This window comes from Rhodobacteraceae bacterium IMCC1335 (assembly GCA_039640495.1).
Taxonomy (GTDB): domain Bacteria; phylum Pseudomonadota; class Alphaproteobacteria; order Rhodobacterales; family Rhodobacteraceae; genus Thalassovivens.
This window is the reverse complement of the sequence record CP046864.1, coordinates 3,206,613-3,667,985: the sequence shown is the minus strand read 5'-3', so window position 1 is coordinate 3,667,985 and position 461,373 is coordinate 3,206,613. Positions and strand designations below refer to the sequence as shown.

General features: G+C 50.4%; 412 protein-coding genes, 8 tRNA genes, 3 rRNA genes and 12 pseudogenes (2 of these 435 running past the window's edge). 237 read left to right on the top strand and 198 right to left on the bottom strand.

The genetic code is table 11. The features are described from left to right. The 4 genes and pseudogenes from urtB to urtE form a co-directional block, all read left to right on the top strand. Positions 1-43, top strand: a pseudogene (urtB, locus tag GN241_17825) (urea ABC transporter permease subunit UrtB) (it extends 1,894 nt beyond the left edge of the window). A gap of 9 nt (positions 44-52) precedes the next feature. Beyond that, complete coding sequence (locus GN241_17820; protein ID XAT59055.1) at positions 53-1,210, top strand: urea ABC transporter permease subunit UrtC; 1,158 nt, start codon at positions 53-55, stop codon at positions 1,208-1,210. 2 nt (positions 1,211-1,212) lie between these two features. After that, positions 1,213-1,953, top strand: a complete 741-nt coding sequence (gene urtD, locus GN241_17815; GenBank protein ID XAT59054.1) for an urea ABC transporter ATP-binding protein UrtD — start codon at positions 1,213-1,215, stop codon at positions 1,951-1,953. Positions 1,954-1,956: 3 nt separating this feature from the next. Continuing rightward, positions 1,957-2,652: an urea ABC transporter ATP-binding subunit UrtE gene (urtE, locus tag GN241_17810; GenBank protein ID XAT59053.1), complete on the top strand. Its 696-nt coding sequence runs from the start codon at positions 1,957-1,959 to the stop codon at positions 2,650-2,652. Between the two features lie 235 nt (positions 2,653-2,887). On the opposite strand, the gene GN241_17805 is transcribed toward urtE, so the two are convergent. After that, entirely contained in the window at positions 2,888-4,369 is a 1,482-nt protein-coding gene (locus GN241_17805) for an aminotransferase class I/II-fold pyridoxal phosphate-dependent enzyme (GenBank protein ID XAT59052.1), read from the bottom strand. A 160-nt stretch (positions 4,370-4,529) separates the two neighbouring features. Between GN241_17805 and GN241_17800 the strand changes: the two genes are divergently transcribed. The 4 genes from GN241_17800 (at position 4,530) to GN241_17785 (ending at position 8,793) form a co-directional block, all read left to right on the top strand. After that, positions 4,530-5,183 carry a DUF47 family protein gene (locus tag GN241_17800; GenBank protein ID XAT59051.1) on the top strand — a complete coding sequence of 218 codons (654 nt, stop codon included), beginning with the start codon at positions 4,530-4,532 and terminating at the stop codon, positions 5,181-5,183. Then, positions 5,183-6,235: an inorganic phosphate transporter gene (locus tag GN241_17795; protein ID XAT59050.1), complete on the top strand. Its 1,053-nt coding sequence runs from the start codon at positions 5,183-5,185 to the stop codon at positions 6,233-6,235. Before GN241_17800 ends, GN241_17795 begins: the two co-directional genes overlap by 1 nt. 146 nt (positions 6,236-6,381) lie before the next feature. Next, positions 6,382-7,689 (top strand): hypothetical protein, encoded by a 1,308-nt coding sequence (locus tag GN241_17790; protein XAT59049.1) that lies wholly within the window; start codon positions 6,382-6,384, stop codon positions 7,687-7,689. Between the two features lie 15 nt (positions 7,690-7,704). Continuing rightward, positions 7,705-8,793, top strand: coding sequence for a helix-turn-helix domain-containing protein (locus GN241_17785; protein XAT59048.1), 1,089 nt, complete (start codon positions 7,705-7,707; stop codon positions 8,791-8,793). Between the two features lie 25 nt (positions 8,794-8,818). On the opposite strand, the gene GN241_17780 is transcribed toward GN241_17785, so the two are convergent. Beyond that, positions 8,819-9,745, bottom strand: a complete 927-nt coding sequence (locus GN241_17780; protein XAT59047.1) for a LysR family transcriptional regulator — start codon at positions 9,743-9,745, stop codon at positions 8,819-8,821. Between the two features lie 186 nt (positions 9,746-9,931). Between GN241_17780 and GN241_17775 the strand changes: the two genes are divergently transcribed. The 8 genes from GN241_17775 to GN241_17740 all read left to right on the top strand — a co-directional run bounded on the left by GN241_17775 (position 9,932) and on the right by GN241_17740 (position 18,965). Next, a complete protein-coding gene (locus GN241_17775) occupies positions 9,932-11,089 on the top strand; it encodes an ATP-binding cassette domain-containing protein (GenBank protein XAT59046.1) in 1,158 nt (385 codons plus the stop codon). Continuing rightward, positions 11,089-12,039 carry an ABC transporter permease subunit gene (locus GN241_17770; GenBank protein ID XAT59045.1) on the top strand — a complete coding sequence of 317 codons (951 nt, stop codon included), beginning with the start codon at positions 11,089-11,091 and terminating at the stop codon, positions 12,037-12,039. Before GN241_17775 ends, GN241_17770 begins: the two co-directional genes overlap by 1 nt. Then, a complete protein-coding gene (locus tag GN241_17765; GenBank protein ID XAT59044.1) occupies positions 12,039-12,935 on the top strand; it encodes an ABC transporter permease subunit in 897 nt (298 codons plus the stop codon). Before GN241_17770 ends, GN241_17765 begins: the two co-directional genes overlap by 1 nt. Positions 12,936-13,036: 101 nt before the next feature. After that, a complete protein-coding gene (locus GN241_17760; GenBank protein ID XAT59043.1) occupies positions 13,037-14,281 on the top strand; it encodes an extracellular solute-binding protein in 1,245 nt (414 codons plus the stop codon). Positions 14,282-14,361: 80 nt separating this feature from the next. After that, a complete protein-coding gene (gabT, locus tag GN241_17755) occupies positions 14,362-15,648 on the top strand; it encodes a 4-aminobutyrate--2-oxoglutarate transaminase (protein XAT59042.1) in 1,287 nt (428 codons plus the stop codon). Between the two features lie 40 nt (positions 15,649-15,688). Then, positions 15,689-16,813: a zinc-binding dehydrogenase gene (locus GN241_17750; GenBank protein ID XAT59041.1), complete on the top strand. Its 1,125-nt coding sequence runs from the start codon at positions 15,689-15,691 to the stop codon at positions 16,811-16,813. An 18-nt stretch (positions 16,814-16,831) separates the two neighbouring features. Then, positions 16,832-17,596, top strand: coding sequence for a TIM barrel protein (locus GN241_17745; protein XAT59040.1), 765 nt, complete (start codon positions 16,832-16,834; stop codon positions 17,594-17,596). Between the two features lies 1 nt (position 17,597). Continuing rightward, on the top strand, positions 17,598-18,965 hold the full coding sequence (locus GN241_17740; protein XAT59039.1) for an aspartate aminotransferase family protein: 1,368 nt from the start codon (positions 17,598-17,600) through the stop codon (positions 18,963-18,965). A gap of 59 nt (positions 18,966-19,024) precedes the next feature. Here the strand turns inward: GN241_17740 and GN241_17735 are convergent, their stop codons facing one another. The 5 genes from GN241_17735 to GN241_17715 all read right to left on the bottom strand — a co-directional run bounded on the left by GN241_17735 (position 19,025) and on the right by GN241_17715 (position 25,663). Next, positions 19,025-20,575, bottom strand: a complete 1,551-nt coding sequence (locus GN241_17735; GenBank protein ID XAT59038.1) for a sulfatase-like hydrolase/transferase — start codon at positions 20,573-20,575, stop codon at positions 19,025-19,027. Positions 20,576-20,666: 91 nt separating this feature from the next. Beyond that, a complete protein-coding gene (locus GN241_17730; protein ID XAT59037.1) occupies positions 20,667-21,503 on the bottom strand; it encodes an EamA family transporter in 837 nt (278 codons plus the stop codon). 92 nt (positions 21,504-21,595) lie between these two features. Then, a complete protein-coding gene (phnY, locus tag GN241_17725; protein ID XAT59036.1) occupies positions 21,596-23,044 on the bottom strand; it encodes a phosphonoacetaldehyde dehydrogenase in 1,449 nt (482 codons plus the stop codon). 160 nt (positions 23,045-23,204) lie between these two features. Further along, on the bottom strand, positions 23,205-24,449 hold the full coding sequence (gene phnA, locus GN241_17720) for a phosphonoacetate hydrolase (GenBank protein XAT59035.1): 1,245 nt from the start codon (positions 24,447-24,449) through the stop codon (positions 23,205-23,207). Positions 24,450-24,469: 20 nt separating this feature from the next. Continuing rightward, the gene (locus GN241_17715; protein ID XAT59034.1) at positions 24,470-25,663 is read right to left on the bottom strand and encodes a 2-aminoethylphosphonate--pyruvate transaminase; all 1,194 of its coding nucleotides are present in this window, start codon (positions 25,661-25,663) and stop codon (positions 24,470-24,472) included. A 92-nt stretch (positions 25,664-25,755) separates the two neighbouring features. Here GN241_17715 and GN241_17710 point away from each other — a divergent pair, with 92 nt between their 5' ends. The 14 genes and pseudogenes from GN241_17710 (at position 25,756) to GN241_17645 (ending at position 41,978) form a co-directional block, all read left to right on the top strand. Continuing rightward, complete coding sequence (locus GN241_17710) at positions 25,756-26,622, top strand: LysR family transcriptional regulator (protein ID XAT59033.1); 867 nt, start codon at positions 25,756-25,758, stop codon at positions 26,620-26,622. A gap of 814 nt (positions 26,623-27,436) precedes the next feature. Beyond that, positions 27,437-29,476 (top strand): ABC transporter substrate-binding protein, encoded by a 2,040-nt coding sequence (locus GN241_17705; protein ID XAT59032.1) that lies wholly within the window; start codon positions 27,437-27,439, stop codon positions 29,474-29,476. Between the two features lie 91 nt (positions 29,477-29,567). Next, on the top strand, positions 29,568-30,575 hold the full coding sequence (locus GN241_17700; protein ID XAT59031.1) for an ABC transporter permease subunit: 1,008 nt from the start codon (positions 29,568-29,570) through the stop codon (positions 30,573-30,575). A 4-nt stretch (positions 30,576-30,579) separates the two neighbouring features. Beyond that, positions 30,580-31,779, top strand: coding sequence for an ABC transporter permease subunit (locus GN241_17695; GenBank protein XAT59030.1), 1,200 nt, complete (start codon positions 30,580-30,582; stop codon positions 31,777-31,779). Between the two features lie 5 nt (positions 31,780-31,784). Next, positions 31,785-32,771 carry an ATP-binding cassette domain-containing protein gene (locus GN241_17690; protein ID XAT59342.1) on the top strand — a complete coding sequence of 329 codons (987 nt, stop codon included), beginning with the start codon at positions 31,785-31,787 and terminating at the stop codon, positions 32,769-32,771. Beyond that, positions 32,768-33,763, top strand: coding sequence for an ATP-binding cassette domain-containing protein (locus GN241_17685; protein XAT59029.1), 996 nt, complete (start codon positions 32,768-32,770; stop codon positions 33,761-33,763). Before GN241_17690 ends, GN241_17685 begins: the two co-directional genes overlap by 4 nt. A 253-nt stretch (positions 33,764-34,016) precedes the next feature. Continuing rightward, positions 34,017-35,516 (top strand): deoxyribodipyrimidine photolyase, encoded by a 1,500-nt coding sequence (locus tag GN241_17680; protein XAT59341.1) that lies wholly within the window; start codon positions 34,017-34,019, stop codon positions 35,514-35,516. Positions 35,517-35,939: 423 nt separating this feature from the next. Further along, a complete protein-coding gene (locus tag GN241_17675) occupies positions 35,940-36,365 on the top strand; it encodes a hypothetical protein (protein XAT59028.1) in 426 nt (141 codons plus the stop codon). 369 nt (positions 36,366-36,734) lie between these two features. Next, a pseudogene (locus GN241_17670) lies at positions 36,735-38,664 on the top strand (DUF839 domain-containing protein). Further along, on the top strand, positions 38,657-38,830 hold the full coding sequence (locus tag GN241_17665) for a hypothetical protein (protein ID XAT59027.1): 174 nt from the start codon (positions 38,657-38,659) through the stop codon (positions 38,828-38,830). Before GN241_17670 ends, GN241_17665 begins: the two are co-directional and overlap by 8 nt. Before the next feature lie 330 nt (positions 38,831-39,160). Next, positions 39,161-39,574, top strand: coding sequence for a VOC family protein (locus GN241_17660; protein XAT59026.1), 414 nt, complete (start codon positions 39,161-39,163; stop codon positions 39,572-39,574). Between the two features lie 159 nt (positions 39,575-39,733). Beyond that, on the top strand, positions 39,734-39,985 hold the full coding sequence (locus GN241_17655) for a hypothetical protein (GenBank protein XAT59025.1): 252 nt from the start codon (positions 39,734-39,736) through the stop codon (positions 39,983-39,985). A 796-nt stretch (positions 39,986-40,781) separates the two neighbouring features. Beyond that, positions 40,782-41,195: a hypothetical protein gene (locus GN241_17650; GenBank protein ID XAT59024.1), complete on the top strand. Its 414-nt coding sequence runs from the start codon at positions 40,782-40,784 to the stop codon at positions 41,193-41,195. A 456-nt stretch (positions 41,196-41,651) separates the two neighbouring features. After that, entirely contained in the window at positions 41,652-41,978 is a 327-nt protein-coding gene (locus GN241_17645) for a DUF4440 domain-containing protein (GenBank protein XAT59023.1), read from the top strand. A gap of 292 nt (positions 41,979-42,270) precedes the next feature. Here GN241_17645 and GN241_17640 read toward each other — a convergent pair whose 3' ends face one another. Beyond that, complete coding sequence (locus GN241_17640; protein XAT59022.1) at positions 42,271-44,076, bottom strand: adenylate/guanylate cyclase domain-containing protein; 1,806 nt, start codon at positions 44,074-44,076, stop codon at positions 42,271-42,273. Between the two features lie 322 nt (positions 44,077-44,398). Here GN241_17640 and GN241_17635 point away from each other — a divergent pair, with 322 nt between their 5' ends. Continuing rightward, positions 44,399-45,031 (top strand): IS3 family transposase, encoded by a 633-nt coding sequence (locus tag GN241_17635; protein XAT59021.1) that lies wholly within the window; start codon positions 44,399-44,401, stop codon positions 45,029-45,031. A gap of 689 nt (positions 45,032-45,720) precedes the next feature. Here the strand turns inward: GN241_17635 and GN241_17630 are convergent. The 8 genes and pseudogenes from GN241_17630 to GN241_17595 form a co-directional block, all read right to left on the bottom strand. Beyond that, the gene (locus GN241_17630) at positions 45,721-46,002 is read right to left on the bottom strand and encodes a hypothetical protein (GenBank protein ID XAT59020.1); all 282 of its coding nucleotides are present in this window, start codon (positions 46,000-46,002) and stop codon (positions 45,721-45,723) included. Positions 46,003-46,057: 55 nt separating this feature from the next. Then, entirely contained in the window at positions 46,058-46,270 is a 213-nt protein-coding gene (locus GN241_17625) for a hypothetical protein (GenBank protein ID XAT59019.1), read from the bottom strand. Positions 46,271-46,322: 52 nt separating this feature from the next. After that, positions 46,323-47,408: an alanine/ornithine racemase family PLP-dependent enzyme gene (locus GN241_17620; GenBank protein XAT59018.1), complete on the bottom strand. Its 1,086-nt coding sequence runs from the start codon at positions 47,406-47,408 to the stop codon at positions 46,323-46,325. After that, positions 47,405-48,604, bottom strand: coding sequence for a DUF1611 domain-containing protein (locus GN241_17615; protein ID XAT59017.1), 1,200 nt, complete (start codon positions 48,602-48,604; stop codon positions 47,405-47,407). The genes GN241_17620 and GN241_17615 overlap by 4 nt, the downstream gene beginning before the upstream one ends. Before the next feature lie 83 nt (positions 48,605-48,687). After that, on the bottom strand, positions 48,688-49,446 hold the full coding sequence (locus GN241_17610; GenBank protein XAT59016.1) for a hypothetical protein: 759 nt from the start codon (positions 49,444-49,446) through the stop codon (positions 48,688-48,690). A 70-nt stretch (positions 49,447-49,516) separates the two neighbouring features. Beyond that, positions 49,517-49,870, bottom strand: coding sequence for a hypothetical protein (locus tag GN241_17605; protein XAT59015.1), 354 nt, complete (start codon positions 49,868-49,870; stop codon positions 49,517-49,519). Between the two features lie 65 nt (positions 49,871-49,935). After that, positions 49,936-50,178: pseudogene (locus GN241_17600) on the bottom strand (hypothetical protein). A gap of 799 nt (positions 50,179-50,977) precedes the next feature. After that, a tRNA-Lys gene (locus tag GN241_17595) sits at positions 50,978-51,053 on the bottom strand. Between the two features lie 106 nt (positions 51,054-51,159). Here GN241_17595 and GN241_17590 point away from each other — a divergent pair. The 4 genes from GN241_17590 (at position 51,160) to GN241_17575 (ending at position 54,717) form a co-directional block, all read left to right on the top strand. After that, on the top strand, positions 51,160-51,993 hold the full coding sequence (locus tag GN241_17590) for a diaminopimelate epimerase (protein XAT59014.1): 834 nt from the start codon (positions 51,160-51,162) through the stop codon (positions 51,991-51,993). Next, positions 51,990-53,246 (top strand): tRNA (N(6)-L-threonylcarbamoyladenosine(37)-C(2))-methylthiotransferase MtaB, encoded by a 1,257-nt coding sequence (mtaB, locus tag GN241_17585; GenBank protein XAT59013.1) that lies wholly within the window; start codon positions 51,990-51,992, stop codon positions 53,244-53,246. The genes GN241_17590 and mtaB overlap by 4 nt, the downstream gene beginning before the upstream one ends. 25 nt (positions 53,247-53,271) lie before the next feature. Continuing rightward, positions 53,272-53,922, top strand: coding sequence for a glutathione S-transferase (locus GN241_17580; protein XAT59340.1), 651 nt, complete (start codon positions 53,272-53,274; stop codon positions 53,920-53,922). Between the two features lie 189 nt (positions 53,923-54,111). Continuing rightward, positions 54,112-54,717 carry a glutathione S-transferase gene (locus GN241_17575; GenBank protein ID XAT59012.1) on the top strand — a complete coding sequence of 202 codons (606 nt, stop codon included), beginning with the start codon at positions 54,112-54,114 and terminating at the stop codon, positions 54,715-54,717. Positions 54,718-54,797: 80 nt separating this feature from the next. On the opposite strand, the gene carB is transcribed toward GN241_17575, so the two are convergent. After that, a complete protein-coding gene (carB, locus tag GN241_17570) occupies positions 54,798-58,142 on the bottom strand; it encodes a carbamoyl-phosphate synthase large subunit (protein XAT59011.1) in 3,345 nt (1,114 codons plus the stop codon). Between the two features lie 192 nt (positions 58,143-58,334). Here carB and GN241_17565 point away from each other — a divergent pair, with 192 nt between their 5' ends. From GN241_17565 to aspS, 3 genes are all read left to right on the top strand, one after another. Beyond that, positions 58,335-59,468, top strand: a complete 1,134-nt coding sequence (locus GN241_17565; GenBank protein ID XAT59010.1) for an aminodeoxychorismate synthase component I — start codon at positions 58,335-58,337, stop codon at positions 59,466-59,468. After that, on the top strand, positions 59,423-60,070 hold the full coding sequence (locus tag GN241_17560) for a 4-amino-4-deoxychorismate lyase (protein XAT59009.1): 648 nt from the start codon (positions 59,423-59,425) through the stop codon (positions 60,068-60,070). Before GN241_17565 ends, GN241_17560 begins: the two co-directional genes overlap by 46 nt. A 68-nt stretch (positions 60,071-60,138) precedes the next feature. Next, entirely contained in the window at positions 60,139-61,914 is a 1,776-nt protein-coding gene (gene aspS / locus GN241_17555) for an aspartate--tRNA ligase (protein XAT59008.1), read from the top strand. A 50-nt stretch (positions 61,915-61,964) separates the two neighbouring features. Here the strand turns inward: aspS and GN241_17550 are convergent, their stop codons facing one another. Continuing rightward, a complete protein-coding gene (locus GN241_17550) occupies positions 61,965-62,645 on the bottom strand; it encodes a response regulator (GenBank protein XAT59007.1) in 681 nt (226 codons plus the stop codon). Between the two features lie 138 nt (positions 62,646-62,783). Between GN241_17550 and mce the strand changes: the two genes are divergently transcribed. After that, positions 62,784-63,188, top strand: a complete 405-nt coding sequence (gene mce / locus GN241_17545; protein XAT59006.1) for a methylmalonyl-CoA epimerase — start codon at positions 62,784-62,786, stop codon at positions 63,186-63,188. Between the two features lie 17 nt (positions 63,189-63,205). Continuing rightward, positions 63,206-63,505, top strand: a complete 300-nt coding sequence (locus GN241_17540; protein XAT59005.1) for a DUF1467 family protein — start codon at positions 63,206-63,208, stop codon at positions 63,503-63,505. 21 nt (positions 63,506-63,526) lie between these two features. On the opposite strand, the gene GN241_17535 is transcribed toward GN241_17540, so the two are convergent. From GN241_17535 to GN241_17525, 3 genes are read right to left on the bottom strand one after another with little or no spacing between them, the layout of a single operon-like run. Further along, complete coding sequence (locus GN241_17535; GenBank protein ID XAT59004.1) at positions 63,527-64,333, bottom strand: iron chelate uptake ABC transporter family permease subunit; 807 nt, start codon at positions 64,331-64,333, stop codon at positions 63,527-63,529. After that, positions 64,333-65,139 (bottom strand): ATP-binding cassette domain-containing protein, encoded by an 807-nt coding sequence (locus tag GN241_17530; protein XAT59003.1) that lies wholly within the window; start codon positions 65,137-65,139, stop codon positions 64,333-64,335. The genes GN241_17535 and GN241_17530 overlap by 1 nt, the downstream gene beginning before the upstream one ends. Then, positions 65,136-65,615 carry a transcriptional repressor gene (locus GN241_17525; GenBank protein ID XAT59002.1) on the bottom strand — a complete coding sequence of 160 codons (480 nt, stop codon included), beginning with the start codon at positions 65,613-65,615 and terminating at the stop codon, positions 65,136-65,138. The genes GN241_17530 and GN241_17525 overlap by 4 nt, the downstream gene beginning before the upstream one ends. A gap of 111 nt (positions 65,616-65,726) precedes the next feature. On the opposite strand from GN241_17525, the gene GN241_17520 reads away from it, so the two are divergent. Beyond that, positions 65,727-66,923, top strand: coding sequence for a zinc ABC transporter solute-binding protein (locus GN241_17520; protein ID XAT59001.1), 1,197 nt, complete (start codon positions 65,727-65,729; stop codon positions 66,921-66,923). A gap of 7 nt (positions 66,924-66,930) precedes the next feature. Here the strand turns inward: GN241_17520 and GN241_17515 are convergent, their stop codons facing one another. The 18 genes from GN241_17515 to GN241_17430 form a co-directional block, all read right to left on the bottom strand. Continuing rightward, positions 66,931-67,614 carry a hypothetical protein gene (locus GN241_17515; GenBank protein XAT59000.1) on the bottom strand — a complete coding sequence of 228 codons (684 nt, stop codon included), beginning with the start codon at positions 67,612-67,614 and terminating at the stop codon, positions 66,931-66,933. Between the two features lie 137 nt (positions 67,615-67,751). Continuing rightward, on the bottom strand, positions 67,752-69,503 hold the full coding sequence (locus tag GN241_17510) for an adenylate/guanylate cyclase domain-containing protein (protein ID XAT58999.1): 1,752 nt from the start codon (positions 69,501-69,503) through the stop codon (positions 67,752-67,754). 11 nt (positions 69,504-69,514) lie between these two features. Next, a complete protein-coding gene (locus tag GN241_17505; GenBank protein ID XAT58998.1) occupies positions 69,515-70,036 on the bottom strand; it encodes a hypothetical protein in 522 nt (173 codons plus the stop codon). 736 nt (positions 70,037-70,772) lie between these two features. Then, complete coding sequence (locus tag GN241_17500; GenBank protein XAT58997.1) at positions 70,773-70,934, bottom strand: hypothetical protein; 162 nt, start codon at positions 70,932-70,934, stop codon at positions 70,773-70,775. Between the two features lie 194 nt (positions 70,935-71,128). Further along, positions 71,129-71,950 (bottom strand): mechanosensitive ion channel, encoded by an 822-nt coding sequence (locus GN241_17495; GenBank protein XAT58996.1) that lies wholly within the window; start codon positions 71,948-71,950, stop codon positions 71,129-71,131. A gap of 94 nt (positions 71,951-72,044) precedes the next feature. Continuing rightward, positions 72,045-72,665 carry a methyltransferase domain-containing protein gene (locus GN241_17490; GenBank protein XAT58995.1) on the bottom strand — a complete coding sequence of 207 codons (621 nt, stop codon included), beginning with the start codon at positions 72,663-72,665 and terminating at the stop codon, positions 72,045-72,047. Positions 72,666-72,850: 185 nt separating this feature from the next. Continuing rightward, on the bottom strand, positions 72,851-74,437 hold the full coding sequence (locus GN241_17485) for a glycerol-3-phosphate dehydrogenase (protein ID XAT58994.1): 1,587 nt from the start codon (positions 74,435-74,437) through the stop codon (positions 72,851-72,853). Then, a complete protein-coding gene (locus GN241_17480) occupies positions 74,430-75,206 on the bottom strand; it encodes a DeoR family transcriptional regulator (GenBank protein XAT58993.1) in 777 nt (258 codons plus the stop codon). Before GN241_17480 ends, GN241_17485 begins: the two co-directional genes overlap by 8 nt. A gap of 684 nt (positions 75,207-75,890) precedes the next feature. Next, the gene (hslU, locus tag GN241_17475; GenBank protein XAT58992.1) at positions 75,891-77,198 is read right to left on the bottom strand and encodes an ATP-dependent protease ATPase subunit HslU; all 1,308 of its coding nucleotides are present in this window, start codon (positions 77,196-77,198) and stop codon (positions 75,891-75,893) included. After that, a complete protein-coding gene (locus GN241_17470) occupies positions 77,199-78,269 on the bottom strand; it encodes a hypothetical protein (protein ID XAT58991.1) in 1,071 nt (356 codons plus the stop codon). Next, positions 78,266-78,823 (bottom strand): ATP-dependent protease subunit HslV, encoded by a 558-nt coding sequence (gene hslV, locus GN241_17465; GenBank protein XAT58990.1) that lies wholly within the window; start codon positions 78,821-78,823, stop codon positions 78,266-78,268. The genes GN241_17470 and hslV overlap by 4 nt, the downstream gene beginning before the upstream one ends. Positions 78,824-78,954: 131 nt before the next feature. Continuing rightward, positions 78,955-79,275, bottom strand: coding sequence for a thioredoxin (gene trxA, locus GN241_17460; GenBank protein XAT58989.1), 321 nt, complete (start codon positions 79,273-79,275; stop codon positions 78,955-78,957). Positions 79,276-79,329: 54 nt separating this feature from the next. Beyond that, positions 79,330-82,734 (bottom strand): double-strand break repair helicase AddA, encoded by a 3,405-nt coding sequence (addA, locus tag GN241_17455; protein XAT58988.1) that lies wholly within the window; start codon positions 82,732-82,734, stop codon positions 79,330-79,332. Continuing rightward, positions 82,731-85,670, bottom strand: coding sequence for a double-strand break repair protein AddB (addB, locus tag GN241_17450; protein XAT58987.1), 2,940 nt, complete (start codon positions 85,668-85,670; stop codon positions 82,731-82,733). The genes addA and addB overlap by 4 nt, the downstream gene beginning before the upstream one ends. Continuing rightward, complete coding sequence (locus GN241_17445; protein XAT59339.1) at positions 85,671-86,375, bottom strand: NTP transferase domain-containing protein; 705 nt, start codon at positions 86,373-86,375, stop codon at positions 85,671-85,673. A 9-nt stretch (positions 86,376-86,384) separates the two neighbouring features. After that, entirely contained in the window at positions 86,385-87,371 is a 987-nt protein-coding gene (locus GN241_17440; protein XAT58986.1) for a phosphotransferase, read from the bottom strand. After that, positions 87,364-87,840 (bottom strand): tRNA (adenosine(37)-N6)-threonylcarbamoyltransferase complex ATPase subunit type 1 TsaE, encoded by a 477-nt coding sequence (tsaE, locus tag GN241_17435; GenBank protein ID XAT58985.1) that lies wholly within the window; start codon positions 87,838-87,840, stop codon positions 87,364-87,366. Before tsaE ends, GN241_17440 begins: the two co-directional genes overlap by 8 nt. A gap of 149 nt (positions 87,841-87,989) precedes the next feature. Then, on the bottom strand, positions 87,990-89,375 hold the full coding sequence (locus tag GN241_17430; protein ID XAT58984.1) for an ActS/PrrB/RegB family redox-sensitive histidine kinase: 1,386 nt from the start codon (positions 89,373-89,375) through the stop codon (positions 87,990-87,992). Between the two features lie 169 nt (positions 89,376-89,544). Here GN241_17430 and GN241_17425 point away from each other — a divergent pair, with 169 nt between their 5' ends. Next, positions 89,545-90,090 (top strand): SCO family protein, encoded by a 546-nt coding sequence (locus GN241_17425; protein XAT59338.1) that lies wholly within the window; start codon positions 89,545-89,547, stop codon positions 90,088-90,090. 74 nt (positions 90,091-90,164) lie between these two features. Next, positions 90,165-90,719, top strand: a complete 555-nt coding sequence (locus tag GN241_17420; GenBank protein XAT58983.1) for an ActR/PrrA/RegA family redox response regulator transcription factor — start codon at positions 90,165-90,167, stop codon at positions 90,717-90,719. Between the two features lie 39 nt (positions 90,720-90,758). Here GN241_17420 and GN241_17415 read toward each other — a convergent pair whose 3' ends face one another. Further along, a complete protein-coding gene (locus GN241_17415) occupies positions 90,759-91,349 on the bottom strand; it encodes an HD domain-containing protein (protein ID XAT58982.1) in 591 nt (196 codons plus the stop codon). Between the two features lie 241 nt (positions 91,350-91,590). On the opposite strand from GN241_17415, the gene GN241_17410 reads away from it, so the two are divergent. Next, on the top strand, positions 91,591-92,982 hold the full coding sequence (locus tag GN241_17410) for an adenosylhomocysteinase (protein ID XAT58981.1): 1,392 nt from the start codon (positions 91,591-91,593) through the stop codon (positions 92,980-92,982). Positions 92,983-93,138: 156 nt separating this feature from the next. Further along, on the top strand, positions 93,139-93,291 hold the full coding sequence (locus GN241_17405) for a hypothetical protein (protein ID XAT58980.1): 153 nt from the start codon (positions 93,139-93,141) through the stop codon (positions 93,289-93,291). 9 nt (positions 93,292-93,300) lie between these two features. Here the strand turns inward: GN241_17405 and GN241_17400 are convergent, their stop codons facing one another. The 3 genes from GN241_17400 to tsaD are packed head-to-tail and all read right to left on the bottom strand — an operon-like array spanning position 93,301 to position 95,803. After that, positions 93,301-93,726, bottom strand: coding sequence for an EVE domain-containing protein (locus tag GN241_17400; GenBank protein XAT58979.1), 426 nt, complete (start codon positions 93,724-93,726; stop codon positions 93,301-93,303). A gap of 2 nt (positions 93,727-93,728) precedes the next feature. After that, positions 93,729-94,754, bottom strand: a complete 1,026-nt coding sequence (locus tag GN241_17395) for an NAD(P)H-dependent glycerol-3-phosphate dehydrogenase (protein XAT58978.1) — start codon at positions 94,752-94,754, stop codon at positions 93,729-93,731. Then, complete coding sequence (tsaD, locus tag GN241_17390) at positions 94,691-95,803, bottom strand: tRNA (adenosine(37)-N6)-threonylcarbamoyltransferase complex transferase subunit TsaD (GenBank protein ID XAT58977.1); 1,113 nt, start codon at positions 95,801-95,803, stop codon at positions 94,691-94,693. Before tsaD ends, GN241_17395 begins: the two co-directional genes overlap by 64 nt. 36 nt (positions 95,804-95,839) lie before the next feature. On the opposite strand from tsaD, the gene GN241_17385 reads away from it, so the two are divergent. The 5 genes from GN241_17385 to GN241_17365 all read left to right on the top strand — a co-directional run bounded on the left by GN241_17385 (position 95,840) and on the right by GN241_17365 (position 101,262). Beyond that, positions 95,840-96,589 (top strand): hypothetical protein, encoded by a 750-nt coding sequence (locus tag GN241_17385; protein XAT58976.1) that lies wholly within the window; start codon positions 95,840-95,842, stop codon positions 96,587-96,589. A gap of 36 nt (positions 96,590-96,625) precedes the next feature. Beyond that, complete coding sequence (locus GN241_17380; GenBank protein XAT58975.1) at positions 96,626-97,840, top strand: hypothetical protein; 1,215 nt, start codon at positions 96,626-96,628, stop codon at positions 97,838-97,840. Between the two features lie 10 nt (positions 97,841-97,850). After that, on the top strand, positions 97,851-99,362 hold the full coding sequence (locus GN241_17375) for a heme biosynthesis protein HemY (protein XAT58974.1): 1,512 nt from the start codon (positions 97,851-97,853) through the stop codon (positions 99,360-99,362). A 41-nt stretch (positions 99,363-99,403) separates the two neighbouring features. Further along, a tRNA-Thr gene (locus GN241_17370) sits at positions 99,404-99,479 on the top strand. 400 nt (positions 99,480-99,879) lie between these two features. Next, the gene (locus tag GN241_17365) at positions 99,880-101,262 is read left to right on the top strand and encodes a transposase (GenBank protein XAT58973.1); all 1,383 of its coding nucleotides are present in this window, start codon (positions 99,880-99,882) and stop codon (positions 101,260-101,262) included. A 184-nt stretch (positions 101,263-101,446) separates the two neighbouring features. Here the strand turns inward: GN241_17365 and GN241_17360 are convergent, their stop codons facing one another. Then, positions 101,447-102,319 (bottom strand): LysR family transcriptional regulator, encoded by an 873-nt coding sequence (locus GN241_17360; protein ID XAT58972.1) that lies wholly within the window; start codon positions 102,317-102,319, stop codon positions 101,447-101,449. A gap of 78 nt (positions 102,320-102,397) precedes the next feature. Between GN241_17360 and GN241_17355 the strand changes: the two genes are divergently transcribed. The 5 genes and pseudogenes from GN241_17355 to GN241_17335 all read left to right on the top strand — a co-directional run bounded on the left by GN241_17355 (position 102,398) and on the right by GN241_17335 (position 106,731). Continuing rightward, a complete protein-coding gene (locus GN241_17355; GenBank protein XAT58971.1) occupies positions 102,398-103,465 on the top strand; it encodes a TauD/TfdA family dioxygenase in 1,068 nt (355 codons plus the stop codon). Positions 103,466-103,483: 18 nt separating this feature from the next. Further along, a complete protein-coding gene (locus tag GN241_17350) occupies positions 103,484-104,578 on the top strand; it encodes a molybdopterin-dependent oxidoreductase (GenBank protein ID XAT58970.1) in 1,095 nt (364 codons plus the stop codon). Positions 104,579-104,711: 133 nt separating this feature from the next. Then, positions 104,712-105,844 (top strand): annotated as a pseudogene (locus GN241_17345) (IS3 family transposase). Between the two features lie 163 nt (positions 105,845-106,007). Next, positions 106,008-106,304, top strand: coding sequence for a biotin/lipoyl-binding protein (locus GN241_17340; GenBank protein XAT58969.1), 297 nt, complete (start codon positions 106,008-106,010; stop codon positions 106,302-106,304). Beyond that, positions 106,285-106,731 carry an HlyD family efflux transporter periplasmic adaptor subunit gene (locus GN241_17335; protein ID XAT58968.1) on the top strand — a complete coding sequence of 149 codons (447 nt, stop codon included), beginning with the start codon at positions 106,285-106,287 and terminating at the stop codon, positions 106,729-106,731. The genes GN241_17340 and GN241_17335 overlap by 20 nt, the downstream gene beginning before the upstream one ends. A gap of 46 nt (positions 106,732-106,777) precedes the next feature. On the opposite strand, the gene GN241_17330 is transcribed toward GN241_17335, so the two are convergent. The 3 genes from GN241_17330 to GN241_17320 form a co-directional block, all read right to left on the bottom strand. Next, entirely contained in the window at positions 106,778-107,854 is a 1,077-nt protein-coding gene (locus tag GN241_17330; protein XAT58967.1) for a hypothetical protein, read from the bottom strand. Positions 107,855-107,908: 54 nt separating this feature from the next. Next, positions 107,909-108,145, bottom strand: coding sequence for a hypothetical protein (locus GN241_17325; GenBank protein XAT58966.1), 237 nt, complete (start codon positions 108,143-108,145; stop codon positions 107,909-107,911). 148 nt (positions 108,146-108,293) lie between these two features. Beyond that, a complete protein-coding gene (locus GN241_17320; GenBank protein ID XAT58965.1) occupies positions 108,294-108,401 on the bottom strand; it encodes a hypothetical protein in 108 nt (35 codons plus the stop codon). Positions 108,402-108,915: 514 nt separating this feature from the next. Between GN241_17320 and GN241_17315 the strand changes: the two genes are divergently transcribed. The 13 genes from GN241_17315 to GN241_17255 all read left to right on the top strand — a co-directional run bounded on the left by GN241_17315 (position 108,916) and on the right by GN241_17255 (position 120,324). Continuing rightward, positions 108,916-111,003: a hypothetical protein gene (locus GN241_17315; protein XAT58964.1), complete on the top strand. Its 2,088-nt coding sequence runs from the start codon at positions 108,916-108,918 to the stop codon at positions 111,001-111,003. Positions 111,004-111,105: 102 nt separating this feature from the next. Continuing rightward, on the top strand, positions 111,106-111,843 hold the full coding sequence (locus GN241_17310) for a hypothetical protein (GenBank protein XAT58963.1): 738 nt from the start codon (positions 111,106-111,108) through the stop codon (positions 111,841-111,843). Further along, the gene (locus GN241_17305) at positions 111,843-113,561 is read left to right on the top strand and encodes a hypothetical protein (GenBank protein XAT58962.1); all 1,719 of its coding nucleotides are present in this window, start codon (positions 111,843-111,845) and stop codon (positions 113,559-113,561) included. The genes GN241_17310 and GN241_17305 overlap by 1 nt, the downstream gene beginning before the upstream one ends. Beyond that, on the top strand, positions 113,558-114,955 hold the full coding sequence (locus GN241_17300; GenBank protein XAT58961.1) for a type II secretion system protein GspE: 1,398 nt from the start codon (positions 113,558-113,560) through the stop codon (positions 114,953-114,955). Before GN241_17305 ends, GN241_17300 begins: the two co-directional genes overlap by 4 nt. Before the next feature lies 1 nt (position 114,956). Next, positions 114,957-116,117 (top strand): hypothetical protein, encoded by a 1,161-nt coding sequence (locus tag GN241_17295; GenBank protein ID XAT58960.1) that lies wholly within the window; start codon positions 114,957-114,959, stop codon positions 116,115-116,117. A gap of 2 nt (positions 116,118-116,119) precedes the next feature. Then, on the top strand, positions 116,120-116,521 hold the full coding sequence (locus GN241_17290; protein ID XAT58959.1) for a prepilin-type N-terminal cleavage/methylation domain-containing protein: 402 nt from the start codon (positions 116,120-116,122) through the stop codon (positions 116,519-116,521). Further along, a complete protein-coding gene (locus tag GN241_17285) occupies positions 116,478-116,867 on the top strand; it encodes a prepilin-type N-terminal cleavage/methylation domain-containing protein (protein XAT58958.1) in 390 nt (129 codons plus the stop codon). The genes GN241_17290 and GN241_17285 overlap by 44 nt, the downstream gene beginning before the upstream one ends. After that, the gene (locus GN241_17280) at positions 116,854-117,159 is read left to right on the top strand and encodes a hypothetical protein (GenBank protein XAT58957.1); all 306 of its coding nucleotides are present in this window, start codon (positions 116,854-116,856) and stop codon (positions 117,157-117,159) included. The genes GN241_17285 and GN241_17280 overlap by 14 nt, the downstream gene beginning before the upstream one ends. Positions 117,160-117,181: 22 nt before the next feature. Continuing rightward, complete coding sequence (locus GN241_17275; GenBank protein XAT58956.1) at positions 117,182-117,670, top strand: hypothetical protein; 489 nt, start codon at positions 117,182-117,184, stop codon at positions 117,668-117,670. Further along, a complete protein-coding gene (locus GN241_17270) occupies positions 117,667-118,488 on the top strand; it encodes a hypothetical protein (protein XAT58955.1) in 822 nt (273 codons plus the stop codon). Before GN241_17275 ends, GN241_17270 begins: the two co-directional genes overlap by 4 nt. Next, positions 118,481-119,398 (top strand): hypothetical protein, encoded by a 918-nt coding sequence (locus GN241_17265; GenBank protein XAT58954.1) that lies wholly within the window; start codon positions 118,481-118,483, stop codon positions 119,396-119,398. The genes GN241_17270 and GN241_17265 overlap by 8 nt, the downstream gene beginning before the upstream one ends. Next, positions 119,382-119,759: a hypothetical protein gene (locus tag GN241_17260; GenBank protein ID XAT58953.1), complete on the top strand. Its 378-nt coding sequence runs from the start codon at positions 119,382-119,384 to the stop codon at positions 119,757-119,759. The genes GN241_17265 and GN241_17260 overlap by 17 nt, the downstream gene beginning before the upstream one ends. Positions 119,760-119,835: 76 nt before the next feature. Continuing rightward, positions 119,836-120,324, top strand: a complete 489-nt coding sequence (locus GN241_17255; GenBank protein XAT58952.1) for a hypothetical protein — start codon at positions 119,836-119,838, stop codon at positions 120,322-120,324. Positions 120,325-120,412: 88 nt separating this feature from the next. Here GN241_17255 and GN241_17250 read toward each other — a convergent pair whose 3' ends face one another. The 10 genes from GN241_17250 to GN241_17205 all read right to left on the bottom strand — a co-directional run bounded on the left by GN241_17250 (position 120,413) and on the right by GN241_17205 (position 129,303). After that, positions 120,413-120,925 carry a hypothetical protein gene (locus tag GN241_17250; GenBank protein XAT58951.1) on the bottom strand — a complete coding sequence of 171 codons (513 nt, stop codon included), beginning with the start codon at positions 120,923-120,925 and terminating at the stop codon, positions 120,413-120,415. Between the two features lie 574 nt (positions 120,926-121,499). Beyond that, positions 121,500-121,778, bottom strand: a complete 279-nt coding sequence (locus GN241_17245) for a hypothetical protein (GenBank protein XAT58950.1) — start codon at positions 121,776-121,778, stop codon at positions 121,500-121,502. A 147-nt stretch (positions 121,779-121,925) separates the two neighbouring features. Further along, complete coding sequence (locus GN241_17240) at positions 121,926-122,897, bottom strand: glutathione S-transferase family protein (protein XAT58949.1); 972 nt, start codon at positions 122,895-122,897, stop codon at positions 121,926-121,928. 14 nt (positions 122,898-122,911) lie between these two features. Next, positions 122,912-123,826: a pirin family protein gene (locus GN241_17235; protein XAT58948.1), complete on the bottom strand. Its 915-nt coding sequence runs from the start codon at positions 123,824-123,826 to the stop codon at positions 122,912-122,914. A gap of 701 nt (positions 123,827-124,527) precedes the next feature. Next, complete coding sequence (locus GN241_17230) at positions 124,528-125,214, bottom strand: ATP-binding cassette domain-containing protein (protein ID XAT58947.1); 687 nt, start codon at positions 125,212-125,214, stop codon at positions 124,528-124,530. Further along, entirely contained in the window at positions 125,211-125,960 is a 750-nt protein-coding gene (locus GN241_17225) for an ATP-binding cassette domain-containing protein (GenBank protein ID XAT58946.1), read from the bottom strand. The genes GN241_17230 and GN241_17225 overlap by 4 nt, the downstream gene beginning before the upstream one ends. Continuing rightward, positions 125,960-126,946, bottom strand: a complete 987-nt coding sequence (locus tag GN241_17220; GenBank protein ID XAT58945.1) for a branched-chain amino acid ABC transporter permease — start codon at positions 126,944-126,946, stop codon at positions 125,960-125,962. Before GN241_17220 ends, GN241_17225 begins: the two co-directional genes overlap by 1 nt. Beyond that, on the bottom strand, positions 126,943-127,863 hold the full coding sequence (locus GN241_17215) for a branched-chain amino acid ABC transporter permease (protein XAT58944.1): 921 nt from the start codon (positions 127,861-127,863) through the stop codon (positions 126,943-126,945). The genes GN241_17220 and GN241_17215 overlap by 4 nt, the downstream gene beginning before the upstream one ends. A gap of 49 nt (positions 127,864-127,912) precedes the next feature. Continuing rightward, positions 127,913-129,043 carry an ABC transporter substrate-binding protein gene (locus tag GN241_17210; protein XAT58943.1) on the bottom strand — a complete coding sequence of 377 codons (1,131 nt, stop codon included), beginning with the start codon at positions 129,041-129,043 and terminating at the stop codon, positions 127,913-127,915. 23 nt (positions 129,044-129,066) lie between these two features. Beyond that, positions 129,067-129,303 carry an Lrp/AsnC family transcriptional regulator gene (locus GN241_17205; protein ID XAT58942.1) on the bottom strand — a complete coding sequence of 79 codons (237 nt, stop codon included), beginning with the start codon at positions 129,301-129,303 and terminating at the stop codon, positions 129,067-129,069. Between the two features lie 445 nt (positions 129,304-129,748). On the opposite strand from GN241_17205, the gene GN241_17200 reads away from it, so the two are divergent. Then, a complete protein-coding gene (locus tag GN241_17200) occupies positions 129,749-130,285 on the top strand; it encodes a redoxin domain-containing protein (protein XAT58941.1) in 537 nt (178 codons plus the stop codon). A 120-nt stretch (positions 130,286-130,405) separates the two neighbouring features. Next, entirely contained in the window at positions 130,406-130,543 is a 138-nt protein-coding gene (locus GN241_17195) for a hypothetical protein (GenBank protein XAT58940.1), read from the top strand. 379 nt (positions 130,544-130,922) lie between these two features. Here GN241_17195 and GN241_17190 read toward each other — a convergent pair whose 3' ends face one another. From GN241_17190 to mtnK, 4 genes are read right to left on the bottom strand one after another with little or no spacing between them, the layout of a single operon-like run. Beyond that, on the bottom strand, positions 130,923-131,876 hold the full coding sequence (locus tag GN241_17190; GenBank protein ID XAT58939.1) for a winged helix-turn-helix transcriptional regulator: 954 nt from the start codon (positions 131,874-131,876) through the stop codon (positions 130,923-130,925). A gap of 4 nt (positions 131,877-131,880) precedes the next feature. After that, positions 131,881-133,917: a bifunctional aldolase/short-chain dehydrogenase gene (locus tag GN241_17185; GenBank protein ID XAT59337.1), complete on the bottom strand. Its 2,037-nt coding sequence runs from the start codon at positions 133,915-133,917 to the stop codon at positions 131,881-131,883. Continuing rightward, on the bottom strand, positions 133,904-135,016 hold the full coding sequence (mtnA, locus tag GN241_17180) for an S-methyl-5-thioribose-1-phosphate isomerase (protein ID XAT58938.1): 1,113 nt from the start codon (positions 135,014-135,016) through the stop codon (positions 133,904-133,906). The genes GN241_17185 and mtnA overlap by 14 nt, the downstream gene beginning before the upstream one ends. Beyond that, positions 135,013-136,269 carry an S-methyl-5-thioribose kinase gene (gene mtnK, locus GN241_17175; GenBank protein ID XAT58937.1) on the bottom strand — a complete coding sequence of 419 codons (1,257 nt, stop codon included), beginning with the start codon at positions 136,267-136,269 and terminating at the stop codon, positions 135,013-135,015. The genes mtnA and mtnK overlap by 4 nt, the downstream gene beginning before the upstream one ends. A gap of 109 nt (positions 136,270-136,378) precedes the next feature. On the opposite strand from mtnK, the gene GN241_17170 reads away from it, so the two are divergent. The 4 genes from GN241_17170 to GN241_17155 all read left to right on the top strand — a co-directional run bounded on the left by GN241_17170 (position 136,379) and on the right by GN241_17155 (position 141,196). Continuing rightward, complete coding sequence (locus GN241_17170) at positions 136,379-137,902, top strand: ATP-binding cassette domain-containing protein (protein XAT58936.1); 1,524 nt, start codon at positions 136,379-136,381, stop codon at positions 137,900-137,902. After that, positions 137,899-138,912 (top strand): ABC transporter permease, encoded by a 1,014-nt coding sequence (locus GN241_17165; GenBank protein XAT58935.1) that lies wholly within the window; start codon positions 137,899-137,901, stop codon positions 138,910-138,912. Before GN241_17170 ends, GN241_17165 begins: the two co-directional genes overlap by 4 nt. 29 nt (positions 138,913-138,941) lie before the next feature. Next, positions 138,942-139,991, top strand: a complete 1,050-nt coding sequence (locus tag GN241_17160) for a substrate-binding domain-containing protein (GenBank protein XAT58934.1) — start codon at positions 138,942-138,944, stop codon at positions 139,989-139,991. Between the two features lie 329 nt (positions 139,992-140,320). Beyond that, complete coding sequence (locus tag GN241_17155; protein XAT58933.1) at positions 140,321-141,196, top strand: EamA family transporter; 876 nt, start codon at positions 140,321-140,323, stop codon at positions 141,194-141,196. Here the strand turns inward: GN241_17155 and GN241_17150 are convergent. Continuing rightward, entirely contained in the window at positions 141,183-143,099 is a 1,917-nt protein-coding gene (locus tag GN241_17150) for a sigma-54-dependent Fis family transcriptional regulator (protein XAT58932.1), read from the bottom strand. The two genes, GN241_17155 and GN241_17150, sit on opposite strands and share 14 nt — an antisense overlap. Before the next feature lie 177 nt (positions 143,100-143,276). Between GN241_17150 and GN241_17145 the strand changes: the two genes are divergently transcribed. From GN241_17145 to GN241_17110, 8 genes are all read left to right on the top strand, one after another. Beyond that, positions 143,277-144,329 (top strand): alcohol dehydrogenase catalytic domain-containing protein, encoded by a 1,053-nt coding sequence (locus GN241_17145; GenBank protein XAT58931.1) that lies wholly within the window; start codon positions 143,277-143,279, stop codon positions 144,327-144,329. Positions 144,330-144,360: 31 nt separating this feature from the next. Further along, a complete protein-coding gene (locus GN241_17140; GenBank protein XAT58930.1) occupies positions 144,361-145,896 on the top strand; it encodes an extracellular solute-binding protein in 1,536 nt (511 codons plus the stop codon). Positions 145,897-145,968: 72 nt separating this feature from the next. Further along, positions 145,969-146,835, top strand: a complete 867-nt coding sequence (locus tag GN241_17135) for an ABC transporter permease subunit (GenBank protein ID XAT58929.1) — start codon at positions 145,969-145,971, stop codon at positions 146,833-146,835. 2 nt (positions 146,836-146,837) lie between these two features. After that, positions 146,838-147,686 (top strand): ABC transporter permease subunit, encoded by an 849-nt coding sequence (locus GN241_17130; GenBank protein ID XAT58928.1) that lies wholly within the window; start codon positions 146,838-146,840, stop codon positions 147,684-147,686. Further along, on the top strand, positions 147,687-148,766 hold the full coding sequence (locus GN241_17125) for an ATP-binding cassette domain-containing protein (GenBank protein XAT58927.1): 1,080 nt from the start codon (positions 147,687-147,689) through the stop codon (positions 148,764-148,766). Continuing rightward, positions 148,766-149,839, top strand: a complete 1,074-nt coding sequence (locus GN241_17120; GenBank protein XAT58926.1) for an ATP-binding cassette domain-containing protein — start codon at positions 148,766-148,768, stop codon at positions 149,837-149,839. The genes GN241_17125 and GN241_17120 overlap by 1 nt, the downstream gene beginning before the upstream one ends. A 104-nt stretch (positions 149,840-149,943) precedes the next feature. Continuing rightward, positions 149,944-150,096, top strand: coding sequence for a hypothetical protein (locus tag GN241_17115; GenBank protein ID XAT58925.1), 153 nt, complete (start codon positions 149,944-149,946; stop codon positions 150,094-150,096). 255 nt (positions 150,097-150,351) lie between these two features. After that, complete coding sequence (locus GN241_17110; protein ID XAT58924.1) at positions 150,352-151,920, top strand: 2-isopropylmalate synthase; 1,569 nt, start codon at positions 150,352-150,354, stop codon at positions 151,918-151,920. Positions 151,921-151,963: 43 nt separating this feature from the next. Here GN241_17110 and GN241_17105 read toward each other — a convergent pair whose 3' ends face one another. Beyond that, entirely contained in the window at positions 151,964-152,209 is a 246-nt protein-coding gene (locus GN241_17105) for a hypothetical protein (GenBank protein XAT58923.1), read from the bottom strand. Positions 152,210-152,562: 353 nt separating this feature from the next. On the opposite strand from GN241_17105, the gene GN241_17100 reads away from it, so the two are divergent. Both GN241_17100 and GN241_17095 read left to right on the top strand, forming a co-directional pair. Beyond that, a complete protein-coding gene (locus GN241_17100) occupies positions 152,563-153,480 on the top strand; it encodes an ion transporter (protein ID XAT58922.1) in 918 nt (305 codons plus the stop codon). A 157-nt stretch (positions 153,481-153,637) separates the two neighbouring features. Continuing rightward, positions 153,638-154,555 carry an EamA family transporter gene (locus GN241_17095; GenBank protein XAT58921.1) on the top strand — a complete coding sequence of 306 codons (918 nt, stop codon included), beginning with the start codon at positions 153,638-153,640 and terminating at the stop codon, positions 154,553-154,555. Positions 154,556-154,593: 38 nt separating this feature from the next. On the opposite strand, the pseudogene GN241_17090 reads toward GN241_17095, so the two are convergent. The 4 genes and pseudogenes from GN241_17090 to GN241_17075 all read right to left on the bottom strand — a co-directional run bounded on the left by GN241_17090 (position 154,594) and on the right by GN241_17075 (position 159,911). Further along, positions 154,594-155,435: pseudogene (locus GN241_17090) on the bottom strand (hypothetical protein). 74 nt (positions 155,436-155,509) lie between these two features. After that, on the bottom strand, positions 155,510-157,795 hold the full coding sequence (locus GN241_17085; protein XAT58920.1) for a right-handed parallel beta-helix repeat-containing protein: 2,286 nt from the start codon (positions 157,793-157,795) through the stop codon (positions 155,510-155,512). An 87-nt stretch (positions 157,796-157,882) separates the two neighbouring features. Beyond that, entirely contained in the window at positions 157,883-158,284 is a 402-nt protein-coding gene (locus GN241_17080) for a DUF4864 domain-containing protein (protein ID XAT58919.1), read from the bottom strand. A gap of 46 nt (positions 158,285-158,330) precedes the next feature. Then, entirely contained in the window at positions 158,331-159,911 is a 1,581-nt protein-coding gene (locus tag GN241_17075; GenBank protein ID XAT58918.1) for a lysine--tRNA ligase, read from the bottom strand. A 127-nt stretch (positions 159,912-160,038) separates the two neighbouring features. Between GN241_17075 and GN241_17070 the strand changes: the two genes are divergently transcribed. Further along, the gene (locus tag GN241_17070; protein XAT58917.1) at positions 160,039-160,464 is read left to right on the top strand and encodes a 2-dehydro-3-deoxyphosphooctonate aldolase; all 426 of its coding nucleotides are present in this window, start codon (positions 160,039-160,041) and stop codon (positions 160,462-160,464) included. A 6-nt stretch (positions 160,465-160,470) separates the two neighbouring features. Here GN241_17070 and dacB read toward each other — a convergent pair whose 3' ends face one another. After that, complete coding sequence (gene dacB, locus GN241_17065; protein ID XAT58916.1) at positions 160,471-161,952, bottom strand: D-alanyl-D-alanine carboxypeptidase/D-alanyl-D-alanine-endopeptidase; 1,482 nt, start codon at positions 161,950-161,952, stop codon at positions 160,471-160,473. A gap of 53 nt (positions 161,953-162,005) precedes the next feature. On the opposite strand from dacB, the gene GN241_17060 reads away from it, so the two are divergent. Continuing rightward, entirely contained in the window at positions 162,006-162,854 is an 849-nt protein-coding gene (locus GN241_17060; GenBank protein XAT58915.1) for an EamA family transporter, read from the top strand. On the opposite strand, the gene GN241_17055 is transcribed toward GN241_17060, so the two are convergent. Further along, entirely contained in the window at positions 162,795-163,397 is a 603-nt protein-coding gene (locus tag GN241_17055; GenBank protein ID XAT58914.1) for a nicotinate-nucleotide adenylyltransferase, read from the bottom strand. The genes GN241_17060 and GN241_17055 overlap by 60 nt on opposite strands. Before the next feature lie 192 nt (positions 163,398-163,589). On the opposite strand from GN241_17055, the gene ettA reads away from it, so the two are divergent. Next, positions 163,590-165,245 carry an energy-dependent translational throttle protein EttA gene (gene ettA / locus GN241_17050; protein ID XAT58913.1) on the top strand — a complete coding sequence of 552 codons (1,656 nt, stop codon included), beginning with the start codon at positions 163,590-163,592 and terminating at the stop codon, positions 165,243-165,245. Between the two features lie 318 nt (positions 165,246-165,563). Here the strand turns inward: ettA and GN241_17045 are convergent, their stop codons facing one another. The 3 genes from GN241_17045 to GN241_17035 form a co-directional block, all read right to left on the bottom strand. Then, positions 165,564-166,121 (bottom strand): hypothetical protein, encoded by a 558-nt coding sequence (locus tag GN241_17045; GenBank protein ID XAT58912.1) that lies wholly within the window; start codon positions 166,119-166,121, stop codon positions 165,564-165,566. 104 nt (positions 166,122-166,225) lie between these two features. Then, a complete protein-coding gene (locus tag GN241_17040; GenBank protein XAT58911.1) occupies positions 166,226-166,510 on the bottom strand; it encodes a hypothetical protein in 285 nt (94 codons plus the stop codon). Between the two features lie 411 nt (positions 166,511-166,921). Next, positions 166,922-167,674 (bottom strand): hypothetical protein, encoded by a 753-nt coding sequence (locus GN241_17035; GenBank protein ID XAT58910.1) that lies wholly within the window; start codon positions 167,672-167,674, stop codon positions 166,922-166,924. 319 nt (positions 167,675-167,993) lie between these two features. Between GN241_17035 and GN241_17030 the strand changes: the two genes are divergently transcribed. Together GN241_17030 and GN241_17025 are read left to right on the top strand one after the other, a co-directional pair. Next, on the top strand, positions 167,994-168,452 hold the full coding sequence (locus GN241_17030) for a hypothetical protein (GenBank protein ID XAT58909.1): 459 nt from the start codon (positions 167,994-167,996) through the stop codon (positions 168,450-168,452). 188 nt (positions 168,453-168,640) lie between these two features. Further along, entirely contained in the window at positions 168,641-169,117 is a 477-nt protein-coding gene (locus GN241_17025) for a hypothetical protein (GenBank protein ID XAT58908.1), read from the top strand. A 619-nt stretch (positions 169,118-169,736) separates the two neighbouring features. Here the strand turns inward: GN241_17025 and GN241_17020 are convergent. Then, positions 169,737-170,801, bottom strand: a complete 1,065-nt coding sequence (locus GN241_17020) for a 5-methyltetrahydropteroyltriglutamate--homocysteine methyltransferase (GenBank protein XAT58907.1) — start codon at positions 170,799-170,801, stop codon at positions 169,737-169,739. A gap of 1,488 nt (positions 170,802-172,289) precedes the next feature. Here GN241_17020 and GN241_17015 point away from each other — a divergent pair. Continuing rightward, positions 172,290-174,200, top strand: coding sequence for a hypothetical protein (locus GN241_17015; GenBank protein ID XAT58906.1), 1,911 nt, complete (start codon positions 172,290-172,292; stop codon positions 174,198-174,200). On the opposite strand, the gene GN241_17010 is transcribed toward GN241_17015, so the two are convergent. From GN241_17010 to secA, 3 genes are all read right to left on the bottom strand, one after another. Next, the gene (locus tag GN241_17010; GenBank protein XAT59336.1) at positions 174,190-175,335 is read right to left on the bottom strand and encodes a tyrosine-type recombinase/integrase; all 1,146 of its coding nucleotides are present in this window, start codon (positions 175,333-175,335) and stop codon (positions 174,190-174,192) included. The two genes, GN241_17015 and GN241_17010, sit on opposite strands and share 11 nt — an antisense overlap. A gap of 78 nt (positions 175,336-175,413) precedes the next feature. Beyond that, a tRNA-Arg gene (locus tag GN241_17005) sits at positions 175,414-175,490 on the bottom strand. Between the two features lie 99 nt (positions 175,491-175,589). Further along, positions 175,590-178,283, bottom strand: coding sequence for a preprotein translocase subunit SecA (secA, locus tag GN241_17000; protein XAT58905.1), 2,694 nt, complete (start codon positions 178,281-178,283; stop codon positions 175,590-175,592). A gap of 171 nt (positions 178,284-178,454) precedes the next feature. Between secA and GN241_16995 the strand changes: the two genes are divergently transcribed. The 3 genes from GN241_16995 to mutT are packed head-to-tail and all read left to right on the top strand — an operon-like array spanning position 178,455 to position 180,928. Then, entirely contained in the window at positions 178,455-179,303 is an 849-nt protein-coding gene (locus GN241_16995; GenBank protein ID XAT58904.1) for a peptidylprolyl isomerase, read from the top strand. Positions 179,304-179,315: 12 nt separating this feature from the next. Continuing rightward, entirely contained in the window at positions 179,316-180,533 is a 1,218-nt protein-coding gene (gene argJ, locus GN241_16990; protein XAT58903.1) for a bifunctional glutamate N-acetyltransferase/amino-acid acetyltransferase ArgJ, read from the top strand. After that, positions 180,530-180,928: an 8-oxo-dGTP diphosphatase MutT gene (mutT, locus tag GN241_16985; protein XAT58902.1), complete on the top strand. Its 399-nt coding sequence runs from the start codon at positions 180,530-180,532 to the stop codon at positions 180,926-180,928. Before argJ ends, mutT begins: the two co-directional genes overlap by 4 nt. A 108-nt stretch (positions 180,929-181,036) precedes the next feature. Here the strand turns inward: mutT and infB are convergent, their stop codons facing one another. Genes infB through rimP form a run of 4 tightly spaced genes read right to left on the bottom strand, consistent with a single transcriptional unit; the run spans position 181,037 to position 186,367 of the window. Continuing rightward, positions 181,037-183,532 (bottom strand): translation initiation factor IF-2, encoded by a 2,496-nt coding sequence (gene infB, locus GN241_16980; protein XAT58901.1) that lies wholly within the window; start codon positions 183,530-183,532, stop codon positions 181,037-181,039. Further along, positions 183,529-184,164 carry an RNA-binding protein gene (locus GN241_16975; GenBank protein XAT58900.1) on the bottom strand — a complete coding sequence of 212 codons (636 nt, stop codon included), beginning with the start codon at positions 184,162-184,164 and terminating at the stop codon, positions 183,529-183,531. Before GN241_16975 ends, infB begins: the two co-directional genes overlap by 4 nt. Positions 184,165-184,175: 11 nt before the next feature. Further along, positions 184,176-185,792 (bottom strand): transcription termination/antitermination protein NusA, encoded by a 1,617-nt coding sequence (gene nusA / locus GN241_16970; protein XAT58899.1) that lies wholly within the window; start codon positions 185,790-185,792, stop codon positions 184,176-184,178. Between the two features lie 2 nt (positions 185,793-185,794). Further along, positions 185,795-186,367: a ribosome maturation factor RimP gene (gene rimP, locus GN241_16965; GenBank protein XAT59335.1), complete on the bottom strand. Its 573-nt coding sequence runs from the start codon at positions 186,365-186,367 to the stop codon at positions 185,795-185,797. A 411-nt stretch (positions 186,368-186,778) separates the two neighbouring features. On the opposite strand from rimP, the pseudogene GN241_16960 reads away from it, so the two are divergent. Continuing rightward, positions 186,779-187,438: pseudogene (locus GN241_16960) on the top strand (ABC transporter permease subunit). Between the two features lie 121 nt (positions 187,439-187,559). Here GN241_16960 and GN241_16955 read toward each other — a convergent pair. After that, a complete protein-coding gene (locus GN241_16955; GenBank protein ID XAT58898.1) occupies positions 187,560-187,799 on the bottom strand; it encodes a hypothetical protein in 240 nt (79 codons plus the stop codon). Between the two features lie 77 nt (positions 187,800-187,876). Here GN241_16955 and GN241_16950 point away from each other — a divergent pair, with 77 nt between their 5' ends. Further along, on the top strand, positions 187,877-188,608 hold the full coding sequence (locus GN241_16950; protein XAT58897.1) for a M48 family metalloprotease: 732 nt from the start codon (positions 187,877-187,879) through the stop codon (positions 188,606-188,608). 43 nt (positions 188,609-188,651) lie between these two features. Here GN241_16950 and GN241_16945 read toward each other — a convergent pair whose 3' ends face one another. From GN241_16945 to xdhA, 14 genes and pseudogenes are all read right to left on the bottom strand, one after another. Then, a complete protein-coding gene (locus GN241_16945) occupies positions 188,652-189,737 on the bottom strand; it encodes an FAD-dependent oxidoreductase (GenBank protein XAT58896.1) in 1,086 nt (361 codons plus the stop codon). A gap of 458 nt (positions 189,738-190,195) precedes the next feature. Next, positions 190,196-190,462: a hypothetical protein gene (locus GN241_16940; GenBank protein ID XAT58895.1), complete on the bottom strand. Its 267-nt coding sequence runs from the start codon at positions 190,460-190,462 to the stop codon at positions 190,196-190,198. Between the two features lie 161 nt (positions 190,463-190,623). Next, entirely contained in the window at positions 190,624-191,049 is a 426-nt protein-coding gene (locus GN241_16935; GenBank protein ID XAT58894.1) for a hypothetical protein, read from the bottom strand. Positions 191,050-191,590: 541 nt separating this feature from the next. Further along, positions 191,591-191,953: a hypothetical protein gene (locus GN241_16930; protein XAT58893.1), complete on the bottom strand. Its 363-nt coding sequence runs from the start codon at positions 191,951-191,953 to the stop codon at positions 191,591-191,593. Positions 191,954-191,998: 45 nt separating this feature from the next. After that, positions 191,999-192,628 carry a glutathione S-transferase gene (locus tag GN241_16925; protein ID XAT58892.1) on the bottom strand — a complete coding sequence of 210 codons (630 nt, stop codon included), beginning with the start codon at positions 192,626-192,628 and terminating at the stop codon, positions 191,999-192,001. Next, a complete protein-coding gene (locus GN241_16920; GenBank protein XAT58891.1) occupies positions 192,629-193,513 on the bottom strand; it encodes an aromatic ring-hydroxylating dioxygenase subunit alpha in 885 nt (294 codons plus the stop codon). Continuing rightward, positions 193,510-194,154, bottom strand: a complete 645-nt coding sequence (locus GN241_16915) for a Rieske 2Fe-2S domain-containing protein (protein ID XAT58890.1) — start codon at positions 194,152-194,154, stop codon at positions 193,510-193,512. Before GN241_16915 ends, GN241_16920 begins: the two co-directional genes overlap by 4 nt. 381 nt (positions 194,155-194,535) lie before the next feature. Further along, positions 194,536-195,600: a BMP family ABC transporter substrate-binding protein gene (locus tag GN241_16910; GenBank protein ID XAT58889.1), complete on the bottom strand. Its 1,065-nt coding sequence runs from the start codon at positions 195,598-195,600 to the stop codon at positions 194,536-194,538. Positions 195,601-195,629: 29 nt separating this feature from the next. Further along, positions 195,630-196,538, bottom strand: coding sequence for an ABC transporter permease (locus GN241_16905; GenBank protein ID XAT59334.1), 909 nt, complete (start codon positions 196,536-196,538; stop codon positions 195,630-195,632). 14 nt (positions 196,539-196,552) lie between these two features. Continuing rightward, the gene (locus tag GN241_16900) at positions 196,553-197,632 is read right to left on the bottom strand and encodes an ABC transporter permease (GenBank protein XAT58888.1); all 1,080 of its coding nucleotides are present in this window, start codon (positions 197,630-197,632) and stop codon (positions 196,553-196,555) included. Continuing rightward, a pseudogene (locus tag GN241_16895) lies at positions 197,629-199,139 on the bottom strand (ATP-binding cassette domain-containing protein). Before GN241_16895 ends, GN241_16900 begins: the two are co-directional and overlap by 4 nt. Next, complete coding sequence (gene xdhC, locus GN241_16890) at positions 199,136-200,086, bottom strand: xanthine dehydrogenase accessory protein XdhC (protein ID XAT58887.1); 951 nt, start codon at positions 200,084-200,086, stop codon at positions 199,136-199,138. Before xdhC ends, GN241_16895 begins: the two are co-directional and overlap by 4 nt. Continuing rightward, positions 200,076-202,394 carry a xanthine dehydrogenase molybdopterin binding subunit gene (gene xdhB / locus GN241_16885; GenBank protein XAT58886.1) on the bottom strand — a complete coding sequence of 773 codons (2,319 nt, stop codon included), beginning with the start codon at positions 202,392-202,394 and terminating at the stop codon, positions 200,076-200,078. Before xdhB ends, xdhC begins: the two co-directional genes overlap by 11 nt. Continuing rightward, positions 202,391-203,764, bottom strand: coding sequence for a xanthine dehydrogenase small subunit (gene xdhA / locus GN241_16880; protein XAT58885.1), 1,374 nt, complete (start codon positions 203,762-203,764; stop codon positions 202,391-202,393). Before xdhA ends, xdhB begins: the two co-directional genes overlap by 4 nt. 227 nt (positions 203,765-203,991) lie before the next feature. On the opposite strand from xdhA, the gene dnaE reads away from it, so the two are divergent. The 3 genes from dnaE to GN241_16865 all read left to right on the top strand — a co-directional run bounded on the left by dnaE (position 203,992) and on the right by GN241_16865 (position 210,659). Next, positions 203,992-207,504 carry a DNA polymerase III subunit alpha gene (gene dnaE, locus GN241_16875; GenBank protein ID XAT59333.1) on the top strand — a complete coding sequence of 1,171 codons (3,513 nt, stop codon included), beginning with the start codon at positions 203,992-203,994 and terminating at the stop codon, positions 207,502-207,504. Between the two features lie 94 nt (positions 207,505-207,598). After that, positions 207,599-209,257, top strand: coding sequence for an NAD+ synthase (locus GN241_16870; GenBank protein XAT58884.1), 1,659 nt, complete (start codon positions 207,599-207,601; stop codon positions 209,255-209,257). 148 nt (positions 209,258-209,405) lie between these two features. Beyond that, positions 209,406-210,659: a DNA polymerase IV gene (locus tag GN241_16865; protein ID XAT58883.1), complete on the top strand. Its 1,254-nt coding sequence runs from the start codon at positions 209,406-209,408 to the stop codon at positions 210,657-210,659. Between the two features lie 3 nt (positions 210,660-210,662). On the opposite strand, the gene GN241_16860 is transcribed toward GN241_16865, so the two are convergent. Next, positions 210,663-211,535: an N-formylglutamate amidohydrolase gene (locus GN241_16860; GenBank protein XAT58882.1), complete on the bottom strand. Its 873-nt coding sequence runs from the start codon at positions 211,533-211,535 to the stop codon at positions 210,663-210,665. Positions 211,536-211,663: 128 nt separating this feature from the next. Between GN241_16860 and GN241_16855 the strand changes: the two genes are divergently transcribed. Both GN241_16855 and rpmJ read left to right on the top strand, forming a co-directional pair. Beyond that, positions 211,664-211,738, top strand: a tRNA-Val gene (locus tag GN241_16855). A gap of 74 nt (positions 211,739-211,812) precedes the next feature. Continuing rightward, on the top strand, positions 211,813-211,938 hold the full coding sequence (rpmJ, locus tag GN241_16850) for a 50S ribosomal protein L36 (protein ID XAT58881.1): 126 nt from the start codon (positions 211,813-211,815) through the stop codon (positions 211,936-211,938). Between the two features lie 52 nt (positions 211,939-211,990). Here the strand turns inward: rpmJ and pyrF are convergent, their stop codons facing one another. Then, positions 211,991-212,689 (bottom strand): orotidine-5'-phosphate decarboxylase, encoded by a 699-nt coding sequence (pyrF, locus tag GN241_16845; protein XAT58880.1) that lies wholly within the window; start codon positions 212,687-212,689, stop codon positions 211,991-211,993. Between the two features lie 227 nt (positions 212,690-212,916). Here pyrF and clpB point away from each other — a divergent pair, with 227 nt between their 5' ends. The 8 genes from clpB (at position 212,917) to rrf (ending at position 222,941) form a co-directional block, all read left to right on the top strand. Next, a complete protein-coding gene (clpB, locus tag GN241_16840) occupies positions 212,917-215,535 on the top strand; it encodes an ATP-dependent chaperone ClpB (protein ID XAT59332.1) in 2,619 nt (872 codons plus the stop codon). Between the two features lie 88 nt (positions 215,536-215,623). Beyond that, positions 215,624-216,538, top strand: a complete 915-nt coding sequence (gene msrP / locus GN241_16835) for a protein-methionine-sulfoxide reductase catalytic subunit MsrP (protein XAT58879.1) — start codon at positions 215,624-215,626, stop codon at positions 216,536-216,538. A gap of 30 nt (positions 216,539-216,568) precedes the next feature. Continuing rightward, the gene (gene msrQ / locus GN241_16830) at positions 216,569-217,198 is read left to right on the top strand and encodes a protein-methionine-sulfoxide reductase heme-binding subunit MsrQ (GenBank protein ID XAT58878.1); all 630 of its coding nucleotides are present in this window, start codon (positions 216,569-216,571) and stop codon (positions 217,196-217,198) included. Between the two features lie 547 nt (positions 217,199-217,745). Next, positions 217,746-219,212 (top strand): 16S ribosomal RNA (locus GN241_16825). Positions 219,213-219,344: 132 nt separating this feature from the next. After that, positions 219,345-219,421: transfer RNA gene (locus tag GN241_16820), tRNA-Ile, on the top strand. Between the two features lie 32 nt (positions 219,422-219,453). Beyond that, positions 219,454-219,529 (top strand) — tRNA-Ala (locus GN241_16815). Positions 219,530-219,911: 382 nt separating this feature from the next. Continuing rightward, a 23S ribosomal RNA gene (locus GN241_16810) occupies positions 219,912-222,753 on the top strand. Positions 222,754-222,826: 73 nt separating this feature from the next. Continuing rightward, positions 222,827-222,941: ribosomal RNA gene (rrf, locus tag GN241_16805) — 5S ribosomal RNA — on the top strand. The 16S, 23S and 5S rRNA genes sit together here with 2 tRNA genes alongside, the layout of an rRNA operon. Before the next feature lie 587 nt (positions 222,942-223,528). Here rrf and GN241_16800 read toward each other — a convergent pair. Beyond that, positions 223,529-224,818: an adenylate/guanylate cyclase domain-containing protein gene (locus tag GN241_16800; protein XAT58877.1), complete on the bottom strand. Its 1,290-nt coding sequence runs from the start codon at positions 224,816-224,818 to the stop codon at positions 223,529-223,531. A 226-nt stretch (positions 224,819-225,044) separates the two neighbouring features. On the opposite strand from GN241_16800, the gene GN241_16795 reads away from it, so the two are divergent. From GN241_16795 to GN241_16780, 4 genes are all read left to right on the top strand, one after another. After that, the gene (locus tag GN241_16795) at positions 225,045-225,833 is read left to right on the top strand and encodes a hypothetical protein (protein ID XAT58876.1); all 789 of its coding nucleotides are present in this window, start codon (positions 225,045-225,047) and stop codon (positions 225,831-225,833) included. Continuing rightward, positions 225,834-226,175 carry a cyclic nucleotide-binding domain-containing protein gene (locus tag GN241_16790; GenBank protein ID XAT58875.1) on the top strand — a complete coding sequence of 114 codons (342 nt, stop codon included), beginning with the start codon at positions 225,834-225,836 and terminating at the stop codon, positions 226,173-226,175. Positions 226,176-226,439: 264 nt separating this feature from the next. Then, a complete protein-coding gene (locus tag GN241_16785) occupies positions 226,440-226,715 on the top strand; it encodes a hypothetical protein (protein XAT58874.1) in 276 nt (91 codons plus the stop codon). A 176-nt stretch (positions 226,716-226,891) separates the two neighbouring features. Continuing rightward, on the top strand, positions 226,892-227,314 hold the full coding sequence (locus GN241_16780; protein XAT58873.1) for a hypothetical protein: 423 nt from the start codon (positions 226,892-226,894) through the stop codon (positions 227,312-227,314). A 9-nt stretch (positions 227,315-227,323) separates the two neighbouring features. Here GN241_16780 and GN241_16775 read toward each other — a convergent pair whose 3' ends face one another. Next, entirely contained in the window at positions 227,324-227,779 is a 456-nt protein-coding gene (locus tag GN241_16775) for a hypothetical protein (protein ID XAT58872.1), read from the bottom strand. Positions 227,780-227,990: 211 nt separating this feature from the next. Here GN241_16775 and GN241_16770 point away from each other — a divergent pair, with 211 nt between their 5' ends. Continuing rightward, a complete protein-coding gene (locus GN241_16770; GenBank protein XAT58871.1) occupies positions 227,991-228,260 on the top strand; it encodes a hypothetical protein in 270 nt (89 codons plus the stop codon). A gap of 3 nt (positions 228,261-228,263) precedes the next feature. Here GN241_16770 and GN241_16765 read toward each other — a convergent pair whose 3' ends face one another. The 4 genes from GN241_16765 to GN241_16750 form a co-directional block, all read right to left on the bottom strand. Further along, positions 228,264-228,434 carry a hypothetical protein gene (locus tag GN241_16765; protein ID XAT58870.1) on the bottom strand — a complete coding sequence of 57 codons (171 nt, stop codon included), beginning with the start codon at positions 228,432-228,434 and terminating at the stop codon, positions 228,264-228,266. A 585-nt stretch (positions 228,435-229,019) separates the two neighbouring features. Then, the gene (locus GN241_16760; protein XAT58869.1) at positions 229,020-230,672 is read right to left on the bottom strand and encodes a hypothetical protein; all 1,653 of its coding nucleotides are present in this window, start codon (positions 230,670-230,672) and stop codon (positions 229,020-229,022) included. Between the two features lie 36 nt (positions 230,673-230,708). Continuing rightward, entirely contained in the window at positions 230,709-231,809 is a 1,101-nt protein-coding gene (locus GN241_16755; GenBank protein XAT58868.1) for a mandelate racemase/muconate lactonizing enzyme family protein, read from the bottom strand. A 10-nt stretch (positions 231,810-231,819) separates the two neighbouring features. Then, complete coding sequence (locus GN241_16750) at positions 231,820-233,436, bottom strand: choline dehydrogenase (GenBank protein XAT58867.1); 1,617 nt, start codon at positions 233,434-233,436, stop codon at positions 231,820-231,822. Positions 233,437-234,048: 612 nt separating this feature from the next. Here GN241_16750 and GN241_16745 point away from each other — a divergent pair. Continuing rightward, positions 234,049-235,692, top strand: a complete 1,644-nt coding sequence (locus GN241_16745; protein XAT58866.1) for a tetratricopeptide repeat protein — start codon at positions 234,049-234,051, stop codon at positions 235,690-235,692. Positions 235,693-235,813: 121 nt separating this feature from the next. Here the strand turns inward: GN241_16745 and GN241_16740 are convergent, their stop codons facing one another. Together GN241_16740 and GN241_16735 are read right to left on the bottom strand one after the other, a co-directional pair. After that, positions 235,814-235,978: a hypothetical protein gene (locus tag GN241_16740; protein ID XAT58865.1), complete on the bottom strand. Its 165-nt coding sequence runs from the start codon at positions 235,976-235,978 to the stop codon at positions 235,814-235,816. Between the two features lie 82 nt (positions 235,979-236,060). Continuing rightward, positions 236,061-237,200 (bottom strand): amidohydrolase, encoded by a 1,140-nt coding sequence (locus GN241_16735; protein XAT58864.1) that lies wholly within the window; start codon positions 237,198-237,200, stop codon positions 236,061-236,063. A 339-nt stretch (positions 237,201-237,539) separates the two neighbouring features. Between GN241_16735 and GN241_16730 the strand changes: the two genes are divergently transcribed. Beyond that, a complete protein-coding gene (locus GN241_16730; GenBank protein ID XAT58863.1) occupies positions 237,540-238,766 on the top strand; it encodes an AGE family epimerase/isomerase in 1,227 nt (408 codons plus the stop codon). A 64-nt stretch (positions 238,767-238,830) separates the two neighbouring features. Here the strand turns inward: GN241_16730 and GN241_16725 are convergent, their stop codons facing one another. Both GN241_16725 and GN241_16720 read right to left on the bottom strand, forming a co-directional pair. Further along, on the bottom strand, positions 238,831-239,754 hold the full coding sequence (locus GN241_16725) for a 2-dehydropantoate 2-reductase (protein XAT58862.1): 924 nt from the start codon (positions 239,752-239,754) through the stop codon (positions 238,831-238,833). 116 nt (positions 239,755-239,870) lie between these two features. Next, a tRNA-Gln gene (locus GN241_16720) sits at positions 239,871-239,945 on the bottom strand. A gap of 426 nt (positions 239,946-240,371) precedes the next feature. Here GN241_16720 and GN241_16715 point away from each other — a divergent pair. The 4 genes and pseudogenes from GN241_16715 to GN241_16700 all read left to right on the top strand — a co-directional run bounded on the left by GN241_16715 (position 240,372) and on the right by GN241_16700 (position 245,541). Next, entirely contained in the window at positions 240,372-241,967 is a 1,596-nt protein-coding gene (locus GN241_16715) for a peptide ABC transporter substrate-binding protein (GenBank protein XAT58861.1), read from the top strand. A 62-nt stretch (positions 241,968-242,029) separates the two neighbouring features. Beyond that, a complete protein-coding gene (locus GN241_16710) occupies positions 242,030-243,010 on the top strand; it encodes an ABC transporter permease subunit (GenBank protein XAT58860.1) in 981 nt (326 codons plus the stop codon). Beyond that, the gene (locus tag GN241_16705) at positions 243,007-243,927 is read left to right on the top strand and encodes an ABC transporter permease subunit (GenBank protein ID XAT58859.1); all 921 of its coding nucleotides are present in this window, start codon (positions 243,007-243,009) and stop codon (positions 243,925-243,927) included. Before GN241_16710 ends, GN241_16705 begins: the two co-directional genes overlap by 4 nt. Beyond that, a pseudogene (locus GN241_16700) lies at positions 243,917-245,541 on the top strand (nickel ABC transporter ATP-binding protein NikE). The gene GN241_16705 and the pseudogene GN241_16700 overlap by 11 nt, the downstream one beginning before the upstream one ends. Positions 245,542-245,564: 23 nt before the next feature. Here GN241_16700 and GN241_16695 read toward each other — a convergent pair. Continuing rightward, positions 245,565-247,517: a CocE/NonD family hydrolase gene (locus GN241_16695; protein ID XAT59331.1), complete on the bottom strand. Its 1,953-nt coding sequence runs from the start codon at positions 247,515-247,517 to the stop codon at positions 245,565-245,567. Between the two features lie 142 nt (positions 247,518-247,659). On the opposite strand from GN241_16695, the gene GN241_16690 reads away from it, so the two are divergent. Continuing rightward, positions 247,660-248,607 (top strand): diacylglycerol kinase, encoded by a 948-nt coding sequence (locus tag GN241_16690; GenBank protein XAT58858.1) that lies wholly within the window; start codon positions 247,660-247,662, stop codon positions 248,605-248,607. Between the two features lie 24 nt (positions 248,608-248,631). On the opposite strand, the gene uvrB is transcribed toward GN241_16690, so the two are convergent. Beyond that, positions 248,632-250,812, bottom strand: coding sequence for an excinuclease ABC subunit UvrB (gene uvrB / locus GN241_16685; GenBank protein ID XAT58857.1), 2,181 nt, complete (start codon positions 250,810-250,812; stop codon positions 248,632-248,634). A 199-nt stretch (positions 250,813-251,011) separates the two neighbouring features. On the opposite strand from uvrB, the gene GN241_16680 reads away from it, so the two are divergent. From GN241_16680 to GN241_16670, 3 genes are all read left to right on the top strand, one after another. Then, on the top strand, positions 251,012-251,323 hold the full coding sequence (locus GN241_16680; protein ID XAT58856.1) for an ETC complex I subunit: 312 nt from the start codon (positions 251,012-251,014) through the stop codon (positions 251,321-251,323). 285 nt (positions 251,324-251,608) lie between these two features. Next, entirely contained in the window at positions 251,609-252,439 is an 831-nt protein-coding gene (locus GN241_16675) for a 3-keto-5-aminohexanoate cleavage protein (GenBank protein ID XAT58855.1), read from the top strand. A 61-nt stretch (positions 252,440-252,500) separates the two neighbouring features. Further along, positions 252,501-254,126, top strand: coding sequence for a thiamine pyrophosphate-binding protein (locus tag GN241_16670; protein ID XAT58854.1), 1,626 nt, complete (start codon positions 252,501-252,503; stop codon positions 254,124-254,126). A gap of 2 nt (positions 254,127-254,128) precedes the next feature. On the opposite strand, the gene GN241_16665 is transcribed toward GN241_16670, so the two are convergent. The 5 genes from GN241_16665 to GN241_16645 form a co-directional block, all read right to left on the bottom strand. Beyond that, a complete protein-coding gene (locus GN241_16665; GenBank protein ID XAT58853.1) occupies positions 254,129-254,386 on the bottom strand; it encodes a hypothetical protein in 258 nt (85 codons plus the stop codon). Between the two features lie 111 nt (positions 254,387-254,497). Continuing rightward, on the bottom strand, positions 254,498-255,307 hold the full coding sequence (locus GN241_16660; protein ID XAT58852.1) for an AAA family ATPase: 810 nt from the start codon (positions 255,305-255,307) through the stop codon (positions 254,498-254,500). A gap of 218 nt (positions 255,308-255,525) precedes the next feature. Next, entirely contained in the window at positions 255,526-256,677 is a 1,152-nt protein-coding gene (gene rmuC / locus GN241_16655) for a DNA recombination protein RmuC (GenBank protein ID XAT58851.1), read from the bottom strand. Beyond that, entirely contained in the window at positions 256,677-258,539 is a 1,863-nt protein-coding gene (gene mutL / locus GN241_16650) for a DNA mismatch repair endonuclease MutL (protein XAT59330.1), read from the bottom strand. The genes rmuC and mutL overlap by 1 nt, the downstream gene beginning before the upstream one ends. 118 nt (positions 258,540-258,657) lie before the next feature. Beyond that, positions 258,658-259,860 carry a TIGR03862 family flavoprotein gene (locus tag GN241_16645; protein XAT58850.1) on the bottom strand — a complete coding sequence of 401 codons (1,203 nt, stop codon included), beginning with the start codon at positions 259,858-259,860 and terminating at the stop codon, positions 258,658-258,660. 248 nt (positions 259,861-260,108) lie between these two features. Between GN241_16645 and GN241_16640 the strand changes: the two genes are divergently transcribed. After that, positions 260,109-260,399 carry an HNH endonuclease gene (locus GN241_16640; GenBank protein ID XAT58849.1) on the top strand — a complete coding sequence of 97 codons (291 nt, stop codon included), beginning with the start codon at positions 260,109-260,111 and terminating at the stop codon, positions 260,397-260,399. 9 nt (positions 260,400-260,408) lie between these two features. Here the strand turns inward: GN241_16640 and GN241_16635 are convergent, their stop codons facing one another. The 3 genes from GN241_16635 to GN241_16625 form a co-directional block, all read right to left on the bottom strand. Then, positions 260,409-261,023 carry an enoyl-CoA hydratase/isomerase family protein gene (locus tag GN241_16635; GenBank protein ID XAT58848.1) on the bottom strand — a complete coding sequence of 205 codons (615 nt, stop codon included), beginning with the start codon at positions 261,021-261,023 and terminating at the stop codon, positions 260,409-260,411. Further along, the gene (locus GN241_16630; protein ID XAT58847.1) at positions 261,020-261,772 is read right to left on the bottom strand and encodes an SDR family NAD(P)-dependent oxidoreductase; all 753 of its coding nucleotides are present in this window, start codon (positions 261,770-261,772) and stop codon (positions 261,020-261,022) included. Before GN241_16630 ends, GN241_16635 begins: the two co-directional genes overlap by 4 nt. A 135-nt stretch (positions 261,773-261,907) precedes the next feature. Then, a complete protein-coding gene (locus GN241_16625) occupies positions 261,908-262,657 on the bottom strand; it encodes an SDR family oxidoreductase (GenBank protein XAT58846.1) in 750 nt (249 codons plus the stop codon). Between the two features lie 126 nt (positions 262,658-262,783). On the opposite strand from GN241_16625, the gene GN241_16620 reads away from it, so the two are divergent. Together GN241_16620 and GN241_16615 are read left to right on the top strand one after the other, a co-directional pair. Continuing rightward, complete coding sequence (locus GN241_16620) at positions 262,784-264,139, top strand: TldD/PmbA family protein (GenBank protein ID XAT58845.1); 1,356 nt, start codon at positions 262,784-262,786, stop codon at positions 264,137-264,139. Then, the gene (locus GN241_16615; GenBank protein ID XAT58844.1) at positions 264,126-264,905 is read left to right on the top strand and encodes a 3'(2'),5'-bisphosphate nucleotidase CysQ; all 780 of its coding nucleotides are present in this window, start codon (positions 264,126-264,128) and stop codon (positions 264,903-264,905) included. The genes GN241_16620 and GN241_16615 overlap by 14 nt, the downstream gene beginning before the upstream one ends. Here the strand turns inward: GN241_16615 and GN241_16610 are convergent. Continuing rightward, positions 264,894-265,538 carry a transcriptional regulator gene (locus GN241_16610; GenBank protein ID XAT58843.1) on the bottom strand — a complete coding sequence of 215 codons (645 nt, stop codon included), beginning with the start codon at positions 265,536-265,538 and terminating at the stop codon, positions 264,894-264,896. The genes GN241_16615 and GN241_16610 overlap by 12 nt on opposite strands. 14 nt (positions 265,539-265,552) lie before the next feature. Beyond that, on the bottom strand, positions 265,553-266,215 hold the full coding sequence (locus GN241_16605; protein XAT59329.1) for a sigma-70 family RNA polymerase sigma factor: 663 nt from the start codon (positions 266,213-266,215) through the stop codon (positions 265,553-265,555). A 115-nt stretch (positions 266,216-266,330) separates the two neighbouring features. Between GN241_16605 and GN241_16600 the strand changes: the two genes are divergently transcribed. From GN241_16600 to GN241_16585, 4 genes are read left to right on the top strand one after another with little or no spacing between them, the layout of a single operon-like run. Continuing rightward, on the top strand, positions 266,331-267,629 hold the full coding sequence (locus GN241_16600; GenBank protein XAT58842.1) for an FAD-dependent oxidoreductase: 1,299 nt from the start codon (positions 266,331-266,333) through the stop codon (positions 267,627-267,629). Beyond that, positions 267,626-268,378, top strand: coding sequence for a DUF1365 family protein (locus GN241_16595; GenBank protein ID XAT58841.1), 753 nt, complete (start codon positions 267,626-267,628; stop codon positions 268,376-268,378). Before GN241_16600 ends, GN241_16595 begins: the two co-directional genes overlap by 4 nt. 47 nt (positions 268,379-268,425) lie before the next feature. After that, on the top strand, positions 268,426-269,610 hold the full coding sequence (locus GN241_16590) for a sugar:cation symporter (protein XAT58840.1): 1,185 nt from the start codon (positions 268,426-268,428) through the stop codon (positions 269,608-269,610). Beyond that, on the top strand, positions 269,607-270,335 hold the full coding sequence (locus GN241_16585; protein ID XAT58839.1) for an SDR family NAD(P)-dependent oxidoreductase: 729 nt from the start codon (positions 269,607-269,609) through the stop codon (positions 270,333-270,335). Before GN241_16590 ends, GN241_16585 begins: the two co-directional genes overlap by 4 nt. A gap of 141 nt (positions 270,336-270,476) precedes the next feature. On the opposite strand, the gene GN241_16580 is transcribed toward GN241_16585, so the two are convergent. Together GN241_16580 and GN241_16575 are read right to left on the bottom strand one after the other, a co-directional pair. Continuing rightward, on the bottom strand, positions 270,477-271,541 hold the full coding sequence (locus tag GN241_16580; GenBank protein XAT58838.1) for a saccharopine dehydrogenase: 1,065 nt from the start codon (positions 271,539-271,541) through the stop codon (positions 270,477-270,479). An 8-nt stretch (positions 271,542-271,549) separates the two neighbouring features. Continuing rightward, positions 271,550-272,242, bottom strand: coding sequence for a histidine phosphatase family protein (locus GN241_16575; GenBank protein ID XAT58837.1), 693 nt, complete (start codon positions 272,240-272,242; stop codon positions 271,550-271,552). 261 nt (positions 272,243-272,503) lie between these two features. On the opposite strand from GN241_16575, the gene GN241_16570 reads away from it, so the two are divergent. Beyond that, positions 272,504-275,287, top strand: coding sequence for a formate dehydrogenase subunit alpha (locus GN241_16570; protein XAT58836.1), 2,784 nt, complete (start codon positions 272,504-272,506; stop codon positions 275,285-275,287). 46 nt (positions 275,288-275,333) lie between these two features. On the opposite strand, the gene GN241_16565 is transcribed toward GN241_16570, so the two are convergent. Genes GN241_16565 through GN241_16540 form a run of 6 tightly spaced genes read right to left on the bottom strand, consistent with a single transcriptional unit; the run spans position 275,334 to position 281,852 of the window. After that, complete coding sequence (locus GN241_16565; GenBank protein ID XAT58835.1) at positions 275,334-276,266, bottom strand: glyoxylate/hydroxypyruvate reductase A; 933 nt, start codon at positions 276,264-276,266, stop codon at positions 275,334-275,336. Next, the gene (rodA, locus tag GN241_16560; protein XAT58834.1) at positions 276,263-277,411 is read right to left on the bottom strand and encodes a rod shape-determining protein RodA; all 1,149 of its coding nucleotides are present in this window, start codon (positions 277,409-277,411) and stop codon (positions 276,263-276,265) included. The genes GN241_16565 and rodA overlap by 4 nt, the downstream gene beginning before the upstream one ends. Continuing rightward, entirely contained in the window at positions 277,408-279,342 is a 1,935-nt protein-coding gene (gene mrdA, locus GN241_16555) for a penicillin-binding protein 2 (protein XAT58833.1), read from the bottom strand. The genes rodA and mrdA overlap by 4 nt, the downstream gene beginning before the upstream one ends. Then, positions 279,339-279,881 (bottom strand): rod shape-determining protein MreD, encoded by a 543-nt coding sequence (locus GN241_16550; protein XAT58832.1) that lies wholly within the window; start codon positions 279,879-279,881, stop codon positions 279,339-279,341. The genes mrdA and GN241_16550 overlap by 4 nt, the downstream gene beginning before the upstream one ends. Further along, positions 279,874-280,776, bottom strand: coding sequence for a rod shape-determining protein MreC (gene mreC / locus GN241_16545; GenBank protein ID XAT58831.1), 903 nt, complete (start codon positions 280,774-280,776; stop codon positions 279,874-279,876). The genes GN241_16550 and mreC overlap by 8 nt, the downstream gene beginning before the upstream one ends. A 29-nt stretch (positions 280,777-280,805) precedes the next feature. Further along, positions 280,806-281,852, bottom strand: a complete 1,047-nt coding sequence (locus GN241_16540; protein XAT58830.1) for an MreB/Mrl family cell shape determining protein — start codon at positions 281,850-281,852, stop codon at positions 280,806-280,808. Between the two features lie 295 nt (positions 281,853-282,147). On the opposite strand from GN241_16540, the gene GN241_16535 reads away from it, so the two are divergent. Further along, on the top strand, positions 282,148-284,649 hold the full coding sequence (locus GN241_16535) for an FAD-dependent oxidoreductase (protein XAT58829.1): 2,502 nt from the start codon (positions 282,148-282,150) through the stop codon (positions 284,647-284,649). A gap of 218 nt (positions 284,650-284,867) precedes the next feature. Beyond that, positions 284,868-285,158 carry a hypothetical protein gene (locus GN241_16530; protein XAT58828.1) on the top strand — a complete coding sequence of 97 codons (291 nt, stop codon included), beginning with the start codon at positions 284,868-284,870 and terminating at the stop codon, positions 285,156-285,158. 199 nt (positions 285,159-285,357) lie between these two features. Here GN241_16530 and GN241_16525 read toward each other — a convergent pair whose 3' ends face one another. From GN241_16525 to GN241_16515, 3 genes are all read right to left on the bottom strand, one after another. Then, positions 285,358-286,149, bottom strand: a complete 792-nt coding sequence (locus GN241_16525) for an ATP-binding cassette domain-containing protein (protein XAT58827.1) — start codon at positions 286,147-286,149, stop codon at positions 285,358-285,360. Between the two features lies 1 nt (position 286,150). Beyond that, positions 286,151-287,737 carry an ABC transporter permease gene (locus GN241_16520; GenBank protein ID XAT58826.1) on the bottom strand — a complete coding sequence of 529 codons (1,587 nt, stop codon included), beginning with the start codon at positions 287,735-287,737 and terminating at the stop codon, positions 286,151-286,153. Between the two features lie 92 nt (positions 287,738-287,829). Then, positions 287,830-288,747, bottom strand: a complete 918-nt coding sequence (locus tag GN241_16515; GenBank protein ID XAT58825.1) for a substrate-binding domain-containing protein — start codon at positions 288,745-288,747, stop codon at positions 287,830-287,832. Between the two features lie 213 nt (positions 288,748-288,960). On the opposite strand from GN241_16515, the pseudogene GN241_16510 reads away from it, so the two are divergent. Continuing rightward, positions 288,961-289,961 (top strand): annotated as a pseudogene (locus GN241_16510) (substrate-binding domain-containing protein). An 85-nt stretch (positions 289,962-290,046) separates the two neighbouring features. On the opposite strand, the gene GN241_16505 reads toward GN241_16510, so the two are convergent. Continuing rightward, the gene (locus GN241_16505) at positions 290,047-290,937 is read right to left on the bottom strand and encodes a TIM barrel protein (GenBank protein XAT58824.1); all 891 of its coding nucleotides are present in this window, start codon (positions 290,935-290,937) and stop codon (positions 290,047-290,049) included. A 261-nt stretch (positions 290,938-291,198) separates the two neighbouring features. Here GN241_16505 and iolC point away from each other — a divergent pair, with 261 nt between their 5' ends. Genes iolC through GN241_16490 form a run of 3 tightly spaced genes read left to right on the top strand, consistent with a single transcriptional unit; the run spans position 291,199 to position 293,866 of the window. Beyond that, complete coding sequence (iolC, locus tag GN241_16500) at positions 291,199-292,179, top strand: 5-dehydro-2-deoxygluconokinase (protein XAT58823.1); 981 nt, start codon at positions 291,199-291,201, stop codon at positions 292,177-292,179. 11 nt (positions 292,180-292,190) lie between these two features. Then, positions 292,191-293,033, top strand: a complete 843-nt coding sequence (locus GN241_16495; GenBank protein ID XAT58822.1) for a 5-deoxyglucuronate isomerase — start codon at positions 292,191-292,193, stop codon at positions 293,031-293,033. Further along, the gene (locus tag GN241_16490) at positions 293,030-293,866 is read left to right on the top strand and encodes a class II fructose-bisphosphate aldolase (GenBank protein ID XAT58821.1); all 837 of its coding nucleotides are present in this window, start codon (positions 293,030-293,032) and stop codon (positions 293,864-293,866) included. Before GN241_16495 ends, GN241_16490 begins: the two co-directional genes overlap by 4 nt. Before the next feature lie 384 nt (positions 293,867-294,250). On the opposite strand, the gene GN241_16485 is transcribed toward GN241_16490, so the two are convergent. The 3 genes from GN241_16485 to GN241_16475 all read right to left on the bottom strand — a co-directional run bounded on the left by GN241_16485 (position 294,251) and on the right by GN241_16475 (position 295,903). Next, on the bottom strand, positions 294,251-294,796 hold the full coding sequence (locus GN241_16485; GenBank protein XAT58820.1) for an ATP-dependent Clp protease proteolytic subunit: 546 nt from the start codon (positions 294,794-294,796) through the stop codon (positions 294,251-294,253). A gap of 112 nt (positions 294,797-294,908) precedes the next feature. Continuing rightward, positions 294,909-295,319 carry a hypothetical protein gene (locus tag GN241_16480; protein ID XAT58819.1) on the bottom strand — a complete coding sequence of 137 codons (411 nt, stop codon included), beginning with the start codon at positions 295,317-295,319 and terminating at the stop codon, positions 294,909-294,911. Between the two features lie 269 nt (positions 295,320-295,588). Continuing rightward, complete coding sequence (locus GN241_16475) at positions 295,589-295,903, bottom strand: Rieske 2Fe-2S domain-containing protein (protein ID XAT58818.1); 315 nt, start codon at positions 295,901-295,903, stop codon at positions 295,589-295,591. Between the two features lie 446 nt (positions 295,904-296,349). On the opposite strand from GN241_16475, the gene GN241_16470 reads away from it, so the two are divergent. Together GN241_16470 and GN241_16465 are read left to right on the top strand one after the other, a co-directional pair. Then, the gene (locus tag GN241_16470) at positions 296,350-297,258 is read left to right on the top strand and encodes an NAD-binding protein (GenBank protein ID XAT58817.1); all 909 of its coding nucleotides are present in this window, start codon (positions 296,350-296,352) and stop codon (positions 297,256-297,258) included. Next, positions 297,255-298,118 (top strand): TIM barrel protein, encoded by an 864-nt coding sequence (locus GN241_16465; protein ID XAT58816.1) that lies wholly within the window; start codon positions 297,255-297,257, stop codon positions 298,116-298,118. The genes GN241_16470 and GN241_16465 overlap by 4 nt, the downstream gene beginning before the upstream one ends. 53 nt (positions 298,119-298,171) lie before the next feature. Here GN241_16465 and iolE read toward each other — a convergent pair whose 3' ends face one another. Beyond that, positions 298,172-299,071: a myo-inosose-2 dehydratase gene (iolE, locus tag GN241_16460; GenBank protein XAT58815.1), complete on the bottom strand. Its 900-nt coding sequence runs from the start codon at positions 299,069-299,071 to the stop codon at positions 298,172-298,174. Between the two features lie 4 nt (positions 299,072-299,075). Continuing rightward, complete coding sequence (gene iolD / locus GN241_16455; protein ID XAT58814.1) at positions 299,076-300,923, bottom strand: 3D-(3,5/4)-trihydroxycyclohexane-1,2-dione acylhydrolase (decyclizing); 1,848 nt, start codon at positions 300,921-300,923, stop codon at positions 299,076-299,078. 238 nt (positions 300,924-301,161) lie between these two features. On the opposite strand from iolD, the gene GN241_16450 reads away from it, so the two are divergent. The 4 genes from GN241_16450 to GN241_16435 are packed head-to-tail and all read left to right on the top strand — an operon-like array spanning position 301,162 to position 305,256. Continuing rightward, complete coding sequence (locus tag GN241_16450; GenBank protein XAT58813.1) at positions 301,162-302,112, top strand: 3-phosphoglycerate dehydrogenase; 951 nt, start codon at positions 301,162-301,164, stop codon at positions 302,110-302,112. Between the two features lie 9 nt (positions 302,113-302,121). Beyond that, positions 302,122-303,228: a gfo/Idh/MocA family oxidoreductase gene (locus GN241_16445; protein XAT58812.1), complete on the top strand. Its 1,107-nt coding sequence runs from the start codon at positions 302,122-302,124 to the stop codon at positions 303,226-303,228. Positions 303,229-303,264: 36 nt separating this feature from the next. Then, on the top strand, positions 303,265-304,077 hold the full coding sequence (gene iolB / locus GN241_16440; GenBank protein XAT58811.1) for a 5-deoxy-glucuronate isomerase: 813 nt from the start codon (positions 303,265-303,267) through the stop codon (positions 304,075-304,077). A 9-nt stretch (positions 304,078-304,086) separates the two neighbouring features. Beyond that, the gene (locus tag GN241_16435; protein ID XAT58810.1) at positions 304,087-305,256 is read left to right on the top strand and encodes an oxidoreductase; all 1,170 of its coding nucleotides are present in this window, start codon (positions 304,087-304,089) and stop codon (positions 305,254-305,256) included. Positions 305,257-305,308: 52 nt separating this feature from the next. Here the strand turns inward: GN241_16435 and GN241_16430 are convergent, their stop codons facing one another. Continuing rightward, positions 305,309-306,211 (bottom strand): LysR family transcriptional regulator, encoded by a 903-nt coding sequence (locus tag GN241_16430; protein ID XAT58809.1) that lies wholly within the window; start codon positions 306,209-306,211, stop codon positions 305,309-305,311. Positions 306,212-306,303: 92 nt separating this feature from the next. Between GN241_16430 and GN241_16425 the strand changes: the two genes are divergently transcribed. Next, a complete protein-coding gene (locus GN241_16425; GenBank protein XAT58808.1) occupies positions 306,304-307,821 on the top strand; it encodes a trimethylamine methyltransferase in 1,518 nt (505 codons plus the stop codon). A 33-nt stretch (positions 307,822-307,854) separates the two neighbouring features. After that, the gene (locus GN241_16420) at positions 307,855-310,305 is read left to right on the top strand and encodes an FAD-dependent oxidoreductase (protein ID XAT58807.1); all 2,451 of its coding nucleotides are present in this window, start codon (positions 307,855-307,857) and stop codon (positions 310,303-310,305) included. Positions 310,306-310,354: 49 nt separating this feature from the next. On the opposite strand, the gene GN241_16415 is transcribed toward GN241_16420, so the two are convergent. From GN241_16415 to GN241_16380, 8 genes are all read right to left on the bottom strand, one after another. Then, positions 310,355-311,791, bottom strand: coding sequence for an aldehyde dehydrogenase family protein (locus tag GN241_16415; GenBank protein ID XAT58806.1), 1,437 nt, complete (start codon positions 311,789-311,791; stop codon positions 310,355-310,357). Between the two features lie 411 nt (positions 311,792-312,202). Then, complete coding sequence (pnp, locus tag GN241_16410) at positions 312,203-314,344, bottom strand: polyribonucleotide nucleotidyltransferase (protein ID XAT58805.1); 2,142 nt, start codon at positions 314,342-314,344, stop codon at positions 312,203-312,205. 272 nt (positions 314,345-314,616) lie between these two features. Then, a complete protein-coding gene (rpsO, locus tag GN241_16405; protein XAT58804.1) occupies positions 314,617-314,886 on the bottom strand; it encodes a 30S ribosomal protein S15 in 270 nt (89 codons plus the stop codon). 131 nt (positions 314,887-315,017) lie between these two features. After that, positions 315,018-315,962, bottom strand: a complete 945-nt coding sequence (locus tag GN241_16400; GenBank protein XAT58803.1) for a calcium-binding protein — start codon at positions 315,960-315,962, stop codon at positions 315,018-315,020. A 349-nt stretch (positions 315,963-316,311) separates the two neighbouring features. Next, a complete protein-coding gene (locus GN241_16395; GenBank protein XAT58802.1) occupies positions 316,312-316,821 on the bottom strand; it encodes a DUF1643 domain-containing protein in 510 nt (169 codons plus the stop codon). A gap of 102 nt (positions 316,822-316,923) precedes the next feature. Further along, complete coding sequence (gene truB, locus GN241_16390) at positions 316,924-317,835, bottom strand: tRNA pseudouridine(55) synthase TruB (protein ID XAT58801.1); 912 nt, start codon at positions 317,833-317,835, stop codon at positions 316,924-316,926. A gap of 54 nt (positions 317,836-317,889) precedes the next feature. Further along, positions 317,890-318,786 carry an EamA family transporter gene (locus GN241_16385; protein XAT59328.1) on the bottom strand — a complete coding sequence of 299 codons (897 nt, stop codon included), beginning with the start codon at positions 318,784-318,786 and terminating at the stop codon, positions 317,890-317,892. Positions 318,787-319,023: 237 nt separating this feature from the next. Beyond that, on the bottom strand, positions 319,024-320,502 hold the full coding sequence (locus GN241_16380; GenBank protein ID XAT58800.1) for a succinate-semialdehyde dehydrogenase: 1,479 nt from the start codon (positions 320,500-320,502) through the stop codon (positions 319,024-319,026). Positions 320,503-320,581: 79 nt separating this feature from the next. On the opposite strand from GN241_16380, the gene GN241_16375 reads away from it, so the two are divergent. Further along, a complete protein-coding gene (locus GN241_16375) occupies positions 320,582-321,370 on the top strand; it encodes an alpha/beta fold hydrolase (GenBank protein ID XAT58799.1) in 789 nt (262 codons plus the stop codon). Between the two features lie 95 nt (positions 321,371-321,465). On the opposite strand, the gene gph is transcribed toward GN241_16375, so the two are convergent. From gph to GN241_16360, 3 genes are read right to left on the bottom strand one after another with little or no spacing between them, the layout of a single operon-like run. Beyond that, positions 321,466-322,122, bottom strand: a complete 657-nt coding sequence (gene gph / locus GN241_16370; protein XAT58798.1) for a phosphoglycolate phosphatase — start codon at positions 322,120-322,122, stop codon at positions 321,466-321,468. Further along, positions 322,119-322,673: a redoxin domain-containing protein gene (locus GN241_16365; GenBank protein ID XAT58797.1), complete on the bottom strand. Its 555-nt coding sequence runs from the start codon at positions 322,671-322,673 to the stop codon at positions 322,119-322,121. The genes gph and GN241_16365 overlap by 4 nt, the downstream gene beginning before the upstream one ends. A 3-nt stretch (positions 322,674-322,676) precedes the next feature. After that, positions 322,677-323,360, bottom strand: a complete 684-nt coding sequence (locus tag GN241_16360) for a ribulose-phosphate 3-epimerase (GenBank protein XAT58796.1) — start codon at positions 323,358-323,360, stop codon at positions 322,677-322,679. 625 nt (positions 323,361-323,985) lie between these two features. On the opposite strand from GN241_16360, the gene GN241_16355 reads away from it, so the two are divergent. From GN241_16355 to GN241_16345, 3 genes are all read left to right on the top strand, one after another. Next, entirely contained in the window at positions 323,986-324,915 is a 930-nt protein-coding gene (locus GN241_16355) for a LysR family transcriptional regulator (GenBank protein XAT58795.1), read from the top strand. A gap of 166 nt (positions 324,916-325,081) precedes the next feature. Further along, a complete protein-coding gene (locus GN241_16350; protein ID XAT58794.1) occupies positions 325,082-326,290 on the top strand; it encodes a M24 family metallopeptidase in 1,209 nt (402 codons plus the stop codon). 149 nt (positions 326,291-326,439) lie between these two features. After that, a complete protein-coding gene (locus GN241_16345) occupies positions 326,440-327,057 on the top strand; it encodes a DUF1523 family protein (protein ID XAT58793.1) in 618 nt (205 codons plus the stop codon). Positions 327,058-327,078: 21 nt separating this feature from the next. Here the strand turns inward: GN241_16345 and GN241_16340 are convergent, their stop codons facing one another. Then, entirely contained in the window at positions 327,079-327,849 is a 771-nt protein-coding gene (locus GN241_16340) for an FCD domain-containing protein (GenBank protein XAT58792.1), read from the bottom strand. A 172-nt stretch (positions 327,850-328,021) separates the two neighbouring features. Here GN241_16340 and GN241_16335 point away from each other — a divergent pair, with 172 nt between their 5' ends. After that, positions 328,022-328,243: a hypothetical protein gene (locus tag GN241_16335; protein XAT58791.1), complete on the top strand. Its 222-nt coding sequence runs from the start codon at positions 328,022-328,024 to the stop codon at positions 328,241-328,243. On the opposite strand, the gene GN241_16330 is transcribed toward GN241_16335, so the two are convergent. Next, the gene (locus GN241_16330) at positions 328,240-328,698 is read right to left on the bottom strand and encodes a GNAT family N-acetyltransferase (protein ID XAT58790.1); all 459 of its coding nucleotides are present in this window, start codon (positions 328,696-328,698) and stop codon (positions 328,240-328,242) included. The two genes, GN241_16335 and GN241_16330, sit on opposite strands and share 4 nt — an antisense overlap. Positions 328,699-328,870: 172 nt before the next feature. On the opposite strand from GN241_16330, the pseudogene smc reads away from it, so the two are divergent. Continuing rightward, a pseudogene (smc, locus tag GN241_16325) lies at positions 328,871-332,328 on the top strand (chromosome segregation protein SMC). Between the two features lie 63 nt (positions 332,329-332,391). Here smc and GN241_16320 read toward each other — a convergent pair. Genes GN241_16320 through GN241_16310 form a run of 3 tightly spaced genes read right to left on the bottom strand, consistent with a single transcriptional unit; the run spans position 332,392 to position 335,503 of the window. Continuing rightward, a complete protein-coding gene (locus tag GN241_16320; protein XAT58789.1) occupies positions 332,392-333,594 on the bottom strand; it encodes a lytic murein transglycosylase in 1,203 nt (400 codons plus the stop codon). Positions 333,595-333,644: 50 nt separating this feature from the next. After that, on the bottom strand, positions 333,645-334,547 hold the full coding sequence (gene cobD, locus GN241_16315) for a cobalamin biosynthesis protein CobD (GenBank protein ID XAT58788.1): 903 nt from the start codon (positions 334,545-334,547) through the stop codon (positions 333,645-333,647). Next, entirely contained in the window at positions 334,547-335,503 is a 957-nt protein-coding gene (locus tag GN241_16310) for an aminotransferase class I/II-fold pyridoxal phosphate-dependent enzyme (protein XAT58787.1), read from the bottom strand. The genes cobD and GN241_16310 overlap by 1 nt, the downstream gene beginning before the upstream one ends. Before the next feature lie 164 nt (positions 335,504-335,667). On the opposite strand from GN241_16310, the gene GN241_16305 reads away from it, so the two are divergent. Further along, positions 335,668-336,030, top strand: a complete 363-nt coding sequence (locus GN241_16305; GenBank protein ID XAT58786.1) for a response regulator — start codon at positions 335,668-335,670, stop codon at positions 336,028-336,030. Between the two features lie 117 nt (positions 336,031-336,147). Here GN241_16305 and GN241_16300 read toward each other — a convergent pair whose 3' ends face one another. After that, entirely contained in the window at positions 336,148-336,333 is a 186-nt protein-coding gene (locus tag GN241_16300; GenBank protein ID XAT58785.1) for a hypothetical protein, read from the bottom strand. A 177-nt stretch (positions 336,334-336,510) separates the two neighbouring features. Here GN241_16300 and GN241_16295 point away from each other — a divergent pair, with 177 nt between their 5' ends. Further along, positions 336,511-336,855 (top strand): hypothetical protein, encoded by a 345-nt coding sequence (locus tag GN241_16295; GenBank protein XAT58784.1) that lies wholly within the window; start codon positions 336,511-336,513, stop codon positions 336,853-336,855. A 3-nt stretch (positions 336,856-336,858) separates the two neighbouring features. Here the strand turns inward: GN241_16295 and GN241_16290 are convergent, their stop codons facing one another. Next, complete coding sequence (locus tag GN241_16290; GenBank protein ID XAT58783.1) at positions 336,859-338,031, bottom strand: putative C-S lyase; 1,173 nt, start codon at positions 338,029-338,031, stop codon at positions 336,859-336,861. Between the two features lie 95 nt (positions 338,032-338,126). Here GN241_16290 and GN241_16285 point away from each other — a divergent pair, with 95 nt between their 5' ends. The 3 genes from GN241_16285 to GN241_16275 are packed head-to-tail and all read left to right on the top strand — an operon-like array spanning position 338,127 to position 340,065. Next, on the top strand, positions 338,127-338,654 hold the full coding sequence (locus GN241_16285; GenBank protein ID XAT58782.1) for a peptide deformylase: 528 nt from the start codon (positions 338,127-338,129) through the stop codon (positions 338,652-338,654). 2 nt (positions 338,655-338,656) lie between these two features. Continuing rightward, on the top strand, positions 338,657-339,151 hold the full coding sequence (gene def / locus GN241_16280) for a peptide deformylase (protein XAT58781.1): 495 nt from the start codon (positions 338,657-338,659) through the stop codon (positions 339,149-339,151). After that, positions 339,148-340,065 carry a methionyl-tRNA formyltransferase gene (locus GN241_16275; GenBank protein XAT58780.1) on the top strand — a complete coding sequence of 306 codons (918 nt, stop codon included), beginning with the start codon at positions 339,148-339,150 and terminating at the stop codon, positions 340,063-340,065. The genes def and GN241_16275 overlap by 4 nt, the downstream gene beginning before the upstream one ends. Before the next feature lie 3 nt (positions 340,066-340,068). Here the strand turns inward: GN241_16275 and GN241_16270 are convergent, their stop codons facing one another. Then, positions 340,069-340,245 carry a DUF1674 domain-containing protein gene (locus tag GN241_16270; protein XAT58779.1) on the bottom strand — a complete coding sequence of 59 codons (177 nt, stop codon included), beginning with the start codon at positions 340,243-340,245 and terminating at the stop codon, positions 340,069-340,071. Between the two features lie 66 nt (positions 340,246-340,311). Between GN241_16270 and GN241_16265 the strand changes: the two genes are divergently transcribed. From GN241_16265 to GN241_16230, 8 genes are all read left to right on the top strand, one after another. After that, positions 340,312-341,589 (top strand): 16S rRNA methyltransferase, encoded by a 1,278-nt coding sequence (locus GN241_16265; protein ID XAT58778.1) that lies wholly within the window; start codon positions 340,312-340,314, stop codon positions 341,587-341,589. Positions 341,590-341,671: 82 nt separating this feature from the next. Further along, positions 341,672-343,423 (top strand): heparinase, encoded by a 1,752-nt coding sequence (locus tag GN241_16260; GenBank protein XAT58777.1) that lies wholly within the window; start codon positions 341,672-341,674, stop codon positions 343,421-343,423. A 15-nt stretch (positions 343,424-343,438) separates the two neighbouring features. Then, positions 343,439-345,028, top strand: a complete 1,590-nt coding sequence (purH, locus tag GN241_16255) for a bifunctional phosphoribosylaminoimidazolecarboxamide formyltransferase/IMP cyclohydrolase (protein XAT58776.1) — start codon at positions 343,439-343,441, stop codon at positions 345,026-345,028. Between the two features lie 2 nt (positions 345,029-345,030). Next, complete coding sequence (locus GN241_16250) at positions 345,031-345,528, top strand: signal peptidase II (protein XAT58775.1); 498 nt, start codon at positions 345,031-345,033, stop codon at positions 345,526-345,528. 36 nt (positions 345,529-345,564) lie between these two features. Beyond that, positions 345,565-345,930, top strand: coding sequence for a DUF3035 domain-containing protein (locus GN241_16245; protein ID XAT59327.1), 366 nt, complete (start codon positions 345,565-345,567; stop codon positions 345,928-345,930). 102 nt (positions 345,931-346,032) lie between these two features. Further along, positions 346,033-347,376, top strand: a complete 1,344-nt coding sequence (locus GN241_16240; protein ID XAT58774.1) for an insulinase family protein — start codon at positions 346,033-346,035, stop codon at positions 347,374-347,376. Further along, positions 347,373-348,674, top strand: a complete 1,302-nt coding sequence (locus tag GN241_16235; protein XAT58773.1) for an insulinase family protein — start codon at positions 347,373-347,375, stop codon at positions 348,672-348,674. The genes GN241_16240 and GN241_16235 overlap by 4 nt, the downstream gene beginning before the upstream one ends. A gap of 237 nt (positions 348,675-348,911) precedes the next feature. Continuing rightward, positions 348,912-349,733 (top strand): (S)-ureidoglycine aminohydrolase, encoded by an 822-nt coding sequence (locus tag GN241_16230; protein ID XAT58772.1) that lies wholly within the window; start codon positions 348,912-348,914, stop codon positions 349,731-349,733. Positions 349,734-349,861: 128 nt separating this feature from the next. On the opposite strand, the gene GN241_16225 is transcribed toward GN241_16230, so the two are convergent. Then, the gene (locus tag GN241_16225) at positions 349,862-351,523 is read right to left on the bottom strand and encodes a DNA polymerase Y family protein (GenBank protein XAT58771.1); all 1,662 of its coding nucleotides are present in this window, start codon (positions 351,521-351,523) and stop codon (positions 349,862-349,864) included. 166 nt (positions 351,524-351,689) lie between these two features. Here GN241_16225 and GN241_16220 point away from each other — a divergent pair, with 166 nt between their 5' ends. The 9 genes from GN241_16220 (at position 351,690) to GN241_16180 (ending at position 359,175) form a co-directional block, all read left to right on the top strand. Next, a complete protein-coding gene (locus GN241_16220; GenBank protein ID XAT58770.1) occupies positions 351,690-352,133 on the top strand; it encodes a hypothetical protein in 444 nt (147 codons plus the stop codon). Between the two features lie 105 nt (positions 352,134-352,238). Further along, positions 352,239-353,351 carry an S-(hydroxymethyl)glutathione dehydrogenase/class III alcohol dehydrogenase gene (locus GN241_16215; GenBank protein ID XAT58769.1) on the top strand — a complete coding sequence of 371 codons (1,113 nt, stop codon included), beginning with the start codon at positions 352,239-352,241 and terminating at the stop codon, positions 353,349-353,351. A 227-nt stretch (positions 353,352-353,578) separates the two neighbouring features. Beyond that, positions 353,579-354,055, top strand: coding sequence for an ATP-dependent Clp protease proteolytic subunit (locus GN241_16210; protein ID XAT58768.1), 477 nt, complete (start codon positions 353,579-353,581; stop codon positions 354,053-354,055). Beyond that, the gene (locus tag GN241_16205; GenBank protein XAT58767.1) at positions 354,052-354,546 is read left to right on the top strand and encodes a GNAT family N-acetyltransferase; all 495 of its coding nucleotides are present in this window, start codon (positions 354,052-354,054) and stop codon (positions 354,544-354,546) included. The genes GN241_16210 and GN241_16205 overlap by 4 nt, the downstream gene beginning before the upstream one ends. A 126-nt stretch (positions 354,547-354,672) precedes the next feature. Beyond that, the gene (locus tag GN241_16200; GenBank protein XAT58766.1) at positions 354,673-355,647 is read left to right on the top strand and encodes a rubrerythrin family protein; all 975 of its coding nucleotides are present in this window, start codon (positions 354,673-354,675) and stop codon (positions 355,645-355,647) included. Positions 355,648-355,732: 85 nt separating this feature from the next. Further along, positions 355,733-356,659, top strand: a complete 927-nt coding sequence (locus GN241_16195) for an AEC family transporter (GenBank protein XAT58765.1) — start codon at positions 355,733-355,735, stop codon at positions 356,657-356,659. Positions 356,660-356,731: 72 nt separating this feature from the next. After that, positions 356,732-357,187 (top strand): YaiI/YqxD family protein, encoded by a 456-nt coding sequence (locus GN241_16190; GenBank protein XAT58764.1) that lies wholly within the window; start codon positions 356,732-356,734, stop codon positions 357,185-357,187. A gap of 138 nt (positions 357,188-357,325) precedes the next feature. Further along, on the top strand, positions 357,326-358,243 hold the full coding sequence (locus GN241_16185; protein ID XAT58763.1) for an ornithine cyclodeaminase: 918 nt from the start codon (positions 357,326-357,328) through the stop codon (positions 358,241-358,243). Next, on the top strand, positions 358,225-359,175 hold the full coding sequence (locus tag GN241_16180; protein XAT58762.1) for an alpha/beta fold hydrolase: 951 nt from the start codon (positions 358,225-358,227) through the stop codon (positions 359,173-359,175). The genes GN241_16185 and GN241_16180 overlap by 19 nt, the downstream gene beginning before the upstream one ends. Positions 359,176-359,198: 23 nt before the next feature. On the opposite strand, the gene GN241_16175 is transcribed toward GN241_16180, so the two are convergent. Then, positions 359,199-360,440, bottom strand: a complete 1,242-nt coding sequence (locus GN241_16175; GenBank protein ID XAT58761.1) for an MFS transporter — start codon at positions 360,438-360,440, stop codon at positions 359,199-359,201. Between the two features lie 146 nt (positions 360,441-360,586). On the opposite strand from GN241_16175, the gene zapE reads away from it, so the two are divergent. Continuing rightward, positions 360,587-361,654 (top strand): cell division protein ZapE, encoded by a 1,068-nt coding sequence (gene zapE / locus GN241_16170; protein XAT58760.1) that lies wholly within the window; start codon positions 360,587-360,589, stop codon positions 361,652-361,654. A 23-nt stretch (positions 361,655-361,677) separates the two neighbouring features. Here zapE and GN241_16165 read toward each other — a convergent pair whose 3' ends face one another. The 3 genes from GN241_16165 to GN241_16155 all read right to left on the bottom strand — a co-directional run bounded on the left by GN241_16165 (position 361,678) and on the right by GN241_16155 (position 364,990). Continuing rightward, positions 361,678-362,952: a bifunctional folylpolyglutamate synthase/dihydrofolate synthase gene (locus GN241_16165; protein ID XAT58759.1), complete on the bottom strand. Its 1,275-nt coding sequence runs from the start codon at positions 362,950-362,952 to the stop codon at positions 361,678-361,680. After that, positions 362,949-363,881: an acetyl-CoA carboxylase carboxyltransferase subunit beta gene (locus GN241_16160; GenBank protein ID XAT58758.1), complete on the bottom strand. Its 933-nt coding sequence runs from the start codon at positions 363,879-363,881 to the stop codon at positions 362,949-362,951. Before GN241_16160 ends, GN241_16165 begins: the two co-directional genes overlap by 4 nt. A gap of 191 nt (positions 363,882-364,072) precedes the next feature. Next, complete coding sequence (locus tag GN241_16155; GenBank protein ID XAT58757.1) at positions 364,073-364,990, bottom strand: CPBP family intramembrane metalloprotease; 918 nt, start codon at positions 364,988-364,990, stop codon at positions 364,073-364,075. A 906-nt stretch (positions 364,991-365,896) separates the two neighbouring features. Here GN241_16155 and ilvD point away from each other — a divergent pair. The 5 genes from ilvD (at position 365,897) to GN241_16130 (ending at position 371,622) form a co-directional block, all read left to right on the top strand. Further along, positions 365,897-367,624, top strand: a complete 1,728-nt coding sequence (ilvD, locus tag GN241_16150; GenBank protein ID XAT58756.1) for a dihydroxy-acid dehydratase — start codon at positions 365,897-365,899, stop codon at positions 367,622-367,624. Between the two features lie 2 nt (positions 367,625-367,626). Further along, entirely contained in the window at positions 367,627-368,271 is a 645-nt protein-coding gene (locus GN241_16145; GenBank protein ID XAT58755.1) for a hypothetical protein, read from the top strand. A gap of 223 nt (positions 368,272-368,494) precedes the next feature. Further along, on the top strand, positions 368,495-369,151 hold the full coding sequence (locus GN241_16140) for a hypothetical protein (protein XAT58754.1): 657 nt from the start codon (positions 368,495-368,497) through the stop codon (positions 369,149-369,151). After that, positions 369,135-369,512: a hypothetical protein gene (locus tag GN241_16135; protein XAT58753.1), complete on the top strand. Its 378-nt coding sequence runs from the start codon at positions 369,135-369,137 to the stop codon at positions 369,510-369,512. Before GN241_16140 ends, GN241_16135 begins: the two co-directional genes overlap by 17 nt. Before the next feature lie 76 nt (positions 369,513-369,588). Beyond that, positions 369,589-371,622, top strand: a complete 2,034-nt coding sequence (locus GN241_16130) for an NAD(P)-binding protein (protein ID XAT58752.1) — start codon at positions 369,589-369,591, stop codon at positions 371,620-371,622. 45 nt (positions 371,623-371,667) lie between these two features. On the opposite strand, the gene GN241_16125 is transcribed toward GN241_16130, so the two are convergent. The 5 genes from GN241_16125 to GN241_16105 all read right to left on the bottom strand — a co-directional run bounded on the left by GN241_16125 (position 371,668) and on the right by GN241_16105 (position 375,806). Further along, complete coding sequence (locus GN241_16125) at positions 371,668-372,606, bottom strand: OmpA family protein (protein XAT58751.1); 939 nt, start codon at positions 372,604-372,606, stop codon at positions 371,668-371,670. Beyond that, positions 372,578-373,150: a peroxidase-related enzyme gene (locus GN241_16120; GenBank protein ID XAT58750.1), complete on the bottom strand. Its 573-nt coding sequence runs from the start codon at positions 373,148-373,150 to the stop codon at positions 372,578-372,580. Before GN241_16120 ends, GN241_16125 begins: the two co-directional genes overlap by 29 nt. Next, positions 373,147-373,884, bottom strand: a complete 738-nt coding sequence (locus GN241_16115; GenBank protein XAT58749.1) for a GNAT family N-acetyltransferase — start codon at positions 373,882-373,884, stop codon at positions 373,147-373,149. Before GN241_16115 ends, GN241_16120 begins: the two co-directional genes overlap by 4 nt. Beyond that, positions 373,881-374,603 carry a competence/damage-inducible protein A gene (locus tag GN241_16110; protein XAT58748.1) on the bottom strand — a complete coding sequence of 241 codons (723 nt, stop codon included), beginning with the start codon at positions 374,601-374,603 and terminating at the stop codon, positions 373,881-373,883. The genes GN241_16115 and GN241_16110 overlap by 4 nt, the downstream gene beginning before the upstream one ends. 99 nt (positions 374,604-374,702) lie before the next feature. Continuing rightward, positions 374,703-375,806 carry an AAA domain-containing protein gene (locus GN241_16105; GenBank protein ID XAT58747.1) on the bottom strand — a complete coding sequence of 368 codons (1,104 nt, stop codon included), beginning with the start codon at positions 375,804-375,806 and terminating at the stop codon, positions 374,703-374,705. A gap of 227 nt (positions 375,807-376,033) precedes the next feature. Here GN241_16105 and GN241_16100 point away from each other — a divergent pair, with 227 nt between their 5' ends. The 18 genes from GN241_16100 to GN241_16015 all read left to right on the top strand — a co-directional run bounded on the left by GN241_16100 (position 376,034) and on the right by GN241_16015 (position 392,794). Then, positions 376,034-377,188, top strand: coding sequence for an AAA domain-containing protein (locus tag GN241_16100; GenBank protein ID XAT58746.1), 1,155 nt, complete (start codon positions 376,034-376,036; stop codon positions 377,186-377,188). A 13-nt stretch (positions 377,189-377,201) separates the two neighbouring features. Further along, positions 377,202-377,543 carry a flagellar hook-basal body complex protein FliE gene (gene fliE, locus GN241_16095; protein ID XAT58745.1) on the top strand — a complete coding sequence of 114 codons (342 nt, stop codon included), beginning with the start codon at positions 377,202-377,204 and terminating at the stop codon, positions 377,541-377,543. Positions 377,544-377,562: 19 nt separating this feature from the next. After that, entirely contained in the window at positions 377,563-379,422 is a 1,860-nt protein-coding gene (fliF, locus tag GN241_16090) for a flagellar M-ring protein FliF (GenBank protein XAT58744.1), read from the top strand. A 15-nt stretch (positions 379,423-379,437) separates the two neighbouring features. Further along, entirely contained in the window at positions 379,438-380,466 is a 1,029-nt protein-coding gene (gene fliG / locus GN241_16085) for a flagellar motor switch protein FliG (protein ID XAT58743.1), read from the top strand. 2 nt (positions 380,467-380,468) lie between these two features. Next, positions 380,469-381,401, top strand: coding sequence for a hypothetical protein (locus GN241_16080; protein XAT58742.1), 933 nt, complete (start codon positions 380,469-380,471; stop codon positions 381,399-381,401). After that, positions 381,394-382,728 carry a FliI/YscN family ATPase gene (locus tag GN241_16075; protein XAT58741.1) on the top strand — a complete coding sequence of 445 codons (1,335 nt, stop codon included), beginning with the start codon at positions 381,394-381,396 and terminating at the stop codon, positions 382,726-382,728. Before GN241_16080 ends, GN241_16075 begins: the two co-directional genes overlap by 8 nt. A gap of 102 nt (positions 382,729-382,830) precedes the next feature. Further along, on the top strand, positions 382,831-383,151 hold the full coding sequence (locus GN241_16070; GenBank protein ID XAT58740.1) for a hypothetical protein: 321 nt from the start codon (positions 382,831-382,833) through the stop codon (positions 383,149-383,151). A 116-nt stretch (positions 383,152-383,267) separates the two neighbouring features. Next, positions 383,268-385,412 (top strand): hypothetical protein, encoded by a 2,145-nt coding sequence (locus GN241_16065; protein ID XAT58739.1) that lies wholly within the window; start codon positions 383,268-383,270, stop codon positions 385,410-385,412. 14 nt (positions 385,413-385,426) lie between these two features. Continuing rightward, positions 385,427-386,056, top strand: coding sequence for a flagellar biosynthesis protein FliL (locus GN241_16060; GenBank protein ID XAT58738.1), 630 nt, complete (start codon positions 385,427-385,429; stop codon positions 386,054-386,056). A gap of 6 nt (positions 386,057-386,062) precedes the next feature. Continuing rightward, positions 386,063-387,052, top strand: a complete 990-nt coding sequence (gene fliM / locus GN241_16055) for a flagellar motor switch protein FliM (GenBank protein ID XAT58737.1) — start codon at positions 386,063-386,065, stop codon at positions 387,050-387,052. Between the two features lie 9 nt (positions 387,053-387,061). Then, positions 387,062-387,382, top strand: a complete 321-nt coding sequence (gene fliN, locus GN241_16050) for a flagellar motor switch protein FliN (protein XAT58736.1) — start codon at positions 387,062-387,064, stop codon at positions 387,380-387,382. A gap of 42 nt (positions 387,383-387,424) precedes the next feature. Further along, the gene (locus GN241_16045) at positions 387,425-387,715 is read left to right on the top strand and encodes a hypothetical protein (protein ID XAT58735.1); all 291 of its coding nucleotides are present in this window, start codon (positions 387,425-387,427) and stop codon (positions 387,713-387,715) included. Between the two features lie 13 nt (positions 387,716-387,728). Continuing rightward, on the top strand, positions 387,729-388,499 hold the full coding sequence (fliP, locus tag GN241_16040; GenBank protein XAT59326.1) for a flagellar type III secretion system pore protein FliP: 771 nt from the start codon (positions 387,729-387,731) through the stop codon (positions 388,497-388,499). A gap of 6 nt (positions 388,500-388,505) precedes the next feature. Then, positions 388,506-388,772 (top strand): flagellar biosynthesis protein FliQ, encoded by a 267-nt coding sequence (fliQ, locus tag GN241_16035; GenBank protein ID XAT58734.1) that lies wholly within the window; start codon positions 388,506-388,508, stop codon positions 388,770-388,772. A 1-nt stretch (position 388,773) separates the two neighbouring features. Then, positions 388,774-389,595 carry a flagellar biosynthetic protein FliR gene (gene fliR, locus GN241_16030; protein XAT59325.1) on the top strand — a complete coding sequence of 274 codons (822 nt, stop codon included), beginning with the start codon at positions 388,774-388,776 and terminating at the stop codon, positions 389,593-389,595. Next, entirely contained in the window at positions 389,588-390,733 is a 1,146-nt protein-coding gene (flhB, locus tag GN241_16025; GenBank protein ID XAT58733.1) for a flagellar type III secretion system protein FlhB, read from the top strand. Before fliR ends, flhB begins: the two co-directional genes overlap by 8 nt. Before the next feature lie 424 nt (positions 390,734-391,157). Continuing rightward, complete coding sequence (locus tag GN241_16020) at positions 391,158-391,991, top strand: hypothetical protein (GenBank protein ID XAT58732.1); 834 nt, start codon at positions 391,158-391,160, stop codon at positions 391,989-391,991. 35 nt (positions 391,992-392,026) lie between these two features. Continuing rightward, positions 392,027-392,794, top strand: a complete 768-nt coding sequence (locus GN241_16015) for a hypothetical protein (protein ID XAT58731.1) — start codon at positions 392,027-392,029, stop codon at positions 392,792-392,794. Between the two features lie 227 nt (positions 392,795-393,021). Here the strand turns inward: GN241_16015 and rpoN are convergent, their stop codons facing one another. Continuing rightward, on the bottom strand, positions 393,022-394,392 hold the full coding sequence (rpoN, locus tag GN241_16010; GenBank protein ID XAT58730.1) for an RNA polymerase factor sigma-54: 1,371 nt from the start codon (positions 394,390-394,392) through the stop codon (positions 393,022-393,024). 128 nt (positions 394,393-394,520) lie between these two features. Here rpoN and GN241_16005 point away from each other — a divergent pair, with 128 nt between their 5' ends. Further along, positions 394,521-394,748, top strand: coding sequence for a disulfide bond formation protein B (locus GN241_16005; GenBank protein ID XAT58729.1), 228 nt, complete (start codon positions 394,521-394,523; stop codon positions 394,746-394,748). A 101-nt stretch (positions 394,749-394,849) separates the two neighbouring features. Here the strand turns inward: GN241_16005 and GN241_16000 are convergent, their stop codons facing one another. Together GN241_16000 and GN241_15995 are read right to left on the bottom strand one after the other, a co-directional pair. Continuing rightward, entirely contained in the window at positions 394,850-396,079 is a 1,230-nt protein-coding gene (locus tag GN241_16000; protein ID XAT58728.1) for an OmpA family protein, read from the bottom strand. Positions 396,080-396,082: 3 nt separating this feature from the next. Continuing rightward, positions 396,083-396,847 carry a flagellar motor protein PomA gene (locus GN241_15995; GenBank protein XAT58727.1) on the bottom strand — a complete coding sequence of 255 codons (765 nt, stop codon included), beginning with the start codon at positions 396,845-396,847 and terminating at the stop codon, positions 396,083-396,085. Positions 396,848-396,889: 42 nt separating this feature from the next. Between GN241_15995 and GN241_15990 the strand changes: the two genes are divergently transcribed. Further along, the gene (locus tag GN241_15990; GenBank protein XAT58726.1) at positions 396,890-397,429 is read left to right on the top strand and encodes a DUF1566 domain-containing protein; all 540 of its coding nucleotides are present in this window, start codon (positions 396,890-396,892) and stop codon (positions 397,427-397,429) included. A 108-nt stretch (positions 397,430-397,537) separates the two neighbouring features. Here GN241_15990 and GN241_15985 read toward each other — a convergent pair whose 3' ends face one another. Then, entirely contained in the window at positions 397,538-399,328 is a 1,791-nt protein-coding gene (locus tag GN241_15985) for a hypothetical protein (protein ID XAT58725.1), read from the bottom strand. Positions 399,329-399,545: 217 nt separating this feature from the next. After that, positions 399,546-399,791 (bottom strand): transcriptional regulator, encoded by a 246-nt coding sequence (locus tag GN241_15980; protein XAT59324.1) that lies wholly within the window; start codon positions 399,789-399,791, stop codon positions 399,546-399,548. A gap of 382 nt (positions 399,792-400,173) precedes the next feature. Between GN241_15980 and GN241_15975 the strand changes: the two genes are divergently transcribed. The 3 genes from GN241_15975 to GN241_15965 all read left to right on the top strand — a co-directional run bounded on the left by GN241_15975 (position 400,174) and on the right by GN241_15965 (position 401,879). Then, entirely contained in the window at positions 400,174-401,169 is a 996-nt protein-coding gene (locus GN241_15975) for a DUF4102 domain-containing protein (protein XAT58724.1), read from the top strand. Next, a complete protein-coding gene (locus tag GN241_15970) occupies positions 401,105-401,392 on the top strand; it encodes a tyrosine-type recombinase/integrase (protein XAT58723.1) in 288 nt (95 codons plus the stop codon). Before GN241_15975 ends, GN241_15970 begins: the two co-directional genes overlap by 65 nt. A 307-nt stretch (positions 401,393-401,699) precedes the next feature. Further along, complete coding sequence (locus GN241_15965) at positions 401,700-401,879, top strand: hypothetical protein (GenBank protein ID XAT58722.1); 180 nt, start codon at positions 401,700-401,702, stop codon at positions 401,877-401,879. Positions 401,880-402,134: 255 nt separating this feature from the next. On the opposite strand, the gene GN241_15960 is transcribed toward GN241_15965, so the two are convergent. From GN241_15960 to GN241_15945, 4 genes and pseudogenes are all read right to left on the bottom strand, one after another. Next, entirely contained in the window at positions 402,135-403,853 is a 1,719-nt protein-coding gene (locus GN241_15960; GenBank protein ID XAT58721.1) for a CBS domain-containing protein, read from the bottom strand. Between the two features lie 140 nt (positions 403,854-403,993). Then, a complete protein-coding gene (locus tag GN241_15955; protein XAT58720.1) occupies positions 403,994-404,818 on the bottom strand; it encodes a hypothetical protein in 825 nt (274 codons plus the stop codon). A gap of 15 nt (positions 404,819-404,833) precedes the next feature. Beyond that, a complete protein-coding gene (locus GN241_15950; GenBank protein ID XAT58719.1) occupies positions 404,834-405,328 on the bottom strand; it encodes a hypothetical protein in 495 nt (164 codons plus the stop codon). Between the two features lie 191 nt (positions 405,329-405,519). Continuing rightward, positions 405,520-405,702: pseudogene (locus tag GN241_15945) on the bottom strand (hypothetical protein). Positions 405,703-405,903: 201 nt separating this feature from the next. On the opposite strand from GN241_15945, the gene GN241_15940 reads away from it, so the two are divergent. The 4 genes from GN241_15940 to GN241_15925 all read left to right on the top strand — a co-directional run bounded on the left by GN241_15940 (position 405,904) and on the right by GN241_15925 (position 407,682). Further along, entirely contained in the window at positions 405,904-406,362 is a 459-nt protein-coding gene (locus GN241_15940) for a hypothetical protein (GenBank protein ID XAT58718.1), read from the top strand. 120 nt (positions 406,363-406,482) lie between these two features. Then, entirely contained in the window at positions 406,483-406,914 is a 432-nt protein-coding gene (locus tag GN241_15935; protein ID XAT58717.1) for a hypothetical protein, read from the top strand. Between the two features lie 97 nt (positions 406,915-407,011). Continuing rightward, complete coding sequence (locus GN241_15930; protein XAT58716.1) at positions 407,012-407,380, top strand: flagellar biosynthesis protein FliS; 369 nt, start codon at positions 407,012-407,014, stop codon at positions 407,378-407,380. Further along, positions 407,380-407,682, top strand: coding sequence for a hypothetical protein (locus GN241_15925; protein XAT58715.1), 303 nt, complete (start codon positions 407,380-407,382; stop codon positions 407,680-407,682). The genes GN241_15930 and GN241_15925 overlap by 1 nt, the downstream gene beginning before the upstream one ends. A gap of 35 nt (positions 407,683-407,717) precedes the next feature. Here the strand turns inward: GN241_15925 and GN241_15920 are convergent, their stop codons facing one another. Together GN241_15920 and flhA are read right to left on the bottom strand one after the other, a co-directional pair. Then, on the bottom strand, positions 407,718-409,025 hold the full coding sequence (locus GN241_15920; protein XAT58714.1) for a hypothetical protein: 1,308 nt from the start codon (positions 409,023-409,025) through the stop codon (positions 407,718-407,720). A gap of 27 nt (positions 409,026-409,052) precedes the next feature. After that, positions 409,053-411,059, bottom strand: coding sequence for a flagellar type III secretion system protein FlhA (flhA, locus tag GN241_15915; protein ID XAT59323.1), 2,007 nt, complete (start codon positions 411,057-411,059; stop codon positions 409,053-409,055). Between the two features lie 391 nt (positions 411,060-411,450). On the opposite strand from flhA, the gene GN241_15910 reads away from it, so the two are divergent. From GN241_15910 to GN241_15890, 5 genes are all read left to right on the top strand, one after another. Next, on the top strand, positions 411,451-411,837 hold the full coding sequence (locus GN241_15910; protein XAT59322.1) for a hypothetical protein: 387 nt from the start codon (positions 411,451-411,453) through the stop codon (positions 411,835-411,837). Position 411,838: 1 nt separating this feature from the next. Next, complete coding sequence (locus tag GN241_15905) at positions 411,839-412,954, top strand: hypothetical protein (protein XAT58713.1); 1,116 nt, start codon at positions 411,839-411,841, stop codon at positions 412,952-412,954. A gap of 171 nt (positions 412,955-413,125) precedes the next feature. After that, the gene (flgA, locus tag GN241_15900) at positions 413,126-414,019 is read left to right on the top strand and encodes a flagellar basal body P-ring formation protein FlgA (GenBank protein XAT58712.1); all 894 of its coding nucleotides are present in this window, start codon (positions 413,126-413,128) and stop codon (positions 414,017-414,019) included. A gap of 67 nt (positions 414,020-414,086) precedes the next feature. After that, positions 414,087-414,431, top strand: coding sequence for a flagellar biosynthesis protein FlgM (locus GN241_15895; protein ID XAT58711.1), 345 nt, complete (start codon positions 414,087-414,089; stop codon positions 414,429-414,431). Positions 414,432-414,720: 289 nt separating this feature from the next. Then, positions 414,721-415,134 carry a hypothetical protein gene (locus GN241_15890; GenBank protein XAT58710.1) on the top strand — a complete coding sequence of 138 codons (414 nt, stop codon included), beginning with the start codon at positions 414,721-414,723 and terminating at the stop codon, positions 415,132-415,134. A gap of 20 nt (positions 415,135-415,154) precedes the next feature. Here GN241_15890 and GN241_15885 read toward each other — a convergent pair whose 3' ends face one another. Then, positions 415,155-415,781: a hypothetical protein gene (locus GN241_15885; protein ID XAT58709.1), complete on the bottom strand. Its 627-nt coding sequence runs from the start codon at positions 415,779-415,781 to the stop codon at positions 415,155-415,157. Positions 415,782-416,050: 269 nt separating this feature from the next. Here GN241_15885 and GN241_15880 point away from each other — a divergent pair, with 269 nt between their 5' ends. After that, positions 416,051-417,655, top strand: coding sequence for a hypothetical protein (locus GN241_15880; protein ID XAT58708.1), 1,605 nt, complete (start codon positions 416,051-416,053; stop codon positions 417,653-417,655). A 157-nt stretch (positions 417,656-417,812) separates the two neighbouring features. On the opposite strand, the gene GN241_15875 is transcribed toward GN241_15880, so the two are convergent. The 3 genes from GN241_15875 to GN241_15865 form a co-directional block, all read right to left on the bottom strand. Then, positions 417,813-418,280: a hypothetical protein gene (locus tag GN241_15875; protein ID XAT58707.1), complete on the bottom strand. Its 468-nt coding sequence runs from the start codon at positions 418,278-418,280 to the stop codon at positions 417,813-417,815. Between the two features lie 401 nt (positions 418,281-418,681). Then, a complete protein-coding gene (locus GN241_15870; protein XAT58706.1) occupies positions 418,682-419,023 on the bottom strand; it encodes a hypothetical protein in 342 nt (113 codons plus the stop codon). Between the two features lie 173 nt (positions 419,024-419,196). Further along, positions 419,197-419,724: a hypothetical protein gene (locus tag GN241_15865; protein ID XAT58705.1), complete on the bottom strand. Its 528-nt coding sequence runs from the start codon at positions 419,722-419,724 to the stop codon at positions 419,197-419,199. Positions 419,725-419,848: 124 nt separating this feature from the next. On the opposite strand from GN241_15865, the gene GN241_15860 reads away from it, so the two are divergent. After that, positions 419,849-420,838, top strand: a complete 990-nt coding sequence (locus GN241_15860) for a WYL domain-containing protein (GenBank protein XAT58704.1) — start codon at positions 419,849-419,851, stop codon at positions 420,836-420,838. Between the two features lie 53 nt (positions 420,839-420,891). Here GN241_15860 and GN241_15855 read toward each other — a convergent pair whose 3' ends face one another. Beyond that, entirely contained in the window at positions 420,892-422,067 is a 1,176-nt protein-coding gene (locus GN241_15855) for a tyrosine-type recombinase/integrase (GenBank protein ID XAT58703.1), read from the bottom strand. Positions 422,068-422,186: 119 nt separating this feature from the next. On the opposite strand from GN241_15855, the gene GN241_15850 reads away from it, so the two are divergent. Both GN241_15850 and GN241_15845 read left to right on the top strand, forming a co-directional pair. Next, positions 422,187-422,435, top strand: a complete 249-nt coding sequence (locus GN241_15850) for a helix-turn-helix domain-containing protein (GenBank protein ID XAT58702.1) — start codon at positions 422,187-422,189, stop codon at positions 422,433-422,435. A 123-nt stretch (positions 422,436-422,558) separates the two neighbouring features. Beyond that, positions 422,559-424,175, top strand: coding sequence for a hypothetical protein (locus GN241_15845; protein XAT58701.1), 1,617 nt, complete (start codon positions 422,559-422,561; stop codon positions 424,173-424,175). A gap of 273 nt (positions 424,176-424,448) precedes the next feature. Here the strand turns inward: GN241_15845 and GN241_15840 are convergent. Continuing rightward, positions 424,449-424,523: transfer RNA gene (locus tag GN241_15840), tRNA-Thr, on the bottom strand. 253 nt (positions 424,524-424,776) lie between these two features. Between GN241_15840 and murA the strand changes: the two are divergent. The 5 genes and pseudogenes from murA to GN241_15815 all read left to right on the top strand — a co-directional run bounded on the left by murA (position 424,777) and on the right by GN241_15815 (position 428,966). Further along, a pseudogene (murA, locus tag GN241_15835) lies at positions 424,777-426,044 on the top strand (UDP-N-acetylglucosamine 1-carboxyvinyltransferase). Then, positions 426,044-426,523 carry a DUF2948 family protein gene (locus GN241_15830; GenBank protein XAT58700.1) on the top strand — a complete coding sequence of 160 codons (480 nt, stop codon included), beginning with the start codon at positions 426,044-426,046 and terminating at the stop codon, positions 426,521-426,523. Before murA ends, GN241_15830 begins: the two are co-directional and overlap by 1 nt. Positions 426,524-426,589: 66 nt before the next feature. Then, positions 426,590-427,900: a histidinol dehydrogenase gene (gene hisD, locus GN241_15825; GenBank protein ID XAT58699.1), complete on the top strand. Its 1,311-nt coding sequence runs from the start codon at positions 426,590-426,592 to the stop codon at positions 427,898-427,900. A gap of 135 nt (positions 427,901-428,035) precedes the next feature. Further along, positions 428,036-428,518 (top strand): UPF0262 family protein, encoded by a 483-nt coding sequence (locus GN241_15820; GenBank protein XAT58698.1) that lies wholly within the window; start codon positions 428,036-428,038, stop codon positions 428,516-428,518. Position 428,519: 1 nt separating this feature from the next. Beyond that, positions 428,520-428,966 carry a low molecular weight phosphatase family protein gene (locus tag GN241_15815; protein ID XAT58697.1) on the top strand — a complete coding sequence of 149 codons (447 nt, stop codon included), beginning with the start codon at positions 428,520-428,522 and terminating at the stop codon, positions 428,964-428,966. Positions 428,967-429,018: 52 nt separating this feature from the next. On the opposite strand, the gene GN241_15810 is transcribed toward GN241_15815, so the two are convergent. After that, positions 429,019-430,281 carry an aminotransferase class V-fold PLP-dependent enzyme gene (locus tag GN241_15810; protein XAT58696.1) on the bottom strand — a complete coding sequence of 421 codons (1,263 nt, stop codon included), beginning with the start codon at positions 430,279-430,281 and terminating at the stop codon, positions 429,019-429,021. 173 nt (positions 430,282-430,454) lie between these two features. Between GN241_15810 and GN241_15805 the strand changes: the two genes are divergently transcribed. Further along, positions 430,455-431,315 (top strand): hydroxymethylglutaryl-CoA lyase, encoded by an 861-nt coding sequence (locus tag GN241_15805; protein ID XAT58695.1) that lies wholly within the window; start codon positions 430,455-430,457, stop codon positions 431,313-431,315. Then, positions 431,302-432,093: a crotonase/enoyl-CoA hydratase family protein gene (locus GN241_15800; protein XAT58694.1), complete on the top strand. Its 792-nt coding sequence runs from the start codon at positions 431,302-431,304 to the stop codon at positions 432,091-432,093. Before GN241_15805 ends, GN241_15800 begins: the two co-directional genes overlap by 14 nt. A 229-nt stretch (positions 432,094-432,322) precedes the next feature. Here the strand turns inward: GN241_15800 and GN241_15795 are convergent, their stop codons facing one another. Genes GN241_15795 through GN241_15785 form a run of 3 tightly spaced genes read right to left on the bottom strand, consistent with a single transcriptional unit; the run spans position 432,323 to position 434,873 of the window. Continuing rightward, a complete protein-coding gene (locus tag GN241_15795) occupies positions 432,323-432,829 on the bottom strand; it encodes a flavin reductase (protein ID XAT58693.1) in 507 nt (168 codons plus the stop codon). Next, on the bottom strand, positions 432,829-433,719 hold the full coding sequence (locus tag GN241_15790; GenBank protein ID XAT58692.1) for an oxidoreductase: 891 nt from the start codon (positions 433,717-433,719) through the stop codon (positions 432,829-432,831). The genes GN241_15795 and GN241_15790 overlap by 1 nt, the downstream gene beginning before the upstream one ends. Next, on the bottom strand, positions 433,719-434,873 hold the full coding sequence (locus GN241_15785) for an LLM class flavin-dependent oxidoreductase (protein XAT58691.1): 1,155 nt from the start codon (positions 434,871-434,873) through the stop codon (positions 433,719-433,721). The genes GN241_15790 and GN241_15785 overlap by 1 nt, the downstream gene beginning before the upstream one ends. 98 nt (positions 434,874-434,971) lie before the next feature. Between GN241_15785 and GN241_15780 the strand changes: the two genes are divergently transcribed. The 8 genes from GN241_15780 (at position 434,972) to GN241_15745 (ending at position 444,920) form a co-directional block, all read left to right on the top strand. Continuing rightward, positions 434,972-435,667 carry a UTRA domain-containing protein gene (locus GN241_15780; protein ID XAT58690.1) on the top strand — a complete coding sequence of 232 codons (696 nt, stop codon included), beginning with the start codon at positions 434,972-434,974 and terminating at the stop codon, positions 435,665-435,667. Between the two features lie 9 nt (positions 435,668-435,676). Then, positions 435,677-436,768 carry a gfo/Idh/MocA family oxidoreductase gene (locus GN241_15775; protein XAT58689.1) on the top strand — a complete coding sequence of 364 codons (1,092 nt, stop codon included), beginning with the start codon at positions 435,677-435,679 and terminating at the stop codon, positions 436,766-436,768. A 429-nt stretch (positions 436,769-437,197) separates the two neighbouring features. Then, positions 437,198-437,971: a 3'(2'),5'-bisphosphate nucleotidase CysQ gene (gene cysQ, locus GN241_15770; protein XAT59321.1), complete on the top strand. Its 774-nt coding sequence runs from the start codon at positions 437,198-437,200 to the stop codon at positions 437,969-437,971. 720 nt (positions 437,972-438,691) lie between these two features. After that, positions 438,692-439,771: a UDP-phosphate N-acetylglucosaminyl 1-phosphate transferase gene (locus tag GN241_15765; protein XAT58688.1), complete on the top strand. Its 1,080-nt coding sequence runs from the start codon at positions 438,692-438,694 to the stop codon at positions 439,769-439,771. 123 nt (positions 439,772-439,894) lie between these two features. Further along, complete coding sequence (cysD, locus tag GN241_15760) at positions 439,895-440,791, top strand: sulfate adenylyltransferase subunit CysD (GenBank protein ID XAT58687.1); 897 nt, start codon at positions 439,895-439,897, stop codon at positions 440,789-440,791. A gap of 12 nt (positions 440,792-440,803) precedes the next feature. Next, complete coding sequence (gene cysN / locus GN241_15755; protein ID XAT58686.1) at positions 440,804-442,705, top strand: sulfate adenylyltransferase subunit CysN; 1,902 nt, start codon at positions 440,804-440,806, stop codon at positions 442,703-442,705. Positions 442,706-442,908: 203 nt separating this feature from the next. Next, complete coding sequence (gene map, locus GN241_15750) at positions 442,909-443,727, top strand: type I methionyl aminopeptidase (protein XAT59320.1); 819 nt, start codon at positions 442,909-442,911, stop codon at positions 443,725-443,727. A 386-nt stretch (positions 443,728-444,113) separates the two neighbouring features. Then, positions 444,114-444,920 carry a hypothetical protein gene (locus GN241_15745; protein XAT58685.1) on the top strand — a complete coding sequence of 269 codons (807 nt, stop codon included), beginning with the start codon at positions 444,114-444,116 and terminating at the stop codon, positions 444,918-444,920. Between the two features lie 373 nt (positions 444,921-445,293). On the opposite strand, the gene rsmD is transcribed toward GN241_15745, so the two are convergent. Both rsmD and GN241_15735 read right to left on the bottom strand, forming a co-directional pair. After that, entirely contained in the window at positions 445,294-445,854 is a 561-nt protein-coding gene (gene rsmD, locus GN241_15740; GenBank protein ID XAT58684.1) for a 16S rRNA (guanine(966)-N(2))-methyltransferase RsmD, read from the bottom strand. Then, positions 445,851-447,065, bottom strand: a complete 1,215-nt coding sequence (locus GN241_15735; GenBank protein XAT58683.1) for a pyridine nucleotide-disulfide oxidoreductase — start codon at positions 447,063-447,065, stop codon at positions 445,851-445,853. The genes rsmD and GN241_15735 overlap by 4 nt, the downstream gene beginning before the upstream one ends. Before the next feature lie 80 nt (positions 447,066-447,145). On the opposite strand from GN241_15735, the gene GN241_15730 reads away from it, so the two are divergent. Next, positions 447,146-447,637, top strand: a complete 492-nt coding sequence (locus tag GN241_15730) for a redoxin family protein (protein XAT58682.1) — start codon at positions 447,146-447,148, stop codon at positions 447,635-447,637. A 4-nt stretch (positions 447,638-447,641) separates the two neighbouring features. Here GN241_15730 and GN241_15725 read toward each other — a convergent pair whose 3' ends face one another. Genes GN241_15725 through GN241_15710 form a run of 4 tightly spaced genes read right to left on the bottom strand, consistent with a single transcriptional unit; the run spans position 447,642 to position 450,418 of the window. Further along, complete coding sequence (locus tag GN241_15725) at positions 447,642-447,935, bottom strand: 4a-hydroxytetrahydrobiopterin dehydratase (GenBank protein ID XAT58681.1); 294 nt, start codon at positions 447,933-447,935, stop codon at positions 447,642-447,644. 11 nt (positions 447,936-447,946) lie between these two features. Next, positions 447,947-449,140, bottom strand: coding sequence for a GNAT family N-acetyltransferase (locus tag GN241_15720; GenBank protein ID XAT58680.1), 1,194 nt, complete (start codon positions 449,138-449,140; stop codon positions 447,947-447,949). A 46-nt stretch (positions 449,141-449,186) separates the two neighbouring features. Then, entirely contained in the window at positions 449,187-449,957 is a 771-nt protein-coding gene (locus GN241_15715; GenBank protein ID XAT58679.1) for a phosphodiesterase, read from the bottom strand. Next, positions 449,954-450,418 carry a RidA family protein gene (locus GN241_15710; protein XAT58678.1) on the bottom strand — a complete coding sequence of 155 codons (465 nt, stop codon included), beginning with the start codon at positions 450,416-450,418 and terminating at the stop codon, positions 449,954-449,956. Before GN241_15710 ends, GN241_15715 begins: the two co-directional genes overlap by 4 nt. Before the next feature lie 233 nt (positions 450,419-450,651). On the opposite strand from GN241_15710, the gene GN241_15705 reads away from it, so the two are divergent. Together GN241_15705 and GN241_15700 are read left to right on the top strand one after the other, a co-directional pair. After that, positions 450,652-451,398, top strand: coding sequence for a VacJ family lipoprotein (locus tag GN241_15705; GenBank protein XAT58677.1), 747 nt, complete (start codon positions 450,652-450,654; stop codon positions 451,396-451,398). Beyond that, the gene (locus tag GN241_15700; GenBank protein ID XAT58676.1) at positions 451,385-451,987 is read left to right on the top strand and encodes an ABC transporter substrate-binding protein; all 603 of its coding nucleotides are present in this window, start codon (positions 451,385-451,387) and stop codon (positions 451,985-451,987) included. Before GN241_15705 ends, GN241_15700 begins: the two co-directional genes overlap by 14 nt. A gap of 1 nt (position 451,988) precedes the next feature. Here GN241_15700 and GN241_15695 read toward each other — a convergent pair whose 3' ends face one another. After that, a complete protein-coding gene (locus GN241_15695; GenBank protein ID XAT58675.1) occupies positions 451,989-454,112 on the bottom strand; it encodes a glycosyl transferase in 2,124 nt (707 codons plus the stop codon). Positions 454,113-454,376: 264 nt separating this feature from the next. On the opposite strand from GN241_15695, the gene GN241_15690 reads away from it, so the two are divergent. Then, positions 454,377-454,715, top strand: coding sequence for a P-II family nitrogen regulator (locus tag GN241_15690; GenBank protein XAT58674.1), 339 nt, complete (start codon positions 454,377-454,379; stop codon positions 454,713-454,715). A gap of 16 nt (positions 454,716-454,731) precedes the next feature. Then, positions 454,732-456,066 carry an ammonium transporter gene (amt, locus tag GN241_15685; GenBank protein XAT58673.1) on the top strand — a complete coding sequence of 445 codons (1,335 nt, stop codon included), beginning with the start codon at positions 454,732-454,734 and terminating at the stop codon, positions 456,064-456,066. 124 nt (positions 456,067-456,190) lie between these two features. On the opposite strand, the gene prs is transcribed toward amt, so the two are convergent. After that, positions 456,191-457,201: a ribose-phosphate diphosphokinase gene (prs, locus tag GN241_15680; GenBank protein ID XAT58672.1), complete on the bottom strand. Its 1,011-nt coding sequence runs from the start codon at positions 457,199-457,201 to the stop codon at positions 456,191-456,193. A 39-nt stretch (positions 457,202-457,240) separates the two neighbouring features. On the opposite strand from prs, the gene GN241_15675 reads away from it, so the two are divergent. Then, positions 457,241-458,269, top strand: a complete 1,029-nt coding sequence (locus tag GN241_15675; GenBank protein ID XAT58671.1) for an alpha/beta fold hydrolase — start codon at positions 457,241-457,243, stop codon at positions 458,267-458,269. Here the strand turns inward: GN241_15675 and plsY are convergent. The 3 genes from plsY to GN241_15660 all read right to left on the bottom strand — a co-directional run bounded on the left by plsY (position 458,266) and on the right by GN241_15660 (position 461,165). Beyond that, positions 458,266-458,877, bottom strand: a complete 612-nt coding sequence (plsY, locus tag GN241_15670) for a glycerol-3-phosphate 1-O-acyltransferase PlsY (protein ID XAT59319.1) — start codon at positions 458,875-458,877, stop codon at positions 458,266-458,268. The two genes, GN241_15675 and plsY, sit on opposite strands and share 4 nt — an antisense overlap. Beyond that, on the bottom strand, positions 458,877-460,139 hold the full coding sequence (locus GN241_15665) for an amidohydrolase family protein (GenBank protein XAT58670.1): 1,263 nt from the start codon (positions 460,137-460,139) through the stop codon (positions 458,877-458,879). Before GN241_15665 ends, plsY begins: the two co-directional genes overlap by 1 nt. Positions 460,140-460,217: 78 nt before the next feature. Further along, positions 460,218-461,165: an aspartate carbamoyltransferase catalytic subunit gene (locus GN241_15660; GenBank protein XAT58669.1), complete on the bottom strand. Its 948-nt coding sequence runs from the start codon at positions 461,163-461,165 to the stop codon at positions 460,218-460,220. 149 nt (positions 461,166-461,314) lie between these two features. Here GN241_15660 and GN241_15655 point away from each other — a divergent pair, with 149 nt between their 5' ends. Continuing rightward, a protein-coding gene (locus GN241_15655; GenBank protein ID XAT58668.1) for a uracil-DNA glycosylase crosses the window boundary here: on the top strand, positions 461,315-461,373 show its beginning. It continues 730 nt past the right edge of the window; the window shows 59 of its 789 coding nt (coding positions 1-59); the start codon lies at positions 461,315-461,317; its stop codon lies off the right edge, out of view.

Sequence of the window (461,373 nt, the reverse complement as noted above, 5' to 3'; positions counted from 1 at the left end):
GCGGGGCATCATCGCGCTTAAAGGGCGCGCAGCAGGAGATTGAGGTAGGATTATGACCAGTTTTAAAATCCCGCCTTCGGCATTGATCTTCCTATCAGGCTTGGCCATTTTTACGATCATCGTTTCCGTTTTGTCGGAAGGAATGGGGGGCGGCGTGATTTCGACATCCTTCATCAAAACCATCGGCAAAACATTGTGTTTGTGCCTTGCGGCCATCGCGATGGATTTGGTTTGGGGGTATTGTGGCATATTATCCTTGGGGCATTTCGCTTTTTTCGGGCTGGGCGGCTATATGATTGGTATGTGGCTGATGTATGCGCGCACCCAAACCATTGTGGCAACATCAATGGCGCAAGCGGAAATTCCGCCCACCCCGCAAGAGGTGATTGAGGGGATCGGCACGCAAATTTTTGGGGTGGTGGGCAGCAGCGAATTTCCAATGATTTGGGCCGTTGCGGATAGCTTGTTTTTGCAGCTTGTCTTGGTGGTGGCTTTGCCCGGCGCTTTGGCTTTTTTGTTTGGATGGTTGGCGTTTCGGTCGCGGGTAACGGGCGTTTATCTGTCAATTTTGACCCAAGCTTTCACTTTGGCGCTGTCATTATACTTGTTTCAAAATGAAAGTGGCTTGCGCGGCAATAATGGCTTATCGGGTTTGCAAAACCTGCCTTATGTGAGCGCGGGCCAAGATCAGGTGGCCTTGTGGTTTCTTTGGGGCTCGGCGGCAGCGCTTGGGTTGGGCTATCTTTTTATCAGCTTCATTGTGGGCGGAAAATTTGGATCGGTTATTCGGGCCATTCGCGATAATGAGGCGCGCGTGCGGTTTCTCGGTTATCAAGTGGAACATTATAAACTTGCTATTTTCACCGTAACGGCCTGCATCGCGGGCATTGCTGGGGCGCTATATTATCCGCAAGCCGGTATCGTAAACCCGGCAGAAATGGCCCCGATTGCCTCAATTTATCTGGCCGTTTGGGTGGCGATTGGCGGGCGTGGGCGCCTTTATGGTGCGGTGATCGGGGCGGCGTTTGTCAGCTTGTTATCCACTTGGTTTACAGGTGGGCAGGCCCCGGATCTATCGCTGGGGTTTGGTGTGATCAAATGGGTGGATTGGTGGCAGGTTTTGCTGGGCGTGTCTTTTGTTTTGGTAACGCTCTTCGCACCCAAGGGGATCGGTGGCCTGTTCGATTTACTCTTTATGAGAAGGCGCTGAGAATGAGCTCGCTTTTAGAAGTGTCTGGCGTTTCGGTCAGCTTTGATGGCTTTAAGGCCATCAACAACTTGTCTTTTCAGATCGCAGCGGCAGAGTTGCGGGCGATTATTGGCCCGAATGGAGCTGGCAAAACCACCTTTATGGATATTGTCACGGGCAAGACGCGCCCCGATACGGGGGTTGTGAAATGGGGCGATAAAAGCGTTGATTTGTTGTCGTTGGATGAAGCACAGATTGCGCAAGCAGGGGTGGGGCGTAAATTTCAGAAACCAACCGTGTTTGAAGATCAAACGGTCTTTGAAAACCTGTTATTGGCGTTGAAAAACCATCGTAATGTGTTTCGCGTCTTGTTTTATAAGCGCCGTAAGTCTGATCACCAAAAAGTGGCAGATTTGGCGCGTGATATCTCGCTTGATAGCGAATTGCACCGTCTGGCGGGCGAGTTGAGCCATGGCCAGAAGCAATGGCTCGAGATTGGCATGTTACTGGCGCAGGATCCAAAACTGTTGCTGGTAGATGAACCGGCAGCCGGTATGACCGCAACCGAGCGCGAAAAGACAACGGCGATGCTGGTCAAGGCCGCAAAAACCCGTGCTGTGGTGGTTGTGGAGCATGATATGGATTTTGTCAGGCGGCTTGACTGCAAAGTGACGGTTTTACACGAAGGCGCGGTGCTGGCCGAGGGGCGGTTGGATCACGTGACCGCCAATCAAGACGTGCTGGATGTGTATTTAGGAAGGTAAGCGATGCTTGAGACCTCAAAAATCAACCTGTTTTATGGGAAGTCGCAAATCCTTTATGATATCGATTTGCAGGCCCAAAAAGGCCAGGTAACCTGCGTGCTGGGCACAAATGGTGTGGGCAAAACCAGCTTGATGCGGGCCATATCGGGCGCGCATGCGGTGGCGGCTGGCCATATTCAATTGGATGGGCAGGATTTAACCCGTTTGACCCCCTTTAAACGCGCCCAATCTGGGGTGGCCTATGTGCCACAGGGCCGCGATATTTTTCCCTTGCTGAGCGTCGAAGAAAACCTGCAAACCGGTTATTCTTGCTTGCCGCCCAAAGATCACAAAATCCCCGATCATATTTACGAAATGTTTCCAGTTTTAAAGAAAATGAAAGCGCGCAAGGGTGGCGATTTATCGGGCGGCCAGCAACAGCAATTGGCGATTGCCCGCGCGTTGATTACCCGTCCCAAATTACTGATTCTAGATGAACCGACCGAGGGCATACAGCCCAATATTATCAGCCAAATCGGTGAGGTGATTGAACTGCTGAAACAGCAGGGGGATATGGCGATTATTTTGGTGGAACAATATTTTGATTTCGCCTTCAGTCTCGCAGACCGATTTTATACGTTAAAACGCGGCCGGGTGACCATGGCAGCTGAAAAATCTAAGGTCACGCGCAAGGATGTTTTGGCCAATGTCACCGTGTGATGCCTGCTGGGCTAAGCCCGGCTCTCCTGAAAGCGATGGAGGGCTGGAATAAGGGATCGAATTGACCAAATAAGCCGAGGGCGGTTTATCTGCAAATGCCCCAGACAGCTTTACCTGCGCCGCTTATAAAGCCCCAGGCTGCGCCGCGTAAAAAGACCCGGCGGTTAGTTCTACAGCCCGCTCGGGCTGAACAAGCGCCTTTTGCGCTTGGCCGGGGTCCGCCAAGCAGGGGGCCTTAATGCAAGCTTCGTAATTTTTCCCCCAATTTCTTTGTTAATCGAGGCATCGCTTTTCTTGGCACGCCTGAAAAGCCTAGCACCAGCGCCGATCTTTGGATCGGCTCGCTGCAATAAACCGATAATGGAAGCGAATCTATACTATGCGCAAGCAGGGCTTTATGGGCTGTTTGATCTTCGATCCCATGTTTTAAATCTGCTAAAATATGCATGCCTGCATCGCTTTGCTGTGGCATTAGGCTGTCCGAGCAGTTTTCAAGAAGACAATTTAGTAACATGTCTCGACGGTCGCGATAGAGTCGGCGCATCTTGCGAATATGCTCGGCAAACCGGCCTTCATTTATAAATTGTGAAAGTGCTTGTTCGGTTAATGGCGAAGAACTTTGGCCTAAAAGGTTTCGTGTCTGCGCGAAGGTTTCTCGTAACCAATGGGGAATCACCACATAGCCCAGACGCACGGCAGAACAGAGCGATTTTGAAAATGTGCCAACATATAAAACCCTGCCATTTTTATCCAAAGCGCTGAGCGCTGGTAGCGGGCGGCCCCGATAGCGAAATTCGCTGTCATAATCATCTTCAATAATCCAAGCATCATTTTCGACGGCGTATTTCAGCAGCGCCAAGCGCCGCCGCAATGACATCGTTATACCCAAAGGTTGTTGATGTGAGGGCGTGGTGAAAATAAGCGCAGGTTTTGCATAGTGCGCAATCGCATGGCTTAAATCCAACCCCTCTTTATCGATTGGAATAGGTGCAATAGCCGCCCCGACCAAAGACATGATATCGCGTCCTGCTATATGACCGGGGTTTTCATACCAAACCGTGTCATTCACGTTTAATAGGATAAGCGAGATCAACACAAAGGCCTGTTGGGCGCCGGATGTGATGATGATCTGTTCATGATCCACTTGCATGCCACGCGAATCTGCAAGATGCGAGGCGATTGATTTCCTCAGATTTTCAGATCCATAAAAATCGCCATAGCTTAAATTGCGCCGGTCCTCTTGGCTCAGCGCTGCGGCCATATATTTGTTCCACCGCTTTATCGGGAATTTATCCAAGGCGGGCACGCCGGGCCGAAACCCGAGGGTTGAGCCAAATCGGGCACTGGCTTTGGATTCATTTATCTTTTCGGCAATTTCGGAAAACTGTTGTGTTTGCAGCGCTGAGTCGGTTTTCTCACGCTGTTGCGAAAGCGGCTTTTCAGGGATCAAGCCTTCTGAAACAAACGTGCCGGCACCCGTTTTAGCTTCCGCATAGCCTTCCGAAATCAATTGTTCGTAAACGGTTTTTACGGTGATGCGCGAAACGCCCAGTTCCTCGGCCAATTCGCGGGTGGATGGAAGTTTTTGTTTGGAGGGCAAGCGGCCTTCTAAGATCAGACGCCTGAGAAAATTTTCGAGCTGTCGATAGATCGGGGTTGTCGATCCTTTGTCGATCTGCAGCGTTGCCAATAACGCACCTTTTGCTGATTTTACCATATTTCTTTCCTATTGGGTATATAAAATTCCTTAAATTGGGTCTGTTCGCAAGTCCCAATTTTTGCATAAGTGGCTGAAATAATAAAGTGCAGGCGCGTTTTCAGCCCAGCACGCAAAGCAGGCGGATTAATGTGAACCCCAGAAAGGCAGGTTTAACCTGATGATAAGTGCTAGGCTGTTTCGGCGAACAAAAGACCTTGAGTCGCAGGTAGATAAGTTTTTTGATCAATTGTCGGAAGCTGCTGTTATCTATCGGCTGGCCGTCCGCGGGTATTTACGCGCGGGTGTTTCAGAAGAATTTACAGCGCGTCTAGAGCATGTCAGCGCGAAAGAAACAGAGGCTGATAGTTTAAGGCGGCAGATCGAACATGCGCTTTACACGAACTTGCTGATACCAGATTCGCGCGGTGACGTTTTGGGGTTGATCGAAACCGCCGATGAAATTCTTTCGCTGTTCAAAAGTTCTCTTTGGGCTTTTGAAGTGGAAACTCCGGAAATTCATAAAGATTTGAATGCCGGGTATCGACGGTTAACGAATATGGTGGTGAAATCGGTTGATGAATTGGCCGCCGGGTGCCGGGTATTCTTTCGATCACCGCATTTGGTGTCGAGCTATAATGCAAAGGTAACGCTCTATGAAAAAGAAGCTGATAAAATTAGCTATGCTTTGAAAAAACAAATTTTTTCTTCAGATATAGGGCTTGCTGAGAAAATACACTTAAGAGAATTTGTGGATCACATTGATGCAATCGCGGATCAGGCCGAGGATGTGGCAGACCGTTTGACGATTTACGCGGTTAAAAGACAAAGCTGATGCTGTTTGACCCTCTTGTTCTGTTGTTTCTATCAAGCGGTTTGTTTTTGGGCTGGGCGCTTGGTGCCAATGATGCAGCAAATGTGTTTGGCACAGCGGTTGGCACCAAAATGCTCAGCTGGCGGTCTGCGGCGATCATTTGCTCGTTATTTGTTGTGCTTGGTGCGGTAATTTCTGGGGCGGGCACAACGCATACGCTCGGGAAATTAGGCGCTATTTCTGCTTTGCCCGGCGCCTTCATGACGGCGTTATCAGCGGCGCTTGCCGTGTTTTCGATGACCCGGGCCGGTTTGCCCGTTTCCACATCCCAGGCCATTGTGGGCGCTATTATAGGGTGGAATTTCTTTTCGAATAATCCCACCGATAGTGTGGTCTTAACAAAAATCCTAAGCACTTGGATCATTTGCCCGATTTTATCGGGGGTAATCGCGATCATTCTCATAAAAGCGTTTAAATTCTGTGCAAAACGCCTGTCGGTTCATATGGTTTTTGCGGATGCGTTTAAGCGCATTGCGTTGATTCTTGCCGGCGCTTTGGGCGCCTATTCTTTGGGTGCGAATAATATCGCAAATGTGGTTGGCGTGTTCATACCCGTGCAACCAATACCCCCTTTGACGATTGGTACATTTGTGTTCAGCTCGGGGCAGCAGCTGTTGCTTTTAGGGGGATTGGCGATCGCGCTTGGCGTGTTTACCTATTCCAAGAAAGTTATGATGACGGTTGGAGACCAGCTTGGCAATCTGTCTGCGACAGCCGCGCTGATCGCGGTGATTTCGCATTCGGTTGTACTGTTTATATTTGCATCACGCGGGCTAGAAGCTTGGCTGTCCAATATGGGGTTGCCAACGATCCCCTTGGTGCCGGTTTCAAGCTCTCAGGCGCTGGTGGGGGCGGTGGTTGGTATTTCGATTCTGCAGGGTTTATCCGCCATTCGATGGATGGTTCTTGGAAAGATTGTTTTTGGCTGGATCGTAACGCCCATTCTCGCTTGTTTCGTTTGTTTCATGGGTCTTTTCTTTCTTCAAAACGTTTTTGGTCTTACTGTTTTATAACAAAAATCCCTATATATTGGATCTATTGAATTTTTTATAATGGGTCTATTTGATGTGCCCAATCTTATGCTTACTAAGGTGAAGTTAAGCCGCAGTCGCGGCTTTCAATATAGGTTGACCGGATCTTAAGCAGGCGGAGAAATATAATGGATTTGAACGCATATTCTTATCCGCAGGGGCTAACGCTTTTGCAGCGCTGGCAGGCTGGGGAGGCAGCGGCGAAGGCAGAAATTAAAGATGTGTTTGACGCTGCAATCGCGGGGGAGTTTGATCAAAATTTTTCAATCCTCGCCCCCACAGATGAGGTGCATGCCACCGCGTCGGTGCATATGCTCGCCTTGGCGATTTTGCATGATATCTATGGGATTAGAGCCGCCGAGTATTACAAAACGGATCCCTATCGTTATGTGCGCGCCAATTTAACCGTTTCGCGGCTTTTAGGCGTTAATAAATTATATATTACATGGGCGCTTTACGCGTTTTCCTGCGAGGTTCTTGGGCAGAAAATGATGTATCCGGATAAATTTCCGCCCGGATCTGACCCGGATCATGCCTTGATCAACAAAGATAATTGTTTTGAGTTGGAAACGCCCGATTTTAACTCTGGGATTCCCAAAATAATTGATGATATTTTGCGCGTTACTGAAGAGCTAACCGGGATGGAGCCGCTGTTGCAGATTTCAGCGCCTTATAGTCTGGCGGCGGATATTTATGGTCAAGAGCCGCTTTTGGCGGATGTTTTACACGATCCTGATCATGTCAATAAGCTGTTAGATCATTTGGCTGACAAGGTGTTGGTGCCATGGATTGAGCATCATTTTTCTGTATTTCCAAATGGCTGGGTTGAGCTTTCCGATGCGTCCGGCTCGCCTTTTTTTATCGGACCTGAAAATTGCAAAACAATGTCGATCCGATCCATTCAGCGGATGGATAACGGCGATCTCTGGGGGGGGCGGGTTTTTGACTGTAATTATCGCGGCGATTATGTTGCCAATGTCAAAAATAAAGTGCGCAGTTCGCGGCGGCAGAGCAAGCAGCAAGTGGCCACAGCCAAAGTTGATTTGAATGAATTGACGGATATAAAGGTCAGCGTCTGTCAGAAATTTATCATGCGCCTTGAAGCGGATAAAGTGGATGTTTCCTTTTACCGGGATCAAGCGCTGGCGCGCAACATTCCGCTGACAACTGGGGTCGGGTCTTGTGAAGTTGACAGGAACAGCATCGATGATCTTGAACTCGCAAAAATAAATCTTGAAACCGCCGCGGGGGAATATGTCGCGGCCATCAAGGCGGTATGTGAGGCCATTGATCTGCCCGAAAATAATTTTGTAGATCAGCCTTGGCCCAGCCATTTGTACTTTGAGGATTTAAACGGGGAAACCGAATTTGATCTGGTGAGGTTGATCATCGGGCAGGTTTTGGAATGCCCGAAACTCGTGCGCGCGATGCGGTGAGTGGAGTTTATCGTAATGTATGTTTCAAATTTTGATCAGACCCCCCCTCAAAAAGTTGGCCAGCCCGCTGATGCGTCACAGCGGATGCAGTCGGTTGCGGAACAGGTTTATCAAAAATGTAAGATTATGATTCTGGTCGTTGATGGTGTTTCTTTAACCACGGTTGCGTCGATCATGGACCCTTTTATGCATGCCAATAAAATTCTTGGACGCGATAGGTTTGATCTCGAAAGGGTCTCTTTATTGGAGCAAGATCCGCTGACGACTGCGGGCGTCCGGCTGGCTTGTGAAAAACCCTCAAACTGCGTTTTGGCCCATGGTGATGTGAAAAACAGGCCCGATTTTGTCATGCTTGCCTGCGGCCAAGAGGTTGATAAAATCTCTCAAAAAGCGCTGCAAATCTTTCTAAGAAAACTGGCAGCAACCTCCGTGCCGTTTGTGGCTTTGGGCGCTGCCAATGCCTTTGCTGTCGCTACGGGTTTGATTAGAGCTGATAAATGCGTCGCACATTGGGAAACCATTGGGTTGCTTCGCGAAAACTTCCCGGCCATCGATTTTTTGAATGTTTTGTTCGAAACCTGCGAACGCGGCACAAGCTGTGCAGGAGAATTGGCTGCGCTTGATTTCGCCATTGCGTTTATAGAAAACCATTGTGGGTCAAGTATCGCACAAAAAATTGGAAGCCATTTTTTGCTGCAAAGCCGGCGCAGCGGGAATGCGCTGCAATTGTTGAATGGCAGCGCGATGCTCTGCTCGAATGGACGTATTCAAAAAGCGATTGCGATGATGGTTGAGAATATAGAACGCCCGATTGGCATGGATGAAATAGCATATGAGCTTAACATTTCGACGCGACAGCTCGAACGGATTTTTGCGCGGTATGGGTTTGATTCTCCCGGTCGATATTTTAAAGAATTGCGGCTGGAGCGGGCGCGGCAATTGTTAGAGCAATCGGAACTTTCTTTGGCAGAGATTTCACTGGCCTGTGGCTTTGAAAGCCAGAATAATTTCTCAAAAAGTTTCAAAAAACTTTTTGGCGTTTCGCCACGTGATTTTAGAACCCCGCGTGGTGGGTTGAAACATTTACGGGAAAATATGTTCTAAATATCTCTCATGGTCTTGGGATCATTTAACGCCGTACGAAATAATGATCGGCGGCTTTTTCATGCAGCAACGTGTCCCGACATATCTCAGAAAACGTTTCGATCAGCTTTGTTGGAATTGCGCGGTTTGTGATGGCGAGCCCGTATTGCGCAGGCGGCACGTCATCCGCCAAGGGAATATAGGCCAGTCCTGTGCCATTATAGGCCCTATTTGTGACAGGCCGCATGATCATAATCGCATAGCCTTCCCCGGCGCCCACCAAACTGCGCACCAATTCGTAGGATTTGGTTTGATGCCTGACTTTGGGGCGCAGATTATGCTGCGAAAAGCACGATAAGAAATATTGCTGTGTCAGGGGTAAGTTTAAAGACACCATACCTTTTTCAACCAGCTCTTTAAGCGCAATTGATTTTTTTGACGCTAAGGGATCATTGCGCGCGATCATGACATAAGGTTTTTCTTCGATTAAGGTTTCAAATTCAATCGAGGGATTGGGAAACATATTATACGTCAAAGCAACATCAATGGCGCCTTGTACCAATAACGTATTTAATTCATCCAAATCCGCTTCATGAATTTGCAAAGAAATATCAAGCCCGCGGGTTTCTAAAGCCTGCAAAATGATTGGAATAATAAAGGCTGCGGTGGGGGTGAAGCATCCAAGTTGAATCTTACCGCTGGAATTTTTGCTCAGGTTTTTAGCCGAATCTTCAAATTCTTCGGCATTCTCGATAAGCCGTTTGGCTTGCGCGATAAACCGCCGCCCCACCGAGGTTAGCGCCAGTTTATTCGGCCGGTCTCGGATGAATATTTTCAACCCGTATTCTTGTTCCACCTTTTGAATCGCATTGCTTAATGCAGGTTGTGAAATTGCTATTTTTTCTGAAGCCGCTTGCACCCCGCCATGATCAGCAACGGCCACTGCGTAACTCAGTTGTCTATAGGGTAACAATATAATAAATCCTTATATTAAATTAATTTATATATTATTTTACAAATAATAGAATCAATTGCAACGTTGGTCTTGTTGTGGATGCATGGCACTGAAAAAAAATAATTCGCGATTGTAATATGATTGCTGCCTAGCTTGAATACAGAAGCCGTAAACGGCGCATAAGCTAAGTAAAGGGGGGAACAAGTGGCCGGAATAGCGCTGAGTGGCGTGACCAAATCTTATGGTGGTCAGTCTGTAATAAACGGTGTGGATTTAGACATATATGATGGAGAGTTTCTCACCTTGGTCGGCCCTTCCGGTTGCGGTAAGTCGACAACGCTGAGAATAATTGCGGGCCTTGAAACGCAATCCAGCGGTGATGTCTCCATCGATGGCGTGAGCGTGAATGAAACACGGCCCAGCCTGCGCGATTTGGCAATGGTGTTCCAATCTTATGCGCTGTACCCGCATCTCACGGTTCGGCAAAATCTTATGACGCCTTTGCGCCTCAGAGATCTGAGCTTTTGGGAGCGGTTTCCCCTCTTGGGCCATTTGCTGCCCAGCCGCCGATCCAAAATGGTGCAAATTGAAAAAGAAGTCCAAATCGTTTCAGAAACGCTGAAGATTGAGCCGCTTTTGGCGCGCAAGCCAGGCCAACTTTCGGGGGGGCAAAGGCAGCGCGTTGCCTTAGGCCGCGCGATGGTACGTAACCCGGCTGCCTTTTTGATGGATGAGCCCTTATCAAATCTGGATGCAAGCTTGCGGGTGCATATGCGCGCTGAATTATCGGCGTTGCATAAGAAGCTCAAAACCACGTTTATCTATGTAACCCATGACCAGGCCGAAGCCTTAACCATGTCGGATCGCATTGCGGTGATGATGGATGGCGATTTGCTGCAATTGGGATCCCCTGAAGAGGTGTATCAAAACCCGCAGGATATTCGGGTGGCGGAATTTATTGGCAGCCCAAAAATGAATATTCTTCCAGGTCATTGCGATGAATTTGGACATATCACCTGCGCTGGTTTGAGCTTGGACGGGGTGCTTGCCAACCCCGCTCCGGGGCCCGTTTCTGTGGGATTACGGCCCGAACATTTAACGTTGAGCGACGCGGGGGCCGCGCAAAGCTTGTCCGGCAAATTGACCTATAAGGAAAATCTTGGCTCGGATGTGTTTTTTCACGTGACACAAGAGGGCAGCGAAAGCGCCATCATTATACGGGCCCAACCTTTGGCGGCAACGCCTCAAAAGCCCGGTGATACGCTTCATTGTGCCCCTGTGCCGGGCAAACCTTTGGTCTTTGGCACTGATGGGCGTCGGTTGGATTTTAACCACGTGGCCAGCTCTGGAAAGCCAGCCTGATGGGGCGCTCGAAAGCACATTATTGGTTCGTCGGTCCGGCAATTTTTTTGATGCTTTTGCTTCTGATCGCGCCTGTCTTTGTGGCTGCGGCATTGTCGATGACAGATTATAGCCTTGGCAATAGTGGTTTTAATTGGATCGGTTGGGAAAATTACGAAAAACTGTTTAGCCGCCGCAGCTATAGCAAAATGTTCACAGCCTCGCTGACCTATGTTTTGCTCGTGGTGCCGATCTCTGTGGCCTTGGGGCTGGGATCTGCGCTTTTAATTTCAAGTTTGCGCATCGGGGGTGAGCTGTATAAGGCGATCTTTTTCCTTCCCGTTATGGCCACATTGCTTGCGATGGCGATCGTCTGGGAATTTGCGCTTAACCCAATCGTTGGCGTGGTAAATGATATCTTGCGCTCTGGTTGCGATAAATCTGCAATCTATGCGCTGCTTTCGGGCTCTTGGTTGGGTTATGATCCGCTGGAAAGTTGGTATGGCTCGGCCTGCGAGAAGAAATTTCCGCTCTGGCTCGGTGATCGGCAATATGCGCTGGGCACGATTGCCTTTATTGGCATTTGGCAGGCCTTTGGTTTCAATATGGTGCTCTATCTTGCGGGGCTCACGTCCGTGCCAAGAGAGCTATATCAGGCAGCGCAAATGGATGGAGCTGACAGCGCTTGGGAGCGGTTCAGACTTGTGACTTGGCCGATGCTGGGGCCAACGCATGTGTTCGTGATAACCATTTCGTCGATCAGATCCTTTCAAGTTTTCGATACGGTGGAGGCCTTAACGGAAGGTGGCCCCTCAAAATCTACCTATGTGATGGTCTATGCCATGTTTGAAAAAGGCGTACGTCAGAACCTGCTGGGAATGGGCTCTGCGATCACGATTGTGTTTCTTATCTTCGTTCTGATCCTGACATTGGTGCAGGTGTATTTCGTCAATCGGAAGGTGCATTACTAATGTCTACTCATACAAATTGGCTGGGAGAGTTTTTCAAGCATAGTTTGTTGCTGGCCGGGGCGGTTGTGGTTTTATTGCCGTTTTATCTGATGCTGTCTTATTCGCTAAAAAGCCCGTCCGAGATTGAAACCAACACTGGTGGGTTTTTCGGGGCGCAACAAATCATGACCGATAACCGCTGCGTTAAAGCGGGCAATCCAGAAGAAGACTGCCTGATGCGCCCAATCGTTTACAATTATACGGCCGCGTTCAAAGAAGCGCCCTTGGTGCGTTATATGCTCAATGGCGTCTTCGTCACCGTGAGCATTTTTTTAATTCAGGTGATCATTGCCCTACCTTGTGCTTATGCGCTGTCTAAGCTCAGGTTTTGGGGTCGCAATGTGGTGTTCGGGATGGTCATTTTCTGTTTGCTTATCCCCGTGCATGCGATTGCCCTTCCGCTTTATATTATGCTTGCAAAAGTGGGGCTGACCAACACATATGCGGCGCTGATTGTGCCTTGGAGTATTTCGGTTTTTGGCATCTTTTTGATGCGGCAGTTTTTCATGACCGTGCCGGATGATTTGATCGATGCTGCGCGCATGGATGGGATGAGCGAATTTTCGATCGTTTGGCAGGTGATGCTGCCCACGGCCGTTCCTGCGCTGCTTGCCTTTGGTATTTTTTCAGTGGTGGCGCATTGGAATGATTATTATTGGCCGCGCGTCGTGATCACCGGGAATAAAGATCTGATGACGCCGCCCTTGGGCTTGCGGATGTTTAAATCAGACATGGATGGAAACGAATATGGCCCGATGATGGCCGCAACCACCGTGATTGTTTTGCCTTTGGTGATCGTCTTTCTGCTCGCCCAAAGGCGTTTCATCGAAGGGATCACGATGACGGGAATGAAATGAGAATTTTTAGGGATACCGGTTTGGCGGCATGCCGGCCCGGTTTAAACAAGGAGCTGCAAGCGTAAAACGCGCAAAAAGTTCCTATAATTTGGGAGGTAAAGATGAAGAACTTGACTAAATTTTCTGCACTTGCTTTGGCCACCAGCGTTCTGACGACACCGGTCCAAGCCGTTGAAATCGAGGTAGGGTATGCCTATTCCTCGTTGTTTGACGTGACGATGGAGCGGCTCATACCTGAGTTCAAAAAAGCGCATCCAGATATTGATGTGAAATTTCGGGCGACCTATGAAAATTATGAAGATGGAACCAACACAATTTTGCGCGAATCCGTCGCTGGAGATTTGCCAGATGTGACCTTTCAGGGTTTGAACCGTCAGGCATTATTGGTCGAGAAAGGCATTGCAAAATCGCTTGAACCGTTCATTGCCGCGGAAGCGGATTTCGCAAAAGATGGCTATCATCAAGCGATGTTAGACCTGGGCACATTCAACGGCGAAGTGTATGGCCTGCCCTATTCGGTGTCACTGCCGGTTGGGTATTACAATATGGATAACCTCAATGCAGTTGGCATCACAGAGCTTCCCACCACTTGGGATGAGGTCATTGCCGCGTGCCATACATTGATGAAAGCGGGTCATAAAACACCTATGTGGTGGGGCTGGAGCGTCACGGGCAACTGGTTCTTCCAGGCGTTGATGTGGAGTCAAGGCGAGCCCATCTTGAAAGATGGCAAAGTCAATTTTGACGGTGAAGCCGGCTTGGCAGCGCTTGAGCAGATGAAAAAGCTGTTCCGCGAATGTGATATGCCAAACCTGTCTGCTGGCGATGCGGGCGTGCCCTTTAATTCGGGCGAGGTGTCGATGTATTTCTGGTCAACATCTGCGGTTGGTGCGATTGAACGCGCGAAGGGTGATTTTGAACTTAAAACGGGTAAATACCCTGGCATGGGCCAAACCCCGATGGGCCTTCCTGCGGGCGGCAACTCGGTTATGATGGTGTCAACCTCTGAAGATCCAGCAGAAATCGATGCGGCTTGGAAATTTGTAAAATTTGCCACATCGGGCGTTGGCGCGGCATTGGTTGCGGAAACGACGGGTTATATCCCACCCAACAAAGCAGCAAATGATCTTTTGACCGATTTCTATGCGCAAAACCCGAATAAATACACAGCGGTTGAGCAATCTGGGTTGCTGCGCGATTGGATCGCCTATCCGGGTGATAACGGATTGGCCATCACGCAGGTTCTTTATGATGCTATGGAATCCATCGTGACAGGGGAATCTGATGATATGGCCGAGCTTCAAGAAGAGCTGGTTGAGGAGGTCAACGACCTGCTTCCAAAATAATCAGTTTATAAACAGATAAGATCTCCGGGCCTCCAAGTGCCCGGTGATCTTCGCTAACAGGTTGTAACAGGGCTTATATAATGACAACAAATACCGAAATCGAAGGTCGCCGCGACAAGTCTGTTGCCAGAGCGATCGCATATTCTTCGACCTTCATCGCTGAAAAAGCAGAGAATGCTGAAATCTGGGATGTTGAAGGCAAACGCTATATAGATTTTTGTGGCGGTATTGGCTGTCAGAATATTGGCCACCGCCATCCGCAGGTTGTTTCTGCCATTAAACATCAGTTAGACAGCCTGACGCATACCTGCTTTCAAGTCACACCTTATGAAAGTTACATCGCCCTAGCCGAGCGGCTTAACGCGCTGTATCCGGGTGATTTTGAAAAGAAATCAATGTTCTTTTCTGCAGGGGGGGAAGCCGTTGAAAACGCAATAAAGGTGGCGCGTTACCATACGAAACGGCCGGCGCTGATTACCTTTACCAATGGGTATCACGGGCGCTCTTATATGGGTATGGCGCTGAGTGCCAGAATGGTCCCTTTTAAGCAGGGTTTCGGGCCATTCCCGGGTGAAATTTTTCGCCTGCCTTTTCCGGATGCGTTTCGTGGCATAACGCTTGAGGATACAAAGCAGGCCTTTGAAACATTGTTCAGAAGCGATTGTCCACCAGATCAGATCGCCGCTATATTTGTTGAGCCGGTTCAGGGCGAGGGCGGTTACAATATCGCCTCGGGTGAGTTTCTCACCTATCTGCGGGCGCTTTGCGATACGCATGGCATCGTTTTGGTGGCAGATGAAATTCAATCAGGGATCGGGCGTACCGGCAAAATGTTTGCCTTTGAGCATTTCGGAATGTGTGCGGATCTCACCTGTGTTGGCAAAAGCATTGGCGGCGGCCTGCCGATTTCGGGGATAGTGGGCAAAGCCTCTATCATCGATACAGTGCCCCCGGGCGGATTGGGGGGCACGTTTGGCGGAAACCCGATGGCTTGCGCTGCTGCGTTGGCGGTGCTTGACGTGATTGAGAAAGAAGGCCTGTTGGATAAAGGCTTGAAAATGGGTGAGCTAATCGACTCTCGCTTGCAAAAAATGAAGCTTAAGAACTCGTTGCAATGTATTGGCGATGTGCGCGGGCTTGGCTGTATGAACGCGATCGAGCTGGTGACGGATCGTGCCAGTGGCACCCCCGATGGAGCGTTGGCGGCCAAAGTCGCCGAAATCGCTCTAAAGAAGGGTCTTATTTTGGTAACGGCGGGCCCAACACGCAATGTCATTCGTATTCTGGTGCCGCTGTCAGCGCAGTTTTCACTGGTAGAAGAAGGCCTAGACATCCTGGAAGCGTGCTTAGAAGAAGCCACGGCGTGATCTTGGCGTATAGGCCATATAAAATGACGGGAAAATGCGCATGAAAATGAAAGCCGCCATTCTCAGAACCACCTCGGCACAAAGGCCGTTCAGCGTCAGCAAACCGCTTAGTATAGAGGAGGTTGAGTTAGATCCCCCAAAGCGCGGGGAAGTCTTGATCAAGATTAAGGCCGTAGGTTTGTGCCATTCCGATCTTGTTGCGATCACCGGAGAGCGCTCCAAACCAATGCCAATTGTGATCGGGCATGAGGCGGCGGGGATCGTGGAAGAGATAGGCCAAGATGTGCAAGGCTTTGCGGTGGGCGATCACGTAGTGCCCTCTTACGTGGCCAGTTGTGGGCGCTGTGAGATGTGCAGCGTTGGCCGACCGGCACTATGTGAACCTGCAACGATTGCCAATGCAAACGCTGTTTTAAAGGATGGAACAACGCGATTGCGGCAGGGCAGCACCCGGATTCATCATCATTCAGGGGTGGCCGGCTTTGCCGAATATTCGGTTATACCCGAAGAAGCTTTGGTAAAAATTGATAAATCTGTTCCTTTTGAACATGCGGCGCTGTTTGGTTGCGGCGTGGTGACCGGTGTTGGCTCGGTGATTAATACAGCGCAGGCGAAACCGGGCCAATTTATCGCGGTGGTTGGGCTTGGCGGCGTTGGCCTTAGCGCGGTTTTGGCGGCTTTAGCGATTGGGTCTGGGAAGGTGTTGGCGCTGGATCTCAGCGAGGAGAAGTTGGCCTTTGCGCGCGAACTTGGCGTGCATCACGCGCTGAATGTGGGGGATGCGGATGTGCAGGCGCAGATCTCTGCTTTAACCGGCGGGGGCGTGCATATCGCCATCGAGACGGCAGGGTCAAATCGTGCTTTGCAGATGGCTTATGATATCACCCGCCGGGGGGGCACGACTGTGACGGCGGGAATGCCTGGCCCGGAGGCCGAGATTACTTTATCGCATTTGAAAATCGCCGCTGAAGAGCGCAGCATAAAAGGCTCTTACATGGGCAGCTGCGTGGCAAAAAGAGACATTCCGCGCTATTTGAACATGTTCCAAAATGGCAGTTTGCCAGTGGATAAATTGATGACGCGTTCGATCGGATTTGATGATTTAAATGCAGCGATGGATCGCCTTGCCGATGCAAAAACGATACGCGAAGTGCTGGTTCCGTAACCTTTGAAAGAAAGATAAATGGGGTTTAATTTTTCTGCAAATATGGGATATCTTTGGAAAGAGCTGCCGTTTTTGGACCGGATACGGAGCGCCAAAAACCACGGGTTTCACTCGCTTGAATTTCACGACGAAGCGCATTTTGAAGATCTGGGTGACTTGAAATCTCTGTTGAAAGAGGTTGGATTGCCCGTGAACAGTATGAATATACGCATGGGATCCAGTTTTGGCTACGCAGCGATTCCAGATCGCCAGCACATTGCGCAACACGACATTCGGGAGGCAGCGAGGCTTGCGCAAGAAATCGAAGCCAAGGCGTTGCATATTCTGTCAGGCCTCAGTGAGGAGACGCCAGCCGCATTTGCGACCTTTGTTGAAAATCTCGAATATGCGCTGGATCATTCGACTTTAAACATTGTGATTGAACCGGTTTGTGAAGAACAATTGCCCGGTTATTTTTTGCGGACCCTTGAGCAGGCGGGTCAAGTTTTGGACGCGGTCAACAATCCGCGGTTAAAAATTATGTTTGATTGTTACCATGTGTTCACCCAAAGCGGTGATTTAATGGAACATTTTTCACGCTATGTCGATAAAATTGGTCACATTCAAATTGCAGCGGCAGAGCAGCGCGCCGAACCGTTTCCAGGGGCGCTTGACTACGGCGTTTTACTGCCTCAGTTTCAAGCTTTGGGATATGAGGGGGCATTCGGATGCGAATACCGCCCCAAATCCAAAACAGAGGCAGGTTTAAGCTGGCGGGATCAATTTTCAACATTGGGCGGTTAAAATGGCGCAAAAATATTCCCTAAAACCGAAAGCCAGCGTGTCTGAGGGCGATGTGAACCTATCGCCTCAACGGGCAGCGTGGTCGGCGGCCCATATTGATGCCTCAACCCAAGACCTGCTTGCGCAAGACGCGCAATATTTTTTGCATCAATCGTTATCGAGCCCCTGTTTGAACGTTTTGACGCATAGCAACGGGATTTATCTGGAAGATACCCAAGGCCGCCAAATCATGGATTTTCATGGCAATAGCGTACACCAAGTTGGCTATGGCCATCCCAAAGTGGTTGAAGCGATTAAAGAGCAGTTGGATACGTTGCCATTTTGCCCGCGGCGCTACACAAATCAAACGGCGATTGATTTGGCGCGTCGTTTGGCGGAATTGGCGCCGGGGCAGCTCAATAAAATGTTATTCGCTCCTGGCGGTACCAATGCAATCGGCATGGCCTTAAAGCTGGCGCGCTATGCGACCGGGCGGCACAAAACCATTTCGATGTGGGAAAGCTTTCACGGTGCCTCACTGGATGCCATCTCGATTGGCGGGGAAAGCCTGTTTCGAAAGGATGTTGGGCCGCTTTTGCCGGGCTGTGAACATATTCCACCGCCAACGCGCGGAAAATGCCATTTCAATTGCCAAGATGAGCAGCATGAGGGCTGCCTAAACTATTTAAAATATGTGATAGAAATGGAAGGTGATATTGGGGCTTTGATCGCCGAACCCATGCGCTGGACGAGCGTCGAATTGCCACCCAAGAACTATTGGCGCCGCGTTCGTGACATTTGTGATGAACATGGCATTCTTTTGATTTTTGATGAAATTCCATCCGCGATTGGCCGTACCGGAGAAATGTTTGTCTGCGAGCATTTCGACGTGGTGCCTGATATGCTGGTGATCGGAAAAGGGCTGGGTGGAGGTATTTTCCCGATGGCGGCCTTGCTCGTGCGCGAAGATCTGGACGTAACGGGCGATCGGGCTTTGGGCCATTACACGCATGAAAAATCTTCGGTTGGTTGCGCGGCGGCTTTGGCCACGATTGACTGTTTGTTTGAGGATAGGCTTATTGAAAACGCGCGTGCGTTGGGGCGGCGTGGATTAGAGCGGCTTATAGAGATCAAAGCTAAATATCCGCTGGTTCACGATATACGGGGCTTGGGCTTGTTTTTTGGCATTGAGCTGCGGATTGATAACCAACCGGCGCTTCAAGCTGCCGAGGATATTTTATACCATTCGCTGTCACAGGGTTTGAGCTATAAAATTGGCGCTGGCTGCGTGCTGACGCTGTGCCCGCCCCTAACCATTACGGAAGCCGAGTTGTTTTCAGCATTCGATATTATTGAACAAGGCCTAAATGCCGTTGCGCCCTGCGCATAGGGGGATTTTCAGCGCTGTTTAACCGCATCGCCCGTCGAACACGGGCGGGTGCTGCACCCTTAGGCACGTTTTGTTATGTTATGGCGAAAGGCGGTTTGCGGCCCCTGTGCGGTCAGCGCGCTTAAGGCCAAACTGCGATCCATATTTTGCATTCGAAATTTCAACATTTGCCGCGTCAGACGGGCAAGGTCGGGGGCATAGTTCGCCTGTTCTGCTACGTTTTCAAACTCTCCCTTCTTTGCATGGTCAAACAGCAAAGGCGGCAGATCGCCGGCAAATTCAACCAGCGTGAATTGCGCATCGCGTAAAATGCTTAAACTGCACTCATCAACGGATAGTCCCAGCTGCTTTTGCCATTCAGTCGGAAAAAGGGGATGCCCAAAATTTAGCTCTGAGAAGGTGAATTTGCGCCAGTTTTCAGGAGCCTCACCTTTTATAAGGGGCATTAAAGACCGCCCATCCATTGAATTTGGGATATCTGATCCGATCCAGTCAAGAATTGTGGGGGCAACATCCACACTTTCAGTTTGCAGCTGCACTTGCATTCCAGATTGGGCCTGTAGCTGCGGTGCTCGGATAATAAGGGGTGTGTGATAGGCAGCGTTATAAACGCTCATTTTGCCCCATGCGTGGCGATCGCCCAACATCTCGCCATGATCGGCGGTGATGATCACCAACGTGTCTTCATAGTGGCCCGCTTGTTTCAAATCGGTGATCACCCGTCCGATATGGTGGTCTACTTCGCTTGCAAGCCCGAGATATACGGCGCGTAAAGCCTGCACTATACCCTTGTCGGGCTTTAAATCAGGCATTCCAGATACGAAATCCGCTGGGGTTGCGCTGTCAAACATAGGGGCGAAAAACGGATGCACGGCTTCTTCTGCAACCTGACTGTTGAGGCGGTGGGGCAAGGGTAGTTTTTGGGGATCATAAAGCGTATTATAGGGGGCCGGCGCGACCAAAGGCGGGTGCGGGCGCAAATAGGTTAAATGCGCAAACCAATTGGGGGGTTCGCGGGTTGCGCTATCGGCTAAATAGGCATTTGTTAAAAAAGCCGTATCGCTGTCTTTTGCGGCGTAAAGCGCTGGGTCAGTGACTTTGGGGTGGGCTCCATGAGCGGCCACGGGAATGTATAAATCATCATGATTTTTGAAAATATAGCCCTGCGCTGCTAAATGCGACAGCCAGGGAATAGATTGCTCAGACCGCATTTCGAGCTGTTCTTGAAACCCGGGCATCACATATTCATAGGTTGTTAGCGCGGGATCATCTGCTGCGTGAACGCGCGGGTCCAGTGAGGTGTCAGTATAGCCATAAAGAAGCGGCAGATAGCCTGAGTTACGCAATTCGTTTGGAAGGCTTGGAATGTCATGGCGCAGCGGTGCACCATTGCGCACAGATCGGTGGTTCATCGAATATTGCCCCGTCAAAAGCGAGGCGCGCGATGGTCCGCAGGGATTTGTGACTGAAAAATTGCGGGTAAACGTTACCGCTTCGCTCATAAACTGGCGCAAGTTGGGTAAATCTACATGCGTGGCAAGCGCCCCTGTCAGACAATCTGCCCGCAGCTGGTCAATCACGATAAACAGAACGTTGCGCGGCTTGGTCATTTGGTTTCCTTTTACGCTAGAGCGGATGATAGGTAATCCTTATCAGGCGGTCTAGCGGGGATTGCGCGGTTTTTCCTGCAAAGTTCGGATTCTAAGAAAGCGCAATTAGAATCACGCCAAAAGCAACAACGCATGCGGCGAAGATGCGCATCAAAACAGGCCGCTCTTTAAACCAAATGACCCCGATGAGCGCCGCCAAAATAACCGATGTTTCGCGGATCGCGGCGACCAAAGCCAAAGGCGCTAAGGTTTGCGCAAAAACCGCCAAAGCATAAGACAGGCTTGAAAGAACCCCGCCTGAAAACCCCGTCAAAAATTGTTTTATACCATTTTGTCTGATCAAGGCGCGCCGAGGCATCAGCACGAATAGTGTGACACAGATTTCGGCGGTAAAAAGCCATGTTATATATGAGAGAGGTGCACCTGAGACGCGTACCCCAATCCCATCCACGATCGAATAAGCCGCCACCATCAAAGCGGTGATGAAGGCCGGAAACAGGGCTTTTTTAAGCGCGCCCGTGGCGCGGGATACGACCAGAATTGTAACGCCGCAAGAGACACCGATGATTCCGCCCCAAGCCATGGGCGATAGGATTTCCCCCGGCCAGATTGTGGCGCCCAGGGCAATTAAAACCGGCGCTGCCCCGCGCGCAATTGGATAGGCCAGTGAAAGATCGCTGTGTTTATAAGCTGCGATCAGGAAAAAGTAATAGCCCCAATGGATCACCGTTGAGGCAATAATGTAGGGCAGCGCGGCCATATCCGGCGCGGGTAGGATTAAAAAAAACGGCAGGGCGGGCACGAAATGCCCTAAAGAGACCAAGCCAATCGACAATGCGCGATCCGTGGCTCCCTTGAGCATAGCATTCCATGTGGCGTGCAAAAGCGCCGCGCTTAAAGCGATTAGAATGACCCCGGTGCTTATCATTGGGCCCCAAGCACTGTTGTACGGGTGCCGTCAAAGCTTTCCGTGCTAGTCACGAAATGTCAGCATGCCCGCGCCGCCCGTCACTTGTGTGTTTATGGCCATGGCAATGAATAGGTTTTGACATTTGTGAAGAATTTCATGGCTTCCAAAACCCCTTCTTTGACGCCATTCCCGCTATCTTTGATACCGCCAAAGGGCGACATCTCAATGCGGTATCCCGGTTGTTCCCAAATGTTCACAGTGCCCACATCCAACCCCTCGATAAAGGCTTGCATGCGGGTAAAATCATTCGTGCAGACGCCGGAGGACAATCCAAATTCGGTTGAGTTTGAAATTGCCATCACGGCGGCATCATCATCGGGCACGCGCACGATCGGTACGATCGGGCCAAAGGTTTCTTCCATCACCAATTCTGAGCTATGGGGTACTTTATCGATCACGATCGGGGGCAAAAGCGCTCCGTTGCGCCCCGGATGGTACAGGATTTCGGCGCCCTCGGCTTCGGCCATATAGACCCGCTTTTCAAATAATTCTGCGGCTTGAGCATGGATCACGCAGCCCAATTGCGTATCCGGATCCATCGGATCGCCAAAGCGGATGGCTTTGGCTTTTTCCAGCACCAGCGGCACAAACTTATCCGCCACGCTCTCTTGCACCAAGATCCGCTTAACTGCCGTGCAGCGCTGGCCGGAATTGCCCGTGGCACCGGCCACCGCAATCGTCGCGGCTTTTTCCAGATCTGCATCAGAGAGATCATTTAAAATAATCAATGGATCGTTGCCGCCAAGCTCAAGCGCGGCGCGTTTATATCCGGCTTTTTGTGCAATCATTTTGCCCACAGGCACACCGCCGGTGAAGGTGACAATATCAATATTTTCATTGGTGACCATTTCATCGCCAATATCTTTGGGCCATCCGGTAACGATTTGGAACATCTCAACCGGCAGGCCGGCTTCGTATAAAATATCCGCCAATGTGATCGCAGTCAGCGGCGTTAACTCGGTTGGTTTGCACACAACGCAGTTATTGGTTGCAATCGCGGGGGCGATTTTATGCGCCACCATGTTTAAGGGATGATTGAACGGGGTGATGGCCGAGATCGCGCGCACCGGTTCGCGCTTGGTGAATATTTTGCGCGGTTTACCATGCGGTGTCAGATCGCAACTGAAGATTTGACCATCATCTTGAATGGCGGCCTGACCGGCCAACATAAACACATCATAAGAACGCCCGGTTTCATAAAGCGCATGCTGTTGGCAAATGCCCAATTCCAAGGTAAGCCAATGCGCGATGCTATCGCGCCGTTCACGGATCAATTCGGCAGCGCGAAACAGAATTTTCTGGCGCTCATACCGCGTTAAGCTGGGTTTATAGGCGGCGGCAATTGCAAAGGCTTTCGCCGCATGTTCTGCGGTGCCGGCCGGAACCGTGGCCACCACCTCATCCGTATAGGGATAGCGCACCTCGACCACATCGTCTGTAAAGACTTTTTCGCCTCCGATGCGCATGGCTTCGTGTCGCATTTGTTTTGTCGCTGTCATTTGGAGCCTCATTCTTCTTCACGTTGATCTATTTGCGGTCAGCGCTCATCATCAGACAAGCGCGGTTTTCGTAAGAGGAGGGCAGTGAGGTGTTTTTTCAACCCCCTCCTGGTTTTTTAACCCGCCAAAAACCTTTGGCGGGCGCATGTTGAACGCCGATTTACTGCGTAGCCGCTTGCAGGGCATAATAAAACGCATCAAAATTTCGCAATTGGGGCGCATTTGGCAAATCCATAACCCGGTTTACGATAAACGGCACGGTTTGTTCGGTAAGCCCGCCATGGCTACGCAAAGGTTCTTTCAGGGCGGCCAGATCATGGCGATGCTGGGAGGTGCCAATGGTCATATTTTCGGTTGACACCATAACGATATCGCCAATCCGATCTGCCGGCAGTTCAAATTCGGCCACCGCCTCTTCTTTGCTGCGCACTGAGAGCATTTCGGGCAAGGCTGACAGGCGGGCAATGATCTCACCATGATCGCAGCCTTCGGGCAAATAGGCCGTTGCAAACGAGCCCAAAGCGCCATGATGCACGACATAAGGATCGGTGATGGGCAGAATAACGCGCGCGGCTTTTTCACCCAGCCACTGGTCTAATACATCCTGGATATAAATCACTGCCGGGGTGCCATCGGCTTGATGCTTGGGTTTCATACCATGATCGGCAGTCACCACGATTGCGGCGCCTAATGCGTCTAGTTCAGCCAGATAGTGGTCAAACATCGCATAGAAATCTTTTGCGCCTTGCTCATCAGGGGCAAATTTATGTTGGATGTAATCTGTGGTTGACAGATACATCACGTCTGGCGCCCAGGTTTTGAGAAGCTTTACCCCGGCGGCAAAAACAAATTCTGACAAATCGGCAGAATAGACTTCTGGGACGGGGCGATCCATATAGGCGCTTGCATTTTCAATCCCGTTTTCGGCCAAGGTAGCTTGATCGGCCTTTTCTGAGGAAAAACAAATCGCGCGATCTTCATCAAATTTCAAACCCGCGCCCAACAGCGCCCGCAATTTGTCTTTGGCCGTGACCACGGCCACTTTGGCCCCGGCATTGTACAGGCCGCTGAACACGGTTGGAGCGCGCAAGAACCGCACATCATTCATCATCACTTCTTCGCCGGTTTCCGGCTCATACAGGTAATTGCCGCAAATGCCATGCACCGCGGGCGGGCGCCCCGTCGCGATCGACATATTGTTGGGGTTGGTGAAGGAGGGGATCACCGAATGGGCAAGATGATCGCTGCCCAGGGCCCGGATACGCTTTAATGTGGGCATCAAACCTTCGCCAATCGCCACATCCAAATACGCCGGTTCACAGCCGTCAAGACAGATCACAATCGCGCAGGTTTTTGGGGCTGTATAAACGCGCCCGTTTACATTTACTTCCGTATTCATTGTCATTCGATGGCTTTCTTCATTCGTTAGGCTGTTAATTTGCGTCGTTCGTTCAGGGCGGCGCTTGGCGGGGCCGCATCTGTAACGCCCATTTGCGCCAATGCGGCTTTCACCGCAGTCAGCATGTGGTGCATCACATCCGTGTCTATCTGACCAATACACCCGATTCTAAAACTGTCTACAATCGTCAGCTTTCCAGGATAGATGATAAAGCCCCGTTCTTTCATCGCATCATAAAACTGGCTGAATTTAAAAGCCGGGTCAGCGGGGCAGAAAAATGTAACGATGATTGGGGATAACCAGCGGTCTTCTAGCAATGTTTCAAAGCCAAGCGCGCGCATGCCCGATACCATGAAATCGCGGTTTTGAGTGTAGCGCGCCCCGCGCGCCTCAACACCGCCCTCTGCAGCATGGGCGGCCAAAGCCTTTAAAAAGGCGGCCACCACATGCGTGGGCGGAGTAAAGCGCCATTGCCCAGTGTCATTCATGACCCGCCATTGCGCTTCTACATCAAGGCTTAAAGAATGCGCATTGCCCCGCGCGGCCTGCAACTCGGTGGTTTGCGCGATTACAAAGCTAAAACCGGGCACGCCTTCGATACATTTATTGGCCGAGGAGACAAAGGCCGCGCATCCAAGCTGGGCGGGGTGCAGCGGAAGCGCGCCGAAGGCTGACATCGAATCAATTAACAATTTGCGTCCCGCGGCGCGGGTTGCTTCGGCAATTTCTTCAATCGGGTTTAAAATTCCGGACGAGGTCTCGCAATGGATCGCCATCACATGGGTGATCGCCGGATCCTTTGCTAAAATCTCTGCCACTTCAGCGCCGCGAGGGGGCATATAATCCCCCTTATCTAAAACGATTTTATCGCGGGCAAGATAGTCTAATGTGGCTGCGGCGCGCATGCCATAGGCGCCATTGGCCAAAACCAAAACCTTGCCATCTTGGGGCACAAAACTGCCCAACATGGCTTCAACCGCGTAAGATCCGGGGCCTTGCATTGGCACGCAATCATAAAGATCGGCTTTTGGGCCAATCAGCGCCAGCAAACCTGTTCGTATTTGCGCTGTCATAGCTCGAAAATCATCATCCCAACTGCCCCAATCTTTGAGCATCTCTTGTTTTACATCATAGGCCGTGGTGAGCGGACCTGGCGTTAACAAATATGGCTCGCCAAGCGCGGGCTTGGGTAATTTTTCAAAACAGTCGGTGTTTGGCATATGGGCTCTCCCAATTTACGTTCCCTAAATGCGCCGCATTATGCTATAAGTAAAATAAATTAATCATATTAAATAATCGGAAAAACTTATAGATGAGATATACCCAACTTCGCGCCTTTCACTTTGTTGCATTGCATGGCGGGTTTTCCAGCGCTGCGCGCGCGTTGAACCAAAGCCAGCCAAGCCTATCCGATCACGTGCGACAATTGGAACAGCTGCATGATACGCTTTTGTTCCATCGTGAAAAAAAACATGTGCGGCTTACCGAAGCCGGGGATGAGTTGTTTTTGCTGACGCGGCAGTTTTTCGATGTGGAAGAACAAATCGGGCTTTGTTTAAGCAAGCGCCAACACCAGTTGCGGGGCAAGTTGCGTGTGGTGGCAGATTCGGCTTTGCATATCACGGCGTCGCTCAGCGCTTTTCGCGCGGCGAACCCGAAAACCTTCGTGTCGGTTCGAACGGGAAATTCGGAAGATGTGCTGCAGCGCTTACGCCATTATGATGCAGAGATTGGCGTGGTGGGTAATAGCCCCTCAGCACTCGATTTGGTGGAAATTCCGATGGGGGATGCGCCAATTGTCGCAATTATGGCACAAGGCTTTTTACCCGAAACAGTTCAAGAGCTTGCGTTTAAGCAGCTCGTAAAATGGCCATTGGTATTCCGTGAAAAAGGATCAAGTACCCGGCGCTGTATCGAAGCAGAGGCGCAGGCCTGCGGTCTGCGTTTGCGCCCGGTGATTGAAGTTGACGGACGTGAGGCTCTGCGCGAGGTGGTGGCATCGGGGGCGGGTATCGGATTTGTCTCGCGCGCCGAATTGGGCAATGCGTCTGATATACGTGCTGTCGCAATTTCGGGTGCAACGCTGCGCATGAAAGAATCTTTGGTGTTTTTATCCATCCGCCGCGATCAACCCATGATTCGCGCTTTTTTGCGCTGTATTGACGCGCCGCATCTGTAATGCCTGTCAATGAATTCTGAGAGAAGTGAGGCGCGGCGTATCAGAGCCGTGTCTTTGAGGGCATGATGGAAGGTTTTCGGGAGAAGCTGGGAGCATATAGTTTTGATTTCCAGAAATGCCGTTAAGCGCAAAATACGCGTTTGCGCAGAACCTAGCTAAGACATTTAAATAGGGGCATCGTTTTTCTTAAAAGTTCTGCTTTGAGAGTATTTTAAAAGTAAAAAATATGTTGTTATACGATTCTTGAGGCGCCTTCCCGATTGGTCAAGAGATTTGGGTATTTGTTCGGCGCGAACAGATTTTCTCTGAATTTGCCAAATTATTTTTGAAAGAATGTCAGCTGTCAGCTTTCACTGGCAAACGCTATGAAAATAGGAGTTTGAAACAGCAGCCTCGCGTTTAATTTTTTTAAAAAATCTGTGATCTACCAAAAAAAGACGAGTCAAGAAATTTTTGGAGGCTATATTTACCTTGAATTATCAAAAAAAATACTTTTCCATCAAATCCGATCCCTAAATGCGTGTTCGCAAAGAATACTTCAGTCAGGGGGATAAAACGTTGAGATGCTTGAAAGGCTGGCTGTGATCGATGTCGCATAAGGTTTGCAATTCTATACAATTGTTGCTGGCATGACCGGCGACTGGCTGAGTGAAGAAAGGAGGGTCAGGCGAATTTGACTGTCAATGTTTTAAATTGTGGCGATCGCGCCGGTCATAAGACGACTGACCTTATCTATCGTGTCGCTGATTTGGCGCGCACGCGAACCAAGCGCATCAATAGATTGCGCATGATACAATCAACTTAAGGAGAGAACATGAAACGTATATTGCTTTCTGGCTTGGCCGCGATTGCATTGCCGGGTATGGCGTTAGCCAATTGCCCCGCGATCACGGTTGCCGATATGGGTGGAGTGGCGCCAGGCGCTTATCCGCAACAATATGATTTGGCCGAGTTCGAAGCTGCAGCAGGGTGCAGCATGGCATTTTCGGGCAACCCAGATGCAGCAGCGCTGAACGCGCGTATTCAAGGCAATGGCGCTCTGCCAGCTTTGGCTGATCGGTTGCCTTCAGAGCCTTTGGTGATGATCCCTTATGACGCTGTGGGCCGCTATGGCGGGCAACTGGATGTTTTGTCTAATGCGACCGAAGCGGGAACGTCTGACTTTTTGTCTGTGCGTCACGTCAGCCTTTTGCGGTATTCGGATGATCTTCAGACCATCGTTCCAAACGTGGCGAAATCGTTCAAGTGGAATGATGATTTTACCCAGCTGACAATCAAGTTGCGCGAAGGCCATAAGTGGTCGGATGGCGCGCCATTCACCAGCGAAGATATCGTGTTCTATCACGATAATCTGATGTTGGATAAAAACATTTTTGAAACGCCGAAAGACTATATTACCGTGGCGGGTGAGGCGATGAGCGTGGATGCGCCTGATGCAACCACAGTTATTTTCAACTTACCTGCGCCCAAACCTGGTCTGATTGCGCATTTCGCGACGCATTATTCGCAGCCTTTCCAGCCTAAACATTTCCTGGGTCAGTTCCATCCAGATGTTGACTCGAATGCGGATGCCAATGCGCAGGCGCTTGGCTTTGAAAATGGCTATGCTGCGATTAAGGCCTATTACGGTAATTCGGATTGGACGGATACGCCAACCCCAATGCTGTCAAACCCGGATCTGGTTGCTGGCCTTCCTAAAGCAACCTATCCTACGCTTGAAAGCCATATCGTAATCGCCGACACCCCCGAAGGGCGGCATTTTGTTGCTAACCCTTACTTCTTCCAAGTGGATCCAACCGGCCAGCAATTGCCTTATATCAATGAGTTTGATGAAGTTTACATCAATGATAATGAGGTGCGTATACTTAAGATTGTAAATGGCGAGATCGATTATAAGGCCCAGTCTTTGCAATTGGCTTCAGCACCAATCCTGCTCGAAAACCAAGAAAAAGGCGATTATACGGTTCATTTGAAGCCTGAAATTACCATCGGTGCATTGGGCTTTAACGTGACCCATGAAGATCCGGCCAAACGCGAGGTTTTCGGCAATATTGATTTCCGGCGGGCGATGTCAATCGCGATCAACCGCAGTGAGATGAACGAAATCGGCTTCTTTGGTCAAGGTACGCCTCGTGCCTATACTGGGTTTTCACCGTTGCCAGCATTTGCTGATGCGTCAATGGAGACCTATGCCACTGAGTATGATCCGGCTGGTGCCAATGCGCTGCTTGACGGGCTTGGCATGGCCGACACGGATGGTGATGGTATTCGCGAATTGCCAAATGGCGATAAGCTTGTCTTGAATCTTAACTTTTCAACTCAAGGGATTGCTGGCCAAACTGTCGAATTAGCGGCGCAATATTGGCGCGATGTCGGCATTGCTTCCGTTGTAAAGGAAGTTACACCGGATGAGTATCGTTCGGCTCAGTCTTCCAATAAACTGGATGTCAGCATGTGGCGCAAAGGTCAGCCTTTGGCGATCGTTCTGGGTAATAATGAGCTATGGGTTCCACCCTATGAAAATTATTTCGGAAACCGCAATGCGATGCTTTGGGCCGAGTGGATTGATTCTAACGGGTCTGCAGGCGAAGAGCCTCCAGCTTGGGCCAAGCAGATGATGGAAGACATCAATGTTCTGCAATCCGCCGCAGCAGGTTCTGATGCTTTCAATCAGGCAGGTGCAAGAATGGTTGAACATATGACCAAAGAATTGTTGTTCATTGGTACGGTGATTGCCCCTGCGCCGATGATTCATCGCAACAATCTGATCAACTTTACCGAAACCAAGACTCATAGTTACGAATATTATCGGACTTATCCTTACCGTGCGACCCAGTGGTGGTTGGACGAATAAGCAACAAGGTTTTTGTTGAACTGATGACGGGCGGCTTGCCGCCCGTCATTGATTTTAATATGCTTCTCGGCAGGGCGAACAGGAAATTACAATGCTAAACTTTGCGCGCTTCGTGATAACACGGGCCGTTATGGCGCTGATCACGCTAATAATAGTATCGCTCTTTGTGTTCTTACTGATGGAGTTGGTGCCAGGTGATTGTGCTGAGCGCTATCTTGCCTTTAAGAATACCCAAGGGTCTTCGGTGCAAATTGCCAATGAATTGGAGGCCGAAAGGCAGCGGCTCGGTCTTGACCGACCTTTCCTTGAACGTTGGAGCAAATGGATCGTTGGCGCCTTTCAGGGTGAGTTTGGTAATAGCTGTATCCTACGGGTGAATATCGCTGATCTTTTGGGCGATAAGTTTTTGCTATCGCTTGGCATCTGTCTTGCCTCGCTGGCCTTGGCCTATGCAATCGCAATTCCGGTGGGGATCATTGCGGCTGCGTCTAACAATCCATATCTCAATAATTCTTTACGTATCATTAGCTATCTTGGTCTTGCGATGCCGAACTTCTTGCTGGCTTTAATGATTATGCTCTTTGCCACGGTTTATTTTGGCGAAACGCTGACGGGATTGTTTTCTAGCCAATACCGCGATGCACCCTGGTCTTGGGCACGTTTTGTCGACCTTCTGAAACACGCATGGCTGCCCATATTCATTCTGGGTTGGTCGGCAACTGCTTTTGCCCTGCAAACGGTGCGGGCTTTGATGTCAGATGAGATCGGGAAGCTTTACGTTACGGCTGCAACCGCGCGCGGCGTCCATGGCCGCAAGTTGCTCTGGAAATATCCGGCGCGTCATGCGCTTGGGCCGATCATTAACTCGCTTGGGTTTGACCTGAACCGTATTTTCAATGAGTTGCCCATTGTTGCCTTGATTCTTGTAATGACTGATGCTGGTAAGCTTTTGATCGACGCTCTTGCGCGCTCGAACGATCAGCAGCTTGCTGGGGCGATTATTTTCTTATTAACCGCGTCCATAGTGGCGTTAAATTTTTTCACGGATATCTTGCTGGCAACCATCGACCCGCGTGTCCGCAAAAGCATCGTGAGGTGAGGACATGAGCAATATGCCAGATCCGACCGACCCAAAATTAGCAGGGATAAATCTATCAAACGCAACCCAGCTGGGGGCTGAGGGCGAGCATGATCGGCTTGCCAAAGAAGCTTATTTTACAGCGTCGCAGGGCCAATTAATTTGGGCTCGGTTTAAGAAACAGCGCGCTGCAATGATTGCGGCTTTTTTTCTAGTCTTTTTGATTTTTTCAGGCCTTTTTGCGCCATTTTTATCACCTTATGACCCCACTGTGGCGGGCCGCAATAAGGATTATACAAACGGAGCCCCCCAGATCCCGCAATTTTGTGATAAAAACGGCTGTTCATTGCGCCCGTTCATTCATCCGGTTGAACGAGAAAGATCACTGGCGACAAATTTTCGGTGGGTCACTAAAATCAATGAGGATAAGCGATCCTATTTGACGTTCCTGCCGAAAGGGGATGCTTATAAGCTTTTCGGTGTCATTAAAGGTGATCGTCATCTGTTTGGTTTAGAAGAGGGAAAGATACATGTGTTTGGAACGGATGAGGATGGACAAGATATCTTCAGCCGAACATTGCACGCGATTTGGACCTCGCTTCAGGTGGGTACAATCGGCGTTTTGATTGCCTTTGTGCTGGCTTTGATTATTGGAGGGGTGTCCGGCTATTACGGTGGCTGGATCGACAGCGTGATACAAATGATCACCGATGCTTTTCGAACGGTGCCGGCGATTCCACTATTCATGGCCGTAGCGGCCTTTATGCCGCCTGAGATTTCGGCTGAAGCCCGGTTTTTTTACATCTCGATTATTTTGGGCTTTATCGGGTGGCCTACATTGGCACGGCGCATTCGAACGCATCTGCTGACAGAGCGAAATCAAGAATATGTATTGGCAGCGCAGCTTTGCGGCGCGTCCTCGTCGCATGTAATTCGACGTCATCTACTGCCGTCTTTTACCAGTTATATTATTGTCGATTTGGTAATTTCTTTTCCCTATATGGTGCTCAGCGAAACCGCACTTTCCTTTATTGGGCTTGGTCTGAAAGATCCAGTTTCCTCGCTTGGTGTAATGTTGCAAAAGGCGACATCTGCGGATGTTATGCTGAATTATCAATGGTATTTTATTCCAGTGGTGTTCTTTATTGTTCTGGTTATGGCGTTCGTTTTCGTGGGAGACGGGTTGCGCGATGCTGCTGATCCCTATTCCGAGGTGAACAAATGAGCGCGCTGCTTGATGTCAAAAATCTGACCCTTCAGTTTCGTACCGACGAAGGGCTGATCACGGCGGTGGAAGACGTCTCCTTCTCGTTGAACAAAGGAGAAGTGATGGGGCTGGTCGGGGAAAGCGGATCGGGTAAATCGGTTACCGCGAAAGCCTTGATGCATCTCAATGCGCGCAATGCAGTTTACGGCCCTGACTCGCGCATCACTTTGCATACAGAGCGAGGCGAAGTTGATGTGCTGTCGCTTCGAACACCGCGCGATTTGAAGGTGGTGCGGGGCGGTGCCATCTCAATGATCTTTCAAGAGCCAATGGCCTCTTTTGCGCCTGCGATTACCATTGGCAAACAAATGGTCGAGCAGCTGCAATTGCATGGCGATATGTCCAAGGCGCGGGCGAAAGAAATTTCGGTCGAAATGCTCGATCGGGTTGGCATTTCGGATGCTTCCCAACGTTTTGATCAATATGCGTTTGAACTTTCGGGCGGTATGCGCCAGCGTGCGATGATCGCGATGGCGCTTTCAACCAAGCCTGCCTTGCTGATCGCGGATGAACCAACCACAGCGCTGGATGTGACGATTCAGGCGCAGGTTATCGATTTGATGAAAGATTTGGTGGATGAGTTTCACATGGGAATTATTTTTATCACCCATGATCTTGGCGTCGTTGCTCAAACCTGTGATCGGGTGAATGTGATGTATCTTGGCCGGTTGATTGAAGAAGGCCCGGTGCGCGAGGTGATCCGCAACCCTAAGCATCCTTATACGCAAGGATTGATTGCAGCTTTGCCAAAGCTTGATAATCTTGGCCAATCGCTCACCGCTGTGCCGGGCGATATTCCTTCGCCGCTGGAACGCCCGTCAGGATGTGTTTTCAACACGCGCTGTAGCCAGATTGTGGGGGCAGCTTGTACCACAATCGGTCCAAATGCGGTTGATCTTGGCGCCGATCACACCGTTGCCTGTCATATCTATAAGGAGGTCGCGGAATGAACGGACCATTGATCCGAGCCGAAAATCTTTCTGTGGGGTTTCCCATTGGCAAAGGGTTGTTCGATAAATTTGTTTTGAAGGCAGTTGATGACGTAACGCTTCATATTGAGAAAGGCAGCTTTTTTGGATTGGTGGGCGAATCTGGTTCGGGGAAAACTACGCTTGGGCGTGCGCTCTTAAAAGCGGTGCCGATCACGGGTGGATCGGCGCATTATGCGGATGGTGAAGTGGCCTATAATCTGGAAACGATTGGCAAAGCCGATCTTAAGGATTATCGCAAGCGCGCCCAATTGATTTTTCAGGATCCATATGCCGCGTTATCTCCTCGGATGACGGTGCGCGATATCATAGCAGAACCACTGGAAGTGATGGGTCTGACGCGCAATCGGCAGGAAACCGACGAACGCGTGCGTGAAACCGCGGCCAAATGCAGGCTTAACCTTGAACATCTGAGGCGCTTTCCACATGCTTTTTCGGGTGGTCAGAGACAGCGGATCTCAATCGCCCGGGCGTTGGTGTCGGGCCCCAAACTTGTTGTTGCCGATGAAAGCGTGGCGGCGCTTGACGTTTCGATCCAGGCAGATGTTTTAAACCTGCTGAAAGAGCTTCAGCGTGATCTTGGCATTACTTTTATGTTTATCAGCCATGACCTGTCTGTGGTTGCGCATACATGTGATCACGTTGCGGTGATGTATTTGGGCCGCCTTGTGGAAACCGCTCCCACGCGCCAGCTTTTTGCCGCGCCCCGGCATCCCTATACAAAGGCGTTGTTTTCGGCCATTCCATCGCTTGACCCGGATGATCGCGGCAAGGCGCAAAAGCTTGAAGGCGAAATTCCTTCGCCGATGAAGCAACCTTCGGGCTGTAAATTTCACACAAGATGCCCGCATGTGATTGATCGCTGCAAAGTAGAAGAGCCGCGTTTGCAAAGCAGCGCAGTAGAGCATAACGTGGCCTGCCATCGCTGGGAAGAGCTGTTACAAAACGCCTAAGTCATCTTTTTGGCTTGACCCTTTGACCCTCTGCGCTTTTGCGCGCCGTGGCTTTCTTCGGGCCGGATGGCATGATATCTCGCCGCAGGCCGCGCCTATAGCTTTCGCGACACAATGCAGCGCCTCTGTCATAGCGACTTGCGGTTTCACTCCACTGGAATAGATATCCATTAGAAGTTGCCGATAGGTCAAAGCTACGCGCCGGGAGAGTTAAGTGACACAAACAAAGCAGACCAGCGCAGCGCCGGTTCTGATGTGGTTCAAGCGCGATCTATCGGTATTTGACAACGCGGCTTTGATCCATGCGGTGCAGGCCGGTTCGGTGCTTCCAGTTTATATTCTTGAGCCCGAGCTTTGGCAGCAACCGGATATGAGTCATCGGCATTTTTGTTTTTTACAAGACAGCCTTGCTGATCTGTCAGAAGATCTTTGCGCCTTAGGTCAAGGCCTGGTTCTTCGCATCGGGGAACCGGTTTCGATCCTTGCCGATTTGCATCAAAAATTTGGTTTCACCCAGCTGTGCTCGCATCAAGAAACTTGGAATGGCTGGACCTATGCGCGTGATCAGCGCGTGCAGGCTTGGTGTCAAAACACCGGCGTGACCTGGCATCAGCCACGGCGTATTGGCGTCACCCGAGGCTTGAATAAGCGCGCCGGTTGGGCGCAGCGCTGGCAGCATTATATGGCGCAGCCCTGCCTGCCCGCGCCCACGGGTTTAAAAAAGATCGGTCTCGCCTCAGACCCGATGCCGCGGCCGGAAGATTTCCTTCTCGCGGAGGATGGGTGCATCGCGCGCCAAAGCGGGGGGCGGCGACAGGGCTTACAGGTATTGGAAAGCTTTTTACACAGGCGCGGAGAGGATTATTCAAAAGCGATGTCCTCTCCCTTAAGCGCGGCGCAGGCCTGTTCACGCCTTTCTGCGCATTTGGCCTTTGGAACCTTGTCAATGCGCGAAGTGCATCACGCCTTAGAAGCCCGGCGCAAGGCACTTACCGCCTCTCCAAGAACTTTGTCAGGCAATTGGCCAAAGGCGCTCAGTTCCTTTTCAAGCCGCTTGCATTGGCATTGCCATTTTATTCAAAAGCTTGAAGACGAGCCCCGTATTGAATTTGAAAACATGCATCCGGCCTATGATAAGCTGCGTCAAGAGCCGGTGAATGAGGCCTATCTTACCGCGTGGCAGCAAGGTCAGACCGGCTATCCGATGGTGGATGCGTGTATGCGATCCCTCATTGCCACCGGTTGGCTGAACTTTCGCATGCGCGCTATGTTGATGAGCTTTGCCAGCTATCATCTGTGGCTGCATTGGCGCTTGCCGGCCTTGCATCTGGCGCGCCAATTTACAGATTATGAGCCGGGTATTCACTACGCACAAGCGCAGATGCAATCAGGCACAACGGGGATCAATACGATTCGTATTTACAACCCGATTAAACAAAGTCTTGATCAGGATCCAAACGGGGTTTTTATCAAGCGCTGGGTGCCAGAGCTGCGCAATATGCCGGTTGGGTTTATCCATCAACCCTGGCTCCTAGCGAAGAAAATGAACGGATACCCGCTGCCAATTGTGGACGAAAAAGCCGCTCGACAGGCCGCAAGCGCGAAGCTTTATGCGTTAAGAAAGCCAAGGCAGCATGCCTTGGCTGCGCAACGCATAGTAGATAAGCATGGCAGCCGAAAATCAGGGATTATTCAGATTGTACCGCGCCGCAAACCCAAAAAAGATCCGCGCCAAGATGAATTTATATTTTAATAAAAACCTATCGCCGTAGCGCTTTTTTTCTGATGGCAGGTAAGCCTTTGCGCGGTTGGGGCTGCAATCTGCAAAACCGACCATATCGAACTGGTCAGCCCGTTCGGTGATGGCACCGCCCCTCATAAGAACGCGCGGGGCACGAAAGAGATGCTCGCCAAGCCTGAAACAGGATATGCTAGCTTCGTTGGGTAGAGCGCATTGAGGCATAAAAAAATCCCCAAGGCGTGCCGCAATCTATCTCGATGCGATTCAAAACGGGTGCTCCATCGTGGGCCTTATTTGGCACACTGGCAACTTTTGAATCTGGCAATGATCCTTGCGCGCAAAGCGCAAACATTTGTGGCAGCGCCCAAATCAAAGTTTTTTTCAGATTTTAAAAATCTGTGATACGGTGAAAAAAGCCAATAATGGGAGAAAAAAATGGCAGATTCATTTGGTGGTTCATTGAATATGGTGTTGTGGATTTTGATTATCGTTGGGGGGGGGTATTACAGTTATCGCTGTTTATTCGCCACGAAGGGTTTCGTTGATCAATATGGCTTTGGCGATAGTGCGGTTTTCATGACTCGCTTTGCAGGCACGTGCGTTGGCGCATCTACGTTGATCGCTTTGGTTTTATTATTCGTTGGTCCGCAAGGCGCGTGGGCTTTTGTGGCGTTTGCATGGACGCAAGCTTTGCTCGCGACCTATTTCGGCTATACAACGGTGAACAGTGAATGGGCTGAAGTTGAAGGCGTGAAAGCAACGGCAGAGGGTTACATCGCCCCAATATTCTTTTTGGTTGTGAACACGATATTGCTGTTCAACATGTCTGATATTTTATACGTGGCGCATCAAGTTCAATAATCCAATCCGTTGGATTCAAGATTAGTTTAAACGTATAATGTTTGAAGAGGCGCTGGACGATCAGCGCCTCTTTTTGATGCGGCAGAAACGGTGTGAACGTGATTTCAGAGGGTGCGAGCATAGGCTTTGACCACTTTGGATGAGGGTTTTTTGGCAGGCGCGCCGCAGAAGAAAACCCATGCAGAACCGACGCGTGCCATTTTCGGGCTTTGCTTCTTAATGGGCGCCGCGCCTGCGTCACATTATATTTGTTGAGTATTTTACAGCGCAAGAGTGCCCTAGGGTAAACGCGCTTGACGCGCTAGGCCGCTTGAATATATACTTATGAGTATAAATTAATACTTATTTGATTTTCATGGGAGATTTCACATGGCTCAACGTTCAAAAATTAATCTATCCACGGATGAATTGCACAATCTGTCTTTTGATGCATTTGATGAGGCGATCAACCCTAGATCGGACTGGCATGATTTTGATGCGGTCGTTGAAGATGCAATTTCGCGGCGTGGCTTTTTAAGGGGGCGTGATCGCAATGGGCAGCGTTGCGGGCTTGAGCGCGGCCACCACTGCATTGACACCGGTCTCCGCCCATGCGGCGACAAACCGGTTTGGTTTCGAAGCCGTAAGCGTCAGCACGAAAGACACGGTCGTGGTGCCCAAAGGGTATAATTGGCATGTTGCAACGCGTTGGGGGGATCCTCTGTTTTCAGATATTCCAGAATTTGACCATGCAACCCGCGGCACCGCTGCCAGTCAAGCCGGTGCGTTTGGTGATAACAATGATGGGATGACGATTTTCACCGATCAAGACGGGCATCAAATATTGATTGCAAATAATGAATATACAAACCGATCGGTCATGTGGGGCAATAATCCTGACGGCAAATATGCCACCGATGATGATATTAACAAAGGTAAAAATGCGCATGGGTTAACGGCAGTTGAGCTTAAAGAGATCGATGGCCGATGGCAAATTGTCAAAGATTCGCGCTATAATCGTAGATTCACACCGGATGAGCCGATGGAGATTACCGGCCCCGCTCGCGGGCATGCTTTGATGAAAACAAATGCCGACCCGCAAGGTGTCACCGTGTTGGGAACTTTTAATAATTGTGGCAATGGGCGTACCCCTTGGGGCACCTATCTGGCTTGTGAAGAGAATTTCAACGGATATTTTGGCACCGCAAATCCAGACAGTTTTACGCAAGATGCGGCGCAAAAGCGCTATGGTGTCAGTGGCAAAGATCGTGGGTATGGATGGTGGAAAGTTGATCCACGCTTTGACGTTTCTCAAGAGCAGAATGAAGCGAACCGCCATGGTTATATTACCGAGGTTGATCCTTATGATCCGAGCTCTAAGCCCAAAAAGCGTACGGCGTTGGGCCGCTTTAAGCATGAGAATGCCGAAGTGGTTGTGAATGCGGATGGCCGGATCGTGGTCTATATGGGCGATGATGAGCGTGGTGAGTTTTTGTATCGCTATGTGTCGGATGGCTATTACGCTGAAGGCGGCGATACGGATGAATTGATGGAGATAGGCACGCTTTATGCGGCAAAATTTGACGCTGATGGCACGGGCACATGGCTTGCCTTGACCCCGGAAACCACCGGCATGGAGCAAGCGATGATCTGTATCCACACGCGTTTGGCGGCCTCTGCTTTGGGGGCAACAACCATGGATCGTCCAGAATGGGTGACGGCCAATCCCTTAAAAGCGGAAGTGTATTGCGCCCTAACCAACAATAAAAACCGCGGTTTGAAATCGAATGCTGGAGGGGATGAAACCCCAGTGGGCGGCCCCAATCCGCGCGAGGCCAATAAATATGGACAGATCGTTCGATGGTGGCCCGGCGAGGCTGATCATACGGCCGACACGTTTACCTGGGATCTTTTTGTGATGGCGGGAAATCCGAGCGTTCACAGCGATGCAGGGGCAGGATCGGCGAATGTTAATATGGGCAATATGTTCAATTCGCCCGATGGGTTGTCTTTTGATGAGAAAGGGTTGCTGTGGATCCAGACGGATGGCAATTATTCGAACGAAAAAGATTTTGCCGGTCAAGGCAACAATCAAATGCTGATCGGCGATCCGGTAACGGGTGAAATTCGTCGGTTCTTGGTGGGGCCAAAACAGGCTGAAATTACGGGCATTGCTTGGGCTGCAGATCGCAGAACCGTGTTTGTTGGGGTGCAACATCCGGGCGAGCGGGGAGAGTCGAACTGGCCAGATGGTGGTGATAAAACCCCGCGATCTTCCATTATTGCGATCCGCCGCGATGATGGCGCCGCGCTTGGATGAGGGCGCAGGTTTAAGGCGGCTGAGCGAAGGCACCAATGGTCGGGTTTTGGCAAAGCCAGTGGCCCGGCTTTATATTTCTAATGGATTTTCAAATCTAATCTTGGCGCTGCGATCGCCAAAAATTGTTGCATTTTCGGGCCATGCCCCGCCAAATCAAGCTGACTGAAGCTAAGCCATGGCTTGGTATGGCGGCGCCAGAATGGGTGGCCCATTGGGCTTAATATTTGGGTGCGCTATGCCGGCCTCTATGCCCGCCAGCCTTTCTTGTAGGCGCAAGAATTGTTAGATTTCAAAAAGATTGGATTTCAACAATTTGTACCCGCAGGATAGGTGCCTGCTCGGCCAATAATCCCATTAGCTCATTCGTTATGCTGTTTTTACAGGAGGTTGTGGATGTGGGCGTTGGCTTGCGCTATCCTTAAGCGCATAATCTTAAATATTGGGTAAGACGGCACAGCAAAACGCGGAAAGCGCGCTCTAAAAAGAGGGGTCCTTTATGAAAATAGAGTTTCATCACATCAATTGTGTTTCCAAAGATGTCGAAGGCCTTGATCTTTTCTATAGAGATATTTTGCAAATGCAGCCCATTCCCGCTCAGCAATTCGTAAGAACTGAGGCGACGAAAGCCGACGGGTATGACGGCAAAATTAAATTCGTCACCGAAGGCAGTATGCAAATGCATCTGGCCGAAAAAGACTTAAACGTTGCAGCAAAAAATAAACGCCATATCAACCCGGTTGAAAACGGTCATATAGCTTTTCGGACAGATGATATAGCGGCATTTAAGGCGCATCTTGATGCGCATGGGATCCCATTTGCGGATTATGGAACCACGTTCTCGCAGCAATGGCACCAGATTTTTTTTCATGATCCGGAGGGAAACGTTATTGAGGTGCATCAAGAACTGTAGCTACAAGCGCCGCGCATTCAAACTATGCAGGAACAATGCATAGCGGTGCCGCTGCGCGCAGCGATTGAACCTTTACATAATACGGCTGAAAATTTGCAGTGATCTCAAAAGATATGCCCTAAGACGGGTTTGTGGAAGATATCGTGCAGGGCCTTACCGATGCGCCTTTTTTTGGGCGCGTTTTCGCAACAAAATCTGGTCACGCATGATAATCAGATTTTGACCATTGTATTTTTTGACGCCGCCCATGATGGCCAGGCAAATGCGCCTGTCTGCTTCAGTGGTTTAGAAAATCTCAGCGATAAATTGGTGGGTTTTCCAAATGGTGGCTTGCTTGAGGTCAGATCTGGGCCAGTGGTGTTCGACCTGTATATCGAAGAGAATGCGCGCCGCTTGAAAGATGAAATGTAGGTTTTGTTGGTTGTGCGCTTTAAGGTGAAAACCGGCTGTAGCGGTGTGTTTTTAGAAAACATTCCAAATTTTCCTTTGGAAGAAGATTGTATTTGAAGAAGCGTTGTTCAAACCGGTGAGCGCGATTTTATCGCCATTACCAGAGATCCAATAGAAGCCAAGATGGCTTTAGAACCTTTACGTTTGCAGGCGCTTGATGGGATTGAACATTTGCTAGAATGGTTTGATGACAGTCGTAGAGATCCGCGGTCAGGCGTGGTTCACCGTGATAGGGTGAGGCAATAAACCATCCGTCTTGCGGCGCGCTGGCTATGATTTGAAACGGCAAAATGTTTTATGCAACGCACCGGTTTTTTGAGGCCGCATTGCAGTAAAATAAAGCTGGATGATGGGTTTACAGAATGTTTGCAAAAAATTTGAAGGCGGCCGTAGTTGGCTGATTGTCTTACACCATCACTGCCGTAACCCGCGCCGCCTCATGAAGCTGTTTAAACTAAGAAATAGAACAATACAAGAACAAAAATAGTTTTTGTTCTATATCCATTCTTTTTCTGACTGGGTGTTCTTATTCATTAAAGCTGCCCTTAACAAATTTTATACAAAAAATACCTCAGAGTCGGCGTTTAACGCTATCTCTGATAAAATATATTTGGGGGTGAATTTAAATATCGGTGAAGCGTTGTGGATCCAAATGGGTGCGATTGTTTATCCCGCAAATGTCTGGCGCTGCTGATATACGCCTCTTATGATCCGGCGTGAGCGCGCCGCATCTGAGTGCAAAAGAAAAGGAACCGAAATGTCTGAATGGTTGTATCAAATCCGGATCAAAACCTCTGAGGTACTGTCGGCCGATCTGCGCGGTGCGCGGGCGATGGCTTTGTCGCAGGCGGTGCTCAAAATTGCCGAGCAGAACGGAATGCAACTGGTCTGCACGTTTGATGCGTTTCGGGAATATTGCGAAGAAGCGGAACGCAATGATATTGCGCAATATCACCTCTATGATTGGACCAAAGCTACGATCGAAAATCCTGAGAAGAAAGCCAAACATCTCAAATCTTTCGCGTTTTATCTTGGGAATGAGCAAGTATATTCGAAAGCCCATGCAGGCGAGGTGGAGAAATCTTTGAAAAATCTTGGTGAGGCGATGCATCTTATAGAAATTAACGTAATAGATTCAAACCCAGCCAATAATCCCCAACCTCTAAGCTGAAGCCGAATTTTAACCGCGAGGACAAGAAAATGTTGAATGAGCGAGATAAGCGCAAGATTGAATTGTTAGAGATTTTATCAGAGGGATGTCGCAAACATCCCGCGTATCGTGCCCGGCGCAAAGTCAGCATATCCTGCGAGGGTTGCGTTCAACTGTGGAACGCGCGCGTAGAACTTACGTTATTAAACGAAGGCTAGAGCCGTGTTGGTACACGCCCAAAAACCCGTTTTTTGTGGATGTTGTTTTCGATGTAGAAGGCGACTTAACGCTAGGTTCTCATGGCTTAATATGATGCTGTCATGGGGCAAATACGCGCTACCGCGCAATGCGCCGCACGCGTTATGATGTATAGAGCGAACGCTTTTTGACAATCATATAATCCTCGATTGAGCAATCAGAGATTTAAATACAGGCGGGTATGCCTAGAGTGGTTTTGAAATTTGAAAAGGAAATGAAATGGCACTTTTTGAAAAATGGGAAGAGGCTTGGAATAAGAATGACGCTGCAGCCTGGATCGCATTGCTTCATGAGGATTATCAATTCAAATTTCATTCCAACGGGAAGGTTATGAAAAAATCTGATATGACGCCTGAGATGATGTCCGCTGTCATGAGAAATGAGAGCGTTACAAACAGGCGCTGTCTATATGAGAATGATGATATTTGCGTGATCCACCAATTCAATGACTTTGAAAATGGCGATAAAGAAGCGGTTATGTTGGTGACGCTGAAAAAAGATGGGTTGTTTTGGCGCACTGAAACAGGTGCCACACCCCTTAAATAAACCTCTTTGAAACGGGTTTGATGAAATGGCGGCCTTTTGGATATGAAAGCGGCTATTTGGCGGCCGTTTCAGGTAGAACGGTATCCTAAGAATTCGCCTCTGACAGCGTGTCCACGCGCTGTATTGATGCGGCCCCGATACTTGCATGGCGGTAAGCGAACCCTGCGCGCAACTGCCACGCGATATTTAAATCTGAGGGTAACACGCATTAAAACCAAAACCATTAGGCTTGGAGCTTTGTGAGCATAATCCAAAATCATCAGGCGCAAATTTAGATCCTGACGGTGTAATATCAGCTTACCAATTGCAATTTGGGTTGCAGCTTTGCGACGTGATCCAGAAATACCTCTCGTAACGTGCTTTGAACCACCACGTCATATCTACCCATCTCTTCAATCGCTGCTTCCAGCCCTTCAAAATTGCAGGTTTTCAGATCCTTGATCAGCCAAGGACATGGTTCCAAAGAGCCATGTTTTGCAACTGAGAGCGCCGCAGCAAACAGAAGTATATTTTCCGAACAAGCCTCAATTTCTTCCGCCAGCTCTAACCCCAGTTCAACCCGATCATCCATCAAGCACCCAAAAACAGCATCGCTTTTGCGCTTATCACTATTGGTTTGGCCCTGCGCCACCGGATCATATTCCAACGCGAGCAATGTTAAATCACAGCCCTGTTTGGTTTTGCCCGTTTTCAATAGAATTTCGCCATATTGTTGCAAAATTCTTGGATCATTCGGCACCATATCATAGGCTTTTTTCCCATGTTCAACGGCCGCTTTAAATTTTCCTGTCATGGTGCTTATACCGCATAAAAGCCTGTGAAGCTCGAAATCATTGGGATCTGCTTTGACGGCGTGATCCATCAATTTATTAAATTCAGGCATAACCTCTTCAAGCGATTTCTCTATCCATCCACGGCCCAAGGCTTGCCCCATAGTGCACGCCTTCCATGCATAAGCTTGTGCGTTAGCAGGGTCTGCTTCGATGGCTTTATCGAACATTTCAAGCGCATGCGCATTGGCCTCCTTGTCGATCGCATGATGCCCTTCTTTTCCCCTTAGAAGAAATTCATAAGAGCTCATATTTTGGGTGGGTTTACGTTTTGCTCGGTTCAAGCTGGCCAGCTCAATTTCGCCCAAAATCGCCTGTGTCACGCTGCGAACGATCTCATCCTGAACTTCGAATATATCGTCTAAATTTCGGTCAAACCGCTTGCTCCAAACGATTTCTTTGGTGTCAGCCTCTAAGAGTGAAACCGTTACGCGTACCTTTGAGCCGGATGATCTAATCGAGCCTTGGATGAGGTAATTGACTTTAAACTGAGCGATGAAATCATCTAGTTCCTTATCGCTATCTGCAAAGTTCACGCTTGATTGGCGTGAAACAATAGAAAGTTGCCTTACCATAGAAAGCTCGGTCAGGATGTCTTCATAGACGCCATCGATCAAAAAAGAGCTGTCTTCGTTTTCATTCAGATTTTTAAAGGGCAGGATAGATAGCGTTGGCTTTTGTGAGCGGTCTGTTTCTTCTTGTTCTTCAGAGATGTCAGCGCTTTCAAGATTATTTGTTTTATCAGTGGAAATGGTAAAAACCTCAAATTCGCTTGAGATATTTTTCAGTTTTTTGGTTCCGGCCGCCTGCGAAATCGCTTCGATTCTAGAGGCAACCTGCTCATTAATCGCCCTGGAAACAAGAATTTGACCCGGCACGCATTGGGCTTCCAGGCGCGCCGCAATATTGACGCCATTTCCGTATACATTGTCTTTCTCGAAGATCACGTCATCTGAGTGAATCCCAATTCTCCAAAGTAATTTTCGCCGTGGATCTTCATCTGAAATTGTTTCATTGCGCTCTTGGATGGCTTCTTGGAATTTGATAGCGCAGTTCACGGTTTCAATTGGGCTTTCAAATTCGGCAAGCACGGAATCCCCCGCAGTATGAAAAATTCGGCCACCATGCTGTTCGATAAGCGAGTCAATGATTTCGCGGCAGGCGTTTAAGCTTTCAAAGGTTGCCTGTTCATCTTCCAGCATATGTTTGCTGAAGCCCACGCAATCTGTTGCAAGAATAGTTGCAAACTTTCTTTTAACATCGCCCATAGAATATCTCCTCAGATCGAGTTAGCAGTATGATGGAACCACGCCTATAATCTAGCATAAAGAAGACATAGATAAATAGTTTTACCGCGCGTTACGAATTTCGATTAATTTTCAGGCAATCGGCCAGTCTATTTGCGAGGCCAGTCTATTATCTTGCTCAGACTTAGAATTCTTTTCACCAAGGCAGGTATCCACCCAATCGCAGAGGCTTGCTTGATGGCACGATCGTCTTTTTGGGCCTTCTACCGACGATACCAATTTTTCAGTGCCACCAATTTTGGTTGTTCCGAATAAGAGAATGCTACTTTTGGGCGCTGTCTAGATAGTTGGTGGTTTTGATGGTGCTTTTGAACGGAGCGTTGAGGGCGAGCGGCGTGCTTGCGCTGTTCTGGATGTAGCCCGCTCAAGTCTGCGCTATCAAGCCAAACCAGTAGATGACAACGAACTTCGCTTGGCGATGAACCGGCTGGCCAAGCAATATGGGTGGTATGGTTATAGGAAAGTCACAGCCCTGCTGCGCATGGAAGGCTGGCGTGTTAACCACAAGAAGGTCGAGCGCTTATGGAACGAAGAAGGTTTGCAGCTGCCGCGCCGGCACAAGAAGCGCAAACGGCTTTATCATAAAGACAGCTCCATCATCAGGCTGCGGCCCACACATCCCAATCATATTTGGGCGATCGACTTTGTGCACGATAAGCTTAGCAATGGGCACAGCTATAAAATGTTCACGGTTCTAGATGAATATACCCGTGAAGCGCTCTGCGTGGCAGTGCGGTCCAAAATGAATGCGAACGACGTTTTGGAGACATTGCACCCGCTGCTGATTAAACATGGTAAGCCAGAGTTTATTCGCTCTGACAACGGACCCGAGTTCATTGCCACGCATCTACAGGACTGGCTGAAGAGGATCGGCATCAAACCAATGCAAATCTATCCGGGCAGCCCTTGGGAATGATGAGGGGTTAGAAAACAGTGTGGGACACGGTTTTCCCGACACATGATACAACGAGCGCTTTAACGGCACCTTGCGAAAAGAAGTCCTCAACGCAGAATGATTCCACACCACACGACAAGCCCAGGTCGCTATCAATGTTTGGCTCAGGCAATACAACCAGATCAGACCTAATCACGCATTAAACATGCGCCTACCCGCCCCAGAAACCCTATTAGAGAAACCAAAAATCAATGGGCGAATTTAGGGGGCTGGACACGCTTACAAGCACAATGGCCGTTGCAGACTCCATGGGGGCCTATCAACAGGCGCTCGGACTCAGGAGGGCCTAAAGCGCATCTCAGAGGCGAATATCAAGCACGGACGGCAGACGAAGCCCAAGCTAGCAGCCCAGCGTCATGCGGCAGCAGTCGGGCGTCGGGTTATAGGCGAGCTAAAGCGGATTGAAAACCAGCTGGTTGATGCGGGGCTTATGCCTGATGGCGATTAGAAATCACAGCCAAGCGGATGATCTCTGGGCTCGTTTTAAAGTACCTGAATGGGGAGTGTTTTGTCATACGGCGAGGCTACGAAACCGCCCTGCACGGCTCAAGCTCGTTTTGTCTGACAGTACCCAATCACCTCTTGTCTGGTCCAAACTATCTGGATCGTGGAACGCGGACTTCGGGCAAATCCTAGCTATTTTCAGATTTCTAGAATTCGTCAAATTCCGGAACAGTGCCAAGTCTTATAAGGAAACTTGGCGATCCAACTTCTCCGCTGTTTGGGTCCTCAATGACCATGTAGGCGTCGGCTCCCGCGCAATCCTCTGATAGAGCTTCCCGTTCGGCTCTGTTTTGTGCCTCCGAGGCTGTGGAGTATTCAAATTGCTTGGCAATTTTGAGACCTGCCTGCCCATTGCGCCCAGCCTTCGTTTCAATATATGTCTGGCAGATATAGTGAATTTTTTCTGCAGTTTGCTCTGAATTTGTCATGGATTTATCCTGAGCGGAATCGATGGCGATAAGGAAATTGGGGAGCGGCACAAGATCAACGCGTTTTGCGCACTAATGTAGTTTTGGTTTCTGGTGGTGTATCTGCTTCTCTTTCGAGGCGGGCGTTGCGAAGTCGGGTAATTTTAGCTTGTCGTTCTTCCGCATCTTCATCCACCATCCTCCTGGCAACACGCGTTGTCTTGTCCATTTTGTTCTCTGGTTTAGCATCATACGCTTTAAATACATTCTTTTTTGTGAGCTTCGCCATTTATCAGTTTCCCTTTTTGTGATTTGAGATTGGTTCGTCTAGGCGGAGGTTTTCAAACCAGCATAAGGTGTTCGGACTTGCTCTGGATTTGTCGCGATTGTGTTGTGGGCTGATCATGGAGCAGGTTTACTTCGATGTCTGGTGCGGCCATCGCATGCATCAAAGCTTTGTAGTCCATCTGAAACCTCACTTCGGATCCCAACTTCAGCACGGATTGGTTCGTCCCGATGACCAGATGATCGCTGGTTGCACCGATCAATGTGTGTCCTACAGGCATTGAAAGCCCCAAAATGTCTGTGTCCTGATGCCCTATTGCGAGGATAAGGCGCGTGGTGACGCCACTGATGGGCGCAATGCGGAAAGGTGCAGGTTTTGCATCTGTTTCAATAACTTCAGCAACAAGCGTGAAGGCGTCCGTGTGCATTCCGTCAATCTGGTCGCCAGACACCGGTTCAATGCCCAGAAGTATTGCCTCCCCCAGTCTTAGGTCGTTGATGCGGCCAGTGTTTCGTTCTCCAAGCGCCCACGGTAAGTTTGCTGAGTTGCCACCGGACACAATTTTCATGAATGGACCACACACACCCTCAACTTCGTTCGCGAGGTCGCAAAGAGAGGCCATTTGAGACGCAGTGGGGGCGATCCCGCTCAAACAGGCAAAGTTTGCGCCTATGCCTTTCAACGCTACCCCTTGCATTATCATGACCTGCTGCGCAATTTCGGCCACGTTCTCGGGTAAAATACCTTCGCGCTGATCGCCCAGCTCGACCATCAGTATGATACCGTGAACCTTATCTTTGCGGATGGCGGCAGACGCCAAGGCCGCAATGACAGCGATCTCTGTGTTATAGCTCACTTCATAGCATCCAACCACCTCATCGGCTTGACTTAACATTGGCGTCCGGATCAGTGTGACCGAGCATGCAATGCCTGCTTGGCGTAGCCTCTGCACATTATTGATACGGGCATCCGCAAGCCCCAAGGCGCCACCGTCGAGCATGGCTTGGCCGATTGCAGGATGCCCGCAGACAGCCTTGGTGACGCCGGTGACGCCGATTCCACGCGGACCTAAACGCCGAGTGACGGTTTGCGTGTTGCGACGTATCTTGCGTAGATCCACTTCGATGCGTGGGCAGCTCATGTCGCGGCCATCGAAGGCACTTGCGTCAAACTGGGGTATGCAGCCACCACCATCGCAAGCAAATGTGCAGCCGGTCGGGCCAATGCATCCGTCACAGGAACTCCGAGTTGCTGTGATTGTGCTGCGATGGTGTCGGTGATTTCGGCCTCAGACATCCCCTCGTGATTGAGCGTGATACAGATGACCTTTGTATCAGCAAAGGATTCGATCAGGGCGATCTCACTAGCCGGGGAAGGCATTGGCATATTGGGAAAGTCGCAGCGATGGGCGCGTTTAGGGGCGTATTGAAGGATGACAGCGTCTGGCTGGCTACCGCGCAGGATAAAAGCGGATGCGCAGAATGCGGGATGGCTCAGTGCGCCTTGACCTTCGATTAAAATAACATCGGGTTGTTCAACTTCAGAAGCTGCAACAATCGCGCCTTCGAGTTCGCCACAGCAAAACTGGGGCGGTACGGCATCCATTGCTATACCGTATTTCGCACCCTGCATTAGACCTGTTTGACCGGTACAAACAAGCACCGTCTTGATGCCCTTTGCATTCAGCGCGCGCGCCAAAACGGTTGCCGTGGTCCGCTTTCCAATGGCGCAATCCGTGCCGAGAACTGCAATTCGAAGAGCTTTGACATTACTGACACTGCCATCGAACAGGCGCATGTCTTTGCTGGGTTTCGGCTTGCGGATGTCCCGTATCGTGACATTCCGTTCGGATCCGGCAGTGGCTATCTCATGGTCGTCGCTCAGATACTCATGCAGCCCGCTCACGATGTTCATGCCAAGCGCAATCGCATCTAGAACAACGCCTCGATCCGCAGGTGAAAGCCGCCCCGTTGCGGGGGCCATCCCATAGATCAACGTATCAGGAATGACGGATTCATGGGCAACTGCGGCATCCAGATGACCAAAGATCGGTATGTGGTTCATCACATCGTCGAGAACGGATCCGCTGTCTTGTCCGCCATAGGTGCTGTCGATTACAGAAAGGATGCGATACGCCTCTGAATGGCGCACAAGGCCATTCGCAGTCTTGCCATCGATTTGCGCAAAGTTCCCTTCGCAATAGACGACTGCCGATGGTGGCGCTGTGGCCCGCGTGATTGAAGCCACATGTTTGAGTTCGCTGTGGGTCGTTGCTGACGCTTGCGCGCCTCTGATGGGACGACGGATGGTGTCGACAGTTTCAAATTTGGTTACCATTGTAGTTTCCTTTTTGGGTCAACACGGAGGACAGAACTGTCCCAACCTGCGCATTTTGAAGTCTGTGTTGCCGTGCTTTGCGCCTAGTCGTTAAGCACGCACAGCCCCTTTGATTTTTGGAAGTTCTTATTGCACTCCCAACGGTTACCTGACCTGTCCAGATGCGCGTATTCGGGAACGTCGATCAAGTCGCATGTCTCGCCAGACGCGGCGTATCCACGAGCACATTTCCACCCTGTGCCGTAGGTTGCGTCGTCGAAAAATGCATTTGCAGGCATCACGACGGCTTCGCACAGACCGTTGTTTTCAAGGAAGCCACGCTCGCATGTCCACGGCTGACCGTATCCTGACCCATTCAGATAGGCGTTGGCCGGAACCGCAATGGCAGTACACAGGTCGCCAGTTACTTCGAACCCACGTTCGCACGTCCACGTCGAGCCATATGAGGCATCTGCCAAGTATGCATTCGCTGGCAGGATGATCTCCTGACACGTGTCATCAACCTTGATGAAGCCGCGCAAACAACGCCACCGTTCGCCTGACGGGTCCAAATATCCATATTCAGGCACATCTACTGCAACACATGCAGTTTTATCAATACTGCGAAACCCATGCAGACATTCCCATCCGGAACCGTAGGACCGGTTCGTTTCGTATGCGTTTTGCGGCACAATCACAGCGACGCAGTCATTTTCGTTCAGCCGGAATCCAATATTACATTCCCAACCGTCACCGTAACTTTTGGCACTGGCGTTCTCAGGCATTGGCTGAGCGGCGGTTTGGGCAAATGCTGGTAGGGCTAACAGCAGGATTGCAATAATCGACCCAATAACTGGGGCCATGATCGTTGGTATGTCCGTTGCGATATGTGCAATATTAGATTGCGGGGGTCGCGGCTCCGTTAACTGTGATTTACGATCCATCCAACTCAAGCCTCGCAAGACACGCGTCTGCCAGATCCCGGCTTGGGGTATCAGTGCCCGGCAAAGTAGCCCAGCCAGTTTCCATCATGGCTTTGCGCTGCTGAAAGCTTGAAGCTTCTTGAAGTGCTGCCAGTTTTGTAGTGCGTTCCGTATCAGCCTCTGACAGATTTAGGCAAACGGGCACCATCGCCAATGTAACTTCGTCAGCAGCAAAGCTTCGGGCCATCTCGTCTGCACTGCCTACAGTTGTCCAGCCGCCCCAGGTGAAGCCAAAAATAGAGACAGTAACTGCGCCAACCAAGGCGCCGTAAACACCGGGTTTTGTCCATTCTGGAAATGTCATTTTTGATCCTCTGACGGAGAAAGCGCCGCCGCACTATTTTTGACTACGTTAGTGTTTGTGTTGGCCTAATCCTGCGCCAGTACCAACTCCAGGTCACGCTGATCAACTGCGCGCAGCTCTGACTTTCCTGCGTGCCAATTGATCAATAGAAACGTCGCGGTCCATCGATACGCCGCAAAACTGTAGCTTTACATGACTTCGTCATCTGCCAACACTTCATATTCGCCCGCGGGCAGTTCATCGGTGTATCCCGCGACCACAAACGGATGAAGAAATGTCACAACTGAAGTTGTCGTGCGCGCTAACATCGGCGACCTTCCCAAACATCAGATCCCTGCTACAGGACCTGACTGCTCAATTTTCATGGTAAAGGATTGTGATCCGCTTTGGCAGGCTGTTGGGCCTATGCTGCAGAGAACAACAACTTTCGTTCATCTGATATAGTCTCTTAGCGTCGGAAATACAACCTTAGAGATTCCAGCTCCATTTCTCAGTCCTCCGTTTCCTAAACATAGTGGTGGACCAGTTCAAATGGGGAGGCTCACTACGTCGCGTTAAACACCGGAATACATATCCTTCTTCCGGCTTCGCGTTTCTTTCGTACCTTCGTCGCTGCCATCATGGAATATCCCAAACCAACGGTCCCATGGGTGCTGCCAGACGAATGAGAACTCGCATCAGATTGCTAGCGCAGCCTGAATCTATGCGCTAATATTTGGCGCCACTCACTAAGAGCGGCGGCGCGGTTTCGCTTGAAATTGAGGCGTTAACATAGCTGTACCCTCCCCCAACAAAATCCCGCTCCAATGAATTTACAACGCTAACACTTAAGGCCCGTGGTCCGAGACGCGGGGGCCTGAGGCTCAACTGTAAGGATTAGGTGGAGTAACCCCTACTTTTCAGCGGTCAAATATCTGCATATCAGACGCTGCGCCATAGCTACGAAACTAAACAAGACTTTAATTCGAAATTAGGTGTATGCTTTGGATCGTCTTAACCTTCCTATTAAAGTCGGACCTACTTGCAAACGGGTATGTTTTTGGAACCCATATGGAACCCGAAACAATATTGTATCCAGTAAAATTCCCACTAAACCCTTGTTTTTATTGGTGAGCCGTGATGGGTTCGAACCATCGACCTACTGATTAAAAGTCAGTTGCTCTACCAACTGAGCTAACGGCCCACTAAGCGGCTTACTTAAAAACACCGCGCGGTGTGGTCAACCCCGAAAACAAAGAAAAACTCGCAATCTATGGATTCATTGCTCTGAGCGAGATATATCCTCGCTCATGAACAAATCGCTGACCCCTAACTGGCCGTTTTTAAAAATGCACGGTCTTGGAAATGACTTTGTGATCCTGGATTGGCGCAAGGCCGCTTTAGATTTGCCTGCCACATTGATTACCGGTTTGGCCGACCGTCATCGTGGCGTAGGCTTTGACCAGCTCGCCGTCATAGAAAGCGGCACTGGCGATGCCCATTTACGGTTTTTCAACGCTGATGGCTCGGTTTCGGCAGCCTGCGGCAATGCAACCCGCTGCATCGCGCGATATTTGATGGATGAGCTCGAAAAATCCAGCTTGCATCTCACAACGGATCGCGGCGCCTTGCGCGCGGAAAAATCATCCGATGGTTTTGTCTCGATAAATATGGGGCAGCCGCTGCTCGCGTGGCAGGATATTCCGCTTTCCGAAGCGATGGACACGCTTGTTTTGCCAATCAAAGGAGACCCAAGCGCAACAGGTATGGGTAATCCGCATTGTACCTTTTTTGTCGAGGATATCGCCGCAATCAACCTAGAAGCGGATGCAGCACCGATCGAACATCATCCCCTTTTCCCCGAACGCACGAATGTACAATTTGCGCAGGTGATTGGCAAAGATCACATCCGAATGCGCGTCTGGGAACGCGGCGTCGGGGTCACGCTTGCCTCTGGCTCTTCGTCTTGCGCCACAGCCGTGGCGGCCGCGCGCCGCGGCTTGACGGGACGCAGCGTTAAAATTGACGTGGATGGGGGCAGCTTACAGATCGATTGGCGTGAAGATGGGGTCTGGCTAACGGGGCCGACCATGCATGTCTTTTCAGGTCATTTAACCACTCAATTTCTGGACAGCCTGCAATGAGCCAAGCGCCAAAAATCACCACATTGGGTTGCCGGTTAAATGCCTATGAATCAGAAGCAATGCGCGCCTTGGCCGAACACGCCAGCTTGGGAGATGCGGTGATTGTGAATACCTGCGCGGTCACTGCTGAGGCAGTTCGCAAATCGCGCCAGGAAATACGGCGGTTGCGGCGTGAAAATCCGGCCTCAAAAGTGATCGTGACCGGATGCGCGGCGCAAATTGATCCAGACAGCTTTGCACAGATGCCCGAAGTAAACGCCGTGATCGGCAATAATGAAAAAATGCAGGCGGCGACATGGTCGGCTATGGTCGGGGATCTGATCGGGGATACCGAAAAAGTCAAAGTCGACGATATCATGTCGGTGACCGAAACCGCGGGTCATTTGATTGATGGCTTTGCCACACGGGCAAGGGCTTATGTACAGGTTCAAAACGGCTGTGATCACCGCTGCACGTTTTGTATCATTCCCTTTGGGCGCGGCAATTCGCGATCCGTACCCGCCGGCGTGGTGATCGAACAAATCAAGCGGTTGGTGGATAAAGGCTATAATGAAGTTGTTTTAACCGGCGTTGATCTCACGAGCTGGGGGGCCGATTTACCCAGCGCCCCAAAACTGGGCGATCTGGTGATGCGCATCTTAAAGCTTGTTCCCGATTTGCCACGGTTGCGGATCAGCAGCATTGACAGCATTGAAGTGGATGAAAATCTGCTGACTGCGATCGCCACTGAATCGCGCTTAATGCCGCATTTGCATCTTAGCCTGCAACATGGCGATGATTTGATTTTAAAGCGCATGAAGCGGCGCCATCTGCGCGATGATGCCATCGCATTTTGCGAAACGGCGCGCAAACTGCGCCCCAATATCACATTTGGCGCAGATATCATTGCGGGTTTTCCAACCGAAACCGAAGCGCATTTTGCCAACTCGCTGAAACTGGTGGAAGAATGTGATTTAACCTGGCTGCATGTTTTCCCTTATTCCAGCCGAGAGGGCACGCCAGCGGCGAAAATGCCGGCAGTGAAAGGCCCAGATATAAAACACCGCGCCGCCAAATTGCGCGCGCTTGGTTCGCAAAAAGTTGCGGCGCATCTCAAAGCCCAATATGGTAAAACCCATGCAATCTTGATGGAAAACCCCTCAATGGGGCGCACCGAACAATTCACCGAAGTGGTGTTTTCGACACCGCAAGCCGAAGGGTGCATTATATCCGCAAAAATCATCGGCATGCGGAACCAACAGCTGGTCGCCTGATGGCCCCCAGATGCACCGCGCTCGGATGACCCTGCCCATTCTATATAGTTTTCGGCGTTGCCCCTATGCCATCCGTGCCCGGCTTGCGCTGCAGGTCTCTGCCATTTCTACAGACCTGCGCGAGATCGTTTTGCGCGACAAAGCGCCCGCTTTTTTATCTATTTCGCCCAGCCAAAGCGTGCCCTGTCTGCAGCATGACAATTTTGTGATTGATGAAAGCCTTGATATTATGATCTGGGCGTTAAGGCAAAATGACCCACAGGGCTGGCTAAAAATGCCCGATGCAGGTTATGCGCTGATTGACCAGAATGACGGAGCGTTTAAAGCCGCATTAGATCGTACAAAATACCCCAACCGCTTTCCCCAAGATGATCCGCTAAAAAATCGCCAGATCGCCAGCGAATTTTTACAACTCTTAAACGAGCAGCTGCAGGCAGGGTTCTTATTCGGGCCCAGCGCAACCTTGGCAGATAGCGCGATATTGCCTTTCGTGCGCCAATTTGCCTTTATCGATAGAGCCTGGTTCGACGCCCAGCCATGGCCCTATTTGCAACGCTGGCTCGAGGGCTTTCTAAGCTCTGATGCATTTCATCTTGTGATGCAAAAATATCCCAAATGGCAAGACGGCGATCCCCCAACGCTGTTCCCAAGCCAGCCAAGCGCCACGTCTAAATAATAGGATATGCTTCAAAAAGGTTTGGCCCGAGCTGATCGAAATGAATAATCCGGCGCGGTGCATCTACGCCTCTGGAACGCTGGCGCAATCTTGGCTGCGCATTTAATAGGTAAAGCGCAAATAGCGCTGGAAAAGCGGTCAGCCGAGCGTTAGCTTGCGGTGAAATGTTTACGTAAAGGCAAATTTACCATGCAATTGATTTTTTCGGCCGCCTCGCCCTTTGCCCGCAAAGTCTATGTCTTGATGCATGAAACCGGACTGACAGAGAAAATCGCTTTAAAAACCGTGCAAACCACGGCCTTTAACAGCGCTGCAGATTTGAAAGCCGCAAACCCGCTTGCCAAACTGCCCACTTTGATCACAGAAGATGGCGGGGCATTGTTCGATAGCCGGGTGATTTGCCGCTATTTGGATGATTTTGCAGGCAGCAATTTTTATCCCAAAGAAACTTTATGGGATGTGCTGACTCTGGAAGCCTTGGCCGATGGCATAGCAGAATCGGCCGTTTCGATGGTCTATGAACTGCGCCTGCGCGCCGCGCATGAGCAATCGCCCGGCTGGATCGAAGCCCAATGGGCAAAAGTTGCGCAAGCCCTTGATGCATTAAATTCGGGGGATTTCTCTGCGCTAGATGGGCCGGTAAATATGGGGCAATTGGCGTTGGCCTGCAGCTTAGGTTATCTTGATTTCCGCCATGAGGCGCGGGCTTGGCGCAACGGGCGCGACCGATTAAGCGCTTGGTATCACCGTTTTTCACAGCGCAAATCTATGCTTGATACCCAGCCTGACGGCTAATCCAAACCGGGCGTAACGCGCAGGCTGCCCCCAAGCCAATTTGGCCGCGCATACCCGCGCTCTGGGAAAATTGCGCCCGCTTAGCCTTGCAAAGATTTGACGTTTAATGCGCCTTCTTCGCGCGCTTGCATCGCCAGCGCCGCCGCATAAGAGGCCGCAGCTGTGGTGTAATAGGGAATTTTATCGAAAAGCGCGACCGCACGGATATCACGGCTATCCTCCACAGCTTGCGCCCCTTCGGTTGTGTTCATCACCAAAGAAATCTCTTCATTTTTCAGCATATCAACGATATTCGGGCGGCCCTCATACATCTTATTCACAACATCGCAGTTGATCTTATGCTCCGATAGGAAGGCCGCGGTGCCCCGCGTGGCGACCAAAGCGAAGCCAAGCCCAACCAAGATCTGCGCAGTTTCCACCATCTGTTCGGTTTTATCTGCATCTTTGATCGATATAAACACGCGCGTGTCTTTCCCTGGCTTGGGCCGTGGTAAATCCATACCAGCGCCCATCTGTGCCTTTAAAAATGCCCTTGCAAAACTTTGATCCCAGCCCATCACCTCGCCAGTCGAGCGCATTTCAGGCCCCAAAATTGTATCTACACCCGGGAAGCGCGCAAACGGCATCACCGCTTCTTTTACGCTATACCAGGGCATATCGGGATCGGCCAAGGTCATTGGATCAGCGATCGGCACCGATTGTTCATAAGAGGCTTCGCCGTAGGGCGCGCGCAGTGGAAAGTTTTCCATCGGCTCCCCCGCCATCAGACGCGCCGCAATCGAGGCAATGGCGCTATCGGTGGCTTTGGCCACAAATGGCACAGTGCGGCTGGCGCGCGGATTGACTTCAATCAAATAAATCTCGCCATCTTTCACCGCGAATTGAATGTTCATCAGCCCCACAACACCCAGCGCCAGAGCCAAGGCCTGCGTTTGCCTTTTCAATTCCTCAATAATCTCAGAAGAAAGAGAATAGGGCGGCAAAGAGCAGGCGCTGTCACCTGAATGCACGCCGGCTTCTTCGATATGCTGCATAATGCCCGCGACATGCACGGTAGTGCCGTCACAAAGCGCATCCACATCACATTCAACGGCGCCCGCCAAATAACTGTCAAGCAAAACAGGGCTATCCCCAGAGACCTCAACCGCATCTTTGATATAACGTTCCAATTGACCCATATCGCGCACGATTTCCATCGCCCGGCCGCCCAGCACGTAAGACGGACGGATCACCAAAGGAAACCCCAGCCCTTGGGCAATTTCAATCGCCTGTTCATTCGTGCTGGCGATGCCATTCTTGGGTTGCTTTAGCCCCAGATCTTGCACCAGTTTTTGAAACCGCTCGCGATCTTCGGCCAAATCAATCGCATCCGGCGTGGTGCCCAAAATTGGAATACCCTCAGCGTCCAGCGCTTTGGCCAATTTTAACGGGGTTTGCCCGCCAAACTGCACGATCACCCCGTGCAAAGTGCCCATTTCTTGCTCAACCCGCAGAATTTCCATCACATGTTCGAATGTAAGCGGCTCAAAATATAGCCGGTCTGAGGTATCATAATCAGTAGAAACCGTTTCAGGATTACAATTCACCATGATGGTTTCATAGCCCGCATCGGTCAGTGCAAAGCAAGCATGACAACAGCAGTAATCAAATTCGATTCCCTGCCCAATACGGTTTGGGCCACCGCCCAAAATAACAACTTTTGACGCCTCGGTCGGGCGCGCTTCACATTCCACATCGCCCATCATCGGGGTTTCATAGGTGGAATACATATAAGGGGTTTGAGCTTCAAATTCAGCCGCGCAGGTATCAATCCGCTTGAACACCGCCGTCACACCCTTAGCGTGGCGCAGCTGGCGTATTGCGGTTTCGCTCTTCCCCGTCAAATGGGCAAGACGGGCATCGGTAAAGCCGAACATTTTCAACTCGCGCAGAGCCTCTGCATTTTGCGGAAGCCCATTTGTCTTCACGGCCTCTTCCATATCAACGATTTCGCGGATCCGGGCCAAAAACCAGGGATCAAATTTGGTGACGGCAAAGATTTCATCATCGCTCAGCCCATGGCGCATCGCTTGCGCAATCGTGCGCATCCGATCCGGCGTTTGCAAACTGATCGCGCGCACAACCGCAGCTTTTTCAGGCGCCCCTTCGATCTCAACCTCATCAAAACCGGTCAGACCGGTTTCCATAGACGCCAAGGCTTTTTGCAACGATTCATGAATCGTGCGGCCGATTGCCATCGCTTCGCCGACAGATTTCATCGCCGTGGTCAGCTCGGGCTGCGAGTTGGGAAATTTCTCAAAGGCAAAACGTGGAATTTTGGTTACAACGTAATCGATTGTCGGCTCAAAGCTTGCAGGTGTTACCCGGGTGATATCATTGTCCAGCTCGTCCAGCGTATAGCCAATGGCCAGTTTGGCGGCAATTTTTGCAATGGGGAACCCGGTTGCTTTAGAGGCCAGCGCAGAAGAGCGCGACACGCGCGGGTTCATTTCAATCACCACCATACGCCCATCTTCGGGATTGATCGCCCATTGCACGTTCGAGCCCCCAGTCTCCACGCCGATTTCGCGTAACACGGCGATCGAATGGTTGCGCATGATTTGATATTCTTTATCCGTCAATGTCAGCGCTGGCGCGACGGTGATCGAATCGCCCGTATGCACGCCCATCGGATCCACATTTTCAATCGAACAGACGATAATGGCGTTATCCGCGGCGTCGCGCACCACTTCCATTTCATATTCTTTCCAACCCAGAAGCGATTCATCCACCAAAATCTGGTTCACCGGCGAAGCATCCATACCCGTGCGGCAATAATATTCAAAATCATCGCGATTATAGGCCACGCCGCCGCCTGTTCCGCCCAACGTAAAGGCTGGGCGAATGATCGCGGGCAATCCGATTTCATCCAAGGCCTCATTGGCCATGCGAACGCCGGCGTTCAAATCCGTTTTACCTTCGGCATCTTTCGGCGCGGTAATAATCGTGGCTTTGGGGTTTTCGATCCCCAACCGATCCATCGCTTCGCGAAATAATTTACGATCTTCAGCCATTTCAATCGCATCACGCTTCGCGCCGATCATTTCAACGTTGAATTTGTCTAAAACGCCCATTTCCTCTAGCGCCAAAGATGTGTTCAACGCAGTCTGTCCACCCATCGTGGGCAATAATGCGTCGGGGCGTTCTTTTTCAATAATCTTGGCAACCACATCGGGGGTGATCGGTTCGATATACGTGGCATCCGCCAAACCCGGATCGGTCATAATCGTGGCCGGGTTGGAATTGACCAAAATCACCCGATACCCTTCTTCTCGCAACGCTTTGCAGGCCTGCGTCCCTGAATAGTCAAATTCACAAGCTTGTCCGATAACAATAGGACCGGCTCCGATGATCATGATCGATGAAATATCGGTTCTTTTGGGCATTATAAAACCTTTGATAAAGCGGCGAAACAGCCGCGCGCTGCCATGCAAAGCGCGGCAAATTGTTGTGGGTTATAGTGATCACGCTGCAAGGTGCAAGTGCCTAGGCAAAAATACGATTATTTGCGGTATAAGTGTCTGTCCTCTTCGGTAAACTCGTCCTATGAGAGACGTGAGAATGGCAGCGGACGTGACATGAAGATTCGGTTTGACACAGATGATGCGCAACAACCGCGCAGTTTTGACCACCCGGTCAGGGTGATTTGTGCTGCCACCCCCTCAGCCCTACCAAACGCCCTGATAGCTTTGGATGCCGCGCTTTCAGAGGGGCATTGGATCGCGGGCTATGCCAGCTATGAGATGGGCTATGCGCTTGAGCCGCGCCTCAACGCGGCAATGCCGGAAACGCGGCAATGGCCTTTACTATGTTTTGGCGTTTACAAAGGCCCAACAGCGCGGCCACCCCTCTCAACCGCAGCCCACCGGGCAGCGCAGCTTAGCGCCTTTACGCCGCAATGGCGGTTTGACGAATACGAAAAGGCCTTTACCACCGTCCAACGTTATATCGCTGCGGGGGATATTTATCAGGCCAATCTTACCTTCGGGCTAACGGCGGAATTCCAAGGATCGGTTGAACGTTTGTTTGACGATCTCAGCGCTTACCAGGCGGTAAAACATGGCGCCTTGGTCGAACAAGAAGATGGCAGGGCGATCATATCGCGATCTCCAGAATTGTTTTTTCGCACAGATGCGTCCGGGCAGATCGAAACCCGCCCGATGAAAGGCACACAGCCGCGCGGCATCACGAAACCTGAAGACCAGAAACGGCTAGACTACCTGCAATCAGACCCGAAAAATCGCGCAGAAAACCTGATGATAGTAGATCTTCTGCGCAATGATATTTCGCGCATTTGCGAAGCAGGATCCGTGAAAGTGCCCTCGCTTTATCGCGTGGAAACCTATGCAACCGTCCATCAGATGACCTCGCAAGTATTGGGTCAATTGCGCAGAGGCCAAACGCTGTCTGATATTTTCAAAGCGCTGTTTCCCTGTGGCTCTATCACCGGTGCTCCAAAATTGCGGGCGATGCAAATTTTGCGTGATTTGGAGCCCGAGCCGCGTGAAATTTATTGTGGTACGATCGGCTGGGCCGCGCCGGATGGCAGCTCTGAGTTCAATGTTGCGATCCGCAGCCTGATGATCGATAACCAAAGCGTTCGATTAAACGTTGGCGGCGGCGTAGTCTATGACAGCGATGCCGCCTCAGAATATGAGGAAGCTCTGTGGAAAGCCCGCTTCGCAACCGCATTCCAAAAAACTGCCGTTTGATTGAAACCCTGCGGATTGATCCGCAGCTCGGAGCGGTTGATATAAAGCGGCATTTAGACCGCATGTGCCTAAGCGCGCAAAAATTGGGGTTTGTATTCCAGCGCGGCTTTATCACCGAAAAAATTCAAACGATCAAAACCACCAAAGTCTTGCGATGCCGGCTCACTATCGACCAAGCTGGGGCCGTTGAAATAACACAGGCGCCGCTTGCTCCCACGCAGCCCGAATGGCAGGTTGCCATAAGTCCGCAGCGGTTAACGTCCTATGATCCCTGGCTGCGCCATAAAACCACCCAACGCCAGATCTATGATGACGCTCGCGCTGCGCTGCCACCCGATATCGATGAAATGATCTTTTTCAACGAAAAAAATCACCTCTGTGAGGGCACGATAACCAATATTTTTCTGCAGCTAAAAACCGGAGAATGGGTGACGCCGCCAATCAGCAGCGGATGCTTGCCCGGCGTGTTACGAGCCCGCAAACTGGCAAAACGTCAAGTGCGGGCAAAAATAATCACCGCTAGAGATTTGGAAAATTGCCAGTCGTTTTGGCTTGGCAACGCGCTGAGAGGCGAAATCAAGGGCAAACTGCTTCTGGGATGACTTGACATCAGCCCCACAACCCTGTGTATCGGCACAAACATTGATCTTTGCTTGGAAAGGCCAAAGCCATGCACGCCTATCGCAGCCATACATGCGCAGACCTCAATAAATCAAATGTCGGAGAGACCGTGCGTCTTTCAGGCTGGGTGCATCGCGTGCGTGATCATGGAGGATTGTTGTTTATCGATCTGCGCGATCATTATGGCATCACGCAGGTGATGGCGGATCCGGACAGCCCCGTCTTTGCAGAAATTGAAAAGCTGCGCAGCGAATGGTGTATCCGCATTGATGGCAATGTCATACTGCGCGATGAAAGCCTGATCAACGTCAAAATCCCCACGGGTGAGGTTGAGGTATTTATTCGCGATCTGGAAGTTTTGGGGCAAGCTGAAGAGCTGCCGCTTATGGTCTTTGGCGAGCAAGACTATCCTGAAGAAACCCGCCTGCGCTACCGCTATTTGGATCTGCGCCGCCAAAAGTTGCAGGACACTATGAAGCTGCGCTCAGACGTCGTGGCCAGCATCCGACGCAAAATGTGGGACCGCAATTTCCGCGAATATCAAACTCCGATCATCACAGCCTCAAGCCCGGAAGGCGCGCGCGATTTTCTGGTGCCAAGCCGGCTGCATCCGGGCAAGTTCTATGCATTGCCGCAGGCGCCTCAACAGTTCAAACAGCTGATCATGGTTTCGGGCTTTGACAAATATTTTCAAATTGCCCCCTGCTTTCGCGATGAAGATCCGCGCGCGGATCGCTCTCCAACTGATTTTTATCAGCTTGATCTTGAGATGTCATTTGTCACGCAACAGGATGTGTTCGACACGATTCAACCCGTTTTACGTTCGGTTTTTGAAGATTTTGGCGGCGGGCGGACAGTCGATACCGAGTGGCCGCAAATCTCCTATCGCGATGCAGCGCTTTGGTACGGTTCGGACAAGCCAGATCTGCGCAACCCGATCAAAATGCAGCGCGTTTCTGATCATTTTCGCGGGTCGGGCTTTGCAATTTTTGCAAATTTATTGGAACAAGAGGGCACCGAAATTCGCGCCATCCCCGCGCCCGGGGGCGGCAGCCGCAAGTTTTGCGACCGGATGAACGCGTTTGCGCAAAAAGAAGGCTTGCCCGGTATGGGCTATATTTTCTGGCGCAGCGGCGAAAACGGCATGGAAGCGGCGGGGCCTTTGGCCAAAAATATCGGGCCAGAGCGCACAGAAGCGATCCGGCAGCAGCTTGGCCTGGACGTAGGAGATGCTGCGTTTTTCTTGGGCGGGAAACCCAAAACCTTCGAGGCCGTTGCAGGCCGCGCCCGCAACGTGATTGGCGAAGAGCTTAATCTAACCGATGAAAATCGTTTTGCCTTCGCTTGGATTGTTGATTTTCCGATTTATGAACAAGATACGGAAACCGGTAAAATAGATTTTGAACATAATCCGTTTTCGATGCCGCAAGGCGGTATGGAAGCGCTTGAGGGTGATCCTATTGCAGTTTTGGGCTACCAATATGATTTATCTTGCAACGGATATGAATTGGTTTCTGGCGCGATCCGCAACCACAAACCCGAAATCATGTTCAAAGCCTTTGAAATCGCTGGCTATGATGAAAGCGAAGTGCGCAAAAGATTTGGCGGCATGGTCAACGCGTTTCAATTTGGCGCACCGCCGCATGGTGGATGCGCCGCCGGGATTGATCGTATCGTGATGCTGCTGGCCGATGAGGCAAATATCCGCGAAGTGATCATGTTCCCCATGAACCAACGCGCCGAGGATCTTATGATGGACGCGCCAAGTCAGCCGATGGCGGATCAATTGATGGAGCTGAACCTGCGGGTCATCCCGCAAGACTAAAGCGGCAGAAGCCTGATCAATGTGCAGCGCGCGATTTTACCCCTCATGGATTACAGAATTGCGATCTGGCCAATGCGGTGTTCAATTTTCGCGCAGAGCTGATCAATATCGCCGGTTTTTATGGCCTCTTGCATATAATCATCGCCACTGGCCGCGCACACCCCCGCCAAAAAACTGCGAATAAAGCCTTCTTCCTTGGCGGAGGGATAATCTTTCAAGCTGATCAGCGCCTGCACCAAATCATCGCGAAACGTAATCAAATCAGGTATGACCGGCGCATCTTGCAAAACAATCGGACCTTTGGGTTTTTGTTCGACGGGCAAAAGCTGCAAAATCGTTGATTGAAAGCAAGAGAGGTTTTCAAAAGGTTTTGCAAGAAATCCATCCGCGCCCACTTTCAAGCTTTGATCATGCATCAGATCATCCCCGCTGGTGCCCAAAATCACAGAAATGCGCGGAGATGCGCCCGCCAATTCTGATATCAACTGAAGGCCGGATCCATCCGGCAAACCAACGTCGATAATGACGATTGTGGGGAAGTAAACGTTCAAATGCCGGCGCGCCGCCGCCAAACTATCCGCGCGGCGCAATCGGGCACCGCTGTGCAAACACATCAAACGCGCCGCTTCACAGATAAAACGGCTATCTTCGACAATCAGAACTGTTTTTCCGATCAAGGGTCGGGTGTTGCGCCCCATTGGCGTCAGTTCTACCAGATCCAATGAATTCATGCGCGCCTCCTGCGATTCTGAAACCATCCTGCCTCAGGGTGGCTAATAAGCGGTTAATTCAAGCCAGATCGCGCGGGCGGCTCTTGCACCGCCGCCACTCTGAGCGCATAACGTTGCGCAATCGATAGGAGAGCTCAGATGATCGGACGCCTCAATCATGTGGCCATCGCCGTCCCCGACTTAGAACGCGCTGCAGAGCAATATCGCAGCACCTTGGGGGCTGAGGTTGGCCCCGCCCAAGATGAGCCTGATCATGGCGTCACCGTGGTATTCATCACGCTGCCGAACACCAAGATTGAACTGCTTTATCCTTTGGGAGAAACCAGCCCGATCCAAAGCTTTCTTGATAAAAACCCAAGCGGTGGCATCCACCATATCTGTTATGAGGTCGGCGATATTACGCAAGCCCGCGACCAACTTCTTGAGGCTGGCGCCCGGGTTTTAGGCAATGGTGAGCCAAAAATCGGCGCGCATGGAAAACCTGTGCTGTTTTTACATCCCAAGGACTTCAACGGCACCTTGATTGAACTTGAACAAGTGTAGCGAGGAGAAAAGCGAACATGTCCATAACCTCTGCGCTGGTTCTCTTTGCCGTTCTGTGGTTTTTAACCTTTCTGGTTGTAATCCCCATCCGTCTCAAAACGCAGGGCGATGTCGGCTCGGTCGTGCCTGGCACGCATGCCGGAGCGCCTGAAGATCACAATTTGAAAAAGAAGGCTTGGATTACCACAGCGATCGCTGCGGTGCTTTGGGCCGTGATTACATCGATCATCTTATCGGGTGCGATCACTATCCGCGATCTAGATGTGTTCAACCGGATGGGCCCTGCCGCAACAAATGAAAGCCCTGCGGATCAATAGCAGCGCGATGCGCGGCGTTACTTAAGACAAATCACGCCCGCGCAGCGCGCCCAGCAACGTTGATGTAAAGAACAGCGCCGCCGCGCAGCAAATAATGCTGGGGCCGGTTGGTGTATCCCAATGCAATGAGGCAGCAAGACCGCCAAGCGTTGCACAAGCACCAAACGCCGCCGCGATCAACGCCATCGCTTCGGGTGTATTTGCAAAATTACGCGCCGCAGCTGCTGGAATAATCAACAAAGCCGCGATGAGGATAGCCCCGACAACTTGAATGCCGAGCGCCACAATAAGGGCCAAGGCCAAGGTCAATACCAATTGCTCACGCTTGGGGTTAATCCCCTCAGCCTGCGCCAAATCGCGGTTCAAAGTGCAGGTCAGCAAGGCCGACCAGCGCCACCCCAGCAACCCCACCACGAGGAAAAGCCCAAGGCCTATCCACAGAAAATCGGACCAAGCAACCGATAGAATATCTCCAAAAAGATAGGCCATAAGATCGATCCGCACATCTGAGAAAAACGATACCGTCACCAAGCCCAAAGCCAGCGTTGAATGTGCCATCACCCCAAGCAGCGTATCCAATGTTTGACCGCGGGCCTGCAGCGCAGAAATCGCCAGCGCCATTGCAAGCGCAATCAGCAACACGCCAATAAACACCGGCAATGCAAACGCCAAAGCCAATGCCACACCCAAGATTGAGGCATGCGCGATGGCATCTCCGAAATACGCCATTCGCCTCCAAACCACAAAACAGCCAAGCGGCGCAGCCGCCAAAGCCAATGCCACACCCGCCAAGATCGCCCGCACCAAAAAGGCGTCAAACATCTCCATCAGCCCAGCTCTTTGGAACTGGCATCGGCTGCACGCTTTGGCACTATAACTGTCGCAGCCGGCCCGCGCGGGTGATCGTGATGATGATCATGGTGATCGTCATGATCATGATCGTGCTCATGGCGGTAAAGCGCCATCGCACCATCTGTTGAGGCCCCAAAGAGGGTTTGATATTCAGGGCTCGAGGCCACCTGCTCTGGGCTTCCCTGGCAGCAGACATGCCCGTTCAAACAAATCACCCGATCAGAGGCCGCCATCACAACGTGCAGATCATGGCTCACCAACAGCACTGCGCAGCCAGTCTCTTGCCTTACCGTTTCTATTTGCCGATAAAAAGCAGCGGCTCCAGAATGGTCTAAACCCTGCGTCGGTTCATCTAAAATTAACAGCTGCGGGCGGCATAACAGCGCGCGCGCCAGTAAAACGCGCTGAAATTGTCCGCCAGAAAGCTGTGATAACTGCACCTGCGAAACATGCCCCAGCCCCGCCTGCGCCGCTGCGGCCTCAAGATCTTTGGCTGGCATGCGGCGTGGCAGCGCCATAAACCGGCTGACAGTCAGCGGTAGGGTGGCATCGATATGAAGCTTTTGCGGCACATAGCCGATGCGCAAGCCAGCTTGCCGGGTTAAAGCGCCTTTCAGCGGGGTTATTGAACCGATAAGGCTGCGCAGCAAGGTGGTTTTTCCCGACCCGTTGGGGCCAATAACAGTGAGGATTTCGGCCGATGAAATGCTCAAATCAACATTTTGCAGAACCGTTCGGCCATTCAACGCAACGCTCAGGTTTTTTGCCGTAATCAAGCTCATTCCGGTTGATCAGTCAGACAATTTGGGCAAATTCCTTCGGCTTCGATCACCGCTTTTTCGATTATAAACCCTGCAGAATCCGCCACATCGCTTAACGGACCGTTGGTTTCATCCACGCGCGTTTCGGCAACCGACGCGCAGCGCCGACAGATCAAAAACGCTGGCGAATGGTGCAAGCCAAGATGCGCGCAGGCAATAAAGGCGTTTAGCTTTTCAATTTTATGCGCAAAGCCGCGCGCCACCAGAAAATCAAGCGCCCGATAGGCCACCGGCGGCTGATGCTTAAAGCCATCTTCACGCAACTGATCCAGTATTTGATACGCCCCCATCGCCCGATGCGCCTGCAAGAGCAACTCTAACACTCGCTTTCGCACTGGGGTGAATTGAACGCCTTCTTCAACACAAAGCGCATCCGCGCGGGCCACCCCCTCGCTGATACAAGCAGCATGATCATGTTTGTGGAATCCTAAATTCATCCTGCCTGTGTACTAAAGTAATTTGCGCATTCCAATGCCAATTCCTCTTGATATGTTATTCTATAACAAATAAAGAGTAAATATGTTATAATATCACGAAGAAAGAATCCGATGCGCCGATTAAAAATTTTAGCCACAGCGCTGCTTGTCAGCGCAAGCGACGTGCGGGCAGATGTGCCAAATATCGTCGTGGATATCCCGCCAGTTTTCAGCCTTGTCAGCAGCATAATGCAGGGCGTGGGCACGCCAAAACTTCTGCTGCGCGGCAATGAGTCTCCGCATAATTTCGCGCTACGCCCTTCGCAAAGGCGCGACCTTGGACAGGCTGATATTATTTTTTGGATTGGTGAAGGGTTAACCCCTTGGTTGGAAAAAGCACAAGCCTCTCTTACACATACGCCTATCTCGGTGGCCTTGGGTGAACAAACAGGCGTGGTTCAATTATCATTTCGCGAAGGGGCCTTTTTTGAAAACCATGACGAACATGACGAACATGACGAACATGACGAACATGACGAACATGACGAACATGACGAACATGACGAACATGACGAACATGACGAACATGACGAACATGACGAACATGACGAACATGACGAACATGACGAACATGACGAACATGACGAACATGACGAACATGACGAACATGACGAACATGACGAACATGACGAACATGACGGCCGCGGTGAAGTCAATGGGCATACAGAGCATAATCGTGCAGAAAAGCACGAAAACGCCGCAGCGCATGACGGGAAGGACCATCAGGATCATGCAGACCACGACCACGCTGGCTTAGATCCGCATTTCTGGTTGGATCCAGAAAACGCAATACATTGGATCTACACAATTGCGGATATATTATCGCAGACAGACCCCGAGAATGCCGGCACCTATTATGCAAATGCTACAAGGACCAAAGCCAGCTTAGAGCTGTTAAACAAAAACATCGCGCAGCAGCTGGCGCCGCATCGCGCGGAACGCTTCTTAATCGTGCATGATGCCTTCCAATATTTTGAAGCGCGCTTTGGGCTTGCCGCACAAGGGGCCATTTCAGATGGGCACGCCGCGCCGCCAAGCGCCGCCCGCATCTTGGCTATTCGGAAACTCATACAAGATCAAAAAATCAGCTGTGTGTTTGCCGAGCCAGGATATAACGCGAAGCTTCTAGACAATTTGATCAGCGAGACTTCAGTACGCTTGAAACAGTTGGATCCGCTTGGCGCAGGCCTGCCCTTGGACCATAGGCTCTATGAGGCTGTTTTGCAGAATATGGCCGATACGATGGTGGCCTGCTTCACGAATAATTAAGGATAAATCAATCTGAGCCCCGCGCCTCGTCAGGAGGGGCGGGCCGGTCAGGCTGCGCGGCGGGGGCGGGCAATGTCTCTTGAAAAGCCCAGCCGCTCGCCTGCAGCAACTCGGCCAAATTTCGCGCCTTACGTTTGAAATAATCCGTCGCATAACTGGATCGCTTGCGGTTGATTTCCCACCTTTTTGCATAGTCTTTAGCGCTGAGCCGATCTTTAAACCCCAACCGCTGAAACGCTTCAAACACGATCACGGGAGCGCTTTGATCTTTGCCAAAAACGGCCCGCGTTTTCATATTATGGGCGGTGATTAAATACTGAATCAAAATGCATAATAAATCATCTCGATAGAAACTTTCTTTCTTCCCCCGCGGCCATTTCTTTTCAAACCCGCCCGTTAACAAAAGTGAAAATTCATGCGCCGCTGGTCCAACCAACAGCCTTTCAGCTTCCATCCGCAGCACATATCCGCGCGCCAAAGCCCAAATATGGCGATCTTTATGCGCCCAATCGATCAGCTCTTGCTCTAAAGGCTCGGGCAGCTTGGCGTGCAAAGAATACCCCTGCGGCGCCAAGCCATCAATGAAATGCATCGCGCGATCCGACCAAGGTTCAAACATCAGCTGCCCTTCGATTACATGACCTGACAGCCTAATCAATTGCATGGTTTCTTGAATCAGCTTTTCGTTCATTTTCATCCTGTAGCACTACGCGCTTTGCTAGGCGCCCTAGCTGGCCTTGATCCTTACGCTTTATTGCATGCGCGTGCGAGAACCGTGCCAAACGCCCGCAAGCCAACCCTAACCGGCGGGAATTTGGCACCCGCTTATTACGTAAGCCCGGCTTTCTGCATGCCCTGCAACACGGCCTCCACCGCAAAATCAGGAAGCAATGGGGCGTAATCGGCCAATGAGGTCACATCGGGACGCAGCTGCAAAAAGGCCTCCAAATCCCGCTGCGCATCGGCCAATCGGTCTAAATTTCCCAATGCAGCTACTTTAAACCCCAAAAGCAAATTGTTCTCCGGATCGTTTTCAACCGCGCGGGTTATTTTATCCAACGCCTCATTCATGCGCCCCAAAACCATCAGAAGGCTGACTTCAAATTGCGGCCATTCACTCCACTCAGAAGGGTCAAGCGCCTGCGTTTTCAAAAAATAATCATAGGCCAAGTCAATATTGCCAGCATAGGCTTCTGTCAGGCTTAAGGCCCGCGTTGCCGCAGAATTATTGGGGTTTATACCGAATGCTTCATTGGCATAATGCCGCGCATTACCCAAATCATTGAGCTGAAAATAATAGCTGGCCATCATAGCAAGTGCCCCAGCATTCGACGCTTCTTTTTCCACAACATAAGAAGCAATTTCAAAAATCTGAGCAGACAGTTCTGCGCGCCTGTCTCGGTTATGTGGCTTGAACCTTTCGCGAAGAAAGACTTTGCATTTTAAAAGATAGGGATCCAGAAAATTTACCGATGCCTGAACCGCTTGATCGCATAAAGACAAAATGCCCTCTGGTGCATCTCGACGGTGATATTTTTGCAAGGCCTGCAAATACAAATCCCACGCGGTGAGGCTTTCCGGCTTTGAAAGCTCCGTATTTTCGCGAGATTGGCGGCGAATTTCAGGATCAATCGCCCGGGCAACCGCGATCGAAATTTCATCTTGCACTTCGAAAATATCATCCAAAGGGCGATCCCAACGTTCAGACCATATTGTACGATCTTTTAAGGCATCGGTTAAACTGGCGCTGATCCGCACCTTATTGCCAGCTTTACGTATACTGCCCTCAACCAAGTACCGGGCGTTTAACTTATCGGAAATTTCGCTCGCAGTGAGCGAAAGACCTTTCACCGAAAAGCTAGAATTGCGCGAGACCACCGGAAAGGTTTTCCACAGCGCCAAATGGCTGATGATATCTTCCGTCACCCCATCGGCAAAATATTCCTGTTCTTTATCCGTGCTCATATTTTTAAATGGTAAAACGGCAATTGAAGGCGGCGCGCCAGCCTCAACGGGTTCGATTGCAACCGGCGTTGGCGCGATCTGGCGCGGCGCCAGCCCGCCAATGGAAACATCAAACGCGTGCACGTTGGTATTCTTAACCTGTTGCGGCCCAATATCTTGAAAGCCCAAATCCACTTTCTGGCTCACAAAGTCATGAATACTTTTTGACAGGCACACGCCACCGGCTTGCGATAACGCCTCTAAGCGGGCCGCCACATTCACCCCATCCCCATAGAGATTGGTGCCTTCAATAATGACATCCCCCATATTTAAGCCGATGCGAAATTGCATCTGCGCTTCTTTATTAACCGAGGCATTGCGCGCTTTGATGAGCTTTTGAAATTCAACGGCGCAAATAACCGCCGAAACCGCGCTTGGAAATTCGGCCAGAACAGAATCTCCTGCCGTGTTAAAAATTCGCCCGCTATGCTCTTCAAACAAATTGTCCAGAATCTCTTTACAGCTGCGAAAACTGCGCAGGGTAAGTTCTTCATTTTGGGCCATGAGCGTGCTAAACCCGACCACATCGGTTACGAAAATCACAGCAATTTTTCGAAGAATTTCACTTTCAGACATTTTAAAACCCTTTAAACGCGCTGTTTTTTAGCCCGGCGTTTTACCCATAAATAAACGCGAATGGCAAAGATTTCTGATAGAAGTGGGTAATAGACGGTTTTTTTACGTTCCAGAGCTTCGATATAGTCGGCGCTTAAATTATTCTGCCGCGCAGCTTTTAGCAGGATCCGCATATAACGGCGCGAGGTTGGCAAATCATCATTCACTTCGTTTTTACAGCGCAAGGTTTTGGCCAAAACCGTCTCGCCATCGAAATGGATCGGGGCTTCGATCACCTCATAATTCTCACCCTCTGAGGCAATCACGCGCGCCATATCGCTCTCGGTAATTTCGTGAACAACCCCTTCCACCCGGCCACCTCTACAGGGCTTTATATTGGCAAAACTTGGTTCAATAAAGTTTGGACCAACCAACCCCATCACCAAGGTATAATCGTCAAGATAGCTGGATTGGCTCCGTAGCGGGGTGATGTTGCGCACGGCAGAGAGATATCCGCTCGACATGTTCGATCCATATCCAAAATAAAATGCCATTCAGAACACCTCTAAATAATTATCTCAAAGTGAGTGATAAATTTAGACCCCGTCAAGCATGCAATGCGTTTTGGCTTTAAAGATTTTGAATTTAATCCCATAACAAGACTTTTAGACGACACCAGATGCCCACCCCGCCTTAAAGATGGCCCGCAGCTTAAATAATAGCGCCGATCTGTAAGGCGATCCAAATCTGAATTTAAGCCGTCTCGCTTACAAAAGCCTTCTACCCAACAATCGCTTTTTGCCGGTCAATATTTTATGTCACCACCGGCACAGTCGGTGTGACTTTTAGCCAGATCACAAACGCCACCCGCAATTTATACAAAGCTGCCTTGCGCCTAAAACAGATCATCGCGAATGAAATGCCTCGGTTCGAACGGGTAGAAACCGTAAAACCAGCTATTCTGCCGCAAGTTTGATCACAGGGTCCGTTCTTTACAGCATCGCATTGCTGAGGTGACATTGTATGGGATGACCTTTGTTCAAAATTTAATTTTTTGGAAGTGCTGTTTCGCATCGATTATCTGCCCTATGCGCTTTCCAATAGCATCTGCTCTGAAACGGACATCCGCTGGTGGGTCCCTGGCAGCGGAAACATCGCCCTTTAGTACAATGCTCAGCTTTTCAACGCTCGTATCGGCAATTGGAACAGCCGTAAGCCGGGCTTGCCTATAAGGAAGATAGGGGGAGAAAATACTTTCTCTGTGGTCCCAAACTCTACCACATGCCCCAGTTATATCACCATAACCCGATCACTAAGATGGCGAATGATTGAGAAATCATGGCTGATAAAAAGGAGAGTCGTTTTATCGCTGCGCTGACTCTCCATCAACGGATCCGTAACCGCCGCTTGAAGCGAAACATCCAAAGTCCAAACCGGTTCATCAGCACCCAAAATCCGCGCGCTACCCGCAAACGCCCCGGAGCGCTTAAGAGTGCAGATATAATCTTAATCTTGAACACCACCAAGGTGGTTCGGCATCAAACGCGGCGCCATAAGCCTCGTAACCCCCGCATCATCCAAGGGCTGGGCGTTCACAAAATTGCCATTGAACCGCCAGACAACAGAGCAATGAAGCCGCTTTATTGCTATGAACCCTGCTGCACAATCGTGGTTGTGGGGAAGGGAATTTCGATCTTTTGAGCATCAAAGCTGTCTTTCACCTGGCGGTTTAAGTCCAGACGCAAACTCCACAAATCGCTTGAATCGCACCAAATGCGCACCACGAAATCAACCGAACTTTGGTTTAAGTTGCTCACTTTAATCACCGGCGCTGGATCTTTGTGAATACGCGTATCGGCAGCGATAATCTGCGCCAACACCTCTTCGACCTGTTTTAAATCGCTGGCATAGGCAACGCCAAAGGTCACATCCAAACGCCGTGTCCCATAGGCAGAAAAATTCGTGATCGGAGCGCCCCAAACTTGGCCATTGGGAACGATGATCTGCAGGTTATCCGGGGTTCCCAATTCAGTGGTGAAAATAGAAATTTCTTTCACCGTACCCGATTGCCCTGAAACCGAAACATAATCACCCCTTTTAAAGGGCCGAAATACAATCAGCATAATCCCTGCAGCAAAATTAGACAAAGTGCCCTGCAGCGCCAAGCCAACCGCCAAACCCGCCGCCCCCAAAAGCGCTACGATTGACGTGGTCTGAACGCCAAAGCTATTTAAAACAAAAACACTTCCGACGGCAAGAACGACCACTTGCGCAAATTTGCTGAGAAACACAAATAACGTGTCATCAAGTTGCTCATAGCGAAAGCCCAGTTTGGCAATCCAAGATTTCACAAACCGCGAGGCGAATAGCGTGATTACAATCGCTGCAATCGCCGCCGCCAGATTGCTCAAAAACGCCGTTACCGGTTCGGCCATTAAAATTCCGCTTAAATCCGCTATCGCTGTCATCAACCGCTCCTTTTGAAAAGCCTATAAGAGCCTTAAATTCCGTTAGAAACAAGCCCAAGTTTGCCGTCAGATCGCTTCTTCAAAGCGCCTTATTTTATGGCGAAGCTTGCCTTTTCCAGAAAGACCATTGAAAGTTTTGGGCCTTGCCCGCAGGGGTGATATGCGCTTGCTGACACTCTTCCAGAAGCTGGAAATTTACCGAAAACCGCTTTTTGAGAGACTGAATATTATATCGCTGCACGGGCAAACCGGAACATTTAAGCGGCCCATCTTGCGCGAATGTTGCACAGATGAAATACCCCCCCGGCACAACCGCATCCGCCAGAGCACGGGCATAGGCGGCTTGTTCCTCTTCACGCGTTAAAAAATGAAAAACCGCCCGATCATGCCACAGCATATAGCGTTCACGGGCAGACCAGGCGCGGATATCAGCCTCAATAATTTTGAGGCTATCACCCTCCGGGCCCAGGCGTTTTTTGGTTTTTAAAATCCCGCCAGCGGCAATATCCAACGCGGTGATGTTGCTATATCGGGCCGCTATCATCCAATCAATCAGGCAAGAGGCACCGCTGCCTATATCAATAATTGGGTCAGATTTGGCGATGCCCGCGCGCGTGATAAAATCACCACTCAGCGCTGGCGCGGTTTGAAACCAGCTGGTCTGCTCAGCTGGCTTGCTCTGCCACACCTGATCCCAATGGGCTTTTTCCGACATGTGTTTTTACCCTAATACGTTGCGCAAGCGCCGATTGGCCAGCGCTATCCCCGCACGCATTCGTATCCTGAATTGGGTCGGCTGGAAAGCATTTACAGTTTTACAGCGGCGGGGTTGCGCCGCGCAGCGCATAACAGCCGCATGGACTTGCCGCGTGATAAGCCTGCGGCGGCGGCGTTTAGCAGCTAAGCAACCCGCGCCTTGGCGGATAATGCCGCGGCAATATACTCCTCAATCGCCTGCCGCTGATCAGGCGAGACCCGCAAACCAAGCTTTGAGCGGCGCCATAGAAAATCATCCACCCCATGGACCCATTCCTGCGCAATGGCCCAATCTAGTTCACGCTGATAAATGCCGCTGCCAAAATCATTCCCCAGCGCCTCTGCCGAGGCTGCCTCGGCAAAAATCTGCTGCGCCTCGCTGCCATATTGCCGGATCAAACGGCGAATGGTTGACGCCTGCAGAAATGGCAAAGCCTCTGCCAAATCGCGGCGCAATTGCGCAACACCATCGACCGGGAAATCACCCCCTGGCAAGGCCACACCAGCAGTCCATTTGGCGCTGGCTCTACCAAATTCTGCATCCACCAACTCCAGTGCAGATTCCGCCAAGCGCCGATATGTGGTGATTTTTCCACCAAACACGTTCAGCACGGGCCCACCGGCGCTGCGATCCACCCGCAACACGTAATCACGCGTGGCCGCGGTGGCTGAACTGGCCCCATCATCGTAAAGCGGGCGCACCCCAGCATAGCGCCAGACCACATCCTTTGCAGTGACATCTGCAGCGAAATACTGATTGGCGAAATTCAGCAAATAGGCTTGCTCTTCTGCAGAGCATTCGGGTTTTTGCCCTGGATCAGAATGATCAGCATCGGTTGTACCAATCAGCGTAAAATCCTCTTCATAGGGGATGGCAAACATAATGCGCCCATCCTTACCTTGAAAAAAATAGCTCTTCTCGTGATCGAATAACTTTTGGGTCACGATATGGCTGCCGCGCACCAAACGCACTTTATCGCGGCTGTTCAAGCGCAAGGCGCCGTTTATCACCGTTTCAACCCAAGGCCCGCCCGCATTTACCAGCATTTTAGCGCTTAGGGTTTGCTGCGCCCCATCTTGGCTTTGCAGCTGAACATGCCACAGTCCATCCGCATAATGCGCCGCAACAACTTTGCTGCGCACATTAATCTTTGCGCCGCGCGCCGCCGCATCACGGGCGTTCAGCACCACCAAACGCGCATCCTCCACCCAACAATCCGAATATTCAAACGCCTGTTTCAAAAAGGGTTTCAACGGCGCACCTTCAGGATCTGTTTGCAAATTCAGACGGCTTGTTCCCGGCAGAATTTTTCGTCCCCCCAAAGTGTCATAAAGAAAAAGAGCCAAGCGCAATAACCATGCAGGCCGGCGGCCCTTCATCCATGGCATGATACGCGCCAAAAACCGCGAGACAGGGGTTTCGCTGTCAAAGCGCATCGAGGCATCATAAGGCAGGATAAACCGCATTGGCCAACTGATATGAGGCATCGCACGCAGCAAGGTTTCGCGTTCTATCAAGGCCTCACGCACCAAGCGGAACTCTAAAAACTCAAGATAGCGTAAGCCACCATGAAACAACTTGGTCGAGGCCGAAGATGTGGCAGAGGCCAGATCATTCATTTCAGCCAATGCAACCGTATAGCCGCGCCCCGCAGCATCACGGGCGATCCCGCATCCATTGATACCGCCACCAATCACAAAAAGATCTACTGGATTGCGTGTTTCAGACATATGTTTGTTCCTGTGTAATATGCAAAGCGGTTGAGGCCGCGTTAAGGCGCTGCGCAAAAGCCTGCGGCGGGGCTGATTCTAAAACGATATGATCCAATTGATCCACATCGCAGATTTTATACGGCGCGGGCACGCCAAATTTCGACCCGTCCGCCACCAGAATTTTACAACGTGCATGGGTTAAGATTGCCCGCGCCACCTCCACTTCATGATGATCAAAGTCTAGAATGGCGCCCTCTTCATCCAAAGCCGAAGCTCCAATAATCGCAAAATCCACTTTGTAATGCGAGATCGCGCGCGCCGCCTCGCTGCCGATGATCGCGCCATCGCTCATGCGCACCTCACCACCGATTAAATGCAAGGATTTCAAACCTGATCCGCGAAAAATAGGCACCATATTCACGTTGTTCGACACCACCGTTAAATCGCGGTGCTGGCGCAAGGCTTCTGCAACCAATTCGGTTGTGGTGCCGATATTCAATGCCACTGAGGCGCCGTTGGGGATCAGCTTCGCGGTTGCCCCCGCGATCGCTTGCTTGGCGTTCAAATGCACCATACGGCGATCTTCATAGGCCATCACCGAGGCTCCGTTGATACGTTTTGCGCCGCCATGCGTACGCAGCGCTAGGCCGGCATGGCACAAGACGCCTAAATCACGCCGCACTGTTTGCGTGGCGATATTCCAGTCTTTCGCCAAGCGCTCAACTTCCACCTCTCCCTGCTGGCGCAAGAGCGATAAAAAAGATTCTTGACGGGATGTGAAGCTCATATCTTGCGTTTAACTGATCAAACGAATATTTTGCAAGCTCAAATGAACAATTATATCATACTGACACCGATTATACCTTGGCCAAATGTCACCAAAGCCGCAGAGCTGCGCCAAAAGAACCGCAAGCGCAGGCTGTTTATCGCCCCTCAAAAAAATATGGCCTCAGCTCCACCAGCCTTCAGCAAGCAAAATAATAAATAAAAACATTTGATTGCGGTTTTTTAAACGTAAAAGAGGTTCGCCCGCCTCTAAACCGCCGGTCGTTACGCAGCTTCAGGCTGTGCAGGGGCGATGAGCACTGGCCCGCAAAAGAGGCGACTTTTCGAAAAATCTTACCGAAAAAATAGGCGCTGACTAAACTGCGATTATTATGGCGCTGGAAGGGATCAGAAAAGGCTGGTGCGTCTCTTCAGGCCAATTCAATCGAACCAGAAAGGCTTTTACCAGATATCGCTTTTCTGGGCACCGGCAGGGACATCTCGGCGTATGTTCAAGCCACCTTCGATCTTGATTGCCCGCTCGGGCGGCCGAACCATCCAAGCGCTATGCGGGGCGATACTGCCCATACGCACCGCTCTTTTGAAGATGCACGAGTTCATACAGCCGCGCCTGTCATGCAGGACAGCAGGTATTCATGCCCGTTTTCAAAGGATCAAAACGCTCTGCCAGATCAAACCAGCAGCGTTACAAAACATAACGGCTAAGATCGGCACTTTTGGCCAGATCCCCCAAATTATCTTCTACAAATTTGGCTGTGACCTCAACGGTCTCACCCGCGCGGTCAGGGGCGGCAAAAGACAGTTCCTCAAACACCCGCTCGATCACCGTATAAAGCCGCCGCGCACCGATATTTTCAACCGACAGGTTCACTTGCGCGGCTATTTTCGCCAACGCGGCGATCCCTTCTTCGGTAAATTTAACCACAACACCTTCCGCCCCCATCAACGCGGTATATTGTAGGGTCAACGCATTGTCGGTCTCGGTGAGAATACGCACAAAATCTTCTTCGGTGAGCGCGCGCAATTCAACCCGGATGGGCAATCGGCCCTGCAATTCAGGAAGCAGATCCGACGGTTTGGCCACATGAAACGCGCCCGAGGCAATAAACAAAATATGATCAGTATTGACCGGGCCATATTTCGTACTGACCACGGTGCCTTCTATCAAAGGTAGCAAATCGCGTTGTACACCTTCGCGGCTGACATCACCGCCACGCGCATCGCTGCGCGCGCAGACTTTATCAATTTCATCCAAAAACACGATGCCATTTTCTTGCACGGCTTCGATCGCAGCGCGGGTGACGCTGTCATCATCGAGCAGTTTATCCGCCTCTTCCCCAACCAAAAGATCATGGCTATCAGACACTTTGATTTTGCGCTTCACCGTGCGTTGACCAAACGCTGTGCCGAACAGATCGCCGATATTCATCATCCCCATCTGGCTGCCGGGCTGACCGGGAATATCCAACATGGGCATGGGCGTGCTGGTATCGGCAACGTCAAGTTCGATCTCTTGATCATTTAGCTCGCCAGCGCGCAGCTTTTTGCGGAACATTTCGCGCGTGGCAGAACGCGCATCGGATCCGGCAATGGCTTCTATTACCCGATCTTCCGCCGCCTGAGCGGCCTTTGCCCGCACATCATCGCGCATCTGCGCGCGCGTCATCGCGATGGCAGAATCAACCAAATCGCGAATGATTTGCTCGACATCTCGCCCCACATAGCCCACTTCGGTGAACTTGGTTGCTTCAATCTTTATGAAAGGGGCTTTCGCCAGTTTGGCAAGCCGGCGGCTTATTTCGGTTTTACCCACGCCCGTTGGCCCGATCATAAGGATATTTTTAGGATAAACTTCATCGCGCAAGCTGGCATCAAGTTGTTTGCGCCGCCAGCGAGAGCGTAGCGCCACCGCAACGGCGCGCTTTGCATCGCGTTGCCCGATAATATAACGGTCAAGTTCTGAAACAATTTCACGCGGAGTTAAGTCAGTCATTTAATCCTCTGATCGATAAGGGGGAAGTTTAGATTTGCCGGGAAATTCTGGCAAGGCACGCAACACTGCGCCGCGCATTTGCACCCACCAAGTGCCCAATGCTGTAAATAGCAAACCGAGTATAAACACAATCGACACCCCGCCAAATGCCTCTCCCAGCGCCTGGTTTGTGATCCAAACAATCACGGCGATAAAATAGAATAAGCCAGCTGTTAAAAAAGAGCGGCGATCAATTATCAAGGCAAAGACGGTTACCAATAAAAGCAGACCCGCCATTGAAAGATAACCCAGTGTCCCGCCCAATTTATAAAGGGAGAAAGCTGCCGTATTCACCAAGGCCGGCGCGGCAAGAATATGCAGCCAAAATCCAGTTGCCGAAAACCGGCCCAAACGGTGCGGATCCTGCATGTCAAACCAAAGCCCCAGCGCCATCATCGCAAAACCAAAACCCAGCGAGGCATAGGCCACCGGTGCAGCAATGCCTAAATTGAAAAACATTTCCGGAAAATTTGCGGGCGCAAGGGAGATATCGGTTTGGTCAAGCGCCACGCTATAGCTCAACAGCATCGCGAACAGGCCAAACAAAAACATCGCAAACGGCAGTTTGAAAACTTTAAAATATAAAGCCATGCCCCCCATACCAAGCGCTGCCAGCGCCATAAGAGGCGCTTTTTCAAAGCTTCCAAGCTCGAAAAAACCAATTGAAAACACCGCGCTGCCATTCACAGCGGCGCCCAGCGCCAAAGCGATGCTGGGTAAGCTCATCCGGCGCATCAGCGTGAAATAGCGCGCCAGGCCTAGGCATAAAACCAAACAACAAAAATGCGCAAACATCCAAGATACAGACAGCCCAATCAGCCCCAGCGCACCGCCCCATAACAGGCTTAACCCCAAAGTGACAAAAATTTCCGAAAAACCTTTAAAAAACTCAAAGGGCTCATCATCGCGCAACAGCGCGGCGCGAAACCCAAGCTCTGCTTGAAGATGTACCGAAAGACGCGCCGCCTGGGTTTCGTTTAAGATACCCGCCCGCACGGCTGACCGCAGCGTTTCAGGCGGGATAAGGGTCATTCTGAAAGATCCTCGACCGTCAATTTGCCATTCGTGTAAACGCAGATATCAGCAGCGATCGCCATCGCCTCGCGGGCAATTGTTTCCGCGTCTTTATCGCTATCCATCATGGCGCGCGCTGCCGCCAAGGCAAAATTGCCACCCGAGCCGATCGCCGCAATATTATGCTCGGGCTCAAGCACATCACCCGCGCCCGTGATTACAAAAAGCTTTTTGCCATCGGTGACGATCAACATCGCTTCCAGCTTTTGAAGATATTTATCCGTGCGCCAATCTTTGGCCAGTTCAACCGAAGCCCGCTCTAGCTGCCCAGGCGCGGCTTCCAGCTTTGCTTCAAGCCGCTCCAAAAGCGTGAACGCATCAGCGGTTGAACCCGCAAAACCTGCGATAACGTCAAAACCGCCGGGGGATAAGCGGCGCACTTTGCGCGCTGTACCTTTGATCACCGTTTGGCCCAATGAAACCTGGCCATCCCCCGCGATCACCACTTTACCCGATTTTTTAACGCCGATAATCGTCGTGCCATGCCATCCGGGAAAATCACTTTGGCTCATACGCCTCTCCTTTTTTACGCTCTGCGATATGGATGATATGCGCTGCAGTAAGGCGCATTCATAAAGGGCGGTTTTGGTGAGAAAAAGGGCACCAAAGGTGCCCAATTCAACATCACAGCATGCCAGAGAGCTTAAATGCTATCTTCTATCCAGCTTTGCAGCGCGGCTTTCGGCGCAGCGCCGGCGCGGTTCGAGATCACCTCGCCATCTTTGAAAATAAACAACGCCGGAATTCCCCGCACCCCCATAGAGGCAGCAGAATTTGGGTTTGTATCCACATCGACTTTGGCAATTTTAATTTTGCCGGCCATTTCAACCGACAGCTCTTCTAGCGCCGGACCGATTTGCTTGCATGGGCCACACCATTCCGCCCAAAAATCAACCACGACAGGAACGTCAGAGTTTTTTACTTCGCTGTCGAAAGTCTCGTCTGTGACGGCAACTGTAGCCATTTTCATATCTCCTGAAACCACATTTCTGATAGCGGGAACCTAGGCATCGCGCCCCTAAAGGTCAAGGGATGGCTCGGAAAATACGTTTGCCAAGAGCGCGTCGGGCAAAGGCATCAAACGCGCCTGTTTGGTCCAGAGCAGCGCCGGGATTATCTGATGATCAGGAAAGGTGCGGGCGATAACCTCAGCATAAGCCGCCATCTGACGCAAAAGCCCCAATGGTACGTCTGCCGGGCGTTCTGGAACCTGCGCATTTGATTTAAAATCAACCAGCCAAACAGCCGCCTCCTGCACCACTAAACGATCAATAATGCCGTAAATCTGTTGGTTCTCAAGGCCCGCCACACGGCCTGACAAGGCCACTTCTGCAAGCGCGTCCGGACCAAATAAAAATTGCGAATTAGGGGCCTTTAAAACGCCCAGAACTTCCGCTTTAAGCGCCTCAAACGTCTCTGCAGAGGCGGGCAGACCTGCCTGATCCAAAATTTTCGAACTGATATCGGGCCAGTGCGCAGAGTCAAGACTTGGCAACACTTCAAGCAATTTATGAATTTGCAGACCCCGCAACTTCGCGTGTTCATCCGTCTCCTCAGCATCCGAATGCAGCGATTTCTCACCACCCAAATCAGAGGGGCTTAACGGCTTTGGCTGGGCTGGGACCGGCGGCGCCACCTCGTTGAAAAAACTTTCCAAAGCGATGCTCGGCGCGCTTTGTTCTTTTTCGAGCTCTGTGCTGCACCGGCCCCAAACACCATAGTCAAAGCGGCGCCCCATACCCGTTGGAAAGCGCTGCGATTGGGCTGCAAGAGCTTCAACCCCAAGGCTGATTTTTTGATACCAAGATCGTTGGTCCGCCGCCAAATCCCCCGCAGCAGCCACGATCAGCCATTTTTCCGCCCGTGTTATCGCCACGTATAACAAACGGTCGCGCTCTTCTTCTTCCGCGCGCAGCTTGCATTCACGCAATTCGCGCAAGCGCGGCGGCATTTGGGCGCGAGGCATTTTCCAAAACGCGCCATCTGGGGCCACCAATAAATCATCGCGCAACCGCGCGTCACGCTTTGCCGAATCGGGCAAAATAACGATGGGAGATTCCAGTCCCTTAGCGCCATGCACCGTCATCACACGGATTTGATTGCCATCTTGATCGGCTTGGCGTTTGATCTCCAACCCGTCAGATTGCATCCAAACCAAAAACCCTGTCAGGCTGGGAACCTCGCTGCGCTCATAGGCCATCGCCTGCCCTAAAAGCGCATTCAGCCCATCTTCCGCTTCTTGGCCCAAGCGACCCAAAAGCAGCTTGCGGCCCGCGTAATGTGTCAAAACGCGCTCAAGCAATTCATAGGGGCGCAAAAAATCAGCCTGCAGCAACAAATCGTTCAGCATCGCAATCAAGCGCCCATGCTGATCGGTTGCCGCGCGCAAAACCTGCCATAGAAACTTTCTGCCGCGTCCCTGCGCCAAGCTAAAAAGCGTTTGCTCATCCCAGCCAACCAAGGGCGATTTCAGCACCATAGCCAAGGATAAATCATCTTCCGGCGTGGCCAGAAAAGCCAAGAGCGCCAATAAATCTTTTACCGCCATTTCGGCGCCCAGTTTCAAACGATCCGCGCCCGCAATGGGTAGGTTTTGGGCTTTGCAGGCGCGAATAATTTCTTGAAACAAATCTGAACGGCGCTGGACAAGAATCAGGAAATCCGCGGCGCGCACCGGACGCATATGATAGTGGCCGGTTTTTCCGATTTCTTCGGGTATCGCCACCTTCTGGGTGATCATATGGTCAATTTCTTCGGCAATATAGCGCGCCAATTGCACCAAGTGATTGTCTTGATCCGGTAGGTCAACGGGGCGCTCCCAAGAGCGATCTTTTTGCCTTTCCACCGCCTCAAGCGCGGGCCATAGATCCACCCGCCCCGGCATCTTAGTTTTAAAGGCCAAATGTTGTTCGCCGGCAGCGCCCGCTGCAGGCGCGCCGGGCGCTGCTGGCGCAAATAGCTGGTCTACCAATGCTAAAATGGCCGAAGACGATCGAAATGAATGCGCCAAGCTGGTGTCAAATAGCGGCGTGTCCGTGGGTTTCAACCGCGCCGCAAAATCTGCCTTCATCCGATCAAACTCGGCAGGGTCTGCGCCCTGAAAGGAATAAATCGATTGTTTTTTATCCCCGACCACAAAAATCGTTCGGCCGCTATTTGACCTTGCGCCTTGGCCGCTGGTGAATTCTTGGGCCAGTTTTTCGATCACCTGCCACTGAATGGGGCTGGTATCCTGCGCCTCATCCACCAAAATATGATCAATGCCGCCATCCAAACGGTACAAAACCCAATCTGCCACAGCTTGATCCGTTAACAACCCGCGCGCCTTTAAGATCAGATCGTCAAAATCCAACCATCCCCGCGCCTGTTTTTCGCGCTCATAAGCCGGCAGAAAAACCGCGGCAAATGCATAGAGCACGGCGGTTTTCTCAGCCGCCAAAAGCCCCAGCCGTTGATCACGGGTATCTTCAACACGCGCCATCAATGCGTGAAGCGCAGGCAAATGGGGCTGTAGCGCGCCGTCTCTGAGTGCTTTGGTTGGAAAGGCGTCTATTTTTGCAGAAAACGGCGTATTTTTTGTTGTCCCTTCACCCCAAAGCAACAGCTGTTCCAACAGGCCAAGCGCCCCGAGGCTAGGCCCAGACAATTTGGCGAGTTTTTCGCCATTGCGCTGATCGGTGGGAGAGCCGGTGCTCAGAACATTGACCAGCGTGCCAATCAAACTCCAGACATCCTTTGTGAAAACCCCTGCGCATAGCGCTTCGGCGGTAAGGGTAACGGGAAGGTTCAATCGCGCCCAGATCTCTCCTTTGGCGCTGCCTTTCGCAAATAACTGCCGGTGTTTCAAAACAGAGGCGATCAGATCCATAACATCCGTTTCGTTGCAATAAGCGGCCACTGCACCGATCACCGGTTGTTGATCCGAGGCGGAAATGTCATCGAGTATCGTGCCCGCCAATAAGCGGCTCGCGCGTTCATCCATCTCATGAAATTGTGGGCTCACACCCGCCTCCAGCGGAAACCGCCGCAACAGCGCCGCGCAAAAGGAATGAATGGTTTGAATTTTCAAACCACCAGGCGCCTCAATGGCGCGGGCAAACAGCGTTCTGGCTTGACGTAGCATCGCCGCGTCAAGTTCGGTTTCAAGACCCAAGTGCTGCAACTCATCGCGCAGCGCGGCATCGGCGCGCATCGACCATGCCCCAAGCCGCTCAAAAAGCCGGTTCTGCATTTCGCTGGCAGCCGCTTTCGTATAGGTCAGGCATAGGATATGCTCGGGCAATACGCCATTCAGCAACAAGCGGGCCACCCGATCGGTCAACACTTTGGTCTTGCCCGAACCAGCATTGGCTGATAGCCATGTTGAAATTTCGGGGCGCGCCGCCGCAAGTTGGCGCGCGCTGGCGGGATCACGCGCGCTCATTTTAACACCTCATGACGGGCAGGCGCGCTGAGCGACCATTCGCCATAGCGCGACAGTTGATCATAGGGTGAATAATCTTCAACGCGGAACAACGCACGGCGGGCCTGAAACCCTGTCTCTTCGCTTTGATAGCTGGCAATTAAATGTTTGAATTTTTCCCAAGCTTGCGCAAGCGGTTCTTTGTCAAACGGTGCGGCTTGATATTTCTTCGCCGCCCCCAGACCGATAAACGCCGCCTCGACAACCTCGCCGGGTTGCAGGTTTTCAAATCCCCCCTGCTGCGCGATTGCGGCCAGCAAATAAAGCTGCTTGTCAAAAACCTTTTGTTGATCTGGCGTGGGCACCGCCCCGGTTTTATAATCATAGAGATAAAGCCCAGCCCCCTGCGACATATCGATGCGATCCACTATCGCGCTGAGGGTAAATTGCAGCTCGGGCAGCAACACAGCCCCGCGGCCTTCAAGCACAAGCGGTTGGCCGCGCGTTTGACGACGCTCTTCTTCGGCGATAACCCAATCTGCCATCGCCCGCAGGCGGCTGCGCCAGAACGCCTGATGCGATGGCCAAGGCACTTGCGCGCATAGCAAAGCTTCTGAAATTTCCACAAAACGACGGCGCCGATCCTCCGGCGCGCAATCAGGCCAGGCTTTGATGAACTGCTCCATCAACGCATGATATATCACCCCGCGCAACCGCGAATCCGGGACAGGCTCAATCGGCTCTAACGGTTGCAAGCCCAAAACATGCTTGGCATAAATCGCATAAGGATCGCGGATCAGCGTTTTGATTTCCGTCACCGAGAGTTTTTGAGGGCGCGCCGCTTTTGGCGGCGCCGGTGCCGGGCGCAAGGCCGCTGGGGCTGGCTGCCATGACTCGAAGCTTTCGACGCGTTTCAGATAGGCATCCCCGCGCGCGCGCATCGCCGAAAACGCCTGCGCGCCGCCATTTTCAGGCAATCCGTTTAACAAATTGGTCAAGCGGTTTACCCAACGCGCGGGGATTGTTTGAGCCTCCTCATTGCGCACTGAGCGGGTCAGCCAAACTTGCCCTGCAGCAATCGCTTGTTGAAAATCATGCGCAGATAACCCAATCCGACGCTCGGGCAGCAACAATCCCGCTTCATGGCGCAGGCGCCGGTTCAACCAAGGATCCGGGGGCGGCACTTGCGGCCAGACCCCTTCATTCAACCCCGCCAAAATCAACAAATCTGCGCCCTGAACCCGCGCCTCTAACGTGCCCCAAATTAAGATCTTAGGATGCGGAGCATCGCGATCGCGCACTTCATTTTGCGCAAGAACACCGTTGAATACCCCCGCGTAATCAAACGGTAAAACCGCAGCGGCCGAAGCCGCTGCCGCTTGCAGCGCCTTGACCGTTTCGCGGGCTTGGCGCCCGGCCTTTTGCTGCCACAACCCCCCAGCTTCCCCGTCCTCATCGGGGCGCGATCCCCTGCAAATCGCTTCAGCATATGTCAAATGTTGCGACAGCAGATCCGCAAATGGCGCAGAATCTGCCGGCCAATGCGCCGCGCATATGTCAGACACCCAGCCGGCCCATGACAGCGCCATAGGGTTGTTCTGTTTTTGCGCCCAGGCCTGCAAGCCAGCGCTTTGCGGAAACGGGATGGCTTTGGCGCGCAAATAAAGCTCTAAATCGCGGGTCAGCAATAAATGCTCATTTCGCGCGCCCCCGCTATGCGCCAAAGGGTGCTTTAAAAGCGCCAAAAGCGTTGGTGTGCTGACGCCCTGTCCCAATATGCCCAGCGCTTGGCGCAACAAACGCCCCGGAGGGCTGAGGTGTAACGGCATACCCGCGCTGTCATCCGGGATGATGCCCCATTGGCTGAGGGCAGCGCTGACTTGCCGCGTCAGACCCCGATCTGGCGTGATCAAAGCCGCTGTAAGACCTTCTTCAGCTGCCTCGCGCAGCCGCATAGCAATCGCCATGGCCTCAAGGCGGGGGCTGGGCGCTTCCAGCAAGGTCATGGCACTTGTGGCCCCCGCAATATCGCGCAAAGCCGGCCCTTCGGACAGCCAACAATCGGTAACAGGCGCGGGCCGCAACGCCAAAGACACCAAAGCGCCCCGCGCTGGAACCGGCGCCTTCACCCCTGCCCAGCGCGCCACTTGCCGCGGCTCAGCCGCCAACGCCGCAAACAGTTTCACAAAACGATATTGCGGATGATCTTCGCTGTCCAACGCATGCGCCATGTCAGACCACGCCTGCATCGGCATATCAAAATCAAACCCGGGCAAGAGCAAGACCCCCTGCGGCAGCGCGGCCACCGCTTTCATCAAAGACAGGGTTGTTCCACGCGATCCGGTTGAACCTGCCAGAATAACCGGCGAGGGGATCGGTGCAATTTGCCAGGAGGCGCTTATCTGCTCGACCATTTGCCGCTGCCGGCTGACCATATCAGGATGCGCGGCTCGCCCTGCAAGATACTCGGCTGCAATGGTTAAAAAAGCATGGGTGCGCTGCCAATGCCCGGACTGATCGCTCACGTTTAACCCTTTGAGCTCTGCAACGCCTACGCCTTCATCCTGCATTTCTTCGATCAATTGGGCGAGGCTATCGGTTAAATCGAACAGGGCAGAGCGCGCGGCCAGATCGGGCTGTTGAGCAAGCAGCTTTTCGACCAGAGCCAATAACTCGAAGCGGCTGCTCAAGGCCGGCGGCGCCGCAGGCAGCATAATCTGCGGCGCCAACCCGCTTAAATCATTTAAAACATGCAATTTAGGGTGCAGAATATTTTCTTTTGCGGCGAATAAATCAGACACTCTGCGCGCCAAACGCCGAGTGTTCACAATGATCTGCACGCGCGCCAGATCGGCGGGTGGGGCCATGGCAAACTTTGCGCAAAGCCCATCCACCAAAGCGGCGGCAAAATCAGCACCGGGGGGCAATCCAAAAAGCGTCTGATCTTTAAAATTCACCTAATTTGCCTTTAGCATATTGGAATGAGACAGCATGTTTTGGGCGCATGACAGCCCCTCTGGATGGCCAACATCGCACCAGTTGCCCCGATACACCGCGCCATAAACGCCCTGGCGCTCTATCATCTGGGCCCATAAAAGATTGAGCGAGAAGGCGCGTTGTTCAATGGCCATCAACCCTTCCGTTTTTATAATTTGCACACCAGTGTAAACCAAGTTGCCTCCACGCTGCAGACAGCCATTCTCTGCCAGCGAAAAATCGCCTGCCCCGCTATGGCCCTGCGCGTGGGTCCGCTCAATGCAGAGCAGCAGCGCCTCCATCCGCTCTGGCTGCCAGCGCGCGCGCAAAGCGGCAATCGGGTTTTCACCCTGCCAGATCGCATCTGAATTTATCGTTACCACCGGGCCCGCTCCCAATTGCGGCAAAGCCGCTTTCAATCCGCCCCCCGTCTCAAGAATATCGGGCAGTTCAAGCCGCGTTTGTACCGGCGCATCGCGCAAATGATCCGCAAGCATCTGATGCTTGTAATGCAGATTAACAAGGATCGTCTGAGCGCCGCTTTCACGCGCAATATCAACCGTATAATCGATCAACGCCCGCCCTTTTACAGGCACCAAGGGTTTGGGTTTATCTTTCGTCAGCGCCCCCATGCGGCGCCCGAAACCAGCGGCAAAAATCATAACGGGAAAAGGGGTTTTGGCCATCATGTGCATTTAAACCGTCCAATTTAAATTTGCAGGGCTGGGAAATTCTGCATCGATCAAAGCCTTAAGCCCTTGCAAACCCGGAGCGCGCAAATTGCGTTGGATATAGCGCCAGACCCGGGGCATATGTACCAGATAATTTGCTTTATTTTCTTGCAAGGCCAGCCGCGCGAAAACCCCCAAAATGCGCAGATTGCGTTGCACTCCCAAAACCGCATAAGCGCGCTGGAAGGCCCGCGCGTCTAGGCCCGCCTGCGCCACAAAATACGCGATCAAACCGGCCTCCATATTGGCGGGAATATCGCGGCGTACATCCTGCAAAAGCGACAAAAGATCATAGGCGGGGTGACTTTGAAACGCATCTTGAAAATCTAAAATACCCACACAGGCCGCACCGCGGCGCGCCGGCAAATAAAGAAGATTTTCCGCATGGCAATCGCGCAGCGCCAGGACTGGCGCGCTTTGCAGCGCAGCCGCGAGCAAATCGGTAAGCGCAGCAAGCAGGGCGGTTTGATCCGCCTCAATGCGTGCTGAGCCTTTATAAAATTCAAAAGCTGGCGTGATCATGACAGCCAAATCCTGTGCATCGGGCTGCGCTAAAAAGGCTGGAGGATCGTTTGCCTGCAGCGCAAGCAGCATATCAACCGCCTTTTGGTAAATTGGATAGGCGCTTTGCGCGCCCTTTACCCAAAATCCCGACAATAAATCATCGCCCAAATCTTCAACAAGCAAAGCCCCCAAATCATGATCCGCGCCATAAATTTGCGGGGCGCTGAGATTCTGCGCAAACAAATGTGACGCAATCCGTTGAAATCGCATTGTTTCATCCACTGCACTGCGCCGCGCATCCATCAAAATAACCGAGCGTTCGTTCTGTGATAAGCGGTAATACCGGCGCTGAGACGCATCCGTTTTCAGCGCTACAATTTGCGCATTATGCCATTTATGCTGCCGCAAAAACTCTTGCAGCTCGGTGGATCTACCCAGATCATTCATCGCTCAAACCCTGCAAGCGCGGCGCCCAAATATACGCCGGACCCTGCAATTTGAGGTGCCGATCGCCCTCGCTCGCACCGCTGGAAAACGCGATATTTAACGGGCCATAACTAGATAGATCCCCCAGCCGATCCGGCCATTCAATCAGGGAAATCGAGGTTTCAAACGCCTCTTCTAACCCCAATTCAACCGCCTCTTGATGCGAGGTCAAGCGATACAGATCTGCATGCCAAATCTCGCCGATTTGCGTGTCATAGGTTTGCACCAGCGTGAACGTTGGTGAGGGCACTTCTTCAGGACTATCTTGTACCGATTGGATCAGGCTGCGCGCAAAAAAACTTTTGCCAGCGCCGATATGCCCCTCAAGCAGAAGGATATCCCCACATTGCAAGCTTTTGCCCAGCGCGGCGGCGAAGGCTTGCATATGCGCCTCAGAAGGCATGTGAAATTCGGTTGTAAATAAATCCATAAATCTAAGATGACATTGCCAGTTGCGCTAAACAAGACAGATCGTGCAGCCTGTGAAGCCTTGGTTGCGTGCAAGGCAAGCTTTGAAAGGCCGCGCAAGCCCCCAAGGCTTTAAGCGGTGATCGCAAACACTCCCCCAGCGTGAAAATGCTAAATCTTCATAGCGCGGTTTTCGCCCAGCGCAGCGGTGATTTGTTCAACCGCAGCCCTGGGCCACTGAATTTCCACGATCGCGCCGCGCGGCGTTGCTTTGGCTGCCGGTCTTTGCTGAGGATCATATCCATTGGCAAAGCTTAATTCTGCGCCGGTCCTTTCAAGCAAGGTTTTGGCAATAAAAACGCCTAGGCCCATCCCTTCATAGCTCTGCCTGTTATCGCGCGCCGCGCCTGTTTTGCGATGCCGCAAAAAAGGATCACCGATGCGCCCAAGCATGTGAACGGGATAGCCCGGCCCATCATCCAAGATCCGCACGGTGATCGTATCGGGGCTCCAATAGCTTTCCACCCAGACCTCTGATTTGGCAAAATCAACCGCATTTTGCACCATATTGCGCAAACCGTGAATGATTTCCGGGCGCCGCAAAGCCAGCGGCTGACCAAGCCCGGCGCCCTCGATCGGTTCAAAGGACATATTGATTTTCACGCCCCGATCCTTATGCGGCTCGGCTGCCTCACGCAGCACTTCGCTTAAGGGCGCGCTGCGCAAATGCAGATCGTCTTTTCCCGCGCGCCCCATCGAGCGTAAAATATCGCGGCACCGATTGGCTTGTTCTCGGATCAAGCTTGCATCTTCTTGCAGTTCCGAGCCATCAGGCAAGGCCTCCATCAATTCTGCACTGGTCAATTTTATCGTCGCCAAAGGCGTGCCCAACTCATGCGCTGCTGCCGCCACCACACCGCCCAAATCGGTAAGCTTTTGTTCCCGGCTCAACGCCATTTGCGTGGCCAATAAGGCGTTTCCCATCGCGTTCATTTCATTCGTAACGCGGCGCGAATACACGCTTAAGAACACCAATGCGATCACGATCGCGATCCAATTGCCAAAAACAAATAACTCTGGAATGCGTAAAAACGCGCCCGCTTGGGTGCGTAGAGGCAAATGATACACCGCCAAAATCGTAACCAAAACAATCGTGGTGCCACCGAGAATGAGATTTGATCGCAGTTTCAAAATTGAGGCAGAAACCGCAACCGGCGCCAAAAGCAAAATGCTGAACGGATTGTGCAATCCGCCCGTGAGATAAAGCAAAAAGCCCAATTGCAGCAGATCAAACATGGTCATCATCATGTTTTCAAATTCTGACAGACGTTTGTTTTCAGGAAAGCTGACCATGGCCACCAGATTGCCAATGGCCGACACCGCGATCGCAAGAAGGCAAAGACCCAGCTCAAGCTGCAGATTATAAGCCTCTTTGGCAATTAAAATCGCCGTCAACTGGCCCGCAATCGCCACCCAGCGCAGCAGAATTAAGGTGCGCAATCTAATCCAATTGCTGCGACGTTGATCTGAAAATAAATTGACGTCGTGTTCAGTCATCATCTTCCTGCCGGTTGACGTGGGTTGTTAGGAAACATAGATCCCATAAAGGCCAAGCAATGGCAAATACTCTAAGGAATCCCTTATGCAGAACCGTTTCACAGTGGTGTTGGGCGCCGGGTTTGCCCTGTTACTTTTGTTTTCTTGGCTGGCGGTCTCCACATTGTTCATGCCCCGTTCAAGCGATCGCTTCGCGCAATGCCGCACCAGCGTGATTGCAGGTGGCAGCGAACAGATTGGGGGTGCGTTCACGCTAGTAAACCAGCATGGGCAGAGCATGTCGCAAGACGATGTCAGCAAAACTCCGGCTCTGCTTTATTTTGGATATACGTTCTGCCCCGATATCTGCCCAATGGATACGATGCGCAATGTTGACGCCGTGGATCTGCTGGAAACGGCCGGACAAAACGTAACACCAGTTTTTATTACCATCGATCCTGACCGAGATACACCCCAAGTCTTGGCAGAATTTGCCGAGGTGATGCATCCAAGACTGATCGCATTGACAGGCAGCGATGCCCAAATCAAAACCGCAAGTAAAGCGTTTCGGACCTATTACAAAGCCCATGAGCAAAACGATCCGTATTATTTGGTCGACCATTCAACAATGAGCTATCTGCTGCTTCCCGAGCATGGGTTTGTCGAATTTTTCCGCCGTGATTTACCCGCCGAGCAAGTGGCCGAGAAAATCAGCTGCTTTTTGAACGCAGCTTAACCACTTGTATTATTTGACCAAGGCGGGTGGCCGCATTAGATGTAATGAAAGTCAACCGCTTAGGAGGCGACCGCGTGTCAGAACGAACATATCAGGATCTGGGCGAAGACCCTTCGCTTTTGCTGGTTGATGATGATGACCCGTTTCTCAAACGGCTGGCGAAAGCCATGGAAAAACGCGGCTTTGAGGTTGAAACAGCCGGATCAGTGGCCGCTGGGCGTGCAATCGCAACGGCGCGATCTCCGGCATATGCGGTGGTTGATCTGCGGCTGGAAGACGGCAATGGCCTAGATGTTGTAGAAGTGCTGCGCGAAAAACGCCCCGATTGCAGGGTTGTGGTTTTAACCGGATACGGCGCCATAGCCACCGCAGTGGCCGCAGTTAAAATTGGCGCCACCGATTATTTGTCCAAACCCGCGGATGCGATTGATATTACCAATGCGTTATTGGCAACGGGGGATGATTTGCCCCCGCCGCCGGAAAACCCGATGAGCGCGGATCGCGTACGCTGGGAACATATCCAACGGGTGTATGAGCTCTGCGACCGCAACGTCTCGGAAACCGCCCGACGGTTGAATATGCATCGGCGCACCCTTCAGCGTATTTTGGCCAAACGAAGCCCGCGCTAACCCCACCACGATTTGGGGTCGCAAAGCCACCCGCACTGCCTATAATTTCGATATAAGAGTACGGTATTTGGAAATATAATCCCGTTTTACCAGATTGGGCGGCCGCAGCTTAACCGTGAAATCTGGCACAAGATCCATTGGCATTTTGCCAAAAAACCGGTTGGCTTCTTGTTGTGAAAATCCGGCAATCTGAGTGGCCTCAAGCCAGGCGCTGCACTTATCGGCCTTTTTAATCTGCGCTTTAATTTTGGCCGGTAGTTTTGCGGGTAGCCCAAAACGTATATGAATAGCGGCGGTCAGGCGCTCGTCCAAAGCTACATAGCCTGCGCCAACGGCCGCTTTAACCGGCGAAATCATATCCCCTATCACGTATTCCGGTGCATCATGCAACAAGGCTGCCAGCTGCCATTTGGCCTCGATTTTGGGAAAAAGCCGTTTGGATAACTCTACCACCAACAAAGAATGTTCGGCGACAGAATAGGCAAACTCGCCCTGCGTTTGTCCGTTCCAGCGCGCCACAAAGGCCAAGCCATGGGCGATATCTTCAATCTCAATGTCAACTGCCGTTGGGTCAAGCAAGTCCAATCGCCGTCCAGACAGCATTCTTTGCCAAGCGCGTGGTTGTTTCATGGGTTCCTCGAATAAATCAGAAATAATATGACATGCGGGCTTTTTGCTAACAAGGGCTGCGCGTCATCTGCCACCGTTTCAAATCCAAAGAGGTCAAAATTGCCGCGTCTAAAGCGCCATGCATAAAAAAGGCGCTTGTGGTTCCTAGGCCAATTGCCGCAGGTCTCACCGAGAGCCTCTGCACATTCTTGTAGCTTGCAAATGCTTATGATAGGCGACCTCAAAGCTTTAGGAGATGCAGATGAGCACGGATTATATCGTAAAAGACATTGCGCTGGCAGAATTTGGCCGCAAAGAGCTGAACATTGCTGAAACCGAAATGCCGGGCCTGATGGCGCTGCGGGCCGAATATGGTAAAAGCAAGCCATTAAGCGGGTCGCGCATCGTCGGCTCTTTGCACATGACCATTCAAACGGCGGTGTTAATCGAAACGCTGGTTGAATTGGGCGCTGATGTGCGCTGGGCCTCTTGCAACATTTTCTCCACCCAGGATCATGCAGCGGCCGCGATCGCCGCCGGAGGCACACCCGTCTTTGCGGTGAAAGGACAAACGCTGACCGAGCATTGGGATTATCTCGACCGGTCTTTCATGTTTCCAGAGGGCGCGAATATGATCTTGGATGATGGCGGCGATGCCACGCTATACGTCTTACTCGGCGCGCGGGTTGAATGCGGAGAAACAGACCTTATCGCAGTGCCTACATCAGAAGAAGAAGAAGCGGTTTTCGCACAGATTAAAAAGCGTATGGACGAAACCCCGGGTTGGTTCACCAAACAGCGCGCAATGATCAAAGGCGTATCCGAAGAGACCACAACCGGCGTGCACCGGCTTTATGAATTGGTCAAGCAAGGCCAATTGCCGTTCCCCGCCATCAACGTGAACGATTCGGTCACAAAATCAAAATTTGATAATAAATATGGCTGCAAAGAATCATTGGTGGATGGGATCCGCCGCGCCACAGATACGATGATGGCGGGCAAGGTCGCCGTTGTGTGTGGATATGGCGATGTTGGGAAGGGCTCAGCCGCCTCATTGGCCGGGGCTGGCGCGCGCGTCAAAGTAACAGAGGTTGATCCGATCTGCGCCTTGCAGGCCGCGATGGATGGGTTTGAAGTGGTTGTTTTGGAAGATGTTGTGAACAGCGCTGATGTGTTTATCACCACCACAGGCAATAAGGACGTGATCCGCATCGAGCATATGCGCGAAATGAAAGACATGGCCATCGTGGGCAATATCGGCCATTTTGATAACGAAATCCAAGTGGCAAACCTGAAAAACCACAAATGGACCAATATCAAAGACCAAGTGGATATGATTGAAATGCCTTCGGGTAACCGTTTGATTTTACTCTCCGAAGGGCGCTTGCTGAACCTTGGAAATGCGACGGGCCACCCCTCATTCGTGATGTCTGCCTCTTTCACCAACCAAGTATTGGCCCAGATTGAGCTTTGGAGCAAAGGCGATAACTACAAAAATGACGTTTATATTCTGCCAAAGCATCTGGATGAAAAAGTAGCGCGCCTGCATCTTGAACGGATCGGCGTGAAACTGACCAGATTAGAAAAAGATCAGGCAGATTATATCGGCGTAACGCCCGAAGGCCCGTTCAAACCAGAACATTACAGATATTAAGCCATCGCTTAAAAATAACGGGTGGACCGGTTAAGAAAAGCGGCCACCCAAAACAAATCTGCCCGGGCTTTTTCTCAAAATTTAAACAAATCTAATATAGTAAAAGTTTGTACCAAAGCCGCATACCAGCTAGGCTTGCAGCATGTTCGCGTCAGGATGGCCGAACCCGTTTCTGAAACCGAAGGTGCTGTGGGAGCGCATTGGGGTGACAGAGGGTTCCGCCCTTGGGCGGAACCCTATTTTTCAAACAATCAGGCCAGCCCAACACAGCCCGCTGCGGTTTCAATTTTTACCGTTTTGCCGCCGTGACACCGCTGCTTAACGCACCAAATTTAAGCCGGATATTTCAAGAATTATTCGCCACTCTTCAACACGCACGGGCTGCACTGATAACCTTGGATTGCGCACAAGCATCATTTCAGCCAGCGCCGGTAGCGCTTTAATCTGATGCAACGAAACTGCGTTAGGCAAAGCTTGCATGGCCTTTATCGTCACGCATTGCCATTTTGGATCATCTGTCGTGGGATCTTGCCGCGCCGCTTGGATCACCTCAACCAACCCGATAATCGATTTTTCTCCTTGGGAATGATAAAAGAAGCCGCGATCTCCGATTTGCATTTGGCGCATGAAATTTCGGGCCTGATAATTGCGCACGCCATCCCAGGCTTCGCCCGCCGCACCCTTGGCAGTTTGGTCCTGCCAAGACCATGTGCTGGGCTCAGATTTAAAAAGCCAAAACGCCATGCTTATTCCTGTTTTTGAGGGCGCGACATCAAAAGATCCACCGCCTCTGCGACCTCTATTTTATCCTCTGACAACTGAACCACCACCTGCGTGATTGGCAAATCAATTTTCTGGTTTTTGGCCAAAGCCAAGGCGGCCTTTGCGGTAGCCACGCCCTCCACTGTGATCAAAGGGTCAAATTTTTTCTGCTGCCCCAGTGCGTGACCATAGCGATAATTACGCGACTTATCCGACATGCAGGTTAAGCTTAAATCGCCCAACCCCGACAGGCTTTCCATCGCGTGATCCCGCGCACCCAAAGACGCTGCAAACCGTTGCATTTCAACATATCCCCGAGCCATCAGCGCGGCACGGGCGCTATCCCCCAAACCGGCCCCAATCGTAATCCCGCACGCGATGGCGATCACGTTTTTCAACGCGCCTCCTAGCTCAGCTCCGGTCACATCAGTGCTGCGATACAGCCGCAAACTGGGAGTTGAGAGTTGCTCTTGCAGGTACAGGCCCGCAGCTGCATCCGCGCAGGCCAAGCTTAACGCCGTTGGCGAACCTGCAGCCAGATCCGTTGCGAAGCTGGGGCCGGTTAACACCGCAGCCTGCGCGTTTGGGGCCTGGGCTTCTAGCAAGGCAGAGGCCCCTTTCCCGGTTGCCAGATCGATACCTTTGCAACAGCTTACCAGATATTTAGGGGATTTCTTTTGGGGCAACGCGGAAAGAAATCCGCCAAGCTGCTGCATTGGAACAGCCAGCAGAACAATTTCGGCAGCGGCGCATTCAGCCAAATCAGCGGTAAGTTCAAGCGCCTCAGGAAACCCCATATTCGGCAATCGTTTTTGATTGCAACGCGCGGTTTGCATGTTGTGCAACTGCGCGGCATCCCGCGCCCATAACCTAACCCCGGGCCTGTGCTTGGCCAAGGCGATCGCCAAAGCCGTTCCAAACGCACCCGCTCCCAAAACCGAGATACTCATGCTTTCGGACCTTTTTTGCCTGCTCCGATCAAACTTGGCTGTCGGGTGTCCAACGGCCATCTGGGGCGGGCGGAAAGGTACATATCGTCGCGCTGCCCAAGGCGGTAAAGCTCTGCGGCTGCATAGGCGATCATCGCCGCGTTATCGGTGCATAGCGCCAGAGGCGGCGCCACAAAGCGCACCTTCATCGCCGCAGACACCTGCTGCACAGCCGCGCAAATCTGCCTATTCGCCGCTACACCCCCGGCCATGGCCAAGCATGGTTGCGGCGGTGCAGCGGCTAAATATTCTGTCAAAGCGCGTGTGGTTTTTTCCGCCAAAACATCCGCCACCGCGGTTTGAAAGCTGGCGCTCAGATCGCGCTGATCCTGTGGGTACAGCCCCCCCTGTTCGGCCAAAAGCGCATCACGGCTGCGCAAAACCGCGGTTTTCAAACCGGAAAATGACATATCGCACCCCGCCCGATCCAAGAGCGGGCGCGGAAACGAAAAGCGTTTGCCATCGCCAAGCAGCGCCGCGTTTTCAATGGCAGGGCCCCCGGGCTGCCCAAGCCCAATCAGGCGGGCCGTTTTGTCAAACGCTTCACCGGGGGCATCATCAATGCTGCCCCCCAGGCGGTGATACTGGTCCGGACCGGAAACAATCAAAAACTGGCAATGCCCGCCAGACACCAACAGCATCAAATAAGGAAAGGCAATTTGATCCGTCAGCCGTGGGGTGAGCGCGTGCCCCGCCAAATGATTCACCCCGATCAACGGTTTATCTGCGCCCAAAGCCAAGCCTTTGGCACACATCACACCCGACAATACCCCCCCGATCAATCCCGGGCCCGCTGTCACTCCAATGCCCGTGACATCTTGTAAATCACACCCGGCTTCCTCAAGGGCATTTGCGACGCAGAGATCCAGGCGCTCAGCATGCGCGCGGGCTGCGATTTCCGGCACCACACCGCCAAATGCCTCATGCAAATTTGACTGGCCCATCACGACCGATGATTTGATCTCAACCCGCCCCCCGGACGGGCAGGAAATCACGGCTGCCGCTGTATCATCGCAGCTGCTTTCAAGCCCGAGGAAAAGCGCCGACCGCGCCGAAATGTTTTCATCCATTGTCTCAAACATGTTGGGGGGGTAACATTCTAATCCATGACAAACAATATCTTGCCTCAAAGCCCAACGCTCTTGTTGACCCGGCCCCAAAAAGACGCACAGGCCTTTGCGCAAGAGGTTTTATCGCATCAGCCCGCCGCACAGATCTTAATCAGCCCGGTTCTTGACATAACCCCCATCGGCACCCTGCCAGATTTATCCGGCTATGCCGCGGTGCTTTTCACCTCGCGACATGCGGTCGCGTGTTTTGCGCACGCGCCTATCCCCAAAAAAATGACCTGCTTCGCCGTGGGCGAGGCCACCGCGGAGGCGGCAAAAAAATTGGGATTTTTCGTGATAAGCAGCGCAGGAGCTGCGCAAGATCTTATCCTATTGGTGCAAAAGACAGGGGCAGCAGGGCCACTTATCCACCCGCATGGGCAGCATAGCCGCGGCCAGATTGCTGCAACCCTGACCAAAAAAGGTATTCCCTGCACTGAATGTGTGATTTATGATCAAATTGAAACACCGCTCAGCCTTCAGGCCCGCGCTTTGTTCACCCAGCCACAAGCGCTGCTGGTTCCGGTGTTTTCGCCACGCTCGGCGCGGCTTTTGCAGAGCTATGGCCCGCTTCCTAATGGCAGCGAGATCATCGCGATCAGCCAAACCGTGGCCGCGTGTTTTTCCACGCAGCCGCATATCAAAACAACTGTCGCAACTCATCCAAATCGCGGTGCGATGCTTAAGGCTGTTTTACGCCGATTTCAGGATATGATGTTGATTGAGCCCAAGAATAAAGGCACATAATGGCGCAGAAAACCAAAGGAACAAAGGCCCTATTCGATGGTAGATAACACCGAGAACGCAAAGGCGCTTTCCCCCGAAAATGCGGCAAATGAACCTGTGCCAAGCGCCGATCGACCGGATAAAAAAACCGATGATTTTCCCGAAGAATTGCCCCGAGACAAGGTTCCTGAAGCGCCTTTTCATCCCGCCGCCCCGAAGGCCGATGCTTCAAAACCACCGCCAAGCCCCGCTGATAAACAGCCCAAAAATCAAGGCCATCCTTCACGCGTTACGGCGGCGATTACGGGGGCGGCAAGCGCAGCTGCCGTGATTGCTTTGGCATTTTTATCGGGCATTTTTATCACCCCATGGACGATGCCGCCCAGTGCAGATAAAAAATTTGAGGCAGATATCGCGGCGCTGCAAAACGATCTGCGCAACCTTAACACTGCGGCAGACAAACGGCGCGCAGAGGCAGGTCAAATGGCGCAGCAAATCAAAGATTTGAGCGATTACACTGCACAAATACCGCTTGAAACGCAAATTCAAGACTCCAACGCCACACTGCGCGCGCTGCGCGATGACGTGCAAAATTTACAAACCGCCTTTGGCGCTTTAAACGCCGTCAACACAACCCCATCTGCCCCAGCAGCGGTGCTGAGTGAGCTTGCAAGCACGCTCGACGCACAGCAAGCGCGTATCAACGCGCTACAAAAAACTATTGATGATTTGATCAGTCAAGACAAACTGAGCGCCGAGCAGGCGCAAAATCAACACCAAAGCCGTGAACTCATGCATTTGCTGGCTACCCTCGAAGACGCGCTGCGCGACAACCGCCCCTATCGGCAAACCTTACTCAAAATCAGCGCTTTAAGCGATCTGGCGATACCGCCGGCGCTTGAGCTTGGCGCCGATCAAGGCGGGGTAGATTTAGAGCAATTGAAGCAGCAATTTCCCTCAGCGGCGCGGCGGGCCTTGGCCGCAAGTGACCCCGCACAGCCCGCTAGCCTCAGCGCGGCCCGGCTGGGCGCGTTTCTAAAGCGACAATTGAATGCACGATCGCTGGCTCCACAAACGGGCACAAGCACGGATGCAATCTTATCGCGTGCAGAAGCGGCTTTGACCTCGGGCGACCTATCCACCGTATTGGCAGAGATTGCGGATCTGACGCCGGCACCAGCGGCTCAAATGGCGGCTTGGAAAGCGCTGGTAGAGCAGAAACTGGCGCGCCAGAATGCGCTGCTGTCTTTACGCCGGTTGATAGAGGGTTAAGATAGCCATTATGTTAATTTCACTGACAAAGATTTTATTATTTCTGGTCATTGTGGCTGCCTTAGCGCTTGGGGTTGCGTATCTGATTGATGGGCAGAACCTGATCTTAGGCAATGTGCAAGCCATCGTGGCGGGCACGGAATATACGCTCACACCGCTGCAGGCGGTGCTTGCGCTCTTTTTCTTCAGCATCTTGGTTTGGATTGGGTTGAAAATATTCGGGCTGCTAATCGCCGTTTTGAAATTTATCAATGGCGATGAAACCGCCGTCACGCGCTATTTCTTTCGCAACCGCGAGCGCAAAGGCTACCAAGCGCTGTCCGAGGGATTGCTGGCGCTGGCCTCAGGTGAAGGCACGCTGGCCTTGAGCAAAGCGGTGAAAGCAGAGCGCTTTCTGAACCGCCCCGCCTTGACCAATGTGTTGGCCGCGCAGGCCGCAGAATTAACCGGTGACCAACGCAAAGCCGAAGAGATTTACAAGCAGCTCATTCAAGAACCCAGCACCCGCTTTCTTGGTATTCGCGGCATTATGAAACAAAAATTAGCCGATGGAAAAACCGATACCGCATTGAAACTGGCGGAAAAGGCTTTCGCCCTCAAACCAAAACACGTTGAAACACAAGACACGCTTTTGGCTTTGCAAGCCCAAGCAAAAGATTGGAAGGGCGCGCGCCATACACTTGGCGCCAAGCTGAAACATGGCGCTTTGCCGCGCGATGTTCATAAACGCCGGGATGCGGTGCTGGCGCTTTCGCAGGCCAAAGACGTGCTCGGGCAGGGCCAAAGCATTGAGGCCCGCGAAGCCGCGATTGAAGCCAACCGCCTTTCTCCCGATTTGGTTCCCGCTGCCGTGATGGCCGCGCGCAGCTATCTAGACGCGGAAAAGCCCAAATATGCCTTAAGGGTGATCAAGAAAGCCTGGCAAGCCCAACCGCATCCAGATTTGGCGAGTATCTTCGCCGAACTGGCCCCAGAGGAAACACCGCAGCAGCGCCTCAAGCGGTTTTCAGTGCTGGAAAAACTTGCGCCAGCGCATCGCGAAACCCGGCTGGCGCTTGCCGAATTACACCTATATGCCGAGGATTTTCCAGCAGCAAAACGCGCCGTGGGCGCCTTGCTAGAGACCGAGGCTGATGCAAGAGTGCTTACCATTATGGCGGCGATTGAACGCGGTCAGGGCAGCCCAGACAAGGTGATCCGAGGCTGGTTAACCAAAGCCTTAGCCGCGCAGCGCGGCCCGCGCTGGGTCTGCGATAGCTGCCATGGGGTCAACACTGTTTGGTCCGCGACCTGTCAGCATTGCGAAGCCTTTGATACCTTAAGCTGGAGGCCCGCCCCCACAGAGGAGCTTAGCACATCAAACGGATTGGATATGGTGCAACTTTTGATGGCTGAGGCAAGTCCCGAGGCGGCTGAAGGGGACAAGCTAGATCCAGAGAAAGCGTTAGATGTTGACACCGCACCCCCTGAAAGCGCGGCAATCGCGCTATCCGAGCAAGCCCAAGAAAAGCCTGTAAATTGAGCTTTGCCTGATCTGATATATTCCTGTAAACCGCTTTTAGGGCCGGTGTAGCTCAGTTGGTAGAGCACGTCATTCGTAATGATGGGGTCGTAGGTTCAAGTCCTATCACCGGCACCAAATATGCAACTTAGTCATATGAAATCATTAATTTAATATTTTAATTTGAAGGAAGGTCCCAGGCTTAGTCCCACAAGCGGCTTAGGCCAGCTAGCGTGAACAAAACGTTAGAATCAAAAGAATTTCGATGGCGACAGATCCTACCATTTTAGCAGTCTGAGAAATGATAGGTTTGGTGAAATAAAATATAGAATTCACTCTGAAAAAGACGAGTTTTACATTGTCTGAAATCTAAGCAGCGGTTCGGATCGCACGTTAAAAAGTCGGCAAATTCCCGCACAGCAGTCGTTAGATAATCCCGCATCGAATGGCAGTACCGAGCCAATTGTGTTGAAAAACTCTTGCTTGATCGAATGGTCAATCGCTGATTCAATCTGTGTATTGGACAGGGGGATTTGCGATGTTGGGACCAAGGCAGGAGGCGCAGGCAGCACTGTTTTATGAGTTTTCGCTGGAAGATCACGTTCCCCAAAACCACCTGTTGCGTTCGATTGATCGGTTTGTTGATCTGAGGAGTATTCGTGCGCATCTTGCCGAGTTTTACAGCCATACTGGTCGCCCATCCATTGATCCTGAATTGATGATCCGGATGTTGCTTGTGGGCTATTGCTCCGGCATCCGGTCGGAACGCCGCTTGTGCGAAGAGGTTCATCTGAACCTGGCCTATCGCTGGTTCTGCCGCCTGGACCTTAGTGAGCGTATCCCGGATCATTCGACGTTTTCCAAGAACCGCCACGGACGCTTTCGCGAGAGTGACCTTCTGCGCCATGTATTTGAGACGACTGTTGCGCGCTGCATGGAAGAAGGACTGGTGGGCGGCCAAGGATTTGCAATCGATGCCAGCTTGATCAGTGCAGATGTCCAAAGACAGAACTCCAGCAACCCTGAAGACTGGGCAGCCCGTGTGGCCGACATCGATGACGCACCACGCGCGGTGCAGGAATATCTCGACACGCTAGACGACGAGGCCTTTGGTGCGGCCAGCACGACCAACCCCAAGTTTACTGCTCATGCTGATCCGGCCAGCCAATGGACTGCAGCGCGTAAAGGCCCGGCGTTCTTTGCGTATTCCACCAATTATCTGATCGATACAGATCACAGTATCATCGTTGATGTCGACGCCAGCCGTTCGAACAGAACCGCCGAGGTTGGAGCCATGCGCAAGATGATTGACCGGACCGAAGAACGCTTTGGCCTGAAGCCGGATTGGATCGCTGCTGATACGGCTTACGGTTCATCTGACAATCTTGTTTGGCTGGCACTCAAGCGACAAATCCTGCCCTTCATTCCCGTCTTTGATAAGGGTGAGCGCACTGATAGGACATTCTCCAGATCAGACTTCACATGGGATGATGAGAACGACCGCTATATCTGTCCTGGCGGCAAAGAGATGAAGCATACGCGACGCACCTATTCCGATCCCGCTCGGAACGCTCCAAAATGGAAAGCGCGCAAATACCGGGCCCTTAAATCCGATTGCATCGATTGCTCATTAAAAGCCAAATGCTGCCCCAAATCAGAGACGCGTGCGATTCATCGGGAGAAATACGAGATCGTCCGAGAATTTGCACGTCAATGCATTGCATCAGACTTCAATCAGACCGCTTCGAACCGACGAAAGAAAGTCGAGATGCTCTTCGCCCACCTCAAACGCATCCTTGGTTTGCCCAGGCTCCGATTACGCGGCCCATACGGCGTCCAGGACGAATTTACCCTCGCAGCAACCGCCCAAAACCTCCGAAAACTCGCTCAGCTCAAACCCATGGGACCAGCCGCAGGGTGAAAGGCAGGCTGGCTACGAACAGCCAAATGAAATCAACGTAGTAACCAGTATCAATGGCCCAAAAACAACGAGTTTTTCAACACAATCGGCGGAGAGCGGTCGTTCGCCGCGCATGCATAACCGTATCAACAAAGACCTAAAGCTGACCTTCGAGAGGGATTTGAAGCATGAAGGCTCGATGAGCCTAATCGCGCAATAACCAATTCCAAAAAACATCGACCGCTTTCGAACTTGGTTGGCTTGCCTTTCTTACCATGTGAATTTGCCGCTTTGTCGATGGACGCAGGGGTTTGACGCAAAGGTCATGCACGCCTTCGGGAAGGGACTGAGAGGTCACGATTGCGTTGCCCATACCTGCGCGGACAAGGGCGAGGATGGACTGCGTTTGCTGGATGCGATGTTTAATGTTTGGAAGTACGTTCGAGGCTTCGAACCAATCCAGAATGATTGGCTCACTCCCCGCCAGGGTCATCACAAAAGGTGCACTGCTGACGTCGGCGGGCGAAAGGTGTGACTTGGCTGCAAGTGGCGACGCAATTGGGATCAGTGCGACAAGTTCATCCGACGCAAAGGGGATCGCATCGAAGTCTTCAACCGGGTCGCCCAGCACCGCAACATCGACGTTACCAAGGACAAGATCCGCACGGGTTCTTTCGTCCGAACCTTCCACGATACTAACCGAAATGCCGGGATAAAGCCGCGCGAATTTGCTGAGTAGCGCAGGCAAGAGGCGTGCGGTTGCCGATGACCCAAAAGATCCAATCCGGACGACACCATCTTTGCCTTGCCGCAGTGCCCTGAGGCGGTCGCCAAGGGTTTGGATTGACCGGTCAATCTCGGCCGCATGTGCGATCACCAGCAGGCCTTCCTCGGTCAATGTCAGAGGGCGAGAATCCCGACGTAACATCTGCAGACCGATGGCTTTCTCGTATTTGCCAATCGAGCGGCTGATCGCAGACTGCGTGACACCAAGTGCACCTGCGGTCTGCGAAACGCTGCCTGTAGTATGGATGCTTTGCAAAGCCCGCAGCACGGCAAGAGAGGGTTCTGCTATCATGGAGTATGATTATTATTCATTTTGTTTTGATTAACAATACCAATAAAAAATAGAAAGTGAAAGACTCAAGGAGATGATATGTCAGAGCAAACCACCAAGACGGCCAAGCTTCCTGACGCTATCACGACGGCTTCAGCATGGCTGGGCGCTGACATGGCGTGCGACCCTGATGCTTGGCTTTACACTCTTACCGCCGAAGATGTCCGCGACCTTGAAGCCGCCGCGACACACTTTCAGGGCCTCGGCATTGATATCGGCGAGATCAGCAAACAGACCTTTCCCTTGACCACTTTCGCAGATCATCTCGACGGCCTGAAGCGGATTTTGCTTTCCGGTGTCGGGCTTGAGGTTTTGCGCGGCCTGCCCATCAAGAATTACTCCCAAGCATTTGCCGCCACGATCTTTTGCGGCATTGGCGCGCATATCGGAAGTGCACGGTCTCAGAACGCGGATGGGCATATTTTAGGGCATGTGCGCGATATTGGTGCGGATGCGAATGACCCAAACAGCCGCATTTACCAAACCTGCGAACGCCAAACCTTCCACACTGACAGCGCAGATGTGGTTGGATTGTTGTGCATACGTGAGGCGAAAGAAGGCGGCAAGTCCCTGCTGGTCAGTGCCGAAACAATTTATAATCGGATGAAACAGGCCCGCCCTGACTTGCTAGAAAAGCTCTTTGATCCAATTGCAACCGACCGGCGGGGCGAGATCCCTGAAGGGGCCAAGCCTTACATGGAAATCCCGGTGCTGAACTGGTACGAAGGCCATCTAACTGTCTTCTATCAGCGCCAATACATCGACAGCGCCCAACGGTTTGACGGAGCAATGCGCCTGACGCCCGAACATGTGGAGGCCTTGGATATGTTCGACACTTTGGCCAATGATCCTGAGCTGTGTTTTGGCATGCAGTTACAGCCCGGCGATATGCAGTTTGTCTATAACCATTCTCAGCTGCACGACCGCACCGGTTTCCTTGATTGGCCTGACCCAAGCCAACGCCGCCATCTGATGCGCCTTTGGCTGTCCATCAAAGGGGACCGTCCGCTGCCTGAGTGTTTCAAGGAAAGCTATGGGTCGATTGAGGTGGGAAACCGGGGCGGAATTATTACCAAACACACAAAGCTGCACGCTCCGATCGATTGAGCAAAGATAGGCTCGGCCATGACTAAGAACCCGTTTCGAAAATACTCAGACAAGCCGACCACCGTGGATGGCATTTACAGCCAGGCTGAAGTTGGCCTGGCCAATCGCAACAGCGGCATTTTGCTGGAGACGTTGGCGCTGGATATCACGCCAACGGGGGGACATTATCTGCTCAATCACTTTGATGTTCCTTTGATCGAGGGTAACTCCCACCGGTTGAAACTCTCTGGTCACTTCGAAGCACCTTATCAGCTGACGATGGCTGAAATCATGGCGATGCCTGCTGTGACCATGGCAGTGACCTTGGAATGTGCGGGCAATGGCCGCGCGGGTGTTTCGCCGCGGTCCCACTCCATGCCTTGGATTTATGAAGCGGTTGGCACCTCTGAGTGGACCGGAACCAAACTGGCCCCCCTGATCGCGCGTGGTTGCCCTGCCAGTGACGTGGTCGAAATCTCGTTCACCGGGGCCGACTATGGCTATGACATGGGTGAGCCGCATTTCTTTGGGCGCAGCCTAACGCTTGCCCAGATCGAGGAGCTGGACGTCCTTTTGGTTTACGCGATGAACGGCGCGCCTTTGCTGCCCCAACACGGTGCGCCCCTGCGGATCATTGTGCCTGGCTGGTACGGCATGGCGAGCGTGAAATGGCTGACTAATATCAAAGCTTTGAGAGAGCCTTATGATGGCTATCAACAGGTCAAAACCTATCGGTTCAAGACCCACAAGGATGATCCCGGTATCCCCATCCAAGATATCCGCGTTAAATCCCTGATGGTGCCACCAGGAGTTCCCGATTGGTCAACGCGCAAACGTTTTGTGCCCGCGGGTCAGGTTGAATTGGTCGGGCGCGCTTGGTCAGGCGGCGGGGTTGCCATTGACAAGGTCGAGGTTGAGATTGCCGGCGCGTGGAGGCATGCAGAGGTGTCAGAGAAGAAAGACCGATACGCATGGCAGAAATGGACCTTTATCTGGAATGCAGAACCTGGTGAGTATGCTTTACGATGCCGGGCAACCGACATGAATGGCAAAGTGCAACCGCTTGATCCACCATGGGATCAGGCAGGTTTTGCGAACAACTCTGCCCAAACTGTGCATGTGTTTGTCGAGTGATGACGATGAGCATTGCTGAAGTCGCCCAAGAATAAAACTCGCCAGTTTATCCTGGTGATAGAGTTTGTCTGACCAAGCATCGCGACGCTGCTGCTCCGAATGACCAGCCAAGCAGTCAATTGTCGAACGAAACATGGCTCGAAAGTGTTATTCTGATGAAGATGTGTTGAAGTTATTGCGCGAGATTGATGTTCATTTGCACGATGGTTTGGACGTTGTGAGTGCGTGTCGCAAAGCTGGGATTTCAGATAAGAGTTATTATTACTGGCGTAAGAAGTTTGGAGGCCTTTCTCGTTCGCAGATTTCTGAGATGAAATCGCTCAAGAAAGAAAACGAGCGCTTGAAGAAGATCGTCGCTGACTTGCAGTTAGACAAATTGATCCTGAAGGAGAGCCTTGATCATCTAAAACCGCGGGCCTGACGCGGGCTCAGCTTCGTCAGGCTGTTATTCATACGCGTCAAAGGCTGGATATTTCTGAGCGGCGTGCTTGCGCTGTTCTGGATGTAGCCCGCTCAAGTCTGCGCTATCAAGTCAAACCAGTAGATGACAACGAACTACGCTTGGCGATGATCCGGCTGGCCAAGCAATATGGGTGGTATGGTTATAGGAAAGTCACAGCCCTGCTGCGCATGGAAGGCTGGCGTGTTAACCACAAGAGGATCGAGCGCTTATGGAACGAAGAAGGTTTACAGCTGCCGCGCCGGCACAAGAAGCGCAAACGGCTTTATCATAAAGACAGCTCCATCATCAGGCTGCGGCCCACACATCCCAATCATATTTGGGCGATCGACTTTGTGCACGATAAGCTTAGCAATGGGCGCAGCTATAAAATGCTGACGGTTCTAGATGAATATACCCGTGAGGCGCTCTGCGTGGCAGTGCGGTCCAAAATGAATGCGAACGATGTTTTGGACGGATTGCACCCACTGTTTATGAAACATGGCAAGCCAGAGTTTATTCGCTCTGACAACGGACCTGAGTTCATTGCCACGCATCTACAGGACTGGCTGAAGAGGATCGGCATCAAACCAATGCAAATCTATCCAGGCAGCCCTTGGGAAAATGGGTATAACGAACGCTTTAACGGCACCTTGCGAAAAGAAGTGCTCAACGCAGAATGGTTCCACACCACACGGCAAGCCCAGGTCGCTATCAATGTTTGGCTTAGGCAATACAACCAGTTCAGACCTCACCATGCATTGAACATGCGCCCACCCGTCCCAGAAACCTTATTAGAGAAACCAAAAATCAATGGACGAATATAGGGGGCTGGACAGACGAACCAACAAGTGCCCTGGACGATGCTGCACAGGATAAAATGGTTGGCCAATTACAAGCGCTGCTAGCGACGACGACAATCGTTGTGATTACCCACCGCCCAAGTGTGTTTAAAAATGCAGACCAAATAATTGATTTTGGGAAGTTACAATGAAAAGTTCACCCATTAACCTTAAATCACCAACGCTGCACCTAACAATTTGGTTTACAATTACAGTTTTTGTCACATTGATAGCTTTGTCGTGCGTGTTCAAGGTTGAGGTAGTAGCAAGAGGTCAAGGGCGAGTTGTTCCAATTAGTCGTGTTCAGGTAGTCCAACCCGAATTTGATGGTAAAGTGACAGCCATCCATGTACGAAATGGCGACGAAGTAATCAAAGGCGATGTTTTAGTCGAGCTTGATACAACGTATAAAGACTGCTCTCCTTTTGGCACCGATGGACGGTAGGATTGACCAATTGAAAGTATTTACAGTTGGTGCGATTGCAATCTCTGGTGAAGAGTTTTTACGCGTTGTACCAAAAGATCAAGAGTTTGAGATCGAAGCCCAGTTTTCAAATAATAATATAGGCTTTATTAGTATTGGTCAGGTGGTTAATATTGATTTAGATGCGTATCCATCAGAAAGGTTTGGGTATTTAAAAGGCACTGTTACTGATGTGGCTGCCGACTCTTCCGAAATCGGTGATGGTAATTGGGCCTATATTGTACGTGTAAAACCACATTCCAGATACCTTAAGAGTGTGAATTATCTGCACAAAGCTCGGCCAGGTATGACGGGCCGTATAGACATAATTACCGACAAAAGGCGACTGATTAGTTATTTTTTCGCTCCTATTATTGAAGTGCTACAAAAATCAATTGGGGAAGCGTAGTATGCTAGAGTTGCGTAGATAAGAATTATACAAAACTTCCATTCATTTATTCGGCTATATTTAGTAAAAATGCTTCATATGAAGTTTCGAATGAGGCCTCAAAGGATGTTCGCCAGTCGCGGGATTGGCCTAAACTGATGTAAAAATCTATTAGGCTACTTCTTCCAACGCTTGCGATGAGTGGTTCAATTCGAGTTAAACCCGATTGAGATGTAGCCATTTTCATTTTTTTTCCATCTTGGTATATAAGATGGTACGAAGAAGGTAACTCTTTGGTTTCTAGAGAACTCTTTAAAATACGTTCAAAACTTTCTCTAGTGTGAACACTTGATAGTCCAATGTATTGTGCCGAACCCTCAAACAACCATTCTGGCCCCCAGAGCGTAAGCCGTTCTTCCGGTGTTTGTGGGGGGTGGGGGGAGAGCATCTGGAACTGAGCCGCGTGAAATAATTCGTGTGTAAGCGTACCTTGTAAATTCCCAAATTCTTTTCTTTCTTCCGTAGTGCTTGATTGGTCAGGTAGGGTTGTTTTTAGCCCTTTATACGGAAGGCAAATCAAAACAGTATTTGAATTTGCAAACCCCCCTACTTTTTTATTTTTTGGGCATGACATTGGAAATGCGTTTTCAAATGCTGCGCTTGCGGCCCCATTTGAGCTTGAAATATGGTTTAGTTCCACCCACTTTTCTTTTAAAAATTCTCTTTCTGATCCAACAACCAAATTGATCGGAAACGCAAGGAGGACTCCGTACTCTTTTTTTAGTCGAGAAAGTACAAGATCAGTAAGTGTATCTATACTGGCGGCGTTTATACTGGGTTCAATACTATAATTGACTGGAGATCTAAAAGAAGGCCAATCTAGCCTTAGAAGTGGAAACTTTAGCCCCAGAGAGCGGCAAATTATTGGTGCGGAAATTGTGTTTAAGTTTGAAAATACAAAGCGATCTTCATCAAGGTGCAGTTGTAGTTGATTAAAACCTGTTTCAGGTTGGTCTATATCCAGTTCAATTTCTAACCGCATTAGTTGCTTTCTAACACATTCCATTGCATTAGAACTAGCAGCAGCAGCTTCAGTAAAACCAATGAAAAAGGTTATAGTAATTATGCGAATTAAACTATGCATGATCATTCCTCCAGAGTTGTGTTATCTGCCCAGTTAGGGGCAGATAACTTTATATTAGCGACCGTCTGCGTCGCCGTATGTTTTGTCACCGGAATAAGCGTCGCCTTCATCAAATGTAGGGCGTCCGAATACGCCTTCTGGATCACTAAAATCGCAAGGAGAGCAATCCATTTCCCCGGCAATTGTGTTCGCTACACCGATGCCAGCTTGAGTCGCACCGCCGCCGCCGCCGCCGCCGCCGAAGCTGACAGGTGAGAACATATCATTCAAATCAATAGTATGACTTTTCATTTTTGTATTCCTTTAAAAATAAGCAAACCCGAAATGGGTAAGCCGTTACTCTAATTTTCGGGTAAATGACCCGACGGTTAATAGTTGAGATTATTAATTAACTCTCTCAACCGTATCACAGCAATCATCGAAGGATCACCGTAATTCTCTAATATCTCCAGAAATAACTAACGGACATGTTTGGGCTGTCTAAGGCATATACCTGATGAAACCATCCAGCAGGTTGTACCAGCAGTTCGCCCGGATTTAAGATCAAGTTGGTGGTTAAATGCCCGTTAGTTACTCAAGAAAAGCTTTCAAATTTCAGTGAAATTTCTGCTTCTTGTAAAATTCTGAAACTACTTTTCCTGCCATAGAGGCGAGATATACTCGGTGATCATTTCATACTGCCCAAGTATCTCAGCATCTGTAATTTCAAATACAGTTTTCTTTCGCAGCAACCGCTCCAGAGCGTTGTTCAAAAGGTTTTTTTTTGCCTTTCAGACAAGGCCTCAATTTTAGCACGCCCTCAAAAGCTTTACTTAAGAAAATGAAAATTAGAGTTTTTGTAGAAATTTTCACTAGACAAAAAAGAAAATTTAATTACAGATATCTCTGGTTTTGATACTTTTGGAGTGACTAAATGAAACGACTGATCCCGATCATATTACTTGTTCTTGTGAGCGCCTGTCGGGGTGACGATACAACGGCAAGTTCAAGTATTCCCGGACTTTCGCCACCTGCTGGTATTTCCGGCATTCCGTCTAATTAAAATTCAAAAGGTGATCAAGATGAACAAACTAAAATTAATTTTAGGGTGCATAGCCGCTTTATTTTACACCCCATCTTTTGCGGCTTTCAATGATGCTGGAACTGATTATTCAAACGCCTCTAGTTCAGTTTGGGTCGAGGATGCTTCAAATGATTTCGTAAGCATGGCCAAAAGTTTTGCCTGTCTAATTAAAAACAGCAGACCTGATCTCAACGCTAATAGTACATGGATAGCGTACGTTGATGAAACCGAATGCGGTTTGTCTGACGCCTCCGGCAAGGTTTTATCGAAGTCTATCTCAGTTTCGACACGGGCATCAGCAACATCTCCTCAGGAAGTGGTAGTTTACTTTGACAGCAGCGAGTCAAAAAGTAAGTTCATTGTAAACATTACGCTAAAGTCCGGTGCTGACACCACTCCACCATACGGTGTTTGGACATTCGCCTACTATATGTATGAGAATGGACAAAATCTAGGTACGACCTATACAAGCTCAGATTCTCCCGTAAAAGGCATTGTTGACGTTAAAGTGGATGGAAATGACATTGTGTTGCTCGGCTATGACTCTTTTGATGATGGAAGCGGCGAAGAGATAATTGCATCAAAATTCGGATATATCGGCGGCAGCACCGATACCGCAAAATTTATTGGTTATGTTCAGGATTCTAGCGGCAACAAGATTGGCATGACCGGAAAGACCTCTGCCAGTAATTACTACTCTGTCAGTGCGCCTCTGACAGCAGGAAATGAAATTAATTCTGGGGCCATATCGGCGGCTTGTTATAAAAGAGGCAATACATTTACGACCTCATATCGTTCCAAACTCTATAACGGTACAACCGGTGCGGAAATAAAGTTAACCGGGCCATTCCCATTCACAACCTCTAGCTCAAGAGGTTGGTTTGATCGGTGGGGAGTATGGGTAGAGGGCGGGTCTTCGTTTACTCCTAGTGCTTCAACTCTCAGTATAACAAGTGAAACAGATTCTTCATCTAAAACATTGCAGTGGGCCGCAGGCAGGTTGCTTGATGCGAATTACAAGCCGGTTTCGGCTAAGGAAACTTATGCATTAGCAGGCCCCGCTGGTACTGCATTTACTTGCGCTTCAAATTGTCTTGTTGGTGATTCCGGCAGCACAACCAAGGTTCCATTGACGTATAGTGCGATAAATGCCACATCTGAAAAAATACCGGCATATAAGGCTTCTGGTTCGGAAAGTTATATTTTTACTTCCCTCAATGCGCCATCCGGTTATGAAAAACTGATGCTATATCATGACTTGACTGGAAATGGTTTAACTTCGGACGACAAAGCAGTGCGCTTTGACTTTTCTACCGAATTTGCTGCGGGTAACAGGAAGTATGTTAATTATACAAATCCCGCTGCAGCTCAAGACGCATCATTAAATAATTACAATGTTTGGATGGTTTTGGCAGATAGCTCTTCAGCAGTTTTTAATTGGCAGGCGGGATCGGACCCATGGAACCATGCGACTGCTGCCATAAATTCAGACGCGTCCCTTTACGCAATGGATGATCCCATAGTATTCACTGTTCCAAGCTACGCTTTTGCTACGGATGATATGAATTCATTGGTGCCTACATTCACCTTTAAAACAAAGCAACCTTCAAATAACTCGACAATTTCAGGGTTTAAGTCTTGTGGAGCTGCAGATAGCGACGGTATCTCCACATGTACAATAACTGGCGCTAACCTTAACGGGTCAAGAAAATTTTCTTATAACGGAATGGAAGTGAGGTCTGAGGACGTTGATGATGAAGAAATCTATTTAAGTGAGAGTACCAACAATTGGTTTAAACCCTTGAATCTTAAGACCGGGACAACGGTGACCGACGCGATAGATTCAAATAAATCTTATGTGATTAAAAATTTAGAGTCTGGAGAGTATTTTATTCCTGAAGCTTCTGATACACTTTGCGCAGCAGATAGCCTAACATATAGTACTTTAAGTGCTTTGGGATATGATACGACTGACGTTCCCAGTTTATCCGACTACACTCTTCCGTCTCAAACTTGGGCTGATAAACCAAGCGAAACGGGTTTGGCTTGTATTGTTACAATGGGAGAAGCGGGAAGCGGCTGTTAAATTTAAATCAGCGGATTAATATTTATGACTTGGGCCTTCCCTTATGGGTGGGCCCTTTGTATTTTGAGGATCATTGGATTGTGAATAAAAAAGAGCGCCAACGTGAACTATAAGATTACCCGTTTGATAGTTTGTGTGTATTGCACTTTGATCTGCGTTTCTGCGAATGCTTCAAACGAGATTAATTACTTGCGTTTATTTAAAAACAATGTCGTGGCTCCACCCATAAAAAATTTGGGGTTGGTTGCCTATTATAGTTCCGATGAAAAACAATTTTTTTTGCTCGAGACCAAACACAATGGTGAGCTTTTTTTATTGAATATACTTGAAACTTTTCAGTTCGCGGATCAGGCGTTCACGCTTTTGAAATTTGAACACGATCTGCTCTATATCGAAAATGAACAAAAACAGAAGTATTCTGTTGCCTTCAACACTCGAGCAAAGAAAGAAGTACCGATGACATTAGATGTTTCGGTTTCGCCAAAAAAGAAGAAATCGGCATTTGATTTTGCAGATAATGAAAAGGCAATTGTCGTTTTTCGGGGAATTGCTGAAAGTATTGGTATTCCGAAAGTTATTTATTCACAATTTACAACAATGCCGTCTCAGGGACGAAGCAGAACGGGTAGGCCAGGTTGGCTTTTAGACGATAAGATACCCTCTTTACTTTTAGTTAACTCGCCTTTTGAACAAAACGATATTATTCTGTCTATCAACGGTATTCCCGCGAATGATTTAGAAAATTTGCAGTTGCATTTGTTGAATCGAAATACCCGCGATGTTTTTGAGGTGGAAATACAAAGAGATAAGAGGCTGAAAATGATAAGGATGAAATTGTAGTGTTTAAACAGCTTCTTTTAGTTATAGTTTTGACACTCCCTTTGAAAGCGTTTGCTGCGGACATAAAACTAATTGACGCGTCGCTTGGAGCTGCAGCGGCATATTTTTCGCAGTTGACCGGCAACAGTTATACGGTTCAATTTAAAACTGACGCTAAGATATCTATAGTTCGTGATGATCTCTCTGAAGCTACTGACATACACGATATTTTTTCTCATTTAGTTGTGGATTTGGGTGGTAAAATTGAGGAGATGGGAACAAATAGGTATGTAATCAAAGATCCTGCATCTGGTATTTCAGATAACGCAATTGTTTCTGTTGAGAGTGACATGGCGGTAGATAGTCTCGTGAGACTGGATTTAGAAAGACGTATTTCAAAACCTGGTATTCGAGATCTAATTGCAAATATAGACAGTTTAAATAGCGTCATCGTTCTGTCGGACGATTTGTCTGATGACAGTATTTTGCTGTCTGGACCAGAGGATAAAATTAAGAAAATTCAGAAAATGGTTGGATCGTTAAAGGCGCTTCCTCCCAAACAAATTCCTATTATCTCAAAGGCTGATGAGAATGTTGTTATCGCTTCAAAGGACATTCAAATGGAGCCATCCATTGAAGAAAATATCATGGTGGTGGTTGATTTAAGCTTTGCAGATTCTCAAGAGCTTGTTGAAGCCATAAAAGCTTTAATGGGCGGTACTACCATTGGACAAGATTTGAATATATCTGCGCACGCCAGTGCCAATCAGGTTATTTTGTCCGGTTCCCAATCTGGTGTCAAACAAGTTCTTGAAACGATAAACCAGTTGGATCGCGCCCCCAGGCAAGTCTATGTAGATGCGATAATTGCCGAGATTTCCGAAGATACAACAAAACGCCTTGGTCTGCAGTTTTCGGTTAATAATGGTAATCTAAGTGCCAGCTTGGTTTCCGGTGTAACGGGATTAAATATCGGGTCTCTTGCTAATGATCAGTTCCTTGCAACTGCTGCAGGTGGCGTTTTAGCGGCGGGCGCTGGCGCCAATTCAGTGCCTGATATTGGGGTTATGCTTGCGGCGCTTCAAGGTGATAGTGATAACCGCATATTGGCAACACCCAGTTTAATGACAACTGAAAATACTGAGAGCTCTATTCTTGTGGGGCAAAATGTTCCCTTTATTACGGGAACTTATTCAAACCAAAGCGGGGATGCGTCATCTCCATTTCAAACGATTAAGCGTGAAGATTTGGGAACCATTTTAAAACTTAAACCGAAAATCGGCTTAGATGGAAATATTTTGATGGAGATTTGGCAAGAAATTTCACGTATTGATACAAGCGCGACAGGTTTAAGCGATGTTGCAACTGTAAAAAGGCAGATTTCAACCGTTGTTAGCGCAAATGAGGGGGAGACTATTGCGATTGGCGGTTTGCGGATTGAGCAGCAAGAAATTAACGTTTCGAAAGTTCCCGTTCTTGGTGACTTACCTGTTTTCGGAAATTTATTTCGACAGGAAACAACTAAATCTGTAAGTCGAAACCTTGCAATTTTTTTACGTCCAACCATCGTGACAGCGAACAAACAAAGATTAAAAATAGTTAAAAGTTGGAGTGAAAAAATGGGTGATAAACTTTTTGAATATTCCGATGAGAAAACAAAATTTTTTGACCCAGAGCCTATCGGTCCGAAATCAGATATTAAAATGTTGCGTCCTTTCAAGAAACCAGTCGTACAATGATAGAAGCGATCGATTATGAAAAGATCTTCGCCTTGGGCATAAAGCTAGATGAAACTGAACGGCCAGTAAAAATATATGTTCCACCTGAACTTTCAAAGATGATCAAGCATGAATTGAGCTACATTTTTCAAGATGATATTGCTTTTGTAAAAGATCAAAGTGATATTAATAATTCGCTTGTTGATGAGCCATCTGACAGCATCACCATTTTTTCAGAGGCAGATAATTTTGTTGCAAACCGAGAATTCGAAAAAAGCGTGGAAGTTGCTTTAACTGCCAGCGATGAGCATGACACGCCGATCATTAAGCTTTACAATAATCTTATTGGCCTAGCAATTTCGAGGGGAGCGTCTGACCTTCACATAGATCCCAGTGAAACAAAGCTAAGTATTCGCGTCCGTATCGACGGCGTCATAACTACGTTAGCAGAATTAGACCATCGTGTCGCACAAATGCTTATTGCTAGGATTAAACTGCTGGGAAATTTGGACATCACTGAAAGACGTCGACCACAAGATGGTCGTATGACTGTTCGAAACCGAGGTACTCAAATTGATGTCAGAATTGCAGCGCTTCCGGTTCAGGATGGTGAGCGCATCGTTTTGAGGTTTTTCTCCAGCCAAATTGGGCAAGTTGATTTGAATGAAACAAGCTTGTTACAATGCCATAAAGCTGAAATTTTGCGAGCGGTTTCAAAGCAATCTGGACTGATATTGGTTTGCGGTCCAACGGGTTCAGGAAAAACCACTACAATTTATAGCATTTTGAACTCGTTGCGTAGGCGAGGTTTAAATATAATGACCATCGAAGATCCAATCGAAATCAAACTTGATCACGTTGTTCAGAGCCAAGTGAATGAGGATGTTAACTTTTCATTTTCGGAAGGACTGAAGTCCCTTTTACGAAATGATCCAGACGTTATTGTGGTTGGCGAGATCCGAGATGGTGAAACCGCTCAGATCGCAGTCCGTGCAGCGATGACCGGGCACTTGGTCATTTCAACTGTCCATGCGAATTCACCTTTAGGGGCTATCAAACGCTTAATGAATTTAGGTGCTGATAAGTCATTGCTGGCAGACTCGCTTTTAGGAGTATTTTCCCAACGTTTGGTGCGTTTATATTGTAAAACATGTCAGTCTGTATCAATTTTAAATGAAGCCCATAGCAGCAGTTTGCCCACGCATTTTGATGGGTGTGAACAGTGTTACTTTACCGGTTTCCAAGGGCGCCAGCCCGTTATGTCGCACTTAGCAGTCGATGAGGATATTCGGCATAAGATTGAAACAGGTCAAACCATTCCACGCGTAGAGGACACAATGTATCACGAAGCGCATGCTTTACATCTAGCTGGCGAAATACCCTTTTTTGAAGTTCTCCGGGTACAAAATAACTAAAATGCCCCTTTATGAATACATAGGTCAATCTTTGAATGGAGCCGTGTCTGGTCAAATTGAAGGAGTAAGTAAAACTGCTGCTAAAGAGAGTCTAAACGCCATTGGGATTACCGTAACGCGTATTCAAGCTTCTCAGACGTTCAAAGTTAAAGTTTTTTGGAAGTTTTTAACGCTATTAAATATATTGTTAATACAAAAGGTAGCCTTGCCTGATGCGTTAAGTTTGTTAATTTTGCAGGAAAACAATAAAATAGCGCATGCTTCGAAAGCCGTATCTCAGGGTATTTCTGCTGGGAAAGAGATCGCGGAGGCCATTTCGGATACTTTTCCAGATATTGACCCTAAACTTCTCGCAATGTTAAAAATTGGAACAAAAAATGCAGGATTTTCTACTGCGGTTACTCACATTCTTGAGAACAGAAAAAAAAGTGAAATTTTAAAACAGAATATCAATAAAGCCATTGCCTATCCGTTATTTGTTTTCCTTATAACAATTGTAGTGATGGTTGTTTTATTTGATACGATTTTACCCGAATTCAAAGATATTACAAATCTTGAAAGCGCATCTAGCCTTTCAAGACTTATATTATCATTTGCGGGTAAGGGGTTTTCGAGCGTTTTGTTTGTACTTTGGGTCACGATCTTTGGACTGGTTTTAGTTGTGTTTAGTAAAACTAATAAGCGGATTCGACTCGCTTTTGATTATTTTGTGTTTAAATTTCCTTTGCTGCATAAAGTTAGCAAAGGGTTCGCTCGGGGAAGCTTTTGCGAAGGATTGGCACTAGGTTTATCTTTGAATGTTGATTTAAAAAGAGTGATCGAATTTAGTACGAGTACTGTCCAAAATTCCTATGTAAAAGGACGTCTTGATAAAATAAATGATTGCTTGTTAGAAGGGCAGACTCTCGAAGAAGCCCTTCGGCGGACAGGCATATTCATGTCAATGCAACTTGCACAAATTGGTATTGCGGAAAAAACGGGATATATTGCAGAGACAATTTGTGAATTGTCAAAAGCTGATTTAGAGGCTCGTATGCAGCGGATTTCCATTTGGAGTCAGTTCATCGGTCCCATTGCCATTTTATTTCTTGGTTTCATTATAGCACTTGTTGCTATATCAATTTTATCACCAATGATGGATCTTCAGATGTCAGTGGATTGAAAATGAACAAAAAAAGATTGGCGGCTTTCACGCTTATTGAAATTCTGGTCGCGCTCACTATTATTGGAGTTTTGTTGTCGTTTGTGGCGCCTATGGTATTGAAGAGACCTGATCAGGCACGTCAACTCAAACTTAATAACGATTTTATGGCGATCGAAACGGCTTTAAGTCTTTATCAACTTGATAATAGTCAGCTTCCTTCGTCGGATATGGATATAAGTGTTTTATTTTCTGATACTGCGACGTCTGGTGGATATCTAAGCAAACAACCCGTTGATCCGTGGGGAACACCCTATAGGTTTGCCTTTGAAAATGGAGTAATAAAAGTACACTCAGCGGGTAAAAATAAGTCTTTTGACGATGAAAACGGATCTGATGATGTTTTTAGCAAAGGCTTGCAATAAAAAGCTTCGCCATGTTGATGCGTTTAGTTTGATTGAAGTGCTTGTAGTTTTGGCCATTATTGGAATTTTGCTCACAATGACAAACTCTCCAAAGTTGATAAGCTTATTTCCAACCAAAATGGATACCTTAGAACAAGATATCCAAGATAAAATTATGAGCGAACTTATGAAGCAATCGCTGGCGCCAAAAGAAAAAGTAAAAAGTTTTACTCTGAGTCCACCCTGTAATAATACTACAATACGGATTGGCGCTGGCGGTTTGGTGGAAGCTTTACTATTCGAATGCAAATCTCTGCAATTTAGAGTCAATGAGGCAGGGGGAGTACTTCGCTATGAAGCAGAATAGGCTTTCAGGCTATATATTATTAGAGTCTATCATTGCTCTTGGTGTTATGATGCTTACGATTTATCTATTTTGGGATAATATGAATAATCGTAAAATTATAACTGAACGCTTATTAGAAACTTTAGCCATCACTCGCCTAGAGCAAAATATTTTTGTTCTGGATCAATCTGTGGACCTTCGAACCGTGATTGATATTGCAAGCTATCAACCACTCATTGTAAAAGATTTAAGTAAGTTTTCGGTTACTTTAGTCAACAGCAATGGCGACGACATTGTGATTATCAATGAGTAAATTTAGTGCTCTTCGGAGCCTGATGGCTTTTTCGTTAATGGAACTGCTTATTGCATTATTCGTATTTTCTATTACCATCACTATAGCTTGGAGTTTGACAGGCTTGGCCTATAGAACTGAAAATTATTTTGATCGGGTGCTTAGTCAAAGAGTCAACTTTGAGAACGCTATGTCGCTATTAAGGTCTGATTTAAGTAATGCCGGAAAACCCATTAACTCAAGAAATTCTTTTCTCTTGCAAGATAAAGATGTCTCGCAAGAATTATTTTTTAAAAAGTATGTTATTTCACCCATTACTGAGCAACTCAGTGTGGCGGAAATCCGGTGGCTCTTTTCGGCGGAAGGCGTAACTAGATCAGTCGCAACAGATGCAGGATTTGATGAACTTCGTTTGGTGAAAGGCGAAGCTAAGCTAAGCGAAATGACTCAAAAGGCCTTTGGATTCCGTTTGCGTTTCCTGTACTCCAAGGTCCCAATAGAGCTTGTCGTAAACCTCGATTATCCGAAATGAGATTCGGTGCATTTATTCTACCTGTAGCGATCGCACCTCTACTATTGATTTCGGTGTTTGCTGCTCTTGCATATAAAGCTTTGAGTTCGGATATAGAAAATGCAATGGTTAGCGACAGCTATATGGAATATCAAAAAGCTGAACTGGAGCTTATTAATAAAGCGTTATTGAGTGATGTTTTGTCCGAAAAGAGGCTTATTTCTTATGACATCAACTTATCTGGACTTTACAATATCAGTCACCTAGTCAGGCGTGACGTGAACGGAAGTCCAGCGATTGATGAACGCGAAACTTTAATTGTTGCTAGGCTGTTTGAAAACTGTGAAGTGTCGCCCTTGTCAGTGTCAAAAGTTTCGAACTCCCTACTGTCTAGCTACCAAGCAAACTACGTTCCATCCTTATTGGAATTACTTAATAATGCTGGGTTTGAGGCAGATAAAATCGTCCAATTAATTAGCTGTATGCGCTTTGCTCCACCCCTTTACAAAATTAATATATCATTTTCGGATATAGGAACACTGGCAGCTTTATTCCATTTAGATAGAACTCAAGCTGTAAAACTGAAAAATTATATTGATAAAGAAATAATTTTTAATAAAGATGGCTTACTCAACTTTATGAATTCTCATTCTAAAAGTTCGCAAGTGAAAAATATAAATGACGTAATAATAGCCAATAAAATTGACCACGTTGCCACGATATTTGAAGAAAATGGAGAGACATTTGGCTTTGTTGATAAGTTACTATATCCGGAGTTAAACTGGACATTGAATTGGGCAATTTTTTTGTGGCTTCCGGAAGTGGTGTTTGATGCCTAAAGTTTGCAGAGTAATATCGTTTAATGAATTTGAGCTTTATTCGTTGCGAAAAGAGACTCTAGTTTATGAGCGAGCTTTAAGTAAAGAAGAAGTGTTAAGGATTAGAGGTATTAAATATGTGTTATTGTCTCCCAGTATTACCTTTTGGGAAACAGCATCAATGCCTAACAAAAAATTTAAGCCTAATGCAGAGATGTTTTTGTTCAACCATGCTTCTATTACCAAGATTAATGAAATTGTTTATACAGCGGCTGTTTTTGATAAACATTATTCTCAATGGTGGCAGGCATGGATCCTAAAGTCGGTTTATTCAGAAATTAAAACTATTCTTGGGGAATCGGCAGAATACGTATTTGAAGTTTTAGCTGTACAGCCTGAGTGTGACATATGTATTTGGAAGTCTGGACATCTCTTAATAAAGTCTGAAAAAAATACGCGAGAGATCAAATCTTCTCCCTCCGATTTATCTGAAGTCAGGAAGACACTTAATGAATTTAAATTTTCTTCCATTTCTAAAATCAGAGAGAAAAAAAAAGAGAACATACAATTAAGAAAACATATTTTTTTGAATATGTGCTTGATCATAATAGTTTTGTTAGTGAATACTGTAATTCATCAAGAGATAATTTTGAATAGGTTTAAGCCAGCAGCGACAGTTTTTAATAATGCTATATTGGCTGAAGTTATCCTTAAAGAAATTATCGAAGAAATACCTTCTGGCCAGATCAGACAAATTAAATTTTCCGATAAAGCTAACCGTGCCGAGTTATTTTTCAAAGATTTAAATCAAGTAAGAAGTTTTATTGAAGTAACTTCGGCCAAAAAAAAATTTGATGTATACATAAACAAAAAGGAAAATATCTTTAGCATCGGATACGGGAAAGGTACCGAACATGCTAAGATTAATTAAAGCTTGTCTATACCTGTTTTCTATCTGCTTATGTTCGTTTATTACGTTGGGTTTTTTGTGGACTGAAAAAACTAAGGCAACTTTTCTTGCTACGCAATATGCCTTTATGTTGGAGCCGGAAACACGTTTGAGTGACAAGGATTGGAGCGACTATTTTGGTGAAGCGGTCTCGGTTTCAACGGTTGGTAATGGTAAAGTCTTTGTCCTTTCACTTTCTAGTTCGTCAAATACAGGCACTAACGCCGTAATAGCGAAGATAAAAAAAATACAATACTTTCAGGTGCAGTCGGTGAAATTAGACATGGAAGCTAATAGCGATATGTTTAACTTAGAACTAGTGCTCTTGAATTCAGAGATGTAGCTGTCTTGTCTTATTTAATACTTAGCTTCTTCATAGCCTTTGCCTTTTTTAGATTGTGGAAAAAAACTAGTAAACCGTGGGTTTTGGTCTTTTTTTAATGCCAAGTTTGTATTTTTTTTGGCAGTTTGATTTTGAAAAATTAAACTCTAGTTCTTTCATGCTCCTAGTACTTTGGGTTTTATGGATGGAACTCGTCGGGGATGATCTCATTCATCTTTCAGTCAATAGTACCACCTTTTTTGGAGTTTTAGCATATACGCTTTCCTATGCGGTGACCACTGATCTGTCTGTAGAGCAAGTTTTTATGTCCTTGTTTTTGTTTTTGTTTATAACGGTAACATCAATTTTACTATCATGGTTTAAGAATGAAATTGTTCTAGGGCAAGCCGATCCTTATGCCATTTCAGTTTTAGCTTTGTTCATTGAATTTTCAGATGTTGGATTTTGGATTTTCATATTTTCGATCCTTGCCATCGTGCATTTGTATCTTCAAAAGCTGTATCAAAATGTTAATCGTGCAGCATTTATCCCTTTTATTTTTTCTTCTTGGATGTTGTTTTTTTAACAACTTAGCAAAAAACTTCTTAACGATTTTCTAAACAATATTTAGCAATAAAAGTTGAAGTTTCTATTTTAATAAAAGGAAACCTCACTTAAAATGAATCTTCTAAAGCTGCATCAACAAGAGGTTGATAAAGTGATAAATAAGCTATCTCAGCATCAGATTTTCTTTGATGGTATTTCCACATTATTGCGCTTCGACTTGTTTCTTTTACTTGACATCCAAAAACGATAATATCGGGATCACTCTCAATTTCGAAAACCGTTGTCAAACCTAAACTTTGGCAGGTTTTTGGTATTTTTTTCGCCGGCAATAAAGCTTTTGAGAAACTACGTGTAATCAACGGTGAAAGGCTGGAGTTTTCTGCTATTTGTAAAGCAGCATCATACATTTTTATTGCGTCGTGAGTTTTAAATAATCTGCGGGGAATTTCATCAAATGTATCACATCGAAAAGTATTATTATCTAAATCAAATTGGATTAGTTCATTAGTATTTTGATAAAACACGAGTGGACCATTTAAACGAAATCCAGCAGAACTAATTTTATTCGAAGGCGGTTTTATACAATTTTTAATTGAAGCAAATTGCGGTTTAACTTCCATACTGTCTGTGCATCCAAAACTGATAAGTAATAATGGTAAGCTCAAGGTAAACTGAATTCGTTTGATTAAGTTGATAATTTTCTTTCTCCTGCATGCGACAAAAAGCTTAACTAATAGTACAAGCGCAACCAAGGTCTTTTAACAAAATATGCATGATAAATAAAATGTAAATGGCGTTGCCATATTGATTAGCTATCTGCACGGAATGGAAGCGACTAACGTCATATGTTTGTATTTAAAAATATGCTAACTGGTCTATAAGCTCTTAAGTATCACTTTGAATGATGCATCAGGACATCGCCTTCATCAAGCCCAGCTTTTTCAACTGACGCAAAGCTTAAAAAAACCTCCACCGAAGAAAGGAGGGAGGCTGTTTTGGGTTATGCGTCAAAACTCATAGGGCGGACGGCCGCTATACGCAAAGCGGACATTTAACCGGATTGCAGCGAATGACTGCTAGGAGCCTTACCGATCTTCTTTACTTGAGCTAAAGTCCACTTTTGGGATGCGCACAGAATTTTCCAAGTAGCGCGAATCCCAAAGTCTTGAACGCTTTAAAACTCACTTTACAACATTAGTTTCCAGCGCGTTGTGCCATCGCTTCATGGACGGCTTGCATGCCACGATCAACCATGTCTGAGACTTCTGCGGCATGAATATATAGGGCTGCGACGACATCAGGATCAGTTGATGTTCCCACAACAACAATACCTTCATCAGCCACGTCAATTTGCGAGTGCATATCGGCTGTATTTGCAAACAGAATATCCAGCGTAGGGCTTTGGATGAAAATCTTGGGATCATCGCCGCGCTCTACGCGGTCTACCATTCCAACAATGTGACTGACCAGCACCGCGATAACATCTTCATCGGATGACCGCGTGACCGTTCGTATTCCAGCGTACCATCTAAGGGGCCTCGCGCATAGATATCTGTGGTGGCTATCTGGGTATGCTGAGCGGCGTTTCTGAAGGTCATTGGGTCAACAAGTGACTGGGCCTTAAGCGCGATTATGTGGTCGAGAAAAATCAATATTGGGGCCTTTGGGGACAACGCGTGAGGGATTGATGCTGTCATGGCTGGCATAATAATGCTCTTTGATATGTTGCATATTCACGGTTTCGGCAATGCCCGGTTGCTGATAAAGATCACGTAGATAGTTTGAGAGGTTGGGGTAATCAACAATGCGGCGCAGATTGCATTTGAAATGGCCCACATAAACGGGATCAAACCGGATCAATGTGGTGAACAACCGCCAATCCGCTTCGGTGATGTCTGCGCCAGTAAGATAGCGGTTTTTGGCTAAAACGCTCTCTAGCCAGTCAAGCGTATCAAATAAAGGCGTGATGGCGGCCTCATAAGCCGCTTGCGTGGTGGCAAAGCCGCAGCGATACACACCATTGTTCAGTGTGGCGTATATACGCTCATTCAGGGCCTCGATCTCTGGGCGTAGGGCGTTGGGATAATAATCGCCGGATTGCGCGCCCAACCCGTCAAATTCCGAATTGAACATTCGAATGATTTCAGAAGATTCATTGGAGACAATCGTACCAGTTTTCTTGTCCCATAGCACCGGAACCGTCACGCGGCCTGAATATTGCGCATCGGCTGCGGTGTAAATCTGATGCATGAGCTTGGCCCCATTCACGCTGTCTGGGATGACGCCATCGCCGGGCTCAAATGTCCAGCCGTTTTCGGCCATATACCAATGAACAATAGAGATTGAGATCATAGCTTCCAGACCCTTCAGCGCGCGAAAAATCAAGGTTCGATGCGCCCAGGGGCAGGCCAAAGACACATAAAGGTGATAGCGTCCCGCTTCTGCCTTGAAGCCCCCGGTGCCGCTTGGCCCGGCAGCGCCATCTGCGGTGATCCAGTTGCGGAATTGCGCCGCTTTGCGCACAAAATGCCCACCTTCTTTTTTGGTATCATACCACTGGTCGACCCATTTTCCCTCTTGCAACAATCCCATCTGATTTCCTTACTTTAATGGTCGTGTGGTTTGATAAATTGGTTATTGCGCAAATCGCTAAAAGCTTGCTGCAATTCTGCGCGCGTATTCATCACAATCGGCCCATGCCACGCCACGGGTTCTTGAATGGGCGATCCGGCCACCAGTAAAAAGCGCATGCCTTCGGGGCCGGCTTTTACAACAATCTCATCGCCCGTGCCAAAGCGCACCAATGTTCGATTGCCAGATAAATCGCGGATATTCAGTTCTTCGCCCATCACCTCTTTTTCCAGCAACACCCCATGGGGCGCCGAGGCATCGGCAAATTTCCCGGCGCCTTCAAATATATAGGCAAATGTATTGCGGTACGTATCGACTTTTAGAACCTTTTTGCGCCCCGCAGGGATGCTGATATCTAGATACAGCGGGTCGGCAGCGATCCCATCAACCGGGCCTTGTTTGCCCCAAAACTCTCCTGTGATGATCCGCACCACGCTGCCATCATCATCGATAATTTCGGGGATCTCTTTTGCGTTTACGTCTTGATAGCGCGGCTTTGTCATTTTTAAGCTGCCCGGCAAATTTGCCCAAAGCTGAAACCCATGCATTTGCCCCTTGGAATTTCCACTGGGCATTTCCTGATGCATGATCCCCGATCCGGCCGTCATCCATTGTACATCGCCCGCGCCCAAAGTGCCGGTGTTTCCCAAACTATCGCTATGGGCAACGGATCCATTCAACACATAGGTGATGGTTTCGATGCCCCGATGCGGGTGCCAGGGAAAGCCGCCTGCATAGGCGGCGGGGTTTTCGTTGCGGAAATCATCAAACAATAAAAAGGGATCATGCGCTTCTGGCTCATTAAAGCCAAAGGCGCGATGCAGATGCACGCCTGCCCCTTCCCGGGTTGGGGTGGCGGTGCTGGTTGAGATGGCCGGTCGAATTGACATAGAAGATTCCTCATGCTTGTCCTAAATCTATGAAATAGCCGCTTGCGTGAAGAATTCGAGTTCTAAAAATAAGAACGATAAGGGCTAATTCGGGTCAAGCGCCATGGGGGTCTCTGCAATTTCGAGAAATTTTCATGATTCAAGCGCTTAAAGGACTCTCGCAATTACTGGGTTTGCTCCCGCCAGTCGCGCACCGAGCGCATATTTTTTAACATTGCAGAGCAGTTCGCAGAAAAAGCGGCTGGTTTTTGGTCCTGCTGCCATGTTAGTTGAGCAGGAATACGAAACGTATGGCCCCCGCTTTCTAGCACCGGCGCAGGCTCTGAGGGAATAGAATTGCCTATTATTAGACAGTTTGCCGGTTATATTTTTTTGCCTTGAAAGATCTGGGCATAGCAGTGCGCCGATTTTTCAACGCTGATTGCAACAACGTCAAAATATCCGGCCGGCTGTGCTTGCCTTATTTTCTGCTCCGGCTCGATCAATGCACTTTTTTGTAATCACAATGAGCGCGCAGCATGGGTAGGCCCGTGTGATTCAATATGGGGTGGGGCGCCGAAAGCACGCGAAAGTCGGGCAAGGGGCTGTGACCTTGCTAAATCCGTCTGTTCGGGGCGTTTGGGCTGCGGGCGGATTTTGCTTTTTGGTGGGGCCTATAAAAGGCGGCGACCTTCACGGCCTTGCTTGTTTTGGCAAAGGCGTTAGACGCCCAAATAACTTTCTGTGATATCGCGCGTCAGATGGGCCATTGGCCCGGACCACACGGTTTTGCCGCGCTCTAAGATCACGGCTTTATCCGAGATAGCGCTCAGCTCTTTGAGCGATTTGTCGATCAGTAAAATAGCCAAGCCGGTTTGATGCTTTAGTTGCGAAATAGCCGCCCAGATTTCTTGTCGGATTAAGGGGGCCAAACCCTCAGTGGCTTCATCTAAGATCAAAAGCCGAGGGTTGGTCATCAAGGCCCGTCCGATCGCGAGCATCTGTTGCTCGCCGCCCGAGAGAGAGGCGGCGGATTGGTCGTGGCGTTCCTCTAGGCGGGGGAAGAGCTCTGCGACGCGGCTCAATGTCCAATGGCCGGGGCGGGACGCGGCGATCAGGTTCTCGCCCACGCTTAGATTGGTAAAGCAGCGGCGGCCCTCGGGAACCAACCCAACGCCTTTACGAGCCACTTGATGGCTCTGAAGCAGATGCAGGTTTTGACCTTCTAGCGTCAAACCGCCCTGCGAATTGATCATCCGACAAATGGCTTTAACCGTGGTAGATTTTCCCATTCCATTGCGCCCCATAAGCGCGGTGACTTCGCCCTCAGAAATGCTGAGATCAACCCCTGAAAGCGCTTGGCTGCTGCCATAAGAGGCGCGCAGGTTTTCCACCAATAAGAGGCTCATTCTGCCTCTCCTAGATAGGCTTCGCGCACCGCGCGATCGGCGCGGATCTCGCGGGCGCTTCCGGTGGCGATGATTTTTCCATAGACCAGCACACTGATCCGGTCGGCCAGCGCAAAAACGGCGTCCATATCATGCTCGACCAGCAAGATCGGCGCCTCGCTGCGCAATCCATCCAGAAATTTGGTCATTGTTTTAGAGCCTTCGCCGCCAAGCCCTGCCATCGGCTCATCCATGATGAAGGCTTTTGGTGCCAGGGTTAAGGCCACAGCTATTTCCAATTGGCGGCGTTGCCCATGGCTTAATTTTGCGCAGATCGTATCCTTTTGTTCCAAAAGGTTCACGCGCGCCAAAGCCAATTCTGCGCGCTCAATCAGCGCCTGTGTTTGCAAAGCAGGTCGCCAGAACCGCCAGGCTGAACGCATGGCTCCGATCCCCCCAAGCACAACATTTTGAAGAACCGTGTCTTCCATAGCAAGTTCTGAAATTTGAAAACTGCGGGCCAAGCCTAGGCGCGCGCGCGCCGCAGTCCCAAGCTGAGAAATATCTTTGCCCAGCAAATCCACCGAGCCGCTATCAGGCTGTAGGCTGCCGCATATTTGTTTGATCAAGGTTGATTTTCCTGCCCCGTTCGGGCCAATCACCGCGTGAATTTCCCCTGGCAGCAGCGTCACCGATACGCGATCGGTGGCGATCAAGGCGCCAAAGCTTTTCTGTAGCTTATGCGTGGCAAGAACCGGCTGGGCCATCACACTTTGGCTCCGTCTTTGCCGGTTAATAATCCAATCAGCCCGCCGCGCGCGAATAAAACGATGCAGAGCAGGATCAGGCCCAGATAGACGTGCCAAAACTCGGTCAACCCGCCCAAGAAATGTTCCAAAGCTACGAACATGCAGGCCCCGATTACAGGGCCCATCAAGCGTCCAACACCGCCGATTATGATCAGCACGATCAACTCTCCTGAAAGCTGCCAGCTGAACATTGTGGGCGATACAAACCGGTTAAGATCTGCAAATAAAGCACCAGCAAGCCCGGTGATCGCACCCGAGATCACAAAGGCCAGCAACCGCAGTTTCAGCGGCTCAATTCCAACGGCTTGCGCGCGCAACGGCGTTTGCCGCGCGGCATTCAGCGCCAGCCCAAAAGGCGCAGATTGCAGCTTGGATTTTATAAACAGCACGCTGCATAATAAGCCAAAACATAGGCAGAAGAATTGCAGGGGCTTTAACGTATTCAACCCTGGAAAATCGTTGCGCATATAGATCGATAATCCGTCTTCTCCGCCATATTGGGGCCAAGAAATACTGAAATAGTAGAATAATTGCCCGAAGGCGAGGGTGATCATAATGAAATAGACGCCTGAGGTCCGCAGCGAAAGCAGGCCAATAAAAAACGCGATAATGCCTGAAATCAGCATGGCAGAAAGCCAAATCACGGGCATAGATTTGCTGCCCTCTATCGAGACGAAACCCAAATCTAACGGGGTATAGGTTTGCGCATGACTGGCTAAAATGCCCATCACATAACCGCCAATACCAAAGAACACCGCATGTCCAAAGCTCACCAGCCCGCCGATTCCCAACGCAATATTCAAGCCGACCGCGGCCAGCGCAAGGATCACTGCGCGGGTGGCCAATGTGATCGTAAATGGCGCATCTGCTAGAAGCGCGGCAAGCGGCAGCGCAATCAGCCCCAGAAGAACCGCGGCGTTCAGATATGGCTCACGGAGCCTCATGCGCGGGCACCAAATAATCCGGTGGGCTTCCAAATCAGTACGCCGCCCATCAAAATATAGATACCCATAGAGGCAAAAGCCGATCCGGTTTTCTGCGCGCTGCCCGTTTCCATGAACCGCTTCAACAGCTCGGGCAGAAAAACCCCGCCAAGCGTGTCGGTGAGGCCAACCAAAAGCGCACCGATAAATGCCCCTCGGATCGAACCGATACCGCCGATCACGATCACCACAAACGCTAAAATAAGCACCGGTTCTCCCATCCCAACCTGCACCGATTGGATGGCACCAACCAAAGCTCCGGCGGTGCCAGCCAAGGCCGCGCCAAGCGCGAATACCAGCGTGTAGAGTTTTGAAATATCCACTCCGAGCGCGGCGATCATTTCGCGGTCATTTTCACCGGCGCGGATTTGGATGCCGATCCGGGTCTTTTCAATGAGGGCCCATAGCCCCAGTGCCACCGCCAGGCCAATCGCGATCAAGCTGAGGCGATAGAGCGGATATTGTATGCCACCGGGCAGGGCAATTGGCCCTGATAAAAGCGCGGGTATCTCTAAAAAAAGGGGAAAGGATCCAAACAGCCAGCGCGTGCCTTCCGAGAAGATCAGGATCAGGGCAAAAGTGGCCAGGACCTGATCCAAATGCGCGGCTTTATACAGCCGTCTGATCACCACAATTTCGATAATTGCACCGGCCAGCGCGGCAGCAATAAGCGCCGCGAGCAAGCCGATAAAGAAAGAGCCGGTCAGGCCGGCCATGCTGGCAGCGGCAAAGGCCCCCACCATGTAAAGCGATCCATGCGCCAGGTTGATCAATCCCATAACGCCAAAAATCAAGGTAAGACCGGCCGCCATTAAAAACAGCATAACGCCAAATTGCAGGCCGTTCAGAATTTGCTCGATGATAAGGATTGCGGACATTGAAACCCCAAAGTTTTGCGCGCCTGCGAGCAGGCACGCAAAAGACCACTTACATTTTGCAATCGCCCGCATAAGCATCTGAGTGGTTTTCGAAGGCCACCCCGATGATTTTATTGGTAAAGACATCCCCTTCTTGGATCACTTCGCGCGCGTAAATCGTTTGGATCGGGTGGTGGTTTGGCCCAAAAGCAAACGTCCCCCGCGTACTGTCAAAATTTGCGGCCCGCAGCGCGTCGCGGAAGCTATCGGCATCGGATGGATGGGCTGTTTCAAGCGCCGAAATCAGCAAATTGGCCGTATCAAACCCTTGGCTGGCATACAGCGATGGCAAGCGTCCATAGGCCGCCTGAAAGGTTTCAACAAAGGCCGCATTGGTCGGGTTGTCGATATCCTTATTCCATTGTGATGTGTTCACAACGCCCAACGCGGCCGCTCCCACGGCCTGTAAGATCCCTTGGTCAAAACTGAAGGCCGGGCCCACAACCGGGATATCAATGCCGCTATCTGCATATTGTTTCAAGAAAGAGATCCCCATGCCACCGGGCAAAAAGAAATAAACGCTGTCAGCGCCGCTGGCGCGGATTTGCGCGATTTCGGCCGCGTAATCGGTTTGCCCGAGCTTGGTGAAAACCTCTCCCGCCAGATCGCCAGTGTGAAAGCGCTTATACCCTGTCAAGGCGTCTTGCCCGGCGGGGTAATTGGGCGCCATGATGAAGCTATTTTTATACCCGGCGCTGTTGGCATAGGCGCCAGCCGCCTCGTGCAGATTGTCATTTTGCCATGCCACATTAAAGTAATTTTCATGGCAACCCCGACCTGCCAAAGGTGACGGGCCCGCATTTGGCGAAAGGTAAAACACGTTTTGATTGGTCACTGCCGGCACCACGGCCATTGCGAGGTTTGACCAGATAATCCCGGTCATAATATCAACTCGTTCGGATTGGATCATTTTATCCGACAGCTGGACCGCGATATCTGGTTTACGCTGATCATCTTCGATAACAACGTCGATATCGTTGCGGCCAGATTGTGCAATAGCCAGCATGAACCCATCGCGCACATCAATTCCAAGGCCGGCACCGCCGCCTGATAAAGTTGTGATCATACCGATTTTTACATCCGCAAACACGCTGGTTGCACCAAGCGCAAGCGCAGCCGTTGCCATCAGAAATTTATTCATTTTTTCCTCCCTTATATGGTCAATTAGAATGCTGAAAAAGTCAGCGTTGTCAGCGTTCGCTGAATACCCTCAATGGGGCCGATTAATTCATTGATATAGCGCCCAACATCTTTGCCCTCTGGCACGTAGATTTTCAGCAGCAAGTCAAAATCGCCACTGGTGGAATACATTTCAGAATGGACTTCCTTGAGGGATAGCGCATCCGCCACTTGATAGGTTTTTCCCGGTGCGCATCTTATTTGTATAAAAACGCATGTCATTCATATCTCTCCTGCAAGCGTTCAAGGTGATAGGCTTTATCGGCCCCCATTTTGCGGACGAGCCTTGATGATAGTGCAAGGTTTAAAAGAGGTCCATCGCTATGATCGGCCCCGTGCTGGCCGGTAAAGATCTGGACAAATTCAGATGGCTTGCGCGAAAGCCAACGCCGCACGTTGCAATGGCGCGCGGCGCTGAAATGCAGGTTGAAAAGTTAAAAAATTACCATTTTGGCGCTAAAAGATAGGGTCTGGCTGGTTTAACCTGATCAAACCGTTGCTCTCTTTTGCCGATTGCAGAGGTATATCGTTATGTTGGTTTTTTTAGCTGGGTGCGCTGCTGTTCGAGAAAGCTGCTCCGATCAGGCTGGGCATAAGCAAAAGATTAGGTTTTGTTATTATGCGAAGCGGCCTATAAAAAAGGAACAATCCAAAAAGAAGGTTTTACATGCTTGTTCCCCGCCAAAAAACACCCAATCTGAGCGTTCCAACGCTTGATCAAGGGCGCTTCGATCTTTCATCTGAAACGAGCCAACGCGGAACCGTGCTGTGCTTTTACCGCGGATTGCATTGTCCGCTTTGTGCAACCTATCTCAAAGAGTTTCAGGCCTTGGTGACTGCGTTTGCCGATCGCGGTGTAGGCACCATCGCTATCAGTTCTGACGGGCAAGAGCGTACCGAAAAAATGGCGCAGAAAATTGGCAACGATGGTTTGCGCTTTGGCTATTATATGCCTTTGTCGATGGCCCGTGACTGGGGGCTTTATATCTCGACATCACGCGGTAAAACCTCGATCGGTATAGAAGAGCCTAAGCTGTTTGCAGAGCCCGGTCTGTTCATGGTTTCACCCGATCAGACGCTTTATTATGCGTCGGTTCAAACGATGCCCTTCGTGCGGCCGCATTTTTCAGAGCTGATCGGCGCGCTTGATTTTATGATTGCAAATAATTACCCTGCGCGCGGTGAATATACCGGGCCTGTGTGACGCTGCAATAGAGGCCAGCGTTCAAAGCCTCCATTTTCAGGATATTTTGTGAGTTGAGGTTTGCGCGACAGGATAATCGGCAGAAGCTTCGTATGGAGAAGAGCCTCATATGAGCTGCTGATGGCCACTGCAAAGGTGCAGGTTTCTGCAGGCACCAATGAGAAACTGCCGTTCTTGGATGAAAATATGTTTATGGCGGGCTATGGCTGTCTCAGTGGTCGATTTTTTCGGGCAGAGACGCTGGTAGCCTGTTGTTGAAGCCGATCCAGGTTTAGCTTCATCCAATCTTATTTAACTGTTTTTCGAAGCGGTGATATGCGCACACAACAATCTCAGCCATTCGCCTTTATTAATTAAAAAGTTGGAGTTAAACTCATTCAGTGAACCTTTTTATTGATCAAAACGAAACACTTATCTGCAAGCTACCAAATTAGATATATCAGGGGCGCTTCGACAAATAACGCCATATACAGAGCTGATAGACCTAGTATCTGTAAGCCGACTGACATCTTCTGCAGAAAAATCATATCATTATTTATCAGGTATCTCAGCGTTCTATCCAAGCCTAGGCCTTAAAAAAATTTAAGGTATGGGGTTCAAATACAGCGATACAAATTTCTGGCTCCGCTAAAACAATTCACAACAAACGAGCTAAAGATTTATCGATCACTAAATGTGTTGCATAGCCTCCAATGAGTGCAGTTCGTACGGCAATCGCATCGTGATGTTGTGAGGCGACGCATATCTTACATGGAACCGAACGTATCTCATTTGGTTTCATACCAATTATTCTTTCACTAAAATCATGTTCAATATGTTCCCCATTGGCATCCAGTATATGTCCGCACAAAAGGGCTTTCGCCCCATTCATGAGAAAAGAAGAAAGTTCTTTATCTGTGGCCATCTTAATTCTTGTTGGATCTGCCAAATCTATACCTCCAACGGAAAATATAATTCTGTTTAACCCCTTTAACCTTTCAAGTTGATCATTCACGACTGGCTCTTGCCGAAGTTGATGAGCCAAATTTGGCTGAGACATGATTGCAGGGGCATGAAGGGTGTAACAGCGTCCGTTTAAGTTTTCTGCAAACCTGATCGCGCTCGCTTCTGCACTAATCAATTCTTCTGACATTACGCTTCCTGTAATTTGGCAAATAGTCAGAGAATGAATATCTTTTCGTGATAATTCTTTTGAGACAAGTTGGATAGTTCGTCCCCATGCAACTCCTATTCTATCTCCATTTTTTAATAATCCCTCTAATGCGTTTGCGGCCAATCGTGCTGTTGATAGATGCGCTTCATGCGCCGTTCGTTTGTGATCGGTATTTGTGATATAAACTTCTTTGAGTGCATATTTTCGCCTAAGTTCCAGTTCTAATTCAGATCCTTGATATGCGGAACCTTTTATCTTTATTTCGACGAGACCCTGATCACGGCTTTGCTTTAAATAATTGATGACCGTGGCACGCGAAATTCCCAATCTCTCAGCAATATCTTGCTGCGTGCGACCATCTTTGTAATATAGCTCAGATACGGTAACCAAAACATCCGATTTTAAAGCAGTATAAGGTTTTGTCTCATTTGCGTACAATAAATCACCTCAGCGCGGCTGCTGTATTCCCACCGTCAACCGTGAGAACATGTCCTGTAGTTCTTGACATCAATGCCAAGGCCACAAAGGCATCTGCGACGTGGCTGGCTTCTACTTCTTTTTGAAGTAGGTTTCCGCCCATATAATCTGCTTCGCTCATACCGCGTGCCTTGGACCGTTCTTTGATAAAGCTGTCGGTTAATAACCCGGATCTTATTCTATCAGCATTTATGCCGTTCACTCTAATTCCCTCTGGCCCAAGTTCTAACGCCAATTGGCGCATTAAAAACATTGTGGTTGCTTTGGGCATCCCATAGGCTCCCATGTTTTTGCCTGGATTTACGGATTGTTTAGATATGTTGAAAAGTATCTGACCGCCATGTCCTTGGGCTTGCATCATTTGTGCAGCTTCAGTTGCAAATTTATAGTGCGCGAAAAAGTTTAGTTCAAACGCCGCCCTGAGCTGCTCTTCATGTAGGTCTAATAAACCACCACCTTGGGCAGACCCTGCATTAGAGACCAATATATCTATACCCCCAAATTTTTCGATGCAGGCATTCATGGCGTCTTTTGCAGCACCTTCCTCGGTGATATTCGTTTCATAAAAACCATGCCAATGTCCCAACGACGCTGCCGCAGACTCCAGTTTGTCAAGGGCTTGATCTACCAACATTATACTAGCGCCTTTAGCCGCCAAAGCTTGTGCAGTAGCTAATCCGATTGCGCCTGCACCACCTGTTATAACAGCAATTTTTCCCTGTAATGGCGGAGCAATACCTTTTCCAAGTTTGGCTTGCTCAAGCGACCAATACTCACAATCAAACATATCTTTTTCGCCAAGAGGATAAAACCCTCCTGCATCTTCTCCTACAGATCTGACACGCATATTTTGCTCTGCTAAATCTGCTGCAGCAGACGCGGCGGCCGGGCTTGTTCCAAAACCAACAATCCCTACACCCTCAACCCACGCATGTTTTGGATCCGGAGAAATTAACGTTTTCGGTTCAAAGGCATTTGGAGCCTGTCTTTCGAAGTATTTTCTGTAATCTGATGCAAATGTTTTAATCTTATTAATAATATTCTCTTTGCCGCCAGCCAGCTCACGCGTTGTTAAGATCAGAGGCTGACCTTTAGTACGCAGAACGTGATCGGGAGATGCCATGCCTCTTTTGGCTAAGCTTTCTAAATCTGGGCGTTCGAAAAATGACATTACATCGGCACAATTCCTAACATCTAATATAGGCATTTGGATGCCTATATTTTTATGAACTTCCGCAATTGCGCCCCTTAAAACTGGCAGAACATTTCTTTTTTCAATTGACCCGCGCCAACCAATTGAGGTTGGTTTCGTCATTTTCAAATAATCGGCTACTTCATTTGTATGTGAAACAATTAAATTATAGCTGGCTTCAGCGGTTTCCCCAAAAGCAAAATGCCCATGGTTCAACAAGAGCAGGCCTTCTACATTTGGATTACTGTCGTAAACTTCGGCTGCTTTTTTTGCGAGATTAAAACCTGGCATGATGTAAGGAACGATCCCGAGTCGATTCCCAAAAATTTCATGACAAATTTCTTCCGCATTAGGAAGGTTTGCTAAAATTAAAAAAGGTGTAGCATGAGTATGGTCTACAAATCGATGCGGTAAAAATGCGTGAAGCAGTGTTTCCACACTTGGGTTTGGAGAAGCGCAGTCTAATAAGTTTGAGCGCTGATAATTTACCATATCTTCATCACTTAGGGAATCTAGCTGCCTAAGCTTTAGCAAAGGGCTCAGCCATACGCCGGGCAATCCAGCAGCCTGAATCGTATCGAGATCCCACCCAGATCCTTTCACGTGAAGTACATCTTTTTGTTCACCGAAAAGGTTTTCGCGTTGGAGCTTTACGGATGTATTTCCCCCCCCATGCATAAGTAAGTCCCGATCAGATCCAATCAAACGAGAGGTATAGACACGTTCTGCTAGCTCTTGATCAGCGGCAAGACTGCCCGCATTACAGCGCCATTTTTGAGCTTCAAGCTCAGAAAATCTATTTTCGATCATTGTTTTTACCTTTGAATTCGGGAAATAAGCCATCCAAGCCTTCTGACGAGGCTTCTGCGATGCCGCGTTCAGTGATTAAGCCAGTGATTAAGCGATTTGGCGTTACATCAAAAGCTGGATTTCCAGTCTCTGCTTCTTGTGGCGTGATCTGGACTGTTGCCAAGTTTTCATTTGGATCTATACCCATAATATGACTCACTTCCAAACTAGATCGTTCTTCGATTGGAATTTCTGCTACCCCGTCGTTTACGCTCCAATCGATAGTTGGAGAGGGTAGGGCAACATAAAATGGCACGTTGTTATCAAAGGCTGCCAAAGCTTTGAGATACGTACCTATTTTATTACACACGTCACCGCGCGCTGTAGTTCTATCGGTTCCCACAATAACCATGTCAACTTTGTTATGCTGCATAAGATGCCCGCCAGCATTGTCCGTTATGTAGGTGTGGGGAATGCCATGGCTGCCCAATTCCCAACTGGTAAGGCTGCCTTGATTTCTAGGTCTAGTTTCATCAACCCATATATGAATCGGTATTCCTGCATCATGTGCTTGATACATGCCGCTCGTCGCCGTTCCCCAATCAACTGTTGCCAACCATCCGGCATTGCAGTGAGTGAGGATGTTGACTGGTGCATTATTGGATTTTTTCGCCGCAAGTTTTTTGATTATGTTTAACGTGTGCATTCCAATTTGTTGGTTCATTACCACATCTTCTTCTGCAATGGCATGTGCCAACTGCATTGCTGCAGCTGCGCGCACGTTTACCTCTACGCTTTCCAATGCACTTTTGCAGCGCGATAAAGCCCAGTACAAATTTATTGCTGTTGGTCTCGTTTCATTCAGCTCGATACATGCAGTTTCCAAACTTGTATTGCTTGGGTCAACGGCCATTATTTCAGCGATCGCATAGGCTGCGGTTGCGCCTATTAGCGGTGCGCCACGCACCCACATATCGGAAATTGCGTTGGCAAAGTCGTTTTTTGTTTTAAGATGCACGATCCGGAATTCGTGCGGAAGCCAGCGTTGGTCAATAATCTTTACATTTTTTTCATGTTCGTCATACCAGATCGATCTGAATGCAACTCCGTTGACTTTCATAAAAAGTTCTCCGCGTTAAATTTTCTGGCTAAATTTAAAAGATCGTTGGTGCTGCTAATTTTTTCATTCTTTAAAATAAGGTCTCGCCCCATCATCAAATTGCGCGCCTCCAGAGGAGCGCGCCGCTCTAAATCATCAATACGTTCAAAATCTGCGTTGTGCGCCAGCGACAAACAGCGCCGATGCATTTCTATGCCACAAAACCCTAAGCTGTTTCGCCAGATATCAGTTAATAAACTGATCAATGCCTTATTCGAGCTATGGCCTTGATCTTCAAACATAGTTTTAGGATACAACATTCCGGTACGCTCCGTATGCCAAAGGTCAGAAAACTCTTTTTCAAAACTTGACCAAGTTTCTGAAATTACCGCCAATATCCAGTTTTGATAATCTTCTAAATTGTCACCTCGATGTTCGGTTTGTGAGAAAAAGGCCATGAAGTAATTTGCGAATAACATACCTAAATCAAATCCAAACGGTCCATAGGTTACAAATTCTGGGTCAATCACTTTACTCTCTGTGGAGGTGCACATTATCGAACCAGAGTGAAGGTCCCCATGACACATTGTGTCTTGTTGTGCTGAATAGAGCCGAAAGAAATGCTGTGTGCGTGCCTTCATTTCTATATCATTGCGTATAGTTTCGACAATTATGTCCAACCCGGCTGTATGATTGTTCATATTCGCATCGAAATAGGGATCTGTAAAAACTAACGCTTCGGTAATTGCGGGGATAGCTACATTGCCTGCAAATAACGCTCGATCGTTTTTGACTCGCGCTGTGTCTAATGAAAGGTCTGAGCCACGAAACGCCGTCCTAGCGCAAAACTGTCCTACGTCCGCTGCCAGATTTTCTACTTTTTCTCCCAAAATAAGCTTTTCTCTAAGAATTTTGTGGGGTGTAAGATATTCCATAACGAGGAGAGCTTGGTCACTGTTGAAGTAATAAACTTTCGGGACAGTGCCCTCGGCCCTCGCTGCTTGTCTGGTCAATGCATGATACTCAAAATAAGCGCGATATAATGGAAGCGGCCAACTATCTCCTACCAGTCGAACATAAGGAAGGGCTTGCTTTACAATTACCGCTCCAGAAGGGCTTTTTACAACAAATACAAGGTTTAGATTGCCATCGCCGACCTCTTTAACTTCCCAAGTGTCAACATTCTGCCCGATTTGGTCCGTTAATTCGCGAACAGCCATTAATCGCTTAGGTAAATTTTGTATTGTTAACGGTTCATATTTATCATCGATCATTACAAACTCCTTAACGGCATTTGTAGACCATCCAACCGATTCAATCAAATGTCAACAAGCTTGACATCTGAGTGAATCAAGACAAAAGTGATTGTTAGGGAGCTTAATAATGTCCGACGTGGCGTGCGAAATTAGCAGATTAGAAAAGTCGTTTGGGCCCAACCAGGTGTTGCGCGGCATTGACATGAAATTGCCTTCCGGTCAGGTCAGTGTTTTAATGGGCGCCAATGGTGCAGGAAAATCAACACTGGTAAAAATTCTATGTGGGGTGCATTCACCTGATACAGGGCAGATTAAACTTTTTGGTTCTCCGTTTAAGCCAAGATCACCTATTGAGGCCTCTAGAAATGGCGTGATCACTGTACATCAATCAATCAATGATGGTGTTATTCCCGACCTTGATGTGACGTCGAATCTTTTGTTGGATAATTTGGCACAGCCTGGAAAAAGAATGTTTTTAAAGCGTGCGGAAATGAAAGCGCGAGCTGCCAAAATAGCCAAATCTGTTGGGTTTGACGCGGATTTGGATGTTGCAGTTTCTAGGTTGGGTATTGCCGACCGACAATTGATTGCGATCGCGCGTGCTGTTGCTTGCAACCCTAAGCTCCTGATTTTGGATGAACCAACTTCCTCATTATCTGCCGTCGAAGCGAAAAGACTGTTTGAGGTAATTAAAACGTTAAAGCGTGACGGAGTCGCTATTCTTTATATTTCGCATCGTATGTCAGATATAAGAGCTATTGCAGACCGTATCTTGGCAATGCGGGATGGTCAAATTTCCGGTAAGTTTGAGGGAGAGAATTTAGACTACGAAGGCGCAGTTACCGCAATGTTAGGTCAGAAAATGAGTGATTTTAAGATCGAGGTAGCTGAGGGTTCTTCCCCGGTCTTGCAACTAAGTGATCTGCGTCTCTCGGACGAAAGTGACCCTGTGGAAATTACAGTCTCGCGTGGTGAAATTGTAGCTATTACTGGTTTACTCGGCAGCGGCAAAAGCTTGCTATCTTCAATTTTATTTGGTTTGGAAAAGCCTGCAAGCGGCAAAGTTTATCTAGAAGGTACGATTTTTGAGCCCAAGAGCCCTGCTGAGGCAATATATCGTGGTGTTCATATGAGCCCTAAAGATCGGGCAAATAATGCAGTCGTGGGCGATTTTGACATTGAAGCGAATTTGACACTGCCGTTTACAAAGAGTTTTTCGAACTTTGGCTTTACCGATAGAAAAAGGCAGTATTCTGTTTGCAGTGATATGATCGATACAATGGGAATTGTGTGCCAGAGCGGAAAAGATGCAATTGAAACGTTGTCGGGTGGTAATCAGCAAAAAGTTATTGTTGGTCGCTGGCTTTTGAAGCCTTGCAAGGTTCTGATACTTAATGAGCCTTTTCAGGGTGTTGATATTAAAGCGCGGCGCGACATCGGCCAGCATATCAGGGCCACTTCAGATAATCGCGCCACATTAGTTTTTGTGTCTGAGCTTGATGAGGCAATTGAAATTGCAGATCGAATAATAGTTTTGCACGAAAAGGCCATTGTCGGTGAGCATGTGAATAGAAATATAGACCTTTCAGAGCTTTTGTCTCAGGTTTCTGGAAATTCCAACCTTTTCAAACAGGCTGAAGTTATAGAATGAAAAAAGATCTTCTAAGAGAGTTCGCCATTCGTTTTGGATTTATAATTCTTGCGGGATTATTGGTTTTATTTTTTAGTATTTTTGCCAATGGTTTTGCAGGCCCCCGCTCAGCTGTATTTATTTTTCAATCTGTGGCTATAACTGGTATTTTGGCTTTAGGAGTTACCTGCACTTTGGTAGTAGATGGTTTCGATCTTTCGATAGGGTCGGTCGCAACTTCAGCATTAATGCTGTCTGCTTACATGATGGTTGTATTGGAACAAAGCGCTGTGGTTGCCGTGATCGTTTGTTTGTTAATGGGCGCGGCTGTTGGGTTTGTGAATGGAATTTTAATTGTAAAAATGCGCGTGCCTGATTTATTGGCAACGTTAGGCATGATGTTTCTGCTGATAGGTTTACAAAGAATCCCCACTGAAGGCCGTTCGATCTCGACAGGTATGAGACTTCCTGGAGGCGAAGTTGCAGATGGTACTTTTGCAGAAGGCTTCTTGTGGCTCGGTCGACACAGAATTGATTTGTTTTTGGAAAAATTAATTCCGGTGCCCGTCATAATATTTTTGGCTATTTCGGTGTTAATTTGGGTTTTTTTAGAAAAAACCCGCCACGGTCGGCTAATGTATGCTATTGGCTCTAACGAGCGGGCAGCTGCATTGGCCGGTACAAATGTGTTTAATTATAAGATCTTAGCATATATGATATCGGGTGTCACAGCTTCCATTGGAGGCATCTTACTAGCAGCGCGCTTGGGACGAGGTGATATTGCTTCCGGAAATAATTTGCTTCTCGATAGCGTGGCTGCCGCTTTGATTGGTTTTGCCGTTTTGGGTGCTGCTAAGCCAAATGCGTTTGGAACCGCCATTGGCGCATTATTTGTTGGCATTTTATTGCAAGGACTCACGATGATGAATGCTCCTTATTATACTCAGGACTTTGTAAAAGGCGCCGTTTTGGTTGTTGCTCTTATCTTCACATTTGCCCTGTCGTCTCGCGTGCGGGGAGGAAGTCAATAAACTATAACTTTAATCTTAAGGAGAAAAAAATGAAAAATATTAAACGCAGTATGTTGAAGCTGGTGGGTCTTACGCTCTCAAGTTTTGGGCTGGCAACAACAAGTTTCGCCGCTGATATGCCAGCGCCATTTGATAATGCTGGGGCTGTGAAAATTGCATTGGTACGGTATCTTTCAACGGGTGATTTTTTTCAAGCTTATTTAGGTGGCGTGGAAGCGCAGGCAGATGCGTTAGGTGTGGATTTGCGCGTTTTTGACAGCCGTCAGGATGCCGCCTTACAAGCCGACATGGTTGATCAAGCCATAGCTCTTGGCGTTGATGGCATTGTTATCCAGCATGGCTTAACCGAGTCTATGAAAGAAGCGGCACAAAGAGCAGTTGATGCCGGTATTAAGGTTGTGGCTTTTGACGTCAATGTAGAAAACGCCGCTATACCACAAGTGGAACAGTCTGATTATTTACTTGGAAAATTGGCGCTTGAGCAAGCTATCAAAGATAACGGAAATACGTTTAAGGCGGGATACGTATATGTTCCAGGTATTGCTCCTTTAGATCGTAGAAATGTTGCATGGGAAGAGACCCTTGCGGCAAATTCTGGAATTGAAGAAGCCGCAGTATTCGGCACTTTAGATAACCCTATCGCGAATACCAATGCCAACCAAGCGCGTTCAGTGCTGCAAGCAAATCCTGATATTACTGTTATGTTCGCGCCTTATGACGAATTTGCAAAAGGTGTTAAGATCGCAGTGGATGAAGCAGGCTTGACGGATCAGGTAGATATCTATTCCGCTGACGTTTCTACTGCAGATATTTCTGCCATGCGGGAGCCGGGATCAGCATGGGTCGCGACGGTGGCTACCAATCCCGCGGTTGTTGGCGAAGTTTCTATTCGTTCACTGGCCATTATGCTATCAGGAGGAGATCCAGGGGCGAGTGTTATTGTGCCGCCAACGTTGATCACTCAAGCGTTTTTGAATGAGCAAGGTATTAAAAATATGGCTGATTTAGGCGCAAAGATGCCTCAGTTTCAACATGCTGATGTTGCAATGACAGATTGGATGCCTCTGCCGGCACGTTAAGAAAATGTCTGGTGCGAATTAGCTCTAACGCACCAGACTAATGACACGCTTGATGGCGTGAAAATAAATACATAAATTTTATTATAAGTCTTTCTTTATTAAGGTATGTTGCCAGTTGTTAGAGGTGTTTATTCTCAAGTTATGCAGGTTTGAAGGCCGTTGTGTTTCAAAAAAATATTCGATGCGTTTTTTGCAATCCTGATCAATTCTTAGAAAAGATCTTCTATTGTATCTGCGCAGATCACTCTTGGGATATTAAGAAAGACTGGTCTAATTACGCAAAGGCAGTGATAGTAACGCGGCATATGAAAAGGCAGCAGCGTTTCGCCATGACGGACATTCATAAAGGTTTACTCTACACGTTTCTGGGCGTTTTATGCGTTGTACCGGATTCGCTTTTTGTACGATTGATCACAGCCGAGCCACTGGTGACGGCGTTTTGGAGAAGCTTAATCTCTGGTCTTGTTATTTCGGCCGGTTTGCTTGTGTTTAAGGGCGCACCGAGCTTTCGCAATATCTTATTGATGGGAAAGCTCGGCTGGACTTATTGTTTTTTGATCGGTTCGACATCTCCGGCTTTTGTAATGGCGGTAAGTCAAACCAGCGTTGCGAATGTTGTGTTTATCTTTGCCTCCATGCCGGTGTTTTCGGCGATTTTCAGCAGCATGTTTTTGGGCGAACATATTTCAAGGCGCACTGGTTTGACGATAGTTTTCGTGGGGGTTGGGTTGGCGATCATCGCTTATGGCTCGGGCGAAAATGAATTGGCAAATTGGACGGGGGATCTTTGGGCTGTCTATGTATCTGCTGCCTATGCCGGGGCGCTTACAATGCTGCGCCGATTGAAACATGTTTCAATGATTCCAGCGATTCCAATCGCTTATTTGGGGTCTGCGCTCGTATTGTTTCCCACGCTTGGCTCGGGGCTTGAGATTGAAGCGAATATTATGCTTTATATTTTGCACGGTGTTTTTATCGCGTTGGGCACATGCTTCCTGACGCTTGGCCCCCGCTATCTCAGTGCTCCAGAAGTCTCGCTCTTGATCTTACTCGAATCTGTATTGGCGCCGCTGCTGGTCTGGGCGGTGATTTCGGAAAATCCGGGCTTTTGGGCGCTTGCCGGAGGCGGTGTTGTGATTGGCGCTTTGCTGATTTCTAATGGGAGCTTGTTGCTTAAAACCGCTAAATCGCCTAAAGTCCTTTGATATGTTTATAAATCGTTGTGCGCGATACACCCAATCTGCGCGCCACAAGGCTGATATTACCGCCTGAATCCATCCAGGTTTTCTGGATTAAAACGCAGCTTTCTTTGCGCATGGGCGATTGCGCGCAGGGGGCGCAAGGGATAATTTCACCACCCGACATATTTTGCTCCCCTTCGATGGCCTCGGGGCGGATGATTGTCGTGGTGGAATTGGCAACCAGCACCTGCAGCATTTTTTTCAGCTGGCGTATATGGCCGGGCCATTCCCGGGTTTCCAAAAGGTCAAGAGCCGGTTTTGACAATATATGCTCGGGCGAGATCTCTTTTAAAAGCTCTGCCGCCAGCTTTCTAAAATCCATTCTTTGCGCTAGACTGGGCAACAATATCTGCGCGCCGAAAATACTATCTAGAAACTCGGGGTCCATATCATGCTCTATGCGCAAGTCATGCAGGGATAACCGGCTCGAGACAAACACCGCTGCAATTTTATGTTCATAATCGCCCAATTCACAGTCTTGGCGCGCCTCAAAGATTTGAACAAACGTTTTTTGTACGGGCAGCGGCAAATTTTCAATACCACTGATAAACAGGCTGCCGCCTTGGGCTTTGCGCAGCTTATTTTGCGCCAAAGTTGACCCGTTTGGCTGAAAATAAGCCAGCTTGCCTTCGGGCCCAAATAACAGCTCTTCGTGGTCCTCAGAGGTTAATAAATTACATTTTATTTCGACAAAAGGTCGCTTGGGCAGATAGATGTCATGCAATTCTTGCGCGGTGGCCCTTTTCCCAGAGCCTCTGGGCCCTTCGATGAAAATTGGCAAATCATGAGACAGCGCTCGCTCTGCACGCGATAAATGGCGCTTTAAGCCCGAATCTTCGGCGATATAACAGCGCGTTTGCGGTTTTTCACCCGGCGGGAATGCCCGGCCGTGTTGATCCATTATCGCGGCCTTTGAGGCCGCTAAGAGCGACGTGCCTTTTGGATTTATTTCAATAATTCGTTTGGTAGTGGGCTCTTTCATCGCCATGAAAACGGCCGATCCCATCGCATCGTGGATGCGGATGATTTCATTTGAATTTAACCGATTGGCAATGCTCGAATAGGGGATCGCGAAAATATCGCCAAAATGGCGCTTTTGCGACAGGTTAAGCCCATTGAGCATAATTTTTGCATTTATATTTGCACCGTCGATAAAGCCATGTTCATCCACAGCTAGCAAAGCGGCGCTGGTGGTAGAAAGATATTCATGGCGCGCGTGAAAGCTGATGATCGATGAGTTGCGGAACTCATCAATAAATAATCTGTTTTCTACATTCTTACAGGCCAGCTTTACCAAAGCCAGCGTATGCTGTTGGCGCGATGAAGCATCTGATGTTGCGTCTATCATGCCCACAATTTCATTGTTCTGGCCATATATCGGCGCCGCAAAGCAAGAGAGATCGCCTAATTTTCGAAAAAAATGGTCGCGGCCGGCAACGATTTGCGAGGTGCCCGTATGCAGGCACAGCCCCAATGCATTTGTCCCGCGGTAATTTTCTGTCCAAATTGAACCGGGGATGACCGCGCGACCAGCATCGCTGGTTTTGAACTCTTCATCCAGCAGCGCTTCTAAAACCACCCCGCTGCTATCGGCATAGGCAACCATGAAATTGGTCCCCGCGATTTGATTGTATAAAAGTTCCAATTCCGGCGCGACAAATTGTTTTATATATTCGTTCTTTTGCGTGATTTCTAAAAACTCAGTTTCGGATTTCACTGCATCAACGGGCTTTCCATTTGGGTCTAATCCAAAGGAAGAACTGCGCCGCCAACTGGCCGCAAGCGAGGCTTGAGAGATCTTAATCTCTGTGCCAAGCGCGGTTTGCGTCAAGGTCTCATCTTTAAAACCATTGCCCAATTGGCTCATATCCACCTCCCTTCTGCATTTGTATTAGCGCCAAATGACGGATGCCTCAAACTGGCCATTTGTTCACAAACTGAACACAAATTAGGCGGGTCTGCACATATTTGAACAATTATATGGATTGTTTAGCTGAAAAACCAAGCAATATTCAGCAGGAGTTCTGAGAATGAAAGGCATATTATGAAAGCGCAGGTGCTGAAGCAATACGACGATGATCTAACAGCATCGTCTTGGGTGGATCTGGAAAATGTTCCCGATCCGAAAATCGAAAAAGCCAGTGATGTCATCGTGCGCATCGGCGGCGCAGGGGTCTGCAGAACAGATCTTCACATTATTGAGGGCGTTTGGCGCGAGGCAACCGATGCTGACCGCAAATTACTGCCATTGATCATGGGCCATGAGAATGCTGGCTGGGTCGAAGATGTGGGCAGTGAAGTCGAGGGGCTTAAAAAAGGCGACCCCGTCATCGTGCACCCTAAAATCACCGGTGGTACCTGTCTGGCATGCCGCCGTGGTCATGACATGCATGGAGAGAATGGTTCTTTCCCGGGCGTTGATTGCAATGGGGGCTATGCAGAGGCGCTGAAAACCTCCGTACGCAACATCGTGAAGCTGCCGCATACTTTGGTTCCCAAGGAAGTGGCAGCCTATGCAGATGCGGGCCTTACGGCCTATCGCGCTGCAAAGAAAGCATCGCGTCACCTGTTGCCGGGTGAGAAATGCGTTGTGATCGGATCTGGTGGTTTGGGCCATATTGGTATTCAGGTTTTGCGGGCCATGTGCGCGGCAGATATTATCGTTGTTGATCCTTCGGATATGGCGTTGAAGCTTGCGGAAAGCTGCGGAGCGGATGCGCTCGTCAAGGCGGATGGCAATGAGGTTGAAAAGGTGTTGGAGCTGACCAAAGGGTTGGGCGCCGAAGCCGTCCTGGATTTTGTGGCCGAGCGCGGCACAACAGCCAAGGGCCTTGCGATGACGCGGGCGATGGGCAGCTATTACGTTGTTGGATATGGCGAAGATATCAATGTAAGCGCGTTTGAGATGATCACGACTGAGAAGAACATCATTGGTAACTTGGTTGGAACATGGGCTGAGCTGACCGAATTGATGTCTTTGGCGGATAAAGGTCAGGTTCATTTGGCAACGCAGGAATACAGCTTGGAAGATGCAAATCTGGCTTTGCAAGATTTGAATAACGGCAAGGTAAAAGGGCGGGGCGTCCTTGTACCTTAATTAAATACGAAACCTACTGGGAGGAAGTAAAATGAAGACAAAAGTGAGCATAAGCCTATTGGCGGCGGGCGCAGCCCTGCTGGCTGGTACGGCGCAAGCGGATAAGTGGAGCGATCAGTTTCCGCATATCAAAAACACGGGTGATATCGCGGGCGAATGCTCTTATGAGGCAATGTCGCAAAAAGATTACAGCGGTCAAAAGCTGACGATCAACACCCATGCTGTGCCTGTTATGGGCGAGCCAACTGCGCTTCACGCGGAGCAGTTCAGCGCGTTGACAGGCGCTGAGGTGAACGTCATTCACACGCCTGCAGGTGATCTTTATTCAAAAGCGATGGTTCCGTTTCAAGCGGGTCAGGCGCCTTATGACATCGTGTTCGGCTTTTCCAACTTTATCCGCGACTGGAAGCAATATTTGCAGCCCGTGCCCGCGAAATATGTGAATATGGCACAAATGAAAGACGTTACGCAGAGTCATATTGACGTGAACTCTTGGGGCGGTGAAATGATCCAATTTCCAATCGATGGGGATCGTCATTATCTGAAATACCGCAAAGACGTGATTGATAACCCTGAATATCAGGCAAAGTATAAAGCCGAAACGGGCAAGGAATTACGCATTCCGCAAACCTGGAAAGAATATGGCGAAATGGCTGCATTCTTCAATGGTTGGGATTGGGATAATGACGGCGAATTGGAATATGGTTCAGCCGAAGTTATGAAGAAAGACGATCTGATGTTCGCGGCGTTTTTCAGCCGGTCGGTGGCCTATTCAAAGAACCCGCGGGTTAAGGGCGGATTCTTCTTCGACCTGGAAACCATGGAACCATTGGTCAATGGACCGGGTTTTGTAGAAGCACTGACAGATTGGGTTGAAGCAACTAAATATGTGCCCCCAGGTGGCATTAACTTTGGCCTTGGCGATGAGATTAACTCATTCGGCGGTGGGCAGACATTGTTCAGCTTCTCATGGGATGATGCGTTTGTGGCAGCGATGCAAGATGACAGCCCGATCAAGAACAAAGTTGGCGCAGCGCCCTTGCCGGGGTCAAACCGGGTGTGGAACCGCGACAGCGCAGCTTGGGAAGATACGTATAATCAAGCACCTTATATCGTTTGGGGTTGGACAGCTGCGGTTGCCAAGAAAAGCAAAAACCACGAGATGGCTTTCGACTATCTGTGCTTCTTTGCCAATGATGCCAACCACCAAGCCGATATTGCGATTGGTCGCTTCGGTGTGAACCCGTTCAAGAAATCTGACTTTGTGCCTGAAATTTATGTTGAGCGCCAAGGTTGGGATCCTGAGATTGCGCAGCAATATGCGGATACTCTGATGGAAATGGAAGAAGGCAGCACGAACCGTGTGTTCCCATTGCGGGTGCCAGGTGTTTTCCAGTTCAACAGCGCCGTCGCAACCGGCACATCGAAAGCTTTGGCGGGTCAGTTGTCACCGCAAGAAGCCTTAGATGAGGTGGCCGCTGAGTGGAAGAAAATTGTGAAACGTATCGGAGCTGATACAATTCGCGAAGCTTATGCTATTGGTGTTGCACTGGAAGACGCAGAGTAAGCTTTAACACTACTTAAGAGAATTGGAGCGTCCCTTTTCTGGGGCGCTTCTTATAAAACAGGGCGATAATCAATGAACTTCAAACATAAATATATGTTTTTGCTTCCCGGGCTTTTGGTCCTTTTGGGCATTTTGATATTTCCAATTGGGTTTACAGTACGCTTAAGCCTTTCAAGCTGGGACAGTTTTTACCCGGCGCTTGATTTTATCGGTTTGGAAAATTACGTGCGCCTGTTCACGGATGATGCGCGGTTTTGGGAAGCATTTGGCCGCTTGAGCTTGCTGTCGCTAACCACCGTCTTCTTGCAATATGTGATCGGGTTTGCATTGGCGCTCATGGTTTGGAAAGACATTGTCTTTCAAAGATTTTTCCGGGTTTTGTTCTTAATCCCGATGATGACGACACCGGTGATTATGACCGTTATCTGGCGTACTTTTTTCCATGAGTCGCTTGGACCGGTGAATGATTTCTTTAGTCTGTTCGGGATGACGCCACTTTGGCTCAGTAGCGAGCTGCTTGCTAAATTCACAGTGGTTTTGGTTGAGGTTTGGCAATGGACGCCGTTTATGTTCCTGCTGTTATTGGCGGGTCTTTTATCGCTGCCGAAAGAGCCGTTTTTGGCCGCCTCAATTGATGGCGCAGGGCCTATTCGAACCTTCGTTTACGTGACCTTTCCGTTGATGGCGCCAATTTCGATCGGGGCGATTATCATCCGACTGATTGAAGCCTCGAAAATTATGGATACGGTATATGTTTTAACCTCGGGCGGGCCGGGCACAGCCACTGAGACCTCCAGTTTTTACATCTTCATCAAAGGCTTGCGTGAATTCCAATTTGGTTATTCTGCAGCGCTGTCTTTGACCTATCTGATCATCATGATCATCAGCTTCACGATCATTGCAAAGATTTTGGTCAAACTGATGGTGCGGGGTAATTAATCATGGGTTATTTTTACAGCACTCTTAAATATCTTGCGGTTACCCTGTGGTCCGTCTTTGTGATTGCGCCGTTCCTTTGGGCCATTTCGACCTCATTTAAAGATTTCCAATCGGTCACCAATGGGGCCACCTATATCCCTTGGGTGGATTTTGAGCCCACATTGGAAGGCTGGAGGGCGCTTTGGAAATCACCGGCACAGGGCGGCGTAGATATCGTTGAGCCGTTTTTTAACAGCGTGTTCGTGACCTGCGCGGGCAGCTTGATCAGCATTATTTTGGGCACATTGGCGGCTTATGCTTTGTCACGCTTTACCTTCAAAGCGGGCCCTATCCGCAACGGTGATATCACCTTCTTCTTTATCTCGCAGCGTATTATGCCCCCCGTTGTTCTGGCGATTCCGTTCTTTATTATGTTGGGCAAATTCTCGTTGCTGGATACGTTGCTGGGACTTATTTTGGTTTATATCGTGCTGCTGATGCCGATCGCGGTGTGGATCATGGTTGATTTTTTTAACAAAGTACCGCGCGAGATCGATGAAACCGCATTGATTGATGGTTGCAACCCGTATCAGGCGTTTTACAAAGTTGTGCTTCCAAACTCGATCCCCGGAATCATCGTGGCGGGCATGTTTTGCATGATCTTCGGTTGGACTGATTTCTTCTTTTCCTTCATTTTGACATTTACAGAAGTGCAGCTTCTACCTGTTGCGATCGTGGCGCTGAATTCATCGATTACGCCTTGGTGGAGCCTGTCCGCGGCCGCTTTGGTCAGCGTTGCGCCGCTGATCTTAGTCGCCTTTATTGTTGAGCGGTTTTTGTCAAAAGGTAACCTGTCAGGAGCATTGAAATAAATGTCACTCATTGCCTCAAACCTGCGTCTGAAGCCGGATGCGGAATATCATTTGAATGACGTTTGTTTTGAAATGTCTAAAGGTGAAATCTACACGATTATCGGTCGAACTTTGGCTGGCAAAACCACCTTGCTCAAAACCATTGCGGGATTAATCGCGCCTGAAAGCGGCAGTTTAACCCTGGATGAACGGGATTTTGGCCGCATTCCGGTGTGGAAGCGCGAAGTGGCAATGGTGTATCAGCAATTCATCAATTACCCGCATCTTAGCGTGTATGAAAATGTCGCCTTCCCTTTGAAGCAGCGCCGCATGCCGACGGGTGAGCTGAACGATCGGGTAATGAAAGCGCTTGCGCAAGTGGGGTTAGACGGGTTTGAAAACCGTAAAATCCAAGCCTTGTCGGGCGGCCAGCAACAGCGGGTGGCGCTGGCGCGCTCTTTGGTGAAAGAGGCCAATATTGTGCTGCTGGATGAGCCTTTGGTGAATTTGGATTATAAATTGCGCGAACAATTGCGCGAAGAGTTCAAAAATATTTTTAGCGCGAAAGCCTCTGAAAATTCTATTTTGATTTATTCTTCGACCGATCCTGTCGAGGCGATGCAACTGGGCGGGCAGATATTGGTCATGGATGAAGGGCGCATCCTGCAGCAGGCCAGCGCAAAAGAAATATATGAGAACCCCAGTTCGACCAAAGTCTCGCAAATCACCAATGATCCGGCGATGAACCTGTTTGAAGGCACCGTGGCCGATGGCAAGATCATCTTAAGCTCGGAAATTCAATTTGACCTGCCTCAGCATTGTCAGGCGCTACCGCAGGGCCCCTATGTGTTCGGTCTGAGGGCCGCAGCGATCAGCTTGGCGGAGGGGGGCTTTCCCTTCACTGTTGAGCTGTCCGAGATCAGTGGCTCTGAAACCTTCCTGCATCTTAAACATGAGCATGTACAGGTGGTGGGCCTGTTGGATTCGGTTCAGAATTTCAACATAGGCGAGACCGTGACAGCACAATTTGACACAGCGCATCTTTATGCATTTGCAACGGATGGAAGATTAAAATCCTCACCCTATGGCGGACTGAAGTAATGGCTAAAATTGAACTGCAAAATATTGCGCATTCTTACAACCCTCAGGCGGTAGATAAGACCTATGCGTTGAACCCGTTTAATATAACCTGGGTTGATGGTGGCCGTTATGCAATTTTAGGGCCCTCGGGCTGTGGTAAAACAACCATGTTGAACATCATGTCGGGTATCGTGCAACCCTCAGAGGGGAAATTGCTTTTTGATGGTGTGGATGTGACCGCGCTGTCCACGTCTGAGCGTAATATTGCGCAAGTGTTTCAGTTTCCGGTGATTTACGGCACGATGACGGTTGAGCAAAACTTGGCCTTTCCTTTGGTGTGCCGGAATTATGAAAAACCAGCGATTGATGCCAAAGTACAGGAAGTGGCTGAAGCGTTAAGCCTGCAGGGTTTGCTGAAAAAATCGGCCAGCCGATTAACCGCAGATCAAAAGCAGCTGATTTCTTTGGGGCGCGGGCTTGTGCGCGATGATGTTGCGGCCGTGTTGATGGATGAACCGCTCACGGTGATTGATCCGGATCTGAAATTCCGCCTGCGCCGGCAGCTTAAAGAGATCAATCAGAAATACCGCTCGACGTTGATTTATGTGACGCATGATCAAAATGAAGCCATGACATTTGCCGAAAACATCATCGTGATGGATGCCGGCAGCATCGTGCAAGTGGGATCGCCTGCTGAGTTGTTTGAGCGCCCCAAAACAACCTTTGTGGGTTATTTTATCGGCGCGCCGGCGATGAACTTTTTTGCTTGTAAAGCCGATGGCAGTACATCAGCCGCCTTTGGCGGCGCAACGATTGCAACCCAAACGGACCTTTCAAAAACCGGCTCTGCGGATTTGAAATTGGGCATTCGATCCGAATATATTCAGATCGCTGAGGCAAAGGGGCCGAATACAATCACCGCGCAGGTGCAGCGGGTGGAAGATTTGGGCAATCATAAATTGGTTACCGCGGCCTTTGACCAGTTTGTGATTAAGGTCAAGCTTGAGCGCGATATCGAAGTGCCCGCAGAGCATGTTGAGCTGATGCTGCCAGCTGAAAATTGCTGCGTTTATGCTGATAATGTCTTGGTCTAGGGTCCAAAACATGCTTTAAAAGCTTTAAAATGCCAAAACCCGGTTCTCGTGTTGAAAACTGCTCTGGACGTTTGAGGAGCTTTTAAACGGCGCTGGGGTAAGACATGACGCGAATGGTTTTGCGCAAGCCCCCGGCGCCTGCGCGGCATAGCGCGGCAATCGGTTTGCCGGAGGGTTTGAAAGAAGAGCTGGCGGGAAAAGCGGGCTTTTGTGAGGATGTTTTTGTGTTCTGCGCGGCTTGCGCTTGCAATGCGTAAATTGAGCTAAAGTTTATAGCTTGCATCTGGAAACCTACGGTTTGATTTTGTTCCTTTTCATTTAAGATTTAATTTGTATATTTGAGGCATGAACGTTTTGGGCCAAAATATCAATTTACGCAACGCGCGGTTAAAAGGGCTGCTTGGTCTAAATCTACTAAGCTGCCTCTGAGCGTGCCGGTATTTGGTGCGTCCGCTCAGAGGAGGCAATTCATATCGCACCCCGAGCTTAGTAGACAATAAAGAGACTCAGATATGACAGATATTCCCCCAAAAGACCGCGTTGTTATTTTCGATACGACCCTGCGCGATGGCGAACAAAGCCCCGGCGCAACAATGACCCATGATGAAAAGCTAGAAATCGCTGAACTGCTTGATCAGATGGGTGTTGATATCATCGAAGCGGGATTTCCAATCGCATCTGAAGGTGATTTTCGCGCGGTCAGCGAAATCGCGCGCCGCAGCGCCAATTCGGTGATCTGCGGGCTGGCCCGCGCCAATATTGGCGATATTGATCGCTGTTGGGATGCGGTAAAAAATGCAGAAAAGCCGCGGATCCACACGTTTATAGGAACTTCTCCGTTGCATCGGGCGATCCCGCAATTGGATATGGACCAAATGGCGGATCGGATCCATGAAACGGTGACGCATGCGCGCAACCTGTGCGATAATATTCAATGGTCGCCCATGGATGCAACGCGCACCGAACCGGATTATCTTTGCCGCGTGGTGGAAATTGCGATTAAGGCGGGCGCTACAACAATCAACATTCCCGATACGGTTGGGTATACGGCGCCCGTGGAATCTGCCGAGTTGATTCAAATGCTATTGGCGCGCGTTCCTGGCGCAGATCAGGTGGTATTTGCGACCCATTGTCATAATGATCTGGGGATGGCGACCGCCAATGCCTTGGCCGCGGTGGCGGGCGGTGCGCGCCAAATCGAATGTACGATCAACGGTTTGGGTGAGCGGGCCGGTAATACGGCGCTGGAAGAAGTGGTGATGGCGTTAAAAGTCCGCCGCGATATCATGCCCTATTTCACCAATATCGACAGTACGAAATTGATGAATATTTCGCGCCGCGTGGCAACTGTTTCCGGGTTTCCCGTACAGTTCAACAAAGCCATTGTGGGCAAGAATGCCTTTGCCCATGAAAGCGGCATCCATCAGGACGGAATGCTGAAAAATGCCGAAACGTTCGAAATTATGCGCCCCGAAGATGTTGGGCTTGCGGCGACAAATTTGGTGATGGGTAAGCATTCTGGCCGCGCGGCGTTGCGCTCAAAATTAGAGGAGCTTGGATATAAGCTGGGCGATAACCAGTTGAAAGACGTGTTTGTGCGCTTCAAGGAACTCGCTGATCGGAAAAAAGAAGTTTATGATGATGATCTCATCGCGTTGATGCGGGTGGGTGAAGATGCCGAAAATGATCGCTTAGTACTGAAATCTTTGCGCGTGACCTGCGGAACGGATGGCCCGCAAGAAGCGGTGATGACGCTGTCAATTGATGGTCAAGATGTTTCGACCACCGCAACCGGGGATGGGCCGGTTGATGCAACCTTCAATGCCGTCAAATCGCTGTACCCGCATACGGCGCGTCTCCAATTATATCAGGTACACGCGGTGACCGAAGGCACCGATGCGCAAGCCACTGTGAGCGTGCGCATGGAAGAAGATGGCAATATTTCCACTGGAGAATCCGCCGATACCGATACCGTGGTTGCCAGTGCCAGAGCCTATTTGAACGCTTTGAACCGGCTTTTGGTACGCAGAGATCGTATTGGCGAGGATCATAAAGAGATCAATTATAAAGATTACAGCTAAAAGAAAACGGGCCCAAAAGCCCGTTTTTGAATGCGATACCTGCCTATAAGACATATTTTATGAATAAGATATTCGGGAGCATGAAAGCAAAGCAGATGCAAAATACCTTGGCCAGACGCGAGATCTTTCCGAAAGTGCCTTGCCCCAATGCACCCTGCCCATAGGCAATTGCCCCGCCTACCACGGCATAGCCATTTGCCAAACGCCGATTTTGAGAAGCCTCAATTGAGCGTATCGCCGCCTCATAAATGGCGTTTTGATCGGCTGCCTGTGAACTCTTCGTATTCATTTTATATTCCTTTATTCCCATATGGTTGAGATGATGCAACGCCGCTATAGGTCAAGCTGCTTGGCGAAAAGTTACCGGGTTTCTATCTAAAAATTTGAACCATTTTTGCGCTGCAACAGGCCGCAGTGACGTCGGTTATCTTCCGGAGCGAATATCAGCTGGCCAGCCGTGGTTAGAGAAGGTGGTATTGCGGTTCACTGAACGGCTCTAGCGCTCAAAAAAATATCTGGGCGTGATCAGATCTATGCTTACTGGGGCAAAAATCTTGCACCAGCAGTCAGATCAAGGGTATCAAGGGCGAAGTTTAAAGAAACCGCCTAGGAAAAAATGATGCCGTATTGTGAGCAAATGCAATGACCTATAGCCGCATTCAACAGCGGGCGCTTGAAGTCTTAGAACCGGGGCGTTCGGGCGATTTATATAGTAAAATCACCGACTATTTGATCGCAGCTTTGGTGATTTTGAACATTATGGCCGTAACACTGGAATCGGTAAGTGATTTTTCAGTCACCTATGCGTCTCAATTTTACTTTTTCGAAGTGTTTAGCGTAGCGATTTTTTCGGTGGAATATTTACTGCGCGTTTGGGCTTGCGCCGCGCGCTCTGATCCCGGCACAAAGCTGTTCGGCAGTTACCGGCTGGGTTATATTTTTAGTTTTAGCGGATTGATCGATATGGTTTCAATCATTCCGTTTTATTTGCAGGCTTTGTTTCCGGGGCTGGATTTACGCGTTTTGCGAACCTTGCGTTTGCTGCGTATTTTCAAATTGTCAAATTACAATACAGCAATCGAAGATTTGTTCAGCGCCATTTATGAAGAGCGTAAATCATTTATTGCCGCTCTTTACCTTTTGGTGATTGCTTTCGTTTTGACCTCCTCGTTGATTTATTTCGCCGAAACCAAAGCCCAGCCCGACAAGTTCGGCTCTATTCCGGATTCAATGTATTGGTCACTGATCACGCTGACCACCGTGGGCTATGGCGATGTCAGCCCCGTGACATGGATTGGAAAAGTGATTTCGATCATTACCGCTTTGATGGGCGTATCCGTTGTGGCGCTTTTAACGGGTATTTTAGCCAACGCGTTTAGCAATCAAATCGCCCGTCGGAAGATGATTTTCGAAGATCAAATCCGTGAAGCGCTGCAAGATGGCGTGGTGGACGCTGTAGAAAGCCGATCCTTAGAGGCTTTGCGCAAAGAATTCGGCCTCTCATCGCAACAAGCAGATGCGTTAATGCGCCATGTTCAACGCGAAAAACGTATGGAATAACGCGCAGTCTTTTGCGCGTTAAAAAGCGCGGGCGCTGTGTCAATATGTATCGCTTTATGCGATGGAAAACGACTTTAATGTCGGTAATGCGAGCGCATAATCGAGCATAATTTTTATACAGATTTGTATATCCATCCATTTTTGAGTGATCTGATTTATGCGCATAGAGGCTTCCGTTTCAACTCCCGTACCGCGCGCTAAACTTTTGCGCGGAAACGGGATTTGTGTAGGCTCTATTTTTCTGTTTTCTCTGGGCTTTCCCGCCGCCGATCTGCTGTTGCAGGATTGGGGTGTTTTGGGGTTGATTTCGATCCGCAACATGCTGGCATTTGGCCTAATCCTATTATTGTTTATTGCGCTGTCAGGCGTGCAGGGGCTGCGCGATTTACCATGGGTAAGAGGCTTCTGGATTGGCTTTACAGGCTTTGGAATTGGTTCAACTTTATTGATTTATGCGCAAGCAATAAGCGATCCGATCACCGCCGCTTTGGCGGCTGCGGCGATGCCAATTTCTGCCGTTTTTATTGAGATAATCTTAGATAAACGGCAGCTTACCCTTCCGTTTTCTATTGGGTTGGTGTTGGTTTTGACGGGTGGGTTTGTTGCCACTGGGGCGGGGCTTACTGGTTTTAATTTGGGTTGGGGCCTGATGGTCGGGTTGGTTTCCGTGTCGTTTTTTGCCTGGGGATCGAGGGCGAGTGTTGTAAACCTGCCCGACACCTCGCCGCTTGCGCGAACTGTCGTCACCACGTTTGGCATGTGGGGTTTTACGCTGCTCTTATGGGGGTTTGGGCGGATATTTGGATGGGCAGGGGCGCATATTCCCCCGCCAAGCGCTGAGCATCTCATTCCAATGTGTATTTACGCGCTTTTAGGAGTGGGAATTTCGCAATTGCTTTGGGTGAAAGGTGTTGGCGAAATTGGGATCGCAATTGCTTCTTTCCATCTGAACGCTGCGCCGTTTTACGTGATGATCGTGATGGTGGCTTTTGGCCAGAGTTTGCAAATCACGCAGGTGATTGGCGCTGCTATTCTGGCATTTGGGGTGATCTTATCGCAAACTAAAAAGGCTTAAGGCCAAAATCTCCCATCGCGCCCCAGCTGCGATGTAGATCAAATATTCGGCTCGCCCTGCAGCCCTAACAGCTTGCGAAACCCTGTCCAATAGCCGGGCAGGCGGGGTGGCTTGGTGAGACCATCATGAATTTCATTCGCCCATTGGGCCATTTCATCCGCGGCAAACGCGCGGCCCCAATCCAAAAATGCCGCGGCTTCGGCAGGGCGTAAGCGGCAGGCGCTTCCCACCAGCCCGATTAATGTTTCGGCCGGCGAATACCATTCATCTTGGATGCCGGTGACTTTGCGTTGCAACATTGGCCCCATCAAGCGCATCAGGCGGTTTTCAGAAAATTGTAAGAGCAGCTTGCCCATGTCATCGCGCGTGTAGTGAATAAGGGGGGGAACGTATCAAAAAAAACCGCTTTGTGCTGGATGATTGCAAAATTTCGGATTGACGGATGAAACCCGACGCGCCCGTCTTCCGGGCTTAAATTATTCCAAAACCTGGCGATCACTTGGCCGGCCGCGTTCAGCATCTGCAACGCTTGTGCATGTGAGGCATTGATCATCAGCGGCCGCATCAATGCGTTGCTGTCAAGCGCTTCTTGAACAATCACCGGAAAGCGGCGCCCATCCATCTCTATCAATAAAAACTCTGTCTCTGGCAGGCCAACCCCGGTTTTATGCAGGATGGCGACATAATCGGTATGGTTTTTTGCAAGCTGATCCAGCGCGCCATGGTCGGATAGGCTTTGGTATATTTTGATGACTTTGCTGCGGAAAGGCCCCGTACGGGGTTGGAATGGCGCGCAAAAATAGCCCAGTTTTGAGATGGTGGTGCCACGCGCGGCGCTATCGGCGCGGATCAGTTGTTTTAGCGCGTCTTGATCAACCATCCTATGCCCTTTACCGTCTTGTTTTCGTAAGGGCGCTATACGCGTTCGCGGGCGGGATGGCCAGAGCTGCAGGGTTAACGATCACAGCGCAGTTGAAGCCCCACTTTGCCTTTCACCGCTTCGGGCCAAACGATGGCGGCCTGATCTTTATCGGATCCGTATTGCAGCTCGATATAAGGCAAAGCATGTCGGCGCGCTCCCGACGCTGTCAGGAGAGGACTTTTTGCGATCAGCGTATCTGCATCCCGGCACTGGGCTTGAAACGGCAGGCGCTGCTCCGTGTCGATGGTCCAAAGAGTGGCGGCGCTGTTCTGATGATGCGTTAAGCGCAAGGGGTTGGCGCTTTGGGTGGTAATATTGTTGAAATTATTGCCCTGAAATTGAATTTGAAAAAACCGCTCCCGGTCAAGATCAGATAGGCTGGTATCGACCGCCTCGATCCGGTCAATAGAGCCATTGATGGCACGGAAGTTATTGCCACTCACGCTCAGGTCCGACAGGCCGTGGCGCTGGCCATAGGGTTTAAGAACCAGAAAGGAAAAGGATGGCGCGACATTGCTGCATAAGAAAATATTATCGCTTATAGTGAGCGCCGAAAAGCCAAACCCGGTTGTATAATCAGGCTTGGCGTCATGTTCATTGGTCCATTCAATAAAACAATTATCGACATAATTGCCCGTGATGGTGCTGGTCGTGTTGGTTTGCGTCAGGGCAATTCCAGCCAGCCGAATGCCGTTTGATCTTTCGTCGCCCTGATAAAAATGATTGCCGCTGATGATATTATTTGAACCGCTTAAAATGGCGAAATGACGAAATCGGGACGCGCGGTTATCGCGCAGTTTGATATCATTTGCATTGGCATTCAACGCGATGCTCACCCGATCTTGTGCTGCAAGCAAGGATTCTGCGGTGATAAAATGGCAGCGGTCAATCAACATGCCTTGGCAGCCCCAGCCGGTTGAGGTGAGACCGCGATAGCTCGGTTTGGTAATCACGCAATCGGCGATATGAAACGTATCACCGGCCCGCGCCAGCATGATACCGTTGGCGATACTATTGCATTTGAGGTTGACGTTTTGCAGCATGAATTTCTGCAATTGATCAAAGCCGCTGAAATCGAGCATGTATTTGAAGCGTGTGAAGGTGAAATCTTGCGTTCCTTCGGCATCATAAAGCGCTTCTGAAAGCGTTGCTTCGCCGGTATTGATATCCACAGAGGTCACATAGATCTCACGGCCAACGCCATTGCCTTCAACCAGTGAGCCGGCTTGGATATTGGCAATATTGTTGAGATTGTACAGCGTTTTGGGATTGGACGGGGCGTAGGTGCCGCGTGAGATGACGATATCGTTTTCCCACGCCGTATTGTGCCGGGCATAAAACTCTCCGTTTCGAATAACCCGCCGCACAGCATATCCCTGGCGCGTGGACACGGCTTTTTGAAGATCGATCGGTGCATTCACGCCGATTGTGCGCCCCCCCAGATCCAACGCGTCATGATCGCCGCTGTTTAAAAGGGCTTGAAAAGCTTTTTTAAAGGCAAGCTCTTCTTCGCCAAACGCATCAATATAGGTGGTGAAGTCGAAATTATTCTGCAGCACAAACGGCGCCGATAGGGGCAATTTAACCGTACCGCGAAACAGCAATTTCGAGCGCAGCGTCAGGCCCTTTTCAATATAAAATTGCCCTTCTGGCACCAACAATCTACGCCCCGCTGCAGCCTCATCCGCGGCGCTGAACGCATCATAATTTGGGGTTTCGCCATCGCCTATGGCGCCGTAATCGCGGATATCCAAGATATTTGTGCTTTGAAGCATGAATAAGGCGCTGACATCTTCGATCTGCAAGCTTTCAATGCGGATAACCCCGCCATTTTGACCCGTGAGGTCAAGCCCGAAATGGCCATAATCGGGACTAGCGCCCCAAACCATATCCACCCCGTCGCGCAGGCCAGGGCCGATAATAGCGCTGACTTCCAACAATTGGCCATAGGCTGTGGGCACCACCGAGGGGCCTATTTGAGTGACTTGGGAAATATGCGCGCCCGAAGCGGCCCCGGCCCAGCCCGCGATGCGTACCCCTGGAAAATGCCCGCTGATCATTTTAACTCTGCATCTCACCCGGAGATAGGTTTCTTTGAGTATTGTAGTTTGCGTGAAGCTGCGCAATTTTTGTACTTCGATCGTTTTGCGCAGCTCTAGGCAGGCGCCAAAATCGCTATCGCCCAGCACCAAGCTGGCATCCGGGCTTAGATCGTATCCGTGATCGCCGGCCACCCCATCGCCGCTTGACCAATTTTCAAGCCCTTCCGCAAAGGTAGGTGGCGTAAATCTGGCAGCCTCGATTGTGCCCAAACCCATATTCTTCCCTTTTCACATGGTTGCGTGAAGCCGTGTTAGGGTTTTTGGGTTAAGATGGGCCGCGCGCAACGCGCGCTGGGCAGCCAGTTACACGCTGAAATCTGAGCTTGGTAAGATTTCCACCCCGGAAATTTTCCAGCTGTCGCCCAGCTTGACCATATAATAACGCAGATAATGCGCTTTTTTGTTTCGATCAAAAATTTGGATATTTTGGGCCATTCCATGGTGATACGGATCAACGCTTAAAAAGGTTACCTTTCCCGGCTTCCACACCATAGGATAGCCGCGTTTGACCATCGATTCAAAATTATCAGGGCCCCCAAAGATGGATTGAATAGACGGGCTTGCATAGCTGAAGGCTTTTGCAAAATCATCGAGCTGAAACGCCTCTAATTGGCGAGAGATCGTGGCTTGGATATCTTCCTTATCGCCGGCGAAGACTGGCGCTGCCAAAAAGAACAAGGCGCATATAAAAGAAATTAGTCGCATATATTTCTCCTCTCTTGTGCAAAAGCTAGATCAGAGATTTATAAAATCAATCTTTTACAAATCCGCCGCTTAAAGCGTGATCGATCAAAGCCACGGTTTCTGTAACCCCGTAAAGGGCAATAAACCCACCAAACCGTGGACCTTGACTGGCGCCCAGTAGCACCTCGTAAATGGCTTTGAACCAAGCGCGCAGCGGTTCAAAACGCTCGCGGCCACAGGCAAATACGATGCTTTGCAGCTGTTCGGGGTCAAGCGGCCCCTGATAGGCCGCCAATTGATCGCGTAAATCCTGAAGCGCGTTGCGCTCAAGATCAGAGGCCGCACGGTAGGTTTTGGTGGGTTTAACGAAATCATTATAATAGCGCACGGCAAACCCCGCGGCTTGATCTAGACCGGGATGAGTGGCGGCTGAGCTATCCGGGGCGTAGCGCTGAATAAAGCCCCATAATTGGTCTTTATCATCGGCATTGGCAACCGCAGCCAGATTCAGCAACATACTAAAAGACACGGCCATATCGGGCTTTGGCGCATTCTGCCCGTGAATATGAAAAATGGGGTTGTTCAATTGCGCTGCCAGCTCTTGTGTGTGGAAGGCTTTGAGCTGTTGCTGATATTCATCCATGGCCTTCGGAATCACGTCAAAATGCATCCGTTTTGCGGTTTTTGGTTTGAGATACATAAAATAAGATAGGCTTTCGGTGGTGGCATAGCGCAGCCATTCGTCAATAGAGACCCCGTTGCCTGAGGTTTTAGAAATTTTCTGCCCCTGCTCGTCTAAGAAAAGCTCATAGGTGAAATGTTCGGGGGCGCGCGCGCCTAAAAGGCGGCAAATTTTGTCATAAATAGGTGTATTGGTTGAGTGGTCTTTGCCATACATTTCAAAGTCAACGCCCAGCGCCGCCCAGCGGGCGCCGAAATCAGGTTTCCATTGAAGTTTGACATTGCCACCGGTCACTGGAAGGGTGAATTCACGCCCGTCTTCATCATCGAATGTCACCGTGCCCGCTTGCGCATCAACCGCCTTCATTGGTACGTAAAGCACCCGGCCCGTTTCCGGGTGTATCGGTAGAAATATTGAATAGCTCTGGCGCCGCTCTTCGCGCAACGAAGCGAGCATCACCTCCATAATCGCGTCGTATTTTTCCGCCGCGCGCAATAGAACTTTGTCAAACTGGCCTGATCTGTAAAATTCTGTGGCCGAGTAAAATTCATAGTCAAACCCGAACGTGTCTAAAAACCGGCGCAGCATGGCATTGTTATGGTGGCCAAAGCTTTCATAATCGCCAAACGGGTCGGGCACAGAGGTCAGCGGCTTTTGCATATGAGCGTGCAAACGCTCTGGGTTTGGCACGTTGCCCGGAACTTTGCGCATACCGTCCAAATCATCAGAAAAACAGATTAACTTGGTTGGGATATCACTGATTTGTTGAAATGCGCGCATCACCATTGTGGTGCGCGATACTTCGCCAAACGTACCAATATGGGGAAGGCCAGAAGGCCCATAGCCCGTTTCAAACAGCACATAGCCTTTTTCCGGTGGCGCCGCAGAATAGCGTTTGAGCAGCCGGCGTGCCTCTTCAAAAGGCCAAGCTTTCGCACTTAGGGCGAGGTCACGCATATTCGACATTGCTTCGTTCTCCGAGATTGTCAGCAGGTCTGGTCGCAAATTTCTGCTGAAGGTTGCGGCTTCCTATTGCGACTGGACCAATAGGTCAATATTCTCTAAAAAAGACCTGTCGCTGTAGGATCAGATAATGGCCGAAAATATCCCAAAAGTTCTAACCCCACAGGATTGTTTGGTGACGTTGATGATGGCAATCTCGGCCTCGGATGGGCGCATTTTAACCGCTGAGCTGGTCAAAATTCAGTCGGCCGTGAACCATTTGCCAATTTTTGCCGATTATGACGTGGATCGATTCACGCTGATGTCGCAGGTGGTTTTTAATCTTTTTGAAAAAGAAGATGGGTTGGATATGCTTTTTGGCCTCATTCGCGAAAACCTACCGGATCGATTATTTGAAACCGCCTATGCTTTATGTTGCGATGTGGCGGCGGCGGATGGCATCATTCGTGAGCCTGAATTGCGGCTTTTGGAAGAGATGCGATATGAGCTGAATATCGATCGTTTGCACGCCGCCGCGATCGAGCGCGGCGCGCGCGCGCGCCACGTTATAGCCTAGCGCGGTTTAAAGCTGTTGCGACCATTTGCGCAGCACGTTTTGCTGGACTTGTTTGGCCCGTCTGTTCCAGTAACGCGCATTTCGCGAGGTTTCTCGGGCTGAGGCCAATAGTTTTTGGCGCTGCTCAAGATCTTGACAGAAAATGGCAAATGCATAGGGCCGCGCAACCCCTTCCGTGACATAGCCCGCCAAGGCGCTGACATAATGCAACGTTCCGGTTTTCGCCAGAATCAGCGCCGCGGATGTGCGATCAAGATTGCCACGGGCATCTCGCGGTTTGATTTTCTTCATCAATTGCGGAAACTCTGGCCATATCAGCAGCGCTTTTTGCAGCGCGCCTACCATGTCATTGGGTGTCACCCGGGACGCAGCGCCGAGCCCCGAATGGTCAATGAATAGGCTATTTTGCATATCTAATCTGGCTTTTGCCCACCGCGTCATGTGGCGCGCCGAGGCCTCTAATTGTCCAATAGTGCCGCCGCTGGCGCGGGTGGCGGCCAAGCCCAGCATTTCTGCGGTGATATTAGTAGAATATTTCATCATATCTTTGATGATTTCTGGTAAGGGATCGCTTTGACAATTCGCCAGTACGGTCTGAGCAGCTGGCATATTGGCCGCTTCGGCTTTGGGCAGCGCGACGCCTTGTGTCTTTAACAGACTGCGCAGGACCTCAGCCGTATGGGCAGCGGGGCGCCTAACCGGCAACCAACGCCCACCAGTTTTGCCAAGGGCGCTGCGGGCAACATTCCATTCTTCATAATCAGATCTTTCAGAATATTTGAACACTGGCGCGCCGCGCTTTTCAATCACCAGTTTGACACCGCTCACTGTGGGGCGGTGGTTCAAGCCGCGCGCTTCAAGCCAAGTTTGATAGCGTCCATTCTTTAACTTCCATTCAAAGAATACCCTATTGTTGTTCAGGTTTAGGCCGGAAAGGGCTGGGTTATAACCTACATGTGCCGGTTGTTGGGGATCGATCTGATATATCTCTTTATAAGTACCTGTGGCATAAAGAAAGCGGCCCGTTATTGTTTTGAAGCCCGTCTTAGCCAGCGCTTTGGCCAATTTTCCCAAAGCATCAGTGGTCAGAGTTGGATCCCCATCTCCTTGCAAGATAAGATCGCCGATTAAAACGCCATCTTTCACTTGCCCGGTGGTGGCAAGCGTGGTGTTAAAGCGAAAATCCCTGCCCAGTTTATCAAGCGCATAAAGCGCGGTGATCGCTTTGGTAACGCTGGCCGGCGCAAACCTATCCTCTCCGCGGTGGTTCTCGATCAACCCGCCCTGCGCTAGATCACATACCGCGCAGCCGCGCTTCCCGCTGAGGCTGGGTGTGGCCAAAGCGCTGCGCAAGGCCGCAAAAGGTTGCGGAGCAGGGCGCGGTTTGGGCCGTAAGCTGCGCAGAGGCGCGGTGGCGGCGGCTGGTGAGGCCAAAAGTGAAGCTGCCAGCCATGCTGCGAATTTTCGCCTTGTTATTTTATCGCTCATATCTACACATATTCTTTGCTTGGGGCGTTTTAAATCCGAAATAAGGCTGTGTAATGCATAGGGCGATTTTGATTATGCTGGTTGCGATGTCGTTGATCCCTTTGGGGGATACGGCGGGTAAATTGATGACAGACCAAAGCGCTCTTTCACCGTTTTTCGCCGCTTGGAGCAGGTTTGCGGTTGGCGCCCTCATATTAGCTTTTTTTGTACGCCGCGCCGCATATAAACTGTTGTTGGATTGGCGTATTATCGCGCGGGCCAGCATATTGGTCTGCGGTATTACGTCCATTCTAACAGCCCTTTCCACTGTTCCAATTGCCACTGTGTATGCGGTGTTTTTCATCGGCCCTTTGATCAGCTATATCCTAGCTGTTCTTTTTCTGAAAGAGCCCATTGGCGGGCTACGTTTGGCTTTGGTTGCAGGCGGCTTTTTAGGGGTTGTGATCGTATCGCAGCCTCAGGGACAATTTGATCCAAATCTTCTTTTTGCCGTGTTGGCGGGGCTGTGTTATGGGGTTTTTTTGGCTTTGTCTCGCGCGCTGTCCGAGATTGCGCCACCCGTGGAGATTGCAGCCACTCAATTGGCCTATGGGGCATTTGTTCTTTTGCCTTTTGCGGTTTGGAATTGGCCGGGCATAACCCTTGAGCTGGGTTTTTTGGGGGCGGTATCCGGGATTGCCTCAATGGCTGGCAATTTGCTTTTAATAATGGCTTATGCTTTGGCGCCGGCCACGCGTTTGGCGCCTTTTGTTTATTTCCAGATCGTTATCGCTACGATCAGCGGCGCAGTGGTTTTTGACGATTGGCCGAATATGCTCAGCTGGACCGGCATTGCGGTTATTTTACTCTGCGGCGGCCTCTCGGCCAGCCGGGTGAGCCGCCCGAAGGCGCAGCCGGGTTGAGGAGATATCCGTCATTGGAATGGGAAGATAGCACCAACAAGGCGCGCTTTGGCGGCCTAAAAGCTGGCTTTGATGCATTGGCAGGCGGGCCGCACGATAAATTCTGCTGGCGCGCGCGTTAAGCGGCGCCATCTGGTCGCCGGGTCGCGCCAATATGCCAATGGGCACCGAATTCATAATGGTTTCCCATGCGTGCCATTTGTGAAACTGGTTCAGGTTATCGGCGCCCATCAGCCAAACAAAACGATATTGTGGATAGCGTTGTTTTAAGGCGGCAATCGTGTCGGATGTAAAACAGGTGCCGAGGTCACTTTCAATGCCGGTGATGTCAACCTTTGGGTGCTCCATCATTCGTTTTGCCGCGCGTATTCTGGATAAAAGCGGGTCTGGCCCCGTTGTTTTGAGCGGATTGGCGGGGCTGACCACCCACCAAACCCGATCAAGCCCGAAGCGGCGCAGCGCGTGCCGCGTTATTTCAACATGCCCCGCATGCGCAGGGTCGAAAGAGCCGCCCAAAAGGCCAATGATGCGTTGTGCTGCCATACTCTGCTCGCGTCTTTCTGGTTCGTGCGGGGCACGGATCGTATTCTTCTTCAATAACCACCCTAAAGACAGAAGTCATCCCCGCCGCTCCGGCTGCATCTGCAGAGTTTAAATTTTAACCTGAGGCGTTGCCCCCGCGCCCCCATTTGGGTATCTAACCATTCTGAATTAATGCCCTAAGGAGCAATCGAGATGGCCGCGTATCAATATGTTTATCACATGGATGGTGTTTCAAAGACCTATCCGGGGGGTAAGAAATGCTTTGAGAATATTCGATTGTCATTTTTGCCCGGCGTAAAAATCGGTGTGGTTGGGGTGAATGGCGCGGGTAAATCGACGCTGATGAAAATTATGGCGGGGCTTGATAAAGATTTTACAGGCGAAGCCTGGTCGGCCGAAGGCGCAAGAGTCGGCTATTTGTCGCAAGAGCCTAAATTGGACGAAGAGCTGAACGTTCGCGATAATGTGATGCTGGGCGTGGCCGAGAAAAAAGCCATTTTGGAACGCTATAATGAGCTGGCAATGAATTATTCCGATGAAACCGCGGATGAAATGGCCAATCTTCAAGATAAGATTGATGCAGAAAACCTGTGGGATTTGGATAGTCAAATCGATGTGGCAATGGAGGCGCTGAGATGTCCAGATGATGAGGCTGATGTGGCCACGTTATCCGGGGGTGAGCGGCGTCGGGTGGCCCTGTGTCGGTTGCTGCTCGAGGCACCCGATATGCTGCTACTCGATGAACCGACCAACCATTTGGACGCAGAAACCATCGCGTGGCTGCAGCAGCATCTGATCGATTATAAGGGTACAATTTTGATTGTGACGCATGATCGTTATTTCTTGGATGATATCACCGGTTGGATTCTTGAGCTGGATCGCGGCAGCGGCATTCCTTATGAGGGAAATTACTCAAGCTGGCTGGAACAAAAGGCCAAACGCCTTTCGCAAGAGGCACGCGAGGATAAGAGCCGGCAAAAAACGCTTGAGCGCGAATTGGAATGGATGCGCCAGGGTCAAAAAGCCCGGCAAGCCAAACAAAAAGCCCGGATCAATGCCTATAATGATCTGGCCAATCAATCCGAGCGCGAGAAAATTAGCCGCGCGCAAATCGTTATTCCAAACGGGCCGCGGCTAGGTGGTAAAGTGATCGAGGTGGATGGTTTACACAAAGCCATGGGTGACAAACTGCTGATCGAAAATCTTGAGTTCTCTTTGCCACCGGGGGGTATCGTGGGGGTAATTGGCCCGAACGGGGCTGGCAAATCAACGCTTTTCAAAATGCTCACGCAGCATGAAGCGCCGGATGCGGGCGCTATTACCTATGGGGATACGGTTGAATTATCCTATGTTGATCAGTCGCGGGATGATTTGAAAGACGATGCTACCGTGTGGGAGGCGATCGCCGATGGTCAAGATATCATCCATCTTGGCGATGCCGAAGTGAATTCACGTGCCTATTGCTCGGCGTTTAATTTCAAAGGGGGCGATCAACAAAAAAAGGTGGGGTTGCTGTCTGGAGGAGAGCGCAATCGCGTTCATATGGCCCGGCTGCTGAAATCAGGCGGTAACGTATTGCTGCTCGATGAACCGACGAATGATCTTGATGTAGAAACCTTGCGCGCGCTTGAGGACGCTCTGGTCGATTTTGCAGGTTGCGCGGTTGTGATCTCGCATGATCGCTTTTTCTTAGACCGGATTTGCACGCATATTTTGGCCTTTGAAGGCGAGGCGCATGTGGAATGGTTTGAAGGAAACTTTGCCGATTATGAAGAGGATAAGAAGCGGCGTTTGGGCGCGGATGCTTTAAAGCCGAAGCGGATAAAGCATAAAAAGTTTTCTCGATAATAGCGAATAATTTTACACTGATCAGTAAAGTCTGAAATTGAGAGAATAACTTTTAAATTTTAGGCTGTTTCTCTGACAAATATATTGAATATGACGGCTGATCTTGTTTTACTCTCAGAGGTAAAATGGAGAAAGAGCTGATGAAAAAATTTGTCATTATGGCGGCTGTAATCTGCGGTCTTAGTGGGTGCAGCACGTTGTCTGATTATAATATGAACCCTGCAGACTGGTTTTCAGGCGCTAGCGAGTAAACCGTTCAGAGGCGCCGGTTATACGGCGCCTCTGGGTGTTGCCCCACTTTGTTGCGCCTTATAAGCGCTAGCCTGCAACACCGCTTTGAGAATCGGCAGTCGTTCTTTGCCGGCGCATTATGAGCATCAAGAACAGGCAGACTACAAACAAGCCTCCGATATCCCCAATCACGAAGATCAGCATGGCGAAGCTTTGTCCTCCCGTGAACCCGTTAAAAATTGCGGCGTTGAATATGCTGGCAAAGGATCCAATGAGAAAAACGGGTATGAATTTCGGAACGTGCATCGCTGTTGCAAAAAAATCAAAGCCGCAGCGTTTGAAACATTCAAATGTGAGAGGAACGATTACAAGACCCGCAATCATTCCGATCGCGGCGGCATTGGTAAAGCCCGGCAACCCCAATATCATATAATGGCCCAGAACAACGCCGGGCATCAGCAAGAAAATCGATTTCCAGCCATAGAGCCACGCTGTAAGAACGCGCACAGCATGCGGAAAAAACAATAGACTGCCGAAAATCTCTACACCCAGCGCCCAATTTTGCACGGGCTGGACGATTTGGATTGTCAATAACAATCCAAATATATATGCCAGCGACGGTATGTAAAACTCGATTGTGCGCATAGGATATGCCTCCGATGCGATTAGTATAAGCTGGTGACTATTAAGTTAAAAGTAAGGACATCCTTACCTTTTAGGGTTGTTTAAGGCCTTGTAATTAGCGCTCTTTATTGCGACTGGATTATATATCCACCACGACCCTTGCCATTATAAGCCAGGTGATTTTGATCAATAAGAGACTTCAACGCGCGGAAAATAGACGGGCGAGATGAGGATTTTAAAAACCGATGTGCAAGAATATCTTTGGTTTTAACAATCGGTGCAGCGTCTTTTAATTCGACGCATGCGAGCATCACATCACGCTCAAGGTGAGACACATCTGTGAGCCCAACTTCGCTTTCCATATCCAGCATTAAGCCTCTCAGTTTCGCTAAATGTGTTAACGATGACATGATAAGTTCCTTTGACCAGTTACTCTCGAGTTCTATAACAAAAAAACGATTAATAAAATAGCAATTATCAAAACGAACTAATAAACAGACATATTTTGTGAAAATCTATGATTGATTGCGCTATCAAATCCGGTTCCGTCCCCGGAGCCTGGTGCTTTATGTCATAGTCTTAAAGTGAGGGCGGTGGCGTGCGTTTGCGATCCTTATCAGCCGCCGCGGTTAACGCGGGTGCGCTGTTTGTAAGGCCGCGGGCGGCGAAGATGATTCAAACAATAAATAAACGCCAAGGCTTGCTTTTACAAATATGCATTTAAACTAAACTTTTGATACAAGGCACGGGGCTTGTTTCATGCCAATGTGAGCAATGCCTGCAATAAAATTTGCCCCAGCGGAAGAATGCCATTGGATAGGTTAGCGGACGCTGATTCGGCATTGTACGGCTGTCTTTCCGCCAATTTTTAAGACAATATGGTCTCCAGATTGCACCAAATGCATGCCAAGGGCGGTTCCTCCGAGAACTATATTTCCGGATGCCATCTTCAAATCATACTCTGCCAAATGAGAGGTGAGCCAATCCAATGAAGATCTTGGTCCCCCGTCCATCGGCCACATGTTACCAGCATCGATTTCGGCGCCATTCACTTCTAGCGATAGAATTGATTTCTCGCCATATATGTTGGGCAGGCCTTTCCAATTTTGATCGGGCAGAATTATTCCTTTATTCAGACCATTATTCGCAATCAGTTCTGACAAAGATTTTTTGGGAGCGCGAAAAACGAAATTATGCAATTCAATCACTGGGAAGACGGAGGTGATTTCGCCGCCTGCTCCGGTCTGAAAAGCCATTTCAGCTTCAATAGCTAAATTATCAAATTGATTGAGGTTTAGCGTGGCGCCGCTTTGATGAATTTCTTGGTTGAACAAAGTCCCGCGAATTGGCCCCTGCATGCCAAAAAGTTTTATTATGCCAGGCCCCGTACATCCCACCTTGTAACCGGCTATTGTCTCACCTTTTTGTAGCCTCAATTTGACCATGGTGTCTTGGATGGCATAGGCTTCATTGATGGTTATGTGAAAGCCTTCATCCCTGAATATAGTGCCTGGTTTGTTGCTTTGGTAATCTGCCAGCTGTCGACGTGCCCAGGCATCGATTTTATGTGTCATTTAAATTTATCTACCGCGCTCGTAATCTACAGTTTATTCACCTTGAAGCCTATCTTAGCAAAGAGCACTTGATCAAGGCAGCGCCCGACTTTCTTTTGCCTATGTGATGAAAGCTCGTTGAAGATATAACCACATTGTTGCGGTACAATAATGGGTGATCAGGTTAGGGTTGGCGCCTGTTTATCAAGGGCCACGCATCGAGCGTTTAAAATACCTTCCGACCAAATCACCATTGCCATGATTTTTAGAGCCTGCCATTGTTATGGGCGAAAATAACTAAACGAGCGATCGCAAATACTCACACTGGGAGGTTTTAATAATGCCTAGCGATATACAGGAAGCAAAATGCTTTTGTGGAGAGACAGCAATACATTTCAAAAATGATCCTATGATGCATGTCATGTGTCATTGCACCGATTGCAAGGTTCTTTTTGACGGCTCGTCCAAAATGTTTGTTTACACTGAACTTGATGTTGAGCTGTCGGGAGCTTTTCAAACCTTTAGCTATAAAGGCGGCAGTGGGAATTTGCTGAACCTGACTTTTTGTAGCTCATGCGGCATGAATGTGTGTACTAAGCCAGATTTACTTGAAGGGATGGTGTATATATTTTCGGGTATGTTGCGCGGGTTTTATGAATTCAAACCGAATGTAGAATTGTTTACAGATCATAGATTTCCATGGGAAAAACAGCCAGACACGGCGATCCAATCCTATTCCCATAATGGCACGGTTGAGCGGATAGGAGAGCTTTTGGAAAATTTGGATCAACGAGGATAAACAATCCATCTTGCACAGGGTAATGATTGCACACACACGCGCTATTCGCTGCGTGTCGACTTGGACCAAAGGCGAAAAAAGTCATCTTAGTTAGGCGGAACAAAAACACCGCTCATGATCAAAGAAAGCTGTCTCTTTGACCTTAACATTTGGTCGACAGCCATTTCAATTTATCGTAACGTTCATTTATGAAAATTGATGGAAATATAGCTGCGCAAGTCGCCCTACAAGCCAGAAACACCGCGCCTAAAGCGCCGGTGGTTGCGCATAAAACGAACGGGGCTAAAGGTGAAAACTCTGCTGATGTGGTTCTATCTCAAGAGCTCATTGCAAAAAACTACCTTAAAGTGACGGCATCCATGGAAGCGGGAAAATCCAGAGGAGCATCGCTGTCCAAAATTTCAGATAACTACGATAATATTCCAAAGGTTGGCCTGTTAAATGCCAATTCGGGGCCAAAATCTGGACCAGCTTCGGTATCGTTAGAACTATCTGGCATTCGTAGAGATACGATCACTATGATGAACGAATTGCCCGTTGAGGTGAATATTCAAGTGGCAGACGAGATTCGTGCGTTAATTGCCAAGAATGAGTGGCCTACAGATACCAAGTCAATCAACGAAAAAATCAAACAGATTACAAACGCCATTCAATCTCAGCTTTAAAGCTGGGCTATGCCTTTTTATTCCCGCTTTATTAATGGGGGCCTGAAAATAGCTTGGTCATTCGGTGATGTGCTGTCAGCCTCTCATTTAGTATCATATCTGCGCCCCATATGACCAACGACAAACCTCCTTGCTTTTGGTATGTTTTCATTTTTTTAAAGAACGGGTTTGAGAATGAATTTCGCTTACCCAAACCTTTGCTGACAAAAGCATCGTTCAGAGTTTAGGGCGGTTTTTCAGTTCGCATGGGTAAATTTAATTGACCAGCAGCTACTCGTCACTTTGTATAAAAAACATAAGTCGAAAGGGTTGGTGTCGGGTATGTCAGGTAAAATCAAAAGTTTTCAGAAAGAAAAAAATTATAAAAGTTTTACTTTCACCTGACATCGGTGACACCCTCTAGAAGAGTACGTCCTTATCTTTACCTTCAATCACATCCTTTTCATTCTACCGACGAAGAACCCCGGCCCGGTACGCATGGGCCACACCCCCTATGCCCGTTATATATACTTGGGCTTTGACAGTGAGGTGAGCTGTGGGTGTGTTAACCAGTTTGTAAAAGATTGACGGAAGTTAAAGATCATCTGGCTTTGAAGACGATCTTGCCTTCTTGTCGGCATCAAATAAGTGCTGCAGCCTGACACATTACACGCAATTTGTCCTCAGCTAGTTTTGGTGAAAGGAGGCCTAACCCACAATCGGGAGCAACTACCAGCCGATCTCGGTCGATATGGTTCATTGCTGCTTGAAGCCGTTCCCTTACTTCGTCGACCGTTTCTAGGCGGCTGGATGCTATTGCGACAGCACCAAAAATAACAGTTTTATTTTGAAACTGTTCTAAAAGTGACAAATCATTACAACAATGCTTGTCCTCGATCGAAATCTGATCAAATGCTGCTTCATCAATTGCTTCACTAAGTTGATGGTAACTTGTTGGATCTGCTTTTTTATAATCATCATCATCTAAGTGATCGGGGTAACCGCAACACATATGAACAATTCGTGTCACAGAGTCTGGTACATTATGAAAGCACCTCTCTAATCCCTCCATACCAAAGCCCAGTGCTTCTTTTACCGAGCGAGCAAACAGAGGCTCATCAACTTGGATGTACTTACATCCTGCTTCTACCAGCGAAAGGATTTCTTTATTCACTGTTTCTGCCAAGGCTGCGTTTAACTTTGGACGATCGTTGTAAAAACAATCTGCTGTTGTATCCATTATCGTCAAAGGTCCTGGCAAGGTAAATTTTACTGGTTTGGAGCTCAAATTCTGACTGGCTACATAATCGTGCACACTGTAGCTCTTTCCCGAATGGCTAATTTTATTTCTGATTGCGGGTAGGTCAGTTTCATATGCGCCATCACGTAGAACCCGATGTTCTAAAGTTTCAAAATCAAAGCCGTCTAAATGACGGCAATGGTAGTGGATATAATTTTCACGCCGAACTTCGCCATCTGTAGGAATTGAAATTCCAGATCTAAGCTGAATATCCAAAATCTCTTTGGTAGCTTTTAAAAAGAGATCTTCATGAGCGTTCTGATTCTTTATGTCTCTTGAATACATCCTTGTCGTTTCAGCAGTATTCATTCCTCCAGTTTCACGAGACAGATCAAACCAATCTCGAATCGGAACGTACTTGGGCTTAGGAAAGGCACCGATTGTTGTAGTCTCTAATGGAGCCATTATCTGTAATCCTTCTACCGAAAATTCGATTTTTATTTTCGGATATTATACTGTGAAAGCAAAACCGTTAAAACCCTTGGTGTCGGGTGTGCAGGGTAAAACCAAAAGTTTTCACATCGAAAAAAGTTATAAAAACTTTGTTTTCACCCTACACCGGCGACACCCTTTAGAAGAGGGCGCCCCTATCTTTACCTTCAATCACTGCCTTTTCGTACCAACTCTAACTAATACGAGCCTGCTACGCATGGGCCACACCCCCTATGCCCGTTATATATACTCGGACTTTGACAGTGAGGTGTGCTGTGGGTGTGTTAACCAATATGGTGTTGCTGGTTTGCAGAAGCTCATCAAAAACGTCTGAGTAATGTATATAGGTTAGCTTACAGGCGCCTGATCCTTATCGTTCCTAGTATCGGTAATGTAATACATCGGGGGTACGACAGAAGAAACAAAGAGTGTCTTTGGCTGGGAGCCTCAGGGTACTTAAAGTTGGATCTTACAGCTCACCTTTAAGCTTTTATTATCTTCTATATTTAGAGATGATAAATGATTTAAGGCTACTTAAAGTATCTCTTAAAGTAGGCCTTAAGCTTTCAATTCTAACTTTGATAAAAAAGATAGAGATTCTTCTTAAAGGATATACTTTAAGTAATCTTAAGCTTCCCATCTCTTCCAATTTTAAAAGGGAGAAGGAGCTTTAAGATCCAGCTTAAGCTTCACCCAAAGCCGCCTTCTCCTGTCTTTTTTTGTCGTATCACCAAAGGGTGCACAGTCTACTTCAGGCGATGAGTGGCCTCATGCTGACCGCCTAACTATCCTAACATTATGACCATCATGCAGCTTAGAAAAACTTTTGTCCTCGAGTAGCTTTTTGTCTGTGGCTAGGACTATGTCATCAGATTTGATTTGCTCACGCTGAACAGCCTTAAAACGGCTCTCAAAGCGCTCTGGAAGCTGATCAACAACTCCATTATCCAAGTCAAACTGCCTAAAGATGCGGGACATGGGTTGCGTGTTAAGAAAATAGTAAATGCCTCTCCATCGAGGAGCGTTCTTATCTCGCCGCTGGAGGATCCACTGAATGCGATCTCTACATTCAATGAGGCGGTAACGGTTACTGAGATATGTAATAACAAACGGGTAGTCTTGGCTTTGTTCTTTCTTCATTTTTGATTTCCGGGAAATGCAAAAGCAAGCACCGCCACATCTAATGTGGGCTAACTCCATCAATGTCATGATTGCAGATCGCTTTTGCGGTTACTGGCATTTCACCTGCTCAAATGCATACCAAAACAATACTATACTTTCGGATATAAATCAATAATAGATTTAACCCAAAGATATATTTTTATAACAAGCGTCAAATGGAAAGTAGAGCAAGTGATTTGTCATTTATTGCAACAGGGTGCATGAATTTCGTTACGTTTTTCTAGACAGATTTTGGACCACATGGCACCATCACTGTGAAACTTAACCTTTGGCGAGCTTATGTCTGAAGAAGAAATTGAACGTAAGATAGCAGTCATCTTTGCTACCGATGTTGTCGGATATAGCAAACATATGGAAGACGATGAGAGCAGCACGATTAAAAATCTTCGTGCCTGCGAGAAAATCCTAACTGCATTGTTCAAAAAGCATAAGGGCCGCTTGTTTAATACGGGTGGAGACTCTTTCCTGGCGGAATTTCCAAGTGCAGTCTCAGCAGTTGAATGCGCTGTAGAGTTTCAGAAAGCTATCAAAAATAGAAACTCCTCGGAAGATACGTCTGTAAAGCTAGAATTCCGCATAGGGATCAACTCAGGTGATGTTGTTAAGGAGAAAGATAATCTATTAGGAGATGGGGTAAATATAGCTGCAAGGCTAGAAGCTTTGGCTCAGACAGGTGGGATTACGCTATCGAAAAGCGTCTATGATTTTGTCAAAGGCAAGACCTCCCATGAGTTCAACGACATTGGTCTTCAAAAGGTTAAGCAAAACGAATTTCATGCCTATGACCTAATCCTACAACCAAACCAAAAACGGCGAGTAAAAGCTAAAAATTCCTATAGTTCAAAAATGCTGTTAGCCGTTGCTTGCATAGTTTCTTTAGTATTAGCAATCAGTGCCTCGTTATATTTGATGCAAGGAAATCAGACTAAAAAAGATATTGAGCAGCTAATAGCAGAGTCCGATCGAGCGATGGTCTTAGTGATGCCATTTGAAAATAGGTCAGGTGATAGTGCTGACGATCAGTTGAGCAAAGGAATGACAGATATTATTATATCATCTCTGTCCAGTTATCCTCGCTTGTTGGTGCAGTCCAGCAACACAAGTGAATTTATTAAAAAACAAGGTTATTCTGATGCGGAGATAAAAGAAAATTATCTAGTGAATTATGTTTTAAAGGGTTCAAATCAGGTTTCTGCAGACAAAATACGAACCACAGTTGAACTTTCAGATATTGTAAAACAAAAAATAATTTGGTCAGAAAAATACGACTTTGAATTGACGGATATTTTTGAAGTACAGGATACTATTTCGGCAAAAATACTCAACAAATTACAAATTAAACTTACGATGGACCAGTCCTTTGAGGACACAAGAAAATATTTCAAAAGTCCTGAAAATTGGCAACGATATTTGAAGGCGAATTCACTTTGGCTCACATTTTCCTTAGAGGGTGTTAAAGAAGCTGGTTTGCTCTTTGATACAATATTTGAAACTGAACCAAATAACCCACTCGTGTTATCTATGTATGCTTGGTATTTTACCGCTCAAGCAAGTGTAGGTCTAAGAGATTGGAACATCTCAAGAGATATGGTTTCTGTAGCCAAACGGGCGGTAGAATATGGGCCCGAACTTTCTGACGGCTACAGTCTATTAGCTGGTCTTATGATTAAACAGCCACAAGAATTTCCAGAATACGATGATGAGGAAATTAAAATTATTGCTAAAGAGTACGCCCTAAAAGCTGCTGAGTTAAATCCTCGTGGTATAATAAGTATATTGGCCGCTGCAAATTCTTTATTTACAGTTGGATTATTTAACGAAGCTTTGGAGAATTATGAAAAAGCTCTTGCAGTAGCTCCACACCCACCGGCTAACGTAAAGCTGAATTACTCGATGGCATTACTTTACCTTGAAAACTACGATAAAGCGAACGACCTAGCAACTGACCTGTCCGAAAATGAACAATATTTTGGTGGATCACAACTAGGTGGACTTGGAATAAAAACTTTCATTGCAATGCAAAGAGAGCAGAAATCTGAGGCAAAGCGATTAGTAGAAAAAATGGTAGAAATTGACCCTGACATAAAGTGGAGCTCTTTGAGGCGAGCAATGAAGACTTTCATTATAACGGATGAAAAATTTCTCCAGAAACTAAAAGAAACACTGAAAGAAGCCGGTATCAATGCCTGAGTAACATCCTGTCAGTCAAACTTAGCGTAAGAGGAAGCTGCCGAGCGGTTGAAAAATAATCTACTTTTATATCACCTAAAATTATCTTTATTGGCTCCATCCGATATCCAAGCCCATAATTATTGCCAATTGAACTTACTGACTTCCACCCACCAATTTGATCAATCAGATCCATTGGGCATTCCACAGCTCTCAGACGGTCTCTGAATGTATGCCTAAGGCTATGTGCAGTCAGACCATCAAAGTCCTTCTTCAGCCACTTATTGAGGGCATTAGACGCATGCGTGGCATAACACTTTTCATCTCGAATATATCTTGGGAATAGGTAGGTATCATCTGCCTGCTTGAATGCTTGTTCCATAGCCAGTTTGGCATATCCAACCAAGGGTACGGTTCTTTGGCTGCTCCTCGTCTTTAACCTTCTTGCTGAATTGGCTCGTATATGGATCAGGTCATTCGCAAGATCGATGTCTTCCAGCTTAAGCCCCACGATCTCTGCTAGCCTACAGCCTGTTTCTCCTAAAAGTGGCATCAGCAACTTGATCTGACTTCCGGAAGCTAAAGCTTTGTCGTATCCCCATTTGAGTTGTTCATTGGTAAAGGTGCCTCGCTTATGGCTATCTTCACCTTCTCCCTTGATGAACAGTCTTGAGAAGGGGTTACGCTTATCCAAGTCCAGCTCTGCATAGGCATAATTGAGAATGGCAGACAGGCTGTTGATACGCTTTCTGATCGTTGCGGTTTTATTACCGCTCATTTCTAGATGACGAAGAAAAAGCTTGGCATCTTCACGCATGTATTCTGCTACATCTCTATCTCCCGCCAAAGAGATAAAAGACTGCAGAGCTATTCTCGGTGGGCGAGGATCAATGCCTTTTACTCCCACATATTCCGTTGCAATTTCAGAAAGTTTAAAAGATCTTGGTTTAAAGCTGGATAGAATAGTAGGAATATCGACCGGCTGTATTGAGGTCGTATTACTCCAAGATCCCTCCAATACATTACCCAGACGTTTTGCATAAGCTTCAGCTTCTTCAGGGCATTTGGACAAAGCTTGCCTGATGAATAGACCATAGGCTTTCACTGCGTGCTTAGGTACATGGCGGTTATAATAAAAGGTGCCTGAACGGCATATTATGTACGGAATGAGTGACACGACGGTCTCTCTCGATGATCAAACTCGAAGGAATTTCAATAAGTTGCGCTGAAAATATGGCGATCCCTGCAGGACTCGAACCTGCAACCTACTGCTTAGAAGGCAGTTGCTCTATCCAGTTGAGCTAAGGGACCGACGACTGGAACATCGACTATCACACTGTCTTATTTTGCCGCTGGCGCCATGTCAAATGTTCAGCGGTTTTGAGCAAATTCTAGTTGGTAAATTTGCGCTTAGCTTAACCGGCCATGGCAATGCTTGAATTTCTTTCCAGAACCGCAGGGGCATGGATCATTGCGTCCTGGATTTCCCCAAGTTGACGGATCATCTTCAACAAATCCACTTTCTGCCTTTGCTGTTTGTGATGTTTGTGATGTTTGCATTCGGGCTTGGGTTTGCTTTTGCTGCGCAACCATCTGCTGCATCATCGCCTGCTGCTCGGCCTCTGTCATTGGTCGCACCAATGATAACTGTTTGCTTACATCGGTGCGTAAGCTGGTCAACAGGCTTTCAAACAATTGAAAAGCCTCAGATTTATATTCATTTAAGGGGTCGCGCTGGGCATATCCGCGAAAGCCAACCACGCTGCGCAAATGCTCAAGCGTTATCAGATGCTCGCGCCATTTGCTGTCAATCGTTTGCAAAAGTACCTGCTTTTCGACTTGCCGCATCGTTGTGGGCCCAAAAGCTATGGCTTTCTCCGCCATCATTTTATCTGAAGCATCCTCAAGGCGCTCACGAATGCTTTCGTCATCCACGCCTTCCTCATCTGCCCAATCTGTGATCGGCAAATCCATATTCAGCTGCTCTGCAACAGCCGTCTGTAAGGCTTCGCTTTCCCATTGTTCTGCATAGGATTTTGGTGGCATATAGGTGGTCACAAGATCGTCAATCACATCATGACGCATATCTTGAGTCACATCCGACAAGTCTTCTGATTGCAAAATATCCAAGCGTTGCTCAAAAATTGCGCGGCGTTGATCATTCATCACATCGTCGAATTTAAGCAATTGCTTTCGTATATCAAAATTGCGGCCCTCAACCTTTGACTGAGCGCGTTCCAACGATTTGTTAACCCAAGAATGGGTAATGGCTTCGCCTTTTTCCATTCCGAATTTTGACAAGACTTTATCCAAGCGCTCAGAGCCAAAGATCCGCATCAAGTCATCATCAAGGCTGAGAAAAAACGAAGATCGGCCCGGGTCGCCTTGGCGGCCCGAACGGCCACGCAATTGGTTGTCAATCCGCCGGCTTTCATGACGCTCGGTGGCCAAAACGAATAAACCGCCCGCCTCCAGAACCCGCTGCTTTTCTGCGCTGGTTTCTGCTTCAATCGTACGGCGCAAATCCTCTGGATTTGCTTCAGGGGTTTCGGCCAAGGCGCTCAATATTTTCATCTCAACATTGCCGCCCAGTTGAATGTCCGTTCCTCGACCGGCCATATTGGTGGCAATCGTCACCGCACCAAATTTCCCGGCATCCCCGACTATTTGCGCTTCTTGCTCATGTTGACGCGCATTCAACACATTATGTTGGATTTTGGCTTTTTTCAGCATTTGAGACAGGGCTTCAGATTTTTCAATCGAAGTGGTGCCAACCAAAATTGGCTGACCTTTATTATGCGCTGTTTGGATTTCTTCGACGATCGCGGTATATTTTTCATCTGCGGTGCGGTACACACGGTCATCTTCATCAATGCGCGAGATCGGGCGGTTCGTTGGCACTTCTACGACGCCCAGCTTATAGATTTCCATGAATTCTTCGGCTTCCGTATTGGCGGTACCGGTCATGCCTGCCAATTTATCGTAAAGCCGGAAATAATTTTGAAACGTCACGCTGGCCAAGGTAAAGTTTTCCGACTGGATCGTACAATTCTCTTTGGCTTCAATGGCTTGGTGTAGCCCGTCCGACAGGCGCCGCCCCGCCATCATACGCCCGGTGAACTCATCGATTAACACAACTTCATTGTTGCGCACGATATAATCCTTATCGCGGGTGAAAAGCTTGTGCGCGCGCAGGCCTTGATTGACGTGATGTACAAGGGTTGTGCTTTCCGGATCATACAGACTTTGGGTTTCGGGCAGGATCTGTTTTTGCCGCAATAGGTCTTCTAAGAAATCATTGCCTTCATCCGTGAAGTTCGCGTTTCTGGATTTTTCATCCAGCGTGTAATGCTCTTCGGTCAGCTCTGGGATCACAGCGTCGATCGCTTGATATAAGTCCGAGCGGTCCTGCGCTTGCCCCGAAATGATCAAGGGCGTGCGGGCTTCATCGATCAGGATACTATCAACCTCATCCACAATCGCAAAATGATGTTGTTTTTGATACATCTGCGAGAGTTCGGTTTTCATATTATCGCGTAGATAATCGAACCCGAGCTCATTGTTGGTGGCATAAGTTACATCGCAGGCATAGGCTTTTTGTTTTTCACCCTCGTCTTGATTGGGGTAGACCACGCCCGTGGTAAGGCCCAGCGCCCCATAAACGTTTGACATCCATTCGCTGTCACGTTTGGCCAGATAGTCATTCACGGTAACAACATGAACGCCCTTGCCCGTCAGCGCGTTCAAATAGGCGGGAAATGTGGCCACCAAGGTTTTTCCTTCACCGGTCTTCATTTCTGAAATATTGCCTTGATGCAGAAAAATTCCCCCCATCAATTGCACGTCAAACGCGCGCAAACCCAAAGTGCGCTTTGCGGCTTCGCGGCAATTGGCAAACGCTTCGGGCAACAACTCATCTAATGTGGTACCGCTGTTTAACCGGGTTTTGAACTCTTGGGTTTTGGCAATGATAGCCTCATCAGAGAGGGCCTGATAATCAGCCTCTAAGGCATTGATTTTTGCAACCAGCGGCATGGTTGATTTTATCACGCGGTCATTCGGGGAACCGAATACTTTTTTTGCCAGTTTTCCGAACCCTAACATGGTCTCTCCAATCAATAATCATGCAACTATCTGCATGTCGGCCTTGCTCTGATGGGCAAGTCTGAATAGGTGTAAAGCGGGCAGCCTTAACACCATAAGCGATGTAAGGGCCCCGATAGTGAGTGTCAACGCCAGCCAGAGGCGGCAGGTTATAAATAAAGGAAAAAGGCGATGGGTTTTCATAAATTGGTTCTGCTCGCAGCGACGTGCTGCACATTTGGCAGTGGTGCTTGGGCGCAAGAGGCGGTTTCGGCTGAAACGGTTGTGGCCCGCGTGAATGGCGAAGCAATCACGCTTGGGCATATGCTCTTGGTGCGGGAAAGCTTGCCGAATGAATATAAATCTTTGCCCGATCGCCAATTGTTTGATGGGATCTTAGAGCAATTGGTGCAGCAGACTATTCTATCGCAAAAAAGTTCGGCCCCTGATTCTTTGCAAATCAGGTTAACGCTTGAAAATGATCGCCGTTTGATGCGGGCTGCACGGATGATTGAACAATGGTCAGAACAGCCAATCAGTGAAGGCGCCATACAAGACGCTTATGAAGCAGCTTATTCGGGCGTCGATCAAGGCTTGGAATATAAAGCGGCGCATATTTTGGTGGAAACGGAAGCGGCAGCGCTTGAGTTGATCGAGAAGGTGAACGCTGGAGAAGAGTTTTCGGCTTTGGCGCGTGACTTTTCGACTGGGCCATCTGGCCCGGGAGGCGGCGACCTTGGCTGGTTTGGCAAGGGCATGATGGTGCCGCCGTTTGAGCAGGCGGTCATAGAACTGGAAGTGGGCGAAGTGTCAAAGCCTGTGAAAACAGATTTTGGATGGCATGTTATTCTTTTGAATGAAACGCGCGCCGTGGAAAGCCCCGCCCTAGAGGATGTGCGCGAAATGATCGTTGAGGATCTACGCCGCGCTGCGGTTGAGGCTGAGATGGCTGTTTTGAGAAGCCAAGCTGATATAGAACTGATCGAAGATCCGCAAATCGATCCCGGCGCGGTGAAAAATTTTGAGTTGTTATCGCAGTAAAGGAGCCTGAATATGGCAAAGTCTCCCTTGGCTCCAGCGCAGTTTCCCGCGCTGCCCAATGTGGCAGGGGTGCGGTTTGGCACTTTGGCGGCTGGCATTAAATACCAAAACCGCCCCGATGTGATGTTGGCAGAATTGGCGCCTGGCACCAGCATAGCTGGCGTGTTTACACAATCGGCCACCCGCTCTGCAGCGGTGTTGGATTGCCAAAAAAAGCTGGGCCTGCCGGCCGCTGAGGGCGCTGCTATTTTGGTGAATTCTGGCAACGCGAATGCCTTTACCGGCCATCGTGGTATGGCCTCTGTTGAGGCTTTGACAAAAGCGATTGCTGATCAGCTTAAGCTGTCTGAAACGCGGGTTTTCACCGCCTCGACTGGCGTGATCGGTGAGCCTTTGCCGCATGAAAAAATTTCAACACGGATGCCAGAGTTGATTGCCGATCTTGACGCAGAAGGCATCGCCATGGCTGCGCGAGCGATTATGACCACGGATACCTATCCCAAGGGCGCAAGCGCGCAGGTGGAAACCTCGTCTGGACCGGTAAATATTGTTGGCATTGCAAAGGGGTCCGGCATGATCGCGCCCGATATGGCCACAATGCTGGCCTATATTTTCACCGATGCGCAGATAGAACAGGTTGAGTTGCAGGGTCTTTTATCTTCGTTAAACGAGGTGACGTTCAACGCCATTACCGTCGACAGCGATACCTCAACCTCGGATACGTTGATTTTGGCAGCCACCGGAGCTTCGGGGCACCGCGTGTCTGCGCAGAATGCGGCCTTTGTGGAAGGCTTACATCAGGTGATGCGCGATCTGGCGCATCAGGTGGTCCGCGATGGGGAAGGCGCGCGTAAATTTGTTGAAATAAGGCTGACGGGCGCCGCTAGTGATCAGGATGCCAAGCAACATGCCAAAGCCATCGCAAATTCGCCTTTAGTGAAAACAGCGCTTGCGGGTGAGGATCCCAATTGGGGGCGGATCGTTATGGCTCTTGGAAAATCCGGCGCTGCGGCTGAGCGTGATCTGATCAAGATTTGGTTGGGCGATATTTTGGTTGCCGAGCAAGGCTGGGTGGCGGCCAGCTATAGCGAGGAACAGGGCGCGGCCTATATGAAAAATGCGGAATTGGTAATCGCGGTTGATTTGGGTATGGGCAGCGGTGCGGCCACCGTTTGGACCTGTGATTTGACCCATGATTATATTTCGATCAATGCGGATTACCGCTCGTGAAAACGGTTTTGGTTTCTGCGGTTGCGCTGGTTGATGCCGATGGGCGCGTGCTGATTGCACAGCGCCCTGCGGGCAAAGCCATGGCTGGGTTGTGGGAATTTCCCGGCGGTAAGATTGAGCCAGGTGAAACGCCTGAAGCGGCGCTTATGCGAGAATTGAAAGAAGAGTTGGGCATAGAAACCTGGGATAGTTGTTTGGCACCGCTTACCTTTGCCAGCCACAGCTATGATGATTTCCATTTGCTCATGCCTTTGTTTATTTGCCGTAAATGGCAGGGCATTGTGGCGCCCAAAGAGGGGCAGCAATTGAAGTGGGTTTACGCCAAAGAGCTGCGCGATTATCCAATGCCGGCGGCCGACATACCGCTGATTCCGATTTTGCGCGATTGGCTATAAAAGCCTGCTTATCACTTGGCTTGCGATACGCACCAAGTTTAAGCCGTTCCACATAAAAAAACCGCCCCAGCAGGGGGCGGCTTTTTTTGTTGTTCCAGATGTCGCGAATTAGCTGAGCACCCGCTCAATCTCTTGACGCTCAAAGATTTCGATCACGTCATTGGCGCGAATATCTTCATAATTTTCAAACGCCATGCCGCATTCCTGACCAGATTGAACCTCTGGAACTTCGTCTTTGAAGCGCTTGAGCGTTTTCAACGTGCCTTCATGGATCACCACATTGTCACGCAGCAGGCGCACGCCAGCGCTGCGCCGCGCCACACCTTCGGTGATCAGACAGCCGGCAACTCGACCAACCCCAGAGACTTTAAACACTTCTTTGATCTGCGCATAGCCGATGAAGTTTTCGCGAATTTCGGCACTTAGCAAGCCGCTGGCGGCGGCTTTTACATCATCAACAAGATCATAAATCACCGAGTAATAACGGATTTCAACGCCTTTTTGATTGGCTGAATTGCGCGCAGGCGCGTTGGCTCGCACGTTAAAGCCGATCACGGGTGCGCCGGATGCTTCGGCCAGCCCAATATCGCTTTCGGTGATCGCACCAACACCCGAATGCAGCACGCGCACGCGCACTTCCTCATTGCCAATTTTATCCATCGCCTGAACGATTGCTTCGGCAGAGCCTTGCACATCGGCCTTCACCAAAACGGGCAGTTCTGAGATGTTTTCATCTTCCTTGGCTTTTGCCATCAGCTGTTCAAGGGTAGTGGCTGCCCCCGCTGCCGCGCGCTTCTCTTTGGCTAAATTGGCGCGGTAATCCGCAATTTCGCGGGCTTGAGCTTCGGTTTCCACCACGTTTAGAACATCGCCCGCTTCGGGTGTTCCGTTGATGCCGAGCACCTCAACCGGTACTGATGGGCCCGCAGTTTTGATACGCTCGCCCTTATCATTGATCAAGGCGCGCACTTTTCCCCATTGCTCACCAACAACGAAAATATCGCCTTGGTTCAAGGTGCCTTTTTGCACCAAAACTGTAGCAACGGGACCGCGGCCCACATCCAGCTGCGCTTCAATCACAGCGCCTTGCGCGGCGCGGTCAGGGTTGGCGGTCAATTCTAAAATCTCGGCTTGCAGCGCGATGGCTTCCAGCAAATCATCCAGCCCCATCCCAGTGATCGCGGAGACTTCAACATCTTGAACCTCGCCCGACATTTTTTCGACAATCACTTCATGCTGCAGCAAGTCAGTGCGCACTTTATCCGGGGTGGCATCTGGTTTGTCCATTTTGTTGATCGCAACGATCATGGGCACTTTGGCCGCTTGCGCATGGTTAATGGCTTCGATGGTTTGCGGCATGACCGCATCATCGGCCGCCACGACCAGAACCACAATATCGGTGACCTGCGCCCCGCGTGATCGCATTGACGTAAAGGCCGCGTGACCGGGCGTGTCTAAGAAACTTAGCACCGCGCCGCTATCGGTTGACACTTGATAAGCCCCGATATGCTGCGTGATACCGCCCGCTTCCCCCGCCACCACTTTGGTTTTGCGAATAGCGTCCAGCAGCGATGTTTTACCATGATCGACATGGCCCATGATCGTAATAACCGGCGGCCGTGGTTTTAATGTTTCCGCATCATCTTCAATTTCGTTGATCACATCTTCAACATCCGAATCAGAAACCCGAACTACTTTATGCCCGAATTCTTCGATGATCAGTTCCGCTGTATCGGCATCAATCGTTTGGTTTTGCGTGACCATCATTCCCATTTTCATCAGGGATTTCACGACTTCGGCGGAGCGTTCCGCCATGCGGTTGGCTAATTCAGACACTGTGATCGCTTCGGGAAGCTGCACTTCGCGCACAATTTTTTCTCGCTCGGCGCTGCTGCCCATGGCTTTTTGCCGCGCCCGCTCTTGTTTGCGGCGCATGGCTGCCATTGATTTTTGTCGGCCGCCTTCGCCCTCTAAAGCTTGCGAAAGGGTAAGCTTACCTGAGCGTCGGCCATCATCACGGCCTTTATTGTTGCGCCGGTCTTGTTCGGTTTCGCGTTCTTTCTTGCGCGAGGTCGGCGCGGCTGATTTCAACGTGGGGCGTTTGACCTCGCCTCCATTCTCGGCGGCGGGTGCTGCCACGGCTGATTTTGCATCAGCAGCGGCTTTCTTCGCAGACTCTTCGAGTTCTTTGCGCAGACGGATCTCTTCTTCAGATTTTTTGCGCAGGGTTTCTTCAGCTTCACGCTGCTCGCGCTCTTTCTCTGCTTGTTCTGCGCGACGGCGCTCGCGTTCCTTTTGGCGGTTCTCTTCTTCCGCGGCTCGGGTTGCGCTATCTTCGGCTTCACGGGCTTTGGCGGCTTGCACAGCTTTCAAGCGGCGCGCCATTTCCGTGTCCGAGATGCCCGCGGGCCGATTGCTGGATTGTGTTTTCGCAGGGTTTGTGCCCTGCTGCACTGGTGCACCCACCTTTGGCACCACGACGCGTTTGCGCTTGGTCTCAACCAGAACATTTTTGGTTCTGCCATGGCTAAAGCTTTGTTTCACGTTTCCCGAACGGGGCGTGCCGCGTAAGCCCAAAGTTTTTTTGCCGTCACTATCGCTCATCTAGCTGTCTTTTCCTTCTGGAGGGGTGATTTTGTACCCTCCGTTATGCGCAGGCCTTTCAGCCGTTGCGCTTCCTCTACTACACGTTGCGTAATTCCGCTAGACGCAAGTGCGCAATGAATTACTGTCTGTCGCCCAAATGCCATGCCTAGCTCATCTGAGCGCAGCCAACCAATGAAACGCCCTCCATAGGGCGTACTCAGCTTTGATTTGCCACGTTCCGATCCATCGCTGGATTGTACCAACACTTTGGCCTGCTCTTTACTGAGCCAATCTTTCACCTTCTCATACCCGGCGATCGCGCGCCCTGACTTGCGGGCCAAGCTTAACAAATCAACAACCCGCCGGGATAGCTGTGCCTCAAGATCCTGCAAAAGCGTTTCAGAAACCTGAACAGGCTGTTTTGCACTATGCGCAAAGAGGCGTTTTTTCACTGCTTTTTGCAATGCCTGCTGATTGCTGGACACCCAGATGCCACGCCCTGGCAGCTTGCCCAAGACATCGGCAACCAGATGCCCATCTGGGCTGACCACAAAGCGCAGCATGTCACGCGTTGGACATAGTGCGCCCGTTGCGATGCATTTTCGCTCTTGGGCCTGGCCGGCCGTATCATATGATCGGTTGCGCGACATAAATCAGATGCTTAGCTCTCTTCTTCTGTCTCGGCTACGTCATCCGCATCTGCACCTTCGGGGATAAGGTCATTCGGATCCACCCAGCCCAGAACGATCCGCGCTGTCATCACGAGGTCTTGTGCCTCTTCCAGGCTCACGTCGAAACTTTCCAGTAAGCCATCGTCTTTCACCCGCTCGCCATCAACAGTTGTCCAGCCTCCGGCCAATTCCCAATCTGCGCAAGTGGCAAAATCTTCTAAAGTTTTGATGCCATCTTCGGCCAATGCCTCGATCATTTTAGGCGTCAAACCATCAAAAGAGACAAGGCTGTCTTCCACGCCCAATTCGCGGGCCCGCTCGAGCGCTTTGCGCGCTGCTTCTTCAAGATACTCCTGCGCGCGCACCTGCAGCTCTTTTGCGGTATCTTCGTCAACGCCGTCGATCACCAGCAATTCGTCAACTTCGACATAGGCCACTTCTTCAAGCGAGGTGAAGCCTTCAGATACCAAGAGCTGCGCGAAAAATTCATCCAGATCGAGCGTTTCCATGAACAGTTGCGTGCGCTCTTCAAACTCTTTCTGGCGACGCGCGCTTTCTTCCGCTTCCGTCATGATATCAATATCAAGATTGGTCAGCTGGCTTGCCAAGCGCACGTTTTGGCCGCGGCGGCCAATCGCCAAGCTCAGCTGCTCTTCTGGCACGACCACTTCGATGCGTTCTGCTTCTTCATCAAGCACTACTTTGCTAACTTCGGCCGGTTGCAGGGCGTTCACCAAGAAGGTTGGTTGGTCTTCATTCCAGGGGATGATATCGATTTTTTCGCCCTGAAGTTCATTCACGACGGCTTGAACGCGGCTGCCGCGCATTCCGACGCACGCGCCAACCGGATCAATAGATCCATCATTGCTGAGCACTGCTATTTTGGCGCGTGATCCAGGATCACGGGCCACAGCTTTGATTTCGATAATGCCTTCATAAATTTCCGGCACTTCCATTTTGAACAATTCGGCCATGAATTGCGGATCTGTGCGGCTTAAGAAAATCTGCGGACCGCGGCTTTCGCGGCGTACTTCTTTAATGTAACAGCGTATCCGATCATTGGGCCGGTAGCTTTCGCGGCCAATTTTTTCATTGCGCCGCAAAACCGCTTCTCCACGACCGACATCAACGATCACATTGCCGTATTCTTCGCGTTTCACTTGGCCGTTGATAATGGTTCCGGCGCGATCTTGGAATTCTTCAAATTGTCTGTCGCGCTCTGCCTCGCGTACTTTTTGAAGTATCACTTGTTTGGCTGATTGCGCAGCGATTCGTCCCATATCGACCGGTGGGATTTCTTCGATAAATTGATCACCAACGCTTGGGTTTTCAAGATATTGCTTGCCCTGTTCTACCGTCATTTCCGCCTGATAATTTTCAAGCTCGGCTTCTTCCACAACCGTACGCACACGGGTGAATTTTGCGCGGCCGGTTTTGCGGTCGATGGCAACGCGAATATCCATTTCGCTGCCATAGCGGGATTTGGCAGCCCGCGCCAAACTTTCTTCCATAGCTTCAATCACCAGAGCGGGATCGATCATTTTTTCGCGTGCCACGGCTTCGGCGGTTTGCAACAGCTCAAGCTGATTTGCAGAGGTAATAGCCATTGTTAGTCCTCCTGTGACCCTTCGGTCTCGATATCGTCAAATTTATCTTCACGTAATGCGCCAGAGGCTTTGCGTTGGCGCAGCATTTCTTTAATCAACTCATCCGTTAAGATCAGTTTTGCGTCAGACATCCATTCAAAATTTAGCCCAATCGTGCCCTCTTCTATGTTAATCAGCACATCATCGCCCTCAATACCGGCCAAAATGCCATTAAAGCGCCGCCGACCATCGATCAAATCATGGGTCTCAATTTTTGCTTCATAGCCTTCGAAGAGTTCGAAATCTTTTAGCCTGGTCAATGGGCGGTCAATGCCCGGGCTCGACACTTCCAGCGTATACATATCAAGGATCGGATCTTCCACATCCAAAACCGCGCTAATCGCCGTTGAGATTTCGGCCAAATTATCCACATCAATGCCGCCATCGGCGTTATCCGCCATCACCTGCAAAGTGGTTTCCTTGCCGATCATCAATCGCACGCGCACCAATTCAAAGCCCAGATCCTCAATAACCGGAGCGATGATGTCAGCCAAACGTTGGTCAATGGCGGCTTTTGCTATCAAATCGTTGATCATGGATCCAAACATAAAAAAACGGGCCCGCGGCCCGTATGAATTACCGGTGGAGCATTGAAATCAACGCGCCGCTGTTAGAAGGGCTTTTAAGAGGTTTTTCAATTTGCTGCAAGCCCTCTTTTTATTTGGGGCCAACGCTGAATAATGATAGCGGATCAAGCGATGTGGTCCACCCACGGACATCTTTTACTGGGATGATCCGCTATCGTATAGGCGCATAACTGATAGCGGTAATGATCTAAAAAAACGGTTCTCAGTGGAAAACAGGCGCGGCCGATGATGCTGTGAACGGGCTTGCCTTTTGCTCAAGTGTGAAAAAACAAAAAGTGGTCCTTTTGATTATTTCAAAATAGATGGCATGCCTTTGTTTGGGTAACCCTCGCAGAATGGCATGCCGTGCAGTTCTTGCTCATGCTTGCGTTCGGGCCAGTTTGCTCAGCCTGTCCCTTGCTGTTTTGCTGGCACATGCTTTGGAGCGCTGGCAATTTTGGAGCCGTCAGCTGCTGACTATTTGCGTTCGCTTGGCTCTAATTCTGACGCCTGTTGTCACCGGTTATGTTTTGCTGCTTGTTTTCGGGCAGACGGTCTCTACGGGACGCCCCTAATGATACCTTTGGTATCTTTTTGGCGTTTCCTCGGACCGGCGCGGTGCTGGCGGCTGCGGGCATGGCGTTTCCGCTTATGGTGCGCGCGATCCGTTTGGCGATCGAGGCGGGGGGCCCCAAATTAGAAGAGGCGGGCACCACGATTGGCGCCAGAGCGATCTGGGTTTTCCTGACCATTACGATGTCTTTGCTGGCGGCAGGCTTGGTGACGGGATGGTTTTGGCTTTCGCCAAAGCTATGAAAGAATTTGGGGCATCAATCATCGATGTGGCAAATATACCGGGCCAGACGCAAACGCTGCCATCGGCGATTTACGCGTTTTTATAGCTGCCAGGCCAGGGGGGGGATGCTTCCGCGGTTTGGGCTTTTGCTCCTGTCTATTTTTATTTCTGGTTTTGCGTCGACGCTGTCCGAATGGAAGGCGTCGGCGCGTTATGCGGGGTATCGGCCAATGACGCTTTTTTAGATCTCAATCATTCCGCCGGCGATGTTAACCTTGCGTTTGCAGCCCGATTTTGCCTGTTATGAAACCGTAAAAACCTGATCAATCTGACCTGCAGAAGTGGCCATCTAACAGCGCAATCGCGTTATTTGTGATGATGACCCCGGGAATAGGCCCCCTCTGGCAGTGAAATTGCCGCGGCAAGATCGCGCATCTGCGTGATCGAAAGCGTGATTTTTTGAACTCGGTCGGTTCTGGGATCATATTGCTCTACCGTAATACATTCCGCAAAGTTATTGACGATTACATCCTCTTGCAGGGGTGTTTGTCCTTCATCAACCAAAGTGATGACAGTCGCATCGAAATCGTGTTCAATTGTAAACATGGGATCAGTGTAAACGGCTTGCGCTGTAATGCAATTCGTTGCGGTCGGTTTATTTCTGATAAAAGGGGGATTTGGCTTTGAACGGGGTGAAACTGGTGGGTTTGCTATGCGTTTTGCTGCTTTCAGCTTGTGGAAGCGCCCCCGCAATCAAAGATTTTGGCCGCGCAACAGCAGACAGATCGAATGGGCCCCAAGAGATGGAGCCAAATTTTATTCCACCAAGCGGGGCCTTTGCCTCAGTTGTCGCCGTGGTCGAGCCGGTGGGAGAAGATTTATGCCGCCGGTATAGGCCCCAACTCAACTGTGATTTTGAAGTGGTTGTCTACAAGAAAAACCCAAACTTGGTGAATGCGTTTCAAACCATAAAATCTGATGGGCGGCCATTGATTGTGTTTTCGCAGGGGTTGATTGAGCATGCACGCAATGAGGATGAGTTGGCCTTTGTTTTAGGGCATGAGATGGCGCATCATCTTGAGGGGCATTTGTATCAGCAATATCAAACCGCTCGCAGCGGCGCCGAGAGGTTTGGTGGGCTAATATCGCTTGTCGGTTCCTCGGATCGTTTGGTCCGCAATGCAGAGCATTTTGGGGCGCGCTTGGGTGGGCGCAAATTTTCCAAAACATATGAGCTGGAAGCGGATCGGCTGGGCACTTGGATTGCTACGATCGCGGGGTATGATGCTTTGCGTGGGGCTGCCTTTTTTATGCGCATGTCGGATCCGGGCGACCAGCTCTTGGGCACCCATCCGCCCAATCAGGCCCGGGTTGAGACCGTGCGAAAAGCCATGGCGGATCTTCCCTCACCGTGAAGGCAATCTGCAATAAAAGTTTCTATGTTCTACAATCTTTGCTTCACGCCCTTTGGTGAAACCGGTTTGGATTAAGCCGATTTTGAATATCCTTTGGCAAATCTGACCTTTGATCGAGCACCAGATCTGCGATCAATTGGCTAGAGGCCGCAGCTGTTTGAAACCCATATCCCCCTTGACCGGCAAGCCAGAAAAAACTTGGCAGCTTTGGATCGGAGCCGATCACCAAGGCGCGATCTGGCGCGAAGGTCCGTAAACCTGCCCAGGTTGCGCTGGGCCGCGTTATGGGATGCGTGATCATGGTTTCGAAACGGGCCAAGCCCTCAGCCAGTATCATATCATCTGCCCAAGCATCTTGTGCAGGCAATGGATCTTCATCTGCCGGCGAGACGATCAACTGGCCTGCGTCTGGTTTTGCATACCATGCTTCGCCAATTTCATCGATAACGGGCCAAGAGGTCGGATCGTAGCCCCCGGGCACGGGCAGTCTTGCTATTGAACGTCTATATGCAATCAGACCTAGCGGCGGTACTGATGCCATTTTTGCAATATGATCAGCCCAGGCCCCCGCGGCATTGATCAAAATATTGGCTTGAAAATCGCCTTTTTGGGTTTTGACTTGCCATTTCCCGCCACAAAAATTCAGCGCTTCGACAGGGTGAGAAACATGGATCTTTGCGCCCTGATTGCGTGCTTTACGCAAAAAATCCTGCAGCAATTTATCTGTATCAATGTCGCAAACATCTGAGCGGTATGCAGCATATCCCAGAGTGCGCCGGTTAATTAAGGGAACTTTTTCTATCGCTTCAGAAATGGAAATGGGTTGAAGTCCAAACTCAGCCGCCTCATCGCTGAAGGCGGCCCGTTCGTCAGATTTTGCCAAAAGTATCATACCTCTTGGGCTTAAAAAACCTCCGTTTTCGGCCCTCAGATAAGGTAAACTTGCGATGTTTAAGGCCCGGATTGTAGGGTTGCCGTAATCTTTGATAAAAACCGCTGCGGATCGCCCAGAGGCATGGTAGGCAAGTTGGTCTTCTGCCTCAAGCACCGTTACATCTGCTTGTTCTGACAGACGTGCGGCTGCGGAAATACCGGCAATACCGCCACCGATGATGATTATATCGCTCATGTTTGAACGGCTGAAAAAGGCGGGCTTGTTGGAAAGGCGAGGTTTAAGAAAACAGCGCAAAATTGCGAATGCGACGCATAGGGTAATTCTCTTAATGCGACGCATGCATTGATAAAATCAGTAAACCGGCGGATGATTATGATGCGCGTTTTAATCTGCCAGAAGGGTAGGGCAGGCGCTTTAAATTTGAGCGTTTGATCGAGCCCAAAAGAGCAAATATGTCGGAAGTCTGTGACCCGCGGCGATAATTTTAAATCATACTCCATTGTGGAATATTGGCAAAATATACCGGGGCGGTACAGTTCTTTTCGATTTTTCCCGGCGGGTCTTTCCGTGTGGTGCGTTTAAGCCAGATGCTCGAGGGCGTCTCCCCGCGCCATAGCCGCCGCCTGGTCTGAGATAGGCAGGGGTTTGCGCCAGCTGATATCGGGGTCGCGCTTTACCGTTGACTCTATAAATTAGTTGTCAAAGGTAATGTTTACGTTTTGCCAAACATTCGAAAATTCTTCTGGAAGAAAGCGCTTCACTACAAAAATTATAGGGCGTCGATCCCCAAACGCGGATCTTTGGATAAGAATATTCTCGGGCCGTTTAATACCGCGGGCAGCTAAGGCTTTATCACTTAGCAACACGTCAAAAACGAATTTGGGGCGATGGATTGGATGAAAGGCGCCTAGGTCTTCCATCAGGGTTTTGAATGCGTCGGTGGTAACGAAATCAATCAAGCTATCATAGGCCTTTCACATCGCCGCTTGTAGAGCTGGGCGGTCATAGCTTAAGCCTTGGTACCCGTGTGGTTTTTCGGCAGGCTGCATTTTATTCTCCTTAATTGTAAAGAAGTTTTCAAAGGTTTTTAAAAGGTGGCAGGCTACACCTACCCGACCTTTTAGGTTGAAAAGCCACCGCATCCACAGATGGTAGCGGCTCCCTCGCCAGCGCAGGCGCCCCATCCTAAAGGGTCATATGGCTGAAGCGGGCTATCAGGATCATTGATCGGAGAAATCTCAAAGCGCTCGCCCCTTACTTTATCTTCGAAGATACGGCTGGTCAGCCTGAAATCTTCTGGAATTTTTGCGCCTGCGGCGCGAAGCCCTTCCAGGCTCAGTATCTTCGCAACGGCTTCGTAACCTCCATCTTTTTCGGCTTCACCCCGAGCTTGGCGCATTTTTTCTACAAACTCTGGAGAGGTAATGGTTTCAATCACAGTGTTTGTTGCGGCCATTAAGCGATCGCGATCAAGCTGACCCTTAAGTTCAGCCTTTTCTAAATCAAGCTTTTCTAAGCGGTCTTTAATTTTATCGGTTGAAGGCATGGGTCTCCCTTCCTCTATAATCGGTTGTTCAAATAAAATTTTTAACCCGCGACTGATTGCGACGCTCTGTAATAACTATCAGAATAATCAGCTATGCGCTTTAAGCCTCGGTTAGCTTGTGTCAGGTTTGGTGCAAAACAGGTCAAAAAAACGATCTCTGACACATTTTCCGCGTTTTGATCAGGGCGAATTTCTCAAGCGCGTTGGCAGGAAACACAGCCTGTAAGGCGCAATTTAAACCAGTGATGAATTAACTATTAGGAAAGAGCCTTATTGGTTGAGGCGCTCGCCCCAAAAGGGTGTAAGCCAAGAGGCGCGCATAAGCTTTATGCCGGCCCCTTACTCGCCGCCAGTTATCCCTTCATTGCATTAAAAAAGCGAATAATATCTGCGCTGATGCGGGCCGTTACGACCCATTTTGGCTGGCTTTTGGATCTCAAAAGTTTTGTATGACTTCTATATTTCGGCTTAACAGCTGTTTGTTTTGATATTATTCAGTCTGTTGGATTTTTTAGGAGGGCCTTTAGAAAACCCCCTGTTTCTAGTCGAGTTCCCAGCTGTCCACCCGGCAATCATCCGGGGCAATGCAAGCAGCCATTTCAAGTGCTCCGATCAATGCAGAGCAGCCCTGCGCCTCCACCGTTGCCTGCGCCGCGTTCAGGGTCACGGTCACGCTGATTGAAAGCTGCGCAGCTTTACCTTCAATGAAGGCTATAAAGGAATGCGAGAACTGCCCATGGAAGGTCATTTTGACACGCATAAAATCATTGCCGCCGCGGCCAAAACCACCGGATTGAACTGGCCTATGCACCGTATAAGTTCGATCTGCTGTGATCAAACCGGCTGCCGCCTGCGCAGATCTTAAAAACGGCTTTTTGAAAGCAGAGATTGGTGGATCGCTCACGCCAAACCTGGGGGCAAGCCCCGTATGATTTGTGCCCCAAAGGCATCATGCAAACTCTGGAATGCCAGACATGGCATGAAACCTTGGCAGTTTGCGAAAGGCCCGCATCCAGTTGCGCAAATACGGGTAGGGCTCATGCCCGATACCGCCATCACCCGAGAGCGCAATATAGGGAAAACAGGCGATATCTGCGATCGTTGGCGCCTCTCCAACGATCCATATTTTTCCAAGGATTTCCCGTTCTGCCAGATGATCATCAAGGATGGCAAAGGCGCTTTGCGCCTGCGCGCGAGCACTCTCAACATTCAACGCATAGCCCAATACATCATGCAACCGCGCAGCTGAGGAGGCCATCAATTCATTTCCGGCAAAGGAAAGCCACATCATGATTTGTCCAAATGCGGCCGGATCATCCGGTAAATATTGCGCCGAGGTATCATATTTGCGGGCCAGATAACATAAGATGGCTTGCGCATCGCGCAGTTGCAGCTCGCCATCTTCAAGCACTGGTATTTGGCCAAGTGGGTTAAGTGCCAGGAATTTGGGCGTTTTATGTTCCTTTCCCGGAAAGAAATCTACTGATATTGTGTGATAATCGATTTGCAGGAATTCAAGCAGCAGCCGCACTTTATAGCAGCTTCCGGATAAGGTATAATTATGCAGCGTCAGGGCCATTTATGCGGCCTCTTCATGCAACAAGCCAAATTTCATACCGCTGTCTTTTAGCCAGCGGCGAAAAGCAACCGAACTGAGATCGGCTCTTGTTGGCATTTCCGAGCGCGGTGTCAGTGGCAGTAATTTGGGGCGTTGATTTTCAAGAATTATTCGGTCTTGTAAAAAAATGGTTTGTTGAAAATCGATCATACCAGTGTTGGATGACGTATCATCAAGCAAGGCCATTGGCATATATCCGATGCACTCTGTCTCTGTTTTGGGTTGGATGAAGAGGCAAATCGCATCCAAGCGATCCGCATAGCCAAGGGCAGATTTATACAGCATTACCCCGAATGGCGATAAAACGCGATAGGTATAATCGGTCATTTGACCTTCACCAGCCTTTGCCGCGGCGGGCGAGGCGGCGGGTTGAAAGAATTGGCACCCTGTTGCCCAGATTTCATCAACATCTTGGCGGTGTTCGGTCTTATAACTGAGCACTTCTGTTTCGTTTTTTGCACCTAAGATATCGGTATGCACAAAGCAGAAATGGGCCATATCTAAAAAATTTTCTACAATTCGAAACGGGCTTGCATGCACACCCACTGACCCGCAATTGACAATCCTGCGATCGGGTTCATCGAAGGCCTCGATGATCGGCATTGGCCTTGGACTGTCTCCAAGGGTTGTGAAGATAACCGCGAATTGCTCGATAATTGGCAGTTCTCGCCCAGGTGCGCCGCTTGCGTCCAGGGCAACCGCCGTCACGGTTCCATCGCTTGCCGCTGTCAAGCGAATGGGCTGCCCCAAAAGCAATGTTTCATGGGGTTTTGCGGGAGTCACTTGCCCCGGATATGCAACTGGCAGCCATTGATTTAAGGCAACTATATCTGAAGTTACTGTCATGTTCGTAGTCCTTGATTGATCTTTCGGCGCAAGGCAACCATCCGTTTGGCTAAAGCAAGCCTTGCCGTTGGATCTGTCGATCTTGTGCTCAGATGAATGGCGCAGCTTGTGCGGCTGTAGGGTTGCACCGCAACGGCTACCGTGTTGCTTTTATTCAAATAAACTTGGTTTTCTTGCGCCTCTGTTATCTCTACAAACTCGGCAATTCCTGCAAGCGCCTGAGCCCTATCGCATTCTAAAAATATGCTGCGTACCGAAGCCCATTCGGTATTTGTTTCGACCGTATTTTCGCCAGCACTAACAAACACCATCCCATAAGATTCGCTTACGTTTAGAATATCGGCGCATAATGTCTTTGGCGGGGTGACCTCTGGATGCGCTGGTATTTTTCGACAGCCTCCATCAGAGCCATATTCCCAACCATGATACAGACATGTCAGGCGGTTTTCTTTTACGAAACCAAAGCTCAAACGCATGCCGCGATGGGGGCAGCGGTCATGCCAAACATGCGCCTGACCGGCATAATCACGCCATAAAACCAGTTCGACATCTTGCAGCTGTATTGGATGAACGCCGCCCGGCTTGATATTGTCGCAAAGAGCGATGGCATGTGGTTCTGTAAGCTCTAAAATTGGTTCCATCGGGTCTCCGCGTTGTTTTAAGAGCCGCATATCCGAAGAGATTGCGTACCGCTGTCTTATAACCAATAGTCGGTTCGGGTTCAAAGCGTGTTTTGATCATGCGGCCGCGCGCATGGACGCGTTTTTGCCAAATGGGCTGGCTTTCATCCAGCTTCCGATAGCGTGCATGGTCCAGACCTTCAGGGCAAAGAATAGTGGTCGTTTTAGGGCAGCGGTTTTGAAGCGTATGATTTCATTTGAAACACTAGCTTTCAGCCATGAAAAAGCCGGTTAAGATTGGTTTTTAAAAGGGCCTTAAAATAATGGGGCCTGCATATTTGCAGGCCCCATCACCTTGTCACAAAGCGCTAAGCGCCTTTTGCGATTATGCAGTCGTTTTTCTTAATTTGGAACTTTCGCGTCGATTCCTTCAACGTAATACATCATCGTATCAAGATGTTTACGGTCCGCGACTTCTCCGTCAGCCAAGACTTGGTTGCCTTCATTGTCATTTAGCGGGCCGGTGAATGCAAAATATTTGCCATCACGGATCGCATCCTTGACCTCTTGGGCTTTGGCGGCAACTTCAGCTGGCATGTTTGTGAAAGGTGCCATTTCCACGGACCCATCATCCATATGGCCAAAGTAATCGCCTGTGGTCCAGGTGCCATCAAGAACCTGACCGACTTTTTTGATGTAATATGGACCCCAGTTATCGATCGTTGCAGTCAATTGCGCCTTAGGGGCAAATTTGATTTGATCCGAGGCTTGTCCAAACCCAAACCGGCCTTCTTTCTCAGCGGCTTGTAATGGTGCAGGTGAATCGGTGTGCTGGGCGATCACGTCACAGCCTTGCTGCATCAGCGCCACGGCAGCATCCTGTTCTTTTTGTGGATTATACCAAGTATATACCCATACGATATCGATTGTTACGTCTGGGTTTGTTGATTTTGCGCCCAGATAATAGGTGTTAATTTCACGAATAACTTCTGGAATCGGATAAGCTGCCACGTAACAAATTTTATTTGTTTTGGTCATCATGCCCGCGATCACGCCCTGCACGTGCCGGGCTTGGTACAAGCGGAGGCCGTAATTGGCAAAGTTGGGCCCTTGCTTATAACCTGTTGCGTGCTCGAATTTCACATCTGGAAATTTCTTTGCAACGTTTTCCATTGGGTCCATATAGCCAAAGGATGTGCCGAAAATAATATCGTGGCCTTGCAGCGCCATTTGCGTAAACACGCGCTCTGCATCGGCGCCTTCGCCTACTGATTCCACAAATGTGGTTTCGACGCGATCGCCAAAGGCCTCTTCAACCTGTTGACGGCCAATATCATGGCGATAGGTCCAACCATGATCGCCGGTTGGCCCAACATAGACGAAGCCAACTTTTACATCGGCCGCGAAGGCGGCTGTGGATAGGCCAAGAGCCACCGCGGCCCCTGCTAAGATAGATTTTATCGTCATAAACTACTCCTTTTCAGATTATGAGTGCCTCAAGATGAGGCATGGAACGCCCGGCCCAAAGATCCAGGTGCCCCTTGGTTGCCTTTGGCCGAAATGAAAACCAACACCGCAATAGTTATCAGATATGGTGACATGGACAAGTACTCGACCGGAATCGCGGCCCCGGCAGCTTGCAAGTTAAGCTGTAAAACGGTTACGCCGCCAAATAAATAGGCACCAATCAACACCCGCCAGGGGCGCCAACTGCCAAAGACCACAATGGCCAAGGCGATCCACCCGGCGCCGGCTGTCATGCCCTCGGTCCATTGAGGCACCCGCACCAAGCTTAGATAAGCGCCGCCCAATCCGCTACAGGCTCCCCCAAACATGATGGCCAAAATCCGAATCCGGATCACCTTATAGCCAAGCGCATGGGCGGCGTGGTGGTTTTCCCCCACCGCCCGCAAAATCAGGCCAACCCGCGTGCGTTTTAATGTGTAGGCCACCGCTATCACGATGATCACTGAAATATATACCATCGCGTCATGTGAAAATAACAATGGCCCCAAAACCGGTAGATCAGAGAGCAAGGGAAGATCCAGTTTATCAAGGCTGGGGGATTTCATGCCTTCATATGGCTTGCCAATCAGCGCCGATAACCCAAGCCCAACCAGGGTTAAGCCCAAGCCCGTTGCCACCTGATTGGACAGAAAAATTTGGGTTAACACCGCAAAACTCAGCGATAAGAGGGCGGCCGCGAGGGCGGCGCATATAAACCCTATTCCCGGGCTTGACGTATTGACCGCAACCGCAAAGCCAATCACGGCGCCCGTGATCATAAGGCCTTCAACGCCCAAATTGAGCACGCCGGAGCGTTCCACAACAACTTCGCCAATGGCGGCCAATAAAATAGGCGTTGCCGATACCATGAGGGAGGCCAAAAGCAAAATCGGGTTGATGGATGAAAGGTCCATTACTTTCCCTTTCCAAAACGAATGCGGTAATTGATAAACAAATCAGTCGCGAGCAAAAAGAATAACAACATGCCTTGAAACAATTGGATCGAGGCCCCTGGAACCCCCAGCATCAACTGCGCCAACTCGCCGCCGATATAGGTCAGAGCCATCAACAGCCCTGCTGCCAGAATTCCCCAAGGATTAAGCCGCCCCAAAAAGGCGACAATAATAGCGGTAAACCCATAGCCAGAATTAAAATCGGTGGTGATCTGTCCCGCTGGGCCACTGACTTCAAATAGCCCTGCTATACCCGCCAAAATACCAGAAAAACCAAGGCAAAAAATCACCAATCTTGAGGGTTTAATCCCCGCGAATTCCGCAGCTTTTGGCGCCTCGCCGGTTAACCGAATTTGAAACCCGCGCAGATGTTGGGTGAGAAGGATATAGGCGAAGATAACGCTTATAAACGCCACCACGACGCCCCAATGCATCCCCGAGCCACTAATCAATTCTGCATTATGCGCGCTGTCATATTGGCGAAGGTTTCGCGAGCCGGGAAACCCCATACCTTCTGGATTTTTCAACAGGCCTTGCGACACAGATGCCAGAAAGGATTCCGCGACATATACCAGCATGAGCGAAACCAATATTTCATTGGTTTTGAAACGGGTGCGCAACAAGGCGGGGATCATCGCCCAGATCCAGCCGCCCAAAGCACCGGCAAGAACCATCAGCGGAAAAATCAGGCGGCTTTCCAGTGGATAAAGCGCCAAAGCCACAGCGGCTCCGCAAATCGCTCCGATAATATATTGCCCTTCCGCGCCAATATTCCATATGCCGGCGCGAAAGCCGAACGATAGTCCGATCGCGATTAAAATAAGTGGGCCGGCTTTTACCAAAAGCTGCGGGCGAGAATAAGAAGCAAATGTTGGGTCGAATAAAGGATCCCAGAAAATAATCCGAATCGCCTCGAGCGGGGGCTTGCCCAAAAAGGCAAACATTGCCCCCCCCATCACCATCGTCAAAAGCACTGCAATCGCGGGCGTGATGGTTGTGAGCAGCGCCGAGGGATTAAGCCGTTTTTCGAGACGGATCATGGCGTTGCCTCTGCGGTTGCGCTGCCCATCATTAAGCCAATATCCTCAATCGTTAACCCAGCTGTTTTTTTGATCTGCGATAGGCGGCCTTCATAAAGCGCGCAAAAGCGATCCGAAATCTCGATCAGTTCATCCAAATCTTGCGAAATAATCAAAATCGCAGCGCCTTTGGCTGCCAGATCCAAAAGCGATTGACGAATGGCGGCCGCGGCGGCGGCATCAACGCCCCATGTCGGCTGGTTCACCACCAATACATCAGGATCTTGTAATACCTCTCGTCCAATAACAAATTTTTGCAAATTCCCCCCGATAAAGAGGCCGCTGTATTCGCGGTGCCGGGGGTTCTGACATCAAATTCATCGATGATGGTTTTGGCAAATTTTTCTGCGCCGCTCCAGTTTAAAAACCCGTTTTTAACCAGCTTTTTGCGCAGCGCGCCGGTAAGCAATGCGTTTTCAATCAGGCTCATATTTGGCGCGGCTGCGTGGCCCAAACGTTCTTCGGGGGCGCATAGCAGACCAAGAGTTCGCCGCGCATTCGGGCCCAAATGGCCAATATTTTCTCCGTTAAGCTGGCACATTTGCGGCGCAGATAGCGCCTCTCCTGAGAGGGCAGCCAATAATTCCTCTTGGCCATTTCCGGCGATGCCACCGATCCCAAGAATTTCCCCAGCTGCTATTTCAAAGCTGAGGCCGCTGATCGGTGATTTGCCGCTGCCATTGCCCGCAAGCGTAAGTGCTTTCACCGAAAGCCGGGTTTTCCCCAGCTCGTGTTGTTTTTTCTGAGGGGCTTTAAAGCTGGCGCCAACCATCATTTCGGCCAAAGCCGCAGCCGAGGTGTCCGAGGGCGTGCAGCTCGCCACTTTCTTGCCGCGCCGCAGGATGGTTGCCGTGTCACAAAGGCTGCGGATCTCTTCCAGCTTATGGCTGATGTAAAGGATTGAGGTGCCCTCTGATTTAAGCTTGCGCAGCGTCGCAAACAGGGTTTGCACTTCTTGCGGTGTCAGCACCGATGTGGGCTCATCCATGATAAGCAATTTCGGATTTTGCAACAGGCAACGGATGATCTCAACGCGCTGGCGCTCTCCTGCGGATAAGCTTCCAACGATGCGGTTTGGATCAAGCGGCAGCCCATAGGCCTGAGAAACCTCTCGAATGCGCTGCGCCAAATCGCGTTGAGGCAATATGGTTTCCATGCCTAAGGCAATGTTTTCCCCCACATTCAACGCGTCAAACAGAGAAAAATGCTGAAAAACCATTCCAACGCCTTGGCTTCGCGCAACCTTTGGCTCGCTAGGAGCAAATGCTTGTCCGTTCAGCGTCATGGCACCTTGATCTGGGCGAACCAACCCATAAATCATTTTTACAAGCGTTGATTTTCCCGCGCCATTTTCCCCTAAAAGCGCATGTATTTCATGTTGGCCGATATCAAATGACACATCGTCATTCGCAACCACGCCCGGGTAGCTTTTGCTCAACCCGCGAATTTCCATCAAAACGTCTGTCACGCTTTCTTCCTTGTTAAGGCACGGTTCTCAACGCGCCTTTCCAAAAACGCTGCGCTGACTCCGATGGCGATTTCGGCTGGATGCTTACCAAAATCGCGTGATCCGATGGGACAGGTGATCCGGTTGATACTGGCCGAATTATGCCCAAAAGCTTGCAAACGCTTTTTAAAACGCGCCCATTTGGTGGCAGATCCTATCAGCCCTGCCCAGTCAAACCCGTGCCGCAGCAATCCATTGCATAATTCTAAGTCCAAACTGTGCGAAAATGTCAGGATCAGATGCTGTGCCGTTTGGGGCGCATGCTTGATCAGCGCGGTTGGGGTTTTTGCAGGCAGCATAATTACCCGTTCCGGAGCGCGATCTGGAAAGCGTGAAAGATCCGTATCGACCCAAGTGATCTCTAAATCGGGCAGGCGGGCAAACATATGCACCAAGGCGCGCCCGACATGACCGGCCCCCCAGATCCAAAGCTGCGCGCTGGGCGCAAAAACCGGTTCGATCATCCAACCATCATAGAGGCCGGGTTTTGGCAAAACCCCTTGTCCGCGGTGATCTGCAAGAACGCGTTTGGCCGAAAAAGGCAGCGTTGATGCGCCGGTGATCCGCCTAATTAGCAAATTTCCATCGGCTTGAGGCATGGATTTTGTTGAAAAAAACTCGGTCACCAACGCGACTGAGCCGCCGCAGCATTGGCCCAAGTCAGGCCCCAGCGGATGGCGGCTAAACAGCGCGCTGGTTTTCCCCTGCTCGATGGCTTCACGCGCAGCGCGGGTGGCTTGGTATTCAAGCGCACCGCCCCCGATCGTGCCGCTTTGACCGGTTTTCCAAACCAACATTGAGGCCCCGATATCGCGCGGGCTAGATCCTGCAACATCCGCCACGACCACGCGGGCGATGGGCCCGTATTTGCAGGCCGCCCGGGTCAGCGCATCTAAATCAAACCCCATGCGCTTGCGCTCGCTGCACCGAGTGAAACACTTGTTCGGGCGTTGCCGGGGCCTGCAAGTCGGGATAGGCACTGCCGCATGCTGAAATCGCATGGCTCAGCGCCAAAAAGACCGAGTTGCCCAGCATAAAGGGCGGCTCTCCCACCGCTTTTGATCGATAAATTGTGTTTTCCGTGTTTTGGCCGTTCCAAAGTGCAACGTTGAAAATGTCCGGTTGGTCGCCAATGGTTGGGATTTTATAGGTTGAGGGCGCATGGGTGCGCAAATGACCGCTTTGATCCCAGACCAATTCTTCGGTGGTTAACCAACCCGCGCCTTGCACATATCCACCCTCGATTTGGCCAATATCCAGCGCCGGATTAAGGCTGGCCCCCACATCGTGCAGGATGTCGCAGCGCAAAATGCGATTTTCACCCGTGAGACGATCGATCACAACCTCGCTGACAGCGGCGCCATACGCGAAATAGAAAAAGGGTCGCCCCTCGCCTTTGATGCGATCCCATTTAAGGCCAGGTGTTTTGTAAAACCCGTTTGCCGATAAATTAATTCTGTTTTCGTAACATAATTTGGCAATTTCTTGGAAGGGCACGCGCCGCGCGTCGATGCTTATATGATTGTTTTCAAATCCCACTATGGCATTGGGTTTTTGAAAATGTTGTTTCACAAAATCGCTGATGCGCGCGGTGATTTGTTCGCAAGCCCGTTTGATTGCCATGCCGTTTAAATCGCTTCCCGAACTGGCCGCAGTGGCAGAGGTATTGGGCACTTTTGCGGTATCTGTTGCCGTGATTTTGATCTGTTGCATATCAACGCCAAATTCAAAAGCCGCCACTTGGGCAAGTTTTTGAAACAGACCTTGGCCCATCTCGGTTCCGCCATGATTGATTCTGATGCTGCCATCTTGGTAGAGATGCACCAAAGCGCCCGCTTGATTTAGGTGACTTAGGGTAAAGGAAATACCAAATTTAACGGGGGTTAGCGCGATCCCGCGTTTTAAAATGGGATTTTGCGTATTCCAGGTTTTAATTGCGGCCTTGCGGTCTGAATATTGGCTTGTTTTTGCCAACTGATCGGTCAATTGATGCAGAATAAAATCGGTAACCGGCATACCATAGGGTGTGGTTTGAGTATTTTCAGACCGAGCAGATGAGCGCGGCGCTACCGCCATATCAGCGTAAAAATTGCGGCGCCGGATATCGAACGCATCTTGCTTTAAATAATGCGCAATATGGTCAAGCACGCGTTCGATTCCCAACATGCCTTGCGGGCCACCAAAGCCGCGAAAGGCCGTGGCGCTTTGCGTATTGGTTTTCAAACGATGGCTTTCGATGCGGCAATGCGGCAGATGATAGGCATTATCGGCATGTAACATCGCCCGATCCGCCACGGGCAGTGAAAGGTCTTGGGCCCAACCGCAGCGCGCATATTGCACGAATGCGACCCCGGCAATGCGCCCCTCTGCGTCAAAACCTGCTTGATAAGAAATGCGAAAATCATGGCGTTTGCCAGTGATCATCATATCGTCATCGCGATCATAGCGCATCTTGCAGGGGCGTCCGGTATGTCGGGCAGCGATGGCGCAGGCAACGGCCAATGCGTTGCCTTGGCTTTCCTTTCCCCCAAACGCACCGCCCATCCGCCGCACTTCAACGCGGACATCTTGCATTTGAAGACCCAAAGCATCGGCAACCTTATGCTGTATTTCGCTGGGGTGTTGCGTCGAGCTGTGGATGACCATTTCCTGATCATCCTGCGGCAGGGCCAGTGCGGCTTGGCCTTCAAGGTAAAAATGTTCTTGCCCCCCTATCACAATCTTACCTTGGATTTTATGCGCGGCCTGCGCGATAGCCGCGCTAGGATCACCTTTTTGGTAGATGCGGGGACCATCCTCAAAGCGGCTATTGGCGGCGAGGGCTTGGTCTATCGACAGGATCGCCTCGTGTTCCTCATAGGTAACCTGTGCCAAGCGCGCGGCTTTGCGCGCGCTCAAGTGGCTGGTCGCAATCACCAAAAAAATCGGTTGGCCGCTATAATGAACGCGGCCCTCGCTTAAAAGCGGTTCATCGCCTGCTGCCGGCGAGACATCGTTTGAAAATAGCAGATCTTCGGCTGTTAAGACGGCGATCACGCCTTCATGGGCGCGCACCTGATCTAAGCTCAGATCGGTGATTTGCCCCGAGGCGATGCTGGAAAGCCCAAACGCTAGGTGCAAGCAATTGGCGGGGCAAGGCAGATCATCAAGGTAGCGCGCGGCACCGGTCACGTGCAGATGGGCGGCATCATGGGGAAACGGGTGGCCGTGGCTCATGCGTTTACTCCCATCAGGTTCACGGCACAATCTTGGCTTTCAAGAAAACAACGGAGCAACAGCCCATAGGCAGCGTCTTGGCGATAGGCGGCAGAGGCGCGCATATCGCTGAGGGGCTGAAAATCAGCTGTCAAAGCTGCGCGACAGGTTTCAAGGCTGCTTTCTTGCCATGGTTGGCCGAGCAGTGCAGCCTCTGTTTTATACGCGCGCTGCGGCGTGCCAGCCATACCGCCAAAGCAAATCCGCGCGCGTTCTACATAACCTTCTTTGATCCCAATACTAAAACATCCGCATACCGCAGAAATATCCTGATCAAAGCGTTTGGAAAGCTTATAGCAATACAGAGATGCGCCCAGCTTTGGCAGCAAAATAGCCTCAACAAATTCTGCCTTTTGCAGATCCTGTTTGCCATAGCTCAGGAAGAATGTTTCCAAATCAATTTCGCGACGATCTGCACCGCGGCGCAGCACCAGTTTAGCACCAAGCGCGATCAGAGCGGGCGCATTGTCTCCAATGGGCGATCCATTGGCGATATTACCACCCAATGTGGCCGCCATGCGCACTTGCGTTGATCCATAGCGTCGCAACATCTCGCTATAATGCGGCAAAGGCTTTTGCGCCCATAGGCGCAGGGCTTCGATAGACACCATAGCACCGATACGGATATGATCGCCGTTATCTTCAATTTGCGCCAGATCTTTTGCCTGATGTAAAAACGCCAATGGGGCGGGGTTGCGCAGATCTTTTGTGATCCATAATGCCAGATCGGTTGCGCCGGCGACCAAAACCGTTTCCGGCTCCTCAAGCAATAGGCTGGCCAAGGCATCGCTCGAGCTTGGCAGATAGGTTTGTTCCTGCTGTAGATCCAATGCGGCCAATTTTTGTCGGTCGCTGCGCAGCCAGTCGGGCTGTGATAAGCGGGCGCTGGCTTGGGCGGCGCGTAAAATAGGCGCATAGCCCGTGCAGCGGCATAAATTACCTGCCAGCGTGGTTGCATGATCTTCATCTTGATTGATCTGCGCGGCAGCCATTGAGGCGATAAATCCCGGCGTGCAGAAGCCACATTGGCTTCCATGCGCGTCGATCATCGCGCTTTGCACCGGGTGCAATGCTTCGCCTTGCCCCAAAGCTTCCACGGTGCGCACGGCTTTACCCTGTAATTGTGGCAATAAGAGAATACAGGCATTCAGCGCTTGGACGGCCTCTGGGGTTATCACCACCACTGTGCAGGCCCCGCAATCGCCTTCATTGCAGCCTTCTTTGGTTCCCGTCAGTCCACGCGTTTCACGCAGCCAATCCAAAAAGCTTGTGGTAGCACTGATATTCGCCAGGGCCACTGTCTCTCCATTCAGAAGAAACGATATGTTCATCGGGTTAAACCTGCCGCCTTACCATATTTCCCTGTCTCAAAACCTTCGATGCGGCGTAGAAGATGTGAGTTTGTCTTCCTCAACGTTAGCCGCCGATTTACCATCCTGGCAAGATTTATTTTCAAGGAAGGGTGCCAGAGGGCTTTTTATTTCCAAATTGGTGATTTTTAGGGCAAACTTTGAAATAAGGCATTGGGGTCGTGCCGCGGCTGGTCTATTCTAAATGTATGACAAAAAATGCCCAATTCATCCATCTGAGATTGCACAGCGAGTATTCCCTTCTTGAAGGGGCGATGCGGCTGAAAAAGCTTCCGGATTTATGCCAAAACATGGCGATGCCGGCCGTTGCGCTGACAGATAGCAATAATTTATTCGCTGCGCTTGAATTTTCGGTTTCTGCCAGTGCGGCCGGTGTGCAACCCATTCTGGGCTGTCAGATTGATCTGGCTTATGCCCCCGTACCGTTGGGTGGGCGCAAACCACCGCCGGCGCCGATCGTGCTGCTGGCGCAATCGGAAACGGGATATGAAAACTTACTCAAATTGAACTCTTGCTTATATCTCAAGGCTGATGGCGAGCTGCCGCAAGTCAGCTTAGAGGATTTGAAGCGTTTTCATAAAGATCTGATCTGCTTAACGGGGGGCGCAGATGGTCCTGTGGGCTGCTTGCTCAGAGCGGGCCAAGCGCCAGCAGCAGAAGCGTTGATGCAGCAATTTTCCGAAATTTATGGGGATCGCCTGTATGTTGAGTTGCAGCGCCATCCCGGGGAGACGGGGCTTCCCGAGGTCGAACGGTTGACAGAGGCCGGATTTATCGAGTTTGCGTATCGTATGGATTTGCCTTTGGTGGCCACCAATGATGTATATTTCCCCAAACCCGACATGTATGAGGCGCATGATGCGTTGATTTGCATCGCCGAAGGGGCTTATGTGGATCAGCAAGCACCCCGCCGTCGGCTAAGCGCGCAGCATTATTTCAAAACGCCACAAGAAATGGTGACGCTCTTTGCTGATCTTCCCGAAGCCGTTGCCAATACGCTAGAAATCGCACGCCGCTGCGCCTTCATGGCTTATCGGCGGGATCCGATTTTGCCAAAATTTGCAACTGATGAGGTTCAAGAATTACGGCGCCAGGCGCAAGAGGGCTTGGCCGCGCGGTTGGCGATTATTCCGCATGCGGATACGGTGGAGGCCTATGAAAAGCGTCTTGAATTTGAGTTGAAGATTATCGAAGGCATGGGCTTTCCAGGTTATTTTCTGATCGTGGCAGATTTTATCAAATGGGCGAAAGAAAAAAACATACCGGTTGGTCCTGGGCGTGGATCTGGGGCGGGCAGTTTGGTGGCTTATTCGCTGACCATTACCGATTTGGATCCGCTGCGCTATTCGCTTTTGTTTGAACGGTTTTTAAATCCAGAACGCGTGAGCATGCCGGATTTTGATATCGATTTCTGTATGGATCGCCGCGATGAAGTGATCCAATATGTTCAAGAAAAATATGGCCGTGATAAAGTGGGCCAGATCATCACCTTTGGGGCGCTTTTATCAAAAGCGGCTGTTCGAGATATCGGGCGGGTTTTGCAAATGCCCTATGGTCAAGTCGACCGCCTTTCCAAAATGATTCCGGTGGAAGGGGTGAAGCCTGTTAGCATTGAAAAAGCCTTGGCTGATGAGCCACGTTTGCGCGAAGAGGCGCAAAATGAAGAGGTTGTGGACCGTTTGCTTACTTATGGGCAACAGGTCGAGGGGTTGCTGCGCAATGCTTCGACCCATGCGGCCGGGGTGGTGATCGGTGATCGGCCGCTGGATGCGCTGGTGCCCCTGTATCAGGACCCCAGATCGGATATGCCCGCCACGCAGTTCAACATGAAATGGGTGGAACAGGCCGGTCTGGTAAAATTCGACTTTCTGGGATTGAAAACCTTAACCGTGATACAAAACGCCGTTGAATTGGTGATTAAATCGGGCCGTGCGCTGCATATCGCAGCGGATGGCAGTAGTTTATATGAGCCAGCGGCGGGCACGCAGGATGATATTGCGGCGATCCCGCTTGATGATGAAAAATCATACGCGCTCTATGCGGCGGCAAAAACAATCGCGGTGTTTCAGGTAGAATCCAGCGGCATGATGGATGCGTTAAAGCGGATGAAGCCCACTTGTATTGAAGATATTGTGGCGCTTGTGGCTTTGTACCGCCCGGGTCCGATGGAAAATATTCCAACCTATTGCGAAGTGAAAAACGGCTTGAAAGAACGGGCCTCTATTCATCCCCTTATTGATGATATTTTGGAAGAAACCCAAGGCATTATCGTGTATCAGGAACAAGTGATGCAGATCGCGCAGGTGATGGCGAATTATAGCCTTGGCGGGGCCGATCTATTACGCCGCGCGATGGGGAAAAAGATCAAAGAGGCGATGGATGCCGAGCGCCCCAAATTTGAAAAGGGCGCGGCGGAAAATGGAGTGGATGCAAAAAAAGCCTCTGAAGTTTTCGATTTGTTGGAAAAATTCGCCAATTATGGGTTTAACAAATCGCATGCCGCCGCTTACGCCGTGGTCAGCTATCAAACCGCGTGGCTCAAAGCCAACCATCCGGTCGAATTCATGGCCGGCGTGATGAATTGTGATCTGCATTTAACGGATAAGCTGGCGGTTTATTTTGAAGAGGTACGCAAGGGCTTATCATTGCCGTTCGTGCCGCCTTGCATCAACCGCTCGCAAGCTACGTTTGACGTGCATGAAGGCGCGCTGGTTTATGCGCTTGGGGCGTTAAAGAATGTGGGCGTAGAGGCGATGCGGCTATTTACCCAGGCGCGTCTTGTAGAGGGCGTTGAGCGGCCTTTTGTAACCTTGTTTGATGTGGCGCGGCGGGTGGATCTGAAGCGCGTTGGCAAGCGGCCATTGGAGATGCTGGCCCGGGCAGGGGCGTTTGATGAACTGGATGGCAATCGGCGTCGGGTCTTTTCCAGCCTAGATGCTTTGGTGGGCTATTCAGCCGCTATTCACGAACAAAAAGCCTCTAACCAGGTCTCGTTATTCGGTGAGGCGGGTGAGGATCTGCCGGAACCGCGACTGATTTCGATGGAAGACTGGCTGCCCGCAGAACGTCTTTCTGAAGAATTTGCCGCAATCGGTTTTTACCTATCGGGGCACCCGCTAGATGATTATATGGCGCCATTGCGGCGCAAAGGCGTAATGACATTGGAGGAGCTTCAGAAAAAAGCCGAAAATGGTCCACTTGTTGCAAAATTGGCAGGCGTTGTTGCGGGCCGGCAAGAGCGCAAATCAGCAAAAGGCAATCGCTTTGCCTTTGCGCAACTGAGCGATGTGAGCGGCGCCTATGAGGTAACGTTATTTTCCGATGCACTGGAAAAAAGCAGAGAGTTTTTAGAAGCGGGCGCGCAGGTACTGGTGGGGGTTGAGGCCAGCCTTGAAGCGGATCAGTTGAAGCTTTTGGTGCGTTCGGTGGTGCCGTTAGATGGGGCGATTGCGGATGCGGGGGCGACCGGTTTGCGTATTTTCATTGATAATTTGGACAGCGTGCCTTCTGTGGCCTCGGTGTTGCAGCAAGCGGCGGGCACCAGCAAACGCGGCGGCAAAGGACCGATCTATTTTTGCTTGTTGAACCCGGATTTGCCGGGCGAAGTTGAAATTGACATTGGTCAGGAATTTCCCGTTACACCGCAAATCAAAGGCGCGATTAAAAGTTTGGGTGGCGTGTTACAGGTAGAAGAGCTTTAGGCGGTTTTTTAACGCTGAAGCCTGTCTAGGTACTTTCCCTTTAGTCCTATTCTGCTAAGTGACACAGAATAATCGGTAAGAGTAAAGCGAAGCAATGAGCGATAGATTTCAAATAACGCTGGCCCAAATAAACCCTACGGTTGGGGATTTGCAGGGCAATGCCAGATTGGCCAAAGAGGCCTGGCGCCACGCAAAAGCGGCGGGCAGTGATCTGGTCGCCTTTCCCGAAATGTTCATCACTGGCTATAACGCGCAGGATCTTGTGATGAAGCCGGCCTTTCAGCGCGCGGCGATTGCTGAAATTGAAGGGTTGGCGCAGGCGTGCAAAGAGGGTCCGGCTTTGGCGATTGGCGGGCCGTGGGTGGAAGCGGGCGCTTTATTCAATGCGTATTTTATCTTAAATGATGGCCGGGTTGTGTCGGTGGTTGAAAAGCATCATTTGCCCAATCAATCCGTATTTGATGAGGTGCGCATTTTTTCCTCCGGCGAAATTGCGGGGCCCTATTCGGTGGGCAATACGCGGATTGGCAGCCCGATTTGTGAAGATGCATGGCATCCGGATGTGGCCGAAACCTTGCAGGAAACCGGCGCCGAGTTTTTATTAGTGCCCAACGGGTCCCCCTATCACCGCCAGAAATCTGAAGAGCGGCAGAATGTTATGGTGGCGCGCGTGATCGAAACGGGCTTGCCGTTGATTTATCTAAATATGGTGGGTGGCCAAGATGATCAGGTGTTTGACGGGGGCAGCTTTGTGCTTAATCCCGGCGGGGCATTGGCTTTGCAGATGCCGATGTTTGAATCGGCGCTTGCGGATGTGGTTCTGAGAAAGCAGGGCTCGGGTTGGAGCGCGGCGCAAGGCGTTTTGGCGCCTTTGCCCAGCAGCCTAGAGGCGGATTATCATGCGATGGTGTCAGGCTTGCGTGATTATTGCGCAAAAAGCGGGTTTCCGCGGGTTCTGCTGGGCCTGTCTGGGGGTGTTGACAGCGCTTTGGTGGCGGCAATTGCCGCCGATGCGCTGGGCGCTGAGAATCTGCGCGCTGTTATGTTACCTTCAGATTATACGTCCGAAGGCTCTTTGCAGGATGCCAAAGATTTGGCTGAAAATCTGAAATGCCGGTATGATTTTCTACCGATTTCGCAGGGCCAAGCGGCTATACATGACAGCCTTGCCCCGCTTTTCGAGGGCACACAGCCCGATTTAACGGAAGAAAACATACAATCGCGTTTGCGGGGCCTGTTCTTAATGGCGCTCTCAAATAAATTTGGGGAAATGCTGCTGACAACGGGAAATAAATCAGAAGTGGCCGTGGGATATGCCACGATTTATGGCGATATGGCCGGCGGCTATAATCCGATTAAAGATCTTTATAAAACCCGCGTTTTTGAAATTTGTCAGTGGCGCAATGCGCATCATCGCGCGTGGATGCAGGGCCCACCCGGTGCTATTATTCCCCAAACTATCCTTGATAAGCCCCCCAGTGCCGAATTGCGCCCCGATCAAAAAGACAGCGACAGCTTGCCCGATTATCCCGTTCTTGATGCGATTTTGACGCTATTGGTGGATGAGGATCAATCAATTGATGCCTGTGTGGCGCAAGGGTTTTCACGGCAGGAGGCGTTGCGCGTGCAAAACCTGTTATACGCAAGCGAATATAAACGTTTCCAAGCCGCGCCCGGAACGCGACTATCGGCGCGGGGTTTTTGGCTGGATCGGCGCTACCCTATCGTGAATGCATGGCGCGAAAAGGGTTGATTTTGCATTTTGCCTGCGCGGCGTTTTTTTGCTACCGTCGGCAGGGTTTGAAACACGCCAATCATTGAGCCGATGGACATGAGTGTGACCTTCTTCTTAAGACAAGCGCCGCAAAAACGGGCGCCATGGGCAGCTGACGGGCAGGTTAATGCCTAGCCTGTGCCAAGAATGCTGCCAAACTTTTGAAAAGGGCCGGCGCTGCCCGCGCTGCCATGCGCCCAATATCGTAACGCATCCAGAGCTTTTTACGCTGAGTATCGCGCACATGGATTGCGATGCCTTTTACGCCAGCGTGGAAAAGCGCGATCATCCCGATTTAGCGGATAAACCGGTGATTATTGGCGGCGGGCGGCGCGGTGTGGTGTCCACCGCCTGCTATGTGGCTCGGATTCGGGGCGTAAAATCCGCCATGCCGATGTTCCAAGCCTTAAAGCTATGCCCTGACGCGGTGATTATAAAGCCTAGAATGGCGGTTTATGCCGAGGTCAGCCGCGCAATCCGGCAGATGATGGAAGATCTGACACCGGCCATTGAGCCCCTTTCTTTAGATGAAGCCTTTCTCGATTTACGCGGGACAGAAAAATTGCATGGAGCGCCCCCCGCAGTGATGTTGGCGCGCCTGGTGTATCGGATGCGCCAAGAGTTGGGTCTGACCGGGTCGATCGGGTTGTCGCATAATAAATTTTTGGCAAAAGTGGCCTCTGATTTAAATAAACCCCGCGGGTTTTCTGTGATCGGAAAAGACGATACGGCGGCGTTTTTGCAGGATAAGCCCGTGCGTATGATCTGGGGGGTAGGCAGCGCCACGCAAGCCGCTTTGGCGCAGGCCGGCATTCGCAGTTTTACCGATTTGTTGCGGTGGCAACGCGATGATCTGACGCAAAAATTTGGGTCGATGGGCGAAAGGCTTTGGCATCTTGCGCGGGGCCAAGATCATCGCCGGATTAGCCGAAATACACCGGTGAAATCGATTTCCAATGAAACCACATTTTTTGAAGATACCGCCGATCCTGATTTATTGGACGGTCATTTATGGCGCATGTGTGAAAAAGTATCGGATCGGGCGAAGGCAAAAGAGCTGGCGGGGCGTGTGGTAACGCTGAAGCTTAAAACCACTGGCCATAAAATTATTACCAAACGTCAAACGTTGGAGGATGCGACGCAATTGGCAGACCGTGTCTACCGTGTATCGCGGGCCATGCTGTCGCAAATTCCAGCAGGGCAGGTCTACCGGTTGATCGGAGCGGGTCTGTCTGATTTATGCGCGGCCAGCCAGGCGGAGCGATCTGGAGATCTTTTGGACCCACAGGCTCATCAGCGCGGCGCTGCAGAGCGTGCCACGGATAAAATCCGCAAAAAATTTGGCGAGGATGCGATTCTTAAAGGGCGGGCGCTGCGCTAGCGGCTATTCGGCGGCGAGGCTGCTTTCTGCTGCGCCGGCTTTTGCAATCTCGGCCAGCACTTTGCGCAATCGTTGACGAAAAAACTCAAATTGCTCAGAGGGGGTGATATTGGCCTCATTCAGATAAAGCGCGCGGTCAATTTCGATTTGCAAAACATGTTGATTGAAATGGGGGCGACCATAGCGCTGGGTGATATAAGCACCGGCAAAAGGCGCGTTGCGCGCCACGCGAAATCCGTGGCTGCTAAAAATATCAAGCACATTCTCGGCCAGTCGCGACTCAGCAGAGGCGCCAAAGCGATCCCCGATAACGATTTCGGTGCTTTGCTGTGAACGGCCGGTTGGCGCAACGGCCTCGTGGGGCATCGAATGCACATCGATCAAAATTGCGCGCCCAAATTTGGTCTGCGCGCGCACCAGAAGCGCTTTTAAAGCCTTATGATAGGGCTTCCAATAGGTGTCTATGCGCGCTTGGGCGGTTTCTTTAGACATTTTCCCGCGGTAGATCGCGCGCCCATTTGCAACGACGCGCGGGATGATCCCCAGCCCTGAGGCAATCCGTGGATTTTGCTTGGCGCTCGGAACGCCGGTAATCAGGGCTGGATCCAGCTCATCCTCGGCGCGGTTAAGATCCAAAAAGGATCGGGGCGCCTTGGCGGTTAAAAGTGGTGCGCCAAAACCGGGGACGCAGGCGATCAGCTGATCGATATAAGCATCTTCTGAACTGCGAATCGTTAAGTCATCTAGAATAGAGCTTTTCAAAAAGCTGTCCTGATACGCGCGCCCGCTGTGAGGGGAGGCAAACACCACAGAGGATGCTAAAGCCGCAGGTTCGACAATTTTATAGGCGCAATGGTCAAAGGGCAGGTTTTCCATAAGTTCAGGATAGCTTAAAAATAGAGAATTGCAAAAGCCCTTGATCCCGCGCAACCAACCTTTTATAGACCCTCCACCGGCGCGGTTCGCAGCGCTCCGTTTTTTGGTGCTGCGCGCATCGCCAAGACGGGCGGTTAGCTCAGCGGTAGAGCACTACGTTGACATCGTAGGGGTCACTGGTTCGATCCCAGTACCGCCCACCACGGGTTTCACGGCCCCTCATTATGGGGTCAACAGCAACTGGCGCAAAGACGCGCCGCGATTGAAGGAGAAGGCCATGAAGGTCAAAAACTCACTCCGCTCGCTGAAGCAGCGTCACCGCGACTGTCGTGTCGTGCGCCGCAAAGGCCGCGTATACGTCATTAACAAGACGCAACCTCGGTTCAAAGCCCGTCAGGGCTGAACCTGCAGGGTCAGTAAGCTTTCGGAACGCCCCGCCATCTTGGCGGGGTTTTTCATTTAACGGCTTCGATTTCAGCGAGAATTGCCGCTGCGGCCGCAGCGGGGTCATGGGCTGCGGTAATCGGCCTGCCAATCACCAGATGATCGGCGCCGCCGGCAATCGCCTCAGCGGGTGTCATGACGCGCTTTTGATCCCCCAGAGCAGCGCCAGTTGGGCGCACGCCCGGGGTGACGATTAATTTGCCAGCGCTGATCGGAAGGCTGCGGATCAAGGCAGCTTCTTGCGGAGAGGCAATGACCCCATCGGCGCCAGCGTCTAGTGCGCGGGTGGCGCGCTCGATGACAAGCTCAGAAATGGCGCCGCCTTTTATCATACAAGCATCCAAATCTGCGCGATCAAGCGAGGTCAGGATTGTCACGGCGAGAATCTTTAAATTCTTGCCCGCAGCGCCTGCTTTTGCCGCTCTGACCACATGCGGATCCCCATGAACGGTCAAAAAATCAATATCATATTGCGCCAATCCGCGCGTGGCATGTTCGATCGTTGCTGAAATATCGAACAGCTTCATATCAAGGAAAATCTGTTTGCCGTGCTCTTGCTTCAATTCATTGGCCAGCGCCAAACCGCCCCCCGTCAACATGCCCAGCCCAATTTTATAAAACCCCACTTGATCGCCAAGTTTTTGCGCCAAGGCCAATCCGGCAAGCGCATCGGGAACATCAAGGGCAACAATTAATCTGGAATCTGGCATTCTTTTGGTCCTTTTTGGGTTGTTGCGGGTCTAAGCTTGGCATGGGCTTGCCGTCAAGCCATTGACCCGTGATCGGCATGGCTTGTCACGCGTCATCACTAAAATAATCTGAGTTTCTTGAAACCAATTGGTCGATTGCCCATATCAGATTTTGGAAAGGCCTGATGTCTAAACGTGCCGAAAACCGGGTGTTTGACGTAATAGGCGCTTTAGTAAAGGAGAGTGCGATGGACTTAAGCAAGTTCACGGAACGCGCACGCGGGGTTATTCAAAATGCGCAAACCCTGGCGACGGTTCAAGATCATCAACGGTTTATGCCGGTACATTTATTGAAAGCTTTGATGGATGACCCCGAAGGATTGACGCGCAATCTGATCGAGCGGGCGCAAGGGCGCCCTACGGATATCGCCACTGCTGTCGAGGCTGAACTTAGCAAATTGCCAAAAGTTTCGTGCGAGTCAGGGCAGTTAAGGCTTGATGGCAGCGTTGTAAAAGTGCTTTCAGAGGCGCAGAATCAGGCACAAAAAGCCCAGGACCGCTTTGTCACTGTCGAGCGCCTGCTTGTGGGTTTGGCTTTGGTGAAATCACCGGCGCAGGCCGTGTTGGCGGCGGGCGGCGTTACGGCTCAAAGCCTGACTCGCGCGGTTGCAGAGATGCGTCAAGGGCGCACTGCAGAAACCGCGCATGCCGAAGATGGTTTTGAAGCTTTGGATAAATATGCGTTGGATCTGACCGAGCGCGCCCGCTCTGGCGGCATCGATCCCATCATTGGGCGCGATGAAGAGATTCGGCGTGCGATGCAAGTGCTCTCGCGGCGCACCAAAAACAACCCGGTTTTGATCGGCGATCCGGGCGTTGGTAAAACCGCCATCGCCGAAGGCTTGGCCTTACGCATTGTGAACGGTGATGTGCCCGAATCTCTGCAGAATAAACGTCTGATGGCGTTGGATTTGGGGGCTTTGATTGCAGGCGCCAAATATCGCGGCGAATTTGAAGAGCGCCTCACCGCAATTTTAAAAGAAATCACCGCCGCAGCGGGCGAAATCATTTTGTTCATCGATGAAATGCACACTTTAATTGGGGCTGGTAAGGCCGATGGCGCCATGGATGCGGCGAATATGATTAAGCCAGCGCTGGCGCGCGGTGAGTTGCATTGCATTGGTGCCACCACATTGAATGAATACCGGCAATATGTTGAAAAAGATGCCGCGCTCGCGCGGCGTTTTCAACCGCTTATGGTCAGCGAACCAAGCTTGGAAGACACCGTTAGCATTTTGCGCGGAATCAAAGAAAAATATGAATTGCATCATGGCGTGCGTATTTCCGACTCGGCGCTGGTTGCGGCTGCCACTCTATCTAGCCGGTATATCACAGATCGGTTTTTACCTGATAAAGCCATTGATTTGATGGATGAGGCGGCCAGTCGGTTGCGGATGCAAGTGGATAGCAAGCCGGAAAACTTAGACGCGCTTGATCGCGAAATTTTGCAAAAGCAAATCGAGGTGGAAGCGTTGCGCCGCGAAGATGATGCCGCATCCCTTGCGCGGCTTGCAGATATTGAGAAAGCTTTGGGGATGCTGCAGGATCAAAGCGCCGTTTTAACTGCGCAATGGCAGGCAGAGCGCGATAAAATGGCGGGCAGGCGCAGCATTAAAGAACAATTGGATCGGGCGCGGGCGGAATTGGACCAGGCCACGCGTCAAAGTGATTTGGCGCGGGCGGGTGAATTGTCATACGGGGTTATTCCGCAATTGGAAAAGCAACTTTCCGATGCCGAGCACGCTGACTCTGGGGGCGCGCTGATCACAGAGGCGGTACGCCCCGAACATATCGCCACGGTGGTCGAGCGTTGGACGGGCATTCCCACCAGCAAGATACTTGAGGGAGAGCGTGATAAGTTGCTGCGCATGGAGGCCGCGCTAAGCCAGCGGGTGATCGGTCAGGATGTTGCTTTGGCCGCTGTGGCCAACGCGGTGCGGCGGGCGCGCGCCGGGTTGAATGATGAAAATCGCCCCTTGGGGTCCTTTTTGTTTCTGGGCCCGACAGGGGTTGGCAAAACTGAATTGACGAAAGCGGTCGCGCAATTCTTGTTTGATGATGATGCCGCGATGGTGCGCATCGATATGTCGGAATATATGGAAAAGCATTCCGTGGCACGCCTTATCGGGGCACCTCCGGGCTATGTCGGCTATGAAGAGGGCGGGGTCTTAACCGAAGCAGTGCGCCGACGTCCCTATCAAGTGGTGCTGTTTGATGAGGTGGAAAAAGCGCATCCGGATGTGTTCAACCTATTATTGCAGGTTATGGATGAGGGGATGCTTACCGATAGTCAGGGCCATCACGTTGATTTTAAACAAACTCTGATTATTTTAACGTCAAATCTGGGCTCTCAACCTTTGAATTCCACGCCCGAGTCTCAGGATCGCTTTGCGACGAATGAAGACGTGATGGCGGCCGTACGCGGTCACTTTCGCCCTGAATTCTTGAACCGCCTTGATGAAATGGTGGTCTTCAACCGTTTGCAACCCGCACATATGGGGGCAATTGTTGATATTCAGCTTGCGCGGCTACAGGCGCGGCTTGATGGCCGCAATATTTCCCTTGAGGTTGATGCGAAGGCCAAAAGCTGGTTGGCGCAGCATGGCTATGATGCCAGCTTTGGCGCGCGGCCGCTGAAACGGGTTCTTCAGCGGCATGTTCAAGATGCCTTGGCAGAGCTGTTGCTCTCTGGTCAAATTGCCGAGGATCAGCAGGTGCCTATTTCCGCAAAGGAGGGAGGGCTTGTGATTGCTGGAAAAGTGGCGAAACCTATGGCGGTGACGCCGCAGAATGCGGTGCTTCACTAAAACAACACGCTTTTGTGAAAAAGGTTGTTTTTGAAGATGCTGCAGAACGCGCTAAGTTATTCAGAGAAAACGTGTAAAAGGATGTTTTATGGCCCATCGTTGGAGAGCTGATCTGAAACAGTCGGAGGTGACCGATGAGCAGGTTTTTGTAAACAGAAGGCATTTGCTCGCCGGGCTGGCGGGGATTGGGTTGGCAGGTGGTTTGACCTCTGCGTCAAGCGCAGCGCAACGCGCTGTAGAGCTGGAGCCGAATGAATGGGAAGATATTACCAGCTATAACAATTACTATGAATTCGGAACGGGAAAAAGTGATCCTGCCAAATATGCAGGCGCTTTAACCACCGCACCGTGGAGCGTGGAAATCAATGGATTGGTGGATCGCCCCGCGGTGTATCACCTCGAAGATATTCTGCAAAAAATGGCGATTGAAGAACGCATTTACCGGTTTCGCTGCGTCGAAGCATGGTCAATGGTGGTGCCGTGGAACGGGTTCGAACTGGCGGATCTTTTGAATATGGCGGGGGTTCAATCGCAGGCAAAATATGTGGCATTTCAAACTTTATATCGGCCTGAGGAGATGCGCGGACAAAATTACCCGGTGCTCGATTGGCCTTATGTAGAGGGCCTGCGACTTGATGAGGCAATGCACCCGCTGACGCTGATGGCGAATGGAATTTACGGAAAACAAATCCCCAATCAAAACGGCGCGCCGCTACGGTTGGTGGTGCCCTGGAAATATGGGTTCAAATCCATCAAATCGATCGTAAAGATTACCTTAACCGATACGATGCCCCCCACCAGTTGGTCTTTGGCGAATGCGCGGGAATACGGGTTTTACAGCAATGTGAACCCACAGGTTGATCATCCCCGCTGGTCGCAGGCAACAGAGCGGCGTATCGGAGGTGGCCTTTTTGCCAAACGCCAGCCGACATTGATGTTCAATGGCTATCAAGAGGATGTTGCCGAGATGTATAAAGACATGGATCTGACAAAATTTATCTAATAAGCCCGAGAGTTGAGGGGTGATCTGCGCGTGGTGGAGCACATAAACCATTTAAGCCGCAAACTTCCTGTTTGGCTTATTTATATTATTGGGGTGGCGCCTGGTGTGTATTTTATTATGCTCGGTATTCGCAATGAGCTGGGTCCAGAGCCGATTGCCAAATTGGAACATTTGCTGGGCGAATTTGCGTTGCAAATGTTGATTCTGGGGCTGGCGATCACACCGCTGCGCCGTGTCTTGCGGATCAATCTGTTTAAGTTCCGGCGGGCAATTGGACTGATTGCGTTTGGCTACGTGCTCCTGCATGTCCTGACATGGGCCCTGCTCGATATCGGGGATCTAAACCGGATTTGGGCAGATATAATGAAACGCCCTTACATAACGATTGGAATGCTGGCGCTGTTGGGGCTGATTCCTTTGGCGCTCACGTCGAACAATTTTGCGCAACGCCGGCTGGGTGCACGATGGCGTCAATTGCATCGGTTGACCTATGGCATCTGTATCTTAGGCGGGCTGCATTTTGTGATGCTGCGCAAAGGTTTCCAAATCGAACCGCTTCTCTATTTGGGATCGATTCTGTTTTTATTATTGGCGCGGGTTGATATTAGAAAATGGCGGATTTTTGCAGCGGATAGAAAGTCCAAAGCGCCAATGCCCTAAAAATTGGTGGCGGGCCTGCAAGGCAGCGAACTCTCCCCAAACACTGTGTTTCATGAGAAATTGCGCTTTGTGGGCTCGTCTTGGATGAAGAAATTTCCCTGAAAGTAAAAAAAGATAAAAATAGTTATCGAAAGGGGGTTGCGGATGTTATCTGTTGCTTTTAAAAGCGCCTTCACCGAGGGTGCTACGGCGTTTAAGGTGGCCTTGCTGGGTTGAAGATTTGGCGGGGGCGTAGAGAATTCTGAGGATATATTGGGCGGGTTGCGCGATTTGAGAGGATGGCGTGATCTGTTGATTTGTCTTCGACGTTATTTGACATTGATAGAAAACTGAAGAGATATGTGGGCAGTTTGGTTCATTTCGATGGATCTGCCTATCATATCGCGCCACTAGGGTTTTTGATCCGATGATGTGGTGTCAGCTTCACTGTTTGTCGGCTTTCGGTATCTTTTGATACCTTGAGCACAGATAAACAGAAGATGAATAATTTGAACAATTATTCGATGTGCATAGGTTCGAACGTCAAGGATAAGCTGGTAACAGCTTTTCAACTTGAGAGTTTGATCCTGGCTCAGAACGAACGCTGGCGGCAGGCCTAACACATGCAAGTCGAGCGCGCCTTCGGGTGAGCGGCGGACGGGTTAGTAACGCGTGGGAACGTACCCTTCTCTACGGAATAGCCTTTGGAAACGAAGAGTAATACCGTATACGCCCTTTGGGGGAAAGATTTATCGGAGAAGGATCGGCCCGCGTTAGATTAGATAGTTGGTGGGGTAACGGCCTACCAAGTCTACGATCTATAGCTGGTTTTAGAGGATGATCAGCAACACTGGGACTGAGACACGGCCCAGACTCCTACGGGAGGCAGCAGTGGGGAATCTTAGACAATGGGCGCAAGCCTGATCTAGCCATGCCGCGTGAGTGATGAAGGCCTTAGGGTCGTAAAGCTCTTTCGCCTGTGATGATAATGACAGTAGCAGGTAAAGAAACCCCGGCTAACTCCGTGCCAGCAGCCGCGGTAATACGGAGGGGGTTAGCGTTGTTCGGAATTACTGGGCGTAAAGCGCACGTAGGCGGATTGGAAAGTTGGGGGTGAAATCCCGGGGCTCAACCCCGGAACTGCCTCCAAAACTATCAGTCTAGAGTTCGAGAGAGGTGAGTGGAATTCCAAGTGTAGAGGTGAAATTCGTAGATATTTGGAGGAACACCAGTGGCGAAGGCGGCTCACTGGCTCGATACTGACGCTGAGGTGCGAAAGTGTGGGGAGCAAACAGGATTAGATACCCTGGTAGTCCACACCGTAAACGATGAATGCCAGTCGTCGGGCAGTATACTGTTCGGTGACACACCTAACGGATTAAGCATTCCGCCTGGGGAGTACGGTCGCAAGATTAAAACTCAAAGGAATTGACGGGGGCCCGCACAAGCGGTGGAGCATGTGGTTTAATTCGAAGCAACGCGCAGAACCTTACCAACCCTTGACATACTCGTCGTCGCTCCAGAGATGGAGCTTTCAGTTCGGCTGGACGAGATACAGGTGCTGCATGGCTGTCGTCAGCTCGTGTCGTGAGATGTTCGGTTAAGTCCGGCAACGAGCGCAACCCACATCCCTAGTTGCCAGCAGTTCGGCTGGGCACTCTATGGAAACTGCCCGTGATAAGCGGGAGGAAGGTGTGGATGACGTCAAGTCCTCATGGCCCTTACGGGTTGGGCTACACACGTGCTACAATGGCAGTGACAATGGGTTAATCCCAAAAAGCTGTCTCAGTTCGGATTGGGGTCTGCAACTCGACCCCATGAAGTCGGAATCGCTAGTAATCGCGTAACAGCATGACGCGGTGAATACGTTCCCGGGCCTTGTACACACCGCCCGTCACACCATGGGAGTTGGTTCTACCCGACGACGCTGCGCTAACCTTCGGGGGGCAGGCGGCCACGGTAGGATCAGCGACTGGGGTGAAGTCGTAACAAGGTAGCCCTAGGGGAACCTGGGGCTGGATCACCTCCTTTCTAAGGATGTTTCTAGCAACTTAAGCTTGCTTTTGTTCGTGAAACACTTAGCAGATTGGCAAACAAAGCCGATCATATATCGAACCGGACTGTCCTCATATCTCTTCAGCATACATCAGACCTACCGGTCTGTACTGGGTCGGTAGCTCAGGTGGTTAGAGCGCACGCCTGATAAGCGTGAGGTCGGAGGTTCAAGTCCTCCTCGACCCACCATTAACGCGTCTATTTTAGGATATGGCGTGTAGGGGGCCTTAGCTCAGATGGGAGAGCGCCTGATTTGCATTCAGGAGGTCAGCGGTTCGATCCCGCTAGGCTCCACCATATACCAAGTTTTGATCAGATCGCGAAGCACAATGGTTTGTGTTTCGCCGTCCGATTGGACGCATTGACATCGTTTAGAGAGATACAAATATCAACATTGTTTGATCGCCCGAAGTAGCGGGATGATCTCAATTTGGTGAAGCAAGTTTAGGCTTGTGGAGAGCTTTTGGATCCACCCTTTTCCTCGGGTGCCTTTAAGTATGCTGGGTTGAAACGAACATGTTGTCCAAGTCAAGTACACTAACCCGAGCAGCAGTAATGTTGCTCAACAGTTCAAACACACCGACATGTGTTTGAGCGGGAAAGTATGACTTTTGACCGGAAGATGAGATGCCTGGTGAACCAGCTTGGCATCATTCAGGCGCAAGTCTGACTTTTTCTGGATCAAATCAAGCGCGAAAAGGGCGTTTGGTGGATGCCTTGGCAGTAAGAGGCGATGAAAGACGTGATACTCTGCGATAAGCCATGGGGAGCTGAGAATAAGCTTTGATCCATGGATTTCTGAATGGGGCAACCCACCTGAATGTTTGTTATTGTTACCCTTTGGGTGTCAATAATGAGCATAAACAGGTACTTATTACCTGAATACATAGGGTTTTAAGAGCAAACCCGGGGAACTGAAACATCTAAGTACCCGGAGGAAAGGAAATCAATTAGAGACTCTGTTAGTAGCGGCGAGCGAACGCGGACCAGCCAAGCCTGATAAGTGACCAGAATGACCTGGAAAGGTCAGCCATAGTGGGTGACAGCCCCGTATGGGAAGCTTTGAAGGATGTATTAAGTAGGGCGGGACACGTGAAATCCTGTTTGAAGATCGGGGGACCACCCCCGAAGGCTAAGTACTCCTTACTGACCGATAGCGAACCAGTACCGTGAGGGAAAGGTGAAAAGCACCCCGACGAGGGGAGTGAAACAGTACCTGAAACCGAACGCCTACAATCAGTTGGAGCATCCTTGCGATGTGACAGCGTACCTTTTGTATAATGGGTCATCGACTTGGTCTATCTAGCAAGCTTAAGCCGTTAGGTGTAGGCGCAGCGAAAGCGAGTCTTAATAGGGCGGATGAGTTAGATGGATCAGACCCGAAACCGAGTGATCTAGGCATGGCCAGGTTGAAGATACGGTAACACGTATTGGAGGACCGAACCCACATCCGTTGAAAAGGATCGGGATGAGCTGTGCCTAGGGGTGAAAGGCCAATCAAACTCGGAGATAGCTGGTTCTCCGCGAAATCTATTTAGGTAGAGCGTCATCCGAATACCCCGGGGGGTAGAGCACTGGATGGGTAATGGGGCCCCACAGGCTTACTGATCCTAACCAAACTCCGAATACCCGGGAGTACTAGATGGCAGACACACGGCGGATGCTAACGTCCGTCGTGGAGAGGGAAACAACCCTGACCGACAGTTAAGGCCCCCAATTCATGGCTAAGTGGGAAAGCAGGTGGGACGACCAAAACAACCAGGAGGTTGGCTTAGAAGCAGCCATCCTTTAAAGATAGCGTAACAGCTCACTGGTCTAAATAAGTTGTCCTGCGGCGAAGATGTAACGGGGCTCAAGCCATGAGCCGAAACTTCGGATGCATTTAATGCATGGTAGCGGAGCGTAGTGTGACATAGTTTCCTGTCTCTTTTGATCCTTTTTGGGTCATGGGAGACGCGAAGCTTTCTGTGAAGCCGGGCTGTAAGGCATCCGGTGGAGAGATCACTAGTGAGAATGATGACATGAGTAGCGACAAAGAGTGTGAGAGACACTCTCGCCGAAAGTCCAAGGGTTCCTGCTTAAAGCTAATCTGAGCAGGGTAAGCCGACCCCTAAGTCGAGGCCGAAGGGCGTAGACGATGGGAACCAGGTTAATATTCCTGGGCCAGGAGATGGTGACGGATTGTGAAGGTTGTTCCTCCTTATTGGATTGGAGGGGCCGCTGATCAGTCCCTGGAAATAGCCCTCCATAAGATCGTACCCTAAACCGACACAGGTGGACTGGTAGAGAATACCAAGGCGCTTGAGAGAACTACATTGAAGGAACTCGGCAAAATACCTCCGTAAGTTCGCGAGAAGGAGGCCCAGTTTCTACGCAAGTATTGGCTGGGGGCACAAACCAGGGGGTGGCGACTGTTTACTAAAAACACAGGGCTCTGCGAAGTCGCAAGACGACGTATAGGGTCTGACGCCTGCCCGGTGCCTGAAGGTTAAAAGGAGGGGTGAGAGCTCCGAATTGAAGCCCAGGTAAACGGCGGCCGTAACTATAACGGTCCTAAGGTAGCGAAATTCCTTGTCGGGTAAGTTCCGACCTGCACGAATGGCGTAACGACTTCCCCGCTGTCTCCAATGTAGACTCAGCGAAATTGAATTGCCTGTCAAGATGCAGGCTTCCCGCGGTTAGACGGAAAGACCCCGTGCACCTTTACTACAGCTTCGCACTGGCATCAGAATTGTGATGTGCAGGATAGGTGGTGGGCTTTGAAACCGGAACGCCAGTTTCGGTGGAGCCTCCCTTGAGATACCACCCTTCGCACTTTTGATGTCTAACCGCGGTCCGTTATCCGGATCCGGGACCCTGCGTGGCGGGTAGTTTGACTGGGGCGGTCGCCTCCTAAAGAGTAACGGAGGCGCGCGAAGGTTGGCTCAGAGCGGTCGGAAATCGCTCGTTGAGTGCAATGGCAGAAGCCAGCCTGACTGCGAGACTGACAAGTCGAGCAGAGTCGAAAGACGGCCATAGTGATCCGGTGGTCCCGAGTGGAAGGGCCATCGCTCAACGGATAAAAGGTACGCCGGGGATAACAGGCTGATACTGCCCAAGAGTCCATATCGACGGCAGTGTTTGGCACCTCGATGTCGGCTCATCTCATCCTGGGGCTGGAGCAGGTCCCAAGGGTACGGCTGTTCGCCGTTTAAAGAGGTACGTGAGCTGGGTTTAGAACGTCGTGAGACAGTTCGGTCCCTATCTGCCGTGGGTGTAGGATACTTGAGAGGAGTTGCCCCTAGTACGAGAGGACCGGGGTGAACGATCCACTGGTGGACCTGTTGTTGCGCCAGCAGCAGTGCAGGGTAGCTATGATCGGACAGGATAACCGCTGAAGGCATCTAAGCGGGAAGCCCCCCTCAAAACAAGGTATCCCTGAGAGCCGTGGAAGACCACCACGTCGATAGGCCGGAGATGTAAGCGCAGTAATGCGTTCAGTTGACCGGTACTAATGGCTCGATAGGCTTGATTTGATCCAGTAATAGTCAGATATTACTCACATCAAAAAGCATACACATATATATGCTTGACTTGGATTTGGTATTTTCTCGGTTTGGTGGCCATAGCACGAGCAAAACACCCGGCTCCATTCCGAACCCGGCCGTTAAGTGCCGTTGCGCTGATGGTACTGCGTCTTAAGACGTGGGAGAGTAAGTCACCGCCAAACCTAGAAAATACCAAATCCGCGTATCTCTCAAAACGATCACAATACATATCCCAAACTATATCGCTCAAAGCCCTTTTCCAACGCGTAAGATAAATCTGCATGCGCGATTGCTAGAACAGGCGTCTTAAATCGAAGGCATCATCGCAATAAACAAGCATCGCCTCGCAGACAGATCCCCAGCGCAAACCCACAAAAAACATCCCTCTAAAACAAACAAAACACGCCCGGATGCGGACATCTGTCGCGATCCCGCGCCAAAAGCCCTCACATCGGTAAAAATCAAATACCAAAACACATGCCTCATCTTGCCAGCGCAACGCATCACGGCGCCGAATTGAACCCAAACAGCCTTCGATCATTGACAGCTTATATATATCGTCAAAAAATGCACGATGCACGATGCACGATGCACGATGCACGATGCACGATGCAGGAGGCCAGCGATCAAATAAATAGCTCTTATCAAAGCCCTAGAGCCAATAAATCAAAACAGAAAGTCTCTGGAAAAAGTTAAGACAAAAGCCACACCGGCACACTGATAAGGCAGTCGTTGATGAATTGAAAACCAGCGCATCCCTTTTTCACATTTAATCAGAAGTGCGTTTGAGCTGGGCCGAAAACTCAATTTCCAAGTGGCGCAGCTCCGCAATTATGGATTCAAGATCCTCTGGGTTTTTCACATACAGCTCAATATTTGCACTGTCATGCACCAATCCGGTCCACGCTTGATCTGCCGCGTCGTTTAACGCCAGGGCCTTAAAAGTTGAAACTGGTTTGGAAAAGCCCTTGACCTTTAAGTCGTCGAAGAACGCGGTTTTCACGCGGTCGTTTAACAATGAAGCTGTGTCTTTGGACAGCAAGACTTCTCCGGGTGGGCAAAGGCTTTCCAACCGTGCCGCCATGTTCACCGGACTGCCAAGCACCGTGTAATCCAAGCGCTGGCTTGACCCAAAATTACCGACCGTACAATAGCCGGTGGCAATTCCCATTCGGACCTTAAGCCCATGCGAAATACCTTTTTTGGACTTCCAGATTCTGCTGATTTGCGAGATTTTTTGTTGCATCTCTAACGCCATCTTCACGCAGCGAAACGCGTCCATTTCTTCTCCGGCGCTGTCCGGGTCTCCAAAGAAAACCATAACAGCATCGCCGATGAATTTATCGATCGTTCCCCCATTGGCAATCGCGATCTCGGTCATATCCGACAGATAATTGTTAATAATATTTGCAAGCTTTTCGGGCTCTAATGTGTCAGAAATATCAGTAAAACTGACGATATCTGAAAAGAAAACCGTCAGATTTTTTCGCTTATAGCTTTCACCCTCTCGCATCCGATCGGAAAAAATCGTTTCATAAACCTGTGGCGATAAATATTTTGCCAAACGATTGGCAATTGATTCCAACTTCTCGCTTTTTTCTTCAAGTCGCTGATTGGCCGTTTCGTTTTCGGCTAAGAGCGTTTGATTTTGTTCGTGAAGCCGGTACTCTTCCGTTCGATCAATCAGTTGGCCTTGCACGCCATTTAAATAACTGAATGTGCCATTTTTGGTGTAGGTGGCAAGAAAAGAGAATGTTTTAAAGGCATCAGCAGTTTTAATCTTCAATTGCGGGATGAGAACTTTTTTGTCGCGCTGCAAACTGTTCGAAAATTCTTCAATTTGATCATCGGAAACCCCAAGCCGGCCAAGAAGGGCAAGGATATTGAACCCTTCGATATTTTTAATGTTGGGAAATAATGCTTTGAAATTCTTATTTGCCTTTATAATATTCAGTTCCGCATCGGCGAAATAAGCGGCGGTTATTGCATTTTCGAAATTAAAAAAGCTGACATTTAAGATAGAGTCTTTCTTGAACATCTCTTCAAGCGTGGCTGACATTCCTGCGTCCCTAAACAGTAAAAAACGATCTTTTCTGCCGTTGAAACTGGCATAAACTTGACAGGAGGCAAACGAAAATCTCATGTTTGAGATTATTATTTGTTAAAAAGAATAGTAAAAACCCTCATTTTGTGAAAACCTGCCGTTATAAAGCCCATGCGGAAAAAAGTTGGACTTGGCGTAGATAAATAAATATTAATATAAAACAGAGAATTGGAGCTGCATTGTGTTAATAAAACTTCACGGCACGCGGGGATCTATCCCGCAACCAGCTGATACGTCCAAATACGGCGGTAACACGTCATGTTGCGAAGTGTTGACCGATGATATGCAAATTATTCTTGATACGGGAACTGGTTTTCAAAACGTTCAATTAGATACAAAACGAACATCGATTATCCTGTATAGCCACTTTCACCACGATCATATTCAAGGTCTGCCATTTAATGGAAGCGTGTTTGCGCATCAGGAAGATATTTTTCTGTCCAGTGCTCTGGTCAATAGAAGCGTTCTTAGAAACCTCATTCAAACATATTTTTCGGGCGGATATTTTCCTGTTGATATCGTGACCATCCTCAAACAACTGAAATTTTCGAACATAAGCACCATACAAAAAATGCTTGCGCCAAACTTAGGCTTGGAGGTGTTTGAATTGAACCATCCCGGCGGCAGTATGGGATATTCGCTGCAAACCAGTCGAGGGAAATTTACTTATTTGCTGGATAATGAATATCTCGAAGAACAATTGCCTTTTTTATTAAAATTTGTTGAGGGTTCTGATTTTGTACTCTGGGATGGCATGTTCACGGATCACGAATTGGAAAATGGGCGCAAAGGATGGGGGCATTCCTCGATCGAGCAGGCCTGCAGTTTTGCAGAGTTGGCGGAGATTAAAAAATTGGCCATTAGCCATCACAGTCCCGCTCGAACGGACCAAGAGCTTGACATGCTCTCCGAAACTCTGACATCGGATAAAGTATCTTTTGCAATTCAAAATACCGAGGTCACGATCTGAATGAAGCGTTTGAAAATGGAAATTGGAAAGCATGTCTTTCGTAAAGGTGATGCTGCCAATGGTGTGTATTTGGTTTTGTCGGGATCGGTTGGAATTTTCTTGCCCAGCAATGGCACCAAGGATCCTGATTTTCTGGTAAGAGATAATGAATTATTCGGTGAAATGGGTGTTGTCAGCGATCAATCACGTATGGCAACGGCCCTGACCGTAACAGAATGCGATTTGCTTTTCGTATCACGGGATGAATTTGATAAAATGGTGGATGACTCGCATATCGTGGTGAAGGGCATATTACGTATCCTTGCGGAACGATTGCGGATGGCGCAGACCGCAAAGAAATAAGCCGCCTTGCCGTTTTAAATCGCATTAGTTTTCAGTGTTGCACCCTAATCGGTTTCATTACAGCGTTATCTTCGCGGGTATGTGAGCGGTTGAAATCGTTGCAGTTTGGCCAAAAAATGGGCAGCAGGTCGCCTTTATTGGCTGCGCAATGCGTATAGCTACGTAGACTTTTTGTGTTGTCGACCTATTTCCTCTCAAAACGTAGCAAGATCATACTGGATTTAAGGGGTGAGATAGCCCACTGGTACATCACGAGGGGTGGAAATGAGCACGATCAATGCAATAGCGGCGGGCGCATATGCGCAACAACAAGCTTCTCAAGAAAGCCAAGCGCGCATCCAAGACGCTCGCGTTGCAAACACGATTGTTGAAAAGTCTGAGAGTTTAAAACAAGAATCCAGCGTGCTGGTTGAAATAAGCCGCGCCGCGCGCGTATTGGCACAACAAAAACTTGCCGATGCGCGTCAAGGCGATTCTCAGCAAGACGCCGACCTGCAAGACGCCGTTGTCGAGCGGAAGCCAGAGCGGTCACCGCTTTAGCCCTTTCAATGGATGATGCCCCTTTAAGCTTGCGCGCCAGTGGCGCATGTTGCGGGCAAATTCGCGCCCACCGCAGTTAAGCCAGCAGGATCGCCTCTGTCCGTCTCTCATTGAGAAATGCCTAAACAGCGCGGATCAAACGCCGTATAAGTTGCGAGGCTACAAAAGGTGCACTCATGATCATTGGATATTCTAGAATTGCTTTATTTCAATCGCAATTGGAGGCGGAAGAACAGGTTGCGATGCTCTTAAATTACGGGTGTTTAGAAGAGCACATCTATCAAGAACAAACCGCAGCTCAGGATCTGCGCGGGCAATTGCGCCTTGCACTGAATGCTTTGCGCAAGGGGGATAAGTTGGTGCTGTGCAAACTCTCTGCGCTTGGCTCCACTCTGGGAGAGTTGAGCGCAGCGTTTTTAGAGATTGATCGAAAATCAGCGGATTTGGTTATTCTGGATATTGGCGGGTTGCGGATGGACAGCGGCCAAAAAACTGGCCAAGCGATGTTTAAATCACTTCGCGAACTGGCGGATTTGCCGCATGAAGTGCAGCGCGAAAAAAAATTTGAAGCGGTAAAAGCGCAGCGTGATGTGCTTTAAATACCTAAGTTAATTTCCCGAATTTGTTATTTTATCGCCTTTACGCTTTTCAGAATAGCGAAACCCAATCACTTCACATTGGCGAATACTGTTAAGCTGATCAAGTTGGGTATTGACCACCGCCGTCCATGTTTCGGTGCCAAATTTTTCCATCATTTTTCCGTCAATTGTTTGCATCAACTTTGAGCATTCACCGGTACTGCCTGCCCCTAGCGGCCCATTTGAACCTATGCAAGACAATTCGGTATTGCCCAGCAATTGCCCGTCGCTATTGAAAAACAATGCGGAAACTGCGGAGACATCCCGCCCAGTGCGGTTGGTTGTTTGCAGGGTTAAATTGTACAGTGCAACGGGGCCAAATTTATCATGGCCGAATTTCAACATAATGCTACAGGGGCGCTGTTCACCGGCATGCAGCACAGGTGCCATCATTAAAATCAGACCAGTCAGAAATATCCGCATCATAGCCGGGGTTCCTTACTTAAATTGCTTGGACTAGTTTAGCCTCAAAATTCTATAAGAACAGTCTTCATTACAAGACTGGGATGCGATCGTTTTTGCAGGCCAGCGCAGGGCTCTGATTGAGCGCTGAGGATCATTTATCCGCGGTCAAGCTAAGCTGCCTTTCATTGCGCATGCATTTATGCTAAACTTATCCGAACAATGAGGTGGTAGAGTGGCCAAAGAACATAGCACACGGTTTCGCGATATTGCGTTTAGCAATGGAACGCCAAAGAAAGCCTTTTTGACGGCCTGCGTTGTGGGTACGATCTTAACCGCGATCAATCATGGCGATGTCATAGTAGCGGGTCAATTTCCACCACTCCTTAAGGTTTTCCTAACCTATTGCGTGCCGTTCTGTGTGACCACTTGGGGTTCTTATTTAGGCAAAAAGAGCCAAATTTTGAAGCAGAAAGACGTCGCTTTGCTTTGCGGCGATCTCTGAGCTTTATTGCAGGCTCACCTCTCTTTGTGGATCAAATGTCTGCCAAAATTTCTTGCGCATCTGCAGAATATTCAATTGCGATGCGCTTAAACTATAGGGATTCTCGTCAAACTGCTTTTCAAGGCGCGCACCGTCCCAAAGTATATTGATCAGTGTCTTATCGCTATCCGACATTTGCTTTGCTCCACTTGATTCAAAGTGAAATACGGCCAGCACCCTTCAGTGTTTAGTAAAAATCTGCAGGCAGGCAGCGACAACGCAGGTGCAACCGTAAACGGCCGACATTTTAAAGGGCAGAATAAAAAAAAGCTGAGCCCAAAGGCTCAGCCAGTCTACAAATCTTGTTAGGGAGAACAAAGATTTAAAACAAATACGCTGCAAGGTTGGATTTGGATCAGAAACCTTTGAGAATTTTCATATTTTTACAGGATTTTTTTAAAATAGCGGCGTTAAATAGGTCTCTAATTTGGGCAATATGTAAGCGACAACACGATTACGGCCATTTCAGTATCTGATGGTGGGGTGAAGTTTTTGAAAAAGCACGGGCTTTTCAAACATTTCGTAGGTTTTGGATTAACAGAATGACCGTAAGGCTACTCACTCATTGCGCAGATGGCAACGCCAGCGCCTATCCTCGCTGTAGAATTGGCAAACAAAGCCGCTCAAACCGATTTTAAAACGCGGGCAAAGCCTGTTTGCTTCAAGATTGTGCTGTAAGAAGTTTTTGCGGCCTCGTGCCTTATGCGTATGGCGCATAAATCAAGCCTGTTTTGACAGCGCGCAGGCGCAAGATGCTTTCACGATATGATCAGCGCGGGCCTGCGCTAAGTCCAAATTGGCTTTCACATGTTTAATTTCAACAGTTTCATCACGCGCGTTCAGGCAGTCATAAAGCCCTTTCAGGCTCCAAATATTGTTCGGGTGAATACTGGCGCGGCTTAGCCCCGTCGACAATCCAAGATCTTCGCGATAAATCTGTTCTGCCGCGCGCAACTGGCCCTGCTCAACCAGCAAGGCCCCAAGCGCGTGCCGGGTGGGCTGCATCCATCCCCATGGCTCATCATAGGGCAGGTTATCTTCTAGGGTGATGGCGTTGCGCAGGCAGGAGAATGCATTTTCAAACTGCCCCTCGCGATAGCTTATTTCCCCTGCTAGCATAGATTTGGCGATGGCCAACAAATCGATAACCTTATTGTTATGCAAACGCCGGCTTTCTGGAACCCGCTGCGCGGCCTTCAGGAAAAGCTGTTCTTCCTGTTTCGCCGATGCCACATCTTTCAACGCAGCATGCCCAAGCGCGCGGGCGTAATGCACCAATGCGGTGAGGCTGCAATACAGGCTTTGATCTTCGGGTAATGGAAGGTCGATGGCGTCTTTCCATTTTCCAAATCGAATTAAAATATGAGGCTCCATCGAAAGATAGCTTTCGAAATAATCCGCCATTGGCGGCGTTTGCACGCGCAGCATTGCCTCAGGAGTTGTGTCCCACATCTCGCGCGCAGCTTTCACAGCCGGGGCATATTGCCCTAAAAACATCGCGCCATAGATTATGAAATGGTAGTTATGCTGGCGATATCCCGTGTAAATATTATACGCGCCTTCGCGTTCATAGTATTTCAGATCGGCGGCAACAGCGGCGCTGTTCCATCGAACAACATTTTGATAATCCCCGCAAAGCAAATCAATATGCGTTGGCATATGGATCAGGTGACCGGCATCGGGCACTAGATTGCGCAGGGCTTCTGCCGCTTTGAGCGCGCGTTCAGGAAAGGGCGACATTTCCATCAGGTGAATATACAAATGCAGCAATCCGGGATGTTGCATGGCGCCGGGCTTGGTTGCAAAAGCGCGTTCGAGCTGCTCCATAGCGTCAAGTGTATAAGCGCCCGCGGCGGGCGTTCCTGTGCTAATCTTCCACATTTTCCACGGCGTGCAATTTAAAAGAGCTTCTACATAAATGCTTAGCATATCCAGCGAATGGCTATGCGCGTTAAAGGCCAAACGCATCACCTGCGCAAAGTTGCGGTCCCATTCTGCCATATTGGCGTCGATAATGCGCTTGGGGTAACGCGCCTTGAGCGCAGCGATTAAGGCTTGCTCAAGCGGTGTTGTCTGAGCGCTGAGCTCTAGCGCGGTTTGTGTCGCGTCAAAAGCCATCTGCAAGGCTTTAGACTTGCTCGCGGCGTCGTAAAGCGCCCAGGGCATATTGTAGTTTGGCCCCGCGGCGTAAGCGATACCCCAATAGGCCATGGCGCAATTCGCATCTGCATCAATTACCCGTTGAAAACAGGCGATGGCTTCTTGATGATTATAGCCGAACAGCCAGTTTAAGCCCCGGTTGAACCAAAGCTGCGCTTGATCTGACTGAGTGCTTATCGCGCATTCATAAGTTCCTAGATCATAATAGTGCATGGTGCTTTATCCCTAATCGCGACGCGGGAAGAGAGACTATAGTTCCGATTTCTGATAAATTGAGCGCGCCAGCCATTCGGGGTTGACCGTACAGCCCCAACCGGGTGCTTCGCTGACACGGGCCTGTCCATCCTCGATTTCGAACAGGTTTTCCAAAAACAGGTTTTCTTGCCAAGGATAATAATCCGCCCCTTCGATCGAGAATTCGAGATATTTTCCGGCATTTGGGATAGCGCGCAGCAAATGCATTGTGAATAAGGTGACCAAAGAAAGGTTGGCGCAATGCGGGGTGATCGGCAATGCAGCCTTTTTGGCCATTTCAACCACCCGTAAACTGCGGCACATACCTCCCAGATAAAGAATATCTGGCTGTAGGATATCGACCGCTTTCATATCAATCATGCGCTGCCATGTTGGCAAATCGCAATCTTGTTCGCCGCCCGTTACGTCAAGTTCCAAGGCGCGGGTCACTTCTTGGGTTTGCTCAAGTTCCCAATAGGGACATGGTTCTTCGAAATGGCAAAACCCGTTCTCTTGCAGTAGATGGCCAATTTCAATCGCCCGCGCAGGCGTATAGCAGCTATTGGCATCTATCAACAAATCAACATCAGGCCCCAAAGCGCGGCGCATGGTTGGGATGATTTCTTCCGTGCGCCCGGCCCATTCATCTTGATTGCGCCCAACTTCTGAGCCGGCACGCATTTTAAAAGCATCAAAGCCCTTTTCATCGTGCAGTTTTTTGAACCGGTCTGCTTCTTGCTGAGGTGTAATATCGCGCTTCATTGATGAGGCATATGCGCGCAAAGGTCCGGCCGTTCCGCCTAAAATTTCGCAAACTGGTTTGCCTTGCTGTTTGCCGCGTAAATCCCAAATTGCTGTATCAAGCCCGCCCATGGCACGGCGTAAATAAGATCCGGGAAATTTATGCTCGCGCTCGGTGATCAGGTCGAGCAGATTGTCTAAATCGGTCTCATCATGGCCCAAAGCCCAAGGCGCAACTTGGCGGTGAAGCACCTGCGCTGAGATATCCGAGTGATAGGTTGAAAGCTGGCCCCAGCCTTGTGATCCGTCTTCAACCGTGACTCGCACGAAGCCGACGAATTCGTTGCAAAAGCTTTCTATAGCGGTAATCTTCATAAGAGCCCTTTCAATTGCCCGTGTCTTGTAAAATCAAATCCGAGGCTTTTTCACCCACCATAATCGCTGGCGCGTTTGTATTGCCGCTGGGAATGGTCGGAAAAATTGATGCATCGGCCACTCTAAGCCCTTGAATACCATGTACGCGCAGGCGCGGATCGACCACGCTTTGCTTGGGGTCTTGGCCCATCTTGCAAGTGCCACATTGATGAAACACCGTCCAACTGTCGGCTCTGGCGAATTCTAAAATTTCCTCATCGCTCTCGCAGGGCAATCCGGGAGATATTTCACGCTCGATCATCTCTTTCATCGCTGGCGTGCCTGCAATTTTACGCATTAAGCGGACCCCTTTGATCATCAAATCGCGATCATAGGCGGTGTCAAGGTAATTTCCCCGCAATAATGGCGCCGAATAAGGATCGGGTGAGGCCAGCGTCACAGAACCAAGGCTTGTTGGTTTGCAAGGATTGAAGCCCAAATTAAAACCGGCAAAGGGATCGGGGCGCATCAGGGGGCGTGTGCCTGCGGGGGCCCGCGTGTAGCTTAAAGGAGAAAAATACAGTTGCAAATCCGGCGGTGCTGACGCGCCCTCACTATGCGTAAAACCCCCGCCTTGGTTGAGGCTAAGTGATAAAGGTCCTTCGCGGAACAAGAGATATTGCAGTCCAACCATCAATTTTTTAGGCCAAGGGCCCAGCGTTTGGTTTAAGCTTGGACGTGAGGCTTTGAAAGTGAGATCCATTCCCAAATGGTCACTCAAATTTTGACCAACCTGCGGCGAATCCGAGCGAACCTCGATGTTTTGGGCACGCAAAAGTGCAGCTGGCCCAATCCCCGAAAGCTGCAAAAGATGCGGTGTGTTGATAGCGCCCGCGGCCAGGATCACTTCGGCGGCACAATGCGCTGCTTTTGTTTCGCCGCGGTGATGATAATGCACCCCCGACGCCCGCGTGCCTTCAAAACATAATTTTTGGACATAAGCACCGGTTTCCACGACAAGGTTTTTACGCTTCAGCGCTGGTCGCAAATAGGCTTGCGCGCTTGACGCCCGCCGACCCTGGTTGGTGGTTATTTGATATAAAGTCGCCCCCTCCATGGTTTGAGCGTTATAATCTGGATTTAGGCCAATACCGGCCTGATCCGCTGCCTTTAGATAGGCTTTTGTTAAAGGATGCACCTTCGTTGACACATCTGTTATACTTAAGGGGCCGTTTGTGCCGCGCAAAGGGTCTTGCGCGGCTTCATAGCGCTCCATTCGCTTGAATACGGGCGCAACATCGCTCCAACTCCAACCTGGTGCAACCTGACCCCATTCATTGAAATCATTGGGATGGCCGCGCACATATACCATCGCATTGATCGAACTGGATCCGCCCAACACTTTGCCCCTTGGCCAATAGATGCTGCGGTTATTGAGATGGGGTTCGGGCGCGGTTGTGTATTTCCAATTGACCCTTTGATCATAAAAGACTTTGCCATAGCCAATTGGCACTTTGATCCAAAAGCGATTATCGCTCGGCCCAGCCTCTAATAAAAGCACTTTATGCTTGCCACTTTTGCTCAGCTTATTTGCCAGAACACAGCCCGCAGATCCAGCTCCAATAATTATAAAGTCAAACTGTTTCACTTTGGCCTCACAGGATGTGGCGGGTCTTTATTGCGTTTCGGTGCTTCAGAATTGAGACCGCAATACGGCTCCAGTTGCAATAGAAATTAACGGCTTTTCTCTCTTCATTCGAGCGCTGAGGCCATATTTAAAACCCGCCATATTTGCTGCAAGATTGGACAATCGCTTTGAAAAACGAGAAGCAGCGCCGGGATTGTCGCAGAGACGCGCTTTCATCACCGCTGATCAAATGATCTGCTTTTACAATCTCAACGGCGTTTTTTTATTAAAGCGTGTCTTGGCGTGGCGCGTCAGTATTTTTGCAGGCCTATTTTGGCCATAAAGAACGTTTTGAAATCGCGTTGGTGGTAGAATTAAAAAACAAGACGCTGAAACGTGATGATGTTTACGTTGAAAGCTTTTGACTTTCTTGGTTTTATATTTTGTATCTAAATAGGCCCTAAAAAATACAATCAGCCCAAAAATTAAATTTTAAATATTGATTAAAATTGCTTATTTGTATCACGTTTTTATTTTTTAATCTCTTTTAGAGATTTATTTAAGCGATTATCTTTCATTTTTATTTCATGTAGATATAAATAAATCCCAAGAGCGTGCACAGATTTCTTGGTGATGGGTTTGAATGTTGACAGAACGCTAAAGGCGGCAAAAAAGTTAGAAGCGCTGAATAAGCCCTCTGAAGCCGAAGCGCTCTATCGCAACATTTTAGACGTTTATCCAAAGAATAAGCGGGCGATGACAGCGCTGAAAAAGTTCCGTCACGCCGCCAATCACCCTCTTTCGCTACCCGATAGTGACCGCGCTGTTCTCAAACATTTGACTTTTTTAGACGGCCAAGAAAAATATCAAAATATTATTGAGCTTAGAGCGCAGATCGCGAGCCGGTATCCAGAGTCAGCGCCATTATTTAATATTATTGGAAGTGCTTTTGCACGGCTTGGCGCATTTGACGACGCCGTTACCACCTTTTTATATGCTTTGGAGCGTGATCCCCAAAATGTAAACCTGTATAATAATTTGGGTGAAAGCTATGGGCGGCTTGGAAATTATCAGGCAGCGTTAACTAGTTTTCGAACCGCAACCGATTTGGATCCGCAGTTTTCAAAAGCCTTCTATAATATGGCCAATACGTTTTTTGCGCTCGGGGATACCGCTGCCGCGATTGATATTTATAAAAAATCAATCGCGCTCAAGCCTGAATTTGCACCAGCGGCTAACAATCTGGGCGCTGCCTATTTAAAGGCAGGTCAGATATCTGAGGCGTTTCAGAGTTTTGCACGGGCTTTGCGGTTAAACCCGCAGTATGAAGAGGCGTTTGCAAATCTTTATAATTTATCAATTCAATGCCCTTGGCAGAGACGAGAGTTTTCGAAACTCAAAAAACGCATGCAGCCTTTTTCCGGCGTGAAAACCCGTGTCCTTGCATTGATTGACGCTTATATAGGACAGGACAGCATATCTGTGGAGGCCGAGCTTAGCGCTTTAAAATTGGCTGAAAGAGGTAATGCGTTTAACGCTTTAAGTGCCGCAGACCAGATATTTTGTTTGGCTTATTACAATTTGATTCAAGCGCTAGAAGCGCAGAATAAAGGCTTTATGTCGAATAAATCGGATGGGTCTGAAACGCGTCTGATCTATCATTTGGGAGAAAGCCATTGTTTAAGTTTCGCCCATTTAAAGCTGCGTCTTGAAGGCCAGACGTATAAAGTACAGCCGGTGATTTCTTTTGGCACGAAAGTTTTTCACCTGTCTGACGCGGCGCAACGTGCATTTTCCGAAATTCTCCGCGCTCAATTGCGTCATCTGCCAAAGCATTCAAAGGTTATGCTGTCCTTTGGCGAAATTGACTGCCGGCTACATGAAGGGTTTTTAGCCGTGGCTGAAGCGCGTAATATTGATTTGAAAGATTTAATTGCTGAGACCATTTCAGGCTATCTGCGGTTTGTGTGTGGGCTTGCTCTGGAAATGCAACATCAGATCTTTATTCTGAATGTTCCGGCACCTCTGCATTCGTCTAAAAGCAGCGCAGCAGAAAACGCAAGCGTGGCGAATATAGTTCACTTGTTTAATCAAAACCTTGCCTATCAGATGCATCAAAGTGATATGGGCTTGGTGGATCTGCATAAGTTTACCTGTGGGTCTGAAGGGTTTTCAAACCGCCGGTTTCATTGCGATGACAGCCATTTAGATGGCCGGGCGCTACAGGAAATTGAGCGCCAATTATCTTGGGACTACGCGGGTGCAAACCCGGTTTGAATGGTGAATGTAATGGTTTGAGAAATTCAAACCCGACCAATAACCAAGCGCCAGCGTTTTCTGTGATATGTAAAAGCCGCTTGGCATGTTGTCAGCGCAAAGGCTTCGATCTGATAAGGGGTTAAGCCATGACCGCGCAGGTTTTTGAACGCTCATCCCAAACAGATCCAACGGGGCAGAATTTTGTCGGATCTGCTCCATGATCCGGGCAGGCGCCCGGTTCTGCCGAGGCGATTGGCGCAAATAGCATAATGCTCAACGTTAAGGTGACCAGTCTTGCTTTCATTCTTTTCTCCTTATCCTAAAACTAGCGCCTCATGGCGGTTTTTCAATATGCGATGTCTCAAGGGAAGGGGCCGAGAATTATATTATCTTTTGGGCAACCGATCGCGCACCAAAGCCGCCCATAAATTGGCCCCAACGGGCAATAAAGCATCGTTGAAATCATAATTCGATCGATGTAGTGCCTGACCATGTGGCCCATCAGTACCATTGCCAAGAAGAAAAAAGCAACCCGGTATCACGGCGCTGAATTGCGCAAAATCCTCTGAAAAGCTCATGGCAGGACGATTCCCAATATTTGTGAGCCCCTGCGCATTGGCAACGCGTATCACGCTGTCGGTTGGTTCCTTGGCGTTGATCGTTTCGATGAATTCCGTGTTAAATTCCATATCAATCTGCACGTTATGCGTCGCGGCAAGTCCAGATGTGATTTGCTTCATGAATTTTCTGATCGCGTCTCGGTCTTGTGGCAAGCGCGCGCGGACATCGCCTTTCAGCAGCGCAGTGCCCGGTAAAACATTGCGCTGCCCATCGCTTGAGATTTCGGTAACGGATACCACCGCCCCGGCGCCGGGGGGTAATTTGCGGGCAACGATGGTTTGCAGCGCCATAACAAGCTCGGCGGCAACGGTGATTGCATCAACGCCCAGATGGGGCATTGAGGCATGCCCACCTTGGCCTGTAACACGAATTTCAAACAGGCTTTCGCTTGCACAAATTTGGCCAATACGGGTTGAAATTTCGGCCAATGGGTCCCCGGGAAGGTTGTGGATTGCATAAATCTCATCGGGCGCAAATATTTCTTTAAAGCCCTCGTCCAGCATGGCGCGCGCGCCCAACCCGTGCTCTTCATTTGGTTGAAAAACAAAAATGACGGTGCCGTCAAAATCTTGGCTTTGGCTTAACAGTTCAGCCGCGCCCAACAGCATTGTGGTATGCCCGTCATGGCCGCAGGCATGCATAACGCCCGGCGTTAAAGAGCTGTACTCATGCGCGCTGGTTTCGGAAATGGGCAGCGCGTCCATATCCGCGCGCAATGCAATCGTGCGGGTACCGTTTCCACAGTTCAAAACCCCAACCACGCCAACGCCTTCGGACACGATTAGGCCCAAGGCGCGCAAAGCCGTTGCTATTTTGGCTTTGGTGCGGGTTTCTTCAAAACCCAGCTCTGGATGGCGATGGAGATCGCGCCGAAAGGCGGTCAGCTTTTGATGGAAGTCGTTCATAGAAGGGGTCCTTACTCTGCAGGATCGACGCGTTGCGTATCTTTGTCAGAAATAAGGGCCAATGCAATGTTCTGCATTGGCAGGCATGCCAGATTTCTTGTAAAAAAGCATCACGCAACACTGCAAATCTTTGTGGATTGGCTCAGTGACAAAGATCGTGCAAGTGATGCACCGATTGCAAGGGTTTAGCCTGATTTGCCGCCGCTTCGAGGCTGTGGGTTTTGGGGTTGAACGCGTTTTTATTGGTACTTTTTTGTTTTGGAGGAAGCGTTTATACGACACTATGCAGGAAATGCCCCGCTGAATTCGGATGCATTTGGCAAAGTTGGGGGATGCGCCATGCACAATGATGAAACACAGAGCTTTCTTGCAGATGAAACGGGTCAGCCCTCAAACGCGTGGCTAAATGAACAGGCGCTGCGTTTGTTTAACTTTTTCGGCCCTGCAGCGCTAAATCCAAAAGGGGGGTTCTGGGCCCTTGGGCGGACAGGAGAACCGCTAAGGCCGGCTTGTGCAGGGCAAGAGGTGCAACCGTTGCATAATGCAACGCGCTTTGTCCATTGTTACTCTTGGGCGCATCGGTTTGGCTTTGCTGGCGCCCAGCGGATGATTGATCAGAGTCTTGAATTTATCTGGCAACAACATCGCGATGCGCAGCATGGGGGCTATTATTGGGCCGTGAGCAATGACGGCGTTATAGATCCGGCAAAGCAAGCTTACGGGCATGCGTTCGTATTACTGGCCGCGGCGGCCGCCAAAGCGGTGATGCACCCATTGGCGGACCGGTTGCTTGACGATATTGTCGAGGTGATCGAGCAAAGGTTTTGGGAGCCAGAGCGGGGCGCCAGCCGCGAAGAGTTTAGCGCAGATTGGCAGGTTTTAAGCACCTATCGCGGACAAAATTCGAATATGCATCTGACTGAGGCGCTGATCGCCGCCTTCGCCGTCACCACGGATACGATGTTTTTACAAAAAGCCGAAGAAATTGCGCATTTGATTATTGATCGTCATGCCCGCAGCGCTCAGTGGCGGGTGCCCGAGCATTTTGATGCAAATTGGGAGGTTGATCTGGAATATTCCGGTGATCCTATGTTTCGTCCCGCGGGCACCACGCCGGGGCACGCATTAGAGTGGTCGCGATTGCTCATCGAACTTTATCAGGCGGGAGAAAAACGCCATTCTTGGCTGGTTGAGGCGGCTGAGCAGCTGTTTCTAAACGCCTGTCAAACGGGATGGTGCCGCGATAAGGGTGGGTTTTATTACACGTTGGATTGGCAGAATATGCCCTTGCAGCGCAAATGTTTATGGTGGCCATGCGCCGAAGGGATCGCAGCTGCCGCCACGTTGCAGCAGGTCAGTGATCGGGTAGAATTTGCGCATTGGTATCGCAGGATTTGGCAGTTTTCGGCCACCCATTTGATTGATCACACGCGCGGCGGTTGGTTTGCCGAATTGGATCAGAACTTACAGCCCGACGAAACTATTTTTGAGGGCAAGCCTGATCTCTACCACGCGGTGCAAGCCTGTTTGATTTCGCTTCAAAGCGGCGCAAAAGCGTCGCTTTGAGCACGCTGGCTCTGTTCTGATCCGTGGCCGAGCGGCCGAGATCGTTTATCTTTAAACGCTTTGATTACGTTGAAACGCCGTTTTCATAAGGCTTCAACAATGCATAAAGCGCGGCATTCAAAGGGGCTTGCAAGCCAACTTGATTGGCCAGCTTTGGCACCGAGCCAGAGATCCACGGGCTTTCCAGCGGCCGTCCATGTTCAAGATCAATTGCCGTTGATGCGCGCATTTGCGATGGCAGGTCTTGCACCCGTAACCAAAGCGTATCTGCACAATCAGCCTTGAGAGGCACGCCATGCGCTCGGCCTATCATGGCGGTTTCTTCCATAACTTGACAAAAAAGCCTGCCTAACGCTTGCGAGGCTAAAATATCGCCAACGGTGCAGCGCGCTGTTGCGGTGATGCCGGACATGGCCGAGAACAGTACGAACTTCATCCAAAGGTCGTGGGTGATATCCTTGGTCTCTGGCGCCGCAATGCCCGCCTGCTGGAAGGCGGCTTGAAGGGCCGTGATACGGGCAGATCTAAGACTGTCACGCTCGGCGAAAAGAAACCGTGCAGCATTGCCAGTTTGCGTAATGATACCAGGCTCAGAGATGGTGGTTGAAATCAGCGCGACGCCGCTGGCAATATGGTGGTTGGGCAAGATCCCCATTAAATCGGAGGTGGCCGTGACCCCGTTTTGAAATGGGATTACCACGGTGTGCTCTCCCAGCATTGGTCGGCATTTCTGGGCAGCCTGGTCAAGCGCGGCAGCTTTTACACCAAAAATAATCGCATCAACGGGCCCAATCTCGGCGGGATCTTCGCTGACCTTCCAAGGCCGGATGACTTCTTGCCCTAGGGGGCTGTTCAATTTTAACCCCTGCGTTTGTATGGCGGATAAATGCGCCCCGCGCGCAACGCATGCAATCTGATGGCCCGCCTGCGAAAGCTTTACCGCCAAATACCCCCCGATTCCGCCAGTTGCCATAGTCGCTATTTTCATTTCAAGGCCTTCATTTAAATTGCACGGATGGCGCCGATATAAAGCAGAACAGCCAGCAGTGGGCAACCTGTAGCGTGCTACCGAGCCAGTCGATGCAATTTTAAATTTGGGAAAAGTGGCTGGGGTGGTAGGATTCGAACCTACGGTACACGCTACCAAAAAGCGTTGCCTTACCGCTTGGCTACACCCCAACTGCGAGGGTGTTTACGATGCTCTGGCGCGGTGATCAAGGCAAAAAAGCGGTGGAGAATCGCTTTCTTGGTGATCCGGGGTGGGCTGGCCCCACGCCCCGTTTTTCTTGAAAGAAGGTTTTGAAAAGCGACTTTGCTGATTTTGCCGGTTTTCACCCGCTGTTTGTTGACTTATCCGCTGCTGGCGCTGCTGGCGCTCAGGCCGGTGGGTTGCAGGATGGCCGATCCGTTCAACTGGGTAACAGAATCGCATGTAATAAATCAGAGGAGTGTTTTTGTGCCTTTGTGTGGGCAATTTCAAGTTCTGGGGCAGAAATCCTGTCGGCTTAGGCCGCTTCCAGGCAAACTTGAAATATAAGGGTTGATATTATCGCTCAAGCAACATTTACTATACCAGCCAATAAAAAAACCGATAGGGAGATAGGTATGAAAGATAAGTTCATTGATCTACAAACGCGTAAATTGATGACCGGTAGCATTGATCGTCGCAAATTTATGATGTCAGTGTTGGCAACCGGTCTGACGGTCCCAGCTGCTCTGAGCTTGGCCAATCGTGCAGAAGCGGCCACTCCAAAAAGCGGCGGCTTGTTCAGAATGGGAATCGCGCATGGCTCAACCACGGACACGTTGGATTCAGGAACCTCTGAAAATCACTTCACGCTTGTGAATGGCTATACATTCGGCAACCATTTGACCGAAGTTGGTAATGATGGTCAATTGATTGGAGAGTTGGCCGAGAGCTACGAATCTGCCGATGGTCAAACCTGGGTGTTCAACCTGCGTCAGGGTGTTGAATTCCACAATGGCAAAACCATGACATCCGAAGATGTGCTTGCTTCTTTCAACCACCATATGGGCGAGGATTCGACCTCTGCAGCAAAAGGCTTGCTGACTGCGGTTAAATCATTGAAAGCCGATGGTAAGAATCGGGTGATTTTTGAATTGGAAAGTCCAAATGCTGACTTCCCCTTCATCGTAAGTGATTATCACATTTCAATTCGCCCCGCCGGTGACATGACCTCAGGTATCGGCACTGGTGGCTACATCGTTCAATCTTTTGAGCCCGGTGTGAAATCTGTTTTGAAGCGCAACCCGAATTATTGGAAAGAGGGCCGCGCGCATTTTGATGAAGTGGAATTGATTTCCATCATCGATCCAACCGCGCGCCAGACAGCCTTGATGAATGGCGATATTGATGCGATGGATCGCGTTGATCTGAAAACGATCAATCTTTTCAAGCGCAATCCAAATATCAACATCATGGAGAAAACAGGCACTGCGCATTACACTTTCCCAATGCGTTTAAGCGTAGATCCGTTTGACAATTATGATCTGAGAATGGCGCTGAAACATTCGATCAAGCGTCAAGAGCTGGTTGATAAAGTGTTGCTTGGGTACGGCGCGGTGGGCAATGACCACCCGATTTCAACTGCGAACCGTTATCACAATTCAGACATGCCACAGCGTGAATTTGATGCAGATAAGGCGGCGTTCCATTATAAGAAATCAGGCCATTCGGGCAAAATTCCTTTGTCAGCTTCAGATGCTGCCTTCGCAGGTGCTGTTGATGCAGCACAATTGATTGCGAACTCTGCCGCAGAGGCCGGGATCGAAATCGAAGTCGTGCGCGAGCCTAAAGACGGTTACTGGTCAAACGTTTGGAACAACGATGCCAAAGGCTGGTGTGCCTGCTATTGGGGTGGTCGTCCGACCGAAGATTGGATGTTTTCTGCCGCCTATACCAATGACACGGAATGGAACGATACGGCTTGGAAAGGCACGGACGGATCCAAGAAGTTCAACGCATTGGTTAAAGCGGCCCGCGCCGAGCTTGATGATAACAAGCGCAGAGAGCTGTATTACGAATGTCAGAACCTTATCAGCGATGATGGCGGCGCGATCGTACCGCTGTTCAACAGCTATGTCAGCGCGAATAGCAAAGCGATTGCAACTGAAGATAATGTTGCTGCCAACTGGGATAGCGATGGCGCAAAATGCGTTGAGCGCTGGTGGTTCGCGTAAGTATAATCAAAATCTCAGGCCAGATTTTTCTGGCCTGAGTATTCCTTTTTAGGACGGAAATCTTGCATCCTATATTGAAAACGGTCCTCGGGCGTCTGGCCATGGGCTTCATCACGTTGTTTGTTGTCTCCATTATCATCTTTTCTTCAATGGAGCTTTTACCGGGCGATTTCGGACAAGCGGTTCTGGGCCAAGCAGCCACGGAAGAGACGGTGGCCGCTTTTCGGCGCGAGTTGGGGTTGGACCAACCTGCTATCGTACGTTATGGGCAATGGATCGCAGCCGCGCTTCAGGGCGATTTGGGCACCTCTTTTTCGGGCCGCAACGCCTCTGGCGTTGACCGCTCGCGCGAAGTTATCGATCTGGTGGCTCCGCGGCTTCAAAATACGTTATTCTTGGCGTCGGTGGCGGCGTTGATTGCTGTGCCACTGGCCTTAATCTTGGGCATTACGACCGCGCTTTATCGCAATTCGTTTTTTGATCGTTCGGTCAATATGGTCACGCTGACGACCATCTCGTTTCCCGAGTTTTTTGTGGCGTATATTTTGATTTTGTTTCTGTCTTCGCTCTATCCTATCTTCCCATCGCTCGCGAATGTGGATGCCGATACGCAATTTGGAGAGCGCTTGTTCAGGGCGGCTTTGCCTGCATTAACGCTGACTTTGGTGATCGTTGCGCATATGATGCGGATGACGCGGGCGGCAATCATCAACCTGTTGGCCAGCCCCTATATTCAAATGGCCCGCCTATCGGGGGCCTCTCCAAGCGAAGTGATTTTGAAGCATGCTTTGCCAAATGCTTGGGCGCCCATTGCGACAGTGATTGCGTTCAACCTGGCGTATTTGGTGGTTGGGGTGGTCGTGGTAGAAGTTGTGTTTGTATATCCTGGCATTGGCCAATTGATGGTTGATGCCGTGGCCAGTCGGGACATCCCGGTTGTTCAGGGCTGTGCGTTGATCTTCGCATTAACTTATATTTTGTTAAACCTGCTTGCCGATATCATCGGTATTGTAACCAACCCAAGATTGTTGCATCCAAAATGAGCCAAGAACCTAATACATATTCGGCTTTGGGTGAGGTCAGCGCTGTCAGCGAGAAACGATCGCTTTGGCAACGCCTGATGCTTGATCTGCGCAAAGCACCGATGACAGCCCGTTTTGGAATGATCGTCATTCTGGGTTATATTATATTGGCGATGTTCGCGCCGATTTTATCGCCTTATGGAGAGGCCGAGGTTTTTCCCGAACCCTATGCCGCTTGGAGCGCTGAGCATGTTTTTGGCACGGATCAGATTGGTCGCGATATCTTCTCACGGATGATTTTTGGGGCACGCAATACAGTTGGTATTGCTGTCGCCACCACGCTTCTGGCGTTTATAATCGGTGGCTCTCTGGGCCTTGCAGCTGCAATCAATCAAAGCTGGTTGGATCAATTTCTCAGCCGCGCGGTAGATGTGTTGATGGCCATTCCTAGCCTGATTTTCGCATTGGTTTTATTATCCATTTTTGGATCAACGGTTACCAATTTGATCCTTATTATCGCGGTTTTAGACAGCACGCGGGTGTTTCGTTTGACCAGAGCAGTGTCCTTAAACGTTGTGGTGATGGATTATGTTGAGGCTGCTCGCCTGCGCGGTGAGGGTCTGTGGTGGATTATGCGCCGAGAGATCTTGCCCAATATTATGCCGCCTCTGATCGCTGAATTTGGATTGCGGTTCTGCTTCGTGTTTCTCACCATCGCGGCGTTGTCTTTTCTAGGGGTGGGAATTCAACCTCCAACCGCAGATTGGGGATCCATGGTGCGCGAAAACGCCTCACTAATTATGTTCGCCCAATATGATATCAAAGCGGGTTTAACTCCATTGCTGCCAGCCGCAGCGATAGCGTTGCTTACCGTGGCGATTAATTTTGTGGTTGATTGGTTCTTGCATAAAACAAGCGGGCTGCGTGATGAGCAATAAAACCAAAAAAGGCGATGTGCTGCTTGAGATAAAGGGTTTGGAAATCCAAGGATTTTCAGATGAAAAATGGCATGACATCGTAAAAGGCGTTGATCTGAAGCTGCATCGGGGTGAGGTGCTGGGCCTGATCGGGGAATCCGGGGCGGGCAAGTCAACCTTGGGCCTGGCCGCGATGGGCTATACCCAGCCGGGATGCCGCATCACGGGGGGTGAAATTCTTTTTGACGGATCTGATCTTGTGCAGCTGGCTGAAAGCGAAAAGCGCGGGCTTTGGGGCAACCGAATGACCTATGTTGCGCAATCTGCCGCCGCCTCCTTCAACCCTGCGCATCGCTTACTTGAGCAAACAACCGCCTCGACCATTCGCGCGAAGATTAAGCCGCGCGAGGAAGCACATTCAGACGCGAAAACCTTATATGCGGCGTTAAATTTACCCGATCCTGATCATATTGGAGATCGATATCCGCATCAGGTTTCCGGCGGTCAATTGCAGCGCGTTATGACGGCTATGGCGATGTCGCCGCGCCCTGATTTGATCGTGTTTGACGAACCGACAACGGCGCTGGACGTCACCACGCAAGTGGAAGTTTTGTCTTCGATGCGGGCGATTGTTGAAGAGTTTAACACCGCCGCTATTTACATCACGCATGATTTGGCCGTGGTGGCGCAAATGGCGGATGTGATCAAAGTGCTGCGCTATGGCGAAGAGGTGGAAGAGGCGAGCACGCGGGTGATGTTAAGCGATCCCAAAGAGGCGTATACAAAATCGCTTTGGTCCGTGCGGGCGCTGGAGAAACCAGCCCAGAAACCCAGTGATACGTTGATGTCTTTGAAAGGAATCGACGCCAGTTATGGAACGATAAAGGTTTTGCACCAGGTGGATATCGAGGTGCCCCGCGGTTCAACCGTTGCGGTGGTGGGCGAATCCGGTTCAGGCAAATCAACAACGGCGCGGGTGATCACAGGATTGCTGCCTCAGCTTGCAGGCAGCATAGAGTTTAATGGCGAGGCTCTTCCCAAAAAACTGTCTGAACGCAGCAAAGATCAAAAGCGCCGTATTCAGATGATTTATCAAATGGCCGATACGGCGATGAACCCGCGGCAAACGGTGCGCGATATTATTGGCCGGCCGTTGGAGTTTTATCTGGGCATGCGCGGTGATAAAAAAGAGGCGCGTATCGTTGAATTGCTTGAGATGATCGAGCTGGATGCAAGCTTTCTAGCGCGTCTGCCGGGTGAGTTATCGGGGGGCAGAAGCAGCGGATTTGTATCGCGCGGGCGCTGGCCGCAGAACCCGAATTTGTGATTTGCGATGAAGTTACCTCGGCTTTAGATCAGATCGTGCAAGAAGGTATTTTAAAGCTGTTGCTGCGGCTTCAAGATGAGCTTGGCCTGACCTATTTGTTCATCACGCATGATATTTCAACGGTGAAAGCCATCGCGGATCAAGTGGTGGTGATGAATCAGGGCGAAGTGGTCGAACAAGGCCTAAAAACCGATGTGTTCCAGCCGCCGCATCCCGACTATACAAATTTACTTTTGTCATCCGTGCCTGAAATGGACCCAGATTGGCTGACCAATCTCTCAAAGCAACGGGCCGAGGCTGCAAGTTGAAAAATGCCAAGGTCAGGGCCGTTTTAACGCAGATCGCGGGGCAGGCTTTCCGATAGGTCTTTTTCAAAGATCAATTCTTCATTTTCATAGGCCTCCAACCGTGCGGTTAGGTGAAAATGCGTCAGATCCGATGTCATATGTGCAAAGGTTTCCGTGCGCGTTACCCAGCCCTCACGGCTGTTTTCACAGGTCCAATGCGTGCGGGCGCTGGCGCAAAGTGGATCATCGGGGTGGATCATCCACCATTCACGCGCGATGCTGCCATGGATTAAGCCATGTTCAAGATCGCGGGCGCTGCCAAAATCATCAATGATTTCCAAAGTGACCTCGCCCGTTTCCATATTTGTGATGTGCCGGCGGCTATTTTTTGGTGTACGCAACTGCGCGATCTTCCAAGGGTCTGCGGTTTCGGGTGGTAAAAACTGACGTTCATCTGCATCGCCGCTTTTGCGCAGCGGCAGGTCTATAGCTCCGCCTTTCAAGGTGATTTCAGCGGCCTCTGCTACGGGCCATAATAGCGGCCAGTAGCTGGTTGAAATGGCCACGCGGATGGCGTGGCCCTTGGGCACGCGATAGGCAATTTGATCCAAAGCCAGTTCAATGTCTATATCCGCGCCAGGAATTAAGGCCTCGGATTTCTCATGGCCGTTTCGGTGGGCCAGATTCAAGACACCATAGGTGATTCGGGTTGCCGCGCCATCCGGGTGAATATGGTTCAAACGTACCGCGATCTGCGCAGCGGGTTTGTCAGAGCTCAGGCGCAGCTGAAGCCTAGGGGCCCCGACAATATCCATCCGCTCTTGCAGGGGCTCTGACGTAAAACAGGCTGAAAAAGCATCATCGCCGCGTTGATCCCCCGGCATTTCTGGGCCCAACCAGATGGCGCAATATTCCCCGGATGCGGCGCCGCAGGTTTGGGGGGATTTTACCACTTCTGACAGGTCGGCAGCGTTCATACCCAAGCGATGGTCAGATTGCAGATGTAAGATGTGATGCTGCAAGCTATCGGGCCAATTTGTTTCCGCGATCCAATGGCCGGCGCGGCTTTCATACCAGGTTTTTGGGCGCACGCCCTCCATAAGATAGGCGGTGTAATCTGGATCTTGTTCGATATTTTGATCCCGATTTTTCAACCAATGATCCCACCAGCGCAGTGCCTCTTGCAAAAAGCCAATCCGTGGTTCGGGCACAGCGAAATGCGGATATTTATGTACCCAGGGGCCCACGATGCCTTTCACCGGAGCGTGCAGATTTTCCACCAGATGCGACACGGTATTCTTATAGGCATCGCCCCAACCCCCTATCGCTAGGGTCGCCGCTTTAATCGCAGAATAGTTTTCACAGATTGAGCCATGTTTCCAATAGTCATCGCGGTTTTGATGGCGCAACCAAGTGATGGGCAGAAACGGTTCAGCCTCAAGCCGTTCGAGCCACAGTTGACGCCAGGCATCGCCCATCAAAGCAGGATCGGGCGGACGCGAAGAATAAGCCCACATTGTGGCGCCCCATCCTAGGTTTTCATTCAGCAAACAGCCCCCTTTGTAATGAATATCATCCGCATATCGATCGACGGTCGAGCATAAGGTGATGATCGCTTTCAGCGCCTCAGGCTGAAGGGCAGCGACTTGCAATGCATTGAAGCCGCCCCAGCTGATACCCATCATTCCCACCTCGCCGCTGCACCAGTTTTGGGCGGACAACCAGTTGATAGTGGCAACGGCATCCTCTAGTTCTTGTTGGGTATATTCATCTTCCATCACGCCTTCGCTATCGCCATTGCCGCGCATATCCACGCGGATACAGGCATAGCCATGCTTTGCAAAATAGGGATGAGTCAGGCAGTCGCGCGCGGTTGTGCCATCGCGTTTTCGATAGGGAAGAAATTCCAAGATAGCGGGCACCGGATGCTGTTGCGCATTTTCGGGCATCCAAACCCGCGCCGAAAGCCGGCAGCTATCTGGCATGAAAATTTCCATATCCGGCAGTTCTTTGATTTCATATAATTGTGACATATCACTCACCTGTCTTGGAGATGTCGATTTGCTGTAGCAGGACTGTCGCGATGCAAGCGCGGTTTTGTCAAGAATAAAGCCTAAGATTTGATAGAATCGGGGCGCGGTGCGGGTTGAAAGGAAGCGGCAAAATGGTCCTAAGGTCACATCTTCTGTGCTGACGCGGCTGGTTTTTATATCAGCGCTCTTGGGCTTTATCGTAGGTTTCGGCGCACTTGTGCTGTTGATGCCGCCCGCGGTGCAAAGCTCGGAGATAAAGCGGCTGCCAAGCGATGCGGAGCGCGGCGCAAAGGTTTTTTATGCCTCTGGCTGTGGAAGTTGCCATAGCACACCAACCGCGGCCGGCGAGGCTTCATTGCAATTGGGGGGCGGGCAAAGCTTTGTCACGCCCTATGGCGTGTTTCGGGCGCCAAATATTTCAATGTCACAAAATTTCGGGATCGGCCGTTGGAACTTTACGGATTTCGAAACTGCAATGCGCCGCGGAATATCCCCTATGGGGGAGCATTATTTCCCGGCTTTTCCTTATACCGCCTACCAGCATATGACGCTCCAAGATGTTTCCGATCTTTGGATGTTCTGGCAAGGCCTACCCGCTGTAGAAACGGTATCACTCCCCCATGAGTTGCAACTTCCCTTTGGTTTCAGGCGGCTTGTGGGGCTTTGGAAATTATTTGTTGCAGCGCCAGATTGGCATATGAAATCCCCATTGGATGCTGGGCAAGAACGCGGCCGATATCTGGTTGAGGCCTTGGGTCATTGTGCTGAATGTCATACGCCGCGCAATGCATTGGGAGGGCTGAGATCCACGCACTGGTTGGCAGGTGCTGAAAATCCCTCTGGAAAAGGGCGTATCCCCAATATTACGCCTGCGGCTTTGCAGTGGAGCCTTGAAGAGATTGCTGATTACCTTGAAACCGGTTTGACGCCTGATTTCGATGTTGTGGGGGGATCTATGGCCAAAGTGGTGGATAATCTTGCCAAATTGAGCCCCGAGGACCGATTGGCGATTGCCCAGTATCTAAAAGCCTTGCCATTAATTCCAACGCCTTGAAGAAATGCCGCTGGCAGCGCTGGCTTATGCTTTGCGTTGCGCCTTTCCGCGATATGTGCGGGTACCCCCGCGCCCAGCTTTTGACCGGCCCCGCGATTTAACAGCGGCTTCGCCGGCGGCCTCAATCGCCGATTGGCGGGCCAGCGGATCATCGGCAATTGCCAGATCAACCGCCTCTAAACGTTTCACCTCATCCCGCAACCGGGCTGCCTCTTCAAATTCAAGATTCTCGGCGGCCTTTCGCATATCGTTGCGCAAACCCTCCAAAACAGTTTGCAGATTACCCCCGGCCAAGGGCGAGTCAATTTGCGCGGTGACGCGTGATTGATCCGTATCGCCTTTATAAAGCCCTGACAGAATATCTTCGACATTCTTTTTTATGGTTTGAGGCGTGATGCCATGGGTGGTGTTATACGCCACTTGCTTTTCTCGGCGGCGATCGGTTTCAGCCAAGGCGCGCTCCATGCTGCCAGTAATTCTATCTGCATACATAATCACGCGACCTTGCGCGTTGCGCGCGGCGCGGCCAATGGTTTGAACCAGTGAGGTTTCCGAGCGTAAGAACCCTTCTTTGTCTGCATCTAAGATTGCCACCAGCCCGCATTCGGGAATATCGAGCCCTTCGCGCAGCAGATTAATTCCGATCAAAACATCAAAGGCACCCAGCCGCAAATCGCGCAGAATTTCAATACGCTCAATCGTGTCGATATCCGAGTGCATGTAGCGCACTTTTATGCCTTGTTCATGCATGTATTCGGTCAGATCTTCGGCCATGCGCTTGGTCAGCGTTGTGACCAATGTGCGAAATCCATCAACCGTGACCTTGCGCACTTCATCCAGTAAATCATCCACTTGCATCTCAACGGGGCGGATTTCAATATTGGGATCAACCAACCCGGTGGGGCGAATAATTTGCTCGACAAACACGCCCCCTGTTTGCTCAAGCTCCCAAGAGGCGGGGGTGGCTGAAACATAGATGGTTTGCGGCCGCATCGCATTCCATTCTTCAAATTTAAGCGGCCTGTTATCCATGCAAGAGGGCAGTCGAAACCCATGCTCTGCCAGCGTAAATTTGCGCCGATAATCGCCCTTATACATCGCGCCAATCTGAGGTACGCTGACATGGCTTTCATCGGCAAAGACGATTGCATTATCGGGTATAAACTCAAACAAAGTGGGGGGAGGCTCGCCCGGCGCACGCCCCGTCAAATAGCGTGAGTAATTTTCGATGCCGTTGCACACACCAGTGGCTTCCAGCATTTCGAGGTCAAAATTGGTTCTTTGTTCCAAACGCTGTGCTTCGAGCAATTTGCCTTCATTGACCAATTGATCAAGGCGCTGGCGCAGCTCGGTTTTGATGCTGATCAAAGCCTGTTGCATGGTGGGTTTCGGGGTTACGTAATGCGAATTGGCGTAGATCCGGATCTGCTCAAAAGAATTGGTTTTTTCACCGGTCAGCGGATCAAACTCGGTGATATTTTCAAGCTCATCACCAAAAAAAGATAACCGCCAGGCCCGGTCTTCGAGATGCGCTGGAAATATTTCCAAACTGTCCCCTCTGACGCGAAAGGATCCGCGTTGGAAGGCTTGATCATTGCGCTTATATTGCTGCGCAACAAGGTCCGCCATCACTTGGCGTTGATTGTAATTTTCACCGGCTTTGAGATCTTGCGTCATCGCGCCATAGGTTTCGACCGACCCAATCCCATAGATACACGATACCGAAGCCACGATGATAACGTCATCCCTTTCTAGTAAAGCGCGGGTTGCAGAATGGCGCATTCTGTCAATCTGCTCGTTTATTTGGCTTTCTTTTTCGATATAGGTATCCGAGCGCGCGACATAGGCTTCGGGTTGATAATAATCATAAAAGCTGACGAAATATTCGACTGAATTGTCGGGAAAAAAGCTTTTAAACTCTCCATAAAGCTGCGCTGCAAGCGTTTTATTGGGCGCCAGAATAATCGCAGGCCGTTGGGTTTCTTCGATTAAACGGGCCATAGTAAAGGTTTTACCGGTGCCTGTTGCGCCCAGTAGAACCTGATCGCGCTCTTGTCCTTGAATGCCCGCCGTCAGTTCGCGGATTGCGGTAGGTTGATCCCCTGCCTCCGAAAATTCTGATATCATTTTGAACCGCTTACCCCCTTCAAGCTTGGCGCGGGCTTTTACCTCGCCGCTGATCTGTCCAATCTGCTCTTGGGTCATAAAAAAGGTTCCTTCGCTTGCCCTCTAACAATAGGCCCGCGGGCCCAAAGGTCAAAGCGGTTTGGGCCACGATATCTATAAAATTAAACGATTTTTGCGTTTTTCAAAACGCGCGCCGCGCGGAGTGAATTTGGACCCATCTTTTGCTTGTTTACCCACTGAAAATCACGCATAAGACAGGGGTTTTAGGAGAACAAGAATGTCTGCACGTATTTTCAAACCGGCCAAAACAGCGATGTCCTCTGGGCTTGCCCGCACGCATGACTGGGTTCTTGAATATACGCAAACCTCGGCGCGGGAAGTTGACCCTTTGATGGGCTGGACATCTAGCGCGGATACGCAATCGCAGGTCACTTTGCGGTTTGAGAATAAAGAGGCTGCTATCCAATATGCCAAGCAAAAAGCTTTGGCCTATGAAGTGATTGAACCCAAGACGCGCAAGGCCAATATCCGCGCGGGTGGATATGGCGAGAATTTTGCCACAACGCGGCGCGGCGCTTGGACGCACTAAGCGCAGAGCACTCAAAAAGGCGCTCATCGCATCCTGATTACGTTCTTTTTTTAACGTCTGATTGCCAGCCGCGGCTACGGTCATGGTTTGTAAAGCGCTGAGACGCGAACCTTATTTTCGATAAAGAACGAAAGGCTGCGCGCTGGTCTCATGCTTTGAAAGATCAATCATATTGACAATCGAATTGCGCAACGCGGCATGCTAAATATGGATATACTTAGATGATTGCTTGCTAAAAACGGAGGGTTTGATATTGAGTTTTGGTCAGAAAAGAAAGAAAAATTGATGAGTAAGCCCTGCATAATTTGCGTTGCGATTACGGGTTCGGTGCCACAGAAATCTGACAATCCGGCTGTGCCTATTTCCATCGAAGAGCAAGTGGAAAGCACGCAAGCGGCTTTTGAATTGGGCGCAAGTATCGCGCATTGCCATGTGCGTTTGCCTGATGGAACGCCAAGCTCGGATCCAGGCCGGTTTGCGCTGTTGATGGAGGGTATAAAAACCCATTGCCCCGGCATGATCGTTCAATTGTCAACCGGGGGGCGCTCTGGTGCGGGGCAGGAGCGCGGTGGGATGTTGCCGCTGCGCCCGGATATGGCGTCACTCACTGTGGGCTCGAATAACTTCCCGACGCGGGTTTATGAAAACCCTCCGGATTTGGTCGATTGGCTCTCCAGTGAGATGCTCGCATATGATATTAAACCAGAGATAGAAGCCTTCGATTTGTCTCATTTGTATCAAACCGCGAAGATGTTGGCCGATGGCCGCCTCGCGGCGAAGCCCTATGTGCAATTCGTGATGGGGGTAAAGAATGCAATGCCTGCGGAGAAAGACGTTTTTGACTATTATATAAAAACGGTAGAGCGTTTGATGCCAGATGTTGAATGGTGCGCGGCCGGTATCGGGGCGCAGCAAATCATTGTCAATGAATGGTCGATTGCCGCGGGCGGGCATGTGCGTACTGGGTTGGAAGATAATATCAAAATTGATTGTTCAACCTTAGCGCCCTCAAATGCGGCGCTTGTTGCGCGCGCGGTTGATCTTTGCACGCGCTACGATCGTAAGCCCGCCGCTGTGCACGAAGCGCGCGCATTGCTTGGGTTGCGGGCGGCCTGATACTTGATGAGTTTGAACCGGTGTCACATCTGGTTTGAGCCATCGCTTGGAGAATAGAAAAATGCGTCACGGCGGCCAAATCCTGATCGACCAGTTAAAAATTCAAGGCGTAGACCGAGTGTTTTGTTTGCCCGGGGAAAGCTATCTGGCGGCGCTGGATGGATTGTTTGAAAGCTGTATTGAAACGATCATTGGGCGACAAGAGGGCGGCGTGGCGATGATGGCAGAAGCGCATGGCAAGTTAACCGGCAAGCCGGGCGTGGCCTTTGTGACGCGGGGCCCGGGCGCAACAAATGCATCCGCTGGGGTGCATATCGCGTTGCAAGATAGTACGCCGATGATTTTATTCGTGGGTCAGGTGGCCAGCGATCAGCGTGATCGTGAAGCCTTTCAAGAAGTGGATTATCGGCAAATGTTCGCGCCGCTTGCCAAATGGGTTGCCGAAATTGATCGTATCGATCGTATTCCAGAATATATCAGCCGGGCATTTCACATGGCCGTCTCGGGGCGGCCCGGTCCGGTCGTGTTGGCCTTGCCCGAGGATATGCTGGCGCAGCAATGTGAGGTGTTGGATGCAAAGCCAGCGCAACCTGCCTGCCAGGATGTGTCAGAGGCCTCTGTGCACAAGGTGCTGACACAGCTGCAGCGGGCAGAGAACCCAATCCTTATCGCCGGGGGCGGCGGGTGGAGCGCAAAAGCTGCCAAGGATCTGGCCCGCTTTGCCGCAGCGCTTCATCTGCCCGTGGCCACATCTTTTCGCTGCCAAGATTACATTGACAACCGCCACCCCAATTATGCCGGTGATTTGGGAATTGCCCCCAATCCCGCTTTGCTAAGCCGGGTGCAAAGCGCGGATTGCCTCCTGGTTCTGGGGGCGCGTATGGGTGAGATGACAACGGGCGGATATGAATTGTTAGAAATCCCAAATCCAAGCCAAACCATGATACATATTCACGGCGATGCCAATGAGATTGGGCGCGTGTATCGCCCGCATTTGGGCCTTGCTTGCGCGCCATCTCAATTCTTGGCGCAGGCGCTTAAAACTTTGTCTGCGGTGCCTGCTGCGCCGCAGGCGAGCCCCGAGCATAAGGCCTATCTGGCCTGGCAGGCCCCATCCGCAACCCCGGGGGCTGTGCAATTAGAGCAGGTGATTTTGCATCTTTCTGCGACGCTTTCAGACGATGCTATTTTAACGAATGGGGCGGGTAATTACGCAGGCTGGCTGCACCGTTATTTCCGCTACAAAGCCTATCGCACGCAACTTGCTCCCACCTCTGGAAGCATGGGATATGGGCTGCCTGCGGCGGTTTCGGCAAAATTGGCGCATCCCGAGCGCACGGTTGTATGCCTTGCCGGCGATGGGTGTTTTCAAATGAGCATGCAAGAGTTTGGAACGGCGGTTCAATACGGCGCGAATATCATCGTGATTTTGGTGAATAACGGTGTTTATGGAACCATTCGAATGCACCAGCAGAAGACATATCCCGACCGCCCCTCGGGAACGGATATTCGCAATCCAGATTTTGCGGCTCTGGCCCGCTCATATGGAGGGTTTGGCGCAACGATTAGCAAGACGGAACAATTTGCCGATGCGTTTGCAGCGGCCCTTGCGGCGAAAGCCCCCGCGATATTGGATGTGCAGACGGATCCGCGCGCCGTCACCACGCGCAGCTCAACCGCTTCCTAACGTTATTGCCGCGATGAGGGGTCTGACGCAGAACTGCGGCTTTCAGAGCGATTGTTTAACGCAGCTTTGCTTTTAAACAATCGCCATAGGGTCCAGCCAATTGTGCCTCCAAAGAAAAGCACCGCGGAGGCGACCATTTCTACTCCGGCAGCTGAACTGACGCTGCGTTGGCTGAGCGCAAAGACAAGTAGCGCAAGCGCAAGGATGGATAGGATCAATCTAAAGATCAACTCTTGGCGCGGCGGCGCGAATTTCGTCATGCGATATTTTCCTTTCGGGCGTATCGAACGGTTTCACTCGATAGATAGCGCGCGATCGCTGGATTTCGCGGATATTTTTATTTAGGCCGCTATCTGAGGCGATTAAAGCCGCTAAAAATTAAGCTCAACGTTGGGAAGTTCTAGCGTTTTGAGCAGATCGCGCAATTCTTGGCGGGCGGCAATATTTGACATGTTCAACTGCCGCACCCCGGTATCTTTAAGATCAAGCAAAGTAAGCCCGCGCGGAAATAGCTCTCTGAAAATCACCCGTTCATTGAAACCGGGTGCAATCCGGAACCCGATCCGGTCGGCCAATTCTTCTAGGGCCCTGCTCATTTTTTGTTTATTGACCATTTGCTGAGCACCAACGCGATTGCGCAACACAATCCAGTCAATCGGCTTTAAGCCGGCTTGCGCGCGCAATTGCCGGGCATGCCAGACCATTTCCGAATAAACAGATGGGCCGGCGATGGTTTGCCCATCACTGCTGATATGCGCCAAAAGATCAAAATCGACAAAACTGTCATTCAGCGGGGTGATCAGTGTATCGGCAAGTGAATGGGCGACCTGACTTAAGCGAGTATGCGAACCTGGGCAATCTATCATGATAAAATCGCTGCCGGGCTCCATCTCAACGATCGCAGCTGACAATCTGTGATCATAGATGTTTTCATCTTCGGGTACGGCGGATTTTTCAATTTCAGGCAGGCTAAAATGTTGCGGGCTTGGGAAACTTAGCCCTGCCTCATCCTGATATTTTTTGCGGTTCAAGCAGTAGCGGGCAAATGTTTGTTGACGAAGATCCAGATCAAGCCCTGCAACCCGATGGCCCATGCGCGATAGAGCGGTCGCCAAATGCATCGTGACTGTTGACTTGCCAGCGCCGCCTTTTTCATTTCCGACAACAATGATATGTGCCACTTAGTGTATCTCGCCACGTTTCTTATAAGTGTTAGCCTATAAGCGCTGTCTAGCTCAAGGTGAAGCCTTATCAAAAGATTATCATGCAAAGAATTCAATTTAGCCGCAAAACAATGCAAGCTGGCAACGCTTTGATCCAAGCCTGATCGCTACATCGCACATTTTCATACAAACAAAGTTTATTGGCAAGCTTCTCGATGCGTTCCTGCTAATTTGGCTTACGGGTCTTTTGCGGGTGTCGGGGGCACCAGCGGAGGCTCTGCCTCGCTCGGAGCCAACTCTTCAAAGTCAAAATTATCCAAGCGGCGCGCCCGTCTTCCAGCTTTTTCCGAGCTGATTTTGATTTCAGAGAGATCTTTTGCCGCTTGGCCGAAATGACGGTCAAGGTTTTCAACCCGCGTGCCTAATCGGTCAACATCCTGATACAGCAAACCCAATTCGCGGCGGATAGATCCTGCTTGCGCGCGCATGCGGGCATCTTTGAGAATGGCGCGCATTGTATTTAACGTGGCCATGCAGGTGGTGGGGGATACGATCCAAACGCGCGCTGCAAAGCTTTCACGCACCAAATCTGGGAAATTTGCGTGGATCTCAGCGTAAACCGCTTCTGAGGGCAAAAACATCAGCGCGCCATCCGCGGTTTCCCCCTCGATAATATATTTCTCGCTGATATCCTTGATATGTTTGCGCAGCGCTGTTCGAAATTGCCGCGCCGCTTCTGCCAAATCGGCCTCTGTACTGGCCCGCCGCATCGCTTCATAGGCTTCTAAGGGAAATTTGCTGTCGATAGCGATTGGCCCGGGCGGGTTGGGGAGGTGAATGATACAATCTGCGCGTCGTCCGTTTGAGAGGGTGGCTTGCATCGTAAAACTATCTTGTGGCAAGGCTTTGATCACGATGTCATGCAATTGAATTTCACCAAATGCCCCGCGCGTTTGTTTGTTTGACAAAATATCCTGTAAACTCAAAACATCCCCCGAGAGCTTTGTGATGTTTTCTTGTGCTTTATCAATGGTGACTAAACGTTGCTGCAGATCCCCCAAAGATTGGGCGGTACGGCGGGCCGAGCCATGCATATTTTCAGAGAGCTGTTGCTGAACTTGTGCAAGGCGTTGCTCCATCAAGGCCAGCATGTTGGTTTGCGCCTTGGCATTGGCTTCTGACACATGGTGTAGCCCGCCTGATAACCGCTCTTGGCCGTCACTTAGGGCCTGCAATTGTTTGACCAAAAGGCCCATTTCTTGTTCTGCAAGCCCGTTTGATTGGCCGGATTTACGCGCGGCAGTCACCCACCAAATCAAGGCTGCCAGTGCCAGCCCAAGCAGAAGAAAAACCACCGGATTGTTTGCAAGGAGAGGCGTGTTTTCCATTAGCTGCGCCCGAATAAGCGTTCGATATCAGCCAGTTTTAATTCTATATAGGTTGGCCGACCATGATTGCATTGGCCCGAAAGCGGCGTTTTTTCCATATCGCGCAGTAATGCATTCATTTCTTCGGGCCGCATTCTGCGCCCAGAGCGGATAGATCCATGGCAGGAAATCCGGCTCAGAATTTCTTCGATCTTGGTTTTGATTTTTTCGCTATTGCCCAGATCTTGCAGCTCGTCCACAAGATCCATGATTAGGGGTTTTGCGCTCACGGGGCCCAAAATAGCCGGCGTTTCGCGCACTGCTATGGCGCTTCCCCCAAAGGCCTCAATGATCAGCCCCAGTTCGGCCAGCTCTTGGGAGCGTTGCAGAAGATCAGCGCATGTTTCAGCGGGAAGCTCAACAATATCTGGAATCAAAAGTGCTTGCGTGGCGACGCCGTTTTCCGCCATTTGAGCTTTCAGCTTTTCGTAAACAAGGCGTTCATGGGCCGCGTGTTGATCCACAATCACAAGACCGTTTTGGGTTTGCGCAATGATGTAGTTCTCGTGAATTTGGCCTCTTGCCGCGCCCAAGGGAAAATGATCCTGTTCAGCACTTGGCTGTGGGTCACCCGCGGTTGCGGGTATCTCTGGCTTTGCCTGCTGCGGCTCTTGCGCGACATATGAGGCGCTTGGTTCGGCAAATTCTGGGGATTGAAACCGATAGTTTTCAATTTTGCTTTTGGTAGACAGGCGTGGCATCTGATACGCGGGCGCGCGGGGCTGGCCTGGTTGCAGCGCGTCAAGCGCTGCTGCTGCAAGCGTGCTTGATGCCCGGTGTCCTTCCTCAGAAAGGGCGGTGCGCAGGCCCGAAACGATCAAACTGCGCGCTGCGGATGGATCTCGAAAACGGACTTCTGATTTTGCAGGATGCACGTTGACATCGACCAAATGCGGATCGCAGGTGATGTTGAGCGCTGCGGCCGGATGCCGATCGCGCGACAACACGTCAGAATAGGCCGCTCTTAACGCACCAGTCAGCATTTTATCGCGCACCGGGCGGCCATTGACGAAAATATATTGATTAACGGCGGCTCCGCGCGAATAGGTGGGCAATGCAGCATAGCCGGTTAAACGAAGTTGCTCGCGTTCGGTTTCGATGCGCAGCGCATTCTCGACAAACTCTTGGCCCAAAAGCTTTGACAACCGGTTTGCCAATGCCTCGAAATACGGGCCGTCTTCCGGGGCAAGCTGCAAGATCATCCGCTGCGCGCCTCCTGAGACATCCCGCAACACGAATCCGATCGCAGGCTCCGCCATGGCCAAGCGGCGAATAACATCGCTGATTGCTTGGGTTTCAGCGCGCTCGCTGCGCATAAACTTTAAGCGCGCCGGCGTGGCAAAGAATAGATCACGCAGCTCGACCACTGTGCCCGCGCTGAGCGCTGCCGGTTTTACCGCTGATTGCGCGCTTCCTGCAACGGTGATTTCGGCGCCCTCATGGCCCGCAGCGCGGCTGATAATGGAAAGCCTCCCAACGGCGCCCAATGATGGCAGGGCTTCGCCTCTGAAGCCGAAACTTTCAATATTCAGCAGGTCACTTCCGTCAATTTTCGACGTGGCATGGCGGGATAGGGCTAGAGGCAGATCATCCGGAGCCATGCCGTGACCGTCATCAGTGATGCGGATCAGCGTTTTACCTCCATCGGCAATATCAATGGAAATGCGCTGGGCTCCGGCGTCAATAGCATTTTCTGCCAGCTCTTTGACTGCAGAGGCCGGACGCTCGACCACTTCGCCGGCTGCGATGCGGTTCACCGCGGCGTCGTCTAACTGCCGGATCAGGGGGCGTTCTTTGAAGATATGGGGTGTCTGAGCTTGCATACCACAAGGTTTAGCATGAGTAGCGGCGATTCTTCTATCGGTAATCGCAAATTCCAAAACTTTGCTAAATTGCAAAATAGGGCCATTTTAACCGCTTATATGCACAGCTTTTTAAGCGTTAGACAGGTTTGTTTAAGTTTTGAGCTGCATAGTTTGCCGCATGATCGCCGGCCCAAGCCCCGGTGGCTAGGCAGGCATTTATCAGATAACCCCCCGTTGGAGCTTCCCAATCCAACATTTCGCCAGCGCAAAAAACACCAGGCAATCTATTGAGCATCAGGTCCGCATTGAGATCCTGCCATCGCACGCCGCCCGCTGTGGAAATTGCTTCATCCAAGGGAGCAAGCCCCGTATAAGCAAGCGGCAGGGTTTTGATCGCGCGGGCCAGCGCTGCGGGGTCGGCGGGCAATGGGCGGGCCAGTTCTTGCAGCAACGCAATCTTAACCGGGGGCAGTCGCAGGGTTTTACGTAAAAAATTTGAGAGGCTGTTTTTGCCTTTTGGCCGCTGCAATGCCGCCGAAATATGCGCAATCGTAAGATCAGGCGCAAGGTCGATAAACAGCTCTTGGCGCTCGCGAAGCGCTGGGCTGAGCGTATAAATACCGCTGCCTTCTAAGCCTCGGTTGCTTAATATCACCTCGCCGCGGCTTTTATACCCCCCCGCTGTCAGCGCCACGGACTTAATCGGCTGGCCATAGAGTTTCTGCATATAGGGTGACCAGGCCACATGAAGTGCTGCGTTTGAGGGCTTAAAGGGTGCGCTTAATACGCCGTGCTGCGCCAGAATATCAACCCACTGCCCGTCAGAGCCCAGTTTTTTCCAACTGCCCCCGCCAAGCGCCAAAACCGCAACATCAGGGGTGATCTGCGCGGGTCCGCTGGGGGTTTCAAATCCAAAGCAGCCATCTTTGCTAAGCGTCTTCCACCGCGATTTCACGCGCAGTTCAGCCCCTGCATCTTGAAGGCGCAGCAGCCAGGCGCGCAAGAGAGGCGAGGCTTTCATCGCTTTTGGAAAGACGCGGCCAGAAGATCCGCTAAACACGTCGGCGCCCAGCGCATTCGCCCAGCGCATAACGTCGGCTGGTCCAAAATCATTGAGCATGGGGGCCAATTGCGCGCTGGCGCCATAATATTGGTTTTGAAAGATTGCGAGCGGCTCGTTTTTGGTCAGGTTCAATCCTGATTTTCCCGCCATAAGAAATTTTCGCCCGATAGAGGGTTTCGCGTCGAAAATTTGCACCTGCGCGCCTTGCGCCAGCAAGCGCTCTGCTGCCATAAGCCCTGCCGGTCCGGCCCCGATAATCAGCGCGGAATTGCTCATGCACCCTTCCTTTCAGATAACCGATTGGATTATCAGATTAATGCAACGCGTCTCTTTTAGCATTCTGGGTAGTCTCCTTGGTTTATGTCGGCGGTGTTTAACGCTTTGCGCTTAGGGTCTAAGCCTATCCGAGCTCTTGATCCACCGGTATTTATCTTCGTTTAGCCTGTTTTGCGGCGCCTGCTTTTCTGAACAGCATTTCAACCTAGCTCCTTCATAGCGGCGCGTTAGAGAATAAAGGTTCAGCGATGACAGAGGATCCAATATGCCCCTTATGCGCGCGGCCTATCCCATCACACGCGCCGCAAAGCCTTCATCATTTGGTGCCCAAGCTGAAAGGCGGCAAAGGTGGCCCTACGGTTTTGTTGCATCATCAATGTCATAAAGAAATACATGCCTGCCTTAGCGAGGCCGAGCTTGCCCGCAATTATGCCACCATTGAAAAATTGAAAACGCATCCCCGGCTGGCAAAATTTATTGCTTGGGTGGCGAAACGGCCGCCGGAGTTTTTATCCCGTACACCCAAACGCCGCCGCTAAAACGTTGCCTCAGCTGGCGTTGCACATCGCTTTTATCGCGGCCACATGGCTGGCTTGTGCTTTGCTGACCTTTTCTGCCATCCCATAGGCTGCTGCGATAAGCGTGTCTTTGGCGCATATTTGGTCGATCAACCCGGCATTCAATGCGTCTGTGGCGGTCATTTTATGACCGGCCATTAAAATTAATTTGCTTCGTGCGGGCCCAATCAGTGCGCGCAATCTGCCCGGATCGCTAGGTTGTGGCAGAAACCCGCGCTCCATAACGGGGTAGAAGAATTTCGCTTCTGGAACCGCTAGGCGTAAATCGCAGGCCAAGGCCATACCAAACGCGCCGCCAGCCAAAGTGCCGTTTAAGGCTGCAATTGTCAGGGCCGGCAAATCGGCAATCGCGCTTGAAACGCGCTCCCAAATATCCGAGGTCGCCAATCCCAGCGCGGCTTGGTCTAGATCAGCGCCGGCGCTGAATGTTTTACCCGCGCCGGTTAGGATCAGAGCCTGCGCTGCTTGTGCCGTCTGCACGATTTGTAAAATTTCCTCCAGCATGTCTTGTGTCAACGAGTTGGCTTTATCGGGCCGATCCAAGGTTAAACGCCAAATAGCGCCGTCTTTGTGAAGCTGGATCATAGCAGGCCCAATTTTTGGCGAAGCGCGGTATCGCGCAGCGATAATTCCGTACCCAAATAAGGGTCGGCGGCGCTGGTGCACATCCAAACAAGCGCTTTGGCGGGCCAATCTGCGGCAATATGCGCCGACCAGTCAAGCTGGCTGACAGGGTTAATACCGCTGGCTTTGATGTCTTTCTGCATTTGGGTTGCAACGGTTCCCGGTGATAACCCCATGCTTCGAATGCCGTCTTTGTGATGCTCTAAATGCAAAGATTCGGTCAGCATGGCGGCCCCAGCTTTTGACGCACAATAGCCGCTCCAGCCCTCTACCGCATGATGCGCCGCGCCCGAGCTCACGGTCAGGATCGTCCCTGCGCCTTGGGCCTGCATGATCGGCAGGGCCGCGCGGATGCCATGAAACACGCCTTTGAGATTGATATCGATCATTTGCGACCACTCTTGCGGGTCGACGCTGGCCAAAGCGCTGATTGGAGCAATCACACCCGCGTTATTGATCAGAATATCAACGCTGCCAAACGCGGCTTGTGCGGCGCGGATTGCAGCGTCTACGGCCGCATAATCGGCGACATCGCAGGTCCGCGCCATGGCGCGAGGCCCGATATCTTTCGCCAGTTCGATAATCTGGGTTTCGCTGCGCGCCAAAAGGCAAATATTGGCGCCCGCCGCGGCAAATGTGGTGGCAGTTGCCGCCCCAATGCCACGGCTGGCACCGGTGATAACAGCTGTTTTGCCGGTGAGGTCTTTCATAAATATGCTCGCTTTCAGATCTAGAGTCAGCCACGCCTATGTATAGGGATGAAAGGGCTATGGGTAGCGGGATCGGTTGTCAAACATGATCTTTGACATCTGCTTTGGTTCGCGTGTCTTTTTCAGGCACATGGTTTAGACGCGCAGCGCTGGCAGGCCCACACCCGTAGCCTCAAAGCCTCCATCCGCGGCAACCACTTGGCCTGTCACAAAAGAGGCTTTCTCGGAGCATAGAAAAAAGATGACTTCGCCAATTTCGCGCTCGTTGCCATAGCGGTTTAAAGGAATGGCGTCATGATAGGCGTCAATAATCTCTGGCGTGTGAACGGCCATCGCCAATTTTGTGCGCACTGGGCCGGGGGCCACGCAATTGGCGCGAATGCCATATTCGCCCAATTCAACGGCTTGTTGTTTTGTAAGCTGCATCACCGCCGCTTTTGATGTGCCATAAGCAACGCGCAAGGTCGAAGCGCGCAGGCCTGAAATAGAGGCAATATTGACAATGCTGCCCCGGGTGTCACGCAGCAATGGTGTTAGGGCTTGGCTGAGGTAAAACATGCCATCCAAATTTGTATCCATAACCTTGCGCCAAATGGCTGGATCGCACTTTTCAATCGGACCAAAATCAGCCACACCGGCATTGTTGACAAGGCAATCAAGTCGCCCCAGCCGGGTTCGTATCTCTTGGGCGATTTGCCCCGAGGCTTGCGGGTTAGACACGTCGAATAATAAAATTTCTGCGGCCGGAAGGTCCAGTGCAGCAGCGTCTAGCGCCTGCGCATCGCGGTCAAGCAAAGCCACTTGATAGCCGTTTTCCACAAAAATATGCGCTGTTGCCAAACCGATGCCGCGGGCGCCCCCTGTGATCAGTGCCGTTTTCACCATTTTGGTTATCCTATTACGCTACACTCTGCTGCCAAGGCTACACAAAAACCAGCAGCATCTGCAATGGAAGCTTGCCTTGTTTGGGTGGGTTCACTACCTGTGTAGAAACTAATTTTGCGGGGTGTCATGTCGGGCCTATCTACCTCTTTGCCAGAATTCACTGAAAAGCTGCTTAGCGCGGCGCGGGTTGCTGGGGCTGATGCCGCGGATGCTTTGGCCAGCATGGGCAGCGCGATCGAAATCAATGTGCGCTCGGGCGTTTTAGAGCAGGCTGAGCGATCCGAGACAATGGATTTGGGGCTGCGGGTCTTCGTGGGGCAACGGCAGGCAGTGGTTTCTGGATCTGATCTGCGCGATGGCACATTGACTACCATGGCCGAGCGCGCCGTGGCCATGGCCAAAGAGGCCCCCGATGATCCTTATGCGGGGCTGGCGGCGCCCGAACAGCTGGCCGTAGATTGGAATGTTGAGGCGCTTGAGCTTTATGACACGCAGCCGGAACCCTCTGCTGTCGCATTAGAGGCAGATGCGCTTGCGGCTGAAGCTGCAGCGCTGGGTGTGGCGGGGATTGAACAGGTAGATGCGGCCTCAGCTTCCTATGGCTCTGGGCAGGTTCATTTTCAAACCAGCGCTGGCTTTGCGGGGGGGTATCAGCGCAGCAGCCGGTCAATTTCCTGTGTGGCGATTGCGGGCAGCGGTCTGCAGATGGAACGTGACTATGATTTTGACAACCGTATTTTTCAAGAAGATCTTGCCGATCCAGCTGAAATTGGGGCAAAGGCAGGCGCGCGGGCCGTGGCCCGGCTTAAGCCATCAAAGCCGCCCACAGGGCAGTTCCCCGTTTTGTTTGATGAACGCGTTGCCTCTAGCCTGATCGGGCATTTTTTAAGTGCTATCAATGGCGCCTCTGTGGCGCGTGGCTCGTCTTGGTTGCTGGAGGGCTTGGGTCAACAAGTGTTTCCAGATAAGGCGCAGCTGATCGAAGATCCGCATCGCCCGCGCGTGGCGGGATCGCGCCCCTTTGACGGGGAAGGCTTGCCGACGCAGCAGCGCGCTCTTGTTGAAAATGGAGTGCTAACCGGGTGGACCTTAGATCTGGCTTCTGCGCGGCATTTATCGATGCCGCCCACAGGCAATGCCTCGCGTGGGGTCAGCGCGCCCCCCAGCCCGAGCAATTGGAATATCACCTTGATGCCAGGGCTGCATACTCAGGCTGATTTGATCCGCGATATGGGCAGAGGCTTGCTGGTCACGTCAATGATTGGGTCCACCATCAACCCTAATACTGGTGATTATTCGCGCGGCGCCGCTGGCGTTTGGGTGGAAAATGGTGTGATCAGTCATCCGGTGAGCGAATGCACGATCGCTGGCAATTTACGCGACATGCTGCGCGGCTTTATTGCGGCTAATGATGCGCGCGCGCATCTGTCTCGACGCGTTCCTTCCCTGTTGATTGATGGAATGACTATTGCCGGGGGCTGATCTTCAGCTTTTGCTGGCGGCGGCGCAAAAAGCGGGTGAAGTTGCGCAGCGCTATGCCCGAAACGGCGCTCAAGCTTGGGAAAAACCTGATCACTCTGGGCCTGTTACCGAAGCGGATTTGGCGGTTAATGCTCTGCTATTTGATATGCTTGGATCGGCGCGGCCAAATTATGGTTGGCTGTCTGAAGAAACGGAAGATGATCAAAAACGTCTCGGTGCGGAGCATTGTTTCGTGATTGATCCAATCGATGGGACGCGCAGCTTTATCGCGGGTGAAAAGACATGGGCGCATTCATTGGCCATTACCACTGGATCTGATGTCACCGCTGCGGTGATTGCCCTGCCGATGTTAGGTTTGACCTATTATGCAGAACAAGGATCAGGCGCGTTTCTCAATCAGCAAGCGGTCCACGTCTCTGATTGCAGGCAGATTGACGATGCCACCGTGCTGGCCGCAAAGCCTGCTTTGGAAGCGCGCCATTGGCGTCTACCAATGCCGGCAGGTCTGCAGCGGCGGCATAAACCATCTTTGGCATATCGCATGGCGTTGGTCGCACAGGGAGAATTTGATGCAATGATCACGCTGCGCGACACTTGGGATTGGGATATTTGCGCCGGTGCTCTGATAGCAGCAGAAGCGGGCGCGCGCGTGAGTGACAAAGCGGGAAAACCGCTGCTTTTTAATCGCTCAGAAGTCACATCATCCGGCGTTTTGGCCGCAAATCCGCCGCTTCATCAGCAATTTAAAGACGCTTTAGATCTTTAGAAGCGGTTGCATCAATTTATGCAGCAAGCCGGTGAATTTTAAAGGTGCTTCGGTCACGGCCAGACAGATGCAACTGGTTCCATCTGCTGCAACCGGCGTATGGCTGACATCGCTGGTGGCCACTTCTATATCACCCCTACTGAAATAATCAGTCTCATCCGCAAACGCGCCTTGAAGCACCAATGTCAGCTCTAAGCCGCTATGGCTATGATTGGGGACGGCCGTGCCCGGCGGAATGTAAAGCAACCGCGCGCTGCCCGCACCAGTGGTCTTCAAAACTGATTGCTTGACGCCCATGCCGATCGGTTGCCATTTGATCGCTTCAAGATCAGTTCCGATGTAATCTGCCAAAGGCGCCGGCACGTTTGAGACCTTAGGAGCTTGCACCTGATCCTCGAGCGGATGCTGTTCGATCAACGCCATCGTCTTTGCCAGAGCATCCGAGGAAAGGGCCGCACCTTCGGTATCTTCTAGCAGCGCACCGCCTACGGCATTGTAGCTTTCTAGGGCGGCCCTGCACTGGTCGCAGAGCGAAATATGTGTGGCCACAGCCACCGAAAAGCTTTCCGCCAAATTGCCCGACGCATAAGCGATCATCAGTTCTTCGGTGAGGTGGTGTTTAATCTTCGTCATTTTGTGTTCATTTCTCATGTCATAGAATGGCGCAACCGCTCAAGTGCTAACCTAATTCGCGATTTGATTGTGCCAAGGGGTAGACCTGTTACATCTGCTATTTCGCTATGCGACATATCTGCAAAGTATGCGCGTTCCAGAAGCAAACGCTGCTTCTCGGGCAACTGCGCGATCGCATTGCCCAATTTTTCACTTTCCTGCTGAAGACCAATCACGTCTTCCTGGTCTGGCTCATGTTCTGGCCCCCAGCCAATATCTTCCGGTTCGGGGCGGCGCTGCTTCCTAATTGCATCGATTTTTTTGTTGCGCGCGATCGTGAACATCCATGTCGCCGCGCTGGCCCTGCTGGGATCAAACATATGCGCCTTACGCCATACCGTTGCCATCGCCTCTTGCGCATGCTCTTCCGCAGAAGCATGATCGCTGCCAGATTTTATTAAAAACGCTTTGATGCGCGGAGCAAATTCGTTGAAAAGGCGCTCGAAAGCAGCAGTATTTTGGCTTTTGCCAACCGCTACCAAATCGTGCGACCACTTATTTGATACATTGTTCTGCGGATGATCCGACAAATTTGATGCCTTTCGAGGCGCTGATATAGCTCCGTTGCTTTCTCTCTCGCTATCATAAGAGAAAAGATCTGGCGAGCCTACACAACCCGCAAAGCTATTTTGCCGCATATCCACGAAATGTATTACGCAGCACTGAACAAGCCGGATCATATATTTATCGAATTTACTTTTCATCCAAGTCAAAAACCTGCACGTAGATATTCTAAAGATATCGGAGAAACGAATGAATATTGCGCCGCAGGGCCTAAACGGGCCGCGAATAGCAGTGATCGGCGGCGGAATTTCAGGCATGGGCGCAGCATATGCTTTGGCTGACACGCAAAACGTAACGCTTTACGAGGCGGCGCCGCGGCTCGGGGGGCATGCGCGCACGGTGATTGCCGGCAAAGCAGGCACTCAGCCTGTGGATACGGGGTTTATCGTTTTCAATTATGCCAATTATCCCAATATGGTTGAGCTTTTTGATGCGCTGAACGTGCCGGTGGTCAAAAGCAATATGAGTTTTGGAGCATCATTGCGTGGCGGGCGCATCGAATATGGCCTGGCAAATTTCAACGCGATCTTTGCGCAAAAGCGCAACATAGCCAATCCCAACTTCTTGCGCATGTTGCGCGACATTTTAAAATTCAATGCGCGTGGATTGGATCTTGCGCAGGATCCTACGATGACAATTTCAGAGTTTTTGCAACGGTTGGGGTCGGGCCCCTGGTTTCGAGATTATTATCTCTTACCACTCTCGGGCGCGATTTGGTCAACGCCAACTGAGAAAATACTGGATTTTCCAGCTCGCGCGATGCTGCAATTTTTTGAAAACCATGCTTTGTTAAGCCATACAGGTCAGCATCAATGGTACACTGTTCAAGGGGGCTCTCAGGAATATGTCCGGCGTCTTGAGTGCGCTTTGGTGGATCGCGGCGTGGGGGTGCGCGTCAAAACACCCGTATCATCGGTGATCCGCCATGACCGGCAGGTCGAAATTCGCAGCGCCGGACACCCTCCTGAGTATTTTGACGAGGTGGTCTTTGCCACGCATAGCGATGACAGCCTGCGCCTTTTGGCAGATCCAAGCGCTTTTGAGGCTCAGGCCTTGGGCGCGGTGAAATACCAGCCGAATAATATCATATTGCACTGTGATGAGCGCATAATGCCAAAACGCAGGGCCTGTTGGTCGAGTTGGGTTTACACAGAAACCGATGATAAAACATCAGACCAGATTGACCTGACCTACTGGATGAATTCGTTGCAGCCTATTCCGTTGGATGATCCACATTTTGTGACCTTGAATTCAACACGGCCTATTCGCGAAGATAAGATTTACGATCAAGTGACCCTGCGCCATCCGGTTTACGATTTGCACGCGCTCGCTGCGCAGGAAAAAATTGCCACGCGCAACGGAACCAACCGCACGTGGTTTTGCGGGGCTTGGATGAAAAACGGGTTTCATGAAGATGGTCTGTCAAGCGGTTTGGACGTGGCCCAATCTATAATTTTGAAATCAGCGCTTGCCGTTGCGGCAGAATGAGCGCGATTGAGCATATCAGAGGCAGTACGTGGCATGGGCGTAAAGGCGATCTGAAAAATGACTTTCGCTACAGCATTGATTATCTTTGCCTTGATATAGAAAATTCCGCCGCAAAAAAAGGGATTTTTAAGCGTGACAGCGGGTGGCTTTTTGGGCTTTATGGCCGCGATCACGGCGGCCCTGTAGGGCGTGGCCGAGGGGCGGCGTGGGTGCGTGATGTCGCGGCTGGATATAATATTGAGCTGCCAGGTAAAATTTTGCTTCTCGCGCAACCTAGGATATTTGGGCATGTCTTTAATCCGGTCAGCTTCTGGCTGTGTTATGACGCGCAAGATCGATTGTTTTTAGTGATTGCCGAGGTAACCAACACGTTTGGAGATCGTCATTCTTATCTTTGTAAACATACGGATCTAAGGCCTATAAATCCCAGTGATCGTTTGAAAGCGGATAAAATTTTTCATGTCTCACCCTTTCAACCCATACAAGGGGCTTATGAATTTCGCTTTGATATTCGTCCGGAAAAAATTGGGATATGGATTGATTTACAAATGCCGCAGGGCGGTGTGATGGCCACTTTAACCGGCCCGCGCCGCGCATTAAGCAATTTTTCCATTTTAGGCGCTTTGCTGCGCCGGCCATTTGGATCGCGGCGGGTGCTGGGGCTGATCCACCTTCAGGCGTTGCGGCTGTGGTGGAAAGGCGCGAAATACCGCCCGCGTCCGACGCCACCAAAAGCCGAGATTTCATAGTGCCGGGGCGCCAGTTTGGTGTCTTTTCATCATATGGCGTGTTCGCCATGATGTTGGGCGCGGCAGGATTGCCGATCTACATTCATGCTCCTAAATATTTTGTTGATCAATATGGCGTAAGCCTAAGCATGCTGGGGTTGGCCTTATTTGCGCTGCGATCCTTGGATTTTGTTCAAGATCCCATTCTGGCAGCCTTGGCGCAGCGCAGCCGAGAGCGGGGCCAATGGCCAATTTATGCCTCAATTTTACTTTTGGGATTGGGGATGCTGGGCCTATTTGCGCTTGCGCCGCCGTTTTCCGCAATCATTTGGTTTAGCCTCTGTTTGGCAATGGTTTTTTCGGCGTTCAGCTTTCTGACCATTCGCTTTTACGCGAATGGTGTGCACGCGTTTGGGGCAAAGGGCCAGCTGCGCCTTGCAAGCTGGCGCGAAACGGGCAGTTTATTGGGCATATGCGTTGCTGCTATTGCTCCAACGCTCTTGCTCAATTTCTCAGCTCAGCCCTTTGCTGTCTTTGCTTTGGGCTTTTGCGGCCTTTGCCTTATCGCAGGCATTTTAATGCGGGGCTATTGGCATCCTATCGCGCAGGCACCGGCGTCGGTTGGCATAGCTGCGGTTCTCTCAGATCGCCAATTACGCCATTTTCTGCTGCTTGCGATGTTGAACTCTGCACCCGTGGCGGTGAGCTCGACTTTATTTTTATTCTATGTGGAAAGCCGGTTGGGCGCGGCAGATTGGGCCGGAGCGTTATTGATCCTATTCTTTTTGGCTGCGGCTGTCTCAGCCCCCATTTGGACTTATTTGGCAGCGCATTTTGGACCAAAGCAAGTTTTGCTTCTGGCAATGAGCGCGGCGATTATAGGTTTTTTTTACGCCTATTTTTTGCAGGAAGGTCAAATTTATGCCTTTGCGCTTATCTCGTTGGTAAGCGGTGCGACGCTGGGGGCTGATATGACGCTGCTGCCGGCGCTTTTTGCAAGCCATTTGGCACAGCGTTCTAACGGTGCAGAGATTGGGTTTGGGCTTTGGAATTTTGTGTCCAAAATGACGTTGGCCTTTGCCGCGGTGTTGGTTTTGCCCCTGCTTGAATGGTTTGGGTATCAACCGGGGCTGACAAATGCACAAAAGGGACTAACTGCTTTATCAGCGGGGTATGCGCTTTTGCCCTGTCTCCTGAAGATTTTGGCAATAGTCGCATTGGTGCGATTGCCGATGCAAGGGCATAGAAAATGAGAGATTTTAAGTCTAAACGGTATTGGCTGATTGGCGCCAGCGAAGGACTGGGCGCAGCTTTAGCGCATGAACTCAGCGCCGCCGGCGCAGATTTGATCTTATCGGCGCGCAACGAAGAGGCTTTGCATGCACTGGCGGAAAGCTTGCCCGGGCAGGCCGAGGTGGTTCCGATTGATGTGTGTGATATGGACAGCGTTGAGCGCGCCGCCCAGGCCGCCGGGTCACTGGATGGTTTGGTTTATTTGGCGGGGGTGTATTGGCCCTTTGCGGCGCAAGCTTGGCATGTTGAGCAGACCATTGCCATGTGTGATGTTAACTTCACTGGCGCGGCTCGGGTTTTGGGGCAAGTTGTGCCGCAATTTGTTGCCAAGGATAGCGGGCATATTGTGATTACCGGCAGTATTGGCGGGTTTCGCGGATTGCCAAGCGCGATTGGATATAATGCGTCAAAGGCGGGCTTGATGACCTTGGCTGAATCGCTTTATTGCGATCTCAGGCAGAGCGGTGTGTGCGTCCAATTGGCAAACCCTGGATATATCAAAACCCGCCTGACCGATAAAAATAAGTTTAACATGCCTTATATTATGTCGCCGGAGCAGGCTGCTAAGATCATGTTGGCCCATATGCAGAGCCACCGGTTTAAAAAGAGTTTTCCAACCTTCTTTAGCCTACTGTTCCGCGCAGCAAATTTTCTGCCAGACTGGCTGTATTACCGGCTTTTTTAGCCAGAGACTTTGTGCTTAAGCCGCACCAATAGACGAATCTGGGCTGCGTTGTGCGCGATGTCTTTCTTGATCGCCGGGGCCATTCAAGCAATCTTGCAGACTTTGTAGGCTCAATCTGGGGAAGCCTTCTAGTGTCGCGTGCTAAAGCTGTGCAATATGATGGCGATATGTCGTTTTGGCACGGCTCCAAACGCTATTTTCATCTGAGTTTTCTGCCAAGAGCTGCTCTAAATAGGGCCGCAATTGCTGGGCAAAATCTTCAGAGCTTTCGCGGGGTAAAAGCGATGGCAGATTGTCGATGGCCATCACGTCTAATACCGGGGTCTTTGCGATCCGCTGCGCTGGTTTGTCCCAATCGGTGGCCTGTGTGTAAATAGGTAGCGGGTTGTAATCGCTATCTGGGTCGCAAGCGATATCTGCCACCACGCGCAGCAAACGGGGTTGCGCCACGCTGGCCTTATCCAAAAACACGGGTGCGCCGGACTGCGCTAAGATACAATTGAACAGAATGGAATGTTGCAAGATCTGTGGAAATTCAGCGCGTCCTGCCGTGTCGTCTAAATCCCATTTGGTGATTTTCAGGCCCAGCGCATCGCATAAATCGCTTACCCCGGCCCCCACGCGTCCCAAAGCCCCGATCACCAAGCCCGTGGGGGGGGCCATCTTCACCCCAGAAAGCGTCTTACGAAGATCATTCAGCAGCGCCTGATTATTTTGATATGCGTCTAACTTTTGGCAAATCTTGCCGCGTTCTTGCGCCGCCCAACATTTCAGCGCCACAGCGGCCCCTGCATAACCAGCCCAATAGCCAAAAGCTGCAACGCGCCGGTTTTTGGTATCAACCAAATATTCAAGATCCAGCAAAAGCCCGCCTCCGGCTTTGAACCTGTTTAAAAGAGCCTGCCCAGCATGTTGGCCTTTGTAGGCATGGCCGAACATAATATGGCGATGAAGCAGGGCGTCTTTGGTTTGAGGTAATTCTTTTAATCCCAATATGAACGCGTCGCGCGGGGCGCCCGGCCAGCTGGCGTGATCCGCGATTTGGCATCCGGCTTTGGCATAGTCATCCATGCTAAAGCAGCGTTTATCGCTTGCCTCAACCGTGATGTTCATCCCCATATTTCTTAAATGCTGCGCTCCTTTTGGAGTCAGCGGCACCCGTTGTTCATTGGCGCGTTGTTCGGCGCGTAGCCATAAATGGGTCATTTTTTTACCTAAATATAGGTTTGGGCATTGGTTCGATCGGCAGGTTCCAGATGCGGCTTTGCCCCAAATTGGGTGAGCGTAAGATCTGCATTGATAAGTTGAAATTGGCTCAGGCTGGTATGACCAACCGCCATAAATAATTTGACGCGATGCGCTGCGTCAGTGTTCAGCGTGTCGCCCGCTAATGATGCGATAACGCCTGTTGAGGATACCAATAAGCTAGGCGTTTGTGAGGCCAAACCTTCTAAAATCACCGATCTAATGCGCTGATGGAAAGAGGTATAGCTTTCCAAAGCTGGATCCAATTTGTCGGCTTTCCAATATTCAAGCATGGTTTGCAGATGCTGTGCAAAAGCGGTTTGGGTTTCAGGATATGGAATGTTATGCGCGCGCTTTAGACAGTCTGCCATGCCGAAATAATTTAGCTCGTTTAAACGGGCATCCTGCAGATGGGGCAGATCAAATTGATTCACGCCTTTGGCGGTTTCGATTTGGCGCTTTAAAGTTCCCGAAATGATCTTTTGAAACGGCATAGATGTATCTTTGAGATGGGCACCAAGCCAGCGCGCTTGCTGATGCCCAAGCGCGCTCAACTTGTCATAGCTGGCCTCGTCGCGGGCGCCGGTATTGGCCTGGCCATGGCGTATGATTGTGACCGTTTGCATTGTGACTTCCTTATTCGAAGCCTGCGATGAAATCATGAAAGCGACAGGAAGGAAACCCTTATCTAAGCAATCTGTGAGAGGGGGGTTAGCGGTTTTCTGATGCGTGTTGTGTTTGATTTGCGCCTTCTGCCCATGCAAAAAAACATCATTACTGGGTGCGTTAAACGGGGACAAATCGTAAAAAATGACGCCTATCGGAAACAGGCTTGGCGCAAAAACATGCCCCAGTGTCGGGATTGGCGCTCTCTTTTTGCGGTGGCTATGGTGTAGAAAGATAACAGATTAAGGAGGCATCTCATGTCTGACACCATTCATTTTACGCTTGACGGGCAGCCGGCTTCCGCTGCGCCGGGTATGACCATTTGGGAAGTGGCCAATGGTCAAGGATTGGTGATCCCGCATTTGTGCCACAAACCTGCGCCTGGCTATCGGCCGGATGGCAATTGTCGCGCCTGTATGGTGGAAATCGAAGGAGAGCGCACGCTGGCCGCCTCTTGTATCCGCGAGCCGCAAGAAGGAATGGTGGTGACAACGAATTCTCAGCGCGCCAGTTCTGCGCAGAAAATGGTTGTTGAAATGCTGCTTGCCGATCAACCCGCGCGCGAAAAGGCCCACGATAAATCGAGCCATTTATGGGATATGGCCGATCTGCATTCGGTGCAAGACAGCCGGTTGCCCGCGTTGGAGCCAGAGCGGGTTCCTTTATTGGATGACAGTCATCTGGCGATGCGGGTGAACCTGGATGCGTGCATTCAATGCGGGTTATGCGTGCGCGCCTGCCGCGAAGTGCAAGTGAACGATGTGATTGGTATGGCTGGGCGCGGCCATGACAGTTATCCCACGTTTGATTTTGCCGATCCGATGGGTGACAGCACTTGCGTTGCGTGCGGCGAATGCGTGCAAGCCTGCCCCACTGGCGCCTTAATGCCGGCCACTGTGCTTGATGAGGATCAAACCGGCGATAGCCAAGATTATGACCGGGAGGTGGACAGTATATGCCCCTTCTGCGGTGTCGGCTGTCAGATCAGCTTGAAGGTTAAAAACGATAAAGTGAAATTTGTTGAAGGAATAAATGGGCCAGCCAATGAGGGGCGTCTTTGCGTCAAGGGCCGCTTTGGGTTTGATTATATCCATCACAGCCACCGTCTGACCAAACCGCTCATTCGCCGTGATGATGCCCCTGCAAAAGGTTTGAATGTGAGCCCTGATGATTGGCAGGAGGTATTCCGCGAAGCCAGTTGGGATGAGGCGCTAGACGCGGCGGCTTCTGGTTTGCTTAACCTACGATCTGAGCATGGTGGGCGGGCCGTGGCCGGGTTTGGCAGCGCCAAATGCACCAATGAAGAGGCGTATTTGTTTCAGAAAATGATCCGTCAGGGCTTTGGGCATAACAATGTTGATCACTGCACTCGGCTATGCCATGCCTCTTCGGTGTCGGCGCTTTTGGAAAATGTTGGATCGGGCGCGGTTACGGCGACGTTTAACGAAATTGAAAATGCCGATGTGGCGATTGTGATTGGCGCCAACCCGATTGAAAACCATCCCGTTGCCGCCACATATTTCAAACAATTTACCAAACGCGGCGGCAAGCTGATTGTGATGGATCCTCGCGGGCAGGCTTTGAAGCGGTTTGCAACGCATATGCTGCAATTCCGTCCCGGCGCGGATGTCTCGATGCTGAATGCGATCATGCATGTGATCGTTGAAGAAGAGCTGTACGACCAGCAATATATCGAAGCCTATACCGAGAATTGGGAGGCGGAAAAAGCCCATTTGAAAGATTTCAGCCCCGAAAAAATGGCGGGTATTTGTGGCATTGACGCGGAGATTTTGCGCGCTGTGGCGCGTTGCTTTGCGGGTGCAAAGGCGGGCATGATTTTCTGGGGTATGGGCGTGTCGCAGCATATCCATGGTACGGATAACAGCCGCTGCTTGATTTCCTTGGCGCTGATGACGGGCCAAGTTGGGCGGCCCGGCTCGGGTTTGCATCCTTTACGCGGCCAGAACAATGTGCAAGGCGCTTCGGATGCGGGCTTGATCCCGATGTTTTTGCCCGATTATCAAACCGTCACGAATGATGGCGTGCGCAGCGCATTTACCTCTGTTTGGAAATCGGGTGATTTTTCGGCAGAAAAAGGGCTTACCGTGACAGAAATCATGGATGCGGTTCACGATGGGGATATTCATGGCATGTATATTTTGGGGGAAAACCCCGCCATGTCTGACCCGGATGTGGAACATGCCCGTAAGGCATTGGCCAAACTGTCGCATTTGGTTGTGCAGGATATTTTTCTGACTGAAACCGCGAATTATGCCGATGTGATTTTGCCGGCCAGCGCTTTTGCGGAAAAAGCGGGGACCGTGACCAATACCAACCGGCAAGTGCAAATGGGGCGCCCTGCAGTGCCGCCCCCGGGCGAGGCAAAGGAAGATTGGTGGATTGAAACCGAATTGGCAAAACGTCTTGGGCTAGATTGGAGCTATACCAGCCCCAAAGAGGTTTTTGCTGAAATGAAGCTGAATATGGGCTCGCTGAATAATATTACATGGGATCGGCTGGAGTCAGAAAATGCCGTGACATACCCCTCGTTAAGCCCAGAGGATCCGGGCCAAAGCATCGTGTTTGGCGATGGGTTTCCGCGCGCGGATGGGCGTGCCCGCTTCACTCCTGCGCATGTTATCGCCCCGGATGATGTGCCCGATGCTGAATATCCGATGATTTTGACCACAGGGCGGCAATTGGAGCATTGGCATACCGGTTCGATGACCCGGCGGGCAAAAGTTCTGGATGCGGTTGAGCCCGAGGCCAATTGTTCCATGCACCCAAAAACCCTGCGAAAAATGCAGGTTGCACCGGGGGGGATGGTGCGGCTGAGCACCAAACGTGGAAGTTTGGTGATCATGGCGCGCGCAGATCGCGCTGTGGCCGAGGATATGGTGTTTTTACCCTTTGCCTTTGTGGAAGCGGCAGCCAATATACTGACCAATCCCGCGGTGGATCCTTTTGGAAAAATTCCGGAATTTAAATTTAGCGCCGTGCGCGTTGAAAAAGCAGAAGACAGCTCGGTTGCTGCCGAATGAAGCATGCCGATTGAGTGTTTTTTGAACCCATTGCTGCGCGGGTTGGCTAATAGCCAGCTGCTGCATCGGCCAGATGCAAGAAGGGCAGGCCGGCCGCGCCGCGCTGGATGTTTTCAACGATAACGGTGCATGCGGTTCCAATGCGCGTGGCTGAGGCAATATGGGGCGTCACCGTGATCTTGGGATGGGCCCAAAACTGATGCGTTACCGGCAAAGGCTCTTCGCGAAATACGTCCAAAGTGGCATGGCTCAAGTGGCCTGAGTCAAGCGCCTGTAAAAGCGCCTCATCGTCGATCAAGGGGCCGCGCCCGGGGTTGATGACAACCGCACCTGGGGCCATTTTTGAAAAGGCGTCAGCATCTAGCGTGTTTGCCGTTTCTGGCGTGGAGGGCAAAAGCAATACGGTTATTTCGGTGTCTTGGAGCGCTTGGTTAAACCCGTCTTCGCCATGAAACGTTGTGATATTCTCAATGGTTTTTGGCCTCCGACTCCATCCGCGAACCGAAAACCCCAAACCCGCCAGCGTGGTTGCGCAGGCCGCGCCCAAAGCTCCAAGGCCTAAAACAGTAACTATGCGATCCTTGGCCAAAGGTGGTATGGCGCTGCGCCAGAGACCATCTTGACCAAGCACATGCGCATCCGTTCCCAAATGATGGCGAAGCACATGCCCTGTCACCCATTCGACCATGCCTTGGGTCATGCCACTATCAACCATTCTGGTCAGCGGCATCGTCAGGCTTTTATTGCCAATGATGGTTTCCACCCCTGCCCATAAACACAGCACGGCTTTACAGCGAGTGTAGGGCTTAAAATCGTGCAATCTGCTGCTTGGCGCGTAAACGATATAATCTACCTGCTCGGGGGAAATATCCTCAGCCAGATGATACTCCAGCCCTGTTTTCTTAAGGGCGTTGCTGAGGGGGATTTCATAGTCTTCCCAACTGTTTGGGCCACCTTTAAAAAGGATGTGTGTGGTCATAATTTTTCCCTTGGTCGATGCACATGTGCAGATTGAATTAGCCCAAAACCTACCAATAAAACCAGCATTGCAGAGCCACCATAGCTTACCAAAGGTAGGGGCACGCCCACCACCGGTGCCATCCCCATCACCATTGACATATTGACGGCAAAAAACAGGAAAAATGTGACAGAGATGCCTTGGATCAGCAAGCCAGAAAACCGATCAATGCTGCGCAACGCGGCGATCAAACAGATCATTAATATAGCCACATACATGGCCAGCAGCGACAGGCCGCCGATAAAGCCAAATTCTTCGGCGAGCGTTGTGAAAATGAAATCTGTGTGTTTTTCAGGCAGGAAGTTTAATTGAGATTGGGTGCCCTGCATAAAACCGCGGCCAGTCCATGCGCCAGATCCCAGCGCGATTTTGGATTGGGTGATGTGATAGCCGGCGCCCAAAGGATCGCTGGCGGGGTCTAAAAACGTGTCGATACGCCTATATTGATAGTTTTCCAAAATTTGCCAAGCTTTCCCACGGCTTTGAAAAACGGCCGTCACTAACCCAACCCCGGCGGCAATAACCGATAAAAAATATCCCCAATGCACCCCGGCCAGATACATGACAGCGCCGCCCGATATTAGCAAAAGCAAGGCGGTCCCCAGATCCGGTTGGCTCAAGACGATCAACGTGGGCAGCAGGATAAGACCCAGCGGTAAAATCACCCAAATCGGGCGTGATATACGCGCCCGGGGAAGCATGTCATAATAGGCGGCCAAGGCCATGACCAATGTGATTTTTGCAAGTTCTGAGGGTTGCAAGCGCATAAAGCCTAGATCAATCCAGCGTTGGGCGCCCATGCCCTTTACGCCAAATAATTCTACCAAAAGCAACAAGATAAGGGAGAGCGTATATCCCACGAAAGATAGGTTGCGCCAGACCCAGATCGGGGTCATCGCGATCACAAGCATGATCAAAAAGCCAAGCGCAAAGCGTTTCATTTGGGGCTCTGCCCAAGGCTGTAGCGACCCGCCGGCCACCGAATAAAGCATCAAAAAGCCAAAGCCAGCAGTGCTGATGATTAAAATTGTCAGAGGCCAGTTTAAATAAAGGATTTTGCGCAGCCCAGTGGGCACCGAGCGAACGCGGTATTCAAGATAACTCATACGCGGCCCTTCTGAAACCGCTCTAAACGCGGTATGGTTTTGCGCAGATCAGCTTGTTGCTGTTTGATCTTCTCTCGATCTTTGGTCGGATAGGCAGAAAGCGGCGGATAATCACCATAAAGGGCTTGCAGCGTGATATCGCGCGCCAGTGGCGCTGCTGTTGCAGATCCGCTTCCACCATGTTCCACCACCACGGCCACAGCGATTTTTGGCGCATCAAACGGCGCAAAATTCACAAATAATGCATGGTCGCGCTTGTTCCATTCAAGCTCATCATTTTTGGACACGCCGCGGCGCCGCTCGCTTTCGGTTATATTTCGCACTTGGCTGGTGCCGGTTTTGCCCGCCATGCGCATTGATTGCTCGATAATCCGCGATCCATATGCCGTTCCACGCCGATTATTGCTCACTTCATACATGGCGCGGCGTAGAAAGCGCAGATTGTTTTCATTCAGACCCAAAGATTCAGGTTTTGGATCGGTGATTTTTGCACCGGCCTGGGCTTTTATCAGCCGCGCCTGAATATTCTTTCCGCTTGCAATACGCGCGGTCATCACCGCCAATTGTAGTGGAGAACTGAGCACAAAGCCTTGGCCAATTGACGCGTTGACCGTATCTCCGATCACCCATTCTGAGCCGCGGTTTATCAATTTCCAATCTTTATTTGGGCTGAGGCCCGTGGTTTCGGCCGACATCGGAATATTGTGTTTCACGCCAATACCCAGCTTTGTTGCCATCGCAGAAATTTTTTCGATCCCCAGTTTCAGCGCGAGATCATAATAAAAGACATCACAGCTTTCGCGTAAGGATTGCTCTAAATTGACTTGCCCATGCCCTCCTGTTTTCCAGCAGTGAAATTTCCGGTTTGAAACATCCAGATGGCCGGGACAAAACACGCGCGCATTGGGATCTAAAATACCATCTTCCAAGCCGGCAAGCGCGGTGACCATTTTGAAGGTTGAGCCGGGCGGATACGCATCTTGCACGGTTTTAGAGGCCAGAGGGCGATGGTCATTATCGCGCAACAGGCCATAATCATCAAAGGAAATACCACGGACAAATTTGTTCGGATCGTAGCTTGGCGAAGAGGCAATCGCCAAAATATCGCCCGAGTTGCAATCCATAACGACAGCTGAGGCGCTTTCATCACCCAGCCGCGCCTGGACATAATTCTGCAATCCTGCATCAACGGTGATCTGTATATTACGCCCAGAATTACCCTCGCGGCGTTCTAGCTCGCGCATCACGCGCCCTTGCGCGTTTACCTCGACATGTTTGGCGCCCGCGCGTCCGCGTAAATCTTCTTCATATTTGGCTTCAACGCCCACTTTTCCGATTTGAAAGCGTGGGATGCGTAACAGCGGATCTGGATCTTCAGCGCGATTAAGGTCGCGGTCACTTACCGGCCCAACATACCCCACGATATGGGCAAAATTCGGACCTAAAGGATAATGCCGAGACAGCCCAACCTCTGGTGTGATGCCGGGCAAAGATGGGGCATTTATGGCCACTTTGGCAATGTCTTCCCAGCTGACGCGATCAATGATCGTGACGGGTAGAAAGGGCGCACTGCGCTGTGTTTCTAACACGCTGCGTTCTATATCTTCTGCGCTTAACGTGACAAGCTGCGCCAATTGCAGCAGTAATTCGCGCACATCGCCGGCGTCCTCTTTGACCAATGTGATACGATAACTTTGTTCGTTGCGCGCAAGGAACACGCCGTTGCGGTCGTAAATTTCGCCACGCTCAGGGGCAATCAGGCGGATGTTAATTCTGTTTTCGTCGGCCAATAGGCGATATTGATCGGCTTGGGTGATTTGCAAATGGCGCAGACGCGCGGCCAGCGCTCCTGCAAATCCCAGCTGCAGGGCGCCAACCACAAGGCTGCGCCGGTTCAGGCTATGCTTGGGTGTCAAGACGGGGCGTTTCATAGACGGGCTCCTTGGGCCTGTTTCCCATCTCTTGGATGTGGTTTACGCACACCCAGCAGAAAATGACTGAACGCCACAGCAACTGGATAAAATAAAAGCGTCGTCAAGATTTCTGAAAGCGCAAGCGCAACGGTGGGTTGCGGGGTTAAGACCAACGCCAAGATAAGGCGGTTTGCCAGCGCGATCGAAATAACCAGGCCTGTCACGCTGAGATATTCAAGCGCCAGTGAAAAGCTTTCCGGGCGTGCGCTGCGCTGTTTTAGCCATTCAAGTGCCAGCAGGCTCAGCGCTGCCAAAAGCCCCGGGGGGCGCTGTAATAACAGATCTTCCAACAGGATCACCCCCGCGATCAGCAAAGGGGGCGTGAATTCGGGGCGCCGAACCGCCCAAGCACAGAGCAAGGCAAGGGTTATATTCGGCATCAACCAGCGATCATCGGCGGTCATGAAGGGCAAAAGCTTAAAAAGCATAATTGCAAAAGCAAGCATGGTTAAAAGGCCGCGATAGATCCAGATTTGAGCAGCGGGTGTTTCAGCCATCTTGGAGTGCCTTAACATTTTGATCCGATGCGGATGCATCGGGCACCAGCAAGTCGCCCGTGCCCGAAATATTGGGCGGCGCGCTGGTGCGCAAAACGCGCAAGAACTCAAGGCGTTCGTAATCCGCGGATAGCCGCACCCGCAAGCGGTTGTTCGGATCCAGCGCGAGCTGCCCGATCAACAATCCGGCTGGTAAAACACCGCTATCGCCGGAGGTAGATATTCTATCGCCGGGCCGCACCGCATCGGCATCTTCCAGAAAATCTATAATCGGAGCATTTGAGTTATCGCCGGACACAAAAGCGCGTTGCCCCGAAGGTTGGATAATCACCGGGATACGGCTGGCATTATCGGTCAGCAGGATCACCCGGCTGGTTTCTTGGCCAACACCCGAAATACGCCCCACCAAACCAAGCCCATCCATCGCGGGCCAGCCATCACGGATGCCGTCTTGTGCGCCGACATTTAGCAATACAGATTGTCGAAAGGGTGAGCCGCTATCGGCGATGACAATCCCGCTGACATGGGTGAGCGTAGGGTCTTGCCGCAAATTATTAAGATCGAGCAGGCGCGCATTTTCCTGCTCAAGCTGCAGCGCGGCTTCCTTCCAGCTTTTCATTTTTTGCAATTCGCGGTTCAGCTCTTGATTCTGCTGATATAAGGCTTGGTAGCTTTGAAAGTTTTCAAGAACCTGCCCGGCCCAAGTTGCGGGTCGCAAGATCCATTCGAAATGCGGAATTATTGTATCGATAACATCAGCTCTTAAACGCTCGATTCTTGGATTATCAATGCGCCAAATGGCAAAAAATAGCAGCAAGATGCTGACAAGCACGACAAGGCTGATCCGTAGAATGGATCCTGCGTAATCTTGGTTATTTCTTCGATCATTGGCCAAGTGAACCTCTCGGTCAGTTGGAGCGTTTATTAGCTATCATAGTCAATGGCGTGGCGCAGTTGATGTTCATATTCTAGCGCTTTGCCAGTGCCCATCGCAACACAGTTCAGGCTTTCATCGGCAATAGAAACCGCCAAGCCGGTTTGTTCCCGCAGGGCCAAATCAAGATCGCCCAATAATGCTCCGCCACCGGTCAACATAACGCCCCGATCCACAATATCTGCGGCGAGATCGGGCGGGGTTGCTTCAAGCGCTGTCATCACCGCTTCGCAAATTTGTTGTACGGGCTCAGAGAGGGCCTCGGCCACCTGCGCCTGCGTGATTTCAGTTTCTTTCGGCACGCCATTGAGTAAGTCGCGGCCGCGGATCATCATCGAGGCACCGCGCCCGTCATCGGGCATGCGCGAGGTGCCGATAGATGTTTTAATGCGTTCCGAGGTGCTTTCCCCGATCAATAGGTTATGCTGGCGGCGTAAATAAGAGATGATCGCCTCATCCATTCTATCGCCGCCCACGCGCACAGAGCGCGCGTAAACAATATCGCCCAAGGACAGAACCGCAACTTCTGTGGTTCCCCCTCCGATATCTACCACCATATTGCCGGTAGGATCGGTGATCGGCATTCCGGCGCCAATGGCGGCTGCGATGGGCTCTGCGATTAAGCCGGCTTTGCGCGCCCCCGCCGAAAGCACCGATTGCCGGATAGCGCGCTTTTCAACGGGTGTTGCCCCATGCGGAACGCAGACGATTATTTTGGGTTTGGAAAATGTAGATCTGCGATGCACTTTGCGAATGAAATGTTTGATCATTTCTTCAGCAACATCAAAATCGGCAATCACCCCTTCGCGCATAGGGCGGATGGCTTCAATACTGCCGGGGGTGCGCCCTAGCATCAGTTTTGCATCCTCGCCGACCGCCAAAACCTTTTTCAGCCCATCCTTAACGTGATAGGCAACCACAGATGGCTCTGATAGGATAATACCGCGCCCTTTGACGTAAACCAACGTATTTGCCGTGCCCAGATCGATGGCCATATCCTGAGAGAGCACTCCCATTAGATTTCCAAGTCCAAGCATATTTTGGCTTTCCTCAACGTTCGTGTGGGCTGGCGACAGAGCGCCTACGCTGTCGTTATAGAGACGCTTGACGCTCCGCGAAAGTGGCTATTGCAAAATTGGGCAAGAATCCTCGTAGTCAGTCTGCGCGCGGCGTTGGCCAAAGGTAGGCGGCCAAAAATGCAGCTTGAATCTCAGGTTTCTGGCTGCATAAATTGCAAAGGTCGGTTTTGTGCGCTGTCTTGTCGGAGAGGCAAAGGCCTTTCTTTTCAGCAGGCGCATATCAGGCGCAGAAGCAAGTAATGGATGTGAGATTATGAAGACACATGTCAAAGCCCTTATCGTTGGCGGTGGTGCGGTTGGAACCTCGATCGCCTATCATTTGGCGCGGGCCGGTTGGGATGATGTGATGCTTTTAGAGCGCGATGAGCTGACATCGGGCTCTACCTGGCACGCAGCCGGGCTTTTGCCATTGTTTAACATGTCTTATGCCACCACCCATATTCACCAATATTCGGTAGAATTTTACAAAACGCTGGAAGCGGAAACCGGCTTGAATGCGGGGTTTTCGATCGTGGGGAACCTGCGTATGGCGCAGACCAAAGAGCGTATGGATGAATATATGGTCTATGCGAGCACGGCAGAAAGTTGTGGTGTGCCTTATGAATGGCTGTCGGCCAAACAGATCAAATCGCGCTATCCCCTTGTGCATTGTGATGATTTGCAAGGCGCCATTTATCACCCCACGGATGGGTATATTAACCCCGCTGATGTGACCATGGCGATGGCCAAGGGTGCGCGCCAGCGCGGCGTGCTGATTGAACGCAAATGGCAGGCCGATGCCTATGAATGGACGGGAAGTGAGTGGAAAGTCACGCTCAGCAAAATGGTTGAAAAGGGTGGCAATTTATTGGCGTCCGATGAGCAGATTGTTGTATATGCCGAGCATGTCGTGACCGCAACCGGCAACCATGCCCAGCGTACGGCGCAATTGTTGGGTATCAAAAACACAGCGATACCCGTTGAACATCAATTTATCGTCACCGAACCGGACCCGGCGCTTGTTGAATGGCGCAAAGAAAATGGCGAACATCCTGTTTTGCGCGATGCGGATGCCAAATGGTATGTGCGTGAAGAGCGCGGCGGTTGGATTTTGGGCCCATATGAGCGCAACGCGCCGGCGCGGTTCGAATATGGCGTGCCTGACAGTTTTAGAGCTGATCTGTTCCCCTTGGATTTGGAGCGGATCGAAGAAGAATATATGTCGATGATCCACCGCATTCCCTCAACAGAAACCGTTGGATTGAAAGATGATTTCAACGGACCTATTTGTTATACGCCTGACGGAAACCCGTTGGTGGGCCCCGCGCCCGGGCTGCGAAATATGTGGCTGGCGGAAGGGTTTTCCTTTGGCATCACCGCAGCCGGCGGCACGGGATATTATTTGGCGCAAATGATGGTTGAAGGAGAGGCTGAGATTGATATGGCCTCGCTTGACCCTAAGCGCTATGGCAATTGGATTACCACCGATTATACCGCACGCAAGAATGAAGAAGCCTATGAGCATGTGTATATTCTGCACCATCCTGATGAAGAGCGCCCCGCCTGCCGGCCCTTGCGCACTGGGCCCGCTTATGATCGGCAAAAGGCGCGCGGAGCTCAGTTTGGCTGCGTAAACGGGTTTGAACGCCCCAATTATTTTGGCCCCCTGGATGCGGATGATAATTTTGATCATGACGCGCGCAGCTTTCGCCGCGGTGGATGGTGGCAGGCCGCCATCACCGAAGCCAAAGCCATCCGTGAGGGGGTTGGGCTGATCGACGCCACGGCCTTTACCAAACATATGGTGAAAGGCCCGGGCGCAGCGCCGTTTTTAGATTGGTTTACCTGCAATAAACTGCCCAAAATCGGCCGTATAAACCTAACCTATGCGCTTACCTCTGCTGGCACCACGCGCACCGAATATACGATTGTCCGTTTAGCCGATGATGCTTTCTACCTTGTGTCCGCCGGGGCTTGGACAGATTATGATGGCGATTTTCTGCGTAAAAGCGCAGCGGATAAAGCCTCAGAATTTGGCTATATCGAAGTGCAGGATGTGACCACGCAATGGGGTGTTTTTGCCATTGCGGGGCCAAAATCGCGCGATGTTTTGAAGGCTGTTATTAAAGATTCTGATCCAGAAACCGCTTTGTCAAATAAGCGTTTTCCATGGTTGAGCGCGCGCCAAATCGAATTGGGTATGTGCCCCGTCAATGCGATTCGGGTCGCCTATACGGGTGAATTGGGCTGGGAGTTGCACCATCCGATTGAAATGCAGAATTATTTGTTTGATCTGCTGGAAGCTGCCGGCGCGGCGCATGGGATGAAATTGGTGGGCGCGCGGGCACAGAATTGGCTGCGGCTTGAAAAATCATATCGGGCTTTTGGCAATGAGCTTGGCCGCGATGCAACCCCGCTTGAAGCAGATCTGCCGCGCTTTGTTGACCTGACAAAAGCGTTTAATGGAAAAGAGGCCATGCAAGCGCTGGGCATTCGTTCAAAATGCGTCACCATGTTGATTGACGGCCCCGATGATGCAGATCCGTGGGGGCGCGAGGCGGTTTATACGCCTGAAGGAGAACGCGTTGGCCGTTTGACTTCAGGGGGCTATTCCGTGGCGTTCGAGCGCGCAATCGGGCTGGGATATGTGCGTCCTGAATTGGCCGTGCCGGGCACAAAATTACAAGTAAAAATCCTTGATCAATTATGGCCTGCTGAAGTGACAGAAGACAGCCCTTATGATCCCTCAAATAAAGTTATCCGTATAGATGGGTAGGGCGCCAGCCACGTAAACCTATATGATTTTTATTCTGTCAGCTGGGTCTTTTAGATCCCCAGTCCAAAAAGCTGCGCGCCCGATAGAGCAAACTTATCAGAGTTATTTGTTAAACGATTTAAACGGCTGGGAAATATAAGCCTTGCCTCCAGGCCTTTTGAAGCGTTAGTTACATGTATATTTTATAACTTTTTACTACTTCATTTTACGAGGCTCTAATGCGTTTATTATTTTTATGCTTATTCTGCGTGCTTTTTATAATCACTGGTTGCGCGAACAAAAAAGAACATGAGACAACCCCAATTCGGTTGAACACGCCAGAAGGGCTGGTGGTGTGCCAGCTTTACGCGTTGGATTTGATCATGTGGGATACCTCGATCACGCGGCCCAAATCTATGAACAAAGAAACGGCTGATAAGATATGTATAGCAGAGGGTGCGCGTTTACAGCGCGAAATTAAGAAGCGTTTTGGCCAAAACGCAAAGCCGCGGACGGTTGAGAAAATTTAAATCGCACGATGATCTCTCTGCGCGCGGATGCAAAGCTGCAACATATAAACTTGCGTCGGGTTTTCGCAACGCGGTTGCACTCTGAGCGGTAGGCAGAATGGATTGAGACGCTTTGGTGGAAATAGCGCATATAAACACAGCCGCTCAATTTAAGAAACGAGCGGCTGTGTTTCATTTCTATTTAAAACCGTGATGCGGTTTAAACGCCTTCAAGTTCTTTGGCCAAATCGCCAATTTCGGCGCCCCCTGCCATCAAGCGCTTAATATCATCGCCAGCCAGATCTTCTGCTGAGCCACTGCCGATCACCTCGCCCAATGATAAAAAGGTAAAGCGATCTGCGATCAAACGCGCGTGTATCTCGTTATGCGTGATCAAAATAATCGCGATATCACCCAGTTTTTGAACCCGTTTGATGGTTTTTAGAACTTCCATTTGTTGCTTTTGGCCCAAGGCTGAGGTGGGTTCATCCAAGATCAGCACTTTTGCGCCAAAATAAATGGCGCGCGCAATCGCCAATGTCTGTCGCTGCCCCCCTGACATTGTGCCAACTGCTTGATCCGGATCCGCAATATTAATTCCGATCTTTGCCATCTCTTCGGCGGTGATCCGATCCATTTCTTTCATTTTCATCAGTCCAAAGGGGCTGTTGAAACTGGTAATTTCACGGCCTAAAAAGAAATTCCGCGTTACTGAGGTCAGCGCGTTTAAGGCCAGATCCTGATACACGGTGCCGATGCCGGCATCGCTTGCGTCGCGGGGCGAGTTAAACTGCACCGATTTGCCTTCGATTTCAATGCTGCCATCTGTGGGAGCATGGACGCCCGATAAGATTTTAATGAGCGTTGATTTGCCGGCGCCGTTATCCCCGAGCAAAGCATGTACTTCGCCGGGGTATATTTCCAGATCAACACCGTTCAGCGCGGTGAAGGATCCAAATTTTTTCACCAGACCGCTTGTTTTGATCAGGGGTGTGCTGCTTGTTTGTGCCATTTTATATGTTCCCCATGATACGTTTGCGAATGTTTTCGTTCAACAAGGCGGAGGCGATGATCACCAAGCCCAAGAAGACCCGATAGAAGGATCCATCTATCCCCGGGATGTAGAAAAAGGCTTCTCGGGCCAACCCAAAGATAAAGGCTCCGACGATAATGCCCATCACGGTGCCAAAGCCCCCGGTCATCACCAAGCCCCCAATCACCGCAGCGGCGATGGCTTCCAATTCTTTTAAATTGCCTTTGGCCGCATCACTAGTATTCACCTCAAACACTTGACAAGCGGCAAATACCGTGGCGCAGAAGGCCGAGAATACAAAGAGCGATATTTTCACTTTATTGGTTGGAACACCATTGGCTTGCGCCGCGTTCAAGTTACCACCTGTTGAATAGATCCAGTTGCCTGCTTGCGTGCGGCTGAGCACGATGTAACAGGCGATCGACAGCATGATCCAGATCATCACGCAGGAATATAATCCCGGTGCGAATTGGTTCCCAAAATTGTTGGTGTTCCAATCAATCGGAAAATATAGCCAATCAAACAAGCCTTCCAGAATATTACCACCGAAGAAATCAGCGACTTTGTTCAACGTAGGTACGGTGTCAATATAGGCGCGGGCAATATCCACCTCCGTGACCGATTTGGGCGCCACCGGATCAACTTTGAAATTGGCAATTTTCTCGCGGATGGTATTTGCCATATAATCATTGCCCGATTGAACGGCGTTTTCCAATGCTTTTTCCAAAGGTTTTACACCTTTGGCTTCCATCAAGGCGGTCTTGGCTTCAGCCACTCGATTATAGGTATAGGTGAGACGCTCGGTAATACTGGCCACCACATCGCCAGAGAGCGTTTGCGCCAGATTAACCAAATCTGTTTCTGGTAAAGATTTTGCGTCCAAACGGCTGAGCTGGCCATGGCCGGGTAAATCGATAATGTTTTTCAAATCTGGAATTTCGGTCACGGTTGTTGAACCCGCACTTTGGTCTGGGCGATGGTTAAAGGCCCGTAGCGACACCTCTGTGAGGCCGCGCAAAAAGAACAACCCGCCCAATGTCACGATAAATGACGGTAAGCCTGAGCGCACAACGATGAAACCTTGGATCCATCCAAAGCTTAATGTGAAACAGAGCGTTATAAATATCGCCCAGATCGGCGTGACGTGATCAACCGAAAACAGCGTATAATATTCAATATGAACACCGCCATCAAAGGACAGATATGGAATCAGAATCGCGAAACCCCAGCGCAGGATCATCGCCATACAGGCCCCTGCAAACCCAATCATTGAGCCAATCGAAAGATCAAATTCACCGGCAATAATCAGCAATCCCGCACCCAGCGCAATTATCCCAAGTTGCGAAATTACCCGCAAGTTGTTGCGTATTCCTAACGCGTTGAAGCCTTCTCCGTTAAAGGGGTTCCATGTGGCTTCCGCGACCGGAATAGAGAAATATCCAAGCATCCCCATAAGCAAGATCATCACGCCAATCGGCCCGATTTCTGGTCGTGCGAAGAGGGATAAAAAACGTTTCTTAGGCGCGTGGCGGTCAGATTCCTGGCGCTGCGATACTGGTGAATTCATGACTGTTCCCAAAAAAAAGAGGATAGCAAATCGCTACCCATGGCTGTCAAAAAAAGGGGGTGACAAAAGCCACCCCCTTCGATGTCTTGGTTTTATCTGTCTACGCCTGCAAGCGCAGCAACAGATGAGGCGTTTGATTTGTCAACAAAGCCAGGGCCTGATGGAATATTCGCACCTGGCAGAAGGCCAGCACCGTTGTTGTAAAGGTGCAGTACGATGATTGGCATATAGCCTTGCAGACGCTGCTGCTGATCGATTGTGAAGGCAACTTTGCCCGCATTGATCATGTCCATAACAGGGGGGCTAAGATCGAAGCATGAGTGGTGCACTGACATGCCCAGCTCGTCGATCGCTTGCTGTACGCCAACGCAAGTATGTGGACCAACAGACAGAACTGAATCCACGTCTGGATTGGCCTGAAGCGCAGCAGCTGCACGTGTTGTGATGGTCGCAGGGTCGCTTGTTGTGTCAACAGTTGACGCAATTGGCACGTTCTCGCCATAGCCGTTACATCTGTCGTTCAGGGCTGTGTTATACTGCTCATGCATCATGCAAAGCGCGTTTGTTGCGCCTTCCGCTTTCGCGCGTGCACCCGCTGATTGACCGGCCAGATATTCAGGCTGACCCACATGCATCAATGCACCTACAGCTGCTGATGATTCCAAGCCTGAGTTCATTGTGATCACAGGAACGCCTGAAGCAACGGCGTCTTTGATCGCCTGACCGAGCGCTTCTGGATCCGGCAATGACACAACCAAGCCATCTGGCTGAGTGGCCGCGGCCGCAGCGATTGATTTGGCCATATCACCCATATCGGCTGAGGGTGTGTATACATATTCAAAATCGGCCCCGATGTGACGTGCCGCGTCTTCACCACCTTTTTGAACAACAGGCCAGAAGGGGTCTTTTCCTTCGCCATGTGTCACCATGACATAGCGCTCGGCGCTTGCCATACCGGCCATAAGAGCGGCTGCAGATAGCGCTACCACAAATTTGCTAGTAAATTTCATAGTCTTCTCCCAAGTTTTGCCTCTTATGAGGCTTTTAGCTGTCGCACCACCTTGGTGGTTTGGCGCCTTTGGTAGAACCCAAAGACTTCCACGAGTCAAGGAAACACAAAATTTATAGCTTTGCAACCGGTTGCAAAAAGTTAATTGTGCTTTCATATTCCAACTATCATCTTTGCCGCTTTTGGCAGGATTATCGATGAAAGCTAAAGCAATATGGCCATTACGCTTAACGATGTAGCACAACGCGCAGGTGTCTCACGCTCGGCCGTGTCACGCACGTTCACCGATGGTGCCTCTGTATCCAAGGTGATGCGGCAAAAGGTTGAGGATGCAGCGATCGAGCTTGGCTATACGCCGAATTTTCTGGCCAGAAGTTTAACCACCCGATCCACCAAATTGATCGGCCTCGTTTCTGATAATTTTCATAACCCCATATTTTTAGAGGTATTTGATCAATTTACCCGCGGCCTGCAAGATCGCGGTTTGCGCCCTTTATTGGTTAATTTGTCAGAAACCTATCAGGCCTCGTCTTCGCTTCGTATGCTGCAGCAATATTCGGTGGATGGCGTTATTGTCGCCTCGTCAACCTTGCCACCAGAAGTCTCGGAAGCCTTCCGTAGCGCAGGGATCCCAGTGGTGAACAGCTTTGGACGGTTTTCACTGACGCCCAAAGTCGACGTGGTTGGCATTGATGATGAGGCTTGCGGACAAATTGCCGCAGAAACCTTGCTGGCGCGCGGTTACAAGCGGCTGGCTTTTCTTGGGGGCCACAAGCGGCCACATCGACGCAATCGCGGTTGCGCGGTTTTTTAGCGGAGCTGCAGCGCGCGGGAGGTCCAGCGCCCGATATTACCTTTGCAGAGGCGTATTCTTTTGAAGCAGGGCGGGCAGAGATGCAGCGGTTATTGCGAGAAACCACTCCCGCCGAGGTTTATTTTTGTGGTGATGACGTGCTGTCTATTGGCGCGTTAAGCGCCATCCGCGATCACGGGTTAAGAGTGCCCGAAGATATTGGATTGATCGGCGTGAACGATATGCAGATGTCAGGTTGGCAAAATATCAACCTCACCACTATTGCGCAGCCCTTTGCCGAGATCATTCAAACATCCATCGATGTTATCGTCGACATGCTGCAAGCACCCAAGCAGCCGCCGCAAGCGCGGCGTTTGCCCTGTCGCCTGGTGGAGCGAGGCACGCTGCGGGCGCTGCCCTAAGGGGCGTTTCGCAGATTGGGTGTGGGCCGCTGACCTTACTAAAAACTGCTTTTCTGCAGGCTTTAAGCGCAGCGCTTCGCGGGGGTTAAAATCCGATTGATTTTAAAAAGTTACGATTGGCGATCGCATCTGCAATAGGGCTGACATCCAAGGTGGGGTCGCAATCCTGTTCGACTGTACACCACCCCTCAAACTTGGCGTCGTCTAAAATGCGCTTAACCTCTGAGAACTGCACGTCGCCCTGCCCGAGATTACAAAAAATACCTTGGCCGCAGGCTTCATAAAAGCCGGTGCGTTTTGCAATCACATCTGCTTTGACCGCGGGGTCAATATCTTTGAAATGCATGTATGAGATCCGATCAATATGCCGGCGCATAAACGCGATTGGATCGAAACCCGCATAAGAGTGATGGCCCGTGTCAAAACAAATTTTTAGAATGCTCTCATCGATCTCGCTGAGAAGCCTTTCCAATTCAGGCTCAAAATCGATAAACCCGCCCGCATGCGCATGCATGCCCACGGTTAATCCATACTCTTCCGCGCCTATTTTCGCGCAGGTCTCAATGCGGTCGCGATACAGGCTCCATTCTTGCTTTTCCATCTGCTCTGCTTCATCGGCGCGCCCAGCGGTTGGCGCCCGGCGCGGTGAAATCGAATCGATCAACACCAAATGTTTGGCGCCATGGGCGCTTAGGGCCTTGCAGGTGCGCAGCGTCCCGTCGAGCGTTTCCTCCCAGGCATTGGCATCGTGAAAAGGGCGAAAGACCACGCCGCCAATCAAGATCAGATCATGCGCTTGCAGGGCTGGCCCCAAAATATCTGGGTTTTCTGGCATAAAGCCCACCGGGCCCAACTCGATCCCGCCATATCCCGCATCTGCGCAATCTTTCAATACGCTGCGCCAATCGGGATTTCTTGGATCATTTGCGAATTCGACACCCCAGGAACAGGGTGCATTGCCAATTTGAATGCTCATGGTCGTTGGCCTTTCTGGAATTGCAGGTTTTGTCGGCGGCGCAGAAAATCGTTTTGCAACCGGTTGCAGATTCAGTATCTATTGTTACGAAACGGAGCAAGTGAGAAATATACCCCCAGCGTAAACAGAGTTTGATCTCATAAATATTGGTATTAGGCCACGCCTGAAGATGCGCGTTATAGGCGTTGCTTTGCGCGGCGTTGCTATCGGCGAAGCGCGTGGGCGAAAAATGCCGTTTGAGAAAAGTTGAAAGGGCCATGAATGGCAGATTTAAATCGGATAAAAACAAATAATTTTGTGATCATCGGCCGCGCAGGTATGGATTTTTACGCCGATCCTCCTGGGGCCAAAACAGAAGAAGCGGTACAGTTTGTTTCTGCGCTGGGCGGATCATCTGCCAATATCGGGGTGGCGATTAACAAACATGGTGGACGCTCTGCCTTGGTCACCAGCGTGTCTGATGATGCGATCGGGCGCTATTGCTTGAATCAGCTTGACCATTATGGGATTGATCGGCGTCACGTAAAAACGGTTGGCGGCGAGGCGCGCAATTCGCTGGCGGTGATCGAAACCCGCATTGAAGACCATCAATCGGTGATTTATCGCAATGGAGCTGCAGATTTTGAAATGAACATCGCCGATGTTGAAGCGGTGGACTATGCGGCTTATAGCGCGTTGATTACCACCGGCACAGTATTCGCCGCAGAGCCTTCGCGCAGCGCCGCCTTTCGGGGCTTTGAGCTGGCGCAGGCGGCTGGCTTGCCGCTGATTTTTGATGTTGATTACCGCCCCTACAGCTGGCCATCCGCTGCGGTGGCCTCTGAAACCTATTCGCGCGCCGCAGCGCTGTGCGATGTGGTGATCGGCAATGATGTCGAATTTGGCTTTATGGCGGGTGATTATGAAAAGGGTTTGGATAAAGCCCGCAGTCTGGCCCGCGAAGGGGCGCAGATCGTGATTTATAAAATGGGTGAAAAAGGCGCAATTACGATCACGCCTGAGCTTGAATTTCGAACCGGGATTTATCCGGTTGATGCGCTAAAACCCACTGGTGCGGGCGATTCCTTTATGGGAGGTTTTATCGCGTCGCTTGCCGCTGGCTATAGTTTGAAAGACGCGGTGTTGCGCGGCTCGGCCTGCGCCTCGATCGTGGTGTCAAAAGTCGGCTGCGCCCCGGCGATGCCCAGCACCGAACAATTGGAAGAGTTTTTGCAGACCCATCCGGGCCCCGTTGAAATATAAAGGATTTCTCAATGCATTTCCCCCCTTATGACAATAAAAACCAGCCGATTGTGGATGTTGAAGACAGCCGCGTTCCGCTGAATTATTTTAACATTGTGAAGCTTAAAAAAGGCGAGGCGTTCAGCTATCAAGTGCCCGGCTATGAAACTTGTATCGCGCCGGCTACGGGCAGCGTTGATGTGGATGTTGAAGGGCAAGCCTATGCCGCTTTGGGTAATCGCGGCGTCGATGTTTGGGATGGAGAACCCGAGGGGCTTTACGTGCCGTCGGGCGCGAAGGCCACGTTTGTCTGCGTCTCAGATCAGAGCGAAGTGTTCATCGCGGGCGCAAAATATGATCAGGTGCTTGACCCGTTTGAGGTGCGTGCCGCGGATATTGATCTGGTTCAATACGGGTCGGATGATACGAAAACGCATCGCAAAATCAAACATATTTTGGGCCAGAAACAGCATGATAAAGTGGGGCGTTTGCTGGTCAGCGAATTGTTTACAGTGGGGCAGGGCGGCTGGTCTGGATTTCCCTCGCACAAGCATGACACCAACCGCTTGCCAGAAGAAACCCGTCATGACGAAACTTATAACTTCCGCTTTCGGCCCAATCACGGCTCGGGGCTGCAAATGTTGCAGCGCGAAGATAACAAACCGGGCGATGCCTATCATATTGTAGATGGATCGACGATTTGTATTGATAATGGCTATCACCCTTGCGCTGTTTTGCCGGGTTATGAAATGTATTACTTTACCATTCTGGGTGGACTGACGCAGCGCCCCTTGGTGCAATATTTCCAACCCACGCACGCCTATCAAGTGGAAACAATCCCTGGCATCAAAGACATGGTTGCTAAGTTCAAATGACCTTGGCAACGCTGAAAGAGGTATTACAACCTGCGCTGTCAGGTGGCTATGCAGTTGCAGGTTTGGTGACCTTGGGATGGGAGGATATGCGCGCCTATGTGGCGGCCGCCGAAGCCGAAAACCTGCCGGTGATTTTGCAGGCTGGCCCCTCTTGCCGGGCGCATACGCCGCTGCCGATTTTGGGGAAAATGTTCCGTCATTTGGCCGAAACGGCTGCGGTGCCCGTGGTGGCGCATCTTGATCATGGCTATACGTTTGAGGAATGCCAAGAGGCGCTGGACAGCGGTTTTACCTCGCTGATGTTTGACGGCTCGCGCAAGCCTTTGGCGCAGAATATCGATGAAACTGCTTCCATTGCGGCGTTGGCGCATGCGGCAGGGATTTCTTGTGAAGGCGAGATCGGATTTGTGGGCTATTCGGGCGGAGAGAATTCTGCCGGTACCGATCCGGATGAAGCGGCGAAATTCGCCCGTGAAACGGGGGTGGATGCCATGGCGATTTCGGTTGGAAATGTTCATCTTCAGCAAGACAAAGAAGGCGGTTTGGATGAGCGACGCATCCGAGCGATTGAGGCTCTGACGGATTGCCCTTTGGTGATTCATGGCGGCTCGGGGGTGCCAATGGCGCAGCGCATGGCATTGGCGCAGGGCTCTCAGATTTGCAAATTTAATATCGGCACCGAATTGAGGATGGCGTTTGGATCTGCGCTGCGCGCCGCCGTTGCGGCAGATCCAGCGCGTTTTGACCGAGTGGCGATTTTAAAAGATACGCATGATCCGCTTGTCGCGGCGGCGCGGCAGGTGTTGCGCGGGTTCAAACCCGCCAGTCCTTAAAAGCTGAAAACCCTTCCCATTCTGTAGGCGCCGCGCCTTTTATACCGCAGCGGCGCCCTCTGTGTTGGATAATCGCCCGGGGCCCAAGAGAGGGTGAAAAATAAGGTCGAGCTTGGGCGCATAACAATCAAGTGGTTTATGGATTACGCAGGATCAAATCGATTTTTTTGTGATGGCTCATGCTGGCGCAGGCTGGGGATCATGAGCCGTGGCTTAAGCGCTGCTTGAACATGTTATTCGCAGGGCGCATCTTAGCCGTTATCTGAAATTACGTGTATCTTGTGTACGCAATGTTTTATGCTCCTCGTTGTGGAGCTATCACGGATTTGTTCCGCTCCTTGTAGTTATCAGCGACTATCAAAACTTCCGTGTTAGGGTATTTTGCTACTGCAGCTCATCTGTCGTCTTAATCACTTGTCCCAAGAGACCGTAATCGAGTGCTTCTTGTGTAGTTAGCCAGAAATCTCGCTTCGTATCCTCTCTGATGCGTTCTGGCGTTTGCCCCGTTGCTTCCGCGAAAAGTAGCTCAAACCTCTCCCGCATGATTTCAATCTGCCGAGCTTGGATAGCAATATCCGTTGCAACACCACCAACTCCGCCACTGGGTTGATGAAGCAAAAATCTTGTATTTGGCAAACAGTATCGATCAGACCGGTCAGCCCCCACGAAAATCAAAGCACCTGCGCTTGCAACCCAACCACTACCGATAGTTCGCACTCTTGGTTTTATGTATTTTATGACGTCGTGCACCATATCCCCGGATTCGACGTGGCCTCCGGGAGAACTAATAAATACGTTGATTGGTTCGTCACCATCTTCCGCCAAAGCTAATAGTTGCGACACGGCATTCTTGGCAAGTTTGTCGTCTATTTGGCCGGTTATCAGAACATTCCTGCTTTTAAACAGTAGAGAGCCGATGTCTTTTGACAATTCTTCTTCTGGCTTTTTTTCTCTTCATTCATTTCATCTCATCCTCGTACTAAGCAACTCTGTTGCCGTGATGTTAGTTTGTAAATCCTACTAGTCATTCCGTTTCCCAATCTCATTCTTCCAGTAGTCCTTTCACATATTGCGACATCGCGCGAATTGTTGGGTTCTCAAAAATTGTTCGTAGGGTCAAGAATTTGCCGGTTTGTTTTTCGAACATGGCCACAGCTCTCACAACGGAAATCGAGTGACAACCCTTGTCGAACAGATTATCGTCAAGCTGCAAATTTTTGCAACCTAACACTGGCGAAAATATATCTTGTAGGATTTGCGCATCCTCGATCCTGTTTATGCTCCGGGTTGCACTTGCCAAGGATGGGGTGGTGCCCGGATTCGCTTCTTGTGTTTGCGCATCTCTGGTTAGGTTTTGGCTCAATGACACAGGTTTGCCTGGGGCTTGCAAAGCTGCATCCAACAACAAGGCGTAGTCATAGGTAAAACTAGAGGCCTGATCTTTGGTAAACATCCGAGAGGAGAACTCCCAAAGCACTCTTGCGTGCTGCTCCTGTCGGCTTGGTCCCGGCGGTATGACAATTACGTTTATATCGAACTTGGCTGTCTGGTTTTGTTCTTCTGTGAGCGCGCCTTGTGCCGCCCTGAAGTCGAGGGATGGCACCTGTGATTCGTGGAAGCTGAAGCAATGCTGGAATATTGGGTTGCGCGTGTCGGATTGCTTTACATTATGCGTTTGTTGCGCTGACTTACGCCGGGTCTTTTGGACCGGTTTTTGTGACGCTAGCCTATATCAATAAAAACATCGCCATTTTCTACTTTTACCGCATATGTTTTCAAATTCTGGCAGGCGGGGCTACGCTTTGCCTCGCCGGTGCGATAATCAAACTGGCCATTATGCATTGGACATTCAATGATATAGTCCATTACCAGACCGTTTTCTAAATGCACGGCTTCATGCGTGCACAGCCCGTCTGTACAGAAAAACTCATCCCTATGGCTGCGGTAAATCGCGTAGCTGCGATCGCCATTGTCAAAGCGGATCAGATCTTCGGTTTCTATATCATCGGTGGCGCAGGCGCGCAGCCATGTACTCATGCTGATTTTCCTTCGGTGCTCTTATCTTCATTCTGTTTCAAATTTGCCCTTCAGGGGCGGCGTTGCGCGCGCCCGGCGGCTGCCCTTTTCGGCAGCATTCGTGACTATAATATGTTTGGATTTATTGTTTTTTCAACAGCGTCGGGATCGTTTTGAGAGAGGCTTTTCGCGACCACTGTTCGGTTGGGGCAGTGTGCAAGCGCAACCTGTTAAGTATTTTAGCTATCTCACCGTGCCCAAAAAAAATCTTGCAATAATTTTGGAAGCGATTTTAATCTTGGCAGGTTGCCGCGCAAAATGCCGCTGCCATCTCTTATGGGCGTGGGGTGTCTACTGGACCCGCCCGGTGTTCGTTGAACACTAGAAACTCCTGAATAGGCTGCGCCGTGATTGGCCGCATAAGATAATTATCGATCCGGCTATGCCGGTGTTAAGGGAGAATGAAAATGAAAAAAGTTGGAATTGTTGGCATTGGGGATATGGGCAGTGGCTTGGCCAAAAACCTCATTAAAAACGGATTTTCAGTGATTGGTCTGGACTTGTTAGAGCATCGCAAAGTTGCCTTTGAAGCTATGGGCGGGCAATTGGCAAAGGATTTTGCAGAAATTGGTCGGGCCAGTGATGCGGTGTTTGTCATGGTGATGAATGGCACCCAAGCCAAAGAGATTATTCTGGGTGAAAATGGTTTGGTGGCCTCGATGGAAAAAGGTGGCACGATCCTGCTTACGGCGACGATCAAGCCAACTGAGGCCCGCGAAATTGGCGCTGCAATGGCCGGGTCGGGTATTGATTTGATCGACAGCCCCGTCTCGGGAGGGTTTCCAGGCGCGCAAGGGGGAAGCCTGACGTTAATGGCAGCCGCACCCGCCAATATTCTGGCAAAAAACCGACGCGTGATGGAGGCTGTTTCCAAAACCATTCATCACGTGGGAAGTGACGTTGGCATGGGGCAAACCGTAAAAGCCTGTTTGCAATCGCTAATTGGTTCGATCTTTTCGGGTACGTTTGAAGCCGCTGCATTGGCGGCAAAAGCGGGTGTCAGCGGAGATGTTTTGTTTAATGTTGTATCCTCTTCTGGCGCAGGTTGCGGCATCACAAACACGGCGCTTGAAAACATCATCGATCGGAAATTTGAAGGCACTGGCAGCCATATAAACACCATGCATAAGGATTTAACGATCTCTTTAAATATGGCCGAAGAACTTGAGGTGCCGCTCCATACAGCCTCAACCGCGATGCAAATTTTTCATGCGGGTAAATCGAAATATCCGAATGGAGATAATTGGGCCTGCACGCAGGTGATTGAAGAGATCATTGGGGCCGAGTTGCACCGCAATTTAGGAGGTAAATCATGAAATTGGGCGTTATTTGCGATGGTATCAGCCGAGATTTGACCCATGCGATAGATGTGATGGATGAGTTTGATCTCACATATGCGGAATTGCAATTTGTCGGCGATAAAGAAGTTGGCGATCATAGCGCGGCCGAAATTGCCGAAATAGACCAGCTGTTGCGGGGGCGTGGCAAACCGGTTTCTTGTTTATCGCGGCATATTTTTGCCGGCACCACATCGGCCAATCGGCCTGGCGATGCGCTGCATCAAAAGCATATGGATGCGCTAAAGCGGGTGATTGACATGGCGCATATTCTTGGGGCGCCCTTGGTGCGGATTATGACCCAGAAGAAAGAACAAATTCTCTGGGGGCGCAATGGCGCTGAAAAATGGAACGTGGCGCATGGCGCCTGGGACACGATGGCCCCGATGATCGCGCCGGCGGTTGACTTGGCCAAAGCGGAAGGTGTGACGCTGGTGGTTGAAACGGGCAATGGCACAATGGTGAATTCAAATTATACAGCCCGAAAGCTGATCGACGAGCTGGATGCAAAAGATACGCTGAAAGTTTTGTGGGATCCTGGCAATAATTGTTGGTGCCATGAGCAGGCCTTCCCCGATGGCTATGAAGCGGTAAAGGGCGGCTATCTCGGTCATGTGCATATCAAAGATGTTCTGGTTGACACGCCGCGTGCAACGCTTGAAGTGCGCAAGATGGGCACGGGGCAACTGGGCCCGATGTTTCAGCCAATGGCGGATGCGATGCGCGCAGATCATTATGATGGGGTGATCTCATTCGAAAGCGTTTTTCATCCCGGCAATGGCGATTTTGAGGATGGGTTTCGCCAATGCATCGGGCTGTTCAAAGAGATTTTTGGATAGGGTTTTAAGCCGGATATAAGGGCCGCCAGCGCGGCGGCCCTCTATGGCTTTGGCTAAGCCTCTATCGAATAGTCTGCGTTTTTCATCACGCGCAGCAGTTCTTGATGGCCCGTTTGGGCCATTTTAAGGGGCGGATTTTTGATCGGGTCTTGCTCGGCTTCCACGACAAACCAGCCCTCATAGCCATGGGCGGCAAGGCGTTGAACGATGGCGTCAAAATCCAAGCTGCCATCGCCAGGCACGGTAAAGGCGCCTTTGATCACCGCGTCCAAAAAGCTGTGCCGGCTGCGATCCAGCCCGGCGATCACATCCCCGCGCACATCTTTGGTATGCACATGGTTGATGCGCGCATGGTGCGTGTCGATCACCCGCAAAACATCTCCGCCGGCAAAGGCCATATGCCCGGCGTCAAAAAGCAGGGGCAAGGCGGCGCCGGAATGGGCCATCAGAAGATCCAATTCGGCCTCGGTTTCGATCGGAGCCGCCATATGATGGTGATAGCTCAATGGCATGCCCTGCGCGGCGCACCATTCGGCGAACGCGGTCATTTTGCGCCCATATTCTTTGATCTGCGTCTCATCCAGCTTCAGTTTGCTGGCAAGCGGTGCAGATTGATCGCCTTGGATTGTACCCGCGGTTTCGCCATAAACAATACAGGGTGCCCCCATGGCTTTGAACAGCTCAAGTTGCGGGGCAATCCGGTCTTTCTCGGCTTCGATCTCGCCGCTCAGCAATAGCCCCGAGAACCAGCCCCCGCAGACCGAGATCCCGTAGCGCTCAAGAATGGGGCCCAAAACCGCAGGGTCCATTGGAAAACGCCGCCCGGTTTCCATGCCGCTATAGCCGGCTTCGCTGGCTTGGCGCAGGCATTCTTCCAGCGAAACATCATCGCTGAGCTCTTCCAGATCATCATTCCACCAAGCAATAGGGGCGATGCCAAGCTTTGCTTTCATTTACTTATACTCCGATACGTTGTTTGGCGCGGATCGCATCATGATCTTTGCGCGCTTCATTAACGCTGTCACGGGTGGAGATTTCGGGCACGCCGACATCCCAAGACGCATCCCCCGGGGTCCATTCATAAGCATCAGAGGGAATGGTCAAAACGGTGGTTTTGTCATTGGCTTGGGCCCATTTCATCGCTTCATCCAATTCACCCAGCGTTTCCACGCGGCGCCCATAAGCGCCCATGGCTTCGGCATGTTTGGCAAAATCAACCGAAAATGGCGCTTTCACGCGGCTGTCTTTGATCAGATTATTAAAGGAGGCTCCGCCTTTGTAATTTTGCAGGCGGTTGATGATCGCATACCCGCCATTATCGGGTACAATCACGATAATTTTATGCCCGCTCAGCACGGTGGAATAAATATCCGAATTCATCATCATATAGGTGCCATCACCGATAATCACGATAGGGGTGCGGTTTTCATCGGCCATTGCGGCGCCCCAACCCGCGGGGATTTCATAGCCCATGCACGAAAACCCAAATTCGGTGTCTACCGTATTGGGGGCTTTGACACGCCAGCATTTATTCACTTCACCCGGAGGGCCGCCAGCCGCGGTGATCACCAGATCTTCTGTTTTGGCATTGTCTTGCACCACTTTAATCACCTGCGCGTAGGAGGGTATATGCGCATTGCTGGGTTTTTGCAGTTCATCAATCAAGCTGTCCCATTTGGCCATTTCATCGCGGCCTTTCTCCATCCAAGTGCCAGGGGCTGACCAGTCGCCCAAAGCCGCATCCATTTCGCGCAGGCTTTCGCGGGCATCCCCGACCACCGAGATGGCGCGGTGTTTGGTGGCATCAAAGCGCGCTGCATTGATCGAAATGAATTGGGCATCGGCTTTAAAGCTGGTCCAAGACCCAGTGGTGAAATCTTGCAAACGGGTGCCTATCGCCACAATCACATCTGCCTCGGCGGCCATGGCATTGGCGGATGCTGATCCGGTTACGCCGATGCCCCCGACATAGGCGGGGTGCGCGTGCAGCACGGCACCTTTGCCGGCAATGGTTTCGCAAAGCGGAATGCTGCGGGCTTGCGCAAAATCACCCAACATCTCTTCAGCCAATGAATAGCGCACCCCGCCGCCCGAAATAATCAAAGGCTTTTTGGCGGCTTTGAGGGCTGCGATCGCCTTATCCAATTGCTGTAAATCGGGGCGCGCGCGCGGAATGTGATGCAGCGTGGGTTCAAAAAACGCGGCTGGATAGTCAAAAGCGATTTCCTGCGTGTCTTGGCACAGGCCGATAAAGGCCGGCCCGCAATCGGCTGGATCGAGCATTGCGGCAATCGCTTGTGGGAAGGATGAGATGATCTGCTCGGGATGCGTGATGCGATCCCAATAGCGGGTGACGGCTTTGAAGCTTTCATTCACGGTCAGGGTTGGATTGTTGAAATGCTCAACTTGTTGCAGCACCGGATCTGGGCGGCGGTTTGAGAATGTATCACCCGAAAGCAGCAGCACCGGTAGGCGGTTGGAATGGGCCACGCCGGCCGCAGTGACCATATTGGTGGCTCCGGGCCCCACAGAGGAGGTGGCGATCATCAATTGCCGCCGCCGTTTAGCCTTGGCATAGCCAATCGCAGCAAGCGCCATCGATTGCTCGTTTTGTCCGCGCCACGTTGGCAATTGATCCTGCACCGCCTCTAAAGCTTCGGCCAAACAGGTCACATTGCCATGCCCGAAAATTCCGAACACGCCGGCAAAGAGTGGCACGCGCTCGCCCTCAATCTCGGTGAATTGATTGCACAGATAGCGAATAACAGCCTGCGCCATCGTCAATCTGATTGTGTTTGCGGCCATGTTTTCTCTCCCAAAATGGTCTAAGTAACGCTATTTTACAGCGGGCCCAAAACAAGATGCCTGCAGAAAATAGCGCGGTTCTGAATTGTAACTTGCGCTCTTTCGTTCCCATAGATACTAATTTTGCAACCGGTTGCAAAGCTTATTTCAAAGTGGGCCTTCCCCGCCTTTTTAAGAGACGCGCGCCATTCATTTCGGCCTGCATATGCAGTGATTGAAACAACAAAGAAAGACGGCGATGACGAAACATATTTTGGTTGCGGGAAAATTACATCCGTCTGCGCTGCGCGTGCTGAACAGCGCCAAAGGCGTTTCGTTCGATTATGTTCCTGATGCGGATCCCACCGCTTACTTGCCTTTGCTGCCAAAGGCGCAGGGATTGGTGCTGCGCACGCAAACTTTAAATGCGGCTCATATCGCAACCGCGCCTGATTTGCAGATCGTTTCCCGCCATGGTGTTGGCTATGATGCGGTTGATGTGCCGGCGTTAACCCAGCGCGGTATTCCTTTGGCGATTGTGGGAGATGTAAATTCGCGCACCGTTGCCGAACATGCGATGCTGCTGCTTTTGGCCGCCTCGCGCTGTTTGGTAAAATCGGTCACGGGGTTTCGCGCTGGCGATTGGGCGCAGCGTAATATGTTTGAACCGCGGGAGCTTTACGGCAAAACGCTTTTAATCGTTGGCTATGGGCGCATTGGGCGGCATTTGGCGCAAATGGCCAAGGCTTTTGGCGTACATGTTCTGGCCTATGACCCTTATCTAGGCGCAGATCACTTTGCCGGTGCCGAACATGTGGCCGATATTTCGACGGGTTTGAAACGCGCCGATTTGGTGTCGCTGCATATTCCAAAAGCGGATGGCCCAATATTGGGCGCAGCTGAATTGGCATTGTTGCCGGCGCATGGCGTGGTGGTTAACACGGCGCGCGGTGGTTTGATTGATGAGCCGGCCTTGGCGCAAGCTTTGAAAGAAGGTCGCTTGGGGGCTGCCGGTTTGGATGTGCTCGAGGTTGAGCCCCCCTCTTATGATCATCCTTTATTTGGCCTCGACAATGCGATTATCACGCCGCATGCGGCTGGTCTTACCGAAGAATGTGCCGAGCGGATGGGCATGGTTTCGGTGCAGAATGTTTTGGATTATTTCGCTGAAACGTTAAATCCGGATCTTGTGGTCAATGGTCCCTTTTAGGAGAATGCAATGAAGGTTGGTTTGATTGGATCAGGGTTTATGGGCAAAGCGCATGCGTTTGGCTTTGCCACCGCAGAGCGGGTTTTCGATCTGCCCGTCAGCTTTGAAATGGATATCCTGGCAGATGCCACGCTTGAATTGGCAGAAGCCGCGCGCGCGGCCTTTGGGTTTCAGCGGGCCACTGATAATTGGCGCGATTTGATCAGCGATCCATCGATTGATATCGTGGATATTACGGCTCCCAACGCGCTTCATAAAGAAATGGCATTGGCCGCGATCGCTGCGGGAAAACACGTCTATTGCGAAAAACCGTTGGCACCTCTGGCCTGCGACGCGTTGGAAATGGCGGAAGCTGCAGAGGCTGCAGGCGTTAAAACGCAAGTGGGGTTTAATTACCTAATGAATCCGATGCTTCGCTTGGCCCGTGAGCTGATTCTAGCTGGCGAATTGGGTGAAATTTATTCGTACCGCGGCGTCCATGCCGAAGATTATATGTCGGATCCCGCTGGCCCCTATACGTTTCGTCATGATCCTGCCGGGGGCGGCGCCTTGGCGGATATTGGCAGTCACGCCTTGGCAACGGCTGAGTTTCTTTTGGGCCCGATCGCGCAAGTGATGGGCAATAGCCATATTTTGATCCCTGAACGCCGCGATGCCGCGGGGCAAAGGCGCAAAATCGAAGTGGATGATGTCACGCATGCATTTTTGCGCTTTGACAGCGGTATCACTGGCAGTGTTGAGGCAAATTGGTGCGCGACAGGGCGCAGCATGCAGCATGACTTTGAAGTTTATGGATCAAAAGGTGCGCTGCATTTCAGCCAGGAGCGGTTCAACGAGCTACATTTTTACAATGCCAATGACAAACCTGGACAACGTGGGTTTCGGCGCATCGAAGCAGGGCCGGCGCATCCCCCTTATGGGCAGTTTTGTGTCGCACCCGGGCATCAGATCGGGTTTAATGATTTGAAGGCGATTGAAATTGCCGGATATGCCGAGGCGCTTGCCGGTCAAGCCGCCGAGCCGTTCAACTTTCGCGCCGGTTGGCGGGTGCAACGCCTCGTGGAGGCGATTCAGCAGGCCGCAGCGCAGCAACAATGGATTGATACAGCGCCCTAAGCGCCGGATTAAGGCAAAATGAAAGGCAGGAAAGCCATGAGCAAATTGCATATCAAACCCACGGGGCACCTTGGGAAGGTGTTTGATGTCACGCCCGAATCTGCGGGATGGTCCTATGTGGGCTTTGGGCTTTATCACTTAACAGCCGGGGATAAGGTGGCCGAACAAACCGCGGGCAATGAAGCGATCCTCGTGGTGGTTGAAGGCAAGGTTTCTCTGAAAGCTTGTGGGCAGGATTTTGGCGAAATGGGGGATCGGATGTCGGTGTTTGAACGCACGCCGCCGCACGCGCTTTATGTGCCCCAAAACGAGGAGTGGAGTGCAGTTGCAAGCACAGATTGCGTGCTGGCTATATGCACCGCGCCGGGCACCGGCACCTATCCTGCCGCCCGCTTGGGCCCCGAGGGGATTGATACCATGCCTCGCGGGGCTGGGGCCAATACCCGCTATGTGAACAATATTGCCATGGAAGGGCGCGATGTGGCCAGCAGCCTTTTGGTGACCGAAGTCTTCACGCCGCAGGGCAATTGGTCATCTTACCCCTCGCATCGCCATGATGTCGATAATTTTCCTGAAATCACCTATCTTGAGGAAACCTATTATCATCGGTTAAACCCGTCTCAGGGGTTTGGTGTGCAGCGCGTTTATACCGAAGATGGCAGTTTAGACGAAACCATGGCGGTAAAAGACGGGGATGTGGTTTTGGTGCCCAAAGGCCACCATCCTTGCGGTGCGCCCTATGGCTATGAGATGTATTACCTGAATGTGATGGCGGGCCCGCTGCGCAAGTGGCGTTTTCAAAATGATCCGGATCATGATTGGATTTATCAGCGCGATTCGGCGAAATAGGAAGCTTATATGTCTGCTCAAATACCTCAGAAATTCGGATCTATGCCCCGCCGTTTGCGTTTGGGCATGGTGGGCGGCGGCGCGGGTCTTATCGGAGAGGTGCATGCCAACGGAGCGCGGCTGTCAAACCGATGGGAGCTGGTTGCCGGGGCGCTTTCGTCCAACGCAGAGCGCGCAAAAGCCGCTGGCAAGGCGTGGTTTTTGGCAGCAGATCGCTGTTATGAAAGCTATCAAGAGATGGCTTGTGTAGAAGCGCAACGCGCAGATGGCATTGATGCGGTAGCGATCGTAACGCCCAATCACTTGCACGCACCCGTGGCTTTGGAATTCATGGCGCGGGACATCGATGTGATCAGCGATAAGCCCGTAACCGCGCGGCTCGATGAGTTGGGGCCCTTGGTCGCCGCGCAAGAAAAGTCAAAAGTGTTTTTCGGGGTGACTTATGCCTATGCCAGCCATCCTATGCTGCGCCAAGCGCGCGAGATGGTGCGGGCGGGTGAGCTGGGCGATTTGCGGCAAATTCACGTAGAATATTTTCAGGATTGGGCGATAGATTTAACCGATCAGGCGGAAGAGATCCCCTGGCGCTTGGATCCGGCGCAAACGGGCAGCAGCTTTACGGTTGCCGATATTGGCACCCATGCCGAGCATTTGGCCTGCTTTGCCAGCGGTCTGCAGATCGAGGCGTTGCGCGCTGATTTTCATGTGACCGGCGCGGTAAAGTCGCTGGAAGATACCGCCTTTATGCAATTGCGTTTTGAAGGCGGGGTGCCAGGAACTTTGATGGTCAGCCAAGCGATGGCGGGCAGCCAATGCGGGTTGCGCTTGCGTCTTTGCGGTTCTAAGGCCAGCCTTGACTGGTGTCAGGAAACCCCTGAAAGCTTGTCCTACCGGGCGGTTGGCCAGCCAGAAAAAATGTTAACCCGCGGCCATGGGGCGGGCATTTATCCGCCTGTTGAAAATCTGCTGCGCATGCCCCGTGGCCACCCCGAAGCACTGACCGATGCTTGGGCCAATTTATATTTGGAATTTGCGATCGCAATTGATGCGCGTCGCCGCGGGCTGGCCTTGCCGGAAAACCTGATTGCGACACCAAGTTTATCGGATGGCAAACGCGGTATGGAATTCGTCGAGGCCGCCGTGCGCTCGGCTCAAACCGGCGCTTGGGTTTCTTATTAGGCTTTGAGCAGCACCCGCCATCGCATCCCTTTGCGCCTGCCAGCATGGTGCATCATTCGGCGGCTTCGATCAGCCAGTCGCGGGTCAGCGCTGCCTTTTCTGAAAGCGGGCGCAGGTTGGACCAGACCAGATAGAACCCCATGCCTGTATGCCAGGCCCATTCTGATTGTGCTTCCAGAAGGTCGGCATTGATCAATGCCCGCGTAACGTGACGCCAGCCAAAGGCAAAGCCTTCGCCGGCCATCGCTGCTTGCAGCACCAAAGCATAATCATTCAAACGTAACCCGCCGGTTAATGTTGGAATTTGGATATTGAAGGCGGCAAAATATTGCGCCCAACCGGGCCGTTCACGGATCGGCTCTTCTAGGTGAATAAGCGGTTGCATGGCCAGCTCTGAAAGGCGTTTCAGGGGCTGAGCCGCCTGCATCACGCTGGGGGCTGCAATTGGGAAAATAACTTCCTGCGCCAGCAAATAGCTGCTGCAACCAGCCCAGTTTCCATTGCCACGGCGTATCGCCAGACTGATCCCTTCCCCATCGATATCGGGCTCGCGATCCGAGGTTTGCAGGCGCAGATCGATCAACGGATGGGCCTGATGAAATGCGCTAAGCTGGGGTACCATCCAATAATTTGCAAAAGCGGTTGAGGCGCTCAGCGTCACGTAATCTCGTTGACTTTGGGCGCTTAGATTGCGCGCGCTCTCCAAAATACGCTCAAACCCGGCAGCGACATCACGAAACAAATGTTCGCCCGCGGGGGTCAATGTGACCTGCCGATGCTGTCGGTGAAATAAGGTGACGCCTAAGGCCGCCTCAAGTTGCCGGATCGCGGTGCTAATCGCAGGTTGCGAAACGTTCAGCTCAGATCCGGCCTTGGTAAATGATCGACAACGCGCAGCGGATTCAAACACCAGTAAATGGCGGGGTGAGGCGGTAAGTTTCCAGAGCTCTTGCATAATTTCAAATTATCCAAATCATTACATTTTTCAACCATCACAGCGCCTCTTTTTAATTCTATATTTCTTGAAGCTATATGAAGGATCGCAGAATGGCCCGCCGCACCCGTCTTAAGAACCGGCGTGATGACGCCGCTACCGCGTCGGTTACGGCCGCCTATGTGAAACGGGATTTGCCGTTTTTTGATCCCTTAAATCCGGATGTGGTGGCCGGCTTAGAAACCCAGGTGGATTGGATATTGCAAGAGGTGGGGATTGCGTTTCGCGATGATCCCAAGGCGCTTGAGATTTGGCGCAAAGCAGGGGTTACGCCGGAGGGGGATCTGATCAAGGCGCCTGCAGATTGGATCCGCGCGCTATGCCGCAAAGCGCCAAGCGAGTTTACCCAGCGGGCGCGCAACCCGGAACGCTCGGTGCGTATTGGCGGCGCGCATCAGGTGTTTGCCCCGATTTATGGCGCGCCATTCGTGCGTGACCTGAAACAGGGCCGCCGCTATGGTGATTTGGACAGCTTTACAAAGCTGGTCAAATTGGTGCAGATGCTTCCAAGCTTGCATCATTCTGGATTGGTAATCGTTGAGCCTTGCGATGTGCCTGTCAGCAAGCGGCATTTGGACATGGTCTATGCGCATATGCGATACACCGATAAACCGCATTTGGGCGCGATTACCGAACAAAGCCGGGCCCAAGACAGCGTGGATATGGCAGAAATTCTGCACGGAAAAGACGCGATGGACACGCAATGTGTGATCCTAGGTAATGTAAACACCAATTCGCCGCTTTTGGTGGATAAGGTGGTCAGCGAAGCCATTCGTACCTATTGCGGACGCGGGCAGGGCATTATCGTTGTGCCGTTTATCTTATCGGGTGCTATGGGGCCCGTCTCTACGGCGGCTTCGATCGCGCAGGCAATGGCGGAGGCGATGATCTGTTGTGCCTTCAGCCAATTGGTGCGCGAAGGGGCGCCGTTTGTTCTGGGTAATTTTTTATCCTCGATGTCGCTAAAATCGGGTGCCCCTACTTTTGGCATGCCAGAGCCCGTGCTTTCAAATTATGTGATTGGGCAAATGGCGCGGCGGCTTGGTTTGCCGTTGCGCTGCGGGGGATCGCTGACAGCAAGCAAGATAGAAGATGCGCAAGCCGCCTATGAAAGCGCTGACAGTATGCATTCTACAATGCTTGCTGGCGCGCATTTTGTGCTGCATGCGGCCGGATGGATGGAAGGCGGGCTGTGCACTGGGTTTGAAAAGCTGGTGATGGATGCGGATCGTTTGGGCGCTTACCAGAAATTTTTAAAAGGTCTGGATATCTCTACAGAAGCTTTTGCACGCGATGCTTACTCTGAAGTAAAGCCTGGTGGGCATTTCTTGGGCTCGGCGCATACGATGCGCAATTATCAGACCGCGTTTTACGAACCAGCTTTAAGCAATAGTGAAAATGTGGAAAGCTGGGAAGATGGTGGATCGCTTGATATGCGACAACGCGCCCATGAACGTTGGACGAATTTGCTAGACCAGTATGAGGCGCCACCGCTTGATCCAGCGATTGATGAGGCGCTGCAAGAGTTTGTTGCCCGGCGTAAATCAGAATTGCCAGACGCTTGGTATTAAGCCGCCAGAGTTCCAATAAAGGAGTTTTCATCAATGCCCGATATCCAAACACCAGACAAGCCTCGCGACAAAAAACTGCCCAGTCACGCCAAGGTGGTGGTGATTGGCGGCGGGGTTGTCGGCTGCTCGATTTTGTTTCATCTGGCAAAATTCGGTTGGAAAGATGTGGTATTGCTTGAACGCAACGAGCTGACATCGGGGTCAAGCTGGCATGCTGCGGGGCAGATTCATACGATTTCCAGCGATCCCAATATCAGCCGCCTGCAAAGTTATACAATTGACCTTTATAAAGAAATTGAAGAACTCTCCGGGCATTCTGTTGGGCTTCATATCACGGGCGGGTTTTATCTGGCATCGAATAAAACCTGGTATGATTATCTGAAACGCGAGCGCTCGAAAGCGCGTTATATGGGGCTTAATCAAGAATTTATCAGCCCCAAAGAGGTGGCTGAACGGCATCCATTGATCGATCCTAGCCATTATCTTGCCGCGCTTTGGGATGATCAGGATGGGGATCTGGATCCCTCTGGCGCGACTTATGCCTTTGCAAAAGCCGCCCGCGTTTATGGCGCGCAATATTTCACGCATACGCCGGCCACTGCCACCGCGCAGCGCGCTGATGGCAGCTGGGATGTACGCACGCCCAAAGGGGTGATCAATGCCGAGCATATCGTCAATTGCGGGGGGCTCTGGGCGCGCGAAGTGGGGCATATGCAAGGCGTGCATTTGCCGGTGCAACCGATGGAACATCATTATTTGCTCACCGAAAAAATTGATGCGGTGGCCAATCATCCGACGCGTTTGCCCTGTGGTATAGATTATGAAGCGAATATTTATTTTCGTCAGGAACGCCAAGGCATGCTGCTGGGCACCTATGAGCCAAAAGGGACCCCTTGGAAAGTGGCTGGCACGCCTTGGGAGTTTGGCCATGAGCTGTTGCAACCGGATTTAGAGCGGATCGCGGATCGGCTTGAATTGGGTTTTGAGCGTATTCCTGCTTTGGGGCAAGTGGGCATTAAGGATGCGATCAATGGCCCCTTTACCTTTGGTCCGGATGGCAACCCGATGATTGGCCCCGTGCCCGGGATGCGCAATTATTGGGTTGCGGTTGGAGTGATGGCGGGTTTCTGCCAAGGCGGCGGCGTTGGGTTAAGCTTGGCTGAATGGATGATTGATGGCGAGCCTTCGATCGATGTCTGGGCGATGGATGTGGCGCGGTTTGGCGAATTTGCGACGCCCGATTGGGGTACTGTAAAATCAACCGAAAATTATGAACGCCGGTTTGTGATGACCTTTCCCAATGAGACCTTGCCAAAGGGGCGCGTTCAAAAAACCACAGCGCTGCATGACCGGCTCGTGGCCAAAGGCGCACGGATGGATCAAAGCTTTGGGCTGGAACATGCCTTGTGGTTCGCCAATAGCCCCGAGGATGCGCATGAAGATCCCACCTTTGAGCGCAATCGCAGCCATGCTTATGTGGCGCGCGAAGTGGCGGCGGTGCGCAATGCTGTAGGGGGAATAGAGATAGCTAATTTTGCTAAGCATGCGTTTAAAGGCGCCGGTGCACGGGCCTATCTGAACCGGATTTTGGCGGGGCATATCCCGCAACCAGGGCGATTATCATTAACTCCAATGCTCACCCCGAAGGGCAGATTATACGGGGATTTGACGATCGCCTGCCTTGCGGAAGATCACTTTATGCTGGTTGGCTCGGGCAGCATGCAAGAGGCCCATCGGCGTTGGTTTGAGGCCTCTTTGCCAGGCAACGTTGCATATTCCAACGTGAGCGATTTATGGCATGGCATTGCGCTGAGCGGTCCTAAATCTCGTGATTTATTGGCTAAGATTTGCCGCGATGACGTGTCGGGCTTGGCCTTGAAATTTCGTGATACGCGGCACTGTTTCGTGGGCGGAGTGCCGGTGATCTTAAACCGCATCAGCTTTAGCGGTGAGCTGGGGTTTGAAATCTATTGCCGTCCGCATTATCTGCTGCGCCTCGCGCAGGCGATTGAAGAGGCTGGGGCTGATCTTGGGTATCAGTGGTATGGCGCGCGGGCGCTTATGTCGTTGCGGTTGGAAAAGGGCTGGGGCGCCTGGGGGCTGGATTATCGCCCCGATTTTAATGTGGTTGAAAGCGGCCTTGATGAATTTGTGAATTGGAAGAAAGAATTTGTGGGCAAGTCAGCGGCTGCGGAACAAAAAGCCGCGGGTGCGCGGCGCAAATTGGTCAGTTTGGTGGTGGATGTTGACGGCATTGATGTCAGCAATGATGAAGCAATTTTGAAAAATGGCAGGGCGATCGGCTATGTCAGCTCTGGCGGATATGCCCATCACGCGCAAAAATCGATGGCAATGGGCTATGTGGAAATTGCCCATTCAGCCTTTGGTAGCCAGCTAGACATCGAAATTCTTGGGAAAATTTATCAAGCTGAAGTGTTAGGAGCGCCAATTTACGATCCAAATGGCGATAAGATGCGCGGCTAAAAGCTATAAGCTATATATAAAAAAAGGGCCGCGCGGCCCCTTTTCTGGTTTAGACGGTCCAGTCAGAGACGGCCTTAATCTCAAGAAAATCTTCAATCCCCCAAGCGCCGGCTTCGCGGCCATTTCCGGATTGCTTCATTCCCCCGAATGGCGCACCCGCGCCGCGCGGCTTGCCATTCATTTCCACCATGCCCGAGCGCAATTTTCGCGCCATCCGATTGGCTTTTTGCGGATCTTGCGTTTGTACGTAATTGGTCAGCCCATAGGTGGTATCATTGGCCATTTCGATCGCCTCTTCTTCTGTGTCAAAGGGGATGATTGATAAGACCGGTCCAAAAATCTCTTCGCGGGCAATTTCCATATCATTGCGCACATCGGCAAAAACGGTCGGGCGGATGAAAAACCCCCGATTTAAACCATCGGGGCGGCCGGGCCCACCGGCCACGAGGCGCGCGCCTTCGTCAATCCCCTTTTGGATCAGCATTTGAATTTTGTTAAATTGCACCTCATTGACCACAGGGCCGATATGACGGCCCTCTTCATTGGCGGGGCCAATTGAAATGTTATCGGCGGTATTGATTGCGGTTTCAACGGCTTGCTCATAGATATCGCGCTGCACCATCATCCGGGTTGGGGCATTACAGGATTGGCCTGTATTGTTCATGCAATGCAACACACCGCGCTTAACGGCTTTTTCATCCGCATCGGAAAACACGATATTGGCGCCCTTGCCCCCCAATTCCAGATGCACGCGTTTGAGCGTATTGGCCGCATTTTTCGAAATGATTGTTCCGGCACGGGCTGAGCCGGTGAAGCTGACCATATCAACGTCTTTATGCACAGATAATTGGGTGCCCACGCCTGCGCCATCTCCATTTATCAAATTAAAAACGCCGGCTGGGAAGCCTGCGGCATCCATACATTCTGCAAAAATCAGCGCGTTCAGCGGGCTTTCTTCTGAGGGTTTTAAAACCATCGTACAGCCTGCAATCGCCGCCGCGCCCACTTTAAGTGCGATTTGGTTGAGCGGCCAATTCCAAGGCGTGATCAAGGCGCAGACTCCAACCGCTTCGTGAATGATCCGATCATTTGGGGCGTGATCGCCAAGCGCGTGATCAAATTGAAAGCTTTTGGCGGCGCGGATAAAGTTTTTCAAATGGCCTGAACCGGCACCAACTTGGCTGCCGCGGGCCATATCAATCGGCGCACCCATTTCCATGCTGATGGCTTGTGCAAGATCTTCAACGCGGGTGAGATAGATATCTAATAGCTTTTCAACCAAGGCAATCCGCGTTGCAACGGGGGTGTCCATCCATGCGGGCAAGGCGGCTTTGGCGGCACTGACCGCGGCGTCGGTATCGGCCTGCCCACCAAGCGAGATAACGGCGCATGGCGCTTCGGTGGTCGGGTTGATCACGTCATGGTCTTGGCCATCAAGCGGGTTTGTCCAAGCTCCATTGATATAGAATTGACGCTTTTCGATCATTGCAGATCTCCTATTCGAATAAATACATGCCAAAGCTTTGGCTTTGCACAACTGTTTCAGGCCCGATTGAGATTAGCAAGAGCTGTCGTGTGAGGGAAGTCATATTGCTCGGATTGCCCAGCTTTATAGCATGTGACAGACCATCTCTTAGCGCAGCTATTTTGAACCGCTGGGCCTGCGCGATTCCGTTTACCGCAGGCAGCTGATTTTGACTCAAGACCTGATCGGGCGGTAGATTTTTCCGTGAATATGTATATAAATTTTTGGGCGTTAAGCCAGTTTAATCTGGCAGGCGTGAATTGCTTATATACCGCTCTCATCAAGCTTTAATGCTGTGGGTTCAGGCCTAAACACCAGCCAGGTGGGAAAGCTGTTTTGGGCCCGGCGTATAGCCAGGCCCAAAGACAAACATTATCCTGCAGACTCGTCTTTCTTTTCTTCAACGATTTCTGCGCCGGTTTCTTGATCGACCATTTTCATCGCTAAGCGAACTTTGCCGCGATCATCAAAGCCGAGCAGTTTGACTTTGACATCTTGGCCTTCTTTGAGAACATCTGACGGATGGTTCAAGCGGCGGTTTTCGATCTGGCTTACATGTACCAGACCATCGCGCTTGCCAAAGAAGTTTACAAAAGCTCCGAAATCAACGATTTTTACCACTTTGCCATCGTAAATCTTACCCACTTCGGGCTCGGCAACGATTGAGTAGATCATATCATAGGCTTTCTTGATCGACTCCCCGTCTGGAGAGGCGATTTTGATCACCCCTTCATCATTGATATCGACTTTTGCCCCCGAGACTTCTACGATTTCGCGGATTACTTTACCACCCGATCCGATGACTTCACGGATTTTATCCGTTGGAACGGTCATCGTTTCAATCCGCGGCGCGTGAACGCTGAACTCAGCGGCTTCGGTCAGAGATTTGGACATTTCATCAAGGATATGCAGCCGGCCCTCTTTGGCCTGCGCCAAAGCCTGTTTCATGATTTCAGGCGTGATACCGGCGACTTTGATGTCCATTTGCAATGAGGTGATCCCCTTGGCGGTTCCCGCAACTTTGAAATCCATATCGCCAAGATGATCTTCATCGCCCAAGATATCGGTTAAGATTGCAAAATCTCCGCTGTCTTCCAAGATCAGACCCATCGCAACGCCGGCAACCGGGGCTTTCAAGGGAACCCCGGCATCCATCATTGACAAAGAGCCGCCACAGACGGAAGCCATGGAAGAGGATCCGTTTGATTCAGTGATTTCAGAGACAACGCGCACGGTATAAGGAAAGTCGGTTGCCGCAGGCAAAACCGCCTGTAGCGCGCGCCATGCTAATTTTCCGTGGCCAATTTCGCGGCGACCAGGAGGGCCCACGCGGCCCGCTTCACCAACCGAATAGGGGGGGAAGTTATAATGCAAAAGGAAGTTGCTGCGAGAATTTCCATGCAAGGCATCGATGATCTGCTCATCATCGCCCGTGCCAAGCGTGGTAACCACCAAGCCTTGGGTTTCGCCGCGCGTAAACAAAGCAGACCCGTGGGTGCGTGGCAGCATGCCGGTTTCGCAGATAATTTCGCGCACATCGCTGGTGCCGCGCCCGTCGATACGTTTGCCTGTTTTTACCACGTCGCCGCGTAAAATGCCGGCTTCCAGCTTTTTCATCGCTGATCCGAGATTGGCATCGGCCAATTGCTCGTCGCTAAGCGCCGCCATGATAGTTGCACGCGCGGCCGAGACTGCGGCGGTGCGCTCTTGCTTATCGCTTAAGGCAAAGGCGGCGCGCATGTCTGCGTCACCTGCCGCTTTGATCGCTTCATAAAGATCAGCGTAATCGGGAGCTTCAAAATGGAACGGCTCTTTCGCCGCATCTTCTGCTAAATCGATGATCAAATCGATCACGGGTTGGATTTGCGCATGGGCAAATGTCACCGCGTTGAGCATCTCTTCTTCGGTCAGCTCATAAGCCTCTGATTCCACCATCATCACGGCGTCTTTGGTGCCGGCGACAACCAGATCCAAACGCTGATCTGGGTTGTTACGCAGATGATCCATATCATCCACGGTCGGGTTTAAAACATACTCACCATCGCTATATCCCACACGGCATCCGGCGATCGGCCCCATGAATGGCGCACCAGAGAGTGTCAGCGCAGCAGAGGCCGCGATCATTGCAACAATATCGGGATCGTTCACTAAATCATGGCTAAGAACGGTACACATCACCAAGACTTCATTTTTGAAGCCATCTACAAAGAGGGGGCGAATTGGCCGATCAATCAAGCGCGCGGTCAAAGTTTCTTTTTCAGAAGGGCGCGCTTCGCGCTTGAAAAAGCCGCCTGGGATTTTACCCGCTGCGTAATATTTTTCTTGGTAATGCACGGTCAGCGGGAAGAAATCTTGCCCCGGTTTTTGCGCTTTTGCGAAGGTCACATTGGCCATCACTGAGGTTTCGCCGAGCGTGGCAATCACAGTGCCATCGGCTTGACGGGCCACTTTGCCCGTTTCGAGTGTCAGGCGTTCCTCGCCCCATTCGATTGATTTCGTCGTTACATTAAACATCTATGTTTCCTAATTAGGCCGATTGGCCATTTGCGTAGAGGGCGAATTCCCCCTGACCCCAATATCTTATATGTCGGGCGCTGGAGTCCGGGCGCCGGATTTCAGATAAAGGGCGTTTAGCCTAATTATGCAGTGATGGAAAGAGCTGGCAAAGCGGTTTGCTTGGCACCAAGATTACGCGATTAGGAGGCGCTTATCTTTGCCCTTATTATAGAAAAATGGCGCCTCAGAATTGAGACGCCATTTGAAAATATCGTATCGTGAGCTTAGGTTTAGCGACGGATACCCAAACGCTTGATAAGGTCTTGATACCGGCTTTCGTCTTTTGCTTTCACGTAATCCAGCAATTTGCGGCGCAAGGCGACCATCTTGAGCAACCCGCGGCGTGAATGGTTATCTTTTTTGTGGCTTTTAAAATGCTCGGTCAATGTCGTGATCCGAGATGTTAAAATGGCAACTTGCACTTCGGGTGATCCAGTATCGCCCTCTTTGGTGGCGAAGTCTTTCATCACTTTTGCTTTTTCTTCTGCAGTAATCGACATCGGGGTCTCCTTTGGTTAAGGGTTGATGGCGCAGGCCGGGATGTCGTCCAGCAGGGCCCGTGGAGTTCAGCCAAGCAGCGCTTGACTGAACCGGCGCTCTAATAGGTTTTGCTGCAAATGAAAAGCGAAAATTAGGCGTTTGCAGGACCATGGCGTAAAATAATATGAGCCGCAGTCAGTTTTTCTTCCGATAAAACCGATAGAATTGGGTTTTGATTGAGCCAAACCAAGGCGTGGCCAGCATTATTTTGGCTGATTTCTATAATTGGATCGGTTTGCTGCTGGTCGTTTATCCATATTTCGATATGGTCTTGGCTTGGGTTGAAATCGCTGATTTCGGTGAGATCTTCGGGCCCACTTGCAGCTGTGATGATTTGAAACAGATCCTGACCGGATCCGCCATGCAAGCTGTCAGCTCCGCCGCTTTGTAAAACATCATTTCCGGCGCCACCATTCAGAAAATCGGCAGTGGCTCGGGCTTCTTGCCCGATTAAAACATCATCTCCCGGGCCTCCAAACAGGCTATCGCTGCCCGCGCCACCCTCTAATCTGTCATCCCCATAGCCGCCCAGAAGCGCATCATTTCCCGCATCGCCCTGCAGATTATCATCGCCTTCGCCGCCTGAAAGCGTATCTTGTCCAGCTGCGCCAAAAAGCTGATCATCCCCCAAACCGCCAAAAAGCCTATCCGCGCCCGCGCCGCCGTTCAATATGTCATCCTCAGCATCTCCGCGCAGCTGGTCGTTGTGATCACCTCCCCAAAGGTGATCATTGCCTGCGCCGCCGATCAAAATATCAACACCAGCTCCGCCAGAAAGGTGATCATGGCCCGCATAGCCGTTGATCTGATCCGGGCCAATTGTGCCGGTAAGGTGATTGTCGGCGGCGTTGCCGGATTCTATGCTGCCCGCTGCGTCTGAACCTGCTACAAAGCGGTCTTCCTGCGTTTCGCGCGCGTCAACGCCATTATCCTCAAGATTTTCGGTGTCGTCAAATTGGCCATCTTCATCGCTGTCGATCATGACCACCAGACCGCTTAGAATCAACGCGCTGAAAATTCCTGCCAAGAAAAACATACTGCCCCTGTGGCCCCCCAAGCTGCCCCGCGGGTATATTGTGCGGATTGGGGATGACGGATGCAATCTGAGAGTGAAACCTTGGTTAACGATTGCTTTCTATCTTCTGGATCGATTGCGCCGTCCAATCGCCCACTATCGGAATAAACGCAAATTGCGAGAGGGTTTGTACAAGGACGTAAACCAAAAAGCTTACGCCTAGCGCCGAGTCTAATCCGAAGGCCATGCTGCGCAAAAAGGTAAGCCAAATTTGTTCAGCAATGGTGCTGTTCAGGCGTAAAAATGGATGGTTTCGAAGGGCGTCTATGGCCTGTGTGAGACGTTTTATTTCAGGATCTTTATGCGGCTTTTACGTGCTCCAAAGTTCCGGTTGTTGCGCGTAGCTTAAATAGAGCGGGTGTTTTGGGTGGCCGGCTTTGGTCAATCCCAAATGATAGATTGGCATTTTTAATGTCCACAATAAAGTTTTGACAGCGGGTCCGCGTTGCAAATGTGCCCCATGCGTACCCCAAGCTGCGATGATGTGATCGGCCCAAGCGCAGCCATTCAGGATTGCCGCATCATTTTCTGGCCCAATCGGGTTGGCGGCGGTGCGCATCTTTTTGGGATCTGTATCGCGCCAGGCAAAAATATTCGTCACACAAAACCCACCAAACCCCAGTGTTCGGGCGCGTTGCTCACAGCGCTCAACGGTGGGATCGTTTTGAAGTTCCGTTGCTGTAGATGGGTTGAGCATAATAAAATTTACTTTTGGCGCGCTGTCTTGCCAGGTTCTGGTCAGGCTGTAGCGATAACGCTCGCAGGGTGAATAAATGGCCTGTGAAAATGCGTCACCTTTTTGGTGCTGTCGTTTGATCATAGGTATGTTTGGCCGTTGTTTTTGGCTTTTGCAAGGTTTTGCAGGCTGTTTTGCGCCCGCTTTGCAATTTGTGCTCTCGTCACAGCGCAGCCTTTCACCATTTTACCGATCTGGCAGAAAAACGCGGTTGGGGTAAAGCATACCGGCTTGATAATGCCCGATGGCGACAGGCTCATCCTCAAAGCCGGCCCAACATAAATCGCCATATTGAAGATTTTGCGCGATCACCAGTCCGGGGTTGCCATTGCGCAATTTGGCCGCTGATTCTGCGGTGCAGCGGACTTCGCTTACGTCGCTGAGCCCCGCTTTTAGCGGCAGTAATTTGTGATCTAGCTCGGGGGTTTTTGCAAGCGCTTCGAGCTGCTCGATGCTCACGGCCTGATCCAGATCGAAGGGCCCAGACCAGATCCGTCGCAATTGAACCACATGCCCAAAGCATCCCAGTTTTTGGCCCAGATCGCGCGCGATCGCGCGCACATAGCCACCTTTGCCACAGGTGAGCTCTAGCACCACATGGTCTGCATCGGGGCGATCAATCAACAAAAGCGAGTCAACGAAAAGCGGGCGTGCCGCAAGCGCGATATCCGCCCCCGAACGCGCCAGTTTATAGGCGCGCTGGCCATCGATTTTCACCGCTGAGAATTTTGGTGGCACTTGTTCAATATCGCCAATAAAAGACAGCAAGGCGTTTTTGATATCGGCGTCGCTGGGCCGCGCATCGCTTTGGCGCGTTAGTTCCCCCTCGCCATCATCCGTATTGGTTGCCTGGCCCAATCTGACCGTGAATTCATAGGCTTTCAAAGCATCTGTGATATAAGGAATGGTTTTTGTTGCCTCGCCAAAGGCCAGCGCCAAAAGCCCCGTTGCTTCTGGGTCCAAAGTGCCCGCATGGCCGGCTTTCTTGGCCCCGAGCGCCCATTTGGCTTTATTGACGACAGCGGCAGATGTTATCCCTACAGGTTTGTCTATAATCAACCATCCTGATACGTTGCGGCCTTTGCGCTGCCTTGCCATCTTGTGATCCATTTTCTTTCAGGTGCTGCTCAGTAACGAGGCCTTGAATGCGGGTCAATCCGCTTGTTTTAGCCTGCTGAGACGGAACAGCCTTCCTTGCAAGCTGAGCAAACCCAAAATGATCAAGGCCAAACCAATAAAATGCGCGCTTTGCAAGCTTTCCTGCAAAAATACCATTCCCATCCCGATTGCTGAGGGTGGAATTAAAAGGGTGACCAGAGACACACTTGTAGCCCCTGCGCGTTCCAAAATTTTGAAAAACAGCAAATATGCAAATGCGGTTGACAGCACGGCCAAACTAATAATGGCCAGGATCGCGGCGTTGCTCGGCAGTGCAAATCTCCAAGGCGTATCAATCATCAGCGCCAAGGGCATCAAAACAAACGATGAGGCGGTGACCTGCCCCAAAGCGGTCTGCAGGGGGCTGATTTTCGCCGCGGCAAAGCGCCGTCCAAACACGTTAGCTAATGCGTAGGAAAGTGTTGCGCCCAGCACCGCCAGTTGCGCGCCTAGGCTTTGTGATAAGCCTTTAAAAGCATCTGGTCCAACCATAACAATCACCCCAAGCAAGCCCAACAGAACGCCAAAGAGCTTTTGCCTCGAAAATCGCTCATCGTCCAGAAACACAGCCGCGATAAGAACGGTCCATAAGGGGGTTGTGGCGTTTAAAATGGCAGCAAGGCCGGCGCCAATGGTTTGTTGTCCGAAAACGATCAATCCAAAGGGGATGACATTATTCAGCAGACCCATGCCTAGAAAAGCCCGCCAAACTGCCCAGTCGCGCGGCAACTGATTGTGACGCATGAGCACGATGCCCCAGAGCACAAGCGCAGCCAGACTGACCCTGAGGGCGATTATAGTCAAGACGGGCAATTCCTGTACCGCGATGCCAACGCATAAAAAGGATCCTCCCCAAAGCAGAGATAAAAGTACCAGTAGTCCCGAATCCATTGGCCCTAATCGCATGAGGCTGATCCTTTTTTTATTATTGCCCCGGTTTGTCTTCACGTTCGGAGGAGGGCAACCCAGATCCTGCGCAATCCGTTTTTACAACAGAGGGGAACTTGCTTGCTCATCCTCAAGCCGGCTCAGTTTTAAATCGAGCCTCTGCTCGTCTTACGGCATTTTTGAGCTGCAGCCTACAGCGCAGACTGACGGGCAAGGCGATGGCGCGACGTCATAGCGGTATCAGACGGAGAGGCAGATATATTTCATTTCCAGATAATCTTCGATGCCATGATGGCTGCCCTCGCGCCCAAGCCCTGATTGCTTGACGCCCCCAAACGGTGCCACCTCGGTGGAAATTATACCCGTGTTAACGCCTACAATCCCGTATTCTAAGGCCTCGGCCACTTTGTAAACACGGCTCAGATCTTTGGCATAAAAATACGAGGCTAGGCCAAAAATTGTATCATTGGCCAGAGCTATTACTTCATCTTCATCTTCAAATTTGAACAGAGGCGCAAACGGGCCAAAGGTTTCTTCTTGGGCGACTTTCATGTCTTTTGTGGCGCCGGTAATGATGGTTGGGGTTAGAAAATACCCGGAGCCTTGCAGCGTTTGCCCGCCCAGTTGCACGGTGCCACCTTTGGCGGTGGCATCGGCAATATGCTCTTGTACTTTCATAATGGCTTTCTGGTTGATCAACGGGCCCAAAGCGGTGCCCTCTTCCAGCCCGTCACCCACCTGGAGCGCGGCCACGGCTGTCGTCAGCTTCTCGACAAAGGCGTCATAAACGCCCGCTTGCACATAGAGCCTATTCGCACAAACGCAGGTTTGGCCATTATTGCGGAATTTGCACATGATCGCGCCGGCCACTGCGGCGTCGAGATCGGCATCATCAAATACAATAAATGGCGCGTTGCCACCCAGTTCCATAGAACATTTCATCACGCTGTCTGCGGCTTGACGCAGCAAGCTTCGACCCACTGGGGTGGATCCGGTAAAGGTGAGTTTGCGCACAATCGGATTTTCACAAAATTCTTTGCCAATCTCGGCGGCCTGCGTGGCGGGGAGGATTGACAACACACCTTTGGGCAGGCCTGCGCGCTCGGCCAAAACCCCCATTACCAGCGCCGAGAGAGGCGTTTCAGAGGCGGGCCGCGCTACAAATGCGCATCCTGCTGCCAAGGCGGGAGCCGCTTTGCGGGTGATCATCGCGTTGGGAAAGTTCCAAGGCGTGATTGAGGCGGCAACGCCAATCGGCTGCTTCAGCACCATGATGCGTTTATCAGGTTGGTGCCCCGGGATGGTTTCGCCATAAATGCGTTTGGCCTCTTCGGCAAAAAATTCGATGAAGGAAGCGCCATAGGCGATTTCGCCTTTGGCTTCTGCCAATGGCTTGCCTTGTTCGGCCGTCAGGATCAGCGCCAAATCATCCGTATGTTCCACCATTAAATCAAACCAGCGCCGTAAAATAACGCTGCGCTCTTTGGCGGTGCGGGCAGCCCAAAGCTTTTGCGCCTTGTCTGCGGCATCGATGGCCTGGGCCGTTTGGGCCCGGCTGATATCAGCCACCTTCGCAATCACATCGCCGCGGGCAGGGTTCACAACCTCAAAGCGGGCTTCATTATCTCCGTCCACCCATTCTCCGGCCAGATAGGCTTGCGTTACCAAGAGGCTGGGATCTTTTAACAGGCTGGACAAGTTGGTGTGGGCGTCTAACATAGCTTTTTCTCCAAATAACGCTTCATAAGCCAAAGCAACTCTGTCAAACTTTGTCCAGTGGACAAAATGAAAAAGCTCAATGCGTTTAGACAATGATTATGCCAATGCGCCATTTATTCCCGGGGCAGAGGGTTTTATAGAAAGATGGAAATCGCAGGCTGCGGCGTTTCGCGTGGACATGTTGGCCCGCGATGCGGCCCAGCTTGACATTGCTTATGGTCAAAGCGAGCGCCAACGCTTTGATCTGTTCTTACCAGAGACTCCGCCCAAAGGTCTATTCGTCTTCGTTCATGGCGGTTATTGGCTGAGGTTTGACAAAAGCGACTGGTCGCATTTCGCGCAGGGACCTTTGGCGCATGGATGGGCGGTGGCGATGCCCTCCTATGATCTATGCCCGCGCGTTTCGATCGCGCAGATTACCCGCCAGATATCGCAGGCGATCATGCAAAGCGCCGCGCGCATTGCGGGGCCACTGATTTTGGCGGGCCACTCGGCGGGTGGGCATCTTGTTGCACGGATGGCATGCGCCGATGGGCTGCCTCAGGCGCTTCATGAACGGATAAAACGGGTTTTGGCAATTTCGCCCTTGGCGGATTTACGGCCATTGATAGAAACCTCGATGAACGCCGAGTTTAAGCTGGACAGCGCGTCTGCGCGGGATGAAAGCCCGGTTTTTGCCCCGAAGCCAGATCTCGATGTGCGGATTTGGGTGGGCGGAGCAGAACGCCCGGTTTTTTTGCAGCAAGCCGCATGGCTGGGCAGCGCTTGGCAAGTGGTGCCTGTGATACCGCCTGAATGCCACCATTTTGATGTTATTGATGCGTTAAAAGATCCTGAGAATGACCGGTTGCTCGACGTGCTTGCCTAGGCCCGTTACAGCGTTGAACGGGCGATCACTATGCTGCTGGTGTGGGCTGGTCTCAGGCGCTGAAGGGCGCAGCTTACAAAGCATTTACCGCAGGGTTAGGGCCTTTTTAACAGGCTGTCCGCCAAGGCTGGTAACGCGCTAAACTGGTCAATATGATGGGCGTTCTGGAAAAACGCTGCCGAGGCGTTTCGGTATCCACCGGTGAAAAAGACAAATGGAATTTGCGCCTGTTGCGCGGTTTCATAATCCACTTCGCTGTCACCAATATAAAGTGCGGCGCTAGCGCCCAATCGTGCAACGCAATGCTGCAGCGGCGCCGGGTTTGGCTTTTTAACGGGCAAGCTGTCGCCACCCACGACCACCTCAAAAAACCTTTCTAAGTTGAAATCCTGTAAAATTTGTTGGGCGGGTTCGGCAGGCTTATTGGTGCAAATTGCGAGGCGATGCCCCTGCGCGGCCAAAATTTCAAGCATTTCGATCACCCCTTCATAGGGTTGGCTCAGCGCGCTGGGGGCCTGATTGTAAAGCAAGAGGGTTTTTTCATAGAGCGCGCTGTGCCGGCCCTGCGGCAGCTGCACCGCGCGCAGAACGCGTTCCACCAATTTGGGCATTCCATTGCCGATAAAAGAAATTACGGTTGCCAAATCCAGCGGGCCGATGCCTTCCTCTGCCAGCATTTTATTCACGGCGGCCTGTATATCCGGCGCGCTATCAATCAGCGTACCGTCAAGATCGAAAATCAGCGCGTTCATTCTGGTTTCCATTTGATTGAGCAGCCAATGGAGGCGATTTGGACGTCGGGCCCATGGCCAGTTTTTACCATTTGTTGCATGGCTTCAAAAAGGTCTCGGCGTAGATCGGTGGCTCCGGCGGTTCTTCCCGATGCATCTAGCCGGCCCCGATATTGAAGCCCGCCGGCGGCGTTAAAGCCGAAGAAATCCGGTGTACAGGCCGCGCCGTAAGCTTTAGCAACGCTTTGCGTTTCATCATAAAGATACGGAAATGAAAACCCGTGCTCCTTGGCCAATTTGACCATATTTTCAAAACTATCAGCAGGATAGACTGCGGCATCATTGGCGTTGATCGCCGCCACTCCAATGCCGATAGATTGTAGATCGCGCGCGTCTCTTTGTATTCTGTCCAAGACACTCAACACATAAGGGCAGTGATTGCACATAAAAATGATCAAGCAGCCTTTTGGACCGCTGATATCGTTTCGTGACAGCATCCGCCCATCCGTTGCAGGAAGCTGAAAATCGGGCGCGGGCCAGTTAAAGTCGCAAACGGGTGGAAGACTTGGCACGGTTTATCCTTTTGCAGCCGCGCGTATGGCGCGGATATTGTGACCATAGGGGTCAGGGTTTGCAACCGATCCGCCTTTAAACACGGCAGATCCCGCCACCAAGACATCTGCGCCAGCGGCCGAAACGAGCGGTGCGGTTTCGGGTGTGACCCCGCCATCGATCTGGATATGTATTGGGCGATCCGCGATCATAGCGCGCAATTCTTTGGTTTTTTCAACTTGCGAATGGATAAATTTCTGCCCGCCAAATCCAGGGTTCACGGTCATAACGCAGATCAAATCCACCATATCGAGCAGATGCGTGATGGCGCTTGCGGGTGTGCCCGGGTTTAAGGCGATGCCCGCTTTGCATCCCGCGGCGCGAATGGCTTGCATGGTGCGGTGGCTATGCGGGCCCGCTTCTACATGCGCGGTGATAATATCGGCGCCTGCATCGGCATAGGCTTGAATAAAAGCGTCTACCGGCGAAATCATCAAATGCACATCCATAACGGTTTTGATATGCTTGCGGATGGCGGCGCAGAGCGGTGGCCCAAATGTGAGGTTTGGTACAAAATGCCCATCCATCACGTCTACATGTACCCAATCGCACCCTTGTGCCTCGATCGCCTGAATTTCGTGGCCAAAATCGGCAAAATCCGCTGAGAGTATTGAGGGGGCGATTTTAATCGAACGATCAAAGCTCATTGTGGTTCTTTCAGGCTATGGCGAATGCTGGGGTTCGTGCATGCGCGCTTTTTAAGTTTGCGGTCTGTCGATCCGCGTTGGCATGCGCTGGGGCAGCGCCGCGGTCCGATGGGTTTACTCCGTCTGTAAACATCCGCGTGGGCTGACGCAAGCCGGACGCTTATGCGGTGGGTTTCGCGCGACAGCCTTTGGCATTTTTGCAACCGCAGAGGGCAGTAAAGTGCCAAGCTTGTGGTTTTTGGACTGGCAGGCACAGCCAGAAGGATGGGCCGGCTTAGCCTGTGGCTGTGCAGGGTGCGATTGTTTCCAACCCCAGTATTATATCGGATATCCTTTGTTCTTTTTATAAAATTTAAAAAATTAAGGATTGCTTTCAGTTTAAGTAAAGCCCAACTTAACGGCTGCTGCCGATACTGGCTTTGCACTATTTCAAAAGCAGCATACGCTAGCGGGTATTGTAAAAACAGTCACATATAATTTTTCAGTCTTTATTCGGTGATTTGAAATTTTGTTGGAAATATATGGCGGTAGAATATGCTTTTTATAGACGGGGTTCCAAGAATCTTGTCAGACGCAAAATATTTATCTACCGTTCATCGAGATAAAATTTTGTAGAATAGCTTAAATGCAACGTCTGAATGGCCTTACTTTTCGTCAATTACGAGCGCTGGAGGCCGTTGCCGAAACCGGGTCGATCACGCGTGCCGCCGATATTTTGAACCTTACCCCTCCGGCGGTGCACACGCAGTTGAAGACTTTAGAAGAGAATTTTAACTGCTTGATGTTTGATCGAAGAAATTCTGAAGGGTTCCAGCTGACCTCAGAGGGCGATGCTTTGCTGCGCGCGCAACGCCAATCCTATCAGGCTTTGGTGATGGCGGTACGCGAAATTGACGCGCTGCGCAAAGGCTTGGCGGGGGCTGTTGTACTGGGTGTGGTCAGCACTGGGAAATATTTTGCGCCGCAATTGGTGGCTGAAATCAAACGCGCTCATCCCGATATTGACGTGATGCTTAAAGTTGGAAATCGCGATCAAATTATCGCGGCTTTGCAAGAAAATGCGGTTGATATGGCGATTATGGGGCGGCCACCCAAAGCGCCTTCAACCGCTGAGGTGGTGCTGGGGGATCATCCGCATGTTATCATTCTGCCGCCCGATCATGCTTTGGCAAACCGAAATCACGTGGCCCCCGAGGAAATTCTGTCGCATCCTATTTTAACGCGTGAGCAAGGATCAGGAACACGGATCTTAGCCAATCGTTATCTTGATCGTATTGCGCCGGGGCAAGTCTATCAGACCATCGAAATGGATTCGAATGAAACGATCAAGCAAGCGGTGATTGCGGGTTTGGGGATCTCCTTAATTTCGGCGCATACGGTGATCGAAGAATTACGCAGCGGCCGGTTGGTGACGCTACGCGGCAATGATTTTCCGATCATGCGCAAATGGTATTTGTTATTGCCCAAAGACGTCGTGCAAACGGGGGCAGTGCGGATGATTTCTGATTTTATAACCGCCGAACAGGGGCGGTTTTTACCAAACCTTCCCGAGTAAGATGAGTTTTGAAATTTTGACTTGATTCCCAGGCAGTTTTCGGGGAAAGCAGGACAAGGTGCGGGCGATGGCGTCGCCCCGTTTGGGCAATTCTGCGCGGGCGAACCTATCTTACAGTCCTGAACGCCGGGACCTTCTTTTGAAACGTCAATGGAGGGTCAAAAAAATGACTGAACGTTCCGAATATTATCACTTTTACAATGGTGAGAAAGCGGCTTTGCCTTTCTCGGACGCCGAATATGAGGCGCGATTGCGCGGCTTGCGCGCCGCCATGCACCAGCATGGGGTTTCGGCCGCTCTGCTTACATCGATGCAAGCCATCGCGTATTACTCAGGGTTTTTATATTGTGCCTTTGGCCGCCCCTATGGATTGGTTGTGACTGCAGATAGCAGTTTCACGGTTTCGGCGGGAATCGATGGCGGTCAGCCTTGGCGCCGCTGCTATGGAGAAAATATCACCTATACGGATTGGCAGCGCAATAATTTTTGGGCGGCGGTGGTGTCCGTTACCGGGAAACAGGCGGTGATCGGCTATGAAGCAGATCATTTGACTTTGGCGCAGCATGATAGGTTACATACCTGTTTAGAGCCCTCAAATTTGGTAGATCTTGCCCCGGCCAGCATGAGGCAGCGCATGCTCAAATCAGAGGCTGAAATTGCTTTAATTCGCGCCGGAGCAGAAATTGCGGATATTGGAGGCTATGCTATTCGCGCCGCGATTAAAGATCAGGCGCGCGAATTGGATATTGCCATGGCGGGTCGAGATGCCATGGAGCTCGCAATCGCAGAACGGTTTCCCGAGGCTGAATATCGCGATACTTGGGTCTGGTTTCAATCGGGTTTAAACACCGATGGCGCGCATAACCCAGTCACGGCGCGGAAAGTTCAACCGGGCGATATTTTGTCGCTTAATACATTTCCTATGATTTCGGCCTATTACACGGCGCTTGAGCGGACCTTGTTTTTGGGTGAGGTTGATCCCGCGAGCTTAAAGATTTGGCAAGCCAATATAGAGGCGCATGAATTGGGTATGGGTTTGTTAAAGCCAGGCATGCGTTGTTCGCAGATAACGGGGCGCATAAACAAATTCTTTGAAGAACAGGGCCTATTACAATATCGCAGTTTTGGATATGGCCATTCTTTTGGCGTGCTGTCGCATTATTATGGCCGCGAGGCAGGGTTGGAATTACGCGAAGATATCGACACTGTTCTGGCGCCGGGCATGGTGATTTCGATGGAGCCGATGTTGACAATCCCGGACGGGCAAGCCGGGGCCGGTGGCTACCGGGAACATGATATTTTGGTGATTACAGGAGAGGGCGCCAAGAACATCACCGAATATCCCTATGGGCCCGAATTTAATGTGATTGCGTAATAATCCTGCGTTGGGGCCTGTTTACCAGCGCTCCAACGCTTTTTTGAGCGTTTGCGTTGTAATTTTAACCATCTTATGGTTGCTATAGGGGTGCATTTTTAAAGGTTTGGGCTTAGATTAAACCCTTCAGTATTTTTTAGGCGGTGCATATGCGGTTTTTGGTAAGAAGTTTTCAGGCAATTTTGGTAATGATCGGCATCGGGGTCTTGCATTATACGCTGCCCCAAAATGATGTTGTTCGTATAAATGACACCTATGAAAAGCGGATTGATTTTGGCCGTACGGGGCTATTTTGGGCGCGCCATAGTGGCGAGGATGGCCGCCCGCAATCGAACCGGGATGTGTTTTTTATAGAGAGTTTTGATGCGCAGGATCGACCGATCGTGTTTCGCAATGAGGATACTGGATGGGGTTGGCCGTTTTATTTCAAATTTGACACGTCAAATTTGCAGGCTGAGGCGTCAAATCTGCGCAGTGCAAAATCAAGCGCGCAGGTGCAATGGGTGAAAATCCGGCATTATGGCTGGCGCAATACGTTTTTGTCTATCTATCCAAATGCGGTGTCCCTTAAACCGGTATCTGGCCCGGGTGAAACATCATTTCCATGGTTCAATACCGTTTTTTTGACGCTTCTGGGATTGGCTTTTTGGGCTCTTCGGGTGCGGTGGCTTCGGTTTTATGCCCGCCGCTTATCTTCCATTTTTTACGCGGTAGACGAGCGGCTTTCGAATTTTTGGGCTTGGGTGTGCAGCTTTCGAAAAACATAATCAAACCGGCGGGCTTTATGCTTATCCACGCTCTTGTTCATGCTCATAGCGCTGTTGCGCAATCGTTTCATTGCGCTCTGATATTTTTAAATCTTGCAGGGCAGTTTCGATATATTCCATATGAACCTCAACCGCGGCGCGCGAGGCCTTGGGGTCACGAGCCTGCAACGCGGTATTGATCGCGCGATGTTGCTCTAAGATTTCGCCGCGCGTGACGCGTCGCTTGAACATCATTTGGCGGTTGTAAAACACGCCTTCTTGCAACAGGTCATACATGGACCGCATCATATGCAGCATAATAACATTATGGCTGGCCTCGATGATCGATAGGTGAAATTCGGCATCGAGTCGAGCTTCATCGGTTGGGTTCCGTTTGTGATGCGCCGCCTGCATTTTATCAAAAATGGTTTGGATCACGCGCAAATCCGTATCAGAGGCGAATTTGGCGGCGCGCTCTGCGGCCAACCCCTCAAGATCACGGCGAAAACCAATATAATCAAACACGGCTTCTTCATGGCTGCTGAACAGGCTGACAAGGGCTGGTGAAAACGAGTTGCCCAGCACATTTGCGATATAAATGCCTGCGCCAGCTTTTGACGTGAGCAAGCCGCGCTCTTGCAAGTGCGCAATGGCTTCACGCAGCGATGGCCGTGAAACTGCAAAACGCTCGGATAATTCGCGCTCGGAGGGCAATCGTTCGCCTGGACGCAAAATGCCGCGCAGGATCAACTGCTCAATTTGGCGGGTCACAGCATGGGACAGCTTTTCAGAAGTTACCTTTTGAAATGGCAAAATGCATCCTCTATCCGGGTGTTTGTCTAGTGTAGCGCCTTATATATGCCATTTTTTTCTGCAAGCAAATGTCAGATTTAATTTAGTTATAAGTGTTGTTTTGTTTAAATATTGGTGCGTTTTTCTTATTTTTTTAATGTCTTGTGATGATGGAACCTATGCGTTTCAGGGTATGCCTACGCAGACCGTGCGCCATAAGAATATGGAATTTGATATTCGAGTGCGCGGGCAAATGATCGAGGCGCTGCGTCTTAACTCAATGGGTTTTCCCTCTACAAGGCAGGTCAGGCCGATTGCTTTGCAGGCGATGCGCCAGGTGGTGGGCTGCGAGGATGTGGCCATCATCTGGGCCGATCCTTCGGTTGCTTTGGGGTTTCATGCCTGTGATGTTTAAGGCAGTATTTTTTGCATAAAAACCGAGCTGCTTTGCCTTTCGTAATCCCCAAATGGCCCGCAAAGCGTGAATCCTGCTTGCGTGTAGAGGCGCTGGGCATGCGAAAGCAAATCGCCGGTTTCCAGCATCAATTTTGGCAGCTTAAGTTGTCGCGCTTGGGCTTCAAGCCGGTCAAGTATCGCTTTGGCGACGCCAGCCCTGCGGGCTTTGGGATCGGTAAACATCGATTTTATCTCACCATAATCTGGCCTGATAGCCAGCGCGCCGCAGCCGATATAGCGCCCTTTCTGGCGGGCGGCAAAGAACCGAATATAAGGTGAGCGCAACTCTTCAATTGATAAAAAGTGATTTTCATCGCTTGCGAAAAGCTCCTGCATTAAGGCATGGCTTTGCTGTAGCAATTGGGTGATTTCAGGGTGCCGGGGATCCGCGATGGCGATGGAGATTGGCGTCATTGCTTGACTATAAACCCTGTCTTGGCCAGAGCGCCAGCCCCTATGGTGTGGATGTCAATTCTACGATATCTAGACATTAACCAAAGTAAGCATACGAGATACAGTGGTGATCTGTTGACTCTGCTCTGCGTCAAAGGCACGCTTTAGACCAGAGAATCAAAGGCGGGTGCGGGTGCGTTTTTCCAAACTGCGACTGACAGGTTTCAAAAGTTTTGTTGATCCAACTGAATTGTTGATTTCAGATGGGTTGACTGGTGTTGTGGGCCCAAACGGGTGCGGTAAATCAAATTTGCTTGAAGCGTTGCGCTGGGTGATGGGTGAAAACCGCCCCACGGCGATGCGCGGCGGCGGTATGAATGATGTGATTTTCGCGGGAGCTGCCACGCGCCCGGCGCGCAATTTTGCCGAAGTTACGTTACAGTTGGACAATGCTGAACGCTTAGCTCCCGCCGCGTTCAACGAGGTGGATGTGTTGGATGTTGTGCGCCGCATCACGCGCGATGCGGGCAGCGCCTATAAGGTGTCGGGAAAAGACGTACGGGCCCGCGACGTGCAAATGCTGTTTGCCGATGCCTCAACAGGGGCCCATTCTCCAGCGCTGGTGCGACAAGGGCAAATTGCCGAATTGATCAACGCTAAGCCCAAAAACCGCCGCCGTGTGTTAGAAGAGGCGGCGGGCATTTCCGGATTATATCAGCGCCGCCATGAAGCCGAGCTGAAGCTGAATGCTGCGGAAAGCAATTTGGGGCGGGTGGATGATGTGCTTGAGCAGCTTGCCAGTCAATTGGCGCAGCTGGCCCGGCAGGCCAAACATGCGGCGCGCTATCGCGCGATTGCGAAAGATTTGCGCAGCGCAGAAGGTTTGTTGTTGTTTCGGCGCTGGAAAGAAGCCGATGAGCTGTGCCAGAGCACAGCCCAAGCTTTGCAGGCGCAAATATTGGCGGCCTCGAAAGCGGAAGGTATGGCGCGCAGCAATGGTCAGTTGAGATCGGAAGCTGAAGAAGCCTTGCCGCCAGTGCGCGAGGAAGAAGCGATTGCGGCGGCTTTGCTGCAGAGGTTGCAAGTTCAGCGCGAGACATTGAGCGCGCAAGAAAGTGACGCGCAGCAAAAGATCGAGACGCTGGGTGGCCGTTCGCTACAGCTGGCTCAAGACATCACCCGCGAAGAGGCTCTTAATCGTGATGCATCGGAGATGATTGATCGTTTAGAGTGGGAAACGGAAGAATTGTCGAAAGCGGCCTTGGGCCAAGACGATAAATTGTCGACTGCGACGCAAGAGGCGCAGGATGCCTCTGCTGTGTTGCAAGAGCGGGAAACAGATCTTTCGCAATTAACCGAAGATGTGGCCCGTTTGTCGGCGCGCCACCAATCTGCGCATCGTTTGTTGCAAGACAGCGAGAAAACCCTTCAGCGCAGTCGTGATGAGGCTGAAAAAGCCAAACAGGCTTTGCAGCATTCTGAGCAACAGGCGGTTGAGGCGGCCGAGGCGTTTGACGTTGATCAAAGCCTGGCCGCGCAGGCGCAGGCGCAAGCAGAGCAATGTGAGCAGGCGCTTGAACGGGTCGAAACGGCGCGCTCTGACACGCAGGCGCGCGAGGCCGAGGCGCGTGCCCAACGATCGCGTGCAGAGGGTGAATACACGGCATTAGAAGCTGAAGTGACCGCTCTGGCCAAGCTTTTGGCGCGCGGTTCTCAAGAGGGCGGGCAGTTGCTTGATCGCTTGCAGGTGGAACAAGGGTTTGAAAAAGCCCTTGGAGCGGCTTTGGCAGATGATTTAAGGGCGGCCGAGGTTGAGGGTGAAGATGCCCTGTCAGGATGGCGGTTCTTGCCCGATTACCCCGTTGCACAACCGCTGCCCAACGGCATAACCCCCTTAAGTAATCATGTCTCTACGCCCGATGCGTTGGGGCGGCGGATGACGCAGATCGGTTTGGTGGATGGGGATGAGGGCGCGCGCTTGCAAGCGGCTTTGCAGCCCGGCCAACGTTTGGTCAGTTTGGAAGGGGACCTATGGCGCTGGGATGGCTATTGTATCTGGGCAGAAGATGCGTCATCGACTGCGGCGCTGCATCTTGAGCAAGTGAACAGGTTGGAAGAGCTCAAGCAGAAAATGGCTCAGACAGAGGCCGAATTGCACGCCGCGCGCGCGGCCCATGATCTGTTATCGGGGGAGCTTACCGAGTGGGCAGGTAAAGACCAGCGCGCGCGCGAAGCGCGCCGGCAAGCAGATCGCGAGGTGATTGAAAAAAATCGCGCGCTCAGCAATTCCGAAGCCAAGCTAAATTTGGCAAAAGGCCGGGTGGAAAATCTGACATTGGCCGTTGCGCGCCATGCAGAGGAAAGCTTAGGCGCTGAGGCGCAACGCGCCGAGGCGCAGATGGCGGTTGACGCATTAGAAGATATCCAATCGTTGAAAGACCGCGTTGAAGATATCAAGCTCACCGTGGAAGCGGCGCGCATTACCATGTTGTCGAAGCGCTCAGAACAAGATGAGTTGCGCCGCGCTGGCGAAGCGCGGATTCGCCGTAAACAACAGGTCACCAAAGAGCTTAGCGGGTGGCGATTGCGGCTTGAAACCGCCGATCAAAGACGGGTTGAGTTGCTGGAACGCAAATCGCAGACAGAGGCAGATTTGGCAGAGGCGGCGCTGGTGCCCGATGCTTTGGCACGCAAACGGGAAGAGCTGAGCAGCGCCATTGCGCAGGCTGAAACGCGGCGCAAAGCTGCGGGCGATAATTTGGCAACGGGCGAAGCGGCTTTGCGCAACGCAATTGCGCAAGAGCGGGATTCCGAACGGGCCGCGTCCGAGGCGCGGGAGGCGCGTGCCGGCGCCGAGGCGCGTGCAGAGGCCGCGCAAGAAACCAAAGCGGCCGCCGCGCAGCGCATCGAGGATGAGTTGCAAACCACCCCTCAAGAATTGCTGAACTCTTTATCAACGGATGCGGATCGCATGCCGCATGCGGATGAAATAGAAGCGGAAGTGAATCGGTTGAAACGCCAACGCGAAGCGTTGGGGGCCGTGAACCTGCGCGCAGAAGAAGATGCCAAAGAGGTTGAGAGCGAGCATAAAAGCTTAAGCGAAGAAAAAGCCGATTTGGAAGCAGCGATTCACACGCTGCGCAATGGCATCGCGGGCTTGAATCGCGAGGGGCGCGAGCGGCTTTTGACCGCGTTTGAGCAGGTGAACAGCAATTTTGGGCTTTTGTTTAAGCACTTATTTGGCGGCGGCGAGGCCAATTTGGTTTTGGTGGAAAGCGATGACCCGCTTGAGGCAGGGCTGGAGATTATGTGCCAACCCCCGGGAAAAAACTGAGCACCTTGTCTTTATTGTCGGGCGGAGAGCAAACGCTCACTGCGATGGCGCTCATTTTTGCCGTTTTCTTGGCCAATCCTGCGCCGATCTGCGTGCTTGATGAGGTGGATGCCCCGCTTGATGATGCCAATGTCACGCGCTTCTGTGATCTGTTAGATGAAATGTGCCGCCGCACAGATACGCGGTTTTTAATCATCACGCATCACGCGGTCACCATGGCGCGGATGGATCGTTTATTTGGCGTCACAATGCAGGAACAAGGGGTCAGCCAGTTGGTGTCGGTGGATTTGAAAAAAGCCGAAAGCTTGGTGGCGTAAGCGTCCCAACGGTTATTTTACCGGTTTTTGCAACGGGCTTGAGGGGCTTGAGTTTGCCATGACTTAAAGCGCGTTTAACAGCGCCCATGTTGGCCAAGCATCTGCAGGCAGCCCCAACCCGCTTTGAACCTCTTGCACGGCGCGGCGCGTTTGAGCGCCCAGAATGCCATCAAGTTTGCCGACATCATAGCCCAGATCGCGCAGAGCGCTTTGCAAGCTTTTCATTTCCGCTCTGTTCAACCCGGGATCTTCAAGTTCGAACCCATAGCGCGGGCTTCCTTCGAGCAAGGTGGCAAAATAAGCAGCCGTGGTCACGTACACAAAGCTTTGGTTCCATTCGAAATACACATGAAAATTCGGATAAGCGATAAAGGCGGGTCCAAACCGGCCTTGGGGCAAAATAATGGAGCTTTCCAGATCAGCTGGATAGAGCGGCTGGTTGGCCCCTTGGACCCCCAAAGCCGCCCAGTTGGACACTGGTTTTTGGGAATCCAGCCCGGTCAGGCTCCAATCCATATCAAAGGGTAAAATCACCTCTTGCAGCCAAGGCTGCGCAGCTCTCCAGCCCATATTTGACAACATTTTGGCGCCAGACATCAAAGCATCGGCAGGCGAGGATCTCAGATCAACAAGCCCATCCCCATCCCCATCAACGCCATTGTCCAAAATATCTTGGGGCAGCATTTGCACCATGCCGATTTCGCCCGCCCAAGCCCCTTGCGTTGTTTCTGGGTTAAACTCATCCCTTAAAAACAGCTCTAATGCGGCAAAGATTTGCGGCCGAAATAGCTCTGGTCGCCGGCAATCATGAGCCAAGGTGACCAAAGCATTGCGCGTATTATAATTGCCCTGAAACGCGCCGAAATCGGTTTCAAAGGCCCAAAATGCCAATAAAACTCCTGGGGGAATGCCGTAGAGATCTTCAATCTGATCAAAAATATACTTATGTGTCGTCGCATTTTTTTGTCCATGTGCCATCCTGTGATCGCTGATTAATTTTCCAGAGAATTCGATAAAGGGCAGCTGGAAAATGGCCTGTGCCCGATCGGCTTTTAGCACCTTTGGACTGTGTTCAACCGTTTGAAAAAATTCATTGACCTGCGCGACTGGCGCCCCTTTGGTTTGCGCTTCGCGCTTTAATTGCGCAACAAAATCGGCAAAATCACCACCACAGGATTGTGCATATATTGGGCTGCTAAAGAGCAGAGGCAGGCTGAGTATCGCAGCGCTTGCAAGGCGGGTAAATGTCCAATTGATAAAGCGCATTACGGCCTCCTTTTCCCTCGCGGATTGATCCCTGATTAACGGAAAGTTGCTTACAAGATTGCACTTATCACCACCAACGCCAAGAGCGCGGCCCAGCTTTTCCAAAGAATATCAACCGAGCGTTCAATTTCATAAGCATCCGGATGGCGGCTGCCGTTTGGATGGATCCAGGCAAAATCTGTTAGGCGCCCGTGATAGCTGCGGGGGCCGGCCAAGGCCACGTTGAGCGCCAATGCCATTGCAGCTTCGGGCCAACCGGCGTTTGGAGAGGCATGGGTTTTGGCATTCTCTGATAGTTTTCTCAGGCCGCTCCAATGCCCAGAGACCAGCAATATAATCGCGGCGCTGAGCCGTGCGGGAATAAAATTCAGCACGTCATCAAAGCGCGCTGCGGCCCATCCAAATTCTTGCAGCTCTTTGGTTTTATATCCGATCATACTATCGGCCGTGTTGGTGAATTTATACAGTAACATTCCGGGAAGCCCGCCGATTAAAAAGTAAAACGCCGGTGCCACCACCCCATCTGAGAAATTCTCAGCTCCGGATTCAATTCCGGCCCTGGAAATTTGGGCAATGTTCATCTGCGAGGTATCGCGCCCCACGATCCTGCTGATCGCATTGCGGCCTTGGGTCAGGGAAAGACGCAGGCCTTTGGCCACCGCGATCACATGTTGAACCAAGGATTTATGCGCAAGCAAGCTGGCGGCAATCAACGTCTCAAAGATTGGGCCCAGGAGGCTGAGTAGAAAGCCAAGGCCAATTGCGATACTGAGCCCAAGCAAAAGAAGAGCAATGCCTTTTTGTTTGCGATTGGCACCGGAGTTAAGGCGTTTTGTGCCGGCAGAAATAAAATTGCCCATCAAAATGGCCGGATGACGCACCCGCGACCACAGCCACTCCGGCTCGCCAAGAACTGCATCAAGGATCAGCGCAAAAAACAAAAGCCAAGCCATTATGACAGTGCCTTTTCGATCCGCGCCCAGTGGGATTGGGCCGGTAGGCCCAGCCGCAGAAAGCTTTTAGAATAGGGAAAGATGCGGCTCCAAATATGGTGCTGCCCAAGCTTGGCTTGCCAGGCCTTGGCATCGCGCAGCTCATAGAGGCGAAACAGGCTACAGCCTCCGCGCAATTTCGCGCCTTTGGCGAGCATCAATTTGTCTAGCCGGGCGGCGTCTGCCTGCAGGCGCCTGCGGGTGTTCTGAGCCCAGGTTGGATCAGACAGCGCTGCAGCTCCCATGCGTAAGGCTGGCCCAGACACGGCCCAGGGTCCGAGCCGGTTTTCGAGCTGTTCTAAAACGGGATCGGATCCTATTGCAAAGCCCAAGCGCAGCCCAGCAAGGCCCCAAAACTTGCCAAAGCTTTTTAAGATTATGCGCCCGGGGTTTCCCGCTTCAGCGATCAAACTGTCTTGCGGGGTTACGTCGCAAAAGCTTTCATCAATGATGCAAATAGGCCGCGTTAACTCTTTCGCGCGCCACAATCGGCCATCGGGGTTATTTGGATGCACCACGACCTGCGCCGCCTGGGCGCTATCGGAAACGCGCCATCCGGCGGCGGTAAAGGCGGCTTGATGCTCATTATAGGTTGGGTGCGCGATCGCCACTTGGCTGGGTGGCAGCAAACTGGGCAAGGCCGCGATCGCCGCGGATGCGCCCGCGGTGGCAACCACATGCGCGGTGTTTGGAATCGACCAAAATTCGCGTGCGGCCGCGATCAGGTTATTATGGGCGGATGTACTGGGTAATCTTTGAAAATCATCTGCTGAAAAAGGTATAACAGGATAAGGCACGGGGTTAATCCCGGTTGACAAATCGATCCAATCTTCTGGCAGCCCCCCATAAAGCGCGCAAGCGGTTTCAAGCTGTCCGCCATGATCCCTTGGCTGTGTTTTTCCTGTTGAGTCAAACATATTTCATCCGTCTTTATGCGCAGCACGAGAAGTCTATTCGGCGATTGGTTTCAAGTTCTTTCAAAATGATTAACATTTTATGCGATCATTAACCTTTTGTTATCACTTTTTGCGTTGATAATCGATCAATTCCTTTCTTTTTCTGGTGTCGGTGCGGGGGTCTTATGAGGGTGCTTATTGTTGAAAGTCATTTTGAATTGGGGTGTCTTTGGGAGCGCGCCCTGCAGCGCAGCGGTGCGGATGTATGTTTTGCACGATCACAACCTGAGGCGGTCAAAGCGCTAATGCAAGATGATTTTGACATTATAGTTTTAGATCTGGTGCTGAAAAACGGCAGCGCTTTCGCCATTTCAGATTTTGCCAATTATCGCCGACCTAAAGCGCGTGTGGTTTTTGTGACCAATACAAGTTTCTTTTCGGATGGCTCGATTTTTCAGCATTGTTCGAACGCTTGCGCCTATTTGCAAAGCGAAACGCCGCCAGATGATCTAGTGGCGATGGTCGAGCATTATGCAGAGCGCGCATAGAAAAGTGGCGCGGCTTGGCGGGGTTTGGCGGGTATCCCCCGGCTGTTTGTCAAAGCCCTCGCTCGGCCGGTATTGGCGGGCTGTTTTTCTAGATAAGCTGCGATTCGCTGTGGTATTTTACAGGCGCAGAGCCTGTGCAATTTCATCAAGAGTTAGCCGCATACATTTTTTTAAAATGATATTTTGTTGTATTTGCGCCATAGTTACCCGGCACGTTTCACACTTACCTTTAAAAGCAAATTTTTTAACCGTGGCGGGAATTTGGCGCAATAAAACGAGAGTTGGCGTGGCACCTGCAGGCATCCACAAGATCTTGTAGGCTTCCACAATGGAGCTGGGGGTCTCTTGCGCGGCGTCGTAAAGCCTAAGCGATTTTTCTAATCGGCAGAAGCGTTTGGCATTTGGAAACTATTGATACGCCGGGATCTTGAAAATTTGCGGCTCTGCGCCAGAATTTCCGAAACAATATGGGAAGAGCCGATGAGCACATTTTTATCGCGAGACGTACAGCAGGGCCTTGATCGGGCACGGGCGGATGAATTGAAGCGTAAAAGCCGTTTTCGGGTTCAGTTTGACGGTGAGATTTATCCCATCTTGAAGCTTTGGGAGACAGGCTTTGTCATCTCTGCCGAGGGAGCGCCGCCTATGCGTGGCTTGGTTGATGTGTTTAACGGCGCGACACATGTCTATCAATGTTTGATTGTTGCCTCGCAAGAAGAGCACGGCGAAGTCCATTTCGAATTTAAACGGAACACGGTGGCGTTAGATCGCCCGCCTTTGGATTTTGAGCAACGTCACGATGCCCCCGTGGCTTTGCTGAACTGAGCTTTACTGCAAGTCGCTAAAGGCGGTTTGTAATCGCCTGACGGCCTCTTCGATTTGTTGTTTGGGAAGGGCTAAGTTGAATCTTAAAAAATAATCGCCGCCAGTGCCGAACGTGGCCCCGTGATTGGCCGCAATTTTAGCGCCTTTCTCGACGCGGGTAGAAATTTCTTGCGGTGTCATGCCGGTATCTGTGAAATCTATCCAAGATAGATAGGTGGCTTCAAGCTGCATCGCCTTGGCGCCAGGAATCGCGTTTAGCCCCGTTTCAAATATGGCCCGGTTTTCATTTAAATAGCGCATTAAACCATCAATCCATAAAGCCCCGTCAGGGCTATAGGCTGCTGTGGCCATCACGATGCCAAAACTATTTGGGCTGAGCGCGAGCGCGCGCATTCTCGCCCCAAATCTTGCCCGCAAATTGCGATCCTCGATAATCACATTGCCGGTGTGGCATCCTGCAATATTAAACGATTTCGTGGTCGCGGTCATCATCACCAGCCGGTCGCGGATACTGGCATCGACCAAGGGCATCGCGATATGCTTGTTACCCGGATAGATCAGATCATGGTGGATTTCATCCGATACAATAATAAGGTCATGGCGTTTTGCAAAATCGGCAATGCCTTGTAATTCGGCTTTGCTCCAAACCCGGCCTCCGGGGTTTTGCGGCGAGCATAGAACCAGCATTTTCTCTGTTCCAGTAAGCAGGCTGTCATACCGTTCGAAATCAAATTCATAGCGGCCTTGGTTATTTACCATTGGGCATTCTGTAATCGCTCGGCCACTGGCTTTTATAATCCGGTAAAAGCTGTGATAGACAGGGGAGAAAAGAACCACGCTATCGCTGGCCTCGGTAAAGCTTTCAACGCACATTGCGATGCCATTGCCCAAGCCATGGGTGGTGAAAATCCAATCGGGGTTAACCTGCCAGTTATGGCGGGTCTCCATCCACCAACAGATTGCCTTGTGATAGTGATCAAGCGCGCCATAATAGCCGTAAATACCGTGAGCGGCCATGTCTTGCACGGCCTGCTGCACGCAAGCGGGGGGACGGAAATCGCCATCGGCAACCCACATGGCCAACCCATCTGTTGGCGAAACGCCGTATTTGGCCTCCATATTATCCCATTTGTCACAGTTTGAACCGCGCCGGTCTATCTGCTCGTCAAAATGCATCCAACTCTCCCAAAAGTGCGGTATCAACCCTATCGTATTGCGGCTTTTGCGCAAGAGCCGTTGCAACCGCTTTGGGTTTGTCTTACAGCACGCGCATGATCAGACCTATTCTTTTTCACCCCGATCCACGCTTGAAAAAAGCCTGCTCCGATGTTGTGGATATTACGGATGCGGTGCGAGGCTTGGCAGAGGATATGTTGGAAACGATGTATGATGCGCCTGGCATTGGCTTGGCCGCGCCGCAAATCGGCGTGTTAGAGCGGATTGTGGTTTTGGATTGCGTCAAAGAAGACGGCGCGGCGCCAGATCCAAAAATTATGATAAACCCGCAGATTATTGCCCAATCGGACGAGACAAATATATATGAAGAAGGGTGTTTATCGATCCCCGAACATTTTGCCGAAGTGACGCGGCCCAGGGAAGTTGAAGTGCTCTGGTTTGACCAAAATGGGGCGGAGCATAAAGCGGGGTTTGACGGTCTTTGGGCCACCTGCATTCAGCATGAAATTGATCATTTGAATGGCAAGCTTTTTATCGATTATTTAGGCGCGATCAAACGTCAGATGATCACGCGTAAAATGCAGAAATATAAGCGTGAGATCGCGCGCGGCAAGGCCGAATAAGCATGGGTGTGCGGCGCTGTTTGGCTTGGCCCGATCCGCGCCTGCGGCGACCTGCCGAGGCTATTTCAGAGATCACAGAAGATATTCATGCCCTTTGGATAGATATGATCGATACAATGGAGGCCATGCCTGGGGTCGGTTTGGCGGCGCCGCAAATTGGCAAAATGCTGCGCCTGGCTGTGATTGACGCCTCAGAGGCGCGCGGGCAAGCCATTTGTATGGCAAATCCGCAAGTGCTTCATGCGTCGGTCGAGCTGCGCAGCCATGAAGAGGCCAGCCCGAATTTACCAGGGGTTAGCGCGCAGATTAAACGACCACGTGCAATCACCGCGCGCTTTTTAGATTCACAAGGTGCCCTGCAGACTAAAGATTTCGTTGGCTTATGGGCCACCTCTTTGCAGCATCAAATAGATCATTTGAATGGAAAAATGTATTTTGACCATCTGTCGAAAACGCGGCGCGATATGTTGCTTCGCAAAGCAAGGAAACTGTCATGAGGTTGATTTTTATGGGCAGCCCGGCGTTTTCCGTACCGGTCTTAGAGGCGTTGGTTGCCGCAGGGCATGAGATCGTTGCGGTGTATACACAGCCGCCCAGGCCGGCAGGGCGGGGCAAAAAACAACGCCCTTGTGCTGTGCATGCGCGCGCGCTTGCGTTAACGCTTGACGTGCGTCATCCGGCCTCGTTGAAACAGGCTGAGGAGCAAGCTGCTTTTTCTGCGTTGCGGGCGGATGCGGCGGTGGTGGTGGCTTATGGGCTGTTGCTGCCGCAAGCGCTGCTGGATGCGCCAACGCATGGATGTTTGAATATTCACGCCTCTTTATTGCCGCGTTGGCGCGGAGCCGCGCCGATCCATCGGGCAATTATGGCGGGTGATCGCGAGACCGGCATCTGCATTATGCAAATGGAAGCTGGCCTCGATACCGGGCCGGTTTTATATCGAGAAACGATTTCAATCGCGTCAGATGAGACAACCGCCGCGCTGCAGGAACGTTTATCTGATCTTGGCGCACGGGCAATTGTGCAGAGTTTGCAGGATTTGTCTCAGTTGCAAGCACGGCCACAATCTTCAATTGGCGTTTGCTACGCGCATAAAATTGACAAAAGCGAAGCGCAGATTGATTGGTCTTTGCCGGCAGAAATTTTGGATCGCCAAATCCGCGGCTTATCGCCCTTTCCGGGTGCTTGGGCAATGCTGCGCGGTGAGCGTGTGAAGTTTTTAGGATCTGCGCTGATGTCAGCTGAGCCGCCATTGGCCGCTGCGGGCACTGTTCTTGATGATGATCTTGGCATTGCATGTGGGTCTGGTGCGCTGCGGATTACGCGGCTGCAGAGGGCTGGGAAATCTGCGCAATCATCCGCTGATTTTTTGCGCGGAACGCCAGTTATTGCCGGTGAGCAGCTGGTCTAGAGCCTAAAAATCGACCGCCAAGCCTTTTTTCTCCCAATCTCCATAGCGTACGGGTTCCGGCCCATCGCGTCCACCCAGCTCTTTTGGAAGAGGGGTGCTTTTGGCGGCTTGGCGGCGCGCTTCGGCTTCGGCCAAGGCACGGATCGCGGCGGCGGGCAGATCTTCGCGGTCTTGAGTCACTCGGGGCTTTCCTCTTTGTGGTGAGATAGATATACGCTCGGCTCTGACAAAAGCAAGGATGTGACGATGGTAAAACCTCACCTTTCGCCAAGGGCGGCCGCCGTGCAGCTGCTGAATGGGGTCTTGCTTGAGGGCAAATTGATTGCAGAATTACTTGCCGAAAATATATTAGCGCCGCTGGCGCCTGAGGCGCGCGCGCGCGCGCAGCGCTTGGCGCTGGAGACGCTGCGCGGGCTAGAGCGCGCCGACCGTTTGCTGGCCAAACATATCCGCAAAAACCCGCCGCTTGGCGTGCGTAATATCCTGCGTCTGGCGGTTGTCGAGCTCTGCCGAGGGGGCGATGCGCATGGGATCGTGAATGAAGCCGTTGCGCTTGCGGGCTACAGCAAACGCACAGCCTCGTTTAAAGGTTTGATAAATGCGGTGTTGCGCAAATTGGCGCAAACTGGCCAGGAAGATTGGCAGAAGTTGCGCGTGCCGCGGCTGCCCTCTTGGCTGCGTCAGCCTTTGGTTGAGGCCTATGGGGCCTCGGCGATGGGGGCAATTGAACAGGCGCATTTCAAGCCGGTTCCGATCGATATAACGCTGAAAGATCCCGCGCGCGCTGCCGATTGGGCCGCGCAGTTGAATGGCACTGTGTTGCCAGGTGGCAGCATCCGCCTTAGCGCAGAGGGGGCGCTGACCGCCCGCCCCGGATTTGCCAGTGGAGATTGGTGGGTGCAAGATGCAGCTGCGGCTCTGCCAGTGCGGTTGCTTGGCGATTTATCGGGTCAAAAGGCTTTGGATCTTTGCGCCGCTCCGGGGGGTAAAACCATGCAGCTTAGCGCTGCTGGCGCCAGCACCACGGCGCTTGATATTTCGCAATCCCGATTGCAGCGCTTGCATGAAAATTTAGACAGAACGGGTCTAATGGCTGATGTCATTGTGGCGGATGCACGGGCGCATGGGACTACCGGTTATGATGTGGTTGTGTTGGACGCGCCATGTTCTGCCACCGGAACCATCCGGCGCCATCCTGATCTGCCCTTCGCCAAAGATGGGGCACAGTTTTCAGCGCTTTTTGATCTTCAGGCGCAATTATTGGACCACGCTTTGGAGCGCATGGCGGCACATGGGCGGTTGGTTTATTGCACGTGTTCGCTGCTGCCGGATGAGGGTGAAGCGCAGATCGAGAACGCGTTACAAAAGCATTCGGGCCTGCGCGTGGATCACAGCGCATTGGACAAGGATTTTATCGCACAAGAATGGCGGGTTGCAGAATTAGGGCTGCGGTTGCGACCCGATTTTTGGGTAGAGCATGGCGGTATGGATGGCTTTTTCATCACAGTGTTGCGCTGGGCGTAACATGCGGATTTGCCGCGTGACTTGTCAGAGCGCGTTTTCTATGCTGCACATGGGCCAATGCAAGCGCCAAGGGGCATAGAATATGGCGGCGTCTGACAATTTTTCTTCACGCTATAGGCGTTTGGTCGACAGGCTAACCGCACGCTGGATTGGCCTAAGATCATTTCCAGTGACCGACTTAATTGAGGTCGAACCACGTTCGATTGGCAGCCCCGAATTGGGCCGGCAAATTCTGTCGGGTCAATTTGTTTTGCAGGGTCATCAGGTGGATTTGCAGCAAAATGCTTTGTGGGATCTGAGCCTGTCTGACCAGGCGGCGATCTTGGATCTTCATGGATCGGTTTGGCTGGATCATTTGGCAGCATTGGGAGGCCGTAAAAGCGGGGCGACGGCGCAGGCGTGGGTGGATCTGTGGATCGATCGCTTTGGGCGCGGCGGTGGCCCTGGATGGCGGGCCGATATCGCCGGTCGGCGGGTTTTGCGTTGGTTACATCACAGCGTGATGCTGCTTGATGGCGCGGATCCAAGCCGACGGGCGGATTTTTTAGAGGCTCTTGCCAAGCAAGCTGTGTTCATCTCGAAAAGATGGCCCTCTGTATCGCCGGGTTTGCCGCGCTTTGAAGCCTTGGCGGGTTTGATTTCCGCAGCGCTTGCGATCAAGTTTTTGCACCCTTTGGTGGCGCCGGCAACGCGGGCTTTGGCGCATGAATGCCGCGTTCAAATTGACGCCACCGGCAGTATTTTTTCGCGCAATCCCGAAGAGCTTTTGGATATTTTTTCACTTTTAAGCTGGACGGCAGCGGCGTTGCGCGCCGCCGGTTGGACCCCCGCCGATTTGCACTTGGATGCGATTCAACGGATCGCTCCGACATTGCGTATGCTGCGCCATAAAGACGGCGGATTGGCTCGCTTCCATGGCGGTGGCCGCGGATTTTCGGGGCGGCTTGATCAAGCCTTGGCAGCCTCGGGCAGCCGGGGGTTTCCCCAGAGCGGTTTGGCAATGGGCTTTGCCCGGTTAAGCGCGGGCGGCAGCAGCGTGTTGATCGATGCCGGGGCCTTGCCGCAGGGGCGGGCTTCGATCAACGCGCATGCCTCAAGTTTGGCCTTCGAGCTCACTTCTGGGCGCCATCCGGTGATCGTGAATTGCGGGTCGGGGCGGCGCTTTGGCGAAGATTGGCGTAGAATTGGGCGCGGCACCGCATCGCATTCTACCCTTGTTATCGAAGATTTTGTCAGCGCTGAACTGGGCCCGCGTTTATGGTTTTCCGGCCAGCGCCGCGATGCTTTGGTAAATGGGCCGTCTGAATTTCCAAGCGCGTTATCAATATCGACAGCAGGGCAAAAATTTGAAGGTGGCCATAATGGGTTTCTCGCAAAAACAGGCCTAACCCATGCCCGAACGCTCACTTTATCGCCAGATGGGGATTTGCTCAGTGGTGAAGAGGTTTTGATCGCGGTTACTGCGCGCGATAAGTTGCTGTTTGAGCAATCTATGCGGCGCCAAGGCTTGCAAGGGTTTTCCTGCAAGCTTCGGTTTCATTTGCATCCCGATATTGTTGTCAGAATCCATCCCACGGGAGGGCAGGCGGTGCTGATATTGCCAAATTCTGAAACCTGGTCTTTAAGCACTGACGCGACGGTTAAGCTGGCTTTGGAAAGCAGCGTGTATCTTGAGCGCCAGGCTTTACAGCCGCGGGCCACAAAACAGGTGGTTTTATCTCAGAGCGCAATAAGCTATGCGACACGCATCAAATGGGTTCTTACCAGAACCCGCCCCCCTGAACAATTAAGGCGTGAGCGCGAACGTGAGATGCGTTACGCCATCCAGACATAAAGTGGAAAAATATATATGACCGATTTGTTTCCCGTTCGCCGCGCTTTGATTTCCGTTTCTGATAAAACCGGCTTGGTTGAGCTTGCGCATGTTTTGGCGGCTAGCGGTATCGAACTCCTTTCAACCGGCGGCAGCGCAAAAGCGTTGCGGGATGCGGGGCTTGAGGTGCGGGATGTCGCAGAGGTGACAGGGTTTCCCGAGATGATGGATGGCCGGGTGAAAACTTTGCATCCAAATGTGCATGGCGGGTTGCTGGCATTGCGCGATAATGCGGATCATGTTGCGGCGATGCAAGCGCATGGGATCGGCGGGATTGATTTATTGATTGTCAATTTATACCCGTTTGAAGAAACCGTTGCTGGGGGCGGTGATTACGCGACCTGCGTTGAGAATATCGATATTGGGGGTCCAGCCATGATCCGGGCTGCCGCTAAGAACCATGGCTTTGTGACAACCGTGGTGGATGTGCAGGATTATGAGGCGCTTTTGGCTGAGTTGGACGCGCAAGATGGACAAACATCCCATACGTTTCGCCAAAAAATGGCGCAACGGGCCTATGCACATACGGCCGGATATGACGCCGCAGTCTCCACTTGGATGGCACGGGCTTTGGGAGAACCGGCGCCAAGCCGCCACAGCCTATCGGGCCGTTTGGCGCAAAGGTTGCGGTATGGTGAAAACCCGCATCAATCGGCCAGCTTTTACGTGGATGGCAGCGGCAGGCCGGGCGTTGCAAGCGCAATCCAGCATCAAGGGAAAGAATTATCCTATAATAATATTAATGACACGGATGCGGCTTTCGAATTGGTGAGCGAGTTTGCGCCTGAAGACGGGGCCGCTTGCGCCATTATCAAACATGCCAACCCCTGCGGTGTGGCGCGTGGTGCTGATTTAAGCGCCGCTTATCGGGCTGCTTTTGATTGTGATCGGACCAGTGCATTTGGTGGTATCGTGGCGTTTAACCAAGCTTTGGATGCGCGCACTGCGCAAGAAATAACCGGTATTTTCACTGAAGTGGTGATCGCGCCAGATGCGACGGCGGAAGCGAAGGAGATCTTTGCCGCCAAGAAAAATCTTAGGCTTTTGACAACGGGCGCCTTGGCAGATCCGGCAACCGCCGCGCAGCTTATTCGGCAAGTGTCAGGGGGGTTCTTATTGCAAGACAAAGACAATGGGTTGCGTCTGCAACAGGATCTATCGGTGGTCACCAAACGTGCGCCGAGTGAACAGGAAATGGTGGATCTTCTGTTCGCGTGGAAAGTTGCCAAACATGTGAAGTCAAACGCGATCGTCTATGTGAAAGAGGGCGCAACGGTTGGCGTGGGTGCAGGGCAGATGAGCCGGGTTGACAGCTGCCGTATTGCCGCGCGCAAAGCGCAGGATATGGCCGAGCTGCTCGGGTTAGAAGCGCCTTTAACGCAAGGCTCGGTTGTGGCCTCTGATGCCTTTTTTCCTTTTGCAGATGGGTTGCTAACCGCTGCAGAGGCGGGTGCAACGGCGGTTATACAACCTGGCGGATCCATGCGCGATGAGGATGTGATTGCAGCGGCTGATGCGGCCGGATTGGCGATGGTGTTTACCGGCATGCGGCATTTTAGGCATTGAACATGACTAAGCTCATGGCTCTCACAGCCGTTATAGGTTTTGCGGTTGATCAGATCAGCAAGCTCTATGTGGTGTTTTTGCTTGACCTCATAAACCTGCAAGAGATTGATGTTTTCGCGCCCTTTTTGAATTTACGAATGGCCTGGAATTATGGGGTTAATTTTGGTCTGTTTTCGGGCCAATCTGAGATTCAAAGAATTGTGCTGATTTTGATTGCGCTGGGGATTTCTGCCGTCGTAGCGTTCTGGGCTATCCGGCATGGCAGCGGGCGGTTAACGCCAGTGGCGGCGGGGCTTTTAATTGGCGGCGCGCTTGGCAATGCCCTAGACCGGATGATCTATGGTGCAGTAGTCGATTTTTTAAACATGTCGTGTTGCGGTATCGAAAACCCTTTTGTTTTCAACCTCGCAGATGTGGCGATTTTTCTGGGTGCCATCGGGCTGATGTTTGCGCCGCAACCGCAAGATCCGACTATAGCCGATCGTAATAAAAACGGATAAAAGACAAGAGGAGTGGATTAGATGAGGGTGATAGAAATGTTTCGGGTGGCGGGTGTTGCGGGTGTGATCGGTTTTGTGCTGATGGGCTGTAGTTCGAGCGGTTCGATATCCGATCAATACGGGGCGGTCAGTATTGAACCGATAGAGGCAGGTTTGGCACCAAACAAACCCCTCGAGCAGCCCAGCAATTTGGATGCGCTGCCGGAGCCCACGCCAGGGGGAAGCAATCTCGGTGATCCAGAGCCGCGCCCTGTTATCGAGGCTGCAGCGCAGGAGCAGGAAGTAGAAGCCAAGACGTATAAACCCGGCGAGCCGCGCCCAATATCTGAATTGATGGATGCTTTGAACGCAGGTCTTAAAGATATGGAGCAGCGGATAAATGACAGGTTGAGTTCGAATTAAAGCGGCTCAGAGATAGGCTCCGTTTTGATTTCAAAACATTGTGTTCTGCCTTGCCTATTGCAACCTGACGCTTATCTGTTTCACAAAGATTAGGAGAAAGTGATGTCTCATTTCAGGCGTGGCTGGCTAGCTCTGTTATGCGTTTTGGTGCCGTTTGCGGTGGGCGCTCAAGCCGAAAAAGTCAGCAATTTCAGGCTAGAAAACGGTTTAGATGTGGTGGTGATCGAGGATCATCGCGCGCCGGTGGTGGTGCATATGCTGTGGTATCGCGCGGGCTCTGCTGATGAGATATTAGGCTCATCCGGCGTGGCGCATTTTCTCGAACATCTCTTGTTTAAAAAAACCAACCTTTTGGCCTCAGGAGAGTTTTCGCGGATCGTTGCGGAAAATGGCGGTAGTGATAATGCCTTCACCAGCGCCGATTATACCGCTTATTTTCAACGCGTGGCCAGTGACCGTTTGCCGCTTATGATGCAGCTAGAAGCAGATCGCATGGTGAATTTGCAGCTTGATGAAGCCGATATTATTACCGAGCGTGATGTGATTATTGAAGAGCGGAACCAGCGCACTGAAAGCAGCCCCGGCGCTTTGTTTTCCGAGCAGCGCATGGCAGCACAATATATGCAGCATCCCTATGGCAGGCCGATCATTGGCTGGAGGCATGAAATGGAAGGTTTGGGCCTACAAGACGCGCTGACTTATTATCGGCAGTTTTATGCGCCCAACAATGCCGTTTTGATTGTGGCCGGCGATGTTGATCCCACCCGCGTGAAACAACTTGCGCAAGACACTTATGGAAAAATTGCGCCGAACCGCGATTTGAAAAACCGCCAGAGGGTGACAGAACCCCCTCAAACGGCCGCGCGGCGGCTGGTTTTTTACGATCAGAGGGTGGCGCAGCCTTATGTCATTCGGACCTATCTTGCGCCAGAACGCAACAGTGGTGCCCAACGCTCTGCGGCGGCACTTAAACTGTTAAGCGATCTTCTGGGGGGTGGCCAAACGTCATGGTTTAGTCAAAGGCTGCAATTTGAAACTCAAACGGCCGTCTACACCAGCGCCTTTTTTGGTGGCACCTCTTTGGATCAAACCACTTTTGGGTTGGTGATTGTGCCCTCTGAGGGGGTTGGTTTGCAAGAGGCTGAAGCTGCTTTGGACAAAGCGATTGCCGATTTTATCGATCAGGGTATCGATATAGAACAATTAGAACGCTTGAAAAAACAATTTCGCGCCGCAGAAATTTACGCGCAAGACAGCGTGCAAGGCTTGGCAAATGCCTATGGCCGGGCCTTAACATCCGGTTTAACGCTTGAAGATATCCACGCTTGGCCTGACATCGTCCAATCGATCCAGCCAGATGAAATTTTAGCGGCTGCGCGTGAAGTCTTTGACAAGCGCAAATCTGTCACAGGTTGGTTGTTAAAAGCCGAGGAGACCACGCAATGAGATGCGTTCTGTTTTTTTTAATGGCCGGTTTCGCAACGCTGTGCCAAGCGGCCACGGATATTCAGGTGGTCACATCGCCTAATGGCCATAAAGCATGGTTGGTGGAAGAGCGCGGTATTCCTTTTGTCGCGCTTGAACTGCTGTTTGATGGTGGGGCGTCTATTGAGCCTGCTGAACAGCGCGGGGGCGTCAATCTTATGATGGCGTTGCTTGAGGAAGGTGCCGCCAATATGGATGCGCAGGCTTTCACCAAAGCGAAGGAAAACCTTGCCGCCTCTTTCTCTTATCAAACCTATCCAGATTCAGTTTCGGTTTCGGCGCGGTTTCTAACCGAAAGCCAAGATCAATCTGTGGGTCTTTTGCGTCAAACATTGCTGGAGCCACGGTTTGATATAGATGCGATAGAGCGGGTGCGGGCGCAGATTATTGCGGGGTTAAAATCTGATGCCAAAGACCCGGCTGAAATCGCACGGGCAGCGTTTAATCAAGAGGCCTTTGGACTTTCGCACCCTTATGGAAGCGATTTAAGCGGGCGCATCAGCACCGTAGAGGCGCTGACTCGCGATCACATTGTGCAGGCGCATCAAAATGCGCTTGTGCTGGATCGGATCCGCATTTCTGCTGTTGGCGATATTGGAGCAGAGGATTTGGGGCGGCTGCTGGATGCGCTGCTTAAAGATATACCGGCCCAAAGCGCTTGGCCTTTGCCAAAAGATGCCGAGTTTTCGCTGGCAACGGGTGTTGAAATTGTTCCCTTCCCAACCCCACAATCGGTTGCGCTGTTCGGGCATCTGGGCCTAGATCGCGATCACCCTGATTTTTTTGCGGCTTACATTCTCAATCACATCTTTGGTGGCAGCGGGTTTGAAAGCCGTTTGATGCAGGCGTTGCGCGAAGAGCGCGGATTAACCTATGGGGTGTCCACGTATTTGGCGTCTCGGAAATATGCAGATTTATTACTCGGCCAGTTTGCATCTGCCAATGACCGCATGGCCGAAGCAGTGGATATCTTGCGCGAGGAATGGGATGAAATCGCCCGTAATGGTATTTCTGAAACAGAGCTGCAATTGGCGCAGACCTATCTTACAGGCGCCTATCCGTTGCGTTTTGATGGCAATGCGCAGATCGCTCAAATTTTGGTTGGCATGCAACAACAGGGGTTGCAACCGAGCTATTTGCAAAACCGCAATAAAAAGGTGATGGCAGTGACGTTGCAGCAGGCAAACCGCGTTGCCAAAGAATTGTTTCGCCCGGAATTATTGCGCATGTTCATTGTCGGTGAACCGGAAGACCTTTAGCCGGTAAAGGGTTCAAAGGCAGGCTATATAAACGGTGATCTGCGATTGCCATGCGTCTTTGTGCAATTGAAATTTGTCGCCTTGCGTCAGAATACGTTGTGATTTTGAAGCGTATCATCATAAAAGGTCGCAGATTGCTGCGTGAAACAGGCTGGATCTTGAGATAGGCTCTGGGTTAGACAGGTCATGGTTTACAATGGTTTTCAGGCCTGATTGCAGCGCGTATAAGGAATAAAAATGGTATCTCCCTCATATTATAAACCTTCGGGTGGGCTTGCGCCGCAAAGCCAGTTGATCACTGGGCGCGCTGTTTTTAACACGTCTTATGCCGTGATCCCTGGCGGAACCAACAGCGATATTGTCACCAGTTTTCTACCCTTTTGGACGGGTATGCGGATGTGGGTTTTGGCGCGGCCTCTTTCTGGGTTTGCGGAAACATTCAGCCAATCGATTGTTGAGTTAACCCCCGGGGGCGGCAGCGAGCGGCCGGAAACGGATGCCAGTGCTCAGGCGGTGCTTTTCGTTGTATCGGGCAGCATCACCTTGAGCCTATCTGGCGATACGCATGTTTTGTCTCCAGGCGGTTACGCTTATATTCCGGCAGGCTCTGAATGGTCGTTGGTGAATGCGGAAGCAGAGGCTGCGGTTTTCCATTGGATCAGAAAAACCTATCAAGCTGTCGAGGGGTTAGAGGCGCCAGAGGCGTTTGTCTGTAATGAGGCAGATTTTGCGCCGATAGAAATGCCCGGCACGAATGGCGCTTGGGCCACCACGCGGTTTGTTGACCCGGCAGATATGCGCCATGATATGCATGTTAATATTGTCACGCTGCAGGCGGGCGCGGTGATCCCGTTTGCCGAAACCCATGTTATGGAACATGGGCTATACGTTTTAGAAGGCAAAGGCGTATACCGCCTGAATCAGGATTGGGTGGAAGTAGAGGCAGGTGATTTTCTGTGGCTGCGCGCGTTTTGCCCACAGGCCTGTTATGCTGGGGGGCCGGGTCCGTTTCGGTATTTGCTCTATAAGGATGTGAATCGGCAAATGCCGTTATCATAAGAAGGGTGTGCCGGATGTAAGCTGTTGTGTTTTGCGCTTTTTTCTTTGTAAAACACGCAAATTTTAAGGCATAGCCACCTATCCGGTGCCACTATGTTCTTATTTTTATCCCCGATATTTAAAGCGATTTACGTAAAGCTGCCTTGGCAATACCACCCTGCATTGCGGGCGCCACCATGGGCAAAAAACACCCAGAGCTGATCACCCTCTGCGCAGTTGATACGCCAGTAATCTCGCACGCCACTGCGCCAATTTGGATCATCCAGCCACCATTCTGGCGCAATCCGCTCTGGTCCCTGTTGCATCGCTGTGGTTAAAACCCGGTTTCGCCAGCGGAAGCTTGGTGGCACATCGGGTATTTGTTTGGCGCTTACCGGTTCTGGTGGCCATAACAGTTTTGGCCTTGGGCGATCCGGCCTCGGCCAATCCGGCGCTGGTTTTGACCAAGCTGCGGCAAAGACCACAGCTGTTTTCTCGGCAATATGGCTTTCTGCAGGATGCAGGCGGGTTACGTGATCTAAGCCGATCCGCGTTCCCAGCCGCCCAATCAGATCGCTGAGATCGGTGTCAGCCCCTGTGGGCGTGGCGCTGTGATGCGTCTGTTGTAGGGGCGCTGGGGTGGTGCGGAGCGTGATGGGTTCGGTTTGGCTGGCCTCAAGCCGTAACATATCAATGCCAAACCCCATATCAATCGTCTCAAGTTTAAGCAGAAGAAGCGGGCGGATACGCTCGATTGTATGGCCCGCTTGTGCCAATTGAACCCGAATATAAGAAAGAGTTTGATCGGTTTGAAATACTTGTAAGTCAATTTGCCGTGCGCCTTGTCCAGCGGCGCGTAGTTTGTCGCAAAGCCGCGGTAAAAGGCGATCTAAGGCGGCGCGTAAATCTTCAGCCAGACCAATCGGCTCTGGCAAGCTCATGCGCACGCCAAAATGGGGTGGTTTGCGCTGGGCGGATAGGGGTTCAGGAACGCGCCCTAAAGCTTGATCCAATCGCAGCATAAGTTCTTTGCCAAAGCGGCGCGCCAAAGCGGCGCGGGGTTGCCCGCTTAGATCACCGATTTGGCGCAAACCCACGCGGTGCAGATTATGGATTGTAGAGCTTTCTAGGCGCAGCGCGGCCACAGGTAAGGCCGCTAAGGCGCTATGGCTGCCCCCAAGAGGGGCGATTTGCGCTTTTGGTTGTGGATTGCCTGTTGGTACCAGCGCTTGCGCCTGCCTTCGCGGCTGTGAAAAGCGCTGCTTGGGTAATTTTACGCGCGTGGCTCTGGCCTCTTGAGTGAGGGCATCCACATTACGATCCGATTGGTCATGGCTTGGGTGATAATGCGCCAAAGCCCAAGCCGCGCCTATCGTATCGGCCAAACCAAGGCGGGTACTCAGCTGAAAATCTTCGCATTCGCTTGCAATCTGTTTTACAAAGCCATCCTCGCCGCCAAAAAGATGCGCGCAGCCTGTGATATCCATGCAGAGGCCATCATCGGCAGCGGTGGTGACCCAAGGGCTAAATTTTTCCGCCCAGCGGCATAAAGCCAATAAAAATTGGCGTTCGCCGGGTAGGTTGCGCATGCGGGTGATCAGTTTGGGGCAGAGTGCTTGGGCATCGCGCAAAGATTGACCAGGGTGTAATCCAGCAAGGCTGGCGCTGTGTGAAAGCGAAGAGAGCCGCTGTGCCTGCCCGCTCTCTTGCAGGATCGCAAAGGGTAAATCAGCCAGATCATTTTCTAAGCGTAAGAAACGCTCGGCCCCCAATCTGGGAAACCAAAGGGATAAGAAACGGCGCTGTGTCATAGGACGGGTACATTAATTTAGTTCACCTTTTGTTCTATATCGGAGATCTGTGGGATGAGTCGAGTCTGTCTTTATGGCATTTTTATAAAATCATACTGAGGGTTTATTTTTTCCAGTTTGGTTCTATCGAAAACACACAAGATGTTCTGGTTATAAGGAATTCACCATGAAATCACGTATCCATTTGTTTTCTTTCCTAGCGGTCATCGGCTTGGGCCTCACCCCTGCATTTGCGCATGAGGGGGTTAAAAACCCTGCGGTGAAAGCTAGGATGATTTTGATGCAAGAGGTCAAAACATCTTTTGGCCAAATTGGGCAGATGGCGAAAGGCGCGGTGGCGTTTGATGCGAAGGATGCGCAAGCGGCAAAGGCGCGTTTGTTAAATGCTTCTCAAGCTGTTGTAGATAAGTTTCAGGCGAATGAAACAGATCCATTGTCACAAGCCGCGCCAGCTATTTGGAAGAATTGGGATGATTTTGTTGCCAAATCCACCGCTTTTGAGGCCGCTATTGAGGTGCTTGACGTGTCGGACTTGGCCACCTTAAGGGGCGGTATGCGGGCTATAGGCGGTGGATGTATGGCGTGCCACAAAGCCTATAAAACTGATTAAAGGCAAGCCTTTCAGAGGTTTGAAAACGGCATTAAGGCGCCTGAATAATGCGTTGCAGTTTGCTCGAAAATACGGCATCGTTTTCACAAAACTGGGAGGATGATCATGCGTACACGGGCGGCAGTTGCAGTTGCGGCGGGACAACCACTGGAAGTGATGGAGGTAAACCTTGACGGTCCGAAGGCGGGCGAGGTTTTGGTTGAGATAAAAGCAACCGGCATTTGCCATACGGATGAGTTTACGCTGTCAGGCGCAGATCCAGAGGGGATGTTTCCTGCGATTTTAGGCCATGAAGGGGCCGGCGTGGTTTTAGAATGTGGCTCGGGTGTGACCAGTTTGAAGCCGGGGGATCATGTGATCCCGCTTTACACGCCGGAATGTCGAACCTGTGAATATTGTCTGAACCCGAAAACCAATCTGTGTCAGGCCATTCGCGAAACCCAAGGCCGTGGAGTGATGCCCGATGGCACCAGCCGGTTCTCTATGCTCGATGGTACCCCGATACTGCATTATATGGGGTGCTCTACTTTTGCCAACCACACGGTCTTGCCGGAAATTGCGCTGGCCAAAATTAATCCGGACGCGCCATTTGATAAAGTTTGTTACATTGGCTGCGGGGTCACCACGGGCCTTGGCGCGGTGATGAACACTGCCAAGGTTGAAATTGGTAGCAGGGCGATTGTGTTTGGTTTGGGGGGCATTGGCCTGAACGTGATCCAAGGCTTGCGCATGGCCGGTGCAGATCAGATTGTTGGCGTTGATCTGAACCCGGATAAGCGCGATATGGCAGCGCGGTTTGGCATGACCGATTTCGTCAATCCTGCAGAGGTTGAGGGTGATTTGGTCGCGCATCTTGTGGGCCTGACCAAAGGCGGCGCAGATTACACGTTTGATGCCACTGGCAATGTGCAAGTGATGCGCACAGCCTTAGAGGCCGCGCATAAGGGTTGGGGAGAAAGTATCATCATTGGCGTTGCACCAGCGGGGGCTGAAATTTCAACGCGGCCGTTCCAATTGGTCACGGGGCGTGTGTGGCGTGGCACTGCCTTTGGCGGTGCACGCGGGCGTACCGATGTACCTAAGATTGTTGATTGGTATATGGATGGCAAAGTGGAAATTGATCCGATGATCACGCATGTTTTGGATCTTGAGGATATCAACAAAGCCTTTGATTTGATGCATTCAGGCGAAAGTATAAGATCGGTCGTGGTGTTTTAAGCTATCGCTGAGGGAGGTGATTATTGCCTTAAGGCGAGTTCCACTGCTTAACTAATGCCACAAACTCGGCTATTCACATAGTGTATGTGATTTCTGTTGCAGAGTGCGATGTTACCTGTGGATTAAGTTGGTCAAACCGATATCAAGCAAGATAGCCTATCTGCCAAAATGTTTGACCGCCATTTTTCAAAAGCCGAAACGTGATCATTGCCGGTGAGATAAACCATATGAGTGCAAAAAGGGCAGTGGAACATATGCTGGCACTTTCTGAGAAAAGCGATGATCCTATAAACTTGATCATTAGCTCGCCCGGAGGGCATGTTGAATCGGGGGATATGCTGCATAATATGGTTAAATTCATTAAACCAAAAGTGCGCTGTATTGGCAGCGGCTGCGGTGCCAGCGCCGGCGCCCTAATCTTCATTGGTGCGGCTTTAAAAAACTGCTATTGCCTGCCCAATACGCGTTTCTTGCTGCATCAACCCAGCGGCGGCATTGGTGGGCAAGCCAGCGACATGAAAATTCAAACGGAACAAATACGTCAAATGCGGTCCCGATTTGAATTCTTGTTCGCGGCCGCAACAGGCCAAACGCCGCAGAAAATTGCACAAGATACCAAACGCAATTTCTGGCTGACAGCTGAGGCCGCAATCAGCTATGGGTTAGTTGGACAGATAGTCTCTAGCTATGATGCATTAGAATGACGGAAAAGATAAAGATTACCCCTGCGACATCGGCGGATGAAGAACGCATTTGGGCGCTGTTACAGCCGGTGTTCAGCGCGGGTGACACCTATGCGGTTGACCCATTGATCGATCGCGATGCCGCGATCGCCTATTGGATGGAAGCGAATAAAACCGCCTTTATACTTCGCGTTGAAGGGCAAGCCGTTGGAACCTATTATATACGCCCAAACCAGCCGGGGGGCGGTGCGCATATCTGCAATTGCGGCTTTATTACTGCGCCTTCGGCGCGCGGAAAAGGGGTTGCGCGGCGCATGCTCGACCATGCGTTGATTGAGGCCAAGCAGCAGGGGTATCGGGCGATGCAGTTCAATTTTGTTTTGGCCAGCAATCAGCGCGCGCTGGCCATTTGGCAGCGCTATGGGTTTGCAACGATCGGTCGGATTCCGCAAGCGTTTTTGCATCCAAAACAGGGCTATGTTGATGCGCTGATCCTGTATAGATCTTTATAAGAAAACCGCAGCTGCGATGCAGTACCTTTTACGTTTCTTGTACGTGCTGGCACCTATCTGGATGTATAACAGCCGTTGACAGAGCGCTGTTTACGGGCACAAGATAAATGTAAGGGTAAAAATTATATGCGGTTTTTCGTTCATAGGCGCCGGTTCGCGGATTTATCAGAGCAGGAAATATTGGCGCTTGCAATTTCCTCTGAAGAGGATGATGCGCGAATTTACAGTGGTTTTGCGCAGCAATTGCGGGCTGAGTATCCGGATAGCGCGGCTTTGTTTGCTGATATGGCCGAAGAAGAAGATGCCCATCGCCAGCAATTGATTGCGCTTCATGAAACGCGGTTTGGGGCGTTTATTCCGCTGATCCGGCGCGAGCATGTTGCTGGGTTCTATGCCCGTCAACCGATTTGGCTTATGGCCAATTTGGGGATCGAAAAAATTCGCGCGGAAGCAGAAGCGATGGAGCGCAAGGCCGAGGATTTTTATCGAAAGGCAGCGGCGCGCAGCTCTGATGCTGCCAGCCGAAAATTGCTGGGTGATTTGGCGGCCAGCGAAGCCCGCCACAAAGTGCGCGCAGAAGGTCTGTCGCAAAATTTAACCTCCTCAGGGGCAGCTCAAGAAGAAGGGTTTCAAGCCAAGCGCCAGTTCATCCTAACTTGGGTACAGCCAGGCTTGGCGGGTTTAATGGACGGATCTGTCTCGACGCTTGCGCCAATCTTTGCCACGGCCTTTGCCACCCAGAACTCGCATACCACGTTTTTGGTAGGGTTGGCGGCTGCGCTGGGCGCGGGGGTTTCAATGGCTTTTACCGAAGCCGCTTCGGATGATGGGGCATTATCGGGGCGCGGCTCACCTTTGAAACGTGGTTTTGCCGCGGGCGTGATGACAACGATCGGCGGGTTGGGGCATGCGCTGCCCTATTTGATCGCGGATATTTGGACTGCGAATTTGATCGCCTTTATCGTGGTGTTTATCGAATTATGGGCGATTGCCTGGATCCAAAACCGGTATATGCAAACGCCGTTTTTTCGTGCGGCGTTTCAAGTTGTGCTTGGCGGATCCTTGGTGTTTGCGATCGGAATTGTGATTGGCAGCGGATGAAAAGGCTGCGCGGCCTGACGGGGCGGCGACCGGCTGCATAAGATAGTAATTGACGCGCCGCACCTGCCTGATACAGCCTTGCGTTATGATTGATATCTTGCTCAAAACGTTGCCGTTTTTCGCCGTAATTGGCCTGGGTTATTTAACCGGGCGTCGGGGTTTTTTCACTCCCGAAGCTACAGGTTATCTGACAAAGTTTGTCTTTTACTTTGCGCTTTCGGCGTTTTTATTCCGCTTTTCGGCAACGCTGCCTTTCAGCGCGCTCTTGCGTCCAGATTTTATCTTTGCCTATTTAAGCGCATCGGCTTTGGTCTATGGGTTTGCCTTGCTGGTGGCTTTGGGCCGCAAGGTTCCTCTAGACGAAGCTGCGATCGAGGCGCATTGCGCGGTGATTGGCAATGTCGGATTTTTGGGGGTGCCGATGCTGACCTTGCTGATGGGCCCGGAAGCGATTGGCTTTGTGGTCATGGTTCTCGCGGTTGATTTGATATTATTTGGATCTTTAATCGTGTTGTTGATCGTTGGCTCGCGCGAAGGCCAAGTGCGGTTTGCTACGCTTTGGGCGCTTGTTTTAGGATTGCTGAAAAATCCGATGATCATGTCGATTTCTGCGGGGTTTATTTGGTCGGGTCTTGGTATCCCCATCGTGGCGCCGTTGGATGAGTTTCTGTCGATGCTGGGATCTGCGGCAACACCGGGTGCGTTATTTGCGATTGGCGCGTCTTTGGCCTTTAAATCGGCCGAGCGTCTGCAAGTGGCCGCTTGGATTTCATTTTTGAAATTGGTCATGCATCCTGCAGCGGTAGCCATATCGGCGCTTTTTATTTTCCAAGTCGAGTCTTATGCCGCTTCGGTGATGGTGGCGGCCGCAGCCCTGCCTGTGGCGGGCAATGTCTATATTTTGGCGCAGCATTACGCGGTTGCGCCGGTGCGCGTTTCCGCTTCGATCTTGATTTCGACATTTTTCAGCATTTTAACGGTGCCAGCTGTGATCGCTTGGTTCAATTCATGATTGGCGCTGTCGCAGTGTATGCTTGCACCTTGCGCCCAAGCAGCGATATTATCACCCCAAAAGGAAACCTGGATGACTGCCCTTTATATTGATGCCGATGCGTGCCCGGTAAAAAATGAAGCAGAGCGGGTTGCAACGCGCCACAACCTGCGCATGTTTGTGGTGAGCAATGGCGGATTGCGCCCCTCTGCCAATCCATTGATCGAGACGGTGATTGTTGCAGATGGTCCAGATATTGCGGATATGTGGATCGCCGAACGCGCGAAACGCGGCGATGTGGTGGTGACCGCCGATATTCCGCTCGCGTCGAAATGCGTGGCGAACGGGGCTTTGGTTTTAAAGCATAATGGAGAAGCTTTGACCGAGGCCAATATTGGCAATGTTCTGGCCACGCGCGATTTAATGGCCGATCTGCGCGCCGCAGACCCTTTTCGCCAAGGTGGCGGAAAAGCTTTTTCCAAAACGGATCGGGCGCGGTTTTTAGACCGGTTGGAAACCACATTGCGCAGCGCAAAAACGCTAAGTTAAAGCGGGTTTTTAGCGCGGTCACAGCAGTTATATACCTAAATTTTCTTGTTGTTTCTTTTATGAGTTCTTAAGGTTTCGCCGCAGCCTTATAACGCATAATGGCGCATGTTATAACCATGTATTCGGAGAGAATTTCTGATGAGCGCAATCAATATTTCTTTTGATCAGGGCGATCCGCTGCTGGATTGGCTAGGCCTGACGGCGGCGTTTGAGGCCGGTCATAAACGTCCAAAAGCCGAAATTGCCGATACGTTTTTATATCGCAGAAAAGACACTTTGTTATCGCGGGCTGCCTGGATCGATGGGTTGGGGATTGCCGTAAAAGCCGCAACGATCTTTCCTGATAACCCAAGCTTTGGCCGTCCGATGGTTAATGGCGGGGTAAATCTGTTTTCAGATGAAACCGGTGCGTTGGAAGCGATTATTGATTTCCATCTTGTGACCAAATGGAAAACCGCGGCGGACAGTCTTTGGGCGGCCAAGCGCTTGGCACGCCCGGAGAGCAAACATATTTTGATTATCGGTGCCGGCACGGTTGCCTCAAATTTGTTAGACGCCTATCGGGCGGGGTTTCCAAACGCGCAATTTAGCATTTGGAACCGCAGCCCAGAGCGGGCCCAATCCTTGGCCAAAACGCGCCCCGATGCGCGGGCGGTGACAGATTTAAAAGCTGCGATTGGCAGCGCGGATATTATTTGTACATCGACCATGAGCACGAGCCCTGTGCTGCTGGGGGCTTGGCTGCAAGAGGGGCAGCATGTCGATCTGATTGGGGCTTATCGCCCAGATATGCGCGAGGCGGATGATCAAGCGCTTCAGCGCGCGCGGGTTTTCGTGGATAGTTTTGACACCACGCTTGATCATATAGGAGAGTTGAAAATTCCATTGGCTTCCGGGGCGCTGAGCCGGGCTGATGTGCAAGCCGATTATTATTCAGAACGCGGATTTCAGCGCGGGTCCGAGCGCGACATAACGCTGTTTAAAAATGGTGGTGGCGCGCATTTGGATTTGATGACAGCGCGGTATATCCTGCAGCAATGGAGCGCCGCCGCGTGATCTGCGGTATTTTTCTGCTCGTTTTACTGCTCTTGGCGCCGTTTCTAAAAGAATGGCGGCGTTTGCCGATGGATGCGCGTGCGCGCGCAGATGCGCCGGGGCGGTTTGCGCCCTTATCGCGCGGGGCAACCCATTACCAGCTTTTGGGGCCGTCAGGCGGGCCCTTAGCCATTTGTGTTCACGGGCTTAGCACACCGAGTTTCGTGTTTGAGGCGCTGGCGGCTTTTCTGATTGGACGCGGTTATCGTGTGTTGCTTTATGATCATTACGGGCGCGGCTATTCGGATCGTCCAAAAGGCCGTCAGGATGCGCGGTTTTTCGCGTCGCATTTAACCGAGCTTTTGGATCATTTGGATCTTAAAGAGAGTTTCGACCTTTATGGTTACTCTATGGGGGGCTCAATCGCAGCGGCGTATGCGGCGCAAAACCCGTCATCCGTAAAGCAGCTTATCCTGCTGGCTCCGGCGGGTATGGGGCATAAGCTTGGCAATCTTTTCGGGTGGGCCAGCCGGTTTTGGGGGCTGGGCGATTGGCTGGTTTATGCGCGCTATCCCCGGCTGCATTTGGCGGGAACCGAAGCCGAGCGCGCGATCAGCTCAAGCGTATCTTTTTTGATCGAGCGCCAACAAAAAGAATTGCAATACCGCGGGTTCATCCCTGCGATTCTATCTTCCACACGTGGTATTTTGTCCCAAAAAATGGCGGTAGAGCACAGCGCGATCCAACGCCATGGGATCCGCGTTTTGGCGATTTGGGGGGGGCAGGATCATGTGATCCCCGTTGCGTTGAAAGGATGTTTGCAAGGCTGGAATCCGCAGGCCCGCCAATTTGTAATCTTGGATGCGGGTCATGCCCTGCCTTATTCGCATACCGAGCAGGTTACCGCGCTTTTGGAGGCCGAATTGCACGTGATCCCCCGCGTTTCACCGTAAAGGCCATCGCTTGGCACGCCCGGTTAATTTGCCCCAAGCATCACAGTTGGTTTTTCGCGGATCGGCAGATGCACCAGCGCGCTGAACAGCCCGACACCAACGCCAATCCACCACACTAATGTGTAGCTGCCATAGACGTCAAACATTCGCCCGCCCAACCAGATTCCGATAAAGCTGCCAAGCTGGTGCGAGAAGAAAACAATACCGTATAGCGTGCCCATATAGCGCAGTCCAAAAACATAGGCGACAAGCCCGCTTGTAAGCGGCACGGTGGCCAGCCAAAGCATGCCCATAAGCGCGGAAAAGATGAGCACGCTGAGAGGCGTAATGGGAAAGCTTATAAAGCCAAACGTTACCAATGCGCGAGCCAGATAAACAGCTGCCAATAGGTTTTTCTTGGAATAGCGATTGCCCAAATATCCGGCTGCTAAAGTGCCGGCTATATTTGTCAGTCCAATCACGGATAGGGCAGCTGCGCCAAGCGTCGAGGTTGAGGTAATCCCCAGCGAATAGAGGAAACCACCTGGGGTAATTGCGCCGCATGCTTCGGTGATAAAGGCGGGGAAATGGGCCGTCATAAACCCCAATTGATAGCCGCAGCTAAAAAAGCCCAAAAAGATCAAGATATAATTCGAATCTTGCATGGCGCGCCCTACGATCGCGCTGAGCGAGGCTTCTTCTTCTGCTTTTCGCGCGCGCGGGGGAACCCGCATCATTGGCAGTAAGAGAAGCGTGGCTAAAATGATGCCTGCAAAAAGAAGAAATATAGTTTGCCATGGCATTGCCGATAGAAGCAATTGCGCCAAGAGCGGGCCAACCACCTGCCCTGCGCTGCCCGCAGCCGTTGCGATGGCCAATGACATCGAGCGGTGCTCATCGCTGCTGGCGCGCCCGATAATGGCAAGGATCACGCCAAATCCGGTGCCCGCAACCCCAAAGCCAACCAGAACCTCATAAACTTGATGCGCCTCGGGCAAGGTGGCAAAAGCCGAAAGCACCAGCCCAGCTGCATAGACCAAAGCGCCTAAAATAATGGCTTTTCGATCGCCAAGTTTATCGGCGATTGCCCCAAAGATCGGCTGCCCAATGCCCCAAGCGAGGTTCTGGATCGCCAGTGCCAGTGAAAATTCCTCGCGCGCCCAGCCAAATTCGTTTGCGATTGGAATTTGAAACACCCCAAAGGACGCTCTGATCGCAAAATTTATCAGAAGAATAATGCTGCCCATGATCAAAATAGGCGTGATCAGGCGATGTGTCTGAGACATTTGGTTAACCCTTTGAACGCGCGTCAGATCCCTTGGTGCATCTAAGCTAGCCTCAGGGCGTAGATTTACAAGCCGTTCGTGATTTTCCGCGCGGCGGTTGGTGCCAATGTCTTTAAATCAACATCGGTTCATAGTAAGCCCGCCTTATGGGCAGAGTATCACAGCGCTATCGCGAAAACGTCATATCCGGAGCAATCAGCGCTGATCCAGCGCAGCAGGCACTCTTGCCAAAGCTTGATGCTTTGCTTGAGGCGCTTGAGCGGCCTGTGAGGCGTGGGTTTTTTGGTCGAACCAAAGCGAGCGCGGTTAAAGGGCTGTATATTTGGGGCGGCGTGGGGGGCGGCAAATCCTATTTGATGGATTTATTCGCAAACAGCTTGGCCGTGGCGGTGCGGCGGGTACATTTCCATGCCTTTATGCAAGAGGTTCAGGCTGCCTTGCATCTCGCGCGCCAAACGAATGCGAAAGACGCATTGCTACCGGTTTGTCAGGTGATTGCGAAAGATATTCGCGTGTTGGCATTGGATGAGATGCAGATCAAAGACATTGCCGATGCGATGATCGTGGGCCGGTTGTTTGAATTGTTGTTAGACCAGGGCGTGACGGTCATAACCACGTCAAACCGCGTGCCCGAGGATCTTTATAAAAACGGGTTAAATCGACAACTTTTCTTACCTTTCATCGCATTGATCCGAGAGCGGTTCGCGATTCACGACATGGCCAGTGAAATCGATTTTCGGCAAAATCGGATCGCAGGGCGATCGGTTTATTTTACGCCTTTGGGGCGGGAAGCCCGCGCCGGGTTAGATATGCTTTGGCGTGAATTTTCCGGTGAGGATAGCCAAACCCTGACCTTGGTGGTTAAGGGCCGCGATTTGGTGGTGCCTGCCTATATCAATGGTGTTGGGCGGTTTGATTTTTATGATCTATGCGGCGCTATGTTAGGCCCTGCAGATTACTTGGTGCTTGCCGATAATCTTCGGGTTTTGTTCCTAGACGATATTCCCCAATTGGGGCGCAACAATTTCAATGAGGCAAAGCGTTTCGTGACCTTGATCGATGCGCTTTATGAAGCAAAGGTGCGGCTGGTCTGTTCTGCGGCGGCGCGGCCCGAAATGCTTTATCTTGAGGGGGAGGGCAGCTTTGAATTCGAACGCACCGCCAGCCGTTTACGCGAAATGCAAGCCGCGAACTGGGCGCAAGATAGAGCATGATCTTGGGCGCTAAACGCGCCAGCCTAGCCGTTTTGCCTGAGGATCATCCCAGCCAAATAGAGCGACCCGCAGATGACGATGCGGGCTTGGGGCGTTTGCACGCTGATCGCGTGTAAAGCGGCGTCGACGGTTTGCGCAGAGTGCGCATCAAATCCGACAGCGGCGGCATTGCGGGCCGTGTCATCTGCGCTGAGCGTATTTACTTCATTTGGAATTGAAACCGAAAACAGCGTTTCGCTGACCGCGCGTAAAGGCGCCAGATACCCGCTGATATCTTTCGTGTTCAGCATTCCGCAGATCAAATAAGTGGGCCGCTTGGGCAAGCTTGCTAAAAATTGGGCAAGCGCGTCCCCAGCGGCCGGATTATGCCCCCCATCCAGCCAAAGCTCGGCCCCCGGGGCCAGCGCGGGTAAGGGCCCTTCGCGCAGCCGTTGTAGGCGCGCCGGCCATTGCGCTTGCGTGATAGCGGCCTCGCAGGCGCTTTCTTTCAGTCCTAAATGCCGCAAGGCGGCCAGGGCGGTGCCTGCGTTTTGAATTTGATGCGCGCCAGGAAGATTGGGCAGCGGCAAATCAAGCAAGCCGCATTCATCTTGAAAAATCAACCGCCCGCGCTCTTCGCTGACATGCCAATGCTGACCATAAACCTGCACCGGCGCGCGCAACCGCTGGGCGTGGGCTTCGATGACTTCAAGCGCCGCCTCTTGCTGCGGCCCGACAATGACGGGTACGCCTGATTTTATGATACCGGCTTTTTCGGCTGCGATTTCGGGCAGCGTGTCGCCCAAAAATTGCTGGTGATCGATCGAAATTGGCGTGATGATGCTGAGCTTGGGTTTGGCGATCACATTGGTTGCATCCAGCCGCCCCCCCAAGCCGACCTCTAACAGCGTGAAATCAGCGGGGCATTCGGCCATCGCCTTCAGTGCGGCGCAGGTAGTGATTTCAAAATAGGTGATCGGATCAGCGCCATTGGTTTGATAACAGTCTTCAAGACGCTGGCTGAGTTCGGGTTCGCTGATCAGTGCGCCGGCCAAACGGATCCGTTCGTGAAAACGGGCAAGATGCGGCGAGGTATAGGCATGCACGCGCTTTTCTGCAGCTTCCAATCCGGCACGGATCATCGCCAGCGTGCTGCCCTTGCCGTTGGTGCCGGCGATATGAACCACCGATGGCAGCTGCTCTTGCGGATTCCCCAAGCGATCGAGTAACCGCCAAACCCGATCGAGCGTCAGATCAATCACTTTAGGGTGTAGCGCCATCATTCGGGTTAAAATGGCGTCAGAATGGTCAATCGTCATTTTTTCTTAGGCTTTGCCGCAGTGCTTTTATCCTCAAGCTGCGGGTCCGTTGGTTTGGGCAAATCGCCTTTAATGGCCGGGCTCAACCCCAGCAACAGGCGTACAATTGTGATCAACTCATCGCGCATTTCAGTGCGCGCCGTCACGCGATCCAACATGCCGTGATCGAGCAGATATTCAGCCCGTTGAAATCCTTCCGGTAGCTTTTCACGAATGGTTTGTTCGATCACGCGCGGGCCAGCAAAACAAATCAAGGCGTTTGGTTCAGCAATTTGAACATCCCCCAACATCGCATAAGATGCGGTCACCCCACCCGTTGTGGGATGCGTGAGTACCACAATATATGGCAACCCTGCTTCCTTGAGCATCTGAATGGCCACGGTGCTGCGCGGCATTTGCATCAAGCTAAGAATACCTTCTTGCATGCGCGCACCGCCCGCAGAAGAAAATAGGATAAGCGGACGGTTCAATTTCACCGCGCGCTCGGCGGCTGCAATGATCGCATTGCCAACATACATGCCCATCGAGCCGCCCATAAAAGAAAAATCTTGCGCCGCGGCAATGATGGGCGTGCGCCCGATTTCGCCCTCGGCCACCAGCATTGCTTCTTCTTCGCCGGTATTTTTTTGGGCCGCTTTCATACGGTCAGGGTATTTTTTCTGATCCCTAAAATTCAGCGGATCGGCGATGGGTTCTGGCACGGGTACATCCACGAAAATGCCGCCATCAAACAGACTTTCAAATCGGGCCCGCGGGCTGATCCCCATATGATGCCCGCATTGGGTGCAAACGTTCAGGTTTTCGCTCAACTCGCGGTGAAACAGCATGCTGCCGCAGTCGGTGCATTTGGTCCAGAGGTTCTCGGGCACTTCGCGCCGCGAGAAAATTGAGTTTATGCGTGGGCGGACATAGTTTGTGATCCAATTCATGCCTGACGTCCTGCTGTTTTTTGTTTTTCTTGAAATAAGCTGGCTTGCGGTAAATTGCAATCAGCGAAGCGCAAAAGCGGTTCTAAAAGCACATTGTTTTTCATGGGCAGGCAGCATGTGTTATGCCGGCAAAAACGTTGATCCTGGATAAAGACAAATCTGCCCTGCCATTGAATTGGGGGAATGCCATCCTAAGGCGGGAGGTTTTCTACAACAAAGGCCTGCCCGCGCTTTTGATTGATCCAACGCAACCAGATCAGAAATGCCAGACCTTCGAATAGCGTGAAGATCAAAAAGCTTAAAGCGGCTTGCGCCCCTTTTGGATCGAGCTGTATCACGAAGAGCGACATGCCATCTAAATGCCCTTCAAGCCCAAAGATCAGCATTAACGCGTTTACTCCAAAATGAAGGCCAAGGGCCGCCCCTAAATTACCCGTTTTTAGCGTGACAAGGCATAAAATTATACCTGCCACGCTTGTGTGTAACATGTAAAAAAAAGCATTCACGCCAAAAATAGGAAAATCAAAATGCAACATGCCAAAGAGGAATGAGGGCAGAAAAATTGACCACCAGAAGCGCCCGCCTCTGGCGCGGATATGCTGTAGTAAATAGCCACGAAACAGCATTTCTTCTGCCCCGATCTGCACAAAAATCAGAGCAGATATGGGGATAACCCATCGGAGCCAAAGCGTTGCGGTAATATTGGGGTTTGCTTGGCTCGAGGGGTCAAAGAAATACCAAGAAACAATAGAGATGCTGGTTTCACTGATGATGGCCGTGGCAAAGGCGAGGCCAGCACCAATAAGAAAATGCTGCCAATTGATCTTATAGGTGGGCCCATAAAGCGCATGCAGAGGGTGGCGATGCAGCCAGCGGCACACCAGCGCGATGCCCAGCCAAATGAAGAAAAAAGAAAATAAGAGAGCGGCTAAATCTGCAGGTGTGCTGCCCAGCCCTTCGAGCCGTATCTGTGCCAGGCGATCAAGCGCTATAAACCAACCAAAGCTAGAAGAGAAATAGATGATTACGATCAAAAAAAGGCCCAAACATATACGCCAGATCTGCGATCTATTGCCAAAAACAGAGGGGTGGAACAGCCTGTCTGACATTCAAGTTCTCCCATGTAATAAACGGTGTAAAAGCAATTCTTGACGCTCAGGAGGAGACTTAAGTATTTCTGTCAGTCGTATAATTAACTAACACTTGTTCATTCTAATTGCTTTCCAAAAAAATAACAGGAATTAACAGTAAAAAATTTATGGTTAATAATCCGTTAACTATTTAAATCTGTGGGCTATAACAAAGGGGGAAATTTTCCCTGAATTTATAGATTTTTCCGTAACGAATCAAGACTAGAAGAGAGGCTGATCCAAATTAAACTTAAACGGGGCTGTCTATAAAAGCAGGGCTCAACAAAACAGATATACGTCAAATGATTGTCAAAAACAGATCATCTCGCATAAACATAATTGAAAAATTGTGACGTTCTTGAGACTTCTTAAATGGCAATTATACGCGATACTATTGAAAGAGAAGATCAAGATATTCTGTTGTTACTATCTCAGCTATCACCTGACCACCGCCGTCAACTATTAGGTTACGCACAAGCTCTGCGTGTCTCCCAGGACGGGAGTTAACTATTTTTTATCGGTCGTACAATTAGCTCACGCTTGGTCACAGCTCTTATTTAATTAAATCTGAAAACCACTTTCCCAAAATGTGGTAGGTTCAACCATGCGGTATTGATAACAGCAGCGCTACATTGCTCGAGAGGTGGGGTATCTACCAGCTGGTTTCAATAGGCTTTGCGCGCTTTGGGTGATCTTATGCCTTTCCACCCTGCAAAAAAACGCCTTAACGGCCGCATAATTTAAAGGCTGTTGCCGGTTTTCGTTTTGAAAGCGCTGAGCCATTTCAGCACTTTGAAATGTTGTTTTCTTATCTGACAGAAGAAAGCGACTTGTTTCGCCTTTTGGGCTTTTGTATGACCAATCAACGCATAAGGGAGAGAGACCGTGAGTAAATTCGATAAATCTAAGCTACCAAGCCGTCATGTTACTGAAGGTCCCTCTCGGGCACCGCATCGGTCTTATTATTATGCGATGGGCATGACGGAAGAAGAAATTCATCAACCGCTGATCGGTGTTGCCACCTGCTGGAACGAAGCGGCACCCTGCAATATCGCGCTAAACCGTCAGGCACAATCTGCTAAAATGGGCGTCAAACAAGCGCTGGGTACACCGCGTGAATTCACCACCATCACGGTTACCGATGGGATTGCGATGGGCCATGAGGGGATGCGCAGCTCGCTGGCCAGCCGTGAAGCCATCGCCGATACGGTTGAATTGACGATGCGCGGGCATTGCTATGATGCGCTGGTTGGTTTGGCCGGTTGCGATAAATCTCTGCCTGGAATGATGATGGCGATGGTGCGCTTGAACGTTCCTTCTGTGTTTTTATACGGTGGCTCTATTCTGCCGGGACGTTTGGATGGCAAAGATGTCACAGTGCAGGATGTTTTCGAAGCCGTGGGTCAACATCAGGCGGGCAATCTAAGCACCTGCGATCTTGAAAAGCTGGAAGCTGTAGCCTGCCCCTCGGCAGGGGCCTGTGGTGGGCAATTTACGGCCAATACGATGGCCTGTGTGTCTGAGGCTATTGGTCTTGCGCTGATGAACTCATCCGGTGCTCCCGCCCCGTATGAAAGCCGCGATCAATACGCAGAAGCCTCGGGCCGCGCCGTGATGAACTTGCTTGAAAAGAATATTCGGGCGCGCGATGTGGTAACGTTGAAATCGCTTGAAAACGCCGCGCGGGTTGTCGCATGCACTGGAGGCTCGACCAATGCTGGGCTGCATTTGCCAGCGATTGCACATGAGGCCGGCATTGATTTTTATCTTGAAGATGTGTGCGAGATTTTCCGCGACACACCCTATTTTGTGGATCTTAAGCCGGGCGGAAAATATGTTGCAAAAGATCTTTACGAGGTGGGCGGCGTGCCGGTTGTGATGAAAGAATTGCGCAAAGCCGGTTTGTTGCACGAAGATTGTCTCACCGCATCTGGCAATAGCATGGGGGAAGATTTGGATAAAATCACCCGCGAAGCTGATGGGCGGGTGATTTATCCAATCGCCACTCCGCTGACAAAAACCGGTGGTGTTGTTGGTTTGAAGGGCAATTTGGCGCCCGAAGGCGCGATTGTGAAAGTTGCGGGCATGTCCGAAGAGGCTCAGGTTTTCACCGGGCCTGCGCGCGTATTTGAATGCGAGCAGGATGCGTTTGAGGCTGTTCAAAACCGAACCTATCAGGAAGGCGACGTGTTTGTGATCCGCAATGAAGGGCCTGCTGGCGGCCCAGGCATGCGCGAAATGCTGGCCACAACGGCGGCGCTTTCGGGGCAAGGGATGGGCAAGAAAGTGGCGCTGATCACTGACGGGCGCTTTTCTGGCGCAACGCGGGGTTTTTGCGTTGGGCATGTCGGCCCAGAAGCCGCGCATGGAGGTCCGATCGCTTTGCTGAAAGATGGCGATATGATCACGCTGAACGCGTTGAAGGGTGAAATCAGCGTTGCGCTTGACGAGGCAGAGCTGGCCGAACGCAAGGCCCAATGGACGGGCCCGCGCGATACGATTTATGCCGCAGGTGCGCTTTGGAAATATTCGCAATTGGTCGGAGAAATTTACAAAGGCGCGGTGACCCATCCCGGTGGCAAAGCCGAAAAACACGCGTATATGGATCTGTGAAGATGAATATGGCCCCCTGGCGTTTTGGTCAGCGGGCCATTTTCTGTTTTATGACGGCGCTGTATGGCTGCGCTGGGCCTCCATCGCTTCTTAACACGCAATATGAAGGGTTGATATCGCAGCAAAATCTTCCCTCGGGCGCGATTATTCGGCCGCCAAAGGGCTATTGTGTCAATCCAGATCTCGGCCAGAGCACAGAAACAGCAGAATTTGTGACGCTGCAGGCTTGCTCAGAACGCGACGGTCTGCTGGCCTATGGTGTGATTACAGTGTCATTGGTGGCGGATCAGGATATCAGCCTCACCGATGCAACCCAGCAGTTCAAGGCGACAAACCCGAATGCACATGTGTCAACAATCTATGCCGATAAGCGGCAGATTTTTGTTCAAAACACATCGCATGCAGCCCATTCTGTTTCCGGGCTGCAAAACAGTTTGTGGCAAGGCGTTGAATTGCGCGATAACCACATGCTGATTGCCACGCTTCACATGCCAGCAGATACGATGTTTACAAAAAATATGGCGCGTATGCTTCTGTCACGCAGCTTGCAAGGCGTTTCTGTGCACCCTGCCGGCTCAAAAAGGCGGCCCAGTGTAAAACCAAATACCTCTGGCGTGCCGCGTCCAAAAGCCCGCCCTGTTGGATAGGCTTATTTAGGGGCGCAAGCCTGCCAAAGATAAATTGCTTGAATGTGATTTATTGCTATACTTGCCTGATAGTTAATTGATTTAGAGACTGACAGTGATTTTAAAGCCGATGCGGGCGTTTCTGATCCGCAGGTATCTTCTTCATGTATTATCGCGGCCGAATTCATGGGCGCGCGCGCAAAAACCGCCGCGCATATTGGGGGTATATAAGCAGTCTAAAATTTTGCGCCATCAGCTTGAGCGGTTTGTCTCAGGTTTAGAGTTGCGGCTTCAAGCCGCGCGCAGGGGAAAAGCTGGCCGCTTTCATATTTGGGGGTGGCGTCCCGATTTTTGGTGCATAAAAATGGATATGAGCGCTGCGAATCTGGGAGGTAGAAGCATTGCTTTGGGCTCAGACATCCAATTGTTTAGCCCAGAGCATTTGCCAATTGATGAATATTGGCTTGCCCAACGAAAAGAGTTAACCGCTCACACCGGGGCCGAGTATTGCATGTGTTTGGATATTTTCGATTTAAAAAGCAGTTATTTATCTTTCGCGATCCAACTGCCGACGGGCAGCCGCCGGCGCCTTATGGATACGGGGGTGTTGATTTGTAGAGCTCGTATAAATTTTGAAACCGAATTGCATACGCATCTCCGCCTCAATATTCCTGAGCTGGATAACCTGTCTTTAAAGGCGGATACGCATCACCGTGAAGATGGTGAGTTTTCGTGGGAATTCAGACTATGGCCGCTAAAATTAAGCGCAGATTCCGACGCGCCGCTTTGGATCGATCTGATTTTTGAGGCTCCGCGGTACACGCAAATTCAAATCATTGATTTCAATCTCTCTACCGAAGATGGTTATTTCGAAAGGAGTGCCGATGTCGCTTTGCATTGAGCCAACGCGCTTCGCGGAAGGCATTTGGCGGGCTTTGCTAAGCCAATCTTCTGATTTGAAAGCGCCCCCGCCCAAGATTGACGTGCTTTTGCAAGGGCGCCCGATCCGCGGCGTGCGGGTTGACGCTCTGGATATGAAAAATTGTTATGAATTATCCGTGCCAATCCCGCCCGAGGCTGTTGGGTTTGGCACTTATATGCTTTTGATTGTTGAGCAGGGCAGCTCTAAAGTGTTGTCGCGGATCGTGCTGTCGGGCGGTGATCTGAACGGCGAAGATCTTCGCGCTGAGATGGCGGAATTGCGCGCTGAAATAGATCTTCTGAAGCGGCTTTTTCGCGCATCACGCAAAAGTGACTTTTAAACCTTTTACGTTGCGTATTGCGTGACAATCAAACCATGATTTGGCACCATGGCCTATTACAATCGCGAGAGGCCAAATGTCTGCTGAATATCCATCCATTTTTACCCCGTTAGATCTTGGTTTCACAACGTTGAAAAACCGCATTTTGATGGGGTCGATGCATACCAATCTTGAAGAAACGCATGACTGGGATCGTGTGGCTGAATTTTACGCTGAACGCGCAAGGGGCGGCGTGTCTTTGATGGTTACGGGTGGGATTGCGCCAAATAAAGAGGGTGGTGTGTTTCCAAACGCGGCCGGCCTTTGTTCAGAGGAAGATATAGCGAATCATAAGATCGTTACGCAGCGTGTCCATGCGGCAGGTGGCAAAATCGCCATGCAAATTTTACATGCTGGACGCTATGCTTACAGCGCTGATTGCGTGGCGCCTTCGGCGGTGAAATCCCCAATTTCGCCTTTTATTCCCCAAGAGCTTGATGAGGCGGGGATTGAAAAACAAATTTCTGATATTGCCGCCACGGCGCTCCGCGCCAAGCAGGCAGGCTATGATGGCGTGGAAATTATGGGCTCTGAGGGGTATTTCCTAAATCAGTTTTTGGTCACCCATACCAATAAACGCAGCGATCGATGGGGTGGCAGTTATGAGAACCGCATGCGCTTGCCAGTTGAAGTCGTCAAACGTGTGCGTGCCGCAGTTGGCAGCGCGTTTATCTTGATTTACCGCCTGTCGATGATTGATCTTATTCCCAACGGATCGACGCATGATGAAGTGGTGCAATTGGCGCAGGCGGTTGAAAAAGCAGGCGCTAATATCTTGAACACGGGGATCGGTTGGCATGAAGCGCGGATCCCAACCATTGCTACTTCGGTGCCGCGGGCTGCTTTCGCTTGGGTGACTAAAAAGCTGATGGGAAAAACATCGATCCCGATCATCACCAGCAATCGGATAAACACCCCAGAAGTGGCCGAAGATTTGATCTCCAGCGGGTGCGCCGATATGGTCAGCTTGGCGCGACCGTTTTTAGCGGATCCGAATTTTGTCGCTAAAGCTGCGGCTGGCAAAGCCGCCGAGATTGCCCCTTGCATCGCGTGCAACCAAGCTTGTTTGGATCACACGTTCAGCGGAAAAATCAGCTCTTGTTTGGTAAATCCAAGGGCCTGCTTTGAAAAAGAATTGGCCATTAAGCCTGCGCTCCAACCAAAAAAACTGGCGATTGTGGGCGCTGGGCCGGCGGGTCTATCCTGCGCGATGACGGCTGCGCAATGTGGGCATCACGTGACTGTATTTGACAAATCAGACCGCATTGGCGGCCAGTTGAACTTGGCCAAACAAGTTCCAGGAAAAGAAGAATTCTGGGGCCTTGTGGATTGGTTTCAAACGATGATGACCTTGCTGAAGGTGGATATGCGATTGGAACATGAGGCACGCGTGGGCGATTTTGACGGGTTTGATGAAGTGATTATCGCCACCGGGGTTAGCCCGCGTGATCCTGCGATCCCGGGGCAAACCGGGCGCAATGTGCATTCCTATATTGATGTGCTGAGCGGTAAGGCCAAGATTGGTGACAAAGCGATTGTGATAGGGGCAGGCGGCATTGGTTTTGATGTGTCAGAGTATTTATTGCACGCCCCTGGCGACAGCCTGACGGAGAGCTTGCCAGATTGGATGCGCGAATGGGGGGTTGGAGATCCTGAGGAAACGCAGGGCGGCTTGGCAGCGGATGGCCCGCAACCCGGCGCGCCGGCGCGTGCGGTGACTTTGGTGCAGCGCAAGGCTGAAAAACATGGCAAACGGCTTGGCAAAACAACCGGCTGGATCCATCGATCGGCGCTGCATATGAAAGGCGTGGAAATGATTGGCGGGGTGAATTACGAGGAAATCACCGAACAGGGGTTGCGGGTGTCTTTTGGAGCTGCGCGCGAAACCCCGCGGATGATTGAAGCGGATGATATAATTTTATGTGCGGGCCAAGAGCCCGAGCGCAGCTTAGCCGATATCTTGCTCCAGCAAGGCCGCGCTGCACATGTAATTGGCGGCGCGGATGTTGCCGCCGAATTAGACGCCAAAAGGGCCATCGATCAAGGTGTTCGCCTTGCCTTATCGCTTTAGGGGAAGGCGCGCATCTCGCTTTAGCGCGCGCTTCTGCAATCTGATTTAGCGCTGTAGCACGACTTCAACGCGTTTGTTTTGGCGTTGCCCAGCTTCACTATTATTGCTTGCAACGGGGGATAAGTACGCAACGCCATGTACGATAATCCGCGTTGGATCAATACCAAATTCATCTGCCAAATAGCCAGCAACAGCCTGCGCCCGCCGTTTAGAGAGCGCCAAATTCATCTCGAATGAGCCTTTGTTATCCGTATGGCCAACCAAGATTATATTTACTTCTTTTTCAGTCTGTAGAAATTCAGCCAGGCTGATTAAGCTTTCAAATGGCCCACGCCCCAAGGCTTCGGAGCCTGTGTCAAACGCAAGCCCACTTAAAATTGCAAAGCCGTTTTGGCGCAGCGCGGTGTCGACATCTTTGGGTGGCATCTCAGTGTTTGTTTGGGCGCTGGGCAAGTTTGTCGTATCTATCAAAATGCGCCCGCCAGCTTCAATGATTTGCAAAAACAGCTCATTTCCCGATTTGCTGAAAAGCAATGTTTTGATTTGTTCATCCTTTTGCAGCGCGATAAACCGGTAGCGGGTTGTATCGACATACATAAATGGCGGATCGATCACCTCTGTTGCAAATCGGAAATCAAACCCCCCACACTCAGCGGATTGGCAATCGAGTAACGCGTTAAAACCCATATTTTGCAACTGGCTTAAAATAGGTGCGGCAAATTGGTTTATTTCCAGCAGGCTTTGCGGCAGTTTCCACGCGGATTTATGTAATTCGCCTGTGATGGTGCGGGTTTTAAGCGCAGCGTTTTTCCAAATATCAAGCGGCATATTATATTGGCCAAATGCTTGCGTTTCGGAAAACTGTTCCATGATCGGATCTGGCAAAACCAACGGCGTCTGCGCCATTGCTGGAGCAATCAGGCAAAGCTGAACCCAAAGGGCGGACAGGAAGCGGCTAACGGCTTTGGGCGTGATAGTCATCATTTGGCCGCATATCGACAGCGCTGGCGACCCGATTGGTCATATTGAAAAAGCCGGCGACATTGGCAATATCCCAGATATCGCGATCACTAAACCCAACATCGCGCAGGGCTTGGCGATCAACCTCTTCAATTTCAGAGCTGTTCTTTGTAATTTTTTCAGCAAAGTCGAGCATTGCCCGCTGTCGTGGATCAAGCGGTGCGCTGCGGTAATTCATGGCGATCATCTCCCCCAGGATCGGATCTTTGGACAAAGTGCGGATTGCCGCACCATGAGCGGTTAGGCAATAAAAACACCGGTTCACCGAAGAAACGACGACAGCGATCATTTCGCGCTCTAATTTGCTTAAGCCGCTGGGGGCAAGCATTAGACTGTTATAAAGGCCGCTAAAAGCATCTAATTTTTCAACGTCAAACGCATGGGCTTGTAAGACATTTGGCACCATGCCCAATTTTTCTTCGCATACATCAAAATATTTTTGCGTGGCCTCTGGCAAAGGGTCCATGGGTGGAAGGTTCAGCGCTGTAACCTGCGGGTTTGACGTCATCGAAGATCCCCTTTCAAACGATAATGGTAGTGTCCCACATGTTTCATCCCGAGTGAAGAATAAAGGTTTTGTGCTACGGAATTTTCTTTTGTGCAGGCCACAGCCAAAACGGAGCAGCCCTGACTTTGACCCCATAATGCGGCTTTGCGCATCGCCCATTTCGCTAGGCCCTGTCCGCGCTGCTCGGATGAAATGATGAGCGCATGCACCATGATCACAGCCCCATGACTGGCTAAATATGCAGTGCCCGCCGCACGCCCCTTCCAGCGGATCAGAAGGCTGGTTTTAGCCTCTGTTGCACGGTTCATAACATTCATACGTTGCGGGCCAACCCCGCCGGCCGCCCAAATATCTTTTTGGATGATCAAAGGGGGCCAAATCTCGAATAAGGTGGTTTTTGGGAGCGCTTGATCGCATAAATCGGCCAACGGTTGTGCCAATAGATCGGTGGGATCAACAAGGTGATAGCCACGTTTTTCAAGTGCTTTATCTAGCTCGCTTTGCCCCTCATCAATATGAAACAAAAGCGGTTGGTTCAAATCGCGCAGTGCCTGCTCAGCCCCATCAATTTGTCGTGCGCTGGCTGAAATCTGATCGAAGGCCAAACGCGTGGCACAAACGCGTTTTCCGCCACCATCCGATTGGAATATCCGCCACGGGCCAAGCTCGTATTGCCGTGCGCATGGCCAGGTTTGTTCCAGCGCCTGCATGACGTTATGATATGGGCGTATCACGCGCCTAAATCAGCAGATAAAGCTTTGAAAGCGTTTTCTAACTGTTCAGGATCACTGCCTCTTATCACGATGTTAGAGCCGTAAAGACCATTTTTTTGAAAAGGATAGGATCCAAAGGATAGATCGGGAAAGCGCGCTGCAAGCGCGCCCAGCGGCGCCGCAATATCACCCTCACCCCGCTCAATGCGCAGGGTTTTACTTTGCAGCGGTGCACCCCCTGTGATCTGTGGTAGAACGCTGGCCACCATGGCTTTAAAAACAGATGGCACTCCGGCCATCACATGCACATTGCCAAGCGTGAAGCCGGGGGCGGTTGATACCGGGTTTTCAATCAGGCTTGCCCCTTCTGGTATCCGCGCCATTCTCAGACGGGCAGCGTTGAGTTCGCTGCCTTGGCGTTCATAATGGGCCTCTAGCAGGGCACGCGCATCCGCGCGAATATCGATCGGCGCGTTGAAGGCCGCAGCGATGCAATCGGCGGTAATATCGTCATGTGTTGGCCCGATACCGCCTGACGTAAACACCATATCATAAGTTGCTGAAAGGCTGCTTGCGGCCTGTTTGATGGCATCAGCATCATCGCTGACCACGCGCGCTTCTTTCAGATCAACGCCGGCATCTGTGAGCGCGGTGGCCAAATATTGCGTATTCGTATCTTGGGTTCTTCCGGAAAGAATCTCATCTCCGATGACAAGCATTGCGGCTGTTGGGTTTTGCATATTTCATCCTTAGAAGCAGAACATATCAGTGGCTTGCAGAGTGTCTTGGCAGGGCAAGGCCCATTTGCGTGGCACCATATTATCGTATGATTTCGGATTTTAAAGAAGCCGATCTGATGGTGCGAGCAACTCTTTTTCAGCCAAAGAGAATTGTTTAATTTTTTGCATCAGCATATCGGGTTCGATGCCCAATTTGCCCGCGGCTTTTTCAACATTGCCTTCGGTTTCGTTCAAGGCGGCGACGATCAAATTCTCTTCAACATCGGCAAGGAATTCATGCAGGTTCAAAGGTTGATCTGCCGCAAAAAACCGTGATTGTTCAAGCAGTGTCTGCTTTGTATTAAGAAACGGCGTGCTTGGTGTTTGATCTTGCAGCGCGCCATCCCAAAAGGTTGCCTGATCTCTGAGCGTCGAAACGCCTTCATGGAAATTTGGCATGAGCGGCTCAATTTTTTGAATTCCAAGCCGCTCACCGCTGTAAAGAACCGAACATTTTTGCAAAAAATTTGCGAGTTCGCGAATATTCCCCGGCCAATCATATTGCTGTAAAAAAGCAATTGCATCGGGCTCAAAGCTGACGGGTAGTATTTTCTTTTCGGTTTTCTTTAGTCGCATTGAAAGCACGGTGATGAGCTCTTCAATATCTTCAACGCGCTCCGCCAGGGGAGGGTTCGCAATCGTGTAAACTGCAATTCTATAAAGAAGATCAGCACGAAATTCTCCGCGTCGGGCCATTTCACCGATATCCGTATGGGTTGCACAAACCAATCTGAAATCTACGGGAATGGATTTTTCCGAGCCAATTTTCTGAACGGTCTTGGTTTCTAGAACCCGCAGCAGTTTGGCTTGAAGTGATAGCGGCATATCCCCGATTTCATCAAGGAAAAGCGTGCCACCTCCGGCTTCTTCTACTTTGCCTTTGCGACCCTTGTCTGCGCCCGTGAACGCACCTTTTTCATATCCAAACAATTCCGCTTCTAAAAGCTCGGCGGGGATCGCAGCAGAGTTGACGGCGATGAATTTTCCGCTGCGTCCAGACAGTTTGTGAATGCCTTTTGCGATAAGCTCTTTGCCGGATCCGGTTGGACCAACGGCCATAACGCTGACTGGAAATGGGGCGGCAAGCTCAATATGTTTGCGCACATCCTGAATTTTTTCGGAAGATCCTGCGATTAAATTCTCAAGGAATTTTGATCCGGCCATGAAGTCTGTCGATCCTTGGGCGTGAATTGCGTTTAAACTGGTTTTCGCATCATTTTGATATGTTGGCCAGAACAATACGTCAATTCGTGCGCTTCTTAGAAAACTTTGGGCTTTTAAGCATCATTTCCACCGCGTCGGCAAATAAAATTTACCTAAAAAATGCGCTTCTTTGATCACAGATATTTTTTGGCACGTTAATTGCCTCTTTTATTCCGAAGGAGAAAAAAATGCTGTATTCGCTGCACGTTTCTGAATTTAAATTTGCTGGAAGATTGTCGCAGATTCTTCAGAATTATCAATGCAGCATTGTTGAGCATTCTGAAGTGAAAGAAACATGGGATGCCCAAGGACAAAAAGTAAAAGCTATTTTGAGCGCCGCGTTCGAGCAAAAAATAGGCGGTCTGAAGGCGGTTGTTGAGATGGTAAAAAAGCGCGGCGCGAAATCGATCGTGATCGTGGAGGAAGCGGCGGAGGCGTTTCGCGTCGAACGCTCGATGAATGGCGCTTTGCTGCGTGTATCTATGCCTGTCGTCGCAGATGATATGGCACAATCCTTTATCTTCGCACTTGTGGCGAGTTTCATCACCGATGGGGATAGCACTATTGCCGCAGATCCGGTTTCGGTTGATCTGCTGAAATTGGGTGATCGCGTTGCCAAGGCACAGGTGAATGTTTTCGTGAATGGTCCAACGGGCAGCGGCAAAGAGGTTTTGGCGCAATATATTCATAAAAAGTCTTCGCGCGCTGAAAAACCTTTTGTGGCGATCAATTGCGCAGCAATCCCAGAAAACATGCTGGAAGCGCTTTTATTCGGCCATAAGAAAGGCGCCTTTACCGGAGCTTCAACATCCAGCGATGGAATTTTCCAAGCGGCGGATGGTGGTACATTGCTGTTAGATGAAGTTTCAGAGATGTCGATGCCGCTGCAAGCCAAATTGCTGCGGGTGTTACAGGAACGATCCGTTGTTCCTTTGGGGGCTTCGGCGCCAATCCCTGTCGATGTGCGTACGCTGGCGACGTCCAACCGAAATATACCGATGGAAATCCGACGCGGGCGGTTCCGCGAAGATCTTTATTTTCGCTTGAATGTGTTTCCTTTGGCCACCAAGTCCTTGAACGAACGCTCGCAGGATATCATTCCAATTGCTGCTGAATTGCTGGTGCGTCATCAAAGCGACTTGGAGAACTTTCCAACAATTTCTGGCCCGGCCTTGCAGCGTTTGCTGGAGTATTCATGGCCTGGGAATGTGCGCGAGCTGGAAAATGTTATTCAACGCGCAACTGTGCTGCGCAACAGCAATATTATCGAATTTGAGGATATTATGATCGATACGCCGAGCCCGGAATATCATCTTGATGAACCTCTCGTATCGCATGTTTGAGGGGAGGTAGGTCATGTCCGCTATTTCAGGTGTCAGCAGTTTGCAGTCGATCCAATCGTCACAAGCGAATGCATTGGCCAAAACCGATTCTATGAAGCTTAAACTGGCTGAGGCCACGGGCTTCAAACCTGCTGGCGTGTCTTTTGCCGAGCGGTTGGGGGAGTCTTTGAACTCTGTGGCTGAGGCGCAGAATAAAGCCGCCCAATCTGTGAAAGACTATGAATTGGGCCGCGAACAAGACCTTTCAAAAGTGATGGTTGAGCAGCAAATTTCATCGCTTGGCTTTCAATTAACGTTGAATGTCCGAAACAAGGCCCTCAGCGCGTATAAAGAAATCATGAATATGCCAGTTTAATGGAAGAAACGTGTGAATAATGACTGAATTAACAACCAATACGGATTATCCACCGGCGCAACAGGGCGGCATGTTGCCGGCTATTAGATCATCTTTCAAACAGGCCGATAACTTTTATCGCCAACCTGCTTTTCAACGGGCGCTGCCCAGTATTGCGGCGGCCTTAGTGGCGATTGTGGGCCTTATTGTCTACATTGCCATTCAAACACCAGATCGCACAACGCTGTTTGCCTCATTGAGCGAAGGCGAAAAAGCGCGCGTTTTTGATGCGCTGAAAAATAACGGTATGGATGTACAAATTGACCCGGCCACCGGTGAATTGACCGTTCCGGTAGATGATTATCACAATGCCAAATTAAATTTGGCGGCCCAGGGTATCCCGATGCAAGCGCCGACGGGGTCATCGGCTTTGAATGATATGCCAATGGGGACCAGCCGGTCTGTTGAAGCCTTAAAGATCAAGCAATCATTAGAATATGAATTAGCCCGTTCCATCACTGAAATAGAATCGGTCACAAATGCACGCGTTCATCTGGCTATTCCAGAGCGGTCTGCATTTGCGCGCAATACCCAAGAGCCAAGCGCATCAGTTTTTATAGAGCTTGCATCTGGAAGAACGCTGAGTTCGACACAAGTGGAAGCGATCGTGAATTTAGTGTCTTCATCCGTACCGAATTTGGCTAAGAGCAAAGTGTCGATTATAGATCAGGCTGGGCGTTTGCTCTCCAATTCTATTGAGGATGCGGCTTCAACCGCGTCTGAGTTACAATTTCAATACCGGATGCGAATAGAAGATATTTACCGCGCTCGGGTGGAACGCCTGTTGACGCCGATTGTCGGCCCCGGAAATGTATCAAGTCAAGTTAATATTGATATAGATTTCACCACATTGGAGGTGACCGAGGATCGAGTCTTGCCTGACAACGTTCTGTTGAGCCAACAAAAAAGTGTTGATGAACAAGTGGCGAACAGGGCCCGAGGTATTCCGGGATCAGTTGGCAATACACCGCCCGCGCAAAGCAATTTTGACGCGATTGGGGATGAAGCTGACGCCATAGGAAATGATGTAGATGCAGCAGGGGAAGCCGATGCCGAGCGGCAGACAGATGATCCAAACGTTGTGCCAGGAGATGCAAATACTGGCAATACTGTTGCGAATTATGCGCCTCCTAATGCGCCCAAAAAAGCCAGGACGGTGCAAGAAGCAGATCCGATGATGCGGTCTAGCAGCGAAGTTCAGAACTATGAGGTTAGCCGCCAGATTTCTACGCGTAAGATGCCGTCGGCGAAAATTCAAAAAATTACTGTCGCCGTTTTATTGCGCGAGCAAATGATTGTGGGCCCCGATGGTCAATCGCAAGTTCAAACGATCAGCGCTGAAGAAAAACAAGAAATTCAAGCGTTGGTCACCAATGCATTGGGTCTGACGCCAGAGCGGGGGGATATGGTGATTATTTCCAGCCGTCCATTCATGACCAAAATTGTTGATGGAGTGGTCATTGAATGGTACCAAGAACCCTGGGTGCGTGACTTGATGAATAAGTCTGTGATGTTGTTAATTATTGCTGTGGTTTCTTTAGGAATTCTTCGTCCTTTGATGACGCGCCTGCTAACGCCATCTCAAGACGCCTTGAAAGCATCTTTCGCAGATCAAAATATGGCAGAACTCGAGGCTATGGATTTGCAAGAAGGACAATCGCTTGAAGATCTGAAAGCCAAGTTGAAGCCTAAGAAAACGGCAATTTCAGCTGAAATGTTAGATACGGCGAACTCTTATGATGATAAGGTCGCATTGATCAGAATGATGGTGGGGGATGAAGCCGGTCGCGTGTCTAATGTGTTTAAGGCGATGATGGAAAAAGACATGAACGTGATTTGATGAAGGTGGCGGAAGATGGCTGAGGCAGTAGGCGCAGAAGAAGAAGTGATCGAGCTGACAGGAACGCAGAAATCTGCGATCCTGATGATGTTGCTGGGCGAAGATGAAGCGGCAGAGGTGTTGAAAAATTTATCGCCCCGCGAAGTTCAACATCTTGGAACCGCAATGTATTCGGTGGCCACGGCCGATCAGGAAACGGTGAATTCGGTTCTCGATGAATTCCTAGAAATTATTAAAAAGCAAACCAGCTTGGGGTTGGGCGCCGGCAATTATATTCGCAATGTGCTTCAAAAAGCGCTGGGCGATGATAAAGCACAATCGGTTCTTAGCCGAATTACCCCCGCCAGCAGTGAACGCCCGATTGAAATTCTAGATTGGATGGATGCCCGCTCGATTGCCGAATTGGTGCAAGATGAGCATCCGCAGATTGTTGCGTTGATCGTATCCTATCTGGATTTTGGTTTGGCTTCGGATGTATTGGGGCTTTTAGATACGCAAATGCAATCGGAGGTGATCATTCGTATTGCCACGTTAGAAATGGTGGATCCGGCGGCGCTTAAAGAACTTGAAAAGGTGATGCAAAGCAAATTCAAAGCGAATACCAGCTTGCGGTCATCACAAGTTGGTGGCGTAAAAGCGGCCGCTAAAATTATGAACTTCACCAAAGAAGCGATGGAAAAACGCATTCTGAATGATGTCAAGAAAGCCGATAAGGATCTAATGCAGGCGATCCAAGATAATATGTTTACCTTTGACAATTTGGGTATGTCTGATGATCGCTCGTTGCAGACCTTGCTTAGAAGCGTTGAGATGGAGGATCTTATCCTATCGCTTAAGGGCGCTGATGAGTTCCTGAAAGACAAACTCTTTGGCTGTATGTCATCTCGGGCTGCCGCCAATATTCAAGATGAAATGGAAGCCCTTGGTCCTATTCGACTGACTGAAGTGCAAAATGCGCAAAAACGCATTATTGCTGTGGCGCGCAAAATGTCTGATGAGGGCACGATTGTTCTGGCCGGTCGTGGCGGAGATGAAATGGTATAACCATGAGCAATGTGAGCGAAGATTTTGCGGTTTTAGACAAGACGAACCATAAAAAAATGGCAGCGGCTGTGAAGGCTGCCATGGATGCAGATTTCAAGGTTGAAGAAAAATCTCTGAACGATGCAGAACGGACGTTTAAGCGAAAATCTATTGCGCATTTTGTAAAAGCCAAACTCAGCTTGGAAGAGCTACGCCAAGGTGGAGCCGCCGCTTCTGATACGCCGATGCCGGAACCTGCAGATGCATTAAGTGAGCCACAAGGTGATGCGCAAATGGCTGTTGATGCGGGTCAAGCAGCATCTGGCGTTGACGCTGCAGAGGATATGGATGCGCTGACATCTTTGCTGGAAGAGGACCCGCAAACCGAAGGGGCTGCGGAGGCTGAAGTGGGTCCGCAAGCCTCTGTCGCGAGCGCCGAGCCTGAAAATCAAACCCAGATGTCTGCTCCTGAGCTCGAGCAGGAAAAAAATGCTGCTTATGAGGAGGGTTTTGCCGCAGGCCGCGCCGCTGCTTTAAGCGAACTTGAGGAACAGCGGCTGGAACAATTGGGCGTGCTGAAATCAATCTCGGACCGCTTGCAAAATGAAGCCGCGTTTGATTTTGAGAACGTTTCGCAAAAAGTGCTTGAAACCGTCTATAATCTGTCAAGCGAGCGTTGCGGGCTGGGTTTGGATGCCAATCCCGAAGGGTTTCTAGCCTATGTTCAAAAAAAATTGGATCAAGTTCAGCTTTTGGCCGACCATAAAAAGGTGTTCTTCAATGCCGAGGATCTAGAAAGTCTTGAAAAATTCGATGAATTTGAGGGGATTTTCCACGGTGTCGAAGTGCATCAAGACGGTGAGTTGAAGCGCGGGGATGTGATCGTAAAAGTGGGCGGTGTTGAAATTCGCGACACACCATTCTCAGATTTTGAAAAGCAGAGCGCCAATGAGTGATTTCACCAATGAGCTTTTGCGCGATCTGGATCGTCGGCTGCAACCGAGCAAAAACGCCCGAATGTCGGGAAAAGTTGTTAAATTTGACGGCTTGACAGCGCATTGTGATGGATTTCCAGCCCGGGTGGGATCGATTTGCAAAATCGAGATTGGTGCTGGCAATGAAGTGTTTGCAGAGGTTATCAGCTTTAAAGAAGGCCTGAACCAGCTTGTGGTGTTTGACCTTGGAGCGGGCGTTAAGGCGGGTGATAAAGTAACCTTGGTGGAAGAAGGCCAATCAATATCTGTGGGTGATGATTATCTTGGGCGAGTGTTTGATGCGATGGGCGCGCCGCTCGATAATCGCGCCGCACCGATTGGGACAGACAGCTGGCCACTGCATGGAAAAGCGATGAATCCATTGGATCGACGCCATATATCAACCGTGTTGAACGTGGGTGTGAAGTCGATCAATGGTTTGTTGACGCTGGCGAAAGGTCAAAGGGCCGGCATCATCGCAGGCTCTGGTGTCGGGAAATCGGTCTTGCTTAGCATGATGGCCAAGCATAGCGATGCGGATGTGATCGTGGTGGGGTTGATCGGGGAACGCTCGCGCGAGGTTTTGGAATTTGTAGACCGGGTCTTTGATGAAAAAACCCGAAAAAAGCTATGCGCGATTGCCGTCCCTGCAGATCGCTCGCCGCTTTTGCGTATTCGCGGCGCCAATCGGGCAACTGCGATTGCCGAGTATTTTCGCAGCAAGGGTAAAAACGTTTTGTTGATTATGGATTCCTTGACTCGGGTGGCGCATGCGCGGCGCGAAATAGGCCTGGCGCTGGGCGAATTACCTACATCCAAAGGGTATCCGGCATCGGTTATCGCGCTTATATCGGGCTTGATCGAACGTGCGGGTATGGGTAGCGTTGCAGAAAAAGGTTCAATAACAGGTATTTATACTGTTTTGGCTGATGGGGATGATACGAATGATCCGGTGGTGGATACCGCGCGTGCGATTTTGGATGGTCACATTGTTTTGAATCGGGATTATGCCAATTTAGGAATTTACCCCGCGATTGATGTCTCTCAATCGATCAGCCGTGTGATGACGGATGTTGTGAATGCTGAGCATCTTGCTTTGTCGAATAAACTGAAGAAACTGATCAGCATTTATAATGAGAACCGCGATTTAATCCTGATGGGTGGTTATGCCGCTGGGCAGGATGTTGATCTGGATATCGCGTATAAAATCTGGCCAGATATTGTGAATTTTCTGAAGCAAAACCCACAGGATAATGTTTCCGTTGCGGATACAGTGGCAGCGTTGAAGGCTTTGTTGGGGGGGACGTAAATGCGCCCTGACCGCAAAAAAAGCATTTTGGAAAAGATGTCGAGAAAGAACCTCGCCGCGTCCTTAAAAATCAAAAAGGCTCTGGCGGATCAGCGATCCCAAATGTCAGATTTAGAAGGGCTTTTGGCCCGTATTCGCGAATTACAAGCGAGTTCTGAAGAGCCATTTTATGACACGCCCAGCCAGTTTCGCGCCGCACGATTTTATTCGTCTAAATTGGCGGAGCAGCTTGAGATGGTGGCGAATAGAATTGAACTTATTCAAACGGAAATCGATAATTTGGTAGCGGTTACGCGGCAAGATTCGTTGAAACGCCAAAAAATTGACCGTCTGATTGCGGAAGCAAAACAGCTTATTCATCAGCATTCAGAGCGTGAGGCTGATAAAAAAACCGCTTATCCTTCGGCTGTAAGCCGCAGCTGATCGCCGTGGGTTTAAGCCATAAAGGCACAAGTTCCGATGGCCCGTTTATGCCTTTGCGCCGTTAATTGGCACATAAATTGCTAGGTTTGTGATAGGAAACTCAGGGTCGCCATCATATGAGCATTGCCAATATATCTTCAAGCGCAATTGATAAATTGCTGTCAACCACGTCTGAAGAGCCGCCTGTGGGCTCCAAAGGTGCTGCGCTATTTGCGAAGTTCTCAGAGCTTTTGACAACGGGGGCAGGCGCCGACCACGGTGGCAACCCAGAGCAAGAAAAGCTGACGGGAGGTAAAGCGCCAAGCGCCCTAAAGTCTGGCGATGAAATCGATATTGTTGCCTTTTTAGGCTTTGTCGCTGCGCTTGAAGATCAAATGTCTAAAACCCCAGGCGAGGGGGGCTTGCGCGCAAGCGTGCCAGAACGGTCAGGAGAAAAGATCGGATTGGAGGACTTGGCGCCGCCATTCATCGCAGATCCAGATTTTGTATTAACGCGGGATAAACTTGCGCAGGCGATCTCGGCCTTGGCTGATGACCCTCCGGCGGTTGCGTTTCCCAGTCTCAACGGATTACGGCCCTATCTTGAGGCCTTCCACCGGCACTCTTCTATTGGAGTGAATAAAGAGCCGCAAACCGCTAACGCTTTGCCTCTGGCAGAAGGCGCTTTGCGCCTTGATTATGCAGAAATCATGGTAAGAACGCAGCATATTGCCTATCCAAGTGAGGCGGTTGCCCACCAGCCGATGCCGCAATTTTCGGTGCCGTTAGAGCTGTTAAAAAGTGAGGCGATGCCGCATAAGCGTCTCCTGGGTCCGCTTGAAAAGGTCGACTCTTCAAAGCGTGAAAGCGCGCCGTTAGAACCAATTTTGGAGCAGTCTGGTAAAGCTGCGTTGGTCAGCGACGATGCGCAATTGTTCGAATCGATTTCTGGCAAGAGCGCCAAGCCAGAGCTGGGCAGCGGCGCGCTTGCGGTTGCGGGGTTAAAAGAAAATGGCGAGCAAGGGATCGCCACTCCGGCTCCTGGCACTCCCGTGAAAGGGCTTGAAGCGGATGAAGTTGCATCGAAATCGATTGCTGCGCAGACTGTAGATGCTCAGACGGACGCGAAACCTCACGCGCGCGCGATGCACCAAATCACGCATGTAGAGCCAGAAAAAGCCTTTGCGCTTCGCCAAAGCGCAACTGATGGTTCATCCTCCGCGGATCTTTCAAAAAATAATACACCACGTCTGCCGTCCATATCATCATCGCTGCCGGTCGATCCTGCCGCGGATCTAGAAACAGCGCCTAAGCCGGATAGTGGTAAGGTTCAGGTGCCAGAGGGCCAACAAAAAGAGGCGGTAAAACCCACAAATTTGTTGAAACCTGAAACCGCTTTGAAGCCAGAGCAGATCGCGTTGCGCGCAGCATCCGCGCCAGCATCAGCAGCCAGCGGCAATGATCCCGCTGCGTCGTCAAACATCAAGGTAGCGCTGGAAGCAAGTGCTTTGGCGGGGGCCACTCCTATTCAAAAAACAGTTGAGGCCGAGTTTAAGCCGAAGCCTGAAGTAAAAGGCCCCGCTGTGAAAAGTCAAAAAAGCTTTGAACAAGGCAAAGCCGCGCCCGTGACAGGTGCCGCCGCCGCCGCGCTGCGCCAAGCAGCCGTTGCGGCTAATGCGAGTGAGGGGGGGGCAGATGCAGCCCAAGATTTAGGAGCATTGCCGCATTCTATTTCTCCATTCAGCAGCGCCAACCTGCAACTGGCACAAACGCAAACCGCGCCTCAAACCTCTGGGCAATTGCTGGATAAATGGGTAGATTCGCATCTTGATTTGAATGCGCGAGGCTGGACCCAAACTTTGGCGAGAAATGTTATTTCAGCTCTGAGAACCGGGCAGCAACAAATTGCGCTTACCTTATCGCCGGCCTCCTTGGGAAAAATGCATATTGCTTTTGGGCGCAATGAAAGCGGCTTGGATGTGAAAATTCAGGCGGAACGCAAGGCAACCGTCTCACTTTTTGGCGAGTCTGAAGGAAAAATCATTTCTAGTCTAGAAACCGCAGGTTACCGCGTGACCTCGCTGTCATGTTCGGTTATGCAGACAAGCGATGAAAATTTCAATATGAACCTCGGGCAGGGGTTTAATGAGCAAGAAAATCCGTCGGGTGATGAGCGATCACAAACCGCGCAAAAGAATGAGCAACACGCTGGAAAAGCAGCAGATGATGGCAGTCTTAAGGGCAAAGGTGATCAAGATGGCCTGGTGGATATAACCATATAATCGAGGATCGAGTTATGGCTGAAGAAGAAGAACCAAAGAAAAAATCTGGTATTGTAACCATCGTAATTTTCGTTGTTGCAGGGTTTATTCTTGTGGCAATTGGCCTAGGCGTTGGCTTTTTGGTATTTGGTGGAGCGCAAGGCAATCCGCAAGATATCGCCAATGAAATTGTCACCAAGCAAAATGAAGCCAAAGGTGATGCTGCTGGCGAGGGCGAGGGCGACGGCGAAGGCGAAGCGGAGTGCGATGACGAGGAGAAGGATGAAGAGGGCAATTGCCCGGGCGATCCTGAAAAAATCTCGAAGGAAACACCTAAGGACAAGGTATTCCAAACCTTGTATTATGAGATCCCTGGTTCTTTGACGACCAATCTCAAAGGCTCTCGCAGATTCTTACAAATTTCGGTTGGGCTTTCAACAAAGTATGATGAAACAATTTTAACCAATGTTGAAAACCATTTGCCGGCCTTGAAATCGGTGGTTCTCGCTGCGCTCAGCGATTACACCGAAGAAATGGTCGTTGGGCGCGAGGCGCGTAAATTGCTGGCGGCCGATATCCAGTCGGTGATGAATGAAAAGCTGGAAGAGCTTGAGGGGTTCGGCGGTATAGAAGAAGTCATGTTTACGTCCTATGTAATGCAGTGATCTTGAATGTCTTCCTCTTCTAAACTTTCAAAAAACGAAGTCGAAGCCCTGATTTCAGGGCTCGACGAGGGTGATGTTTCAGATGCAAGCACCCTCTACGGTGCTTCGGATAAACAGATACGCGACTTTAAGTTTGGGTCTGATGATCTATCGCTTTTGGGCGATTACTATGCATTGCGCGTGATCAATGAGCGCTTCGCCCGTTTTTCGCGCACTGTGTTTCAACCGATGCTTCGATACCAGCCACGGGTGACGGCGATCAATCCAACGGTGAAAACGTTTGAAGATTACACTTTTGCCTCCGAAAGCTTCATGAGCTTAACGCTGGCACGGATCGAGTTTTTACGCGGCAGCTTGATGATGGTGATTTCACCGGATTTGATTTCAAAACTGACCAATGCCTATTACGGCGGGAATACTCTGATCTCGAAAACGGCACAACGATCCGATTTCACCTCGACAGAGGATCGGATTATTGAAATCATAACCGATGGCTTGATCGAAGCCTTAGAATTGGCTTGGGCTGACTTGATTAAATTGGAATTCTCGGAAGTGTCCCGAGAAGAGAACATGCAGTTCGTGTCTTTCGTTGATGATCTGGAGCAAGTGATTTGCTGTGCCTTTGAAATTCAATTGCCAGGATCTGCGCCTGCATCATTTGACGTGATTTACCCGTTGCAAACGCTTAAGCCAATTGCCGCGCAGCTGCGCTCGCGGATGCAATCTGATAGCGTTGATAGCCTGTCTTGGACGGATCGTTTGCAAAAGGCGGTGTTCAGCGTGCCCTTAAATTGCACCGCGCGCTTGACCACGGTGGAAAGTAAAATGGCAACCGTTCTTAAGTTTAAAAATGATGATATCGTGCCAATACAGATCAATGGACCGTTGAATTTTGTTGTTGAGGAACGAGAGTTTTTTGAAGCTGAGCTGGGGGATGTTGGAGGCACGGTTGCATTAAGCCTTCTAAAGCCAAGTAAGACTGCAGATAAGAAATAGGAAAAAACCATGAATGATACTCCTACACAAGAGGCGCCGGCGGCAAGCTCCGGTTCTGGTAAAATCAGCAGCGAAAAGCTGAAAATTCTTGAAAATATTGAAGTGACATTGTCGATCGAAGTGGGCCGAACCGATATGACCATCCGCGACTTGCTGCGGTTAAACGAAGGCTCTGTGGTCGAGCTGGATCGCCTTGCCGGAGAGCCACTTGATATTTATGTGAATGGCGCGATTATTGCGCGCGGCGAAGTTGTGATGGTTGGCGAGCGCTATGGTATTCGGTTCACGGATGTTGTTGATCCGGAAGAAAGAGCCGAATCCGTTCAATAATGGCATGATACTTGCCTGCCTTCTTGGAAGGAGGCGAATATCATGGCTGCGCTTGACGATTTAAGTCAAAAAATCATTGTTGTTGTTTTATTTACCTCAGTTTTTGTTGTGATCTGGCTTATCGCCAAACAACGTGGGTCTTTGGGCCAAAGCACAGCTGTTCAAGGTCATATTACCCATGTTGAAAGCCGTCGTTTGGCGCATGCCAATGTCTTGTCTGTGTTTGAAATTAACCAGCGGACGGTTTTGATTTTACAGGGTAAACAGGGTGCAACGGCCCTGGATATCACGCCCGAGATCGCGTCAAAGATTGCGGCTGGCGATGAGCAGTAACCGCCCGTCCCACATGCCCGCCTTTGCGCCTAAATATTGGGGCGCTTTGGTCTTTTTGGGCTGCTGCTTGCTTCCCATAACCGCCTTTGCCCAACAAATGCCCAGCGTTGGCCTGCCTGCATTATCGGTGGTGCCGGGGCAAGATGGGGGGCAGGAATACTCGCTTTCTTTGCAAATCTTGGCCTTGATGTCGGCGATCACGCTTTTGCCCAGCCTTTTATTGGGGGCCACAGCGTTCACGCGCATCATCATTGTGTTGTCTATTTTGCGACAGGCAATGGGCACCCAGCAAACGCCACCCAATCAGGTGCTTGTCTCTATTGCCTTGTTTCTGACCATTTTTATTATGTACCCGACGCTTGAGGGCATTTATGAGGCGGCGGTTTCGCCTTATTTAGAGGGGCAGATAGAATTTCTGCCCGCGCTTGAATCTGCATCTGTCATCTTAAAAGAGTTTCTGGTTCTTAATACCCGTGAGGCCGAATTGGCTATGTTTGCCGAATTGGCAGGAGATGCGCCTTACCAATCGAATTCTGATGTGCCTTTCAACGTTTTGATGCCGGCTTTTTTAACCTCTGAATTAAAAACGGCGTTTCAAATCGGCTTCTTGCTGTTTTTGCCCTTCTTGGTGATCGATATGGTGATTGCCTCCGTCTTGATGTCTTTGGGCATGATGATGTTGAGCCCGATCTTGATTTCCTTGCCGTTTAAACTGCTTCTTTTTGTTTTGGTGGATGGATGGGCCATGACCATCGGATCAATTTCTTCAACTTATATGAATTGAGCGATTATGGAATTTGATGCAAATATCGAACATTTGAGAATGGCGTTTTGGCAGGTGATTATCACATCAGGTCCCATTCTGGGCATTGCCTTGGGGGTGGGTTTGGCGATCGGGATTGTGCAAGCGGCAACATCGATCAACGAAATGACGCTCAGCTTCGTACCGAAATTATTTTTTGTACTTGGAGGCTTTGCTTTGCTTTCGGGTTTCATGCTGCTGCAACTTTCTGATTTCTTTGCATATATTTTTGATACGATAAGTGGTCTTGGCTAAGATGGAGAACCTGCTGGTCAGTTCTGATAGTGGTATTCCCGGGTTAGAGCTGCCAGGGCTTTTTGAGTTTCTATCGATGTTTTTTCTGGCGACTTTGCGCATCGGCGCTTTTTTAATTTCAGCCCCGTTTTTTGGCGCGCAATCGATACCGCTCCAGGTACGGATTGTCTCAAGTATCATCTTGGGTATGGTATTTTTTGAACAGTTTCAATCTGTGCCTCTGCTGGAACTCGACAATCTGGTGATCGTGCGCATTATTTTTGTGGAACTATTGATCGGCTTGACAGTGGGTATCCTGCTGAGCATTCTATTCGCCTCTGTGGCCTTGGCAGGGGAAAAAATAGCAACTTCGGGCGGCCTTGGTTTCGCGGCCCAGATCGACCCAACAACGGGCGGTCAAACCCCTGTGATCAGTAACGCTTTAACGCTTTTTTCGATCGTAACCTTTTTATCTTTGGATGGTCATTTGGCGCTTATCCGCGCGATGGATGCCAGCTTTTCAGTTGTGGCAGTCGGTGGGCGGCTTGATCTTTATGCCGCCAGCCAATTTGTTGCTGAGTCCGCAGGTTATATGTTCGAACTTGCCAGTATCATGATGTTGCCGGTGGTGATTGTTTTGCTGCTGACAAATGTGACAGTTGGTGTGGTCACACGCTCGGCGCCGACGTTAAACCTTTTTTCTTTCGGCTTTCCAATCACGCTTTTGGTGTGTTTTCTGGCATTATATTTAGCGACTAAACCGCTGGGCTATTCGATGGAATACTTGGTGCGCTTTGCAATCGATTTTATCGCATCATTCTTTGGAAAGTTGAAAAATGGCTGAAGAGAGTGCGCAGGAAAAGACCGAAGACCCAACGCCGAAACGACTAGAGAAGGCATTGGAAGATGGTCAGGTCTTAACCTCTAAAGAGCTGTTTGTTTTTTCCACCTTGTTCACCGGTTTTTTGATGTATTTTCTCATCTTAACGTTTTCGGATCGGATTTTGGGGGAATTTAAAGGTTTTTTCAGTTTCGATCTGAGCGATTTTCCGGGTGAGTTGTTGCGGATGAGTTCTGGCGCTGTGTCATTCATTCTGGTGTATGGGGTGTTGTTTGCCCTTCCTATTTTCTTTGTTGTGCTGTTCACGCAGGGCGTTTTGTCCGGCGGTATAAACGTGTCGGTCAAGGCGATGTCTTTTAAGGGGTCGCGGATCAATCCGCTTGAAGGGTTGAAGCGGATGTTTTCAACCAAAGCTTTGGTGGAATTGGGCAAAGCAGTTTTGAAAGTGAGCCTTTTATTGGGCACTGCCGCGCTGGTGATTAGTCTTTATATGCCACAGCTCACCACGTCATCGAATGCCAATTTGCTCAACGGATTGTCGCGCGCCGGGGATGTTTTTATTGCGTTGATGGTAACATTACTGATTGGCTTGGTGGTGATCGCGTTTTTAGATGTTTTGTGGCAGCGCTATCAGCATATCGAAAAACTGAAGATGAGCCTGCAAGACGTGAAAGATGAAAATAAGCAAACCGAAGGCTCACCTGAGGTCAAAGCCAAAATTCGCCGGATGCAAATGCAAACGGCTGCGCGCGGCGCCGAGCAACGCGCGGCGTTGGCTAATGTTGCCGAGGCAACCGCAGTGATCACCAACCCAACGCATTTTGCCGTTGCGTTGAAATATGAAGTGGGCACATCCGGCGCGCCAACGATCCTGGCGATGGGGCGGGGTAAAATGGCGGCAGATATAATCGAGATTGCAACAAAAGAATCGATCACCGTCTTTCAAAGCCCTTTATTGGCGCGGGCGCTTTATTTTACGGGCAATATCGGACAAGAAATTCACGAAGAATTGTTCAGCGCTGTGGCGGCTGTTTTGGCCTTTATTTTCCGAGTGGCCAAGGGCGAAGAGCTGGATGCGCCAGATATTTCAATACCAGACGATCTTCAATTTAATGAAACGGGAGCTCCTTTAAATGGTTAGATTAGCGTATAAAAAATCGCTTAGCATGGGTGAAGCAATCAGTTCTGTTTGCTTTTTCGGCGTTGGCTTTGTGTGGTTGTCATATGGGTTTGAATATTTCGCGGCGGCTCAGTTTTGGTCGGCTGCGGGTATGTTTATCTGCGCGTTTTTTAGTTTTGCAGCCTGTATCCGGTATGTAATTCAAAACGCCTTGTTCAAGTTGAAAGAAAGTCTGAATGAGCGCAGTTAAAAACACCGTGAGAACCTGCCATAATTGCGTGTTCTTCTTTGTTACCCATGAGGCGCAAAAGCCTTGGGGATGCCGGCATTTTGGATTTAAATCTGCCAATATCCCGGCGCAAGCCGTATTTCAAGCAAGTGGCACGAATTGTGCTTATAAACAGGTAAAGGCTATGCCGAGACAACAAAAAAAGGACTTGGGCTGATGGCAGGAACTCGTTCAGCAAACACCGCCGATGTAGAAAAAAGTATCCAGATTGCTCTGGATGCGGCGGATGCCGCAATGGATGTTACATCGGAATATGCAAAGGTTGCACAGCAGATTAAACGATCCACCGCAAAACTGGCGAATATTGAAAAGCTGGGCCGCATAGCGGTTATTTTAGGATTCGTTTCCGGCATTGGCGCGGCGGCTTTGTGTATCGTGATCTTTCTGCAATCCTCATCACAATTGAAATTATTGTCGCAAACCAACACAGAATTGTTGACCGTGTTTATCGAAAATGTTGATTCCTTGAATGAGGATGTTGCAAAGCTTACGCCAGCTTTGGATCAGATTAATAATTTAACCAATGTCGTTGAAACGGCCAGCGCGGGTTTGGTGAAAATTGGCGAGAAATCGGATATGATGTCTGAAGAAGTGCGCGTTGCGATTGAAAAGATGAATACGATCGAGCCGTCGGTGATGGCACAATTGACCGAGCAGCAAGAAAAAAACGCCGTCTTAAACTCAGAGCTGACGCTGTCATTTGCCGAAATGACCAATGAAGAATTCAAAGCTCAAAATATGATAATGGGCAATTTCACGCGTTCAGTGATCGATGCATTGCAGACTATTTCTGACGCCTCTGCAGGCATGAAAGAGCAACGCGATGCGCTGCAGGCGCTGCAAGAGGTGAATGCTGAATTATCGGCCCGCGTGGCAACACTTGATCAAAAGCTAAGTTCGGCCAAAAAAGAAGCGGCCCAGGCGCGCAAGGCACGGGCGCAGGCTGTGGCGAAGCCAAAACCTGAAGGTGATATTATTAAATTTCCTTAATAAGTGAAAAAAAGCGGGTAGGCGGGTAAGTATAGATGGCGGAAAGTGTTGAGGAACAAGAGACACGCGCGGTTTTGCAGATTAGCGGTTTTGTCAATGGCTATGGGCCAACGATTGGATTGCAACAATTTGACTATATCTTAGGCGTTGATGGCACGCCGTTTTTGGGGACAGCAAAACAGTTTAACGCGCTTTTTGCCTATGAGGATGAAGAAGACGCGGCTGCACATGTCGATGAAACTTGGATCTTGACGGTCAAGCGGGATCAGACGGCTTTTAATATTTCGGTAACGCAATCGCTTGGGGCGAAATTCGATGAGGTTGATGCTGACGCACATCCTCTGTCGGAAAACGATCTTGTGATGCTAAGGGCGGCCACGCGCTCGGGTTTGATCGAATATATGGTTTTCCATGATATGCAAAAAAACGCAGAACTGGTCGATCGTTCCAAGTCACTATTGGCAATGGTTTGCCCGCCCTTTTGGTTTTTGAACCGGCGGATGCCCGAAGCGGCGCTTGCGAGTATTTTGGCGTTTTTCGTGGCCTTGACCGTTCATTGGATTCTGGGCGTGGTTTTTTACCTCATGCTTTGTATTTACTCGGGGCGCGAGCAGGGAAATATGTTGATAGCCTTCATGAGTTTTCGCAAATTTATCTACCTGCAGACAATTGTGGCTGAAAATGAGTTAAGCGCGCAAAGAACCGTTTTATCCTTAGACAGCGAGATGTTCTTTAAAGTTCCGGTGGCGGGTTTAGAGCAGCCGCGGCGGCGTAAAAAGAAACGGCCGCCTATTGGTGTTTAAAAATTTGATCATGGGTTCTCTGGCGCGTGAGTGCGGAGCGCTTTTGGGCGCAAGGCAGCGCTGCCTTCTTCTGCGCCAATCCTAAATCCGCTTGGTTCAGGAGAGTAGGCGCGCGCGGCGCGCTCACCCTTAATTTTTCGATGTGAGGCAAGCGCGCCTTGCGCGGCCGAAGCGATCATCCTTTCAGGCCAGCGCGCGGATTTTGCAGTCTTCTGTGAAGGGACGCTTTATTTCGCAATCAATGTATTAAGTTTATATTCGCGTTTGCGCTGCGCTGTAGATTTGATATTTTCCAATTCGCGATATTTTGCAACGGTGCGCCTGGCCACCGTGAATCCCTCTTCGGCGAGAAGACTGGATATTTTTGCATCGCTAATCGGCTTTAACGGACTTTCTTCTGCAATGATTGCCGTGATCTTATTGCGGATCGCCCGAGCAGATACGCCCTCTTCGCTGGTATTTGCCTGAAGACCACTGCTAAAGAACATTTTCAACGGGAATGTCCCCCGCGGCGTTTGTATTAGCACCGACGCCGTTGAACGGCTGACCGTGCTTTCATGGATTCCCAAGGCTTCTGCAACAATGCGCAATTGCAAGGGACGAATACCCGCGATTCCTTCATCAAAAAATTTGATTTGATGTTTTAAAATATGCTGTGCAACCATTTGTAGCGTTTGGTTTCGTTGCGCGATGGCGCGCTTTAGCCAATGGCCCGTTGCAATCGAGTTTTTTATGAACTCAACCGATTTTTCTTCGCTTTGGGTGGATTGGTTTAACGTATTTGCGTAGTCCATATTGACTTTGACGCTGGGCAAAGATGAACGGTTTAATGCGATTTCAATCTGATCCCCGTGGCGTTGTACGATTAAATCGGGCTCTCTGTTGCTGCCCAATGCCTCACAATCAAATAACGCACCTGGCTTTGGATTATATTGCCGGATTTGCAACACGCGTTGCTTTACATCTTCTGCCGCGCAGCCCGCTAAGTTGCATAATTCTTTGATTTTGCCTTGCGCTAACATTTCAAGGTTTGCCAGCACGACTTTCATCGGTGCGTCGAATTCTTTGCGCTCTTTGGCTTGTAATGTGAGGCATTCGGCCAAGTTACGTGCAAATAACCCGACCGGCTCAAACCCTTGCAGCTGTTCTAACACCGCGGTCACATCCGCCAGATCGGCAGATAATTGATCCGCAACCTCTTCGAGATCGATTGGCAAATATCCCGCCGGGGTGATATCGGCCAGCAATCGATATGCGATCGAATTATACTGCTCTGAAAAATTTTGCAGGCGAATTTGTTTGCAAATATGTTCCAGCAAGGTTTCCGGACGTTCGCCCAGAAGTGTTTCCATAAAAGAGTTAGAAATACCTGCGCCGGCCTTTGCAGGTTGAAAATCAATCTCGGCTTTACGTTTGTTTTCCGAGTTAACGCCTTTGACCTCAATGAACGGATTGCTTTCGGCCAGATCTTCTAAGTGCTTTTCTAATTCCAGATTGTTCATCTGCAAGATGCTGATAGCATGTTGCAGCTGTGGCGTAATAACCAAGCTTTGCTTTTGAACCTGTTGGGTTCCAATATTGAGGCCAAGCATCGACATATCAATTACCAAACACTGTTACACAACAAAGAAAGCAAAGAATATGCCAAAACTGCAAAATACTGAAAAAATATTGATTCAGTCTTTATTAAGTTTCTGGTAAGATAAATCTGGAAGGAGTTATCTACATGGTTCCAAAGGAAAAAGACACTCCCTGCCGTATTTGCATGGCCATTCGGATTTTCTTGTTATCCGTGCTGACCATCGCGTTACTCACCTTTATTGACCGGTCGATTTTATCTGCTGTGGCCAGTTTAAAGCCTTTGACCATCGCTTTGATTTTGGTCGGTGTGTTGGCCTTTTTTGCACTTTTGAAATCCGCGTTTGAATATCGCCAATGGAAGAAGCGCGATTAATCGAACCGGCCGGGTCAATTTGCGTTTGCGTGACTGTTCAGCCCGATCTGGTGGTTGGATAGGTGCGCGGGGACGCATCGGTCACCGCGATCCTTGCTGCTTTAATATTCAAGCTCAATTTCAATGCGGCGATTTTCCTCGCGTCCTGCGGCCGTGGCATTATCCGCGATCGGTCTGGTTTCACCATAACTTTTTGCTTCCAACCGGCCAGGACCAACTTGACCGCTGCTTTCGATGGCTTGCACCACGCTTGATGCGCGCGCTGCTGCTAAATCCCAATTGTCGCGGTAAAGCGCACCAAAGGCAATCGGCACATCATCTGTATGGCCCGCAACAGTGATGCTGTTATCGCTGCCATCGCTGACATTTGCAATTTGGTCAATAATTTCTTGCGCTTGAGCGGTTAGATTGGCCGAGCCAGAGGGGAAGGCGCCACCCGTACCGACGGTGACAAACACTTTATTATCGCGTGTCTCTACAGTGACAGCGCCAAATTCAATCTGGTCCTGCAATTTCACTTTCAAATCTTCTGCGGCGTCTTGGGCTTTCTTTTCGGCTTTTCCAGCTTCGGCAAAGGCCTCTTCGCTGTCTTGACCGCCCAATTTTTTCAACTGGTTCTCAAGCTCAGAGACAAAATCAATCAATTCGCTTAGCTGTTCTTCCAACCCGCCAAATAAAACCTCTTGCTCTGATTGCCCAGTGGCCAGCTCGGCCAATGACACGGCTTGACCCACTTTTTTGAATTTCTCTTTCATTTCTTCGGGCGAGGATCCTTTTGCCTTCAGATCCACCACAACCTTATTGTCTAGGGTCGAAACCGCTATATCAACAGCCTGCGCGATTTGTTCGATGGCATCTGCCAGTTTCTCGGCTTGGTTTTTCTGATCGTTTTCTCCGCTGCCATCTTGCTCTTTACCGCCCAGACCTTCGACGAGTTCTTGGCCTTCCTGCATTTCGTCAGACCCATCGCTATCGTCATTATCTGTCGGAACTTCGACATCGGGTTTAGTAATTTCGGTTGTTTGCTGCGTCATGTCCTCGGTCACTGATGGTGAGGGAGAGGGGCTAAAGCGCATTTCAAGCACGGTTGTGCCTTCGGGCTGTTCCACCACCGGGATCAACCGTTGAACACCAAATGAATCCTTTAAAGACCCAGAAATCTGTTTGAACTTTGGAACATTCATCTCGGCGAAAGACAAAATCATCACGAAAAATGCCATCAACAAGGTCGCCATATCGGCGAATGTTGCCATCCAGGCCGGCGCACCGGCCGGCGGACATTTCGGACATTCTTCTTCGGGGGCGTCGTCTTCTTCGAGATCCTCTGCCATCGGTTATGCCGCCGCCAATTTTTCTTGCTGTTTGGACGGCAGGTTTGACGCCAAAACATCTTGAATATTGCGTGGAGATTCGCCGCGGGCAATATTGCGCAGGCCTTCTAAAACCACCCCGCGATAGAAGATTTCATAGGCTGTGTAGCCTTCTAATTTGGTGCGGATCGGGCCAAAAAACACGTTGGCAAAAAACGCTCCATAAAGCGTGGTCAACAAGGCCACCGCCATCGCGGGGCCGATCGCTTTTGGATCGCTCATATTTCCCAACATCACAACGAGGCCGATCAAGGTTCCGATCATTCCCATCGCCGGGGCGATATCAATCCACGCCGTTAAGATTCCATGATTGACCTCATGCCTGCTTTTCATCGCGGCAATTTCCGCATTCATGATTTTAACCATTTTCGGCTCATCAGCGCCATCAACCAGCAGCTGCATGCCTTTTTCAAAGAATTTATCGGGCACATCTTGGCCCTCAAGCGCCATCATCCCGTCTTTACGGGCGATCGCTGCCAACTCAACCATGCGAATGATCGTGGCATCCAATTTCTTGACGGGGGGTAAGAAGCATTTCGCCATCGCCCCAAAATGGCCCAGAAAGGCGGGCAGGGGGGTTGTCCACATCACCGCAAAGAATGTGCCGCCCAAAACCACAAGCGCTGAGGGAACGTCAAGAAAGGGCCCAAGCGAGCCCGCTGAGGAAATCATACTGCCGCCGATGAAGCCAAGCGCGCCAAGCATGCCGATAAGTGAAGCTAAATCCATAATGTCCGCTCTGTATGTTTTTCGAATTAGGTTGCAAAAGTGATGCCATCTTGTGAAAATCAGCGCAGAGTGATGAAAAAAACGAAAGTTCAGATGGCGCGCCCTTTTCTTTATGCTTTGCTAATCGGCTGTCTTATTCAAAGCGCACCGGCTTGTGCAGAAACGCTGCGATTGCAACGGGATGGGCCGCTTGCGCGCGATTATTTCAATAAATTGGAATGGATGCGCTGCAGTATCGGGCAGGTTTGGCAGGATGAGACCTGCCAGGGTGAGATAAAAATGCTGACCGTCGCGCAGGCCGAACAGATCAGCGCCGTGATGCGCGAAAACTGGGGCGGGGGTTGGCGTCTGCCCACGGTAAAAGAGCTGAAAGGTTTGATCCAAAAAAACGTTGATGCGCCGAAAATTAATCAGCAGACCTTTCCCAACACGCATCAGGGTTCCTATTGGACCAGTGATCAGAGCTTTTATACCGATCAATATTTCTGGACGGTGAATTTTTATACGGGGCAATTGTATAATCGGTTTTTCTATTTTCAAGAAAACGCCGTGCGCCTGGTGCGGGATTATAGTTTAAATTAAGGCAGCGCTGCGCGCGGTTTCTTCATCTTCCGCGCGATTTTTGAAGTAAGGGTGCAGAGTCAAAAAAGCCCGCTTGCGCGGGCTTTTCTGTAGGCATTTGAATTGCGCTTAACCTTGCAGCAGGCTCAGCACGTTTTGCTTTGAGGCATTGGCCTGCGCCAGCATCGCTGTTGACGCTTGCTGCAGGATTTGAGACTTCGCCAGTGAAGTCGTTTCAGCTGCAAAATCTGCGTCTTCAATGCGGCCACGACCAGCTTGTAGATTAGAGCTGATGTTAGTCAGGTTGCTTACAGTGCTGTCTAAGCGGTTGCTTACGGCACCAAGATTAGCACGCTGTGAAGCAATGGTTTGCAACGCAGTGTCTAAGCTTGTGATTGTGCTTTGAGCAGCAGAGATCGATGTGATGTCAATCGCATTTGATCTTTCCACAGTGAACCCAGTTGCAGTAATGTTGGACACTGTAACATTAGAAATACCAGCATCGGTAATCGCTTGAGCCATTTGAGAAACGGCACCAGCAGTTGTCTCTGCATAAGAGTCAGTTGCGGAGGTGGTTATAGATACTTCAACTCCGTCAATCACAGTATTGAAAACGTCACCAGCAGCATATGTTCCGCCCATGGTAAAGGTTCCGCCACTCTCTGAGAAAGTCGCAGTACCAGCAGTTGATGATGCGGTTGTGCTGTCGACAACTAATGTCTGTGTCAACGTTACTGCAGTTGCGCTCGCGGTTGCAACGATGTTCGAACCGTAAAGAGCATCGCCACTGGTAGCGACTTTCGCATTGATTGCAGCAGCCAAGGCAGCATTTCCGCCAGCGGTATCATCTGTGAAAGCTGACGTGCCACCGAAACCTGTCCCTTGCGTGAGCGTCACAGTTTCTCCATTGATATCTACTGAAAAAACTCCGACGTCGTTTGCTGCTCCGGCTGTGAGAGCAATCGTATTCGCAGTAGAGGTTGCATCAATTGCCGCAGTTGCGTCTCCACTAGTGACACCAGCATTTATCAATGAAATGTCAACAGCGGAACTACCGGCTGTCGCACTACCAAAACCTGCACTTACAACCAAACCACTGCGCGATACTTCAAGCCCAGTAAGTTCTCCTGCATTTGCTGCGGTATCTCGAGCAGTTACGATAGCGTCTGCAAACTGGCGGGCCAGTCCCTCAGTATCGTTAGAATATCCATCTGCGTCGACAGCCGTGATTGAGATCGCTACCCCATTTAGATTTGCAGAAAATGTGTCACCCGCAGCCCACGTTCCAGAAAATGTGAATGCTGCGTGCTTATCATTTGCTTGGGCCACTGATACATTTCCAGCTGCACCACCGGCATTCACAGTACTTGCAATTGTTGGAGTTGAAGTACCTCCACCTATTCCAAGCGCTGACGCAGAAAGAGCACCAATGTTGACGCTGATAGAGTCAAGGTTTGTGGTTCCTGAACCAACGGCCAGCGAAATATTTTTCACATCTGAGTGTGAAGTTGCCAAACTATTGGTATTTGGAGTTGCACCATCCAACAAGTTGATGCCAGCCCAAGACGTTGTACCGGCAATGCGATCGATCTCAGTAGACAGCTGTGTCATTTCAGATTGAAGATTTGCCCGATCGTTGGCGTCATTAGTGCCGTTTGACGACTGAACGGCCAGTTCACGCATGCGCTGTAAAATATTCTCAACTTCTGCATGCGCGCCCTCTGCGGTGTCGATCATCGCTTGCCCGTCCATCGCATTACGGATCGCCATGTTGGTGCCTTTGATCTCAGATGTCAAACGCGAAGCAATCGCTACGCCAGCCGCGTCATCAGCAGCAGAGTTAATACGTTTGCCGGTCGCAAGACGCTCCATTGAGATTTCCATCTCTTTATTCACGCTAGATGCCGCTGCTTGGGCCATCAAAGCGCCTGTATTAGTCGCGCAGCGGCGCGGGCCAAGAAACCCGTTTCTTTACAAATTGATACATGTTTTTGAAATCTTGCAATGTCAGGCTTGACCCGCCTGTGTCACAAATTTTTATCTTGCTCGGTTTTACATTTTTTAAGCTTGCTTTTTTTGGTAGAAGCTATCCAGCGGGAAATTCCATTAAACAATTGATTTAAATAATCAAAAAATATCACTTTTCTTTGAGAACCACGCCTTGGAAATCATCATGGCTTAAAAAAGCGATGCCGCGGCCCTTAAGATAGAGCATCAGCTTTGAAATCGTTCCCACGCGGGTATTTGCTTTATCGTCAGATTGATCTGCTTTTGCCTCAAACCTTTTTAGCGCAGCAATCGACACACCAGAGCCTTCCGCTAATCTCTGTTGCGAAATTCCAAGTAGCCCACGGGCCGCAATAATTTGACGTGCAGAGGGCACTTCCATGAGAAAAAATACCGGTTAAAAAAGTCATTCGGACTAATGCTTACCGCTCAATAGAGACTTGTCCAGTATTTTCTGAGGCTCAAATTCCGCCCTCTCAAAAATTGTATCTTATTGAAACTATTTAATAATATAAAAATTAGATTTTTTGTGTCGGCCATTCTCCTTAGGTGCGGTGGTTTTGAAACAGAGTTTTTTTGAGAAAAATTCCAAAAACCTAGATCTATTAGGAAAATTTGATAATGAGGCCAAGAATATCGATAGAAACATAAGATTTCCTCAAATTCGATACCAAAAGTATTTTCTCTGGGTTTCGCTATTTTTGATCTTTTTGGCACCTTATAAAGTTAATAAGTATCTTTTATTTGGATGAGCTAACATGCAACCATCTCAATTTACCAATAAAGCGTTGGAATCTGCAATTTGTCCGCAGAGTAAGGCCTATCTCTATGTAAAGGATCCAAAAACGCTGGGCCTATCCGCCGTGGTGACCAAGGGCTCAAAAAGGTTTTTATTTCGATATCGCATTGGTGGTCGGCAGCGCAATATGAGCCTTGGAGCCTTTCCGGCGTTGAAAGTGGCCGATGCGCGGCGCTTAGCGCTGCAACACCACCGGCAAGTCGCCTATGGAATTGATCCGCTAGACGAAAAAAATCAACTCAAAGCGACGCCGCAGCTTGAAACGTTTTTCCAGGCTCAATATTTGCCGTTTATCAAACTGCACAAACCCAGCTGGCATGTGGATGAAAGCCTGTTTCGGTTGCATCTGGCGCCCGTATTTGGCCGCAAAACCTTTGTTGAAATCACCCCTGACATGGTGATCCGATATACATCTGGTAAAAAAGCATCCGGATTTTCAGCCGGCATGATCAATCAAAGCTTGGTATTGTTGGGGGCGCTGTTTAACCGGGCGCATAAATGGCGGCTTAAAAACGTACCGCCCGCGCGCCATTTGGACATTCAATACCTGAAAGATCCGCCTAAATTGAACCGCTACCTCTCAGAAGAAGAGCATATCAAATTGTTTTTCGAATTAAATCGAAGCAAAAATCACATGTTAAAATTCTTTATCGGGTTTTTGCTGCTGACCGGCGCCCGCCGCAACGAGGCGGCGCAGGCGCGATGGCAAGATTTTGATTTAGAAAATGCCGTTTGGACGATTCCAAAAACAAAATCCGGCCAGTTTCGCAAACTGGCGATCGCAGAGGCGGTTCTGGATCTGTTGCGCGTGGTCAAACAGTTTCATGATCAGCATTCGCTGGAAAACCCATGCGTCTATGTGTTTGGAAATCTGAAAACGGGCCGCCCCTATCAAAATCTATATCGGTCTTGGAACAAGGCGCGCTGCGGGCTTGCGGGATTTCAGGCTGCATGATTTGCGCCATAGCTTTGCCAGCATTTTGGTGAATAACGGCGTTTCAATTTATGAGGTTCAAAATTTGCTTGGTCATGCCTCAATCAACACCACCAAACGCTACGCGCATTTGGCCCCCGAAACGCTTCGCAAAAGCGCCCAAGTTGCCGCAGATGTCTATTCGCTGGCCAAACGGGGGGGCGTGGTGAACACCCCCAGCGATCGCCCCGTGCAAAGGCTTTAAAGGCCCGGAATAAGCGGAATATCGCAAGCGGTTAGAAGAAGCAGGCCGGCAAGCAAAAATAATTTTTTCATTTAGATATCTTTCTCAGCATGTTTTACACGTTCACGGCCCGAGTATCGTTTCACATTCTGGCAGTGTTGCCAAGCACCGACCCGTAAACTTGAAAGCTTTTTTGAGGCTTGCGCGAAACGCCGTACCGCCCCGAACGAAGCATGGATCCGTAACAAAATACTAGGCCATGTCCTAGGGAACACCCTCATATTGAACGGTTGGGGGATGGCGGGCCGACAGGGAAGCGGAAACCAGCGTGAAATTTGCTCTTATGATCATGAGCGTTGGCGCTGAGGGGCTCGACATGATGCGTATCAAGGATCTGAACATCTGCGGTATCAAGCAATCTACTGATGAGCTGAGCGCCATGTCAGCGCAAGAAAAAATAAATGCCATGCGGGCAAGCCGCATAAAGCTTTCTGATGCGTCCGAATAGCGCGCATGTCGGCGGGGTGTTCTCTGGCGCTGAAACCATGTGATTTTCGGGGATTGGCGGCGTTTAATCTGGAAGAGCTTCCACTGCCGCCCTTTTCCTTTTGAGAATAAAACAAGCCGCGTTTTTGGCTTGGCGCAAAGGATATATATAACTGTTTTGTTGCTAAACCAGCTTGTGAGACACGCGCGCCTAGAACAGCTCTGCTGTACCGCTCATGGGTAAAACAGCATTCAACCAAGGGCCAGTGCGCCGCGCTTACCGCCGTTCAAGATCCACAACGCGATTTTGCAGTGCCAAGTAATCTCTGAACAAATCCGCCTCAGTTACGATTCCGATCAAACGGCCCGATATACGATCGATCACAGGAATGCTTTCGCCAACAAAATCTACGGCAATTTCCATGGCCTGTTGAAGAGATGCGTCTGATTTGATTGAAATTGGATCCACCTCTTGCTCAGCTATGGCCAGCCCGTCTGGGGCACCTTTTAACAGGGTTTGAAGCGCAACTTTCCCCAGAAAGCCATTATCTGGGCCAATGATATAGGCTTCGGTTGAGCCGCTTTCGATCAAAAGATTTATCGCGGTTTGGCTGCTATCCTCCGGGTTTAGGCGGCAATAATCTTGGTGCACGATGGTTTCAATATTGCGTTCCATCATTTCAAGGCCCGTGCGGCCCGACGATATATCGATGCCCCGATCCAGCAATTGGCGATCAAAGAAGGAATTGCCAAATAAAAGGTGAGACGTCAGCACAGAGGTTACAATGCTGATCATAGCCAGTAAGGCAAATTCATATGATCCGGTCAGCTCTAAAATAATGATCGTTCCAGCGATAGGCGCGCCGATCACTGAAGAAGAAACAGCCGCAATACCACAGATCACAATGCCCACTGCCCCCGGCAAATCCAAGCCAAGTGATGCAAGGATATGCAGGGCGATTGCGCCGCCAGCGGCCCCTATAACCAAAGAGGGCGAAAATATCCCGCCAAAAAGCCCCATCCCCAAGCATACCGAGGTCAGAATAATTTTCAAAAACAGAACGACAAACAAAAAAGCTAACGTATATTGCATTCCGATCGCGCCACGCACAGTTTCGCCGCCCAAACCCAGTGTTTCGGGCACAAAGGCGCCACCGGTCGCGGTGATCGCCGCGGCGATAAGAACTGCTTGTGCTGGTGTGAAACGCCCGGAGGCTGTAAAGGCAGCAACTCTGCGAACGCTTAACATAAAGCCCACGGCGAGCACGCCAAAGAAGGGTCCGAGCAGAAGCGCGATGGGCAAAAGAGTGGATAAATCGCCATCAAATCCGCCGACTTCAAAAAGGGTTGTGCCACCCCAAAACAATTCAGTGACCCCAGCTGCAACGCAAGAGGCGATGGCAATTGGGGCGATGGCTTTTAAAGAGAAATGCCGAATAATCGCTTCATGGGCAAATATGACACCGGCGATTGGGGCATTAAAGCCCGCAGAAATCGCAGCGGCAACACCGCATCCGATGAAAATATCGGTCGAAATTCCACTTCTTGAGAATCGCTTCAGCGCGCTACCGATCACCGCGCCAAAATGCACCAGCGGACCATATTGGCCAACCGAGGCGCCACCCGAAGCGCTTAAAAAAGCCACCAGCGTCGAAGACAAGCCAGCTTTTATATCCAACTCATTATCGGTGCGATGCGCTGCATGAATGCTGTCAGCAGGCCCATGCCAGCGCGCGATCCCAAGGTTTTTCTTAATCGCTATTATACAAAGCGCCACAAATCCTAATGTCAAGAACTGTGCATAATGAAGCTCAAAGCCTGATATTTGTATCGGTGCGACCACAGCGCGAAAGTTTGTGAAAAATTGAACGCCAAGGACAAAGAAATGGGCAACAAAGGCAACAACAAGGCCAAAAACAACCCCAACAAGGATCAATTGTATCAATCTTGATAAAGCTGCGGTGAGGTTCGAATTCTCGTTCATGTCGACATCCATTTCTACGGGGCCGATTTAAGCAGCATAGACAAACCGAGACATACACCAACCGCTGATTAAAGCGTCATTGTAATTTTATAGAGGGGAAAAACCATCTTTGCAAAGTATCAACTTCGCAGATCATGGCATTTAGTGGATGTTTAATTCCAGATCCGCGTTGCTGTTTCTTTGGCTTCAGCCAAACGTTGTTCATACATACGAAGCTTGGCAGATATATCGCTTTTCTCTTCAGGGATTTCTTCTGCCAAATCATCTGTATTTGTGGAAACACCCTTCAACTTGTTTTTCAAGTTTGCAAGACCGCCGCCCCCAGAAGGTTCTGACGTTTTGGATTTTGTAGTTTTCTTCACCGGTTGAACGGGCGATTCAACAATTTCCTTCGCTTCGCCGGCAACTTTTGTTTGTTTGGCATCGGGTACTTCTGCCTCCATAGCAGCTTCGGGGCCGTTTTCTACCAATTCGGTTTTGCCCTCTACCTGCGCGGTTACGACGGCTTTGGCCTCCTCTGCAGGCAATTCTTTTTCAGCGTCGGCCTCCTGTGGGGTAAGCCCGGCAAGCCCATCTATTTTCCAATCATCATTCAGCAATAAAGTGCTTTCAGCGTCTTTCTCGCGCTCAATAAATTCTGAGAAAAGCCGCTCGAGCGTATCAACACGCGCGGTTAGAATACGATTTTGAATTTTTAGATCAGCAACTGCTTCGATCGTAAGCACACGCCGCAAGCTGCCATTTGGTTTTGCAGGTGCGTCTGCTTGATTGGTGTCCGATGACGTTTCGGCATCCGACCACAGGGCATTAAAGGAGCGTTTATTGATGAAATGTTCTAAGTTTTTTTCGTCAACCTGCGCCGTATCTTCATCCCCCGTATTGGCCACCGTCGCCAGACGGCCTTCTTTAATATTCTGTTGCAGCTCCTCAAGCGTGAGGTCAGCCCGTTTTGCGGCTTCTTCTAACGAAAGTAACATCGCGGCTCCTACTGCCTAAAAAGAGGCGTCGAAAGCATCATTATATGATACATTCATCTCCATTAAATCGCCCAACCATCCAATTTTATCAACATCTAAAATATCCCAGTCACTCGGTTTGCCCAAGGTGGGGTCTGATCGATATTTAAACGTGTAGACTTTAAAGCTTGTGAAAACCTCTTGCACACGCGACTCGGTATCTTCAGGTGCAAAGGCATTTTTGAAGAGGGATTTGATTTTCCTTGGGCTTCCTTTTTCGTCAAAGCTTGTCGTGTAATAAATGTAGCCATCCAAGATATCGCCAATATCTTCCGCTTCAATCTCGACCAGCAATTTCATGATTTCTTCGCTGACCGACATAATTTTGCGCGCTGCAGCATCATCGTAATATTGCTCAAGCACTTCACCATATTTAGAGGCATAGCCCGGCAAAGGGACATCTTTCAGTATATATTGCTTGGTGGCCTGAACGGACACGACACCCATAACCCATAAAGGACAAAAGCTCATTTACAAATCCTAGTTATAACACTCTTAATTTAAAAGAGTTCCATTTTTCTTCAAGCAATTATCGCGCCACAATGACAAAACCAACACCAGTTCTATGTGTCTTACAACGCGTCACGCGCTTCAAATCAGAGTGGTTCTATATCCACAACGATGCTGTTTTTTGTTTCAAAGTCTAAAATATCACCACGTTGCGACAAGTCTTTTAACCCCTCAAGATCGATAATTTCGAAAACAACTTCGGCAGCATGATCACCTTGCTGCAGAACCGTTTCGTCCTTTATGAAACGCGCACGATCCGCTTGATAACTGTCATAAAACGCTTTCCATTCCTCGTAGACGCATCCTGAGATTGTTACCTTTGCCATGACTTTCATGCTCGCACCTCATTCATGTCTGCGCTGTTTGATAATATTTTGCACATATCTTTCATTTCGAGAATAAAGCTTTGCACAAGCTTCGTAAATGAAATAATTGGGTTTATGGCCACGAAAGATAGCTTAAAAAACTTGACGGTTCAGTTGCTGTGGGACGCGGGGTATATTTCTGGGTCTTTTCTTTCCCCTCAGCCTCAAAATATGGATCAATTAATCCAATTTATCGAAGCATTTCCTGCTGAACAGCCCATAGCAATGGATCAAATCCCAGAAACATTTGAATCCGCGCTCTTTCACTTAGCCGGATTTGATAGGGCCGCCTTCGACTTAGCAAAAAAATACATTGCCACAAAACTGCTATCTGGCGCGGGTTTATCAAAGCCAGGGTATCAATTTTCAGCGTGCCTTGTTGCGGGCTGGGTCCCGCGTTGGTCTATCGAAAGACTCACGGAGATTGAGGATTTAAAACTGCGCAAATATGCACCCGTGATTGATCGGATAGGTATCGTTCTGACTGAACTATTTCAGCTGCCTGCCGGTTTTGTCGGGCCGCCAAACGCGCAAATCACCGCGAGCATGGTTCTGAGTTTTGTTTTCTCAGATTTTAACCTATCTTTTTCCGAGGGTCAGATCGCCAGCATATTGCAAAGCGATAAGTAGCAAAACGCTGTCTGGCCGACGGTATGTAAACAATTGGTTCAATCGACCGTAACTTTAGAGTATACGTTTAATAGGGCGTTTAAGTCCCCACCTTAGATTCTTTTAAAGAAAGTCGGTCTCATGACGAAGCAGTTCAATCGCCTTGCGGATGAAAAGAGCAAAAAATCAGCAGTTTGGCATGAGTTTAAAATTGTTGAGCAATATCCTTTGCATAAAATCAAGGCGATTATCGCGCGCCGTGAAAAGCTTAAAGCTGCAATTTCCGAACAAATTTTAATGGCATCAGATCGCTCGTATGTGCCTATGAAGTATAAATGGGTGCCTCAACCTGACGGCGATGTGAAAAGGGTCACGGTACCAACAAAGACCAAACGCTGGTGGCAACAACTTCCCGACGGAAGATACCAGATCGTAATCAAATATCGCGGTAAGATACTCGAACTGGAAGCTGGAAAAGAGGCGATTGAGGTTGCGGATTGGAATGATCTTGTGCCAACTTTTCAGCGTATCATCACCTCTATTGATCAAGGTGATTTTGACTTATTCCTATGATTTAGAAAAAATTTTATAGATTTTTCTTTTTAAATATTTTTTTCTAAACAAAAGTTTTCCACAGCCGTATTTCTCTGTGACACAAGTGGAGGTGGTCATGAACAAATACGTCGGAAAACAAGCTTACACAAATTCTGCTGTATCAACACCTCGCATTGAAGACGCCCATGGCGCGATCACAGTGTGTTTGGACACATTGCTGCATAATTTGAAAATCCTTGCAGAGGGTCCAGACCAAACCAGCGAACTTTATGGTAAGATTACCAGCAAGTGTTTAACGGCGATTTATATTTTACAAACCAGCCTCGATTTTGAAAAAGGTGGGGTAATATCTGACAATTTGTTCAAACTGTACGAATATGTGAAATATCAAGTGCTGGCGACGTCGAAGAAAGAAGCTGCCAATTTGGAGCAAGCCATCGAAGTGGTGACTGAAATCACCACAACATGGCGGTCTATTTCCTGATGTTAGACGCGGTTGAAGCCATAGGCGCGTCGGATTTGGATCTGCTCACGCAAGATTTGCAATCTTGCTTGCGCAGCCAAAATATCGATGAAGCGCTGAAATTGGCCGAGAAACGCCATAATATGATCGTGGCTTTGTTTGACGATTTGGAAAATAAAACCCCAGAAATATCAGAGATTGCGGCCAAATCTATGCAGGACCTGTCATTTGAACGGTCTCTCCTGCAAACGCAGCGCTCAGCTGACAAAACGGCGTTCGTAGCGCGTCGCACAGCTGTGAGCGCATATATGAAGCAGCCCTAAGCCCGAGCCAAAGATCAAAATAACAGTCTGAAAACTTAAACGGGTAAGATATACTCGAAGAACACTCTGAGCGTCTGCGCATCAACGGCTTTTAGATCGCTTCGCAAGCTGGGATCACCTGTCAAAGCCGCAATTTTACCACCCCGGTTGTACAGGCTCATCAATTGCTTGGGCGATGCGCGGCCATAGTCACATTTATTGAAAATAACGGATAAATTTGATGGTGAGACGCGCAAAATCTCATCCATAGAGCCGGTATTCATTTCTGCGGGTAAGACCATCACAACATGTACATGGGAAAACAATTGCCCGTCACGTTTAAACACTGCGCAAAATTCGGGATGTTTTTCCCATGCTATCTCCGAAATTTGCTCTTGAGGGGCGAGAATGTTGGATGAGTTGCATGTTTTTTGGCGAATTTGCGGAAAGTTCAACACCCGCGCGTAAAAGCTCAGCCGGTCGGTTTCAAACAAAACCTCTTCACTCACGTGGAGCACCTGCGGTTTCTCGCTAGACTGCTGCGTTATATTTTGCATTAAGCCCGCGATCAGCGTCGATTTTCCACTGCCGGGGGGGCCAATGAACACCACATTCTGCCTTGGCTGAAAAAGTTCTACGGCTTTAGGGTCGATAAATATCTCTACCAATCGGTCCAGAAGCGCGTCTTTTTCGATCGCTCCTTCAAATTCGCTTATTTTGATTTCTGATTTGATGAATTCTGAGCTAAGGCCGATAGCCAATAAATCTCCGAAACCCAGCCCCGGCGCATTGCTCTCAAGACTGGCTGCATGAGCGGATTTTTTTTCACTCGATACGTTAGCCGGTGCGGCCTCTTCAAACCCCAACGATGTTGCGCCATCTGCACGGATATCCTCAGGCGCAGAAATGGAAGCGGTTTCATTTTCCAAATCATCGAACAAGGATGCAGGGTTTGGATCCCCAATTTGCGCCTTCGGCTGAACATCTGGTGCGCCATCGGCAGCGCTTTCGCCGCGCGCCGCAACCGGCTTGGCTGGCGCAAGCTCGTCTGTTTGCGTTAAGCTGTTTGCCTCTATAGCTTTGCTCAACGCGGAGAGATCGAGCGTTGTATCGGCATCTAAATCAGAGCTTTGCCGCTGTTGGCGGAAATCATCCAAGCTGGTTTTTGCAGATTTCAGCCAGCGTTCAGCATCGCGGCTATTTTTGACCGGCCGCTTTTTGGGCGGCTCGATTGAGGCCGTAATCTCAACAAAGCTTCCCACATTTTTAATACCGATAATGAAAGCATCTTCGCCAAGTTTGGTCTGCACCTTTTCAAGCGCAGTTGCCGTATCGGCGGCGCGAAATATAAGTTCATTGACCATGGCGTATTTCCAATATCCCTTGACTCATCAGGTTTGCTCGGCGCCTGAAACGGTCGCGATTACTTCTACCTTTTTGCTTTCAGGCAGTTCTGTAAACGATAAAATGTTTAAATCGCTCAGATGCGCGCGCACAAGCTTTGACAGTTTTTTGCGAATAACGGGGGCCACAATCAGGAATGGAACCTTGCTTTCAGCCATTTGATCATCCACTACAGTTGATAGTTTCTGGATCATATTCTGTGATAATTTTCCGTCGATAATCAAATCACTTTGCTGATTTTGTCGATCGGCATTGATCAATAGGTTTTCGAATTCGGGATCTAGCGTTATAACTGGAATGGCGTCTTTATGCGGCACCATACGTTGTAAAAGCAGCGGAATTAAGTAGGGGCGCAAAGCCTCGGCTGTGTCATCAATGCTCATATTGCGGCCAGACAGCTCGGCCAAAACCTCTAAGATTTTGCGCATATCATTGATTGGAATTTGTTCTTCCAAAAGCTTTTTCATGATGGCCGTCAGATTGTGCAACGGCACCAATTTGGGAACCACAGATTCCACCAAAGAGGGGCTTGCTTCGGCCAGCCGGTCAATCACTTGCTTTAATTCATCCTGACCTATCAACTCATGCGCATTTTGTTCGATGACCTTGGACAGCTGGGTTGTGATAACCGCTTCCGGCTCTACCACCACATAGCCGCGCGCCTCAGCCAGTGTGCGTTGTTGCTCGGTGATCCAATAGGCTTCAAGGCCAAATGTTGGTTCAATCACCTTCTCGCCCTCAAGTGCGATTGCGCTGTCGCCAGTTGGAATGGTGAGCAACCGGCCCGGATATACTTTATCTTCCGCAACGATGCGCTGGCCAATTTTAATCTGATAAAAATTCGGTTCTAAATTCAGATCATCTTTGACCCGAACGCTAGGTATGACAAAGCCGAGCGATTTTGAAATATCCTTGCGCACGCCAGCAATGCGGGTCACCAAAGGACCATTCACTTCATCTTCCACCAACGCAATCAGCGGATAGCTTAGCACTACCGAAATACGAGAATTATCCGTGATTTGCTCGGCGCTGACCGTGCTATTGTCTTCTTCATATTCCTCATCTGCAAAACTATCGATCATATCGGGTGTTTCGGCCCTGCCTGCATAGCGACTGAGCATAAAGCCAATTATGCCGGTGATTGCAGCCAGTGATAAAAATAAAACCGATGGCATCCCGGGGACCAGCCCCATAATGCCGATCACAACTGCAACCGGATACCAGGCCTGCGGAATGCTGATCTGTCCGCCGATATGCTCTGACATGGATCCGCTTGACGAGACACGCGTGACGATAATCGCAGTACCAATTGACAAAAGCAGCGAAGGTATCTGCGCCACCAAGCCATCGCCAATTGACAAAATTGTATAGAGCGATGCGGCCTCTGCTAGGCTCAAGGAATATTGCGCAACGCCTATCGTGATGCCGCCCAGAACATTGATCGCCAAGATCAAAATACCGGCGACAGCATCGCCTTTCACAAATTTCGAGGCACCATCCATCGAGCCATAAAAATCTGCTTCGCGGGCAACCTCGTTGCGCCGTTCTGTGGCTTCTTCGGGCGTTAGAATTCCAGCATTCAGATCGGCATCAATCGCCATTTGTTTGCCAGGCATCGAATCCAATGTGAAACGCGCGGTTACTTCTGATACACGGCCGGCACCTTTGGTAATCACAACAAGATTAATGATCACAAGAATTGCAAAGACAAAAATACCCACGACAAAATTGCCGGCAATCACAAAGCTGCCAAAGGCTTCAATAACCTGCCCTGCGGCATCTGTCCCCGTATGCCCATTTGCCAGAACAATCCGTGTGGACGCCACGTTCAAAGCAAGTCTCAAGACCGTTGCAACCAATAAAAGCGTTGGAAAACTTGAAAAATCCAAAGGTCGAAACGAATGAATGGCGATCATTAAAACCAAAAGTGCCAAAAGAATGTTAAAGCTGAAAAACACATCTAGCAGGAAAGTTGGTAGCGGCAGCACCATCATTGCGACGATAACCAAAATGCCCAGCGGAATCACAGAATCGCTTAAATAGCGGCGGAGCGAATTTATTTTAAATGTCTCAATTAGCGCCACGGTGAAGGAACCTTTTCTACTTTACACCTGAACAGGCAAAAACTGTGCCAAAGTTCAAAACTTGCCGCTTGCCGCAGTTTTGGCACGAAACATGCTTGTATTTGACAGTGATAGCTGAGGAGTAAAGACCGTGTTCGAGAAAAACAGGAATAGGCCGCCAAGACTTTATCGTTTCCCCCTCGCAGTCTGTGCATTGTCTTTCGGGCTGCTTACGGGCTGTGACACGACTGGGGGGCTGCCCAGCTTGGCGCAGCTTTTAGAGCCCTCTGCCGCCGCGCCGGCGTCGCAAACAAACGATCAAATGGCCATCGTAAATGCGGTGGATGCAACAGCCGCCGTTACCCAGCCCCGCGTTGAAGTGATCCCCACGTTAACCGGAATGGGCTATGCGAGTATTTCTGCCCAGCCCGCAAAATCGGCAAATCAGCGCCGTTTGATGGCCATTCGCTCAGCGCGGCTGCAAGCAATGCGCAATCTAACCGAGCAGGTTCACGGCGTACAGATCGACTCGCAAACCACAATTATTGATGCCATCGTGCAAAATGACTCGCTGAGAGCCTCGGTTGATGGGGTGATTTTGGGCGCTAAAACGGTGCGCATTAACCCTGTTGGGCGCGACACATATGAGGTGGTGTTAGAGCTAGATCAAGCGCTCCTTTCCAATATTATGCGCACCGTACGAGGTTAAAATGCGGATTGGGCGGCCCTTTTTGCAGCTGTTTGTTGCACTAGCCTTCTGTTTCATAGGGATGGCCAATAATGGCTTTGCCGCCAATATCGCCACCGTCGATGCAACCGGTCGCGCCGCGCTTTCGGGCCATAGCGAGCAAAAAGCACGGCGGTTTGCGCTTGAAGATGCGCTGTATCTCGCGGCGCTGCAAAATGGTGTGCGTATCAGCGGTACATTGGTGTCTCACAATGGCGTGCTGCTGCGCGATATCATCACCCAAAACTCAGACGCAAAGCTGGTAGATTTTAAAATTCTGAAAGAAAATAAATCACCCACGCATTATCAAGTCAGTATAAGAGCGTTCTTTGCAGAGAGCGCCGCGCAAACCTGCGCCAATCCGCGTTTTGAAAAAGCCCTTATATTGCGCCCAAGCGTTTCCATCGGCCAAAAAGTTCATGCCCATCATGCGGCCTTGGGCCCCGAACTTGGCAAAGCAATCACGCATTATATTTCGCAAAACTATCCGGGCCCTCTGAGCAGTGGCGGGATGATGAGCTTTGCAGATTTCAAGAAACGCCAAAGCCCAAAAAAAATGCTGAGTTACGCAAGTTTGCAATCCAATCAATTGGAAGCGGTTGACGCGGCGCTTTTGATTTCCACGGATGTGACGCTGCGTTCGGGAAGCGGTGGGGTGCATGCAATGATTTCGCTCTCCGCCATTTCGGCGCGAAATTTGACCGAGGTTTTTTCATCAAACTTGCAGATTTTGGCGCCCCTCTCCCCGAAAACGCCCTTCCGAACCTTAAATCTTTTGGATGCCAGATCTCCGGTATTTGATTTAACGGCCGTTTTCGGAGCAGTCGATCAGATGATCGGGCAGTTTAATTCGGCCTCTTGCGCGCCATTGCAAGCACCTTTGGCTTTGGCGGGAGAAAATTTAATCTTCCCTCACGGCCAAAATGCCGGCATCAAAACAGGCGCGCTAGCTTACATCACAACGGGCGAGCACGCTTGGGTGCTGCTGGAAGTCTCAGAAGTGATGACGGGTCAAGCGATGATGCGGCCTATCAATAATTTTCAAAACTCGGAAAGTTTGGCCGGCCAAACCGTTCAACTTATCGAAGGAACATTTTAATGCGATCAATAAAGCTTCTTTTGGCATTTCTCCTGGTATCCGCAGCACCCGCAATCGCGCAGGAACCTTTTGTCGTATTGGAATATAGGTCGGGAAATAGCGCTACTGTCGACGCAAGCACGCACCGCGTACGGCGCGGCGAAACTCTGGCGATGATCGTGGCAAAATATTATGGGCGCAGCGCCGTTGGGCGGCAGATGTTTGAACAAATTGTGCAATCCAATCCCAAAGCTTTTGTGGGTGCAAACCCAAATAGATTGCTATCTGGGGTCGTCTTGCACCTTCCAGGCAGCGATACGGGCGGCGGGGGGCGCGGCGATGACATCTATTTTTTCTAAAAGTAGGTTTTGCGCTATGCTCATATGCGGCCTCATCACGGGGGCTGCCCAAGCGGCTGAGCGGATCACCGGCAACGAGATCATTGCGCAAATAATTGCTCAGGCCAAAGAGCAGGGGCAGGATGTGATCCCGCACTTGGCGGGTCATAAACTGTTTTATCCGTGCAAAACGAAATTGAGCATCGCCCCTAAATTTGAGGATTGGCAAACCATCAACGTGTCCTGCGCGCAGCCTTATAAATGGGCTATTGCGGTGCGCGCTGATGTTATGACGCCCATAATTGAGCCCAAAAAAGCAAAATCAAAGACGCCAATCAACGAGGTGGCCCGGCCGCAACATAGCTATGTGGTCTATAGCGCACCCTTAAAACGCGGCACCGTTATAGACGCCAAGGACCTGACGGTTCAAACAGGGTTTTCTTCAAAAGTATATGGTGGGTATAGGCAAGTGTCTGACGTGATCGGGCGCCGGCTCACAAAATCTGTCTCTGCCGGCGCCCCAAGCTTGGCGCGTCATCTTGAAATAAATTACGCAATTCTCAAAGATGCGATCATAGATGTAACATTGACTCGATCAGGAATTGAAATTATTGGTAAGGCAGTAGCTCTTTCTGATGGGCAAATTGGTGAAGTGATTACCGTCGCAAACCTTGAAACTGGCGTTAAACTGAAGGCGCTGATAAAAAACTCAAGTGAAGGCAAAATAATTTCTAAACAATTGCATTAAACTGCCGTTGTAGGACTTGGAAGAGATAAATTGTTCTTTGGGTGCAGGTCACCTTGGAGTAAAAAAGATGGTAGATACAGTTCAAAATTTAACCGGAACAACAGCCAGCGTGGTTGTGCCCGAAGCCTCTAGCGCGCCAAAAGTTTCTGTCGGAACCGGCTTAGAAACGAGCGCTGTTGAGTTGGGCAATACCGCACCTGCAACGCCTGTAACGGAAGCCGATGCCGGCAGCGTCTCGGTAGATGTGAAATCTGCGATGGGCGACGTGATGCAAGCGATGCAAGACATGCCGCCCCCAATCGATATTGAATCGGTGCAAAGATTGCGGGCCGAAATCGCAAATAATGAGTATCCGGTGGATTACAATAAAATTTCTGATGCGCTTTTGGCATCGGTTTCGGAATTGTCTTAACCTTATTTCCTATGGTGCATTCAGTCTCAGACGTCCTTATCGCGCTTGAAGCTGAGGCCCAATTGCTCAAGCTGGAACGACCATCAAGCGCCTCATATCATGAGGCGTGTCTTTCTTTTTTAAAAAAAGCCAAAAATGAACTTGCTGACATTCAGCCGTTTCTGAAAGACCTTACAAAAACCGATAAAGAGCGGCTGCGGGTTATCCGCGACTTCCTGGTAAGCGAACAAAACTTTTCTGCTGCAGCCTCTGAGTTGCGCAATATTTCTTCTATAGAACATCTTTTAAAATGAGTGATGTAGCCGCCTTGAGCGCGTATTGGGCCATTCCAATTTTTTGGCAGGCCGTGCTGCTGGCCTTGGCTGTCCTGCTGTTTGGACTTGTGGCATTGCTGTTGCGCGTTGCGCGGGTGAATCGAAACCTAAAAGCGCTGGCTCTGCGCCTTGCGACTTTGGAAAGCCAGCCCGGCCACGCGGCGCCTTTATCGCAAAAAAGGGCTCCACTTCCAAAAACAAATTTTGCGCATGACCCGTTGCAGCCCGGCGCCGCGGAGGCCGTTATCCCTGAATTTTCTGCAGATAGTATGATTGAAACCGCAATATCGATGATTAAGGCCGGTGATGCAGCAGATCAAATTCAACTTAAGCTGGGTATCGAGCCCGAATTATTGTCAATTTTGATCCAGCAGCACAAACCTGCATAACGCTGCGACCAGCTGACCCCTTATTCGGGCAATGGCCAGCGTGTTTCCTCATAGAGCTTTGCCGCCATCTGTTGCGCATCCATCAAATCTTTTGGCTCAAGCTCTGCTTCAACCTCATCACGCAACTCCATCGCCGAACGTATGCCGATTGCAGCCGCCAATGCACGGAGCGCATAGGATGTTTTGAAATCGGGCTCTTTCACGATGGTCAGATTATATTGCGCCAGCTGCAAAATCACCGAGCGATCTGACGCCTCAAACCGCTGGGTTAAAACCTCTTTCACCTCAGCGCGTACAAGCTCCAAAGTGTCTTCGGGCAGAATGCCCACCAGCTCTTCGCGCATATCGGTGGCTTTTCCTATGCCACCCAGCTCAGCCAGAAACGCCCATTTCAATGCGTTTTGATAATGCGTGGGATGCCCAAGGCCTTTTTTAAACAAGACTGCCAGATTATATTGAGCGTCATAATCACCTTCTTCGGCCAAATGTAAAAACAATTGATAAGCGGTGCTATAATCTTTATGGCGCACAGCGGTCACGGCTTGGCTAAATGGATCTGGCAGATCGGTGTCTGCCGCCATGACATCCTGCGAAAAGAAAGCCAGGCAGGCGATTACGGCCAGAATATTAAGTTTAAAATAAGTCATTTACGCGTCTTTGCTCCTGACAGGGGCTCTGCCTCTGCTGTTCTTCTTTCAAAAACCATGCCGATTTAAGCCCGAGCGTGCAAGATCGTTAAAAAACTTTTCCTTTTTTGCAAAAAACTGCAGCTTTCTGATCTTTGCCGCCTAAACAATAAGAAAGCCCAGCCGTTCTAACTCCTGAGCGAGGAAAGTATTAATTATAGACCCTTGCGTTACCTTGGCGCTGCGCGTCGAACCACCGATAAAATCGGTTATGATTAGGAGAAACGAAAATGGCACTTACTGTTGCGACTAATACAGGCGCTTTGATGGCCCAAGCAGCGGCATCAAGCGTGAATAAAGAGATGGAAATCTCAATGGAGCGTCTTGCGACCGGAAAACGCATTAATGGCGCGTCTGACGATGCGGCCGGCGTGGCGATTGCTTCGCGCCTTACATCTGAAATTCGCGGGACAAACCAAGCGATCCGCAATGCGATGGACGGACAAGCGCTGATCGATACTGCCGAAGGCGCACATCAAGAGATCGAAAGCATTTTGCAGCGCATGCGTGAAATCTCGGTTCAAGCCCGCAACGACACAAACGATGCCGATGACCGCGCTAATTTGCAGTTGGAAATGAACGCTCTAACCACTGAAATTGATCGCATTGCAAATTCCACTACTTGGGCGGGTCAAAAGCTATTGACTGGCAGTGGCGGAAACCACGGCACCGGAAAATTCGATCTACAAGTTGGTAGTGGTACAGCTAATGAAAATACAATTAGTACTTCTATCAAAGCCATGACCGCCTCGGCTCTTGGTGTTGGCGCAGGAAATGCAAGCGTCGGTGTTAACGGAGCGACAATGTCGACCGTTGGTGGAAACGTCATGCAAATTAATGGCACTGCAACTAAGGGCGATGTATATAATTTCACAATTAACGGAGAATCCGTCTCTGTCGAAGTTACTGGTGACGATGGAACTGACTTTACTTTTGGCAACATAAAGATAGCTGGCGCAGATCTTCCTACTACCACATCTAATGGTAAGCTTGAAACAACAGACATGACGCTGACCAGTCTTGGGAATGACAATCATGCTGTAGCAAAAGCATTAGCAGAGATTGTTAACAGTATGGCAGATATATCGGCTACTCACAAAGCTACACAAGCTGGCTTGAAGGCGACTGCTGCCTCTGATGGGACAGTTACACTGATCCAAGAGGTGGTAGTAACTGATGCGGTATTTGACGATGGTGGTACGGCGGATGCAAACACATCATATAGCGCATCGGCCAATAAGATTACGTTTGCACCAGGTGCTGATACCGACTTCGCAGCCAGCACCGACAAAATATCTTTTAAGATTAACGGTATTGAATTTGATGTAACTGCGCAAGAAGACCTATATAACACAGCCACGGATGAAGGATTAACGGCTGCCATCCAAGCTGAGTTAGATGCTCACGCAGGAAGCTTAAAAGGTATAACAAACCTTACTGCAACAGATGATGGCACTACAGTTAGTGTTTCTTGGACGCCAGCAGTTGCACTGACAAGTGTTTCTGCAACAGCAGGAACCACAACCAGTGCCCTTGACATTAGTACATCCTCTGCTGCCAAAACTTCTATTGATGCATTGGACACTGCTATCAAATCGCTAAATAATCAGCGTGCAAGCCTAGGTTCTGTATCAAATCGTCTAGATAGCACAGTGAGCAACCTAACCAATATCAGCTCTAACCTTCAAGCTGGTAAGGGTCGTATTGAAGATGCAGATTTTGCCGCTGAAACCACGTCGCTGGCCAAGTCACAGATTTTACAGCAAGCTTCAACAGCGATGCTGGCGCAGGCCAATGCCTCGAAGCAAAACGTGCTGAGCCTGCTGCAAGGTTAAGCGCAATTCAAATGCCTACAGAAAAGCCCGCGCAAGCGGGCTTTTTTGCGTTTGGTGTATTGTTTTATGAACTGTACTAAAAACACTAAGAGCTGCAGCATTTTGCTTAAGCTGCATAAGTTTTTTATAAAGTGTGACACAGGCGTGTCTTTGAGAATTAAAGGTTAAACAGGGTGCTGAGTTCTGCATCTGATGGAAGCTGTTTAAATATACGATGCTTGCTTAGATAGCGAACAAGCGCTTCTTTTCGCGTAGTTATAATACGAGGGCCTGAACTTTGAAGCGCTGAAACGGCTAGTGAATGTCTGTGTTGCTGCAAGGCTGTAATACCAGCTGCAATGCGTGGCTCCCAAGGGCGTCCACGAGGAGCAGCGCTATATTGCGGTGTAATCGCTGCATCGCTCTCCTCCAAGATCTGAGAAACGACTGCATCAAGAGGAACAGCGCGCACAAATACAGAGTTGGTATTCTCATTTACAAGATTAAAGCTAATAGTTTTATTGTGCAGCGAATGAAGAAACCGCAGATTATCCGTTAAAGCATCAAACTTTTTGTTTATAGCACCAGTTGTAGAGATGCTTAATTGAACGGAGATCTGCGTTTTGTTTTGGACTGATCTTGTCATTCAATATTAGCCTTTTTGAAGGCATTCGACCAATTGTTTCATCTTGGTTTTGCCTCATTGAAAAACTTATTAGCGCTTGCTTCAAAGCTGTACTGACTAGCGCGCCTTCGCGCGCTTCGCGTTTGAGCGCTGTAGCGATTTGTTTTTTCTAAAACGCTGATCTGAGCGGGTGTTAAAGGAAATCCTTCATAAAATAGACGCACAAGAGAACTCCAAAGATATAGATATCGGGGAGATATATGCTCTGGATCTGTGCCTGAGATTAGAGATGCAATGCGATCACGTTGGGTTAATTTTGTATTCATTTTGAGGCTCACTTCTGGCATGCAAAGAACTCAAAACTTTAATTGGCAAGTTTGAGTAAACAGCATGAGCGTTTATTGGATTATGGGCTAAAGGGCTTAAAGCTCGCATAGCGCAGCTAAATTACCTTTATAATGAACTGGCTCCGCATTATTTTGTCGCGACATATAAGAAAGAGCGTTCAATGGCTGACGGGCAGTTTGAATGTAGGCAAGTTCCCAACCACTTAAGAAGTATTGAAGACGTTGTTTGAACTGTTGGATATTGGTTGTTTCAATCAAAATATGCAGATGTAAATCGCGCTGTCCGTATTTGTTTGTTGGGTGTAGCTCTACGGCATAATTATGCGCATGCGCTGCGCGCTTTATAGGACGTACAAGTTTTTTGATGTCTTTGTTTGTTTTGGAGTTAACAGGTCGTAAAGTTAAAAAATATACCATGATTTAAGTATATAAAACTGGATGAGTTTTGACCAAAAATAAGAATTAGCTTTTGCTCATTTACCTTAAAGTTTTCGCATAAGTTCCGAGGCGCGCCAGGCATTAATGTCATGTGTAAAAACCGCCCCATTCTTTTCTCTGGGGCGGTTTCTACAGTTGTATAAATTTGCCTTTTAAGCAGCAGTCTTTCTTTCATAGTTTTGGATTTTAGAAAGATTAACTAAAGCCTTGGCAACATCTTGATACTCTGTGTGCTTGGTTTTAGGATCTGTATCAACGGCAGCTCGTTTTTCCCGAGCATGTTCAGCCCGTTTTGACAGCTTTTGCAAGTGAGCGTTTATTTGGACATCTAACTTGCCTTTAGAAATTAAAATTTTTGTTTCCTGCAAAAATTCAATTGCTTGAGGCAAACTATCAAAATAGTTGTACTTGAATTCTGGGCATATAGCCTCGTTGTTACGTCCATAGCCGATTGTAATGAGCAAATTCCGCCGATATTTCTTAGCCATTGGTGACCGGAAGCTTTTAGCACGCATTTGACGTAAACTTGGCTGCTCATTCAGAATAGCTATTGTTTCATCTATCCGTGCGCGAATAGCATCGACTGCTTGTGTAAGAGTGCGACGGTGTGCCTGAATACGCTCTACCGGGATAGGATTTTTGGAACCAAATTTGATATTATGGCGAGTGATAGAAGTCATTTTGTAAGTCCTTTCAGTTGCTTTTTATTAAGGTTTAGAAGTTAAGTTTGTTGTTCTTCTCATACTAAAAAGATAACAATTTATTACGTCAATTATTGGGGTAATAAAATTCATAGAGGTTTGAATGAGTTACGCAAAATTTAGAGATATGGTTGAATTATGCGGCCACCTACAAGCTCGATCTATGGGCTTAACGATAACTGAATTGATGCAACTAACAGAGCGTAGTCGTAAAACAGTTGAGAGAATGTTGGGCACTTTGATTGGCTTGGGTTTAGTTGAAGCCAACCATATACGTGACAGTGATCATCATCTAACCAAACGCTGGCGTCTAGAAGGTTCAGCGGATGCACCTATTCATTTATTTATGAACATCGAACCGTTAGAAAAAGTTGCGCTTGAAAGGCTTTTAAACTCTTTGGATGGGGGCCCAGCGCAAAGAGGATTAACCAAGATGCTTTCCGTACAAAAGCCGTTATCGCGCCATCTAGTTAATGATCTTGATGAATTTATTGAACGGGATGCGCATATTGGACGTGTTGGGCCTAAAAGTCATGTTCGCAATGCTATTATGCAGGTTCTAGAGCCCGCAGTGGTTGGGAGCGAACAAGTTCGCTTGCGCTATAAATCAGAACTAAAGAGAAGGGCATCCGCTCGAATTATAAATCCGCACGGTTTTTTATTTGGCCGCTTTTCCTATTTAGTGGCGTCTACCACCAAAGGAGAGCTCAGGATCTATAGACTTGACCTTATTGAAGACGCTGAGGCTTTAGGGACTTACTTTGAAGAACCTAAAACTTGGAGTTTCAAGCAATGGGTACAAGAAAGCTTTGGAGTGTTTCATGGCGACGAAAAACTGCAGGTGAAAATCTTGTTTGCACCGACTGTTGCTAAAAGAGCTGAAAGCATCCAGTTCCATTCAAGTCAGACATCCAAAAGACAAAAAGATGGTTCTTTGCTTGTAACCCTAACTTGTAAAGGGCATCGGGAGCTTATTCACGAGTTATTACATCCAGATTGGCTTGGAAATTTTCAAATTCTTGAACCAAAGGCACTCGTTGATGAGCTGAGAAGCTATATGCATGCTACTTTAGAGAGCCATCAAAACTATTGAGCTTCTTAGCTTCTTTTGGACGATACTTAAGCCTGGTCAGGCATATCTTAAAGTTAAACTGTTGTAGCCAAATTGTAAGATTGCGCTGCTAACTCCGCACTTTGGCGTAGCCGCTCTGGCGCTAGATGGGCGTAGCGATTAGTTGTCCGAATTGAGGAATGGCCAAGCAAATGCTGTACTTCATATATAGATACGCCGTTATTTACCAAAATTGAGGCGAAAGAGTGTCTGAGGTCATGCAGTCTGAAATCCTCTAATTTGGCCTTCTCGCGTACCCGCCGCCAAGTCTTGTCGCAATTTACATAAGCTTTCCCTGTTTTAAAGTTAACAAAGGTAACTTCTAAAAAGTTTCCATGCAGTTTCGCTAAATGATGTTGTTTTACTTTATTTAACAAATCAACGGCAGCGTTTGATATCGGCACTTTCCGAAAGCTACCACTTTTTGTTTTCGGAATGACCCATATTTGATGATTAAAGTCGAAATCAGTCCACTTCGCTTGTAAGGCCTCAGATTTACGGCAGCCAGTTAACAACAAAAATGAAATAAGGAACTTCATCATAACATTTTCAATTTTTTCTAATTCTGCGAACAATCTTTTATGTTCTTGGTCACTTAAATATCTTGTTAAAGGAGGTGGCGAGGGCAATTTATCGATTTTCAGATCTCGGCTTGTTGGGACATTTGCAAAATCCCACTGGTTAGCTTTGTTGAAAATTGTACCCAGCAGAGTAAGGGCACTATTTATCATTGTATTGGACAGGTTGCTCTGAGACTTTTGTCTTACAAAAGCTTGTATATGATAGGGTGATATTTGCAGAAGAGTTCGAGTTCCAAGAATTGGCTGCAGGTGGATCCTAAAAAGACTTTCATCTATGTGGGAGCTTCTTTTATGCAATTTCGCATGCGGCAGATAATAAGAATAGAAGAAGTCACTCAGTGTAGGAATATCTAGAATTTTCTTTTTCTGCTCTAGTGGATCTATTCCTTGAGAAATTAAGCGCGCATTCTTGAGGGCTAAATCTCGTGCATCAGAAGTTTTTAAAGCCGGGAAAGATCCAAGTGACATATTTCTTTGACGATTTTGAAATCGGTAACGATAGTGAAAGCGCTTTGATGTTGCATAAATTACGGCCCATAGACCGGGAGTTTTGGGGTCCTTAATATAAAGAAAGGATTTACCTTGCTCCAATTTAACTTTCTCGAGGTACTGATTGGTAAACTTATGCATCGTTTGCCCTAGATTAGATTTATTATACAATAAATAATATATTTAATATCAAATTCAATATCATTAGTAGCATTTTTGAATGCTTTTGTTACATGAGCGTTATAAATTGGAGAGCTTTAATGGATATTCCCTCAGCCCGGCAAATTATTGCTGCAAGAGCACTCTTGGGGATTAACCAAGAGAAAATGGCTGAAGGTTCTGGTGTAGCCATTGCAACCATTCGCAGGTTTGAGGCTTCTGGCAGTCAGGCTAAAGCTGAAGTGAGTTATCGCGTCTCTACTATGCTAAAACTGATCAGTTTTTTAGAAAGCAGAGGTATTCAATTCTTGTTTGAAAAAGATGCTGTTGGCGTAAAACTTAACAAATAATCTGCTAAAATGACGGCAATGATTCTTTCATTTTTTTGCCTATTATCCAGCTCGTAATAAGGTTGAGTCTTTACAATATCTTAGCGAAAGGTTGGAGCTACTCACTCCAAGACAGGCGCTTTGATGGCCCAAGCAGCGGCATCGAGCGTGAATAAAGAGATGGAAATGTCAATGGAGCGGCTTTCCACCGGAAAACGAATCAACTCAGCTGCCGACGACGCAGCTGGCGTAGCGATTGCTTCGCGTCTTACATCTGAAATCAATGGTACAAACCAGGCGATCCGCAACGCGATGGACGGTCAGGCCATGATTGATACAGCAGAAGGTGCGCATCAAGAAGTTGAAAGCATTCTTCAGCGCATGCGTGAGCTTGCCGTTCAAGCATCAAACGATAGTAACAGCGATGCAGATCGCACTGCCCTTCAATCAGAAGTCACCGCTTTAGTTGCCGAAATTGATCGTATCGCTAACGTGTCTACTTGGGCGGGAAAAGGTCTTATCGACCAAGGTAGAAGTTTTAAGTTCAATGTTGGATCTCACGGTGGCGGACACAATGAAATTGTAGCGACGACGACAGCTATGACTGGTGCTGCGCTTGGTGTAGCTGCGGGTAATGCTTCGGTTGGAGTCAACGGCGCCACTGCTGTCGAAGTAGGTGAAAGCGTTTCTGGCGTGAGTACCGTTCAATTTGGCGGAACACCAGCGGTTGGAGATCTTTACAAGATAGACATCCAAGGCCAAACAATTCAATTGAAGGTTGAAGGCACAGCTGACGCTGGTGCAAACTTTACCTATACGTATGCTATCGACGGCGTGGATCCAGATGGGACGGGGCAGGGTAACCCCTTGGTCGCTGGTGACTTTACAGCTACTGCTAGCAAAACAGTTGCAACAGTCGCAACAACTGGCATCACATCAAAAGATATTGCTGAAGCTTTTAAAGCCATCATCGATCACTCATCTGTGACAGGAGGCAATATTAATGGTGATGTTACGGCTACTGTAAATGCCGATGGTACGTTGACAATTGGGAAGCAAGTAAACTTTGGTGAACCCGCAGGTGGGCAAACAACCCATGACGACTCTGCTGGCGCGACCCTTACTACAAACACTATCACGGATAATGGGACAGGCACGGTTGTATATGAAATTAAGGCTGCGGCTAATCAGTTCCCTCAGGATGTTGATTTCTTGATAAACAATGTAGCAATATCAGCAGACGTTTCCAGTGGAGCATATGCGAATAGCGCAGCCGGTATGATAGCGGCTCTACAAGCAGCAATTGACGCCAAAACAGACGCTGGTGAATTAGCTGGAATGACTTTTACCGTTGCACAAGGAACTGCTGGGGCTACTGCAATTAAAGTAACAGCCGTTCATGATACAGCAAATTTAGTGTCAAATGTCTCAGCCACTCCAGGAACTACTACAGCGGCATTGCAAATCAATACTCAAGCAAATGCAAGCGCGGCTATCGCAACTATTGACACTGCAATAGAAAAAGTTAACGCTCAACGTGCAAATTTGGGTGCAGTATCTAACCGCTTAGATAGCACTGTTAATAATCTGACGAGCATCAGTTCAAATTTGGCTGCAGGTCGTGGTCGCATTGAAGATGCAGATTTTGCAGCTGAAACCACTTCGCTGGCCAAATCTCAGATTTTACAGCAAGCGTCAACAGCGATGCTGGCGCAGGCTAACGCCTCGAAGCAAAACGTGCTGAGCCTTCTGCAAGGTTAAGCGCAACTCAAAGCAATAAAGAAAAGCCCGCGCAAGCGGGCTTTTTTACGTTTTTAAGGGTTTTTCACAAACCCTGTCAAACATATCATTAAAAATGGCAGCCAAATTATGCATCAGTCGCCAAAACATCAAGCCCGGGCTTTTTTAGCACTGTGCCCAAACCGACATCGATTGCTCTGCAATTTCGTGCAGTTTCTTGCCCTGATGTCCAAATCACACAGGCGTTGGTCAGCTGGCTAAATCACTGGTATTATTTTTTTTGCGTGAAATTTATGGTGCTGTAGGGGAGGATTGAACTCCCGACCTCTCCCTTACCAAGGGAGTGCTCTACCACTGAGCTACTACAGCAACTTCCAGCGCGTGAGTAGACGGGAATCATCTGCCACGCAAGTCAAAACTAGACGCGTTTTCTTTGATGTTGTAAGCAAGCGCCATGACGCAGAAACCCAAAGCTTCCGGATCCGGATCTGGCGCCGAGCAGCGCGACCAGCGCTTAAAACAGGCGCTGAAATCAAATCTGGCGAAACGCAAAGCGCAGGCGAAAGCCAAAGCGGGGGAGCCGGGTGAAACCGCGGCTCAGCCCGCCAAAAAGGAATAAAATATGGATTCAATTTTGGTCACCGGAAATGGCGCTTTGCATGGGGAAATTCCAATTGCAGGGGCAAAAAATGCCTGCTTAACCTTGATGCCAGCCACCTTGCTAAGCGAAGAGCCGCTGACCCTGACCAATGCACCGCGCTTATCCGATATCGCAACGATGTCATCTTTGCTGCGCTCGTTCGGGGCAGAAGTCTCCAGCATGAATGACGGGCTGGTGGTGGCATTATCTTCGCATAAGATTGAAAATTTAACGGCAGATTATGATCTTGTGCGCAAAATGCGTGCGTCAAATCTGGTGCTGGGGCCGCTTTTGGCGCGGTTTGGACAGGCGGTTGTATCGCTGCCCGGGGGCTGCGCGATCGGCGCGCGTCCGATGGATTTACATATCAGCGCATTGGAAGCGCTGGGCGCCGAGATCGATTTAAAAGAGGGCTATTTGCATGCCAAAGCGCCAATTGGGGGCCTGCGCGGGGCACAGCATCGCTTGCGATTTGCCTCGGTTGGCGCGACCGAGAATTTTATCATGGCGGCCAGCCTTGCCAAGGGCGTTTCGGTGTTAGAGAATGCCGCGCGCGAGCCTGAGATCGTCGATTTGATCGACTGTCTTGGCAAAATGGGGGCGCAAATTGATGGCGGCGGTAGTGACACCATCACCATCCAAGGCGTTGAACGGTTGCATGGCGCAACGCATCCCGTTGTGAGCGATCGTATCGAGCTGGGCACTTATATGCTGGCGCCGGTGATTGCGGGGGGGCAAGTTGAATTATTGGGGGGCGGATCAATTTGCTCTCTGCGTTTTGCGAGAAATTAGACGCAATTGGGGTGGATGTTGTCGAAACCGCAGGCGGGCTGCAGGTGTCTCGGCGCAGCGATGTTTTAAAAAGCGTGAACATTAAAACGGAAGTGTTTCCGGGGTTTCCAACCGACCTTCAGGCGCAGATGATGGCGCTTTTATGCACGGCAAAAGGCACCAGCGTGTTAGAGGAAACCATTTTCGAAAACCGGTTTATGCACGCGCCTGAATTGATGCGCATGGGCGCGCGGATTGATGTGCAAGGCGGGGTGGCAACTGTGTCTGGCGTGGATCACTTAAAGGGTGCGCCGGTCATGGCCACTGATTTGCGCGCTTCAGTATCTTTAATTTTGGCAGGTTTGGCGGCGGAGGGTGAAACCGTGGTCAGCCGTGTCTATCATTTGGATCGCGGCTATGAAAAATTAGAGGCAAAATTGCAGGCTGTTGGGGCCAAAGTGGAAAGGGTTTCATCCTGATGACGCAGGATGCCCGCTTTCAAGACGGCGTTGAAAAGCCTTTATATATCGGAGCAATTGATCCGGCAGATATTGAGGTGATGTCAGCCTTTCTGCAGGATGCCGTGGTGCCGGTTTCTGAAATCAAATGGCGCCAGAAATATCGGCAATTGGTGGTTCTGCTCAACCGATTTCGCTGGGAAGATAAAGATCATGCAAAACAGCAAAAACGCCCCGTCGAACGCGTGCAATCATTGCTCGTGATTGATCACGTTCGCCATGTCGCCTCGATCGGGATTGATCGCAGCACCCCCAAAGCCGTTTTGGCGCTTTTGTCCCTGTCGTATCAAGAGGGTGAAGGCGCCTGTGAAGATGTCCAACTTACATTTTCTGGCTCTGCAGCGATCAAAATACAAATTTCGGCGCTCGAGATATCGCTTCGGGATGTCACGAAACCTTATATCGCGCCCTCAGGCCGCATACCTACTCATAGCGTTTAAACCCCCTCTTGGGCTTGAGGCTTGGCCGAAGAGGCGCTAATTGCTATGCGAAAGTAGGAGCGCAAAATGCCAGTTTTACTAAACACTCAAGACGCAGATTTTGAAAAGAATTTTACGGCGCTTTTATCTGCAAAACGCGAAGACAGCCCGGATGTTGATAGCAGTGTCGCTCGGATCATCGCGGATGTGCAACGGCGCGGTGATGCTGCGGTTCTGGACTTAACAGAAAAATATGACGGGGTTACGCTGCGCGCTGAGGAGTTGCAAATTTCCACCGCAGAAATTGAAGCTGCTTGCGCGCAGGTTGGAGCGAAAGAGCGCTCTGCCTTGGAACTGGCCGCGGCGCGCATCACCGCCTATCACGAAAAGCAAAAACCTGAAGATGCCTATTGGACCGATAGCACGGGCGCTGAATTAGGCTGGCGCTGGACGCCCATATCAGCGGCAGGTCTGTACGTTCCAGGCGGGCTTGCCAGCTATCCCTCTTCGGTTTTGATGAATGCGATCCCGGCGAAAGTGGCCGGAGTAAGCCGTCTAAGCGTTGTGGTGCCTTGCCCGGGTGGTATTTTAAATCCGCTGGTTTTGCTGGCTTGTAAAATCGCGGGTGTAGATGAGGTGTATCGTATTGGCGGTGCGCAAGCGATCGCTGCTCTTGCCTATGGGACCCAGACGATCGCGCCTGTTGATAAGATTACTGGCCCAGGCAATGCCTATGTCGCCGCCGCAAAACGCCGCGTATTTGGAAAGGTGGGCATTGATATGATCGCTGGCCCCTCCGAAATATTGGTGATTGCGGATGCTGAAAATGATCCCAATTGGATTGCCTTGGATTTGTTAAGCCAAGCCGAACATGATGCAAACGCGCAATCTATATTGATCACGGATGATCCAGAATTTGCCGTTGCGGTTGCCGATGCGGTCGAAAATCAGCTTAAAACGCTTGAACGTCGCGAGATCGCCGCGGCCAGCTGGCGCGATTTTGGCGCGATCATCACCGTGTCCAGCCTGCGTGAGGCGGTTGCATTAAGCGATCGTATCGCCCCCGAACATTTGGAACTATGTGTGGCAGATCCCAAAGCCTTGAGCGCGCAGATTACCCATGCAGGGGCGATCTTTTTGGGCGGTTGGACGCCCGAAGCCATTGGCGATTATATTGGAGGTCCAAATCACGTCTTGCCCACCGCCCGCTCTGCCCGTTTCAGCAGTGGGCTGTCTGTGATGGATTTTCTCAAACGCACCACCCTTGCGATGATGCGCCCAGAGGCGTTACGCGCCATTGGGCCGGCGGCTGAAATTTTGGCGAGCTCGGAAAGCCTGCAGGCGCATGCGCTGTCGGTCACGGCGCGGCTGCGTAAATTGAATGATGGGGCTGATTAAGTGGCTGTCTCTGCTCTGGTCTTTCGGATCTGATCCGATTAAAATTCAATAACGAATAAAGGGTAGGCTTGTCTTTGACTGCGCGCGCTCTGCCCTTTTTTGCAATTGCAACTACCAACGTTTGATGGATGTCTGATGACCCATATTGTGCATATAGAGATCGATGATCAAAATCTGCCGGTTCCCACACCGGAGATTGAACAAGAGCGCCGCGTGGCGATGTTTGATCTGTTAGAACAAAATAATTTTGTTTTGCCGGCGCGCGGCCAGCGCGACATTGCGCCTGGGCCGTATCGCGTGCGTCTTTCAATTAAAGAAAAACGCTTGGTTTTTGATGTGGGCACTGAAACGCAGGTGAAAGTGGCTGAATTTCATCTGTCGCTTTCCCCGTTTCGGCAGGTGGTCAAGGATTACTGGGCGATTTGTGAAAGCTATTACGATGCTGTGAAACATATGCCACCCAGCCAGATTGAAACCGTCGATATGGCCCGTCGCGGCATTCATAATGAAGGCGCGCGGATTCTGAGCGAACGGTTGGTTGATAAGGCCGAAATTGATAATGATACGGCGCGCCGCTTGTTTACACTTATTTGCGTTTTGCATTTTGGGGGTGAATAATATGTCGGATACTTTGCCCCAATCTATTTTATTTTGTTGTGACCATAATGCCGTGCGCTCTCCTATGGCGGAAGGCATTATGAAAAAGCTCTATGGCACTGAAATTTATGTGCAATCGGCGGGCGTGATGAATGATCTTGAAATTGACGGATTTGCGATCAGCGTCTGCGAAGAAATTGGCGTTGAGCTGTCGCGTCACCGCACCCGTAGTTTTGATGAAATGGCGCAGGGGGGCGATCACCTCTCTGCGTTTGATTTGGTGGTGGCTCTATCGCCTGCAAGCCAGCAACGCGCTTTGGAATTAACCCGCTTTTTTCATCTAGAGGTAGAATATTGGCCGATAATGGATCCGACGGAATTGGGCGAGAGCCGCGAGGTAAAAATGGCCTCTTATCGCCAGGCGCGCGATCAGATCGTCGATCATCTGAATAAGCGCTGGCGCGAATAATACAGAGCTGATTTCTGGCCCTCTGGCGCGGGTTGCGCCCGGCGGCCAGAAATCAGTTCGTGGTCTCTGTGATCTCTTTCAGCGCCGATAGCAATTGGCGGACTTCGCTTTTGGAATTATAGTGGCACAGCGATATGCGGATGCAATCGGACCATCCCATCGGGGATAAGATATTGCCCGAATAGTGATCAGCTTTGCGGGTATGGGTGCGAATACCGGCGCTGTTCAGCGCAGCGACCACATCGCTTGAGGCCTGCGCGGTCACGCGCAGCGCAACCAAGCCCTCGCGGCGTGGGTTTTCATAGCCGCCAATAACTTCAATCCCATCCATGTCTCGTATACCCGGCAAATTATCAGACCCATATAAAATGGCATCTGTTAGCGCTTTTTCGTGGTGCTGAATGGCCCATGACGCGGCTTCAAGCCGTTTGCGCAAATCGCCGCTATCGCTAAACTGACAGCCCAACCAATCCAAATAGTCAACGATATCTGAAATTGTGGCATAGGCGCCGGTATCGCGCGTGCCAAGTTCCCAATTTTCTGCAGGGCCGTTTAACAAGGTTTCATGATCAAGCTTGCTTAAACGATCAGAAATCCACCCATAGCCAAACCCATGGCGCGAAAACATTTTATAGGGCGAGATTGCATAGCCATCGACATGATAGCTGGCAAGGTTTAGCGCGCCATGCGCCGCATGTTGAATCCCGTCAACGATGATAAAGCAATCAGGCGCCACGGCGCGTATTGCGGCTGAAATAGCCGCAACATCCATTCCCATTCCGGTCACGGGGGAGGTATGCAAAATGGTGGCAACTCGTGTATCGGGCGTTACATGAGCCGCGTAATTCGCCGCCTCAACGGCGCCGGTTTCTTGATTATGGGGCACGCTGATATAGGGACGGTTTGTCGCCTTTGCCCAATGCTGCGCGGCGCTGCGCGAGGCAGGGTGCTCTACGCTGGACCCCAGAACAACGCCGCCCTCAGGCGCCGCCATCACGGCCGTGCGCACCATGCGAAACAATAATTCAGTGCCGCTTTCCCCCACAAAAAATTGACCATCTGGCGCGTTGAACAACACATGAGATTGATCTTTTGCTTTCTTGATAATCGCCATAAGCGCATGGCTGGCCGGATTATCCCGCCCTTGATTGTCGGGAATAGCCGCAAATTTTGCAGATGTTTCAACGGTTGATTTCAGCGTTAAGGCGCCGCCTGCATTTTCGAAAAACACGCGTGGGCCGGTAAACGGGCAGCTATCGACATGGGCAAATTTATCGCGAACCTGCGCTAATAGTCCGGGCTTTTCCTCAATCATCATATCACCCTATTTTTTTCTCTTCTCGCTTTGTGACGGGTTGCTGCTTTAAGCACAATCTCAATTTTTAGTTTGTCATGGATAATTGCTGAAATAGGTTTGCGCTCTTGGGCGTAAGCGGGCAAGATTGGCGTGCCCGCATTTGAGATGGGCAATAAGCGGTGTAGGGATAAATGGGCGAGCGGGTCACTGTGTTTGAAATGGGTCCACGGGATGGGCTGCAAAATGAGGCCGCGCCGATTGCCACAGCGGATAAAATTGCCTTGGTGAATGCGCTGTCAGAATGCGGGCTGTCCAAAATCGAAGTCACCAGCTTTGTCTCGGCAAAATGGGTGCCGCAGCTTTCTGATGCTGCGCAGGTGATGGCTGGACTGATCCGCGTGCCGGGCATAAGCTATACGGCATTGACCCCGAATATGAAGGGGTTTGAGGCGGCAAAAAATGCCTCGGCAGATGAGATTGCTATTTTTGGCGCTGCCTCCGAGGCCTTTAGCAAAGCCAATATCAATTGCTCGATCGAGGACAGCCTTGCCCGGTTTATCCCGATGATGGCGGCGGCGAAAACCGCGGGCATTCCGGTGCGGGGATATGTGTCATGTATCACTGATTGCCCCTATGAGGGGGCGGTGTCACCGCAGCGCACGGCTTGGGTGGCACAGGCTTTGTTTGACATGGGATGTTATGAAATTAGCCTGGGCGATACGATTGGTCAGGCCACGCCGGAGCGCTTGGATAAAACCCTTCAGGCGGTTCTTGACAGTGTACCGGCAAGTGCTTTAGCCGGGCATTACCACGATACCAATCAACGGGCGCTTGAAAATATCTTGCTGTCGCTGGGGTATGGGATCCGGGTGTTTGACGCCGCGATTGGCGGCCTAGGCGGGTGCCCCTATGCGCCGGGCGCCAAAGGCAATGTTGCCACTGAGGCGGTTGCCGCTTTGATGCAAGCGCAGGGGTTTGAAACCGGCCTTGATCTGATAAAATTGGAAAAAGCGGCTCGGATGGCAAAGGGGTTGGTGCATGGAGCTGCCTAAATTTGAAACGCTCGATCTTTCCTGCGATGCGCGTGGCGTCTTGACCGTCGCGTTGAACCGGCCTGAAAAGCGCAACGCATTTTCCGGCCAGATGATTGCCGATCTGCATGAATTTGCACAAACAGTTAGCGCTATGGATGCCGTGCGCGTGGTGGTGTTGCGCGGTCGTGGGCGCGTGTTTTGCGCCGGTGGTGATTTGGAATGGATGAAGGCGCAGATCGCCGCGGATCGCGCAGGGCGGATGGCTGAGGCGCGTAAATTGGCGCAGATGCTAAAACGGCTCAACACTTTGCCGAAACCGCTCATTGGTGTTTTGCAGGGCGGCGCCTATGGCGGAGGGGTTGGGTTGGCGGCTATTTGCGATGTTGCGATCGCTGAAGACACCACAAAATTTGGCCTGACGGAAACGCGTTTAGGGCTTATTCCGGCCACCATAAGCCCTTATGTGATTGCGCGGATGGGCGAGGGTAAGGCGCGCCGCGTCTTCATGTCCGCCAAAATTTTTGGCGCTGCTGAAGCCAAAGATCTGGATTTAATCGCCGATTATCTTCCCGCAGAGGCGGTCGAAGCGCGCCTTGAAGATGAAATCAACCCGTATTTACAGGTGGCGCCCGGCGCGGTGGCTGCATCCAAACGTTTGGCGCGGAAACTGGGCCCAGCAATCGATGATGCGATTATTGAATATACGATCTCGGCGCTGGCGGATGTTTGGGAAGGCGTAGAAGCGGCGCAGGGAATAGACGCATTCTTGAGCAAAACTCCACCGCCCTGGGGATAAACGACCGCCAGATCCGAAGCCGATCCTGTGTATTGTGTGAATGGCAAAACCTGTATCAATGGAAAACATCACGCGAGCCATTGGCTTATTTTTCAGGTGTGATCGCGGATATCGGCGCGGGCCGTAAAACAGCAATGCCACAGACGCAATTTCTTTCGGTGATGATGTTGATATTAAAGGCTCTAAAGCAGTTTGCGATTGGGCCATGGGCGCAACGCATAAACCGCCTTCATGCGTGGGTTTTCAGATACGCGCCTTGGCTGAACACGAGCGGCGTGCCCTCGTTTTTTTCAAAACGGTCCACATGTCCGATAATGATCGTATGGTCGCCTGCGTCGTGTTGTGCGTATAAACTGCATTCAAAACGGGCCAAACAGCCGGGAAACAAAGGCACATTTTGTGCGCCTGTTTGCCACTCAAGGTTTTTAAAGCCGTCCCCCGGTCGGGCAAAGCTATGGCAAAGTGCTTCCTGACCCGCTTCCAAGATATGAATTGCAAAATGGGTTGCTTGGCTGAAGGCGAGGTGACGGCGCGAGGCTTTTGCCGGCGACCAAAGGACCAGGGGCGGATCCAGCGACACGCTGGCAAAGCTGTTGGCCGTGATGCCCATAGGCTGCCCGTCATGCGAGCATGTAATGATCGTGATACCCGTTGCAAAGCGCCCCAAAGCCGAGCGAAACGCGCCGCTGTCAAACGGCGTGTCGGATGCCCCTAGAGGCTGAACCGCGTTGACCATTAAGCCACCTCATGCCCTAAAGCGGCTGTGTAGATTTCAAACCACTCTTCGCGCGACAAAGCGATATCGGTGCAATCTGACAGTGATTGAATGCGCCGCATATTGTTGGTGCCCAAAACAGGAAGAATATTGGCAGGATGCGCCAAAAGCCACGCGATTGCCACGGCGTCGGCGGCTTTGCCTTGCTTTGCGCCAATTTCAGCAAGCACCGACAACACGTCAGCATGGGCATCTTGGAAAAGGCGCCCGCCGGCCAAAGGCGACCACGCCATCAGCGGCGTGCCATGACGCTGATGAAACGCTACATCGCCATTGGTCAGCGCGTTGTGTTCAAGAACGCTAAGTTCAATTTGATTGGTGGCCAGTTTTTGCTTCATCGCGGATTGAAGCAAGTCCCAATCATAGGGTTTGAAATTGGACACACCCACGCTGCGGATTTTGCCGCTGGTCACCAGCTCATCAAGCGCCGTGCCGGTTTCCAGATGGTCCATCAAAGGGTCTGGGCGATGCAATAAAAGCAAATCGATGTGATCAACTCCCATCAGGCGGAGCGAATGATCGACCGAGGCTAGAATATGTGCGCGGCTGGTATCGTAATGTTTCACCGACGCAGTTTCATACCGGCCTACGGGCGCCACAATATCGCATTTGGTAACGATTTCGATTTTATTGCGCAGATCGGTTCCTTGCAAAGCCTGCCCGAGCAATTCTTCAGCCATATAGCCGCCATAAATATCGGCCTGATCCATGGTGGTGATGCCCTGCTCTAAGCAGGCTGCGACCTTGTTGCGGATGTGACTTATGCTGGTGTCAGAATCATCGCCCAAGCGCCACATGCCATAGATAACCCGCGACAGGCTTAAAGAAGATGTAAGTTCAATGCGTTGCATTAGCGGCGCTCTCCTGCCCCGAGGGGTGTTAATGGGTTTGTGTTTGGTTGCCGACCGTAAGCTTGTGGTAAGGAACAGGTGTTCAATTGCGGCATAACGCGGGTTCCAAAATGTTCGCATTCTTCCATATGCGGATATCCGGAAAGAATAAAGGCGCGGATTCCCATTTTTTGATAGGATTCAAGTTCAGATAAGACTTGATCAGTTGAACCAACAATCGCCGCACCGCAGCCCGAGCGGGCGCGGCCCACACCTGTCCAAAGATGCGGTTCAACAAAGCCTTCCATATCCGCAAGATCGCGATTTTTGGCTTGATGCGCCACGCCTAGCGATGTGCTGTCCAGCGCCCGTTCGCGAATGGCACGGCCAGCATCATCCTCAAGTTTTGATACCAGGTGTTGCGCATATTCGCGCGCTTCTTGTTCAGTATCGCGCACGATCACATGCACGCGCAATCCGTAATCCAAACTGCGCTCATAGCGTTCGGCAACCGCGTTGACGGCGCGCATACGCTCCGCGATTTGCTCTTTTGGCTCGGGCCACATCAAATAGACATCGCAATGTTGCCCACATAATTCCAGCGCGGCGGGAGAATAACCGCCAAAATACAATAAAGGCCCACCGGTCTGATAGGGTTTTGCTGGATCTGTGGTGAGGCCGGAAAAATTATACACTTGGCCCTGATAGTTGATTTCATCTTGCGTCCAGGCTTGTTTGAGAATTTCAACAACTTCACGCGAGCGTTGATAGCGAAACGCACTATCTGCTTTTTCGCCGGGGAAATCGCTGCTGATGATATTCACCGTAAGGCGCCCTTCCAGCATATGGTCCAACGTGGCAATCGTGCGCGCCAGCATGATGGGTTGCATTTCTCCACACCGCACAGCGGCCAGCAGGTTGATCTTTTCGGTTATCGGAGCGCAGCCGGCGACAAAGCTCAGCGTATCTTGGCCAACCTGATATGAGGAGGGGCATAGAATGTTCCGAAAACCCTGCGCTTCGGCTTTTTTAACGATGTTACTGCAATGGGCCCATGAGGATCGCAGCGTGCCATCAGGCACGCCAAGATATTGAAAATCATCTGAACACAGCGCGGAAAACCAGGAGACTTCGACCGCGTCTAACTCTGTTGACGTGATGGGGACGATGGTCATATTTCAGGGATCCTTTTTGTCTTTTGCGCCTTGCGTAGCACCTGAGTTTATGTAAATCAATAGTATATCAATTTTCGTAAGGCGGATGATAAACACCGATGAAAACCGTACTGCCGACCTATGTTCAGATAAGCGAAATGCTTATCCGCGATATCGCGGCGGGGCGGTATTTGGATGGCGCACGTTTGCCGCCGGAAAGGCAAATGGCTGCCGAATTGGGCATTTCAGTGGGCACGTTGCGTAAAGCATTGGATGATATGAATTCGAAAGGGCTTTTGGAGAAGCGTCAAGGCTCAGGAAATTATGTGAAAACGGGCGCCACGCCCAATTCGGTTTATTCTTTCTTCCGTGTTGAGCTGATCGATGGCGGGGGTTTGCCAACCGCGCAGGTTTTGAATGTTGATTTATTGCCAAAGCCCGCTGCATTTCCGGCCTTTGGGCCGGCGTCAAAGGCCTATCGCATTCGCAGGTTAAGATCGCTTAACGCGCAGCCGGCGGTGCTTGAAGAAATTTGGTTGGACGGGGATCAAGCAGCGCAGCTTAGCACAAGCGAATTGTCTCATTCGCTTTATCTTTATTACCGCAATGTTCTCAATCTTTGGATTACCGAAGCCGAAGATCAATTGGGGCTAGAGCCGGTGCCGCAATGGGCACCAGATGGGTTTGACCCAAGGCCAGGTACGCCCTGCCTTTTTGCGGCGCGGTTAAGCCGGTCGCAAACCGGTGAGACGGTTGAATATTCTCAAAACTGGATTGACACAAACGTAGCGCGCTATGTGGCGCGCATTAAATAAGGTAACAGAATGCAAGAAATAACCCGCTATGGGATTATAGGCTGTGGTATGATGGGGCAAGAACATCTGCGCAATATAGCTCTTTTGCCCGCAACAGCTGTGGTGGCAATTTTTGAACCAGATTCAAAGATGCGCCAGGCTGCGCAAGGCCTCGCCCCGGACGCAGTTTTTGTTGAGAGTTTGGATCAGCTTCTGGCGCGTGAAGATCTTGATTGTTTGGTGATCGTATCGCCCAATCATGTTCATTTGGAGCAATTAGAGCGCATCGCCCACTATCCGGCACGCCCCGTTTTGGTTGAAAAACCCTTATTCACCAATGCTCAGGATTTGGCCCGCGTTGAGGCTTTTAAAACCCAATATAACGCGCCTGTCTGGGTGGCCATGGAATATCGCTACATGCCGCCCATTGCAGCCTTGAAAGATCGCTTTGAAAGCGTGACAGGCGGTTTGAAGATGTTAAGCATCCGCGAGCACCGATTTCCGTTCTTGGAAAAAGTTGGCGATTGGAACCGCTTTAATGTCAATAGTGGCGGCACCTTTGTCGAAAAATGTTGTCATTTTTTTGACCTGATGCGCCTGTTGACCGGATCTAATCCAACGCGGATCATGGCCAGCGGTGGTCAGGCTGTGAACCATTTAGACGAAACTTATGCGGGCGCCGTTCCTGATATTTGGGATCATGGTTATGTGATCGTAGATTTCGAAAATGGTACGAAGGCAATGCTAGAATTATGTATGTTTGCTGAAGGGGCGCATTTTCAGGAAGAAATATCCGTTGTGGGTCCGCGCGGCAAGATCGAGGCATTCGTGCCCGGACCAACGCGGTTTTGGATGAACCAATCGCAGCGCGCCCCAGATCCAAAGCTGGTGATTTCGCCGCGCCATTCTGGCCTGCGCGAAGAGCTTGCAATTCCGGTCGATCCGGCTTTGCTAGAGGCAGGAGATCACAATGGATCGACCTTTTATCAGCATCAGCGGTTTTTAGCGGTTGTGCGACAAGGACGTGCGGTGGAAGTAAGTTTGAACGATGGCATTTGGGCGGTACGCATGGGGCAAGCTGCGCAAGACTCGGCGCGCCTTGGGCAAGCCGTTACGTTATAGTTTATGGTCCGCTTCGGCCTATGCCTGAAGAGCGTTAGAATGGGGATAGTTGCAAACGAAAAATCGATTTACCTTATGGATTTCGAAGGTTTTGGGGCTTTGGCCTATCTGGGGAATTCGGTTTTTGCAGGGCATAGGCCTGGATAGCCTGCGCTCTGCCCAATCATAGGCGTGCTCGTGACGGGTTTTTACAGATCAGAGCTGACGATCCCCAAAAATAAGATATTTGGTTGGTCTGATGCGCATGAAGCGCGTCCTGCTCGATAAATTTTATTAGCCAGGGTTGATTTGATCTTGGAAATGCAAGCTCAACCTCTTGCAAAACTGAAAGAAAACGACATTAACGCTTAGTCAAGATGAGCAAAAGCAGAAAGCCCGGCGATGTTGACGAATAGCCTAAAAGAAAAATATCCAGATTTAGTAGCTTCGATGCGCAAAGCCGCGGTTTTGGCGGGGCTTGAAATCTTAGATATCTACGCTCGAAGCGATTTCGGTGTTCAGATTAAAAGCGATGAAAGCCCTTTGACGCTGGCTGATTTGCGGGCAGATAAGGCAATCGCGACCACGCTCGCTGAGCTTGTACCAGATATTCCCATTGTCTCTGAGGAAACCTATACCGACGTTGATCGACAGAGAGATGCGATATTCTTCTTGGTAGATCCGCTGGACGGCACAAAAGAATTTATTAAAAAAACTGGAGAATTTACGGTTAATATTGCGCTGATCGTGCAGGGTAAAGCGGCGTTGGGCGTGGTATATGTGCCCGTGAGTGGTGATTTATTTTATCGTGATTTTGACGGTTTGTCTTATGTAGAAAGCGATGCAAGCCGCATTGATAAGCGTGGCCAGATTGCGCAGATCAACTGTCGCGCTGTAGATGGGCAGAAGATTATCGCGGTAAAATCGGCCTCGCATTCAAATGAGGAAACTGAGGCTTTTCTGAGAAAATATAACCCTGTTCAATCCAAAAGCGCAGGGTCATCTTTGAAGTTTTGTCTTATCGCGCGTGGCGCAGCAGATCTGTACCCCCGTCTTGGTCGTACCATGGAATGGGATACGGGCGCCGCGCATGCAGTTCTTAAAGGGGCAGGCGGCAATGTGTATAGGATCGATACGTTTGAGGAACTCGAATATGGCAAAGAGGTTATGGACAACCCGCATTTTGTCGCGGCGTCAAATGGGTTAAATTTGATGCAAAGTTAAGTGATGTCACTAAAGCCAGGACAGCAATCTAGGGTATTTGAGCAGGTACAACCTATGCGTTGCGCGCTTTAACTTTTAAAGTTTCAAAATGGTATAAATAAGAGCGGTTTGACCGCGAGGAAAGTTTGAATGAAACCGCCCCTTGAGATAAGGAGCATCTGGGCGTTGCCGCGCAAAATGCTCAAAGCCGTTCATGCTTAGGTTGAGAGCACTAGGCCTAGGATATAGCGCGCCCAATGGTGCCGTATTGCCGCAGTTTTCAACTTAAATTAAACCCTTTGCTTTTGCCAAAGAGGGTGGTTTATCCTGGCTTAGATAAGTTTATTTATCTCGAAAGGATACTTAAATCGACTCAAATTTGTTTTATTCAAGCATCAGAAATGTTTTTTGATTTACGGTACCCCCTTCTTTATCTTTGGTGAAAACTGCCATGGTTTTTCATCATTTGAATTGAGCCGTGATCAACCAAGTTTCAATTTCAGGTTAGACACAAATAAGCATGGGGTTTTAGGTCTTTGATAATTCGCAATTCATCTTTTGTTTCATTTGCCTTGAAGGGCAGAGGCGTTAAATTTAAGGTTTTTGCTGGAATAAACACATCCGTCTGCATTTCCGCCTCCGTGTCTCTTTGGGAGACTTATTTTTTCCGGCAAGCCTTGATTAATCCGGCGGTGCTGTATATACGTGGTGCCGGTAGGCGGTGGGCGTGATAAAAATCAAATGATATTGTTGTATTCCTTTGTGTCAGCGATGTGTCTCGCGTTGGTTATTTTCTTAACCCGTCCGCTCCATATTCAATTCACGGCCAAGGGCCATGGCAATGCTGCCGTTCAATCCTCTCATCGTTTGCCGACCCCAAGAATCGGTGGTCTGGCGGTTATACTAGGCGGATGTTTGGGGGCGTTCACGTTAGATGCAACGACGTTCAACTTGGTGTCTATTCTTGCCATATCTGCACTGCCGGTGTTTTTGGGTGGTCTGGGCGAGGATGTTGGGTTTAATGTCAGCGCGAAAATGCGGTTGGTTTTGTCCTTTGTCTCTGCTTTAATGGCTGGAATTCTTTTGGGGGCGTGGATACCCCGCATGGGCGTTCCGGTTCTGGAAATATTAACGCTTTACACTTTCCCTGCCATTATTCTGACGCTTTTGGTTTCCGGTGGTATCAGCCATTCCTTAAACCTGATCGATGGTTTAAATGGATTGGCGATCGGCGTGTCTATCGTGATTGCACTTGGCCTCATGTCTATTGCTGTTTCGGTGGGTGATTACCAAATCTCGTATATATTGCTGTTGATTATTGGTGCATTATTGGGTTTGCTGGTATTCAACTATCCCTTTGGAAAGCTCTTTTTGGGAGATGCAGGCGCGTATTGCACGGGGCATATCTTGGCATGGGTTGCGATTCTGTTGCTCAACAGACATCCAGAGATTGCCCCTTTCTCAATGCTTTTGATCTTCTTCTGGCCTATTGCGGATATGATATTTTCAATCTTTCGCCGTTATCGCTCTGGCAAGCCAATCGACCAACCGGATCGGCTTCATTTTCATCAATTGGTGATGCGTGCGCTGGAATTAACATTGCTATCTCGAAAGCTGAGAGGCCTGACCAATCCATTGGCTACATTGATTATTGTGCCATTGGCCTCAGTGCCGATCGCCGCGGCGGTGATGCTCCAAAGCAACGATCACATGGCGGCGCTTGGGTTTATTGCGGCGGCACTTTTATTTGTTATCACCTATAACGTGGGTATGGTTTTGGCAAAGCGGTTTGCGCGCCATGGAACCCGCGCCCGAAGCTGACCGGTTGTTTCGTTTTTGCTGACCAAGCGCGCTTAGATGCCAGCATCGGAACTGATTTACGACGCTTACGAGATAGGCTAGTCGTTCATCTCCTGATAACTTTTTCGAAAGAGTGGATATCGTATGCGGTCAACCCATCTCTCAAACCTTGAATCCGAGGCGATTGAGATCATGCGCGAGGTTGTGTCAGAGGCTGAGAATCCAGTTATGCTGTATTCAGTTGGCAAGGACAGCGCGGTGATGCTTCATCTGGCGAAAAAGGCGTTTTATCCCTCTCCTCCTCCGTTTCCACTGATGCATGTGGATACGACTTGGAAATTCCAAGAGATGTATAAATTGCGCGATAAGGCCGCGAAAGAGGCGGGGATGGAATTGATCGTCCATCAAAACCCTGAGGCCAAAGAAAAGGGGATAAACCCCTTTGAACATGGCGCATTGCATACGGATTTGTGGAAGACTGAGGGTTTGAAACAGGCGCTGGATAAACACGGGTTTGATGCGGCCTTTGGTGGTGCGCGTCGGGATGAGGAAAAATCACGCGCCAAGGAACGTGTGTTTTCCTTCCGCACTGCCCGACACAGATGGGAACCCAAGGCGCAACGCCCAGAGCTTTGGTCGCTCTATAATGCGCGCAAAGCCAAGGGCGAAAGCATGCGCGTCTTTCCAATGTCAAATTGGACGGAATTGGACATCTGGCAGTATATTCAACTAGAAGGCATTGAAATCGTACCGCTGTATTTTGCGGCGCCACGTCCGACTGTGCAGCGGGATGGTTTGATCCTGATGGTGGATGATGATCGCTTTCCATTGGAACCTGGCGAAGAACCTGTGATGCGATCGATCCGATTTAGGACTTTGGGCTGTTACCCCCTAACGGGCGCTGTGCAATCTGAGGCGGCGACCCTAACCGAAGTCATCCAAGAAATACTTTTGACAACGACATCCGAACGACAAGGCCGCGCGATTGACAAGGATCAAGGTGCCTCAATGGAAGTTAAGAAACAGCAAGGGTATTTTTAGGGGGTGCGGGATATGACAGATCAAGTTTATAAAACTGACGCGCTGATTGCGCAGGATATTGATGCCTACCTAGAAAGCCATCAAAACAAATCGCTGTTGCGCTTTATCACGTGTGGGTCCGTGGATGACGGGAAATCAACGCTGATTGGCCGCCTGCTTTATGACAGCAAAATGATTTTTGAAGATCAACTTGCTGAGCTTGAAGCGGATAGCAAAAAACTCGGTACACAGGGCCAAGAAATTGATTTTGCGCTGCTGGTCGATGGATTGGCCGCAGAGCGAGAACAGGGCATCACAATTGACGTGGCCTACCGTTTTTTTGCCACGGAAAAGCGTAAGTTCATCGTGGCGGACACACCGGGGCATGAACAATACACGCGCAACATGGTAACAGGTGCCTCCACGGCGGAATTGGCCGTGATCCTGATTGATGCGCGTAAAGGTGTTTTAACACAAACGCGTCGCCATAGTTATTTGTGCCATCTGCTTGGTATTAAAAACATCGTTTTGGCCGTCAATAAAATGGACTTGGTTGATTATGATCAGGCCATTTTTGATGCAATTGTCGCGGATTATACTGAATTTGCAAACAGCATCGGCATTACGGCATTTACCGCAATCCCAATCTCTGGGTTCAAAGGGGATAATATCGCGGCCCATTCTGATGCCACCCACTGGTACAGTGGACCAACACTGATGGCGCATTTAGAAAGTGTTGATCTGGATCAAAACACAGGGGCTGCCCAAGAATTCCGCATGCCCGTTCAGTGGGTAAACCGACCCAATTTGGACTTCCGCGGGTTTAGCGGCAAGATCGCCGCGGGCACCATCAAACCGGGCGATGAGGTGCGCATTCTCCCCTCTGGCAAAACCAGCCATGTGGATCGCATCGTTACATTCGATGGTGATTTGGACAGCGCGATTGCAGGTCAGTCAATCACACTGACGCTAAAGGATGAGGTGGATTGTTCCCGCGGTCAGGTGATCACAGCCTCGACTGCTCCGCTTGAGGTGGCCGATCAGTTTGAAACCACCCTGATTTGGATGGATGAAGAGGCGCTGATTCCAGGTCGTTCCTATTATCTGAAAATCGGGCCGCAAACCGTCTCTGCAACGGTGGCGGAACCCAAATATCAGATCAACGTCAATACGATGGAACATGCGGCGGCCAAAAGGCTTGAGCTGAACGCAATTGGTGTGGCCAATGTGACGACGGATCGTAATATTCCATTTGCGCCCTATGCGGAAAACCGGACGCTGGGTGGTTTTATCCTGATTGATAAAATGACAAACGCCACTGTGGGTGCTGGCCTGATCAATTTTGCCCTGCGCCGCGCACAAAACATTCATTGGCAGGCAACGGACATCACGCGGGATCACCACGCGGACCTGAAAAACCAAAAACCTGCGGTTCTATGGATGACGGGCCTGTCGGGATCAGGGAAATCCACGATTGCGAATGCGGTTGAAAAAAAGCTTGCGCGCATGAACCGTCACACCTTCCTGCTGGATGGGGATAATGTGCGCCATGGCTTGAACAAGGATCTGGGCTTTACCGATGCGGATCGGATTGAAAATATCCGCCGTGTGGGTGAGGTTGCAAAACTGATGGCGGATGCGGGTTTGATCGTCATCACGGCGTTTATATCGCCCTTCAGGTCCGAACGGCAAATGGTGCGGGATATGATGGCACCGGGTGAATTCGTCGAAATATTCATCGACACACCCCTGTCTGTCGCAGAAGAACGGGATGTCAAAGGCCTTTATGCCAAGGCGCGCTCTGGTCAGCTTAAGAACTTCACAGGGATCGACAGCCCATATGAGGCCCCCGAAACTCCAAAAATCCACATCGACACAACCGCAATGTCAATCGATGATGCCGCAGAGCAAATCGTCAAGATCTTGCTTTCTTAAAGCGTGATGTGTTCGCAATTGTGCGCGTGGTATCGCGGTGCGCCAATAAAAGTTATTTTTTTCTTGTAACTTTAAATATATTCGGTTTTTGCTCTTTAATTGTGAAGAAACAGTATAACTTCTATCGGCTGGGTCTGGTGAATATGGATAATCATCGCTAGGGCTATAAAAATTGACGCGGCGCTTTAAAGGAGAGAGCTTTGTTGGAATCTGACAATTATCGTAAAACCCGCGCGGGTATTACGCTATTTGACCAAGCGGCCTTCGAAGGAATGCATCGGGCTGGCGCAGTTGCAGCCCGCATTCTTGACGAAATCGCACCGCTTGTTTTTCCCGGGCAAACGACCGCAATCATCAATGCCTTTATCGAAGATCAAGTGCGCGCCGCTGGCGCTGTCTCGGCGACAATCGGCTATAAGGGCTATCAGCATGGCAGTTGTATCAGCGTAAACCATGTGGTTTGCCACGGTATTCCGAGCGATAAAAAGCTTAAAGAGGGCGATATCCTAAACGTAGATGTGACGGTGATCGTTGATGGATGGTACGGCGATACCTCGCGGATGTATGTGGCGGGTGACTTATCGCGCAAAGCCGAGCGTTTAATTCAAGTGACGCATGATTCTTTGATGAAGGGTATTGAGGCGGTAAAACCGGGCAATACTTTTGGCGATATAGGATATGCGATACAATCTTATGTTGAGGCGCAGCGTATGTCAGTTGTGCGAGATTTTTGCGGCCATGGCCTAGGCCAAGTTTTTCATGCCCCCCCTAACGTGTTGCATTATGGCAGACCAAATACTGGATCTATTTTGGAAGAGGGTATGTTTTTTACAATTGAGCCGATGGTGAATTTAGGACGGGCGGAGACAAAAGTTTTGGCGGATGATTGGACTGCTGTCACGCGGGATAAATCGCTTTCGGCGCAATTTGAGCATTCCGTGGGTGTAACTGCAAACGGCGTTGAAATTTTCACCTTGTCGCCAGCGGATCGGTTTCATCCGACCTATGGGGGTTGGGGTTAAAAAAGAACGTTTTGTTCTTGCGATTTTATCTTTACTCAAAGCAAATCCCCTTGGAAGATTGGTTTGAACGCTGCAACTTTATTAAGTTGCAACAACTTTAAATTGAAAATCTCGTTTATGGTGAGGCCTTAATTCGCGTCTTCGCGTCTATAAGTATCGGCTAGGATATGATTCTATTGATCGAAGTATTTGTAAAGTCTGTTTGATTTTTAAACCATCTGATTAAGGCAAACGAGTGCTCCAAGGTCCTTCACAAATCTGATATAGATCAACCTAAAGATGTGTGATCTAATAATATTTAGATCGTGGAACCCTGCGTAATCAGTGGCAGCCTAATCGAGGATGTTGGGAGGTGGGGAAAATTTTTTAAAGCAAAGGAAGAACTCGTGAGTGTGCTGCGCGTTTTTGGTGAAAATTTACGATTGCTCTGCAAAACGCGCCCGTCAATTGCCTCGGTTTGCCGCGATTTGGATATCAATCGTGTACAATTTAATCGCTATATGAGCGGCCATTCCTTTCCCAAGCCAAATGTTTTGCAACAAATATGTGATTACTTTCTGGTCGATTCGCGGATCTATCTTGAGCCCTTGACCCCTGATGATTTGGAACGGGTTAGGCGCGGCCAATCGCAAAGCGCGCTGCAAGCGCAACCCAGCTATTTACATCAAGCCGTTGATTATTTTGAACGCGGTATAGCCCTTACTGTTTCACAAAGTGAGCTTCCAGATGGTATCCATTGCTTTTGGCGTAGATCGTTTACCGAATTGGAAACTGCGAGCTGTAATTTAATTTCGATTAAAACCGTAGAAGGTGTGCGGGTGTTTAAAAGCCTTGAGCTTTTGAAATCGCAACGCAATCGAGCAGAAATTTCAGGTCGATCTACCCCTTCTTCGAGAGGCGTCGTGATGCGATGCCCTGATGGTTATGCGCTTTTTGCGATCAATCCGCATCCCTCTCGATTTATCAGTTTAACGTATTTTGGAAATGTTTATTTTAGCGAAAATTTGCTCAGCGGGTTTATGGTTCTTGCCCGTAAAGAATATTTCCAGCGGCGCCGGTTCTCGCGCTGCGTGTTAGAGCTTTTGCCGCAAACCTCTAATTGTATTTTGAACGCCGCACGGCGTACCAGCCGCAAACTGTCCATGGAAGACCTTCCGATTATGATCAAGGATGTTATCGAAACGCCGCTATGAAAATGTTTTTCCTTTCTTGAGAGGGCCGCGCGATATTCAATGTCAGCTCTGTCCAAACAGATTGGTTGAAAGCGCGTTTTTTGGGGTTATGCCGCCAATTCGCCGCCGCGTGCTGAGACTTTAAGCGAATATGCAAACACGCAGCTTTATATCAATTATTGGATCAAGCAGCTTTTGCTAAATGTCTTACCGATATCGAGAAAATTCTTGCCGGGTTTGACCCATCGGGGTGTGACCGTTTGAGCTTTTTGCAACATGCGAATGCAATGCTTGTGTATTTCTTTTTGATGGCACAAGGGAAGTCACCTGCCCTGCGAAAGAGATAGAAAGAGAACTTTACTGTGTTAAAAGGCGCAGCAATACAGAACAAGTGTTATTGTGGGCGCATCAAGGTAACGCTTGTGTCGCCATAGCGCAGGCACTCGAGGCTGCAAAACCCCTCTGGGGCCGGTATCTCACGCTGCTCTTCCCATATAATCAAGGCGTCATCGGCAATCCACCCCTTTGCGCGGGCCTTTGGCACCACGTTTTGGCCCAAATCTTTGCCATAGGGGGGGTCAAGAAAGACCAGATCAAAAGGCGCGCCGGGGCAGGGCGGCAATTGCAGCAGGTTCCATGGCCGAAAGGTGATATCGACGTTTGGATCAAACAGAGCTTTATTTTTGCGGATCAGTTCTGCAGATTTGCGCGCGTTATCGATCAGCCAAAGACGCTCTGCGCCGCGCGAAAGGGCCTCAAACCCCAAAGCACCGGTTCCGGCGAAAAGGTCAAGAACCTGCGCGTTCTCCAAGGGATTTCCAAACCGCCCCGAGGCAAGCACGTTGAATAAATTCTCGCGCACGCGGTCGGTGGTTGGGCGCAAATGTGCCGAGGGATCGCCTTTGCCAACCGAAGCCAAAGCTCTTCCGCGATGTGTGCCTGCGATTATTCTCAAGATTTCAGCAGGGATTTAAGATCGGTCTGGGGATCGCTTATGGCCGCTTTGGGGGGCGATATACCTAGCCCAAGCGAGCGTTTGCCCACCATATAGGCTTTGGGCGCGTTCATCGCATCGACCGCCAGAAGCGTATCGCCTTTGTAATACCAAAAAGAGCAACTATCCGCAGTCTGCTCCGCCCGTTCGACCACATCGCTATAGCCCGTGTTTAGCCCGGCGATTTGAAGCTTTACGTTATATTGATCAGACCAAAACCAAGGTTCTGGTTGATACGGGTTTTTAGCGCCCAAAATATTTTGCGCAGTTACTTCGGCTTGATCAATCGCATTTTGTACGCTTTCCAGCCGCATTTTCTGGCCCTGATGGTCAAATGACGCGCAATCGCCGATCGCCCATATCGACGGGTCGGAACTGCGCCCATACATATCCACAGCGATGCCATTTTCAATCTCTAGCCCAGCCGCCTCCGCCAAGTCTTGCGCCGGTATAATCCCCACCCCGACAATCACGAAATCGACGCGCTCAACGCTGCCATCGCTTAATTGTGCGCTGGTCACTTTGCCATCCTTACCGATCAGCTGTTTCAGACCCGTATTTTCTTTCAAGGTCACCCCATGGGATTGGTGCAACTGCCGGAAGTAATCGGATGTTTGCGGTGCGGCGACGCGGTTTAAAATACGGTCCGACATTTCAACCAGCGTGACCCTCAACCCCTTAGTCGCGGCAACTGCTGCGGCTTCTAAACCGATATAGCCCCCGCCAACGATCAAAACCTTTCGCCCTGCCACCATTTCAGGAGCCATCGCATCCGCATCTTGGAGATCGCGCATCGTGTAAACCCCCGCCAGCTCGCCCCCGATCGCGGCGGGCAATTTGCGCGGCCATGATCCGGTTGCCAAAACCAGGTGATCATATGTCAGGCTTTGACGGGTTGTAACGATGGATTTTTCGCGACGATTGATACCCGTGACGGTGTCGCCAAGGTGAAGAGTGATGTGGTTATCGGCGTAAAAACTTTCTGGGCGCAAATAAAGGCGCTCCAAAGGCATCTCACCCAAAAGATATTTTTTTGATAAGGGTGGTCGTTGATAGGGCAGGACGTCTTCTTTGCCGACCAAATCTATGCTGCATTGATCATCGAGATTGCGCAATTTTGCAACCAGTGCCGCGCCAGCTTGCCCTGCGCCTATCACAACTATTCTTGACATATGCGTCCTCACCTGATCTGGCCCTGTCGAATAAACGCATTATAACATCCTCTATGCGAATACAAATAAGGGAATAGGAAATGACCATAGTCGTGGGCAATAGATTGCCAAATGCGCCGATATTGCGGGTAACAAATTCAGAGATTGAAACCGTTGATCTGAACGATGTATTTGCCGGCCGCCGCGTGGCCATATTTGGCATGCCGGGCGCGTTTACCGGCACCTGTTCGCGCGCGCATCTGCCAAATATCATCAGTCAAAAAGAGCAGCTGATGGATGCCGGTCTTGACGAGATTGCGATCCTTACCGTTAATGACAGCTTCGTGCTGCGCGCTTGGGGGCGCGCCTCTGGTGCCTATGAGGCAGGGCTGACCATGCTGGGGGATGCAGGGTCTGCGTTTACCAAAGCTGTGGGCTTAAATTTCACCGCGCCGGCGACGGGATTTTATGATCGTTCGCAACGTTATGCCTTGGTGGTAAATGACGGTGTTGTTGAGCATTTTCTACTGGAAGAAACCCGCTCTGAAATCACCACATCCAGCGCCGATGCGCTTTTGAAAGCGCTTAGTTAAAAGGTTAATTCAACCCGTCCAGTTTTTGCGCCAAGGCAATATCCAGCGCGCTGAGCCCGCCCACATCATGCGTGCTGAGCGTGACCGAAACGCGATTATAAACATTGAACCATTCTGGGTGGTGGTTCATCTTTTCGGCGATAATCGCGGCCTGGCTCATCCAGCCGAAAGCTGCGATGAAGTTTGCAAATTTAAACTCTTTTGCAATTGCATCGCGCCCCTCTACCACGGCCCAACCCTTGGCGAGTAATGGCGCCAGGTCTTGATGACGCTCGGTCTCTGACAATTTTTTGGTCATTATAGGTTCCTCTACTCTGCAATATCTGCTGTGGTTTTTCGAAACGGGCCAAATTTGGTCATTATCTCTATATCTTCGGTGACGGCTTTTTTTTCCGCAATCAAATATTGCGCAATCGCCTCGTGAAACCCTTTATCTGCAGCCCAATGCAGTGAATGCGTTTCTGCAGGGATATAGCCGCGGGCTAATTTATGCGAGCCTTGGGCGCCTGCTTCCACGCGGGCAAGATTATGTTTAACCGCGAAGTCAATCGCGCGATAATAGCAGAGTTCAAAATGCAGGCAGGGATAGTCTACTATACAGCCCCAGTACCGGCCATAAAGGCAATCGCGGCCGATAAAATTCATCGCGCCGGCAACATATTGGCCGTCGCGCTTTGCCATCACCAGAAGAATATCATCGCGTAAACTGTCTTGCGCTGCATCAAAAAAAGCGCGGGTTAAATACGGGGTTCCCCATTTGCGCGCGCCGGTATCTTGATAAAACCTCCAAAACGCATCCCAATGATGCGGCTCTATCTGCGCGCCCGTGAGCATTTCAATTTCGCCGCCAAATTGATTGGCCTGCGCGCGCTCTTTTCTAATATTCTTGCGTTTGCGTGAAGAGAGCGCGGATAAAAAGCCATCAAAGCTTTCATATCCGGGGTTTTCCCAATGGAATTGCTGCGTTGTTCGGCTGAGGAGGCCTAGGCCTTCGCCGGCTTTGGCTTCTTGCTGGCTACAAAACGTGGCATGTAGCGAAGAAAGCTTGTTGTTTACGGCAAATTGCAATGCACCTTGTATCAAAGCTTGGCGCGCTTCAACCTCATAGCCTGGTTTGAGGAGAAACCGCCGCCCTGTGACCGGTGTGAAGGGCACAGCAATTTGCAATTTGGGATAATATTGCCCGCCCGCGCGATGATAGGCTTCTGCAAAGCTATGATCGAAAATATATTCGCCTTGCGAGTGCGATTTTAAATACATCGGAGTGCATCCGATCAATATTTTATTTTGAAAAGCCAGTAAAAAATACGTCTGCCAGCCAGTGGCCTCGCCCACCGATCCACTCGATTCAAGCGCCCAAAGAAAGCGGTATGTTGTAAAAGGGTCAAGCGCACGCAGATCTTTGCCAGAGCCGGTTTCGGGGCAGGCGCAGCTATCCCAATCAGATTGGGCCACCATCGAAAGCGATGTCACCACCTGAATTTCTATCGCGTCGTGCTGCATCCTGGCCTTTCCCTTTAGCGCCTATGTGTTTCAAAAGCGCGGATAATCAAGAGCTTGTTGCCGGTTGAAAGCCTTCAAATGTAAAATTATCGGCCAGTTGGCGCGCCGCGTGCTGCTGGGCTTTTGTTTCAATTGTCCAACATAATATAGGCACCCCTTTGGCCTTTAAGGCGCGCACCGGTGCGCTTTCGAGATCTTCGTGATGATGGCTGATAAAACTGGCTCCGCATTTTTCAAAGTCGGAAATATTGGTTAGAGTTGAACGCTTATCTCTCGAGATCTCGGGCCATTCTTCCTTTGTAAAAACCTCGGTTGTCAGCCCGCGGGCTATCTGGGGTGCCTGCCGCCGCATTTCGAGCACCGAAAACGGGTTAAAGGACATCACGGCCACAGCGCCTTGATAATGTTGCAAGGCTTTGGCTGTGGCGCGTTCCAGATCCCCATTGCTTGAAGATAGATCCCCAGTTTGATCTTTTAACTCGATCAATAAAGGCACAGATCCAGAAACTTGATGCAACAGCGCAGCGAGCGGTAAAATGCAATCACTGCTCTGTTTCAAAGCCATGCGTTCTAAATTTTTAGCAGTGTGGTTGCGCACCGGTCCTTGATGCGATGTCATCCTATCCAATGTATCATCATGAAAAACCATCGCCTGCCCATCTGCAGAAAGCTGCAGATCAAGCTCGATCCCGTAGCCTTTTTCTATAGCCGCTGCGAAGGCGCTCCGACTATTTTCCAAGATGCCCGCCTTGTCGGTGTGCAAGCCGCGATGCGCCAGCGGCCTCGCTAAAAACTGCGGGTCTAAATCAGATATCATCGAATTTGGAAAATACCTTCAATTTCCACGGCCACGCCCAGGGGCAGCGCGGCGGCGGATACCGCTGCGCGCGCGTGTTTTCCAGCCTCTCCCAAAGCCTCGCCCAGCAGGTTGGACGCGCCATTAATAACGGCGGGCTGGTCTGTGTAATCTGCTGTTGAATTCACAAATCCGGTCAATTTGACAACCCGGATCAATCGATCCAAATCGCCGCCGCACGCCGCTTTCACTTGCGACAGCAAGTTGATCGCACAAATTTTGGCAGCCTCTGCACCTTGCTCGGTGGTCATGTCTAAGCCCAGCTTGCCCTTAATCAGGCCCTCTGGCCCGATTGAAATTTGCCCTGATACATAAAGCATATCGCCGACTTGAACAAAAGGAACGTAATTGGCCGCTGGGGCGGGCGCCTCTGGCAGATTTACGCCCAGCTCGCTCAGTTTTTCTTCAAATTCAGGGGCCATTCTTCTTTCCTTTTTCAACATATTCTTAACAAATGATACCCTGTCTCGGAGCGAGGGAAAAGGGCTACCTTTTGGCGTTTGGCGTTTGTTGGAAAATTTATGCAGCCCTTAAAGACGCTTGATGATGATCACGATTGGTTTACTTGTTGCTTTTGATTGATGTGTCATTGTTAAACAAAGCGTTTGCCGTTAATACCACAAAAAAGGCAGATTTTCGAAACTGGATGTAAAATGTGATGAAACAAACAGGAACTTCTTTAGCTATGGCTTTGGCGTTTGTGCTGGTTTTGCTGGGCATCTCGACGCCGCTTTATAGTCAGGATGCGAATGATCCGTTTGAAACCATGAATCGGCGCGTGCATGGGGTGAATATCGCTTTAGATAAATCTATCGTGCGGCCAGTCTCGTTTGCCTATGTGGAAAACGTGAATGATGGCCTGCGCCAGATGATCAATAATTTCGCTGAAAACCTTTCTGTGCCGGGGGATATTTTGAATAATGTTTTGCAAGGTGAATTTCAATCTGGGCTGCAAAACACAGGTAAGTTTTTGATCAATTCAACTTTGGGATTTGCCGGTCTGGGAACACCGGCTGAAGATTTGGGTATCGGTGGGGATGAAAGCGATTTTGGCACCACTTTGCACAGATGGGGCGTTGGTGAAGGGTTTTATGTTGAGTTGCCGCTATTTGGGCCATCTACCAGCCGGGATGCGACGGGCAAGATCGTTGATTGGATTTTAAACCCGCTAGCGCCATTGATCGAGCCTCCTGTAAATTATTACACAACATCGAGTACGATCGCGAAAGCGATGGATATGCGTGTTGCCTATTCAGGCGCGATCGATTCCGTTCTTTATGACAGCATTGACAGTTATTCCCAAAGCAAGTTGATTTATCTGCAAACCCGGCGTTTTTCGTTAGGTGGGCGTGATGAAGATGTTTATGATGACCCCTATGAGGATCTTTATGGCACAGAATAAGTTACCGCGCCGTGCGGTTTTATCTGGAATTGTTGCTGCGCTGCTATGGAGCGGGTTGCCTGCTTATGCCTTGACGAAAAGCGCCGCAAAAACTTTGATTAATCAGGCCGTAGACGATATCAACGCAATGATCGCATCGACTGATGATGAAGAAATCATTCTGGCAGAGTTTGAAAAAATATTTGAACGTTACGCTGACGTGAATCTAATAGCGCGCTATGCGCTTGGAACTGAAGCGCGGCGGGCCACGCCCAAGCAGATGAATAAATTCACACGGGTTTTTCAAATATATATGGCGCGCAAATATGGCAGCCGGTTCAGAGAGTTTATGGGCAGCGATATTGTCGTAAAAGACACTAAAAAAGTAAAAAGCTTTTACAAAGTGACTGCAGAAGCAAAGCTACAAAACTCTAATCCGTTTGAGGTTGAGTTTTTGGTGTCGGACAAGTCAGGCAAGCCGTTATTCTTCAATATTTTTATCGAAGGGATAAACATGTTGTTAAGCGAGCGCGCTGAAATTGGGGCCTTGCTTGATAAGAATGGAGGCAAGATTGATCGCCTCATTACGGCATTAGAGGCAACACTTTAAACTAGTTCTGCCCGAACAGCTTGCGCAAAAAGCGATTGATCGCGTTGGTGCTTTGGTCTTGGTCCGTGCTTTTATTGGGTTTTCGAGCTTCGGAATGTATCTGAGGCGTTTGTACCAGTGCACTCGGAGGCAGGTCGCCTTGAGCGCGCAGCATGGTGGCTTTCCAAATCTCGGCAGGTAACCCGCCGCCGGTGACCCCGGTTAAAGGCGTATTATCATCATATCCCATCCAAACACCGATCACGTAATCGCTGGAAAAGCCGATAAACCATGCATCGCGTGCGCTCTGCGTTGTTCCGGTTTTACCCGCGGTTTGCCAGCCTTCAATCGCCGCTTTTTGTCCGGTTCCTTCAACCATCACATTTTGCATCATAAAGATCAGATTATGCGCCGCTGTTGGAGAAATGACCCGCTGGCCAGCGCTATTTGTGGCGCCCATCAGGGCCGTGTCTTCTCCGAATAATCGCAATTCGTTCAGCCCGAAAGGGGTGATAGATATGCCGCGATTTAAAATTCCAGCATAGGCCCCGACCATATCGATCAAGGTGGCCTCGGACACGCCCAAGGCAAGCGCCGGACCAGAGGCAAGCTTTTCTCCTACCCCAAAGCCGGAAGCGACATTTCTTACAACATCACGTCCAACCTCTTCGCTTAATCGGATGGTTGGGATATTTAAAGATTGGCTGAGGGCGGTGTTTAAACTGACAGGGCCTAAAAATTCTTTTGAATAATTTTGCGGGCTCCATGGGCCAGAGCCAGGCAGATCCAGCGTTAATGGGCTGTCTTGTACAATGTCATAAGGGCTGTATCCTGCCTCTAGAGCCGCTGCATATACAAAAGGTTTAAAGGCCGAGCCGGTTTGTCGAAGCGCTTGCGTGGCGCGGTTAAAGCCTCCGGCAACCGATGTATTGCGCCCGCCCAGCATTGCCCGCACCGCGCCGTTGGGGGACATCACAACAATCGCAGCTTGCGCCTTGGAACCCGGGCGAACCTTTGAATCGAATACCTGATGCATTGCCTGTTCCGCCGCGTTTTGAAGGCGGCGGTCAAACGTGGTTTTGATAATCACATCTTCGGTTGTTGTCTGCGTTAGAAAGCGTGGACCCGATTGCATCACCCAATCGGCGAAGTAATTACCGGCATTGGCTTTGGCCGCTTGCGACAATTGCGCGGGGTTTTTGCGCGCGAAATCGGCCTCTTCGGTGCTGAGTAACGCTTGCGCTTGCATCAAATTGATAATGACGCCCGCGCGGTTTTGCGATCTCTGCAGGTCATTGGTGGGCGCATAGCGGGTCGGCGCCACCAAAAGCCCAGCCAGCATTGCCGCCTCGGCAGGGTTTACATTGCGTGCTGATTTTCCAAAATAACGTTGCGCCGCAGCCTCAAACCCGCGCGCTCCCGCGCCCAGAAAGCTACGATTTATATAAATTGTTAAGATTTCATCTTTTGAAAACCGGCTCTCCAGCGCGAGCGCATAGACGGCTTCTTTGACTTTGCGCCATAAGCTGCTTTCTCGGCACTCGGCCTCATAAGCGCGCTCGCTCTTCCATCGCGCACGATCGAAAGGCAGGCCTAAACATAAGAGTTTCGCGGTTTGCTGGGTTATGGTCGAGCCACCATGTCCGGATAAAGCGCTGCGGCCCTCGCGCTTATTAATCCGTATCGCGCCCAAAACGCCGCGCGGGCTCAACCCAAAATGGCGGTAAAACCGTTTATCTTCGGTTGCCAGAACCGCATGACGCAAATGCGGTGAAATACTTTGCGCGTCGATAGCTTCCCCAAATTGTTCGCCGCGCCAGGCAAAAACCTCATTGTTGCGGTCAAGCAAAGTGACCGAGCCGCGGGCTCGTACATCCAGCAGGGCCGATAAATCGGGCAGGGTGCTACGATAATAACCCACGCCTGCAGCAGTGAATAAGGCAAGCATTAGGGCTGAGCGCCAGATAACAGCCCAAACCAAGCCCACGCAACGGTTAAACAGCCATCGTAAAGCCCTGGCCAAGATGTTTCTTTGCTTGGGGGCGGCGCTGCGCGGGGGCTTTGGCGGGTTTCGGACGTCTTTCGGCGCTGATCCATAGCGGTTTTGCGCGATTAGCGGCTTGTTTGATTTCTGTTTGCCTGCCATGGATTGCCCTGCTTTTTTCGAGCTCTTTGCGGCGAGTCTATCGTATCTTGGTGGGCTTGTTTAGGGCTAACTGCTCCTCCAAACCCATCCGCGTTGTGGTTAAAAATTAATCATCAAGAAGAGTTTGCGCAAAAAATATGCGCTTTTGATAGATTTTACACCTTAAATATCAGGCTTTTGGTGGCCCTTCGATAAGGGGCGGCGTTGATAGAGGCGTGATTTTGGCCACCCGCCAAAGCAAGAAAATTATGAAAGGAACCAACGGTGAAATTGATCATAGCAACCATCAAACCGTTTAAGCTCGAAGAAGTGCGAGAGGCGCTTACCGAGATTGGCGTGCGGGGAATGATGGTGACCGAGATTAAGGGCTTTGGAGCCCAGTCGGGTCACACTGAGATATATCGTGGGGCAGAATATGCTGTAAATTTTGTACCGAAAGTAAAATTGGAAATCGTGACGGATGCGTCAATGGCGGATCAAGTCGTTGAAACTATCACCAAGGCAGCCAAAACCGGCAAAATTGGCGATGGCAAAATCTTTGTTCTCGATGTCGATCAAACTGTCAGAGTGCGCACCGGTGAAACCGGCGCTGACGCGATATAAAGAAGGACCACTTAGAATGTTAAATACAAAACACAAAATCCTTTCAGGCGCCGCCGCAGCGGTGATCCTGCCAGGCGCAGTTTTGGCGCAAGAAGCACCGGCATTGGTGCCGACGGATAGCGTCTTTATCCTTAATTCCCTGCTGTTTTTAATTGGTGGTTTCTTGGTGTTCTGGATGGCGGCCGGGTTTGCCATGTTGGAAGCTGGCCTTGTGCGCTCGAAAAACGTGACCATGCAATTAACGAAAAACGTGGCCTTATTTTCGTTGGCAGCTATTTTCTATTACCTCATTGGGTATAATCTTATGTATCCGCTGGGAACATGGGCGGTTGAAGGCGTTCTGTCTGGTGTCTGGGGCACGGCGGTTTTAGAAGCAGTCGGCGTTACAGCGGATGCGGCGGATGATTATAGCTATGCGTCCACCGGTTCAGATTTCTTCTTCCAATTGATGTTCTGCGCTGCAACGGCCTCTATCGTCTCGGGCGCATTGGCCGAGCGGATCAAACTTTGGCCGTTTTTGATTTTTACGGTGATTTTGACAAGTATCATTTACCCGCTGCAAGCCAGCTGGAAATGGGGCGGTGGCTTCTTGGATGGCATGGGTTTCTTAGACTTTGCCGGCTCAACAGTGGTGCATTCGGTTGGCGGATGGGCTGCGCTTGCAGGAGCGATCATCCTGGGCCCAAGGCTTGGCAAATACTCAGCCGATGGCAAAGTGGTGCCGATCCAAGGCTCAAATTTAGCTTTGGCGACTTTGGGTACATTCATCCTATGGCTGGGTTGGTTCGGCTTTAACGGTGGCTCACAGCTTGCGATGGGCTCGGTTGGAGATGTGGCAGATGTGTCGCGCATTTTCGCCAACACAAACGCCGCCGCTGCGGGCGGGGCTGTTACCGCTTTGATCCTGACGCAACTGCTTTATTCAAAGCCAGACCTTACGATGATTTTGAACGGAGCCTTGGCGGGCCTTGTGTCGATCACAGCTGAGCCTCTGACACCGTCTTTGGGTGCGGCAACCATTATTGGTGCGATTGGTGGAGTGATTGTTGTGTTCTCAGTGCCATTCCTAGATAAATTGAAAATCGATGACGTTGTTGGCGCGATTCCAGTGCATTTGTTTGCAGGGATTTGGGGCACGATCGCAGTTGTGTTCACCAATGGCGACGCCTCTCTGGGCACCCAGCTGTACTCGATCATTGTTGTGGGTATTTTCGTAACCGTTGCTTCGGCGGTCGTTTGGTTCATTCTCAAAGCAACAATGGGCATCCGCGTTTCGGAAGAAGATGAGATTAACGGTCTGGATATGTCAGAGCTGGGGATGGATGCCTATCCTGAGTTTTCGAAAAGCTAATCGCTTATCAAACTGGAAAATAAAAAGGGCCCGTCTGGGCCCTTTTTTTTATCTGTTTTATTTTTCAAAAATGGGATGCAAAAGCGCTTTGAGCGCTTTGAGCGCTTTGAGCGCTTTGAGCGCGTTAGTACAGGCCATCATAGATCGGTCCTAGTGTATCTGTTTCGAATAATGACGAGACAGAAGTGCCATTCCAGATGTTCAAGATTGCTTGCGCAAACATCGGTGCCGTTGGGACAATGCGAATATTTGGCGCTGCCAAAACGGCGGGGCTGGCCTCAATCGAATCGGTGATCACCAGCGATTTCATCACCGATTTTGTGATCCGTTCAACGGCGGGGCCAGATAAAACACCATGGGTTATATATGAGTGCACTTCGGAGGCATCGTTTTCAATCAACAGCTCGGCGGCTTTGCATAAGGTGCCGGCGGTGTCGCAAATGTCATCCACAATGATGCATTTTTTTCCCGAGACGTTACCAATTACCGTCATCTCGGCGATTTCACCGGCTTTTTCACGACGCTTATCAACAATGGCCAAGGGCGCTTCGATCCGCTTTGCAAGCTCGCGCGCCCGCGCAACCCCGCCCACATCGGGCGAGACAACCATTATATCATCGGTCGTTTCTTTGAATTGATGCAAAATATCAAGCGCAAAAATTGGTGACGCGTATAGGTTATCAACCGGGATATCGAAAAAACCTTGTATTTGCGCGGCGTGCAAATCCATGGTGAGCACGCGCTCAATGCCAGCCTCAACCAACATATTGGCCACCAATTTGGCGCTGATCGGCGTTCGGGCTTTGGCGCGGCGGTCTTGCCTTGCATAGCCAAAATAAGGGATCACGGCGGTGATACGGCTGGCCGAAGAGCGGCGCAGCGCGTCGGACATGATCAACAGTTCCATCAAGTTGTCATTTGCAGGGTTCGACGTGGATTGAAGAATAAACATATCTTCGCCGCGCACGTTTTCATACACTTCCACAAAAATTTCTTGATCATTGAAGCGTTCGACCCGGGCATCGACCAATCCAACATTTAATCCACGGTGCAGCGACATCCGTCGAGAGATGGCTTTTGCCAAAGTAAGGTTGGCATTGCCTGCGATGATTTTGGGTTCGTTGAGATTTGGCATCCAGAAAGTATTCCTTGATTGCTTTGTAACAGAATCGTGATGTTGCTATCGCTTAACATGGTAGATCTCTCGGGCCTAGATCGGGATCTCATTCCAACCCAAAAAATGTCACAAAAGAATATTCTTAAAGAGATGGCAGCGGCAATCTGGCAAAAAAGTGAAACCTGTTTGACGGTTTTGCGCTGTGTCTGCAAGATATTGCTTGTCGGCCAGGGATATAAAGGGCTGGCGAAAGATATTAAGGGGTATCATTTGAAACGTGACATAAGGGCTGGCTATCCAACGGCTTGGCAGATGACTGGATCAGGGTCGCGGGCTGTGCTCTTGCTGCATTGTTCATTGGCGATGTCTTCGGCATGGCGCGGCCTATTGGACGAAATGGCGCAAAGCGAGCATCAGTTTACTATGTTTGATTTGCCCGGCCATGGAGAAAGCTTGAAATGGGATTTTCGTGGTTCGTTTCACGATGTCAGCACCGCCGTTGCCGCAAGTTTTCTGGATCAGAAGATGGATTTAATCGGGCATTCTTTCGGGGCCAGTGTTGCGCTGCGGCTTGCGGTCGAGCATCCAGATTTGGTGCGGTCGCTCATTTTGATTGAGCCGGTTATTTTTTCATTGGGCTTTGCTTATGAACCGGCCTCTAAAAAGGCTTTTTTGCAGGATCATTCTGAGTTTGATCGTGCCATAGCGTGTGATGAATTTCTAGGCGCTGCGCGCGCGTTTCACCAGATTTGGGGAAGCGGCCAATCTTGGGATAGATTGCCGGATAAAGTGCAACGCGGGATGGTGGATAAAATCCATTTGATTCCAGCCGCGGCATCGCATGTGGTAGAAGATGCTTATGGGTTTTGCACGGCTGGGCTGCTCGAAAAGATTGAGGCACCGGTTTTACTTTTGCAGGGCAGTGCCTCTTCTGCTCCCATGCCAGCGGTTATATTATCTTTGCAATCCCGCTTGCCCCGTTGCCTTGTGAAAATGCTAAAAGGGGCTGGCCATATGGCTCCGATCACGCATGCGAAAGCAACCGCAGCGCATATACAAAGCTTTTTGAAGAACCATCCGGTTTAATTTTTGGCGCCAATTTTTGTTTCTTGGCCTTTCGAGAGCCGCAGAATATTCGATCTGTGGCGCCAAAACACCAAGATTGCCAAGGCCAAGCACAGAACCAGCATGGTTGGATAGCCCAGTAAAAGCGCCCAAATAGGCGCGCTGGCCGTTGCCATTAAAGCCGCCAAAGAAGAAAAGCGAAACAGTGCTGCGGCGGCCAGCCATGTGGCGCAAGCGGCAAGCCCTAATGGCCAGAACAGCGCATAATACACGCCCAAAAGCGTTGCTACGCCTTTGCCGCCCTGAAATCGCATCAAAACCGGATAGCAATGCCCCAAAACGGCACTTATTGCCGCAATCTGCGCGCTGGCTTCCCCGGAATAGGACAGCGCCAACGCGACCGCGAAAGCCCCTTTTGCAGCATCTAAAGCCAGCGTTAAGGCCGCGGCTTTTTTATTGCCAGTGCGCAGCACATTGGTAGCACCTATATTGCCCGAGCCAATATTGCGCAGATTGCCCAGGCCCATGGCTTTTGCCAGCAGCAAGCCAAAGGGGATACTGCCAATAAAATACGAAAGCCCGATCCAGAAGATGATTTCGTTTAAATTGGCAGAGAGGTCTGGCATCATCATTGTCCAAACACCTGTTTTCCCGCCACAAAGCTGGCGAGTACGCGGCCTTGTAAACGTGCACCGTCAAAGGGGGTGTTTTTGGATTTTGACTTTAATGTTGCCCGGTCCAAAACAAAGGGCTGATTGGCATCAAATAAAACCAGATCAGCCGGCGCCCCGATCGCCAAACGCCCGCAGGGCAGGCCTAGCCTTTTGGCGGGGTTCAGCGCCAGCGCGCGAAACAAGCCAGGCAGATCCATTTCGCCAGAATGAAACATGCGCAACGCCGCGGGCAGCAGGGTTTCAAGCCCCACCGCGCCCGAGGCGGCTTCTTCAAACGGCAAACGTTTGCTTTCTTCATCTTGCGGGGTATGCATTGAGCTGATCGTATCGATCAGGCCGCTTTGCAGCGCTTCAATAATAGCCTGTCGATCTTCTTCGGATCGCAAGGGTGGTTTCACTTTGAAAAAGGTTCTGTAATCCGCCACGTCTAGTTCGTTAAGCGTCAGGTGATGGATCGACGTACCTGCGGTTATATCAAGGCCGTTAGTTTTGGCACGTTGCAAGGCCGGCAAAGCGCGCGCTGTGGTGATTTGATCGGCATGATATTTCGCCCCCGTCATTTCCAGAAGGGCAATATCGCGATCAAGACCCATGCGCTCTGCAATTGCGGATACGGCTGGAAGCCCGCGCAGCGAAGCAAATTTGCCCGAGGTTGCTGCCGCGCCTTTTGACAAGCCTGGATCTTGCGGATGCGCGATGATCAGGGCGCCAAGCGAACGGGCATAGCTGAGCGCGCGTGAAAACACCTTGTTATCGCTGACCACATGATCGCAATCTGTAAAGGCCACCGCGCCTGCATCCAACAAAAAGCCTATTTCAGTCATTTCCCGGCCTTGCCGGCCTTTGGTCAGGGCGGCCATTGGCAAAACATTGATGGGGGCGTCCAAATTGGCGCGCCTGCGCGTGAACTCGAGCGTTTCGGGGGTGTCGATTGCGGGCAATGTATCAGGGCGGGTGATGATGGTTGTCACGCCGCCCGCGGCAGCTGCCTGACCGGCTGATTTGAAGCTTTCTTTATGGCGTTCGCCCGGCTCGCAAATTTTTACCCCAATATCCACTAAGCCGGGGGCAAGATATTTGCCGTTACAATCAATAACCCGCTCAGCTGCTTGGTTTTCAAAGCTGTTAATTATGCCATTTTCAATGAAAATTTGGCCGATGCGGGTTTCACCGCGCTCGGGATCAACCAAATGGGCGTTTTTTAACAAAAGGCGCATGCAAGCCCTCGCTTTGAATTTGGCGCCGCGTTGCCGTTCAATGCGCGCCTTGGTGTCAGGACGCGGCTTTTAAAAACATCAGTCATGGCGCTCTTTCATAACGCGCTGATTGCGCGCCAAAAGATCCATTGTGGCCATGCGCACGGCCACTCCCATTTCTACCTGTTCTTGGATCACCGAGCGATTGATATCATCGGCAATTTCGCCGTCAATTTCCACGCCGCGATTCATCGGTCCGGGATGCATTACAATCGCATCAGGTTTGGCAGCGCGCAGCTTTGCCTCATCCAAACCATAGCGGTGATAATATTCGCGTTCCGAGGGGATAAATCCGCCATCCATGCGTTCGCGTTGCAAGCGCAGCATCATCACTACATCTACGTCTTTCAAACCTTCTTGCATATCGTCAAAGACCTCGCAGCCAAAGGACTCGATGCCCGAGGGCATCAGCGTTGGCGGCGCGATCAATCGAATGCGGTTTTCCATTTTCCCCAATAGAATTATGTTTGAGCGGGCGACGCGCGAATGCGCAATATCGCCGCAAATTGCAATGCTTAGCCGGTGCAAGCGGCTCTTCGCCCGCTGGATTGTTAAAGCATCTAGCAGCGCTTGGGTCGGGTGTTCATGGCGTCCATCACCTGCGTTTAACACGCTGCAATTCACCTTTTGGGCCAGCAGATCAACCGCCCCTGAATGGGGGTGGCGCACAACCAAAAGGTCGGGATGCATCGCGTTCAACGTCATCGCTGTATCAATCAGGGTTTCCCCTTTTTTGATTGAGCTGGCCTGCATGGACATGTTCATCACATCGGCGCCCAATCTTTTCCCGGCCAGTTCAAAAGAGGCTTGCGTGCGGGTGGAGTTTTCAAAAAACATATTCACTTGCGTGCGGCCGGCCAACACGTCTGAATGTTTGTTTGGCTGCCTGTTGAGATCCACATAACTGTCTGAAAGATCCAGAATCTCGCGAATAGCCTCTGGTGCAAGGGGCTCAATGCCCAGCAGATGCCTATGCTTAAACGCCATTGCACAACCTCGCTTACTTCAGGCCTCATACTCAGAGCAGCGCCATCGCACAAGGCTTGGTGTAAAAATTTTTCATTTCGACCGCCTGGATGGGCCGCGCGATCCGAACTGGCTTTTCCTCGCACGGGGAACCGGCTAGCGTAGGGTTTATGGAATCGCAGTTAGACTGGCATAATGCACGCGCCCTGCTGGAGTGGCAGGTTGCCCT

Excerpts from the sequence above, each read along its gene's own strand:
- GN241_15665 (XAT58670.1), bottom strand. The coding sequence starts at position 460,139 with ATGCGCCTTTTGTTAAAAAACGCCCATTTGGTTGATCCCGAGCGCGGT.
- GN241_17365 (XAT58973.1), top strand. The coding sequence starts at position 99,880 with ATGTTGGGACCAAGGCAGGAGGCGCAGGCAGCACTGTTTTATGAGTTT.
- GN241_17380 (XAT58975.1), top strand. The coding sequence starts at position 96,626 with ATGGTAGATAACACCGAGAACGCAAAGGCGCTTTCCCCCGAAAATGCG.
- GN241_15880 (XAT58708.1), top strand. The coding sequence starts at position 416,051 with ATGGCACTTACTGTTGCGACTAATACAGGCGCTTTGATGGCCCAAGCA.
- ettA (XAT58913.1), top strand. The coding sequence starts at position 163,590 with ATGGCCGCGTATCAATATGTTTATCACATGGATGGTGTTTCAAAGACC.
- GN241_15885 (XAT58709.1), bottom strand. The coding sequence starts at position 415,781 with ATGACTTATTTTAAACTTAATATTCTGGCCGTAATCGCCTGCCTGGCT.
- GN241_16790 (XAT58875.1), top strand. The coding sequence starts at position 225,834 with ATGAAGCGTTTGAAAATGGAAATTGGAAAGCATGTCTTTCGTAAAGGT.
- GN241_17785 (XAT59048.1), top strand. The coding sequence starts at position 7,705 with ATGTATGTTTCAAATTTTGATCAGACCCCCCCTCAAAAAGTTGGCCAG.
- GN241_16220 (XAT58770.1), top strand. The coding sequence starts at position 351,690 with ATGAAATCACGTATCCATTTGTTTTCTTTCCTAGCGGTCATCGGCTTG.
- GN241_16490 (XAT58821.1), top strand. The coding sequence starts at position 293,030 with ATGACCTTGGCAACGCTGAAAGAGGTATTACAACCTGCGCTGTCAGGT.
- GN241_17020 (XAT58907.1), bottom strand. The coding sequence starts at position 170,801 with ATGGCTCCATTAGAGACTACAACAATCGGTGCCTTTCCTAAGCCCAAG.
- GN241_17355 (XAT58971.1), top strand. The coding sequence starts at position 102,398 with ATGTCAGAGCAAACCACCAAGACGGCCAAGCTTCCTGACGCTATCACG.
- tsaD (XAT58977.1), bottom strand. The coding sequence starts at position 95,803 with ATGGATGAAAACATTTCGGCGCGGTCGGCGCTTTTCCTCGGGCTTGAA.
- GN241_16385 (XAT59328.1), bottom strand. The coding sequence starts at position 318,786 with ATGGATTCGGGACTACTGGTACTTTTATCTCTGCTTTGGGGAGGATCC.
- GN241_15895 (XAT58711.1), top strand. The coding sequence starts at position 414,087 with ATGGTAGATACAGTTCAAAATTTAACCGGAACAACAGCCAGCGTGGTT.
- GN241_16130 (XAT58752.1), top strand. The coding sequence starts at position 369,589 with ATGTCTGCTGAATATCCATCCATTTTTACCCCGTTAGATCTTGGTTTC.
- rpmJ (XAT58881.1), top strand. The coding sequence starts at position 211,813 with ATGAAGGTCAAAAACTCACTCCGCTCGCTGAAGCAGCGTCACCGCGAC.
- GN241_15715 (XAT58679.1), bottom strand. The coding sequence starts at position 449,957 with ATGATATCTGATTTAGACCCGCAGTTTTTAGCGAGGCCGCTGGCGCAT.
- GN241_16550 (XAT58832.1), bottom strand. The coding sequence starts at position 279,881 with ATGGCTGAAACACCCGCTGCTCAAATCTGGATCTATCGCGGCCTTTTA.
- GN241_16080 (XAT58742.1), top strand. The coding sequence starts at position 380,469 with ATGAGCAATGTGAGCGAAGATTTTGCGGTTTTAGACAAGACGAACCAT.
- GN241_16045 (XAT58735.1), top strand. The coding sequence starts at position 387,425 with ATGGCTGCGCTTGACGATTTAAGTCAAAAAATCATTGTTGTTGTTTTA.
- GN241_17760 (XAT59043.1), top strand. The coding sequence starts at position 13,037 with ATGAAGAACTTGACTAAATTTTCTGCACTTGCTTTGGCCACCAGCGTT.
- GN241_17540 (XAT59005.1), top strand. The coding sequence starts at position 63,206 with ATGTCCATAACCTCTGCGCTGGTTCTCTTTGCCGTTCTGTGGTTTTTA.
- GN241_15675 (XAT58671.1), top strand. The coding sequence starts at position 457,241 with ATGTTGCTATCGCTTAACATGGTAGATCTCTCGGGCCTAGATCGGGAT.
- GN241_16425 (XAT58808.1), top strand. The coding sequence starts at position 306,304 with ATGGCCCGCCGCACCCGTCTTAAGAACCGGCGTGATGACGCCGCTACC.
- fliN (XAT58736.1), top strand. The coding sequence starts at position 387,062 with ATGAATGATACTCCTACACAAGAGGCGCCGGCGGCAAGCTCCGGTTCT.
- GN241_17730 (XAT59037.1), bottom strand. The coding sequence starts at position 21,503 with ATGATAAGCACCGGGGTCATTCTAATCGCTTTAAGCGCGGCGCTTTTG.
- GN241_15805 (XAT58695.1), top strand. The coding sequence starts at position 430,455 with ATGGGCGAGCGGGTCACTGTGTTTGAAATGGGTCCACGGGATGGGCTG.
- GN241_17080 (XAT58919.1), bottom strand. The coding sequence starts at position 158,284 with ATGCGACTAATTTCTTTTATATGCGCCTTGTTCTTTTTGGCAGCGCCA.
- GN241_17485 (XAT58994.1), bottom strand. The coding sequence starts at position 74,437 with ATGTCTGAAACACGCAATCCAGTAGATCTTTTTGTGATTGGTGGCGGT.
- xdhC (XAT58887.1), bottom strand. The coding sequence starts at position 200,086 with ATGGGGTTTGATTTAGATGCGCTGACCCGGGCGGCCTGCAAATACGGG.
- GN241_15695 (XAT58675.1), bottom strand. The coding sequence starts at position 454,112 with ATGGCAGGCAAACAGAAATCAAACAAGCCGCTAATCGCGCAAAACCGC.
- GN241_16535 (XAT58829.1), top strand. The coding sequence starts at position 282,148 with ATGAAGACACATGTCAAAGCCCTTATCGTTGGCGGTGGTGCGGTTGGA.
- flgA (XAT58712.1), top strand. The coding sequence starts at position 413,126 with ATGGGCGCAGCGCCGTTGGGCGGCAGATGTTTGAACAAATTGTGCAAT.
- GN241_16195 (XAT58765.1), top strand. The coding sequence starts at position 355,733 with ATGATTGATATCTTGCTCAAAACGTTGCCGTTTTTCGCCGTAATTGGC.
- GN241_16175 (XAT58761.1), bottom strand. The coding sequence starts at position 360,440 with ATGTCTCAGACACATCGCCTGATCACGCCTATTTTGATCATGGGCAGC.
- GN241_17525 (XAT59002.1), bottom strand. The coding sequence starts at position 65,615 with ATGAATTTAGGATTCCACAAACATGATCATGCTGCTTGTATCAGCGAG.
- GN241_17240 (XAT58949.1), bottom strand. The coding sequence starts at position 122,897 with ATGGGATTGTTGCAAGAGGGAAAATGGGTCGACCAGTGGTATGATACC.
- GN241_16185 (XAT58763.1), top strand. The coding sequence starts at position 357,326 with ATGAGCGCAATCAATATTTCTTTTGATCAGGGCGATCCGCTGCTGGAT.
- GN241_16955 (XAT58898.1), bottom strand. The coding sequence starts at position 187,799 with ATGTTTACAATTGAACACGATTTCGATGCGACTGTCATCACTTTGGTT.
- pnp (XAT58805.1), bottom strand. The coding sequence starts at position 314,344 with ATGTTTAATGTAACGACGAAATCAATCGAATGGGGCGAGGAACGCCTG.
- GN241_16290 (XAT58783.1), bottom strand. The coding sequence starts at position 338,031 with ATGCATTTTGACGAGCAGATAGACCGGCGCGGTTCAAACTGTGACAAA.
- GN241_17140 (XAT58930.1), top strand. The coding sequence starts at position 144,361 with ATGAAGACAAAAGTGAGCATAAGCCTATTGGCGGCGGGCGCAGCCCTG.
- GN241_16625 (XAT58846.1), bottom strand. The coding sequence starts at position 262,657 with ATGGTGAAAACGGCACTGATCACAGGGGGCGCCCGCGGCATCGGTTTG.
- hisD (XAT58699.1), top strand. The coding sequence starts at position 426,590 with ATGCCAGTTTTACTAAACACTCAAGACGCAGATTTTGAAAAGAATTTT.
- GN241_17710 (XAT59033.1), top strand. The coding sequence starts at position 25,756 with ATGAGATATACCCAACTTCGCGCCTTTCACTTTGTTGCATTGCATGGC.
- GN241_17225 (XAT58946.1), bottom strand. The coding sequence starts at position 125,960 with ATGGCCCAGCCGGTTCTTGCCACGCATAAGCTACAGAAAAGCTTTGGC.
- GN241_16675 (XAT58855.1), top strand. The coding sequence starts at position 251,609 with ATGAGTAAGCCCTGCATAATTTGCGTTGCGATTACGGGTTCGGTGCCA.
- GN241_17100 (XAT58922.1), top strand. The coding sequence starts at position 152,563 with ATGACCTATAGCCGCATTCAACAGCGGGCGCTTGAAGTCTTAGAACCG.
- GN241_16200 (XAT58766.1), top strand. The coding sequence starts at position 354,673 with ATGCGGTTTTTCGTTCATAGGCGCCGGTTCGCGGATTTATCAGAGCAG.
- GN241_16060 (XAT58738.1), top strand. The coding sequence starts at position 385,427 with ATGGCTGAAGAAGAAGAACCAAAGAAAAAATCTGGTATTGTAACCATC.
- pyrF (XAT58880.1), bottom strand. The coding sequence starts at position 212,689 with ATGCCAGATTCCAGATTAATTGTTGCCCTTGATGTTCCCGATGCGCTT.
- GN241_16215 (XAT58769.1), top strand. The coding sequence starts at position 352,239 with ATGCGTACACGGGCGGCAGTTGCAGTTGCGGCGGGACAACCACTGGAA.
- GN241_15845 (XAT58701.1), top strand. The coding sequence starts at position 422,559 with ATGGCCCAAGCAGCGGCATCGAGCGTGAATAAAGAGATGGAAATGTCA.
- rimP (XAT59335.1), bottom strand. The coding sequence starts at position 186,367 with ATGATCAACGATTTGATAGCAAAAGCCGCCATTGACCAACGTTTGGCT.
- GN241_15730 (XAT58682.1), top strand. The coding sequence starts at position 447,146 with ATGACCATAGTCGTGGGCAATAGATTGCCAAATGCGCCGATATTGCGG.
- trxA (XAT58989.1), bottom strand. The coding sequence starts at position 79,275 with ATGGCTACAGTTGCCGTCACAGACGAGACTTTCGACAGCGAAGTAAAA.
- GN241_17325 (XAT58966.1), bottom strand. The coding sequence starts at position 108,145 with ATGAAAAGTCATACTATTGATTTGAATGATATGTTCTCACCTGTCAGC.
- GN241_16230 (XAT58772.1), top strand. The coding sequence starts at position 348,912 with ATGGTATCTCCCTCATATTATAAACCTTCGGGTGGGCTTGCGCCGCAA.
- GN241_16635 (XAT58848.1), bottom strand. The coding sequence starts at position 261,023 with ATGATCCAGCTTCACAAAGACGGCGCTATTTGGCGTTTAACCTTGGAT.
- GN241_15865 (XAT58705.1), bottom strand. The coding sequence starts at position 419,724 with ATGACTTCTATCACTCGCCATAATATCAAATTTGGTTCCAAAAATCCT.
- GN241_16505 (XAT58824.1), bottom strand. The coding sequence starts at position 290,937 with ATGAGCATTCAAATTGGCAATGCACCCTGTTCCTGGGGTGTCGAATTC.
- rodA (XAT58834.1), bottom strand. The coding sequence starts at position 277,411 with ATGAGTTATCTTGAATACCGCGTTCGCTCGGTGCCCACTGGGCTGCGC.
- plsY (XAT59319.1), bottom strand. The coding sequence starts at position 458,877 with ATGATGCCAGACCTCTCTGCCAATTTAAACGAAATCATCTTCTGGATC.
- GN241_17480 (XAT58993.1), bottom strand. The coding sequence starts at position 75,206 with ATGAGCTTCACATCCCGTCAAGAATCTTTTTTATCGCTCTTGCGCCAG.
- GN241_17395 (XAT58978.1), bottom strand. The coding sequence starts at position 94,754 with ATGGCCGTTGGACACCCGACAGCCAAGTTTGATCGGAGCAGGCAAAAA.
- GN241_16155 (XAT58757.1), bottom strand. The coding sequence starts at position 364,990 with ATGTCAGACAGGCTGTTCCACCCCTCTGTTTTTGGCAATAGATCGCAG.
- gph (XAT58798.1), bottom strand. The coding sequence starts at position 322,122 with ATGAACGCGCTGATTTTCGATCTTGACGGTACGCTGATTGATAGCGCG.
- mrdA (XAT58833.1), bottom strand. The coding sequence starts at position 279,342 with ATGAAACGCCCCGTCTTGACACCCAAGCATAGCCTGAACCGGCGCAGC.
- GN241_15850 (XAT58702.1), top strand. The coding sequence starts at position 422,187 with ATGGATATTCCCTCAGCCCGGCAAATTATTGCTGCAAGAGCACTCTTG.
- GN241_16575 (XAT58837.1), bottom strand. The coding sequence starts at position 272,242 with ATGATTTCATCGCAGGCTTCGAATAAGGAAGTCACAATGCAAACGGTC.
- GN241_17230 (XAT58947.1), bottom strand. The coding sequence starts at position 125,214 with ATGAGCCTCTTATTGGTGGAAAACCTGCGCGCCTCTTATGGCAGCAGC.
- GN241_15925 (XAT58715.1), top strand. The coding sequence starts at position 407,380 with ATGTTAGACGCGGTTGAAGCCATAGGCGCGTCGGATTTGGATCTGCTC.
- GN241_17515 (XAT59000.1), bottom strand. The coding sequence starts at position 67,614 with ATGAACGAAAAGCTGATTCAAGAAACCATGCAATTGATTAGGCTGTCA.
- GN241_16235 (XAT58773.1), top strand. The coding sequence starts at position 347,373 with ATGAGATGCGTTCTGTTTTTTTTAATGGCCGGTTTCGCAACGCTGTGC.
- secA (XAT58905.1), bottom strand. The coding sequence starts at position 178,283 with ATGTTAGGGTTCGGAAAACTGGCAAAAAAAGTATTCGGTTCCCCGAAT.
- GN241_17675 (XAT59028.1), top strand. The coding sequence starts at position 35,940 with ATGGCAGATTCATTTGGTGGTTCATTGAATATGGTGTTGTGGATTTTG.
- GN241_15660 (XAT58669.1), bottom strand. The coding sequence starts at position 461,165 with ATGGCGTTTAAGCATAGGCATCTGCTGGGCATTGAGCCCCTTGCACCA.
- GN241_16570 (XAT58836.1), top strand. The coding sequence starts at position 272,504 with ATGTCTGACACCATTCATTTTACGCTTGACGGGCAGCCGGCTTCCGCT.
- GN241_17630 (XAT59020.1), bottom strand. The coding sequence starts at position 46,002 with ATGACAAATTCAGAGCAAACTGCAGAAAAAATTCACTATATCTGCCAG.
- GN241_15700 (XAT58676.1), top strand. The coding sequence starts at position 451,385 with ATGGCACAGAATAAGTTACCGCGCCGTGCGGTTTTATCTGGAATTGTT.
- GN241_16785 (XAT58874.1), top strand. The coding sequence starts at position 226,440 with ATGAGCACGATCAATGCAATAGCGGCGGGCGCATATGCGCAACAACAA.
- infB (XAT58901.1), bottom strand. The coding sequence starts at position 183,532 with ATGAGCGATAGTGACGGCAAAAAAACTTTGGGCTTACGCGGCACGCCC.
- GN241_17495 (XAT58996.1), bottom strand. The coding sequence starts at position 71,950 with ATGACAGCGATAGCGGATTTAAGCGGAATTTTAATGGCCGAACCGGTA.
- def (XAT58781.1), top strand. The coding sequence starts at position 338,657 with ATGGGTGTGCGGCGCTGTTTGGCTTGGCCCGATCCGCGCCTGCGGCGA.
- GN241_15800 (XAT58694.1), top strand. The coding sequence starts at position 431,302 with ATGGAGCTGCCTAAATTTGAAACGCTCGATCTTTCCTGCGATGCGCGT.
- GN241_17705 (XAT59032.1), top strand. The coding sequence starts at position 27,437 with ATGAAACGTATATTGCTTTCTGGCTTGGCCGCGATTGCATTGCCGGGT.
- truB (XAT58801.1), bottom strand. The coding sequence starts at position 317,835 with ATGGCAAGGCAGCGCAAAGGCCGCAACGTATCAGGATGGTTGATTATA.
- GN241_16000 (XAT58728.1), bottom strand. The coding sequence starts at position 396,079 with ATGGCAGAGGATCTCGAAGAAGACGACGCCCCCGAAGAAGAATGTCCG.
- GN241_16145 (XAT58755.1), top strand. The coding sequence starts at position 367,627 with ATGAATATGGCCCCCTGGCGTTTTGGTCAGCGGGCCATTTTCTGTTTT.
- GN241_17210 (XAT58943.1), bottom strand. The coding sequence starts at position 129,043 with ATGAATAAATTTCTGATGGCAACGGCTGCGCTTGCGCTTGGTGCAACC.
- GN241_17715 (XAT59034.1), bottom strand. The coding sequence starts at position 25,663 with ATGCCAAACACCGACTGTTTTGAAAAATTACCCAAGCCCGCGCTTGGC.
- GN241_17580 (XAT59340.1), top strand. The coding sequence starts at position 53,272 with ATGACCCTGCCCATTCTATATAGTTTTCGGCGTTGCCCCTATGCCATC.
- GN241_17185 (XAT59337.1), bottom strand. The coding sequence starts at position 133,917 with ATGATCGAAAATAGATTTTCTGAGCTTGAAGCTCAAAAATGGCGCTGT.
- GN241_17040 (XAT58911.1), bottom strand. The coding sequence starts at position 166,510 with ATGTCATCGTTAACACATTTAGCGAAACTGAGAGGCTTAATGCTGGAT.
- xdhB (XAT58886.1), bottom strand. The coding sequence starts at position 202,394 with ATGAGCCACGGCCACCCGTTTCCCCATGATGCCGCCCATCTGCACGTG.
- GN241_17330 (XAT58967.1), bottom strand. The coding sequence starts at position 107,854 with ATGCATAGTTTAATTCGCATAATTACTATAACCTTTTTCATTGGTTTT.
- GN241_15995 (XAT58727.1), bottom strand. The coding sequence starts at position 396,847 with ATGGATTTAGCTTCACTTATCGGCATGCTTGGCGCGCTTGGCTTCATC.
- GN241_17740 (XAT59039.1), top strand. The coding sequence starts at position 17,598 with ATGGCGCAAAAATATTCCCTAAAACCGAAAGCCAGCGTGTCTGAGGGC.
- GN241_17260 (XAT58953.1), top strand. The coding sequence starts at position 119,382 with ATGCTAAGATTAATTAAAGCTTGTCTATACCTGTTTTCTATCTGCTTA.
- GN241_16520 (XAT58826.1), bottom strand. The coding sequence starts at position 287,737 with ATGAATTCACCAGTATCGCAGCGCCAGGAATCTGACCGCCACGCGCCT.
- GN241_17400 (XAT58979.1), bottom strand. The coding sequence starts at position 93,726 with ATGGCGTTTTGGCTTTTTAAATCTGAGCCCAGCACATGGTCTTGGCAG.
- GN241_16160 (XAT58758.1), bottom strand. The coding sequence starts at position 363,881 with ATGAATTGGATCACAAACTATGTCCGCCCACGCATAAACTCAATTTTC.
- GN241_16250 (XAT58775.1), top strand. The coding sequence starts at position 345,031 with ATGACTAAGCTCATGGCTCTCACAGCCGTTATAGGTTTTGCGGTTGAT.
- GN241_16645 (XAT58850.1), bottom strand. The coding sequence starts at position 259,860 with ATGAGCAATTCCGCGCTGATTATCGGGGCCGGACCGGCAGGGCTTATG.
- GN241_15765 (XAT58688.1), top strand. The coding sequence starts at position 438,692 with ATGATATTGTTGTATTCCTTTGTGTCAGCGATGTGTCTCGCGTTGGTT.
- GN241_16935 (XAT58894.1), bottom strand. The coding sequence starts at position 191,049 with ATGCCTTCAACCGATAAAATTAAAGACCGCTTAGAAAAGCTTGATTTA.
- GN241_17470 (XAT58991.1), bottom strand. The coding sequence starts at position 78,269 with ATGACCCTTATCCCGCCTGAAACGCTGCGGTCAGCCGTGCGGGCGGGT.
- GN241_16480 (XAT58819.1), bottom strand. The coding sequence starts at position 295,319 with ATGTTTACCAAAGATCAGGCCTCTAGTTTTACCTATGACTACGCCTTG.
- GN241_17405 (XAT58980.1), top strand. The coding sequence starts at position 93,139 with ATGGCCGAACCCGTTTCTGAAACCGAAGGTGCTGTGGGAGCGCATTGG.
- GN241_15890 (XAT58710.1), top strand. The coding sequence starts at position 414,721 with ATGAGTGATGTAGCCGCCTTGAGCGCGTATTGGGCCATTCCAATTTTT.
- GN241_16755 (XAT58868.1), bottom strand. The coding sequence starts at position 231,809 with ATGAAGATTACCGCTATAGAAAGCTTTTGCAACGAATTCGTCGGCTTC.
- GN241_16300 (XAT58785.1), bottom strand. The coding sequence starts at position 336,333 with ATGCCTGCAGGTGCCACGCCAACTCTCGTTTTATTGCGCCAAATTCCC.
- GN241_17130 (XAT58928.1), top strand. The coding sequence starts at position 146,838 with ATGGGTTATTTTTACAGCACTCTTAAATATCTTGCGGTTACCCTGTGG.
- GN241_15990 (XAT58726.1), top strand. The coding sequence starts at position 396,890 with ATGCCATCTTGTGAAAATCAGCGCAGAGTGATGAAAAAAACGAAAGTT.
- GN241_17770 (XAT59045.1), top strand. The coding sequence starts at position 11,089 with ATGGGGCGCTCGAAAGCACATTATTGGTTCGTCGGTCCGGCAATTTTT.
- iolB (XAT58811.1), top strand. The coding sequence starts at position 303,265 with ATGAGCAAATTGCATATCAAACCCACGGGGCACCTTGGGAAGGTGTTT.
- GN241_17535 (XAT59004.1), bottom strand. The coding sequence starts at position 64,333 with ATGGAGATGTTTGACGCCTTTTTGGTGCGGGCGATCTTGGCGGGTGTG.
- GN241_17440 (XAT58986.1), bottom strand. The coding sequence starts at position 87,371 with ATGAATGATCTGGGTAGATCCACCGAGCTGCAAGAGTTTTTGCGGCAG.
- GN241_16565 (XAT58835.1), bottom strand. The coding sequence starts at position 276,266 with ATGACCACACACATCCTTTTTAAAGGTGGCCCAAACAGTTGGGAAGAC.
- GN241_17610 (XAT59016.1), bottom strand. The coding sequence starts at position 49,446 with ATGGCCCCAGTTATTGGGTCGATTATTGCAATCCTGCTGTTAGCCCTA.
- GN241_17590 (XAT59014.1), top strand. The coding sequence starts at position 51,160 with ATGAACAAATCGCTGACCCCTAACTGGCCGTTTTTAAAAATGCACGGT.
- GN241_16445 (XAT58812.1), top strand. The coding sequence starts at position 302,122 with ATGAAGGTTGGTTTGATTGGATCAGGGTTTATGGGCAAAGCGCATGCG.
- GN241_16245 (XAT59327.1), top strand. The coding sequence starts at position 345,565 with ATGTTTCGGGTGGCGGGTGTTGCGGGTGTGATCGGTTTTGTGCTGATG.
- GN241_16865 (XAT58883.1), top strand. The coding sequence starts at position 209,406 with ATGCCTAGCCTGTGCCAAGAATGCTGCCAAACTTTTGAAAAGGGCCGG.
- cysN (XAT58686.1), top strand. The coding sequence starts at position 440,804 with ATGACAGATCAAGTTTATAAAACTGACGCGCTGATTGCGCAGGATATT.
- dnaE (XAT59333.1), top strand. The coding sequence starts at position 203,992 with ATGACAAAAAATGCCCAATTCATCCATCTGAGATTGCACAGCGAGTAT.
- GN241_16415 (XAT58806.1), bottom strand. The coding sequence starts at position 311,791 with ATGATCGAAAAGCGTCAATTCTATATCAATGGAGCTTGGACAAACCCG.
- GN241_16525 (XAT58827.1), bottom strand. The coding sequence starts at position 286,149 with ATGGCACAAACAAGCAGCACACCCCTGATCAAAACAAGCGGTCTGGTG.
- GN241_17430 (XAT58984.1), bottom strand. The coding sequence starts at position 89,375 with ATGACTGAACACGACGTCAATTTATTTTCAGATCAACGTCGCAGCAAT.
- nusA (XAT58899.1), bottom strand. The coding sequence starts at position 185,792 with ATGGCTATTACCTCTGCAAATCAGCTTGAGCTGTTGCAAACCGCCGAA.
- flhB (XAT58733.1), top strand. The coding sequence starts at position 389,588 with ATGGCTGAAGAGAGTGCGCAGGAAAAGACCGAAGACCCAACGCCGAAA.
- GN241_17015 (XAT58906.1), top strand. The coding sequence starts at position 172,290 with ATGTCTGAAGAAGAAATTGAACGTAAGATAGCAGTCATCTTTGCTACC.
- phnY (XAT59036.1), bottom strand. The coding sequence starts at position 23,044 with ATGACAGCGACAAAACAAATGCGACACGAAGCCATGCGCATCGGAGGC.
- GN241_16470 (XAT58817.1), top strand. The coding sequence starts at position 296,350 with ATGAAAAAAGTTGGAATTGTTGGCATTGGGGATATGGGCAGTGGCTTG.
- GN241_16920 (XAT58891.1), bottom strand. The coding sequence starts at position 193,513 with ATGACAGTAACTTCAGATATAGTTGCCTTAAATCAATGGCTGCCAGTT.
- GN241_15735 (XAT58683.1), bottom strand. The coding sequence starts at position 447,065 with ATGTCAAGAATAGTTGTGATAGGCGCAGGGCAAGCTGGCGCGGCACTG.
- GN241_15960 (XAT58721.1), bottom strand. The coding sequence starts at position 403,853 with ATGGATGTCGACATGAACGAGAATTCGAACCTCACCGCAGCTTTATCA.
- hslV (XAT58990.1), bottom strand. The coding sequence starts at position 78,823 with ATGAGCCAAAGTGATTTTCCCGGATGGCATGGCACGACGATTATCGGC.
- GN241_17350 (XAT58970.1), top strand. The coding sequence starts at position 103,484 with ATGACTAAGAACCCGTTTCGAAAATACTCAGACAAGCCGACCACCGTG.
- GN241_16105 (XAT58747.1), bottom strand. The coding sequence starts at position 375,806 with ATGGCCGGATCAAAATTCCTTGAGAATTTAATCGCAGGATCTTCCGAA.
- GN241_16780 (XAT58873.1), top strand. The coding sequence starts at position 226,892 with ATGATCATTGGATATTCTAGAATTGCTTTATTTCAATCGCAATTGGAG.
- GN241_17300 (XAT58961.1), top strand. The coding sequence starts at position 113,558 with ATGATAGAAGCGATCGATTATGAAAAGATCTTCGCCTTGGGCATAAAG.
- GN241_17160 (XAT58934.1), top strand. The coding sequence starts at position 138,942 with ATGAAAAATATTAAACGCAGTATGTTGAAGCTGGTGGGTCTTACGCTC.
- GN241_17520 (XAT59001.1), top strand. The coding sequence starts at position 65,727 with ATGCGCCGATTAAAAATTTTAGCCACAGCGCTGCTTGTCAGCGCAAGC.
- GN241_16135 (XAT58753.1), top strand. The coding sequence starts at position 369,135 with ATGTCGCTTTGCATTGAGCCAACGCGCTTCGCGGAAGGCATTTGGCGG.
- GN241_15725 (XAT58681.1), bottom strand. The coding sequence starts at position 447,935 with ATGACCAAAAAATTGTCAGAGACCGAGCGTCATCAAGACCTGGCGCCA.
- GN241_17765 (XAT59044.1), top strand. The coding sequence starts at position 12,039 with ATGTCTACTCATACAAATTGGCTGGGAGAGTTTTTCAAGCATAGTTTG.
- iolE (XAT58815.1), bottom strand. The coding sequence starts at position 299,071 with ATGAAAGCAAAGCTTGGCATCGCCCCTATTGCTTGGTGGAATGATGAT.
- GN241_16870 (XAT58884.1), top strand. The coding sequence starts at position 207,599 with ATGAGCGATAGATTTCAAATAACGCTGGCCCAAATAAACCCTACGGTT.
- GN241_17490 (XAT58995.1), bottom strand. The coding sequence starts at position 72,665 with ATGTCGGAAAAAGCCCATTGGGATCAGGTGTGGCAGAGCAAGCCAGCT.
- GN241_15795 (XAT58693.1), bottom strand. The coding sequence starts at position 432,829 with ATGGTCAACGCGGTTCAGCCTCTAGGGGCATCCGACACGCCGTTTGAC.
- GN241_17645 (XAT59023.1), top strand. The coding sequence starts at position 41,652 with ATGGCACTTTTTGAAAAATGGGAAGAGGCTTGGAATAAGAATGACGCT.
- cobD (XAT58788.1), bottom strand. The coding sequence starts at position 334,547 with ATGGCTTGGCTTTTGTTTTTTGCGCTGATCCTTGATGCAGTTCTTGGC.
- GN241_16765 (XAT58870.1), bottom strand. The coding sequence starts at position 228,434 with ATGTCGGATAGCGATAAGACACTGATCAATATACTTTGGGACGGTGCG.
- GN241_16715 (XAT58861.1), top strand. The coding sequence starts at position 240,372 with ATGAAAGATAAGTTCATTGATCTACAAACGCGTAAATTGATGACCGGT.
- GN241_17095 (XAT58921.1), top strand. The coding sequence starts at position 153,638 with ATGCGCATAGAGGCTTCCGTTTCAACTCCCGTACCGCGCGCTAAACTT.
- GN241_17155 (XAT58933.1), top strand. The coding sequence starts at position 140,321 with ATGACGGACATTCATAAAGGTTTACTCTACACGTTTCTGGGCGTTTTA.
- GN241_16345 (XAT58793.1), top strand. The coding sequence starts at position 326,440 with ATGCGGTTTTTGGTAAGAAGTTTTCAGGCAATTTTGGTAATGATCGGC.
- GN241_16925 (XAT58892.1), bottom strand. The coding sequence starts at position 192,628 with ATGGCCCTGACGCTGCATAATTATACCTTATCCGGAAGCTGCTATAAA.
- fliG (XAT58743.1), top strand. The coding sequence starts at position 379,438 with ATGGCTGAGGCAGTAGGCGCAGAAGAAGAAGTGATCGAGCTGACAGGA.
- GN241_16320 (XAT58789.1), bottom strand. The coding sequence starts at position 333,594 with ATGCGCTTTATCAATTGGACATTTACCCGCCTTGCAAGCGCTGCGATA.
- hslU (XAT58992.1), bottom strand. The coding sequence starts at position 77,198 with ATGACTGACTTAACTCCGCGTGAAATTGTTTCAGAACTTGACCGTTAT.
- GN241_16640 (XAT58849.1), top strand. The coding sequence starts at position 260,109 with ATGACAGAGGATCCAATATGCCCCTTATGCGCGCGGCCTATCCCATCA.
- flhA (XAT59323.1), bottom strand. The coding sequence starts at position 411,059 with ATGATGGTGCTGCCGCTACCAACTTTCCTGCTAGATGTGTTTTTCAGC.
- GN241_17120 (XAT58926.1), top strand. The coding sequence starts at position 148,766 with ATGGCTAAAATTGAACTGCAAAATATTGCGCATTCTTACAACCCTCAG.
- GN241_15875 (XAT58707.1), bottom strand. The coding sequence starts at position 418,280 with ATGACAAGATCAGTCCAAAACAAAACGCAGATCTCCGTTCAATTAAGC.
- GN241_16540 (XAT58830.1), bottom strand. The coding sequence starts at position 281,852 with ATGCTTGGACTTGGAAATCTAATGGGAGTGCTCTCTCAGGATATGGCC.
- GN241_16600 (XAT58842.1), top strand. The coding sequence starts at position 266,331 with ATGAATATTGCGCCGCAGGGCCTAAACGGGCCGCGAATAGCAGTGATC.
- mce (XAT59006.1), top strand. The coding sequence starts at position 62,784 with ATGATCGGACGCCTCAATCATGTGGCCATCGCCGTCCCCGACTTAGAA.
- mutL (XAT59330.1), bottom strand. The coding sequence starts at position 258,539 with ATGCAAGCTCAGACACCCCATATCTTCAAAGAACGCCCCCTGATCCGG.
- GN241_15720 (XAT58680.1), bottom strand. The coding sequence starts at position 449,140 with ATGCAGCACGACGCGATAGAAATTCAGGTGGTGACATCGCTTTCGATG.
- GN241_17135 (XAT58929.1), top strand. The coding sequence starts at position 145,969 with ATGAACTTCAAACATAAATATATGTTTTTGCTTCCCGGGCTTTTGGTC.
- GN241_15710 (XAT58678.1), bottom strand. The coding sequence starts at position 450,418 with ATGGCCCCTGAATTTGAAGAAAAACTGAGCGAGCTGGGCGTAAATCTG.
- GN241_17105 (XAT58923.1), bottom strand. The coding sequence starts at position 152,209 with ATGAATACGAAGAGTTCACAGGCAGCCGATCAAAACGCCATTTATGAG.
- GN241_16225 (XAT58771.1), bottom strand. The coding sequence starts at position 351,523 with ATGACACAGCGCCGTTTCTTATCCCTTTGGTTTCCCAGATTGGGGGCC.
- GN241_17340 (XAT58969.1), top strand. The coding sequence starts at position 106,008 with ATGAAAAGTTCACCCATTAACCTTAAATCACCAACGCTGCACCTAACA.
- GN241_17660 (XAT59026.1), top strand. The coding sequence starts at position 39,161 with ATGAAAATAGAGTTTCATCACATCAATTGTGTTTCCAAAGATGTCGAA.
- GN241_16065 (XAT58739.1), top strand. The coding sequence starts at position 383,268 with ATGAGCATTGCCAATATATCTTCAAGCGCAATTGATAAATTGCTGTCA.
- GN241_16430 (XAT58809.1), bottom strand. The coding sequence starts at position 306,211 with ATGCAAGAGCTCTGGAAACTTACCGCCTCACCCCGCCATTTACTGGTG.
- GN241_17220 (XAT58945.1), bottom strand. The coding sequence starts at position 126,946 with ATGAGGCTCCGTGAGCCATATCTGAACGCCGCGGTTCTTCTGGGGCTG.
- GN241_16380 (XAT58800.1), bottom strand. The coding sequence starts at position 320,502 with ATGTTAGACGCCCACACCAACTTGTCCAGCCTGTTAAAAGATCCCAGC.
- cysQ (XAT59321.1), top strand. The coding sequence starts at position 437,198 with ATGCGCAAAGCCGCGGTTTTGGCGGGGCTTGAAATCTTAGATATCTAC.
- GN241_15870 (XAT58706.1), bottom strand. The coding sequence starts at position 419,023 with ATGGTATATTTTTTAACTTTACGACCTGTTAACTCCAAAACAAACAAA.
- GN241_17510 (XAT58999.1), bottom strand. The coding sequence starts at position 69,503 with ATGTCTGAAAGTGAAATTCTTCGAAAAATTGCTGTGATTTTCGTAACC.
- GN241_16945 (XAT58896.1), bottom strand. The coding sequence starts at position 189,737 with ATGAGCGATATAATCATCATCGGTGGCGGTATTGCCGGTATTTCCGCA.
- uvrB (XAT58857.1), bottom strand. The coding sequence starts at position 250,812 with ATGACCCAAGAGCAGATTGGACAGATCAGCGGCGAGGTAAAAGCCCGC.
- GN241_16630 (XAT58847.1), bottom strand. The coding sequence starts at position 261,772 with ATGAAAGACCTCACCGGCAAAACAGCTGTTATCACCGGTGCCAGCCGT.
- GN241_17215 (XAT58944.1), bottom strand. The coding sequence starts at position 127,863 with ATGTCCGCAATCCTTATCATCGAGCAAATTCTGAACGGCCTGCAATTT.
- GN241_17060 (XAT58915.1), top strand. The coding sequence starts at position 162,006 with ATGCATAGGGCGATTTTGATTATGCTGGTTGCGATGTCGTTGATCCCT.
- GN241_16335 (XAT58791.1), top strand. The coding sequence starts at position 328,022 with ATGCCTACGCAGACCGTGCGCCATAAGAATATGGAATTTGATATTCGA.
- iolD (XAT58814.1), bottom strand. The coding sequence starts at position 300,923 with ATGGCCGCAAACACAATCAGATTGACGATGGCGCAGGCTGTTATTCGC.
- prs (XAT58672.1), bottom strand. The coding sequence starts at position 457,201 with ATGCCAAATCTCAACGAACCCAAAATCATCGCAGGCAATGCCAACCTT.
- fliR (XAT59325.1), top strand. The coding sequence starts at position 388,774 with ATGGAGAACCTGCTGGTCAGTTCTGATAGTGGTATTCCCGGGTTAGAG.
- GN241_16395 (XAT58802.1), bottom strand. The coding sequence starts at position 316,821 with ATGATCAAACGACAGCACCAAAAAGGTGACGCATTTTCACAGGCCATT.
- GN241_17565 (XAT59010.1), top strand. The coding sequence starts at position 58,335 with ATGAAGATTCGGTTTGACACAGATGATGCGCAACAACCGCGCAGTTTT.
- GN241_17620 (XAT59018.1), bottom strand. The coding sequence starts at position 47,408 with ATGAGCTGCCCACGCATCGAAGTGGATCTACGCAAGATACGTCGCAAC.
- GN241_16210 (XAT58768.1), top strand. The coding sequence starts at position 353,579 with ATGAGTGCAAAAAGGGCAGTGGAACATATGCTGGCACTTTCTGAGAAA.
- GN241_17640 (XAT59022.1), bottom strand. The coding sequence starts at position 44,076 with ATGGGCGATGTTAAAAGAAAGTTTGCAACTATTCTTGCAACAGATTGC.
- gabT (XAT59042.1), top strand. The coding sequence starts at position 14,362 with ATGACAACAAATACCGAAATCGAAGGTCGCCGCGACAAGTCTGTTGCC.
- carB (XAT59011.1), bottom strand. The coding sequence starts at position 58,142 with ATGCCCAAAAGAACCGATATTTCATCGATCATGATCATCGGAGCCGGT.
- GN241_16205 (XAT58767.1), top strand. The coding sequence starts at position 354,052 with ATGACGGAAAAGATAAAGATTACCCCTGCGACATCGGCGGATGAAGAA.
- GN241_15935 (XAT58717.1), top strand. The coding sequence starts at position 406,483 with ATGACGAAGCAGTTCAATCGCCTTGCGGATGAAAAGAGCAAAAAATCA.
- GN241_15855 (XAT58703.1), bottom strand. The coding sequence starts at position 422,067 with ATGCATAAGTTTACCAATCAGTACCTCGAGAAAGTTAAATTGGAGCAA.
- GN241_17605 (XAT59015.1), bottom strand. The coding sequence starts at position 49,870 with ATGACATTTCCAGAATGGACAAAACCCGGTGTTTACGGCGCCTTGGTT.
- GN241_17075 (XAT58918.1), bottom strand. The coding sequence starts at position 159,911 with ATGTCGAATATGCGTGACCTCGCCCTAAGTGCGAAAGCTTGGCCTTTT.
- GN241_16530 (XAT58828.1), top strand. The coding sequence starts at position 284,868 with ATGCGTTTATTATTTTTATGCTTATTCTGCGTGCTTTTTATAATCACT.
- GN241_16350 (XAT58794.1), top strand. The coding sequence starts at position 325,082 with ATGACTGAACGTTCCGAATATTATCACTTTTACAATGGTGAGAAAGCG.
- GN241_15910 (XAT59322.1), top strand. The coding sequence starts at position 411,451 with ATGGCCATCGTAAATGCGGTGGATGCAACAGCCGCCGTTACCCAGCCC.
- mtnA (XAT58938.1), bottom strand. The coding sequence starts at position 135,016 with ATGAAAGTCAACGGAGTTGCATTCAGATCGATCTGGTATGACGAACAT.
- GN241_16360 (XAT58796.1), bottom strand. The coding sequence starts at position 323,360 with ATGAGCTTTGATCGTTCGATTAAAATCGCCCCCTCAATACTCTCAGCG.
- GN241_17685 (XAT59029.1), top strand. The coding sequence starts at position 32,768 with ATGAACGGACCATTGATCCGAGCCGAAAATCTTTCTGTGGGGTTTCCC.
- GN241_16760 (XAT58869.1), bottom strand. The coding sequence starts at position 230,672 with ATGCACTATTATGATCTAGGAACTTATGAATGCGCGATAAGCACTCAG.
- GN241_16860 (XAT58882.1), bottom strand. The coding sequence starts at position 211,535 with ATGGAAAACCTGCCCTTTGACCATTGCGCCTATAAAATTGTCGAACCT.
- iolC (XAT58823.1), top strand. The coding sequence starts at position 291,199 with ATGGCAGATTTAAATCGGATAAAAACAAATAATTTTGTGATCATCGGC.
- GN241_16595 (XAT58841.1), top strand. The coding sequence starts at position 267,626 with ATGAGCGCGATTGAGCATATCAGAGGCAGTACGTGGCATGGGCGTAAA.
- argJ (XAT58903.1), top strand. The coding sequence starts at position 179,316 with ATGGCAAAGTCTCCCTTGGCTCCAGCGCAGTTTCCCGCGCTGCCCAAT.
- GN241_17285 (XAT58958.1), top strand. The coding sequence starts at position 116,478 with ATGAAAACGGATCTGATGATGTTTTTAGCAAAGGCTTGCAATAAAAAG.
- GN241_17795 (XAT59050.1), top strand. The coding sequence starts at position 5,183 with ATGCTGTTTGACCCTCTTGTTCTGTTGTTTCTATCAAGCGGTTTGTTT.
- mtaB (XAT59013.1), top strand. The coding sequence starts at position 51,990 with ATGAGCCAAGCGCCAAAAATCACCACATTGGGTTGCCGGTTAAATGCC.
- fliE (XAT58745.1), top strand. The coding sequence starts at position 377,202 with ATGTCCGCTATTTCAGGTGTCAGCAGTTTGCAGTCGATCCAATCGTCA.
- GN241_16305 (XAT58786.1), top strand. The coding sequence starts at position 335,668 with ATGAGGGTGCTTATTGTTGAAAGTCATTTTGAATTGGGGTGTCTTTGG.
- GN241_17375 (XAT58974.1), top strand. The coding sequence starts at position 97,851 with ATGTTAATTTCACTGACAAAGATTTTATTATTTCTGGTCATTGTGGCT.
- GN241_15930 (XAT58716.1), top strand. The coding sequence starts at position 407,012 with ATGAACAAATACGTCGGAAAACAAGCTTACACAAATTCTGCTGTATCA.
- fliQ (XAT58734.1), top strand. The coding sequence starts at position 388,506 with ATGGAATTTGATGCAAATATCGAACATTTGAGAATGGCGTTTTGGCAG.
- GN241_15775 (XAT58689.1), top strand. The coding sequence starts at position 435,677 with ATGCAAGAAATAACCCGCTATGGGATTATAGGCTGTGGTATGATGGGG.
- fliF (XAT58744.1), top strand. The coding sequence starts at position 377,563 with ATGACTGAATTAACAACCAATACGGATTATCCACCGGCGCAACAGGGC.
- GN241_16590 (XAT58840.1), top strand. The coding sequence starts at position 268,426 with ATGATGTTGGGCGCGGCAGGATTGCCGATCTACATTCATGCTCCTAAA.
- GN241_16730 (XAT58863.1), top strand. The coding sequence starts at position 237,540 with ATGCACAATGATGAAACACAGAGCTTTCTTGCAGATGAAACGGGTCAG.
- GN241_17745 (XAT59040.1), top strand. The coding sequence starts at position 16,832 with ATGGGGTTTAATTTTTCTGCAAATATGGGATATCTTTGGAAAGAGCTG.
- GN241_17055 (XAT58914.1), bottom strand. The coding sequence starts at position 163,397 with ATGGCAGCACAACGCATCATTGGCCTTTTGGGCGGCTCTTTCGACCCT.
- cysD (XAT58687.1), top strand. The coding sequence starts at position 439,895 with ATGCGGTCAACCCATCTCTCAAACCTTGAATCCGAGGCGATTGAGATC.
- GN241_16705 (XAT58859.1), top strand. The coding sequence starts at position 243,007 with ATGAGCCAAGAACCTAATACATATTCGGCTTTGGGTGAGGTCAGCGCT.
- GN241_16915 (XAT58890.1), bottom strand. The coding sequence starts at position 194,154 with ATGGAACCAATTTTAGAGCTTACAGAACCACATGCCATCGCTCTTTGC.
- GN241_16125 (XAT58751.1), bottom strand. The coding sequence starts at position 372,606 with ATGATGACTATCACGCCCAAAGCCGTTAGCCGCTTCCTGTCCGCCCTT.
- GN241_16695 (XAT59331.1), bottom strand. The coding sequence starts at position 247,517 with ATGGAAATTTTCATGCCAGATAGCTGCCGGCTTTCGGCGCGGGTTTGG.
- GN241_17035 (XAT58910.1), bottom strand. The coding sequence starts at position 167,674 with ATGACACATAAAATCGATGCCTGGGCACGTCGACAGCTGGCAGATTAC.
- GN241_17195 (XAT58940.1), top strand. The coding sequence starts at position 130,406 with ATGGCCACTGCAAAGGTGCAGGTTTCTGCAGGCACCAATGAGAAACTG.
- GN241_17360 (XAT58972.1), bottom strand. The coding sequence starts at position 102,319 with ATGATAGCAGAACCCTCTCTTGCCGTGCTGCGGGCTTTGCAAAGCATC.
- GN241_17115 (XAT58925.1), top strand. The coding sequence starts at position 149,944 with ATGACGCGAATGGTTTTGCGCAAGCCCCCGGCGCCTGCGCGGCATAGC.
- GN241_17150 (XAT58932.1), bottom strand. The coding sequence starts at position 143,099 with ATGAGCCAATTGGGCAATGGTTTTAAAGATGAGACCTTGACGCAAACC.
- GN241_16020 (XAT58732.1), top strand. The coding sequence starts at position 391,158 with ATGGCAGGAACTCGTTCAGCAAACACCGCCGATGTAGAAAAAAGTATC.
- GN241_17445 (XAT59339.1), bottom strand. The coding sequence starts at position 86,375 with ATGGCCAAAACCCCTTTTCCCGTTATGATTTTTGCCGCTGGTTTCGGG.
- GN241_17280 (XAT58957.1), top strand. The coding sequence starts at position 116,854 with ATGAAGCAGAATAGGCTTTCAGGCTATATATTATTAGAGTCTATCATT.
- urtE (XAT59053.1), top strand. The coding sequence starts at position 1,957 with ATGCTTGAGACCTCAAAAATCAACCTGTTTTATGGGAAGTCGCAAATC.
- tsaE (XAT58985.1), bottom strand. The coding sequence starts at position 87,840 with ATGGATTTATTTACAACCGAATTTCACATGCCTTCTGAGGCGCATATG.
- GN241_16005 (XAT58729.1), top strand. The coding sequence starts at position 394,521 with ATGGTTCCAAAGGAAAAAGACACTCCCTGCCGTATTTGCATGGCCATT.
- GN241_16260 (XAT58777.1), top strand. The coding sequence starts at position 341,672 with ATGGCGGCGTCTGACAATTTTTCTTCACGCTATAGGCGTTTGGTCGAC.
- GN241_17030 (XAT58909.1), top strand. The coding sequence starts at position 167,994 with ATGCCTAGCGATATACAGGAAGCAAAATGCTTTTGTGGAGAGACAGCA.
- purH (XAT58776.1), top strand. The coding sequence starts at position 343,439 with ATGACCGATTTGTTTCCCGTTCGCCGCGCTTTGATTTCCGTTTCTGAT.
- GN241_17235 (XAT58948.1), bottom strand. The coding sequence starts at position 123,826 with ATGTCAATTCGACCGGCCATCTCAACCAGCACCGCCACCCCAACCCGG.
- GN241_17110 (XAT58924.1), top strand. The coding sequence starts at position 150,352 with ATGACAGATATTCCCCCAAAAGACCGCGTTGTTATTTTCGATACGACC.
- GN241_17250 (XAT58951.1), bottom strand. The coding sequence starts at position 120,925 with ATGGAAGTTAAACCGCAATTTGCTTCAATTAAAAATTGTATAAAACCG.
- GN241_17045 (XAT58912.1), bottom strand. The coding sequence starts at position 166,121 with ATGCGCACAATCGAGTTTTACATACCGTCGCTGGCATATATATTTGGA.
- GN241_16120 (XAT58750.1), bottom strand. The coding sequence starts at position 373,150 with ATGACGTCAAACCCGCAGGTTACAGCGCTGAACCTTCCACCCATGGAC.
- GN241_17790 (XAT59049.1), top strand. The coding sequence starts at position 6,382 with ATGGATTTGAACGCATATTCTTATCCGCAGGGGCTAACGCTTTTGCAG.
- urtD (XAT59054.1), top strand. The coding sequence starts at position 1,213 with ATGAGCTCGCTTTTAGAAGTGTCTGGCGTTTCGGTCAGCTTTGATGGC.
- GN241_16900 (XAT58888.1), bottom strand. The coding sequence starts at position 197,632 with ATGATCCGTCTCGAAAAACGGCTTAATCCCTCGGCGCTGCTCACAACC.
- GN241_17680 (XAT59341.1), top strand. The coding sequence starts at position 34,017 with ATGTGGTTCAAGCGCGATCTATCGGTATTTGACAACGCGGCTTTGATC.
- GN241_16275 (XAT58780.1), top strand. The coding sequence starts at position 339,148 with ATGAGGTTGATTTTTATGGGCAGCCCGGCGTTTTCCGTACCGGTCTTA.
- GN241_16400 (XAT58803.1), bottom strand. The coding sequence starts at position 315,962 with ATGTTTTTCTTGGCAGGAATTTTCAGCGCGTTGATTCTAAGCGGTCTG.
- rpoN (XAT58730.1), bottom strand. The coding sequence starts at position 394,392 with ATGTCGATGCTTGGCCTCAATATTGGAACCCAACAGGTTCAAAAGCAA.
- GN241_15940 (XAT58718.1), top strand. The coding sequence starts at position 405,904 with ATGGATCAATTAATCCAATTTATCGAAGCATTTCCTGCTGAACAGCCC.
- GN241_15975 (XAT58724.1), top strand. The coding sequence starts at position 400,174 with ATGCAACCATCTCAATTTACCAATAAAGCGTTGGAATCTGCAATTTGT.
- GN241_17550 (XAT59007.1), bottom strand. The coding sequence starts at position 62,645 with ATGAATTCATTGGATCTGGTAGAACTGACGCCAATGGGGCGCAACACC.
- GN241_15860 (XAT58704.1), top strand. The coding sequence starts at position 419,849 with ATGAGTTACGCAAAATTTAGAGATATGGTTGAATTATGCGGCCACCTA.
- GN241_15785 (XAT58691.1), bottom strand. The coding sequence starts at position 434,873 with ATGACCATCGTCCCCATCACGTCAACAGAGTTAGACGCGGTCGAAGTC.
- GN241_16910 (XAT58889.1), bottom strand. The coding sequence starts at position 195,600 with ATGACGATAAAATCTATCTTAGCAGGGGCCGCGGTGGCTCTTGGCCTA.
- GN241_15985 (XAT58725.1), bottom strand. The coding sequence starts at position 399,328 with ATGGCCCAAGCAGCGGCATCTAGCGTGAATAAAGAGATGGAAATCTCA.
- GN241_16680 (XAT58856.1), top strand. The coding sequence starts at position 251,012 with ATGTCTGCACGTATTTTCAAACCGGCCAAAACAGCGATGTCCTCTGGG.
- GN241_16665 (XAT58853.1), bottom strand. The coding sequence starts at position 254,386 with ATGACGAAATTCGCGCCGCCGCGCCAAGAGTTGATCTTTAGATTGATC.
- GN241_16310 (XAT58787.1), bottom strand. The coding sequence starts at position 335,503 with ATGTTTGACTCAACAGGAAAAACACAGCCAAGGGATCATGGCGGACAG.
- GN241_16515 (XAT58825.1), bottom strand. The coding sequence starts at position 288,747 with ATGAAATTTACTAGCAAATTTGTGGTAGCGCTATCTGCAGCCGCTCTT.
- GN241_16165 (XAT58759.1), bottom strand. The coding sequence starts at position 362,952 with ATGACGATTGACCATTCTGACGCCATTTTAACCCGAATGATGGCGCTA.
- addA (XAT58988.1), bottom strand. The coding sequence starts at position 82,734 with ATGAGCGCGCGTGATCCCGCCAGCGCGCGCCAACTTGCGGCGGCGCGC.
- GN241_16725 (XAT58862.1), bottom strand. The coding sequence starts at position 239,754 with ATGAAAATAGCGACTATGGCAACTGGCGGAATCGGGGGGTATTTGGCG.
- GN241_16100 (XAT58746.1), top strand. The coding sequence starts at position 376,034 with ATGCTGTATTCGCTGCACGTTTCTGAATTTAAATTTGCTGGAAGATTG.
- GN241_17265 (XAT58954.1), top strand. The coding sequence starts at position 118,481 with ATGCCTAAAGTTTGCAGAGTAATATCGTTTAATGAATTTGAGCTTTAT.
- GN241_17170 (XAT58936.1), top strand. The coding sequence starts at position 136,379 with ATGTCCGACGTGGCGTGCGAAATTAGCAGATTAGAAAAGTCGTTTGGG.
- GN241_16495 (XAT58822.1), top strand. The coding sequence starts at position 292,191 with ATGCATTTCCCCCCTTATGACAATAAAAACCAGCCGATTGTGGATGTT.
- GN241_15955 (XAT58720.1), bottom strand. The coding sequence starts at position 404,818 with ATGTTACTTTCGTTAGAAGAAGCCGCAAAACGGGCTGACCTCACGCTT.
- GN241_16285 (XAT58782.1), top strand. The coding sequence starts at position 338,127 with ATGATCAGACCTATTCTTTTTCACCCCGATCCACGCTTGAAAAAAGCC.
- GN241_16740 (XAT58865.1), bottom strand. The coding sequence starts at position 235,978 with ATGAAAGCAAGACTGGTCACCTTAACGTTGAGCATTATGCTATTTGCG.
- GN241_16265 (XAT58778.1), top strand. The coding sequence starts at position 340,312 with ATGGTAAAACCTCACCTTTCGCCAAGGGCGGCCGCCGTGCAGCTGCTG.
- GN241_15920 (XAT58714.1), bottom strand. The coding sequence starts at position 409,025 with ATGGTCAATGAACTTATATTTCGCGCCGCCGATACGGCAACTGCGCTT.
- GN241_17125 (XAT58927.1), top strand. The coding sequence starts at position 147,687 with ATGTCACTCATTGCCTCAAACCTGCGTCTGAAGCCGGATGCGGAATAT.
- GN241_16670 (XAT58854.1), top strand. The coding sequence starts at position 252,501 with ATGCGTCACGGCGGCCAAATCCTGATCGACCAGTTAAAAATTCAAGGC.
- GN241_17165 (XAT58935.1), top strand. The coding sequence starts at position 137,899 with ATGAAAAAAGATCTTCTAAGAGAGTTCGCCATTCGTTTTGGATTTATA.
- GN241_17295 (XAT58960.1), top strand. The coding sequence starts at position 114,957 with ATGCCCCTTTATGAATACATAGGTCAATCTTTGAATGGAGCCGTGTCT.
- GN241_17615 (XAT59017.1), bottom strand. The coding sequence starts at position 48,604 with ATGGTAACCAAATTTGAAACTGTCGACACCATCCGTCGTCCCATCAGA.
- GN241_17290 (XAT58959.1), top strand. The coding sequence starts at position 116,120 with ATGAACAAAAAAAGATTGGCGGCTTTCACGCTTATTGAAATTCTGGTC.
- GN241_16295 (XAT58784.1), top strand. The coding sequence starts at position 336,511 with ATGAGCACATTTTTATCGCGAGACGTACAGCAGGGCCTTGATCGGGCA.
- GN241_15820 (XAT58698.1), top strand. The coding sequence starts at position 428,036 with ATGACCCATATTGTGCATATAGAGATCGATGATCAAAATCTGCCGGTT.
- GN241_16745 (XAT58866.1), top strand. The coding sequence starts at position 234,049 with ATGGGTTTGAATGTTGACAGAACGCTAAAGGCGGCAAAAAAGTTAGAA.
- GN241_16190 (XAT58764.1), top strand. The coding sequence starts at position 356,732 with ATGACTGCCCTTTATATTGATGCCGATGCGTGCCCGGTAAAAAATGAA.
- GN241_16585 (XAT58839.1), top strand. The coding sequence starts at position 269,607 with ATGAGAGATTTTAAGTCTAAACGGTATTGGCTGATTGGCGCCAGCGAA.
- GN241_17205 (XAT58942.1), bottom strand. The coding sequence starts at position 129,303 with ATGACATGCGTTTTTATACAAATAAGATGCGCACCGGGAAAAACCTAT.
- GN241_17070 (XAT58917.1), top strand. The coding sequence starts at position 160,039 with ATGGCCGAAAATATCCCAAAAGTTCTAACCCCACAGGATTGTTTGGTG.
- GN241_16375 (XAT58799.1), top strand. The coding sequence starts at position 320,582 with ATGCGTTTAGACAATGATTATGCCAATGCGCCATTTATTCCCGGGGCA.
- GN241_17820 (XAT59055.1), top strand. The coding sequence starts at position 53 with ATGACCAGTTTTAAAATCCCGCCTTCGGCATTGATCTTCCTATCAGGC.
- GN241_17700 (XAT59031.1), top strand. The coding sequence starts at position 29,568 with ATGCTAAACTTTGCGCGCTTCGTGATAACACGGGCCGTTATGGCGCTG.
- GN241_17315 (XAT58964.1), top strand. The coding sequence starts at position 108,916 with ATGAACAAACTAAAATTAATTTTAGGGTGCATAGCCGCTTTATTTTAC.
- rmuC (XAT58851.1), bottom strand. The coding sequence starts at position 256,677 with ATGGAAAACACGCCTCTCCTTGCAAACAATCCGGTGGTTTTTCTTCTG.
- GN241_15810 (XAT58696.1), bottom strand. The coding sequence starts at position 430,281 with ATGATTGAGGAAAAGCCCGGACTATTAGCGCAGGTTCGCGATAAATTT.
- GN241_15830 (XAT58700.1), top strand. The coding sequence starts at position 426,044 with ATGACGCAGGATGCCCGCTTTCAAGACGGCGTTGAAAAGCCTTTATAT.
- GN241_17275 (XAT58956.1), top strand. The coding sequence starts at position 117,182 with ATGGCTTTTTCGTTAATGGAACTGCTTATTGCATTATTCGTATTTTCT.
- GN241_17695 (XAT59030.1), top strand. The coding sequence starts at position 30,580 with ATGAGCAATATGCCAGATCCGACCGACCCAAAATTAGCAGGGATAAAT.
- GN241_17800 (XAT59051.1), top strand. The coding sequence starts at position 4,530 with ATGATAAGTGCTAGGCTGTTTCGGCGAACAAAAGACCTTGAGTCGCAG.
- GN241_17505 (XAT58998.1), bottom strand. The coding sequence starts at position 70,036 with ATGGCATTTTATTTTGGATATGGATCGAACATGTCGAGCGGATATCTC.
- phnA (XAT59035.1), bottom strand. The coding sequence starts at position 24,449 with ATGACAATGAATACGGAAGTAAATGTAAACGGGCGCGTTTATACAGCC.
- GN241_15950 (XAT58719.1), bottom strand. The coding sequence starts at position 405,328 with ATGAGCTTTTGTCCTTTATGGGTTATGGGTGTCGTGTCCGTTCAGGCC.
- xdhA (XAT58885.1), bottom strand. The coding sequence starts at position 203,764 with ATGAACATATCGTTTCTTCTGAATGGAGAGACAGTGGCCCTGGCGAAT.
- GN241_17650 (XAT59024.1), top strand. The coding sequence starts at position 40,782 with ATGTCTGAATGGTTGTATCAAATCCGGATCAAAACCTCTGAGGTACTG.
- GN241_16110 (XAT58748.1), bottom strand. The coding sequence starts at position 374,603 with ATGCAAAACCCAACAGCCGCAATGCTTGTCATCGGAGATGAGATTCTT.
- GN241_16610 (XAT58843.1), bottom strand. The coding sequence starts at position 265,538 with ATGACGAAGATTAAACACCACCTCACCGAAGAACTGATGATCGCTTAT.
- GN241_16995 (XAT58904.1), top strand. The coding sequence starts at position 178,455 with ATGGGTTTTCATAAATTGGTTCTGCTCGCAGCGACGTGCTGCACATTT.
- GN241_16735 (XAT58864.1), bottom strand. The coding sequence starts at position 237,200 with ATGAACGACTTCCATCAAAAGCTGACCGCCTTTCGGCGCGATCTCCAT.
- fliP (XAT59326.1), top strand. The coding sequence starts at position 387,729 with ATGCCCGCCTTTGCGCCTAAATATTGGGGCGCTTTGGTCTTTTTGGGC.
- GN241_16015 (XAT58731.1), top strand. The coding sequence starts at position 392,027 with ATGGCGGAAAGTGTTGAGGAACAAGAGACACGCGCGGTTTTGCAGATT.
- GN241_17200 (XAT58941.1), top strand. The coding sequence starts at position 129,749 with ATGCTTGTTCCCCGCCAAAAAACACCCAATCTGAGCGTTCCAACGCTT.
- GN241_16580 (XAT58838.1), bottom strand. The coding sequence starts at position 271,541 with ATGACCCATTTATGGCTACGCGCCGAACAACGCGCCAATGAACAACGG.
- msrP (XAT58879.1), top strand. The coding sequence starts at position 215,624 with ATGGCCCATCGTTGGAGAGCTGATCTGAAACAGTCGGAGGTGACCGAT.
- GN241_16620 (XAT58845.1), top strand. The coding sequence starts at position 262,784 with ATGTCGGGCCTATCTACCTCTTTGCCAGAATTCACTGAAAAGCTGCTT.
- GN241_16435 (XAT58810.1), top strand. The coding sequence starts at position 304,087 with ATGTCTGCTCAAATACCTCAGAAATTCGGATCTATGCCCCGCCGTTTG.
- GN241_17025 (XAT58908.1), top strand. The coding sequence starts at position 168,641 with ATGAAAATTGATGGAAATATAGCTGCGCAAGTCGCCCTACAAGCCAGA.
- dacB (XAT58916.1), bottom strand. The coding sequence starts at position 161,952 with ATGAGCGATAAAATAACAAGGCGAAAATTCGCAGCATGGCTGGCAGCT.
- aspS (XAT59008.1), top strand. The coding sequence starts at position 60,139 with ATGCACGCCTATCGCAGCCATACATGCGCAGACCTCAATAAATCAAAT.
- fliM (XAT58737.1), top strand. The coding sequence starts at position 386,063 with ATGTCTTCCTCTTCTAAACTTTCAAAAAACGAAGTCGAAGCCCTGATT.
- GN241_17750 (XAT59041.1), top strand. The coding sequence starts at position 15,689 with ATGAAAATGAAAGCCGCCATTCTCAGAACCACCTCGGCACAAAGGCCG.
- GN241_17735 (XAT59038.1), bottom strand. The coding sequence starts at position 20,575 with ATGACCAAGCCGCGCAACGTTCTGTTTATCGTGATTGACCAGCTGCGG.
- GN241_17415 (XAT58982.1), bottom strand. The coding sequence starts at position 91,349 with ATGAAACAACCACGCGCTTGGCAAAGAATGCTGTCTGGACGGCGATTG.
- GN241_16075 (XAT58741.1), top strand. The coding sequence starts at position 381,394 with ATGAGTGATTTCACCAATGAGCTTTTGCGCGATCTGGATCGTCGGCTG.
- GN241_15780 (XAT58690.1), top strand. The coding sequence starts at position 434,972 with ATGAAAACCGTACTGCCGACCTATGTTCAGATAAGCGAAATGCTTATC.
- GN241_17805 (XAT59052.1), bottom strand. The coding sequence starts at position 4,369 with ATGGTAAAATCAGCAAAAGGTGCGTTATTGGCAACGCTGCAGATCGAC.
- GN241_17530 (XAT59003.1), bottom strand. The coding sequence starts at position 65,139 with ATGAGCTTGATTACGGCAAAAAACCTGAGCGTTGCGTTGAATGGCCGA.
- GN241_16420 (XAT58807.1), top strand. The coding sequence starts at position 307,855 with ATGCCCGATATCCAAACACCAGACAAGCCTCGCGACAAAAAACTGCCC.
- GN241_16605 (XAT59329.1), bottom strand. The coding sequence starts at position 266,215 with ATGCGGCAAAATAGCTTTGCGGGTTGTGTAGGCTCGCCAGATCTTTTC.
- GN241_15790 (XAT58692.1), bottom strand. The coding sequence starts at position 433,719 with ATGCAACGCATTGAACTTACATCTTCTTTAAGCCTGTCGCGGGTTATC.
- clpB (XAT59332.1), top strand. The coding sequence starts at position 212,917 with ATGGACTTAAGCAAGTTCACGGAACGCGCACGCGGGGTTATTCAAAAT.
- zapE (XAT58760.1), top strand. The coding sequence starts at position 360,587 with ATGGGCAGAGTATCACAGCGCTATCGCGAAAACGTCATATCCGGAGCA.
- GN241_16330 (XAT58790.1), bottom strand. The coding sequence starts at position 328,698 with ATGACGCCAATCTCCATCGCCATCGCGGATCCCCGGCACCCTGAAATC.
- GN241_16180 (XAT58762.1), top strand. The coding sequence starts at position 358,225 with ATGGAGCGCCGCCGCGTGATCTGCGGTATTTTTCTGCTCGTTTTACTG.
- GN241_16355 (XAT58795.1), top strand. The coding sequence starts at position 323,986 with ATGCAACGTCTGAATGGCCTTACTTTTCGTCAATTACGAGCGCTGGAG.
- GN241_17575 (XAT59012.1), top strand. The coding sequence starts at position 54,112 with ATGCAATTGATTTTTTCGGCCGCCTCGCCCTTTGCCCGCAAAGTCTAT.
- GN241_16800 (XAT58877.1), bottom strand. The coding sequence starts at position 224,818 with ATGTCAGCCACGCTTGAAGAGATGTTCAAGAAAGACTCTATCTTAAAT.
- rpsO (XAT58804.1), bottom strand. The coding sequence starts at position 314,886 with ATGTCGATTACTGCAGAAGAAAAAGCAAAAGTGATGAAAGACTTCGCC.
- GN241_17270 (XAT58955.1), top strand. The coding sequence starts at position 117,667 with ATGAGATTCGGTGCATTTATTCTACCTGTAGCGATCGCACCTCTACTA.
- GN241_16070 (XAT58740.1), top strand. The coding sequence starts at position 382,831 with ATGTCAGATTTAGAAGGGCTTTTGGCCCGTATTCGCGAATTACAAGCG.
- GN241_17655 (XAT59025.1), top strand. The coding sequence starts at position 39,734 with ATGCGCCTTTTTTTGGGCGCGTTTTCGCAACAAAATCTGGTCACGCAT.
- GN241_16475 (XAT58818.1), bottom strand. The coding sequence starts at position 295,903 with ATGAGTACATGGCTGCGCGCCTGCGCCACCGATGATATAGAAACCGAA.
- GN241_16450 (XAT58813.1), top strand. The coding sequence starts at position 301,162 with ATGACGAAACATATTTTGGTTGCGGGAAAATTACATCCGTCTGCGCTG.
- GN241_17145 (XAT58931.1), top strand. The coding sequence starts at position 143,277 with ATGAAAGCGCAGGTGCTGAAGCAATACGACGATGATCTAACAGCATCG.
- GN241_15905 (XAT58713.1), top strand. The coding sequence starts at position 411,839 with ATGCGGATTGGGCGGCCCTTTTTGCAGCTGTTTGTTGCACTAGCCTTC.
- GN241_16775 (XAT58872.1), bottom strand. The coding sequence starts at position 227,779 with ATGATGCGGATATTTCTGACTGGTCTGATTTTAATGATGGCACCTGTG.
- GN241_17625 (XAT59019.1), bottom strand. The coding sequence starts at position 46,270 with ATGGCGAAGCTCACAAAAAAGAATGTATTTAAAGCGTATGATGCTAAA.
- GN241_16465 (XAT58816.1), top strand. The coding sequence starts at position 297,255 with ATGAAATTGGGCGTTATTTGCGATGGTATCAGCCGAGATTTGACCCAT.
- GN241_17385 (XAT58976.1), top strand. The coding sequence starts at position 95,840 with ATGACAAACAATATCTTGCCTCAAAGCCCAACGCTCTTGTTGACCCGG.
- mtnK (XAT58937.1), bottom strand. The coding sequence starts at position 136,269 with ATGATCGATGATAAATATGAACCGTTAACAATACAAAATTTACCTAAG.
- GN241_15815 (XAT58697.1), top strand. The coding sequence starts at position 428,520 with ATGTCGGATACTTTGCCCCAATCTATTTTATTTTGTTGTGACCATAAT.
- GN241_16240 (XAT58774.1), top strand. The coding sequence starts at position 346,033 with ATGTCTCATTTCAGGCGTGGCTGGCTAGCTCTGTTATGCGTTTTGGTG.
- GN241_16975 (XAT58900.1), bottom strand. The coding sequence starts at position 184,164 with ATGTCGCGCAACCGATCATATGATACGGCCGGCCAGGCCCAAGAGCGA.
- GN241_17085 (XAT58920.1), bottom strand. The coding sequence starts at position 157,795 with ATGGGTTTGGGCACAATCGAGGCTGCCAGATTTACGCCACCTACCTTT.
- amt (XAT58673.1), top strand. The coding sequence starts at position 454,732 with ATGTTAAATACAAAACACAAAATCCTTTCAGGCGCCGCCGCAGCGGTG.
- GN241_17410 (XAT58981.1), top strand. The coding sequence starts at position 91,591 with ATGAGCACGGATTATATCGTAAAAGACATTGCGCTGGCAGAATTTGGC.
- GN241_17425 (XAT59338.1), top strand. The coding sequence starts at position 89,545 with ATGCCCCGTTCAAGCGATCGCTTCGCGCAATGCCGCACCAGCGTGATT.